We start from the raw sequence: 461,373 nt of genomic DNA, 5'->3' as shown, positions 1-461,373 counted from the left end.
GCACCGGCCAGCGACTGCGGGTCCACGTCACCTTGGTTCACCAGCGCTAGACCATAAGGCCTGAGCAGCGCCGGCACGTCACGCAGTCGGGTTCCGGCGAGGAATCGCACGCGCTTGGATTCCTCATCCACACTGACAATCCCGCTGAGATGATCCAAGTTGACCATTACGTCATCGCCAGCTGCCACGGGCGTAAACGAGTGACCGGCGCCAACGGGGCGAATATTTACTCCTGACTGCACAATCCTGCGCAGTTCCTCCAAGTTCTGCGGCTGCAGGAACTGATTCGGAGTGCTGCGGACCAGGCCGGCCCAGTTCTGAAAGGTCGTCATCTTAAGGTCCATCCTTGTCCTCGGTAGGTTGTCCACTGTTCAGTTTGTTGCCCATCGACAGCCAGCAGGTAGTCGACGTGCTCAGTCATCTCGCCGGCCTTGGCATGACGGAACCACACCAGTTCACCAACGTTAAGGTCTGCTCCATGCAGCGGCGTTTGCACCTCGCCCGCACCCTCCATGCTGGAGTAGCTCAACCCCTTCGGCCAGACCGCCACCGGGACGCGATCCGCAGCAGGAGGACCAGAGGCAATCCAGCCACCAGAGTTGACCGTGCTCCAGCCCTTTGCTGGATTGCGGGATACTTGGCACACAAAGAACGCCGCCGGACGATGATTCACGTCCTGAAACTCATCAAAAATCGCCGGAGTATAAAAGCCAGAACCCGCAGCGACCTCAGTCAGCGTGCCTTCATCCACGCTCTGGGTAATCGAGCCGGTTCCGCGCCATTAATAAACTCCAAGTCCGCATACTTTTGCGCTGCCTCAATGCACGCTTTACGACGCGGCGCCAAATCCTCCATGGACTTCGTCCGGAGCCACCGCTTAACGATGCCCACAGGCCCCACCTCACCATCCGGCACCGATGCGACATGGCCTTCGTAGGCCATCATTCCGACCAGGTGATGGCCGCTGGCAACGATGTGCTTGGCGAGTTCTTCGACTTGCTCCGGCTCCCGAATCGGCGAACGGCGCGGTCCGATCACCGCACGGCTCAAATGCAGGGTGCAGTCAACGTCGATAGCCACGCGCGTCGGGCGCTGAGGTGTTCTAGGTGCTCGGGGCAGTCCACCATTAAGGTGATGTGCTGCCGGGCGGTGGGGTCATCGGAAAGCTGCTGCAATGCTGCGACATCCACGCTGGGATACTCCACCACAATATCGGTGAAACCTTCTTTGACTAGGAGCAAAGCCTCCGGCAAGGAATAAGCCAGAATGCCTTGGAAACCCTCGAAGGACAACGCGCGGCGCAATGCTTGCACACTGCGCACGGACTTCGACGCCACGCGAATGGGCAGTCCGTTTGCGTTGTTGCGCATCTGCGCAGCGTTGTAATCAAAAGCCTGGACGTCAATGACGCCTAGTGGTGCGGAATGCTCACCGCGGCGAACTGCTTCTGCCACGGTGCCCCGCAACGGGGTCGGCGGTGTGCGGTAAAGAGTCGGCATAACCCCATGCTACGCATTAGAAAAGGTGGCTTGCCCGACGATGCGGCGCGCCTGCCGGCTCGACGTGGATAAAGACCTCACAGCCGGGGTACAACTCATCGAGAGTGGCTTCTACTTCATCTGCAACGTCATGCGAGCGCTGCACGGTCCACTGCGCTGGTACTTCCATCGTCAGATACACCATGCGCTGGCGGCCAAACGCCACCGTGCGACGTTCGGTGAAGCTGACTTCTTGCTTTTCTTCGAAAGCATCCAGGCGCTGCTGAATCTTTTCGATTTCTGCTTCCGGCAAAGCCTCCGACAGCAGCGAGCTCACCGAGTTCTTCAGCAGGTTATAGCCCGCCCACAAAATGTTCACGCCGACAACAAGTGCGATGACCGGGTCCATCCACCACCAGCCGGTGAGATACACCGCAGCCATACCGACCAGCACGCCTACCGATGTCCACACATCCGTCATCAAGTGCTGACCATCAGCCTGCAAGGTCGCTGAACGATAGTGCTTACCTGCGCGAATCAGCATTACACCGACAGCCAGGTTAATCACCGACGACAATGTCGACAGCGTCAAACCCCAACCAGCTTCTTCGACCGGCTGCGGCACAATCAAACGCTCAATCGCGGTATAAATAATCGCGCCGGCAGCGACAAAAATCATCGCGCCTTCGGCCAGCGCAGACAGATATTCGGCCTTGCCGTGGCCGAATTGGTGTTCTTTATCTGCCGGCTTCGCCGATACCTTCAGTGCGAAAAGCCCCGCAATCGCGGCGACGAGATTAACCGACGATTCCAGAGCATCGGAAAGAAAACCGACCGATCCGGTCAGCCAGGCAGCTAAGCCCTTAAGGAACATCGTCGTGATGGCTGCCGCAATCGACAGCATCATAAACCGTTCCAAGAGCTTTTGCTCAGATACGCGAGCCATTACTATTCCTCTGTCGCACAATCTAAATCGAACATTAGATACTAGGGCTCGCCGATCCTCTTAGCAATCCAAAAAATCCTATTTGCGCAGCGAAAACACTAATCTTCCGTTGCGCGAAATTAGCAGTTCACCTAATTGAATATCCCCACCGCACCCTTCGCGCTCACCAGGAAATGGTTTTGGGCAGAAAAGGCAATTTCGGTGAGCGCGAAGGGTTCGTGGGCGGCCGTTGAAGCAGAGCGGACGAGCGAAGAAGCGAAAAACGGCGAAGCGCCGCTCCGAAGAGCGGCGCTTCAGGCGGTTGAGGTTAGCCGCCGATTTTGAAGTCACAGACGTCGCCGTCTTGCATGACGTAGTCCTTGCCTTCTTGGCGGACCTTGCCGGCGTTGCGGGCTTCGGCCATCGAGCCAGCGGCGTCGAGGTCGTCAAAGGAGACGATTTCAGCCTTGATGAACTTCTTCTCGAAGTCAGTGTGGATAACGCCAGCGGCCTGCGGAGCAAGGGAACCCTGTTTGATGGTCCAGGCGCGGGCTTCCTTCGGGCCGGCAGTCAGGTAAGTCTGCAGGCCGAGGGTGGCGAAGCCGGCCTTGGCGAGCGTCGCTAAGCCGGGCTCTGCTTGGCCGACGGACTCCAGCAGCTCAAGGGCTTCGTCTTCGTCGAGCTCGAGCAGTTCGGTTTCGGTCTGAGCATCGAGGAAGACGCACTCGGCCGGGGCGACGAGTTCGGCGAGCTCTTGCTTGCGGGCGTCATCGGTAAGCAATGCTTCATCAGAGTTGAAGACGTAGAGGAACGGCTTGGCCGTCATCAGGTGCAGCTCGCGGACGAGCGCCAAATCGATTTCACCCTGCTTGGAAGCAGCAAACAAAGTGCGGTCGTCTTCCAGGATTTCCTGGGCCTTCTTGGTGGCCTCGACGGTATCGGCGAGTTCCTTGTTCTTCTTAGCTTCCTTCTCCAGGCGCGGCAGAGCCTTTTCGATGGTCTGCAGGTCTGCGAGAATCAGCTCAGTATTAATAACGGAGATGTCGTGTGCGGGGTCGACTTGGCCGTCGACGTGGATGACGTTGTCATCGGAAAATGCACGCACCACTTGGCAGATTGCGTCGGCTTCGCGAATATTAGCGAGGAAGGCGTTGCCCATGCCCTCGCCCTTGGAAGCACCCTCAACGATGCCAGCGATGTCCACGAAGGACACAGTCGCAGGCAGGATCCGCTCGGACTTGAACATCTCAGCCAAGCGGTCGAGACGAGCATCCTGCAATTCCACCAAGCCTACGTTGGGCTCAATGGTTGCGAAGGGGTAGTTCGCAGCCAGGATCTCAGAACGGGTCAGGGCATTAAACAGCGTGGACTTGCCCACGTTAGGCAGGCCGACGATTCCTAATGTAAGACTCACGGGGCTAATCCTAACGCACCGGGTTAGTTTTAAGGCAAGATGGTGGGGTGAATTCCCAGAAGCCTGTGAAAGCCCAGAAGGATGCTGAGGAGCTCCCCTCCGATCAGCAGCCTGAAGCATCCTTGGGCGATAAGTTCGACGAGAACGTAGATACCCGCAGCCTCGAGGACGTCTCACCGCATCCGCCGGGAAATCAGGTGGATCGCTCTGTGGTCGTCGGCGAGGTCATCAAGAGTACCTCGATGTGGGCTATCCGCCTCATCATTATCTGCCTGCTGCTTTATGTGGTCTTCCAGTTTGCGGGCAACTTCTGGCAGGGTATTCTGCCGATGCTGCTGGCACTGATTATTTGTACGGTGCTGGCTCCGTTTGCGCGGTGGATGCGCAAGATGAAGGTGCCGGCAGCACTCGCAGCGTTGATTGCGTTGCTGACGTTCTTCGGTGCCATTGGCGCGCTGTTCGTCTTTATTGCTCCAGATTTCGTGCGTCAGTCGCAGTCGCTGTACCTGCAGACAGTGGAGGGCATTCAGCGCCTCCAGCTGTGGGCGCAGGGCCCGCCACTTAACCTCGATTCTGAGGATATGGGGCGGTTTATCGACGAGATTGCTTCCTGGCTCCAGGAACAGGCTGGCGCTATCGCTGGTTCAGTCTTTAGCGGTATTAGCACAGCGACCTCCCTGGTCATCACGTTGTTCATCGTGATTGTGTTGACCTTCTTCTTCCTCAAAGACGGCAACCGTTTCCTGCCCTGGCTGCGTTCTGCGACGGGTCGTCGCGCAGGCTGGCACCTGACTGAGGCTCTAACCCGCGGTTGGAACACCCTGGGCGGTTTCATTCGTGCCCAAGCACTGGTCTCGCTTATCGATGCCGTCTTCATCGGCTTAGGCCTCTTCCTCATCGGCGTGCCCCTGGCGATGGCCCTGGCGATCATCACGTTTATTGCAGGCTTTATTCCTTTCGTCGGCGCCATCGTCGCCGGTGCGCTGTCGGTCCTGATTGCGCTGGTCTCCCTCGGCTTTACCGAGGCGCTGCTGGTCTTGGGCCTGGTGCTGCTGGTCCAGCAGCTGGAGGGCAATGTGCTCTCGCCATGGCTGCAGTCCAAGGCTATGAACCTGCATCCGGTCATCGTTCTGGTGTCTGTGACCGTTGGTGGTGCACTGTTCAACCTGGTCGGTGCGTTCCTTGCTGTGCCTGCAGCCGCGATGATTGCCGTGGCGTTCCGCTACGTCCAGGACATGATGAAGTTGCAATCTGGCGAGGCGACCACCAACGACCTCGAGTTCGCTACGGTAGCCGGTTATCTGGTCGGTCGCTATACCGAAAAGCAAGGCGAACACAAGCGCGAGCTGTGGCTCGAGCAGCCGGATTACGCTGCGCCGGACAGTGCTGCCGACGACATTACTGCCGATGGCTCGCCGGAATCCCTCGACGGCAAAATCAACATGGATGGCACGCCGCATAATTACGACAAGCCCAGTGGTAAACAGCCGCTGAAGCGCGCCGCAGACTTAATCAGCAATATTTGGAACGGACGTTCGAATTAGGCGCGCGTTAGCCCCGTAGATGTCTAGAGCATGTGCGAGTGTAGAAGCTATGACTTCTACCTTGCCCATGCTCTTGCTTTTTGTTGGCCTCGCGGTCGGTGCCGTGCTGGGCTGGCTGGCGCATGCTCACGCAGCAGCGCGGCAACAACCCAGTGAGGAGCATCGTGCGTTGAGTGAGTCGCAGCGTCGTCAAGCAGAGCTTGCTCCGCTGGAAAAGGCGATGGACCGCCTGGGCGCCCAGCTTCAGGAATTGGAAGAGGACCAGGCCACGTCCACTGCCACGCTGAACAATCAGGTACAGGCAATGTTGCGAAATTCGGCGCGACTTACTGACCGCACGGATGATTTGGTCTCTGCGTTGCGTTCACCGAATGTGCGCGGACGCTGGGGCGAAGTTCAGTTGGAGCGCATTGTGGAGCTGGGTGGCATGGTCAAACATGTAGATTTTGAACCGCAGGCTACCGCCTATGCCGATGACCAGCGTTTCCGTCCTGACTTAGTAATTAACTTGTCGGGCGGGCGCCACATCGTCGTGGATGCGAAGGTGCCTTTTAGTTCTTACCTCGACGCATTAGAGACCAAGGACCCGGAAGAACATGCTGCTTATCTGCGCCGCCACTGCAATTTGGTGCGCAACCATGTCCAGCAGCTCTCCAGCAAGGACTACATCACCGCGTTTAGCCCCACTCCAGAATTCGTCGTGCTGTTCATGCCGGCCGACCCCTTCTTAGACGCTGCATTACAAGTCGATCCGCACTTGTTGGAGTTCGCATTTGAGCGCAACATCGTCATTGCCACTCCGACCACGCTCTTTGCGCTGCTGCGAACGGTAGCACTGGGCTGGCGCCAAGAAGATGTCTCGGCCAAGGCCCGTGAGGTGCAAAAACTTGGCTCGGAGCTGTACTCCCGGCTGTATACCTTGCATGAGCATTACGGGAAGGTCGGCAATCATTTGGAAAAGGCGGTGCTGGCTTATAACTCCACGTTGTCCTCACTCGATGCCCGCGTGGGCGTGACCGCGCGGCGCCTACACGAGATGGAAATTCCCACCCGTACCGACAAGCAACCGGAGATTCCGCAGCCTATCGATGCCTGGCCACGGCAGGCAGAAAGCGATTAATCTGCACTTTCGGGCCACGTTATGTTCTGGAATGAAGCTTCCAGCAGGTAGAATCTGCGGACGTGTCTCATGCCAGTAGGAATCATGCCGCCGCAGCGCCTAAGCGCTCCGGCCTTCCAGCGATGTCTCTTCCCCAGGCCTTGCTCACCGTGGTAGCTTCCCTGCTCACCGGCATGATGCTGTCCTTGCTCACTGGCGGCATCGGGTGGCCCTTTACACTGTGCTTTATCATCGGCACTCTGGCTGCCACCTTGTTGGTGCAGCACCGCGGCCTGTTTCTCCTGGTAGCCAGCGTTCCCATTTTCTTCGTGACGCTTATTGTCGTCACCGCATGGCTGATAACTCGCTCGGACCTTTCCGAAGGCGCGTCAGCCTTTTCTAAGACCGCACTGTTTTCCTCCGCTTTCCCTGCGCTGGAACACTTTCCGACGCTCGTGATGACCGTCATCGGCGCCATCATCATCGCCTTGCTGCGCCTGTGGCGTCAGAAGAACACCGCGCAGACTGAGAATACGGATGCGATGGCGAAGCGTCGTCAGGCAGCAGAAGCCGACAAACGCAATCGCGATACCTCGATGCGCGCCCGCCAGCGTGCCGCTGCCTCCTCCCCTGCTGAGCGACTGTCGGTAGCCGAGCTGATGGCTCGACGCGACAAGGAAAAGAAGGAAAAGCCATCCCAGCGCCCACGTGGTTCGGTCCGCATGCGCGAACGCGACCGCGAGGAACGCCGCAAGGAGCAAGCCGCCCACCGTGCCGCTGAACCACGCCAGCGCGAGCCCTACCATCCGGACCCAAACCGCCGTGCCGGTGATACTCCGGTTCGCCGCGAGCCCGAATCCCGCGGCAACTCAAAGCCCGCGTCACGGCTCAACGACAATCTTTACGACGATTAAGCCAGAAACACCAAAGGCTCTGCACTCCCCATTCAAAAGGAGGCAGAGCCTTTACCTATACCTAGTGCGAACTGTTACGTTTGCGCCTTAGGTGCGAGCCGGTCGCAGGTCGCGCGGTAACGCGAAGGTGATGGTCTCCGTGGAGGTGGTGACCTGTTCGACGTCGGAGTAGCCGCGCTCGTCGAGGTATTCGAGGACTTCGCGGACGAGCAGCTCGGGAACGGAAGCACCACAGGTCAAGCCGACGGTCTGGACGCCTTCGAGCCAGTCGTCGTTGATTTCGCGAGCGAAGTCGACGAGATGAGCATCCTTGGAGCCGGCCTCGAGAGCAACCTCGACCAGGCGAACAGAGTTCGAGGAGTTCTTCGAACCCACGACGATCATCAGGTCGCACTTCGGTGCGATCGCCTTAACGGATTCCTGACGGTTCTGGGTGGCGTAGCAGATGTCATCTGACGGCGGGTTCTCCAGGTGCGGGAAGCGCTCACGCAGCTTGTTGACGATCTGGATGGTCTCATCCACGCTCAAGGTGGTCTGGGAGAGCCAAATGAGCTTTTCGTTGTCAAGGAAGTCCGGCAGCTTATCCACGCCGTCCAAACCATCGACGAGGTGAGTGACGTCCGGAGCCTCACCGGCGGTGCCTTCGACCTCTTCGTGGCCTTGGTGACCCACAAGCAGGATGTGGTAGCCGTCGCGCTCAAAGCGCTGGGCTTCCTTGTGCACCTTGGTCACCAACGGGCAGGTGGCATCCAGGGTCAGTTGCTTGCGTTCTTTAGCTTCAGAGCGCACAGCTGGCGAGATGCCGTGAGCAGAAAAGACCAGGTGGGCACCCTCAGGGGCCTCGGAGGCTTCTTCGACGAAGATAACGCCGCGCTCAGCTAAGGATTCGACCACGTAACGGTTGTGGACAATCTGCTTGCGCACGTAAATCGGAGCGCCGTACTTTTCCAGTGCCTTTTCCACGGTTTCCACTGCGCGGTCCACGCCAGCGCAGTAGCCGCGCGGGGCCGCGAGGAGAACGTTCTTGCCTGCATCAGTCATGTCCCCCAGAGTAACCAAAGCAGGCGTAAAACAATAGAATGGGTGAGCAAATGCGGCATCGATAAGTGCGGGGAGGTACATCACGCATGAATAGCCCGGTCAGCACGCCGGATACGCCCTGGCCGGTAGGCAAGGTAAACAAAGAGGTCAAAGGGTGGATTGAAAGGCTCGGTTTCCTCTGGGTGGAGGGCCAGATTGCCCAGCTGAGTGTGAAGCGTTCGTGGAAACTTTCCTACATTACGTTGCGCGATGTGGAGCAGGAAAAGTCCATTAAGCTCACCTGCCCAACCCAGTTGGTGCTGGGTCTTCCCACGCCGCTCAAAGATGGCGACCGCGTCATCATCCATGGCAAGCCCGCGCTGTATGAAGGTCGCGGCGAGCTGTCGCTGTGGACCACGGAGATCCGCCACGTCGGCGTGGGTGAGTTGCTTGCCCGCATTGAGATGTTGCGCAAGCAGCTGGCCAGCGAGGGGCTTTTCGATCCCGCCCGCAAGCGCCCTTTGCCTTATCTACCGAAGAAAGTCGGCCTGATTACCGGTCGTGGTTCGGCAGCCGAGCGCGATGTCATGGCCGTAGCCCAGGACCGTTGGCCGGCCGTGCAGTTCCGTGTGCTCAACACCGCGGTGCAGGGTACAAACACGGTTCCGCAGGTCATCGATGCGCTGCAGACTCTCGATGCCGACCCGGAGGTCGACGTCATCATCATCGCCCGCGGTGGCGGTTCCGTCGAGGACCTCCTCCCCTTCTCTGAGGAAGCGTTGCAGCGCGCCGTGGCTGCCGCTGGCACCCCGGTGGTTTCCGCCATTGGTCACGAGCCGGACTCTCCCGTCCTCGACAATGTTGCTGACCTGCGTGCCGCCACGCCTACCGATGCTGCCAAGCGCGTCGTTCCTTCTGCTGCCGAGGAGCACGCGCTTATCGATGAAGCCCGCTCCCGCTCCGCCCAAGCCTTGCGCTCCTGGGTTGAGCGCGAAAGGCGCGGACTCGACAACGTCCGCTCCCGCCCGGTACTTGCTGATCCGCTCAAACCCATTAACGACCGCCGCGATGAATTAGAGCGTGCGCGCGAATCGATGCGCCGGTCGATTACGTATCAGCTCGACCGCGAATCCCAGCGCGTGTCATCGCTGCGCTCACAGGTTTCTGCGCTCGGCCCTTCGGCAACGTTGGAGCGCGGTTATTCCATCGTGCAGGTCTTACAGCGCGACGGTTCCGAACCTGAAGTACTGACCTCGTATAAGCAATCCCCGCCCGCAACCCAGCTGCGCATTCGCGTATCCGATGGCTCTGTCGCCGCTGCCGCGATGGCCGCTCAACCTGCAGATTAATCAAGGAGAATCATGACTAACGATACTTTCGGTTCCGGTCAGACAGGCCAGGACGCTTTCCCGCCCGTCGAAGAATTGAGCTACGAGCAGGCTCGCGATGAGCTCATCGAGACCGTGAAGATTCTCGAGCTCGGCCAGATGAGCCTCGATGAGTCCCTGAAGTACTGGGAGCGCGGCGAAGCACTAGCCAAGGCCTGCGAAAATCACCTCGATGGTGCGGCTAAGCGCGTGGAAGAAGCTATCGGCAACAAAGATGACCAGGAAGAAGAGGATAACTAGTGCAGATTTACGGCTACCCCGGCGAGCGCGTGGACTTTGTGTCGAAGTCGGCATCGGCAGGCGCTATCTTCTTCGGTGATACCCGTGAGCAGGTCGAAGAGTTCTTCGGCCCCGCGCACACCGCCACCGATAACGAAGTCACCTACTTCTCCTCCTCTATCATCCTACGTTTCGCAGACGACAAGGTGCGCGAGATTGTCATTCGCCCTACTAAGTCGCAGCGGGAGCGGGTGGACGTATTCGTCGGCAAGCAGCGGCTCTCCGGTGCCAGCGATGAGGACATCGACGCACTGCTTTCCGATGCCCCCAGCAACCTCTCCATCACCAAAGACGAGGAGCTTACCGAGGTTATTTTCCGCTAAGCCTCTGGCTGCAGCGGGTCCGCGGCGATGAATGCCTCAATGGCAGCAACGTATTCATCGTCGCTGGCAGAACCAGAAATCAGCAGGCGGGCATCGCCTAAATCAGTAGCCCACAGGGGACGAATTTCGGGATCGTCGGCTTCTAAGATGCGGACTTCGTGACCTGCAATCTCCCGCGTGGATTCTTCGGGGCGGTAGTTCGGATCGAAAGCCTCGATGGCGTCATCGACAGGCACCTGCGTCTGGCGGGACTCGACGAAACCATCGTTCGGAGTCAGCCACGAAACCACAGCGGAATTCTCCCCTGCCAGCGGCGCGCGGCGAGCGGCATTAGCCTCCCAGCCTTCGGGCATCTGCGGGCTGCGGATGACCTGATCCCCGGCGCGGGATTCCATCTCGAAGAAGGTCTGCTCGTCGACATCTTGCACCGGCCCCTGCTGCGTTTCCGGATTAATGGTGCACAGGCCGGTTGCGCCGACTACCGCCAGCATCGCGAGAACCGTGACGCCAAGGGACAACAACATGTCCTTGCCGCCTTCAAAGATCTTGGGTTTGCTTTCCTTAGCCACGCGACGATTATTTCACGTCTGCCCAAACCACCTTCTTTCGGGGGCTAAATCCCACCTACTAACCGCGGAAAAGTGGAAGAATAGATCTGTCACTGTGCCCGGGTGAATCACCTAGGGCCCTATACGCGATAAGGAAGGCAGCCTTAATCAATGTCCGATAAAACTTCTTATTTGCCTGATCGCAACCTTGCGATGGAGCTGGTTCGCGTGACCGAAGCCGCAGCCCTGGCTTCTGGTCGCTGGGTTGGCCGCGGCATGAAGAATGAGGGTGACGGCGCAGCAGTCGATGCGATGCGTCAGCTCATCAACTCCGTGGCCATGCAGGGCGTTGTGGTCATCGGCGAAGGCGAAAAGGACGAGGCTCCGATGCTGTACAACGGCGAGGAAGTCGGCAACGGCGAAGGCGCCGCCATGGACATTGCGGTGGACCCGGTCGACGGCACCCGCCTGATGGCGGAGGGCCGCCCGAACGCTATTTCCGTCATCGCTGCTGCTGAGCGCGGCACCATGTACGACCCTTCTGCAGTGTTCTACATGGAAAAGATTGCTGTCGGCCCGGATGCTGTCGGCCACATCGACATCACCAAATCTGTTGCCTGGAACATCGACTCCGTCGCTAAGGTCAAGGGCCTGCGCCCGACCGACCTGACCGTCGTGGTGCTGGACCGCCCGCGCCACGAGCAGCTCATCTCCGAAATCCGCGAAGCTGGCGCAAAGGTTCGCCTGATTATGGACGGCGACGTTGCTGGCGCTATCGCTACGTGCCAGGATTCCAACTCCATCGACATGATGATGGGCATCGGCGGTACCCCAGAGGGCATCATCACCGCCTGCGCTATGAAGTGCATGGGCGGCGAAATCCAGGGCAAGCTGTGGCCGAAGGATGAAGAGGAAGCCTCCAAGGCTCGCGAGGCCGGCCACGACCTGGACAAGGTCCTGACCACCGATGACCTGGTTTCTTCTGACAACTGCTACTTCGCTGCAACCGGTGTGACCAACGGTGACATGCTGCGCGGTGTCTCCTACCGCAGCTCCGGTGCCACCACCCGTTCGCTGGTGATGCGCTCGAAGTCCGGCACCATCCGTTACGTCGACTCCATCCACAAGCTGGCCAAGCTGCAGGAGTACTCCGTTGTCGACTACTCCGACCCAGTAAAGAGCGTCTAAGAAACCGCCAACTTTGGCATACTGGATGGAACGATTTCCCCTACTACCAACAAAGGTGATTACTACATGACCGAGTACCGCATCGAACACGACACCATGGGCGAAGTAAAGGTTCCGGCCGACGCCCTGTGGCGTGCACAGACCCAGCGTGCAGTCGAAAACTTCCCGATTTCTGGCCGCGGCCTCGAAGCTCAGCAGATCCGCGCCCTCGGCCTGCTGAAGGCTGCCTGCGCACAGGTCAACAAGGACTCCGGCGCTCTGGATGCAGAGAAGGCTGACGCCATCATCAAGGCTGGCAAGGCTATCGCTGAAGGCACCTACAACGATTCTTTCCCGATCGACGTCTTCCAGACCGGCTCCGGCACCTCGTCCAACATGAACACCAACGAGGTCATCGCTTCGCTGGCTGACAAGGACGGCGTTGAGGTCCACCCGAACGACCACGTCAACATGGGCCAGTCCTCCAACGACACCTTCCCGACTGCAACCCACGTTGCTGCTACCGAAGCTGCCGTCAACGACCTCATCCCGGGCCTGAAGGTTCTGCACAAGTCCCTGCAGGCAAAGGCTGAGCAGTTCGCTGACGTTGTGAAGTCCGGCCGTACCCACCTCATGGACGCCACCCCGGTCACCCTGGGCCAGGAGTTCGGCGGCTACGCTCGCCAGATCGAGCTCGGCATCGAACGCATCGAGGCTACCCTGCCACGTCTGGGCGAACTGGCTATTGGCGGCACCGCAACCGGCACCGGCCTGAACACCTCCGCTGACTTCGGTGCAAAGGTCACCGAAGAGCTGAAGAACCTCACCGGTGTTTCCGAGCTCAAGGAAGCCGTCAACCACTTCGAGGCTCAGGCTAACCGCGACGGCCTGGTCGAGTTCTCCGGCGCAATGCGCTCTGTCGCAGTGTCGCTGAACAAGATCGCCAACGACATTCGCCTGATGGGCTCCGGCCCGCTGACCGGCCTGTCCGAGATTCACCTCAAGGACCTGCAGCCGGGCTCCTCCATCATGCCGGGCAAGGTCAACCCGGTTATTCCGGAGGCTGCCACCATGGTTGCTGCACAGGTTATCGGCAACGACGCCGCCGTTGCTTTCGGTGGCGCTAACGGCCACTTCGAGCTGAACGTCTTCATCCCGATGATGGCTCGCAACGTCCTCGAGTCCGCTCGCCTGCTGGCTAACACCTCTCGCGTGTTCGCTGAGAAGTGTGTCGACGGCATCGAGGCCAACGAAGAGCGCATGAAGAAGTTCGCTGAGTCCTCCACTTCCATCGTGACTCCGCTGAACTCCGCCATCGGCTACGAGAACGCAGCTAAGGCCGCCAAGCACGCTCTGCATGAGAAGATCACCGTCCGCGAGGCAGTCATCGACCTCGGCTTCGTCGACGGTGAGAACCTCACCGAGGAAGAACTCGACGAGAAGCTCGACGTTCTCTCCATGACCAACCGCGACCGCGACAACTTCTAATCCGTCGCACTTTTGCCCCGGCTTCGGCCGGGGCATTAGTCGTTTTATGCCTTCCGCTTCTCCCCCCGCACCCTTCGCGCTCACCAGAAACAGGTTTTACTCTGAAAATGTCATTTCGGTGAGCGCGAAGGGTTCGGTGGGGTGAGCACGAAATGGGAACAGGGGTGGCGCGCCCTTCGCGGTCACGGGAAACGGCTCTAGGGCGGAAATGACGCTTTCGGTGAGCGCGAAGGGCGCGGGTAAAATGACCGCATGCCTGAAAACACCTTTGAGAGGTACCAAGAATCGCGCACGAGCTTCCGCTGGGTGGTCGGAGGCGGAGTTGCAGTCTTGGTGATTGCGTTAGTTGCCGCGTTGGCCGCGGCATTGATTGCGCTAAACCGCGAGCCAGAAGAAGAGCCGGTTGAAAGGACTCCGGTGGCGGCGCCGGAACAGGCAGAGGATTTGATTGGAACCTATAGCGGCGAGTTCGTCCAAGAAGGCGAACAGCCATGGCCAGGCGTGGTAGCGCTGACGGGTAGTCACGGGATTTTGGCGTATCCGCAGCGCGGGTGCGAGGTCTTTTTGTCGCAGCCGGAGGTGGAAGACAATCGGGTGAGCTTCGAGAGCGAGGCGCTGAACCGGAAATGCCAGGCTGGCGGCCAGTGGGTTTTCGAGGGGAGCCCGGAGGGACTCAAGGCCAGTTATGAAGAAAACAGCCAGGTCATCGTGAACGCTGAGTTGCAACCGGAGGCGTAGGTCACAGCAGTAAATCCGCCTGCTTAAAATCACCCTTTCTGCACTAGATGCAAACTTGCACCAGGTGTAAAGTTGCATGCTATGCAACAGAATATTTCTCTGCGCGAGCAGAAACGCCGTGATACGCGGCTGAATATCGAGGACGCTGCGACCGCGTTGGTCGACGAGCGTAGCTTTTCCTCGGTAACCGTGGAGGAAATTTGCGAGAAGGCCGGGATTTCCCGCCGCACCTTCTTTAACTACTTTGACTCCAAAGACACGGCGGTTTTAGGTTCGCCAAGTCTCGATTTCGACCAAGCACAAAAAGAGTGGTTCCTCACCACCCCAGCAACCGATGCGATTTCGTTGACGCTCGAGCTGATGAAGCAGCACGTCGATGATCATCACGAAAACTCGGAAATCGCACAACGACGTCGCCGCATTGCCCGCGATAGCGAGCTGGCAGCGGTAGCGCTGAATCGCAAACGCGCGAAGACCACTGAGGTCATGGAGCTTATCGCGCAGCGCCTCCAGCAGGATGGCAGTCTACGCAAGCTGCCGGAGCTCGACGCGGAGACCGAGGCGATGATTGTCGCCGGTCTCGTTCGTGAGGCCATCTGGTTGGCACTCGGCTCGCCCGATGTCGACTGCGAGGATCCGCTGACCGAAAGAATCGAATATTCCCTCCAGCACATCACCAACTACGCGAAAGGACTGTCATGGTAGCCACTGCGACTAAACCACCGGCACGTGCCCATAACCTGGGCTTAGTCTTCAGCGCCCTCGTGCTCACCATGCTGATGAGTTCGCTGGGCCAGATGATTTTTTCCTCTGCTTTGCCCACCATCGTTGGTGAACTTGGCGGTGTGGACCAGATGAGCTGGGTCATCTCCGCCTTCCTGGTCACGATGACCATCGCGATGCCGATTTCCGGCAAGCTCGGTGACATGCTGGGCCGCAAGTGGCTGTATATCGGCGGTATCGCAGTCTTTGTTGTTGGTTCCGCACTCGGCGGTTTCGCCCATAGCATGGGCCTGCTCATCGCCGGCCGCGCCATCCAGGGCTTCGGCGCTGGCTTTATGATGATCTCCTCCCAGGCCATCGTCGCAGAGGTCACGAGCTCTCGTGAGCGCGGCAAATTCATGGGCATCATGGGCGCGGTCTTCGGCCTATCTTCGGTCCTTGGCCCGGTACTGGGCGGCTGGTTCACAGACGGTCCGGGCTGGCGCTGGGGCTTGTGGATGAATATCCCGCTGGGCATCCTCGCCATGGTGGTTTGTGTCTTTGCTCTCAACCTGCGGGTAGGCGAAGGTAACATGCGCCGCTTCGACTGGCTGGGCGCAACCCTGATTGCGATTACCACCACCTCGCTGATTCTCATGACTACCTGGGGCGGTACCGAATATGACTGGAATTCTTCGGTCATCATGTCGCTGGGTGCGGTGACGGTGCTGGGGGCGATTGCGACTGTGTTCGTCGAAAAGCGTGCGCTCGAGCCGCTGATCCCGATGAACCTGTTCCGCCACCGCAACATGGTGCTGACCACTCTGTCGGGCACTGTGCTGGGCTTGGCGATGTTCGGCGTCCTCGGCTACATGCCGACCTACCTGCAGATGGTGCACATGCTCACCCCGACCGAAGCTGGTCTGATGATGATTCCGATGATGGTCGGCATGATCGGTACCTCGACTGTTATTGGCTTCATCATTTCCCGCACCGGTCGCTACAAGATCTACCCAATTATCGGATTGGCGATTGTGACCGGTTCACTGATCTGGATGTCGCGCCTGACCGTGGATACCTCGCTGGTTCAGCTGGGCGTGGAGTTCTACATCTTTGGCCTCGGCCTGGGCATGGTCATGCAGGTGCTGGTCCTGATTGTCCAGAACACCTTCCCGATTGCACTGGTCGGTACCGCAACCGCGGCGAATAACTTCTTCCGCCAGATTGGTTCTGCACTGGGTGCTTCCCTGGTTGGTTCGCTGTTCATCCACAACATGCAGGATGAAATGAGCACTCGCCTGCCGGAGGCTTTCGCGCAGATGGGTCCGGAGGCGGCACCGTACATCGAGAAGTTCAACTCCGGTGGCGCGGCTAACTCGCTGACTCCAGAAGCAGTCACCATGCTTCCCGATGCCATCCGCGACGCCATCTTAAATTCCTACAACTACGGCCTGACTCCAGTTATCGCACTGATGGTGCCAATGGCAGTTATCGCCTTGATTTTGCTGCTCCCGCTGCGTGAGGAGCATTTGAAGGAGACCATCTCCTAAGACGAATAGAGGGCCTCTCCCCTTGTGGGGAGAAGGCCCTTTGTGCTGTGTAAGTTGTACTATTCCTTGGTGCGACGCTCCGGCTTTGGCAGCAGCTTTTCGTAGACGTCTGTATCGCGCCACTCGCCAGCCATTTCGCCGTAGGTCATCTTTGCCAAGTGGGAGTAGGTGCCCACCTTTTCGAAACCGCGGGAGATGTGCAGCTTGGCCGAACCTTCGTTCTCCGGGAAAATCCAGGCGTGGATAGCCCACTTATGCAGGTCCTGGCACACCTCAATGAGCTTATCCATCAGCGCGCCCGCAATGCCGCGGCCCTGTGCATCCGGGTCGATGTAGATGGAATCTTCCACCACACCGTGGAACACTGAGCGCGAGGAAATCGGCGCTGCAGATACCCAACCCAGCACCTTGTTGTCGTCGTCTTCTTCGACGGCAACAAATACCGAGGACATGATCTTCGAGTTAGTGAACTGCTCCAGTGTCAGCGCACGAGTCTCATAGGTCGCGTGACCGGTGTTGAGACCAACCTCGTAGATCTTACGCAGTTGAGGGTAATCCGCGTTCCGGAATGGGCGGATTACAAAACCCTTCTTCGAGTTCTTCTCTGTCATGGCAACTATTATCCCGTCCGCGCACCGATATGGCCACAAGAACATCCAGGTTCTTAGGATCTTTAAATGTTGTCGCTTTCCAGAATGTCTGTGACCAGCTCCGCAATGGCAGAACGCTCAGAGCGCTGCAAGGTGACATGAGCAAATAAATCATGCCCCTTAAGCTTTTCGATGACCGCCTGCACACCATCATGGCGCCCCACACGCAGGTTGTCGCGCTGGGCAACGTCGTGAGTCAGCACCACCCGCGAGCCGCGGCCCAGGCGCGATAGGACAGTAAGCAGCACGTTGCGCTCCAGCGACTGCGCTTCATCGACAATGACAAAGGAGTCATGCAGCGAGCGACCACGAATATGGGTAAGTGGCAGGACTTCGATGAGCTCGCGGTCTAAGACTTCTTCCATGACGTTGTCCGAGACCAGGCCCTCTAACGTGTCGAAGACGGCTTGTGCCCAGGGGTTCATCTTCTCTGCCTCAGTACCAGGCAGATACCCCAGGGACTGGCCACCAACGGCATACATCGGGCGGAAGACCACGATGCGACGGTGCTCGCCGCGTTCCAGGACTGCCTCCAGACCCGAGCACAACGCCAAAGCTGACTTACCAGTACCGGCACGGCCGCCCAACGAAACGATGCCAATGTTGTTATCGGCAAGCAGGTCCAAAGCGATGCGCTGTTCAGCGGAGCGGCCCTGGAGGCCGAAGGCGTTGACATCGCCAGGCACGAGCGCCACAGCGCCATCGGAAGTAATGCGCCCCAGCGCCGACTGGGTGCCTGCCTGCAGCGTGACACCGCAGTTGACGGGCAGTTCGCTTACGGGTTCATCGTTGGTGGTGTAGGCATCGTCGATAAGCACGTCGCCTTCTGCATAAAGCTTATCGATGACCTCAGGCAGCACATGGACCGTCGCCATACCGCTGTACCCAGTCGACACAACATCCTGGGCGTGGTACTCATCTGCGGCCAGGCCAACCGCGCCGGCCTTCACGCGCAGCGGCACGTCCTTGGTCACCAGAACAGTGTCCTTGCCCTCGTGGGCCAGGTTGAGCGCACAGGCCAAAATGCGATGATCGCCGGACTCGCCGCGGAAAGACGCAGGCAGCAGCGACTGGTCCTGATGATTGAGCTCCACCCGCAACGTACCGCCTGCCTGATTGACCGGCACTGCATGGTCCAAGCCATCGAAGTTAGAGCGCAGCTCCTCTAAAAGACGAAGAGCCTGGCGGGCGAACCAGCCAAGCTCTGGGTGATGACGTTTTCCTTCCAACTCCGAGATAACAACGAGTGGAAGGATGACCTCGTGTTCTGCGAATTTGCGCAGTGCCCACGGGTCGGACAGCAATACGGAGGTATCTACGACGTAAGTTTTCGTCTTCGTCGAAGATTCGGTGGGCATATCGTGCAGGGTAGCCGAGCTGGTCATAGTGGCAATGTCTCCCTTGGAGATTCGAACAACTAGTGGGCTATTCAATTACTGCTGGCCCGAGCCGGTCGTGCCAGCTACCACTCAACGTATGCGTCCAAGGTAGAAATTACATGGGTGGAAGATGAACTTTCGGAAAACCTTAAACCCCGGTGTCACTCCAGCAACATGGGAGCAACACCGGGGTGCGCGTCAAGACGCGCAGACTAAAGCGTTAACTATTAGGCAATCTCAGCGGAGAACTCACCGGAGTCATCCTGCAGCCAGGAGATGGTGCCGTCGGTGAAGTCCTGGGTCCAGCCGGTGCCCTCGGTAGCGTCTTGCTCAGCGGCGGTCGGCAGGCCAACCTCAGCGTCCAGGCCGCCTTCGTTCTGCCAGGTCTCAGCAATCTTGCCGACGACCGGCTGTGCACCGTGATCCTCGGAGTAAACCAGCAGGTCGCCGTTTACGAAGGTAGCAACAGAGCCGTTGTCGCCCTCTTCGATGTTCTGGACCTCGCCCCACTCGCCGGTCTTATCCTCAATAGCGGAAGCGAACTCTGCCGGAACCTCAGCCTCGCCATCGGCGGTAGCAACGGTGGCCATCTCGGCACCGTCGGCATCTGCGTCGGCATCAGCGTCTTCGTCGTTGACCTGATCGTCGGCAGCGCCCGCACCGTCCACGGACTCGCCGTCGTCTACAGCGTCGCCATCATCGACGGCGCCGGCTGCGGCATCGGTAGCAGAAGCAGCAACATCGCCTGCGGAATCAGCGGCATCTTCTGCCTCGCTGCAGGCAACCAGTGCCAGGGACAGAGATGCTGCGGCAAAGCCACCAACAATGCGACGGGACATCTTCTTCATAGGTTCTAACTCCTCTAATTGGTTGTGCGTTGGGCGCTTAATCCTTAAAGCGCAATAAGATCTACGCTAGCCACGCAGTTGAGAACCCTGCCACCACCTGGCCCTGCCGTAGAGTAGTTTCAGCGCTTAACGACGCCGTTTACCCCGGTGAGAGCCTTTCTTACTTTTCGGTAACGACTTGTTTTTACGTGATGTAGCTCTCTTCTCAGGTTTCTTTTTGGTCTTCTTCTTTGGGGTTTGCTGGCGGGAAGAATTCGCGGTGCGCCCCTTGGCGATACCGACAAAATCCTGAATCGCATCGCAATCATCATCCTTGCGCCACAGCAACACAATCTCGGTCAGTGGCACCGTCGGGTCGTTGAGCCCCAGCGGCACGACCTGCTTTTTGCTCAAGACCTTCAGCAGTGGACGCGGGGCAATGACGATGCCGACGTTGGCACCGACGACCTGCAGGCTGGTGCGGATGTCGGGGATGTTGACCATGGCGCCATCGCCAAGCCGGTAGTTCACGTGTTCATCTGCCAAGTCGGAGGCCTCGACGTCCTCGCCGACCTCCGCGAAGATGGAATCTTTCGGCACGGCCACGCCGGGGGCTTCTTCGTAGAGGCGCACCCGATGGAAGTTGTCGTCGGCGCGGGGGTCGCCGCCATCGACAGGCACGCGCGCCAATGCCAGGTCAGCGTTGCCCTCCAGCAGGGTGGCGAAAGCATCGTCAGCATCGATGGTTTCTAGCCCGTGCGCGGTGTTCTCCCGGTAGCGGCGGAACCATTTGCCGGGCTCTGTGCCGGTGGCGAAGGCAAGTCTAAGCATGCAGCTAATCCTACTGAAGGTGCTAGGGTGGCAACGTGACTGATCAGAATTTGCAACCCTCCGGCACCGCAATGCGCGCGCAGACCGCCGCTAAGAAGCTCGGCATCTACCTGCCTGCTGCGCCTGCAGAGTTCCAAGAATCCGCCGTGACCCACGCGCAGCTGCGCGACCTGCAGGACAACCCACCTGAGTGGCTCGCGAAGCTGCGCCGCGAAGGCCCCCACCCGCGTCCCGTTGTCGCGCAAAAGCTAGGCATTTCGGTAACCGCACTCAAAAAGAACGACCTGGATAAGCCGCTCACCACTGCGGAAATCAAGGAACTACTCGCCGACCAGCCAGAATGGCTGCGCAAGGCCCGCACCGCTCTTGCTGAGCAGCGCGGCACCACCGAACCAGAATCTGAGGACTAAATCCTCTCAGCCTGGGCCCACAGCGCGGCGTTGAGTCCCGCTGCATCAATGCTTAACGATGCCGCCTTAATCCCCCGCCCCTGCACCGCCCAGGCGTGAACCGGCGTCCATCCGTGCAGCGCACTCGCCGCCAACGCAGGCAGCGTGAACGCTTCCTCAAGGGTGATATTCCTCCGACGCGGCGTCGGCATGAGTCCGGCCTCCACCGTGCCCTGCACGGTCGTCGAGGCCAATACCTCTGATTCCGGTGCCTGCACCGGACCAGACTCGTCGAAAAAGACCAGCGCTGCATTAGCGGCTTCGCGGACATAGCCATCGGCATGCAAGACCGCGTCATCAGCGCCTTCGTCTCGTGCTTGCGAGCGTAAGCGCGCAAGCACCGCCGTATCAGGCCCTTTACGCAGAGGATGCCGGCGTGGATCCGGGTCTTCTGGAATCCACAACACCGTCGAAGTACGCAGTGGCGGCGCGGGACGCAGCTCCACCGAGTCTGCAGTGAGTTTGGGGAACCACTGCCCTGCCTTGGGAATGTCAGACAGATCCGGAATTCCGCCGAGACGTTTCCGGTGGAGGTCAGGCCGAATCGCGCGTCCGTCGCGGACGAGGAAAGAACTAAAGTCCATAGCCGAGATACTCCGTCAACGGCCTGGTCTTTACCAAGGTTTCCTCCCACTCGGCAACCGGGTCAGAAATGGCAAGCACGGCACCGCCCATACCGTAGGTAGCCTGCTCAGGCGTATTGACGATGCTGCGGATGACCATCGACAGATCTGCCGTGCCTACGGGTGAGATGAATCCGAAAGCGCCCGAATACACGCCACGCCAGGTGTCTTCGAGGTCGGCGATGATCTCACACGTTCGCACCTTTGGCGCACCGGTCATCGACCCACCCGGGAAGGCCGCGCGAATGGCGTCGGCCGGTCCCCGGCCGACGGATAGATGTCCAGAAATTTCACACATCAGCTGGTGGACAGTGGCATAGGATTCGACGCCAAAAGACCCGGCGCGCACGCTATCGCAGACACGCGATAAGTCATTGCGCACCATGTCGACGACCATGAGGAGTTCGGCGCGTTCTTTTGGTCCTTCGAGTTCGGTGCGCAGCTGGGCGTCCTCGACTCGGTTCGCACCGCGCGGGCGGGTTCCCTTGATGGGGCGGGAATGAACCACGCCGTTGCTGTCCACCCGCAGGAAAAGCTCTGGGGTTGTCGAGAGTAACTGTTGTACAGCAAAGCCCAGGTATCCCGCACGCGGGCTGGGGTTCGCCGCCCGCAGTTCGATGAAGGTCTCCAGCGGGGTCGGCACTGGGGCCATCTCGATGCGGTTGGTCAGACACACCTCATAGGACTCACCTGCACGCATCTTTGCCTGGGCCTTGTCAATCAGATCGAGGTAGTCCTCTCGGTCGTGCACCAGGTTCAGTTCGGGCTGCCACTTCCCTGCTGGCTTCGGCGCACGCTTCACGATGTCCCACTCCTCATCACCCGCGAAACTCAGCAAGTGGGTCTGATTGCGGGCGTGGTCAATGACTACCGCGCGGGTGGCGTAGATGAGTTCGGCATCAGGGCCAGGGGCGCGGTGACGCGCGGGACCGGCGATGTCGGCCATCTCGTAGCCGAGGTAGCCGACCCAGCCTAAAGCGAAGTCGCAACCGGGAATCGGCGGGCCGACGCGATCCGGCAAGCGCGGTTGGGCCAGTTCAGTGTAGAAGTCTTCCTTCTCTGTTGCGTCCTGGCAGATAAGGTGCCGCGAGCCGGGTGCGGAGTCGTCGCCAAGGATGCTGAAGGCGCCGTTATCCAACCAGAAGACCTGGCCATCAAAGCCGGAGGCGACCTCCGCTGGATCGAGGGCGCCGTCGAGGGTGCGCAGGCTGTAATACTTCTGCGCATAGTGGCGGCGGGCTAGCTGGATGAAGTTGGAGATGAGCTCAACGCCGCTGGAACTCAACAGCGATTCCGGGTGGAATTGCACGCCCCAGCGCGGCAGGCTGCGATGGGCGATGGCCATCGGCAGGTTCGCGACAGTGGCGGTGACCTGGTAGTCCTCCGGGATGTCGGTTGCGATCAGAGAGTGATAGCGCACGACATCTAAGGGGTTATCCAGTCCGGCGAAGAGATCGGTTCCGCGGTGGGTGATCACCGCCTTTTCGCCGTGGACGGGCCGAGGGGCCGCAGCGACGGTGCCACCAACATCGACGACCATGGCTTGCATGCCTAGGCAGACGCCGAGGATGGGGCCATCGTAAAGCTGCAGCGCGGCAGCCGAAAGGCCCAGGTCCTCCGGATTATGCGGGGTACCTGGGCCCGGCGAGATGATGACGGCATCATAATCCGCCCAGTCGCTCACCGAAGCATTGTTGGGAAGTACGTCTGGGCGGGAACCGAGCACTCGCTGGACGTAGTCCACGAGGTTAAAAGTAAACGAGTCGTGGTTATCTACGACAAGCAAGCGCACCGTTTATTAGACCAGCTTCCAGTCTTCCAGGCCCTCGTAGAGCGGGAACTGCTTAGCGATCTTCTCCACGCGAGCACGCAGAGCAGAGACGTCTGCGTCCTTGCCCTGTGCCAGGGCGGTACCGATGATGTCGGCAACCTCGGTGAAAGCCTCGGTGTCCAGGCCGCGGGTAGCCAGGGCCGGGGTACCGATGCGTAGGCCGGAGGTAACCATCGGCGGGCGTGGGTCGTTCGGCACGGCGTTGCGGTTGACGGTGATACCAACCTCGTGGAGGAGGTCCTCAGCCTGCTGACCATCCAGGTCGGAGTTGCGCAGGTCAACCAGGACCAGGTGAACGTCGGTGCCGCCGGTGAGCACGTCAACGCCAGCGGCCTTGGTGTCGTCCTGCATGAGACGCTCAGCCAGAATCTTTGCACCTTCCAGGGTGCGCTCCTGACGCTCCTTGAACTCAGGGGTGGCAGCCAGCTTCATAGCGATAGCCTTGGCAGCAATGACGTGCATCAGCGGGCCACCCTGCTGGCCTGGGAAGACATTGGAGTTGAGCTTCTTAGCCAAATCCTGCTTCGCCAGGATCATGCCAGAACGCGGACCACCCAGGGTCTTGTGGACGGTGGTGGAAACCACGTCAGCGTGCGGGACCGGGGACGGGTGCAGACCAGCAGCAACCAGACCTGCGAAGTGAGCCATATCGACCCACAGGTATGCGCCGACCTCATCGGCGATCTCGCGGAACTTCGCGAAGTCCAAGGTGCGCGGGTACGCGGACCAGCCGGCGATGATGACCTTCGGCTTTTCTGCGATGGCCTGCTCGCGCAGCTTGTCCATGTCGACGCGCAGGGTTTCTGGGTCGACTTCGTAGGCGGCGACATCGTAAAGCTTGCCGGAGAAGTTCAGCTTCATGCCATGGGTGAGGTGGCCACCGTGAGCAAGGGAGAGGCCGAGAATCTTGTCGCCCGGCTCAGCGAGTGCAGCCAGCACAGCGGCGTTGGCCTGCGCACCAGAGTGCGGCTGGACGTTGACGTACTCTGCGCCGAAGAGCTCCTTGGCGCGGTCACGGGCGAGATTTTCGACGACATCGACGTTTTCGCAGCCACCGTAGTAACGGCGGCCCGGGTAGCCCTCGGCGTACTTGTTGGTCAGGACAGAACCCTGTGCCTGCAGTACGGCGCGCGGAACAAAGTTCTCAGAAGCAATCATCTCCAGAGTGTCGCGCTGGCGGGAAATCTCGCCGCCGATGGCCTCAAATACATCCGGATCGAGCTCACGGAGCTCCTTGTTCAAAACTTCATTATTCGCAGCAGTCATGAAGCGAGATTTCCCTTCTCGATTGGAAATTGGTAGCGCTACCAATAATAACGGAGCCATTTTCCTTGTGGGGGCCATTACCCAACTTCCATGCAGCAAGGTGCGACAATAGTAGGCATGGCGCGTACTCCTGATTCCAGCCCCTACCTTGACTTCTCTCGTGATACCTGGCGTGAGCTGCGTAAATCCATGCCGCAGGTGCTTACTGAGTCCGAAGTTGAGCAGCTTTCAGGTCTTGGCGATCGCATCGATTTGAACGAAGTGGCGGAGGTCTACCTCCCCCTTTCGCGTCTTATTCACCTCCAAGTGGAGGCACGCCAGAAGCTGACGACGGCCACAGAACAGTTCTTGGGCAACCCGCCTGCGCGCGTTCCTTTCGTCATTGGCGTGGCCGGCTCGGTGGCGGTGGGCAAGTCGACGACGGCGCGTTTGCTGCAGGTACTGCTCCAGCGCTGGGATTCGCACCCGAAGGTGGACCTGGTTACTACCGATGGCTTCCTCTACCCCACCCGGGTCCTTAAAGAGCGCGGCCTGATGGAACGCAAGGGCTTTCCGGAATCCTATGACCGCCGCAAGCTCATGCGCTTTGTCACGGACGTAAAATCCGGCAAGGAACAGGTCAAAGCCCCGGTGTATTCGCACATCACCTACGACATTCTTCCCGATGAGCACCAGATGGTAAACCGCCCGGACATCCTCATCTTGGAAGGTCTCAACGTACTGCAGACTGGCCCGACGCTGATGATTTCGGATCTGTTTGATTTCTCCGTCTACGTCGATGCGCGCGTCGATGACATCGAAAGCTGGTACATCGACCGCTTCCTGCAACTGCGCCACACCGCCTTCCGCGAACCCGGCGCCCACTTCGCGCACTACGCCGACATGGAAGACCAGCAAGCCTTTGAGCAAGCACGTGAAATCTGGCAGTCGATTAACTTGCCTAACCTGGTCGAAAACATCTTGCCGACCCGTGTGCGCGCCTCGCTGGTGCTGCGCAAGGGCTCACACCACTTGGTCGAGCGCGTGCGCATGCGCAAGCTTTAAGAACGCGCCCACTTCACCAGCGGCTTGAGTTCATCGATGTCCACTCGATCGATGTCTTTGTCATAGCCTTTGACCATGGCTTTTTCATTCGCGCTCTTGAGCGGCTTGAGTCGCAGGGCGGTGACGATGGTGCGCATGACCGTGCGATGCGACTGGCTTAACTGCGAATAATTCAGCCTGCCAGGCAGGTAAAAGCGCGGAATATTCTCGCCGACGATGCGGGCAAGCTGGTCCTTTTGTCGCGCCTCATCCAGCAGGGTCATGCCCACCGCTGCTACTGCGACGGGGGTCTTGCCCCAGCGATGCTTTGCGACGAATTCCGCACCCCGAATCTGCGGCCCATGCACCGGGGATAACACGATCACTGGTTCGCCGGCTGCGATGAGTTCTTCGCCGTTGGCTTCTGCGAGGGGGACTACGGTGGCATCGATAAGCACTGCCAAAGCGTCCGCATACTGCCGGGTCGACCCATAAAAGGAGTCATAAACAATGGTGGCCATGGCTTAAAGCCTACTTGCCAAAGCGGCGGGAGCGCTGGGAATAGTCACGCAGCGCGCGCAGGAAATCAATCTTGCGGAAGGCTGGCCAGTAGGTATCGGTGAACCAGATTTCCGAATACGCTGCCTGCCACAGCAAGAAGCCGGAGAGACGCTGCTCGCCGGAGGTGCGAATCACCAAATCCGGATCGGGCAGGCCCTTGGTGTAGAGGTGCTCAGTAATGGCCTGGGCATTGACGTGTTCTGCCATTTCATCGGCAGTGGTGCCCTGGGCTGCTTCGGCGCGGATGAGTTCTTGGACTGCATCCACGATTTCCTGGCGGCCGCCATAGCCGACTGCGACATTGACGATAACGCCGTTGTTCTCCGCAGTCTTTTCGGTGGCGCGCTGCATCTTGTCCCGGATCTTTTCCGGCAACAGATTCAAATGCCCCACCAGACGCACCTGGCAGCCTAAATCCCCCTGGGACAGATGCGTGACGACATCGGAGATGATGTCGAAGAGCAGCTGAACTTCCTGCTGGTCCCGCTTAAGGTTTTCCGTGGACAGCAAGTAGATGGTGACGACCTCAATGTCAGTGTCTGCGCACCAGGAGATCATCTCCCCGATTTTCTTGGCACCCTGACGATGCCCGTGGCTGATATCGGTGAAACCAGCCTCCCGCGCCCAGCGTCGATTGCCGTCTGCCATGATGGCGACGTGCTTGGGCTGGGGCTTACCCTTCAATGAGCGCAGCAAACGCGCCTCATAGGCCGGGTATAGCAACTGCGGAAGGAAACTCACGGCTACTAGTTTATCTCTACTAAACTAATTGCTCTAGAAGACAGAGCGCTTGCGGCGATCGTAGATGCCGGCTTCCTTCATCGCCTTATCGATGGCCTCGTCATCGAAGGGATCGATGCCGTGGTCTTCAGCGAACATGGTGCGACGACGGAAGCGCGAGTAACGACGGTGGAAATTCCAGCCCGCCATCAACACTGCGACCAGCATCAACACCAGGATCAGCAGACCAATGGGCGAAGCCTTACCGAACTCCGGGCCCATCGGGCCATCGGTTGCAGCCTGGGCCAAGAAATAGACATCGGCTAGCGAATCAAATGAGCTCATAGTCCTAAGATTGCTCTACTTTCTCGATTCCTGCAAATAGATCTGTTTCTGGCAGCGCCGTGGACACGCGTGTACGGGCCAACTCGAACTCTTCAGTCGGCCAATACTTCTGCTGATCTTCTACGGAGGTGGCCAGGAATGCACCGGCCGGATCGATCTGAGTAGCGTGCGCACGCAGGGCTTTTTCGCGATTGGAGAAGTAGTCCGCGCACTCCACCTGGGTGGTCACACGCTCCATGATGTCGCCGAAAGTGGTATCCCAGCGCGCCATCATCGGCGCATACGGGCTGGTCTTGCCTTCCTTTTCCAACAGGTCGTGGAAGATCTTCATGCGCTGGTAGACAAAGCCGTGGCTGTAGTACAGCTTCAGCGGCTCCCAGGCCTCGCCGAGCTCCGGGTGGTAGTTCGGGTCGCCTGCCTTTTCCCACGCAATCATCGACGCGCGGTGCACCATCAGGTGGTCCGGGTGCGGGTAGCCACCATTTTCGTCATAAGTAACGATGACGTGCGGACGCAGCTCACGAATGACCTTGACGTATTCCTGGGCGACTTCATCGTCAGGCATCAGCGCGAAGCAGCCTTCCGGCAGCAGCTCATGCATCGGCAGGTTGTCTGGATTATCCGGCAAACCGGAATCCACGTGGCCGAGCCACAGGTGATGCACACCGAGTGCCGCGGCAGCCTCTGCCATTTCCTCACGACGCACGTTGACCATATTTTCTTTGACACCAGGACGATCCATCGCGGGGTTCAAAATATCGCCGCGCTCGCCGCCGGTACAGGTGAGGACAGAAACCACGTTTCCTTCCGCTGCATACTTCGCGGTCGTGGCCGCACCCTTAGAGGACTCATCGTCCGGGTGCGCATGGATTGCTAACAGTCGCAAACCGCTCACTGTCTCATCCGCCTCCCTTTCTAGATTTCTCGAACAGCCACCCATCATATGCGATCGTGGGTTTAGCACCGCAGTCGGCTAAGCTTACGAGCATGTCTGCTTCACCTCGCTCGGGAGCACGTTATGGCTCCTCTGCCCCTGCGAAATCCTCGACTGTGGCCAGCCGTGCCCTGGTGATCATCCTCATTGCGGTCGTGGCAGCGGCTGTCATCTACGCCTTCCAGTTCTTCCGGGACCGCAACGAAGTCAACGCGCAGATCACCTATGTCACCCATGAAGTGCGTGACGATGAAACCCTGCGCATCTGGACCGACGTCACCCGCAACCGCCCAGATGAGGCCGCCTACTGCATCGTCCAGGCCTACGACTACGCCAAGGCTGAGGTCGGCCGCCGTGAGTTTGCAGTGCCTGCCGATGGCCGCGACACCTTCCGCGTCGCCGTCGACGTTCCCACCAACCACCGTGCCGTCGCTGGCGGTGTCTACGGTTGCTCGGGCGAAATCCCCCCTTATCTGGATGTAGATAACCCTGACTATGCAGAATCCAATTAGTCCGTTGTGCTAGTATTGGGTCGCTTAGAAGGGGTGCCATATTCCACCCGAATAAATCTTAACGCCCACACGGAAGGTTGCAGAATGGCTGAGCAGAAGCAATACATCACGCCGGAAACCAAGGCAAAGCTCGAAGCCGAGTTGCAGGCTCTGATCGACCACCGCCCGGTCGTTGCTGCCGAAATTAACGAGCGCCGCGAAGAGGGCGACCTCAAGGAGAACGCCGGCTACGACGCCGCACGTGAGATGCAGGACCAGGAAGAGGCCCGCATCAAGCAGATTTCTGAGGTTCTCGCCAACGCCACCACCGAGCGCAGCACCGTCCAGGAAGGCGTTGCTCACATCGGTTCGGTCGTGCACGTCTACTACAACGGCGATTCTGAGGACAAGGAAACCTTCCTTATCGGTACCCGCGCTGCTGCCTCCGATAACAAGGATCTGGAGACCTACTCTGAGCAGTCCCCGCTGGGCGCTGCCATCCTGGGTGCCCAGGAAGGTGAGACCCGTGAGTACACCGCTCCAAATGGCAAGACCATTTCGGTGACGATCGAGTCCGCCGCGCCGTATGATTCAGCTAAGGCAGCTACTCCGCGCCAGTCTTAAACCCCGCAGTTCTATATCCACTTTCTGGAGAAAGAAATCTCATGAAGAAGTTCCCTCGCTTTGCCACCGCTAGCCTCGTATTCGCCGCCGGCCTGACCCTGGCCGCCTGCCACCCGCCGAACGAGCAGGACTCCAACGCTGAGAAGGTCGACAACGCGTCCACCTTCACCGGCACCGCTCCGGCTGTTGCCGAGAACGCCGAGAGCCAGGACACCGGCGCCGCCACCAACGAAGCTGGCGAGCCGCAGATCCTCGAGGTAACCCCGACCGAGGCAATCGACCCTGAGGTCCGCGCCACTGACGGCATCGCTGACGCTCCTGGTCAGCAGTAACTTCTCATGACAGCATGAAGGCCCGGGTTCATCCCCGGGCCTTTGCCGATCGTGGATTAAGTCCACTTCCTAGTCAGGTTTTTGGTCACGCACCCAATCACCAATAACACCTGGCACCACCGCCGGTGCCTCGCCTAACAAGTCCCGGCGATTCGGGTCGCGCTCGACCTTCGTGGTCACCATCTTGACCAAGGTCTCCTTCTTGTCATTACCGCGCGGGCCCGCCATCATCGGCACCATACCGCGCATCGCACCCCCACCACGGGCTGCCTGTCCACCAGACTGACCAGCCGCACCAGCCGCACCTGACGATGCCCCCGCACCCGGGCCTCCAATAGCCCTCGGCGATGCCGCACCATTACCTGCGCCAGCACCTGCACCGCCATAACCAGCACCAGCTCCACCCGGATTCAACCGTGCCGCTACCCCACCAGGTGCCGCACCAAAAGAACCTCCACGGATTCCCGCTGCCAAGCGGTTACTTCCCGAACCACCAACAGCCGCACCAACCGGAGCAAAGCCACCCATGCCCGTCTGACCACCTGGCACCGCACCACCACTCACCGCAGCGGCACCCGCCGGACCCGCACCAACACCAGAAGCACCAGCGCCCATCGGAGTAGCCGTACCGAAACCAGTACCCGCACTCGCCATCGACGGTGTCGCCGCCTGCTGCGTTGCCAAACTTCCTGCATCCATGGGCAGCACATCTCCAAAGCCCATCTCACGCAGCGCCCGAGTACCTTCCCGATGCGCAGTTTCTCGCAACTGCTGCACCGCCTCCGGGTCCACACCAGCTACCGCCTGAATCTGACCATCAGCCACCTCAAACGAACCTGGCCCCACAGTGCCATTAGCCATAGCCTCAGTAATTGCCTTCGGCCACACCACCGACTCAGTCGAACACCGCGTACCATCACCAGCGACATCACCCAGACCAGCATCGATACTGCCACCACCAGTAGCAGCCTTCGGCTCCATCAACGGATGCTGGTCCGGCACCGCCGCCAACGCCAACGCCTGCAACTTCGCCTGCAACGTCTGCAACGCCGCCTGCTCAGCCAGCTTCTTCGCAGCAGGATCAGGAATAGCATTAACCTTGAACTGATACATCATTCCATCGAGTGTGGCATCAATCAGACTCTCTTGAAATACAGTTGCCTTTAAAGCCATCTTGTCTGCGTTAGCCATAAACTGTCGGCCCGAGCCAGCAACTTCCTGAATCTTACTGATAGCCCTCGAAATAGCTTCCGCTTCATTTTGATGGGATAGAGCGTCCGCAATCTCGTCAAGACTTTGCACGATGTTCCCAACGTGCTCCCCAAGCTTATTCCACTCTTCACGAGTACTCTTTAGACTTGCATGCTTTGTAAATGACAAATTGTTTACGAGAGCAGGCAAACTCGGCCCAACGCTTACACTCGGGGGCACAAAGGAAAAGTGGCTGTAGCCTGGCTGTGGTTGATTAACAATAGGCATATTTTCATGCCCTACTGCTCCACCGGCATCCGCAATATCTAGTGCATGACTATTTGAAGACTCCTGGTTAAAAAATGCCTTGAATTCAGAGCGAAGCGTGTCACCGAGCCATTCAACTTGCTGACCAAATTCTCGAAGCGAATTTTTTGCGGAACCAACATCAGAGGTGAGTGTGCGCTCAAAAATTCCTCCGACCGCATCGATTCCAGAAACACTTGAAAAGCTTTGGTCAATTGGCGAAGTCACCCCTTCAGCCACTACCCCGCTAATAAAGGCTGTGCTCAACAACCTCAGAGAGGACGTAGCCATGGATTCAGTACTAATCTTCATTCTTCCCCCGTAAGACAATTCTAAACAAGATCTTGCATATATTTATCGGCCATCAAACAGACAGCCGCACCTTCAATTTTCTCGCTAAAGCTACCAATCGAAAGCATTAAAGTTCCTCGCGAAGTCTCTGTATGCATCGCGCAATGAAATCCCTTTTCAGGGTCAATTTGATGAAACATGGAGTGCGGAGTGACCGCGTCGTCCAAAATGATACGGTCTCCGATAGCCTGCGCAGCTACAGTTTCGAGGTCTACTGCCAGACCGGACAATCCCATCACAAAAGGCCCATCAGTCATACTGAAAGTACAGTTCTTTACACTTTCAAGGTCCAGGCCTTCTTCAACTCTCTCGAGATTAAGTTCATCGAACACCTCTTGCGGGATTTCTGTGCAAGGGTCGAAGAGTTCAAAGTCTGGAGCAGTTGGGTCGAAGGGGCCGAGCGGTGGAAGGACGCCGTAGCCCTCGTCGCTTGCGGTGGCGAGGCCCCCCGAAGCCCCGCCACCGGCGTCGTTTTGCTCATTGGAATTGTCGTCTTCGAGTCCCCCGGGATGACCGTCTACGACTCCCCCGTCGGGATTCGCTGCCTCACCCTGGCTACCGGTGGCACTAGTACCATCAGAGGCCCCCTCGCCGTCGCGTTGTTCCAGCGACGCCTCCTCCGACGCGTTCCGCACACCGGCTTCCGCACTACAGCCCACTACTGCGAACGTAGCCGTCAGCAGCGCTGCGAATCCCAGCCGTTGCATAGCATCCCCTCGATAGAAACAATCCAATGAGCAAGGACCTCCGGACTCCAGTTACGCTCTCGCGCTCTGGCGGGGACCCCGAGGCGGTTGCCCGTCCCGACGTCGTGTTCCGAACGTCCTGGGCACAATCATGCATGACCCAGCACACTTTGTCGCGACGAGACGAATTGACCCTCGGAAGGCAACCGTCGCTCAACAAACACCAAAGGGTGAATTGGATTACGAGAATTAGGTAAAAATTTCCTGCTCATTGGCTGGACGGGGAATGTGTGTGCGAGTAGACCTTTAATTGGTGTACATGTCCACAATCGCCGAATTATTACCCCCATTGCCACCCCTGAATTACAAGAATGTAAGAATTCACCAAAGTGAGCAGCGAAAACGTCTGGTTACACTGTTTATACGTCGGCCATACGAGCGTTGTTTTGTGGACACGAAAAGTTTAGAAAGTGTTTACCGTCACAGAGTGCTGGCGCATAAAAAAGTCCCTGCCGAATCGGCAGGGACTTTGGAGCTATTAGGCCTTAGCGGTCTTGGAAGTAAGACAGCAGACGCAGGATCTCGGTGTAGAGCCAGACCAGGGTAACAGCCAGACCCAGGGCGATACCCCAGGAGTACTTAGCCGGAGCGCCAGCGCGGATCATGCGGTCAGCCTCGTCAAAGTCTGTCATGAAGGACAGAGCAGCCAGAACGATGCAGACCAGGGAGAACACGATGGCGATGGTGCCGCCATCGCGAAGCGGGCTAGAACCGGTGAAGATAGCCAGCAGCAGGTTACCCAGAGCCATGACAGCCACACCAGCGATAAGGCCAAACATGATCTTGTTGAACTTCGGGGTGACCTTAACGGCGCCGGTCTTGTAGACGAGCAGCATACCGATGAAGACACCGACAGTGCCAATGATTGCCTGGCCAATGATTGCCATGCCATTGCCACCGGCAATGCTCATGCCAGCGAAGAGGAAGGAGAAGCCACCGACGAACAGGCCCTCAAAGGCAGCGTAGGTCAGCGTTACAGGGGCGGAACCAAACTTACGGCCGAAAGTGGAGACTAATACGGTGATAAGGCCACCGATGGCACCGACCAAGGTGAGGCCCATAGCAAGGCCTGTGTTAACGAATGCGCCGATACCGAAGTTGATTACGGCACCAGCAATAATCACGGCCAGGACGATGCCGGTCTTGGTGACCACATCGTCAACGGTCATTGGTCGCTCATTCTGTGGGGTCTGCTGCTGACCAAAAGGGTTGTTGTAGTCAGCGGAGGCGTAACCACCCTGACCACCCTGCTGCTGTTCGCTAGTCAGGGATGTCATTACGGGATTACTCGAACGCACGTAGATCCCAATCCTTTCGCTTGTAGGGGAGAATTATCTCTTCTTTCTACACAACGGTACACATCTCCAACTAGTTCCCCATCTGCGAAGAAATTTGTCTAGATTGCCAAAATTCCTTCTAAACGTTGCCAAGAATTGCGAATTTATGTCTTTGTAATGCACACAGATGCAAGCCCCAACCATCCAGAGCGTTGGGAGATTTCGACCTGCTAGCAATGCCACTCAAAGGCATCACACTCACGGTCGTCAAGAATCGAACAAAACTACCAATCAGGGCTGCCTAGAACACCCAAAGCCGCCTAATAAATAGCAAATAAATGGCCGATTTAAAGGTACAGTTGGGAAAATAATTATATCTTCCACCTTCTGACCTGGAGTTATGGTGCCCCCAGTGGGACTCGAACCCACACTGAATCGATTTTAAGTCGACTGCCTCTGCCGATTGGGCTATGGGGGCCAGCGCGTTCTCCTATTTTAGGTCACGCGCGTCGTGGTTGGCACAACGGGTCGGTTTAGCGCATTTCTGCAGCTAGACCGGCGATGATGCCGTCGAGGATGTCCTTTTCACTGATGATGAAGGAATCGGCTTTGCTGTTGCGCTCAACAAGGTTCATGATGCCCTCGACTGCAATGGAACCACCACCAATGACATCGGCGCGCCCCGGGTGGATGACCGGGTTGAGGGCGCGGACATCGGCAGGCGATTTTGCCAGCTCACGGATGAGTACGCGCAGAGCGTCGAAGCGCAGTTGGGTTCCGTGGATGGCGTCGGCATCGTAACGCTCCAACCCCTGGGCCAGGGCGGAGAGCGTGGTGAAGGTGCCAGCGCAGCCGACGAAGGTCTTGGCCTTGGAGACCGGGACGATCTTTTCGACTTCCTCCATGCGGTCCGCGACATAGTCTTGGGCGATTTCGATTTCTGTCTCGGTGGGTGGGTCGGTACGAAGGATGCGTTCGGTCAGGCGCACGCAGCCCATCTGCGCGGAGTAGGCGCCGAGGATGTCGCCATCGGAGGTGCCGACAATGAACTCAGTCGAGCCGCCGCCCAAGTCGATGACGCAGTAGGGGGACTTTTCTTCCGTCAGGTCGCTGACAGCACCCTTGAAAGAGAGGTTGGCTTCCTCTTCACCGGAGATGACCTCAGCGCGGGCACCAGGCTGGATTTGGCCGAGGAGCTCGGCAGTCATGTTGAAGAACTGCTGTTGGTTCTTCGCATCACGGGTGGCAGAGGTAGCGACCATGCGCACGCGCGTAACACCCTCAAAGCGCATTTGGCCGACGTAATCTTCCAAGGCGGCGTGGGTGCGTGCCAGGGCGGCTTCGGAGATTTCGCCGGTGGCGTCGACGCCTTCGCCGAGGCGGACGATCTCCATGGTGCGGGAGATGTCTTTGATCTTGCCCTTTTCGGAGATGTCGCTAATGAGCAAACGGATGGAATTGGTGCCGCAATCGACGGCAGCAACACGAGTCATAGTCCTCTCCCCTATTCTGCGTTGGAGAAATCGAAGTCAGCGAGGTCGATGCCCAGGTCCTCGACGGTGGGCCAGTCCTGCGGGATGGCGGTGCCGCGCAGGCGGCCGTGGTCGGCAGCCATGGCGACGGCTTCGGTGCCGAGGCGGAAGTGGTCCGGGCCTTCGGCCAGCGCGTAGGCAATCAGCACATGCAGGCACTTGACACGCTCCGGCATGCCGCCACCGGAGAAGGTGGTGCCAAGATCCTCAATGGCGTTGCGCTTGTTTAGGTAGTACTCGTGGGCGCGCTGGTAATCAGCGGCGAGTTCCTCGTCTTCGCCAAGGCGCTTTTCCATCCACTTCATCACGTGGGCGACCTCCAGGCGGCTAGCCTCAGCAGTCAGGCGCGGGTCGGTGAGGTAATACAGGGTGGGAAAAGGCGTGCCGTCTTCCAGCTTCGGTGCGGTCTTAATTACGGCGGGCTGCTCATCCGGGGTGCGGTAGGCAATCTCTAACACGCCACGGGGCTTACGGCCGAGCTGCTTAGCGACGGTCTCGAGGTCTTGAGTACTCACGGTCATGGTTGGCATTATTCCATGTCCCGCGCACTTATGTTTTAAGGGTCTGGCTGCTCTTCTACTGGGTCTTCTTGAATCGGCAGGTTGCCCGGGTCCGGCGTATCCGCGTCATTTTCTGGCGGCTCAGCAAAAGACTCCCAGAGGACTTCTTCCCAGCTGCGGGAATCTTCCTCAGCATGCTTATCGGTAGTCGTCGTGGTGCCGCCCTGCATGCGCGGATCCAGGATGCGGTAGGCCATCTCGCCCTCTTCGACAAGGCCAAAGCGACGGCGGGCTTCTTGTTCTAAGAACTCATCCGACTCGTAGCGCTCAATTTCTTCCGACAGGCGTGCCTTTTCGGCTTCCTTCGCCGCAATCGACTCATTGAGGTACGCAATCTCCGAGCGACCTTGGTAGTAGTTGCGCAGCGGAGTGGCGATAAACAGCAGCACCAACAACACGACGCTGACGATGACCGCGATACCTACGATGTCGACTTGTGGCTTCTTGCGCAGCTTGGCAGAAGAAGTCCCTTTTGTCGCACGCGAAGCCACCGGAACGGTGGTCCGGAAGGAAGTGTTTTTCTTGCGCGCCATAGGGTACTCATCATAGCGAGAACCCGGCCACCCGCAGCGATCACTCGCGCAGGGGCCGGGAACTTTTATGCTTCAGTAGCGATTAGCCCTGGAAGCGTGGGAAGGCGCTGCGACCGGCGTAAACGGCGGCATCGCCAAGCTCCTGCTCAATGCGCAGCAGCTGGTTGTACTTGGCCACGCGCTCAGAACGTGCCGGGGCACCAGTCTTGATCTGGCCACAGTTGAGAGCAACTGCCAGGTCAGCAATGGTGGTGTCCTCGGTCTCGCCGGAGCGGTGGGACATCATGGTGCGGTAGCCGTTGCGGTGAGCCAGGTCGACAGCGTCGAAGGTCTCGGTCAGGGTACCGATCTGGTTAACCTTCACCAGCAAAGCGTTGGCAGCCTTCTTATCGATGCCCTCCTGCAGACGGGTAGGGTTGGTCACGAAGAAGTCATCGCCGACCAGCTGCACCTTGTCGCCGATAGCCTCGGTCAAGGTGACGTAGCCATCCCAGTCATCTTCCTGCAGCGGGTCCTCGATGGAGACGATCGGGTACTCGCCGATGAGCTCCTCATAGACCTTGGACATCTCTTCTGCGGTGTGCTCGCCACCTTCGAAGTGGTACTTGCCGTCCTTGAAGAACTCAGAGGAAGCAACGTCCAGTGCCAGTGCAATGTCCTTGCCCGGCTCGTAGCCAGCCTTCTTGATGGCTTCCACGATAAGGTCCAGGGCAGCCTTGGTGGAGTCAACGGAAGGAGCGAAACCGCCCTCGTCGCCCAGGCCGGTGGACAGGCCCTTGTCCTTAATGACGGACTTGAGGTTGTGGTAGACCTCAGCGCCCTGGCGCAGTGCCTCGGAGAAGGTCTCTGCACCGATAGGAGCAATCATGAACTCCTGGACGTCGACGCCGGAGTCAGCGTGTGCGCCACCGTTGAGGATGTTCATCATCGGAACCGGGAGCACGTGCGCGTTCGGGCCACCGATGTAGCGGTACAGCGGCAGTGCAGCGGACTCAGCAGCAGCCTTAGCCACTGCCATGGACACACCCAGGATGGCGTTAGCACCCAGGCGGGACTTGTTGTCGGTGCCGTCCAGCTTGATCATGGCCTGGTCGATGAGGCGCTGGTCATCGGCCTCGATACCGGCGAGTGCATCCGCGATCTCTTCGTTGATGTTCTCTACGGCCTGGAGCACGCCCTTGCCCTGGTAGCGGTCGCCACCGTCACGCAGCTCGTGGGCCTCGTGCACACCAGTCGATGCGCCGGAAGGAACACCGGCGAGACCGTGAGCACCATCGTCGAGGAAGACCTCGGCCTCAACGGTCGGGTTGCCACGGGAGTCCATGATCTCGCGGGCAAATGCGTGGATGATGTCAGCCATGCTTGTTCTCACTCCTGTTGAGCTAGTAGTTATCTAAGTCCGACTCGCAGACTTCCACTAGCCAATTGTTCCAGAAAACCCGCGCGCGCGAGTGCTCAACCCCTATTTGGATCTAGGCAGGCTGACCGACCGCATAAGCGTTCGCCGCATCGGCTACATCGCGGACGTATTGGTTCGATTGGTTATAGGAGAAAATCGCCCGCATCCAGCCCTGTGCTTCGTCCAAGTTGCCGCCATTGGTACACAACAGGTGCGCCGCACTCAGCGCAGCATCATCGATCTGATTAGGGTCGGCGCGCCCGTCGCCATTGGCATCCCGGCCGTAGCGCTGCCACGAGCTCGGGATAAACTGCATCGGCCCGACTGCGCGATCAAATTCAGTATCGCCGTCCAATTCACCGTTGTCGGTATCTTCAATCCGCGCAGTGCTATTGGTGCCATCAAGCGGGATGCCGACGATGGCCGGTTCGGGGTAGCCGGCATCGTTCAGCTTGGACGGACGCAAACGGTTGCCGTTGTAGGTGCCATGCTGAGTTTCCACCCAGCCCAGCCCTGCCAAAGTGTTCCAGCGCAGGTTGCACTCCGGCCAGGCATCACGAGCAATCAGCTCCGCATTCGCATACGCGCGCAGAGCTTGGCCCGGTATGCGGGTTTGCTCACTTAAATCCTGCGACCAATACGTCAGCTTGTCTGCGGTACGACCCGGGGCGTGCACATCAATGTGTGCGACTTCCTGGCCTGCCTGGGGCGGGACGTTATCGGGCACCGGACCTAAGTCCCGACGCGCAGTGATATCTCCCAAAAAGGACAGCGACCAGATCAGCAACGACGCGATCACCACGATGACCAGGGCTCCGGCGCAGCCGCACCCACCCCTACTGCGTTGCGTTTGAGTCATGAGGAACCATCCTACAGCACGCACCCAAACCTAAAAGTTATGACATTTCCTTCCCATCCGTCACAAATTGCTTTAGGATGCAAAAGGACATCATCACTTCTTCTTCAAAGGACCTGCCATGCGTCTTCGTACCCTTGCCACTTCTGCTGCCGTTGCGGCATCCCTCATCCTCGCGCCTGTCGCCAACGCCCAGACCCTCGGCGACCTGGACAAGCTTGCCTCCCAGGCCATTGCTACCGCTGACTGCCGCGTGCTCAAGACCACCCTCGACACCGTCGGCCGTGCGACCGGCAACCAGCTCATCGGCCCGGAGACCACCCGCAACCAGCTCGCCCGCAACCTGCAGGCTCTCAATGGCACCCCGCGCCTGGACATGCTGGGCCTGGCAGTCATCAAGTACTCCGGCACCGCCGCTGACCGCGCCCTGACCTGCAACCTGGTCAAGCCGGATCCAACCGTCCCGGGCCTGGCTCAGCTGTCCTCCCTGCTCAACGACTACGCTCCGGCGCTGTCTTCGTAGCGTTTCCCTTCTGCCCATAGGCGCTCCTGCTCGTCGACATCCACGATGTCTTCCGTGCCATCAAAGAGGTACGGCGCGCGGGAGCGCATTTTTGTCACAAAGCTTGCCGCCACGTCATCCAAGCTGAAGGTAGAGGCGATTTCGGCGTGGAAGAGTACTTGTAAGAAGACATCGCCAAGCTCCTTGCACATCTCCGCCGGGGCCTCGCGCACGGCTTCGGCGAACTCCGCGGCCTCTTCTTCCAGGTAAGGCAACAGCGTTTCATGCGTTTGCTCGCGCTCCCACTGGCCAATCCGGCGCGCCCGCTGCATGACTTGCTGGGCCTGCCAGACTGCATCGCTTAGCGATGCCGCCTCAATCACCCGCTCCCCCTGCTCCATCCGGCGGCGGGTTTCCGGGTCGTGTGGGTCCATACTCACCCACAGCCCTTCGCCGTCGGTAGTGCGCAGCAGCTTATCGATGTTCCACCGCACCGACACCGGCACCTCACTGCTGAACTCCACCGGGCCTTCCACCGCGCCGACTGCTTCCAGGGGAATTTGGGTCGGCCAGCGTTCATCCAGCAACAAAATAGTCATGAGCCAAAAGTATAAGGTATTTTAGGCGAATGAACTCCAGCACCCAGCGTTCTCACTCGGTGACCGTGTGGACCCTCATCGCGCTAATCATTGGCTCGACCGTGGGCGCCGGTATCTTCTCGCTACCGCAGAATATTGCCTCTGTCGCCGGTCCCGGCGCCATGCTCATCGGCTGGTTGATTGCCGGTATGGGCATGCTGTCGGTGACCTTCGTCTTCCAGATTCTCGCCCAACGTAAACCACACCTGGATTCGGGTGTGTATTCCTATGTGCGTGCCGGTCTGGGTGACTTCATTGGCTTTACCTCCGGCTGGGGTTATTGGCTGGGTTCGGTCATGGCGCAGGTCGGCTATGCCACGCTGTTTTTCAACACCATCGGCCATTACGTGCCGCTTTTCGATGAATCCCACCGCTGGATCTCCGCCATCGCCGTCTCGCTGTTGTCCTGGGGCATCTTTGCTGTACTGGCCCGCGGCATCAAGCAAGCGGCCTTTATGAACATGGTCACCGTGATTGCCAAGATCGTTCCGATCTTGGCCTTTATCGTGCTGGTTGCCTTTATTGGCTTTAGTTGGGACCGTTTCACCTTCGATTTCTGGGGCGAGCGTTCCGATGCCTCCTTATTTGAGCAGATCCAGGGCATCATGCTCTTTACCGTCTGGGTCTTTATTGGTGTCGAGGGCGCTTCGGTCTATTCCAAGCAGGCGCGCACGCGTTCCGATGTCGGCCGCGCCACCGTCATCGGCTTCTTCGCTGTACTGGCGCTGCTCGTCTCGGTGTCCACGCTGTCTTTCGGTGTGCTAACGCAGGAAGAACTCGCCGCACTGCCGGATAACTCCATGGCTTCCGTGCTGACTGAGGTCGTCGGCCCGTGGGGTGGCGCGCTGATTTCGATTGGTCTGTGCCTGTCCGTGCTGGGCGCATACGTCTCCTGGCAGATGCTGTGTGCTGAGCCAATTGTCATGATGGCTATCGATGGCCTTATCCCTCGCAAGATCGGCACCATCAACGTCGCCGGTGCTCCCTGGGTCGCACAGCTGATTTCCACCTCGGTCATCCAGGTCTTCATCATCATCTTCTATCTGAACGAGACCTCTTATAACGCCATGGTGCAGCTGGCTACCATCATGTACCTGCTGCCCTACATCTTCTCCGCGCTCTACCTGGTCCTGCTCGCCTCCCGCGGCAAGGGACTCACCCACCCGCACGCCGGCGTTCGCTTCGACATTTCCGGACCAGAGATTCCTGCTCGCGAGAACCGCAAGCACTTAGCGATTGGCATCGTCGCCTTTGTCTACTCGCTGTGGCTAATTTATGCTGCCGACCCGGTCTACGTCCTGCTCGGCGCCCTCGCCGTAGTCCCGGGCCTTATCCCCTATGTCGGCACGCGCTTGTACTACAAGGAGCGCGTGTTCAACGCTTTCGAGTGGTGCGTGGTAGTCATCGTCAGCATTGGCGCCATCGCTGCGGTCTGGGGTATCTCCACCGGCACGTTGCAGCTTTAGTTCCGGTGAAACCAGCCCTTAAGGCTTACGGTAGAACCGCTCACGGCGGTTCTACCCCCGTTTGCGCAGGCTAAGGATATTTCCGTTTATTTTCTGTGGCGGCTGATTAGGATACTGGCGTATGGCCAATATCACGTCTTCTCTTTTGTCTGCGTGCCACCGCACGGATAACCACTGGACTGGCGTTGAGCCGAATGCCGAGTGGGTTGATGAAATTAATCGTTTAAAGCAAGAACGCAACGCTGTCATCCTGGCGCACAATTACCAGCTGCCAGAGATTCAGGATATTGCTGACTATGTCGGTGATTCTTTGGCGTTGTCTCGCAAGGCTGCCGAAACAGATGCCGATGTCATCGTCTTTTGCGGCGTGCATTTCATGGCAGAATCGGCCAAGATTCTTTCCCCGGATAAAACGGTGCTCATTCCGGATGAGGAAGCGGGTTGCTCGCTGGCGGATTCTATTACTGCTGAGCAACTGCGTGAGTGGAAGGCAGAGCACCCCGATGCGTTGGTGGTCTCTTACGTAAACACCACCGCTGAGGTAAAGGCGCTGACCGATGTGTGCTGTACCTCGTCGAATGCCGTGGACGTCGTGAAGTCCCTGCCGGAGGACAAGGAAATTCTTTTTAATCCGGATATGTTCCTCGGCGCTCACGTCAAGCGCGAGACCGATCGCGACAACATCCAGGTCTGGGCTGGCGAGTGCCACGTCCACGCCGGTATTACCCCGCGTCAGCTCGAAGAGCAGGCCACCGCGAATCCGGAGGCTGACCTCTACATCCACCCAGAGTGCGGTTGTGCGAACTCCGCGATTTACCTCGCCGGCGAAGGCGCTATCGAACCAGAGCGCGTGCACATGTACTCCACCGGTCAGATGCTGGACGCCGCGCGCGAGGGCGGCAACAACAAGGTGCTTATCGCGACCGAGACCGGTATGCTGCACCAGCTCAACCAGGCCGCGCCGGAGGCGGACTTCCAGGCGATTAACCCGCAGGCAGAGTGCAAGTACATGAAGATGATCACCCCTGCTGCCCTGCTGCGTTGCCTGGCTGAGGGCGCGGACGAGGTGACCGTGCCAGAGGATATCTCCAAGGCGGCACGCGATTCGCTGGAGGCCATGATTTCTATCGGTAATCCGGGAAGCGGCGAGTAATGCAGGCACCCGACGCTACCGCGGTCATTGAGGCCGCTTTCGCTGAGGATCTCGCCTACGGCCCGGACTACACCACCCTGGCCACCATCGACGCCGATGCCCACACCACCGCCCAGGTCCGCGCCCGGGCAGAGGGCATCATCTGCGGTGCGGTCTACATTGAGCACGTGCTTTCCGATGCCTCCATCACCACCGTCCCCGATGGCACCCGCGTGCGCCCCGGCGACGTCGTGGCCACCATCGAAGCACCGACCCGGAAGCTGCTCACGGCAGAGCGCACCTTTTTAAATCTGCTCTGTCACCTTTCCGGCATTGCGACGGTGACGGACCAATGGGCCAGCGCGCTGGCAGCAGTGGGCAATACACGGGTGCGCGATACCCGCAAGACCACCCCTGGCCTGCGCCTGTTGGAAAAGTACGCAGTACGCTGCGGCGGCGGTGTCAATCACCGCTTAGGGCTTGGCGATGCCGCCTTAATCAAAGACAACCACATCGCCGCAGCAGGCTCAGTAACCGCGGCCTTTGAAAAGGTGCTTGCAGCCTACCCAGACCTAGCTTGCGAAATCGAGGTCGACAACCTCGAGCAGCTAGCCGAGGTGCTGCCGCTTAATCCAGATGTGGTGATGTTGGATAACTTCACCCCTGCTGAGGTGCGGCAGGCGGTGGAGATGGTGGCATCGCAAAGCGTGGTGCTCGAAGCATCGGGCGGTCTGACCTTAGACAATGCTGCCGAGTACGGCGCGACCGGAGTGGATTTTGTCGCCGTCGGCGAGCTGACCCACTCCGCGCCCGTACTGGATTTGGGCCTGGACTTCTAAGCGACCTTCACCCGCTCCAGATCGAACATCTGGGTCAGGAAGTCCGCGACCCACTGCAGCAGGTCCTCGTCGCGCAGCTTCGGGCTGGTGACGTTCGGGCCGGCCTTCGGGAAGGGCAGCTGGATGGCCTTGGCGGCCGCGCGGTAATTCGCGCCCGGGTAGATGCGCTTGAGGCGCACCTGCTTGGAATCCGGCAGCTCCACCGGGTGGACTTTGATGCGGGTGCCTTGGACGGTGATGTCGCTAACGCCTCCCCGGCGCGCCTGGTGGCGCAAGCGGGCCACCGAGAGCAGTCGCTGGACTTCTTCGGGTAGTGGGCCGTAGCGGTCTTCCATTTCTTCGACGGCGCGTTTGAGGTCGTCGTTGTCCTTGGACTCGGCGATCTTGCGGTAGACCTCCAGGCGCAGGCGCTCAGCGTTGATGTAGGACTCCGGAATGTGCGCATCCACGGGCAGGTCGATGCGTATTTCCTTCGGTCCCTCATCGCCCACGCGTGGGGTTTCACCGCGCGCGAAGGCCTTGAAGGTCTCGACGGCCTCGCCGACCAGGCGAACATACAAGTCGAAGCCGACTCCGGCGATGTGGCCGGACTGCTGTGCGCCCAGTACGTTGCCGGCACCGCGCATCTCGAGGTCCTTCATCGCTACGGCCATGCCGGCGCCCAGATCGTTGTTCTGGGCAATGGTGGCCAGGCGGTCATAGGAGGTCTCCGTCAGCGTGGATCCCTTCGGGTAGAGGAAGTAGGCGTAACCGCGCTCGCGGGAACGACCCACGCGCCCGCGCAGCTGATGCAGCTGGGATAGACCCATGTGGTGCGCATTTTCCACGATCAGCGTGTTAGCATTCGCGATATCCAGACCGGTTTCCACGATGGTGGTACACACCAGCACGTCGTATTCGCGATCCCAGAATCCCTGAACGGTCTTTTCCAGCACGTCCTCGTTCATCTGGCCGTGCGCGACGACGATACGCGCCTCGGGCACCAGGGTGCGCAGTTCGCGAGCCTTCTTTTCGATGTCGGAGACTTTGTTGTGGATGAAGAAGGTTTGGCCATCGCGAAGCAGCTCGCGCCGAATGGCTGCCGCAACCTGCTTGTCCTCGTAAGCGCCAACGTAGGTCAGCACCGGGTGGCGGTCCTCCGGCGGGGTAAGAATCGTCGACATCTCACGGATTCCTGCCATGGACATCTCCAGGGTGCGCGGAATCGGCGTGGCGGACATGGTCAGCACATCGACAGAGGCCTTCAGCGCCTTGATGTGCTCCTTGTGCTCGACGCCGAAGCGCTGCTCCTCATCGACCACGATGAGGCCTAGGTTCTTCCAGCCCACGCCGGTCTGCAGGAGGCGATGCGTGCCGATGACAATATCAATCGTGCCATCCGCCAGCCCCTTAACAATTTCCTTGGCGTCCTTGGTCGAGGTAAAGCGCGAGAGCACGCGAATCTCGACCGGGAAACCAGCCATGCGCTCGTTGAAGGTATCGAAGTGCTGTTGTGCCAGCAGCGTCGTCGGCACGAGCACGGCGACCTGGCAACCATCCTGGACCGCCTTGAAAGCTGCGCGCACGGCGACCTCGGTCTTGCCGTAGCCGACATCGCCAACCACGACGCGGTCCATCGGCACGGTAGATTCCATGTCCTCTTTCACCGCATCGATAGCTAGCATCTGGTCTTCGGTCTCGACGAAGGGGAAGTTATCTTCCATCTCCGCCTGCCAGGGCGAATCCGGGGCAAACTGGTGACCCGGCGCGGCCTGACGCTTGGCGTAGAGCTCCACGAGCTCGCCAGCGATTTCGCGGACCGCAGCACGTGCCTTCTTCTTGGTGTTCTTCCAGTCCGAACCACCCATCTTGGACACGCGTGGGGCCTCGCCGCCGGTGTACTTCGACAGCAGGTCGAGTGAATCCATCGGTACCCACAGCTGGTCCGCGGGCTGCCCGCGCTTGGACGCCGCATATTCGAGCACGATGTACTCACGACGGCTGGTCTCATCACCGGATTGAATGGTGCGCTCAGCCATCTTGATGAACTTGCCGATGCCATGGGTCTCATGCACCACAAAATCCCCCTGCTTCAGCGCCAGCGGGTCGACGCGGTTGCGGCGTTTGGCAGGGCGTCGTTTAGCACCGGCAATATCGCCGACGCGGTTACCAGTGAGATCCGTCTCGGTCACCACGACGACAGAGTCGAAGACCAGACCGGCATGAGAGAGCGCCTGGTACAGGGTTACTTCGCCCGCGGAAGGCTCCCATCCCGGGGTGGCGACCTTCGCGCGAATACCCTTTTCGGTAAAGCGGTCGACCATGCGCTTAATCGCACCTGGCGACGGTGCCACAAACGCCGCGCGACCACCATTGTTGGTGTGCGCAAGCAGCTGCGCCATCATCGCATCGATTTCCTTGAGGTCACCGCGCGGGGTCGGCCCTGGCTCGAGCTCCAACGGCAACGTTTCCGCATCATCGACACTCAGCATGCCCGGCGGGGCAAACGTCCACAGCGGCAGACCGGCCTTTTCGACACTGGCCTCGAGCGACTCATAGGAACGAAAGCTCGCCGACTCGGTATCAAAGACCGCCAGCGGGCCATCCGCGCCCATCGCGGCGGCCTCCCAGCCGGCCTCTAAAAACTCCGCATCGGTGCTTTCCAGATCCGCAATGCGCGTGCGAATCTTCTCCGGCGCCGCCAAGACGACATGGGTGCCTTCTGGCATGAGTTCTGGAAGGGTGACGAAAGGGGCATCGGAAAGCACTGCAAGTAAGGACTCCATGCCATCGGCAGCAATTTTGTCTGAGACCTTGCTCAACAGCTCCACCAGGGCTGCATTGCCCGGGTGCTCGCGGGACAGCTCGGCGGCACGCTCAGCGACCTGGTCCGTAATCGGCAGCTCGCGCGCCGGGTAAATCTCGACGGACTGGACATCAATCTCATCAATCGCGCGCTGGTCCGCGACCGAGAACTGACGAATATCAGTAACCTCATCGCCCCAAAACTCCACGCGAACCGGATAGTCCAGCGTGGTCGGGAAAATATCCACGATGCCACCGCGCACCGCATACTCACCGCGGCGAGCAACCATATCGACGTGCTTGTACGCGCGGAACTGCAGCTCCTCGACAACCTGCGTGAGGTCGTACTCGGCCTCTTCTTCCAGGCGCACCGGCTCGCGGCCCTCCACGTGCTCGAGCACCGGCTGGCTAAACGCACGCGCCGGGGCGACCACCACGCGCAGGTTGGCCAGGTTGTGCAGCACCTGCGCACGCTTGCCGACGATATCCGCACCCGGACTCAAACGCTCATGCGGCAGCGTCTCCCATGCCGGGAAAAGTGCGACCTTCTCCCCTAGCATCGCCGTGAGTTCTGCGGTGAGGTCTTCTGCCTCACGACCAGTCGCCGTCACGACCAGCACCGGGGCGTGCTGTGCCAGGGTGCCCAGTGCCCACGGACGTACCTGGTCAATACCCATCAAGTGCAGGTGCGGCGTGCCTACCTGGGTAACTAGGCCTTTGAGCTTCGGGTCCTGTGCCGCCGTCTTCAGCAGACCGGCTAGCATCGCGGTTGCCATTAGTGTGCGCCCCCTAGTTTCGGTTGTGCCTGCATGCCAGAAAGACCATTCCAGCACAAATTCACAATGTGTGCTGCCACGGTGTCTTTATCCGGGCTGCGTTCATCCAACCACCACTGCGCGGTAGTCGAGACCATACCGACGAGCGCCTGCGAATACAGTACAGCCAACTCCGGATCGAAGCCGCGACTACGGAAGGCCTCGCCGAGGATGTGGGAGACCTGGCTGACCGCCGCGTTGAGCAGCGTCGAATAGCTGCGCTCTGCACCTGGCTTGGAATCGCGGACCAAGATAATAAAGCCGTCGGTTTCTTCTTCGACGTAGGTCAACAGCGCCCGGGCGGCGGCCTCGATGCGCTCGCGCCAGGAGCCTTCCTCCAGCGCGGAGGTAATCACGCTTTCCAGCGCCACCATCTCCCGGTCAATAACGACCGCGAACAGGCCTTCTTTGCCGCCGAAGTGTTCGTAGACCACGGGCTTAGATACGCCTGCGCGCGCAGAGATTTCCTCCACGCTCGCACCGTCGTAGCCGAGTTCTGCAAAAGCTGCGCGCCCGACGTTGATTAGTTGCTCACGGCGTTCCAGGCCGGTCATCCTTTGTCGCACCATAGCTATTAGCCTAGCTACCGGCCCTGCTTAGACCCCAACAGCCACCCGGTTATTGCCCTACCACCATCATGCGGTACTCTATGGGCTACAGCTTCGCTGTGTTTCCCCATGGTGTAATCGGCAACACTACGGTTTTTGGTACCGTCATTCTAGGTTCGAATCCTGGTGGGGAAGCTCTTAAACCCCAGCTCAACCGGCGTCTTTCACAGGTTGAACTGGGGTTATATTTCTGCACGCTGCAGCCCTAGCCGCCGGTGTTTAGGCTGCTGAGAAATAGCGGGAGTGCGAAACACGCAGCTGGGATTCGCTTTCACTCGCAATAGCTACGATTTCGATATCAGGGTCATCGTTCGTCTTATCAAGCTCTAGACGCTTCATGGTCGCGTCGTAGAGTGAGTCGAATTCAATGAGATCGAGCAGTTTGCCAGTGCGTCGCTGATACCTGATTAAGTAGGACGTCATCGTAGCCTCCTTCCTTGTGCTGCATTTGCTTCGGCTACTAGCTCCAGCGTGTGGTTACTGCTGTCTAGTATGCCATTAGCTTCCTTACGAAGCTTCTTAATCATTCGTCGTTGTTTGAGTCGAGGCTCATCCGATAAGGCCTCAATTCGCTCGATGATGCGTGAAAGGCGGTGCAGATCCTGCACCATCTTTTCAGCGTTCTTTGGAATTTCTCCCCCTTCATGGAGGTAGCGGATGTCACGACCGTAGATATCGCCCGCTTTCTCATAGATATTAGCCCAGCGAGACTGTAACGCGGTCCGAATTTGAATCTCGCTGCGCCCAGCATTGGCGTATACGTGAAGGTGGACCGCCCGGTAACCGGAATGCGGTTTGTCTCTCAAGTCCTTTATGTCGACGCGCTTCGCGCCTTGCTGTCGAAAAGTTTCTGCAAAGGAGTTAGCTACTTCGCTTTGCTGCGACAAAGTTAGGTCACAATCAAACCTGATCCCAACGACATCCTGAATGTTCATCAAGGGGATGCTGCGCATTCTGCGAAGCTTTTCTAGCAGCGTGCTCTTTGTCTTCACTCTCGCTGTCAACGCATAGCCCCCACTATCTGGTCGCACAGTGAGCCCGTCGATTGGGGCAATACCGAAATCGAAGGTCGCGATCATCCTCCGCGTGATAGCAAACAGTTCGTCAATGTGAATTGCGGAGTACGCCAAAAATTCATCTATCGGCTGTTCATCAAAATCACGCCCATCACGCCAGTTACTGCCTTGTTTGTTGACTTGCGTTTTGGAATACGGCGGCCTTCTTTGAAGAAATGGTTCTTGTTCTTCGTTAGCGTTCAAGGTTTTGCCCCCACTTGCCTATCTCGCTTTGCCATCCCCATTAAACCAGTGTTCATGCAGCTTGGCAGGAGTAGTGGCGGGCGCTAGTCGCGCGGGCGCTTTTTCATCTTGCGCAGCGCCTTCGCGCCGGCACGGTAGCCTTTGCGCTCGGCCCGGCGCGCGATGGCTTTGACTTGGTCGGCAGTGTAGTTGACCGGGGCGACGCCGGTGCGTGGGAGGATCCAGCCGCGCCAATAGGCCAGGACGGCGAGGCCGGTGCCGACGAACGGCGAGATGATCATGCCCAGCGCCATGTGTTCGAAGTGAGCGAAGGTCACCATGACGATGCCGCCGATGATCGCAGGGACGGCATAGAGCGGGCTGCCGCCGAAGATGCCCGGGGTTTGTCCGGAGGCGACGTCGCGGAGCATGCCGCCGCCCACGGCGGTTAGCAGGCCCAGGAAGACACAGGTGACCAACGGCATGTCGTAGGTCAGGCCCTTCACACAGCCGGTAATCGACCACACGCCCAAAATGACGGCATCGCCATGCGCGCGGAAGATTTCCCAGGCTTTGCCCTTGAAGTCGGTCAGGAATGCAATCAAGGCGCCGACCATCGCGAGGCTTAAGTACCAGGGGTCGGAAACTGCGGCGGCAGGGCCTTGGCCGATGAGCATGTCGCGAATCATGCCGCCGCCCAACGCCGAGAACAGCGCGAGGAAGATAAAGCCCACGAAGTCGAACTCGCGCTTGCGGGCAATCGTGCCGCCGATGATGCCATTAAGCACCACTCCGATCAGGTCAAAGACCTGATACAGGGTGTTGATGAGGGGATCGACTTCGTGCATAGCAAGCAGGATAGCTTAGCCGAGCACAGCATTCCTTTGCGGGCTACGAGAAGTATCGATGCTTTGGGCAGCGTGCGCAGAATGGCCGCCGTGCTTTTCGTGGACCAAGGCACGGGCGTTGACGCGCACGTCCGGCTTGTCGCCTGGTTCCACGACGACGAACTGGCCCATCATGCCCTCATCTTCATGCAGGAGCATGTGGCAGTGGAACATGTACGGCACGGTCGGGTCCGGGTGGTAGCCGAACTCCACCAGCAGCTTCGCCTTCGACTTTGGCGGCAGCGCCACGGTGTCCTTCCAGCCGACGGTCGGTACTTCCCCACCGTCGAATTCCAGCACGCGGAAGCGCGCGTCATGGATGTGGAAGTTGTGCGGCCAGTCGCTGTTTTCGTTGATCACGGTCCAGATTTCCGGATCCCGGCTATCGATGACCTCATCCACCCGCGCCATGTCCATGTACTCGCCATTAATCATGAAGGTGTTGAGCACGAACTCGCGTTCCTTGAGTCCCTCGGCGGAGGGGACATCGGCATCGACAAGCGTTGCAGGCACTGTGCCGCCCGCGCCGTTACCGCGCAGCTGCAGCAGGTCGTAAGAATCCTGGAAGCCGAAGTCGACCTCGTCGTCCTCCGGGAGGCCGAAGTTGCCTTCGACGGGCAGGGATTGCAGGATGACGTCGTCATCGGCAGGCAGCTCCACCAGCAGCTCGACGCGCTCGCCGGGACTGAGCAGGACGGTATCGACGGTCACGGGTTCATCGAGAAGCCCGGAATCCGTCGCCACGACCTGCAGCGGGGCCTCATTCGACAGCGCCAGGTTCCAAAAACGCATGTTCGCACCGTTGACCACGCGCAGGCGCACCAGACCGGTATCACCCTCCCAGCGGGCGTTGGTAATGCCGTTGACCAGCGGCGTATTGCCCAGCAAGCCCAGGGTCGGGTCGACGCGGTTGTCCAGCTGGCCATCGTCGGTGAACTTGGCATCAGTAATCACGACCGGGATGTCGTCGACGCCGTACTCACGCGGCAGCTCCGCATCGTTGTCATCAGCGACGATGAACACGCCGGCCAAGCCGCGGTAGCAATGCAGGCCGGTCACACCGTGCGGGTGCGGGTGGTACCAGCAGGTCGCCTGCGGCTGGTCCACGGTCCAGCTTGGGGACCAGGTCTCGCCCGGGTCGATGGGTGAGTGCGGGCCGCCATCGGCAAGCGCAGGCAGCTTCATGCCATGCCAGTGCACCGTGGTCATCTCCGGTAAGTCATTGCGCACGTGCATGCGCACCTGCTCACCATCGTTCACGCGCAGGGTAGGACCTAAGAAGTCACCGTTGAACCCCCAGGTGCGGGTATCCGGGTTGCCCGGCAAAATTTCACTGTGACCGGTGCGCATGTCCAGCTTGAACTCGCGCACCCCGTCTTTCATCTCGCCTTCCAGCAGCGGCGGAATCGGCAGCGCACGCGGTTCCCCGTCGTAGCCCTGCGGGGTGTTGTTACTGCACGCGCTCAGCCCAGCGACCGACGCCAGCAGCACAGCACCACGGAAAAAGGTTCGGCGTGAGATAGTCATACATATCAGTCTAACGTGCGGAAGGTGGAAATTATGAGCCGGAATGCGCGCTATTTCATCTGGGCTAACGGCCTGCAGAACTTAGGCGACCAGGTTGTGGCCGCCAAGACGGTGCTGCCGGCGCTGTTTCAGTCCGCGGGCGTGCCCAATTTCTTCACTGGCCTGCTGGTTCCCATCCGCGAGTCCGGTTCGATGTTGCCGCAGGCAGCGCTGAGCCCCTGGGTGAGCACGCACCGCGCCCGCAAGCGGCTGTGGATCATTGGTTCGGTGGGCCAGGCTGTTTCCGCCGCCGCATTAGGTATTGGAGCATTGCTTTTCGATGCCTGGCTCCTCGGCCTCTTCTCCCTTCTTGCTTTGGCCTTTCTGTCTTTGTTTCGCGCGCTGTGTTCGCTGGCGGGCAAGGATGTGCAGGGGCGGACGATTCCGAAAAAGCAGCGCGGGCAGGTCACTGGGCGGGCGACGGCGTTAGGTGGTGCTGCGACCTTGCTGGTCGGTATCTTGCTGGCGTTTTTAGGTGAGCTGCCGCAGTGGGCGCTCGCGGTGGTGATTTTGGCTGGTGCGAGCACCTGGGCTTTCGCCGCGCTGGTCTTTGGTGGTGTGGAGGAGCCGGTGAGTGAGGAAGAGCCGCGGGGCATCGATAAGCGCTGGTGGAGTGATACCTGGACGCTGTTTACGGGCAACAAGCACTTCCGTGACTTTGTGATTGTGCGCTCGCTGCTGCTGGTCTCCGCGCTGTCGACGTCGTTTATTGTGCTGCTGCACCCGGTCGGCCTGGCTGGATTCGTCTTGGCTTCTGGTTTGGCTGCGCTGCTGGGAGGCCGTGTAAGCGGCATGATTTCCGATGCCTCCTCCTCCCGCACCATGGCCCTTGGCGTCGGCCTGGCATCGGTGTTGCTGCTGGGTTTGGTCGCTGCCGATTACTGGGCGCCGGAGGCGGTATTGGTGTGGGTGATGCCGCTGGGGTTCTTCCTGGTGCACCTGGCGCATACGGCGGTGCGCGTGGCGCGAAAGACTTACATCGTGAATATGGCCGAAGGAGACGAGCGCACCCGCTATGTCGGCGCGGCGAACACCCTGATGGGTGTGATGCTGCTGGGCATGGGTGGTGTATCGGCCGTAATTTCAATGGCGGGGCCGGATGTGGCGCTGTTATTTTTGGCGCTTGTGGGATTTGTTGGGGTATGGCGTGCCCGGCGCCTACCCGAAGCGATAGGATAAAGCGCGTAACTTTTTAATCCCGATACTCAGGAGCGCTCGTGGTTGATTCCTCTCCATGCGCCGTTGTCGTTCTGGCAGCTGGCGCAGGAACCCGCATGAAGTCCCAGAAGCAAAAGACTCTGCACGAAATCGGCGGGCGCTCGCTGCTCGGTCATGCCCTGCACGCTGCAGCTGGCATTAACCCGGAGCACGTCGTGGCCGTCGTGGGCCACCAGCGCGACCAGGTCTCCCCTGCCGTCGAGGCCATTTCGGAGGAGCTGGACCGCGACATCTTGCAGGCTGTGCAGGAAGAACAAAACGGTACCGGCCACGCCGTGCAGTGCGGTCTCGGCCCCATCGAGGACTTCGAGGGCACCGTGCTGGTGACCAATGCGGATGTGCCGCTGCTGCGCCCGGAGACCCTGCAGCGTTTGCAGGAAGAGCACGTCGGCAATGCCGTCACGGTGCTCTCGATTGAGCTGGATGACCCGACTGGTTATGGCCGCATCGTGCGCGATGAGTCCGGTGCCGTCAACGCGATTGTCGAGCACAAGGATGCCTCCGCCGCCGAGCTGGCCATCAACGAGGTCAACTCCGGTGTCTTCGCCTTCGATGCCGCCATTCTGCGCGAGGCACTGACCCGCCTGGATTCCAACAACGCCCAGGGCGAGCTCTACATCACCGACGTGCTAGAGATTGCACGCAAGGACGGCCACCGCGTCGGCGCCTGCGTGGCTCCGGACCAGCGCGAACTGGCTGGCGTGAACGACCGCGTGCAGCTGGCCGCCGCTGGTGCTGAGCTCAACCGCCGCACCGTGGAAGCCGCCATGCGCGGTGGCGCCACCATCATCGACCCGGCCTCGACCTGGATTGGCGTCAACGTCACCATCGGCTCCGATGTGGTCATCCACCCCGGCACGCAGCTGTGGGGTGCGACCAGCATCGCCGATAACGCTGAGATTGGCCCGGATACTACCCTGACCGACATGCAGGTCGGCGAGGGTGCGAAGGTGATTCGCACCCATGGTTCGGAATCGGTCATCGGCAGCAATGCCAACGTTGGACCGTTCACCTTCATCCGCCCGAACACCGTGCTGGGCGAAGAGGGCAAGCTGGGTGGCTTCGTCGAGGCAAAGAATGCCAAGATTGGCCGCGGCTCCAAGGTTCCGCACCTGACCTACATTGGCGATGCCACCGTGGGCGAGGAATCCAACATTGGTGCGTCGTCGGTGTTTGTGAACTATGACGGCGTCGAAAAGCATCAGACCCACATCGGCTCGCACGTGCGCACCGGCTCGGACACCATGTTCGTGGCTCCGGTCAACGTCGGTGACGGTGCCTACTCCGGGGCGGGTACAGTAATTAAGGACGATGTTCCCGCGGGAGCACTCGCAGTCTCCGGTGGCAAGCAGCGCAACATCGAGGGCTGGGTCCAAAAGAAGCGTCCGGGCACGCCAGCAGCCGAAGCGGCTGAGCGTGCGCAGAAGAACAACAAGTAAGGGGAATCTCCTTGACTGGCAAGGTAACTGGCAGCAGTAAGAACATGAAGCTCTTTTCCGGGCGTGCACACCCGGATTTGGCTGAGGCTGTCGCTAAGGAACTGAAAACCGACCTGGTTCCTACCACCGCGCGGGACTTCGCTAACGGCGAAATCTTCATCCGCTTCGAGGAATCCGTGCGTGGTGCAGACTGCTTCGTGATGCAGTCGCACACCCAGCCGCTGAACAAGTGGCTGATGGAGCAACTCATCATGATTGATGCGTTGAAGCGTGGTTCGGCCAAGCGCATTACCGCAATTCTGCCCTTCTACCCTTATGCGCGACAGGACAAGAAGCACCGCGGCCGCGAGCCGATTTCCGCTCGCCTGGTTGCTGACCTGCTGCAGGCTGCTGGCGCGGACCGCATCGTCTCCGTCGACCTGCACACCGACCAGATCCAGGGCTTCTTCAATGGCCCGGTCGATCACATGCACGCCATGCCGATCCTGACCGACTACATCAAGAAGAACTACTCCATTTCTAACCTGGCAGTGGTCTCCCCGGATGCCGGTCGCGTCAAGGTGGCTGAGAAGTGGGCACACGAGCTTGGCGATGCCCCACTGGCCTTCGTCCACAAGACCCGCTCCACCGAGGTTGCCAACGAGACCGTCTCCAACCGCGTGGTCGGCGAAGTCGAGGGCAAGGACTGCATCCTGCTCGACGACATGATTGATACCGGCGGCACCATTGCCGGTGCTGTGCGCGTGCTCAAGGAGGCTGGCGCGAAGTCGGTTGTCATTGCTTGTACCCACGGCGTGTTCTCCGCTCCGGCACGTGAGCGCCTGTCCGAGTGCGGCGCCGAAGAGGTCATCACCACCGATACCCTGCCGCAGTCGACCGAGGGCTGGTCCAACCTGACCGTGCTGTCGATTGCTCCGCTGCTGGCTCGTACCATCCACGAGATTTTCGAGAACGGCTCGGTTACGACTTTGTTTGAAACCGAATAAAACGTTACAAAGGAAAGAGCGCACCGCGGGTGCGCTCTTTTTTTGCGTTTTACAGGCTTTATTTTTGAAGTTTAAGAAAGGTTTTAGATGAAAAGGCACTGATCCTTGGAATGGCCTATTTCAGTTGCACCGTCGGCGCGGGCTTTGCCTCGGGCCAGGAGATGCTCCAGTACTACGCCGCCTTCGGTTGGTGGGGCGTGGCTGGCGCCGTTATCGCCTTGGTGCTGATGCCAATTGCCGCAACGATTGCGATGCAGTATGGCTCTTACTTCCAGGCAACATCACACGACCGCGTCTTTTCTTCCGTGACCTCTAAGCTCATGGCGAAGTTCGTGGACTACTCGATTGTGTTTACGCAGTTTTGTATCGCGTTCGTGATGCTGTCCGGAGCAGGTGCCAACCTCAACCAGCAGTGGGGTCTGCCCAATTGGGTCGGCGCTAGCCTGATGGCCGCATTTGTTATCGGCTGCGCCTACCTCAACGTGCAGAAGGTCACCCGCATCCTGAGTGCGATTACCCCGTTCGTGGTCGCAGTGATGGTGGCAGCGATTGTCTACTCCTTCCTGAACATGCCGGCTGACCTGGGTGCTAACGCTGAGTTCGCACAGGCCAACATCGAGTCCTCCCTGCCGAACTGGTGGGTTTCCACCTTCAACTACGTTGGCATCGCGCTGATGACCAGTATCTCCATGAGCATCATCATGGGCGGCGACGTCCTCGACGTGAAGGCTGCCGGCCGCGGTGGTCTCTTCGGTGGTCTCCTCTTCGGTGTCCTGCTGGTTCTGCTGGTCGCATCGATGATTCTCAACGTCGAGCAGGTCTACGACAGCCCGCTGCCGACCCTGGCCATCATCCAAGAGATGAGCCCGCTGCTGGCCACCATTTCCGCAGTGCTGATTTACCTGATGATCTTTTCTACCGCCTTGGGTAACTTCTACTCGCTGGGTCTACGCGTCAGCTCCCGTCGTCCGAAGATGTTCCGCCCGGCACTCTTTATCATCGTCGCGGTTGGCTTCGTGCTGTCCTTCGTTGACTTTGCCACCCTGGTCGGCACCGTCTTCCCGATTATGGGTTACGTCGCGCTGGTCATGATTGCCGTGCTGCTTATCACCTGGTTCGGCCGCGGCCGCAACATCGTCGAGGAAGAGGCCCGTCGCCGCGACCGCATCCGTGCGCTGGTGCTCAACAAGGTCAACCCGCGCAAGCCTTTCGCTGCAGAGGAAGAAACAGCGCTTTCCGATGCCATCACCGACTCCAACCTGCACCCCGCCGAACTGCGCGAGGCCGTGGCAGCCGAACTCAACGAGGAACTCTCCTCCGATTGGGATGAGGTGTCCCCAGAATCCGTGACTTCCGGTTCTTCGGTGAAGTTCAAGGTCGAGACCGAACCTGAAGTTCCCCAGGACAAGAAGCACTAGGGTTTTGCCCGGGGAAAGCAAGAGGTGCTAAAGTAACGTCGTCTCGGCGAGGGCAACCCTGATTGGGAAGCCGTTATCGACGCGATATCTTTGCATGTTTCTTTTATAAGCCTGCGATGACTCGTCCAAGACGTCCATCGGCAGGCTTTCGCTTTGCGTCGGCCGCCGTAAATCAACTTTTTAAAAGGAGAATTTGCTATGGCTGATCGCCCCGTAATTAAGGCAGAACTGCGCACCGAGTTTGGTAAGGGCTTCGCCCGCCGTCTGCGCCGCGACTGGAAGGTCCCGGGCGTTGTCTACGGTTCCGGCCAGGAGCCGATCCACTTCGCAGTGCCGCTGCTGGACATCCAGTCCCTGGTCCGTAACAACGGTGTTAACGCTGTTCTCGAGCTCGAGATCGACGGCGAGCAGCACCTGACCATGGTCAAGCACGTTGACCAGAACGTTCTGACCCTGGACATCGACCACGTTGACCTGCTGGCCATTAAGCGTGGCGAGAAGGTTGAGGTTGAGGTTCCGGTCACCGTCGAGGGCGAGCCGGCACCGGGCATGATGTACATCCAGGACGCCGACGTCCTGATGGTCGAGGCCGACGTTCTGAACATTCCAGAAGAGCTCGTTATCTCCATCGAGGGCCTGGACGACGGCGCTGTCGTTACCGCTGCCGACGTCGAGCTGCCAGAGGGCACCGTCCTGGTTGCTGAGGAAGACACCGTCATCGCTTCTGTTTCCGAGCCGGAGGTCGACGAAGATCTCGAGGCTGCTGCAGAGTCCGTCGAGGAAGGCGGCGCCGAGGCTGGCGCCGACTCCGAGGACGAAGAGGGCGAGTCCTCCGAGGACAACGACGACGAGGAGTAAAACCTCCCCTAGCCGCCATCCATTTTGGGGATGGCGGCTTTTCGCCGTTTTAGCTGCGGAATAGCTATTCCGCGGTGTCGTTTCACGTTGGTGATTCGCGTCAATAAAAGGACGGCGGGACCCATTGGACTTCGCCTCTGATTCTGAGCAGGCGCCCATATCTGGGAACCCCGTCATCGTCGTTTCTTCCGTTATGGAATTTACAGGCAGTTGTTAAGTTGCTTTGATTGGTTTCGCCGCCGTATTTCCAGGCCACTATGTGGTGAACCTGACACTCATCAGCGCCTTTCAGGCAGTCTTTCCACGGACAGACCGGATTTTCGGCCGCTGCCATCATTCTTTGCTTCCAGCTGGCCTGCCGCTCCGTGCGGTAGAGGTTCACCGGTCCCTCCACAGGGTGGATGAGGGTGGCGTAGCCGTGATCGGTAAACATCTGCTGCACCAGCTGCGCACCAGTTAGCTTGGCACCGTTAGTCATCTGCAGCACGACATCGTCGCCGTCGCCGTCAACGATCTTGTCCAACTCGTCGAGTTTAATGACCACGTTGGTGGTCACAGCAGTGCCCTTGGTCGTGCCGGTCTGGAGGAACTCATCGACAGCTTCGGTATCGGGGAAGGCATCGTTGAGCTTCGAAATCAGCTCTGATCGGCCGGTGACACTCCAGGACCACTTGTCGGTCTTCGAACGCTTCATCTTGGTGCCCTCTTTGGGCTCTGGTGGTGGCGGGAGGAATTCTTTGGCTAGCGCGTTGATGTCTTCTTCGTGGACCTCGGCGCAGGCGATGCGGAACTTGTAGCGCTGGACCGGGTCTTTAATGCGACGGGCTTTGTTCTCAATGTCTTTGAGTACCAGTAGGGAGTGCGGGGTGTTGCGGGCCGTGGCCTGCAGGCGCGTGTATGGCGTTTGTCCGAAGTAGACCTCTGCCAAAGACATCAGGGCCGTGATTTCCTTCTGTGGCAGTCCCTCGAGTTGCAAGTGGGCACGCGTCAGCATGGCCACCTCGGACAGGATGTCCATCGGGGTGGCAAGCGATGCTGCGTATGCCTTGACTGCTTTCATACCTCTAACGCTAAAAGAGGTTTGTCAACCCCCGCTAGAGGAAATTTTCAAACCTGTGGATAACTGCCCCTTTTTCGCAAAAGTTGGTATTTGCCCTGGTTACGGACTGTGGATAACTGTGTGCCACAATGAAGGGCGTGAAAAAGCTCATTGTCGGCCTGGGCAACCCGGGCCCGAAGTATCAGGGAACGCGCCACAACATCGGCTTTGACGTCGTTGACGAACTCGCCCGCGAGTTAGGCACCAGTTTTTCGGTGCACAAGAAGACGAATACGGAGGTTGCGACGTGGGGTGAGGTGGGCATCGTTAAGCCCCGCTCCTTTATGAACCTCTCGGGTGGGCCGGTGAAAGCAATCATGCAGTACTACCGCGTGGACGAGCTGGTGGTCGTGCACGATGAGCTGGAGCTGGATTTTGGGCAGGTAAAACTCCGCAAGGGTGGCGGCGACCACGGGCACAACGGCCTGAAGTCGATTACAAAGTCGCTGGGCACGAAGGATTATCAGCGTCTGTCAGTGGGCATTGGTCGCCCGCCGGGCAGGATGGCGCCGGCGGCGTTCGTGTTGAAGCCGTGGACGAAGCAGGAAGCAGCCGAGATTCCTATCATTTGTGCTGATGCGGTGGATGCGCTGGCGCTAGACTAGTTCATTATGAAACTCGCCACACTTCGTCAGCAATTTGGAACGACTGCCATCCGTATCGATGGTGACAACTTAGGCGTGGAGCTCGACTTTGACGACGTCGGGGCGCTGCTGCGCGCAGAGGATTGGCGCAAGGCGGCACAGCTATCGGGCGAGCCGGTGGTCTTCGACCCGAAGGACCTCGCACCGGTTGTCCCCCACCCCGGCAAGATTATTTGTGTGGGTCTCAATTACGCAAAGCACATCCGCGAAATGAACCGCGAGTTTCCGGATACCCCGACGCTGTTTATCAAGTTCGCTGATGCGCTGACGGGCCCTTATGACGATGTCGAAATCCCTGAGTACGCATCCAAGCAGTTGGATTATGAGGGGGAGTTGACTGTGGTAATCGGCAGGCGTGCACACCAGGTGCCCCGCTCTGAGGCGCTGAAGTACGTGGCCGGCTATTCAATTATGAACGACTACACACTGCGCGATTTTCAGCGCGCGACCTCGCAATTCCACGCGGGTAAGTCCTTTTATAAGTCCGCGGGCTTTGGGCCGTGGCTGGAAACCGACTGGGAGCCGGGCAAGCACGCGCGGGTGCGCACCACCGTGGATGGCGAGGTGCGACAGGACGACGACACCGATGACCTGATTTTCTCTGTGGCGGAATTAATTGAGTACTGCTCGCACCTGTATCCGCTGCTGCCTGGCGATGTCATCGTCACCGGCACGCCCGAGGGCGTCGGCTTTGCGCGCGGGGAGTTCCTGCAGGATGGCCAAACCGTGGAGATTGCTATCGATGGGCTAGGACGGATTAGTAATACCACGCGCATCGCAAGGTAAGCTCGAAATATGAGTAATTCTAAGAAACCCGCCAAGCTAGACAAGCAGGCCTACGAGAAAGAACTCAAGCGCCTGCAAGCCGAGCTGGTCGAGATGCAGCAGTGGGTCGTCGAGACCGGTGCGCGCGTGGTCATCGTCATGGAAGGCCGCGACGCCGCGGGCAAGGGCTCTGCCATCAAGCGCATCACCCAGTACCTCAACCCACGTACCTGCCGCATTGAGGCGCTCCCCGCCCCGAACTCCCGTGAGCAGGGCCAGTGGTACTTCCAGCGCTACGTCGAAAAGCTGCCGACCAAGGGCGAAATCGTCATCTTTGACCGCTCCTGGTACAACCGCGCTGGCGTGGAGCGCGTCATGGGCTTCTGCACTGACCAGGAGTACGTCCGCTTCCTCCACCAGGCACCCATCTTTGAGAACATGCTTGTCGATGACGGCATCATCCTGCGCAAGTACTGGTTCTCCGTCTCCGATGAGGAGCAGGTTGCGCGCTTCGAATCGCGTCGCAATGACCCGCTGCGCCGCTGGAAGCTCTCCCCTATGGACCTCGAGTCCATTACTCGCTGGGAGGACTACTCCCGTGCGAAGGATGCGATGTTCGCACACACCGATACCCCGATTGCACCGTGGTACACGGTCGAGTCGGAGGATAAGAAGCGCTCGCGTATCAACGTGATTGCGCACCTGCTCGAGTCGATTCCTTATGAGCACATCAAGCGCGAGCTGCCGAAGATTCCGAAACGTCCGAAGTCTTCTGGTGAAGAGTACGAGCGCCCATCGCGTGAGGACTACCGCTACGTCCCGGATGTCGCAGCCAAGCTGGTCAAGAAGGACAAGAAGAAAAAGAAGAAGTCCTAAAACAGACTAAAAGCCCGGAGGTCTTTGCCTCCGGGCTTTAGCTTTGCTTAGAGCTCAGTTGGGTCGATGCGCTTCGGCAGAACGACCGGGCGTGCGCCGGCCAGCTGCTCGACGATGCGGATGACCTGGTTGGAGTAACCGAACTCGTTGTCGTACCAGACATACAGCACCAGGTGCTTGCCGGAGGAAATGGTGGCCAGACCGTCAACGACACCAGCGTGGGTGGAGCCGACGAAGTCGGTGGACACGACCTCCGGGGAAGCGATGTAGGAAATCTGCTGGCGCAGGTTGGAGTGCAGGGAGACGTTGCGCAGGAAATCGTTGATTTCGTCGCGGGTGGTTTCCTTCTGCAGTTCCAGGTTCAGCACAGCCATGGAGACGTCCGGGGTAGGAACGCGAATGGCGTTACCGGTCAGCTTGCCCTCGAACTCCGGAACGGCCTTGGAGACGGCCTTGGCAGCGCCGGTCTCGGTGAGAACCATGTTCAGGCCCGCAGCGCGACCACGGCGGTCGCCCTTGTGGAAGTTGTCGATCAGGTTCTGGTCGTTGGTAAAGGAGTGAGCGGTCTCGACGTGACCGTGCTCGACACCGTAGCGGTCGTTGATGACCTTGAGCACCGGGGTGATGCCGTTGGTAGTACAAGACGCTGCGGACAGGATCTTGTCGCTGTCTTCGATGTCGTCGTGGTTGATGCCGTAGACGATGTTCTTGATATCGCCCTTGCCCGGTGCGGTCAGCAGGACACGCTCGATGCCCTTGGACTGCAGGTGCTGCTCCAGGCCCTCGCGGTTACGCCAGACACCGGTGTTGTCGACCAGGATGGCGTTGTTGATGTCGTAGGAGGTGTAGTCGATGTCAGCCGGGTCGTTGGCGTAGATCATCTGGATCTTGGTGCCGTTGGCCCAGATGACCTCGTTCTCCTCGTCGACGGAGATGGTGCCGTTGAAAGCACCGTGGACGGAGTCACGGCGCAGCAGGGAGGCACGCTTCAGAATGTCGCCGTCGCCCTTCTTGCGTACGACGATGGCACGCAGGCGCACGCCACCGTAAGCAGCTTCGCGGGCGATGAGGATGCGGGCCAGCAGGCGGCCGATGCGGCCGAAGCCGTAGAGCACGACATCGGTAGGCTCGCGGTCTGCACCGGAGCCAACGATCTCAGAGAGCTCTTCTTCCAGGTAGGAGCGCGGGTTCTCGCTGGAGGAGTCGGCAAAGCCGGTGGCCAGGCGACCCAGGTCCAGGGATGCGGAGCTGAGGTTCATGTCAACCAGCTCGCGCAGGATCGGCAGGGTCTCCGCAGTGGAGAGCTCGCGATGCGCCACGCGGCGGGCGTAGCGGTGGGACTTGATGATGTCGATGTCGGTCACACCCACCAACAGACGACCGAAGATCGAGGTGACAACGTTGTTGTTGCGGTGGAGCTGGTGGATGAGCGGGATCATCTCCTGTGCCAGCTCGAGGCGCTCGTTCCAGTCGTCGTGGCCAACATTGGCGTTCGCAGTCACGAAATTCATTCCTTTACTGTCGCGGGGCATTCACTGCTAAATGATACTTAGTTGTTGCAAAATCCGGGCCGTACTACCCCCGGAAATTTTCTCTACTTCAGTACCTACTAAACAATAGGCCACCGCCGGGTCACGTTGTGCGCGGCGTTCGGCCAATTCTGCGTTCAATTCCGGATATTTCATCGGGTGATTCGGGTGGGATCGGGTGTAGTCCGTTTCCAGCCCGCGGGCATAGCGTCCCGAAAACGCCCGCGAACACACGGTCTTCCCACCGGCCCGCAAGAGCTCGCGTTTCCACTCGGAGGTGCCGGCTTCATCGCTAAGCAAGAAGGCAGAACCGCAGCTCACCGCAACGACGTTGGGACGGGCGAGCACAGCGGCAACATCGGCGGCGGTGCGCAGGCCGCCTGCGGCGATGACGGGGCCATCGATAAGCTCGAGGAGCTCTTCGAGGCTGCGCTGGTCCGGTTCCGCATAAGGGTCCCAGGTTCCCCGGTGCCCACCTGCTTTGGGGCCCTGAACGCACAGCACGTCGGCTCCAGATGCGGCCTGGGCCTCTGCGGGGGTGGTCACCGTCGTCCAGGCCTCTGCCCCAGCAGCATGGATGCGGTCAATTTCTTTGTCCGTAAATCCGCCAAACATCGACCACACCACCGACGCCCCTGCAGATAGCGCCAAGTCGAGCTTTTCGTGCCAGCCAAAGGTGTGCTCTGCGGACTGCGGATAAAAGAGGTTGACGCCGAAGGGGACGTCCGGGACGTCGTCAAGCAATGCATCGGACACCGGGGACGTGCCCCAAGCCAACGTGCCAAAGGAACCAGCGGTATGGGCGGCGCGGACGAGTTCCGGGGTGGTGGGCCCGCCTGCCATGGGCGCGGGCAGGACCTTCAGTTCTAAAGAGTCAAGGAGCATAGCTTTCAGCATAAAGGCGCTGGCGTGACGAAGGACACGAAATGTGCAGTTGGTCTGCAAAATTGCATAGACTGTGCAAGTTATCGCGCACGTTTTACTGAAAGGGACTGCTTTTCTATGTCTACTTTCCTCTACTGCCTAGGAAGTTGGTCATACCGCAAGGTGTGGCCATTTTTGGCGATGTGGATTTTGCTCTTGGCCGTCTTAGGCGGACTCATGGCTGCTTTTGCGAAGGCGCCGAACCCGAATTTCGCCATGCCGGATATGGATTCGACTGTCACCCAGGAGCGCATAAGCGAACGCTTCGAAGATGACACCGATGCCATGAACGCGCCCACGGGATCCGTTGTAGTGCAGGCACCGGAAGGCGCAACGCTGACTGACCCTGAGGTCATGGCGGAAATGGACGTCATGATTGAAGAACTCCAGGACACCGGCGCGCTGGCTGACGCCGACCAGCTGGTGAACCCAGTACTGGCTGCGGGTGGCATGGCCCAGCAAATGGGCGAGCAGATGAGCGTGCAGGGCATGCCGGAAGAACAGATTGAGTCCAACCTGGAGGCACTGTCCCCGCTGAGCCCCGATGAGACCACCGGCACCATCTCTGTCACCTTCGACGCTGAAGATGTCATGGCGATTGAGTCCGCCGACCGTGAAGCGGTCACGAACATCCTCAACGACTACGACGACGGCGATCTCACGGTTAAGTACCAGGGCAATGCGTTTAACTCCATGGCCGACGGCCTGGACATGACCGCGGAGCTCATCGGCCTGGTGGTCGCGGCTATCGTGCTGCTGATTACCTTCGGTTCTTTCGTCGCTGCGGGCATGCCGCTGATTTCTGCCATCATCGGTGTGTCTGTGGGCATCATCGGTATTCAGGTCTCGACTGTCTTTACCGATACCATTTCCGAAATGACGCCGATGCTGGCCTCCATGATTGGCCTGGCAGTCGGCATTGACTACGCGCTGTTTATTGTGGCGCGCTTCCGCAACGAGCTCATTACCTCTTCTGGTCTCAACGACCTCACCCCGCGCGAGCTCGCCGCAGAGCTGAAGAAGATGGACAAGGCCACCCGTGCTCACTCCATGGGCATGGCGTTGGGTACTGCTGGCTCGTCGGTGGTCTTCGCCGGTATTACCGTGATTATCGCGCTGACTGCGCTGACGATTATCGGTATCCCGTTCTTGTCCACCATGGCTCTTGCCGCCGCGGCTACCGTGGCGATTGCCGTGCTCGTGGCTCTGACCGCTATCCCTGGCCTGCTGGGTCTGCTGGGCACCAAGATCTTCGCCGGCAAGGTACCAGGACCTAAGGTTCCGGACCCGGAAGACGAAAAGCCCACCATGGGTCTGAAGTGGGTCCGCCAGGTCCGCAAGCGTCCTGTCCTTAACCTGCTGGCCGGCGTCGTTATTTTGGGCGTGCTGGCTATCCCGGCTGCAAACCTCTCGCTGGCTATGCCTACCGACGGCTCCGCGAAGCTGGGCTCTCCGCAAAGGGATGCTTACGAGATGACCTCGGATGCCTTTGGTCCAGGACGCAACGCGCCGATGATTGCTTTCGTTGATGCTGCCAACGTCGATGAGCAGGAACGCCAGCTTGCCTACGGCATGGCTTTGGAGGAGTTCAACTCCACCGAGGGCGTCGTCAACGCACAGGTTATTGCCACGACCGACAACATGGACGCCGCACAGGTGCTTATCACCCCGACCACCGGCGCCACCGACGATGCTACGACAGAAACCCTGAACACCCTGCGCGGATTCCAGGGTGAGTTCGAGCAGGAAACCGGCGCTACGTTCGGCATTACCGGTATCACCCCAATCTTCGACGACATTTCCGAGCGTCTGACTGAGGTGCTGATTCCGTACATCGCCATCGTCTTGGTTCTGGCTTTTATCGTCCTACTGCTGGTCTTCCGTTCCATCTGGGTGCCGCTGATCGCTGCACTCGGCTTCGCGTTATCCATGGCCGCGGCCTTCGGCATCACCGTTGCTATCTGGCAGGAAGGTTTCGCCGGCATCGTCGACGATCCGCAGCCGCTGCTGTCCTTCCTGCCGATCATGCTCATCGGCCTGACCTTCGGCTTGGCGATGGACTACCAGGTCTTCCTAGTCACCCGCATGCGCGAAGGATTCATCCGCGGCAAGACGGCAGGCAACGCAACGTCGAACGGCTTCAAGCACGGTGCACGCGTTGTCACCGCCGCCGCGCTGATTATGATTTCCGTCTTCGCGGCCTTCATCTTGATCGACGAGCCGTTCATTAAGACCATGGGCTTCGCACTGGCCGTTGGTGTCGCATTCGATGCCTTTATCGTCCGCATGATGATCATCCCGGCCACCATGTTCCTCCTCGACGATAAGGCCTGGTGGATCCCTAAGTGGCTGGATAAGATTCTGCCGAATATCGACATCGAGGGCGAGGCTCTGACCGAAAACCGCGAGCAGCTCATGGACAGCCAGCAGGAGAAGGTCAATGCCTAGCCTGCGCGAATCCAAAAAGCAGGCCACCCGTCGTACCATGTCCGACGCGGCGGCCCGCATCCTGGTGGAAGAAGGCGCTGAGGCCCTCACGGTCGCCCGCGTTGCTGAGGCTTCCGGGGTCTCAGCCCGCACCTTCCACAACTATTTCGCGTCCGTGCCTGAGGCACTACTGCATTTCGTCTCTGATGTCGTGGGGTCTGTCGCTCAGCAAGTGCCGTCCTACGACACAGAGATGACCATGACCGCAATCATGGAAGACATCACGGTGGATATTCTCTCCGACGACGGCGTCGAATTACATGGTGTGGCATCGCTGTTCAAAGTAGGCGAATTCCTCGAGGCCTCTGAGGTCTCTTGCGATGACGCCCGCAGTTTCGTTGAGCGTTGCCAACCGCTTGTCGATGCCTTTATGGAACGCCTCCCCGACCACGATGAGTTTGAAATCTCCGTCATGCTCAACGCTTGCGGCACCTGCAGCATGCTGGCGATGCGCTACATCGCCGACCAAGGCATCACCGACACGAATGCCAAGAAGGACACAGTCAGAACAGCATTTAAGGCACTATCTGCTCTGAAATAACGCCTGCGGGGAACTTCTTCATCGCTGCAGCGATACCTTAGGATCGACGATATCGATAACCGTTAAAGGAGCACGATGAAGAAGTTCTTTGCCCGACTTTTTGGCAACCAACCCACCGCCGACTGGCTGGTCGTAGGTTTGGGAAACCCAGGTCAGCGCTACGCCGGTACGCGGCACAATGTGGGGTATATGGGCATCGATAAGCTTTGCGATGCCCCATTAAAGCCCCTGCGCGGCATCAATGTCACCGGGGCAAACCTAACCATTGCCGGGCAGAACGTACTGCTGGTGCGCGCGGGGACGTACATGAATAACTCCGGTGAACCAGTAGCCGCCCTGGCGCACAAGACCGGCGTGCCTGCGGAGAAGATTATCGTCCTGCACGACGAACTGGACCTGCCTGCGCACAAGGTACGGTGTAAGAAAGGCGGTAATGAAAATGGCCACAACGGCCTCAAATCTCTAACCCAATACCTGGGCACACGGGATTACCTGCGCGTGCGCATTGGTATTGGGCGCCCGGCCAAGGGCACGCCGATTCCGGATTACGTGCTCAGCAACGTGGATGAGGGCGTGGAACCGGCTATTGATACTGCTGCTGAAGCCGTGCGTCTGATTGTCGAAAAAGGCCTGGCTGCGGCACAGAATCAGATTCACACTAAGTAGGCGCTAAACTATCCGGCATGAGTATTGCCGCTGAAGCTGCCCGCCGCCGTACCTTTGCCGTTATCGCCCACCCCGATGCCGGTAAGTCGACCCTGACGGAGGCGCTGGCGCTGCACGCGCACGTCATTAATGAAGCAGGTGCCGTCCACGGCAAGGCGGGACGTAAGTCCACCGTGTCGGACTGGATGGACATGGAAAAAGACCGCGGCATTTCCGTGGCTTCGTCTGCCCTGCAGTTTGAGTACGCCCCGGAAGGTCATGAGGGCGAGCCTTACATGATCAACCTGGTGGATACCCCTGGTCACGCGGACTTTTCGGAAGATACCTACCGCGTACTCACCGCTGTCGATGCGGCAGTCATGCTTATCGATGCCGCCAAAGGCCTCGAGCCGCAAACCCTGAAGCTCTTCCGCGTGTGTAAGGCCCGTGCCCTGCCCATTGTCACCGTGATCAACAAGTGGGACCGCGTCGGCCGGGAGCCGCTGGAGCTGGTCGATGAAATCGTCAACGAAATCCAGCTGCAGCCCACCCCGTTGTACTGGCCCGTGGGTATCGCCGGTGACTTCCGCGGTCTGGCCCACATCAACGACGATGGCGAGGCCGACAAGTACATCCACTTCCTGCGCACCGCCGGTGGTTCCACCATCGCGCCGGAGGAGCACTACTCCCCTGACGAGGCTGCCGCGAAGGAAGAAGCCAACTGGGAAACTGCGGTTGAGGAAGCTGAGCTGCTAGCTGCCGATGGCGCCTTGCACGACCAGGAACTGTTCGAGCAGTGCGTGACCTCGCCGCTGATTTTCGCCTCCGCGATGCTGAACTTCGGTGTGCACCAGATTCTCGATACCCTGTGCGCGATTGCACCGGCTCCGCATTCGCGTGAGTCCGACCCGCGTGCGGTGGAAGAATCCACCACCGCAATTGATGAGGTCCGTGAGGTCACCGATGATTTCTCCGGCGTGATCTTCAAGGTCCAGGCCGGCATGGACCAAAAGCACCGCGACAACCTGGCGTTTATGCGCGTGGTCTCCGGTTCCTTTGAGCGCGGCATGCAGGTCAACCACGCCCAGTCGGGTCGTTCCTTCTCCACGAAGTACGCCCTGACCGTGTTTGGTCGTACTCGTGACACGGTCGATACTGCGTATCCGGGCGATATCGTCGGCTTGGTTAACGCCGGTTCGCTGGCACCGGGCGACACGATTTATGCGGGCAAGAAGGTCCAGTTCAAGCCGATGCCGCAGTTCGCACCGGAAGCCTTCCGCATCCTGCGCGCGAAATCGCTGGGCAAGTACAAGGCCTTCCGCAAGGGCTTGGACCAGCTGGCGGCCGAAGGCGTGGTACAGATTCTGCGCAACGACGCCCGCGGCGATGCATCGCCAGTCATGGCGGCTGTTGGCCCAATGCAGTTCGAGGTCATGCAGGCACGCATGGAACTCGAGTACAACGTCGAAACGATCACCGAGCCCATCCCCTACTCCGTGGCGCGTCGCACCGACGCCGAGTCCGCACCGGAACTCGGCCGCCAGCGCGGCGTAGAAATCTTCACCCGCCAAGACGGCGAGCTCATCGCCCTGTTTGGCGACAAGTGGAAGCTCGCCTTCATCGAAAAGGAGCACCCAGAGCTCACCATGGAGACGTTGGTCGCGGACTAGCTGCCAATAATCGCCCAGCCGCCCAGCATCAAGGCCATCACGGATAGTGGCACGATAATCGTGACGACGGCGATGTCCTTGTAGGACTGGCGGTGAGTGAGACCGCAGACCATCAGCATGGTCAAAATGGCGCCGTTGTGCGGCAGCGAGTCAAAGCTTACCGAGGCCATTGCGGTCACGCGGTGCATGATTTCTGGATCGATGTTTTGGGCGTTGGCGAGGTCTGCCAGCTGCGTGCCCAGGGTTTCCATCGTGATGGACAGACCCCCAGAGGAAGAACCGGTAATACCGGAAATCACGGCGGTCGACACGATGGAAACAATCAGCGCGTTATCGCTAATGCCCAGCATGTTTTCTTTGACTAGGGCAAAGACGGCAGTTGCTGCGACAACAGCACCGAAGCCGACCTCAGATGCAGTGGTCAGGCACGGCAGGATGGCGTTCTTAGCGCCTTCGGTGATTTCCTTGACGGACTTCTTCACTCGCGACGGGAACATCAAGATGAGAACCACGATGGCGGTTGCCAGAGCGATCGTGGGTGACCACACGCCCATGACTCCATCCAGGTTGGTTTCACCGAATTTCTCGGTGGCGAGGTAGTCGGTGTTCCACAGTCGCGGTGCGCCGAAGACGACGCCGAAGTTCACGGCGATAACGACCGCAATGGGTGCAAAGCCCTGCAATCCTTGGACGGCAACATCCTTGCGGGTTTCGACTTTGGTGGCACCGGGTGCGGCCTCGTCGTCATCGTCAGGCGTGTGCTCATCGATGCCCTCGCCTTTCGCGCGCAGTTGCTTGACGCGGTATTCCAGCCACAGCACGCCAGCAATCAGCATGAGCAGCGCTGCAACCAGGCCGAAGACAGGAGCGGCATAGACGTTGGTTCCGAAGTAGCGCGTCGGAATCGCGTTGTGAATCTGCGGCGAGCCCGGAAGCGCTGCCAGTGCGAAGGTGACCGTACCCAACGCGATGGCACCAGGCATCAGTCGCTTCGGAATTTGGGCTTCGTGGAAGAGCGCCTTGGCGATGGGAACCACGGTAAAGGCCACCACCCAGGCGGATACGCCGCCATAAGTGAGCAAGGCAGTCGCGATGACGGTGGAGAGCAAAGCTCGCTTAGGGCCGAACAGTGCGGTAATGCCATGTGCAAGCTGGCGGGCCAGACCCGTGGTGGTCATGAGATAGCCGAAGATGGCGCCGCATAAAAAGAGCGGGAAATATTGGGCCACGAAGTCTGCCAAGGCCGGCATGAAGATTTGGGTATAGGTGGCCATGAGTGGCTCGCCGGAAAAGACCGCGGCGATAAGTGCTGCCAACGGTGCCACAACGACCACGGAGTGCCCGCGATAAGCAAAGAACACCAAGAAAGCCAAAGAGAAGATAATTCCGAATAAGGCCACAGCCATAATTTTTCTCCTTTGATAAACCGGGCTTGCAGGCTGTGGGAACCGGCTACTATCTCATGCATGAGCGGTATGGAAGGCACGGCCAAAGAAAGAATCCTGGAGTGTGCGCGCAAACTCTTCAGTGAGTACACGTTTAGCCAGGTCTCGATGAAGGACATCGCGAAGTCTGCTGGGGTGTCCGTGGCGCTCGTCGTCAAGCATTTTGGCTCCAAGGGCCAACTTTTTGCCGCAACGATTGACTTCACTGACTCCTGCAAGGCCTTGTTTGGTGGGCCTTTTGAGCGCATTGGCTATGCCGCGGTGGAAGAGACGCTGACTGCTCCCTACAACGCTCCTTATTCGATGGCGCGCACAATCTCGATTGCGGCGGGTGATTCGGAGAGTTTGGAAGACATCGGAAAGCGCATTAAAGCTGACCTAGCTTTGGTTCTTCAGGACCGTATCCAACGCGAAGCCCCCGAAGCGAACCCCAGCCCCCGGCTGCGAGCACAGGCTGCGCTCTCGCTGTTGATGGGGCTGTCCTTTATGCGCCGCTTCGGGGACACCGACTTTGAGAAGTACGACAGAGACGAACTTATCGCCTACTACGCACCTCGCCTGCAAGCCATCATTGATGGTGACAGCTAGTGCTTGCTGCGGACTTCGTTGATAATCGCGGAGAAGTCCAGTCCACCGTGGCCGTCGTGGACGAAGCTTTCGTACTGCTCCTCCGCGATGCGGCCCAGCACCGTGTCGGTGGCGGTTTCTTCAGCAGAAGCCAAGGCTAGCTTGAGGTCCTTGAGCATCAGCGCGGAAGAGAAACCAGGCTTGAAGTCGTTGTTGGCCGGGGAATCCGGGACGACCTCTGGTACCGGTGCGTTGACGGACAGCGACCAGGAATTGCCGGTGGCGTTGGAGACCACGTCGAAGAATGCCTGGTGATCCAGGCCCAGGCGCTCACCGAGAACCATGGCCTCAGCCAGTGCAATCTGCTGGACTGCCAGAATCATGTTGTTGCAGGCCTTGACTGCCTGGCCGTTACCGATTTGGCCGCAGTGGGTGGCGGACTTGCCGAGGACATCGAAAAGCGGCTTTGCTTCTTCGAAGCGCTCTGCATCGCCGCCGACCATAAAGGCCAGGGTGCCTGCCTTTGCGCCGCTGATGCCGCCGGAGACCGGTGCGTCGATGAAGTTCGAGCCAGCTGCGCGGACCTCATCGGCGATATCGCGGGCTTCTGCCACAGCGATGGTGGAGACATCGATAAACAGGCGCGGAGCGGGGTCTTCCTCGATGACGGAGTGCAGGGTCTGCGCGACGAGTGCGCCGTTAGGAAGGCTGGTAAAGACAATCTCGCTGCCCTTCGCCGCCTCTGGTGCGCTGTCGACGACGGTGATGCCGTTTGCTTCTGCTGCCTCGCAGGCCTCCGGTACGACGTCGAAGCCGCGAACGGTGTGGCCTGCCTCGACCAGGTTGGCAGCCATCGGGCCGCCCATGTTGCCCAATCCAATAAATGCGATGTTGCTCATGATGTGCCTCCTTAATTCATGACCGGCATGGTGAACTGCGGACCGGTGCTGGAATCATCTGGCCAGCGAGAGGTCACAGTCTTGGTCTTGGTGTAGAAACGGAATGCGTCCGGGCCGTGCTGGTTCAGGTCGCCGAAGCCGGAAGCCTTCCAGCCGCCGAAGGTGTGGTAGGCAATCGGAACCGGAATCGGAACGTTGATGCCGACCATGCCGACGTTGATGGCAGTAGCGAAGTCGCGGGCTGCACCACCCTGCTGGGTGAAGATTGCGACGCCGTTGCCGTATACGTGGTCGTTCGGGTAGGAAATGGCCTCTTCCAGGGTTTCTGCACGAACCATGGCAAGCACCGGGCCGAAGATTTCTTCGGTGTAGATGCTCATGTCCGGGGTGACGTGGTCGAAGAAGCTCGGACCGGAGAAGAAGCCTTCTGCCAGGGAATCGCCCTTGAACTCAGCGCTGCTCATGTCGAGCTCGCGGCCGTCGCAGACCAAGTCGGCACCGGCATCGACGCCTTCGCCGATGAGTCGCTCGACGCGGTCCTTGGCGTCCTGGGTGACCAGCGGGCCGTAGTCTGCTTCTGGGTCCAGGCTGTGGCCGACCTTCAGCGACGGGATGCGCTCCTTGAGTGCCTCGCGCAGGCGGTCTGCAGTTTCCTGGCCAACCGGAACGACGACGGAGAGTGCCATGCAGCGCTCACCGGCGGAGCCGAAGGCGGCGCCAACGAGGGCATCGGCAGTGGCGTCGATGTCAGCATCCGGCAGCACAATAGCGTGGTTCTTGGCACCACCGAAGCACTGTGCGCGCTTGCCGGTCTCGGCGCAGCGGGTGTAAATGTACTGCGCAATCGGCGTGGAGCCAACGAAGCCGACGGCGCGGATGGTGTCGGAATCGAGGATGGCATCCACGGCATCCTTGCCGCCGTGCACGACGTTAAAGACGCCTTCTGGACCGCCAGCTTCCAGGAAGAGCTCAGCCAGGCGAACCGGAACGGAAGGGTCGCGCTCAGAAGGCTTCAGCACGAATGCGTTACCAGAAGCCAGTGCCGGGCCAGCCTTCCACAGCGGAATCATGGCCGGGAAGTTAAACGGGGTAATGCCAGCGACAACGCCGAGCGGCTGACGCAAGGAGTAAGTATCAATGCCGCGGCCAACGCCGGTGGAGTACTCGCCCTTGAGCTGGTGCGGGGCGCCCAGGCAGAACTCCAGGACGTCGACGCCGCGCTGAACGTCGCCCTTGGCGTCCTCGAAGGTCTTGCCGTGCTGCAGCGACAGGGTCTCAGCGAGCTCATCCATATTCTTGTGAATGAGGCGGATCCACTCCATAATCACGCGAACGCGCTTTTGCGGGTTCTGAGCTGCCCAACCCGGCTGGGCCTTCTCCGCGGAGGCGATGACTGCATCGACATCGTCCTTGCTAGCCAGCAGAACCTCGGCCTGCTCCTGGCCAGTGGATGGGTTGAGTACCGGCTGGGTCGCAGTGGAGGTACCCTCCCAGGCCTTGCCGTCGACGTAGTGCTTAATCGGTGACATCGTGTGATCCCTTCTCGTTGTGAATCTTTGTCTTGCCAGAAACGATATAGAGACTCACATCACAAGTCATTCGAAATAGGGTCAGGAACACTATTTACCCCCGCTATGTACTGCGCGACATGCGACGATGAGATTCGCCGGAGGGGTGAACGCTGTTTACTCCCTTAGAATCTGTAGAAACGCTCCCCTAACCAGCGAAAGTGAGCCAGACATGGACCAGAAATGGGAAGCCGATGTCATTCTCAATGACGGCGACATTGCCACCCTGCGCGCCATTCGCCCCGAGGACCGCGACGCCATCGAAGCGTTCTTCGGCCGGGTTTCTGAGCAATCCAAGTACCTTCGCTTCTTCGGCACGCACCCCACGCTGACCGACGACGACTGGAAGCGCTGGATGGACACCAAGGACCACGACAAAGTCACGCTCGTGATGGTCGAGCGCAACGACATCGTCGCAGTTGCCGGTTATGACCTCATCCCGCAGTTCCTCCCCGACCGGGTCGCCGACGTGTCCTTCCTGGTGCAGGACTCCCACCACTCCAAAGGCGTGGGCAATATCCTGCTCGAGCACTTAGCCGAGATTGGTCGCGAAGGCGAAATCTCGCGTTTTTACGCGGAGATGCTCACCCAGAACCGACAGATGGTCCAAGTCTTTATCCGTGCTGGTTATTCGGTGCATCCAGAGCTTGCCGATGGCTACATCGTCGTCGACTTTTCCATCGCCCCGAACGAAAAGTCCCGCGACGTCATGGAACGCCGCGAGCTGCGCGCGGAAGCCAATTCCATTGGCCGCTTGATGCGCTCAGAGAAGGTCGCAGTGATTGGAACACCAGCGCTGCCGACTGTCGATGGCGCCGCCTACTACGACACCGTCGATGCCGCGGATGCCAGCTGCGATGTCATCGTCTGCGATTATGACCAAGTCGATTATCAAGAGGTGCTCGACAAAGCTGCCGAACTCGATGCCAACGGCGTGATCTTCCTTGCCCGCGCGCACAACCCACCACTCGATCCGGAAGCTGCGCGCGCGACGGTGCTGCACGCCCGCGATGTGGGCCTGCGCGCGCTCGGCCCGGCAGCACTGGGCATTATCAACACCCATACCCCACTCAATCTGACGCCGGGACCGCTGCCGCGTCAGGGGCACATCGGTATCTTTACGCAATCCGCGGGCGTGGCCACCTTGGTTCTTTCCCGCGCTATTTCGCGCGGATGTGGTATCTCGAATTTCCTGGCCGTGGGCTCTTTCGCCGATGTCAGCGGCAACGACGTCATGCAGTTTTGGAGCGTCGACGAAGACACCAACATCTGCCTCTTGTCGCTGGATGCGATTGGTAACCCGCGTAAGTTCTTCCGCATTCTGCGCCGCCTGGCACTAGAAAAGCACGTCATCATTTTCATCCCTTCGCGTGCACTGACCTCAGCCCGCGAGAGCATCGATTCCGGCGTGCACGCGAAAAGCCCGAAGGTGCTCGACAGCGTTATCCGCAGCACCGGCGTGATGGTGGTCAACCGTCGCGAGACGATGTTCGATATCGCGCAATTGCTTGCACGCCAGCCACTCGTGCAGGGCCCCAACGTCGCATTGATTTCCAACTCTGCGGGTCTAAGTGACCAGATGGCCGCTGCCGCCGAGCGCTTCGGGTTGAAGCCTCATCCACAACCGATGAGTGCGAATCCGCAGCAAGACCTTCCCGACCAAATCCGCACCAGCCTTGAGGACCCGAATATCGATGCGGTGCTGTGTGCCGTGGTGGAATTCGGTAATCCTTTGATTGCGAATCTGCATCCGGAGCTGGACAGGCTGGCTGCTTCGACGACCGATACTCCCCTGATTGCCTCCTACATTGGCTTTAACCTGCCCGCGACAAACAATGAGGGCCCGGAAGAGATGGGCCAGTTGCCCATCTTTGCCACCTACGCGGATGCGTTGGAAGCGTTGGCTGAAATTCTGCACAACGAGGAGCGTCGTCAGCAAGCGCGCCCCAAGCCCGAAGACGAGCCGGTCTCTGGCAACAAGCAGGCGGTTGAAGAAGAAATCGCAGCCATCCTCAAAGACTCCCCTCAGGGACGCTGGGCTGACGATGTCGAATGCACCCGCATCCTGGAGGCCTACGGCATCAACATCGTCCCGTGGACGGCAGCGCCAACGCTTGACGATGCCAAAAAGGCCGGCGAAGAAACCGGCTGGGATGCCGTGCTCAAGTGCGCCAGCCCGATTGTGCGCGGCCGTTCTGAATTACCAACGGTCTTCCGCCACATCACTACCCCGTCAGCGATGGAACAAGCCTGGCACACCATCGAAGAACTCGTTGAAGACCTGCACCTGGGCTCAGATCCAGAAATCCTCGAACCCGTCGTGCAGCGCACCGTCACCTCTGGCCCATCGCTGACCATCCGGGCAGTCGAGGATCCGGTCATCGGCCCGATGGTCTCCGCCGGTATTTCCGGATTGACCTCAGACTTGCTCGATGACCAGGTCTGGCGCGTTCCGCCACTGCGCCCCGGTGATATCGAACCGATGCTCTCGGAGCTGAAAGCCCATGACCTGCTCAGCGGCTACCAGGGCACCAAGGCCTCCAATCTGGAAGGCATTGAGGATATTGTCACTCGCCTCTCGCAGCTCAAAGATGACTTCGCGGCGATTGTCGATATCGAGCTCACCCCGGTCATCGTGGCCGTCGAGCAAACCCACGTGGTGGGTGCGCGCATGCGCATCGCACCGCTGGATAAGTACCGCGATCCTTTAGCCCGAAGCATTTCTTAAACAGAAAAGACCCTGCTGTGAACACACCACTGTTATTTAGCTCCACGGAGATGCGTCGCTACTCCTTGGGCGATACGCATCCCATGGGACCAGGCCGCTTTCAGCACGCCATGGGGCTGGCGGATTATTTTGGGCTGCTGTCCGAGTTCGACGTCGTCAAGCCCCGCCCTGCGCGTACCTCGGAACTGACCTTGGTGCATACCCCGGACTACGTCGACGCCACGCGTGCGGAGGTACCCAGCGCCCGATATGGCATTGGCACGGAGGACAACCCCGCGGCGCATGGATTATCGACGGCTGCTGCCTACATCGCTGGTGCCACCCTGCAAGCTGCACAGGCGGTATGGACGGGTGACACCAACGTCGCGGTGAACCTGGCGGGTGGGCTGCATCATTCCTTCCGCGACAGCATGACTGGCTTTTGCATGTACAACGATGCGGCCGTGGCGATTCAGTGGATGCTCGACAATGGTGCCGAACGCGTGGCCTACCTAGATTTGGATGCCCACCATGGCGACGGTGTGGAAAGCATCTTCTGGGATGACCCGCGCGTGCTGACGATCTCGATTCATGAGTCGGGGTTGTATCTCTTCCCCGGTACTGGCTTCGCGCACGAGATTGGTGGCGAGCGTGCCCAAGGCACCGCTGTGAACCTGGCACTACCCCGCAACACCACTGATACCGAATGGCTCCAGGCCATTCACGCGTTGATTCCGCCGCTGCTGCGCCAATTCAAACCTCAAGTGCTGGTCTCGCAGCATGGTTCTGACCCGCATAAGGCCGATCCCCTGGCCGACCTGGACTTATCACTGGATGCCATGGCGCTGGCATACCGTTCGGTAGCAGCGTGGGCGAAGAAGCTCGCTGAAGATCGCTGGATTGCCCTGGGCGGCGGTGGCTACCGCATGGATTCTGTGGCCCGTGCGTGGGTTCAAGTAATTGCGGCTGCAGCGGAGGTCGAACTGCCGGCAAACAGCACAATGCCTTCCGGGTGGGAGGGCAGCAAGACGATTGGTGATGAAGGCGTTGACCTGGATGTGCTCAACGAATTTGGCCCCCAGAACATCATCACCAGTTGCCCGCACGCTGCGTTAACGCAGACGACGAAGGCGGTGTTTCCGTACTGGGGGCTGCGACCTTATGGTTAACGCGGCGGCATGCGCAGCGCACCGTCAAGGCGGATAGTCTCGCCGTTGAGGTAGTCGTTGTCGATAATCGACAGCACCAGGCGCGCGAATTCCTCCGGGTGAGCCAGGCGGCGCGGGAACTGTACTCGCGCTGCCAGCTCCTCACGGAACTCTTCGCTAATCTGCGCCATCATCGGGGTTTCCACCACGCCCGGCGCAATGGAATTCACGCGGATGCCGCGGGAAGCCAGGTCGCGCGCTGCGGTAATCGACAGCGAGTGCACCGCACCCTTGGATGCAGCGTACGCTGCCTGACCAACCTGGCCTTCGAAAGCGGCAACCGAGGCGGTATTGATGATGACGCCGCGCTGGCCTTCATCGTCAAGGGGCTCCGCGTCAGACATTGCCTGCGCTGCAGCAGACAGCACGTGGAAAGTACCGCGCAGGTTCACATCCAGCACCTTGGCGAACAGGTCCGGCGAATGCACGCCCGAACGGCCCAAGATACGTGCTGAAGGGCAAATACCCGCGCAATTCACTGCAACGCGCACCGGGGATTCAGCCTGTGCGACAGCCTCGTTCACGGCCTCCGGGTCGGTCACGTCAACCTCGACGTAGCGAACACCTTCGACCTCCTCGCCCTTCTGCAGGTCCAGGCCGATGACCGAAGCACCAGCTTCAGCCAGGGCCTTCGCCACAGCAGCGCCCAGACCAGACGCTGCACCGGTGACCACCGCGGTGGAGTTATTCAATTGCATGGGTTTACTCTCTTTCTGGTTTTAGACGAAGGCAGATACACCGGTAATGGCGCGGCCGACGATCAGTGAGTTGATGTCGTAGGTTCCCTCGTAGGTAAACAGGACCTCGGCATCGCTCATCATTTTGGACAGGTCGTATTCGGTGAGAATGCCGTTGCCACCGCCGATGTTGCGGCCAGCTGCCGCCGATTCACGTGCCAAACGAGTGGTCGTGGACTTTGCCAGTGCTGCGAAAGGCATCTCGAGCTTGTCTTCTTCCTGGATGGTGGCGACCTGCGCCATCATTGCCAGCGATGCAGAAGCATTGCCCAAGATGCGGGCGAGCTGTTCCTGCACGAGCTGGAACTTCGCGATGGGGCGACCGAACTGCTCGCGCTTGACCGCGTACTCACGGGCCTTGTCGAAGATGCCCAGCTGCAAGCCAGCACCCTGCCAACCGACCCATGCGCGGGAAGAGCACAGGAAGTCGTTGACGTTGGCAAAGGAACGGGCGCCCGGAATGATGTTTTCTTCCGGAATCACCACGTTGTCGAAGACCAGGTCGGCGTTCTGCATGATGCGCAGGCCCATCTTGCGGCTAATCTTCGTCCGGGTTACGCCCTCGCGGTCCAGTTCAACGATGAAAGCTTTGATTTCCTGGTCGGTGGTATCGCGTGCGAAAAGAATGGCGAAGTCCGCGAAGGTACCGGCACCAATCCAGCGCTTCTCACCGTTGATCTTCCAGCCTTCTTCGGTGCGTTCTGCGGTCGTGGACAGACCACCGGCGATATCGGAGCCAGAGCCTGGCTCAGTCAGCGCAAAGCAGCCCACGTTTTCAAACTTCCGCAGGCCCGGCAGCCATTTGTCGCGCTGCTCATCCGAACCCAACTGGTTAATCAAGCCGACAATGAGCTCGTTGTGGATGCCGACTAGAGCCGACAGGGATACATCGGCACGAGTCATCTCGGCGTAGACCAAACCGCGGAAAAGACGAGAGGTATCTTCCAACTCGATTTGTCCCAGGCCAGCATCCGCCAGTGCAGGCAGCAGATCAAAGGGAAGTTCCTCGCGATCCCAGTACTCGCCGACGTTGGGGCGAATCTCGGTCTGCAGGAACTCATGGATCTCTTGCAGGCGCTCACGCTCTTCCGGAACCAAGCGGTCGGCTACGGACAAGATATCGGCGTGTGGGTACTTGATGTTTTCCAGGTGCTGTCCCAGAGGATGCTGGGTGTCCAAAATCGGTGGCATGGTCTCGCTCCTTGCTCTTGTGCCCGAAGTCTTGGCTTGACTGCAGCCAAGCTGTCGTCGCGTGAATAGTACGATATAAAGGAAAACAGTACACCTACGAGTGTTCCACGTCACGCCTTTTGGGAGCTTTTCTCGAACGATTTATCATTTACCCAGCTCAGAACCACACAATGGAGACGCCATGCCACAGTCACTCACCCCGCGCCAACGCGAACTTTTCAATAGCCTGCTTAACAATTTCCTCAAAGAAGGCTTTGCTGGATTCACCATCGATAAGGCTGCACAGCGCTACCATTGCTCGAAATCCACCATCTATGCACTGGGTAAGACACGAGACGAAATCGTCCACCGCGTACTAGTGAGCTTCTTTAAAGAAATCGCTCGCCGCACCGAACTCGCACCCCACCCGAAAAGCTCACACGAGCAGCGCCTCGCTGCCTACTTTACTACGATTAGCAACACCCTATCCCCAGCTAGCCCTGCTTTTATGAGGGACCTTGCCTCCGAACCGGTGGCGCAGAAGATCTACGCGCTTAACACCAAGATGGCGACGGAGAAAATTCACCAACTTATCGACGATGGCGTAGCCGCCGGCGAATTCACCGCCGACAACATCGCCCTTCTCCCCCAGCTCATTCACCGCACCATGCTGGACATTCAACAAGGCCATTACTCCGAACTACTCAACCCAGCAGAGGCTTACGAGAAGTTCGGTCAGCTAGTTCTCCACGGCATCACCGCCCGTTAACCAGCACTTCCGCCATCGTCGGTTAATTATTTCTCCAATCTCCTGGAATTTACTTCGAGTTCAAACTAAGCTCGAGTGCGACCCATCTCACATAACTGGGTAAGTGTTTCCTAGACAACCAAGTTGGACTAGCGAACACGAACCGTGGGAGCACGCATCTAGAAATGGAGGAGTCCACCATGACCGACGTCACCCAGGAGTTCAAAAAGGCACGCGACCAGCTACTGGAGCAGCGAACCAACTACGAAGAGGCACGCGCTAACTTCAGCTGGCCACAGTTCGAACACTTCAACTTCGCGACTGATTGGTTCGACTTCCTAGGCGAGGATCCTGAAAGCAAGAACAAGCCTGCTCTAGTTATTTGCGAAAGCGACGGCAGCAGCTCGCGCCGTAGCTTTAGTGATCTTTCCCGCCGTTCCAAGCAATTGGCACATTGGCTGTCTGAGCAGGGCGTTAAGCGCGGCGACCGCGTGATGCTCATGCTCAATAACCAGGTCGAGCTCTGGGAATCCATGCTCGCATGCATCAGGGGCGGCTTCGTTCTTAACCCGGCAACTGCCATGTTGGGAACGGCAGACCTACAAGACCGTACTGAGCGCGCCGAGGTCTCCTGGGTTATCGCCAACCCGGAGGATGCGTCCAAGTTCGAAGAAGTTACCGGCGATTTTTCTGTCATTCAGGTCGGCGATGAAGAACCCGCACAGTCTTCCCACCCGACTCTGCGTTACTCCGATTCCTTTAACGCGCCAGAAGAGTTCGAGCCTTCCGAACACACGAGTGCCGATGACACGCTGCTGCTCTACTTCACCTCAGGCACGACCTCCAAGGCGAAGCTGGTGGAGCATACCCACACCTCTTACCCGGTTGGCCACCTGTCCACCATGTACTGGATTGGTCTCGAGCCTGGCGATGTTCACCTCAACGTTGCCGCCCCTGGTTGGGCAAAGCACGCATGGTCGAATTTCTTCGCACCGTGGATCGCAGGTGCAACCATCTTCTTGTACAACTACTCCCGCTTCGATGCCATCGCTCTGATGGAGAAGATGGACGAGGAAGGTGTCACCAGCTTCTGTGCCCCACCTACTGTCTGGCGCATGCTGGTCCAGGCGGACCTGAACCGTCTGCAGAACCCGCCGAAGAAGCTGGTTGCTGCCGGCGAGCCGCTGAACCCAGAGCTCATTTCCACTATCGAGAAGTCCTGGAACACTTCTGTACGCGATGGCTTCGGTCAGACTGAGACCACCGTGCAGATCGCGAACACTCCGGAGCAGAAGGTCAAGCCTGGTTCCATGGGCCGTCCACTGCCGGGCTTCGAGGTTGAACTCATCGACCCGGCTACTGGCGAGAAGGGTGATACCGGCGAAATCTGCCTGAAGCTCGACCCACGCCCGGTCGGCCTGACCAAGGGCTACTACGGCGACGAAGCCAAGAACGCTGAGGTCTTCCGCGATGGTTACTACCACACTGGTGATACCGCGGAACGTGATGAAGACGGCTACATCTTCTACATCGGTCGTGCCGATGACGTGTTTAAGGCATCCGACTACCGCCTCTCCCCCTTCGAGCTGGAATCCGTGGTCATTGAGCACCCAGCTGTTGCCGAGGTGGCCGTTGTGCCATCGCCGGACCCAATTCGCTACGCAGTTCCGAAGGCTTATGTCGCACTGACCTCCAAGTACGAGCCAACGGCTGAGACCGCCGAGTCCATCCTGAAGCACTGCCGTGGTGCGCTGGCACCGTACAAGCGCATTCGCCGCCTGGAGTTCTATGAACTGCCCAAGACCGTCTCCGGCAAGATTCGCCGTGTGGACCTGCGTAAGCGCGAAGATGAAATTCACGCAGAAGACGGCGGTAAGACCACGTCGAAGACTGAGTACTCGGATGCCGATTTCCCGAATCTGAAGGGCTAATCGTTAAAATCGGCACATGCCAGAACGCAGAGACAATCTTGCGGAAGCTCGCAGACAATGGGCCCGCCACTACTCCCCCGAAGGAGCACGCGGGCTCCATTCTGTATCTTCTTTAGGCCGTGCTGCCCACCTGCTGCGCACCGCCGCTGAGGAAGCACTTGCTCCTTACGGCATAAGCTTTGCACAGTTCGAGCTGTTGCAATTGCTGATGTGGTCGCGCTCAGGCGGGCTTCCCATGTCCAAGATCAGTGCGCGTTTACACCTTCCGCCCGCCTCACTGACACATACTGTCGTACGCTTAGAATCCCAAGGCCTGCTCGAGCGAGTGGCAAATCCTCAGGACAAGCGCTCTACTCTTCTCTCGATTACCGACCAAGGAATCGTCCTTACGGCATCAGCTGGTCCTGCTTTAGATGCTTTCTTCGCGGACATTCCCGTGGAACCACAAGTCCACGACGCATTAATCGCGTGCACGGATACCATCCGTAAAAGCTACGGCGATAAAGTCCAGGAGCTTTAAAACCTCCAATGCCCGGTGCAATTGCACCGGGCATTGTTGTTGCTGCGCTTGTACGCGAGCGCTTTAACGTTTAGCTGTGGCTAAAGTTCGCATCGCGCTTCTCGGAGAAGGCGGCCATGCCTTCCTTCTGGTCGTTGGAGGCAAAGATGGAGTGGAAGGTGCGACGCTCATAGAGCAGACCCTGCGCGAGCTGGGTTTCAAAGGCAGTGTTGATCTGCTCCTTGATCATCGTGGTAGCCACCAGGGACTTGCCGGCGATGGTCTCGGCGATTTCTAGAGCCTTATCTTCCAGCTCTTCGACCGGATGCACGCTGGCGACCAGGCCTGCACGCTCAGCTTCCTGGGCATCCATCATGCGGCCGGTCAGGCACATTTCCATAGCCTTGGCCTTGCCGACAGCCTTGGTCAGACGCTGGGAACCGCCCATGCCCGGGGTAACGCCGAGGTTGACCTCAGGCTGGCCGAACTTGGCCTTTTCGCCGGCAACGATGAAGTCGCACATCATCGCCAGCTCGCAGCCGCCACCCAGTGCGAAGCCGTTAACGGCAGCAATCACTGGCGTGCGCACGCGGGTCAGTACGTCCCAGCCGGCAAACCAGTCGGTTTGAAACATCTCAGTGGCATTCTTCGACGCCATTTCCTTAATGTCCGCCCCCGCAGCGAATGCCTTCTCGCTACCGGTGATGATGATGGCGCCAATCGCATCGTCCTGGTCGAACTTGGTTGCGGCCTCGGTGACCTCAATCATCGTGTCGTGATTCAGCGCGTTGAGCGCTTTCGGACGATTCAAGCGAATAATGCCTACGCGGCCTTTGGTTTCAGTCTGGATGCTCATGGTTATGCCTTTCCTAACTTGTTGTTTACTGCGTCAAAGTCCGGACCTTGGATGTCCGAATGTGCTTCGAAGATGTCGTCCACCAAGTCTGCCGGAACCTTGTTTGTCTCGTCGTAGGTCCAGTTTGGCTTGCGGTCTTTGTCGATGATCTGGGCGCGAATACCCTCAACGAATTCTGGGTGGCGCTGCATGTTGATTGACATCCAGAATTCTTGCTCGAGAACCTCCGCAAGGCTCTTACCTTGGTTCTGCTTCAGTGCCTGCTGGGTGACCTTGACTCCTAGCGGCGAGTTACGGCGAATGCGCTTCGCGGCCTTGGCTGCCCAATGCTCGTCGTCGTTCTTTTCTGCCAGCTCGTCGAGCGCATGCAGGTTGTCTTCAACGGAATCGCCCGAGTAAGCCTGCGCAATCTCGTCGGCATTGCCGTCGAAAGCAGGCGCTGGTTCCGCAGCGTAGTTCTTCACTACCTCCGGATCAGCTGTCTTGATGAATTCTTCGACGAACTCTTCCAGCTTGTCCTGCGGAACGTAATAGTCGGCAAAGCCAGTAGCAATCGCTTCGGCGGCACCAACGTGACTTGCGGTATAAGCCAAGTGCTTGCCCAAGTCAGTCTTGGACAGCAGGTAAGAACCGCCGGCATCCGGGGAATAACCAATGCCGACCTCTGGCATACCGACGCGGGAATCATCGGTGACGATTCGGTAGTCGCCATGTGCGGATACGCCTACGCCACCGCCGAGTACGATGCCGTGCATCAAGGCCACATAGGGCTTCGGGTACTCGCTGATGAGGTAGTTGAGCTCGTACTCGCTCTTCCAGAACTCAGCGCCTTCGCTGCCACCCTGCTTGGCGTCGTGGTACAGCGATGCGACATCGCCACCAGCGCACAGGCCCTTCTCACCCGCACCGCGTACGAGAACTGCCTTAACTTCCGGGTCATTCGCCCAGGCATACAGCTGTTCTTGCAGGGCATAAATCATGTCCTGGTCCAAAGCGTTGAGTGCCTTTTGTCGGTCCAGGGTAAGGATGCCGACTTGGCCGCGTACTTCATGTTGAATCGTCATTATTCTGCCTCCAATAAGATTGCTTCGCCTTGGCCGCCACCGCCGCACAGGCCGACTCCAGCGCGTTCAATGTTGGCCTTTGCCAGCTGGTGGACTGCATGCACGACCAGTCGTGCACCAGAAGCACCAATCGGGTGACCAATAGCGATGGCACCACCCTGTGGGTTGACCTCATCGACTTCCACACCGAGCACGTGAGCAGAGTGCACGACGACGGCAGCGAAAGCCTCATTGATTTCGATGTGGTCGAGGTCCTCAGCCAGCCAACCTTGGCGGTCCAGCGCTGCTTGCAGGGCATTAGCGGGCTGTGCCTGCAGTGAGGAATCAGGACCGGCGACCTGACCGACAGCGCGCAGGGTCGCCAGCGGGGTCCAGCCTTCTTCTTCCGCGGTTTCCGCAGTACACAGGACAACAGCCGCAGCACCATCCGACAGTGGCGAGGAATTGCCTGCGGTAATCGTGCCTTCTTTGGCAAAGACTGGACGCAGGTCGGACAAGGACTCCTCGGTGACGTTGTCGCGTACGCCTTCATCGGAATCTACGACCGTGGTCGACCGGCGGGTCTCTACGGTGACAGGTGCGACTTCCTTCGCGAACCACTCCGTACTGTGTGCGCGCTTAGCGCGCTGATGAGAAAGCGCTGCGCAGCGGTCTTGTTCCTCGCGGGTCGCGGGATAACGGTCGGCATCCTTTTCGGTGAGCTCACCCATGGAGATGCCAGTATCAGCTGCGCGCAGACCGTCGTATTCGATGTGGTCCGCGGTAGACAACTCACCGTACTTAGTGCCGGTACGCGTGTTGCGAATCAGGTGCGGTGCCTGGCTCATCGACTCCATGCCACCGGCGACGACGACGCGGGCTTCACCCGAGCGCAACAGGCGTGCGCTGTCGATAATCGCGGTGAGACCAGACAGGCACACTTTGTTCACACTCGAAGTATGCGCATTGGGGCTAATGCCTGCGCCTAAGGCTGCCTGCTTCGCCGGGTTTTGACCCACTCCGGCAGAAAGCACCTGGCCCAGATGCACTGCATCTACGGCTTCTGCGGGGACACTTCCCTGCTCTAAAGCAGCTCTAATCGCGTGGCTAGCCAGTTGCGGCGCGGTCAAGGAAGATAACGCACCACGAAACTTGGTAAAGGGCGTTCTAGCAGCACCAACGACCACAACATCGGTGGGTTGAGGCTTCGTCATCGTAGACACCTTCTTTCTGTACGAACTTTCTAGAAATCGTACAGCCAAGATGTGGCTTACGCCACCCTTCGGGCAAAAAGGTGAACTAGCCCTCGAGAAATCCCTTCCACGCAGGCCATTCTTCTTCCATCTGTGCCTTGCCGACGTTGTAGTTAGCCCACAGCTTCGGGACCTTGCGCTCGGTGGAGGTGACCTGCATGTCGTTCGGGAAGAACAGGTAGGCGCGGCCTTGTTCTTCCAGCTCCAGCAGGCGCTGCTTAGCGGCGTTGTAAATCGGTGGACGGGCAATCATAGCTTCGCCGATGGCAGGATTCTTGCGGAACAGCCGGCGCAGCATTTCCGGGCGACTTACTTCGGGACGGATGTAATCGCGCGGCTTGGTGCCAAGAAAGAAGAACTTCTTAAAGCCAGCCTTTTCGGCCTGCTCAATACTGATGCCGCCGCTATCGCCCAGTGCGCCGTCGACATAAGGCACGCCATCGATAACACGCATGGGCATAATCAGCGGCAGGGTGGACGAGGCGCGTACGCACATAAACAGGTCCGCCGGGCTGTGGAAATCCTTGCGCGTCCAGTAGACGGATTCGCCGGTATCGGCACGGGTAGCAGCGATATTGGCCTCACCGGGATGGTTACAGAAAGCCTCCCAGTCGAAGGGCAGATCCTTATCGGCCGCCTTTTCGTAGATGAACTCCGCGTTGAAATAACCGGTACCGCGCAGCAGGGAGCTCACACCGCCGAAGCTGGGGTTGTTCACAAAGTCGGTAAAAGAATCCCGGGTGCGTTTTACATCGCGGGAAAGGTAATTAACTGTATGGGAGGAACCAGCAGAGACACCGCCCACCCAGCCGAAGTCGATGCCTTCTTCAATGAACTTCACTAGAGCGGGTGCGGTGTAGGAATTGCGGGTTCCGCCGCCTTCAATGACTAGGGCCGTATCCGAAGCATCAATCATAAAAGTCCACTTTACCAACAAAAATGTCGATACACTGACGAGCATGGGATTGATGGATAAGCTGCGCGAGCTTACCGGCAAGGGGCCGCGCTTGGCGGAAATTGATGTAGATGCGCGTGAGGTGGGCATCGATAAGCTGCGGGTACGTACCGCAGAAACGATGGTCATCTTGGAAACCAATAACACGGGCGCAGCGCTAATTCGCGAGATTGCGCGCTCGGGTGAGGCGGTGACGCTGAAGTCATCGGAAAGCACGGTGCACTTCAGCCCTTCCAAGCAGAAGCGCCTGCCCGTGCGTGACCCGAAGCGAGGCTGGGTGCTTGCCTTGGACAAGGAGTTAAGCGCCGCGCTTGCCGATGTCCCCGATGCCGGCGACTACGAAATCTCCCCGGCCTTGGCAGTGGTGGTGGAATAGTGTTGATTCTTCCCTACCAAGGCAAGACCCCACGGGTGCATCGCAGCGCCTGGATTGCACCGAATGCCACGCTGATTGGGGATGTGGAAATCGGTCCGGATTCCTCGGTCTTTTATGGCGCAGTCCTGCGTGGCGATGCCGGCCCGATTCGGCTCGGCGCGCGCGTGAACATCCAGGACAACTGTGTGCTGCACGTGGACCGAGATGCACCTTGCACGCTCGAAGATGACGTCACGGTTGGCCACATGGCAATGCTGCACGGCACGCACGTGGGCGCGGGTTCGCTCGTCGGCATGCAGGCCACGGTGCTGTCGCGTTCCACAATTGGCCCCGGTTCGCTGATTGCCGGCGGCGCAGTGGTGCTAGAAGGCATGGACATCCCGGCGCGCAGTTTGGCTGCAGGTGTGCCAGCGAAGGTGCGCCGTGAACTCAGCGAGGAAGAATCCGCCGCCTTTATCCCGCACGCAGGTCGTTACGTGGAATACTCCCGCAACCAGGCAGATGTGTCTGAGGCGCTTAAGCTTGACGATGTCCGCTTTGACTAGCCCGGCAGCGTCGCCAAGCTAGCAATACCCATGACCACCAGGAAGACTGCAACAGCGTAACCACCGACTAAGGCGACCTGGGTGCTGTTGCGGCGTGCGGCGAGGAAGAGCTGGCCGGCTTTGCTTTCTGGTTTGGCTCGGACCAGGGCAATAAATAGGCCGACGATGGTGGGCAGGGACAGCGCCAGCGTCGCGTAGAGCAACAAGCCAACGTATTGCATCGGCTGGCTTAAGTCCGTGGCAGCCAAGAACATCAGTCCGTAGTAGAAGGGCACGGACGTCAGCGACTGAATAACGCCCATCACAAAGCCCACCAGTGCCGTGGTGAACGATGGTTCCTGCAATGGCACCAGAAGTTTACGAATCAGCCCGTTGGATTCGCCGCGGGAACGCCAGGCCATAATGCCAAGTGCGATACCGACGATGATGAGCACGATGCCTGCGATGGGTGATTCCAGCAGGGCCTGAATCTGATCGCGGACGCCGAGCAAGAAAAACAGCACCACGGTGGAGGCAACGAGCACGCCGAACCAGTCGCCGACCACCACGAGCGTGGCGATCTTGCGGTATTTACCCCGAGGCAACATGATGCCGATAGCCACCAGAATGCCAATGAGCAAGGCATTGATGGAATCACCGAGGGCATATAAAACGGCGTGCAACATGCGGGCTATCTTACCGGCGCTGACCACAGGGCTGGAATCATCAGGATTTTACGCAGAGTTCACCCAGCTAATCACTACTCAAACCGCAGGTTGGGCTAGGATTGATGGGTACTTTTGTTCCGACCACAGTTTTGGAGATTGTCACAGTGAAGGTAGCTATTCTGGGCGGCGATGGATTCTGCGGATGGCCAGCATCTCTTTATCTTTCAGACCAGGGCCACGAGGTCGTCATCGTCGACAATCTCTCCCGACGCGCCATCGACGACGAGCTCGGCGCGGAGTCGCTGACCCCGATCGTCTCGATTGAAGAGCGCATCGCTGCCTGGGAAGAAGTCTCCGGCAACAAGCTGGGTTTCAAGAAACTTGACGTCGCGCAGGACTACGACGGCCTGCTGGAATTCCTCAACACCGAGCGCCCGGATGCGGTCGTGCACTTCGCCGAGCAGCGCGCCGCTCCGTATTCGATGAAGAATTCGCGCACCAAGCGCTACACGGTGGATAACAACATCAACGCCACCCACAACCTGCTGGCCGCCATCGTGGAATCTCGTCAGGATATCCACGTCGCCCACCTGGGCACCATGGGTGTCTACGGCTACGGCACCGCTGGTATGGAAATCCCGGAAGGCTACCTGGACGTCACTGTCCAGGTCGAGGGCAAAGACCCAGTCGAGCAGTCCATTCTCTACCCTTCCAACCCGGGCTCGGTCTACCACATGACCAAGGTTTTGGATCAGCACCTGTTTGCTTACTACGCCAAGAACGATGAGCTGCGTATTACCGACCTGCACCAGGGCATCATCTGGGGCACCCACACCCCGCAGACCGAGCGCGATGAGCGCCTGATCAACCGCTTCGATTACGACGGCGACTACGGCACCGTGCTCAACCGCTTCCTCATTCAAGCCGGTATCGGTTACCCACTGACCGTGCACGGCACCGGTGGTCAGACCCGCGCGTTCATCCACATTCGCGACATGGTCCGCTGCATCGAACTGGCCCTGCAAAACCCGCCGGAGCGCGGCGATCGCGTGAAGATCATCAACCAGATGACCGAAACCCACCGCGTGCGTGACCTGGCTGAGCTGGTCGCCAAGATTTCCGGCGCGGAAGTCGCCTATGTTCCAAACCCACGCAAGGAGTCCGCGGAGAACGAACTGCACGTTGCCAACGACACCTTCCTGCGCCTGGGCCTGGAACCAACCACCCTGTCCGAAGGCCTGCTGCAGGAGGTCGAAGAGGTTGCGCGTCGTTATGCCGACCGCGCTGACCGCTCCAAGATTCCCGCCCAGTCGCTGTGGACTAAGCAGCAGGCAGCGGGTGTTCCGGAGAACCTGCGTTAATGCGCATCGCAATCGTCACCGAGGTCTTCCTGCCCAAAATCGACGGCGTGGTCACCCGCGTGACCCGCACGTTGGAACAGCTGGCTGAACTCGGCCACGAGGTGCGCATCTTCGCTACCGGCAAACCCCCTGCGCAATACGCCAGTTTTGAAGTCACCCGCATTCCGAGCCTGTCGCTGTGGGTCTACCCGGAGATCCAATTCGGTCTGCCGTCGTGGAAGTTCTTCAAAGAAATCCGCGACTTCGACCCGGATGTCATCCACGCGGTCAATCCCATCTGGACTGCCGCGTTGGGTGTCTTTGCCTCCCAACGCGACGCCGTGCCGCTGGTAGCCAGCTTTCACACCAACGTCCCCGAATACGTTGACGCACTCGGCATCGGCTGGACTCGTCCGCTGACTGAGAAGGCCATTCGCTACTTACACAACCAAGCGCAGGTGAACCTGTGCACCTCTGGTCCGATGGTCGACAAGGCCACCGACATGGGTATGCACAACGTCAAGCTCTGGCCCAAGGCCGTCGACACGGTTGGCTACCACCCGGACAAGGCCACCGCAGACATGCGCGCCAAGCTCACCGGCGGTCACCCGGAAGCCCCACTGGTCACCTACATCGGCCGCGTGTCCAAGGAAAAGGACTTGGAGCGCCTCAACCACGTCATGCAGTTAGTGCGGGAAGAGCGTGCCGACGCACGCCTCGCCATCGTCGGCGATGGCCCTTACCTGAACCACCTGCGCGACAGCTTCGATCCATCCTTCACAGTCTTTACCGGTTACCTGTCCGGTGCGGAACTGCAAGCCGCCTTCGCCGTTGGCGATGTCTTCGTCTTCCCTTCTGCCACGGAAACCCTCGGCCTAGTCGCCTTGGAGTCCTTCGCCTCCGGCGTACCCGTCGTCGGAACCAATGCCGGCGGTATCCCCTTCATCATTGATGAGGGCACCACCGGCCATCTCATCGACGCTGATGCTAACGATGCCGCCTGGGCCAACGCCGTGGTGGCATTGCTTAACGATGACACCACCCGCCAGACCATGGGTGCCGCTGCCCGCGCTGAGGCTGAGAAGTTCTCTTGGCGCGAATCCACCAATGCACTTGTTGCTGCCTACGAGGAAGCTATCGATGTCTAGCCTGCTCAACGAATTCGCCTTCCGTATCACCGGCATTGACCTGGAATTTAAAAAGCAGGTCGGCCCCATCACAGGCACCGAATTCAACTTCCACACCGATGAGACCGACCAAGCAGTCGATGTCCGCATCCACAACAAAAGCGGTGTTAAAGACTTCAACGGAATCCGCCTGGCCACTATCGCCAACGGCCAGTGGCAGTGGCGGGCGACCACCGATACTGAACACTCGGACGAGCTTTTCCACGAGCCACTGCCCTATCACCCGCAGATGCTCGATTTCGCTCAAGCAGCCGTGGCTGGCCGCCCGGTACTCCTCGCGGAACAAAAGACCGAGAACGGCACCCAGCAAGCAGTCGTTGCCATTGACTTTGATGACTCCGCACCCAGCCCACAAGCGATTATCGCTGGTGTAGAACGCTTCTCAGGCAGCATTGATGAAATCGCTGCCCTGCACGGATTCGCCGAAGCCAACGACTTGGGCATTGAAGAATCAGCCCAAGGCGCAAAGCTGTCCGATCGCACCGAGGTTCGCATCCTCGACGACCACATCGTCGCCGCGGGCACGCAACAACCCGAAGACGTACTCGCCGATGCACACTTCTTCTCCGTCGAGCAGCACTTCTACAACTCCGCGACGTTTCCGAACTTAAGCGCCACGCTGCGCGATACCAGCGGCAGCGCAACGTGTACCTCGGGCAACAACAGCTTCGATGCCCGCGCACAGGTCATCGCCGTCATCGACGGCAACACCTTCCGCTGGGCCTGGGCTGTCCCCGAACTGCAACAGACCCCAGTTGCTCAAGCATCACTGCGTATCCGCAACTACGGCCGGCAGCATCTCCTCGCCGATCTGGTGCGCCCACAGGTACCAGTAACCCGCGCCTTCCACTTCCAGCTCCAACGCATGGCCATGCGCATTGTCAGCACCTGGACACTGGCCGAAGTCGACTACCAAGGCAAGGTCGCCCTCGTCCTACTAGACGCACCGCAACTGCACATGCCGCCTGCCACCCCAACCACGCAGGCTGCAACGCTTAACGTTGCAGTTCCCGACGGCGTCGACAGGCAGCGCGCCCAAAAGGAATACGAGCGCCTACGAGGCTAGGAGCCTAACGCCTCGCGGATAGCGTCGATATCAACGTCCGAAATCTCAGACGGGTTAAAGCTGGCGTCCCTGGTCTTGTCCACCAGGACGGCGCGAATGCCTTCGGCGAAGTCGTCGCGACGCAGCATGTACTTGCCCAGGGCCAGCTCGTAGTCGAGGGCTTCGCGGACACTACCTGCGCCTTCCTCGGCGCGGAAGAGCTCGGCTGCAGCCACAATCGAGGTCGGGCATGCACCATCGAGCAGCTTGCCCACTTCCTCGCGCAGCTCATCATGCTTTTCCAAACGCTTGGAAATCTCTTCCCAGGTCGCTGGCGCGAAGGCATCCTCAATGGCGTCGATGTTCTCCGACAGCGGCGCCTTGGTGTCCTCTGGCAGCGTCGCATGAGTCGACAGTGCGGACTCCAGGCCCTCGTCGATAACGGACTTCGCGAAGGCCTCAGCGTCCTCCACGTAGTGAGTCGCAATACCGGTCCACAGCAGGTCCGCGGCGTACTGGCGGTAGCCGGTAATACCCCAGAACTTCGCCAGTGCTGGCGAGGAAGCATTGCGGGTACCAATGGCACGCTGGGCGGCATAAGCTACGCCCACATCGGTGATGTAGCCAATGGCCATCTCCGGCATGGAGGCAAAGGTCTTATCGGTAACCACGCGATGGGAACCGTGGACTGAAATACCCAGGCCACCACCCATCACGACGCCATCGAGAATCGCGATATAAGGCTTCGGGTAATCAGCAATCGTCGCGTTGAGCGTGTACTCGTTTTCAAAGAAAGCATCGACCTCATCGAGCTTGCCGTCGAGTACGCCATCGCGTGCAGCGCGCACGTCGCCACCTGCGCAGAAAGCCTTCTCATTAGTGGAGACAACGAGGACCTGCTCGACCTCATCGTTGTCGCGCCACTCTTCCAGCGCGCTCAGGATTGCATCAATCATTTCCGGGTTCAAGGAGTTCAATGCCTTGGGGCGGTCGAGCTCCACGACTCCGGTATGGTTACGGACGAATGTGTTCACGGTTTGTGCTTTAGTCATGCGCTCCAGTGTTCCACATCACACACATCTTTGCTACCCTTTACAACAAGATTGGCTCAGGTTTGCTACCTCAACTTATTGCTTTGGACATGGACGGCACCCTCCTGGATGCCGAGGGCAACATCCCGCCTGGTTTCGATGAAATCACCACGCTTGCCGATGCCCACAGCGTCACCCTCCTGCCCGCCTCCGGCCGCCAATTGGCCACGCTGCAGGCGATGTTCCCGGAACATAAATCCTTCCTCGCAGAAAACGGCACCGTCGTCATGCACGAAGGCAACATCGTGGCGACTTCTCCCCTCTCGGATGAGGTCACCGATTCCATCCGTAAGCGCTTGCGTTCCGTGGCGGTGGAGCACACCATCGTCGTATGCACCCCGGAGACCGCGTATGTCGAACGCGGTGTCAGCGATGCTGCGGAAGAAGAACTCGCTAAGTATTACCGCAGCGTCACCTGGGTCGACTCCTTGGATGAGGCACCTCGCGGTCAAACCATCAAGGTCGCAGTCTTTTGCGCCGACGGCAGCGAAAAGCACCTCGCTAAGCCACTGCGCGAAGCCGCACCCGATGACAACGTCGCGGTGTCCGGCAAAGTCTGGGTTGATGTCATGGCTGCTGGCGCCCACAAGGGCACGGGCCTGCGCAAGCTTGCCGATGCCTTAAACATCAACATCGCAAATACCGCCGCCTTTGGTGATTTCCTCAACGACCTAGAGCTCCTCCAAGCAGCGGGCACGGCCATCGCCATGGAGAACGCTCATCCCGCGCTCAAAGAAATTGCCGATTACATTGCCCCACCGAATACCGAGTACGGCGTGATAAAGGTACTACGCGACTGGTTCGACGAATCCTAAGGCTGCGCAGGGCCACAGCAGGAAAAGGTAGACGTTGTTAGACTGGGCCACATGATTTTCATCAACGTTCAGTTCCACGTTAAGCCCGAGTACGCAGACACCTTCCTCGACGAGATCGACTGGTACACCAAGGCCTGCAACGCCGAAGAGGGCTGCTTGGACTTCAAGTGGTTCCGTGATCCGGAGGACAACCAGCGCTTCCTGCTGCTGGAGACCTACGCCGACGGCAAGGACGAAGACCACGTCAACAGCGATCACTTCAAGCGCTCCTGCGTAGAGTTCCCGAAGTACCTGCTGGAGACCCCAAGCATCATCAACTTCCACATCGACGGTAAGACCGAGTGGGACGAGATGGCCGAGTACAAGGTAGAAAGCTAAAGCTTTCTACGCCGAGGGGAAATCGCGCAGCGATTTCCGTTCTCCACGCGGAAAGTGGACAGCTTTCCACGGCAAAGGAAAAGTCCTTAGCTAGCACCTCCTGGTGCCGGCTAAGGACTTTATTTATATCCGCTGCGTTTAACGCAAAGCGATTTAGCTCTTAGCGTTGAATCGGATTCTCAGAGTCGAAGAAATACTCCGCAACGTAGACGTAGTTGCCATCAACCGCGGAAGCAACGCCGAAGTTCAGCTTGCGTGGGTGCTCGTTGACGTTGACGTCACGATCCAGCCACGCCAGGCGATCCTGTGCCTGCTGCTTATCCAGGCGCAGCACGGTGCCGGTGCCCTTGTCCAGCATGGTCTGGCCATGAGCGTGGTTGCCCTCGAAGGTCAGCTTGCCGGCGGCAGCCTGGTTAGCCCAATCCTGGGCGACGCGCTCAGCGTTCGGGTCAAAGTGGTGGCCCTGCTGCTTGAGGTGATCCGTGGTGGCACCGTCAAGCTTGCCTGCAATAACCGAGCTTGCTGGCTTGAGGAACTCCGGCAGCTCAATGCCGTACTTCGCAGCCAGGTCATAGGCCTGCGGCGGCAGTTCAATGCGGAAATCCTCAATCTGCTTCTGAACCTGCGAGCTCATCTGCTCGGCCTGAGAAGACAGCTGCTCTACCTGCGGCGGCAGAGAAGGCTGCGCCTGGGCTACAGACGCGCCAGAAAACGCTACGGTTCCGGCAACAACGGCGGCTAGGGTGCGGCTTCCAAAATTTCGCATGCCTCCACCCTGCCACAGAATGGAAGCTTAAGAAAGAACAACCGCCCTAGCGGGCAATTCGATATAGTTTCTTAACCTTCTAATTGCTCGCCCAGTTCGAGCCATTCCATTTCCAGCTCTTCATGTTCACCGCGCACCTTTTGTAGTTTGGCGTCGAGCTCAGTGAGCTTTTCGGTATCGACCTTCTCGGCAGCCTCAGCCATTTCTTCGTTGAGCTTCTCAACTTGCTTATCCAGCTTGCCCATCTTGCGCTCGAGTGCGTTCATCTGCTTGGTGATTTCACGCTCTTGCTGCGACGACAGCTTCTTTTCTGGCTTGGCTTCCTTCTTCTCGTCGCTCTGCTCGCCGAGGTTGAGCACACCACTGGAGTTCTGGGCTTCGATTTCTGCGCGGCGACGCAGATACTCCTCGATGCCGCCCGGCAGGTTAGTCAGCTTGCCATCGCCAAAGAGCGCATAGGTGTTATCGGCAATGCGCTCGATGAGATAGCGGTCGTGGGAAATGACCACCAGGGTGCCAGGCCAGCTATCCAGCAGGGATTCCAGTTCCTGCAGAGTATCGATATCTAAGTCGTTGGTCGGCTCGTCGAGCAGCAGCACGTTCGGCTCAGCCATGAGCACACGGGTGAGCTGCAAACGACGACGCTCACCACCCGAGAGGTCACCCACCGGGGTGCGCTGCCGCTTCGGGCTAAAGCCGAGACGCTCTGCCAGTTGGGATGCGGACAGCTCCTTTTTACCCATGTGGACATAGGTCGCGACGTCCTCGACGGCATCGATAAGCCGACGCTCCGGATCCAAGTCATCGAGTTCCTGACGCAGCCAACCCAAGCGCACGGTCTGGCCTTCGATGCGCTTGCCCGCAGCCAGTTCATGCTCACCAGCCAAGGTGCGCAGCAACGTAGTCTTGCCCGAGCCATTCACACCGACTAAACCGATGCGCTCACCCGGCGCGAGACGCCACGTCAGATGGTCGACCAGCGTGCGTCCATCCGGCGCCTCAACGGTGGCGTCCTCCAGCTCAATAACCACGCGTCCCTGGCGCTGCTTGGAAAAGGACATCAGCTCGACCTTGTTGCGCGGTTCTGGAACATCCGCAATCAAAGCCTCCGCTGCCTCGATGCGGTATCGCGGCTTGGAAGTTCGCGCCGGTGCACCGCGACGCAGCCACGCCAGCTCTTTGCGCGCGAGATTCTTGCGACGTTGCTCCATCGCATCCGCCTGGCGGGCACGCTCAGCTCGGGCAAAGGTCCAGTCGTTGTAACCGCCTTCGTAGGTATCCACCGTGCCGTCGTGGACTTCCCACGTCCAGGTCGCCACGGTATCGAGGAACCAGCGGTCGTGTGTGACCACAATGAGCGCAATCTTGCGCTGGAGCAGGTGCCGCGCCAGCCACTGCACGCCTTCGACATCCAGGTGGTTAGTCGGCTCATCGAGCACCACCAAGTCCAGGTCCTGCACCAAGGCGGCAGCCAGGTTCACGCGGCGTCGCTCGCCACCGGATAGCGAGCCGACCTGGGTATCCAGGCCCAAATCGACAATGCCCAAACCACCGAGCACATCACGGACTTTGGCATTCGATGCCCACTCAAAGGTCTCCAACCCGAGTGGCTCAATAATGACCTGCGAGATAGTCATGTCATCGGGAAGCTCAAAGCGCTGGGTCACGACAGCCATACGCAGATCCGAGTTGTGGGAGACACGTCCGCTATCTGGCGGCTCAATGCCGGTGAGCACCTCCAGCAGAGTGGTTTTACCCCCGCCATTCACGCCGACAATGCCGACGCGATCGCCGGACTGCACACCCAGGGAAACCCCATCAAGGAGGGTTTTCAGCCCGAAGGATTTGGAGACTTGCTCGAGGTTAATCAGGTTCACCATAACGACTAACCATCCTAATACGAGCGCTGTTTCTACCCCCACTTCCAATCCTTATTGCAATCGAGTCTCATTTGCAATAGTTTTCAATTCCATGAGACAACCCATCTACACCACCCTTGCCGCACTCACCGGTGCCGCACTGTTAATCACCTCCTGCTCCAATCCGGATAACAATGAGGCCGCATCGGATCCGACCAACGAAGCCGGTCACGCACACGAGCATGAGCATGACCACGAGCACGACCATGACCACGCCGCCGAAGGCCAAGAGGAAGTTGCTGAGCTTCCTACTCGACTCATCTTCACTCACGACGGCGGCGTGACCACCCTGGATGACGAGGGTAAGGTCCTCGAAGAATCTGAACTGCCTGGCTTCCTGCGCATCAACAATGCTGGCGATGACCGCCACGCACTGGTCACCCAGGGTGATAAGTTCCGCCTGTACGACTCCGGTTTGGTCACCAAGCCCCACGGCGACCACAACCACTACTTTGTGCAAGAGCCCACGCTTGACGATGCCACCTTCAACGCACCCCATGCCGGCCACGTCGTCCACCACGACGGCTACACTGCACTATTCGCCGATGGCAGCGGTGTCGCGGAAATCTACAAGACCGACGAGCTAGCCGAAGGCAAAGAACCTCTCCGCACCGTCGATACCGGCGCACCCCATCATGGTGTCGCGGTCCCACTTGAGGACGGTTCCGTCGTCGTTACCAAGGGCACCGAAGACGAACGCCACACCATCCAGCACCTGGATGAAGACGGCGAGGTTCTGAGCGAAACCACCAAGTGCCCCGGCGTGCACGGCGAGGCCGCTGCCGGAAACGGGCACATCTTCTTTGGTTGTGAGGACGGTCCAGTCGTCTTTGACGGCAAGGAATTCCACAAGGTCGACGTCAGCGAGTATGCCGGTGCGGGTGGCTACCAGCGCTCCGGCAATGCAGCCGGTTCGGAGGAATCCGATGTCATCCTGGCCGATAATAAGACTGAAGAAGACGCCGAATTTGAACGCCCCGAGTCCGTCGCACTCATCAACACCGCCGACAACACTGCGCGCACTGTGGACCTTGGCTCGTCCTACTGGTTCCGCTCACTTGCCCGCGGCCCGCTGGGCGAAGGACTCGTACTGACCTATGACGGCAACCTCAACATCATCGATCCGGATACCGGCGAGATTGAGGACAAGGTCAAAGCCATTGACGAGTGGAAAGAAAAGGAAGAATGGCAGCAGCCAGGACCCATCCTCAAGTCAGCAGATGGCTACGCCTACATCACCGATGCCGAGAATCAAGAACTCGTCGTGGTGGACCTGCACAAGCGCGAAGTCACCAAGCGCATTGAATTGGACTTCCAGCCCACCGAAATGGCCGTCCTGTAGGACGGACAAGGCGGTAAGTCTACCGCCTTAAATCAGTCGCGCGCCTGGTGCCGGACCAGTACAGGTAACGCCGCGGTACTTCGGAAGATCGAAGTGCACGTCGTCAACAACTTCTTGTGCGGTATCGGCATCCGGGCACAAGAACGCACAGGTAGGGCCGGAGCCTGACACCATGCCGGCTAGTGCGCCGGCAGCCACTCCGGCATCCAGCACGGTGCGCAGCTGCGGTCGCAGTGACAACGCGGCTGGCTGCATGTCGTTGTGCAGCACCTTGGCCAGCTGGCGAGCATCACCAGAAATCAAAGCCTGGGACACCGCAGAGGTATCTGCTTCGGTGCCCTGGGCTTTTCCTGCTGCCCGCAGCTCATCCAACTTCTTAAATACCGCCGGAGTCGAGAGTCCTTCCGGGCTTAAAATAATCGCCCAGTGAAACTGGCCGCGTGAGAGCATCGGGGTGAGGTTTTCACCGCGACCAGTACCTAGCGCCGTGCCGCCCAGCAAGGTGAAGGGCACATCGGAGCCCAGGCCAATAGCCAAAGAGTGCAGCTCCTGCTCCCCTAGCCCGCTGCTACCAAAGTGCGGGGCATAGAAAGCATCGGCCAAGCGCAGTGCTGCGGCAGCATCCGCGGAACCGCCAGCCATGCCACCTGCGGTAGGGATCTCTTTGAAAATCTCCAGTTCTACTGCAGGCAGGTTTTCCTGCACGCCGTGCAGTGCACTCAGTCGGTCGACCACGGCATCGATTGCCTTCCAGACCAAGTTGGAAGAATCGGCAGGAACGCCATCTGCGGTAGGCCCAGCGACGGATAGATCCGTCACGCGAGATGTCGTTGTCGCGTCTGCTTCGTCCTGTGCGGGATCCACCTCGCGGATGCGCACCCGGTCGGAGATGTCGAGGGATTGAAAGACGGAGGTCAGTTCGTGATAGCCGTCGTCGCGGGCAGGGCCGATGCTTAAAAAGACGTTGACTTTGGCATGCGCTGCTGCTTCCAGCTGTTGTGTGCTGTTCATTTAGCTCACCTCCGCGAGACGGACGAAGTCCTCGACGCCGAGCTTTTCACCGCGCAGGGTCGGCTCGATGCTGGCAGCACGCAGGGCTTCTTCGGCCTGGGCGCCGGAACCGTAGTGACCGGAGAGTGCGGCGCGCAGGGTTTTGCGGCGTTGGGCAAAGGCGGCATCGACAAGCGGAAAGACTTTCTCACGCAGTTCACGCGGCCAGCGTTCTTCAACGTCGATGCGGACGAGCCCGGATTCGATCTTCGGGGCGGGCCAAAAGACATTCTTACCGATGGTGCCTGCCTTGCGGACGTTGCCATAAAAGGAAGCCTTGACCGAGGGCACGCCATAAATCTTGGAACCTGGTTGTGCGGAGAGGCGATCGGCGACTTCAAGCTGGACCATGACCAGCACACGGCGGATGCTGGGGAAAGTCTCCAGCAGGTGCAGCAGGACTGGAACGGACACGTTGTAGGGCAAGTTAGCAACCAAAGCGGTGGGTTCGCCGAGGTCTTCCGGAACAACGCGCAGGGCGTCTTTCTCGACCAAGCGCAGGCGGTCTTCGAGTCCAGGAGCGCGCTCAGCGACGGTGTGCGGCAACTGCGCAGCCAGGCGGGGATCGATTTCGACCGCGGTGACCGACTCGACGACTTCCAGTAGGCCCAAAGTCAACGAGCCCAGACCCGGGCCAACCTCAACGACGCGGTCGTCGGGAGACAGCTCCGCGGCAGCGACGATGCGGCGGATGGTGTTGGGGTCATGCAGGAAGTTTTGGCCCAGCTTTTTGGTGGGCACGACATCGAGTTCCTCGGCCAGTTGGCGGATTTCTACCGGGCCGAGCAGCTGCGCAGTCTTTTCAGTCATGCACTCCAACTTAGTCCAGACAGCACGAAACCCGCGCCTTCGGGTGGCGCGGGTTTTGAGAGATAAGTGTTTTAGCGGATGCCCAGCTTGGAGGTGCACGCAGGCCATGCTCCCCAGCCCTGACCGGCCTGGACCTTCTGAGCAACAGCGATCTGCTGCTCGCGGGTGGCCTGGGAAGCATCGGCCGCGTACTCGCCGCCGCCGTAAGCGTGCCAGGTGGACGGGGTGAACTGCAGACCGCCGGAGAAGCCGTTGCCGGTGTTGATGGACCAGTCGCCGCCGGACTCACACTGTGCCAGGGAATCCCAGACGGAACCGTCAGCGACCGCCGGTGCATCGGCACCGGTGTTGCCCTCAGCCTTCGGCTTGGTGCCGCGGGCGATGGTGGCAGGCTTTGGCTCGCGGACAACGTCTTCCTTGATGGTTTCGACGGAATCCTTCTCGCCGTTCTTCTTGACGAGCTTACGGGTGACGTTGCGCTCGCCCTTTACGCCTTCCTCGCGAACTTCTTCCTTGCCTTCTTCGAGCTCCGGGTCATCGACGTAGTTAGGCTCAGCGTCGAACTCTTCAGTCTCGTCGAAGATCTCGGTATCGATCTTGTCGACGGTGATCGTCATGTTCTCAGTCACCGGGGTGTCCTCGGACGGGGAAACGCGATCGTCGTCGTCGACGTCGATGTTGCGTGCCTCGAGCACGTCAGTCACGGTCTCGGCAGCGATCTTGGTGTAGGTAATCTTGCCGCCGTCGTTAACCTTGATGATCTTCGGGGAGACGACCTTGAGCTCCATGCCCTCCTCGACAGCTTCATCGCCATCGAGAATCTTGTCACCATCGCTGATAGCGGCATCCGGTGCCACGCCATCGATGTCGCCGAGCAGGTCAGCAACGGTCAGTGCGGTCGAAGACAGCTGCTGCTCATTGCCGTCGATAACCAGCGCCACCGGCTTTGCGGTGCGCACGGTGATGGAATCGCCGTTGGAAACTTCCTCAGACGGTGCCGGATAGACCAGGTCATCGGCGCCTACCTCAACGCCAGCGGCCTCCAGCACGCCATCGACGTCCTTGGAGAAGGTAGCCAACTCGACCTTGTCGCCGTTGACATCAACAGTCAGATCCTTCTGCGCGCCGACAGCGACAACGCCGCCGACCGCGAGGGTGCCCAGAACGCCACCGGTTGCAACGCGCAGTGGCAGGGAGCGGGAATTGTTGATGCGCTTAATCTGAGAAGCTGGAGACATAAAACTCTTCCATCGACTGTGGGACAATGTTCAACCCCGCTCAACCTCTAAGGGGGCGGGGCGGATAATGAATAACAATACGATAACAGCACGGTCACGTCGAACACGACTCACCAGCACGCATCACTGCCACCACGGCAGTCACAATTACCACATCCAACACCACTGACCAGGCACTTTAGGAATTGTGAAAACTACCACACCTAGTTTTTAAGTTGGTAAACCTGGTCAAAAGTGTCGTTAACTTCCTCGATAAGCTGCTCGACTGGCACGTTGCGCGCCTCGGCAATGCAGTTGTACGTATGGCCGATAAAGGTCGGCTCGTTGCGGGCTCCACGGTAGGGCTCCGGGGTCATATACGGCGCATCGGTTTCCACCAGCAACTGCCCTGCCGGTGCCAACGCAGCTGCCTGGCGCATTTCTTCATTGCGCTTGAAGGTGACGTTGCCGGCGAAAGACAGAATGTAGCCGCGCTCAATGGCTTCCTTGGCCACATCCAGCGGCGAGGAAAAGCAATGCAGCATGGTGCGGGTGGGCTGCGGGGCATCGCCAAGTATGCGCAGCAAATCCTCATCGGCCTCGCGGTTGTGAATCATCAGCGTCTTGCCGGTCTCGACTGCCAGGTCAATGTGCCAGCGCAGTGCTTCTTCCTGCACTTCCAGGCTGGCAGTATTCTCCGGGTCGTGGTGAATCCAGTAGGTATCCAGGCCGGTTTCACCAACGGCCACGCAGCGCTCATCCTTTGCTAACTCTGTGAGCTGCACGCGGGTTTGTTCGTTAAGCTGATCCGCCTTGGTCGGGTGAATGGCGCAGGCGGCGTAGACATTGTCGAAGGTGCGCGCCAAGTCCAGCGCCGCCTTGGCCTCGTTAAAGCCATCGCCGACGGTGCACATGCGCTCCACCCCTGCATCGAGCGAACGCTTGACGATGTCCCCTGCCTCATCCTTGCAGGAGGTCAGATGGGTGTGGGCATCGATAAGCTTGCTGAGCCCTGGGGCAGGTTGAGGAATCGGACGTGGCTTCTTCTTAGACATGTCGTCGATTGTAACGATCCTGCCTGCTAGCTTGAAAGCATGCAGATTCGACGCGCAGAACTTGCCGATGCCCCCGCCATCACCGAAATCTATAACGCCGGCTCCGCTGCCAGCCCCGCCACCAACTTGGTGACATGGCAAGACAGCGTCGAGGAGCGCCGAGAATGGATTGAGCAGATGGACAAGGATGGCTACCCCATTTTTGTCGCCGAAGAAGACGGCAAAATCCTAGGCTGGGCTGCCTATTTCCAGTTCGTGACTCCGGGGCTGTACTACGGCACCGCAGAGGATTCCATCTATATTGATGCCGCTGCCCAGGGCAAAGGTGTGGGCAGTGCACTAATGGAAAAGATTGTGGAGCACGCCGCCGACAACGACTACGTGCACACGATCATTACCTACATCGTGGATACGAATGCAGCCTCCATTGCACTGCATGAGAAGTTCGGCTTCGTCGAGACCGGGCGCATGCCGAATATCCATACCAAGCATGGGCAGCGCCTCGGCCTCGTGCACTTGCAGCTGGATTTTGAGCGTTAGTGCTACACCGGTGCCCATTCCGGGCCGGTCTCGCCGAGCTTCGGGTCCAGCTTGCTCACTAGTGGCTTCGGCTTGTTGAGCTCAGTACCCGGCACGACGTCGATGCGCTTCCAGGCAGCTTCCTGCTTGGTGTAGTCACCAGTGATGATTGGGTACGGGTGGTTCTGCGGCGGCAGGCCCACACCGACCAGTTCGACCGGTAGGTCGTCGACGACCTCTTCAATCTTCGGCTCTGCTGCCCAAATACCCGTACGACCCAGAGTCTCGTGGACACGCTGTGCGATAAACGGCAGGAACGGAGTCAGCAGGACGTTGCAGTCAGATACGACCTGCAGCGCAGTCCACAGCACGGTGGCCAGGCGCTCGCGCTTGGACTCATCCTTGGCCAGCTTCCACGGCTCCTGGTCGGCGATGTAAGCATTGGCCTCACCAACAACGTGCATAGCAGCAGTAATGCCCTGCTTGAACTTGGAGTGCTCTAGTGCCTCACCGACGATGTCGAAGGTTTCTTCTGCCAGCTGCAGAATCTTCTTATCGGCGTCCTCGAGTGCTGCCGGAACCGGCACCTCGCCGAAGTTCTTGTGCGCCATCGACACGGTGCGGTTGACCAGGTTGCCCCAGCCATTGGCCAGCTCGTTGTTGATGCGACGGACGAACTCATCCCAGGTGAAGTCAGTGTCGTTGTTTTCTGGACCTGCCACAGAAATGAAGTAGCGCAACGCATCCGGACCAAAGGTCTCGAGGAAGTCCTTGACGTAGATCACTACGCCCTTAGACGAGGAGAACTTCGAACCCGACATGGTAAGGAACTCCGAAGAGACAATCTCAGTCGGCAGGTTGAGCTCTCCGTAGGTGTGCAGCTCACCGCCCTTAGAACCCTTACCGGCGTAACCCAGCAGCTCTGCTGGCCAAATCTGGGAGTGGAAGGTGATGTTGTCTTTGCCCTGGAAGTAGTAGTGGCGGGCATCCGGGTTCTGCCAGAACTGCTTCCACGCATCCGGGTTACCGGTACGCTTTGCCCACTCAATGGAAGCAGACAGGTAACCAATCACCGCGTCGAACCAGACATACAGCTTCTTCGCGCCGTTGTCCTGCCAATCCTCGACCGGAATCGGAATACCCCAGTCAATATCGCGGGTCATGGTGCGCGGGCGCATGTCCTCCAGCAGATTCTGGGAGAACTTCAGCACGTTCGGGCGCCAGTCCTCACGGGTATCCAGCCACTTCGCCAGCGCATCCTTCACCGATGGCAGGTCCAGCAGGAAGTGCTCAGTTTCAATGAACTCTGGAGTCTCTCCATTGATCTTGGACACCGGGTTAATCAGGTCCACCGGGTCCAGCTGGTTACCGCAGTTATCGCACTGGTCACCGCGGGCATCATCGGCGTCACAAATCGGGCAAGTGCCCTCGATGTAGCGGTCCGGCAGCGTACGACCCGTCGACGGGGAAATAGCACCCTTGGTGGTTTCTTTGAGCATATAGCCATTGGCGTACAGGCCCTTAAACAGCTCCTGGACCACCGCGTAGTGGTTACGCGTGGTGGTACGAGTAAACAGGTCATAGGACAGACCCAGCCCCGCCAGGTCTTGAACGATCTGACGGTTGTAGCGGTCTGCCAACTCACGAACGGAGACACCCTCTTTGTCAGCCTGCACCAGCAGCGGGGTGCCGTGCTCATCCGTACCGGAGACCATCAGCACGTTGCGGCCCCGCATTCGCTGGTAACGCGCGAACACATCGGAGGGAACGCCGAAACCAGCCACATGTCCAATATGACGCGGGCCGTTGGCGTAGGGCCAGGCAACATTAACTACTACAGACTCAGTCATGCGCACTACTCTATCGAAACGGAGTTGGCCATCGCACAATAAGATGGCCTTTCTCCACTGTGAACTAGGTCCAAGTTCAGCTTCGCACCCTTAGCGAAGCTTAAATTCCATCCCCGGCGCGACCATGGTGAAACCACCGGAATGGATGGTACGGATTTCCTCGGCAATCTCATCGGTCTGCGCGGGGTCAGCCAAGTGAGTTACTGCCAGGTGGGCAGTTCCCGTGTTGTGCCCGAGCTTTGCGACGGTGTGCCCATCCAGATGGCCATGTCCGCTCACGTCCACCTTGTCTGCCGCGCGGTAGGTGCACTCAGCCAGGAGGAAGTCTGCGCCCTGCGCGAACTTCTCCAGATCATCGGTGTAAGCAGTATCTGCGGTGTACACGAAGCCCAGCTCTGGGAACTTAATGCTCATCGTCGGGACCGGGTGATCCGCGGTGATGGTCTCAACCTGCAAACCAGCAAGCTCGAAGTTCTCACCAGGATTGCGAACCTGGATATCGAACTGGGACTCCAACGGCGTGCGCATGGTGTCCAAACTTGGGATACCAAAGACTTCGTCCAGCTTCGGCAAACGACCAGTAAGGTCTTCTGGCGCGATGAGTGGGATCTGCGGCAGCACCTCAGGGAAAGAGCGTCGGTAAGCCAGCACAGTCAGATCTGCACAGTGGTCCGCATGCGAGTGGGAGACCAGCAATGCGGTCACACGGTCCAGCATCTCTTCCTTGGCCAGCGTCGCAATAACGCCCGGGCCGCAGTCAATGAGGATGCCTTCTTTTCCTTCGGTGGTTTCTACTTCGAGCAAATACCCCGAAGCAGCACCCAGTTCAGTCGGCGCACATGCCGATGCACCAATGACGGTGAGCTTTGCGGACTTAATCTCTTGTGTAGTCATTAACGTACCTCCGGTACCTCTCGATGATTACTTGCTTTCACACGGACCACCTCGCCTGGTTCCCGCTCTGCGTGGGAGCGTGCGGGAAGGACTAAGTCATCGTGCTCGCCGTGCAGACGAACCGTGACGGCATAGGAGTCACCGTGGAACTCGCTATCAATGATCTCTGCTTCAACTCCTTCGGCATGTTCAGCAGATTCAACGACGAAGTCGACAGGTCGAACCGCAACTCGCGAACCACCATCGCCAGTGGTGGGAACGTCCAGTCCCGGCGCGATTTCACTGCGGTTACCGTCCAGGTTCTTCAGCACTGGGATGACCTGCGCATTGCCCAAGAAGGACGCCACCCAAGCAGTTTCTGGACGGGACCACACCTTGCTTGGTGCACCAGATTGTGCGACCTCTCCCTTCTTCATCACCACGAGGTGGTCAGCCATGGCGAGGGCTTCTTCCTGGTCGTGGGTGACGATAATGGTGGTCACACCCGCATCGCGGATCATCTTGCGTAGGTCAGCGCGCAGCTTTCCGCGCAGCTGCGGGTCGAGTGCTGCCAGTGGCTCATCGAGCAGCAGCAGTCGCGGGTACGGTGCAAGCGCACGCGCAATAGCCACACGCTGACGCTGACCACCAGAGAGCTCATCAACTGCACGGTCAGCGAACTCCGTCATCTGACACAGCTCGAGCATTTCTTTGACGCGCTCGACGCGCTGCGTCTTGGGGAACTTCTGTGCGCGCAGGCCAAACGCGACATTGCTCTTGACGTCCATGTGCTCAAAGAGTGCGTACTGCTGAGGAACCCAACCAATCTTGCGCTTGGTCATTGGCGTATGGGTGACGTCATTGCCACCAATAAGCACTTGGCCGTCTTCCGGCGCAATCATGCCGCCGACGGTCTTCAGCAAGGTGGACTTGCCACAACCGGAGGGGCCAACCAACGCGCTAATCGATGCTGCCTCGACGGAGACATTGATGTCGCTGATCGCCAGCTTGTCGCCGCCGGGATACCGGAAGTTGACTCCGGTGAGTTCCAGCGAGGCCGCTTGTGCGGCATCATTTTTACGGTCTGACATTATTTAGGCAGCTCCTACCTGTTGTTTTTGGAACTTTTCAAGGAAAATCGCGGGGATAATCACCATCGCGAGGAAGATAATTGTCTGCGCTGCAGCCTGCTCAATACGGCCGGTGAGATAACTGTCGAAGAGGAACACCGGCATCGGCTGGGCCGTCGGGGTGAAAAGGAAGAAGGATACGTTGAACTCACCCAGCGACAGCGTCACGACCATCAAGATTCCGCCAAAGAGCGCACGCCGAATAGCCGGCAACGTCACCGTGAAGAAGGTGCGGAACGGGTGCATGCCCAAGGATGACGCAACGACTTCCTGGTCTTTCAGGCGCGGGCTATCCATCGCTGGAATCAGTGTTCCCAGCAAGAAAGGAATCGTGTAAAGCACGTGACCTGCAACCAGCAACCAACCAGATTCGCGCAGGTGCGGGAAGGAAAGAATCAAACCCAAACCAATCGCGATGCCCGGAATAGCCAGTGGCAACGAAGTCATTGAGCGCAGAACCGACCGGCCTGGGAATTGATAGCGCGTGATAAACCACGAGGCAGGCAAGGCCACAATCAGGTCGATGGTCAAGACGATGACCATGATCTGCAAGCTGACGAATACCGCCTGATCCATACGCGACCACGCACGTGCGAACCACTCGAAAGTTACACCGGCGAACGGGCCCTGAACCCAGTTACTGCTGATGGATACCAACAGCACAATCGGGATGGGCACCAGCGTAAGGAACGCGGTGAAGATGGCCGCAAACTTGCCAACGCGTTCCACCGGATCCAGTTGCTTCTTCTTTGGCCGTGGCTTAGCAGCTGCGCTTTGCGATGTTGCAGTACTCATACAGCAGACCTCACATTCTTCCTAGCACCCCATGCGTTCACACCGACCAGAACTGCCGTTGTAACGCCAGCCAAGACCAGGCTGAGTGTTGCAGCTGTGGCGGGCTGGAAGTTATCGGTAAAGGCAGCGGCAATCTCGATGGGCATCACGCGCAGGCCGCGCGACAAAGTTGCGGCTGTGCCGTAAGCACCGAATGCTGTCGCAAAGGACAACGCACTCGCGCTGGCAATGGCAGGACGCAAGGCTGGCAAAATCACGCGCCCATAAATTGTCGCGGTGTTAGCTCCCAATGCACGCGCAGAGTTGATGACTTCATCGCTGACTCCATCGGAGGCGCCGCGGATAACCAGCACCACGCGCGGAATTTGGAAGTAGACATAACCCAGCGTCAGGCCAATCCAGGTATAGGCAATCTGGATCTGCCTCTCTCCTGTTGCTGCTTCAAAAAGCAAGGGGACCACGCCGGTGTTGCCAACGAGCAAGATGATGAAGAAGCCAATGACGATGCCCGGCAAACTCATCGGAATAGACAATGCGACTGCCAGAATCTTGCCCAACAGTGAGTTGTCAGAGCTGATGTACAGTCCAGCAGGCACGCACAAGATGAGCGCCAGCACTGTCGATAGCAATGCCAAGCCGGCCGTCAACGCCAGTGAACTCAAGTAACGCTCACTGGTCATGACGTTGATGTAGCGCTCCAGGGTAAAGACAGAGTCTTCAGTAGTAAGACTCTGAATACCCAGGGTCAACATCGGCCATACCAGGACAAATGCCAAGACCACCAACAGTGGCAGCGCTAGCCAGGACGCCCGTAGGTAGGAGTTGGAAGGGGCAGAAGTTCGCGCCATTACTAACGAACTCGCTCCTCATAAGAAGCCATGACGTCGTCCTGAACTTCGTTCATCTTCTCGAAGTCGGTATCGTTGACCAGCTCGTTGTACTCTTCGTCGCTCGGGAACGCATCCTGTGCCTCCTGCGGCAACTCTACGTCCTCGCGAACTGGACGCAGGAAGCTAGCGGCGAACTCCTGTTGTGCTGCATCAGAAAGTACATAATCCAGCAGGGCCTTGCCGTTCTCCTCGTGCGGCGCACCGTTGACCAGGCTCATGGTGTACGGAATACTCAGGGTGCCTTCGCATGGGTACACAACCTCAATTGGCGAACCTTCGTTGGCCAGCATGTAGCCGTTGAAGTCAGCGTCGATGAGGATCGGAATCTCACCCTGCTGCACAGAGGAAGTAGCGGTCTGTGCCGGGGTCTGAGCACCGTTGGCAGCCATCTCCTCAGCCCACTCCAGGCCCGGCTCGAAGTTGTCCAGGTCGCCACCCAGGCCCAGGTTCGCTGCGGTCAGCACGGAGTAGCCCACTGCAGCCTGAGTTGGGTTCAGGTAGCCAACCATGTCCTTGTACTGCGGATCCTTCAGATCCTCCCAGCAACGTGGAACCTCGGCATCGCCAAGCTCATCAGTGTTGACCAGCATGGCCACAGCGCCCTGGTGGACGGTGAACCAGTTGCCTTCTGGATCCTTCAGGTTGTCTGGAACCGCATCGAAGCCTTCTGGCTGGTACGGGGTGATCAGGTCTTCTTCCTGTGCATTCATACCGAAGACGATGCCGTAGTAGGCAACATCTGCTGCCGGAGCGGCCTTCTCTGCAGAGAGTGCCGACAAGGTCTGTCCGGAGTTCTTCGGGTCATTCGGTGCATCGATGCCGGTTTCCTCCGTGAACTTATCCAGCACCTCGCGCCAGTTAGCCCACTCTTCCGGCGTGTTGTAGGACACGACGATGTTGTCCTCGCCGTTTTCAGAGGATCCGCCGCCGCCAATTGCGCAGGCGGACAGGGGGAGGGTTGCAGCCGCGGTTACGGCCATAACGGTGGTGAGCTTGCGGTTAAACATGAGAGTTCTCCAGTTCGGGGGTGAGATGAGTGAGAAAAATTAGTTGCTGAGCAGCATGTTGAGATGATCCAGGCGGTCAGTCATAAACATGTCCACGCCTAGGTCGATAGCGCGTTGGTTGTCTTCTTCAAGCGCATCAGGCCATCCCCAGGCAGAAACCAATAGTCCTTGGGAGTGCGCATAGTCGACACGTTCGGGAGTCAACGCATCGACGTTGATGTTGAGGGCGCCGTAGCCACGCCGGACGGTCGAATCAATCCAGGTTCGCGACAGTGGGATTTCGCCAGTCCATGTACGCACGCGCATCAGGTTGATCGCTGGTTGCTCTTCGCGAACGGCATCCAAAGCAATGTCGCTAAAGCCAGAAACCCAAGAGTCGTTCTGGAAGCCTTGAGCAGTAATCTCTTGCGCCAAGCGCTTGCCGCCTTGGGAAGCAGTCAACGGGGTGTTTATGAACTCGTAGACGAAGGAGTCATACCCGGTGCGGTGAGCGATATCGAACAAATCATCAAGCTCGGGGAGCTGACACTTGTTGACGACGTCTTCGTAGCTCGCTGTATCAATCAGCGCGATGCCACCTGGGCCCGAGCAACCGTTGTCGTGAGACAGGAAGAACACATCCCCATCGCGGTTGTACTGTAAGTCGATTTCAATCCAGTCAGCCTGCTTCGCGATTGCTGATTCAATTCCAGCAAGGCTGTTGTCTGGGTGATACTCCTTGTCCCCACGGTGAGCAACGGACTGGGTTTCTTCACCAAGGACTAAATCTTGAGCCTGAGCGATGACGCTACTCAGGGAGCCCACGAGGGCAACAGCAATACTTGCTACTGAAAGACGCGCTACTGATCGAGTTCTCACGAGACGATGCTCCGTCGGTTGGTTACAGGCTATGCCTGGGGTGCATTTCCTTGTTGCAATACCGCGCGCACTGCCAGCACAGTGCCTTACGCAGCAAGTAACAAACCTAGGCAGCAGAAACTAACGGGGCGAGAACGAGATCAAAACACCTATCAAAGCCTTAGTAAACCTTTGTTGAACTGCACATTACGGCGTTATATATGTAATTCCACACTTTGTTTAATGAACTAAAACGCGAAAACGCCCCCGGAAAATCCGGGGGCACTCGGCTGCCAGCTCAGCTGCTAAACGCAGCGAACCAGGCCTGAAACATTTAGGCGTTCGGCTGCTGACGGGCTGCGCGGCGCTCGTCGCGACGCTTGCGCAGAGCTTCGCCACGCTGGTACTCGCGGTGGATGCGGCGCTCGCGGGCCAGCTTGCGCTGGAAGTTCTGCGCTTCGCGGTACTCCAGGTAAATGATGTCGTTGCGCAGGTCCTTCACGATGGAGAACATCAGGCAGACCAGGATGATGAGGAACGGCGATGCAGCAACGATGGTGACGTTCTGCAAATTGTTCAGGGAGTCCTCGTCGGTCACCAGCAGGACCAAGCCGACAGCCGCGGTCAAAACACCCCAGGCAGCGGACAGCCACGGAGTAGCATCCGCACGACCATTCTGAGACATCGAACCCATCACGGTCGATGCAGAGTCAGCCGAGGTGATGAAGAAGGTAGCCAGCAGAATCATGGCGATCACAGACGTGATGGCACCCAGTGGCAGGTTGCCCAGCAGGTTGAACAGCTCCTGCTCTGGTGCGTCAGCGGTAATGGACTGGCCGGTCTGCTCCATATTGATAGCGGTGCCACCGAAGATGGAGAACCAGACCACGGAAACGCCTGCCGGAACGAACAGCACGGTCAGGCAGAACTCACGCACGGAACGGCCACGGGAGATACGAGCCAGGAACATACCAACGAACGGGGACCAAGAGACCCACCATGCCCAGTAGAACAGGGTCCAGGAGGACATCCACTCGGCGGCCTCACCGTTGTTGGACTCGGAGGTACGGCCGATCATCTCGGTGAAGTAGTTCAGGTAGTTACCAATAGCGCCCGGAATCATGTTCAGGGCAACCAGGGTCGGACCGACAATAAACACGACGATAGCCAGCAGAGCAGCCATCACCATGTTGGCGTTAGACAGGTACTGAATGCCCTTGCCCACACCAGAAAGTGCCGACAGGATAAAGGCCAGGGTCAGTACCAGGACGATGCCCAGAACCACGGAGTTCGACGGGTCTTCAATGATGCCGGAGGCCTGCAGGCCACCCTGGATCTGCAGTGCACCCAGACCCAGGGAGCAAGCGGTACCGAACACAGTGGTGAAAATAGCCAGGATGTCGATGAACTTGCCCAGTGCGCCTTCAGCGTTGCGCTGACCAATCAGCGGAACGAAGGCGGACGACAGCAGCTGCTTACGACCAATGCGGAAGGTCGAGTAGGCAATAGCCAGACCCACAATCGCGTAGGTTGCCCACGGGTGCAGCGTCCAGTGGAACATCGAGGTGGCGATGGAGACATCCACGTCACCAGTGCCATGGCCAGGCACGCCGTCGCGGTAGAAGGACAGCGGCTCGGATGCGCCGTAGAACATCAGGCCGATGCCCATACCGGCAGCGAACATCATCGCAATCCACGACAGCGTGTGGAATTCCGGCTCCTCGTTGACGCCACCAAGTTTGATAGCGCCAAACTTCGAAACCGCAATGCAAATGATGAAGGCCACAAAGATGGTGTTAAAGAGCACGAAAGCCCAGCCGAAGTTCTCTACCACGCCATTGAGCAGAGTGGTCGAGACCGAAGCAAAGCTATCTGGCATGGACAGACCCCAGATAACGATGCCCAGAATCAGGACACCGGCAACACCGGTAATGGTCCAGTCAATCTTGGCATCGTCGGAATCGGCAGCCAGCTCGACCGTTGGGTCTTCGTAGTTTTCATAGTCGATGCGGTCATCGAGCATGGAGGCCAGCTGGCTCGAGGCAGCCTGGCCCTCCAGTACTTCGTCTACTGTTTCGTAAGCTTGATCGTCGGGTTTTGCATCCAACACGTCCGGGTCGTGTGGATCAACTCCTTCTGGCACGGAGCCATCTACTTCTGGTTTACTCATGCAATCCACCTTGGGTGGACTTCATCGATTAAGCAAACGCCCCAAGCTGATTTTGCGCCTACTTCCAGGAGTTTTCTAGCTCAACCACCTAAAGTCCGCGTACCTTGCACCCTAGGGAACCCGCTGCATATCTCATGTTTCTAGACCTTAATTTTCTCAGTCCTATAACAATTTGGTCACATTTGCAGAAAATCACTGCTTAAACGGCATAAATGTGGCTCGACCATCGCACATTTAGGCAAGTTCGGTGATCCGGGCCACACGCTGGGCTAATGTTGATCGCGGGTTTGCAGCGCGGCGTCGTACAGTTCGCGGTTCGATACCGACTGACCTCGGGCAGCCTCCTTGCACGCGTCCTTCAAGCGCAATCCGCCTGCCTCCAACTCCAGGGCACGCTGTACCAATTCCTCCATACTGGCGCCAGAATCCCCTCCGCCTTCGATCACGACGGTGATTTCCCCGCGCACGCCTTGCGATGCCCACTCAGCCAACTCCCCTAACGTGCCGCGCTTGACCTCTTCGTAGGTCTTGGTCAACTCCCGGCAGACAGCGGCAGGGCGATCAGCGCCGAGAATCTCAGCGGCCTGCTGCAGGGTTTCGGCCAAACGGTGCGGGGATTCAAAGAACGCCACCGCGCGCTTTTCCCCGCGCAGGGATTTCAACCACGTCTCCTTCTGCCCCGCCTTGCGCGGTGCAAAGCCATCGAAGATGAAGTGACCCACGCCTAACCCCGACAGCGCTAACGCTGTCGGCACGGCGGAGGGGCCGGGGAAGCAGGTGACGGGGACATCGGCAGCGGCGGCCGCCTGCACGATGGAAAAGCCTGGGTCCGAGACCACCGGCATGCCCGCATCGGTCACGACGAGCACGCTGCCAGACCGGGCGGCATCGAGAAGCTTGGCCACGCGTTCTTCTTCGTTGTGGTCGAAATTAGAGACCACCGTGCCACGAATTTCCACACCCAGCGCCTGCGCCAGGGAACGTACTCGGCGCGTGTCTTCTGCTGCAACGACTGTGGCATTGCCCAAAGCATGAATCAGGCGTGCAGAAGCATCAGCAGCATTACCCAGTGGAGTGGCAGCAAGGATTACTCCTCGCGGCAGCGGATCCAGTGAAAAGTTGAAAGGCATAACCCAAGCAAACCACACCGCACCCTTTAGGGCTTGGCAGGTCGGTCTTTTTATTACACTTACCTTCGTGACTACCGCAATTGCTGCGCCGCAAGGCGATAAGATTCGCCCGCCTCTCCCCCGGCCACCGCGCTGGGGCCGGGCGGACGGCATCAGCTTCGCTGTCATCGGCCTGTTGGCTTTTCTCACCCGCTTTATCGGGTTAGGCACCCCCACCTCGCAGGGCACGCCAGTCTTTGATGAAAAGCACTACGTGCCGCAGGCCTGGGACATGGTGCGCAGCTGGGACAACCTGCTCATCGGCGGCATCGAATCCAACCCCGGCTACGGGCTAGTCGTCCACCCGCCGCTAGCCAAGCAAATCATCGCGCTTTCAGAGCAAGTCTTTGGTTACTCGCCCTGGGGCTGGCGCTTTATGACCGCCTTGTTTGGTGCATTAGTGGTGCTCTTGACGATGGCCCTAGCCCGCCGCCTCGCCGGCTCCTGGCAGGTGGGTGCCCTAGCAGGTTTTATCGCCGTCTGCGACGGCGTTTTATTAGTCTCTTCCCGCTTTGGCATGCTGGATATCTTCCAGGTGGCCTTCATCATGGCTGCTGCCTGGGCTTTGGTCATTGACCACCAGCAGGTTCACCAGCGACTGCACTCGGCCTTTTTAGCCGGCGAACTGGGAAGCTCGCCCTTCGGGCCACGTTTGGGCTTTCGCTGGTGGCGTTTTACCGCCGGTATCTTCTTAGGCCTGGCGCTGGCGGTGAAGTGGTCCGGTCTGTACTACATAATGTTCTTCGGCCTGTTTAGCGTCTTTGCCGACCTGTATTTGCGCAAGCGCTACGGTGTGCGCCGCTACGTCGTCGGCACTCTGCTGCGCGATACCCCAGCCGCACTGGCATCCATCGTGCTGGTTCCAGTACTGCTGTATATCTGGTCCTGGCGTGCGTGGTTCGCATCGGAGACATCGGTGTATCGCCACGCAAAGGTCGATGGGACTATCGATAGCTACTCTCCCCTGCAGTTACTGCCAGAACCCGTTGCCGGCTGGTTCTACTATCACGCTTCCGTGCTGGAGTTTCACTCCTCGCTGACGAGTTCTGGTGGGCATTCGCACCCCTGGGATTCCAAACCTTGGGCCTGGCTGGTAGGCGCACGCCCAATTTTGTACTACTCCTCAACCGACATTGAGTGCGCCGTAGATGAGCCCTGCCGTCGCATGCTCTTCCTCTTTGGTACCCCGGCTATTTGGTGGCTGGTCGTACCGGTGCTCATCTGGTCGCTGTATTGCGTGTTTATCCGCCGTAGGTTCGCCTACGTCCTACCCCTAGTCGGCTTTGCTGCAGGCTTTCTACCCTGGTTGGCGGCATTCGACCGCCAGATGTATTTCTTCTACGCCGCAGCATTTATTCCCTTTGTCATCGTCGCATTGGCGTTGGCTTTAGGTCGCTTTATTGGCCGCGGAAAGCTCGTCGGCTGGAAGTGGGCGCAGTCGCTGGCAGGTGGGCAGTTGCGCTGGGGCACTTTCGCTGTCGTCGGTTACCTGGCGTTGGTGCTGGCGATGTTTGTGTACTTCTCTCCAATTCTCTACGGCCTGGTTATCCCTGATTCTTGGTACCACTCCATGATGTGGCTGCCGAGCTGGACCTAGTTCGGATTCGCGTTGAGCTGGCGGACAAACCCGCGCAGCACGTAGCCTTTATCAGCAGCCCAGGCCCACCCCAGACCGATTGCCGCAAGACCGGAGCCCAGCAGGAAATACACCTGCTCAATCACGGCGGTGCCCAAGGCAATATCGCGCACCGCAAAGCCGGCAGCAAAGGCAAACATCGTGCAGGTCACCGGTAACAACCCTGGGGCCAGCGAAGGCCGCCACGCCGCGAAGAACAGACCGGAAGCCAACCCAAAGCGCACTGCGGCACCTTCCATGAGAAAAAGCCCGCGCTCGGGGTCAGCGCTGGGATCCAGCACACTGCCATCGGCACTCACCGGCGCAATACCGGAAGCGCTAACAACCTGCAGCACGCCCCACACCAAGAAAGCCAGGCCGAGGACAGCCAAGAACAACCGGGCGACCACGAGTGCAATCTGCCGGGCATTCGAGGCGCGGCGCCACTCTGGTTCCACGCCGGCCAAGATAACTTCAGAAAGTTCTTTCGGCGGAGCCATGCCCTGGTCATTGGACTCGACAAAGCTTAACGATGACGACAGCGCCGCTGCTTTATCCGCGTACGCACGGCAATCGGGGCAGTTGGCCAGGTGGGTGTCCAAGACGGCATCGTCAAGCTCGTATGCTTCACCATCTAAACGGGCGGAGATGGCAGCCTGGAATGAGTCATGATTCAACATTGCGTAACACCTCATCCAAGCTAGCGCGACCTGCACCGAATACGACGATTAGAACCAACGACACCACCAGCGCACTGGTAAGTTCCAACCCATTTTCCGCCGCGAAGAAGCCGTTGGCAAAGTGCACGTAGTAGCTCGCACCGCCAACGATAATCGCCAGCAACGCCGCCGCAAACGTGGCAAGCAAACCAATGACCAGTAGCATGCCGCCAATCAGTTCGGTCAGCGCCACAACCCAGCCGAGAATCTGCGGTTCGGGCACACCCCAGGCAGAAAACTGCCCGATGGTTTCATCCATGCCTGTGAAAAAAAGCTTATCCACGCCATGCACCACAAAAATGATGCCGATGATCAAGCGCGCAAACAGCAACGCGGCATCGCGAACGGCGGGTCTATTCATGCTGAATACCCTACCCTGCACAAGTTGTTGGGAACCATTTGGCGAAAACTCCAGTCCAATAGGGTATGACTACTACACAAAATCAGACCCTGACCGAAGTTGTTACCTGTGAAGATGGCCTCAAGCGCTCGCCCTGGGCCGCGAACAATCCCCTGCTCGAGGAGTATTACGACACCGAATGGGGCGTGCCGCTTTACGACGAAAGAGACCTCTTTGAGCTGCTATGCCTAGAGGGTTTCCAAGCAGGCCTCTCCTGGGCGACGGTGTTGCGCAAGCGCGATGCTTTCCGACATGCTTTTGCCGACTTCGACCCGGACGTTGTCGCCACCTTTGATGAGGCCAAAGTGGAGCAGTTGCTTAACGATGCCTCCATCATCCGCAACCGCCGCAAAATCGAATCCGCCATCAACAATGCGAAAGCCACCCTTGAGCTGCGCGCTGAAGGTGGCTTGAGTGAGTTTATTTGGTCTTTTACACCGCTGGAAACCCCGTGTCCGGTCTATGCGGAAGATGTTCCGCAGACCTCCCCGGAATCCTGCGCGATGTCTAAGGCGCTGCGCAAGGCGGGCTTTAGCTTCGTCGGGCCAGTAACCTGCTTTGCGATGATGGAAGCCCTCGGCATGGTCGACACCCACCTGGTGGGCTCACATCGCCGAGGGCGTACCGGAATTTGGGCTCCTAGCTCACGCGACGGGCAGCTAGCTCGTCAGTCCTCCGAGTCATAGGCGGCTCATCGTCGAAGCGGTCGTCGCCGTCGTGGACAGGCAGGTGCACGAAGTCCGGACTGTCGTCATCGCTTTCGATGACTACGGCACCCGGGCGGCGCAGGTTGCGCGGGATGGCGAGTTCCTCATCGGCGGCGTTGCGCACACCCAGGCGTGCGCGGCGCAGGTGCTGCACGCGACGACGCAACAGTGCCTTTTCCTGACGCACCTGGTTGCGCAGCGCAATCAAGTAGACCAGCGTCAGTACGCCAGCAACAGCGGCCAGCCACCAGGTCCAGCCACCAACGACGATGCCCACCGCAACCGTCGCGACCACGGCAACAACCAATCCCAGCAGGGTGCGCTGGCGACGCTGGTAGCGGTCGGCGGACGCCTTCTTGTCGGCAACCGGGTCCCAACCACCACGACGCGACTGGGCGAAAGCCACCTCTTCATCGGATAGTTCCGTGTCTTCTTGAACCTCTTCCGGTTCTTCAACCTCAGCAGCCACGCGCTGCTCTTGAGCGTCGACCGCACCCGGGTACATCAGATCCACCGGGGAGGTGTAAGTCTCGTTGAAGTCGTAAGCGTCCTCAGCGATCTCGCCCTCGACCGGTTCGAAGCTCTCGTCTTCGTCTTCCTCGGCGCTGCCCTCAGCGCCCTCGTCGACCGCCTCTTCTGGCTCATCCTCGGTGTCTTCAACCAGTACGTCGTCGTCTTCGTCGACGATTTCGCCCTCGACGGTATCTTCTGGTTTGCCCACCGCACGTGCAATACCGACCTCGTCGGGAGTGTCGGCATCGACGATTTCGTACTCTTCCTCTTCATCGCCGTGTGCGCTCGCAGCAGCACGCGCAGCATCTTCCTGGCGGGCACGCGGGCGCGGTGCGCCTGCGAGATCGCCAGAATCACCCTCGTAAAGCACGCGGGTTTCTTCGAAAGCCTCACCGGTATGACTCATCGGGCGCTGCGAGCGCAGCAGCCACGGAGCCAGCACGAAAAGCCAGACAATGACGATGAGGATAATCGGGATGGCGGTAGACACGTGGGGCGTTACCTTCCTGTCGGAAACTTGTCTGTGGCAAGAATATCTGCAGCCACGCAGGCAGGTTCGCTACGAACCGGCGCCACGCCCAAACCTGTTACTGGTGTTACTAAAGTGATTAATTCACAGAATCCGGCCAGCCGCCCGCAAGCGATCCACACAGGTATCTGGGAAGTCATCGCGCACCAGCCCGACCAAGTGGTGGTCCTCCCAGCGCCCATCGATGTGAATATAGCGGCGCAAGAAGCCTTCTTCGCGGTACCCGCTCGCCTTCAGCACCTTGCCGGACGCCGGATTAGAAGGCATATACGTTGCCGCCACTCGGTGCATACCGACGCGCCGGAACGCATGATCAGTAGCCAGTGCGCAGGCCGCCGTGGCCACCCCACCACCGGAGTAAGCCGAATAGACCCAGTAACCAATCCAGCACTCTTTCAAACTGCCGTGCTGGATATTGTCCAAGGTCATCTGTCCAGCGAAATGACCGTTGACCTCAATGACCATCGGTAAAATGCGCCCGTTAAGCGCCGCCGTACGCAGGCTGACCAGCATGTCCCAAAAAGCTTGCTGGCTTTGGGATTCTTCCCAACCGTCCCGGGCGGTGGGTTCTACCGGACGCAAAATCTCTTCATCAGCGATGCGCTGTTGGCGCCACACCTTGCCGTCCCCGCGCAGCAACGGGCGCAGCCTCACCCGGGCGCCCTGCGGAAACGCCCGACTCGCCGGTAGGTGCACCTGCTCGGTGGCCTCTGGCCAACCGGGGTGCTGCGCAGAAACCTTGCCGCGACTAGGCCCGCGGAACTGCCGGGGTCCTCTCCCCCACGGATCGAACATCAGCTGCGCTGGGTTAAGAAGTGAACGTCCACGACATCGCCGGGGCGAATGTCGGTGACTTCTTCGGGCACCCGAATCATGGCGTTTGCCTCCGACAGACCCGCCAGCAAGTGTGCCGGCGAACCAGAGGCACCGCCTAAGCCCTCCACGAGGTAATCGGCAGTTTCGGCATCGCGCATCAAGCGAGCACGAATAAATCCGCGGCGGCCCGGGCGCGACTCGATGTTGTTGAGCGCACGCGCACGCACCACACGCCGGTTCGCATTGCGCTTGCCCAGCGAGACACGAATTAACGGGCGGATAAAGATTTCAAAAATCACTAGTGCCGACACCGGATTGGACGGCACCAAGAAGGTCGGGATGCGTTCCTCACCCAGCAGACCAAAGCCCTGCACGGAACCCGGGTGCATTGCCACACGCGAGGTGTCAATATCGCCAAGTTCTTCGAGCACGTCGCGCACAGCCTCTGCGCCCGCACCACCCACGGCACCAGAAATCACCAGCACTTCGCTACGCCCCAGCTGCGTTTCAAGCACCTCACGCACCCGGCGCGGCTCGCCTTCTGCGATACCGACGCGGTGCACGTCGGCACCAGCTTCCTTCGCCGCAGCCGCCAAGGCATAAGAGTTCACGTCAAAGACTTGACCCAGGCCCGGCTCGCGGTCGATATCCACGAGTTCCTTGCCAAAAGACAGGATGCTCACGCGCGGGCGCGGATAAGCCAGCACCTTCGTCCGCCCCACCGCAGCCAGCAGACCAATCTGGGCCGGGCCCAAAATCGAACCGGAAGACACAGCGACATCGCCAGGCTGAATATCATCGCCGACGCGACGCACGAATTCACCGGAGCGCACCGGACGACGTGCAGTTACGCGCTTGCGCCCGCGATCGGTCCACTCGAGAGGAAGCACGGCATCGGCAAGCGTGGGCAACGGCGCACCCGTGTAGACGCGCACTGCCTGCTTGGGCTGCAGGCGCAGCGGCTGGCGCGAACCCGCCGGGACCTCACCCACGACGGGCAAGGAACGTTCTGGTTCAGCTTCTCCTCGCAAGGGGCGTTCGCCACCGATATCCACGGCGCGCACGGCATAGCCATCAATGGCTGCCTGCGGAAAGCCAGGCAAAGGCTGATTAGCCTGCACCTCTTCGGCACACATCAGACCCAGTGCGTTGGCAATTGCAATGCGCACCGGTTCTGGAGTGATCGCCGCATCCGTAATAAACGCCAGCTGTTCTTCTACAGAACGCAAGGAAACCGCCTTTCTCGGGCTTAAAGACCCTTTTCGGCCTCGTAATCTTCCACGATCTGCTTGATCGCCTTGTACAAGGCCGGGCCGTACTTTTCATCACGCAGGCCGAAGTCAACATTAGCCGGGATGTATCCGCCGGGGTTACCCAGGTCGTGGCGCTTGCCTTCGTGGACGACGACGTGGACGGGTTCGCCTTCTTTAATGAGCAGCTCGATGGCGTCGGTAAGCTGCAGCTCGCCACCCTTGCCTGGCTCAATACGACGCAGGGCATCGAAAATCTTGCGGTCCAGCAGGTAGCGGCCAATGGCCACCAGGTTCGAGGGTGCGTCTTCCGGCTCTGGCTTTTCCACCATGCCGACGACCTTCTTCACACCCGGTGCGTTGGTGTCCTCGACATCGAAGACACCGTAGTTGAAGGTCTCTTCCGGCGAGACTTCAAAAGCACACAGCACGCTTCCGCCCAGCGCTGCACGTACGCGCGCCATTTCTTCCATCACGGTTGCCGGGGCAACGATGTCATCGGGCAGCATGACGGCGAAGGCGTCTTCGTCATCGCCAAGCACTTGTTCTGCCAGCCCCACTGCGTGGCCGAGGCCGAGCGGCTTGTCCTGTTCCACCGCGACTGGGTGGATGAGCTGCTGGGCGCGCTTAACCTTGGCGACCTGCTCATCTTTACCGCGCTCATCGAGGGTATCCACCAAGCCCGGGAAGGACTCAAAGTGGCGCATGAGCTCTTGTTTGTTCGGTGCAGTAATCACGGCGAGGCGCTGCGCTCCAGCCGAAGCGGCCTCTTCCGCAATCAACTCAATACCCGGAGTATCCACTACGGGGAGTAGTTCTTTGGGCACCGTCTTCGTCGCCGGCAAAAAGCGAGTACCCATACCCGCAGCCGGTACGACGACCGTCTTGATCCCGTGGAGGGTTCGTTCATTAGCCATAAGATCGACCTTACAGCGCTCACGCCGCCGCTGGGGGTAACACTCGCAGTAGAGTGGGAGGCCATGACAACCAAGTCGGAACTTCGTCGGGAACTTGTCGCTCGCCGCAAAAAATTGACTAAGTCTCAACGCGAGCGGGCCAACGCCATGCTTATCGATGCCGCCCTAGCCCAGTTGGCACCTCGTTCCACCGTGGCTGCGTATTACCCGGTGGGATCTGAACCTGGTGGTCCAGACTTCGTACCAGCTCTGGCCGCAGCCGTGGACAGGCTGTATTTGCCCATTTCGCTTTCCGATGGCCAGCTTGCCTGGACCGCCTACACCGGCGAGATGGCACCGGGTGCCTATGGCATTCCAGAGCCTGTCGGTCCGCGACTAGATAGTTCGGTGCTTCGCGAGTGTGATGTGATTTTTGTCCCGGCACTGGCGATTAGCCCCGATGGGGTACGCCTGGGCAAAGGGGCCGGCTACTACGACCGTGCACTGGCAAACTTGTCAGGTGTGAGGTTGGTGGGCATGGTCTATGAGCACGAGCTTCGCGATGACGTGCCTGGCGATCCCCACGACGTGCCGGTAAATAAAATCTTAGTTGGGGGAACCGAGTGAGGTTGTGCGCAGTCTAAGAGGGTATGAGGTTTTCTGCTCTTCGTCAGGCTTTAGCTACTCCGGGGTATTCCCGCATGCTCGTTCTGCGCCGCGGGCTGGCGGTGGTGTTGGTGTGTGCGGCGCTGGTCAGCGTCGTGATGGGCACACGCGAACAACCGCGGGTGTTGGCGTTTGCGCGCGATGTAGAAGCCGGCAGCGCGTTGGATGCCGGCGATGTCGCCACGATTCGGCTGCCTGCGGAGTCAGTTCCGGATTCTGCGTTGCAGGTCGCGCCCGAGGAATTGGAGGGGCGGATTGTGGTGGCTGCTGCCGGTGCAGGCGAGGTACTCACGGAGCAGCGCGTGTTAGGTGCGGAGCTGACCCAAGAGTTGGTCGGCGATGTGACGAGCCATTTGTTGCCTTTAAAGCTTGCCGAGCCGCAAATCATCACCCACCTTCACCACGGCGATACCGTGAACATCGTGACCGTGGATGATGCCGCAGAACCGGAAGTCGTGGCGGCGGGCGCGCGGATTGTCTCCACCGGCGCTGTGGCGGAAGGAAACGACGCAACAGTGCTGGTCGCGCTGGCGGAAAGTCAGGCCCACGAGGTGGCCGCCGCATCGTTACAGCAGCCACTAACTGTCGTAATTGTGGGGGATCGTGCAGGGGACTAGCAGTTTGTCTGTCCTGCGGCTATGCTTTCCTGAGCTATCAATTTGGAAAGGTGTAGACCATGCTTAAGGGCTTTAAGGATTTCATCCTGCGCGGCAATGTGGTGGAGCTCGCCGTCGCGGTGATCATCGGTGCTGCATTCACCTCTATCGTCACCGCCGTGACCGACAACCTAATTCAGCCGATTCTCAACGTCTTCGGCTCCGCCGAGGTGCCGGGCTTTGGCCCGCAGCTGACCGACAACCCCAACACGCTGATTGACTTCGGCGCCATCATCTCCGCTGCGCTGAACTTCCTCATCGTCGCAGCTGTCATCTATTTCCTGATCATTACCCCGATCAACAAGGCCAACGACCTGGCCAAGCGCCGCATGGGTGTCGAGCCGGAAAGCTCCGCCCCGACCACCGAGGACCTGCTGGCCGAAATCCGCGACCTGCTGCAGGCCCAGAACGGCGAGGTCTCCTCTGACGTCGATGCCAAGCTGGCCCAAGCAACCGAGGCCGCCGAGGCTGAGAAGCCAGCCACCACCGACGGCGAGTCCGCTGGCCGCCACCGCGCCTAAACGCCAGCCGCTCTCGCTGGACGCTAAGAAGTAGCGTCACTGCCCCTTGCCATAGTGCGGGGGCATTTCTTCTTTGTAGAAGTCCACGCCTTCTTTGTCGTCTGGGGCGTCGTCGTCAAGCGTGACGGTGCGACCGGCGTCGGAAGGATCGTCGAAGGCCGAGACGAAAGGCGGCCTATCGGCAGTGCGGTCGTAGTCGACGTCTGCCTTACGCGTGGCGCGCCGACGCTTGGTGCGGCGGTTACTAGACGGGTTACTGGACACTGTACTTCTGCAGCTGGTCGAGCAGATGATGCACCAGCGGGGTCAGGGTGGCCAGGCCATCGCGGACTGCCGCACGCGAGTTCGCCAGGTTCACCACAACCGTTTGGCCAGAAACGCCGGAAATACCGCGCGAGGTGCACGCATCGAGCGCACCACAAGCCTGACCGGAGGAGCGAATCGCCTGCGCGATACCCGGCACCATTTGGTCTAATACCGCACGGGTTGCCTCGGGGGTCTTATCGCGCGGGCCGACACCGGTGCCGCCGACGGTGAGTACTAAGTCCACACCACCGACAACGGCGGTCTCAATTGCTTGGCGAATCTTCGACTTCTTCGAACGCACCACCACCGAACCATCGACGGTAAATCCGGCCTCGCTGAGTAGTTCACCTACCAGGCGCGAGGTGTCCGCAATTTCGTCGGTCGGGTGGTCAGTCGAGACCACCACGAGCGCCCGGCGCAGGGCCTGGCCTTTGTCTTCTTTCTCGCTGGCGAGTAGGAATGCATCGTCAGGCTCTGCCATCTCGCGCAGGCCAGAAGAATCCAGGTCAAGTTTCTCAGTCATAGTGCTCCTTATAGCGCGTCTTGCCCAGTAATCTACTCTCCGGACAGCCTTACCTCTACCGTTCTGGGATTATTTCCGTCTTCGTCAGAGACTTCGAGGGTGACCGTTGCACCGAAATCCTGCGAACGTGCAGCGGCAATCAACGCGTCAGCATTTTCAATCAAACGATCGTTGACACGGGTGACCACTTCCCCGGCCTTCAGGCCGGCATCTTCGGCGGGGCTGCCCGGCTCCACGCGCACGATGGTGGCGCCATTGCCGCGGTTGCGGGCATCGACCTGCACGCCCAAAGTCGGGTGGGATACCTCGCCGCTGTTGATTAATTGGTCTGCCATGCGCTTGGCAAAATTCGACGGGATGGCAAAGCCCAAACCAATCGAACCGGCCTCCGTGCCGCCCTGCGAGAGCGAAGCAATCATGGAGTTCATGCCGACCAGGTTGCCTTCCATGTCCACCAGCGGACCACCGGAGTTGCCGGGGTTGACGGCGGCGTCGGTCTGGATGGCATCGATAAGCGAGGACTCACCGCCATCCTGGGCCGCGCGGACCGGGCGGTTCTTAGCCGAGACGATGCCGGAGGTCACCGTGGCGTTCAGGCCCAGCGGGGAGCCCACAGCGACGACTTCCTGGCCGACTGCGACCTCAGTGGAGTCACCGAACTGCAGGTACGGTAGGTCCTGGACGTCGCGAATCTTGATGACCGCGGTATCGGTGTTGGCATCCGAGGCAACGAAGTCGGCTTCGTGCTTTTGACCGTCGTTCATCGTCACGCGTAGCTGGCCGCCGTCTTCGGCACCGGCGACCACGTGGTGGTTAGTCAACACGTAGCCGTCTGGGGAAATGATGGAGCCCGAACCGGTTGCAGAAGAAGTGTAGGAGGCAGCCTCAATCGAGACCACAGCCGGCAGCACCTTCGCTGCAACGGCCTCCACAGAACCCTCTTGTGGTTCCTGGCCGGTAGAGTTTTTCACCGGCTGGTTGAGCACTTCGTTGACGGTTGCAGTGTCCGAGCCGCCATTGCCGCCACCGACGACTGCACCAGTGACACCGCCTGCTGCGACGGAAGCAACCAACATCATGGCCAGCGCGGTACCCAGGCCGACCTTCTTCTTTTCTTTGGTTGGCGTAGGGGTGGGTGTGGGTTCAGATGCGTAAGGAGCATCCGAACGGGGTTGGTTCCAGCCCTGCGACTGGGGATTTGGCCACGTACTGTTTTCCATGCCCAGAATTATGCCAATGATGACTTGCCCTGTGCTGGAGCAACTCTGAAAGGTTGCTGTGTAGGTTGAGCTGGCTAGTCTGCGGCTGCTTTGCCCGGCAGGATGACCTCAAAACGGGTGCCTCCACCAGGCGCATCCTTAATCACAATCGTGCCTTCGTGCCTATCGACGACCGCTTTGACAATCGCCAGGCCCAATCCGGATCCCGGCATGGATCGCGATTCTGGGGCGCGGTAGAAGCGCTCAAAGACGCGCACCTTATCGGCATCGGGGATGCCGGGGCCGGAGTCGTCGATGCGGAGGCGGACTTGGGCATCGGAAAGCGGGTGCATCGTCACGCGCACCGTGCCGTCGGCCGGGGACCACTTGACGGCATTGTCCAGCATGTTGAGAGTGGCGCGGCCAAGGGCAAAGGGATCGCCTTTGACGAACCAGGGCTCAGTATCGACATCGAAGTGGATGTCCATGCGGCGCCGGCGCACACGCGTCAGAGAGGTATCCAGGACGTCTTCGAGGTCCATCCACTCGGGTTCTTTCTCGGCGGCATCCTCGCGGGCGAGGTCGACCAGGTCGCCAATCAAGGTGGACAGTTCCTGCATCTGTTTCATGACGTCTTGTTCCAGATCGTCCATGTCCTCTTGCGAAATCGCGGCGTTGGGTCCGGCCTTGTTGAGCATCATGAGTAGCTCAATGTTGGTGCGCATGGATGTCAGCGGGGTTTTGAGCTCGTGGCCGGCATCGGCGACGAACTGCGCTTGGCGGGTACGCGATTCCTGCAAGGCGGCGAGCATGTGGTTAAAGGAGTCGGTAAGTTGGCCTAGCTCGTCGTCGTTTTGGACCTCGATGGGACGCAGGTCGCCGGTTTCTGCGATGTAGTTGGCTGCGCGGCGCAGGCGAGCCAGGGGTTGCATGCCGGTCTTGGCCACGACCATGCCGGACAAGATCTCCAAGATGACGCCGAATGCCACGACGAAAAACAGCATGGTGCCTAAGAGTGTGACCAGCTGTTGGTGGTTCTGCATGTCACGGGCGAGGACTACTTGAGTGCCGTCGACGTCATAACGCTTGGCGACGACCCGCTCTCCCCCGCTGCTGTGCGTTGCGGTTTCGTAGTAGCCATCGCGAGTAAATTGCCCGCCAACAGCAATGGTGTCACCGTAGGTAAAGGTCGACGACGGTGGCGCGATGGAAACGCGGGTGTCGGGGTTATAAATTTTGAAACGCTCGATCTCTTCGTCGATGTCCTCGACGTAGGCGGGATCGGCGGATTTCTGAATGAGAACGGTGGCTTTGTCGCTGAGTTCCTCGTCGACTTCGGCGGTGAGTGACCAGGAGACGAGCCAGAACGTCGCTAAGCTCACCAGGGCGACAGCAATGGCCACGACGGAGCCAGTGGCCAACGATAGCCGCCAGCGCAGTGGGATGTGCGAGGGCCAGCCGCCTCTACTTTCCGGGTTAAGCCGGATGACAGGGCCGGTGGAATCGGAAAGTGCGGAAGCCTCGGTGGGATCCACGGGCTTCCGCAACATCATGCTTCGCTCTCCCGCAGCACGTAGCCGATACCGCGCACGGTATGGATGAGGCGCTCTTCGCCGTTAGCTTCGGTCTTCTTGCGCAGGTAGCCGATGTAGACCTCGAGTGCGTTACCGGAGGTTGGGAAATCGTAGCCCCAGACCTCTTCGAGGATCTTGTTGCGCTCTAATACCTTGCGCGGGTTCTCCATGAGCAGGTTGAGCAGAGAGAACTCGGTGCGGGTGAGGTTGATGAGCCTTCCGCCGCGGCGGACCTCGCGGGTTTCGGAGTTGAGGTAGAGATTAGAGAAGGTGAACTCGACCTCGCGCTGCGGGGTCGCCACAATCGGGGTGGCTGCGGCGCGGCGGACCAGGGAACGCACGCGGGCGAGCAGCTCTTCGAGGGCGAAGGGCTTAGGCAGGTAGTCATCGGCGCCGGCGTCAAGACCAGCGACACGGTCGGCGACACCATCGGCAGCAGTCAGCACCAGGATCGGGTGATCCCAGCCCTCGCTGCGCAGAGTGCGGCATACTTCGAGTCCGTCCATATTAGGCATACGGACATCGAGGATCATTAGCATCGGATTTTCGGTGCGAGCAGCTTCGACGGCCTCGACGCCGTCGCTAGCTAACAGCACGTCATAGCCGTTGAATTGCAGGGAACGGCGCAGCGATTCACGGACCGCCTGCTCATCGTCGACCACAAGGATTTTCATAGCTGAAGATATTACCTGTCACAGTTATATAAAGGAAACACTCAGCACTTATTTGTCGGTAAAAACACAAAAAGCCTGCTCCGGTAAGAACCGGGCAGGCAAATTGTAAGGTGCGCTTGAAGAGCTTAGAACTGCTCTACGTCAACCAGGCCGAGCTTAGCGGCCTTGACGAGACGGCGCGGGATACGAACGGTCTGGCCGTCGATGGTGACCTCCTGGAGGGCGACATTGTCAGCCTTCCACTGGGAACGACGGGAGTGGGTGTTCGCGCGGGACTTCTTAAACTTAGGAGTTGCCATTTTCTACTTTCCTCCTTACGCGTTCTTCTTCTTGCGGCGAGCCATGCCACCGAAGCGCTGGTTGAAGCGCTCGACACGACCTGCGGTATCCATAACGCGCTGTGCGCCGGTCCAGAACGGGTGAGACTCCGAGGTCACGTCAACGACGATCAGCGGGTACTCGTTGCCATCTTCCCACTCAACGGTGCGGTCGGAGGAGGCGGTGGACTTGGTCAGGAACTTGTGGCCAGTGCCAGCATCCTGGAATACCACTGGGTGGTAATCCGGGTGGATATCCTTCTTCATATATCTTCCCTCAGGTTTGTAACGGGTCGGTTCTTCGCTCGAATACTGTCGAAGATCGTGCCCGAGTTGGGATTACACTTACATTTAAGCTGAACCGCGCGTAAGGCGAGTCAACAACTCGATAAATCATACAGATGCAGGTCTGGTTTTAAAAATCGTTCCGCAGCCCGGTTGGAGTCGGCGATTAGGAAAATCGTGGGTACGGATGTAAGATTTCCCCTTGCTGTTGTCAAAATGTACGAATAACGCCCCGTCTACTGGTGTTTGACTGCTAAACAACCTGCTCATCCTCACACTCGAGCACTGCGAAACCTCACACTTTTCTTCGCAGCGGTTAGCGGTCAGTAGCCATGATGTGGGCGGCTAGGAGAAAGAAGACCCATGTCGGCTATTTGCCAGGTAACGGGCCGCAAGCCGGAATTCGGCAAGCAGGTCTCGCACTCGCACCGCCGCACTTCGCGCCGTTGGAACCCCAACGTGCAGCGTCGTCGCTACTTCCTGCCCTCTGAGGGCCGGACCATCACCCTTAACGTTTCCACCAAGGGCATGAAGATCATCGACCGTGACGGCATTGAGTCCGTCGTTGCCAAGATTCGCGCACGTGGGGAGAAGATCTAAAGATGGCACGTAATGACATCCGTCCAATCATCAAGCTGAAGTCCACTGCGGGCACTGGTTTCACCTACGTGACCCGTAAGAACAAGCGCAACAACCCGGATCGCATCACCCTGAAGAAGTACGATCCGGTCGCCCGCAAGCACGTCGAATTCCGCGAGGAGCGATAATTTATGGCTAAGAAGTCAAAGATCGCCAAGAACGAGCAGCGCAAGGAAATCGTCGCCCGCTACGCGGAGCGTCGCGCTGAGCTCAAGGCAATCATCAAGAACCCGAACACCTCTGACGAGGACCGCTTGGATGCACAGTTCGAACTGAACCGTCAGCCTCGCGATGCCTCCCCGTCCCGCGTTCGCAACCGCGACGCTGCTGACGGCCGTCCGCGCGGTTACCTCCGCAAGTTCGGTCTGTCCCGTGTCCGTATGCGCGGCATGGCTCACCGCGGTGAGCTGCCCGGCGTTCGTAAGTCCAGCTGGTAAAGGGGTAGTTTCACAATGGCTAACAAGCGTAACCAGAAGAAGTTCCGTATGGAGCAGAGCCGTCGCCCGAAGAAGAACCCTTTGAAGGCTGAGGGCATCGAGAAGGTGGACTACAAGGACACCAAGACTCTGCGTCTGTTCATCTCGGATCGTCACAAGATCCGTTCCCGTCGCGTCACCGGTCTGACCCCGCAGCAGCAGCGTCAGGTTGCTACTGCAGTCAAGAACGCACGCGAAATGGCTCTCCTGCCGTTCACCACCCGCTAATCAGTAGCAGGGTTTCAACAGCGCACTTTTGCCGCTGGCAAGTGTGACACGGTAAAAGACCATTCCTCTGGCCGCTTCCCTACTTAGGGAGGCGGCCAGAGGTGTTTTCTATATGCGGGCATGTTTTAGACACACCACAGCACCCGAACGAGTCGGGGTAGGTATTGCATGTGGGGTCGGCTTACATCAATAGGCCCAGGGTGGGACCCATTCGACTTTGCCTCTGATTCTTAGCAGTTTGCCGTTTCTTCGTTCGTTTCCATCATCGTTTCTTCCGTTGTGATGGTCACACGCTGTGGTCAGATTCGATGGGTTGGTCTCGCCGCCGTATTTCCAGGCCACTATGTGGTGAACTTGGCATTCATCGGCACCTTTGAGGCAATGTATCCACGGACAGACCGGGTTTTCCGCCTTAGCCATGGTTCTTTGTTTGAAACTTGCCGTTCTTTGAGTGCGATACAAGTTGACCGGGCCCTCGACGGGGTGAATCAAGGTGGCGTAACCGTGGTCGGTGAACATCTGCTGCACGAGCTGAGCACCGGTGATCTTGGCGCCATTGGTCATCTGGAGGACAATGTCATCGCCTTGGCCGTCCACAATCTTGTCTAGCTCATCCAAGTTGATGACCACATGGGTGGTCACACCAGTTCCTTGCACTTTCCCGCTGCGGAGGAATTCTCTCACGGACTCGATGGTGGGGAACATATCGCGAAGCTGGGCAATCAGCTCAGAGTCGCCAGTGAGGCGGTAGGTCCACTTGTCCGTCTTGGAACGCGTCAAAGCGGTTCCGTCCTCAGGGGGCTTCGGTGGGTCCATGAATTCCTTGGCCACCTGCCCAATCTTGCTAGCTGGTACGTCAGCACACGCGATGCGGAACTTGTAGCGATCCACGTGCTTCTTTATCCGGCTGGCTTTCTTCTCCATCTCCAGCAAGGTGGAGAGGTCATGCGGGGTATTGCGGGACTTGGCCTGGAGCTGGGTGTAGGGGGTTTCGCCGAAGTAAATATCGGACAGCGTGAGCAGCTCGCGGGAGAACTTCCGCGGGAACCCCAGATTCTGTAGATGCGCATTAGTCAGCGCCGCGACCTCGGAGAGAGTCTCCATAGGCGCGGTATACGCTTCGGCTAGTGCATCTAATTTGTTCATGCCTCTAACGCTATGACGAGATTGTCAAGACCCGCTAGAGAAAATTTTTAGCCTGTGGATAACTGCCAAATCTCGCGAAAAATTGGCCGATCTTGGTGACGTGTCAACGAAAGGGTTGTGGATAACTCCCGGAATTCGAGGATTTTGGCAGGGTTCTCGTGCGGTTGTGGATAGCTTCGGTGATGGTATGTATTTGATACTCTTAAACGGTTAATCACGAACCCAGGGAGAAGGAAGCTAAGTGGCTCTTCACCAATCTTTGCTTGACCTCACAGAACTGGCGCCGCGGTGCCAGTCGGCGGAGATGGCGCGCGGACTGCTGGAAGAATCCCAGCAGCTGCTGCGCAACGCGCTGATGCACAATGCCGACGAAACAGAGTTGGCGGCGTGGTTCTCACGGCTGATTACCGATATCGTGCGGTCGCCGGGTGTGGCATCGCAGGCACGCCTGACTGGTGCGGTCGCGCGGGGTGATGGTATCCCGTCGCTGGCGATTGAGTGGATCGGTGAAGATACAGAGCTGGAGATGCTGTTGGCGTCGGCAGGTTTGGAGGCGCATCCGGTAGAAGAGGACATCGCTACGCGTGCGGATGCCGGCTTGCCCCTGGGTCAAGGCGGTGAGGATGCCTTGTTGGAGGAAGCGCTCAAGCAGCGCCCGCCGAGCTTGCAGCTACATGACGGCCTGCCGGACCGCAACGCGGAGGTCAGCATCAAGGACATGCTGCTCTCCCCTGTCATTGCGATTGCCCGCTGGGCAGCGCCGGCACCGCGTCCGACGGCAGACCGACTGGCCATTGGAGTGGAGCGCGAACTGCTGTCTAAGGCAGAAGCAGATGCGTTGACACTGTGCTGGGAAACTGGCTTGGCGTTGGAGCTGCGCAAGTGGCACAGCGGCGTCGGAGACCACCCGAGCACGCTGAGTGATTTGCCGCCGCTGGATCGCACGGCGTATGGCTCGGCGTGCCGTACCGTGTCAGAAACCTTTGCCGCAATTACGCAGCGCCAAAAGTAGTATTGTAGAAACGAATTTTTAAATTTTCAGAGGAGGTCACCGCCAGATGGCTGGAACGGTAGGTAGGCCGCGTAAGAATAGTCCGCGTCGTCGCGGTAGCACCGCTCGCGAGGAAATCCTCGACGCATCGGCGGAGCTGTTTACTACGCAAGGTTTTGCCACAACGTCGACGCACCAGATCGCGGATGCTGTGGGCATTCGCCAGGCGTCGTTGTATTACCATTTTCCGTCCAAGACGGAGATCTTCTTAACGCTGCTCAATGCAACGATTGAGCCTTCGCTGGAGCTGGCGGAAGAGCTCGCAGAAACTGAAGCAGATCCGGGCTTGCGCTTGTGGGCGCTGGTGGCTGCGGAGTCGCGTTTGCTGCTGACGAGTGGTTGGAACGTCGGCAGGCTGTATCAGCTGCCGGTGGCGAATTCGCCGGAGTTTTCTGATTATCACGTCTCGCGTGAGAAGTTGCAGGCGCACTTCCGTGAGACGGCAGCAGCACTCGTGGGCGAGGATGACCCGCGCATCGAGCTGCCCTTCCACATTGCACTCTCGGTCATCGAGATGCGTCCTAATGACGGCACTCCCCCATTCGATGCCTCCCAGCGCGTGCCGGAGACTGCCGCAATGCTTGCCGATGCCGCCCTGGCCGTCCTGGGCATCTCCGCCCCCGCCAATGCGGAGGAGGAGACCCTCGAGCTACTCAAGCATCGCAACGACTCCATCGCGGCCGCAACCGCGACGAAGAAGAAGAAATAACTTAGTGCGCGAAGTGGCGGGTACCGGTCAGGTACATCGTCACACCGGCTTCGTTGGCTGCGGCGATGACTTCCTCGTCGCGGATGGAGCCGCCGGGCTGGACGACGGCTTTGACGCCGGCATCGATAAGCGTTTGCAGGCCATCAGCAAACGGGAAAAAGGCGTCCGACGCCGCGAAGGAACCGCGGGCGCGCTCGGCGCCGTCCTCGGCTAGGGAATTAGCGCGCTCGACTGCCAGGCGGGCAGAATCCACGCGGTTGACCTGGCCCATGCCCACGCCAACAGCGGCATTGTCCTTGGTGAGGATAATGGCGTTGGATTTGACCGAACGCACGGAGCGCCAGGCGAATTCGAGTTCGGCGAGGTCGGCATCGGAAAGCTGCTCGCCTGCAGCCAGGGTCCAGTTTTCTGGCTTGTCGCCTTCTGCCTGGTAGGTGTCCGGCTCCTGGGTGAGCACGCCGCCGGAGATGAACTTCTGCTCGCTCTGCGGGGCTTCGTGCTCGGCGCGCAAGACGCGCAGGTTCTTCTTGGCCTTGAGTACCTCGACCGCGCCTTCTTCGTAGGACGGGGCGACGATGACTTCGGTGAAGATTTCTTTGACCTGCTCGGCCATCTCGACGGTCACTTCGCGGTTCACGGCGATAACGCCACCGAATGCGGAAACCGGGTCGCAGGCATGAGCGGCCTTATGCGCTGCGGCGATGGACTCATCGGACACGGCGATGCCACAGGGGTTGGCGTGCTTGATGATCGCGACACACGGGCGCTCGTGGTCCCAGGCTGCGCGCCAGGCGGCGTCGGCATCCTGGTAGTTGTTATACGACATTTCCTTGCCGTTGAGCTGTTCTGCGTTGGCCAGGCCGGTAGTACCCAGGCGGGTGACGGTGGCGGACTGATGCGAGTTCTCGCCGTAGCGCAGTGCGGAGGTCGCAGAATCTTCGCCGCCGAGCTGATCGACGAACCACTGGGAGACAGCGGCATCGTAGTCAGCGGTGTGCAGGAAGGCATCGCGAGCTAGTTCGCGACGCTGCTGCAGGGTAAAGCCACCCTCTGCGGCAGCCTTGGCGACGTCGTCGTAGCGCTGCGGGTCGACCACGATGGCCACGGAAGGATGATTCTTGGCGGCCGCGCGCACCATGGACGGGCCTCCGATATCGATCTGCTCGACGCAACCATCGAAGTCGGCACCAGATGCCACGGTCTCGCGGAAGGGGTACAGGTTCACCACGACCAGCTGGAAAGGCTCGACCTCCAGGTCTTGCAGCTGGTTGAGGTGGTCTTCTTTGCGGGTATCGGCAAGAATGCCAGCGTGCACGCGTGGGTGCAGGGTCTTGACGCGGCCTTCCAGGCACTCCGGGAAACCGGTGAGCTTTTCTACTGGGGTGACGTTGATGCCCAGGTCCGCGATCTTGGCGGCGGTGGAACCGGTCGAGACAATCTCAACACCTGCGGAGTCGAGAGCACGGGCCAGATCTTCGAGCCCGGTCTTGTCATAAACGCTAATCAGAGCGCGCTTGATTTGCTTGCGATCATCGCTCATGGAGAATTATTGCCTTCCGTATTAAAGCTAAATTTCTACAGTGGTGCCGCTGCGCTTGGTGGCGCGCAGTACCTGGACGATTAGTTCGCGTTCGACGACTTTGATGCGCTCGTGCAGGGTGGCTTCGGTGTCATCGTCAAGCACTGCAACAGGCTGTTGGGCGATGATGCGGCCGGTATCCACCCCGGCGTCAACGAAGTGAACGGTAGAACCTGTGACCTTGACCCCGTATGCAAGGGCATCGCGCACGCCGTGGGCACCTTTGAAGGAGGGCAGCAACGCCGGATGGGTGTTGATGGTGCGGCCTTCGAAGCGAGCCAGGAAATCCTCGCCCAAAATCTTCATAAAGCCTGCAGAAACGACAACGTCTGGTTGGCCGCTATCCACGGCGTCAACCAGACGCTTATTCCATTCCGAACGATCCTCACCAAGAGCAACGACTTCCGTGTCGATGCCTGCTGCCTGTGCCTTGTCAATACCCGGACAGTCGACGTCCGCTACTACCTTGGTGACCTGGTAGCTCGAATCCTGTCCTTCCAGAATCGCCTGCAACAGCGATCCCGTACCAGATACCAGCACCACGACACGCAATGAAGAATTAGTTGAAGTCACGCACTAGAGCCTAGTCCGAATCCTGGTCTTTCTGGGAATCTTCGGAAAATTCCTTTAAGTACTCGCTATAAGGCACAGCGGTACCGAGTTCCTCCTCGTCTTCCTCGACAACTTCAGCGTCGACGATGTCATCTTCCGCCGGTTCCTCGGTGTCGTCCTGTTCCTCAGTTTCTTGAGCTTCTGCCGGCTCCTCGACTTCTTCCCGTTCCGAATCGTCTCCCCGATCCGCGCCTTCCTCCCGTACATCGCTGCGCGATGCACGCCAGGTTTGGATGGCAAAGGCTGCGGCGAAGGCAAGCGCGATGGCACCGAACCAGAGGGCGGCCAGACCTGCGGCGAGCCAGACGTGCAGGCCAATGTAGTCGTAGAAGCCGAGCACGCCGCCTGCGAGGTAGGCGCCAATCAGCGCCAGGACGGCAGTGGCGACGATGGCAGCACCGACGTGGGTAAAGCCTGGGCGACGCTTCCAGGAGACGACGGCTGCAGCAATAGCTGCTATCAGCATCAGCGCGATTGTCCAGTCACGGGTCTCAGCGGGGATGAGGCCAAAGAGTGGGACTGGCGGCAGCGGGATGAGGTGGGTGTCGAAGAGGCTGACCGAGGCGTCGGAGATTTGCAGTTCGGAGCCGACGAGGACGCCGGCGGCATCGATAAGTGCGTTAGGCAGGTAGAGAAGGCTGATAACAATCAGTGCGGTCAAACCCCAGCCGTCGAGGTTCGGGTAGGCGGACAGCAGCTCGCCCTGGCGGGACCAACCGACGACCAGCAGCACCAACAGGAGGATGCCGGCGCCTGCTGCCAAGGTGAGGAGGAAGTGGGTGGCGGTGCGGACGGCATCGACAAGCACGGGCGTGACGTTATAGCGACGAGCCAGTGCCTTCCACAGGCGCGGGCCCATGCCGATGGCCAGGGCAAGCAAGTGCAGCACAAGCATGCGTGGCAGCGTGGCCAGGAAGGATGGCGGGGCAACGTCGTAGACCTTGCCGGCGTCCCAAATCATCAGCCACGCAATGCCGGTGAGCACCAGCGGGATGCCAAGTGTGCAGGCTAGAAGCACGAGAAGATCATTAATGGAGACCTTGTGCGCGAGTGCTTTGCGGATGCGGAAGGCGATGACCCAACCCAGCAGGAGTGCGGGGACGAGTGGGACTAAGGAGATGTCGATGCCGCCGGCAGAAACCGGCGCGAGATTGAACACCATCCAGCTTTCGGCGACCACGGCGGGTAGCCAGCCCAGTGGGGCGCTGGTGAGCAAAAGCGCGGCTAAGGCAACGGCGACGATGCTTAAGACAAACACCAGGTGCGGGATGCCCACCAGCCACAGCATGCGACGCAACCTGCTGTTGCCGGGGCCTTTACTGCGACGGGCCTCGGCACTGGCCTCCACGCGAGAGGCCACGCGAGCTGCGGACTTGCTTTGCGGACCCCGCCCGCGCGCAGAGCTGCGCGCGCGGACCGAGGGCCGCGACTGAGGGCTGGTGTTTTTGTTCATCGCGTCTACTTTGCCACGCCTTGAGCTTGGAAATCGGTCGGCGCGGCGCGGGTACCTAATAAAGGAAGGAAATGAGCAAGAAGGTACAGTTGTGAAACGGGTAAATAACTGCGGTTTTGCTCCCCGTTTCGGGGGTAGCCTGTTATGTTCTCGACCATTAGCCCGATGAACTGTGGTTTTGGGCACTCGTAACGATTTTTTGAGCATTTAGCTTGCTCGCGCTTTTTTAAAGGGCTACTGTTACATCTCGTTGGTAACAGAAAGGTCACGATCGTGTAACCGGCCGTGATAGCGAGTAACACAGCAATCCGGTTGAGGATCCTGACAACGAGGGAAGTAACTTTTTATGCTCACTAAGACTCAGCGTAGCGCGGGGCGCCATCGCAAAGCTGCAGCACCTTCGCAGACCGCAAAGGGCCGCATCGCTCTGGTGACCGTTGCCGCAGGCGCCGTTTCTTCTGCAGGTGTCGGTGGCGCCGCTGCCGCTAATCTGCAGGCTCCGGGCGAAGAAGCCCAGTCCGTCGACGTCGAGCTGGCCAATAACTCTGACGCCATCGCCGAAGAAGCAACTCTGGAGGCTGCTGCCCCGCAGATCCTCGCCGTTGCTGAGAACAAGCCGACCATCGACCTGACCGCTCAGCTCGATAAGGCCATCCAGGCTTCTGAGGCTCGCGCCGCTGCCGACAAGGCCGCTCGCGCTCCTTCCGTGGTTCGCCCGGCTGAGGGTGCATTCACCTCTGGCTTCGGTCCGCGTTGGGGCTCTTTCCACGCTGGCATCGACATTGCTAACTCCAACGGCACCCCGATCCTGTCCGTTCTGGACGGCACCGTTATCGATTCCGGTCCGGCTTCCGGCTACGGCAACTGGATCCGCATTAAGCACGAAGATGGCTCCGTTGCTGTCTACGGCCACATGGAGTCCCTCGACGTTGCAGTCGGCGACCACGTGACCGCTGGCCAGAAGATCGCTGGCATGGGCAACCTCGGTTTCTCCACCGGTACCCACCTGCACTTCGAAATCCACCCAGACGGCGAGAACGCCGTTGACCCAATCGGTTGGTTCGCAGAGCGCGGCATCACCATCTCTTAATATAAAATTTCATCGCAGTGCAGCCCCTAGGGCTGCTTTTCTGCGTTTTGGGCACCCGACCCTACATTCCGTCCCACAGGCCGCACAGCGGCTGTGTAGGGCGGATTTTTTCGATCTGGCAGGAGGCGCTGCGGCACGAGAGCCAACAAATGGCAGGAACCGCTGGCAGTCCTGGAGGTCGCCGAGGCCGGTGTCGGATGTCGGCGAGGTCGGCTGCGGCGGGTGAGGCGACGAACGTACACCCCCGCCGTACACCCCCAGTGGCTAAAGCTTAACTTTACAATTGCCACTCTAGTAACATTCGTAACACGCGTAACATGCAGGGATGTTCGAATGAATTCGAACAAAAACTGCGATTACCTGCACTTTCAGGTGTTGCGCAGGGGCCAGCCGCTCGATAGCTTTAATGCGTTGCCACGTTGCGGCTTATAAGCAGATTCTGCTGGACCGTGATTACTTTTGCAGCGCACATCGTCATGAAAAGGATCGGAAAGTATGAAGCGCATTCACCGCGCCTATAGGGCGGCTGTAGTCAGCACCGTAGCTTGCGCCATTGCTACCACCACGGCCGTTGCCTCGGCTGCTACCCCAGCTGCCAGTGTTGATGTCTCCGACAATTCTTCAGAACCGACTGTCACCACCCACGACAGCGGCAGCCTCGTGGATGCTGCACTGGGTCTTTTGCAGTCCACCGCCAGCGTTCTCAACGGCGAGGCTGTCCCGGAATTCAACCGAGATGGCGGCAGCCTGAATATCGTGCTCGACCCGCAGTCCGTACCAGGTCTGGCTGAGGCTTTCGCCCCGGAGGGCGACCACTCGGGTCTGAGCCCGAAGAAGGGCCAGGACGCTAACGGCAATACCGTGGTCTTCCCGACCTCGGGTCGCCTGACTTCTGGCTACGGTGCTCGTTGGGGCACTCAGCACAACGGTATCGACATTGCGAACCCGATTGGCACCCCAATTTACTCCGTCATGGACGGCACCGTGATTAGCTCCGGCCCGGCACAGGGCTACGGCAACTGGATTCGCGTGCGCCACGATGACGGCTCTGTGGCCATCTACGGCCACATGCAGGCGCAGTCGCTGTTCGTCAGCGTTGGTGAGCGCGTGACGGCAGGTCAGCAGATTGCCTCCATCGGCAGCGAGGGCCGCTCGACGGGCCCGCACCTGCACTTCGAAATTCACCCCGACGGTGTCACCCCAACGAACCCGATTAACTGGTTCGCCGAGCGCGGTATCACCGTTTAGAGCTTTTCCATCGGCAGCCCGCCGATGAGCATAAGCCGCACCTTTCCGGAGGTGCCAAAGTCCACCGTGACGGTTGCGCGGGGACCGGAGCCAGCGGCATCGATCACCGTGCCAAGCCCGTACTTGGCATGGTTGACCCGGTCCCCCACCACCAGGTTCAGCTGCTTGTTGTTGGATGTTGAAGATGAGCGCTGCGAAGGGGAAGACGTAGCGCGAGAAGGCTTCTTCGACCGCCAGCTGGACCGACCATATTGATAATCGTCGTTGGAATCCCAGGCCGACAGGCTGCTTTGGGGCTCTTCACGGCGCCAGTCGATGAGATCTTCTGGGATCTCGGCGAGGAAGCGACTGGCCGGATTCGTGAGCGGATTGCCCCAGGAGGAGCGCAAAATCGCGCGCGAGATATACAAACGACGCTGGGCACGCGTAATGCCCACATACGCCAGACGGCGTTCCTCACTCAGCTCCTTTGGGTCGCCCAAAGAGCGCATGTGCGGGAACTGGCCGTCTTCCCAACCGGTCAAAAAGACTACTGGGAATTCCAGGCCCTTCGCGGTGTGCAGGGTCAACAAGGTCACCACACCAGTTTCGTTGTCCGGCAGCTGGTCGGCATCAGCGACCAAGGAGACCTTCTCCAGAAACGCCTGCAGCGAGCCCGGTACGGCCTGGCCCTCGTCGAGCTCGATGGCATCGGAGCCATCCATCGCCAGTTGATTGGCAGCTTCAGAGGAAAACTCGCGGGCCACGGAAACCAACTCGTTGAGGTTGTCCAGTCGGGCGCCGTCTTGGGGGTCGTTGGAGTTTTCTAGCTCGGCGCGGTAGCCGGTGGCATCCAAAAGAGCGTTGAGCAGCTCACCGAGGTCCGGCTGACCGGTAACCTCGTTGCGCAGCTCGGGCAGCTGGGCGCGCACGCCGTCCATCATGTCATTGAACTTGGTCACCGCATTGACAGCGCGGGTGCCGAGTCCTGCGACTTTACCGGCGGCGGCATCGATAAGCGCTTTGCCAAAGCTAATCCCATAGTTTTCTGCGTGCAGGGCAATCTGGCTTTGTGCCTTGTCGCCGATGGCGCGCTTGGGCACGTTGATGATGCGACGCAGGCTCACCGTGTCATCCGGGTTGTCGATAATGCGCAGGTAGGCCACCATGTCGCGGATTTCGCGGCGCTCATAAAAGCGCGTGCCACCAACGACCTTGTACGGAATACCGGAGCGAACAAAGATGTCCTCCAGCGCACGGGAGGCGTTGTTGGTGCGATACATAATCGCCATATCTGAATAGGACACGCCTTGGTCAGCTAAAGAGTCGATCTCCGAAGCAATGAAGCGGGCCTCATCGTGCTCGTTATCGGCAACGTAGCCGACAATCTTCTCCCCTGACCCGTGCGCGGTCCACAGGTTCTTCTCCCGGCGGTTTTCGTTCTGCGCGATGACTGCGTTGGCCGCTTCCAAAATGTTCTGAGTGGAGCGATAGTTCTGCTCCAGCAAGATGGTGCGGGCTTGCGGGTAGTCTTTTTCGAATTCCTGGATGTTGCGAATCGTCGCACCGCGGAAGGCGTAGATGGACTGATCAGAATCGCCCACCACGCAGAGCTCGGGCCCCTGCTCGCCGCTGCCAACCAGCTCAGCAACCAGGCGGTACTGGGCGTGGTTGGTGTCCTGGTACTCATCGATAAGCACGTGCTTGAAACGGCGACGGTAGAAGTCCACGACCTGCGGGTGCTGAGCAAAAATACGCACGACCTCACCGATGAGATCGTCGAAGTCCACGGCATTGGCCGCGCGCAGGCGGCGCTGGTACTCGGCAAAGACCTGGCCGACGGTGGTATCGAAAGGATTCTTGGTCCGTGCGGCATCGTCAAGCACATGCTCCGGGCCCTGCAACTCATTTTTGTAGTTGGAAATCTGGTTAGCCAGCACGCGCGCGGAGAACTTCTTGAGATCCAACTGCATGTCCTTGGCAATCATGGTCAGCAGACGGCGCGCGTCATCGCTGTCATAAATGGTGAAGTTGGTATTCAACCCCGGCACCAGCTGGGCGTTCTGGCGCAGGATACGCACACAAATGGAGTGGAACGTTGCCACCCACATGCGCTCAGCAACCGGACCGACCAGCTGGCCGACGCGCTCTTTCATCTCCGCTGCGGCCTTGTTGGTAAAGGTAATGGCCAAAATCTCCCACGGAGCCACCCCGCGCTGGCGCATCAAAAAGGCAATGCGACGGGTGAGCACGGCAGTCTTGCCGGAGCCGGCACCTGCCACGATGAGTAGCGGGCTACCAGAATGCACCACCGCGTCATACTGCTGCGGATTTAAACCTTCGAGTAACGGATCGGAGGCACCACGGGTATCGGAGGGACGAGAAGCTGGGCTAAAGGGAGATTCATTATTCATAGTGCCTCCAACCTACTAGCCCACCCGGACACACGACGCATGAGCGTCTGAGCGGGGCTTTCGCAGACACTCAAGAAAGTTGGCAGTACACGCACCAAGTGGCACAATATGTCTTTATGAGCACCGCAGATGACCACAACGTGGTGGATAATGGCTTAGATATCCGCATGCCTTCTGGCACTGATGATCCGCTAACGGATGCTGAAATCCAGAAGTATCGTGAGGAAATCAATCGCCTGGACCGCGTGATTTTGGATGCGGTGAAACGTCGTACGGAAATCTCCCAGACGATCGGTAAAACCCGCATGCACTCGGGCGGCACCCGCCTGGTGCACACCCGCGAGATTGCCATCTTGAATGAATTCCGCGACGAATTAGGCGAGGAAGGCCCCACCATTGCCTCGGCTTTGCTGCGCATGGGCCGCGGCCGCCTGGGCTAACTTTTAGGCATTTACCAGCGAATGGATACTATGCACTAAAGTTTCCGGCATGAATGCTGTGCTGATTGCCGTCATCGTCATGCTCGCCTTGGCTTTGGCGCGCGTGCATGTTGTCGTTGCGTTGTTCCTCGGCGCTTTGGTGGGCGGCCTGTTATCTGGCATGGGTTTGGATGCCACCTTGCTGGCGTTCCAGGACGGCCTGGGCGGTGGCGCGAAAATTGCGCTGAGCTACGCCCTGCTGGGTGCCTTTGCTATGGGCGTGGCCTCGACTGGCCTGCCGCAGATCCTGGCGAACTCTCTGATTTCTCGCTTAGGCGGTACGGAAGCCAGCCCGAAAGCAACTGCGGTAACCAAGTGGTCCCTGGTCGCTGGCCTGATTGCCATGGCAGTGATGAGCCAGAACCTCATCCCAGTCCACATTGCGTTTATCCCGCTGCTGGTTCCACCACTGCTGACGGTGATGAACAAGCTGCGCTTGGATCGCCGTCTGGTGGCCTCCTGCCTGACCTTCGGTCTGATTACGACCTACATGTTCATCCCGGTCGGCTTCGGTTCTATTTACTTAAACGACATCCTGCTGTTTAACATCGCTGAAGCAGGCCTGAACGTCGACGGCATTTCTGTCATGCAGGTCATGGCCATTCCGGCCGCCGGTATGCTGGCCGGTCTGCTCATCGCGATTTTCATTTCCTACCGCAAGCCACGCGAGTACGCCGATGTTGATGTTGCGGAAGACGCCCCGGAGCAGCCTGCCCCAAGCAAGGCCAAGATGTGGGTTTCTGTCATCGCGATTATCGCCGTGTTCGCCGTGCAGATCATCATGCAGTCCATGGGCTTTGAAGCCGACGGCCTGCTCGTTGCCGCACTGCTTGGCCTGGGCATTCTGCTGGTGTCTGGTGCGGTGAATTGGCGCCAAGCTGACGATGTCTTCTCCTCCGGCATGAAGATGATGGCACTCATTGGCTTCATCATGATCACCGCGCAGGGCTTTGCCTCCGTTATGACCGCTACCGGTGAGGTCGAAACCCTGGTGAATGCCACCGCTGCTGCATTCGGCGACAACCAATTCCTCGCCGCTGGTGCAATGCTGCTGGTCGGCCTCATTGTCACCTTAGGCATCGGTTCTTCCTTCTCTACCCTGCCGATTATCTCAGTCATCTACGTCCCGCTGTGCATGTCGCTGGGCTTTTCCCCTGCGGCCACCGTGGCCATTATCGGTACTGCAGGCGCGCTTGGCGATGCCGGCTCCCCCGCCTCTGACTCCACCCTGGGCCCAACAGCGGGTCTGAACGCCGATGGTCAGCACGACCACATCCGTGACTCGGTCATCCCGACCTTCCTGCACTTTAATATCCCGCTGCTTTTCGCAGGTTGGATTGCTGCTCTCGTGCTGTAGGCCGCAAGCTGGGCTACGGTAGTAGGTGTTAAACACTAGCCCTACAATCCCCGCAGGAAAGGCCCGCCATGGATATCACTAGCCAGCCGCAGTGGAGCGCACTGAGCAAGCTTTACGATGCAAAAAAGAACGTCACTCTGCGAGAGCTTTTCGACGCCGACCCACAGCGCGCCAAGCATTACACAATTGATGCCGCAGGACTGCATGCTGATTTGTCCAAGAACTTCCTCGACGACGACATCCGCACTGCGCTGGTAGACCTGGCGAAGGCAGCCGATGTGGAGGGCCGCCGCGACGCAATGTTCGCCGGTGAGCACATCAACAACACCGAAGACCGCGCCGTATTGCACACCGCATTGCGCCTGCCTGCCGAAAAGGATCTGGAAGTCGACGGCCAGGACATCGCTGCGGATGTCCACGAAGTTCTGGGCAAGATGCGCGATTTCGCCACTGCGCTGCGCTCGGGCAGTTGGTTGGGCCATAGCGGCCACACCATCAAAAAGGTCGTCAACATCGGTATCGGTGGTTCTGACTTGGGCCCTGCCATGGCGGCCCAGGCCCTGCGCCCCTATGAGGTCGCCGGCATTAGCGCGGAGTTCGTCTCCAATGTCGACCCAGCCGATATGGCAGCCACCTTGGATGAGCTGGATCCACACTCCACGCTGTTTATTATCGCCTCGAAGACTTTTACCACCCAGGAAACCCTCACCAATGCCCATGCTGCCCGCGCTTGGCTGCTGGAGCAGTTCGATAGTGCCGAAGAGGCCATCGCAAAGCACTTTGTGGCAGTATCCACCAATGCTGACAAGGTCGCGGAATTCGGCATCGATACTGACAACATGTTCGGCTTCTGGGACTGGGTCGGCGGCCGTTACTCCGTCTCTGCTGCCATCGGCCTGTCGCTGATGTGCACCATCGGCCCGCTGGACTTCATGCGCTTCCTCGACGGCTTCCACACCATGGATGAGCACTTCCGCACCGCGCCACTGGAAGAAAACCTGCCGGTTCTCATGGGCATGCTGGGTATCTGGTACTCCAACTTCTACGGCGCTGAAACCCACGCGGTACTTCCCTATTCTGAGGATCTTGGCCGCTTCCCGGCGTACCTGCAGCAGCTGACGATGGAATCCAACGGCAAGTCCGTGCGCCACGACGGTTCTGCTGTAACTGCCAAGACCGGCGAAATCTACTGGGGCGAGCCGGGCACCAATGGTCAGCACGCTTTCTTCCAGTTGCTGCACCAGGGCACTCGCCTGGTTCCGGCTGATTTCATCGGCTTTGCCCAGCCGCACCAGGATTACCCGACTGCCGATGGCAACGGTTCCATGCATGACCTGCTCATGGGCAACTTCTTTGCCCAGACCAAGATTTTGGCCTTTGGCAAGACCGCCGAAGAAATCGCTGCCGAAGGTGTCGACGAAGCACTTATCCCGCACAAGGTCATGCCAGGCAACCGCCCCACCACCACCCTGCTGGCTGAGCAACTGACCCCACAGGTACTCGGTGCCCTGATTGCTCTCTACGAGCACATCGTGTTTGTCCAGGGCGTTATCTGGGACATCAACTCCTTTGACCAATGGGGCGTCGAGCTGGGCAAGCAGCAGGCCAACGACTTGGCCGATGCGGTTTCTGGCAATCAGCAGCCAAATTCCGGTGACGTTTCTACCGATACCCTGATTAATTGGTATCGCGCTCATCGCGGCTAGGTTTATCGCTTAAACTATCCCAATGCAACAAATCGTCGATTGGGTCGTCGCCGCGATGAACCTTCTCGGGTCGGTAGGCGTCGGTCTAGCAATTTTCCTAGAAAACGCCTTCCCGCCCATCCCCTCGGAGCTCATCCTGCCGCTGGCAGGCTTTGCCGCCTCCCAGGGTGAGCTCAATCTGATCGCTGCCATTATTTGGTCCACGATCGGTTCCCTGGCTGGTGCCTACCTTTTGTACTGGGTGGGCTCTGCCGTGGGCACACAGCGCCTGTGCCGCATTGCGGACTGGATGTGGCTAACCAAGCCCGCTGATGTGCACAAGTCACTGAACTTCTTCCAGAAATACGGCACCGCCTCGGTCTTCTTCGGCCGCTTTGTGCCCGGTATCCGTTCCCTGATTTCCATCCCGGCGGGCATTAGCCACATGCCGCTGTGGAAATTCACCATCTGGACCACCATCGGTTCAGCAATCTGGAACACCGTGCTCATCGTGTTGGGCTTTACCCTCGGTGAGAATTACCACCGAGTTACTGACACCATCGACCAGTACTCCACGATCGCCTACGCGATCATCGGCATCGCTGTCGTCGTTGTACTGTTCTTCCTTATTCGCCGCGCGGTTGGCAATAAGGACACCACCAAATAATCCGCTCCAACTCGCCTTCATCACCACCGGCATCCACGCCACCGAGACTGCCCTGCTGAATCTCAGTGCCACAGCGACGACACCTCCGGCGATTCCGGCCGAAGACGTAGGTCGTCTCCCCGGCGCGCCGCACCCCGGTGGTCACGCGTACGGGCGCATAGCGATTCGCCCACATAATCTTGCGGGCAATATCCAATACCCGCGCCACATCGACTGCTGCAACAGGCGTTGCCGGATGCACACCGGCTAGGAAACAGACTTCCGCCCGGTACTCGTTACCAATACCGGCCACATTGCGCTGGTCTAACAATGCCGCACCAATACTGCGTTGTGGCCGCGATGTCACTCGGGCAATGGCTTCTCCCCTGTCGCCGTCGTCTGCCCACTTGGGATTCAAAATATCCGGGCCTAAATGCGCAATTCGCGACTCATATTCATCAGCCGGGTAAACTTCTACGAAACCTAACTGATGGCCGACTAACTCGATATCGCGTGGATGATCCGCCAACTGCAACACCACACGCGCGGTATGCCCAGGGTGTCGCCACTTATCACCGGCACGATGGATGGCCCACTTGCCCTCCATCTTTAGATGCGTCTGCACAATCGTGCCCGAACCAGCGCCCTCACCTGCAAACTGCATAAACAGGTGCTTGCCATAAGGCCATACCCGCTGACACACCAGCCCTTCCACCGACGCCGTGGCATAGCGCGGCACCCGAAAAGAACAACGCGTTACTTCCCGACCAGTCATAAACTGCAGCTTGCGGGCTAACTGCAGAACTGAATCTCCCTCGGGCATCTACACCTCCTGTCGCTGTTTGTGCTCATCCCACGGAGTAATAACGTGGTGGCGCTGCAGCTGTTTTACAGAATTTAAGCCCAACAGGCGAAGCACTGTCACTAGCTCAGCACGCAGCAGTTCAATAACGCGGTCCACTCCTTCGCGCCCACCAGCCATAAGCCCGTACAGGTACGCGCGACCGATAAGAACAAAATCTGCGCCTAGCGCAAGGGCAATCGCGATGTCGGCACCGCTCATGATGCCGGAGTCGTAAATAACCTCGGCTTCATCACCGATTTCTGCAACGACTTCTTCAAGCTGACGCAGTGGGCTAACCACCCGGTCGAGCTGGCGACCACCATGTGAGGAGACCACAACGCCGTCGGCACCGAGGTCAACAACCCGGCGTGCATCAGCTGGATTCAGAACACCCTTAACGATGAGCTTGCCCGGCCACAGAGAACGAATCCACGCCAAGTCATCGAAATCCAGAGCTGGGTCGAACATGGAATTGACCAATTCACCCAACGTGCCAGTAGTAGAGGTGAGCGAGGCAAAAGTCACCGGGTCGGTGGTCAGAAAGTTAAACCACCACTCCGGACGCCATGCGGCATCGACGACTGTGCCAGGAGTCAAACGTGGCGGGATGCGCATGCCATTGCGGGTATCGCGCAGGCGCTCACCGGCTACTGGGGTATCAACGGTCACCAACAAAGTGTCGTAGCCGTGAGCCTCAGCACGCTTGATGAGCTCTGCGCAGGCAGAGTGGTCTTTCCACAAATACAGCTGGAACCAGCGACGGCCAGATCCAGAAGATTCAGCGACTTCCTCAATAGAACGGGTGCCCATGGTGGATAGCGCGAAAGGAATACCGGCATCAGTGGCCGCGGACGCACCGGCATCTTCGCCTTCGGCATGCATGAAGCGAGTGAAACCAGTCGGAGCGATACCGAAGGGAAGCGCGGAGGATCCGCCACTGATGTCCGTGGTCAGATCAAGTTCAGGACTTCCGCACAACACACTCGGTACGAAGCGACACTGCTGGAACAGGCTGCGGCTCTCAGTAGCAGTTACCTCTTCACGAGCTGCCCCATCGACATAGTCAAACGCAGGTTTCGGAGTACGTCGCTTAGCGATGGCTCTTAAATCCGACACGTCAGCTGCTTTGGACAACCGTGCTGCTCTCCTATCCAGCGATGGTTTATCAAAGACCAACAGGTTCTTCAGCTCAGCTGGGTTAGGCAGGCTACGGGTAAGTCGACGAGGCATAACAATCTTTCCAATCCATTCGGCAATAGTGGAAATGTTAGTAACCAGTGTCGTCTTCCGAGTCGTTTGCCAGAATTTCACTCACGCTGCGGTCGGTGCGGCGACGCCGAGGGGTGGGTGCAGGTGATGCAATGCGCACGCCCTTAGGTGTCATGCCGGCACCGCAGCTGCGCAGTTGTTGGGCGAGATCGGTGGCAAAGATGGATTCGCCATTGGCTTTTTCGATGACCAGTGGGCGCAGGCGACCAGCAGCGACTAATTCTTGGAGTGCTTCGACGACTCCGGTTAGTGCTTGCTGCTTATCGATGCCGCCGGGCAAGTAATCCAGGAAAGTCGTCAGCGTCTTGCCACCGCGAGTGAGGTGCGCGATGGGAAGGCCATCGGTCAGCACGACCAGCGCGCCGGCGGCACGGGTGGGTCCTTTATCCGGCCACGGCAATGCGGCGCCATAGGGATTGGCCGGATCGCAAGCAGCCAGCACGTAGGTACGCGGATCGGTGGTACCGGAAGGCCAGCCTTCGACATCAGGGGAATCAGCCAGTCCGCGCAGCCGGTCGATGACGGCTGGAGTGGAGAACTGCGCTGCGCCGAGTCCGTCGATGACGTAGCCGCGCATAGCTTTGCCCGATTCTTCGAAGCCAGCAAGGACCTTGTAAGCGAGAGCGAATCCACCGAGGACGTCTTCGGCAACGACGCTACCGCGGGTAACGACGCCGTAGCGGTCCAGCCAGGCCTCGCCGTGGGCGATGGAACGCGCGGTGGCTTCGGTTGCTGGTGGAATGGACAGTGCCCAGCGTCCGCCCATATCCGCCGGGGTGCGTTCGGCCTGGACGGATTGGGCAAAAGAGGTGCGGCCCATGCGCAGCCGGGAACGGTTGGGGCGTCGTTTAGCGCGGTGTGCGGACGTGCCCGAGGAAAGTCGATTGCGCACGGGTGCGAAGGAATCCGGTGCGACCCATCCTGCTTCGACGAGTCCCCACAGTGCGTCGCGTAGTTCCTGTGCGGTGCCGGGGACTGCTTGCAGGATGTCGGTGAAGAGGAATCCGCCGCCGCGGCCGAGAACGTCGAGGACGGATTCTTCGAGCATGCTGAGGCCCTCGGGCTCGACTTGGGGCGCAAGTTGGGCAGCATAATCGGCAGGTAGCAGCATCAGCCAGGGGTCGGCTGAGCCTGCTTTGCCGGCACCGACAATGAGAATTTCGCCGTTAGTGCACAGCTCATCCAGCATCGTTGGTGAGTAGTCGCCCACGCGGCTGGGCAGGACAAGCGACTCCCACGCCGAGGCAGGCAAGCGCACTCCGGCCAGTTGTTCCAGCACGCTGAACACACCATCGACGCCACGTAAAGGCGGACGCTTACCGATGGGCGCAACCTGCTGCCAATCCGGCAAGAAACGAGCAAAGGTCGCACCGCTAACTGGTTCGGTGGCAGCACGGGCGGCAGCCAAGGAACGAGAACGAATAATCTTTAAGACTTCCGCTGAGCAGTATTCTTCGCCTTCAATCCCCTGGCGGTAGCGGCCTTCCACAATCTTGTCCAACGAGGCCAGCACAGTGTGGGTGGCAGACACGGACAGGCCGAAGGCATCGGCAAGCTCGCGTACCTGGAAAGGACCATGGGTGCGCGCCCAGCGAGAGACTAACTGTGGCAAGGCATCGTCGATGGTCTCGACCTGGGCAGGAATACCCGGTGGGACAGGGACGCCGAGTCCGTCGCGAAGCAGGGCGGCATCTTCGGCTTGGGCAAGATGCTCGCGGCCATTGATGCGTACCTGCATTACGCGCGGGGCCAAGGCCAAGACCGCGGACTGCGGCACGTTGGTGTGCTCACCGAGCTGCTCGAGTGGAATGGGGCCAAGAATACGCAGCAAGTCCATGACTTCTTCCGGGCTGCGTGCACGGCGGTTTTCGGTGGTGCGCTGAAGTTGGGCTTCGACCTCAGCAATGATGTCCGGGTCAAGTAACTCGCGGAGTTCCACCGTTCCCAGCAACTTCGATAGCAACGCAGGGTCCAAGGCGAGGGCTGCCGCACGCTTTTCAGCCAGCGGCGAATCGCCTTCATACATAAACGCGCCGGTGTAGTTAAACAACAGCGTGGAGGCGAAGGGCGACGGCTGTTCAGTGGCAACCTCCGCGATGCGGATCTGGCGTTGGCCCAGCTGGCGCTGTACTTCTTCGAGTGCGGGAAGATCGTAGACATCCTGCAGGCACTCGCGCACGGTTTCCAAAATGATGGGGAAACTGGGGTATTTACGCGCGACATCGAGAAGCTGTTCGGCCCGCTGACGCTGTTGCCACAACGGGGCCCGCTTGCCGGGGTTGCGGCGCGGCAACAGCAACGCACGGGCGGCACACTCGCGAAAGCGCGATGCAAACAATGCTGAGTTGCCCACCTGTTCAGCAACGATGTCGGCAATCTCATCGGCATCGAAAAGGAACAGCGAGCCGTCGGGTTCGGCTTCGCCTTCCGGCAAGCGCAGCACGATGCCGTCATCGCCAGCAACCGCCTGCGGATCCATGCCGGTGCGCTCAGCCACGCGCGTGCCGACGGCGAGTGCCCAAGCAGCATTCACGCCCCGGCCAAAGGGAGTGTGCAATACGACGCGCCAGTCGCCCAGCTCATCCGTGAAGCGCTCCAACAACAGCGTCTTCTCGTCCGGAATCAGACCCGTAGCTTCGTGTTGTTCACGCAGGTAAGCCTCGATGTTGCGACGCGCGTAGTCGTCGGCATCGGCGATCTCAGTAGAACGCTCAAAGACTTCACGGCGGTACTGGCCCAGCGCTTTGCCCAGTTCAAAGGGGCGGCCTGGTTGGTCGCCATTCCAGAAAGGCAAACGCCCGGTGTGCCCTGGTGCGGGGATAACCTGCACCTGGTCACGAGTGATGTTCTCAATGCGCCAACTCGTCGCACCCAGGGTAAAGACATCACCGACGCGGGACTCGTACACCATCTCCTCGTCGAGCTCGCCGACGCGACGCGGGGAACCATTCTCCCCACTGCCAACGAGGAAGACACCAAACATGCCACGATCCGGAATCGTGCCACCGCTAGTTACGGCCACGCGTTGCGCGCCGGGGCGGGCAGTGAGTTGCCCACTAATGCGGTCATAGACCACGCGCGGTTTAAGTTCCGCAAAGTCCGTCGAAGGGTACACGCCACTGACGAGATCAATAACGGAGTCGAAGACTTCCCGTGCCAGGTCCCGGTAAGGCCAGGCGCGGCGCACGGTGTCGTACCAATCATCGCAATGCAGTCCCTGCTCCCCGGCCGCGGCAACAGCTGCAACGGTTTGTTGGGCAAGCACATCGAGTGGATTGCGCGGGGTATGCATTTCCTCAATGAGACCTGCGCGCATACGCGACAGCGTCAACGCGGACTGCACCAAGTCGGCGCGGTGTTTGGGATAGAACGAGCCTTCAGAAACTTCACCGACGGAGTGCCCGGCGCGGCCCACGCGCTGCAAACCAGCGGCCACGGACGGTGGCGATTCGACCTGGATGACCAGGTCGACGGCACCCATATCGATGCCCAGCTCCAAGGAGCTAGTCGCCACCACTGCTTTGAGGCGACCTTCCTTCAACATGGTTTCGGTCTGGGCGCGCTCATCCTTAGACACCGAGCCGTGGTGGGCGCGGGCAATAATGGATTCGGCTTCGCCTGCAACGTCGGTGTATTTCATCAACTGTGCCGGCGAACGCCTCGTCTCCGGCGACAGTGCCTCCGGATTGTGTTCGCTCGCGTACAACTCATTGAGCCTACTAGTCAGGCGCTCCGCAGTACGCCGGGAGTTGACGAAGATCAACGTGGAGCGGTGCTCCATCACCTCGGCGTAGACATCCTTTTCCACGAAAGGCCAAATGGACTTCGCTGTAGGAAGGGCGGATTCGGTAAGGCCTGGGGCATCGTCAGGCTCGAGTGCTGAATCAGTAATTCCCAAAGGATCATCGACGGTCATCTCGCCGATGGTGGAACCTTGCTCCGGGGTGGGCAGGTCCGCCATATCCTCAACCGGGGAATGCACGGCCAAGTCCCACTTTTTCTCCGCCGGCGGGGCAATGATTTCCACCGGTCGACCGCCACCAAGGAAGTTCGCCACAGCTTCCAAAGGACGCACGGTCGCAGACAGACCGATGCGCTGAAAACTGCCTGCTACCTGAGCCAGACGTTCCAGAGTCAAAGCCAAGTGCACGCCGCGCTTGGTACCGGCCAGGGCGTGAATCTCATCGATAATGACGGTATCCACAGTCGATAGGATCCCTGCTGCCTTAGAGGTCAGCATGAGATACGCCGACTCCGGGGTCGTAATCAGCACATCCGGTGGGCGACGGACCTGCCGGTTGCGTTCCGCGCTTGGGGTATCGCCACTGCGCACACCGACGGTGATATCTGGTTCGTCCAGGCCTAAACGCTGCGCGGTACGGGCAATGCCTTTGAGTGGCGCACGCAAGTTATTTTCCACATCCACGCCGAGTGCTTTCAGCGGGGAGATATACAGCACGCGCACACCTTCGTGGCCGCCGCTGCGGCTTCCTGTCCCCTCGCCCAAGGCGAGGCTGGTTTGCCCGGCGCGCTCGACCAAGTTGTTCAGTGCCCATAGAAAGGCCGCCAGCGTCTTACCGGAACCAGTCGGTGCGACGACGAGTGCGTGGTTGCCTTGGGAAATTGCATCCCAGGCTGCTGCCTGCACCGCGGTGGGGCCGGCGAATACTTCCTGAAACCACTGCCCTACTTGCGGGCGAAATCGGTCGAGGATGTTTTTGGGCATGCCCTACTCTAGCGCGGCAGGTAGTCTTGTCTGCATGACCGTCGACATTAATGATTCCCGTCTGACCAACTCCCTTGCTGAAGGATGCGGTGAAATCCTCAAGGGTGTCCGCAATGGCGGCCTCCTGCGAGGCCTCGCGCTTGGCGATGCCGGGGATCAGGCCGCCCAGGAATGGATCGCCCGCGTGCTCGAACAGCACCGCCCGGACGACGGCATGCTGTCGGAGGAAGCCAGCGACGACTTGTCCCGCCTGGATAAGGAACGCGTCTGGATTGTCGACCCACTCGATGGCACCAAGGAATTTGCTACTGGCCGCCAGGACTGGGCCGTACACATCGCTCTGGTTATCAACGGCGAACCAGTACAGGCTGCCGTCGGCATGCCAGATATGGGCGTGACCTTTAAGTCTTCCGACGTTCGCGCTGTCACCGGTCCGCTGTCGCGCAAGCTGGTCGTTTCCCGTAACCGTCCGCCGAAGGCTGCCAACTACATCGGTGAGAAAATGGATTTTGAGATCCAGGGCATTGGCTCTGCTGGTGCGAAGTCCATGCACGTCCTACTCGGTGACTTTGATGGTTACATCCACGCCGGCGGCCAATACGAGTGGGACCAGGCCGCACCGGTGGGTGTTGCCAAGGCCGCGGGTCTGCACTGCTCCCGCCTGGACGGCTCCCCGATTACCTTCAACCAGAAGGACACTTTCGTGCCTGACCTGCTTATCTGCCGCCCCGAGCTGGCCGATGAAATCTTAGAGCACGCTGCTGCCTACCACGACGAACACGGTAGTTACTAGCAACAGTAGACTAGGCGGCATGATTAATACGCCATACGAAGATCTGCTGCGCAAGGTCTACGAAGAAGGCGCATCTAAAGGCGATCGCACCGGCACGGGCACGCGCTCGCTTTTTGGTGCGCAGCTGCGCTATGACCTGTCTGAATCCTTCCCACTGCTCACGACGAAGAAGGTCTATTTCCACGGCGTTTTAGGCGAATTGCTGTGGTTTTTGCGCGGCGATTCCAATGTGCGCTGGCTACAAGAAAACAAAGTGCGCATCTGGAACGAATGGGCTGACGAAAACGGCGAACTCGGCCCGGTCTATGGCGTGCAGTGGCGTTCCTGGCCCACCCCGGATGGCCAGCATGTCGACCAGATTCAGCAGGCCCTCGATACCCTGCGCGATAATCCGGATTCCCGTCGCAACCTAGTATCGGCGTGGAATGTCGCCGAACTGGACAAGATGGCACTGATGCCCTGCCATCTGCTCTTCCAGCTCTACGTCGCCGACGGCAAGCTCTCGCTGCAGGTCTACCAGCGTTCTGCCGATATGTTCTTAGGCGTTCCTTTCAACATCGCCTCCTATGCCGCGCTGGCGCACATGTTTGCCCAGCAGGCCGGCTTGGAAGTTGGCGAGCTTATCTGGACCGGCGGTGACTGCCACATCTACAACGACCACCTCGCCCAAGTCGAAGAGCAGCTCTCCCGCGAACCGCGCCCTTACCCGCAGCTGCGCCTGAACAAGGCCAAGTCGCTATTCGATTACGACTTCAGCGATTTTGAAATCGAAGGTTACGACCCACACCCGACCATCAAGGCGCAGGTGTCGGTCTAATGCTGGGGGCAATCTGGGCACAATCCCTCGACGGCATCATCGGCGACGGTGCGGACATGCCCTGGCATGTGCCGGAAGACCTCGCGCACTTTAAGGACGTCACCACCGGTGCTCCCGTCATCATGGGGCGTAAGACCTGGGAGTCACTCAACCCGCGCTTTCGTCCCCTACCGGGGCGCGACAACATCATCATCTCGCGTCGTGCACCGGGTGAATGGTCGGCTGGGGCATCGGTAAGCCGAGCCGTTCCGGAGCTCGACGAAGCCTGGATCATCGGCGGCGGGCAGTTGTATGCTGCCACCATCGACCAGGTCGACCGCATCGAAATCACCCTGATGGGCGCCAACATTGGCGATGCTTATGGCGATGCCGCCGTCTTCGCCCCGGAGGTTCCCAGCACCTTTGGATTAAGTTCCAGTACCGATTGGTTGACCTCTGAAAAGGGTCATCTCACCGTGCCGGGCCGCCCGCCCAGTGAGCTGCCCATTAAGTACCGCTTTTTAACTTACGAACGAAAGGACGCTGCATAGATGAGCGTTAGCACCCCCGACACTACTGAGCACGTCACCGTTTTCTACGCCGACTGGTGCCCGTTCTGCTCCAAGCTGCGCCAGGACCTCGCCGCCGATGGCACCCCGCACGCGCTTGTCGATGCCGAGGCTGAGGGCACCGAGGACATCAACGAGTGGATCAAGTCGGTCAACGACGGCAACCGCATCGTTCCGACCGTGCTGTATTCGGATGGCACCACTGCCACTAACCCAGCAGCTGCCGATGTGCGCAAGAAGTTCGAAGAGCTAGACGCCAGCTAAATAACGCAGCTCAAAGCGAAGCTGCTAACCTAAACAATCGTTGCGCATTGAGCGCACAAGCCCCAGTAGCTCAGTGGATAGAGCACCGCTCTCCTAAAGCGGGTGTCGAAGGTTCGAATCCTTTCTGGGGCGCTTTGCGATCAGTCGGGATATTGTTGACACTATCCGTCGCGACATGGTTGACAGTTAGCCCACCGGCCGGCACGTGGTCCGGCCCCATGAATACGGCGAATAATCTACGTGGGTTCGGATGCTTTTCGACGTGATCCTGCCCGGGCCCTCGCGCAGCTCTTAGAAGTATTATCTGTGCTCGATAATCTCCGATCCCGCACACCACGGGGCGCGCCCGTTTCTCGGAGGAAAGAATTTCTCCGGTGAGGCAGAGAAGGATTGCCGGCGCAATGGGACGCCCGGATTACGGGCACCCGGGCGAAAACAACGGTTGCCCGTCAAACACGGATCGAGCCGGAGGCATCCTCGAATTCGGTCGACTCCTCGGCGCCCGTCCTTTTGCGATTAAGTTTCGACGTGTAGCTGCCCCGGTTCCCGCCCACTTGCGGGAAAGCACCCGCATACATCCTTCAGAGCGGACACTGAGGTCGGGTAACGGCGGGTGTGCCGTTCGTGTTCTTGTGCAACGACGAAGCACGTCTTGCTTAAGTCGCGACGCCGAACACACGGCGCATGTCAGCATCGAATTTCCGTTACCCCGCCGTTTGCTCCGGTAAGTAGCGTTTGGCTAATCGGCCCGGCACTCAATATTTACCCCCAAAAGTAGTTACCGCGTAACCGGCAACTACAGGGGTAGCAGGACCTACCCCCGGGCCGAAAACACGGAAATGACTGTTCGCGCAGCCACGATGCCCATCCACTCACCCTTAGAAAATATGGCCGTGTACTGGAATTCCCTAGACGCCACCGCGCTTCGCGCGCGCAACCCTTTTACCTACATAAGTATCTTCCATTTTTCCACATTAATTGTTAGTCCAAAATATCTGAGAGTCGCCCGTAACCCCCTTACATAATTCTTCGATGTATTTAGTGTTGAACAAGGTGCCACTCACAAGGAGTGCGCCAGATCATTCTCATACGTCTGCAAGGAAGAGCACATGAAGCACATCTGAAAAGTCGCCATCGCCACACTGACCTCGGGCGCACTCGCACTCGCAGTTGCACCGGCAGCAGGAGCCCACACTGAACCGGCGGTTTCGGTTGACAGCGCCGTCGTCGAGCAGTTCGGCACCACCGCTCAAAACAACCAGGACAACCAGGGCAACGAAGGCAACTCCGGCAAGGACAAGAACAAGGACCGCGAAGGCAAGGGCGACAAGGACAAGGACAAGAAGGAGCCGAAGGGTTCCTCCGGTCTTGGCCTCCTGCTCCCGGGTCTGCTTATCCTCGGTTGCAGCTACTGGTTCCTGAACCAGGACGGCTCGACCTACGTCTCCTCCGAGGACCGCGTCCACGAGACCCCGACCAAGGAAGAGAAGAAAGTCTCCGACAAGCTCCTCGAGGACCACGCTGACGAAGTCGTCAAGCAGGCCAAGGAGGTCTCGGCCAAGGAGGCTCCGGTTCACGCCAAGAAGATCGTCGACACCCCGGCTGCCAAGGCCGTCCACGAGTACGCCGACGAGCAGGACCAGGCTGACGAGGTTGCCGCCACCACCGACCGCGGTATCGGCGCCAACACCGGCAACGGCTCCATCTCCCTCGGGGCGGTGGCGTTTTCACTTTCCTCGCACTGGACCCGCCCCAACGAGTTCACGGACCGCCAGAGCTTCTCGACGCAGCCCCGCCCGCGATCTCGAGCACGCCGAAAACGGCGATCACCGCCCAAGGCCTACCGAACTCACACAGCACGGGCACGCGGTTCTCCCGGTGGACAGATTGGACATCAGCCAGCCGGAGGAGACTGCTCTGCCGAGCGCTCTTACCGGTGTTGGGAACCATTTTGGGCACCGTCACATGTCGATTCAGCAGAGAACCTACGCAAGCACAGTGGGGTTCCACCCACTGGCTAGTACCCATTTTCCGAATCCACGCCCCTGCCGCCCCACCGACGGCTGCCGCTTGCCGACGTACACAGCCGCCAACTTCACCTCGGCCGTGTGCAGATAAACCTCGAACAACGTGTGCGGCCCCCTTGCCGATCTGCGTGGCGCCACTAACCCGGCCTGGCTGCGATTGTTTCGGCACCGCGTCCAGCAACCGTCTATACGACGGACTTCCCCGACGCTATCCGCCCCGACTCTCTCCTACCCACGCCCTTCAAGATCGGCAGTCAGCACGAACTCCCTCGAAGAGACAACCAACGCCCCTTTTACGAGAGACGCTCAAATCAACAAACTAGTTTCTGCCTTTAAGCACTTTTCAAGGAAAATTATCCCGAACCTCTATTGAAAATATGGCCTTTCAATTCAGAAGAACACGGTATTGCGTGGAATAAAACAATACAAAACAGCCCCCAGAGCGGCGCCGCCGAGAGCGCAGGGAACCACTGGACACCAGCCCGCCATAAACCAGAAGCCACCAGACCACGCCACACCCGATCGCACCCCCGGCCGCCACCACCGACACCCTCCGCAGGCGGGTTTTGTTTTCAATAAAGCCATCTGGAAGGCGTTCACAGACTCCTCTGCTACGCTTTGACACCTACTCACCACCCCGCCCACCGCGGATCAGGACCCTAGCTCGAGAGGACAAAACCGCGAGAAATGGACACTAATTCGCAACCAGTCGACGATGCCGATCTCGACGACGACACCACGCAGCCCCGACGTCCGATGCTGTGGATTGTTGCGGCGATCGCTGTGATCGCCGCGGTGGGCGCGGCGTTTGCCCTCTTCCAGCAGTCCAGCACACCGACTGAAGAGGCCGCCGAACAGCCTCCCGCCACCCCGGAAAACGTCGCGGAAGAACCGGAGGTCGAGCCCGCCGGCGGCTACGTGGACACCTCCGCACCTGTGGAGATGTACATACCCAGCCTCGACATGCACGCCGGCTTCGAGTCGGGTCCCTGCCGGGTAAAAGACGGGCTGATCGATCCAGTGACCATGGACCTAGCCTGCGCATACACCTCCGACGACAAGCCGTACTCTCTTCCGGGTAGCGACGCCGAGGATATCGTGGTCCTCGCAGGCCATACCGGCGCAGGAGTTCCCGGTGTCTTCGACGATCTTTACGACGGTGGCGCCGACGAGCACACCGTCGAAATCGGCGACGAATTGCTCGTTCGCACAGTTACCTCCGGCGATCAATGGCTGTCCTACCGCGCCACCGATTTGCACACACCTCAGAAAGAAGTGCTCGCACAATCAACCGAAATATGGGGTAGTGAACCCACACCCGGTCGCTTGCTGACGATTAGCTGTGTGCAGCCGCTGAACCCGTTCGCCCCGTCTCTCGAAAATGCCGTCGTGGGCTGGGAATATGCCGGTCTCGTCGACGTGGCCGCGTGACAGACGTTTCCTCCATATAAGCAACCTGTTATCTGTTTGGAATTATCTTCACTCAAAATATTTGAGAACCGCTCGTAACTTCCTTGCACTCTTCATCGATGTGCATAGTGTTGGACGCGTTGCTACTCACAAGGAGTACGCCAGACCATTTTTACCCTCTTGGAAGGAAGAGTACATGAAGCACATCGGCAAGATAGCCACCGCCGCGCTGACCTCTGGCGCACTCGCCCTTGCAGTCGCACCGGCAGCAGGCGCCCAGGTTGCAGGCCAGAAGCACACGCTGTCCCTTCCCCCCAGCTGCTTTCCGGATACAATCGTACATAACGGAACTGGATTTCTCCTGCCCGAATCAGGCGATCGAGTCCATCTGTCTAACATCAACGTCGTAGACGACCAGGGGACTCCGACTAACAGAAACGACGTAGACAACCAGGTGACTTGGGAAGTAACCTTCACCATTCCTGAAGATACCGAAGCAGGAACATACACCTTTGGAATCTACAACCCTGCGGAACAGTCCGTGACCTTTAGTTGGTGCCCCGGCCCCGAGGCCACCGTCGTAATCGAAGAGCCGGACAACGGCCACGACGAGAAGCACGACCACGCCGAGAACCACCACCACGACGAGAACCACCACCACGCCGAAAAGCACGACCACGCCGAGAACCACCACCACGCCGAGAAGCACGACCACGCTGAGAACCACCACCACGACGAGAACCACCACCACGCCGAAAAGCACGACCACGCCGAGAACCACCACCACGCCGAGAAGCACGACCACGCTGACGAAGTTGCCGCCACCACCGACCGTGGTATCGGTGCCAACACCGGTAACAACTCCGTTGCAGTCGGTGTCGCCGCGCTGGCTCTCGCCGGCCTGATCGGCTCCGCCGCTTTCGCAGCGCGCCGCTTCTTCGCCTAAAAAGATCCGGCGGCGCTAACCGGCGCTAACTAAACGCCACCTCCCCACGCTCGGGGCGGTGGCGTTTTCGCGTTTCACCTCCCGATTTCCCGGCGCAAAGAGCTTACCCGCGTGGACTTGCCCCAGTGTGAAGAGTGTCGACGGCAGACCCTCGCTAGTTCCGTTCAAAGTAAATCGGGCTCGAAAAATCTCTGCCACACAGCCGTCATTTCAGCTCCAGAATCCACCAGGATTACAGCTGTCGAGCCCCGACCGGCACACATTGTTCGGCGAACCTGTGAGCGCTAGCCAGACATGACAGCGAGCATTTCAACCGTGGGACCCCAAATTCAAACCCGTAGTTCCCCGAAAGCGCTCCCCTTTGATCCCCGCACCGAAGGGTCAAACACTTGAACGATGCCGCTACCCCGCCGATCCCCCCCACAGCAAGTCCCATCGTTACCTCCACCTCGAATGACAGCCTCTGTGATAAAGCCTTTAAGAGACAGAGAAACAGTTCAGAAAACCTTGTGCGACACGCGCGATAAGAAACAACCAATGTTTCCTATGTGACTAATGCGACTACTGGCGTTTACCGCAAGGAGTACGCCAGACCATTCTCATACTCTTGGAAGGAAGAGCACATGAAGCACATCGGCAAGGTAACCACTGCCGCGCTGACCTCTGGCGCACTCGCACTCGCAGTTGCACCGGCAGCAGGCGCACTGACCGACGAATACACGGCAACTTTTCGCATTTCCTGCGACAGCCACTACGTCGGCGATTTCGCAAAATCTTGGGTCACCATCGACGAAACCGGTAGAACAACCCCGCTAGACGGACAGTTGACGCGTGATCAGCGCAGGGCGAGCCTAACCTTCACCCCGCCGAGCGAATCCGGCGACTACAGAATCGAAGTACGTGACGGCAGCGGCGAGCTAGCAGCCGACTACTGCTGGGAAACGATCACGGTGAACGACGACGGTAGCGTCGAACGCACTGGCCCCGAGCGCGAACCAATCGATGAGGACGGCCCGTACGAGTTCGGAAACAACTGGGGCGACTTTTCCCACACCCCCACTACCGCCACCCGGGATGGCCTTGTCACCCTGCCAGAAAACTGCTACCCGGAGGAGGGGCAAACCGTCACGCTGTTCGACCCCGAAGATGAAGAGTACGAGAACACCTACTTCATCAGCGACGCCTTCGGAGCAGTCGAAGGTGACACCCTCAACTTCAACAAAGAGATCAAGCCTGGCACCTACGTGCTCAGCTACTTCCATCCAGGACCCTGGAGCGGCGCCTACGCCGAATGTGCAATGGTGACCGTCCCTGGAGAAGAAATCAACGACAACGATGACGAAGGCAACGGCGAGACCGGCACCGACCGCTCCTCCGCCGGTCTCCTGCTGCCGGCGCTGCTCCTGATCGGTTCCAGCTACTGGTTCCTGAACCAGGACGGCTCGACCTACGTCTCCTCCGAGGACCGCATCCACAAGACCCCGACCGAGGAAGAAAAGGCCGTCTCCGACAAGCTGCTCGAAGACAACGCCGACGAGGTCATCAAGCAGGCCGAAGCAACCCCGGACGAGCACACCGCCGAGCACGCCAAGCCCGTCGCCGACACCCCGGCCGGCAAGGACGGACACGACGCAGCCGTTCACGCCGACCACGACGATGCCGCCCACGACGACGAGCGCGGCATCAGCGCCAACACCGGCAGCAACGCCTTCGCCGTCGGCCTGGCGTCCCTCGCTTTCGCCGGACTGATCGGCGCCGCAGCCTTCGCCGCGCGCCGCTTCCTCGCCTAAACCGAGAAAGCCCCTCTGTGACACCAGTTGCCACCGACGAGCGCCTCCAGCCCAACCAGGGGCGGAGGCGCTTTTCGCGTCTCCGGCCAGCGCGGCGGCGGGCGGCAACATCGCTTCGGCGATTCGCCGCGCATCGCTGCCGGCAGATTCCTTCCCCCCCCTCACCTAGCCAGCTGTTGTCAGTGAGACTCGAGTAAGCAGTTGTTTAGATTGGGATACATGTGTTCTACCTGCATCACCAGCACTGACAGGAGTCCACAGGCCCGTGACCGACGATAAGCACATCCTTTCCCGCCGTTCCATCTTGAAAGCCGCCGGCATCGCGCTCGCCGCCGGCGCCGTCGGCAGCAGCGCCCTCCCCCGCGTCCACGCGCAAAACCGCGTTCTGGGCACCGTGATCAACTACGCCGCTGGCGTCCCCAGTGCCGCGTCCGTGAAAGCGGTCGGACACGTGGGCGCCGTCCGCTACGTCTCCCAGCCGCGGCCGGGCACCGAAAGCTGGATGACCGGCAAGCCCGTGAAGCTGAACGAAACCCGCGACTTCGCGGCCCAAGGGCTCTACACCGCCAGCGTGTACCAGTACGGCAAAGGGACACCGCCGACTGGTTGCGCGGTGCCGCCGGAGCGACCGTCCACGCGCCGCAGGCCATCGCCCTGCACGCCGCCGCCGGCGGTCCGACCGGAGTGCCCATCTACGTCGCCGTCGACGACAACCTCACGCGCACTCAGTACACCAACCAGATCAAGCCGTACCTCGCCGCCTTCGAAACAGCCCGCGCGGCCGCGGGCTACAGCATGGGATCTACGGCAACTACAGCACCATCGACTGGGCGATCGCCGACGGCCTCGGCGACTTCTACTGGCAGCACAACTGGGGCTCGGGCGGCCGCATCCACCCGCAGATCCACCTGCACCAAGTCCGCATCGACAAAGACACCGTCGGCGGCGTGCGCGTGGGCATCAACAACGTCTACCAGGCCAACTGGGGCCAATGGCAGCCCGGCGCGGCAGCCCATCCCGCGCCGCCCCGGCAGGAAAACAACCGGCCGGCGCCGACACCGGCGACCGGCACCCGGTCGGGCGCGGACCGTTCCAGCATCCCGGACATCAACATCAACGGCTCGTCCGTCTCCGGCGAACAAATCAAGCAGGGCGCCGACATCGCCGCCCAGCTCGCGCAGCACCTACGCTAGCCGAGGGGGCATAACGCTCGGCAGCCAGCTTGCGGCCGAGAACCGCTAGTCCATCTTGCCGGCAAGCTGCGCGTCGACGAACTCCGTCAGCTCGTCGGCGGTGCCGTTGACGGCCGCGGCGGCCACCCATCCGTCGCCGTAACTGACGGAGGCGTGCAGGTCGCGGGCGTCCGACCACGCCCATTTCGAGCCGATCTCGCCGTCGAGTTCCACCGTGCCGAAGTCCTGCGCGTAACCGTCGGCCGCCACTGAGTCGGCCGTCGCCATCGCTAACAAGATGGGATGCGCCGGATTGTCCTGGCGCAGCGCCGCGATGAACATCGCCACGTCGTACGTCGCCTCCTGCGGCTTTCCGTGGTCGAGGACGTAGTTAGCCAGGTAGAGCTTAATCAGGCTCAGCGCCGGGCGGGCGAAACGCTGCGTCGCGGTTCCGGTGATCTCGCCCGTCTCCAAGTTGATGAACGTCGCCTGGGCGCCGTCCCAATTTTCCTCGTAGTCCACCTCGGTGGGCTCCAGCTCGGACAGATCGCCGCCAAACTCTTCGGGTTCGCGGACATCCGGCTTCGGGGCGGGCACGGGTTCCTCCTCGTCGGCCGCCGGCGCGGTTACGATGGTCGCGGACAACGGGCGTTCTTCGTCCTCGCTACTGGCGGTCGCGCCCTGCGCCCACACAATCGGGATCGCGGCCGTCCCCCCGGTTAGGATCAGCGCAAGGCTGACCCCCAGGGCGGGAAAACGGCGGCGCGCACGCCTCGGATACTTAGGGCGTGTCTGACAATTGAGGGAAAGCACGGCATGGGATCCTGGCTCCCGTGTCGCGTTTCCAATTGTTGACTGATGCCCAGTGGGAGATGGTCGCCGACCTCCTACCTCGTCGTACGGGCAGAAAAGTCCGACCCTTCTCCGATCCCCGGCAGATGCTCGAAGGCATCCTCTACCGCCTGCGGGTGGGCATCCCCTGGCGGGATCTGCCGGACTTTTTCGGTTCCTGGCAGGCGGTCTACACCTGGCACAACCGGATGGCCAGAGACGGCACCTGGAATGTCATCCTCGAGCGTCTGATCGCCCAGGCTGACGCCGAAGGCCTAATCGACTGGTCGGTGTCGGTGGATTCCACGATCAACCGGGCGCACCAGCACGCCACCAACATCACGCGGGTCACAGGGGGCTTCGTCGAATTACAACAACCCGCTGGCCGAGCCTCCTTATCACGCGGTCGGCCGATCCCGGGGTGGGTTGTCCACCAAGATCCACGCCCTGGTCGACGGTCACGAGCTACCCCTGACCATCATCCTGACCGCAGGTCAGCGCGGTGACTGCCCGGTGTTGATCCCGTTGCTGGAACGCCTGCGGGTGCCCAGGACAGTGGGCCGCCCGCGCACCCAGCCCGATGAACTCCGGGCGGATAAGGCCTACTCGTCGCGGGCTGTACGCAGATACCTGCGCGAACACAGAATCACGGCAACCATCCCGGAGAAGAAGAACGTCATCGCGGCCCGCAGGCGGAAAGGCTCGAAGGGTGGGCGGCCGCCCTCCTTCGACGCCGAGTCCTACAAGGGCCGTAACGTGGTGGAACGGTTCTTCGGCAACCTCAAACAGTGGCGAGGCCTGGCCGCCAGGTTCGACAAACTCGCACTCGTCTACCGGGCGGGCGTGATGGCCGTCGCGGTCATGATGTGGCTGCGGAAATTGTCAGACACGCTCTAGGGCGATGCACCATGTGACGCCACCACGTCGATGTATGGATTTCAGCGACGAGTCCGCCATCAAGCTCTTGGTCCGCGATCTCTTGATCGGTCTGCTCTCGTCCACGGGCGTCGAGGACCTCATTCCACCATTTTTGCCGGGCGGTCGCTACGTCGTCATCAGTCCGTTGAGACCATAAAATTTGCCGCTTCCCTTTGCTGGCCTGTTCCCATTCGAGCCAGATACGCCAGTGGGCGGGGATGCTCACCGTGTTCACCTCACCGCTTTCCATGTCAGCGACGGCGAGGCCATCATCTTCGAGCCACGCATCCCAAGTGCGCGGATTCTTCCAAAACCAGCGCGGGACGTCGTCACTCTCCACTAGGTCGTTGAGGTACTCGAAGGGAGTGATGTTTCTCCCCCGCGCTTCTTTAGTGTTCACACCTCCAGCGACTTCCGCGCCAATCTTCGCGGCCACGTCCATCGTCGCCTTCTGCAGATAGCTACCGATAAAATCAGCTCCCCCGTCGTCAACGGGACGTAGATCAAAACCGGATGAACCGGGGGTCGGCATCCCGGCCTTGACGACCCCCTTGGTCCAGCGACGGAACCAGCTATAACCGAGGTATCCACCCGCCACAAACTGACGATGAACGTCAGTGACGTCGTCGACGTCAATGTCCAGAAGGCCAGCAACGACACGGCGGTTCACGGCCTCAGCGATCGGGCGATAAGAACAGATCACCGTGTGAATGTGGACGTGCCAACCACTGCCGCCTTCTTTCGGATCGCCCCATGTAACTTCCACAGCACGGATGGTTCCGCCGATACCAAGCCGGTCCCGGTCCCCCTGTTTCTCCGGGTACTCGTACAACTTGCCCTCACGCGCTTCGTACGCGCTTTAGTTCCCGTCCAGGCGACCGTGCCCACCACTTCTCGCCAGCCTGCCGAAACAGCCTCCCAGACTTGGTCCAGGCTATGGTTGGCGTGGTGGCTGACGGTAAGCGTAGCCATCCATGCCTGTCCCCCGGTTCGTCGCACTTGGTCCAGCGCCGCACCAATCTCCAACGAACGCCTCATTGCAATCACCGCCGAACATCGTGGGCAGGCCCAGACGCTACCGCAGTGCAGAAGTCCCGAGTAGCCTGCCCCAGTCTGGCCACGTCGAATACCGACCCGGTCCGCAGCGGGCGCACCACTGTCAGGGTCCAGGCGTAACATCCGTCCGCACTGTCGCACTCCACGCATTGTGCTCGCTCCCCAGAGCGCGGCACGAGCGACATAACGAACTCGACGGCGTCGGTGAATGTCCGAAATACTGCTTTTCGTTTCCGCTGGTCCAGCGGTTTCCACGCAGTAACTCCTATTACTATCAAGGCCGCCATCATCGGTACCTTTTTCCCCCTTCGGGGGAACGCCCAATGCGCTGATCGCTCCGCTTCCGTCGCTCCCGTTGCTTGCGCCGCGTGCGTCGCTGCCGGTCGGGATCGTTGCACTTGCGGCTTGCGCTGCGGCCTGGCGGCCGTTCGCGCCGCACCCTCCTTCGGCGGTCGCTCCTTCGCGGCGCTGCGCGTTGGTCGCTGTGGTCGCGTCGCTGCTTGTGGGCGGGGCGGGGATGTATTTGTTGGCGGCGTGGTCGTTGTTGGCGTTGGTGACGCGGACGCGGTCGTAAAAATAGTTTGCGGATGACATGAGATGTCCGTTCCTCTCATGCCTGGCGTGGTCCCGTGGTGGTCCCGGCGGGGCCGGTCCCGGTGGTCAGGATGGCCTGTCATGGCCCACGTAATCTAGGTGACCTGCGGTTTTGCGATAACCAGTGAGGTGACCCCGATCCTCCTAAAGCGGGTGTCGAAGGTTCGAATCCTTTCTGGGGCACTCTACCAGCAACTTTACAAAACAAACGGGGCGAAAAGCCCCGTTTGCTACGTCAGTTGCTACCCCAGCGAATCAAGTATCTTCTTCACGCTGCGTTGGCGGACTGCTTCTAAGTCATGGCCTGGGTAACCCCGCTGTTCTTCTTCGTATTCTTCGCGGAAGTGCGGATACTTCTCTTCCAGCATGTCAACGATGCGCTTCACACTCCGCTGGCGAACAGACTCCATCTTTTCACCGGGATAATCTCGAGTTTCTTTCTCCATCGCAGCCTCCTTATACACATTGTATCTATCGCTGCTCCGCAACTTAATCGTTCTTGCGAGAGACCCTATCGATAACGCGATTACGCAGTGGCACGACAGCAAGCAGAGCAAGCAGCACCACTGCCCAACCGGCCCCCAGCAGCAGGAACGAGTTCATAACGCGGGCACCGACGGACATGTCTCCTGCTCCCATGAATGTCGCGAAGCAAAAGATCGCACCAACCAAGAACCCGACGACACTTACTAAGACCACCGGGCCGAAGACTTCAAAGAAGTTGACGCGGAAGTGGAAGCCGCGCTGTACGCCCAGTCGGGATAATGCCTGGTTGAGTCCGGCTGAGTCATAAACTTCCTTGGCTTGTCCAACGAAGATCGATAGTGCGGCAATGATGAAGCCAAAAATCAGCACCAGAACGCCACCACGGGCAATGTCTCCGAAAATCACACTTGCCTGCTCATCAGCGTTCAGCGAGTGCGCAAAATCGTCTTCACCGAAAGGGCTAATCACCAGCAGTCCGGCGATGAAGCCGAAGAAGGCCACTGAACCGCAGCGGCTCCACGCCTTGCGCCCATTGGTAGCTACCCGGCGCGCTGCAACGTAGTGTGCGGTTCCCGGTAATGCACTTGCCAGCCTGCCGGATAATTGCAGGGCCCAGGGCATCACTAGATTGAGGGCTAATACCTGCAAAAACAATGTAATACCCAAAATGACGACCATGGAGAGTACGACAAGTCCCGCATCAAACTGGCTCCCCACGACTGCGGCAACGACTACAACGACAACGAATGCAACGAGACGCGACCAGTGCATGGACTTTGGCATCTGCTGGCGAGACACTCCCAGCGGGGTCACGCGCACCCGTTGCATGCCTAAGAAGGCGGAGAACTCACACAGCAAGAACAGGACAACGGCGACCACGGAATAAAGCCCCCAGGGACCAATAAGATCGTCGGATTCAATGGGCGTTGCTTGGAATTCCAAGCCCAGATATAGCGGCAACGTTAAGAAATACATACCCAGTCCCAGCACGATGCCGATAATGGCCTGTACTGCGGTTTCCAACATCGTCATGCGGGTGACATCGCCAGCTGACAAACCGATAAGTCGCAAGGTCGCCAATCGCCGTTCACGCCCTGCAGCACCCAGCACAGTAGCTTGCGATACCAGGGAGATCACCGCAGGAATCATCACTGCACAGGCTAAGACAGCAAGCAAGAGCCATATGGGATTCGTTGTCCCGTTGTCATACACCGCCATTACTTGTCCGGCTGGCGAGAGTAGCTCCGGGTGGGCCCAGCGCTGGAGAAACATCCAGGCACCAGCAGCAACAAGGAAGGAGACTGCTGAGCCAACGGCGATAGCGATAATCGCCAATATGGATACAGTTCCATTACCGCTGCGGTTTTGAATACCTGACTTTTGTAGGTCCCAGGTGAGTGTCGATAGCTTCATCGGATACCACCAACCACACGATCGTCATGGATGATGCCATCGCGGATTTCCACGCGGCGCTCCATCCAGTCGGCAACCTTGGCGTCGTGGGTGACCATGACCAGCGCCGCGCCGGTCCTCTTCACCATGGCGCTGAGCATCTGCATGACCTCGTGACCAGTTGCTTGGTCGAGAGCGCCGGTGGGCTCATCAGCGAAGATGACGGCTGGCTCAGTGACCAGTGCACGAGCGATTGCGATGCGTTGTGCCTGACCACCCGATACCTGGCCGGGGCGACGGTCAGCCAACTCTCCCAGACCGATCTGGTCCAACAATTCCTGTGCTTTGCGCTTTGCCTTAGAGCGATTCATTCCGTTCAACATGGCGGGCAAAGCGACATTTTCGAGTGCGGTGAGTTCCGGGAGGAGTTGGCCGTCCTGGAAGACAAAGCCGAAGGAGGACAGTCGAAGGTGGGAGCGGTCGCCATCGGAAAGCGTGCTGATGACTTGCGGACCGAAGCGCACCTCACCGTGGGTGGGCTTGAGCACTCCGGACATGCAGTGCAACAGCGTGGACTTGCCCGAACCGGACGGCCCCATGATGGCAACGGTTTCTCCCGGCTCGATGGTCATCGAAATACCCGACAGAACTGGACCGCCACCAAAATCTTTAGTGACATCTAGCAAAGAAAGTGTGTTATCCATAAACTTCATTTCACTCTGACGCCGCTTTCATTTAAATAGTGCCACCATTGCTTTTAGCGGTAGTGCTGGCACTACCCCACCACAATCCGAAGCTGTAAAGCATTGCCGTGTAGGCATTAGTATGTCATCTACATAGTCAATGAAAGCGAAGTGAAGCAATGGGCAAGCTATTTCGGCGCAAGGGCCGCACGCACACAGCTCGTGCGGACGCAAGCCGCATGAGCGAGGCCACAACGACACCAACGCATGAAGATGCCGCTGCCCAGCAAATTGCCGAGCTTGTTGCCTCCCGGCGCGCGATCGCTGATGCCTATGAAGTAGAACGTCAACGCATCGAAAGAGACCTACACGACGGCACCCAGCAATATCTGGTCGCAGCAACCATCAAACTCGGTGAGGCCTCGCTGGATGCTGAAGGTGATGTCGCCGCGCTCATCCAGGAAGCGAAAACGGACATCGACCGCGGGTTGAAAGCCCTTCGTTCTACCGTCCGTGGAATCCACCCACAAGTACTGAGTGAACGTGATCTGGTGGCAGCCGTGAAGGAATCTGCTGCGGCGTACGGCCCGCACGTCACGGTCTTTGCACCCCATCCCCTGCCCGAACTATCACCATCGGTGCTCGCAGCCGGCTACTTCTTTACAACTGAAGCGCTTACCAACGCCGCCAAGTACGCTGCCGGTGCACCGGTAAGCGTGCTGCTTACTGCCGATGAATCCTTGCACATCAACGTCGTTGACCAAGGCCCCGGTGGGGCCAGGCTTATTGAAGGGCGCGGCTTAGCCGGCATGCGCGATCGACTAGAAGCTTTCGGTGGCAGATTGGACTGCACCTCCCCACAAGGCGGTCCTACGCGGGTAGGCGCATCCATTCCTTTGCTTTTGGAACGTGGGCAAACGGGAATCTCTCATTCTTCAACCGACGATAGGCAGGTCTAGCCATGGCCGTTGATAACCCACTACGTATTGTCATTGCCGATGATTCCGCTCTCCTCCGCGAAGGTGTTGCCGGATTATTGGAACGCCGTGGCCACGGCATCGTTGGTCAGGCTGCTACTGCCCCAGAGCTAGAAGAACTCGTTGAAGAATTGGGCAAATCGAGCACCCTCCCCGACCTCGTGATTACCGATGTACGCATGCCGCCCAGCATGACCGATGATGGGTTACAGTCCACACTGCGTCTGCGGCAGCTATTTCCGGACCTCGCCATTGTGGTGTTGAGTCAGTACCTTGCACCCGCTCATGCAGTCGATCTTTTTCGTGCATCGCCGGGAGTGAGCGCCGGTACGGGTTACCTGCTTAAGGACAGGGTCTCTGAGGTAGCTGACTTCTTACGCTCCCTCGATGTCATAGCCCATGGCGGAACCATCATCGACCCAGAAGTAGCAAGTACCTTGATGTCGAGCGGTCGCAGTGGGTTAGCGGAGCTCAGCCCGCGCGAACGCGAGGTCCTCGAACTGATGTCGCGTGGGCTATCAAATCGAGAAATCGCCGATGAATTAGTGGTATCTGGCGCCGCAGTAGCCAAGCATGTGTCCAATATCTTCCAGAAATTACGCCTCGATCCTTCCGAAGAAAACCGCCGCGTGAAGGCCATCTTGGAGTATCTCTCCGAACAAAATTCTTGGCGTTAGCAAGGACATGCGCGCTCTGCGCGCTATTGGGACTTCCAGCTGCTACGGTACAGATGTAAACTTATGTGACTGTAGTGACTATTTAATCCCTCTGAGGAGAGCTAATGTCTCGTTCCTTTTCTCGCCGCGGCCTGTTCAAGGCCGGTGGCGTAGCTATTGCCGCCGGCGCTATCGGTGCTGCTGCTCCGCAGGCAGCCGCCCTGGGCCCGGTTCTCGGTACCATCATCGACTTTTCTGCGGGCGTGCCTTCCGCACAATCCATTAAGAATGCTGGCCACATGGGTGCGATTCGTTACGTCTCCCAGCCCCGTCCGGAAGCACGCAGCTGGATGACCGGTAAGCCGGTGTCGTTGAAGGAAACCCGTGCCAACGCCGCTGTTGGGTTGGCTACCGCCTCGATCTATCAGTTCGGCCGCGCCGGCACCGCCGACTGGCTCAAGGGCGCAGCAGGTGCCGCCGTGCATGCACCGCAGGCAATTAACCTGCACAAGGCTGCTGGCGGACCGACCGGTCGCCCAATCTACATCGCTATCGATGACAACCCATCCCGCGCCCAGTACACCAACCAGATTCGCCCTTACCTGCGGGCATTCTCCAGGGCTTTGTCCGCAGCGGGCTACCAGACTGGTGTGTACGGCAACTACAACACCATTGAGTGGGCTATTCAGGACGGCATCGGCCAGTTCTTCTGGATGCACGACTGGGGCTCGGGCGGAAAGATCCACCCGCGCACTACCATCCACCAGCTGCCACAGTCGAAGCAGCGCAAGATTGATGGCGTCACCGTAGATATCAACAACGTCTACGCCCGCGACTGGGGACAGTGGTTCCCGGGTAAGAATGCCGCCCCCTCCACCCCATCCCAGCCGTCGCGACCATCGCAGCCCAACCGTCCTGCACCAGGCAATGACATCTACGGTGCCGTGGATCAGTTGAGCTCCCAGCTGGAGCAAAACGGGCTGCCACAGATGCCGCGCGTGAACCAGAACGGCATTTCCTACAACGGTTCCTCGATTAGCAACGACCAGCTGCGTGGTGCAGCTTCACTCGCAGAAGACGTCGCTAACGCGGTACGGCGCTAGCGCGGTGCGGCGTTAACGCCGCACCGGGGTAACGGTTAATCGTCGTCTTTGTCTTTGTCGGCGTCGCGTTCTTTGGAAGGGCGAGAAGTAGTAGTCAAAGGCTCTACTTTCTCGCCCTTTCGTGCGTCAATGTAGCGCGTGGTGGCTTTGTTGAGGTTGTCGACGGAGATTTCTTTGCGCACGTAGCGAGTCAGGTCACGGGCACTGCCCCAGGAGCTGGCAGCGACGACGAAGTTCTCGCCGAAAGATACGGAGGAATGCAGGTCCTTGTTGTTCGACCAGCCCCACTTGCTGCCGATGACGTTTTGTAACTTCGCGGTGCCGTAGTTCTGGCGGTAGCCGTCGGCAGAAATGCTGTCCGCCTGCGCCATGGCCACGAGTACTGGGTGGGTAGGGTCTTTTTCTTTCAGCTGCGTAATGAAGCTGACCACGTCATACGTCGAGGTGGTTGAGTAACCCCAGGTCTCCCCTGCCTTGGTTGATTCCAGGCCGTATTCTTCGGCGATGATGTCGATGGCATCCGGGTAGGCATCGAAAAGCTCTTCGGCGCTTTCATCGGAAGAGCTAGACACCATGTCGAGGGCTTCGTACTTGTCGGCGAACTCGCCGTGCTCCAGCACGTAGGTAGCGATGTAGAGCTTAATCAGGCTTAACGCCGGGATTTCCTCGCGCTGGTTCGGCGAGCCCATCTGCATGTTGTCGTCAATGCGGAAGTAGCTAATCGACTGCTTCTCATCGCCGTCGAGGATTTCCCCGACATGATCAGGGATATCGGGCTTGCCGTCGGGAACCTCGGTGGGAGTGATGTCGGCAGCTTGAGACTGGAAGGCTGGGTTGTCAGCACAAGCGCTGATACTCAGCAGGAGTCCACACATGCCAAGAGCGGCACCGCAGGTGCGCGATGCCGCTTTGAGCTTGTTTAGTCTTTCAGGCACGAATACTCATCTTACCCAGACTGTGGTGTTTAGTGGTCGACCGGAGCCTCCACGCCCACACCGGTGAGGGAACGAACTTCCATCTCTGCAGAAAGCTCTTCCATGTTGTCCGGCTTGGTGAACAGCGGAACCAGGAAGCCAACCAGGAATGCCAGCGGAATGGAGACGATGCCCGGGGAGGACAGCGGGAACAGTGCCCAGTCTGCGTTCGGGAACATCGAGGTCGGGGTACCAGAAACTGCCGGGGAGAAGAAAATCAACAGCAGGCAGGACGCCACGCCGGTGTACATGGACGCCACCGCACCAGCAGTGTTGAAGCGGCGCCAGTACAGGGAGTACAGGATGGTCGGCAGGTTTGCAGATGCAGCCATTGCGAATGCCAGGGAGACCAGGAAGGCAACGTTCTGAGTCATAGCCAGGATGCCCAGGATGATGGCGACGATGCCCAGGACAACCACGGTGATCTGGGAAACGCGAACCTGCTCAGCCTCAGTGGACTCACCGTTACGGATAACTGCGTGGTAGACGTCGTGTGCAATGGACGCGGAAGCGGCAATTGCCAGACCAGCCACCACAGCCAGCACAGTTGCGAATGCGACTGCGGAAATGACTGCCATGAAGATGGAGCCACCCAGCTCAAGTGCCAGCAGCGGTGCTGCAGCGTTTGCGCCACCAGGTGCGGCCAGGATGCGGTCCGGACCAACCAGTGCGGCTGCGCCGAAGCCCAGAATCAGGGTCATCAGGTAGAAAGCACCGATGATAACGATTGCCCAGGTCACGGAACGACGTGCCTCAACAGCAGTCGGAACGGTGTAGAAGCGCATCAGAACGTGTGGCAGACCGCCAACACCCAGCACCAGGGCCATACCCAGGGAGATGAAGTCCAGCTTGGTGGTGAGGTTCTCACCGTACTGCAGACCCGGCTTCATGATGTCCGTAGCCTCGTAGCCGCGCTCCTGAATCTCCTGGGACTGTGCGTGCATGGTGATTGCGGAGTCGAACAGGGTGTTGAAGCCGCCACGCAGGGCGATGAAGACCATGACACTCATGGCAACCACACCGGCGACCAGCAGAACTGCCTTAATCATCTGCACGTAGGTGGTGCCCTTCATGCCGCCGACCAGAACGTAGACAATCATCAGAACGCCGACGACGCCGACAACGACTGCCTGCCAGACGAAGTCGTGGATATCCAGCAGCACGGACACCAGGGAACCTGCGCCGGCCATCTGTGCAATCAGGTAGAAAAGCGACACGAACATGGTGCCGATAGCAGCAGCCACGCGAACTGGCTTCTGCTTCAGGCGGAAGGACAGCACGTCTGCCATGGTGAAGCGGCCGACGTTACGCAGTGGCTCTGCCACCAGCATCAGTGCAACCAGCCAGGCGACGAAGAAGCCAACCGAGTACAGGAAGCCGTCGTAACCATTCAGCGCGACGGCGCCGACGATACCGAGGAAGGATGCGGCGGACAGGTAGTCACCGGAAATTGCCAGGCCATTTTGACGGCCTGAGAAGGAACCGCCGCCAGTATAGAAATCAGAAGCTTCCTTGGTGGACTTACCGGCACGCAGCACCACGGCCATGGTCACAACCAGGAAGATGACGAAGACAGAAATGTTGAGCAGCGGGTTACCGGCGCTCGTTTCTTGAGCTAAGTAAATGGTATTCATCGTTAACCCTCCAGCTCTTCACGAATAGCAGCCGACTTCGGCTCGATATTCTTATTGGCGTACTTGACATAAATCCAGGTGATAATGAAGGTGGTTGCGAACTGGGCCAAACCAAACAGGAAGCCCACGTTCCAGCCGCCAAACACCTCAATTGCCATAAAATCCGGGGCGAAAACCGCGGCAAGCACATACACGATGTACCAGACGAAGAATGCCACAGTCATCGGGAAGGCAAATTTGCGATAAGTGCTACGCAGGTCTGCGAACTGCTCGCTATCGCGCATCGCAATGAAATCATCAGCCGTGGGTTCACGCTTAGATTGCGGTGTAGCGTTTGCTCCAGCCATTGTCTCTCCTTGTTTATCCGTCCCGGCGGGTGTGCCGGGCTTACCTCGCTAACGCAAAAGTGATCTATAGCGCAGCGACTGCAAGCTAAGTTACCTTGCTCACATTGTAAGGTTGTAAATATTGCCAAGGTTCCTGACATTAACAAACCTTCGCCACCCCCGACCCGCGTCGCGACCTGGCTTTTCATAAGTTTGCAAAGTACCCCCGGAGATTAAATGAAACATATCTGTAAAGTTTGCAAATGAAGAATGTGGCAAACATCTCTTTTTCTAGGGGTAGCTTTTCGCCCCGCGCCTCTCCCCCACTACCGCATTTTTGATCACAAAAAGCCGCCCGCAGGCGGCTTAGTGTCTTCCCCCAAAAGGCCGCGTCGTTAGCCCTCGTCGCCGGGGAAGTCGCGCGGGTCGTTGAACATGCGGCCGAAGCCTTCTTGACCCTCGAGGCCGTCGATGGCCTCGATTTCTTCCGCGCTGAGATCCAGGTTGGTGGCGTCGAAGTTTTCCTGCAGGCGTTCCTTGCGGGAGGACTTCGGGATGACCGAAATACCCTTGTCCATCATGTAGGCGAGCACGACCTGGCCTGGGGTGGCGTTGTGTGCTTCGGCGGCCTTTTCGATGGCGGGGTTATTAAGCACTACACCGCGAGCCAGTGGTGCCCAGGCTTCCGAGATGATGTCGTGTTCCTGGTGGTACTCACGCAGGTCGTTCTGCATGAAGCCGGGGTGCATCTCTACCTGGTTGAGCACGGGCACGATGCCGGAGCCAGCAATGAGTTGCTGCAGGGTTTCTTCGTAGAAGTTGGCCACGCCAATCGAGGCGATCTGGCCCATGCCTTGCATTTGCGCGATCTTGTCGAAGGTCTCCACGTACTTTCCGCCCTGCGGCCACGGCCAGTGGATGAGGTACAGATCCAGGTAGTCCAGGCCGAGTTTATCCATGGAAGTCTGGAAAGCTTCCGGGACCTTATCCGCACCGTGGTGGGTGTGCCAGACCTTGGAGGTAATGAACAGCTCATCGCGGGTAACATCGCCCGCTGCCATAGCGTCGTTGAGTGCCTTGCCCAAGGCTTCTTCGTTCTCATACAAAGTGGCGGTGTCGAAGTGGCGGTAGCCAATCTCAATGGCTTCGCGGACTACGCGGATGCATTCGTCCTCGCGCAGCTTGTAGGTTCCCAGGCCCAGCAGGGGCATCTCACGGTCATCGTTGAAAGTAGTCATGGGGACAGTCATGTCTCTATTGTGCCCCAAAGATTCACCGATGTGGGATATAAGAAAAATCCCCACCGAAAGCACGCGGTTAAACGTGGCTTCCAGCGCGGATTATGATGCGGCTGTTAGGCGCGAATCAGGTCAATAACAAAGACCAGGGTGCGACCAGACAGCGGGTGTGCACCACCGGCAGGGCCATAGGCCTTCTCCGGCGGAATGATGAGCTGACGACGGCCGCCCACCTTCATGCCCGGGATACCTTCCTGCCAGCCGGCGATCAGGCCGGTCAGCGGGAACTCAATGGACTGACCGCGGTCCCAGGAGGAGTCGAACTCCTGGTTGGTCTCGTACTCGACGCCGACGTAGTGGACCTCAACGACACCGCCCGGCTGCGCCTCTGCTCCGTCACCCACCACGATGTCTTCAATGACGAGATCGGTAGGCGCCGGCTCAGTGTGCGCTTCAATTACAGGCTTATCCATGGGGATTATTCTCCTTGGGAATGTGGATTTCGTTTGTAGTCCAACCAACAAAGGCCGAACCGAACTTTGCTCATTATAAAGGAAAAAGCCCGGTTCGGCCCTAATCGTGGTGCCGCAGCTACCCAATTAGCGCTGGTCACGCGGGGTAACCTTGCGCAGGGTCTCGCCGGTGTAAATCTGGCGAGGACGGTTGATCTTGGTGTTGAGCTCAAGCTGCTCGCGGTACTGAGCGATCCAGCCCGGCAGACGGCCGATGGCGAACAGGACGGTGAAGAAGTCCGTCGGGAAGCCCATGGCGCGGTAGATCAGGCCGGTGTAGAAGTCGACGTTCGGGTACAGCTTGCGGGAGACGAAGTAGTCGTCCTCGAGAGCGATCTTCTCCAGGTCCATTGCGAGATCCAGCATCGGGTCGCCGCCCAGGTGCTCGATGATCTCGTGTGCGGTCTCCTTGACGATGGCTGCGCGCGGGTCGTAGTTCTTGTACACGCGGTGGCCGAAGCCCATCAGGCGGACGCCCTTTTCCTTGTTCTTCACGCGGTTCATGAAGTCGGTAGCGTCGCCGTCGTTGTTCTGCTGGATATCATCCAGCATCTCCAGCACTGCCTGGTTAGCGCCACCGTGCAGCGGGCCAGACAGAGCGTTGATGCCGCCTGCAACGGAAACGAACAGGTTAGCCTGTGCGGAACCGATCATGCGGACGGTGGAGGTGGAGCAGTTCTGCTCGTGGTCAGCATGCAGGATAAGGAGCTTATCGAGTGCCTTAGCAACGACCGGGTCAACCTCGTACTCCTCGGTCGGGTAACCGAACATCATGCGCAGGAAGTTCTCGCGAGCGTTCAGCTTGTTGTCCGGGTACATGTAAGGCTTGCCCTGGGAAGCACGGTAAGCGTAAGCAGCCAGCATCGGCACCTTAGCCAGCAGGCGCACGGTTGCCTTGTCGAGCTGCTTCTCATCCAGCGGGTCCAGCTGGTCCTGGTAGTAGGTGGACAGAATGTTCACCGAGGAAGCCAGCACAGCCATCGGGTGCGCGTTGCGCGGGAAGATGTTGAACTGCGCCTTGAAGTCCTCATCCAGGAGGGTGTGGTGACGGATATCGTCATTGAAAGCGGAGAGCTCTTCCTGGTTTGGCAGGTGGCCCTTAATCAAGAGGTAAGACACCTCGTTGAAGGTGGCGTTCTCAGCCAGGTCCGCGATGTCGTAACCACGGTGGCGCAGGATGCCTTCCTCGCCGTTAATAAAGGTGATCTTCGACTCGGTGGAGCCGGTTGCAGCATAACCCGGGTCGAAGGTGACCAGGCCGGTCTCGTTGCGGAGCTTGCCGATGTCAAAACCGGAGTCACCCTCGGTGGACTGCTTGATGTCCATCTCGTACTCGCCGCCGGGGTACTGGAGAGTTACCTTGTTCTCAGAAGCCACGTGGGTTCCTTTCGTCAGAGAGTTAGCGTCGACACAACTGTCGACTTCAGTCTTAACCTCTTCACACTCTAGCAAATTTTGTGACACCGCCGACACTCAAGTGCGACGTCATACACCACCCCTTTCCTAACGGTTGACCGATATTGATCTACACTATGCGCATGACTCAACCTGAAATTGCTTTGCCTTCTGATCTTTTGCCTTCCGACGGACGCTTTGGTTGCGGCCCGTCCAAGGTACGTCCCGAGCAGATCGATGCGGTCTCCGCCGCAGCTACTTCCATCATGGGTACCTCCCACCGCCAGCCTGCCGTCAAGGACGTTGTCGGCTCCATCCGTGAGGGTTTGGCGAAACTGTACAACCTGCCGGAAGGCTACGAGATTATTTTGTCCCTCGGCGGCGCTACCGCTTTCTGGGATGCAGCAACCTTTGGGCTCATCGAAAAGCAGTCCGCTCACCTGACCTACGGTGAGTTTTCTTCCAAGTTTGCCAAGGCAAGCAGCAAGGCACCGTGGCTGGATACGCCAGTCATCAACGAGTACGAACCGGGCAGCGCACCGAACCCACTCGAGGCTGATTTCGGCGATGCTGATGTGGTCGCCTGGGCTCACAACGAGACCTCCACGGGCGCCATGGTGCCAGTGCGTCGCCCGAACCCGGACAACCCAGACCAGCTCGTGCTTGTCGATGCCACCTCTGGCGCCGGCGGCCTGCCAGTAGACCTGACCGAGGCGGACGTCTACTACTTCTCCCCGCAGAAGTGCTTTGCTTCCGATGGTGGTCTGTGGCTGGCTGCCATGTCGCCTAAGGCCCTGGAGCGCATCGAGAAGATCAATAACTCTGATCGCTTCATTCCGGAGTTCCTCAACCTGCAAACTGCAGTGAATAATTCTCGGAAGAACCAGACCTACAACACCCCTGCTGTCGCCACCCTGCTGATGCTGGACAACCAGATCAAGTGGATGAACGCCAACGGCGGTCTCGAGGGCATGGTCAAGCGCACCACGGAGTCCTCGCAGATTCTGTACAACTGGGCTTCCCAGCGTGACGAGACCACCCCGTTTGTCTCCGACGAGGCCGGCCGCTCCCTGGTTGTGGGCACCATTGACTTCGACGAGAAGGTTGATGCTGCCGCACTGGCCAAGCAGCTGCGCGCCAACGGCATCCTGGATGTCGAACCTTACCGCAAGCTGGGCCGTAACCAGCTGCGCATCGGTATGTTCCCGGCCATTGAGCCAGCGGACATCGAGAAGCTGACCAAGGCTATTGACTACCTGCTGGACCAGCAGTAGACCAACATGCCCCAAATCTCGCCGGGTCGCTCCCGCAACTGGGTTAAAGTGGATTTCATCACAGGTCCCTACACAGGCTAAAAGGAGCGACCATGCGCGAGCTCTTCCTCGCAAGTAGCGAATCTTCTGAAACCTCCCTGGTGCTGCGCACCGACGACGGGGAGGAATTCAGCCTCGCCGTCACCGATGACGTCCGCGAGGCACTGCGCCCTCTCGTGCAGTCGCAGGACAACGCTGAGGATGCAGCAGATACTGAGGACAAGCAGGCATCGGCAAGCACTGCCTCTGCCCTGTCCTCAACCCCTTTGACCACCGGTGGTGCCGGTGCGCCGAAGACCAAGGAAGCCGAGCCAGAGCCGGTCAAGCTGCGCCCGTCGGAGATCCAAAATCGCGTGCGCGCTGGTGCTTCCGCCGAAGAACTGGCCGAAGAACTCGGCGTTCCCGAATCCCGCGTGGAGCCTTTCGCGTACCCAGTCATGCTGGAGCGCAACCGCATCGCAGAAGTGGCCAAGCAGGCACACCCGGTGCGCGAAGATGGCCCGGCATCGCTGACCCTGTGGGAAATCCTGGCTACCGCCTTTGCCGCCCGCGGCCACTCGCTGTCCGAGGCCGACTGGGATGCCTTCCGCAACCAGGGTGAGCCCTGGATCGTGCGGATTACTTGGAAGTCCGGACTGTCTGAGAACGAAGCCGAGTGGACCTTTAAGCAGTCCATGTCCACCCCGGCCACCGTCGAGGCCCGCAACTCCGTGGCCGCAGACCTCACCGACCCAGACTTTGTACAGCCGGTACGTTCTTTGACTTCTGTGGGACGCGGTGAGCGTTACGACGAAGCCATCGATGGCGATGAGCCACAGAATGTCAGCGAGATTACCGACCTGACTGAGCCGACTAGCCCGCCGGAGGAGGAAGAGGAGTTCCTGCAGAACCCGGATCCGAAGCCGGCGAAGCGTCGTCGTAAGGCGGTCACCCCGCACTGGGAAGATGTGCTGTTGGGGGTACGTTCGAACACGAAGCGGCCGCGCGACTAAGGGGCAGGCTTTATGGACATCTCTCGTGCAATCGTTACTCTCTGGTACGTCACTACCGACTCCCCTGCTGATGTGCTCGCCGCAGAACCCAAGGCGGACCGCGGTTTTGGACGCAAGTATCTCGCGCAGCTAAACCCGAACTTTCCCGTCACCCCGATTGGGCAGTTCCCACTGAACCGTTCGGTAGAAGCTGACATTGCGGAGTTCTACATCGGCGGCTACCCCGGGGTCACCGTGGTTCAAACCGTCGTCGTGGAAGAGGGCGTGATGCTCTCGCAGCTTTCTCCCCTGCTGTTGGAGGCCATCCCGGCGCGCGAGCTCTATGCTTTTGCTCTGAATGAGGAGGAAGGCTACGCCGGTTTCGCGCACTGGCAGGACGGTGAACTCAAACGCTCGCTGTGCGGCACCCGCTTTGGATTGTTGGAAGACATCGGCCTTCCCGAAGGCTTCGAAGGCCCTTACTGGGCCGGTGAGCTCAACCCAGATCTCGGCGGAATTTCTCTTCCCTTTGAACCACGCGATCTGATGGATGAAGCACAGCGCCGCTGGCTGGGCATCAGCATCGACGCAGAGGGCCCAGACCTGGATGTCGTGGGCTATGCCGTCGATGGCCGCCCGGAACCCAAGGTCGATGAGCTACCGAACTCCACCCGCAGCGTGGGCGAATTGGCTACGACCTCTGCCGGCAAGCTGGGGCTACACGACTATGACGATTACGAGGACCACTCCGCGGGTGATACCTCCACGGGTGAAGAAATCGTGCGCACCACCAAAAAGCTCGGCCGCCTGGTGGGCAGCTGGATTTCTCAGACCTCCCAGTCGCTTAAAGAACGCTGGCGCTCATAAAAAGCAATCGCTGCTGAGGTCGCTACATTTAACGAGTCCGTTCCCGGGGCCATCGGGATGCGGGCTCGTACGTCTGTAGCCCGCATGGCATGCTCTGTCAGCCCCGGGCCTTCCGCGCCCACCAGCAAGGCGACCTTCTCAGTATCTTTCAACGCCTGAGCCAGATGCACAGCATCTTCCGATGGCGTCAGCGACACCAGTTTGAAGCCTGCCTCGCGCAGCTGTTCCAGCGAGCGCTGCCAGGTGGTGTAGCCGCCGTCTAAGCGATGGAAAGGCAAGCACAGCACGTGTCCCATCGATACGCGCACAGAGCGACGATAGAGCGGGTCCGCGGCACCCGAGCCCAACAACACTGCATCAACATCCATGCCCGCCGCATTGCGGAAAAGCGCACCGATGTTCTCGTGATCGCCGACGCCTTCCAGCACCACGATGGTGCGGGCGCTGTCGAGAATTTCCTCGAGAGCGGGTGTAGGTGCCCTATCTGCAGCTGCAACCAGGCCACGGTGCATGTCGAATCCGGCGACATCGGCAAGCGTTGCCCTATCCACCTCATAGAGCGGGCAGCCCGGGTCACCGTAGGTCTCCAGGTAATCATCCAGTTTGTTGGCAAAGCCCACCACGCAGCGCAGCGGAAAGCGCGACTCTGCCAAACGGGAGACGACCAAATGTCCTTCAGCAATGACAAAACCCGCGCCCGACTTATCCGACTTGTTGAGGTTGCGGACGTCGTCGAGACGCGGGTCTGCAGGGTCAGCGATACGGATGCGAGTCATTCACCACATCGTAGTTCACTGTTAGCCGTTGATGGCATCCATGAGCGGATCCATGCCGAAGTAGACCACGAAGAGCGCGGCAATCAGCCACATGATCCAGTGCACCTGCTTGGCGCGGCCGGCAAAGGTGGAGAAAATAGCGAAACTGATAAAGCCCACGCCAATGCCGTTCGCAATGGAGTAGGTAAAGGGCATGACCACGATGGTCAGGAAGGACGGGATGGCAATATCCAGGCGGGTCCACTCGATTTCGGTGAGCTGGCTAGCCATCATCACACCGACGATGACCAGCACCGGTGCGGCGGCCTCCATCGGGACAACCTCGTAGAGCGGGGTGAGGAACATCGCCAGCAGGAACAGCACACCGGTAACGATGTTGGCCAAGCCAGTGCGTGCACCGTCGATAATGCCGGCCGAGGAGTCCGCGAACACGGTATTGGACGAGGTATTACCCAGACCACCAGCAACGGCACCGAAGCCTTCAACAACCAGGGCCTTCTTCATCTCCGGCAGGTTGCCATTCTCATCAGTCAGCTTGGCCTGGTGACCCAAACCAGTCATGGTGCCCATCGCGTCGAAAAAGTTGGTGAGCAACAGGGTGAACGTCAGCAGGACTGCGGTGAGCACACCGATGTTGACGAAGGCACCGAAGAGATCCACGTTGCCCACAATGGACAGGTCCGGCATACCGCCCAGCGAGCTCGGCGGTTCCGGAGTAGCCATGCTCCAGCTCTCGGAATCGACGAAGGCCTGGATGATCATCGCGACAATCGTGGTGACCACGATGCCGGCAAACAGACCGCCGGGGACGTTGCGGATAACGCAGAAACCACAAATGATCAGGCCCAAGACGAAGACCAGTGCCGGCCAGGTCGCAATCGAGCCGTTAATGCCCAGGCCGACTGGCACGGTGGTGTTTGCGGCATCCGGCACGCGGGTGACAAAGCCACCGTCAACGAAGCCAATCATGGCGATGAACATGCCGATACCGACACCCATCGCAGCCTTCATCGAGTGCGGAATGGCATTAAAGACCGCGGTACGGAAACCGGATACAGCCAGGGCCACGATGATAAGGCCCTCGATGACGATCAGGCCCATGGCCTCTGCCCAGGTCACGCCCTGGGTGGACACGACAGTCACCGCAACGAAGGTGTTCATGCCCAGGCCAGCTGCCAAGGCGAAGGGGTACTTCGCAATAGCACCAAAGGCAATGGTCATCACACCGGCAACCAGTGCGGTGGCGGCAGCCACCTGCGGAACACCCAGGGTGGTGCCGTTGACGTCGGCAACCGTGCCCAAAATCAGTGGGTTCAGCAGGATGATGTAGGCCATCGCGAAGAACGACACCGTACCGGCGCGCACCTCAGTGCCGATGGTCGAACCGCGTTCGGAAATATGAAAATAGCGGTCAAGAACCTTGTTCACGGACAAGCCCCTTAGAAACTAACGAGAGAAATAGTGCGCATTTAGTTTCTCCCTTAAATACCGAGTTTTCAAAATCTAGTAAATCGGCTTCTCGTCGTCGTAGGCCACATCCGTGTTCTGGCTTTCATCATTGACCCGGGTTTCCGAGTGCGCACCGCAGCCATACGTACCGTGCACCACCCGACCATCGGCGGATAACTCATTAGCGCACACGCCCCAGGGCTGACGGAATTCCACAAAGAAAGCGCAGGTCTTGCACTGCAGTGGCGCTTTGGCAGCCATCTTCGTATTCGGCCCAAACTTATCGCGCCAACGTTTCTCTGCTTGCTTCCAGCCTGTCTTAGTTAATTCACCGTCGGCGATGCGTTCATCGTCAGGCGCAGGCGGCATTAAATCCCCCGGGCCTAAGTCACCGGGGCGCAAACGGTCGGAATACGGCACCCATTCCGGGGCTTGGAGCGCCTGCCCGCCGGGCACCAGTGCGACCTCACTGACCGTCACATAAGAACTGTTCGGCGCGCAGCCTAAGACTGCTTGCCATTCCCAGCCGGGATAACCAGGCATGTCCGCACGGAAGCGGTGGGTGGCACTCGTGGCAGTCATTCCAGCGACGCCAATATGCTTGCCGATGCCGCCCTCGCCCAGCTCCTGTAAAGCCTCCCGGGCGATGTCGACCGCCTTATCACTCAATAGGGGGTGGGTTTGCTTCTTCCGGTTAGTCACGTTCCTCATTATTCAACACATCGTGCACAATGCAGTACATGGGTTCTCTATTGAAGTTGTCCGCTGGCCTGACCGCCGCCTCCCTCGCGTTGACGGCCTGTTCCACTGAACAATCCGCCAACAACGCTAACGACGGGGCCGTCGAAGCAACGGACGTTGCTTCAACCGAACAGGCGGCCACCAGCGCCGAGGATATCGAGCAGCTCAACGCCCGCGTCATTGATACGGTGCCGCTTCCCGATGATGCCTTCGTCCAAGGCCTCGAAGTCGATGACAACGGCGACCTGTTGTTGGGCACGGGCCAGTACGGTGATTCCGGACTTTACCGATTTACTCCCGGTGAGGAAACCACCTCCCAGTCTGTCGATATGGACCCGGAATTCTTCGGTGAAGGTATTACTCAGCACGAAGGCTCCATTTGGCAGCTGACCTGGAAAGCCGGCACCGCCGTGCGCTACGACGCAGAGACCTTCGAAGAAACTGCTCGCGCGGACTACGACGGCGAAGGCTGGGGCTTGTGTTCTCTGGGCGATAAGCTCGCGCTTTCCGATGGCACCTCCAACCTCCGCTTCGTGAATCCAGACACCTTCGACGAAGTCAGCGCCCCAGTGGAAGTCACCATGGCTGGTGATCCTGTCGATAACATCAATGAGCTGGAGTGCGTCGATGGCGAGGTCTACGCCAACGTGTGGATGGATGACTCCATCATCCGCATCGATCCCGATACCGGTGCGATTACTGCACTAATTAATACTGGCGACATCGATAAGTCTGCTTATACCGATCCCAACGATGTGCTCAACGGCATTGCCCACATTCCTGGCACCGATGAGTTCTGGATTACCGGCAAGCGGTGGGATGACATCTACAAAGTGAGCTTCGAGTAAGGTTTTTACCTATGGCAACGCGCAAGGAAGCAAGGAAAAGGTCGCTGCTGCAGATCCTCGCACTGATCATCGCCGTGGTGATCATCGTGGTCGGCGTCGTAGTCTTTCAGAACTGGTGGAACTCCCGTCCCGGCCCGGAGCCACAAGAGGTCTCCATTACTGCCAGCGTCGGTGACGAGAGCAAGGAAATCTCGCCGTACCTGGTCTGCCAGCCGGGCGTGGAATGCCCCGAAGGCGAGGTTCCTAACCTCATCGTCGGCGAAGACGAGACCCTGCGCCTCGATATCCCGGAAGCCATCCACGATCACGAGTGGAAGGTACTGACCATCTACGATGATCCGGCTGCCAATGATGAGACCGTCCACGGCGGTTACGACACCGACTTCGTCGAAATTCCAGGCTCTGTCGACCCGATTGAAGCTTCCACCGGTGAACGCCCACGCCTGATGGTCGTCGAAGTCTCCGCACTCATGGTCGGCACCGACGACAACGGCGAAGAAACCCCATTTAGCACCGTCTGGTCGCTGTCCACCATGTCTGAAGAAGAAACCCCATTTAGCACCGTCTGGTCGCTGTCCACCATGTCTGAAGAGGACCAAGAAGAAGCTGCCAAGGCCGCCGAAGAAGCAGCCCAGGAAGCAGCAGAAGAAAACGCGGACAACGCCGAAGACGCCACCGAATAAACGGACGCTGTCGACCAGCGGACGCCGCCTTACAACGACTGCGTCCAGCAAAACAGAAAGCGCCGCTCCCCTACAGGAGCGGCGCTATTTGTTTGAAGCGTGGGCTTTATGGCCCGCGCTTTTAGCTATCTAAATTCTTTGCGATGGCACGCAGGATGCTTGCTACCTGGCGGCCGGTCTTGCGGTCTGGGTAGCGGCCCTTGCTCAAGGACGGCTGGACGTGGTGCTCGAGCATCGTCATGACGTCAGAGAGCATGCTGCCCAGTTCTTCTGGCTTGCGCGATGGGGTGTTGCGGCGGCGTGGGGTCTCTAGGATCTTCACGCGCAGTGCCTGCGGACCGCGGCGCGCGGCTGCGAAATCGAATTCGATACGCTGGCCCTGGACCAGTTCGTCGACGCCCTCGGGCAGCACGTTACGGCCAACGTAGACGTCTTCGCTGCCGGGGTTGCTGACAAAACCGAACCCCTTGTCCGCGTCATACCACCTGACTTTACCGATTGGCATGCGCACTTCCTCTTTTCTGTCTGCCCGGGGATAAGAAACGAAAGAACAAGCATAGACGGACTGTTCAAAAATCCAAAGCTTGAGTCCCTACAAAGTCACAGTAACAACAACTATAACATGCGTGATGTAACTCACATTTACGCTGTGACCTGGTAAAACTTGAACACACCAGTAACACCATGCACCAAACCGTGCCCTTAGCGTGACTATTTCGTTATAAACCGTTACTGTTGTCCGCAGGCATTCGACCGCTTCACAAAGTCTCGCCCTCCACACAGTCCGGGCTTTGGAGAAACGGTCAACGAGAACTTGCACATCATTTACTGGACTGGACGAAACGTCGGCGCGAGGAAACCTAGAGAAGAGGAATACTTTAATGGGACGCCACTCCGCTAAGAAGAACTCCGTTGCAAAGAAGTTTCTGGCCAGCACCGTAGCCGTTGGTGCTTCTGCTGCCATCCTGGCACCGAACGCTGCTGCAGCTCCGGATTCCGACTGGGACCGCCTCGCACAGTGCGAGTCCGGTGGTAACTGGTCCATCAACACCGGCAATGGCTACCACGGCGGTCTGCAGTTCTCTGCTTCCACCTGGCAGGCATACGGTGGCGGCGAGTTCGCACCGACCGCAGACCAGGCTACCCGCGAGCAGCAGATCGTCGTTGCAGAGCGCACCCTGGCTGGTCAGGGTTGGGGCGCATGGCCGGCTTGCTCCGCACAGCTGGGCCTGAACTCCGCACCGACCCCGCGCACCGCACCGTCCGCACCGGCTTCCGCACCGGCACCGGTTCAGCAGGCTGCTTCCCAGTCCTCCGATGAGCTGGCTGTCGACGCCCTGTACAACCTGGTCAAGGACACCGCTGCTGCTTACGGCCTGCAGCTGCCGGAACCGCTGACCGAGGCTTACAAGGCTAACCGCCACGACTTCAACGCCTTCTACAAGGCTAACCGCAACGTCATCGATCCAATCGCTGAGCTGATTGAGCGCGTTGCTTAATAAGGCATAAAGAAAGCGCCGGGAGGATTTCCTCTCGGCGCTTTGCTGATCGTGGGATACTTCTCCACCCCGTTCGTTGGCACCCACAACCAACGTTGGTAACTCCCTCTACCAACGATCGCTAAAAGGGGGAGGACCGCACAATTGTCCTCCCCCTGGCTGGGTGGCCTCAGCCGACCCCGCTAACCGGTTTTAGCGGTTGATGCGAGTGTATGGGTGCACGTAATTCAGCTTCTCAGCTGGAATTGGCAGCACCAGGTCATCGCCGAAGGGGCTGGATGCGCCCGCAAACGGTGCAGAGATTTCAGTGATTGCATGCTCGCGATGTTCGTTCTTCGGCCAAGCCGGGGATACGAAGCCCTTCTTCTCATTCGACATAGCCCCTATTATTCCAAAACCCGCAACAAAAAGTAACTCGTTTGGGAACTAAACTTGAACCCCATCATGACCAATTCGTCACACCGTCCGCATTTTCGCACGTGGCTTAGCCAACACAGCGATGAAGAGCTCGAAACTCTGCTTCGTCATCGTCCCGATGCAGCCGTTCCACCTCCCCCGGGCATTGCCCCTTTGTCCACGCGTTTGCTGCTGCGCAACTCGATTAGCCGTGCCTTAGCGCGCTGCAATGCTGCCCAGTTGGCCGCTCTGCGGGATATCGCAGAACGAGGCGGCGAACTCGAAGAGGTCACCGACACCCAGCCAGACATCACCGCGCAGTTGAAGGAACGTGGCCTGGCTTTCGGGGAGGTCATGATCCCCAAAGAAGTCATGCCAGCTCTTCCCCAGCTGGAGCTGAACCCGGAACCTTCCGGTCGCCAGGGCACCCCTACTGCGGAGAAGTCCGTTGATGATGCGGGTGCCGCCGCAGGCTTGGCCGTGGTGCGCGATATGCAGCGCGTGCTTTCCTCCTTAGGCGATAATCCCAAGGAATTGCTCAAGGACAAGACTTTAGGTGTGCGGCCTGCCAGCCAGTTGGCGAAGGAGCTACAGCTTTCCGATGCCCACCTCCGCCACCTTCTGTGCCTCGGCCTCGGCGCACGTCTGTTGGGACGCGGTGAACCGGAAAGCTTTGAGGGCAACTACCTGGCTCCCACCGAAGCAGCCCAGGACTGGCTTGACTTAGAACTTGGCGAGCAATGGCAGCATCTACTGGAAGGCTGGAAGCACTCCCATTGGATCCCCTGGGGAGAAGAGAAGATTCTCTCCCCACAACTACAGCACCCACAGCTGGTGGCATATCGACGCACGGTCTTAGCCGTCTACGCCCATTCTGCTGAGGCGCTTAGCCCTGAGCAGTTCCGCGAGGATCTCGCTTTCGCCTCCCCTATCTTTGCCGCACTCACCCCTCCGGAAATTATCGAGGGCCTGCGCGAGGAAGCCGAGTGGATTGGTGCCGTGGCACAAGGGCGTCCCACTGCCATCTTGTTGGAAGGAGTCGACGCCGCACCGCGCTTAACTCCAGAAACCGTCAACGGCTTCATCATGCAAAATGACATGACTGTGCTGGTTCCTGGTCCCCTGCCAGCTGAGATCCACAAACAGCTCGAAGCCGTAGCTGACTTGGAATCACCCGGTCTGGCCAGCGTGTACCGCATTAGCGAAGCCTCGCTGCGCCGCGGTTTCGACTACGGCTACACCGCCGCCGAAATCCACGAGTTCTTCACAACTCACTCACCCGAGGTGCCGCAGACGGTTAGCTATTACATCGACGAAGTTTCCCAGCGCCACGGCACCCTGCGTGCAGGTCCAGCGCTGTCCTATCTGCGTTCCCAAGACCCCGCGCTACTGGAAATGGCGTGCCATGCGCTTCCGGAGCTGCGTCGTCTAGCAGATACCGTAGCTATCTCGGATATGCCAACGGCACGACTACTCAACGCCTTGCGCGAGGCCGGCTTCTCCCCTGCTGCCGAGGATGCCAGCGGTGCCAGCCTCAATGTCGCACCCGAGCCAGCGACCGTGCCGACGCCCTCACCGCGGCGTACGAAGCCTGCACCCGATATCACTGCAGCAGTCCAGGCCATCCGCCGCTCCAATGCGCCGGCGCCTGCCGAGGTAGATTTGGACCTCGTGCAAGCTGCCGCCCGCGGCCAGCGCGAGGTGCGCATCGGTTATGCCAACAAAAATGGGGAAACCCAGTTCCGGACGGTCACCCCACTGTCGGTCAGCGGTGGCCAAGTAGACGCGCACACTGCCGATGGTGCTACGCTGCGATTTCCACTGCACCGCATCACCAGCGTTGAGCTGAAGGAGGACTAATGCCCGGCCCGCTGATCGTCCAATCGGATAAGACTGTCCTGCTCGAGGTCGACCATGAGCAGGCCGCAGAGGCACGCCTGGCGCTTGCTCCCTTCGCAGAGCTCGAGCGCGCCCCGGAGCACATCCACACCTACCGGATTACTCCCCTCGCGCTGTGGAATGCCCGCGCTGCTGGTTTCGATGCCGAGCAGGTCGTCGATGTCCTCGAGCGCTACTCCCGCTTCCCCGTGCCCCAAGCACTGCTTATCGATGTCGCCGAGACCATGTCCCGCTACGGCCGCGTTCGCCTCCAAGCCCATCCGGCCTATGGCTTAGTCCTTGATTCTGCAGAACCTGCCATCTTGGAAGAGCTACGCCGTCACAAAAAGATCGGCGAGATGCTCGGCCAGCGCATCGACGATCAAACCTTTGCCGTGCCACCTTCAGAGCGTGGACGACTCAAACAAGAATTGCTCAAGGTGGGCTGGCCTGCAGAAGACCTCGCCGGTTACATCGATGGCGAAGCCCACCCCATTTCTCTCGATGAGTCCGGTTGGGAACTGCGCGACTATCAAACCCAAGCCGCGGATTCCTTCTGGGCTGGCGGTTCCGGCGTTGTGGTTCTGCCGTGTGGTGCCGGCAAGACCCTGGTGGGCGCCGCCGCCATGGCCAAGGCTCAATCCACCACTCTCATCTTGGTCACCAACACCGTCGCTGGTCGTCAGTGGCGCGACGAACTCCTGCGCCGTACAAGTCTCACCGAACAAGAAATTGGCGAATACTCCGGTGAGAAGAAGGAAATCAAGCCGGTCACCATCGCCACGTACCAGGTCGTTACTCGTAAAACGAAGGGCGAATACCGCGCACTCGAACTCTTCGACTCCCGCGACTGGGGCCTTATTATCTACGACGAAGTCCACCTGCTTCCCGCACCGGTCTTCCGACTTACCTCAGACCTGCAGTCCCGTCGCCGACTAGGACTGACCGCCACCCTCGTTCGCGAGGACGGCTGCGAAGGCGATGTCTTCTCCCTTATCGGCCCCAAGCGCTACGACGCGCCCTGGAAGGAACTGGAATCTGCCGGCTACATCGCCACCGCTGACTGCGTCGAGGTCCGCGTGGATATGACGCCCGACGAGCGCATGATCTACGCAACCGCCGAAACTAGGGAACGCTATCGCCTGGCGGCATCGGCAAGTGCGAAGCTGGCGTGCGTCGATAAGCTGCTCGAGCAACACAAGGGCCAACAGGCACTCATCATTGGTGCCTACGTCGATCAGTTGGAAGAAATCGGAGAGCATACCGGCGCACCAGTTATCGACGGGCGCACCTCGACTACCCGCCGCGAGAAGCTCTTTAGCCAATTCCGCGCCGGTGAGCTCAACACGTTGGTGGTTTCCAAGGTCGCAAACTTCTCCATCGACCTACCCGAAGCAGCCCTGGCCATCCAGGTCTCTGGTTCCTTTGGCTCCCGTCAAGAAGAAGCACAACGACTTGGCCGCCTACTGCGCCCGAAGGCTGATGGACGCGAAGCAGCCTTTTATACGCTGGTCACGCGCGATTCCATCGATGCAGAGTACGCATTGCACCGCCAACGCTTTTTGGCCGAACAAGGTTATGCGTATCGCCTGGTGGACGCAGTAGACTTGTGACCTGATGAAGATTTTTAAGTTTGAGGTCGATGAGGCCTTTGCGAAGAAGAACAACGAACTCCTGCGCGACTCTGCGCGCTTGCGGAACTCCGGTCTAGTACTCGGACTGCTCCTCGTAGTCGGCGGTGCCGCGCTGTGGATGGGAGTAGACGCCGCCTGGGCCTTCACCATTGGCCTGGGCATGATCCTGTTTGGCATTATCGTCGCCATCATCGGCGTAGTTGCCTCCCGTAAGGTCGGTACCGCACAGGAGCTTTACGACACCTACCCGCTCGCCCCGGCAGTAATCGCTGAGGTCAACGAGCGCGACATGGTGCTCATGGCTCTGGTCAACACCAATGTGGACCCGAACCTCCCGCCTCGCTGGGGCGCATGCCTGCGTACTGTCTCCCGCATCCCGGGCCTGCGCAAGCGCACCGTGGGTACCAAGATTCCGGTCGCTGCAGTATCTGGTCAGCGCTCGACCAAAGGTTCTGACCATTGGCAGCAAATCACCCCAATGCCTATCGCATGGGGTACCCCGGATGCTGAAACTGTCACCATTGCTCGTAAGGCCGTCCCTGATGACCAGTGGAATCGCTTGGAGCGTGCCCGCAAGCGCCTCAATGACGTCAAGGCCACTCGATACGATCTGCTGGTGCTCTAAATGACTGTTAAACGACTCCAAGACTTCACCGAAACCGTCTTTACGACCTATTCCCGCCTCGCCGTAGAACACGATGCCGTAAACCTCGGCCAGGGCTTCCCTGACTCGGACGGCCCACCACGCATGCTGGAGATTGCCCGCGAGGAAATCGCCCAAGGCAACAACCAATACCCTCCACTGCGCGGGCAGCCCGTGCTTATCGATGCCATCTCCCAGCACTACAACGTCCCAAACGATCACATCACCGTGACCGCCGGTGCGACTGAAGCCATCGCCGCTTCCGTCCTGGGACTAGTTGAACCTGGCTCTGAAGTCATCGTGATTGAGCCTTATTACGACGCCTATGCCGCCGCCACTGCCCTGGCTGGCGCTACCCGCGTTGCTGTTCCTCTCAAGCAAGTCGGTAACACCTGGGACCTCGACGTCCCCGCTATCAAGGGCGCTGTTACCGATAAGACCGCCATGGTCGTTATCAACTCCCCGCACAACCCCACCGGGTCTGTGTTTACTAGGGAAGCCCTGGAAGACCTCGCGAGTGTCTGCGTCGACAACGACCTGCTCGTGCTTGCCGACGAAGTCTATGAGCACCTCACCTTCGGCAGCGAACACGTCAGCATCCAATCCCTCCCGGGAATGGACACCCGCACCATCAAGGTCTCTTCTGCTGCGAAGAGCTACGCCTGCACTGGTTGGAAGACCGGCTGGGCCATCGCTGACCCTAAGCTCCTCGAAGGCGTTCTCGCCGCCAAGCAGTACTTAAGCTTTGTTTCTGGTTCTCCATTCCAACCCGCCGTTGCCCATGCTCTTACTGAAGAAGACAACTGGCTCAAAGACATGGTCACAGAACTCGAAGAGTGCCACGATATCCTCGCCGTGGGACTGACCAAGGCCGGCTACGACATCTTTGATACCAACGGCACCTACTACATCGTCGCCGACGTCCACCAAGACGCCGACGAGTTCTGCCGCAAACTACCGGAAACCAAAGGTGTTGCAGCCATCCCGCTGACCGCCTTCACCGACGAGCCGGAACCCTGGCACACCAAAGTACGCTTCGCCTTCTGCAAGCAACCAGACGTCCTCAAAGAAGCCGTCAAGCGACTACTCGCCTAACGACCTCCTCCCCCCAGCCGGTGCACCCCGCACCGGCTCTTCTTTTACCTTCACACCACCCAGGTACCCCGATACTTAAAGTCACTGTGGCTTTAACAACTCAGCCATAAGGCCGAATCCGATTACTGTAAGTGAAAGTTCCTGACAACTCATGCCAATCCCAGGACCCTAAAGTCCAAGGATTCGTCGGGAACTTGCGGCAGTAGCCCCAGTTGAAGCGGATCTAAAACTGCGAAAAGACGGCCGGCCCGAACACCGTGTGGTGTTCAGACCGGCCGTCTACGACGTATTGAGTTATGTGTGTGTTTAGTGTCGGCGGTAACTTACTCTCCCACACCCTCCCGAGTGCAGTACCATCAGCGCGACGCAGGCTTAGCTTCCGGGTTCGGAATGGGTACCGGGCGTTTCCCTGCCGCTATGAACCACCGACAAACTTCTGAGACATCCTAGTCTCGCACCCTTGTGTTGGGTGTTGTGTCAGATACTGCATAGTGGACGCGACAACCATGAACCCTTGAATGGTTACAGACGATTGTTATCTTGTTTTGTTTGTTTACCTTCGCATGTAGGTTGGGTGTTTTGGTGTTTGTTTTGGTCTATTAGTACCAGTAAACTACACAGCTTGCGCTGCTTCCATATCTGGCCTATCAACCCCATAGTCTTTAGGGGACCTCAAATGAAACCTCATCTTAAAACAGGCTTCCCGCTTAGATGCTTTCAGCGGTTATCCCTTCCGTACGTAGCCAACCAGCCATGCCACGGGCGTGACAACTGGCACACTAGAGGTACGTCCGTCCCGGTCCTCTCGTACTAGGGACAGCCTTTTTCAAGTTTCAACGCGCGCGGCGGATAGAGACCGAACTGTCTCACGACGTTCTGAACCCAGCTCGCGTGCCGCTTTAATGGGCGAACAGCCCAACCCTTGGGACCTACTCCAGCCCCAGGATGCGACGAGCCGACATCGAGGTGCCAAACCATCCCGTCGATATGGACTCTTGGGGAAGATCAGCCTGTTATCCCCGGGGTACCTTTTATCCGTTGAGCGACACCACATCCACAAGTAGGTGCCGGATCACTAGTCCCGACTTTCGTCCCTGCTCGACTTGTAAGTCTCACAGTCAAGCTCCCTTGTGCACTTACACTCACCACCTGATTGCCAACCAGGCTGAGGGAACCTTTGGGCGCCTCCGTTACATTTTGGGAGGCAACCGCCCCAGTTAAACTACCCACCAGGCACTGTCCCCAACCCAGATCATGGGCCAAGGTTAAGGTGCTCAATCCGATCAGAGTGGTATTTCAACAACGACTCCACCACCACTAGCGTGATAGTTTCATAGTCTCCCACCTATCCTACACAAACCGAACCAAACACCAATACCAAGCTATAGTGAAGGTCCCGGGGTCTTTTCGTCCTGCCGCGCGTAACGAGCATCTTTACTCGTAGTGCAATTTCACCGGGCCTGTGGTTGAGACAGCAGAGAAGTCGTTACGCCATTCGTGCAGGTCGGAACTTACCCGACAAGGAATTTCGCTACCTTAGGATGGTTATAGTTACCACCGCCGTTTACTGGGGCTTAAATTCTCAGCTTCGCCACAAAGTGACTAACCGGTCCTCTTAACCTTCCAGCACCGGGCAGGCGTCAGTCCATATACATCAACTTAAAAGTCTTCGCATGGACCTGTGTTTTTGATAAACAGTCGCTTCTCTCTATTCTCTGCGACCCCACAACGCAACAACTACCGAATGGTAGAGCACGTCGTGTGGTCCCCCTTCTCCCGAAGTTACGGGGGCATTTTGCCGAGTTCCTTAACCACAGTTCACCCGAACGCCTTAGTATKTTCAACCTGACTACCTGTGTCGGTTTAGGGTACGGGCCATATACACACATCGCTAGAGGCTTTTCTTGACAGTACAGGATCACCAACTTCRCYCSCATRGRGCTACGCRTCACGCCTCGATGTCATGTGGTGCGGATTTACCTACACCACCATCTGCACGCTTACACCAACAATCCAATAAGTGGCATGGCTACCAACCTGTGTCACCCCATCGCTTGAACCACACATCAGGCCCCACGACATCAACCACAACATCACTCAAAGAGTGATACTAARGTATCCGCGGTGGTTAGTATCAGTGCTTTATCAGGGGCGCGTGTATACGGGTACCAGAATATCAACTGGTTGTCCATCGACTACGCCTGTCGGCCTCGCCTTAGGTCCCGACTCACCCTGGGAAGACGAACTTGACCCAGGAACCCTTAGTCATCCGGCGGTAAGGATTCTCACCTTACAATTCGTTACTCATGCCTGCATTCTCACTCGCACACACTCCACGCCTCCTCACGGTAACGCTTCAACGCATGTACGACGCTCCCCTACCCAACAACAAAAGTTGTTGCCGCGGCTTCGGCGGTGTGCTTGAGCCCCACTACATTGTCGGCGCAGAACCACTCGACCAGTGAGCTATTACGCACTCTTTCAAGGATGGCTGCTTCTAAGCCAACCTCCTGGCTGTCTTCGCGATCCCACATCCTTTTCCACTTAGCACACCCTTAGGGGCCTTAACCGGCGATCTGGGCTGTTTCCCTTTCGACTATGAAGCTTATCCCCCACAGTCTCACTGCCGTAGAACACAAATTAGTGGCATTCGGAGTTTGGCTGATGTTGCTAAGATTGTAGTCCCGCTCAACCAACCAGTCGCTCTACCTCCACCAAGCTACTACGACGCTGCACCTAAATGCATTTCGGGGAGAACCAGCTATCACGGAGTTTGATTGGCCTTTCACCCCTACCCACAACTCATCCCCGCAGTTTTCAACCTACGTGGGTTCGCGCCTCCACGACGTCTTACCATCGCTTCACACTGGCCATGGGTAGATCACCCCGCTTCGGGTCCAGGACATGCCACTAAYWACACCCCATTAGGATTCGGTTTCCCTACGGCTACCCCACACGGGTTAACCTCGCGACATGCCGCTGACTCGCAGGCTCATTCTTCAAAAGGCACGCCATCAGCCACAAAAGGGCCTCTGACGGATTGTAAGCACATGGTTTCAGGAACTATTTCACTCCCCTCCCGGGGTACTTTTCACCATTCCCTCACGGTACTATCCACTATCGGTCAGTATAAGTATTTAGGCTTACCGGGTGGTCCCGGCAGATTCACAGCAGATTCCACGAGCCCGCTGCTACTCGGGCAACCCAACAACCAGTATGCATTAGCCTTCAACTACAGGACTCTCACCTTCTCCGGTAGACCATTCCAAGCCTTTTCATCTAACCAACACACAAACCAGCAACGCAGTGGTAGCTACGTAACATCAAGCGCCCACAACACCGCACACACAACCCCTACCAAGTATCACATGCATACGGTTTAGCCTCATCCACGTTCGCTCGCCGCTACTAGCAGAATCATTATTATTTTCTCTTCCTACGGGTACTAAGATGTTTCACTTCCCCGCGTCAACCCCCACACAGCTATGAATTCACCATGTAGTAACCACCCATAACGATGGCCAGGTTTCCCCATTCGGACATCCTCGGATCAACGCTTAATTGACAACTCCCCGAGGCTTAACGCAGCCTTTCACGTCCTTCATCGGCTCACACTGCCAAGGCATCCACCATGCGCCCTTTGTAACGAACACACAAAACACCTACAACAAAGAATAAACACAAAAAATAAACACCCAGAACAAACAAGCTCTGAGCATCTATAGAGATAAAATCACACAACCAACAACACATACATACTGCACGGCAACATGTAAATGKTGCTGGTCGATGCTCGCGTCCACTATACAGTTCTCACACAACACACCCACCAACCAAACAACCACCACCATGTACGTGGTTATCCGTGTTTGTGGGGTWACACAAGGAGCGATGATGCCCCAGACACCCAACAATGCACCAATACCGCCCAACTGACAAACAGTTGAACACTYTATTTCTTTKWATCGTTGTGGTCCGTGAGTGGACTTGTTTGTGTTTGTTGGTCTTGTGGTATGTCTCCACCCGATTAACTATGCGGTGGCAGTACCACGTGCGGGTACATCAACCAACCAATGCCCACAACTGTGRGACTTTTTTAATGCTCCTTAGAAAGGAGGTGATCCAGCCGCACCTTCCGGTACGGCTACCTTGTTACGACTTCGTCCCAATCGCCGATCCCACCTTCGACAGCTCCCTAAACGAGTTTGGGCCACTGGCTTCGGGTGTTACCAACTTTCATGACGTGACGGGCGGTGTGTACAAGGCCCGGGAACGTATTCACCGCAGCATTGCTGATCTGCGATTACTAGCGACTCCGACTTCATGGGGTCGAGTTGCAGACCCCAATCCGAACTAAGGCCGGCTTTCAGCGATTCGCTTAACCTCACAGTCTCGCTGCGCGTTGTACCGACCATTGTAGCATGTGTGAAGCCCTGGACATAAGGGGCATGATGATTTGACGTCATCCCCACCTTCCTCCGAGTTGACCCCGGCAGTCTCTCATGAGTCCCCACCACTACGTGCTGGCAACATAAGATAAGGGTTGCGCTCGTTGCGGGACTTAACCCAACATCTCACGACACGAGCTGACGACAACCATGCACCACCTGTGAACCAGCCACAAGGGAARCSAYATCTCTRYSGCGRTCTGGTACATGTCAAGCCCAGGTAAGGTTCTTCGCGTTGCATCGAATTAATCCACATGCTCCGCCGCTTGTGCGGGCCCCCGTCAATTCCTTTGAGTTTTAGCCTTGCGGCCGTACTCCCCAGGCGGGGCGCTTAATGCGTTAGCTACGGCACGAACCCCGTGGAAGGGACTCACACCTAGCGCCCACCGTTTACGGCATGGACTACCAGGGTATCTAATCCTGTTCGCTACCCATGCTTTCGCTCCTCAGCGTCAGTTACTGCCCAGAGACCTGCCTTCGCCATCGGTGTTCCTCCTGATATCTGCGCATTTCACCGCTACACCAGGAATTCCAGTCTCCCCTACAGCACTCAAGTTATGCCCGTATCGCCTGCACGCCCGAAGTTAAGCCCCGGGATTTCACAGACGACGCGACAAACCACCTACGAGCTCTTTACGCCCAGTAATTCCGGACAACGCTCGCACCCTACGTATTACCGCGGCTGCTGGCACGTAGTTAGCCGGTGCTTCTTATCCAGGTACCGTCACAAAACGCTTCGTCCCTGGCGAAAGGAGTTTACAACCCGAAGGCCGTCATCCCCCACGCGGCGTCGCTGCATCAGGCTTGCGCCCATTGTGCAATATTCCCCACTGCTGCCTCCCGTAGGAGTCTGGGCCGTATCTCAGTCCCAATGTGGCCGTACACCCTCTCAGGCCGGCTACCCGTCGACGCCTTGGTAGGCCATTACCCCACCAACAAGCTGATAGGCCGCAGGCTCATCCTACACCGAAAAAACTTTCCAACCATCACACCAAAGATGGCTCCTATCCGGTATTAGACCCAGTTTCCCAGGCTTATCCCGAAGTGCAGGGCAGATCACCCACGTGTTACTCACCCGTTCGCCACTCGAGTACCCCCAGCAAGCTAGGGGCCTTTCCGTTCGACTTGCATGTGTTAAGCACGCCGCCAGCGTTCGTCCTGAGCCAGGATCAAACTCTCCACAAAAAATCCACACACGAAAAGCAAAGCCTTCCGTGAATCAGAAAAATAAAGGCCGTGAAAAGCCCAAACCTAGACAAACAAACCAAACACGCAGAACACAAAGTGTTCTACATATACTGGCTTAAAAAATTACTACATAAAGAATAAACTCKACCAGCCTCCTACCCGACGGGGTACAAGCAAGGCTGGCACATGACCTACTGATAAACAGTAAAACCCATGCTGGTTAACCCTTAGTATGTAGCCGGTAAAGAAAATTATTAATTCTATTTCAATGACACCCTCAAAACCGAAAGGCACCATCCGGCACACACCAACACCACCACCCATATGAGATGATGGCACCAACACAAGTCCACCTACAGCAGACCACAACAAAAATAAGTATTGGCACACTATTGAGTTCTCAAACATCATACGCACACCCGAATCAGAAGTACTTACCTCCTCATCTGAGCGACTCGAACTAACTTACCGGAACAACTTTTTTAAAGTCAAATCCGAACATCATCAGTCCGTCAACCACCAGTTAACCTCCCGGCTACCTCGCGGCTGCCTGGATTAATTTACACACACGGTTTCATACAGACAAATCCGCAGGTCGTCGCATAATTCTTGCCATGGTGAACATGAAGACTAACTCGACCAGGGTTTGGGTGACGACGATCGCGGGAACGTTGTCGATAGGTAGTGCCATGAGCACTGGTAGAACGACGAGCGAATTGCGCGTGACACCACTAAAGGTGGTGGCGATGGCCGTTGGCTGTTTGGTCTTGGCGATTGTGGTGAGTGTGTAGGTACCTCCCCACATGCACAGGGCAAAGAGAGCGTAGACACCAGAGAGGCCGAGGTAGCTGGTATTCAGCTCAGGTGCGTAGGTGACCAGGATGAGCAATACTACTGCGATAAGCAGTGGGTTCATTGCCTTATCGGCGATAGTGGCTGCGGGGTCGTAGCGCTGCAGGAACCATGCGGCGATAAGGGGCAAGACAATAAGCAGCACGAAGGGCTGGATGAAGATGACCGGGTCGGCAAGCCCAGGAAGCAAGAGTGCGAAGGCCAGCATCTGTACTGCTAGGAGTACTGGGGTCACCTGCAATAAGTTGGCGGAGCCGCCGGCAATGCGGTTAAAGACGACCACGTAGTCCACGCACGGTGCGATAAGGACGAGGAAGGCGACGGTGGCCATGGGGGCATCGTTAAGCAGGCGCGTTACTGCAAACGCAACTACTGGTGCCAACAGCAGATTGATGCCCACGCACCAACGCAGCAAGGACCAGTCGATGCGCAGGCCGCGTAAAGGCAGGGCCATAAACGTGGTCCACATGAGTAGACCAAGCAGCACTTCCAGCATGGATGCGAGTGTGCTCTAGTGGTAGCAGGCCAGCAAACCGTCGGGGCCGTCGATGACCTTAATCGGAGTGTTGAAGATCGGGGTAAGGATGTGTTCCTGCATGATTTCTTCGGTCGGACCGAAGGCGACAATCTGGCCATCCTTGCAGGCACAGACGTAATCGGCGTAACGCGCAGCGAAGTTGATGTCGTGCAGCACCACGATGACGGTGCGGCCCAACTCGCGTGCGGCTTCGCGCAGGTGCTTCATCATCTCCACAGAGTGGGCGATATCCAGGTTGTTCAGTGGCTCATCGAGAAGCACGTAGTCCGTTTCCTGACACAGAACCATGGCAACGTAGGCGCGCTGGCGCTGACCACCAGACAACTCATCCAAGTAGCGGTTCTGCAGCTGTTCCAAATGAAGGAAGCGGATGTACTTGGAGATAATCTCCTCATCGTGCTTGTTGATGCGGCCCTTGGTGTAGGGGAAACGGCCAAAGCCGACGAGCTGGCGCACGGTCAGCTTGGTGACGAAGTGATTTTCCTGGCGCAGAATGGATACGATTTTGGCCAGGTCAGAAGACTTGGTCGTCGTAATGTCGTAGCCGGCGACTTCAATTTGGCCATCATCCATGCCAAGGAGGCGGCCGATCATCGTCAGCATCGTCGACTTGCCTGCACCATTGGGGCCCACCAGTGCGGTGATGCCACCTTCGGGAATCTGCAGGTTAATGGGTCCGATGTGCGTCTCAGAAGAATAAGCCTTCTGGACGTTGCGCAGTTTAATCACAGTCTGCCCTTTCGGAGGATGACGAACAGGAATACGGAGCCGCCGACCAGCTCAATGATGATAGACACCACGCCCTGGGCGTAGAAGACGTGCTGCATCAGGAAGTACGCGCCGGTCAGAACCAGGAAGGCCACACCTACTGCCATCGGGTAGATGTAGCGGTGGTCGTAGGTATCGGTGAACTGGTAGGCCAAGGTAGCAACCAAAAAGCCTAAGAAGGTCATCGGGCCGACCAGCGAGGTGGTCACGGCCATGAGCACAGAGACCAGGATTAGCGTGTAGATCGCGTGGGTCTTGTGGTTCACACCGAGGTTGCGGGCCACATCAGCACCCAGTGCGATGACGTTGAGGCGGCGGGAGTTCAGCAGCAACAACACGGTGGCAATGATCACCAGCGGAATGGCGATCGGATAGTACTCGGTCTCCGCATTATTGACCGAGCCGAACAGGCGCGCAGTCAAAATATCGAAGTCCGACGGGGTCAGCATGCGCTGCATGAATGTCGACAGCGAGCCCAGGCCACCACCGATGACCACGCCGACTAGCAGCATGGCGTGCATGTTGTGCTTGTTGTTGGTCAGCAACCACGAGTAGAGCGCCAGCGACAGCAGGATCATGATGCCCATCTGGAACAGGAAGGTGCCGACATTGCGGGCTTCTGTCAGACCAGATGCACCAAGGAAGAAAATGGTCGCGGTGTTAATGGCCACGTACAGCGATTCAAAGCCCATGATCGAGGGCGTGAGAATGCGGTTATTCGTCACAGTATGAAAAGACACGGTAGCCATGGCCTGGCACACAGCGACGATCAGCATGGCGATGACGGCATCAGCGCGGCGTTCGGCAATCAGCCAGAACTGGCGGGTGCCAAACTCCATCGGGTTGTCATACGCCAGCAGGCCAAAGGCGCAGCCGATGGCCACAATCCATACGGTGGCCAGAATGATCCAGTAGCGCTTTCCGATGGCCGCACTACCCGACGCTGTCTTCAGTGGAGCTCTACTTAGCACGAGTGGACCTCACAATCAGCGTGATGAACACAACGGCACCAACGATGCCCAGGATGACAGACACTGGCATTTCGAAAGGCGCGATAATCGTACGCCCCAGTAGGTCACACACCGTAACAATACCGATGCCCAAAAGACAGACCCACGGCAGGTTGGAGCGCAGGTCATCGCCGCGAATCATAGACACAACGTTGGGAACAATCAGTCCCAAGAAAGGCAGCGAGCCCACGACGACGGTGACCACACCGGTGGCAATCGCAATCAGACCCGTGCCCAACAGCAGCAGGCGGTTGTAGTTCAGACCAACGTTGGTGGCAACGTCTTCACCCATGCCGACCACGGTTAGGCGGTCAGCGAAGAGGAACACCGCAATGAGTACCAGCAGAACCAGCCAGAGGACCTCGTACTGGCCCTGGTAGACCGAGGTAAACGAGCCCATAAACCAGATGCCGAGCTGCTGCAGCATGTCGGTCATCAGGGCAAAGAAGCTGGAGACAGCAGAAACGACGGCGCCGAGCATGATGCCGATGATCGGCACGATCAGACTAGAGCGCAGCGTGACCCTTCGCAGGAATGCGAAGAAGACCATCGTGCCGACGAAGGAAAAGATCACCGCACCGACCATCTTGCCCAAGATGTCGGCCTGCGGGAAGAAGACGAGAACGAACAACAAGCCCAGGCCTGCCCACTCGGTAGTACCGGTGGTGGTGGGTTCGACGAAGCGGTTCTGGGTCAGCAGCTGCATGACCAGACCCGACATTGCCATGGCCGCGCCGGCGAGAACCAGCGCGATGGTGCGCGGAACACGAGTGATGCCGAACATTTCGCGGCCGTCCTCGGTGCCGAACACGTCGTACTGCCCTACCAGCAGGGAAAGGACGAGTAGACCCAGCACCACGACGATGCCGATTACCAGTTTCCAATCCCACAGGCGGGGGCGAGTGGTCGTTTCCATATTTGTCCTAATAACGCCCTAAAACCGGAAGGCCTCAAAAGGGCTTCCGGTGCAGGCTAGTTCGAGAATTTACGCAAGGTCATTACTGAGCTTCGAAAGCATCTGCAATTGCGTTCAGGGTCTCGGTGTAAGTGATGATGTTTTCGTTGGTGTAGGTATCTGCCGGGGCAGCAACGATGTTGCCGTCCTTGACTGCGGTGACGTTCTGCAGTGCGGCGGAGTCCTCTACCAGCTGCTGACCTGGGACGTAGCCCTCTTCGTCGTTAGCAACTGCACCATCACGATCCATGATGAAAATCCAGTCCGGGTTGGAGTTAGCGATAGCCTCCACGGAGATGTCATCACCTTCGTGGTCATCGGTACCATCGGCAACCTCGAGTGCTGGCTCTAGGCCGAGCATGTCGAAGAACGGACCGAAGAAGCGACCCTTACCCGGTGCGATGTAGTTGATCTCGCCACCGGAAGTGTTAACAGCCATGACCTTCTTGCCTGGCTCGTAAGCGTTCTTGGCGCGCTCCAAAGCCTCGTTGAAGTCATCGATCTCCTGCTGTGCTTCTTCCTCACGGTCGAAGAGCTGGCCCATAGCCTCAGTCTGGCGGATGAGCTCTTCTGCCATGTCCTTGTCTTCACGCGGGGTGAAGTCCAGAACCGGCACGTCTTCCACCAGACCTTCAATGTCTTCCTGGTACTGAGCGAAGCGCTGGCCGTTAATAACCAGGTCTGGCTCTGCAGCAACCAGGGCCTCCAGGTCCGGCTCGCGGTGGTTGCCCATGTTGAACTCAACGGTGTCTTCGTTGAGCTTGTCGGACAGGGTGTCCGGCACCAGGTTCAGCGGTGCAGCGACAACCGGAACATCCCAGTCAGCCAGCTGCTCGAATGCACGGTTGTCAGTGACAGCAACGCGCTGTGCTGGCAGCTGCACGGTCTTTTCGCCGAAGTTGTCCTCGATGATCAGCTCCTGGGAATCCGCAGCAGCGGTGGAGTCAGCGGCGGTCTGCTCTGCATTGTCGGCAGACTCTTCTGCCTGCGAGCAGGACGCCAGAACCAGAGACGAAGCTGCAACCGCAGCCACCATGAAACGACGAGTACGCATAGTGTCCTTTCGAGAAGGGTTATTAGGTTAACTAGATCTAAGTTAACTTAAGCAACCCTAACTCTCCAAGACGGAGCTTCACCTAACCTTGGAAAGGTTTACCTAACCTGGGAAAAGGTAACCTAACCAAACGGGGGTATCGGGGGTATTATGCCTGCTCCCGGTGCAATAGTTCTTGCACCGATACCGCCCCATGGCGGCCAAACTCTGCGTGTGCCTCCTCCCGCAAAGCCTCATCGGCGAGGAAGTCCAAGGCAACCTGGGCCAGTCCCGCAGCCGAATCCACCGCTGCCTCCACCGCCTCATCGGTGGCGGACCAACGCTCGAATTCCGAGGTATGCAACGCCACATCGGTTGGTGAGACCTTCACCATCGGGTGAATGCCTGGCACCAGGTGCGAGACGTTGCCGAAATCCGTCGACGCCGCCACCGTATCGGGCACAGTGTTAGCTGGCAAGGCCGTACGGCCCCGGCGCGCCTGCGTACGCGCCCAGCGTGCCGCCAGTGTTTCGTTATTGCGCACAGGCAACGACATCGGGTGCGGATCCCAATGGATTTCGACACCGCAGCCAGCCATCATCGCAGCTCCCTTGGCAATCTCATCAACGCGCTGCGACAAATCCAGCAACGAACGCGTCTGCAGCGAGCGAGCATAGACCTCCACCTGGGTTTCCTGCGGAATGATCGATGGGCGCTCGCCGCCCTTCTTCACAATCGCGTGCAAGCGATCACTGGGCGGCAATTGCTGCCGCATCAAGCCGAGACCCTGGTAGAGCAAGTTCGCCGCATCCAGTGCGTTGCGCCCCATAAAAGGCTGCGAAGACGCATGCGCTGCCACGCCGTGGAAATCAATCGTCGCACTGCGACGCCCCACCCACGCATGGGAGGCAATGTCATAGCCAAAGCCATGAATCATCACTGCGGCATCCACCCCATCGAGGCTGCCGCCGCGAATCATGTACTCCTTGCCCGTGTGGCCTTCCTCAGCAGGAGTGCCTTGCAAGACGATGCGGCCGGGCACGTCCGAATTCTTAAGCAACTCCGCTGCCACCAAGTAAGCACCCACGCCAGCTGCGGCAATCACGTTGTGGCCACACGCGTGACCGATACCAGGCAAGGCGTCGTATTCCGCCATGATTGCCACGGTCGGGTGCTTGTCCGGGTCATACCCCGGGCTGGTGACTTCAGTACAAAAGGCAGTTTCAACACCGAAGACGCCGCGTTCCACACTGTGACCGCGTTCTTCCAGAAAGTCAGCCAGCACCGCCATGGAGCGATGCTCTTCAAAAGCTACTTCCGGATTGGCATGCAGGTCGAAGACGATGTGGCGCAGGTCGTCCGTGGTGGCATCGGCAAGCTTTGCAGCTTTATCCCACAGTTCATCTTGGCCCGGGTAGGTCTCCCCCATCGGCGGGGGCGGAGAAGCCGCTGCCACGCGGGCGGCGATGAGCTCCTCCATATTGTCCAGGTAGGCCGTCGAGGGGGTCTGTGGGGCGGTCATACCTTATCCTTCCATCATGATGCTATTGCCAGGTCCCAGCGGCAGGTCCACGTAGAACCAAATTGCCAGGAGGATGGTCCAGGCCAAGAAGAACGGAATGACATAAGGAATCAATCGCGACATCAAGGTGCCCAGACCAGCGTCCTTCTCATAACGCTGCAGCATACCCAAAATCACGATCATGTATGGATTCAAAGGCGTAATGATCTGCGTTGCAGAGTCGCCCACACGGAAGGCTGCCTGCACAAACGCCGGCTCGTAGCCCAGCAGCGCGTACAACGGCACGAAGACTGCCGCCATCAGCGTCCACATTACCGAACCGGAGATAATCAGCAGGTTCAAACAGGACGCCAGGATGATAAACGCCAGGATGGCCGGAAAGCCGGTCAGGCCGATAGTCTCCAGGAAGGCCGCGCCCTTCACCGCAGTCCAGGTACCAATACCGGTCCACGAGAATAGTGCGACGAACTGGCCCAAAATAAACGCCAGCACCAGGAAGGACAGCATGTCCTTCAGCGAGCCCATCATCATATCCACGATGTCTTTAATCGAGCGCACCGTGCCGACCACCAGGCCATAAGTGATACCCATGACCAGGAAGTAGATAAAGACAATAAAGACAATAGAGTCCAGCAGCGGTGAGCTTGGCAAAAAGCCGGTGGTCTCATTGCGCCACGGCGAAGCCGTCGGCAGCACCGCCAGCAAAATTAGTGCGGTCAGAATCAACACCGCGACGATGGTGATCACCAAGCCGCGCTTTTCGGTGCCCGAGAGCTCAGCCTTGATCTCTTCTTCTTCCTCGTCGCCTTCCTCAACAGCGCGCTGCTCAGTCGGCACGTCTTGCTTCCACATGCGCGGCTCAATGATGCGGTCGGTAATGAAACCGGCCAAAATACCCAGCACAATCGAGGAAGCAATGTTGAAGAAGTAGTTCGACACCGCGTTGACGTCGGTGTAGTCAGTACCCGGCAGGGTATCCATCACCGCGTTGGTGATACCCGCAAACAGCGCGTCCAGGGAGGTCGGCACCAGTGCGGTCGAATAACCCGCGCCCACGGCGGCGAAGCCACCGATAAGACCTGCGACCGAGTGGCGGCCGGCGGCCTTAAACACCATGGCGGCCAGCGGTGGCACCACGACGAATGCGGCATCGGCCATGACCGATGCAGTCACACCGATAACGCCGACCGCGTACGGCAGCACCGCTTTCTTCGCGCTACCGAAAAGCTGGCGAATCAATGCGGAGAGCATTCCGGAACGCTCTGCCACACCGACAGCCAGCAAAATAGGAAGGACGGTCACCAGCGGCGGGAAGCCGATGTAGTTCTCGCCCATTGTGGTGGTCAGCCAGGTCATTCCCTCACCGGTAAATAGACCCTTGACCGCAAGTTCTTCTTCTGTACCCGGCACGATGACGGATACGCCCTGCCACGCCATAATCGACGAGGCCAAACCTGTAATCAGGAACAGTCCCAAAAAGAGAGTAAAAGGCTCGGGCAGCTTGTTGCCCAGCTTCTCCACTCCGGTCAGGAACTTATCCAGCCATGACTTCTTGGTCTTCTCTGATGATTGCGATGTTGCAGTAGCCATCTTTGGCTCCTTCCGAAGATGGGAGATAGCTTATCTGTCTACTAGGTCACATCGCTAGGGTTTAGTGATTTATTTACAGAACCGTTTCCTTTGACCTCGTTCACAGTCGGGGGTGAAACATGCAGAGATTACAGTCACATTTTGACTTATATGTATACCTGCTCAAAACTTAGAAGTGTTACGTGGCCACCCACAACCATTAAGGCAGAACGTGAACCAAAGCTCTACCTCCCCCGCCACTGCCTCCTCCGGCGAACAAAAGCACAACTCTAATATCGAATGGGCGATCTCCCTCTTCGGCACCGCCGTGGGCGCAGGCATCCTCTTTCTTCCGATTAACGCAGGTAGCTTCGGCTTCTGGCCGTTGCTGATTGCCACCATCCTCATCGGCCCGATGACCTATTTCTCCCACCGCGGTCTCGCGCGCATGATCTGCGCCTCCCCGCGCCAGGGTGACGACATCACTGAGGTGGTCACCGACTACTTCGGTGATAAGGCTGGCCTGCTGATTTCCATCCTCTACTTCTTCGCCATTTATCCCATCGTGCTGATTTATGGCGTCTCCATCACCAACACGGTCGACAGCTTCATCGTCAATCAGCTCAACGGCCCGTCCATCCCGCGTGCCCTCCTGGCATTCCTCCTGGTCGGCATCATGACCATCGTTTTTGCCTTTAGCCAAAACATCGTGCTGAAGGTCACCCAGTTCCTGGTCTACCCACTGATTTTCGCCCTCGGCGCCATCTCGCTCTACCTCATCCCGCGCTGGGACTTCGCTTCCTTCATGGAAGTCGGCACCACCGACTGGCGCATGGTCGGCGCGGTCGCACTCATCATCCCGGTGATGGTCTTCTCCTTCAACCACTCCCCTGCCATCTCGCAGTTCTCCCTGGCAATGGTGCGCGCCCACGGCAAAGAAAAGGGCTCAGAAAACGCCTCCCGCACCCTGGTCATTACCGCCATCTTGCTGACGGTATTCACCATGTTCTTCGTCTGGTCCTGCACCCTGGCACTGGGTGCGGACGGCATGCAGGAAGCCCGCGAACAAAACCTGCCCGTCCTGTCCTACCTGGCTAACGAAACCGGCGTACCGGTCCTGGCATTCATCTCCCCGCTGATCGCCATCGCCGCAATCGTCTCCTCCTACTTCGGCCACGTGCTCGGCACCACCGAAGGCGGCAACTACCTCGTCCGCCGCGCCGCACCAGGGCTGGCCAAGAAACTCTCCCGCTCGCAGATCAACACCGCCGTCCACGTCTTCATCTTCGTCACCGCCTGGATCGTCGCCATCATCGACCCATCCATCCTGGGACTTATCGAAGCCATCGGCGGACCATTCATCGCGTCCATCCTGTACCTGCTGCCGATGTACGCCATCCACAAAATCGACGCCCTCGAACAGTTCCGCGGCCGCGCCTCCAACTACTTCGTGGTCATCGCCGGCCTCGTCGCCGTCGGCGCCACCATCTGGAGCCTGTTCGTCTAACCTCCACTTCCCCCACCGGCCCTGGCACCTGCCAGGGCCTTTTTCATGCATTGCTTGACGATGCTCCTTAAATCATCGCAGCACCTATCCGCTTCCCATCTCACGGTTGGTCTCGGTCATAGCGTGTTTAAACTCACGCTCCCCCTCCAAACCAAACGATGAATCCACCATGAGCCGCCCCTCTCTCCAGGTAATATCACTTATCGCGCCAATTGAGTGCGCAAGGCTGAAGCAAAGGAATAGGCATGGAAGCTAGTAAGGTTGCAGATTGGACATTCTTTGAGGAAGTGCCCATCCCGCAAGACGTAACAGAACTGCTCGTACAAGGCGAACAGGCAGTGTGCGCTTTCAAAACATTTCGTGACTCAGCTATTTTCACCACCAAACGCTTAATTGTGCGTGACGCGCAAGGCATTCGGGGCAAGAAAGTAGAAATCTATTCCTTGCCCTATTCGGCAATCAACATGTGGTCATCCGAGAGCGCAGGATCCCTACTCGACGCCAACGCAGAAATCGAACTATGGACTAGAGCAGGAGACATCAAAATTAAGATCGGCCCTAAGTGCGATGTGCGCCGCATCGACACGCTGATCGCCCACGCAGTTCTCAACAACTTCTAACCACCTGCCGGAATACTGTCCTCAAAACCAGTGCCATTTCGGTTCGGGTCGCTTGGTAGTGATCAGCCAACAACCCAGATCGCGACTTAATCCCCGGCTAAAGTGTCGATGGTTGAGTACTACGAGTCCTTGCGGAAAATGAATTCCAGGTCGCGGTGTTCGCCGACCTCGAAGTAGTACTCACCGACCTTGTTAAAGCCGTACCTGTTATAGAAGCGCTGTGCACCGTAGTTTTCTGACCACACACCTAGCCAAATGGTTTTCTCTCCGAGCCACCCCAGGGCGGTGTTCATCAAGCGCGCGCCGTAACCACCAGCCTGGTAATCAGACAGAATATAGAGGCGTTTGATTTCCCCATCCGTTTCCTGGACTTTTTCATACGGCAGGCTGCACGGTCCTGCGAGTACATAGCCAACCGTGTTATCTCCCAACTCCAACAGCCACACCGCATAATCGGCATCGGCAAGCAGGCGTTTGTGTTTACCTAAGTCATAAGCGCTTTCAAGGAAGCTAGCCAGATCTTCTGGCGCGTAGAGGTGCCCGAAGGTTTCTGTGAAGGTCTCTTTCGATAGCGCCACGAGGGCTTCAGCGTCCTCGACTCCGGCACGGTGAATACTCAAAGCAGTCATTCTCCCAGCGTAATTAACGAGGGTCCACAGGTAGAATGCACACCATGCTCTTTATCTACGACGCCGATTGTGGTTTTTGTACTGCAGCGGTGAAGAGATTTCGAAAGCTGTTCCCGAAGGTTGAATTCACTGCTTCCCGGGAGGTTAACCTTTCCGACTTTGGCCTCACTCAAGAAGACGCCGACCAACGGGTCTATCTCATCGTGCCGAGCGCGCACAGCTTCACAACCTATGGCGGTGGTCGTGCCGTGACAGGTCTCCTATCCAGTTGGGGCCGGGGCGGAAAAGTAGCCGCGAAGCTGCTTTCCTTCTTTCCATTCCGCGTCCCTATTGAAGGCATCTACAGGCTCGTTGCCCGCAACCGCCACGCATTGACGGGCGGCGACACGACATGCGGCGTAGTCCCCCAAGCCCAAAAGTAATTCACTTGGGAGGCCACATTCTCCGGTATTGTATTGGAAATGAAACTTCCTAAGGTGCTCGCGATCATTTTGGCCGGTGGCAAAGGTTCACGCCTGGAGTCGCTGACAGACCACCGGGCAAAGCCTGCTCTTCCCATCGCTGGAACGTACCGCCTGATTGATATTTCCTTGTCGAATCTGGCGCATTCCTACACCACCGATGTGATTATGGCGCTGCAGTACCTGCCGAATTCCATCAACGACCACATCAAGGGTGGTCGCGCGTGGGACCTGGACCGTTCCTACGGTGGTCTCCAACTGGCGTTTCCGTTTGAAGGTAAAGAAGGCGAAGGCTTTAGTGCCGGCAATACGTCGACGCTGCACTCCCAGATTCAGGAAATCGAAAAGCACGACCCTGACCTCGTTCTGGTCCTTTCCGCCGACCACCTTTACCTGGTCAACTACCTAGATGTCCTCGATACTCACCAGACGCTGGAAGCAGACCTCACCATGGTCACCACCGACATCAACGAAGACCCAAGCCGTTACTCCGTCGTGAAGGCGGAAGACCAAATCGTCACCGATTTCCAGTACAAGCCAGAAGAGCCGATTTCCAACACTGTCGGTTGTGAAATCTTCTTATTCAAGACCAAGAAACTGGTCGACGCATTGCGCGAGCTTGCCGAGAAAGATGAGCTCGCGGACTACGGCGATGATCTGATTCCCTACTTCGTGGAAAACCACCGCGTCGCACAGCACAAGCACAACGGTTACTGGCTGGACTTAGGCACCGTGCAGTCTTACTGGGCAGCTCATATGGAAATCTTGGCTGGTGAAGGCATCCGCTTGGACGATGAAAAGTGGCCTATCTGGTCTGCCCAGCCGCAGCTTCTACCAGCAAAGATCCACGAGAGTGCCACCATTGACAACTCGCTCATCGCCCCCGGCGCTAACGTTCGCGGTGAAGTCATCAATTCCGTTATTGGCCCATGCGTGACCGTCGAAGAAGGTGCCACCCTGCGCAACTGCGTCGTACTAAACAACGCGACGATTCCATCCTGCGCGAATCTACTCAACGCCATCGTCGACTTCGATGCCGAGGTCACCGCTCACGACCGCGGCAGCGCCAAGCACATCACGCTCATCGACTCCAACGGCCAAATCACCGTCCGCGCACCATTCGACCAAGGAGAACGCCTGCCCTCGTGGGCTCGTGACTAACACTGCAGCTTGATTATCCAAGAAAATAGCCCCTCACCTGCTTAAACAAGTGAGGGGCTGCAGTGGAGTTGCCGGGAATTGAACCCGGGTCCTTCGTCACCTTGCCAGGGCTTCTCCGTGCGCAGTTCGCGCGGAATCTCTACTCGGCCCTCCGGATCGGGCGAACACGTTCCGGATGATGGGCCCAGCCGCCAGTAAGAGTCCCATCCGGCCCTGACGGCGCGGCCGGATGGCAAGTTCCCTAGTCGATGCCAGGATCTAGGTCAGGAACCAAACCTAGGCTGACAGACACGCGTCGCTGTAATTAGGCAGCGAGGGCGTAGTCACGCTGAGAGTTCTTCTCTGCGTTTATTGGTTGCTACGACGCTTAACGGTGGTCTCTAGCCTGCACCGGCACGCTTCCCCTGGCGCAGCGTACGAAGTCGAAACCAAATCAACCCCATACACCGTGTAGGACGGGTAGCGTTTCCTTCCTACGGTTCATACAACCCTACCGGATACGTAGTTATTCCCCAAGCCACTGAGCAAGCACGATCGCGTGATTGCAGTCGCGGTCTTTGGCCGCAAATAACAAGGTGAGATCCTCTTGGGCGAGCTCACGGAGTTGGCGCAGCTCGGTTGTCTGGTTGGCATCGAGTTCCGCGCGATAGCGGCGGGAAAATTCGTCGAAACGCTCCGGGTCGTGATTCCACCACTTGCGCAGTTCCGGGGAAGGCGCGAAGGATTTGAACCATTCATCGTAAGGCAGGTCCCGCTTTGCGATGCCCCGCGGCCACAGCCGATCTACTAACACCGCCGTGCCACGAATAGCAGTCTCCCCTGTGACTACATCGTGGACCTTGGCGGTAGTGATCATTGTTAGACGTTGATGCCCTTCACGCGACGGCCGAGTTCACGAGAGATTTCGCGGTCTTGGTCGCGGCGTTTGATGTCTTCGCGCTTGTCGTAGTCCTGCTTACCTTGGGCCAGGCCGAGTTCCAGTTTGGCGTAGCCGTTTTTCAGGTACACCTTCAGTGGAATCAAGGTCTTGTTGCCGTTGCGGACTTGGCCGATGAGCTTATCGATCTCGCGACGGTGCAGCAGCAGCTTACGGGTGCGCTTGGGGCTATGGTTCGTCCACGAGCCCATGGAGTACTCCGGGATGTGGAGGTTGCGCAGGTAGACCTCGCCTTTGTCGATGGTCGCGAAGGCGTCGTTAAGCGAGATCTTGCCCTCGCGCAGCGACTTGATTTCGGTGCCCAGCAGTACGATTCCGCACTCGTAGGTGTCGAGAATCTTATAGTCGTGCCGGGCGCGCTGGTTGGTAGCCAGCGTGGCTGTGCCGTCCGCTGGCTTCCCCTTCTTCTTACCCTTTTTTGCCATAACCCCTTCAGTGTAACTTACTTGCGCACATACGCACGCATGGTCACCTGCGCAGCCAGGCCGGCAAAGAGGATGGCCACCAGGCCGGTCAGTGGCAGGGCAATCCAGATATCGCCGGTCTTAATCGGGGCGATGAGCTGCGAGTCATACAGGCCAGACAGTGCGGGGTCGAGGACGAACTTCTTGCCCACGAAGACGCCGACACCGGCCAGGATGACGCCGATGAAGGTGCCCAGGACTGCCTCGAGCACGAATGGTGCCTGAGTAATCCAGCGCGAAGCGCCGACGATGCGCATAATCGACATCTCACGCGAGCGGTTAAACGCTGCGATTTGCACCATGTTGGCAATCAGGAAGATGGCGGCAATGCTCATCACCGCAGCCAACAAGAAGGTGGCATTGCGGATGGAATCCAAGTTGCTGGTGGCATCGCGGACTTCTTCGACCTGGTCAACGACAGTGTCGACCTGCGGGAGGTCACGCACGGCATCGATAGCATCGGTCTGGGTCGGGTCAGTCAGGCGCACGTGCAGGGCAGCCTGCAGTGCATCCGGGGAAGTCTCCTCCACCAGGACTGGATCGGTATCGCGGAAGATTTCCGAGAAACGCTCATAAGACTGCTCGCGGGAGCGGAACTCGACGTGCTCGACGTTGTCGTCGGCTTCGAGCTGTTCCTTCAGATCGCGACACGGTGCGGTGCTGCAGTCTTGATCAGTATCGGAGACCTCATCGTTGAACTGCACCATGACCTCGACGCGCTCGAGATAAATCTCTTTGGTGTCGTTGGTCATGTTGGTCACCAAGATGCCCGCGACCACCAGGCCGACCGAGATGGCCGTGGTGATAATCAAGGCAATGGTCATGGTGAGGTTACGGCCTAAGCCTTTGAAGGCTTCGCGGAAAACAAATCCCAATTGCATTTACAGCGCCTCCCCGTAGACCGCGTTGGCTTCATCGCGCACCAGCTTGCCATTTTGCAGCTCGATAACGCGCTGACGCGCTTCGTTAACCGCACGCGCATTGTGCGTCGACATCACCACGGTGGTGCCGCGGCGGTTGATACGCGCCAGCAACGACATGATTTCAGCCGCGGTGGCAGGATCCAGGTTGCCGGTTGGCTCATCGGCAAGCAATAGCTTCGGACGGTTCACAAAGGCACGGGCAATGGCCACGCGCTGCTGCTCACCACCGGAAAGCTCATGGGGCAGGCGGTACTGCTTGGAACCCAAACCCACCATTTCCAACACCTCAGGCACTGCCTTATCGATGCGAGATTTCTTCTTGCCGATGACCTCAAGGGCAAAAGCCACGTTTTGGTAGACATTCAACTTCGGCAATAAGCGGAAGTCCTGGAATACATAACCCAGGGACTGGCGCAGACGGTTGATTTCCTTGCCCTTGAGCTGGTTGACGTGGAAGCGGTCAAAGTGGATGTCACCGCTCGTGACATTGGTCTCGCGCACCATGAGCTGCAAGAAGGTGGACTTACCAGAACCGGAAGGACCGATGAGGAAGACGAATTCGCCGTCTTCGATCTGGAAAGACACCTCATCCAGCGCTGGGCGCGCTGAGGCCTCATAGACCTTGGTTACTTTATCGAAGGTGATCACTTGCTTAACTGTAGCAACATCTGCAACACCTAGAAACCCCTCCCAATAAAGGGGTAAAGCTGCCAAATCAGATTTCACGTCGTACAGTGATACGAAACACTTTCGTGTTTAAAGGCCCGACGAGAACAACAAGAAAGCGCCGTGACCTATGAATGATACCACCACTGAAAAGGAAACCCGGCAGGAATCCCCGGGCGGATTCCTCGGAACAATTGAGAAAATTGGTAACAAGTTGCCAGATCCATTCTGGCTCTTCGTTATCTTGGCCGGCCTCGTAGCTATTAGCTCCTGGATTGGCTCGATGGTCGGAATGCAGGCAGAAGACCCCGAGACCGGCGAGCCGGTGTACGTGGAGTCCCTGCTTACTGGTGAGAACATCTCCCGCATGGTCACTGACGCGGTAGAAAACTTCACCTCCTTCCCACCACTCGGTGTCATCCTCGCAGTGATGCTGGGTGTGGCCGTGGCTGAGCAGTCTGGACTGCTGTCTGCCCTGGTGCGCGCCATGGTGGCCCGCGTGAAGCCAGGCATGCTGACCTTCGTGGTAGCACTGGCCGGTGTGACTGGCTCTGTGGCATCCGATGCTATTTACGTCATCCTCATCCCACTGGGTGCTATGGCCTTCCACGCTGTGGGCCGCTCCCCCATCGTGGGTGCGATGGTGGCCTTTGCGGCATCGTCAGCAGGCTTTAACGCCTCGCTGATTCTGAACATCACCGACCTGCTGCTGGCTGGCATTTCGACCCCGGCGGCACAGATGGTCGATGAAAACTACGAAGTTTCCCCGCTGGCGAACATCTTCTTCGTTATTCCTTCCGCCATTGTGCTGTCGCTGATCATTACCGCAGTGACTGAGTTCTTCATCAAGGACAAGGCCCAGGAACTGGTTGACCACGACAAGATCAACTACGAAGAAGTCTCCTTCTCCAATGCCCAGGGTGGCAACAACGAAGAAGTTGAGGACGCTCCGAAGGGTTCTGCTACGGCCGCTGAGGAAAGCGACTACGACTTCGCCGACGATGAAGAAGCAATGAAGCTCAAGCCTTATGAAGTCAAGGCTCTGACCGCTTCCGGCATCGCCCTGCTCATCTTCCTGGCTGGCTTCTTCGCTTTGCTGTTTATCCCGGCTTCCCCGCTGTCTGGTCCAGATGGCGAGTTCATGGAATCGCCGCTGATTACCGCCATTGCAGTCCCGATTGCGCTGGCCTTTTTGACCGTGGGCATTGTCTACGGCGTGGTTGCCAACACCATTACTGAAGCTGCCGATGTCCCGGACTTCATGGCCAAGGGCATTAAGACCCTGGTGCCGATGCTGGTGCTCTTCTTCGCCGTCGCGCAGTTCCTGGCATGGTTCGAGTGGTCGAACCTGGGTGTCTGGACCGCAATTAAGGGCTCTGAGCTCCTGCAGGCATGGGATCTGCCGCCGCTGCTGATGTTCGCCGGCCTGGTACTCATGGTGGCCCTGCTGAACCTGTTCATCACCTCTGGTTCTGCACAGTGGGCACTGATGGCTCCGGTCATCGTCCCGATGATGATGTACGTGGGCACCTCCCCGGAGGTTTCCCAGATGCTGTTCCGTATCGGTGACTCCCCGACAAACATCATCACCCCGATGTCGCCGTACTTCGCACTGGCACTGACCTTCCTGCAGCGTTACTACAAGCGCGCGGGCGTCGGTACGCTGATGTCCCTGGCTCTGCCGTACTCCATCAGCATGCTGGTCGGCTGGTTCATCTTCTTCGCAATCTGGTACCTCATCGGCATTCCGCTGGGCCCAGGTTCCCCAATGGATTACCCGGCCTCCTAAACAGCCGAAAACAGTTAAAGACCCAGCACCCGCTGGGTCTTTTTCTTGTGCTATTTCGTTTCTTGGCTATTCCGATTCTTGTTGCTGCGCCATGCGCCAGCGGATACCGGCTTCGAGAAAGTCATCGAGGTCGCCGTCGAGCACCTTGCTGGGGTCGCCGACTTCGTGGTTGGTGCGTAAGTCCTTGACCATTTGGTACGGGTGCAACACGTAGGAACGCATCTGATTACCCCAAGAGGCATTGCCGCCTGCACCTAGAGCGTCAAGTTCGGCGCGTTCTTCCTGACGCTTGCGCTCCAACAGCTTGGCCTGCAGCACGCGCATGGCAGAGGCCTTGTTCTGAATCTGGGACTTTTCGTTCTGGCAGGTCACCACGATGCCGGTCGGGATATGCGTTAGACGCACAGCGGAGTCGGTCGTATTCACCGACTGGCCACCCGGACCGGAGGAACGGTAGACATCCACGCGGACCTCGGAGTCCGGAACCTCAATGGAGTCGGTCTGCTCCACCACCGGCAGTACTTCGACCTCCGCAAAAGAAGTCTGGCGGCGGCCCTGGTTATCAAAGGGCGATAGACGCACCAGGCGGTGTGCACCCTGCTCGACGGACAGCTGGCCATACATGTATTCGCCGTGCACGACGAAGGTCGCAGACTTAATGCCAGCTTCTTCGGCATAGGAGATGTCATAGACATCAACTGGGTGCCCATGCTTTTCCGCCCAGCGGGTGTACATGCGCATAAGCATTTCCGCCCAGTCGGCAGCATCGACACCGCCGGCACCAGAGCGAATGTTGATCACGGCCTCGCGCTGGTCGTACTCACCAGACAGCATCGTGGTGACTTCCAAAGACTCGATGGTCTCGGCGAGGTCGTCGAGTTCTTCATCGGCAAGCGCGGTATCGCCCTCTTCTTCTGACAGCTCATACATCACTGGGATGTCAGTCAACCGGCCACGCAGGGATTCCAGCTTGCGCAACTTCGCCTGCGCACCAGACAACGCCGAGGTGACTTTCTGCGCATGGGCCGGGTCATCCCACAGTGACGGGTCGCCGGCCTGGGCTTCGAGCTCGCGTACTTGGGCAGCCAGCTGTTCAGGATCCATGACCTTCTCAATGGTGTCGAAGGTGGTCTCTAGCTGCTTAAGACGTGCTTGTACTTCCGGGCGCATAGGCTCCCAGTCTACCGTTTAGAAACCCTTAATTAGCGATCGGCCGCATTAAGGGCGACAATTGAGCCCATGAGTCAACAGCCGAGCTTGAACGAGATGATCGACGCGATCGCGAAGACCTTCATGGTCGCCCACGCCGACGATAACGACGCCCACTTAGCCCAGGCGCTGGTCTATAACGCAGGGCGATTGGCCTGGCGCATGCGTGAGCAGGGCTTGAACGTCGATCAGAAGACCTCCGTATCGGATGTCGTCACCGATGCCGATCGTGCCGCCGAACGCTTCGTTGCCACGGTGCTCGAAGCCCTGCGCGGCGAGGATGGCCTGCTCGGCGAGGAAGGTGCCTCCCGCGAGTCGAAGACCGGGCGTACCTGGGTCATTGATCCGGTCGATGGCACCTACAACTTCACCTCTGGTTCGGATTACTGGTGCTCTGCACTCGCACTTCGCGATGACAACGAGCTCATCTTAGGCGCCGTCCACCGCCCTGCCATGGGTTATACCTGGTTCGGCGGCAAGGACAACCCCACCACTCGTGACCGTCAGCCGGTGCAAAAGCTTAACGATGCCCCCGCCTCCCAAATCAGCTTAAGCTCCTACCTGCACCCCACCAGCATGGTCAATGCTGATATCGCTGCTGCGTGGAAGTCTGTGGCCCAAAACTTTGCCACCGTCCGCATGCTGGGTGCTGGCTCTGTTGACTTAGCATCTGTTGCCGATGGCACCTTGGGCGCCTGGATGCAGCACAGCGTCCCGGACTGGGATTGGCTACCAGGCAAGGCCCTGGTGGAATCTGCAGGCGGAATTGGCAAAAAGGTGCAAGCTGGTGGAGTAGAGTGGTGCCTCGCTGGTAATGCCCAGGTAGTAAAGGAAATGGAAGGCTGGCTCCGTGGGTAAGTACAAAGAAGATCTGGGCTTAGCCCTGGAATTGGCTGGTCGCGCGGACACGCTGACCATGCACCGCTTTGAAGCGTCTGACCTGCACGTCAAGGAAAAGCCGGATATGACTCCGGTCTCTGATGCTGACTTAGCCTGCGAAAAGCGCCTGCGCGCCGCGTTGAAGGAAGCTCGCCCGCAGGATGAAGTCCTGGGCGAAGAATTCGGTGGTGAAGCCTCTTTCGAAGGCCGCCAGTGGGTCATTGACCCTATCGATGGCACCAAGAACTTCGTACGCGGCGTTCCGGTCTGGGCCACCCTGATTGCTCTGCTGGAGGACGGCGAGCCCGTCGTCGGTGTCGTCTCCGCTCCTGCCCTGCGCCGTCGCTGGTACGCCGCTAAGGGCTCGGGCGCCTACCGCGTCTTCGGCGGTGAACCAAAGCGCCTGCACGTGTCCAAGGTGCGCGCGCTTTCCGATGCCTCCCTAGCGATTAGTTCCCTATCCGGCTGGGCCGACCGCGGCCTGCGGGAGAACCTCATCGGGCTGTCCGATGAAGCCTGGCGCCTGCGCGGCTACGGCGACTTCTGGAACTACTGCCTGGTTGCCGAAGGCGCTGTTGACGTCGCCGCCGAACCCGAAGTCTCCCTCTGGGACCTAGCAGCACCTTCCCTTATCGTCACCGAAGCCGGCGGCACGTTTACCAACGTCGAAGGCGAGAATGGCCCGCACGGCGGCTCCGCCGTCGCTTCCAACGGCCTGCTCCAAGACACCGTCCTCCGCAAACTGAACTAACCGGTTGAAGTAAAACGCAAGAAGCGGGGCGCCCGGGTTCTTCCCGGCGCGCCCCGCTTTCCTATTTCCTCTTAGTCTTCTTTAGTCTTCCCGAAGAAGTCTGAAGGACTTATTCGGGAAGGTGGAAGCCTGCTCCTACTCCGCCGCGGCGGTTGAGGTCAGCGAGGATGGCGTCCATGTTGGTTGCCATGGTTGGTGCGTGTACTGCGCCCTGCAGTGGGGAGTGGCACGCGAAGTTACCGATGACACCGCCGGTGATGGAACCGACGAGGCGACCCCGGCTAAACAGCGGTGCGCCGGAATCGCCCTGCATTGCACAGACCTGGTTTACCTGCAGTTCCTGACCCTGTACGTAGGTCATGCCGCAGGTGGTGCCGGTGGCAACGCCGCGCTTACAGGTGAGTTCACCCGGGCGGACGTTGCCGCCGAGCTTGTTGGCGTGAACGCCGTTGTAGCTGCGGGTGACTTCAGCCTGGGAACCAAACTCGATCACGGAGTAGTCCAGGTACTCGTTGCGATCGACGATGGTGCCGGTCGGGCCAACCTGCCAGGAGTCAGCGGAGGTGACCTCGTCGCCGACCTGACCACAGTGCGCGGCGGTCAGACCGACCTTGCGGCCTTCAGCATCGTTACCGGCAACGGTCAGGGTGCAGAAGGAGTCCTCGCCGATATATAGCGGGGTGCCCGGACCGTACAGGGACTTATCCTGGGTCATCGCGGTATCGGACTCATCTGGGATGCGTGGGGCATCGAAGAACGAGCCTGGTACGCGGTGCAGAATGAACTCTGCCTCTGGCTTACCGGCAGCGACCTTGGAGAACATGTCGTTCTTCCACTGGTAGTACGGGTCGTTGCCCAGTGGCTTCCAGTCTGGCTGGGTGGCTTCCTCCAACAGCCCAATCGGGTTGGGGTTGGTGGCTGGCTGTGCGTATTCCGCGGCGGCATCGGCAGCCTGCTGCACCTGGGATGCAGCCTGCTCAACGGCAGGAGCAACCTGTGGCGCTGGCTGCTCTGCTAGCTGTTCGGCCGGCTGCTGAGCTGGTGCCTGCGGTACGGCGGATTCCAGGGCAGAATCGACGGCATCGGTAACAGCCGTGTCTACCTCAGGAGTCTGGATACCGAAGTTCGCCAGGTCGCTGCGAACCTGGTCAACAAAGCCTGCGGAATCAAAGTTTGGCGTTGGTAATTCATCGGCACCCGCAGCTGGGGCACCGAAGAAAAACGCACCTGCGAAAGCCGAGCCCACCAGGACTTTCTTAAGGTGCGAGAGACGAAGCATAAAGCTGCCTTCTTTCGGTAGTGGATGAGCAAGACACCTTATGTTCGCACAAATGCATACATCGCACAGGCAGCGTTACAGAACGTTTTCAACCCGTTACCAATCATCCAGAATTCGGGTGCCCCTACTATGGCTTGTGTACGCTTTTCATCGGTTCCACTGCACCCAACTAGTTGTCTGAGACACCATGACTTCTTTGCTTGAATTCCTTGCTGTCCATCCCATTTTGCTGATCTTTGTGCTCATCGGCGCCGGGATGGCTTTGGGCAGTGTCCGCATCCGCAGCATCAGCATGGGTGCAGCCGCGGTGCTCTTTTTAGGCATTGGTATTTCTGCTGCTGCGGCAGCTGCCGATGTCGAGGCCACCCTGCCGCCCATCCTCGGCACGCTGGGACTAGTGCTCTTCGCTTTTGGTATCGGCAACAACTCCGGTGTGACCTTCTTCCAGTCGCTGCGCAGTGCCGCAGGGCCTGTCTTTGCGATGGTCGGGGTGTTCATCATCGCCGCCATCGTTGCGTGGGCTGTCGGCAGTTTCGTTCTCGACCTCGACATCGCCGTGATCGCCGGTACCTTTGCCGGCGCGATTACCAATACCCCTGCCCTGGCAGCTGCCAGCGAAGCCACCGGCCAAGCAGGCCCTGCAACCGTCGGCTATGCCGTGGCCTACCTCTTCGGTGTCATCGGCATGATGATTGCCACCGTGTTGGTGCTGCGCCGGGCTGGCGATGACGACGACACCACCGCACCCGTAACTACCGTGCACATCCAGGTCACCCACGACGGCTTCCGCATCGGCGACATTTTGGACTTAGGCGATAGCGAAGTTCAGGTCACCCGCCTGCGTCGCGTCGGACATAACGACACCGTGCTGCCCGTTCACGGTGACCACTTACACCCCGGCGATGTCATCACCGTGGTTGGTTCCCCGGAATACCTCAACCTCGTAACTGACACCGTGGGACGCGCCTCCCCGCAATTGCTTATCGAAGACCGGCACGAACTCGACTTTCGCCGCATCACCATCTCCAAACACGACCGCGCCGGTCACACCATTGCCCAGCTCAACAACGAGCTGTCCGATCGCTGGGGCGCTCGCATCTCCCGTGTGCGTCGTGCCGATGAAGACCAAGTAGCCATGCCCGAATTCGTCGTCGAACTCGGCGACCGCGTCCGCGTCGTTGGCCCTGCGGAGTCTTTGGAGGAAATCTCCAACTTCCTCGGTGATTCGTCTAAGGGACTCACTGACATCAACCCCGTAGCCCTCGGCCTGGGCCTATCACTGGGCTATGCCATTGGCCAGATTTCCATCCCGCTCCCGGGTGGTGATTCCTTCAGCCTGGGCGCTGCAGCTGGCGTGCTCATCGTCGCTTTGCTCATGGCACACGTCGGCCGCGTGGGCTCACTGATTACGGCACTTCCCCACTCCGCCAACACCGTGTTGGCCGAATTCGGTCTGCTGCTCTTTCTCGCCCAAGCGGGCACCAACGCCGGCGGCCAAATCGCAGAAGCCTTCACCGGTGGCGCCTGGATCAAGATTCTTCTGCTGGGCTTCATCATCACCACCATCGTCGCCGTCGGCGTGGTCATCAGCATGCGCAAGCTACTCGGCATCGGTGCCACCAAGACCGCCGGCATCCTCGGCGGCGCCCAAACTCAGCCGGCCATCCTGGCCTTTGCCAACACCCGCACATCCTCCGACCCACGCGTCACCCTCGGTTACACAATGGTCTACCCTGCCGCGATGATTGCCAAAATCCTCATCGCCCACGGCCTCGCCCTGTTGGGTTAAGCCTTTCTACCCGATCCCCCCAGTTCCCACTCTCCGCAGGATGACCTGCGTCAACATCTGCTAACCGACGAGTTATCACCTTCCTAACCGTCTTTTTATCAGAGTCCTAACCGTCGTTCTATCACTCTTCTAACCGTCGTGTTATCGGTGCCTGGGCAATCGCAGGTCCAATCCCGAGCGCTTAAATCTTTCCGCGGCAAGGATTGGTCTACCCGAGCCAATTAAGAATAATTTTCCATCTAAAAGCACCTTCTACAGCCTTTAGCTCTCGTAGGATTAAAGCTCTACTTTCCAGCAAGAACCAGGAGAGCTCCCGTGACTGTGTATTCGATAATTATGGCTGTCACTTGGTTGCTTGCTGGTTCCCTTATGTTGTGGGTTGGCGCGAAGGCGGACCAGGGCACGCTCAAACTGAACAATCTAGTCGGCATTCAAACTGCGACCCTTCTGCGCGATGAAAAGACCTGGGCCAAAGGCCATAAGGAAGCCGCGGGCTTCCTCAAAGCAAGCGGTGTCCCCATGCTGATCGGTGGCATTGCCTGCTTGTTTGTCGACGACGCCCTCATTGGGTGGTTGAGTATCCCCGCTGTCTTCTTTTTGCTGGCGTTGATTTTCCTTGCCACGATGAGGGCGCACGCAGCGGTGAAGGAATAACCATCGCAAAGCATCGCCCAGGCTCAGACCCGTAGCATTGACTTCACATTGACCAATGGAGACCGAGAGGGGCGCCCATGAGTACAGCTTCGATCGTTTTAGCTGTCGTCTGGCTGCTTTCTGGTGCTCTGGTGCTATGGATTGGAGTGAAAGCTGCCCAGGGAACACTGCCCAAGAACGAGTTGGCCGGAATTAGAACTGCAGCTGTCATGCGCAACGAAGAAACCTGGTTCAAAGGCCATAAGGCCGCTGCCGATCTCCTTATAACCAGCAGCGTACCGATGCTTATCGGAGGCATCGCCAGCCTCTTTGTCGCCAACGAGATTATCCTCTGCGTGATTAGCCTTGCCGTTGCCGTACTCGTACTAGTAATCACAATTCTTGCCTGCAGGAAGGCAAACGCAGCAGTCGAGGGATTACAGTAAACCCAGCTAGCCCACGAAGAATTCCTCAAAGAGCAGGTAGGCACCGATAGCCAGCATGATGATGCCGGAAGCATAGGCCACGATGCGGGCTGCGGCAGGGCGGGTGCGCAGAACGATGCGCGCGCCGTAGGCGACAGTCAGGTAGACCACGGTGACGTTGACGACATGGAACATGCCGATAATGAGCATCTGCAGCCCTACTGGCATCCACTGCTGCGGGTCGACGAACTGTGGGATGAGTACTAGCGCCAACAGGTAGAGCTTCGGGTTAAGGCCACTGACACCAAAGCCTTTGCCTAGTTGGGCACCCACACTGGATTCAGCAACGGCTTCACCCTCCTCCACTACTGGCGGGTTGCGCAGCATGACAATGCCCAGCCACATCAGGTACAACGCGCCAATGACCGTCAAGATGGTCAATACGATGGGCGCCTGCGAGACAATCGCACCCACGCCGGCAGCGACCACCACGCTGGCCAAGAAGTGCCCGCCAACCAGACCGATCACTGCCGGCAACGGTGAACGATTCTGCAACGCGGCGGCCATCGCATAAGCCCAATCCGAACCCGGGGTCACGCTTAACAGTGCGGACACACCCCAAAAGCCCAACGCCAATCCGAGATCCATAACTGTCCTTCCTTGTTTCTTGCAGCGCAAGACTATGCAAGGAAGCGCAGAAAATGTTTGCCACTTTTGCATCTAATTGACTTAATCGTGGAATAATTTCCCACATGGACAAGGTTGACCGGAAAATTCTTTCGCTACTGGAAGATGATGGGCGCATGACCATCACCACGCTTGCCGACGAAGCCCGCTTGAGCATCTCCGCCTGCCATCGTCGACTCAAAGATTTAGAGCGCACCGGTGTCATTACGGGCTATAGCGCCACTATCAATCCGGAAGCTATCGGTCGCGGTTTCCAAGCCATCGTGTTTGTCACCATGCGCGATGGCAACGGCCGCGCTATTCGCCAATTCGAAGAAGCACTCGACACCATTCCGGAGGTCCTCGAAGCCGACCGCCTCCTCGGCGATCCAGACTTCCTGCTGCGCGTGTCCACCACGGACTTAAACGCATTTCAAAAGCTTTACGATGACCACCTCACCGCCCTGCCCGGCGTCCTCAAGCTGTCCACCACACTGGTGATGAAACCGGTAGTCCGTCATCCACTCATGCAATCTGGCCGGTAGCCTTAACCGCAAAGAAAGGCAGCATCATGACCAACCTTCGCAATGCCTCCTTAAAGACCATGCTGGGAAGTATCACCCTCGTCGCTGAGGACGACAGCATCACCGGACTCTACTTCCCGGAGCATGCCCATAAGCCTGACGCTGAGGCTTTCGGCACCACGGTGCAACTGCCTGACGATGCCCTGCTCACCCAAGCAGCCGCCGAACTGCAGGAATACCTGTCGGGCACGCGCACGCTTTTCGATGTCCCCCTCTTCGCCCACGGCAACGAATTTTCTATCCGGGTCTGGGACATCCTTCGCGATATCCCCTACGGCGAGACCACCTCCTACGGTGAAATTGCCACACAGTTAGGCAACCGGCGTCTTGCACAGCGCGTGGGCCAAGTAGTCGGCCGTAACCCGATTAGCATCTTCATCCCCTGTCACCGAGTACTCGGCGCCGACGGATCATTGACCGGCTACGCCGGCGGCCTGGAACGCAAGCGCTTCCTGTTGGAACTGGAAGAACCAGCTGAGACTGCCGCCGGACGACTGTTTTAAGCTAAAGACCATGAGCACCCCTGATACTGGCGTTGTTGTTGGCGACGACGGCCTTGCCCGCCCTGCCTGGGCAGCTGTGGATCCGCTCTTGCGCGAATACTACGACACCGAATGGGGCATGCCAGTTCGCGATGAACAAGGCATGTACGAGCGCATCACCCTAGAAGCCTTCCAAGCAGGGCTGTCCTGGGCGACCATCTTGCGCAAGCGCCCGGCTTTCCGCGAGGCCTTCGCCAACTTCGACCCGGACGTCGTTGCCACCTATGACGACGCCGATGTGGAGCGACTACTCAATAACGCTGGAATCGTGCGCAACAAGGCAAAGATCCTTGCAGCCATCAACAACGCTCAGGCAACCATCAAGCTGCGTGACAAAGGCGGACTCGTCGACTTCGTGTGGTCCTTCCAGCCAGATGAAACCCCTCACCCGCACACTGTCGATGAGATTCCTACCAAGTCACCAGAATCTCTCGCCCTATCCAAAGCCATGCGCAAAGAAGGCTTCACTTTCGTAGGTCCCACCACGATGTACGCACTCATGGAAGCCAGCGGCATAGTCGATACCCACTTGGTCGACTCCCACCGCCGCGGTTCCTCCGGCGTCTGGCCTTCCTAGGCGATGTCGTCCTATCCATGTCGTTTTTGCAACCAACTAGGCCCAGATCTTCGCTGCGCGTCCAACTTCGCGGAGCAAATGGACACCGCCTTACAATGTGCGCCCGTTTTGCGCACGTGAGTCGGTTCTTAAGGGTACTTCTTAGTGTTTCTGACCATTTCTGGGCTTGGATCGAAAAAATCCTGACCAGCATTTCTACTGGTCAGGACTTGAAAGTTGGTAGCGGGGGCAGGATTCGAACCTACGACCTCTGGGTTATGAGCCCAGCGAGCTACCGAGCTGCTCCACCCCGCGTCGGATGACTTCCATCATCTACGCTTAGGACTTTGCGTAACCGCTTCGTCCTGGCGACTCATGTAACTATACATAGCGGTCGGCACCTACCCAAATCGCCTGGGCAGGTGCCGTTTTCGCTATTTTCTTCGCTTAGTTGAGGTTGCGGTAGGACTCAACTGCACGGTCCAGCTCGTCCAGAGCCTTGCCGTACTCCTCGAAGGAGCCATCGCGGGCGTCCTCGAGGTTGCTCAGAGCATCGTTGATGTCTTCGATTGCTGCGCCCTCATCCGAAGCAGACGGTGCCGATGCCGGTGCGGATGCCTCGGCTTCGTCGTCCTGCTCGGCGGTGACGGAGTCATCATCGTCAGGTGCGGTGGCTTCCGGATCGGTGCCGCCGTCGCCTTCGACCTCTTCGATGTCCTGTGCGGCCTGCGGGTCGATGCCCACCTGGTCCAGGGCCTCACCAATGGTCGGGGCGTAGCCCACGCGGCCCTTGTAGGAGACCAGCACGCGCAACAGCTTCGGGAACGCAGATTCCTGGTCCTTACGCTGCGAGTAGATCGGCTCGAGGTAAAGGATCTCGCCGCCACCGACTGGCAGAGCCAGCAGGTTGCCGTTGTGCAGGTCGTTGGTGCCCTCCCACAGGGTGCGGTCACGTGCGACCTGGTCAGAGGACATCATGGCGTCCTGCGCCTGCTTCGGACCCTGAGTCTGGGTGTTCGTCGGCAGCACGCGCACCGTGATGTCACCGTAGGAGTTCGGATCCGACGATGCAGTCATGTGTGCGGACAGGAACTGACGGTTCAGACCACGGAAGGAGGTGATCAGCTGGAAGCTTGGCTCGTTGGTCTCTGGGTCAGCAGCCATGACGTAGTACGGCGGCTGGTCCAGGCCCTCGGCCTCGCCTGCAGTTGGGTCTTCCGGAACGGACCAGAAGGCGTCGTTGTTGAAGAACACGCCTGGGTCATCGACGTGGTAGCGGGCCAGCATGTTGCGCTGGACCTTGAAGATGTCTTCTGGGTAGCGGAAGTGATCGCGCAGCTCGTCAGAGATTTCAGACTCTGGCTTCACGACGTTCGGGAACACATCGCTCCAGGCCTTCAGGACCGGGTCTTCGGTGTCGAACTCGTAGATGTCAACGGTGCCGTCGTAAGCATCGACGGTGGCCTTGACCGAGTTACGGATATAGCCGACCTGGTCGTTGATGAGGCGCTGGGTGGTGCCGTCTGGGTTCTGCACGTCCTGGGTGGTCTCCGTCAGGGAGGCACGCTGGGAGTACGGCAGGGAATCCAGGGTGGTGTAGCCATCGACGATCCACTTGATGCGGCCATCGACAACAGCCGGGTAGGTAGACGAGTCGGTGGTCAGCCACGGAGCGACCTTCTCGACGCGCTCACGCGGGTCACGGTCGTAGAGAATCTTCGATTCCGAGCCCACGCGGTCCGACAGTAGGAAGTTCAGCTCCTGGTACTTCAGCGCGTATGCGGTGCGGTCGAAGATGTTGCCGATTTCGACGCCGCCTTCACCTTCGTAGGTGTAGGTGGTGTTGTCGGTGTCGTACTCGACCGGGTTCGGGCCGGTCTGGCCGGTGATGGCGTAGTCCAGGCCGTCCTCGGCAGAGGCAATAACCGGGCCGTAGTAGATACGCGGCTGGTCAACCTGGATGCCCAGGGACTCCTCAGCGTCCTGGGTCTCGCCTTCGCCTTCCGCTTCCTGGCCGGCCTGGGTCTGCAGGTCGGAGACGGTAAAAACCGGGAAGCCACCGCGGGCAGAGCCAGCATCGCGTGCTACCTCATCGACGGTGTTGGCCTGTGCAGCCACGAAGCCGTTGCCGTGGGTGTAGACGGTGTGGCGGTTAATCCAGTTGGACTGGTTCTCACGCAGCTCGTTCGGGTCCACCTCACGGGCGGCCACGACGAAGTCGCGCTTTTCACCATCAATCTCGTAGCGGTCCATGGCCAGGGTTTCCGGAAAGCCATAGAAGTTACGCAGCTGCTGCATCTGGGTAAAGGTCGGAGCCAGAATGTCCGGGTCCAGCAGACGCAGGTTGGAGATGGTGGCGTTGTCAGTGGCAACGCGCTCGTCGTCGATGTCCTCGTCGCCCCAGTTTTCGATGTAGGTGACGTCTTCATCGGTAAGCCCGTACGCAAAGCGGGTGGCCTCGATGTTGCGGGCAATCGACTCGGCTTCCTTAGCCTGGCGGTTCGGCTGAACGGAGAACTGCTCCATCAGCAGAGGCCATGCCTGGCCCACGGCCAGGGAGGAGACCAGCATGAGCACAACAGCCAGGCCCGGGATGCGCAGGTCCTTGATCACGATCGCCATGAAGAAGGCGATGGCAACGACGATGCCGATGATCATCAAGATGATCTTGGCCGGCAAGTAAGCATTGATGTCGGTGTAGGAACCACCGGTAAACAGGCCGTGCTCGCGGTAGAGCAGCTCGTAGCGCTCCAGCCAGTAGCCGATAACCTGCAGGACCATCCAGATACCTGCGGTCACAGCCAGCTGAATGCGGGCTGGGCGGGAGATGCCGCCACGCACGCCGGCTGCGCGGTTACCAATGCGGATGCCGCCCAAAACGTAGTGGCCAAACAGGGCAATCAGGAAGGCAATGGCAGCCAGCAGGGAGAAGGTGCTGACCAGCAGCTGGTAGACCGGCAGGTCAAAGGCGTAAAAGCCCATGTCTTTGTGGAACTGCGGATCTTCAAAGCCGAAGTCACTGCCATTGATAAACAGCAGCACGGTACGCCAGTTACCCTGGCCAATCAGGCCAGCGACCAGGCCAAAGACGATCGGCAGCACCTTGAGCACGGTGTGCATAGTCTTTTCAATAGACTTGCGGTACTGGTAGACCGGCGAATTCAGGTCGGCCACATCCATGCCATCCGGGCGGCCCTTCCATACGAAGAAGGCCGCTGCCCAGGTGACTACGGCAGCCAACAGGGCAAAGACAACAAACAGAACAATGCGGGCTACGATCGCCGTGGTGAAGACATTCCGATAGTCAATGGCACCAAACCACCTCCATTCGGTATAAAAGCCGACCAGCATGGGGCCGAGGAACAAAAGGGCTGCAATGATGCCCACCACCCACGCTATGGCGCGGTTGGGGCCTTTCATTGGCGCGGAAGGTCTGGAGAGTCCGGAAACCAACGCCTGCTCCAATCAAAAAATCGTACGAAAATAGCGGTATAGTCTTCCAGCTTAGGGAAGGCAACACCCAATCAACGAATAAGGATGTTCATGAGTTCCCCCAACGATTCACAGCAAGCTTTAAACAAAGCCATGCGGGAGGCCGTCGAGTTCGTCCACGCCGAAGGCTGGGAAGCACGTCCGACTCTATTCGCGCTGGTTCCCTCGGAGTTACTCAGCGACCAACTCGCGGACTTGGATGCGGAAGATTCCGCTCCCCTCACTTTGGTGGTCCAAGAAGATCTCCCCGAAAACATCGAGCCCGGTACCGAAGAACTAGCGGAGTATGTGTCGCGTTTGGCCTGGCCCCGCGAAATTGCTGGTGTCATCTTGGCCCAGGAGATTAACTTCCGCGATACCTCCGGTGAGCTTGCAGCTAACGATGTCCGCCCCGCCCGCCTGTTTTCCGGCGCCTTGCGTGAGGAAGGTCTCGAACTGACCTTGCTGCAGATGCGCCCCACCGAAGAAGAGCTGGAAGAGCAGGGCCCCTTCGCCGAGGATGAGATTCATCTGCGCGGCGGTCCGGAGGTAGCACCGGGGGTAATTGCGGCGTTGCGTTACGGCCTCGAGCAGGATCCGGACGAGATCGCCTAAACTGGATTGTTGACTTTGCTCACCGCGTAGTAGGAGAACACTGTGCTGTCATCTCGCCTTGCCCGCCCCGCTAGCCTCGTCGCTGCTCTGACACTGAGCGCGGCGTTGGTGGCCTGCTCAAATGGCGAGGAAGAAGCACCGGTCGACCCCGCTCCAGCAACCTCCGAAGAAACCACCGCGGAAGAGACCACCTCAGAAGAGGCCTCGTCCGAAGAATCCTCCTCCGAAGAAAGCTCTGCAGAAGAGTCGGAAGAAAGTGCATCGGAAAGCGCTAGCTCCGAAGCTGAGGAAGAGCCGGAAGACGGCGATGCCGAAATCATGGACGAGGTCTTTGCCACCTTCGGCCCCGTGATGAGCGAGAAGCTCTACAACGAATTCGATAGCTGCTCGGAAGGCAGCGTCAAAGACTCCTACTACTGCTCTGGCCAAGAAGTAGGCCAGTTCCAGTTCCACAAGTCCAAGTCCAAGGCTTCCCAGACCACTCAGGTGCTTACCGGCCTGCGCAGCGCTACCGCCGTGGAAGACGACGGCAACCGCGTGGTGGGTTGGTCGACTCTGGGCAGCACCATCATCTTGTCTGTAGTAGATAACCGTGAAGGCCTTGTCATGCAGCAGCTGACCAACTCCGATGAGGTGGATCCGGAAGAGCGCCTGGCTGAGTTGGACTTACTTAGCAACGATTAACCGGTTTACCGGCGGCGAAATCCTCCATGGTGGTAATGGCGTCGTCAAGCGTTTCTACTGACGCAACCACCATGTCACCGTGATCGCGACTGACTGCCTCGACACAGTTTTGCGCCGGGGCTAAAAATAGCTCTGACCCCTGCTCGGCAGCCGCCCCCACCTTGTGCACGATGCCACCAATCGGGCCAATGGCACCGTCATCGCCAATGGTTCCGGTTCCTGCCACGCGCTTGCCACCGTTCAAGTCCCCGGGCGAAAGCTTATCGATGACCGCCAGGCTAAACATCATGCCCGCCGACGGACCACCAATATCTTGCAGGTTGTAGTCAACCTCGACGTCGCTATCTGGCACCGTCAGCATCGATACGCCCAGCAGCGCCGAGCCGGACTGGTGCGGGTTCTCCCCTAGCTCAACTGTCTCAGTGACTTCCTTGCCGCCGCGATCTAAGGTGAGCTCGATGTCATCGCCAGGCTCTTTTGCCTTGATTAGTTCTTGGACCTTGACCGGGTCGCTGACCTCCTCGCCGTCGACGCCGGTGATGATGTCGTTGAGCTCTACTACCCCAGCTGCCGGCATGTCGTCGAGAACCTGCGCGACCTGAATCTTGACCGGCAATTTCAAGTAATCCATCGCTGCCAGCGTGGCCGCCGATTCCGATTGGATGAATGCCTGCTGATTGGCTTCCTGGACATCGTCATCGCTCATATCCTGCGGGATGACGGTATCAATCGGCACAATGGTGTCATCAGTAAACATCCACCGGCCGAGTGCCTGCGCCAACGTCATGTTGGTGCGCACCGACACCGTCGTCATGCTCAGCTCGCCGGTGGTGTCATAAGTTTCTGGCGCATCTACGTCCACGACCTCGGTGCCGTCGACCTCGCCGAGGGTATCCACGACCGGACCGGGACCTTCTGCGGCATAAGGCACAGTCAAGGTGATGTCAGTGCCGGGGATGCGATCCACGGTGACCAAAGCCCCGGTCAGCAGCACTGGAATAGCACCCCATGCCAGGGTGCGAATCCGGGTGCTGGGACGAGTAGAAGAATTCACGGGTAATGAGCCTACCCGTTTCACCGTGGCAGATTAATTCGCTGCAGCTACGTGTTCGCTGTCAGCGTAGTGTTTAACGTAGATCGTGAGGATAAACGCCGGTAGGTTGGGACACATGAACAACGGATTCGGTTTTTCCTTCCCTAACAATGACGACGACGATGACAACAACGGACGTCGTGACCAGAACCCGTTCGGCGCGTTTGGCTTCGGTGGCGGTGGCAATGGACTCGGCGACATGCTCAACCAATTCGGGCAGATGCTGTCTGGCATGGGTTCGTCGATGAACTCCCCGGAGGGCCAGAAGAGCGCGGTCAACTACGACATGGCGCAGCGCATCGCCCGCCAGCGCATCGACGGTGAAAAGAACATCACCGCCGAAGACACCAAGGCGGTTGAAGAAGCCACGCGTTTGGCAGAACTCTGGCTTGACGATGTCACCTCGCTGCCCACCGCTTCCGGCTCCATCAAGGCCTGGAACTCCACCGAGTGGCTGGAAGAAACCCTGCCTGCGTGGAAGCGCATGGTCACCCCGGTGGCTGAAAACATGCACAACGCACAGCTGGATTCCCTGCCGGAAGAAGCCCGCGAGATGATGGGCCCGCTGTCGCAGATGATGCAGCAGATGTCCGGCATGAACTTCGGCATGCAGCTCGGCCACGCGCTCGGCGATCTGGCCAAGCAGTCCCTGACCGGCTCCGACTTCGGCCTGCCGGTAGCCCCTGCTGGTACCACTGCCCTGCTGCCGCACAATATCCAGACCATCGCCCGCGATATGAACATCCCGGGCCAGGAAATCCTGGTCTACATCGCCGCGCACGAAGCAGCGCGCCAGCGCCTGTTTACCCACGTGCCGTGGCTGGTTGAGCGCATCGTCTCCTCCGTCGAGGAATACGCCATGGGCCTGGTCATCGATACCTCGCACATCGAAGAAGCCACCCGTGAGCTCAATCTCGAGTCCGGCGACCCGCAGGCCATCCAGGACGCAATGTCCAAGCTGCAGGGCATGGATCTTAGCCCGCGCATTACTTCTTCTAACTCCGCTGCGGCTTCTCGCCTGGAGACCCTCCTGGCACTGGTTGAGGGCTGGGTCGACCACGTCGTCAACGAAGCACTCAGCGAGCGCATCCCGTCGACGAACAAGATGGCTGAAGCCTGGGCTAATCGACGCGCCACTGGCGGTTCTGCCGACCACGCCCTGTCCAGCGTTCTCGGCATCGAACTGTCCGCACCACGTGTAACCGAAGCCGTCGAACTCTGGCGCCGTTCCACCAACGCCGTCGGCGCCGACAAGCGCGACTCCGCCTGGGACCACCCAGACTTCCTGCCCACCGCAGAACACCTGGAGAACCCAGCAGCCTTCATCGACTCGCTCCTCGACGACCAACCCGACGAAGGCTTCGAAGAAGAATTCGCGAAGCTCGAAGAAATGCTGCGGAGCGAAGATAGCTCCGCAGATGGCGCGGAATCCGAAAAAGATTCCACGGAGGAAAAGGGCTCTGAAGAAGAGTCCGACGACGAGGAGAAGGACGACTAACCCCAGCGCTGGAACGCTTCGAGGTAGCCCTTGGCGCGTTCTGCCTGTGGGAAACTATCGGCCCACGCCCAGAATTCCGGTCCATGACCAGGGATGAAGGTGTGGGTCAATTCGTGTATTAAGACCGAATCCAGCACGTAGTCCGGAACTTTTTGTAGGCGGTCGGTGATGCGAATATCGCCGGTTGAGGTCGTACAGCTGCCCCAGCGATGCTGCTGGTTGCTCACCCAGCGCACCGAACCGATGTTGGCCTGGCCTTCCAAGTACTTGGTGTTGAGCTGCTTGGCGCGTTTGAGCAGTTCATCGTCAGAGGCGGGTGCTTGCTTGCGTTCCAAGCGCGCGAGCATGCTCGCGACGGCTTCCTCTTCTTCCTTCTTGCTCATCCAATCCGGAATGCGCACCACCAGCGTGCCTTCTTCCATGCGCGCTTGCACGGTACGCTTGCGGCGGGCAGAGCGGATGACGCGAACCTTCGACATGACAGCTGAGTCTACCTGTGCTTAAATCTCCGCCAAGGGGGAGATTATGGGAATGCTTTATCTAGCGCCCGGTTATTCAGCTTTCGTGCGCGAAGACGACGTCGTGCAATTCGGGGTGGATGCCACGCGCTGCGGACTGTTGCAGACAACGGATGCGCCCGCGGTAGCGAAGGCGGTCAATGACATGCGCGAACCGGTACCGCGCAGCAAGGCACGGCGTTTGCTCATCAAGGCAGGTGTCGCCAAGGATACGGCGAATTCGGTACTCGATGACCTTATTGACTACGGCGTGCTGTGGCCGGTCCTCGACCCGCAGCCAGTGCTGGTGTTGGGTTCAAGCCCGCTTGCCGATGCCCTCCGCGAGCACCTTCCCCACTACAACTTCACCGTGCGCAGTAGCTTCGGCGGCACCGCCGCACTTTTGGAAGCCGCGCGCATGGGCCAGCGCATGCCGGTGTTGGCGGTGGATATGCTCGACAAGCCGGTTGATACCGCGAATGCGTTGCGCAAAAAGACCGTGACCTGGATTCCGGTTTCGCTCGTGGACTCGCGCGGCATCGTCGGACCACTGCATATCCAGGGCAAAGGGCCGTGCCCGATGTGCATCCACATGCACCGCATCGATGCCGATTCCGCGTGGCACCGGGTGAGTCAACAGCTTGGCGAGCAGAAACCCAGCAGCGACTCACTGCTGATGGGCGCGATTATGGCGCAGGTCAGAACGATTCTGCAGCGCATGTATGGCTTGCCGATGCCACCAGGCGCCCAACAAGCAGCACTCGTGGCCGGCGAATCCTTTACCGTGGATTTCCACGGCCACCACCAGCAGCGCATCGTGATGGAACACCCGCGCTGCCCGGTGTGCTTTCGGCCGAACCTCGAGTACGAGGCCCCACTAGATACGCGCGTTGCGAATAACCTCTAGGACTTCCGCGCCGTAGCGTTCGAGTTTGGCAGGGCCAACGCCGGAGACATCGAGAAGCTCAGCTTCATCCTGCGGCAGTGCTTCCGAAAGCGCCTGCAACGTGGCATCGGAAAAGACCACATAAGCTGGGCTCTTAATCGCCCGGGCGGTCTCTGCACGCCAGGAACGCAGGGCCTGGAAGACGTCCTCGTCGCCGTCGGATTCGCAGTAGTCGTGCCGGCCGATGACCTTTTCTGCCGGGGTATTCAACCCCGCACCGCACACGCGACAGCGCTGCGGACGACGCTTCTTGCCCCGGTCGTTGGTGCTTTCGGTTCCTGGGGCCAGGCCGTCGAGGAACCGGGTTCGCTCACGCGAGGCGCGCGAACCGGTCGTCTTCGCCAGCGCCCAGGACAACGCGAGGTGCTCACGCGCACGGGTAATGCCGACATAGAAGAGGCGACGTTCTTCCTCGATTTGCTCGTCACCAGCCTTGATGGCGTGGTTAATCGGCAGCAATTTCTCCGTCAGACCGACGAGGAAGACCGCGTCCCACTCCAGGCCCTTGGCGGCGTGGAAGGTCGCCAGCGTGACACCTTCCATCGTGGGGTTCTGCTTGGATTCGGCACGCCGGCGCAGCTCGCCAATCACGCCCGGCAGGTCGATGCCCTCGTGGTCGCGCACGATCTGTTCAATCAGGCTCACCAAGGCATTCAGCGACTGCCAGCGTTCACGGGCTTGTGCCCCCTGTGGCTCAGAAGAGCTCAGGCCCAGTTCGACGAAGGCGGCCTTCGCGATTTCAACCGGTGCGTTCGGTAGATCATCGCGACGCGTGGCGGCAATGAGAGCGCGGATGGCCTCGCGAATCTCAGGACGACGGAAGAAGCCTTCGCCGCCTTTGACCTGGTAGACGACGCCGGCATCGGCAAGCGCTTGCTCAAACTGCTCCGACTGGGCGTTGATGCGATAGAGCACGGCAATCTCAGAAGCCTTCACGCCCTGGTTGAGCAGGGTGAGAATCTTGCCGACAACCTCCTTAGCCTCCACCTCTTCAGATTCGTAGGCGTCAAAGGTGGGCTCGGGGCCGGGATCGCGCATACCTTCCAGTTCCAGGCGCGTGCCCGCGGCACGGCCCACGGCCTTATCGATGACCTCGTTGGCCAGCTTGGTCACCTGCGGCGTGGAGCGGTAGTCGCGCTGCAGTTTCACGATGGTCCCATCCGGATACGTCCGCGAAAAGTTCAACAGATAATCCGGCGAGGCTCCCGTAAAGGAGTAAATGGTCTGATTGGCATCGCCCACCACGGTCAGGTCGTCGCGGTCACCGAGCCAGGCGTTGAGCACGCGCTGCTGCAGCGGAGTGACGTCCTGGTACTCGTCGACGACGAAGGTGCGGTATTGCTCGCGGAAAGTCTCCGCCACAGCCGGTACGTTCTCAATAGCACCGGCGACGTGCAGCAACAGGTCATCGAAGTCCAGCAACATGCGCTCCGGAGTGGACTTCAACGACTCGTAGCGACGGTAGACCTCAGCCAGCTTTTCCGGCGCCACGGGTGGCTCGCGGTCGCTGTCCTTAATCGCGGCCGCATAGTCGTCCGGGCCCAGCAGACAGGATTTGGCCCACTCGATTTCCGAGAGCACATCGCGGATATTTTCCGTCGAAGTATCCATGCCCATGCTGCGCACCGCACGCGCGACCAGCGGGAACTTGTTATCCAGCAGCTCCCACGCGAGGTCGCCGGCAAATTGCGGCCAGAAGTACTTCAGCTGGCGCAGTGCCGCGGCGTGGAAGGTCACGGCCTGCACACCACCAATGCCCATGGCGTTCAAGCGGTCGCGCATCTCCCCTGCTGCACGGGCGGTAAAGGTCACCGCCAGCACGCGAGTCGGGTTCACAAAGCCCTGGTCCACCAGGTGCGCGATGCGGTAGGTAATCGTGCGAGTTTTACCCGTACCCGCACCCGCCAGAATGCACACCGGGCCGCGCGGGGCGGTGGCGGCAACGCGCTGGTCGTCGTCGAGTAGGGACAAATCCAACTTATTCACCGTGGTACCACTCCATGATCATCGTGTGCGCAATCGAACCAGCCCTAGCCAAGGGCAATTCCGGCAACTCGTCCCGGCTGACCCAGCGAATTTCGGCGAGCTCGCCATCCAGCTTTCCTACCGCCGCAGCATCGCCGGTCACCGCCGTGAAACCGACCATCAACGACCCGGACGGCGGCCAGGGCTGCGAGCCCCAATACTGTAAGTCCTCCACGCGCCTGCCGGTTTCCTCCCAGACCTCGCGGGCAAAGGCCTGTTCCAGTGTCTCACCCGCATCGACGTAACCGGCAATCAGCGAAAAATACCCATCGCGCTGACGGTTACGGGCAAGCAAAATCTTGTTCGTTCCGCGTAGCTGCACCATGCCGATGACCGCCGGGTCCAGGCGCGGAAAGACCAAACGCCCACGCGGATTGCGGCCTACTACCCCGCCGTCGGAGTAGTCGAGCTTTTCACCACTAGCCGGATCGAAAATCATCTCCCGCCGGTTGCGCACCAACGTGATCGCCTTCAAAATTTCTGGCTGATCGGCAAAGAAGGTGGCGTCTTGGGGTGTGCCGAAGGCGGCGACATCGTCAAGCAAAAGCGCTGACCACCGCGACAACTGCACCACGACATCCGTCGGTGGCAGGTGGCGCAGCAGCACAGGCTGCCCGGCCGCATCGACCGGAACCCGTCCGGTAGCTGAGACCGGTAAGTACATCTAGTCGTCCTCGTCGATTTCTGTGGGTTCTTCCATCTCGTGCTTGATATACAGCAGGCGATCGCCTGGCTTCAACGCCGAGGCGTCCTTGGTATCCACGCGGTGCAGCTCGTTGTTGCGCAGCACCGCCAACACGATATCGGCTAGGTGACGTGGGTTGGAACCGACCTCAAACTCGCGCACGGGGCGCTCTGCAACGGAGAAGCCCTCATTTGGCGAGAGCAGGTCTTCCATCATCTCCACCACGGTCGGAGTCACCGTCGCCAGGCCTAGCAAACGACCGGCAGTCTCCGCCGAAGTCACCACGGAATCTGCACCGGATTGGCGCAGCAAGTGACGGTTTTCCGACTCGCGCACCGAGGCCACAATCTTCGCCCGCGGATTGAGCTCACGCACCGACAACGTACACAGCACCGCCGTGTCATCTGTCGACGGTGTCACGACCACCGACTCAGCGTTCTCCACACCAGCAATCTTGAGCACATCCTGCTTCGTACCGGAGCCATAAATGGTCACCAAGCCGTGGTGTTCCGCATGAGCCAGGGAGGCGCGATTAGTATCGATGACGACGATTTGGGAGGCCGGGATGCCATCGGCAAGCAATGCCGCGACCGCGCCCGCACCCTTGGTGCCGTAGCCAATAACGACGGTGTGGTTACGCAAATTCTTTCTCCAATTCTGGATTTCAAAGGTACGCCGCGCACGGTCTGTGAGCACCGACAACGTAGCACCGACCAACAACACCAGGAAGACCAGGCGGGCCGGGGTGATGACGACCAAGTTAATAAAACGCGCCTCCGGGGTCACCGGGACAATATCGCCGTAGCCCACCGTAGTCAGTGAGACCGCCGAGTAGTAGGCGGCATCGAGAAGTGAGAGATCCTCGCTGTAGCCATCCCGGTCCAGGTAAACGACAACCATGACGAAGACCAGCAGGGCAAAAGCCCACAACACACGACGGCTCAGCCGCCGCCAGGGGCCGGCGCGATTATCGCGGGGGACCTGGATGACATCGATAAGCGCGTGATCTGGCTGAGAAGACAGCTCGACCTGGGCTTTAAAGCGCTCTCGAAAGCGATGCAGATGCGTGCTCACGCAACCTCCTTTAGTGACGGACTAACTCTAGTCCTCCACCCACTCAACCGACGAGTCCAAAACCGCAGCCAGGTCTTTACCCGCCGGCAACGACTTAGGTTCGAGCGTAAACCCACTGCTCACATAATGGAATACCGCGCGCACCTTGGCACCCTTAATTTCCTGCCGTAAAGCCTCAGCATAGACCGCCAGCTGCAGTTCCGCTGCCTTCAACTCCGCGCCCTGCGGCGGGCGACCGGTCTTCCAGTCCACAACCAGATAACTGCCATCCGGTTCCTGAAACACCGCATCCATTCGGCCGTTGAGCACCGAACCATGCAGCGTGAAGTAGAAAGGCTTTTCCACTTCCACCGGGGTGCGCTGTGCCCATTCGGATTTCATAAACGCCTCTTTGAGCTCTTCCACGTCCCCGGTCGGGTCCTCGCCCATGCCTGGCAGCTGGTCCTCATCGAGCAGCGCCTGCCCGCCGAAGAGGTCCTCCACCCAGGAGTGGAAAGCCGTGCCACGCTTGGCATACCGATTCGGCTTAAACGGAACCGGACGACGCTGCCTGCGCGCAAACTGCAGCGCATCCCGGCCCACAGCCACAAAGTCCGAAGCCGTCAGCTCCTTCGGCAACTCCACATCCACCCGCGGGGTCTGCAGCGCCTCATACTCGGCAATCAGCGCGCTGGTCTCCTGCTCCCACAGGTCAAAGGTCTCACCGCGGCTGAGTGCCGGTTGCTTGACGATGCCCTCCCGCACCAGCCCCGCAGCCTCCATCACCTCGGCGCGGGGGTTAAGCTGCGGAAACTTTTCTTCGCCCAGGGTGCGACCGTCCTCTGCCTCTGGGGTCTCGGGCACCTCCCAGTGCACGACGAGGTCGGGGAATGCGTTCTTGAGGGTTTCGAAGTACTCGTAGGGGCCCTTCTTCGACTTTCCGGATTGGCGGTTGGTACCGGAGCCGGTGATGGTCAGCGTGGACTCGGTACGCGTCATCGCCACGTAAAAGAGGCGCGCTGATTCCTCGGCATTGTGTTCGCGGGCTTCCTCCATGAACTGCTTGCAGGCCTTTTCGAAGTCCGTGCGCGTGGTGGCGTCCATATCCAGTGGAATCTCATCGCCCGGTCCTGGTGCCTTATCGACCTTGGTCACGAACGTCTCCGCCTTGGCGGCATAACTTTGCGAGTCCGCATGAGCCACGCACACGTGATCCCACTCCAGGCCCTTCGCCTTGTGCGCGGTAAGAATCTGCACGCGGTCTGTCGTCGCCGGAACCTCACCGGCTTCGAGTCCGCCCTCCTCATCGCGGGCAAGCTCAAAGTAATCCAGCAGCGCGCCGAGTGAATCGCCGTGGAAACCAGCGACGAACTCCGCGAACTGGTCCAGATGCGTGGCACCCCCGGCGCGCCCACGCGCCAGCACCTCAGTTCGCAGGTTAAACAGCGCTTCGATGTCGGCGAAAAGGTCTGCCAGCGGCTTGGCCAACGAGTAGGTGCGCAGGTGACGCAGCTTCGCCGCGACCTCTTCCATGCGCGCCAGGCCTTCCGGGGTGTAGCGCTCGCGCTCGCCCAGGTCGGCCAGGGCATCGCCAAGCCCCAGCACCTGGTCCGGCTTTTCTGCAGTCTGGACTGCCAACTCCGCGCGCAGGTGCTCGAGCGGGTCACCGCCCTCATAGCGCACGCGATTATCCTCCACACCTGCCAGGTTGCGCTGGCGTGCCGCCAAGGCTTGTAAATCCTGAATGCCCAGGCCGCACAGCGGACCGGACAAAACACGCAGCGCTGCTGTCGATGCCTGCGGGCGCACCAACAACGTCGCCAACGCCACCAGGTCCTGAATCTCCGGCTCCCACAACAGCCCGCCTAGTCCGACAATTTCATAAGGCACACCCGCCTCCTCCAGCGCCTCTGCAATCGGGATGGCCTGTTTGTTCTGACGCACCAGCACCGCGGCCTTGAACTCACCGTCGCGTTCTTCCCACAGCTTTCGCAAGTGCTTCGCGATGAACCCATGTTCCTCCGCCGGCGTCTCAAAATACGCCAACTGGACTTCCCCCTCGGGCGCGCACTCGCGCGGCGAGAGCTCCCCCACCGGGCGCGTTCCGCCCGCGAAGACACCCGTGGCCACAGTGTTTGCCAGCTGCAGCGCCTTTACCGGATTGCGCCACGAGGTCAGCAACTGGTCCTTATCGGCTGGTACGCCGTCTGCCTGCGGGAAGTCCTCCACGAACGCAGTGAGGTTCTCCGCGGTCGCACCGCGCCAGCCGTAAATCGCCTGCATCGGATCACCCACGGCCGTGACGGACAGCCCCTCGTGCGGTGCGTTGCCAAACAGACTGCGCAGCAGCACGCGCTGCGCATGGGAGGTGTCCTGGTATTCATCGAGCATGACCACGCTGTAGCGGGCGCGCTGTTCCTTGCCCACCACTGGATGTTTCTCCGCTAGCTGCGCTGCCACCGACATTTGCTCGCCGAAGGTAATGACGCGTTGTTCGGCTTGTTCGTTCTTGAGGGCATCGACCAACGGGAGGTACTGCTTGCGCAGCGTCTGGGTCTCCATGTATTTGAGGTTGTTCTGGGAGAACTCCGTCTTGCTGCGCTTGGATTTCTCCAACGACTGCACCTCGCGCAAGAAGGCATCGGCTTGCTCTTCAATGTCGGTGGTATCGAGCAAGCTGTTATCGATGCTTTCAGTCAGACGCAGCAGCGTCTTCGTCACCGTCGGCACCGCCTGGGGTGCTGCGAGCTTGCCGCCATAATTGATGACCACCTCCCGGGCAATGGCATAGCGCTCTGCCTCGGTAATGATGCGCGCGCTCGGCTCCACGGGCACGAGCAGGCCGTATTCACGCAGCAACTCACCAGCATAGGAGTCATAGGTCGACACCTTCGGCGCGATGGTCTCCAGTGCTTCTGCTGCAGGCGATCCCGGCACAATCAGCCCCGACGAGCGCAGCGTCTGCAATTGCTTGCGGATGCGCTGTTCCAACTGCTGCGCCGCCTTACGCGTAAAGGTCAGACCCAACACCTGCTCGGGGCGGACCATGCCGTTGGCAACCAGGTAGACCACACGCGAAGCCATCGTCTCGGTCTTGCCCGCGCCAGCGCCTGCCACGACGAGTTTCGGCTTGAGGCCTTCCTCCATGACCTGCACTTGCTCGTCGGTGGGCAGGAATTTCTTGCCGAGCGCACGCGCAATCTGATTCGGACTAAACATCAGTGGTCATCCTTCCTTCCGTATGCACTGGGCAAATGCTGCGAATCGGGCAATCATCGCAGCCATCGTTCTCGCGCGCGGTGACCTTCGGTCCGCGCATTTCCTCCAACAGCGGCGGCAATTGCTCGGCGAACTCGTTCAGTTGTTCATCATCCAAGCGCGCCTGCTCGCGCGAGGTTCCCCGCACACCGACTGCCGGGTAGTAGAGCACGCCTCCGCCACGCGACATGCCGTCGCCGGTGCGGATGGCGCCATCGATAAGCTGGCCGTGCTCCAAGGCCAACTGGTAGGTCGCCAGCTGGGCGTTGTCCTGCACATCGGCCTTCGTCGGCGCGGACTTACCAGTCTTCAAATCAATGACGTAGTAATCCGTGCCATCGTTGCTCAGCCTGTCGATATAGCCACCAATGCGAATCCCGTCGACGTCAACACTGACGGGAACCTCCACGCCCACCAGGTCTTCGGCGTTCTTGAGTGCCCAACTCCGCGTGCGCTCGAGCAAGTCAGCGAATTCTTCCAGCTTGGTCTCGCGCTGCCAGTCCGGGCAGTTGAGCACCTCGCCGTAAGCCTCCATGGTCAGTTCAAAAGCAGCATCCGGGTCCGCGCCGCGACCGAGCGCTTCTAAGAAAGCATGGGTGATGTTGCCGCGCTGCAGGTGAATCTCGCTGCCGTCGTCTTCTTCGGTAAGACTCGTCAGCATCGCATTCAGAGGACAGGTCAGCAGCGCTTCCACCTTCGACGGCGACAAGCGCGCCGGCGCTTCCAGCTCGTGTTCGCTGGCAAGCTCGCGCGCCGCCCACCATTCGTCCGGGTGCGCGCCTGGCACGCCGGCTTCGGCCATGCGCGCTAGCTGTCGCACGGCTTGGGTGCGCTCGGTCTCGCCGCTTTCGGGGTCCGTAACCACGCGGCGCAGCTGTGCAACAAACGACGGCACGGATAGCACCGAGACCTGCAGCGGGTCGACTTCCTCTTCCGTCTCCGGGCGCACCGGTGCAGGTTCAGGCACATCGAGGCCCAACTCACGCGGCAAGCGTGAGCGCCGCAACTGCTGGTTGGCTTCCCGGCGCGCCTGGGCACCCGGGACATCGACGCCCTTGCCACAGAATTCCTCAATGAAACGCGACGGCTCAGCCACGACATCGCCATCCGGCTGGTCGATGGCCGCGATGACCAAACGCTGCCGATGCCTGGACGTCGCCACATGGAAAAGCCGACGTTCTTCTGCAAGACGGCTAGCCAGGTGGCTGACGGGCTCATTCGGTTCGATGCGGTGGTCGATTAAGTCGACGAGCTTTTCTTGGTCAAACAGAGATCCGGTCTCACCCAGGGCTGGCCACTGCCCTTCCTGCGCGCCGACTACGACAACGGTGTCCCACTCGCGTCCCACGGCACCGTGGGCCGTGATGACCTCGACAGCCTGCGGGGTGGCGGTGCGCCTATCGCGCACGCCGGTGGGCAATTCTTGTTCTTCGATGTGCTTGATAAAAGCACTCAAGGTGGCACCGGAGTCGTAGCGTTCGACGAAGTCGCCGGCGGCATCGAAAAGCGACATCATCGCATCCAAGTCGCGGTCGGCCTGCGAACCGGTCGCACCACCGCGCAGGGCGGCTGCCTGCAAACGGGCATCCAGGCCGGTTTCCTGCCAGACAGCCCAGAGGATTTCCTCGACGCTGTTCTCAGCGGCGATTTCTTTTCGTCCAGCACCGATAATGTCGCGGATGCGGGTGAGAATCGTTTCTTCGCGCTCGGTAAGCAAGCCTTTGAAATCGGGCAGTTCGCCGTCAAGGAGCTCGCGTAGCGTATCAATGCCGCGCTTATCCGGCGCATAGCGACGCAAACCACGAATCAGCCGGCGCAGGGTCACCGGGTCTGCACCACCCACGGGACCAGTAAGCAGGTCTTCGAGCTGGCTATTGGTCAGTTCTTCTTCGAGCCCGCGCAGGGCAAGCAGCATGGCGGCGACGAGGCGTTGCTCGGAAAGCACCACGTCGGTTGGGTTGATGTGGACGGGCACGCCAGCTGCCAGCAGGGTGCGACGGACTTTGCCAATATCCCCGCTACCGCGGACGATGACCGCGATGTCCTGCCAAGGAACGCCGTCACTGAGGTGGCGGCGACGGACGGTATCGGCAATGACGTCGCGTAGGGTGCCTTCAGATTCGACGATGCTCACACACGCCGGTTCGGGGTGCCGCTGAGATTCGGTCAGCTCCAGGGTGTGCTCGGCGGGGAAATTCTGCAGGAATTCCTCGTTAGCACCGCGGAAGGCAAAGACGGCCTGGTCCGGGTCACCGGCGACCACAGTGAGTTCGGTGGTCTTGGACATCTCCGTAATCAAGCGCCCGGCGGTCGGGTCGAGTAACTGGGCGTCATCGACAACGATGGTGTCCCACTGGTGATTGTCCGTTAAGTGCGGGCGCAGCAGGACCTGGGAGATGAGCTCGGCCGCAGATAGCGAGTGCACACCGCGCAGTTCCTGGACGTGTTCGTACTCACGCAAGAAGATACCCGCGGAGCGCCACATGGGTTGGTGGTAGTGGTCGCCGAGTTCTTCCAGGTCATCTGGTGAAAGACCGCGCTCAATGGCGCGCAACAGGAAGTCACGCAGCTGGCGGGCGAAACCCACGAAGCTTAAGGCCGGGCGGTATTCTTCCGGCCACTGGGCACCGCCGTCGGCGGCATGGCCTTCGAGCAGTTCGCGGATGACGGCGTCTTGTTCGGCACCGGTAATCAGGCGCAGGTCTTCGTCGCTGTCGCGACGCAATAACGCAAAGGCCAGGGAGTGCACGGAACGCACCGGGCTGGAGCTGGCGGCGAAGTTTTCCAGGTGCGTCGACAGTTCCCGGCGCAACAGCGCACCGGATTCCTTGGAGGTCGCCACCACCAGGATGCTGTCGGGGTGCGCGCCGGTCTGCAGGCGGGCGATGACGGTGTCCACGACAAAGCTGGAGACACCCGTGCCCGCACCACCAGTGATTTTCCAGGTGCCGCGCTCCGGTAAAGGTATGTCCCAGCTTCTATGCTGTGCTGGTCGCTTGCGCGCGACCAGTCGCACAGTTGGCGATGGCGGCAGGACCACACCTGCCCGGGCGGTGGAATGCGGACTATAACTCACTCAGCCAGTATCTCAGATGCCCGAGACACCAGCATTTCCTCCACGCGCTCAATCTCCGAACGCACATTCGACTTCGATGCGGGGTGCAGGTTATTGACGTGGCGGCGATACGCCACGGCACGCAGCAGCAATTGGTCCATGTGTGGCACGTGGTTGAAACGGCGGCACACGGCATCGTCGACGACGCCGGCAATGAGGCCATCGACAATCACGAGTGCGGCAGACCAGCCGGCCGGACGGGGCGCGGCAGTCGGCACCACATCGACGATGGTGGGTGGATTCGCCGCGGCAAACAAGGTGGTGCCCAGCACATCGGCGTGGCCGACCTGCACGGGGACATCGGCAGGCAATGCCACAATGGCCTCGCCCGTTTCTTCCCAGGCGGCGCGTTCGGCGCGGGCGAAGACGTCGTCGCGGTTGCCGGGCACGGGGACATCGGCAAGCACTGCGTCAATACGCAAGGCCAACTGGGCGGCCTCATCCGCCCGGCCGCGCAGGCCCCCGGGGACGTATTGGTTCGCCTTCCAGCCCGCGGCGGTGTAGCGACCATCCGAGGCCACGACGGGGCGGACCACGCGGGCACCATGTACTTTGAGCTTTTCGCGCAGCTTCGCCGACCAGGACGCCCAGGGGCCCGCCATGGCGTAGACAACATCGCCAACTAACACGCCATTATCCCAGGCCGCGCCGAGCTGGCGGGACTGAGTGGAAGCCTCCGCATGGAAAGCGGTGAGAATATGCTCAGGAGGAAAGGTCACAAGGCTCCTTACTCAGGTTGGTGCGGGTCCTGGACCTGCGGGTTCGGGTAAGGCCAGGGGTTAGGCTCGCACGTTACGTCATCATCCGGGTAAATCTCTTCCGGATCCTGCTCGTGCAACTGCGCGTTGTTCATACTGAGCGTCTGCTGCATCATGATTGGTGCCAGTTTGCCCTGGCCGCCGCAGGCCTGGTGCTCGGCATATCCGATGGCGTGACCGAACTCGTGGTTGACCAGGTACTGGCGGTAATTGCCAATGTCGCCTTCAAAAGGCACCGCACCGCGTACCCAGCGAGATTCGTTGAGCACCACGGTGGACTCGCCGGTAATGCCGGTGTGGCAGGAGGTTTCGGTCTCCAGGTCGGCACCGCACAGCTGTGCTGTGGTGTGCAGGGAAGTCAAACGGATGCGGGTGTCCGGGTCTTCGTCGGCCGGGACGCGGATGAATTCGAAGTCACCGCGTGCGGTCCAGCCGCGGGGGTCGCCCAAGGTGGCATCGACAAGCGATGCGAACGCTGCATCGCCGCCGTAAGCATCCGTGTTCACGCCGTTTTCAATCTCCACGGAGTACCGGATAGTGCGCTCGCCGTCGTGGCCAAAGTGGGCATCGGAACGCGGCGCCTCACGGTAGGTATCCTCGCCGCGCTCGGTGTAGTCGCCCCCGGCGGGCAGCGCATCCGCAGCGCGCTGAATGGCCTCCTGGTCCGCCGGATCCGGGCCCGGGCGGGAGGTCTCCTCCGGCACCGAGGTCACCGGGGCATCCTGGGCGGAGTTGTCCGGCTCCGACGAGGCCGTGGCAATGTCGACCACAAGCCAAATCGTCAGCACGGCTAGCACGGGAATCGCAACGACCCGCCACCAGCCGTACTCGCGCGCAAACCGGACTACGGCGTTATCTTTCTCCATGGCCCCTTAGGTTACCCGGCTGCTTAGACGCCGGCGAAACCCACGGCGTGTGGTTTGGTAGCACCAATTTCTACGTAGACGACGCGGTCGGTGCGCACGATGTACTTGCGGCCCTTGTCGTCGGAAAGCTCCAGCGTCGAATTATCTGCCAGCGCGGAGTTAATCTGCGAGGTCAGCTCCTCCTGGGTGCCTTCGGCCTTGATGACCAGCTCGCGGGCAGTATCGGCGAAACCAAACTTAATGTCCATGAAAATTTTCCTTTCTTCGCGACTATCTAATGGCCCCACTATAACCACGGCCGCTAGTATCGAGGTGTGTCTGCCTCCAAATCTTCGCCACCTACCTTTGCCGCCCTCGGCGTTGCCGCCGAAATTTGTGAGGCCTTGACTAGCCGTGGCATCACCCGTACCTTTGCCATCCAAGAGCTCACCTTGCCCATTGCACTGTCGGGGCAGGACCTTATCGGCCAGGCCCGCACGGGCATGGGCAAGACCTACGGCTTCGGCGTGCCGCTTCTGGACCGCGTGTTTGACGATGCCGCCGTGCCCGAGCTGGACGGTACCCCTCGGGGTTTGATTGTGGTCCCCACCCGTGAGCTGGCCATGCAGGTCGGCGAGGACCTGCAGGTTGCCGCCCGCCATCTACCACTGAAGGTGCGCACCATCTACGGCGGGCGCCCTTACGCGGAGCAGATTCGGCAGATTAAGAAGGGTGCGGATGTCATCGTTGGTACCCCGGGGCGTCTGATTGACTTGCACCAGCAGGGCGAGCTGCGTTTGAACAAGGTTGCAGTGCTCGTGCTCGATGAGGCCGACGAGATGCTGGACCTGGGCTTTTTGCCCGATATTGAAAAGTTGCTCAGGGCTTTGGAAGGCAACAAGCACCAAACGATGCTGTTTTCGGCCACGATGCCCGGCCCGATTGTCACGCTGGCGCGCAACTTCCTGCACAAGCCGCTACACATTCGCGCTGAGTCCGGCGAGTCCGACCAAACGCATGCCACTACCCGCAAGGTCACCTTCCAGGCCCACCGCATGGACAAAGTCGCGGTGCTCACCCGCGTGCTGCAGGCCGACGGCCGCGGGCGGACCATTATCTTTACCCGCACCAAGCGTTCGGCTGCCACGGTGGCTGACCAGCTGGCCGAGCGCGGTTTCAAGGTGGGCGCCGTCCACGGCGATTTGGGCCAGGGCGCGCGTGAGAAGTCCCTCGCGGCGTTTCGCACCGGCAAGGTCGACATTCTGGTGGCCACCGATATCGCCGCCCGCGGCATCGACGTCGATGATGTCACCCACGTGATTAACTACCAGGTCCCCGATGATCCGATGACTTTTGTCCACCGCATTGGCCGTACCGGTCGCGCGGGCAACGAGGGCACCGCGGTCACCCTGGTCGGCTACGATGAGCTGGCCAAATGGCGCGTGATTAACGACGAGCTCAACCTCGATACTCCAGAACCGCCACAGTGGTTTAGCACCTCGCCCGAGCTTGCCGATGCCCTCTCCATCCCCGATGACGCCTCCGACAAAGTTGGTGCGCCTACCCGCGTGATTGGGCAGGTGAAAATGCAGCGTCCTGGTCCGCGGAAGGGGCGTCGTCGATGAAACCGTTGCGCTCCACGCGCGCTGATTGGATTGCCACCGCCGTTATTGCGGGCGTCAGCGTGCTTGCCGTCACCGGGGCTTGGGCCACCGCTAATATTCGCCAGGCTGACCTGGAAACACACGCCTCCGCCCCGGAGGTCGCCGCCTGGAACGAGCTGCCCGACACGCTGTCGGTTGCCGCGGAGTTGCCCAATGAGTTGGTCCCGGGCCAGTACCGCCCGCTCGTTGTCGATGGCGTCCTGGTCACTCACGAGGGCCCGCAGATCCGCGGGCATTCTTCTACCGGCGAGATCTTATGGACCTACACGCGTGACGATGCCGACCTGTGTTCGATTGGCGGCGCCTGGGACAAGGTCGTCGCGGTGTATCGCACCGGCGTGGGCTGCGGCGATGTCGTCACGATCAACGCGGCGGACGGAACCTATTCCGATACCCGGAGTGCGATTAACACCGATGAAGTCGTGCCGATTTCCTCCAACGACCGCGTGGGCACCGTCTCGACCGAGCGCGTCGAGTTGTGGCGTTCCGATATGGTTCGCACCATCGAATACGGCCACGTCGAAGCCCCGCAGGAGCCCGACCAGCAGCCCCATCCCGAGTGCACGATTACCTCCGCGCTTACTCGCACGGAGCTGCTTGCCTTAACTGAGACCTGCCCGAACGAGACGACCTGGCTGCGCTTTTTAGACACCACGCCTGACGATGCCCGCGAGCCCGAAATCACCGCCGAAGTTCAACTGGACAACCCCGGCGCCCGTTTGGTCGCCATTGGGCAGGACGCTGCGGCTGTCTATGAGCCCGGCGAGCAGGTCGTGACTTATTCTTCTGCCGACGAGCAAACCGGCGCGTGGCCTACAGAACTCTCCCCACACGTACGCGATTCTTCCACCCCTTTTGCGCCTGCGACCGCGGACCTGCCCCACCACATGTCCTGGTTTGATGGCGAGCGCCTGCACCTGCTGCGCCCCTCCACGCTGCAGATTGATCACACCTTTGACCAGGCCATCGGCACTGGCGTCGCGCTCGGCGACAAGCTGGTCCTGCCCACGCCTGAGGGCCTGGAGTTGGTCAACCTCACGACCTGGCGCACCGAGCGCAGCATCGACGTCGACCGCGACGGCTACCGCGGGCCAGTGTCTTTAAGCATGCTTGGCGATGCCCTCGCCGAAACCCGCGGCGATCACACCGTCATCCTGCGCTAAAAGTTCATCTCCGCCCATGCGGCAGTGTCTTTGGAGAACATCATCAGATACAGCGTGATGACGGCGGTGACCAAGGTGAGAATACCGAGGTAAATGCTACCGCCGGACATCATCTGGAAAGAGCTGGGGATAAGGATGAACTCCACCAGCACGATGGCGCCACGGCCCCAGCGCTTGCCCAGCAAGAAAGCAATCGCACCGGCGATAACGAAGCCGAAGATGATGAAGATAAAGACGGCCGTACCAGTACCCACGTGGGAAGCGACGTCAGTCGACGAGACCATCGAGGGGTTATCTGCATCGTTGATGTCGCGCACGACCAAAAAGATGCCAAAAGTAATCACCACGAGGGACTGAGCGATGGCGATAAGCGAGGCCATCCACACAGACCAGGGTGCGCGGGCAGAGGCTGGAGGCTGATTCGTCGTAGACACTCGTGTGAGTTTACCTAGGCAAAGACAATTGTTTAACCCATCGGGGAATGTCTCTCTACACGTGGCGTAGAACACGGGGGCAATCGAATTTCTCGGATTTGACGCTAACGCAGCAGCCACACTCACTAGCTTTTTGCTAAACAGCAAGCTCACACCCACTTTGTCACCTGTGGAAGTCCTGAAAAGGCCCCGCAAGATCCGCGCCAAAAGAAAAAATAGGGGTGTTGTTGCTCACATTTTAGGCTTTAACCCTAGCGCAGGCTAAGTAAACATGTCATGATTCTTGAGTAGCGAAAACGACGAGCTGTTTAACCAGCTCTTAACTCGGAGCAAACTTCGAGTTAACGCCAGGTAAACCATGGCGGCATCGACGCGGTCACCCCAGACCCCACTGCTTGCAGACCGGTTACCTGTCCCCTTTTTCACTGTTGCGCTTTATGCGCATCGGTGTGTACTGCTGTCGAAAATTTGTTAGGAGATTTCAAAGATGGATTGGCGCCACGAAGCTGTTTGCCGCGATGAAGACCCCGAGCTGTTTTTCCCGGTCGGTAACTCCGGCCCTGCCCTGACCCAGATTGCTAAGGCCAAGCTGGTCTGCAACCGTTGCCCGGTTGCTACCCAGTGCCTGAAGTGGGCCCTCGAGTCCGGCCAGGATGCCGGCGTGTGGGGCGGCCTGTCTGAAGAAGAGCGTCGCGCTCTCAAGCGTCGTCGCAACCGCGGCCGTGGTCGCGCTCGCGTGACCGCCTAAACCACCCCGATTTCCGCCACGGCATCCCGTGCCGCTAAGGTTAAGTGCAGTTCATTTACCCTCAACGAAGGAGTACCCAATGAGCAAGCGTGGTCGTAAGCGCAAGGATCGCCGTAAGAAGTCCGCTAACCGCGGTAAGCGTCCTAACGCATAAGACAGATGCTGAAAGCCCGCCCCGGATTTTCCGAGGGCGGGTTTCGCACGCCTAGGGTCCACCGATTCTGGGATCACCGACAAGCCCGGTAGTTGCCGGGCTTTCAGCGTCTGTTGGGGGGTTATGGCATACGGAACTGCCTAGGGGTTCCTAGTAATACGTGGGCCTGCTTCAGTATGCCCAGGGTGGGACCCATTCGACTTTGCCTCTAATTCTTAGAAGTTTGCCGTTTCTTCGTTCATTACCATCATCATTTCTTCCGTTGTGATGGTCACACGCTGTAGTGAGATTTGAGGCGTTGGTTTCTCCGCCGTATTTCCAGGCCACTATGTGGTGAACCTGACACTCATCCGCACCTTTGAGGCAATGTATCCACGGACAGACCGGGTTTTCCGCCTTCGCCATGGTTCTTTGCTTGAAACTTGCGCTTCGTTGCGTGCGATAGAGGTTGACCGGGCCCTCGACGGGATGAATGAGGGTGGCGTAGCCGTGATCGGTAAACATCTGCTGCACAAGCTGGGCGCCGGTGATTTTGGCACCGTTGGTCATTTGTAGAACGATGTCGTCGCCTTGACCATCGACAATCTTGTCCAGCTCGTCCAGGTTGATCACCACATGGGTGGTTACAGCAGTGCCGTTGACTTTGCCAGTGCGCAAGAATTCTCTGACGGAGTCGATGGTGGGGAACATATCGCGAACTTGAGCAATTAGCTCAGAATCGCCAGTCAAACGGTAGGTCCACCTGTCCGTCTTGGAGCGCGTCAAAGCGGTGCCCTCTTCTGGTGGCTTAGGCGGGTCCATGAATTCCTTGGCCACCTGCCCAATCTTGCTAGCTGGTACGTCAGCACACGCGATGCGGAACTTGTAGCGATCCACGTGCTTCTTTATCCGGCTGGCTTTCTTCTCCATCTCCAGCAAGGTGGAGAGGTCATGCGGGGTATTGCGGGACTTGGCCTGGAGCTGGGTGTAGGGGGTTTCGCCGAAGTAAATATCGGACAGCGTGAGCAGCTCGCGGGAGAACTTCCGCGGGAAACCCAGCATTTGGAGATGCGCATTCGTCAGCGCCGCGACCTCGGAGAGTGTCTCCATGGGCGCGGTAAACGCTTGAGCTAAGGCATCTAATTTGTTCATGCCTTTAACGCTAAGCGGAGGATGTCAAGGCCCGCTAGAGAAAATTTTTAGCCTGTGGATAACTTTGCAAAAGCCCAGGTTATTGGCCGCGGCAAACTAGCGGTAGGTGCGGCGCGTCATACGAATTTGGACGGTAATGCGCTCGCGGAGGGTAGGCGGTGCCGGCTGATTGGAGCAACACTTCTTGACGTGCTGGCGGATGAACTCTTCGTCGCGAAGCCGCTCGTCGCAGGCGGCACACTCGGATAGCCGCAGGCGGATGGCGCGGGCGCGGGCGGGGTCGAGGCAGTCATCGAAAAGCTCGCAAATCAAGGCCTCCACCTCAGCCTGGCTGCAGTTGCAGTTTCCATGCTCACAGGTCATTATTCCGCCTCCATATCGGGATGGTTCAAACCGATGCCTTGTTCTCTCGCTACGTCCTTCAACGCTTTTCGGAGCAATTTTCTTCCCCGATGCAGCCTCGACATCACGGTTCCGAGCGGAGTGCCCATGATTTCGGCGATTTCTTTGTAAGCCAATCCCTCGACATCGGCGTAGTAGACGACCATGCGGTAGTCCTCGGGAAGGTCGTTGACGGCATCGGAAATCGTGTCATCCGGGATGGATTTCAACGCGGCGACCTCAGCGGATTCCAAGCCCGTGGAGTCGTGGCCGGAGGTCGTATAGAGCTGAAAATCGCTCAACTCATCCGCCGACGACTCCGTCGGGCGCCGCTTAGCCTTGCGATAGGAGTTGATATAGGTATTGGTCATGATGCGATACAGCCACGCCTTCAAGTTGGTGCCCTGCTTGAAGGAATCAAAGGCCTTGAAAGCCTTGAGGTAGGTTTCTTGCACTAAATCTTCCGCGTCTTGCGGATTACGCGTCATGCGCAGCGCGCCGCCGTAGAGCTGGTCCAGCAGCGGCAGGGCTTGTTCCTCAAATGAGGCTGCCATCGACACACTCCTTGCTTGTTGAGTCCTAACCATTCTAGGCAATCAACTCGGGGTAATCGTTACGCACGTTGCCCACGGCCTTGTCCACCGACCGGGTCTGAAAGCCCCGCAGGCGGGAAGGCTCGAGCAACGTGGCGGCATCGTCAGGCGTGCCCTCCAGCCAAGTGCGGACCTCAGCCGGCTGCAGAAACAGCGGCAATCGACCGTGCAGCCAGGCCATTTCCTCGGTTGCCTCGGTGGTCACCATGGTCGCCGACAACCGGTCCAGGCCGGTCTCCCACAGGCCCGCAGCCCACAGCATGCCGTCGTGTTGCACAAAGTGCGGGGTCTTGCCGCCGTCGTCGTCTTTGTGCCACTCGTAGTAGCCATCCAGCGGAATCAGGCAGCGCTGGTTCTTAAACGCCGCACGGAAGGAAGGCTTGGACGCCACGGTTTCAGCGCGGGCATTAAACAGCGGCGGACCATCAAGGTCCTTCTTCCACTGCGGAATCAGCCCCCAGCGCGCGGGGTCGACTTGGGCGAGCGATTCCTGCACGCGCACCACCGCGACCATCTGGGTAGGCGCGATGTTGTAGCGCGGTCCCGGCAGGCCGTCGGGGGCGTGTGTTTCGGTGATGCCGGGCAGGTCGCCGACGGCATCGAGAAGCGACTCGCTGAACAATACAAATCTTCCGCACATGATCCCTATTATGGACTACATGTCTGATCTGTGGTCCGCACCGGTAGCAACGAGGCCTTTAAGCTGGGAAATGCGCGTTCCCGGCTCCAAGTCGATGACCAATCGCGCCTACATCCTAGCCGCGCTTGCCGATGGCCCCTCCACCATCACCGGCGCCTTAAAGTCCCGCGATACCGAACTGATGGAGGCAGCCCTGCAGGCCATGGGCATCGGCGTGGAGCACGACGGTGACACCGTGCACATCACCCCGGGCCCGCTGCATGGGGCTTCCATTGACTGTGGCCTGGCCGGTACGGTCATGCGTTTCCTTCCGCCTTTAGCAGCGCTTGCCGATGGCCCCGTCCACGTCGACGGCGACAAACAAGCCTACGCCCGCCCCATGGGCGCCATCTTGGGCGGACTGCGCGACCTCGGCGTGGACGTCGACGGCGATAGCTTGCCTTTCGACCTGCGCTCCTCCCAGGTTCCGGAGGGCGGCGAGGTCACCATTGATGCCTCGGGGTCGTCGCAGTTTGTCTCGGGGCTGTTGTTGTCGGCGCCGCGTTACCGGAAGGGCATTACCGTGCGCCACGAGGGCGGACCACTCCCCTCTTTGCCGCACATCGAGATGACCCTGGCGATGCTGGAAGACGCCGGCGTGCGCGTCGAGTCCGGTGAGAACCGCTGGACCGTGCATCCTGGCCCAATTGCCGCGCGCGAGTGGAAGATTGAACCGGACTTGTCCAACGCCACACCATTCTTGGCTGCTGCTGCGGTGGCTGGCGGCACGGTGGCGATTCAGGATTGGCCGGATTCCACCACCCAGCCTGGCGATGAGATTCGCGCGATTCTCTCGGAGATGGGCGTGGAGGTCTCGCGCGCCGACGGCAGTGTGGCGGTCCATGGTGGCGGTGCGCTGCAGGGCATCGAGCGGGATATGGGCCCGATTGGGGAACTCACCCCGACCGTTGCGGCGCTGTGTGCGCTCGCGGAGACCCCGTCGAAGCTTTATGGCATCGCGCATCTGCGCGGACACGAAACGGATCGCCTAAAGGCGCTGGCTGCGGAGATTAACGGGCTTGGCGGTAAGGTCACTGAGCTCGACGATGGGCTCTACATCGAACCGGCCCCACTGCAGGGCGGGACGTGGCATACCTACCACGACCATCGCATGGCGACTGCCGGTGCGATTATTGGTCTGCGCGTCGAGGGCGTGGAGGTTGAAAACATCGCCACGACCGCGAAGACGCTGCCGGGCTTTGCGGACCTGTGGACTGAAATGTTGGAGGCGAAGTAGCGTGGCTCGCAGCTTTCGCTCTTATGACGAATCCGATGTGCGCGTGCGCCCCGGCAAGGGCTCGCGGCCGCGTACGAAGGACCGCCCGAAGCACAAAAACGCCAAGTTCGGCATGGTGATTACCAAAGACCGCGGGCGTTGGGGCGTTGCACTTGACGATGGTCCCGTGGTCACCACCATGCGCGCCCGCGAGCTGGGACGCACCCCCATCGAAGTCGGTGACCGCGTGGGCGTGGTGGGTGATACGTCGGGTAAGAAGGATACGCTCGGGCGCATCGTTAAGCTTGCGGAGCGCACGTCGGTACTGCGGCGTACTGCGGATGATACGGATCCTTATGAGCGCATCGTGGTGGCCAATGCTGACCAGATGCTGATTGTCACGGCTGTGGCGGATCCGCCGCCGCGCTCGGGGTTTGTGGAGCGCGCACTGATTGCTGCGTTCGTGGGCAATGTCTCGCCAGTGCTGTGCCTGACCAAGACGGACCTGGCGGACCCGGCACCTTTCGCAGCGGAGTTTGCCGATCTGGATGTGCCCGTGGTGACTGCGGGCGTGGATGACTCGCTGGATGCAGTCTCCAAGGTTGTTGAGGGCCATGTGACTGCCCTGATTGGGCATTCTGGAGTGGGAAAATCGACGCTGGTCAACCGCCTGATTCCCGATGCGGATCGCGAGACCGGTGAGGTTTCGGCCGTCGGCAAGGGCAGGCACACCTCGACCCAATCCGTGGCGCTGCCGTTAGAGGATGGCTGGTTGATTGATACCCCGGGCATCCGTTCTTTCGGTCTGGCGCACGTGGACGCAGATACCGTGTTGGGCGTCTTTGAGGACCTGGCCGAAGCGACGGAGAATTGTCCGCGTGGATGCACGCACGCCGGTCCCCCAACCGACCCGGAGTGCGGGTTGGATGAGATTGAAGAAGATACTGCCTCGGCTAGGCGTCGGGACGCGGTGCGGCGCCTGCTGGCGGCGCTGCGCACCAACGTCGACTGGGAGAACTAGAGCAGTTCGATGAGGAAAGGCAGCTCAGTCGGGTCGTAGAAGGCCATGAAGTTGTCGAGGGCATCGCCAACTGCCAGCTCTGCGTCCTCATCGCCCAAGTCCGCAGTATCGATGGCGGTGATGGCGCGGGCGGTGTCCTTTTCGGATTCCTCGATATCGACGTGGATGGCGGCGACATCGTCGACCTCGATGGCTGCCGGTTCCAGGGCGACGACCGGCTCACCCATGTCCGGGCGTGCGGTGACGTTCTTGTCCGGAACATCGACGGAGATGACCACGCGGCGGTAGGGGAACTTGTCTTCATCGCCAATCGCGAGCAGACGCAGCGAAGCCATGGAGGCTTCCAGGAAGGCCGCGTAGGCGATTTCTTCTTCGTCGCCGGCGGTGTAGAACTCGCGCAGAGCCGGGGTGACCATGAAACCCCAGCCCGAGCGGGCGTGGAGTTTGCCGGTTTCCTGCAGCTCAGTGAGCATGGCGAAGGTGGCAGGCAGGTAGACGCGTGCCATTTAGAACTCGCCCTCGATATCAAACAGAGCCTGGATCTCGACGCTGCTGCGGTCAAAGACGGTATAGAGAATACCGACCATGCCGAAGTCCACGGCGGCGCGGACGTTGAGGATGCCGTCGTCGACCATGACGCAGTCGTTGAGAGGGAGCTCGATGGCATCGGCAGCTGCTTGGAATGCAGCGCGCTCCGGCTTTTCAGCTCCGACCTCACCGGAGAGGATGACCGCGTCGACGATGCCGCGGTATTCCCACTCGCGGATGGGCTCGGCGTCCGGGCCGCCTGGGTCGTTGGAAAGAATGGCCGTTGCCACGCCGTTAGCCTTGGCTGCGGCAAAGAGGCTGCGCCAGCGCTTGACGTCTTCTTCAGTGCCATCGAGTACGCCGACGTAATCGACGATCAGACCGCGCATAATCACTTGTCCTTTACGTTGTTCGTGTAGATAACCCCCGAGAGTATATCGAAGAAAATTTTTCAGCGCGCCCACCCCTTTCAGGAAACTCACAGTTGTGCTGCGAGCTCGTGTGGGCTGTGTCATGATGTGGGGGCGTCGCTTTGTTCTTCCGGGCTCAGGAGAGCCCATGTATGTTCCCATCCCGGGGTTTAGCCACTTGCAGCTTTATCAGCCGGCTGACCCAGTTCGTTATGAACGCGTGCCTACCGAAGAAGACTTGCGCATTCGGGAAAGAGCACGCGCACTCGTCCGCATCGCCGTCGAGGTCGCCGCGGGTGCTCGCCCACTGCGCCAAATTCGCCGCGAGACTTTCGACCCCGTCATTCGCCTGCACTTGATGGCCTGGTCACGCGGGCACGGCACTTCCTTGCGCAGCGTGCCCTGCGAATTGCGCAGCCTGCACGCCCGTGGCGGTGGCGAATTCTTCGGATCAGCCCAAATTGGCAGGCACAGTCATGCCTTCACGGGCACTTTTGGCAAGGATCGGCTGACCAGCTTTCGCCTGATGTGAAGCGGCGCGCTAGGGCGTGGCGCTGGTTTAGACGAGGCGGCCGATGGTGCTCAGGATTTCTGCCCAGTCGACAGAAGTCCAGCCGCTTACGGTCACGCCGAGCAGCATCGCGGTCGCGGTGGCGAGTGCGGCGGTGATGCCGGCAGGCATGCCGTGGTCGTCGGCTTCCGCTTCTCCGGCTGCGGTTTCCTCAGCTGCCGCCTCGACACACGGGGCGGTGACGCGGTTGCTCAGCTCTGCGCTGCGCTCGAGGGCATGCTGATAGGCCGGGAATTGCTCGGGGAAGGCGCCTTCGATGGGTTCGGTGGCGGTGCGCTCGGCAAGTACGCCGGTCTGCGCTGCGTCGACGACGTAGGCGTAGTCCTCAGAGAGGTGACGCAGGTAGGTCAGGATGGCGCGTTCGGTGACAACGCCTTGGCCTTTATCGACGGCGACTTCGCGCGGCTGCCAGGGAAAGTCGGCAGTCGGTGCATCAAAGTAGAAGCTGAATGCGGAATCGAGGTCGGCAGGCTGGAGGACCTCGAACTCGGCAAGCGCATCTTTGCGCTCAGCGGCGAGGTGGTAAATCTCGGTCGCGGCGTCCTGGTAGGACTGCTGCTCTTGCGGGTTGAGTTCAACCTCGCAGGTTTCTTGGCGAGTCTCGGCGGTCTGCTCCGGCGGGGAGGCTACAGCAACGGTGCTGCTCAGCAGGCTCGCAGACAGCACTGCGGGTAGACCCCAACGCAGTGAGAAACGAGACCACATAGCTAATCCCCTAGCAACGACAATGATGTTCCAATAATTCTAATACTTTAGACAGAAAAATGCCCAGTCGAGCGACTGGGCATTAAGTGAAGCGAGGTTTCGTCCCCGCGGAAGTCTTTTAGACTTCCGCGGTTTCTTCCTGCTTCGCGAACTGCTTGCGCAGCATGAACAGCTGGCGGACGGTTTCTTCCTTCACGCCGTCGTTCATGGCGTTGAAGAGGTCGCCGCCTTCTTTCTGGTACTCGACCAGTGGGTCGCGCTGGGCCATGGCACGCAGGCCGATGCCTTCCTTGAGGTAATCCATCTCGTAGAGGTGCTCGCGCCACTTCTGGTCGATGATTGGCAGGATGACCATGCGCTCGGTGTTGCGCATTTGCTTCTCGCCGCCGATGGAGGTGATGTGGTCTTCCAGCTCGTCGTACTGGGCGTGGGCATCGGCAAGCAATGCATCGCGAAGCTGCTCTGCGGTGAGCTCACCTGCCGAGCCGTACTCGCTGCCCTCGACGAGGGACTCGTGGGACATGGACGGGCCGTAGAGGGACTCCAGGGCGTTCCACAGCTCATCGAGGTTCCAGTCCTCGACGTAGCCGGTCGCGGTAGCGCCAGCGACGTAAGCGGAGATGGTGTCGTCGATCATGCTGCGGATGTTGTCCTTGAGGTCGCCGGCATCCAGGATTTCGTGGCGGGTCGAGTAGACGACCTTGCGCTGCTCGTTGAGGACCTCGTCGTACTTCAGGACGTTCTTACGCATCTCGAAGTTCTGGTTCTCGACCTGGGCCTGGGCGCCCTTGACGGAGTTGGAGACCATCTTGGAGTCGATGGGGACATCGTCAGGCACATTCAGACGGTTCATCATGTTTTCCATGGACTGGCCGACGAAGCGAACCATCAGCTCATCGCGCATGGACAGGTAGAAACGGGTCTCGCCCGGGTCGCCCTGACGGCCGGTACGACCGCGCAGCTGGTTATCAATACGGCGAGACTCGTGGCGCTCAGTACCCAGAACGTAGAGGCCACCGGCTTCGCGGACGAGGTCGCCCTGCTTCTTGGAGCGTTCCTTTTCCTCATCGATCTCGGCATCCCAGGCTTCCTGGTAGCGCTCTTCGTCCTCAAACGGGTCGAGGCCGCGGTCGCGCAGCTTCTCATCCAGGATGACTTCGGGGTTGCCACCGAGCACGATATCGGTACCGCGGCCTGCCATGTTGGTAGCCACGGTGACGGTGCCCGGACGACCCGCGCGGGCGACAATCTGGCCCTCCTGCTCGTGGTGCTTCGCATTCAGAACAGAGTGCTCGATGCCGCGCTTTTCCAGCAGCTGCGAGAGGTACTCGGAACGCTCAACGGAAGTGGTACCGACCAGAACTGGCTGGTTGTTCTCAACGTGCTCCGCAATATCGTCGACCACCGCGGAGAACTTAGCCTCCTGGGTCTTGTAAATGCGGTCGGAGTGGTCGGTACGCTGGTTCGGCTTGTTGGTCGGAATGGAGACCACATCCAGGCCGTAGATGGAGTGCAGCTCGGCTGCCTCGGTCTCTGCGGTACCGGTCATACCGGAAATCTTGTCGTAAAGACGGAAGTAGTTCTGCAGAGTCACGGTCGCCAGGGTCTGGTTCTCGTTTTTGATCTCCACGCCCTCTTTGGCCTCAATGGCCTGGTGCATGCCCTCGTTGTAGCGGCGACCTGCCAGCACACGGCCGGTAAAGCCGTCAACGATCATGACTTCACCGTTGCGCACGATGTAGTCCTTATCGCGGGTAAACAGCTCCTTGGCCTTCAGCGCGTTGTTCAGGTACGACACCAGCTGGGAGTGCTCCGGGGCGTACAGGTTGTCGATGCCCAACTGGTCCTCGACGTATTCCACGCCCTCTTCCAGCACGCCAATGGTGCGCTTTTTGTGGTCGACCTCGTAGTGGATGCCTTCGCGCATGCGCGGTGCCAGCTGGGAGAAGACACCGTAGAACTGCGACGAGCCGTCCACCGGGCCGGAGATGATCAAAGGAGTACGCGCTTCGTCGATAAGAATGGAGTCGACCTCGTCGACGATGCAGTAGTTGTGGCCGCGCTGCACGACATCGTTAAGCGAACGCACCATGTTGTCGCGCAGGTAATCAAAGCCCAGCTCGTTGTTGGTGCCATAGGTGATATCGCAGTCGTAGGCGGCCTTGCGCTCAGACGGACGCATCTCCGACAGGATGACGCCGACCTCAAGCCCGAGCCAGCGGTGCACACGACCCATCATCTCGGCGTCACGCTTGGCGAGGTAATCGTTGACGGTCACGATGTGCACGCCCTTGCCCTCTAGGGCATTGAGGTAGGCCGGCAGCAGCGAGGTCAGGGTCTTGCCCTCACCGGTGCGCATCTCCGCAACGTTGCCGAAGTGCAGGGCCGCACCACCCATGACCTGCACCTTGTAGTGCTTCTGGCCGAGCACGCGCCAGGCAGCTTCACGCACGGTGGCGAAAGCCTCGAGGAGGATGTCGTTCATCTCCTCCTTGCCCGCGAGGCGCTCTTTGAACTCGTCGGTCTTGGCCTTGAGTTCTTCATCGCTTAGCTGGGCGTAATCGTCTTCCAGGGCAATGACTTCATCGGCCATCTTGGCCAGGCGCTTGACGGTGCGTCCTTCACCGGCGCGCAGCAGCTTGGAGAGTCCAAACACTTGGGGTAGTCCTTCTCATCGCGACAAAATTGTTAACTCGAACCATTGTACGCACAACCCTGCGCCAAGACCCTTTGGGCTACTGGGTAATCCCTGAGAGTATTCAGAAATGCAACAACCCGCCCACCGGAAACCAGTGGACGGGTCGGAGAAAGAAGAAGGATTACTTCTCGTCTTCACCCAAGGAGATCAGACCGTAGTCGAAAGCGTGACGACGGTAGACAACCGAAGGCTTGTTGTTTTCTTCGTTGATGAACAGGTAGAAGTCGTGTCCCACCAGCTCCATCTCGGACAGAGCCTCATCAACGCTCATCGGGGTAGCGGAGTGCTCCTTGGTACGCACGATCTGACCCGGGCGAACGTCCTCGACGGTCTCGGCGTACGGGTCGACGTAGCGCTCTTCCTTGGCACGGTTGGCCTCAGCCTTGGCCACCATCTCTGCTGCCAACTCGCCGGTACCCTTCTGGGCACGGTGGCCGGACTTGACGTTCTCGCGGCGCACCTTCACCTTGCGCAGGGAGCGCTCCATCTTAGCCAGTGCAGTTTCGAGTGCTGCGTAGAAGGAGTCTTCCTTGGCCTCGGCACGAGCAATGTGGCCCTTGCCGGTCGCGGTGATCTGGATGCGGTCCGACTCGGAATCACGGCGCGGGTTTGGCTCGTGCTTCAGCTCGACGTGGAAGAAAGTCAGCGTCGGGTCGAGTCGTTCAATCTTGGCCAACTTCTCGGTCACGCGCTCTTGGAAGTGCTCCGGCACCTCAACGTTACGGCCGGTGATCGTGACCTGGGCATTGGTTGGCTGGGACATGAATTGCCTCCCTTATCTTGTGGGACTGAACAGAGTGCACAGTCTATAACCTTTGTGACCAGCACTTTCTTAAAAGATTTTAAGTTTTCGCGGGTCACAGTCGTTATCCCTTGTGACACCAACCATGTTACCAGTGGTCATAACCAACGGGACTGAGGGGGTTATTTTATGCATCGGCAAGCACGAGACCACCGCGAACCACCGCGCCCGCACCCCGCAACGTCGCCACAGCTGCCGCCAGCGTAGCACCCGTGGTCACCACGTCATCCAGCACAATCACCGGCCGTCCTGCCACATGCTTAACGATGTCCCGCGCCTGCACCGCATCCCGCATATTTTTCCACCGCTGGGCCGCATCCAGACGGGATTGGTCGGTCACTTGTTGCCGCAACGTCAGCGCGGGCAGGTAACTCACCCCGGGCAGATGCTTTGCGACGTAAGCACACCACTGCTCCACCGGATCCCCACCGCGGGCCCGGGCACTGCGCGGACGTGTCGGTGCCGGAACCAGACAGAAGTTTTCGGGGATATCGCCGCGGGCACGCAGGTAATCGAGACCGGCGGCAAAGACAGCGCCGATGTAGTCGCGCACGGCCTGGTTGTTTTGCTCCTTCATCGCAATAATCGCAGAGCGGCGGATGTCCGAATACGGGCCCAAGGCAAAGACCCGGGTGCCCAAATCTCTGGGGCGGTGGATGGGACTGGGTACTTGCTGCAGGTGGCATCGGCAAGCAGTGCACAGAATGTCGCCGGGCGCGCCGCAGCCCGCGCAGGACCTGGGCAGGATGAGCTCGCCGAGCTGCGCCCACCATGGCAACATGTCCCCTCCCCCGTAATGTCGTGCTAGTTAGCCACGATAGGTGCTGAGCGGCGGCCTTGCACGCCGGGGACTTCGCGCCAGAAGCTGGACTGGTTGGCTTCGGTATCCGCGCTGGGCAGTTCCAGCATGGCCTGGGAATCGGTGAGGTAGATCGCCGACGGCGAGACCTCGAGTGCGACAACCGGTGCGGAGACGTTGCCCGAGGCCATCGCGGTGGAGGCGGAACCGTCCTGCTCAATACGCCAGATGGGCGAATCGGTGTTGGCAGTGCCGACGATGAGCGAGCCATCCTGCTGCCAGTCCAGCGCCAGGGCGCTATCGCCGATGTCGGGGTAAATCTCGCGGACGCTGGCAATCCGGTACTCGCCGTCCTGGGAGCGGGCGACCACGCCGGTGTAGACACCACCGTTGATGATCATGGCTACGCGCGCGCCGGTCGAGGACAATCGCAGCACGGAAATCTCGCCGTCAATGTCATCGAGAGCGGAAGTATCGACCTCGGATTCGGTGATGCGCTGGCCTTCCGAGAGCTTGACGCGGACCACGCGGGAGCCATCGACAACGGTCCAGGCGGCATCGCCAGCCAGCTCGAAACTCGGTCGGGACAGCGTGCGTGCGGACAGCGATTCTTCCAGTCCCGCACCGATTTCGCCCATGAACAACTGCGAGTTGCGCTCGTCGAGCTTGCGCACCGCGGCCACCGCGCCCTGGGAGGAGACATCGGCAGACTGAATGTTGCCGGTAGCACCAGGGACTGGTTCGGTGCCTTCGGTGGTCACGTCGAGCAGGTTGCCACCGTAAAGCGCATAGAGATCGCTGACGGTGCTGGCAGGGTCGCGCGGATTGAACTCGGAGAAGTCATCGATGGTCATCTCCTTGAGCCCCTCGACCAGCGGGGCGCCATCGGCGATGACCTCGAAGGGGCCGCGGAAACCAGCGTTGTTCAGCGTCCAGACCAGCTGGGCTGCGAACTTGCGACGCTCCTCGCTATCCATGCTGGTCATGCCTGCGAAACGATAGGCACCGCCCTCGTAGCCGACGAAGCTGGCACCAGCAGGAATCATCGACACCGTACCCGGGCTCAAGGTATCGCTGGGGCCCTGCAGCAACAGCGTGACCAGCTCAGAATCCAGTGACTCGCGGTTGCTGGACAGCCAGCGACGATCGGAGGCGAGCGCCTCACCAGTGCGTTCGAAGAAGTACAGCGACTGGGCTTGGTACTGGTTGCGCAGTTCGGTGCGGTCAATAACGACCTCGGCAGGTAAGTCCGTGATGCGCCACTTGCCGTCGTTGTGGTGCATGGTGAACTCGGCTTCGTAGTTCGCACTTTCTGGGCTATATGCACCGCCTGTGCTTACCGAGCCAACCAGCTTGCCGTGGGCCTGGAAGACGCGTAGGTCCGTGCCGGAATCGGTAGTGACCAGGTCGATGCTGTCGAGAACCAGCATGCGGCCATCCGGGTTCCAGGAATCCGCGGCTTCGCCATTGAGGAAGCTGCGCGCTGCGCTGAAGTTACCAGTCGGCAGTGCGGAGGCGGAGAAGAAGTCACGCAGGAGCTGATCTGGCGAACGGGAGTCATCCGGGGTGATGACGGGTTCTTCTTCGTCGTGGTCTTCATAAGGGTGCAAGACCTGCGGGGTGGTGTTATTCGGCAGGGTTGAACACGCGCCCAGCGTCGTGGCAGCGACCACCATGACGGCAGCGAGTTGCAGCTTGTTCATCGCTGGGCCTCCTCATCAAAGTCCGGGTCTTCGCCGTGGATTCCCGTGCCGGTCTTGGGCTTTTTGAACTGGCCTTGACGTTCCGTGGGCTGACCTTGGCGCTCCGAGGGCCAGACGATGCCCGGGTCCGGGGTCACGGCGATGGCATCTGCCTGCGGGGTAGGTTCGCCGTCTTGGTTAGCGACAGGCTCAGTATCGGTCTGCTCGGCAGCCTGCGCAATTGCCTTCGGGGCATGCGGGACTTCCAGGGCAATCGGTTCGTCATCGAAGATGGTGTTGGGCTCGCGCGGCAGCAGCAGGCGGAAGCGGGAACCGACACCAATGTAGCCCTTGGCATCTAAGGTGCCGCCGTGCAGGACGGCGTCTTCGCGGGCAATCGCCAGGCCCAAACCGGTACCGCCGGAGTGGCGCTTGCGGGAGGCATCGGCACGCCAGAAGCGGTTGAAGACGAGTTCTTCTTGACCGTCCTTGAGGCCCACACCTTGGTCGGTCACGGCGATGCCGACGGCGTCGTCGGAAGCCACCATGTCCACGGTGACCGGCTTGCCTTCGGAGTGGTCAATGGCATTCGCCAGCAGGTTGCGCAGGATGCGCTCGATGCGACGGGAATCGCCATTCATGTTGACTGGTTCATCCGGCAGGTTGAAGTTGACCTCCACACCGAGTTCCTGTGCCAGGTGGGTGACCTGGCCCCACGCGGATTCGACGCAGGAGCGCACATCGATGGTGGCGATAGACAGGTCGGCCACACCGGCGTCGTGACGGGAGATTTCCAGCAGGTCTGCGAGCAGTTCCTCGAAGCGGTCGAGCTCGCGAGTCATCAGCTCCGAAGCACGGCGGGCATGCGGTTCCAGCGAATCCGGGTCGGAGGCAATCATGTCGGCTGCCATGCGCACTGTGGTCAGTGGCGTGCGCAGCTCATGCGAGACGTCAGAGGTGAACTGGCGCTGCAGGTCACCGTATTCCTCCAGCTGCGTAATCTGCTTGGACAGCTTGTCCGCCATGTCGTTGAAGGAGGATGCCAGGCGGCCCATCTCGTCATCGGAATCGACGACCATGCGCTCGCGCAGGTGACCTGCTGCCAGACGCTGTGCAATGCGCGATGCCGAACGAATCGGGGTAATCACCTGCTGGGTTGCCAACCAGGCAATGCCCACCAGCAGCACGACGACGACCACGCCGGCCGCGGACAACAGGCCGCGCATCAGCGCCATGGTGGAGGCCTCGGATTGCATGGACAGCACCAGATACATCTGGGTATTCGGAATATCAGAATCCACTGGTGTACCCATGACGAGTGCCTGGTAGTCGCGGCCATCGGCTTGGTCGATGCCGGTGAATTGGTAGGCCACGTTGCCATCGGCAACCAGCTGGCGCAGGTTTTCCGGAATACGATAGCCCTCCGGCGAGGTGGTCACCGAACCATCCGCGTTAGGCACCAGGATGACTGGCTCGAATACCGCCTGGGTTTCGGAGGTTTGCGTCGTCAGCTGCCCGAGCGAAGCACGCGCGGAATTAATGCGCACCTGCACGGAGTTCGCCGTACCCGTGGCATTGATTTGCTGCTCGACGGTGACGCGAGCGCGTTCAATTTCTTGACCGGCAGCGTTGATCTTCTGATCCACCAGGCGGTGAGTCAGCACAGAAATCAGCGCGTAGGCCAGGATCACCATGACCACCGTGGAGGCAATCAGGATGAGCCCGATAACGCGCGTTTGCAAAGACGTCCGCCAAGAATCAACGACGGAGTCTCTAGCGCGCTGCAGACGATCCAACATACAACCAGTCTTCAATTAAAAAGTACGGAAAACGACCCCGATATCAGGGTCGTCTCTATCAATTATTCGTCGGTCTTGCCAGTCTTATAACCCACACCGCGCACAGTCAGCACGATCTGTGGGTCTTCTGGGTCACGCTCAATCTTGGAGCGCAGACGCTGGACGTGGACGTTAACCAGACGGGTATCAGAGGCATGGCGGTAGCCCCAGACCTGCTCAAGCAGGGACTCGCGAGTGTGTACTTGTCCAGGCTTGCGCGCCATTTCCACCAGCAGGTCAAACTCCAGTGGAGTAAGGGAGAGCTCTTCGCCGTCTTTGCGGCGGACGGTGTGCTCCGGGACATCGATAAGCAGGTCGCCTACCTCCAGCAACTCACTGGAAGGATTGTCAGTGCGGCGCAGGCGGGCACGGATGCGGGCGATGAGCTCCTTCGGCTTGAAGGGCTTAGTGATGTAGTCATCGGCACCAGATTCCAGGCCGAGCACCACATCGACGGTGTCAGTCTTGGCGGTGAGCATGACAATCGGGACCGCGGACTCGCTGCGGATCGCACGGCAGATATCGACGCCATTCATGCCGGGCAGCATCAGGTCCAGCAGGATGAGATCCGGGTTGTGTTCCCGGAAGGCGGGCACGGCTTCATTGCCGTCCATGACCGGGATAGGCTGCAGGCCTTCTGCCTCCAGCACGATGGTCAACATCTCAGAGATGGCCGGGTCATCGTCCACGACCAGAATTTTCGGCGTCAACGTTCCTACTTCCCTATCAGTTCTTTAATAACCTGAATAATCCTATCGGTATCCGCGGTGGCGATCCACTGCCCCGCCCACTCACGCTCAGCTAATCGACGGTACGCCGCCGCAGTATTGGCCTGCAGATCAGCATCGCGTTCATACCGGTCGAGTTCCCGGGTGGCATCGGCAGCTGCGCGCTGCTCTGCCCTATCGGCTGCCACCTCCACTGCGGTATCTAAAAAGACCTGCAGGCGCGGCTTGGGCAGGCTCAGCTTGCCAAACTCCAGGTCATATACCCAGTCCATCACTGCGTCATCGCCAAGCCGGGCAGCCGAGTACGCCGCATTCGATGCCACGTAGCGGTCCAACAACAAGATGTCTGGCTGGGCGGCTGCCGCAGCGAGCTGCTCGCGCACGCCGTGGCGATCCAGGGCAAACAACGTGGCCATGGCATAGGCCGAATCAGTCATATCGCCCATGCGACCGTAGAGGGCTTCTTGGGCGAGCTGAGCGTGAATGGAATCGGCATAACGCGGGAAGCTTAGGACCGGAAACTCCCGGTCAAGTTCGGTGCGGAGACGATTTACCAGAGTGTTTTTGCCGGCACCGTCAATGCCTTCAATGCTGACGAGCATGCAGGAGCAGCCTTTCTGTAACTATATGTTTTAAGACAGTGCTTCTAGGAAGGGCTCGAGGTCATAGTCTTCCTCGACAGCCTCCAGGATTTCTGCTGCCTGCTCGCGCAGCTCTTCATCGCCTTCACCGACCAGGGAACGAATGAAAGGATAATCCGCTACGGAATCACCGGCGCTAAAGGGCGCTCCTGCCCAGATAGCAGCGATAGTGGCAGCAGCCTGGGCGTTTTCTTCTTCCTCGTCACTAGCCTGTCCACTGGTGGACAAAGCGACGGCGTCGGCAATCGCCTGCACGATTTCATCGTCTTCCAGATTGGACAGTTCATCGAGGAAATCGACGTTGGCTTCCACGTCAAAAACGTGCTCATCCCAGGTGCTCATTGCTTCTCCCTTCACAAGGTGTCTATACCACAATCAACGCGGCAAAGTAGCGGTCCTGCAAAAATTTCTGTTCTCAAGATGCAATGATCATGCTACTGTTGTTATCGTCTTGTTACCAGCGAAAGGGGAAAGCGGTGAAAGTGGTGAACACAGACTCGCGCCGAGTCATTGCATTTTTTGCAGTCGGCCTGCTCGCCGCAGTAGCCATTGGCTTTCTGGTGTGGCGTGTGAGCGTGCCCAACACCACTCTGGCTAATGACTCGACCGCCATCGAATCGTCTTCCAACATTGAGGCAACCAGTGAGGAAGAATCCACGACCAGCTCCTCGTCGAGCGAATCGGAGACCACCTCCTCCAGCCGGGACAACGAAGACGACCAGCGACCTGCGCAGCCACAACGCCAGGAGCCTGCACAACCTTATGCACAGGGCGAAGACCCCTTTCTTGCCCCGAACGCTGTAGTTAACAGTGGCGGCCAAGCTGCAGAGCCAACCCGCTACTACCGTCCGGATAGCTTGTCGGATCAGCAGCCTGCGCAGCCAACCCAGCCGCAGCAGCAGCCGGTGCAACCGCAGCCAACGCAGCGCCCGACCACCCAGGAACCAACCCCATCCTCGCAGCAGCCGGAGCCATCTGGCGAGGATCGCCCAACGGTTCCAGCCGAGCAGCAGTCGGACGAGGAAAAGATCGAAGTTACTTTCCCACCGGGCTTCCGCCCGGGTACGACCCCTGGTTCTTCTGCAGAGCCGCAGGATGCGCAGGAAACTCAGCGCACCCAGCAGAACGCTCCACAAGAAAACGACAACGGTGAGCAGCGCGCCCCAACCGCTGAGCGTGACACCACCGGCGGCCCACCTGCCCCAACGCCTACTCAGTAACAGCAATAAGAAAGGCGCGGTAGCAATCGCTACCGCGCCTTTTCGATCCCTATGCTGGGGCGAAATTGTGTTGAGCCGCGTTAAGCCCGCGCGATGAATAGCTGCGACTTAGCGGTCGCGTTAACGGTGACTTCGCCGTCGGAAGCTGGTACCCAGACGGCTTGGCCGGGGCGAAGGGTTTCGGTGTTCTCGCCGCTGGTGAGTTCGGTTTCGCCTGCGGTGTTGAGCAGGACTAGTGGGCCGTCGTGGGCGACGGCGGCGGTGCCGTTGGCTTCGAGTTCGAGGCAGTCGAGGCGGAAGTCGTCGACTGGGACTGGGTAGGCACGGCAGGTGCCATTCTCCACGCGGGCGCTGGTGCCGGTCTGGGTGTGAATCCGTGGGTCCTTGATGGCGACGTAGTCGAGCACCTTGACCAGTTCGGGAACATCGACGAACTTCGGGGTTAGGCCACCGCGCAGCACGTTGTCGGAATTGGCCATGATTTCCACGCCCATGCCGTGGACGTAGGCGTGCAGCTTGCCGGCAGCTAGGAAGAGGGCCTCGCCGGGTTGTAAGACGATGTGGTTAAGCAACAATGCGCCCAGCACGCCGACGTCATCCGGGTAGCGCTCATCTAGGTCGATGATGGTGCGCAGGACCTGTGCCTTCCAGTCATCGGCAGGCAGGTTCTCCAACAGCTTCTGCGCGGCATCAACAATGGCGTTGATGAGCTGCTTGCGGTTCGCCGAAGGAATCGTAATCCAGGTGGTAAACAGCGTGCGCAGATTGTCTGATTCGGCGTCCTCGCCTTCGACCAGCATCGCTTGGTAGCGGGCTAAGTCGGGGCAATCGAGGGCATCGAAAAGCTCACGCGTCTGTGCCAGCGGACGGAAACCAGCCATGGCGTAGAACTCCGTGAGCGCCACGATGAGCTCGGGCTTGTGGTTGTCGTCCTTGTAGTTGCGGTTGCTGGCCGAAAGGTCAATGCCCTGCTCGTTTTCGCGGGCAAAACCCTCCTCAGCCTGAGCTTTAGAGGGGTGTGCCTGCAGCGACAGTGGCTCTTCGGCAGCCAGCAGCTTCATCAAGAAAGGCAAGCGGTCGCCGAAGTCAGCCTGAACGCGCTGGCCCAGCTGGGTGTCCGGGGCGGCATCGATAAGCGCATTCAAAGGCTCCTCACCCACCGTGGAGGGTGCGGCAGGATGGGCACCGTACCACAGCTCCGCGAGGGGACGGTCGGCCTTCGGTTCACCGATAAGCTCCGGGATCATCGTACGAGAACCCCAGGAGTAGTGGCGCGAGGCGCTATTGAGCAGCTGCATGTACTTCCTTAAGCAATGTCGTAGGCGGTCGCGGCGTAGGCGCGCGTAACAAGCTGCAGCGCGCGGGCGAGTTCTCCCAGGTTGGGATCCGCGCTTGCCACAGCCATCGTGTTGGGCAGGGACGTTTCCTCCTGCCCCCATAAGACGACTTTTAACGGTACCAAAGGCTTGTCATCGGGTGAAGCATCCAGGAACGGGTCAAAGAATATGTCATCACTTTGTGACTTTGTCGCCTGGTTCATTGCCTGCACGCGCGGCAGGTCCTCCGGCGCGGTATAGGTGCCGCCTAAGCCCTGTGCTGCCCAGATGGCTGCGGCACAGCGGGCCACCATTGCATCGATAGGAATGCGGCGCTGCACATCACCCTGGGCACGCGTATCGACGCCATGACTGTGGACGACCTGCGCACCGTCCACGAACTCACGCAGCTGCCGCCCCGGATTGGTTGCCGCATCATGTTCTGGCGACAGACGAGTCAGTTCCTCATCGACGGCTGCGGCGGCATCGTTAAGCAGCTCACGCACGTACTCCGGGTCACGCTCCAACAGACCAATCACCATGGCCAAACCAGCAAAGAAACGCGCCGGCGACGATCCTTCCGCGGTCGGCAGGTGCGGTGCCACCAACACATCATCCGGGGCATCGTCCAGCAACGGACCGCGCGGTGGCCCAATCAAAATCGTGTGCGCACCGCGGCGATCGGCATTAATCAAGCTATGCGATGCCCACTCGCACTCCCCTGCTTCCCCGAGCACGACCACGATATCCAGCGCGCCGACATACTGCGGCAGCGATTCGGTGACCACCACCGGCAAACGCAGCGGTTCTGCCAACGCAATCGCAGCATGTGCTGCAATGCGCGCAATGGGATCAGTCGGCAACAAAATCAACGACCGGGGCTGCAGACCACTAAGCTGCCTTGCCCATTCTGGAACCGCCTCTGCCAGCAAACGAACCTGCGCCCCCTCGTGCGCAATATCGAAAAAGCGCACTGTTTCGGGGTCGTAGTCGCTACCACTGAAGTAATCGTCATCCATGGGCCCCAAGCATAGTAGCGACTACTACACTAATGGGCCATGACTAGTGTCACATACCCTGTCACCCTCATTGGCGGCGGTCCCGGCGCGTGGGACCTGATTACCGTCCGCGGCATGCGCGCCCTCCAAGACGCCGAGGTCATCCTCGCCGATCACCTAGGGCCCACCGCGCAGTTAGAGCAGCTTTGCGATGTCTCCAGCAAACACATCATCGACGTCTCCAAACTGCCCTACAAAAAGTCGATTACGCAGGAGAAAATCAACGAACTGCTCATCGAACACGCCACCGCCGGCAAGAAAGTCGCACGCTTAAAAGGCGGCGATCCCTTCGTCTTCGGCCGCGGCTTCGAAGAAATCCAGGCACTCACCAAAGCCAACCTCACCTTCGAAGTCATCCCCGGCGTGACTTCTGCTGTCGCCGTTCCGGGCCTGGCTGGCACACCAGTAACCCAACGCGGCATCGTCCACGGCTTCACGGTTGTCTCCGGCCACCTCCCACCCGGACACCCCAAGTCCCTGGTCAACTGGGAAGCCCTCGCCCAAAGCCGCGCCACCCTATCTGTCATCATGGGCGTGAAAAATGCCGCTGCTATCGCCGATGCGCTTATCGACGGCGGCCTACCCGGCACCACCCCTGTCGCCATCATCCAAGAAGGCACCATGGACGGCGAACGCAGCTTCCGCTGCCAACTCCAAGAACTCGGAGCAACCATGGCAGAAAAAGACATCACCCCGCCGACGGTCTACGTCATCGGCGAGGTGGCCGGGCTGACGCCCGGCAACCGAGCGAACTGATAAGGACTAACGTCCTCGCTGGCGGACCTTGGTGCCCTTGGGTTCGGAGTCGACCACGTTGCGCAGGGTGTGCGGCTCGGGGCGGCTGCGGTTATCAGAGTCCGCCTCGGCGGCACGGGCAGCGCGATTGCGCTGCACGCCCTGGAAGGTCAACAGCACGCCCAACATCAGCACGGTAATGACGACCGCTGGGGTGAGCCAGCCCGGAACGGACCAGCCGAAGTAGGTCTCCGTGCCGGCAGCGACCTTGTCGAAGTTCAACGCGACAATGGCGGTGCCCACGAAGCCACCCAGCATGACCGGGTTGAGGCGAGAGACCATCCACGCGGCAATCGGAGCGGCGATAACGCCACCGATCAGCAGGGCGACCACGGCGGCGAAGTGGGCGACGATGTCTTCCCACAAGCCGAGCACGAAGCCCAAGGTGGCACCAGCAGTGACGATAAACTCCGCGGTATTCACGGTGCCGACGATGCGGCGGGGCTGTTCCTTACCAATCGCCATCAACGTCGAGGTCGAGACCGGACCCCAGCCGCCGCCACCGGTGGCATCGACGAAACCGCCGACAAGGCCGAGGCTGGCCAGGAAACCAGTGGAGTGAGCGCGCTGGGCGCTCTGCCGACGGGTACGACCGCGGGAGAAACGCCAGATGAGGTTAATACCGATGCAAACCAGAATCAGTGAAGTGATAGGGGTTGCGGCATCGGTGGAGATATTCGACAGCACGGTTGCACCGGCAAAGGCGGCGATCGCGCCGGGAACGCCGAGTTTGAGGACAATCTTCCAGTCGACGTTGCCGAAACGCCAGTGGCTAATACCGGAAGCAAAGGTGGTGCCCAGCTCCGCGGTGTGGACAACAGCGGAGGCTTGGGCTGGACCGAGTCCGGCCAGGAGAAGCAGCGTGGTGGAGGTGACGCCGAAGCCCATGCCGATGCCGCCATCGACAAGCTGGGCAGCCAAACCAGCAAGGGCAATAAGAAGCAGAGTAACCATTACAGGCCTACTTTCTCGCGGTGATACGCGATGCCATCGACACCAGTGAGGTATCGATCCGCTACTACCTCCGCAAGCGCGGTACCCAACGGGCGCTGGTAAGCAGCGGGAAGTTTATCTAGTAACAAACCGTGTGCCACAAATAGCGGCAAGACGTCGAGATCTAATGCGTCCTCGCCACGGATCATCTCCGCCCCACCGCGGGTGGCAAAGGCTTCCTGCGTGGGAACGCCGGTGAGTTCTTCAACCTTGTTCGCTAGTTCCGCCACAGCAAGGTTGGCGTTGTCGTCCGCGGAACCGACCGAATAAACCACGTACTGGCGTGCTGGACGCGCGCGCCGTGCCAGAGTGCGGGCCATGTCCCAGCCAGTGCCCAGGCCCTCGGCGAGGTGGAGGTTGAGGCCGGAGGTAGCAGCGGCATCGTCAAGCGCGCGCGGCACATCGTGGCGATGGTGAAAGCCCTGGGTAAACAGCAGCGGTACGACGATGGCCTCGCGCTCCCCTGCTTCCGCCAACTCACGCGCAGCGGTGGTGAGGTCCGGGGTGTTGAACTCCAGGTGGGCGGCGCGGTAGTTGCTGGCCTCGGCCCGGCGCGCAGCTTCGCGGGTGAGTGCCTCGATGTCAGCGGGCGCCTGCGGGTGGCGGGAACCGTGGGACAAGGTAAGAAGTGCAGTCATGGCAATTAACCTCGTGCGGTGCTGTGGCCGCGGCGCTTAAGTGAGCGCTGGAGGGCCTCCTGGGAGGACAAGGTTGGCGATGGACGCACGGGGGCGTCGTCTTGGCCGTGGAACATCACAGAGAAAATGCGTTGGCATTCCGTGCACTTCCAGGCGAATTCGCCTTCCTCATCCGGGAAAAGCTGCGTGCCGGCGCAATAGGGGCAGTGCGCTGGGTGGTTGCGGTTGGGGTTGGGTTTGCGGCGGAAACTCACTGCAGGTCACCGTCCTCGGCGCGCAACACCCACTCGCGGAATTGTTCGCCGTCGTGGCGCTGTTCCTTGTACTTGGTGACTAGGCGGATGACGTAGTCGGGGACGTCATCGGCAAGCACTTTGTGCCCGCGCAGCTTGCGGCCAAAGTCCGGGTCCAGGCCGAGTGCACCACCAAGGTGGACCTGGAAGCCTTCGGTGCGGTTGCCATCGGCATCGGTGACGGTCTGGCCCTTGAAGCCAATGTCTGCAACCTGGGAGCGAGCGCAGGCGTTCGGGCAGCCATTCAACGAAATCGACAGCGGCACGTCCAGGTCGTCGAGGGTGTCTTCCAGAATGTCGACCAGCTCAATCGCACGCGCCTTGGTGGTGGTGTGCGCAAGCTTGCAGAACTCCAGGCCGGTGCAGGAAATGACGCCGCGACGGAATTCGGATGGCTGGGAATACAAACCGGTATCATCCAGCGCCTTCGACAGGTCGGCAATCTGGTCTTCTTCGACATCGAGAAAGAGCAGTTCCTTCATCGGGGTGGTGCGGATGCGGGTAATGCCGAAGTTCTCTGCCACATCGGCAATGGCGATGAGCTGCTCGCCGGTGGCGTGGCCCACGGTGGGCTTCACACCGACGTAGTACTTGCCGTCTTTTTGCTTATGCACGCCCAGGTGGTCGCGGTTGCCGGGATGAACCTTGAGCGGCAGGCCATCCTGCAACGGTGCGTCCAGGTATTCGTCTTCGAGTACCTGGCGGAACTTCTCGATGCCCCACTGGGCCACCAGGAACTTCAAACGCGCACGGTTGCGCAGGCGGCGGAAACCGTAGTCACGGAAGATACCGGCGACACCGGCCCAGACTTCCGGGACGCGCTCGAGTGGAACGAAAGCACCGAGCGACTGCGAAAGCATCGGGTTGGTGGACAAGCCACCGCCGACGAAGCAATCAAAGCCGGGTCCGTACTCCGGGTGGTCAACACCAACGAAGGCGACGTCCTGAATTTCGTGAGTAATGTCCTGGCGTGCATTGCCAGAAATGGCCGACTTAAACTTACGCGGCAGGTTGTGGAACTCCTCGCGCGGAAGGTAGTTATTCGCGATGTCCTCGATAGCTGGGGTGGCGTCGATGATTTCATCGTCAGCCACGCCTGCCACCGGCGAGCCCAGAATGACGCGCGGGACGTCGCCGCAGCCCATCAAGGTAGACAAGCCAACTGTTTCCAGCTTGTCCCAGATGGTCGGCACGTCTTCGATTTCAATCCAGTGCAGCTGGATGTTTTGGCGATCGGTAAAGTCCGCGGTCGAGCGCGCATAGTCGCGACTAATCTCGCCGACCACGCGCAGCTGCTCCGGGGACACGCGCCCGCCGTCGAAGCGCACGCGCATCATGAAGTATTTATCCTGCAGCTCGCTATTGTCGACCTGACCGGTCAGCTCGCCGCCTAAATCCTGCTTGCGCTGGGTATACAGGCCTAACCACTTAAAGCGCGGGGCTAGGTCATCCGCGGGGATGGACTCAAAGCCCTCCTTGGAATAGATATCGATAATGCGCTGACGAGCAGATAAGCCACCATCTTCCTGCTTTACTTCCTCGTCGTGATTCAGCGGCGCAGTGCCGTCAATCTTCCACTGCCCCTCAGGCTTTTTGGGGCGACGCTTGCGTGCAGTCTTGGTTGCAGTAGTCATGGCTAATTACCTTTCTTTGGATGACCACAACTTACCGGTCTAAAATTTATAGACAAAGTGGTCTTTTTTATTTTCAACAACTTTCGGTAGATAAGCAGGACTTTTACCTAGACGCTCCAAGAATGAAATTGGAAACCTTGCGCCAAACTAGACAGTACGGTTCGATATGCCAGGTACGTCACATACAACTTTGTCTACGAACTTCAACTAGCTGTAAAGGACATCTCCATGACTGAGCAACCATTGCGCGTCGCTGTAATCGGCGCAGGTCCGGCCGGTATTTACGCCTCTGACATCCTGGTCAAAAAGACCGGCGGCAACGTCCGGATTGACCTCATTGAGCAAATGCCCGCCCCCTTTGGCCTGATTCGCTACGGTGTGGCCCCGGATCACCCGCGCATCAAGGGCATTGTGAAGTCGTTGCACCGCGTCATGGAAACCGAACAGATCCGTCTGCTCACCAACGTCCACGTTGGCCGGGACATCACCGTTGCCGAACTGCAAGAACATTACGACGCCGTCGTCTTCGCCACCGGTGCGGTTGGCGACCGTGAGCTCAACATCCCCGGCGCGGACCTCGAGGGCGTGCACGGTGCAGGCGAGTTCGTTGGCTTTTATGACGGCAACCCGCGCTTTGAGCGCGACTGGGATCTATCGGCCAAGGAAGTCGCCGTTATTGGCGTGGGCAACGTTGGCCTGGACGTCGCCCGCATCCTGGCCAAGACCGGCGATGAGCTCAAGGTCACCGAAATCCCGGACAACGTTTACGACTCCCTGGCACAGAACCAAGCCGAGAAAGTCCACGTCTTCGGCCGCCGCGGCCCGGCCCAGGCCAAGTTCACCCCGCTAGAGCTCAAGGAACTGGACCACTCCCCGTCTATCAACGTCGTTGTTGACCCCGAGGACATCGACTACGACGAGGCATCGCTGGAGGCACGCTCGAACTCCAAGTCCCAGGACCAGGTCTGCCAGATTATCGAGCAATACGCCCTTCGTGAGCCCAAGGACGCCCCGCATACCTTGCAGATTCACCTCTTTGAACAGCCCGTGGAAATCCTCGGTGAGAACGGCAAGGTCACCGGCGTGCGCACTGAGCGCACCGAACTCAACGGCGACGGCAGCGTACGTGGCACCGGCCAGTACAACGAGTGGCCTGTCCAGGCGGTCTACTTGGCCGTGGGCTACCGCTCCGATGCCATCGAGGGTGTGCCTTTCGACGCCCAGCGCAACGTCATTAGCAACGACGGCGGTCACGTCGTCGACGAAAGCGGCGCTATCGTTCCTGGCCTTTATGCCACCGGCTGGATTAAGCGCGGCCCGGTAGGCCTGATTGGCAACACCAAGTCCGATGCCACCGAAACCATTGGCATGCTGCTTGACGATGCCGCTTCCAACAACCTCACCCCAGCCCGCGGCGGCGACATTACTGAGCTGTTTGAGGAACGCGGAATTGACTACCTCACCTGGGCCGACTTTGGCCGTCTCGATGCAGCCGAGCGCGCCCTAGGCGAAGCCGAAGGCCGCGAGCGTAAGAAGTACGTCGAGTGGGAAGAAATGGTCACCCACTCCCGCGCAACGGTTTAACGCTGCGCTGCAGCGAAAATAGTTTCGGTACGCTCAGTACCATGAGCGAGACACCGGAAATCCGCTGCAGTAATGCAGATCGTAATACCACCGTGGACATCCTCACTTCTGCCCTGTCCGCGGGACAACTCGACTTCCAAGAATTCGAGGACCGTTCCTCTGCGGCGTACAACGCCAAGACCAAAGGTGAGTTAGCCAAGCTCACCGCTGACCTGGATACGAGCTCGACTGACAGGAGCTCAACTGAAACGAGCCCGCAACGTCACTCCACACAACCGCCAGCGAAGCAACGCGCTAACTCGCTGGCGTTATTTGGTGGAAGCACCGTGAAAAACTGCGTGCTTGCGAAAAAGCACCTGAATCTCACGGCTTTTGGCGGCAGCGAGATCGACCTGCGCAACGTAGAACTGTCAGCACCAGTTACCGAAATCAACGTCTACGCACTCTTCGGCGGTACCGAAATCGTCGTGCCGGATAACGTCCGCGTCGAAATCGACGGTGTAGGCATCTTCGGCGGTTTCGGTTCCTCGGATGAACCGAAAAACTTCCCACCCAATGCACCTACCGTGCAGGTCACCGGTCTCGCTCTTTTCGGTGGCGTAAACGTAAAATTCGTCCGCGATTAACCAGTAAGCGCGGACGAATTGTTTGGAAGTACCGGGATTATGCGCGGATGATTCCTAGCACTTCGTCGACGATGGCCTGAACTTCCGCCTCGGTGGGGGCTTCGACGTTCAGGCGCAGTAGCGGTTCAGTGTTGGACGCACGCACGTTGAACCATGCGGTGGTGTCCTTCAGTTCCACGGTGACGCCATCGAGTTCGTCGACGGATTCGATTTTGTCCTTCAGGCCATCCAGTACGGCCTGAACGGTGGCCTTCTGGTCATCGACGGTGGAGTTAATCTCGCCGGAGGCGGCGTAGCGGGAGTACTGCGCCATCAACTCGCTCAGTGGCTTATCTTCCTGGCCGAGCGCTGCCAGTACGTGCAGGGCAGCCAGCATGCCGGAATCGGCGTTCCAGAATTCCTGGAAGTAGTAGTGCGCAGAGTGCTCGCCACCAAAAGCGGCCTTTTCCTTGGCCATCTGGGCCTTGATGAAGGAGTGGCCCACGCGGGTGCGCACGGCTTTGCCGCCCTTTTCCTCGACCAGTTCTGGCACGGTCTTAGACGTAATCAGGTTGTGGATGATGGTCGCGCCCGGGAACTTGTCCAGGTAACGCTCCGCCACCAGTGCGCAGATTGCCGATGGAGAGACGGGCTCGCCCTTCTCGTCGACGACGAAGCAGCGGTCGGCATCACCGTCGAAGGCCAGGCCGATGTCAGCACCTTCATCGACGACGAACTTCTGCAGGTCCACCAGGTTCTTCGGATCCAGCGGGTTGGCCTCGTGGTTCGGGAAGGTGCCATCCAACTCAAAGTAGAGCGGGCGCACATCGAAAGGCAGGCCCTCAAAGACAGCCGGAACGGTATGGCCACCCATGCCGTTGGCGGCATCGACAGCAACGACCAGCGGGCGCGAATCAGCCAACGGGACCAACTCGCGCAGGAAGTCAGCGTAGCCAGCCAGGACGTCCTTCTCAGTGATGGTGCCGGTGTCACCGGTGTATTCCGGTACGCCATCGATGAGCATGTCCTTGATGGTCTCCAGGCCGGTTTCCTGACCGACCGGGACTGCACCAGCGCGACAGAGCTTGATGCCGTTGTACTTCGCCGGGTTGTGAGAAGCGGTAAACATTGCACCAGCACAATCAAAAGTGCCGGCGACGTAGTAGAGCTCATCAGTAGAAGTCAGGCCCAGCTTGACCACGTTCAGGCCTTGGGCGGCCACGCCTTCGGCGAAGGCATCGGAAAGCTCTGGCGACGAAGGACGCATGTCATGGCCGATAGCCACTTGGGTCTCGCCTTCTTCGCGCAGGATGGAGCCAAAGGCGGCGCCGGTGTCACGGACGAGCTGGTCGTCGATATCCTCGCCCACAACTCCGCGGACGTCATAGGCTTTAATTACTGCATCAAGATGCTCACGGGTTCGCATAACCCGCGATTCTACTCCCCTTTAGGACTCATCCTCGGTTTCATCGCCTGTATCTTCCGGCGCGTCAGGAACGACCGATAAGTGCGCGCGGCGACGCTGCTTGAAATCACTGACGCGGCGGGTACGAAAGACCGGGTGGTTCGAGTTAGCCGGGTCCGCACCATCGAAGTTCGCGGAATAATCAATCGGGTCCGGGCCAGAGCCTGCTTCGGAGTCATCCACGAGGCCGGTGGTGACGCGGCCGCCTTCCTTCACAGCTTCGGCGAGTGCGAGGAGGTCATCGTCGTCGTCGAGCTCGACACGGTCGACACGGACCATCTCCCAGCCCTGCGGGGCAGTGATGCGCGCGGAGTGCTTCTCGCATAAATCCCAGCTGTGCGGATCAGATTCTTCCGCAAGTGGGCCTACTACTGCCGTTTGCTGGGCGTAGGCGTAGGTCAGCGTTGCTACGGCCGGCTGGCCGCAGCCTGGGCGAGAGCAATGGCGCGTTTCAGTCACGCTGTAGAGTCTAAACCCAAACTTGAGATTGATATAGATATAACGCGGCGCGCCCGCGCCTTAACTGCACTTAGCGGGCTTAATATAGCTGCCATGACCTTGCGAACCCGCCCTAATCGCCGCGGCCGCGGCCTGCGCGGGCCGCTTCTACCCCAGCAAACCCCGCGCTATCGCAGCCAGCGCGAACGCTTCGACATGGCCGTGCTCGAGGCCTATGCACCCATCCAAAACGCCTTTGCGGACCAGCTCACCGGACTGGATTTGGCCGTTGATACCGTCCCACGCATGCGCCTGCGCCCGGATATGACGGTGATGCCGGATGAAATCATCGCCGATGGACCAGTCCCGCTAGGCCGCATCGTGCCCGCCGGCATTGACTCCTCCGGACGCCCTACTCGCGCACGCCTTGTTATCTTCCGCATGCCCATTACCCAACGCGCAGCCACCGCGCAGGAACGCTACGATCTTCTGCGCACCGTGATTGCAGCATTAGTGGCGAACTACTTAAACCTGGAACCAGAGGACGTCGACCCGCGTTTCTCCTAGGACAAAGAAAACCCTCAGCCAACAGGCTGAGGGTGAGGTAAGTGGCGTTAGCCGATTTCCCGCTTGAGGCGGCGGCGCTCACGGTCGGACAGACCGCCCCAGATGCCGAAGCGCTCATCGTGCTCGAGGGCGTACTCGAGGCACTCATCGCGGACGGCACAAGCCTGGCAGATTCGCTTGGCCTCGCGGGTGGAGCCACCCTTTTCCGGGAAGAATGCCTCCGGGTCTGTCTGTGCGCACAGCGCCTGGTCTTGCCACTCTTGCTCGACGGCACCGAAGAGTTCATCGAGCGACATCTCTGCAGCAGCACCGCCACGGAGAATGGCGTTTTTATTAACCATATTGTCCACGCCGGGTCCTTTCTCCGAGGTTGGGTTGGTTACTTAGTGACACCGAGCCTACGCCTCCGCGGAAGGCAGCCGGTGCGTTAACTGACACTGATGTAATTTCACACCGGATCACTAAATATCGTCAACCCGAAAACGGCGTTTATTGGTCAAAGTCAGCAAAAGTCCAGCCCACGATCACCATGCGTCACATTAGTAACAGTGGCCCACCATTGGGGGTAGACCGTGGGGGTACTACATGTTGTGGCACCCCCGATCCCTGTCAACAATTTTCAGGAAACTCCGGCGTGTCGCGCCCAAAAATTACAGATAAAGGGATCTTTAGGCATCAGAGCTAAAGCGCACGCCCGCATCCGGAATCGTGACGCCGGGGAACACGCGCATGCCGTCGCGCAGTTCACAGCGGGCGCCGATGTGGGCGCCCTCGCCAATCACGCAGTTTTCAATCACGGCGTTGGCGCCAATGTGCGCGCCCGAGGCAATAATCGAGTTGGTGATCGTCGCACCCGGCTCAATGGTGGCGCCATCGAAGACCACGGTGCCGTCCAGGCGAGAGCCCGCGCCCACCACGGAGCCACGACCGACAGCGGTACCGGAGAGCAGGAGTACTCCCCCAGCCACGCCGGCAGACTCATCGACGATGGACTCGCCTGTCTGCCCCACCAGCAGCGGCGAGTGGGCAATGCCGCGCACCAGGTCGGAAGAACCGCGGACGAAGTCCTCCGGGCGGCCCATATCGCGCCAGTAGGAGTTATCCACGTGGCCGACAACCTTGCGGCCTTCTTCCAGCAGACGCGGGAAGGTCTCGCGCTCTACAGAGACAACACGGTCAGCCGGGATGGTCTTGATGACTTCACGGTCGAAGACGTAGCAGCCAGCGTTAATCTGGTTGGTCGGCGGATCCTCAGTCTTTTCCAGGAAGGCAGTCACACGGCCGTTGTCGTCGGTTGGCACGCAACCAAAGGCGCGTGGGTCGGCGACGTTGAGCAGGTGCATCGTTAAGTCCGCATCCTTATCCGCGTGGGTCTGCAGGATGCCATTGAGGTCCATGCCGGAGAGCACATCGCCGTTGAAGACCATGACGGTGTCCTGGCGCAGCTTGTCGTAGACATTGCGGATACCGCCGCCGGTACCCAGGGCGGTTTCTTCCACCACGTACTCGATTTCCAGGCCCAGGTCGGAGCCGTCGCCGAAATACTCTTCGAAGACCTCAGCCTTAAAGGACGTCGACAGCACGACGTGGTCGATACCGGCAGCCTTGATGCGTGCCAGCAGGTGCTGCAGGAAGGGGAAGTTCGCCGTCGGCAGCATCGGCTTCGGCGTACCGATGGTCAGCGGGCGCAGTCGGGTACCGCGACCGCCCACCAAAATCACGGCGTCAGTTTTCTTTCCCAGTTCGCTCATGACTCTCCTTAATTCCTATCTTTGTTCTGAGTAAGTTCGACGACTGTTGCCCGCGCCTTCAGCCCGGCGCGCAGTGCCCACCGCAAGGGCGCTTGCCACCAGTGCGGGTGCCGGTCGGCTTGGAAACGATAAGCCGATTCATGATGCGCGCGCAGCATTGCCCCGGCGTGTGCCTGGGTGGCATGGCCTTTGGCATGGGTGATGACAGCTTCTGGACAAAAGATGTTGCGCCAGCCCGCCCGTGCCAGACGGTCACCTAAGTCCACGTCTTCGAGGTACATAAAGTAGCGCTCATCAAATCCACCAATCTGGGCAAATGCTTTGCGACGCACCAACAAACACGACCCCGACAACCATCCGGCCGGGCGCTGCTGCGACATATCGTCATCGTCGCGATAGGCCTTCGACCAGGGGTTGGACGGCCAGATGTTGCCAAAGAGCGCATGGCCAATACCGGTGGCAATGGTCGGCACAGCACGCGCTGATGGATAGTTGGAGCCATCCGGTTCCACGATGCGCGGGCCAATCGCACCGGCATATGGCCACTGACGTGCGCACTCCAAGAGACGATCAATAGAGCCCGGGCTAAAGACCACATCCGGGTTCGACAGCAAGATGAACTCGGAATCATCCAGCCCCTGGGCCTCGAGATAACGCACGCCGGCATTCATGCCCCCGCCGTAGCCGAGGTTGCCGCCGGTGTTGAGAAAGGTGACATCGTCAAGCTTTTGCGCTGCAGCTTCAGGCACCCCGTCAGTGGAGCCATTGTCTGCCAAGACCACGCAAGTATCGGCAGTGGTGGCTGCATCCAGCGAGTCGAGGAAGTCGCCAAGGTAGCGACCGGGCGAATACGTCACGGTCACTACAGGCAAGCTAGCGAAATGTTCATTATTCACAATGCGAGTAGCTTACCCACCCCTGCGGGCAATTTGCTGGTAGAACACTGCGCGTTTGCCACAAAGGGCACTGCCGCTGCGGGTTTTTGGCCCCTGCTGTCCTAAACTATGGCGAGACAACTGCTTAGAATTCAGAAGGCCCTTATCTTGACTCACGAGAACACCCGTCGCTCCCGCGACATTCAGGCTGCTCCGTCGACCGCCGCTCCGGTCAAGCAACAAGGTTCTACCGCTGTAAAGAGCATTATTGCTTTGGTATCTGCGGTTATTTTGCTGGTGACCGGTGTGGGCTATTTCGCGGTCGGTCGCTTGGGCGGCGACCTGACCTCGGCTAGCAACCTGCGCTTAGGCGGCGGCGAGGGTTTCCAGGCAGATACTGCCGATGGCGCCGTGGACATCCTGCTGGTGGGTTCGGACTCCCGTACCGATGCCCAGGGCAACATGCTTTCCGATGAAGAACTCGACGCCCTGCATGCCGGCGTGTCTGATGGTGAGGAAAACACCGACACCATGATGCTGGTGCGCGTGCCGGAAGACGGCTCCCGCGCCACGGCCGTGTCCATCCCGCGCGATACCTACGTGGACCAGGGCGAATTCGGCAACATGAAGATCAATGGTGTGTACTCCGCGCACAAGCAGGACACCATCGACAAGCTCAAGGCCGAAGATCCGGACATGGATGAAAAGGAACTCGAGCAAAAGGGCGTTGAGGCCGGTCGTTCCGCACTGCTGGAGCAGGTCAAGGACTTAACTGGCGTGGAGATTGATCACTACGCTGAGATTGGCCTGCTGGGCTTTGTGCTGCTTACCGATGCCGTCGGTGGCGTCGATGTCTGCCTCAACAACCCGGTTGATGACCCGATGTCGGGTGCGAAGTTCGATGCCGGTGAGCAGACCATCTCCGGTGCCGATGCCCTGGCCTTTGTCCGCCAGCGCTACGAACTGCCCCGTGGCGACCTCGACCGCATCGTCCGCCAGCAGGCCTACATGGCCTCGCTGGTGTCCAAGATGCTCGATGCCGGCACGCTGACCAACCCGAATACCCTGTCCAAGATTTCCAATGCGGTGGAGCGCTCCGTCGTTATTGATGAAGGCTGGGACATCATGGGCTTTATTACTCAGCTGGCTGGCCTGGCTGGCGGCAACGTCACGTTTACCACCATCCCGGTGACCTCTATTGATGGCCAGGGCGACTATGGCGAGTCGATCGTGACCGTGGACCAGAACGAAGTCCACACCTTCATCGATGACCTGGCTCAGTCCAAGGAAGAAGCAGAGGCCGAAGAGTCCACCGAGGCACCAGCCGGCGAAGGCGAGGGCGAAGGCGAGCAGACCGACCGTGACTTCTCCCTGCAGGTACTCAACGCCGGTAGCACCCCGGGTCTGGCCGCTGGTGTGGCTAGCTGGGCCGAAGGTGAGGGCTACACCGTCTATGCCAGCTCCAATGCACAGCCGGGCATCTACTTCGAATCCCAGGTCGTTGCTGCAGATCCAGACGACCCACGCGCCAAGGAACTCGCTGAGAAGCTCGGCGGTGTGCCGGTGACCGCTAATGCCAGCCTGAATGACTCCACCATCATCATCGTGGCTGCCGACGACTACGCCGGCCCATCCGATGAGGCTGCAGAGGAAGCAAGCCCGGATGACGCTGTCGGTACCCCGGGTGGTGACTTCGGTAATGCCGAGGTCGCACCGGAAATCGATGCTGGTGGCGACGGCCCTCGCTGCGTTAACTAACGCGCGTCTCTACGATGGGAGGGCATGAAACTGCTCTCCCACCTTCTGACAGATGACCCAGCCTCCCCGCGGCTGACGGTCTACAACGAATCGACGGGGGCGCGTTTAGATTTCTCCGCGCAGACACTGGATAACTGGGTGGCCAAGATTGCCAACTTCCTCGAAGAAGAACTAGAAATCGATGAGGCCATCTCCATCCAGCTGCCACCTACCTGGCAAGCCGCCGTCATTGCTTTAGGCTCGCTTGCTGCGGGCCCGCGCTACAGCTTCGGCCCGCTCGACGATGCCCAAGCAGTCTTTAGCGACCACGCCCAAGAACTTCCCGACGGCGTCGACCTGGTCATGGTCAACGACGATCCCTTCGGCCGCGGCGTGGAAGAAACCGGTGGCGAACTACCCGTGGGCGCCATCGACTTCGGCCCCACCGTGCGCTTCTACGGCGACCAATACTTCGGCGAGACTACTGCCCTGCCTGAGCTCATCAACACCGATCTCGCCCCGCAGCGCTACCTATCAACTGGTTGGAAGAACGACGAAGAATTCCGTCGCGCCGTCCTCGAGCCACTCGCTGCGGGCGGGTCTGCTGTGATTGTGACTGGCCCTGCCACACCTGAGCGTTTAGACGCCATTGCAGAAGCAGAACGCGTCGATGAGCGCCTGACTTAGCCCAGGTCAAGCATAGGAAAAATTAATCTCAAAAAATTTTGCTCCTCAGTGTGCGTTTTTAACCCATAGCCGTTAAAGTAGTGAGCGAGGTTGAGCGGCGGCCCGGTCCTCCACCCCCCGAGCGGATCGGGACTGCCCCGCCTCTTGTGACTGCCCCTTCGGCTCCACCCCCCCGAGTGCCGGAGGGGCAGTTACGTTTTCCAGTCACCCTTGAATTCCATGGATCGTTAAAAGCCAACGCCACCTCCCCATCCATCGCCTCCATTCGACGCTTTCACTCGCCGTCTTCATTAGGCGCTACAGGCTTTCAGTTTTATGGATAGCGGTATGAACTTCTTTGGCGCTACCCCACCTTTCATGCATAACTATTGCTAAATTGCGTCACTCGTATTCACATAAGGTGACAACTTTTTCACCCGACAATCCCCTTCCTGCCAACTGGAAACAAACTGTCCGCCAGTCAGGCCGAAGACACCACAGGCACAGATTTATGTCAGCTAAGTCACTTTAATGCCAGCATTTTACCCCCGGTTTAGGGTAATTTTGCCTTCAATCGGCCTCCATTGTATCTACAACAGATTGTTGAACGATTAGGTTTGCCTAAGTTTCATCTTCCGGGCTTTTCTACTTTCGGACACTCTACTTTTGGACACATGTCAACAAATTCATTAGCAGTTGAAAATATAGACAATCTGCTGGTGCGCAGCTGAGAAATGCGACTTATCGTAACCGTCATCCGCTCTGGCACAGGGCGTAGAAGTCACTTGTCCAAGGAGAATTTCTCATGTCTATCCGTCGTACAATGGCAGGCCTTATCGCAGGTCTGACCGCTGCATCGCTGGCTATTCCGAGCGCCGGCGCAGAGACCATCACCGAGTCTTACCCAGAGACTCCGGCTATCAACGCCAAGCTGCCTATCATCCACACCTCCAAGGGTTCGGATCACCAGAAGGCAAACATTCTTAACCCACGTCCTATCTGCAACCCGTGGGAGGACCACCGCACCGTGGTCTACCAGGCAACCGATACCTTCATGCCGGTGGGTACCATCTCCACCACCAACCAGACTCAGAAGGACATCCCGCTGCAGCAGGACCTGTCCAAGTCCCAGTCCATCTCCGTGGAGGTCAACGGTGACCGCACCGAGACCACCGGTATGAACGCCGGCTACGAGAAGGACGGTGGCTCCGTTGGTATCTCGCACGAGATCGCTAAGTCCATCGGCGTTTCTGCGTCCTACTCCCTGTCCTGGGAGGCTGGCCAGTCCATCGGACCTTACGATGTTCCGCCAAACCACACCGGTGAAGCCACCTACGGCTTCCGCGTGCTGAACATGACCGGCACCCAGCAGTACTGCAAGACCAACGGCACCTGGTCCACCCCGACCCCATGGTCTGCACTGCAGCCGGTCAAGAACGAGGTTCGCGTCAAGCTTTACGATGACCTCGCCGACTCCTGGGCACCAAACAAGGACGCCCAGAACACTGAAGAGGTCAAGCACGAAGACAAGGACCTCGAGGAAGACGCAGAGGTCATCAAGGACAACAAGGTAGAGCCTGGAGAGGATCCAGTATCCAAGGAAGAGGGCGCTGCCGAGGAGAAGGAAGACAAGGATAAGGCTGAGGAGCTGCGCGGCGGCGAAGAGCAGCAGAAGCTCGACCTCAAGCCATACCTGACCACCTCCGGTGCTAAGTCCCCGGGCTTTGCAGGCACCGTTGCCCTGCGTATCAACAACGTGGGTACCGACCGCTACTACGGCGAGTTCCCAGCAACCCGCTTCCAGGTCAAGGTCAAGACCGACAAGGGCCCAGAGGGCGTTGACCGCCTGATCACCCCGCGTTCCTCGAACGGTGCGCACATCCGCGACCTGGGCTTCGACGAGAAGTCCTCGACCCGCACCTTCGAGGTCACCCTGGCTAACCCGATTAACGCTGGCGATACCGTCCGCGTTGCCAACCTGGACTTCGGCGATGGCAACACCAAGGAAGGCCGCCTGCACAACTACATCGAGATCACCCAGGTTGAGCGCCTGGATGGTGACAAGTCCGAGTACAACGACCAGCAGGTCGACTCCCGCGAGAACACCCTCGATGACTTCGGCAAGAACCTCAAGGGCATCTTCTAAGCCTTAAACCACCTGTCGAATCACACACTTTTGCCACCCCTCGCTTCCAGGGGTGGCTTTAGTGTTTTCATCACCTAAGCGCATTTAGTAATCAGCCACTGATACGCCTAAGGTGTATGTGTTATGCCATTCACAAACGTCCAAAAGGGTGACACGCATGTGTGAAACTCAAACCACAGCGCCCACTAACAAAAAGCTCAATGCCGAGTGGGCCACCACACTGTTTGGTACAGCTGTGGGTGCAGGTATCCTCTTCCTGCCAATTTCAGCCGGTAGCTTTGGTTTCATCCCGCTGCTGGTTGCCACCATCCTCATTTTCCCTATGACCTACCTGGCCCACCGGGCCTTCTCCTGGGTCATCTCCTATGCCCCACTGCACGGCGAAGATGTGTTGGTCGTTTTGACCTATTTCTTCGGTCGCCGCAACGGCATCATATTGGCCATCATCTATTGGTTCACCATCTTCCCGGTGGTGCTGATCTATGGCGTATCTATTACAAATACGGTGGATAGCTTCATCGTCAACCAGCTCGACGGCCCGGAAATCCCCCGCTGGGTTCTCGCTCCTATCTGTGTCGGCCTGATGACTCTCGGCCTGGCGTTTGGCAACAAGATTATGCTCGCCATCGCACAGTTCGTGATCTACCCACTGATCATCGCCCTGGCTGTCGTTTCCATCTACCTCATCCCGCGCTGGGATATCGCTTCCTTCATGGAAGCTGGCGACCACAGCTTCGGCGGCATCCTTAAGGCCATCATCCTCATCTTGCCGGTCTTGGTCTTCTCCTTCTCCTTCGTTGCAGCAATCTCGCAGTTCTCGCTCGGAATGGAGAAGGAATACGGTCCGGACCACCAGCATGAGTCCAACAAGGTCATCCGCAACGCGACCTTGATGCTGACCCTGTTCACCATGTTCTTCGTCTGGTCCAGCGCCCTGGCACTGGGTGCCGACGGCATGCGTGAAGCCAACGACATGAACCTGCCAGTGCTCTCCTACTTCGCTAACGAGACCGGCACCCCGTTCATGGCCTACATGGCTCCCATCGTGGTGATCTGTGCCGTGGCGTCGTCCTACTTCGGCCACGCCCTGGGCACGGTGGAAGGTACCCAGTACCTGTTCAACTTGGCCGCTCCGAAGGCCAAGGAGAAGATGACCGAGCGTCAGCTCGACCTGTGGACCTACCTGTTCATCTTCATCACCACGTCCCTGGTGGGTATTTTCAACCCCTCCATCCTGGACATGATTTCGGTCGTGGGCGGTATCTTCTTCGCCTTCCTGACCTACCTGCTGCCGATGTACGTCATCCACAAGGTGGAGGTCTTCCGCCGCTTCCGCGGTCGCCCCACCAACTACTTCGTGACGATCATGGGCTTCATCGTCCTGTTTGCCACCATCTGGGACATGATTGGCGCCTAACCGCGCACAGTAAAAGGGCGGCTCCACTACGGAGACCGCCCTTTTTCTTTATCCGATTCTGGTCCAGCGCCCTAGCTGGAACCGTGGACTACTTACCCAAGTAGTGCAGCGCTGCGGACAGTAGCGCCTCCGTGCCGGTCTGCAATGTCGGCTGCAGGGTTGGTGCGAAGTGCGGGCTGTGGTTCGGGGCTTCCTCGCCCACCGGTGCACCACCGAAGACCCAGTAGCAATACGGGACCTCAAAGGCGTCAGGGATAATCGAGAAGTCCTCCGACGCAGTCATCTTCGGTGCATCACCAACCACGCGTTCCTCACCGAAGTGCTCAGTCAGTGCGCCGAGTACCTCTTCAGTGACCTCCTCGTCATTGTCAGTCAGCGGATACTCGTCGTGGTAGGTGAACTCCGGGTCGCGTGGGCTTTCCGATGCCGCACACTCCGCCTTCACAATCCTCTCCAGCGAGGCTGCAATCTTGTCACGGATCTCCTCGCTGTAAGCACGAATATTGACCTTCAAGGTTGCCTCGAAAGGAATCACGTTTGCCTTCGAACCAGCCTGGATGCTGCCCACGGTCAGCACACCGAACTCACTAGGGCTGAGCTCACGCGAAACCACGGTCTGCAGGCGCATCACAATCGAGCTGGCCAGCACCACCGGGTCAATGCTCTTGTGCGGCATCGAACCATGCGAGCCTTCACCGTAGAGCTTCACGTCCACACTCGTTGCCGTGGAGAAGAACGGTCCCTTACGCACGCCCACACCGCCGGCGAGCTCCTCCAGCGCGAACACGTGCTGGCCAAGCACAACATCCGGCTTGGCGACCTTATCCACCAAACCGTCATCCACCATCGCCTGTGCACCTTCTGCGGTTTCCTCACCAGGCTGGAAGAGCAGCTGCAGCGTACCGGACCAATCGTCCTGGTTGTCAGCCATCAGCTCACCCATGCCCAGCAACGAAGCCGTGTGTGCGTCATGGCCGCACGCGTGCATGACTGGTACTTCGTTGCCGTCGGAGTCCTTCATCGTCTGCGTCGATGCGTAATCCAGGCCAGTATCTTCCTTGACCGGCAGACCATCAAAATCCGCGCGCAGCATCACCGTCTTGCCGTCACCGTTTTCCAGGGTTCCCACGACACCGCCACCGACCTCGGTGACCTCATAGCCTAAGTCCTTGAGATGATCCGCAATCAGACCGCGGGTGCGCTCTTCTTGCATGCTCAACTCCGGATGCTTATGCAGATCGATATAAAGTTCTTCCTGCTTATCCTTGATCTTTGAATAGTCCATTGATGGTTTTCTCCTTTCTGCGCACTAGCCTAGACCTGCTTTGTCATACTCGCCTGTGCAGCTCACAGACACCTTTTAGGAAGTGGCAGCAAACATCCAGTTCACAGGCATTGCTATGGCAGACGTATTGCCCATAATGAATCTCGTGCGGATCGGATAGCGGTACGCATACGAGAGACCCTTGTTACGCAGGGTGGCCGAAAGGCCAGAGCGTGACACCTTGTAGAGAGAGACGTCGTCGGCCCCGGGTTAGTGCCCCGGGGCCGACGTCGTTTTTGCAGCGTACTACTGGGGAAGCTCCACCGGAGTACGCAGAAAGTCCGAAGGCGCGGTGTCGAAAGCGCGCGGGACTCTATTGAGTTGAATGGGGTCGGCGCAGACATCCTGCCAGGTGATTCGCGAGTTCTGGAGAATGTCCAACGCCTGGTCTAAATGGCGTGGTTCGTAGTTGTGCACACCGGTGATGGTGCGCCAGCCGCGGACGACCCACTCGGGGTCCAGCTGATGGATGGGTGAATCCGCAACTGAGCCGACCAGTACTGCAGTACCACCGATATCGAGGCACTTGATGCAGGCATCTACACCTGGGCCCACGCCGGACAGCTCCAGCGAGACGTCGAAGGAGTTCGGTCCCGGGTGGAACTGCGCCGAATCAATGACGGTGGCACCGAGTTCCTCAGCCCATTGGCGACGCTTTGCATTCGGGTCGACGGCGGTGACCTTTGCCCCGGCGCGCACGGCCACATCGACGGCGATAAGCCCGAGCATGCCGATGCCCATCACGAGTACGCGTTGGTCGCGTAGGTCGCCGGCGGCCTCAACCGCCGCCATGACGGTGCCGCCTGCACAGGAAGCAATGGATGCAGGCAGATTGTCGATGGCATCGGGAACCACAACGACCGGCTGGTTCTTCCGCAACAGGATGTGCGTGGAGTAGGTACCGGATAGTGGCCACTCAGAATGCAAGGATTCGTGACCGGTCTTCAGTACGCTGCGGCACTTGGCGGTGCGCCCGGCGCGACAGCGGTCGCAGTTCATGCATGGCGCGGTGACTGAGAAGGTGACCCGCTGCCCTACTTCGATATCTGGGTTCTGAGTAGCGATGACCTCGCCGACGCCTTCGTGGCCCAGGATGGACGGACAGGGCTGAGCGCGACGGCCGGATACCGTATGCCGGTCGGAACCGCAGATAGTCGCGGTGCGCAAACGGACTAGAGTTTCGCCTTCCGAGAGTTCGGGAAGCTCGATACTCTCGAGGTCGAAGGTATCGCCGCCTTCCCAGATGACTACGCGGGCTTTATCCATCGCGGCTCACCAGTTCGGTGACATCTGCAGCAGAGTCCAGGACGTGGTCAGCGCCGTGATTCTGGAAGTCCTCTGTGGTGAGGTGACCAGTCAGCACTCCTACGCTGGTGACCCCGGCGCGCTGTGCGCTTTCGACATCGGCTTGGGTATCGCCCAGGCTAATCACGTCAGCAGTATCGGTAATGCCGGTGTCGTCCATGACCTTCTGGATCAGCAATGGTTCAGGACGGCCAGAGGAGACTTCGTCGCCGGCAGCGGAAGCATCAATAACGCCGGTGTTCCAGCCCATACCTTCCAAGATGAGGTCCACGATTTCACGGGCGAAGCCAGTAGTCAGACCGATCTTGATGTTCTGTTCGCGCAGCTGAGCGAACATGTCCTCGATACCAGGTAGTGGCTGTGGTGGGTGCTCGGTGTAGGTACGGCGCAGTTCCTCGCGGAACCATTCCCAGGCCTTATCGTGGTTGCCCTGGTTGCCATTGCCGACCTCAAGCAGCTTTCCGATGGCCCAGTACTTTTCAGTACCCATGTATTCCTGGAAGGTCTCATCGCTAAACTCGGCGCCTTCGCGCTCGGCGGCCTGACGTAGAACGCGGTAGACCTCGTCGCGGTCATCGATGGTGGTACCAGCCATGTCGAAAATGGCGAGTTTCTTCATGTTGATTTCTCCTTGTAAACGTTGAATCTAGCGCACGGCTTTGCGCAGCCACATGGACAGCAGCTCGACAAGCAGGACGACAGCGACCATGAGGATGAGGATGTAGGTGACAACCTCGAACTGGTTAACGCGGGAGGCGTTGAGCAGCTGGAAGCCAATGCCACCAGCACCCACGACACCGAGCAAGGTCGCCGAGCGGATGTTGGTATCCAGCAGGTAGAGCGTGTGCGCCACGAATGCCGGGGCGGCCTGACGCAAGGTGGCCGAGAAGAAAATCTGTGCCTCGGTGGCACCGGAGGTACGCACGGCTTCTTGGACGTCCACGTCGGTTTCTTCAATCGAGTCGGCGATGAGCTTGGATAGCAGGCCGACCGCACCGAGAGCGAGAGCCAAGGTACCGGCGACAGCGCCCAGGCCAGAGATGACCACGAAGACAATCGCCAGGATGAGCTCCGGGATACCGCGGATGACCACGATGAGGGTACGGAAGAATCCGTAGACCGCCTTATTCGCTACGACATTGCGGGCAGCCAGGATGCCGATCGGCAGCGCGAGTACTGCGCCGAGGAAGGTAGCGGCCAGGGCGATGCGCAGGGTTTCCAGCAAAAGCAGGAAGAGGTCACCGGCCATGCCCGCAGCAGAAGGCGGGAAGAAGAGGGCGAGGGTCTCTGGCAGCTCGAGCAGACCCTGGAAGATCTGCTGTGGGTTCAGCTCGACGCGCATGGTGGAGGCGACCAGGAGTGCAAAGACAATCGCAATGGTGAGGAAGCGCTGGATGCGGGACCAGTTCCACGGTGGGGTCACGCCGACATCGACAGGCTGCTTCTCCTTTGGGTTAAAGATGTTGTCAGCCCAGGTGCGCGGTGCACTGGCACCGGACTTGCGCAGAATAATTGCGCGCAGGGCACCGGAGAGGAATTCCACGGCGATACACAGCACCAGCACCACGAGGGCAAGTGCCATGCCGCGCTGGTAGTTCATCATGCGCATGGCATCGGCAATCGCCAGGCCAATGCCGCCAACACCGACGTAGCCCAGCAGGACCGAGGTGCGCAGGTTGATATCAAAGCGGTGCAGCGCGGTGGCGATGATTTGTGGCATGAGCGCCTGCGGGATGGCACTCCAGATCTGCTGGGTGCGGGTGCCGCCGGTGGATTCGATGGACTCGCGTGGGCCATCGTCAAGTTCTTCGATGGCATCGGAGTATAACTTGCCCACCATGCCGATGGAGTGCAGGCCCAGTGCCAGGATGCCGCCAATGGCGCCCAGGCCGAACATACGCATGAAGATAATGGCCAGGACCAGGTCCGGGATGGCACGCATGAGCACGATGATGCTGCGGGAGGTATAGCGCATGCCCTTGTTTGGGGCGGTGCGCTGCGCAGCCCACACGGCTAGTGGCAGCGAAAGGACAACGGAGAGTGCCGTGGCCAAAAAGACAACGGCCAGGGACTCAAAAATCATGCTGGCAAGTTCTGCTACCGGTGGGAAATCCAGTGGGAACATGCGCGCGATGAATGCTTGCGCATTATCTGCGGACTGAGCCAAGGTGGCGATGTTGATGCCAATGGATTGGACCGACCATGCACCCAGTACGGCAAGCAGGATGAGGACTAAGGTCGCAGCCCAGCGGTTGATATCGACGGGACGCCTAGTAGGCGTGGTTGCTAGAGCTGTAGACATTTAGGCCTCCGCTGCTGCCGATGCCGTCGGAGCGGCAGGTGCCACTGCCACGGACTGGTAGATTTCGTTCGCAGATTCTGCGGTCATGCCCTCGGTGGAACGGTCGAAGCCGACCTTGCCGGACTGCAGGCCAATGATGCGGTCCGCGAAATCGACGGCGAGCTGGACCTGGTGCAGCGAAGAAATCACGGTCAGGCCGTCTTCGCGGCAAATCTGTTCCAGCAGTTCGATGACCGAAGCCGAAGAGACGGGGTCCAGGGCGGCGACGGGTTCATCGGCAAGCAGCACCTTGGGATGCTGCATGAGTGCACGAGCAATAGCGACGCGCTGCTGCTGTCCACCGGACAGGGTGTCGGCACGCTGGTGAGCCTGGGCAGCCAGGCCGACGCGCTCGAGGGTCTGCAGGGCTTCCTGCTTAATGGCCTTCGGGTACATCATCAGCGACAGGCGCGGGCCCTTGAGCTCGCCGAGTGCGCCGGTGCAGACGTTTTCGAGCACCGACATCGGGCCAACGAGGTTGAAAGACTGGAAGATGACCCCGACGTCCTTGCGTAGGCTACGCAGCTCGCGCTTGTTCAGCGAGTTAACCTCCTGGCTCAGCACGCGCACGCTGCCCTTGGTGGGTGTGTGCAGGCCATTGATGTGGCGCAGCAGGGTGGACTTACCGGAACCGGACAGGCCGAGCAGTACTGTGATTTCGCCGGTGCGGAAACCAATCTTGACGTTGTCGAGGCCGCGCACACCGCCGCCGAAGTCCTTAGTGACGTTCTGGATCTGGACGGCGTATTGCGCGTCGACTTCTTTTTGCAGTTCAGGGGTCATGGGAAAAGTCTTTCTTGTCTCGCAGGCGGAGTGTTTAAGCAATCGAGTCGCAGGCCTCAGCCTGGGTGGCCTCGCAGATATCGCGGATGGCGTTGAAGTCGGAATCCTCGACAGGCATGTAGCCCCACTCGGTTTCCTCCGGCAGAACGCAGTCGTCCTCAGATTCGCAGATGCCCTCTTCGACCAGGGTTGGCTTGTTGATCTTCTCGCGGAAGGTGGTGCCGATCTGCTCCAGCAGTTCTGCATCGACGGTCTCGGTGTTGAGCACTACCGGGTCCTCAGTAATCGGGTCGGATTCCCAGATGGGCTTGACGTCATCTTCGCTGAGCTGGCCGGAATCATTCAGGGTGGTCAGCATGGAATCGTGAGCGAAGGCAGCATCGCAGGCACCGTCCTGCAGTGCCAGCAAGGAGGCATCGTGGCCGCCGGTCATGACGGGTTCAATGTCAGCTTCGACATTCATACCTGCATCGATGAAGCCCTTGGTCGGGACCAGGTAGCCGGAGGTCGACGACGGGTCGACCAGGCAGACCTTCTTGCCCTGAAGATCCTCCAGGGAGGAAATGTCAGAATCAGCGGTGACGTAGGCCAGCGAGGAGTATGCCGGCAGGCCCTCATCGGTATCGGCCTGAGCTGCAACCGGCTCAATCGGAACGCCAGAGTCCTTAGCCAAGATGTAGGAGAAAGGACCGAAGCTGGCGATATCAATCTGACCAGCGCGCTGGCCCTCGACCACTGCGGCGTAGTCGGAGGCGTCCTGGAATTCGATGTTCACGCCGGTTTCTTTTTCCAGCATGGCAATCACGTTGTCGTAGGAAGACTGCAGAGACTGAGAAGACTCGGAAGGAATGGCGGCGAAGGTGAGAGTTTGGGCGTCGTCAGCAGAATCTGCCGAACCGCACGCAGCGGCAAAAGGAACGGTGGCCAGAAGGGCGGTGAGCAACTTGATAGACTTCAACGAATTGTCCTTTGAGCAGGTAGTGGGCTTGTTTCTGGATTTATTGTCACCCGACTTGTACAGCTTGTCTAGTCGTGTAGAAAGAGTTCATGTACAAGTAACCTGACGGTCATTTATGCCGTCGGGAGTTCATCTCCCTGCAACGCCACGTTGGCCAAACCGAAGGACATCGTCATACCAATACCCGAGGTTGCCGCCAGCACACAGGTCTGCTCATCCGGGCGCTCCACAATCAAATTGGCCAGCGGCGAATCCGCATAACGGCCCTGCCAACGCTGCAGCACACGCGGGGAATCAATACCCAACAATCCCGTCGTCTTGTCAATGAGCAACTGCCCCACCGTTTCATCAATAAACGGTTCCGGCGACAGGTCATATTCGTGCGAATCGCCCACCAGCAGTCCCTCCGGAATACCAGTGGCCATGAGGTTGGCAATGCAATCAACCAGTTCCGGTTCGCGCTGCGCCAAGTCTTGCTTGAACTTGTCGATGCTCGGCATCGCCGCAAAGCCGTCATAGCGCCCCAGTGCGGTGCCAGTCAGCATTGCCAGGTTCTGCGGAATGCGCTCCGGGCGCTCGAGCAGCGCCATGACCAGCGTGCACACCCGGATTTCATACCTGTCTGCGATCTCTGGGAACAGCTGCGTCATAAAGAAGTTCGGGCAGCAGATGACACGCTCCGCGGTAAACTCCCCGCGGTTGGTCTTCACGGTGCCATCAGCAACTTCCTTGACCTCGTGACGCCACTCGAAGCTCACCCCATTTTCTGCCAACCACGCCGCAATACGCGGTGCCGCCTCGCGCGGATTCACGCGCATATCCAGCGGCAAGTACGCGCCACCCAGGCTCTTTGCGTCCGGATTGCCGATGCCTTCGGCGATGGCCGAAGCATCAATCAATTGAACCTGCTCCGAACCACGGTGCTGCGCGAATTCTTCCAGGACCTGCAGTTCTACCTCAGACTGGGCAGGCAAATATGTGCCGCTTTCCGATGCCCACAGCCCCGTCGCCTCAGCCGCCTTCAGCCAACCTTCGCGCGAGGACCACACAGCATCTTGAACTTCATCAGCTTGTCCAGTGAAGCACGCATGTCCAAAGTTCTGAATGGATGAGCCCACCGGGCGTTCCGAACGATCAATGACACGCACCGACAGTCTATGCTTACGGGCCAAAAATGCACTGGCCAGGCCGATAATGCCTGCACCTACAACAATCACATCTGTTTTCATAAGGCTATTATTGCCCGCCGCACCCCACCTGTCGAGACTTGCCTAGACAGGTTAAACAAAGGTTCATCTTCTCTTAACCTACATAGGCAGGACAGATACTTTAGGATGGGAACAATCTCGTTGAAGCATCACCTATTTACGAAAGGCTTGTCTGCAACAGTGGCCCGTCAGCAGCAACACCAGGAAATCGCCGCAGACCTCCGCAAACAAATCCGAGAAGGAGAACTCGCCCCCGGCGCATCTATCCCCTCGGAAGCAGAGCTGTGCCGGCAGTACGGGTGTGCGCGCGGAACCATTCGCCAGGCTGTTGCCACCCTCCGCAACGAAGGGCTCATCTCCTCTGGACAAGGCCGTCGCTCGCGCGTGCTCGATACTGTGCCGACTCAGGACTTCGACGACATCATTTCCTTTTCCCAGTGGTGCCACAACTCCGGTATCGAGCCAGGCCAGGAAACCCAGTGGGTAACCCGCTGCCGCGCTAATGCGGAGATGGCCACTCGCTTGGAAATCAACACCGACGATCCCATCGTGTCCGTGCTGCGCCTGCGCCTTATGGACGGCACACCCGCCATGGTCGAGCGCCTCAACTATCCCCTTGAGGTGGGCAAGCACGTACTCGTCTTCGACCCGGATTCTGGTTCTATCTACCAGCAGCTCCTCAACTGTGGAGTGGATATCTCGCATGCCACCCGCACCATTGATGCTGTTGGCGCCAACGAAGAAGATGCCGAACTACTCGGTGTCACCCCTGGCACTCCCCTGCTGCGCGTGCGTCGTCACGCCTTCACACTCGATGGCACCCCAATTGAAGCTTCCGACGATCGCTACCTGCCACACATGGCTAACTTCACCGTCTCCGCAGTGCGCGGCACCCCGTCACCTGCCTCAATGGTGCGCGCCGACGCTTCCTAACAGCACGCACCCGGACCTACTCTAGGCCCGCTCCGCAACAACTCATACCAATTAGGCATAAGCCTTGTTCTCCGTGTGACGCACACTACACTCGTGGTCACCTCAACGACCCCGCCAAAAGAAGCAAAAAGAAACGGAGAATTCATGAACGACCACGATATTGTCCTGTGCTCACCACTGCGCACACCAGTTGGCCGCTTCGGCGGGGTCTTTAAAACCGTCCCCGTCCAAGACCTAGCCTCCACCGTCGTAAGCGCCATAGTCGAACGCACCGGCTTAAAGGCAGAAGATATCGACGACCTGATTCTTGGCCAAGCCTCCCCTAACGGTGCCGCACCAGCATTAGGCCGCATCGTCGCACTCGATACCGGCCTCGACTCCGTACCCGGCATGCAACTCGACCGCCGCTGCGGCTCCGGCCTACAAGCAATCGCTACCGCCGCCGCACACATCACCGCCGGAGCTGCCGACCTCATTATCGCCGGTGGTGCGGAATCAATGTCACGTACCGAATACACCGTAGATGCCTCCATCCGCTGGGGCGCTAAAGCCGGCAACCTGCAACTACGCGACCGCCTCCAAGAAGCACGCGAAACCGCCGGCGGCTGCCACCACCCGATTGCCGGTGGCATGATCGAAACCGCAGAAAACCTCCGCCGCGAAAAGACCATCGCCCGTAAAGCCCAAGACGAACTAGCCGCAAACTCTCAACAGCGCGCAGGCAAAGCCCAAGAACAAGGACTATTCGACGCCGAAATCGTCCCCGTCGCCGTCCCCCAACGCAAAGGCGACCCAATCATCGTCGACAAAGACGAACACCCACGCCCAGATACCACCACCGACAAACTAGCCAAACTACGCCCAGTCATGGGCACACAAGACAACGAAGCAACCGTTACCGCCGGTAACGCCTCCGGCCAAAACGATGGTGCCGCCGCCGTCATCGTCACCACCCGCGCCAAAGCACAAGAACTAGGACTGACACCCGTAGTCACTTTGCGTGGCTGGGCAGTAGCCGGTGTCGAACCAGAACGCATGGGCATCGGACCAGTCCCAGCCACCAACAAACTCTTTAAACGCCTAGGCCTTACCTGGGACGATATCGACCTCATCGAACTCAACGAAGCCTTCGCCGCCCAAGCACTCGCCTGCCTCGACGAATGGGGCATCGACGCTAACGACCCACGCTTAAACCCAGTAGGCTCCGGCATCTCCCTGGGCCACCCCGTCGGCGCCACCGGCGCCCGCATGGTCGTCACCGCCTCCCACGAAATGCAACGCAACAACCTCACAACCGGCCTCGTCACCATGTGCATCGGCGGAGGACAAAGCCTGGCAGCGATCCTGACCAAAGACTAAGCCGGCCGTATCCGCCCTAAACCTTTCCAGAAATCAGATAGACTATTAGTTGCGTATGCCACTGTTAACTGGCTCTTTGACATGTCTCTCGATGGATATTTAATCAATTATCAGCGTGTCAGAATGGCGAAAACAGGTTCCAGATCCACAATGCTCTGGTACCGGTTAAGACCTGGTACGCATGAGAGATAGAGAGAGCACGAGGGCCTGGACACACAGTCCAGGCCCTCGGTGTATCTTTACAGCCACAGAACACCTTATGGGAGCGATTAGGTAACCCACTTCTTGCTAGACTATGTAGTACTTCACATCCATTGTCACTGGCAGAAAGGCCATCGATGTACGACGACTACGACCGCAGTGAACGCAAAGAGGTTCAACCCTTCGCGGCTAGTCGCGGACCGAAGGTTATGAGCGCAGGAAAGCTCACTGCTGCAGCACTGGGAAGCGGACTCCTCGTCGCCGGCGGTTCTTTCTTTGGCCTGTCCTCTGTATTTGAGTCGCCGCAGCAGGAGGATTACATCGTCAAGCCTGCGACGCAGCAACCGACGGTAGAGATTATGGACCCGGATGATGTGCTCACGCCTGACGATGAACGCCGCATGCTCCGCGATATCGAACGCATCGATGTCGCCGAAGAAGTCGAGCAGGTCAACTACATGGTGTTTGAGACAAACGACGACAACGTCAATGACACTGTGGAGAATTACCTGCGCGACCACCACCCCGATCTCATCGGCGATGACTACTTCACTGATGGCCAACTCTTCGTTGGTGTCGGACTCGATCCGCGGCAGGCCTTCATCTTTGCCGGTGAAGATGTCGCTGAGGCCTATCAGCTTAAAGACGAATCAGATCACTTGGAAGAATCCCTCGATGCCATCAAGCCCGGCGTGCGGGATAACAACATCCCGGCCGGTCTTTTTGCTGGTGCCGATAACGCAGTGAGTGCAGAAAAACTCAGCGAGAGCACCTACGAGGAAGCTAAATCTGATCGCGACTTTGGTGTTACTGGTGGCGGTGTCGGTGCGGGTGTGGTTGCTGCAACCATCGTCGGTATCGGTGCTGGCTCCCGCCGCAAGAAGCAAAGCAACGTGGTCACCGCCCGCGAGGATTGGGATTACGTCTCCCAGACTTATGCCGATGTGGCTGCACGCCTGGATGCGATCGATATCCGTGCGAATTCCTTAAGTTCTGACCTGCTTAACGCGCATCTGCGCAGGCAGTGGGAGAAACTGCGCAAAGACTTCCTCAAACTCGACCGCAAGGTCTCTCCCATGAGCCAGCTCAGTGCAACCTCCCCCGATGAAGAATTTGAGAAGCACGCAGACAAGCTCGCCGAGACTGCGCAGACCTGTGAGCGCATGGAGGTGGCCGAGGAGAACATCGACAAGCTCTATGGCATGGAGCATGCCGACGCCGCCACCCGCAAGCACGAGCTCTACAAACTCGAAGAAGACCTACACGACGCCAGCGTCGAGGCAGGTGAGCATGCCGAATCGCTGCAAGAGGAACTGCGCATCCTAGAACGGGATGCACGCGAACTGAGCCACAATCCCACCCAGCCAGAGTTCATGGAGAACTACCTGACTTTGCTCAACCGCAGTTCGCGCGCCATGCATGCGCTGCAGAACCTGCTGCAACAGAAGAACAACGCTGACGAGACACCAAAGGAAGCAGATATCTACGACCGCGGCTTCTTTGCCGGTGCTGGTGTCTACGGGTTTATCCCCTACTACCAGCTCAGTGTCTGGAATTCGACGGCGCAATCCTTCAACTCCAACAGTTCTTCTGGCGGGGTCAACTCCAGCTTTAGCTCTGGCTTCTCCGGCTCAGGCGGTAGCTCGAGGTTCTAAACCGGCAGGTAGTTGCCAGGTTCGTGCCACTGTCGTTTCAGCGTGGCTGTGCATAATGAATCTCGTACGGCTGAGATGCGGTACGCATGAGAGAGATAGAGAACGCGAGAAGGGTCCGGATTCATTCCGGACCCTTTTCGTATCTCCAGACGGTGCGCTGCCCCTGGCTATGGGCCACGGACCCAGCGTGACCAAAACGAATCTAAATCGACAGGCAATTGCCAGCCTCATTCCACTGCCGTGCCAGCACCGGTGCGCATAATGAATCTCGTACGGCTGAGATGCGGTACGCATGAGAGAGATAGAGAACGCGAGAAGGGTCCGGATTCATTCCGGACCCTTTTCGTATGTCAGACTAGGGGTAATGACTGACCACGATCCCGACTTGAAGCTCAAGCTCAGTCGCAACAACGAAATCAAAATCCGCAACCGCTACGAAACCATCTCCATCGCCAATGACATTGCCATCGCGGTTGTGTTCATTGCCGGTTCCGTCGTTGGCCTGATGGGATACTCCACGGTGAGTACCTCTATATTCTTAGTGGGCAGCTTTGCCATGGCCGCCCGCCCCGCCATCCGACTCATGCGCCGCACCTATCTCCAACGCATCGGCGCTGATGAATACTCACAAACTTCAGGATATGACTACTAACGAGCTTTCTTCTTCCAGCTTAAGCCGCAGCGCACGCCGCATCGTCGCCATCGTGGCGGTGCTTAATCTGTTGGGCTGCTTGGTTGAGGCGTTTATCGCCGCGCGCATTGGTTCTGCTGCGTTGCTTGCCGATGCCGCCGACTTCCTCGAAGACTTCCTCATCAATGCCCTCGTGCTCACGGCACTGGGTTGGTCGGCTGCGGGGCGTCGCAAGGCTAGCTATGGCTTGGCCGGACTCATCCTTATCCCAGCGGGTGCGGCACTCGGCATGGCCATCTACAAGATTGTCTCTGGCGAACCACCGGAGGCATTCACACTATCGGCCACCGCCATTGGTGCCGGCCTGCTCAACTTGCTCTGTGCAATCCTTTTGGTCCAGTTGCGTTCCGGCAATGCACTCACCCGTGGCGCGTGGCTGGCCGCGCGCAACGATGTTGCCGCCAACGTCCTCATCCTGGGCGCTGGCGTGCTCACCATCTTCTGGTTCAGCATCTGGCCCGACGTCCTGGTCGGCGTGGTCATTGCGATTATTAACTTAAGTGCGGCGAAGGAAGTCTTCGAGCAAGCACGTGCTGAAGACCCCGAAATTGAGTAACTCTAGTTTTATGCAGTAGCATGAATTAAATGAGTTCTACTGCGTCCGCACCAGCTGACGATGTCACCTTCAAGCGCGCCTCCGCCGGTTCCACTGCCACCTGGGTTATCACCCTCTTTGGCACCGCGGTGGGCGCAGGCATCCTCTTTTTGCCGCTGAATGCTGGCTCTTTTGGCTTCTGGCCGCTGTTTATCGCCACGCTGATTATCTTCCCGCTGGTGTATTTTGCACACCGCACCTTTGCGCGCATCGTCAGTGGTGCTCCGGTCAAAGACCACGGCAAAGATGTCCTGGAACTAGTACGTAAGTACTTAGGCCCTGGCACTGGCTTCTTCGTGGCGTTGATGTACTCGCTGGCGAATATCCCCACGGTATTCATCTACGGCATTAGTTTGACCAACGCTATTGACAGTTTCATCGTCAATCAGCTGAACGGCCCCTCGATTAACCGCTGGGTTCTCTCCATTGCGTGCGTGGGCTTTATGACCGGCATTTTCGCCATCGGACGCAAACCGATGCTGTGGTTATCGCAGATTTTGGTCTATCCACTCATCATCACTCTGTTTGCCACCTCGGTGTATCTGATTCCGATGTGGGATTTCGAGAGCTTCTATAACTTCGACTACGGCGATACCAACTGGCACGTCCTGCTCGGCTTCCTGCTCATCCTGCCAGTACTGGCCTTTTCCTTCTCACACATGGCGGGCCTGTCGCAGTTCTCTGTGGATATGCAGCCGACCTATGGCAAGCACACCGAAAAGCGTGTCACCCGCACAGAGCTCTACACCGCGCTACTGCTGGTTATCTTCACGATGTTCTTCGTCTGGTCGTGTGTGCTGGCCCTGGGTGCGGAAGGCATGCGCGAGGCCACCGAGCAAAACATCCCGGTGCTGTCCTACTTCGCCAACGTCACCGGCACGCCCGTCATGGCACTGATGGCTCCGGTCGTGGTCATCTTTGCCATCATGTCCTCCTACTTCGGCACCATGCTGGGCGCAGAAGAGGGCGCTTCCTACATGCTGCGCCTGGTCGCCCCACGCACGGCGGAAAAGGTTTCCCGCCGCACGTTGCTCAATACCGTCTACATCTTCATCTTCGTCACCGCGACGCTGGTCGCGGTATATAACCCATCCATTCTGGACTTGATTTCGATGGTCGGCGGCATCTTCGACGCCATCCTCATCTTCATGCTGCCGGTCTACATGTTCTCCCGCGTTAAGGAATACAAGAAGTTCCGCGGTGACCCCTGGAACATCTTCGTCTTTGTCTTCGGATTTATCATCCTGTGCGTGACCATCTGGGACCTGTTCTAGGCCCGCGCTCCTACTTGTCGTAGGTGTACCAGCCCTTGCCGGTCTTGCGGCCGTAATCGCCGCGCTCGTAGAGCTCAGTCACCGACTTCGATGGCAGCGATGCCGGGTCGCCGGTCTGCTCGTACTCGGCCTTCCGGATCATGTAGACCACATCCAGGCCGGTCATGTCCATCAGCTCAAACGGCCCCATCGGGTGGCGCAGTGCGGTCTTGGCTGCGACGTCAATGTCCTTGAAATCAGCAACGCCGTCTTCGTAGAGCTCAAGTGCTTCCGCGCGCAGCGCGTTGAGCAAGCGGTTGGCGATAAAGCCTGGCACCTCCTTGTTCAGGCGCACGACGTCTTTGCCCATCTTCTCGCCGAACTCGGCCACAGCGTCCAAGGTTTCGGTGGACGTGTGCTCGCCGCCGACGACCTCCACGCAGGTCATAATCAGTACCGGGTTGAAGAAGTGCATGTTGCATACGCGGTCGGGGCGCTTAGTGGAATCAGCCAGTGCGGAGGAGACGATGTTGGAGGAGTTCGTCGCGATGATGGCGTGCTCAGGGGCCACGGCATCGACGCCTTCGAAGATTTGACGCTTGATGTCGATGTTCTCGGTGGCGGCTTCAATGATGAGGTCGGACTCGGCGGCTGCGGCATCGCGGTCGGTGCTAAAGGTCAGACGTCCAAAGGCAGCATCCACGTCGTCCTGGGTGCGGCGGGACTTTTCGATGTCCCTATTCATACGCTTGTGCAGCATCTCTTCTGCTGCCTTGAGTGGCTCGTCTTTGATATCCACAACGAAGGTGCGGGCACCAGATAGTGCAGAGACCATGGCAATCTGTGCACCCATAGTGCCAGAGCCAATAACGGTAACGGTGTTAATAGACATGTCGATCCTTCTTGTTTATAGGTAACTAGTTGTCGAGGGACCCCTCGACAGCTAGTTACGGTCGTAGCGAACCTCGGAGAAGTCCGCGTGGCGTTTGTTGAGGAAGGCGCTAGTGCCCTCGTCGCGCTCGGGGCTGGAGTACAGCAGTGCTTGGGCGACGCGCTCGAAGCTCATGGCGGTGGCGTGGTCGAGTGGGCCCTTGGAGAGAATCTCGCGGGCCAGGCGCACTGCCAATGGTCCCTTGCGCTGGATGCGTTGGGCAACCTTGGTGGCAGTTGCGGCGAGCTCGTCAGGTTCGACGAGGTAGGTAATCAGGCCGGTATTCAGTGCTTCTTCACCAGAGAGCTTGCGGCCGGTAATGATGATGTCGGTGGCCATGCCGGTACCGACGATGCGGGCCAGGCGGTGGGTGCCGCCAGCACCGGGGATGATGCCGAGGCCGGTCTCGGGCAGACCGAAAAGCGCGTTGGTGGAACCGACGCGAATGTCACAGGCCAGAGCGAGTTCGAGGCCACCACCGAGAGCGTAACCACCGACGGCGGCGACGGTGGGCTTGTCGAAGTTGGACAGGACATCGAAAAGCTTTTGCATCTCGCCGTCCAAACCAGCCCCGGCCTTACGGACTGCGAGTTCATTAATGTCGGCACCTGCGACGAAGGAATCGCCATCACCGGTAATGATGACCACATCGACGCTGTCGTCGTCACGTACTTCCTCCAGGCGCTGTCGCAGCCCGACGCGAGCCTCGGCGTTCATGGCGTTGCGGGCCTTAGGGCGAGAAATAGTCAACGTGGCAATGCCGTTGTCGTCTGTGCGTTTCACAATGTCAGTCATAAAGTGTCCTTTCGTTGTCCCCAATCTAACGGGGTGATGTGTACAACAAGTTACCTTTGCGCATTTTCAATTAATCGACACCAGCGATGCATGAGTGCTGGTAAGCGCATAGATCGCCAAAGCGCTACCGCGTCTTTTTGTCGATGCGATAGCGCAGGCGATGCCTTCTACAGGTGGTTAATTAGGCGAACTGCAGGCCGTCGTAGCCTTCTTCACGCCAGTTCTCGAAGTACTTAAAGAAGGCGGTTGGACCGTAGGGGTAGCCGACGGAGCGCTGCTCGCGCTTGCCTGGTGCCTTGCCCTCATTGTTGTAGTAGCCCGGGGTGCACTCCGGGTCATCGTTCGGGCTGGAGTTTTCTTCCAGGAACTGAACCCACTTGTCCTGGGCGTCCTTGGTGGGTTCGATGGTCTCGTAGCCATTCTCCCGAGCCTTGCTCACCAGGTCCCGGATGGCCTTGGACGCGTAGATGTAGTTCTGCGGCACGTTGGAAGCCAAGTAGGCAGCCTGGATGGACTGCTGCAGGAAGAGATTCGGGTAGCCGTTGACCTGGAAACCATGCAGGGTTTGCAGGCCTTCCTCCCAGAAGTCATCGAGAGCCAGCCCATCGCGACCGATGATCTTCACACCCGGTACGCGGGAAAGGTCGCGGTTGTACTGGAAACCGGTGGCATAGATGATGACATCAACTTCGTATTCCTTGCCGTTGGCAACGATGCCCTTTTCGGTGATGCGCTCAACACCCTTGCCATCGGTATCCACGAGGTGGACGTTGTCGCGGTTAAAGGTCGGCAGGTACTCGTCGTGGTAGCCCGGGCGCTTGCACCAGAAGGGGTACCACGCCTTGAGCATTTCCGCGGTCTTTTCGTCTTTGACGATGCCATCGACGCGAGCGCGCACCTTGCCGCTGAGTTCCTCATCCGCAGCATAAAGTGCCTTGCGGGCTTCTTCCTTGTTCTTCGGCTTGTACTCCTTGAGGTAGCCGGCCACCAGCTCGCCGGTATTCGTCCACGCATCGTTGATCCAGTTCGGGGTGTGCTCCTCATTCAAGATGCCGGAGCCGAAGCGCCAATCCTCGAACCACTCAAGGAAGTGGTTGTAGAGCTTTTCCTGCCAGCCCGGTTCAGACTGCATCTCCTCGAGCCAGTCGTAGTGCAAAGGACCATTATCGCGTGCGCTGACAGCGGTAGGTGTGCGCTGGAAGACCAGCAGTTCCTTGGCGTCGCGGCCAAGCTCCGGAACGATCTGCACGGAGGTAGCACCGGTACCAATGACAGCCACGCGCTTGTCCTTGAGCTTGTCCATTGGCTCGGTCGCAGAACCACCGGTCACGGAGTAATCCCAGCGAGAGGTGTGGAACCAGTCGCCTTTGAAATCTTCGATGCCTGGGAAGTTGGGCAGCTTAGCGACGTGCAGAGCACCCAAACCAAGAGCCAGGAACTTGGTGGTGAACTCATCGCCACGTGCGGTGCGCACGATCCAGCGCTTCTTGTCTTCGCTCCACTCCACTTCGGTCACGCGGGTGTGGAACAGCGAATTCTCGCCGAGGTCGTACTGCTTAGCGATGCGATTAGCATGCTCCAGAATCTCTGGACCGTGTGCGTAGAACTCAGTCGGGGTGTACTTGGTCTCTTCGAGGAAAGGCAGGTAAATCAGCGACGAAGTATCACACATCAAGCCTGGATAGCGGTTCCAATACCAGACACCGCCAAAACCGCCGGCTTTTTCGACATAGCGGACGTTAATACCCGCTTCCTTCAGGCGAGCACCGGTCATCAAGCCAGCCCAGCCGCCTCCGACGAAGGTGAACTCGACATCGTCATACACTGGTGCGCGGTCTTCGACCTCCTTGAAGGGGTCCTGGTGCTCCGGGTCAATAACGCCTTCGAGGTTGGTGAACTGACCAACGCCTTCAGCACGCAAGCGCTTGATGCGCTCTTCTTCGTAACGGGACTTCAGTTCTTGATTAGCAGCCATGATGCTGCCTCCTTTTCTGGAGAATTTTGGATGGAAGATATGGAGTTGTGATTAGGGGTATCTACTAGCGGAACTTCGCGTAGCGGGCACGCACATCCGCACCAACGGAATCGGCGACGTCATAGCCTTCAGCGTCGAAGATGGCCGTAGGGCCTGGTGCGTCCTTGGTTGGTTCCCAACCGGGGTCGCCTTCCTTAACAAAGGACACCCAGGCGCCGTGCAGGGCATCGGCAAGTGCTTGCGGGGCGTTGTTGCCAACCAGGCGCTGCGCACCTTCGTCATCCAAGGTGTCGAAGACGAAAGACAGGTCCAGGGTGTGCAGCGCGCCCAAAGCGCCCTCGAAAATCGGGGCATCCCAGGTGAACTGGTAGCGCCACGTCGGCTGGGTATTACCGGTGTGACGGGCATCGATGAATTCGGCGAGTGGGACCTGGAACTTCCAGTCGTCGTAAGCGTGCTCGGCGACCTTGCCCAGGGTTTGCTCCTCACTGCGGCGGGCGGCTTCGGCGATTTCCGGAGCGATTTCGGGACGCCCGGTCAGTGCGGCGAGTACTGGACCCATGAGTTCCTCGTTCATCTGGGCTGCCAGGCCAGAGGCAACAATAAAGAGGCTGCCTTCGTCTTCATTGGTAGCAATCAGGACCGGAACGTCGTGGCCATGGCCCTCACGCAGGGCCTGAATCGGCGTAGTCGGGATGATGTCGCCATCGACGGTGGGCTGCCAGACCATGGAGGACAGATAGGCATCGTGAAGCTCGCCTGCTGCCTCCGGGGTTTGTGCATAAGCCTGGGTCTGCTTGGCGGCTTCGATGACTTCTTCATCACTGGCTTCTGCGATAGCTGCCGGGTCCGTACCGCGGCCGAGGAACTCCAAGAAACGAGCGGTAACAGCCTTGCCGGCCTCCAGGCTCAAGGAATTACCAGCTGCACCAGAGCTCAAAATTGCTTGGTGGAACAGGCCCTTCGCCGCCGGGGAGGTCAGCAACAGGCCAACGCTCATCGCACCGGCGGACTCACCTGCCACGGTGACCTTATTCGGGTCACCGCCAAACTGAGCAATGTTGTCTTGGACCCACTGCAGAGCTGCAATCTGGTCGCGCAGACCGTTGTTGGAAGACTTGTCGGTGCTAAAAGAACCCTCGACGCCCAGGCGGTAATTAATGGTCACGGTGACCACGCCATCGCGGGCAAAGCGATCGCCGCTCCACTGCCCTACTGAGTTCGAGCCCTGGCGGAATGAACCGCCGTGGATGTAGACCAGCACCGGTGCGGAACCGGCGGTGTCCGGGCTAAAGATATTGAGGTTGAGCGAAGAATCGTTCCCATGACGCAGCTCACGAAGTGGGTTGTCCACAATCGCCAGCATCTCTTTCGCGTATTGCTCTTGATTTACCGTTGGTCCCCACTCAGTGGCATCCCACTCGCCATCCCACTCGATTGGCTGGGGTGGAGCAAAGCGCAGCGAGCCCGTTGGGTGCTGTGCATAAGGAACACCCAAAAAGGCTTCTACCTTGGTATCTCCCACCGCAATCGTGGCGCCTTTGAGCTGGCCAGACGTTGTCGAAATCGTGCTCACAACAGCCCCTCTCTTGTGACCAGTACCAGTCACGTTGTCATAAGTGATGTAAGGCACATGGTCCCAACAGGGGTTCATATATGGCAAGAATTTTGCATTTCTCGCAACGATTATTGCCGGGAGTGTAATAATCGCGAACGGTGATTAGTCACGCATGCCAAAGGCAGTCTTCGCGCTTTCAATTGCGGGCGCTACCACGGGATTCTTACTATCGCGGCGCCAGACCAAACGCACCATGAGGTCCGGAGCAGGGTCAGCAATCGGCTTGAATACGACACCTTCCACGCGCGTTGATTTCGCCACGGAGCTCAACGTCAGAGTCACCCCGGCACCCGCAGACACCAACACCAAGATGGTCCAGGAGTTGTCTACGTGCTGGACGATGTTCGGCGAATAGCCTGCTTTACCCGTGAGCATCATCAACTGGTTGTGCAGTGCTGAGCCATAACCACCAGGCAGAGCGATCCAGTTTTCTTTCTCCAGATCTTTGAAAGACACCGCTTTCTCGCGTGCCAGACGATGACTATCCGGCAACGCGATCACCATCTTTTCGCTTTCCAGATCGAGATGATCAATAGAATCGGGAATCACGTTCCAGCGACCAATGGCGATATCCAGCGTGCCGTCAATAACCTGCGACAGGCCCACGTGCGATAGGCGCCCGGAAATCAGATTCACACCCACCCGCGGCATGTCCTTGCGCAGCTGCCTCGTCAACGCCAAAATGCCGCGCTGGAATGAACCACCCGTAAAGCCCATGGTGAGCTTGCCCGTGCGACCAGCCTTGGCATCGGCCATGGCGGTGTTGACGTCATCCGATGCCGCAACCAACGCGCGTGCCGGTTCAATCAGTGCCGCGCCCACCGGGGTGAGCTTCACATTCCTCGTCGAACGGGTAAACAGCTCAACTCCCCATTGCTTCTCTAAACCGCGAATGATGCGGCTTAACGGCGGCTGGGTCATATTCAGTCGCTGCGCCGCCCGTCCGAAGTGCAGTTCTTCTGCGAGAACCAAGAATGCCTGCGCTTGCGATATCTCCATGAAATACACCGCCTGTCATTGAATACAACACCGATCACGATTAATGCCGGTCCGGAATAAGAGTAGAAAAATATGTTACCCCAATTACACTTTCGCTCAAGTGCAATCGACGAAACATGAACTACGAAAGCAAAATCAATGACTGAAGTGACCGAAATTTCCGGGGGAACCGGGCCGCTTGAAGGAGTCGTCGTCGCTGACTTTTCTCGCATCCTCGCGGGCCCTTATTGCTCCATGCTGCTGGCTGACTTGGGCGCTACCGTCATCAAGGTCGAAAGCGCTGGCGGTGATGACACCCGCGCCTGGATTCCGCCATCATACGAGGGCAAGTCCACCTATTACCTCTCCATCAACCGCAACAAACACTCCGTGGTGCTCGACCTGCGCGATGAGAATGACTTGCAGACTGCCTATGACATCTTGGACCGCGCCGATGTCTTCTTAGAAAACTTCAAACCCGGCAGCTTGGCCAAGTTCGGACTCGGTCCGGAGCACCTTGCTTCACGATGGCCCAACGTCGTCCACGTCTCCGTCACCGGCTTTGGTAGTGCTTCCGGTGCCCTTCCCGGCTATGACCTACTCGCCCAGGCCATCTCGGGCTTTATGCACACCACCGGCCAAGTAGATGGCGATCCCAGCCGCGCCGGCGTGGCCATTTTCGACGTGATTACCGGCCTGCACGCCACCATCGCCGTGCTCGCCGGTCTGCTGGATAAACAGAAAGAAGGCTTAGGCCAGCACATTGAGCTCAACCTACTCAGCTCCGCTCTGTCTGCTCTGGTTAACCAATCAGGTGCTGCCGCCATGACCGGGGTTAGCCCCAGCCGCATGGGCAACGACCACCCCAGCCTGTTCCCTTATGGTCCCTTCGACTGCAAGGACCGTCCGCTGGTGATCTGCTTGGGCAACGACCGGCAGTTCTATCGCTTTGCCGAAGTCGTCGGTCACCCCGAATGGGCTGAGAACCCCGATTTCATCAGCATGGACAAGCGCAACCGCAACCGTGAGGACCTGCGCGAACTCATGGAAGAAGCACTCTCATCCAAGACCGCCGAAGAATGGTTTGGCATCTTGCGCGAGAACGGCCTGCCCGCCGCACCCATCCTCAACGTCGTCGAAGGCCTCGATTTCGCCGAAACACTCGGCCTCGATCCACGCATTACCGCCGGTGAAGGCGAGAAATCCCTGCCGGGTGTTCGCAACCCACTGAATTTTTCTCGTTCCGAGCTCCAGTACCGCCTTGCCCCACCTGAACTTGGCGAACACACCGACGCCATCCAGAACTGGATCGCGAATACCGAACCCAAGGGCGCTTCCTAGAGGAAGTGCAACAAACAACGAAGCGCAACAAGCAACGAAGCGCACGATACTAAGGAGACACCATGCGCGAGCCATCGCCATCCATTTACCACCCCGACTTCCTGCTGCTCGACAACGATCTTCCCGAGGACCTGATTGAGCTGCGCGACAAGATCCGCGCATTCGGCAAAGAGCACGTCCTGCCGGTTATCAACGGTTATTGGGAGCGTGCCGAATTCCCCCGCGAACTGCTCGAACCGCTGAGCAAGCTCGGCATCATCGGTACTTACATCCCGGGTTATGGCTGCCCCGGTCTTTCCCGCATGGGTGCGGGCATCGTTGCTCGTGAGATGGGCCGCATCGATGGCTCCCTAAACACCTTCCTTGGTGTGCACTCCAACCTGTGCATGGGTTCTATCTACATCCTGGGTTCTGAAGAACAGCGTCAGCGCTGGCTGCCGGACCTTGCTGCCCTGCGCAAGACTGGTGCTTTCGCGCTGACCGAACCCGACCACGGCTCTGACTCGGTGTCCCTGGAAACCTCCGCGTACCTCGATGGCGACCACTGGGTGATCAATGGCCACAAGCGCTGGATCGGCAACGGCCACGAAGGCGATGTCATCGTGCTCTATGCCCGCGACAAGGCGGATGGTGAGGTCAAGGCTTTTGTCGTCGAAAAGCAAGAAGACGGCACCTACCCAAAGGGCTACGACCCCACACCAATCGAAGGCAAGGTGGGCAAGCGTGCCATCCTGCAGGGCGATATCGTGATTGAAGACCTACACATCCCGGTTGAAAACCGCTTGGAAAATTGCGAGTCCTTCGCCGGCGTGAACCGCGTGCTGGCCCAAACCCGCGGTGGTGCATCCTGGGAAGCTGTCGGCCACGGCATGGAAGCCTTCGCCCTGGCTGCCCAGTACGCCCGGGAGCGCATCCAGTTCTCCTCCCCGATTGCGTCCTACCAGCTAGTCCAAGAAAAGCTGGCCACCATGCTCGCTCAGGTCACCGAAATGCAGCTGCTATGCCAGCGCATGGCGCAGCTGCAGGAATCCGAAGAATTCACCGGCGCCATGTCCGCGATGATCAAGATGTCCACCTCGCGCCAAGCCTTGAGCATCTGCCGCGAAGCCCGCGACATGATGGGCGGCAACGGCCTTCTGCTAGAAAACCACGTCGCCCGTCATCTCACCGACATGGAAGTCGTCTCCACCTACGAAGGCACCGACTCCATCCAGGCACTCATGCTCGGCCGCGAAATCACCGGCCTCTCCGCTTTCACCAACAAAAAGCGCAGTAAGTAGCAGTAGCCCTAAGCAGAACTACCAACGCCACTAGGACTCCAGAGGATCTACGGCAGCAGCGATGCTCCGTAGGTCCTATCTGTATGTCTGCGCACCTGGAACTGCAGCCCCAACGCGGTGATTACCCGCAGCGTTGATTCCAACTTCGCACTGCTTGAGCCCCGTTCAATGGCACGCAAAGTCTTTTCCGACATGTCCAACCGCTGCGCCAAATCTTTCTGCGTGACGTTGTACTCCCGCCGCTGCGCACGAATGGTTTGCCCGATTTCTACTGCAGCCTCCACTGCACTCCCCCGATTCATATAGCTTGCTCGCTCTACGCGAACAACGATACCGAAGGTTTTAGCACCTGCTGAGAAATTCATCTCGGGGCCGCTCTGTGTTCACTATCCGTTTTGATATGCGAAAGTTCCTAGTCACTTATATGTCGTAAGTTCACGACGTGACTTTGAATAGGGAACGCGCTGCATCCTCGCAGAAGCAAGCCGAACTGGAGAACAAGGCGAAAAAGGGCCGCCGCCGTGAATGGTGGTTGGCTGCTGCGCTGCTGGCGCCGAACCTGATTCTGCTGGCGGTGTTTACCTACCGTCCCCTGTTGGACAACATTCGTTTGTCCTTCTTCCAGTGGAATATCTCCAGCCCCACGTCCACTTTTGTGGGTCTGCAGAACTACATCGAGTGGTTTACCCGTGATGATACGAAGACGATTGTCTTCAACACCTTGGTGTTTACGTTCTTCGCGGTGATCGGTTCGATGGTCATTGGCTTGGCCTTGGCGCTGCTGCTCAACCAGCGAATTAAGGGTCGTAACTTCACTCGTTCGGTAGTGTTCGCGCCTTATGCGATTTCCGGCGCGGCCATTGGTGTGGCTTTCCAGTTCGTCTTCGACCCCAGCTTCGGTCTGATTCAGGAGATGCTGTCCTGGTTCGGTATTGATTCGCCGAACTTCTACGCAGTACCTGGCTGGGCACTGTTCATGGTCACCTTCACGTTCGTCTGGAAGAACTTGGGTTATACCTTCGTCATTTACCTCGCTGCATTGCAGGGCCTGGATAAGGAACTGGATGAAGCAGCAGCTATCGATGGCACCCCGTGGTGGCGCAAGTTCTGGCGTGTGACCATGCCGCAGCTGCGCCCGACGACGTTCTTCCTGTCGATTACGGTGATGCTCAATTCCGTACAGGTCTTCGACATCATCAACGTCATGACTCGTGGTGGCCCACAGGGTAACGGTACGACGACTCTCGTGTACCAGATTTACAACGAGACCTTCGTGAACTTCCGTGCTGGCTACGGTGCCACTGCCGCGACCATTTTGTTCCTCATCCTGCTGGTCATCACTTTGATCCAGGTTCGCATCATGGATAAGCGAGGTTAAGGCCATGTCTACATCTCAGCTCAACATGGTGTCCAACCAGTCGCCTGCCGCACGTCGGTTGAAGCTTGCCGGTGGTTACTTCGGAATCTTCCTCGTGCTGGTTCTCATCGGGTTGCCACTGTTCTGGATTCTGATGACTTCGTTCAAGGCACGCGGTGACATCTACACCGATCCGGTCAACTGGATTCCACCGACGTGGGAAACAGGTAACTACGTCGATGCCACCACCCGCGTTCCTTTCTGGACCTACCTGCGCAACTCGATCATCATCACCGCAGCACTTTCGATCATCAAGATCACCTTGGGCGTGCTGTCGGCATATGCGTTGGCTATCCTGCGCTTCCCTGGGCGCAACTTGCTGTTCATCGTCGTCATTTCCGCACTGATGGTTCCCGCCGAAATCACCGTGATTTCCAACTACGCACTGGTGAACTCACTCGGCTGGCGTAATACCTTCGTCGGCATCATCGTTCCGCTCGCAGGCGTTGCCTTCGGCACCTTCCTCATGCGCAACCACTTTCTATCGCTGCCTTATGAGCTGGTCGAAGCAGCCCGCATGGACGGCGCCGGTCCAATTCGTTTGCTCACCAAAGTCCTTCTTCCAGTCTCGTGGCCGACGTTGACTGCCTTTTCGGTCATCACCGTGGTCAACGAATGGAACACCTACCTCTGGCCATTCCTGATGTCCGATACCGACCGTGTCGCACCGCTGCAGGTGGGTCTGACCATGCTGCAAAACAACGACGGTGTCACCAACTGGGGACCAGTGATGGCAGCGACCATCCTCACCATCTTGCCCATGGTCATCATCTTCCTGGGCTTGCAAAAGTACATGATTCAAGGCCTGACCACTGGCGCCGTAAAGGGCTAGGGAAACCTACCCCGTCACGCTCGCCGTTGTTATTCCCACTACAAGGAGACTCTCATGAAGCGCCGTAAGTTCCTCGCTCTCGTGTCCACTGCTACTGCGTCCATGGCACTGGCTGCTTGTGCCGGTACCTCATCCACCGATCCTCAGGCGTCCAACAACGGAGGCGGCGAAGGTGGCGGCGACGTCACCGAGCTGACCTGGTGGTCCAACCACCCGGGTTCGTCTAAGGATGTCGAGTCCGAGCTCATCTCCCGCTTCGAAGAAGCCAACCCAGATATCAAGGTCAACCTCGTTGATGCTGGTAAGAACTACGAAGAGGCTGCACAGAAGTTCAACGCAGCACTCACCGGTGACGACCTGCCCGACGTTGTCGTGCTGTCCGATGTCTGGTGGCACAACTTCGCCATCAACGGCCAGATCGCAGACGTCGATGCACTTGCCGACGAAGCTGGCATCGACCTGTCCACCTACGTACAACCGCTCTACGAGGACTACGAGTACGACGGCGGCCACTTCGCACTGCCATTTGCTCGCTCCACTCCGCTGTTCTACTACAACAAGGAAGCCTGGGAAGCTGCCGGCCTGCCTGACCGCGGGCCTGAGTCCTGGGATGAAATGGACGAGTGGGCTGAAAAGCTCACCGAGGCTAACCCGGATATGAAGGCCTTCGGTTGGGGCGATGCCGTGGATTACCTGTCCTGGATCTTCCAGGGCCCGCTGTGGTCCAAGGGCGGTGCTTACTCCGACGAGTGGGACCTGAAGTTCACCGATGAAAAGACCATCCAGGTCGTCGAGTGGCTCAAGGAAACCACCGACCCAGACTCTGGTTACGCATACGTGGGCAACGACATGGCCATGGAGTTCGGCACCGGCCGCGCTGCTGCCACCGTGCTGTCCACCGGTGACCTGGCGGGTGTTACCGACACCGTTGATTTCGAACTGGGTACTGCATTCCTGCCAAACCCGACTGGTGAAGGTGCGTGCCCGACTGGTGGTGCTGGCCTGGCAATTCCGGCAGGTATCGACAAGAACCGTCAGCTGGCTGCTATCAAGCTCATCGACTTCCTCACCAACGAGGAAAACACCTCCTACTGGTCCCAAAACGTCGGCTACATGCCGGTGCGTTCTACCGCTGTGGAGAACGAGGACCAGAAGAAGTTCATGGAAGAAAACCCGAACTTCGCTACCGCAATCGAGCAGCTTCCAGAAACCCGTCCGCAGGACAACGCACGTGTATTCCTGCCGGGTGCGGACCAGGAAATCGGTGGTGCCTTCGAGAGGATCGTCACCAACCGCGACGATGTCACCGAGGTTCTCAGCGACCTGCAGAACACCCTGCAAAACATTTACGACAACCAGGTTGAGCCGATTCTCAACGGCTAAACCCTGACCTAAGAAAGGTAGTCATGGCAACTGTCACTTTCGATGGCGCCAGCCGCATCTACTCCAAGGATGACGAGCACCCGGCAGTCGATCGCCTCACTCTGGATATCGCCGACGGCGAGTTCCTCGTCCTCGTCGGACCTTCCGGCTGTGGCAAGTCGACCAGCTTGCGCATGCTCGCTGGCCTGGAGCCAACCGACCGCGGTTCCATCCAGATCGGTGGCGTGGACGTCACCGGTATTAGCCCCGCGGATCGTGACGTTGCCATGGTCTTCCAGAACTACGCGCTGTACCCGAACATGACCGTCGCGCAGAACATGTCTTTCGCCTTGGAAAACCGCAAGGTTGCCAAGAACGAGATCAAACAGCGCGTGCAGGAAGCAGCCAAGATTCTGCAGATGGAAGAACTCCTCGACCGCAAGCCTGCAAACCTTTCTGGTGGCCAACGCCAGCGCGTCGCCATGGGCCGTGCCATCGTGCGCGAACCCGCTGTGTTCTGCATGGATGAGCCACTGTCCAACCTGGACGCCAAGCTGCGTGTGTCTACCCGTGCACAGATTTCCGCACTGCAGCGTCGACTCGGTACCACCACGGTCTATGTCACCCACGACCAGACTGAGGCCATGACCATGGGCGATCGCGTCGCAGTGCTTAACGATGGCGTCCTGCAACAAGTCGCACCTACCCGCGAAATCTACGACTACCCTGCCAACATCTTCGTCGCAGGTTTCATCGGTTCACCTGCCATGAATATCTACAACCTGCCGCACGATGGCCAGGAGCTACACATCGGCAGCACCCGGATTAATATCTCCAACTACGACTTCGATGGCGTGGAGACAATTACCGCCGGTGTTCGCCCCGAGGACTGGCGCCTTGATTCCGATAGCAACCTGCAATTCACTGCTGCTCACATCGAGGAACTCGGCAACCAGACCTACGTCTACGGTGACCTGCGCGACCCCAACTCGCAGAACACCAGCGACGGTATTCTGCAGTCCTCGACCCGCATGGGCGGTCAGACCGGCATTCTCGTTAATGCTCGTGCCGACGTCAACGCAGGCGATACCTTCGGTATCTCCCCCGACCCGGAGCGAGTCCACCTGTTTAGCAACATCACCGGCAACCGACTGAATTAGCTCCTACGCTATTCCACTCTTTTTCGCGGCGTCTCCCTGACGTCGCGTCGGTACTCTGGATCTTGTCCCCGGTTCCCAAGCCCCTATCTGCCTGAAGGACAAGATATGTCTACCGCCGACTCTGCTTCCCTCATTGACGAAGTTCGCTCCCACCAAGACGAAATTGAACACGACATTCTTACTCTGGTGGACTCTGAGTCCTACAGCTATGCCAAAGAGGAACTCAACCGCACCAAGCAGCTGCTGCTAGATCTGTGCACCACCCGTCTTGGCGAGCCAGATTCCACCGAGCATTTCGAGCAAGAGTCGTACGGCGATGCCGTCCTGCTGCGTTACGAAGGCACAGGCAACAACACCCCGACCATTACCTTCCTTGGCCACTACGACACCGTATGGCCCATTGGCATCTTGTCCGAATGGGGCGAGCGCTACAGCACCGATGACAACGGCAAGCGCACTATCTCTGGCCCGGGCATCTTCGATATGAAAACCGGCCTGGTGCAGGCCATCTGGATTACCAAGCTGCTTCGCGAAGAAGAGCAGTACCCCACCATCCAATTCCTCTTTAACGGCGATGAAGAGCTTGGTTCTCCAAGCTCCCGCCCGATTATCGAAGACGTCGCCAAAGGCTCCGATGCCGTCTTCGTCTTCGAGTCTTCCGCCAACGGCAAAATCAAGACCGCGCGTAAAGGCATTGGACTTATCAAGATTGCAGCCACCGGCGTCGAATCCCATGCTGGCCTCGACCCCGATGCCGGCGCCAGCGCCATCAAGGCTCTCATGCAGGTGGGCCTGCAGGTCTCCGATCTTGCCGACCGCTCCAAAGGCACCACCATCAACGTCGGTCTTATTTCCGGCGGCACCGGCTCCAACGTCATCGCGGGCAAGGCTGAAGCAACCGTCGACATCCGCGTCGAAGACCCCAGCGAAATCGACCGCCTCAACGAAGCCTTCAAGGAAGTCCACTGGGACGACGACCGCGTCGACGTCACGGTGACCCCGAATTGGAACCGTCCATCGATGGTGTTTACCGAGAAATCCCAGGAGCTCTACGCCCAACTAGAAAGCGCCGCCAAGCGCCTGGGCAAGACCATCGACCAAGCCCAGGTCGGCGGCGCCAGCGATGCCAACTTTGTCTCACCTCTCGGCATCCCAGTCCTCTGCGGTGTCGGCGCCAACGGCAGCGGCGCGCACGCCCGCCACGAGTTCATCTACCCCGACGACATCCCGTTCTATATCGCCCTACTCGTCGAAGCCCTGCGCAACTAACTAATCCCGAACTAAAACGGACCTAGATCGCACAATGCCTCCCCATATGGGGAGGCATTGTGCTTTAGCCTTCGCGCTCGATAGCTTCCTGAGTCATCGACTCCAGGACTTCTGCCACGTTCGGGTTGGTAACCGGAGTTTCTGCCGGATCCTCATCCGCCAAATCACCCAGAATGTTGCGTACGTACTCAACATCCTTGTCACCACGACCCGACAGGTTAACCAGGATGTTGATGCACTCATCGCCGGAGTCATCGGTAGCAACCGGCTCCGGATTCTCCGCGAGCTTAAGCGCATAAGCCAACGCATGCGAGGACTCCAGTGCCGGAATGATGCCTTCGTAACGCGACAGCATGCGGAAAGCCTGCAGCGCTTCTGCGTCAGTGACCGCTACGTACTGCGCACGACCGGTTTCCAGCAGGTAGGAGTGCTCCGGACCCACACCCGGGTAATCCAAACCAGCAGAGACCGAGAAGGAGTGCAGGACCTCATCGTCTTCACCCAGCAGCACATAAGAACGCGATCCATGCAGGAAGCCAATACGGCCCGCATTCAACGGCGCACCGTGCTTACCGGTTTCCAGACCTTCACCAGCTGGTTCCACACCAACCAGGCTGACATTCTCATTGCCCGGCTTGTCGGTCAGGTAATCGGCGAAAGCACCAATCGCATTGGAACCACCACCAACGGCTGCCACGACTGCATCGGGCAGACGACCAGTCAGTTCCAGCATCTGCTCCCGCGACTCACGCGAAATCACCGCCTGGAATTCCTTGACCAGCTTCGGGAACGGGTGCGGACCACACGCCGAACCCAGCAGATAGTGCGTGGTGGAGAGGTTCTCGCACCAGTCCATCAAACCGACATCGATAGCATCGCTCATGGCTTCGCCGTGCTCGTTATGCACCGGAACGACCTTCGCACCCATCAAACGCATGCGGTAGACATTCGGCTGCTGACGCGCCACATCCTTCGCACCCATGTAGATGGTGCATTCCATGCCCATCAGCGCTGCGACCATGGCCGTTGCCGTACCGTGCTGACCTGCACCGGTTTCCGCGACCAGTCGGGTCTTGCCCAAACGCTTTGCGATGAGCGCCTGCGCCAACACCTGATTTCCCTTATGCGCACCACCGTGGCACAGGTCTTCACGCTTGAGGAAGATACGCGCACGACCCTTGCCCTTTAGCGGCAGGTTCGCACATTCCGTAATCGGAGTTGGACGACCCAAGTAACGACGACGCAGCTCATCCAGCTCTTCCTCAAAACTCGGATCAGCCAGCGCATCCACGTATGCCTGCTCCAACTCATCGAGCACCGGATAAAGAATCTCCGGCACGTACTGTCCACCGAATTGCCCAAAGTAGGCATCAATCAAAGTCTCGCGGACTTCTTCCGGTGCAGGGTTCTCAGGGGTAGAAGACATAGGGACGTCCCTTTCGATGACGGAAATACTCAGCAATGCACCCAGGATGCAAGATCCCGGGTGTTTGATACTCAGTATTTTAGAGCCACACGCCTCCGATTGTGCCTACAAATGAGGTCAATTTAGCCCAAACAAGGTCATCCCGGATACGAAAAAGCCTCCCCCGAGGGGGAGGCTTAAGACTTAAGGCTTAGCGGAAGAAACCGAGAACCTTGTTGGTCAACTCGTTAAGAGTGCCCGGACTGAAGAAATTCAGCAGACCGGTCAGGATTGCGCCCATGCCAGCGGCACCGAGGATGCCGCCAAGCAGACCGGACAGCCAGTTCGAGCTGGAGGAACCAGCAGAAGAACCGGAAGAGCCAGAGGAACCGTTGTCAGAGGAGCCGTCCGAGGATCCATCATCGGAAGAACCGTTGTCGGAGGAACCGGACTCGGTGACCTCAACGACGCGGGAAGCGATGGTCTGGTTACCAGCGGAGTCGCTGACCTCGTAGGACACGGAGTAGGTACCCGGCTTGGAGGTATCCACGTTGCCGATAACGCGGATGCGGTCGGTGATGTCGCCGTCTTCTTCGTCGGTGGCGGTAATGCCCTCAAGCAGGTCGACGGTATCGCCAGCCTTCACGCGCAGTGGCTCAGTCGGCACGTTCAGGGTCGGTGCCGCGGAATCTTCCTCGGATGCTTCCTGCGCGGTGAAGTAACCGAACTGACGGGCGATGCCGGCAGAGTCAGCATCGGCATCAGCGTCGCGGGAGGTGGCGTACCAACCGTAGGACTCACCAGCGGTCAGGCCGGTCCAGGTGGTGGATGCGCCCCAGCCAGACTTAGCGGTGTCGGTGCCGATGACCTCGCCAGTATCGGTCAGTGCAACCATGCTGGAGGTCTCGAAAGAAGTGGTGCGGGTGTTGAGCTGAATCGGCAGACGCAATTCATCCTCGTGACCGTTGTAGCGCTGGCGGTCGTCGTACTCGGTGGCGTTGTGGTCATCGAGAAGCGGCGAGTAGGTGTTGATGGCTACCTCGGAGTTCTCCAGGTCGAACTGCAGCAGGCGCAGGTAGGAAGAACCGAAGCGCAGGCCGGTGTCGTCGCCGTACTCGCCGATTTCGGTCAGACCGAGCTCGTCAGAGCCAATCTCGTAGAACTGGTAGTCAGCAAGCAGCTCGATGACATGGTTGCCAGTCTGGCCAACGTCGTTACGGGTCACGATAGATACACCGTGCTCGTGGCCAGACAGCACCAGAGCGACGTTCGGGTTCTTCTCCACAATCTCTTCGAAGATGATGCGGCCATCGTGGGAGAAGTCAGCGCCGCGGCCATCCGGGTTGTTGGATGGCTTGTTGTACGCGTGGGTCAGCACGATGGCGTTGCGGTCGGAGTACTGCTTGAGAACTTCATCAGCCCAAGCAGCTTCTTCGTCGGTGACGTCGTAGCCCAGGTGCAGAGCAATGAAGTCGTGGCCTTCTGCACTGAACAGGTCGTAGTGGTTGTCGTTGTCGCCCTCGGCATATGGGTGGTAGGACGCATCGTGCTCAGCCCAACCGCCCTGGCCCTGGAGTGCCTGGTAACGCTCCGGACCGAAGTATTGGTTGTAGAGGTTATCTGCTCCTACCTCGCGGCCGGTGATGTTGTCGTGGTTGCCCGGCAAGACACCGTTAACGACGCCGGCATCATCCAAAATGGCCTGTGCCTCAGAGGCGACCTCGAATTCCTTCTTGGCGTTGTCCAAGTCGTTAGTCTCAGAAATCCAGTTTTCGATGATATCGCCCGTGTGTGCGGAGTAGACGATTTTGCGCTCGTCAGCGTTGTCGGCAACCCACTGGGTGGCAGCGGTGTAGCCTTCCTTCCACTTGGCGCGCTCCTCCTCGGTTTCCTGCTCGACAGCACCCTCAGAGAGGTACTGGGTATCGGTGTGGTGTGCAATGGCGAAGTCGTAGTCTTCGGCAAATTGCTCGTCAACAGGCTCGTTCAGATCATCGGCGAAGGTGTCGTAACCCAGCACCATGGTGTGGATGGACTCGCCGTCGACGTAGTCCTGGCCCAGTTCAGCGGTCAGAGAGACCTCAGCGTTGGCATTGCCTGCCGATGCCGCCTTCTCCTCCCATTCCTCTTCTTCTACATTCCACACGTAGAGACGAACCTCGCGCTTCGGATCCACGGTGCCCGACCAAGCAACGTCGTGGGTTTCAGCGGCAGCATCTTCCAGCTGCAGGTCGAAACGCTGGAAAGGCAGGTCGCGGGTCGAAGCGCTAGCCTGTGCTTCGGTGTTGCCCGGTGCCAGTTCAGTCTGGAAGTCCGCGCCCTCTTCGTAGTCGAAATCCAAGGACTCTGGAATCTCGTTCACGGTGCCCTGGAAACCACCCTGGGCAGTAGCGAGATTGGCTTTAGTGAAAGTCGTCTCGAGATCGCCACCGCTCGGATTTTCTGCGCGAGCGGAGATACCAACGCCATCTTCGCCCTGCTCGGTATCGGTACCAGCAGTACCCGGCAGGTTGCCAGAGGTAAAGTTGATGGACTCTGCAATCGGGTTGCCGAAGACATCGTGGCCAGAAATTTCCAGCGTGTGCTCGCCTTCTTCCAGACCAGCACCGATGGTCTCGCCGAGTTCCACCTCTTCCCCATCCAGGCGGATCTCCAGGTCACGAGCAACCAGGTCTGGGTTATTCAGCTCCACATCCAGGATGAACGGGCGGGTGATGTGGTCACCTTCGGCCGGAGTAGAGGATACGATGCTGGCGGATTCTTCGGTGGTGAGCTCGGCGGCATCGTAAAGCGAGGCAATATCTTCAGCCGACAGCGGCTCAGTCCACAGACGAGCAGAAGCAAAGGTGGCATCCGAGTAGAACTGCGGGGTGTTATCGCTACCGGAGTCGCCACCAATGATGAACTGCGTGGCACCATTTTCCGGCAAAGTCATCTCGCCAGTGGCCTCGAGGTTTTCAGCAGCCTGCTCACCATTGACGAAGAGCTGCGACTTCTCACCGTCGAAGACGCCAACCGCGTGGTACCACTGGCCTGGCTGCATCTCCATCTTGGCCTGCTTGTAGCTGCCATCAACGTGAACGGTGAAAGTCAGGTCATTGTCGTAGATTGCCAGTGCCCAGCCGCCGGATTCCTTGTTGGCGCACAACGACTTTTCGTTGCCGTCGAAATCACCGTCGAAGCGGAAAGTGCACTCGACTGCGAAGCCATCCTTGAGCTCGTCGAACTTGTCGCCGACCTCGAAGCCCAGCGCATCGCGCTGGCCATCAAAAGAAATAACTGGCTTGCCCAGAATTGGGTCCTGCTGGACTACCGGTGCGCCGGACTGGACCGGGTCAACGTCTGCTGCGATATCGCTGGCGGAGTTATCGGCCAGGGACATATCAATAACGTCTGCGACCGGTGCCTGCTGACCGTGCGCTACCGCCGGCGCAACGAAGGTAGAGCCCGCCAGGGACAAAATTGCCAGGAAAGAAACCTTGGAAGAGAAATGCTTGTGCATGAGAGTCTTTCGAGTAGAGAGAAAAGAGCACGTCCCGCCGTCCATGCCGCCGGGAACGCACATAAGGCTATGCACATTTCTTTACTTAGAGATTGCGCCTACATGAACACCTGACTAAGTCCATGCGCCAAAATTTAAGCAGTAGTAAATAGCAGATTAATAGGTTTCACAGTTCTCCCACCCCGCACAATTGCCCCACTGGTGAATCTAAATTCAGCCAGTTCGCCACTTCCCGCGCGCCCGTTTTGCACCCAAAACTTCCTCCCCGGCACACACGGAAGCATAAGGCGCAGCACAACCAAACCACCTCACTACACCCACTAGCCGGGAACAAGAGCCACGCCCACCCAGTCAACTCATCAACTACAGGCCAAAACATCTCCCACCCTGCACGAACGCGAGTCATCAACTCGCGTTCACCCCATAAGGAAGCGCACCACAATTGGGGTACGAGATAACTCGACAAGTTAGCCACAATATGATTTGGAACATATGATGTTGGGATACGTGATCGACAACACTAGGAACTTTTCATGAGCACTCCTGTTTCCGACCAACCCTCTTCCTCACATGCGGTGAGCGAAGAAAACACCAACGACGAAGGGAATACACAAGGCTCCGGCTTCAGCATGCGCTGGGCCATTACGCTGTTCGGTACCGCCATTGGCGCCGGTATCCTCTTCCTTCCACTCAATGCCGGTGCGTTCGGTTTCTGGCCGTTGGTCTTTGCCACGGTCTTTATTTTCCCGCTGGTGTATTTCTCACACCGCACGTATGCGCGCATCGTCAGTGGTGCCCCGACGAAAGACCATGGCAAGGACGTGCTCCAGCTGGTTCACCACTACATGGGTTCCAAGGCGGGCATTTTCATTGGTTCGCTGTACTGGCTGACCGTCTTTCCGACGGTGCTGATTTACGGTGTCAGTATCACCAATGCGGTCGATAGCTTCATCGTGAACCAGCTCAATGGCCCGGAAATCGACCGCTGGATTCTGGCGTCGGTATCCGTGTTCATCATGACCATCGCCTTCGCCTTTGGCCGCAAGCCGATGCTGTGGCTGGCCAACGTACTGGTTTACCCATTGATTGTCGCCCTGGCGGCAGTGTCTATCTACCTGATTCCGCGCTGGGACTTCCAGTCCTTCTTCAACTATGAGTACGAAGATGGCGCCTGGGGTATCGTCAAGGGCATCTTCTTAGTCCTTCCCGTGCTGGTTTTTTCCTTCTCGCACATGGCAGCACTGTCGCAGTTCTCCCTGGATATGCAGAAGGAATACGGTGCGAAGACCGAAAAGGTCGTCTCGCGTACCGAGTGGTACACCGCCCTGATGCTGGTTGTGTTCACCATGTTCTTCGTGTGGTCCTCCGTGCTCGCCCTGGGTGCGGACGGCATGCAAGAAGCCGCTGAACTCAACATCCCGGTGCTGTCCTACTTTGCGAACGTCACCGGCACCCCATTCATGGCGTACATGGCCCCGATCTTCGTCATCTGTGCCATCGTGTCGTCCTACTTCGGTCACCTCCTGGGTACCGAGGAAGGCACCGAGTACCTGCTGCGCCTGGCCTTCCCGAAGCAGGTCAAAAAACACAAGCGCAAGACCATGTTGGCGCTGATTTACTTCATCACCTTCGTCGGTACCACCCTGGTGGCAATCTTTAACCCATCCATCGTCAGCATGATCTCCGTGGTCGGTGGTGTCTTCGTCGCCTTCCTGGTCTACCTGCTGCCGGTCTACATGTTCAAAAAGCTCGACGTCTACAAGCACTTCAAGAACGACAAATGGAACTACTTCGTCTTCGGCATGGGCCTTGTCATCATGACCGTCGCCATCATTGATGTGGTGGGTTAACCCCGCAAAACACCCCCATCAACCGATAAAACAAGAATTCCACAGCCAAGTGCTTCGCCAACCTTGACACGGCACTTTATAATTAAGAGGAACTGAACCTCAGTAATCACCGGCTCGTTTCCGGTGAAGAATGCTCCAGTCGGCGCCCACTGGGCGTCGACTTTTCTAAACGCGAAAGTGTCCTATCCCAATGCAGAAGAACTACCGCGTCGGTATCGACGTAGGCACCCACTCCATCGGATTCGCCGCGATTGAGGTCGACGATCACGATCGTCCGATCCACATCCTCTCCGCAATGTCCCTCATCCACGACTCCGGTCTGGATCCGGATAGTAACAAGCGCGCTCTCACTCGACTCGCCGAATCCGGTGTCGCACGTCGCACGCGCCGCCTCTACCGCCGCCGTCGCAAGCGCATGGTTCGCCTAGAGAAGTTCCTGCAGCACCAGGGATGGGAAACCAAACCCTTTGAGGATTACTCTGACCCCTATATCCCGTGGAACGCACGGGTTGCTTTGGTCAATGGTTATATCGAGGATGATCAACAACGCGGTGAGTACCTTTCAATTGCTCTTCGACACATCGCTAACCACCGCGGTTGGCGCAACCCCTACTGGAAGACTCGTAGCCTTTACAGTCCCGAAGGCCCAAGTGATGCCTTTGAAACCATCCGTAAGGATCTAGAAAAGCGTGCCGGCCGCCCAGTCCCCAAGGACATCACCGTTGGACAACTCATTACTTTCGCTCGCATCGGTACTGACCGAATTCGCGGCGAAGCACAAAATAAGAAGACCGGACACAATAACCCTGCAATCCTCTCTGCCCGGCTGCATCAGCTAGACCACGCACGCGAAATTAACGAGATCGCAAAGGTGCAAAAGCTTGACGACGATCTTCGCAAGCACATTATCGACCTCGTATTTGCCGCTGAATCGCCCAAAGGAGCCCAACTTGGTCGCGTCGGTAAAGATCCCCTTCAACCAGGTAAAGATCGTGCACTCAAGGCAACCGATGCCTTCCAGCGCTACCGTATCGCAGCACTGACTGGAAACCTACGCATTCGCGGCACTCAAGGGAACGACCGACTTACTCGAGAACAACGCCAACTAATCTTCGACCACCTGGTTAATCTTCCCCACACCGAAGAACCTTCCTGGCTCAACATTGCTGAGATTCTAGGAATCGACAGGGGTGATCTACTTGGCACTGCAACCATGACTGACGACGGTGAACGGGCCGGCAGTAAGCCACCAGTGCACGACACTAATCGTGCGATCCTCAGTTCCAAGGTCAAACCACTGGTTCATTGGTGGAAGGCTGCTAACTTCGACGAACAAAAAGCCATGCTTAAGTCCCTTTCCAACGCAGAAGTCGATGACTTCGACTCTCCAGCGGGTGCCAGCGTGCAGGCTTTCTTCGCCGACCTCGATGAGAAGCAGCACGACAAGCTTGATTCACTGCACCTCCCCATGGGCCGTGCTGCTTACAGCGAGGACACGTTAGTTCGGCTCACCGAAAGGATGCTGAACAACAACCAGGATCTCTACGAAGCTCGCCTGGCCGAATTCAACATCGCCAAAGACTGGACACCACCCAAACCGCGTATCGGCGAGCCCGTAGGAAATCCCGCTGTCGACCGCGTCCTCAAGGCAACCGCACGTTGGCTCGAAGCAGCGCACAAAGAGTGGGGTGCTCCAAAGAGCATCATCATTGAGCACGTTCGTGACGGTTTTATCAGTGAAGCGAAGGCTCGCGAAATCGACCGTGACAACAACCGCCGCGCTCAGCGCAACCGTGAACTGTTCGGAAAGATGCAAAGCAAACTCGGTATCGAGGGCAAACCACGCTCAGCCGATCTCTGGCGCTTCCAGTCCGTCCAGCGACAGAACTGTTGCTGTGCTTACTGTGGAGACACCATCACCTTCCAGAATTGCGAGATGGACCATATCGTCCCTCGTGCCGGCGAAGGCTCAACGAACACCCGCGACAATCTGGTCGCTGTTTGCCACCGTTGCAACCTGGCAAAGAAGAACATCCCCTTCGCGGTGTGGGCCAAGAATGCCAACATCCCTGGTGTCAGTTTGAAAGAAGCACTGAATCGCACCCGCCACTGGGTTGAAGATACCGGTATGTCATCCAAGGATTTCCAACGCTTTGTCAGCAACGTCCGTGCACGTCTGAAGCGCACCAGTGTCGACGAACCACTCGATAATCGTTCTATCGAATCCGTAGCCTGGATGGCCAACGAGCTACGCAGCCGCGTCGCGCAACACTTTGGTGAATACGGAACCAAAGTCGGCGTTTACCGTGGTGAGCTAACCGCCGAAGCACGAAACGCCGCTGGAATTAGACGCAAGCTTCGTTTCATCGATGGCACTGGCAAATCACGCCTCGACCGTCGCCACCATGCAGTCGACGCTGCTGTCATCTGCTTTACCCAAAACTACGTTGCTGAAGTCCTCGCCAAACGCTCTAGTATGCGCCGCGCCGCACAGCTTAACCGTGAGCCGGAGCAATGGCGTGAGTTCACCGGCAGCACCGATGCGCACCGCGCTGCATGGAATGCATGGGTCAACAAGATGCACCTCCTTGCTAACCTTTTGCAAACTGCCCTTGATGAAGACCGCATCGTGGTTACCTCAAACCTTCGCCTTCGTCTGGGGAATGGTCGTGCCCACGAAGACACCATTGGTGAGCTAAAGAAAATTCGTGTTGGCGACGCTATCTCTGTCACTGACATCGATCGTGCCTCCACCGAAGCACTATGGTGCGCTCTCACCCGCGATCCCGACTTCGATCCAAAGGAGGGGCTGCCTGAAAACCCTCACCGCCGCATCCGCATTCATGGCACCTGGTATGACGCCGACGACCACATCGAGGTATTCCCCGTCGGCGCCGGCGCGATCAAGGTACGTGGTGGTTACGCCGAACTCAGCCGTTTCCACCACGCCAGGGTCTACAAGATCACCTCAGGCAAAAAGCCAACCTACGCAATGCTCCGCGTCTACACCACAGATCTCACTGCATACCGCAATGAAGACCTCTTCAGCGTAGAAATCAAGCCCCAGACCATGTCGATGCGCCAAGCAGAACCAAAGCTGCGCAAAGCAATCGCGGAAGGACAAGCCGAATACCTTGGCTGGATTGTCATCGACGACGAACTACTCATCGACACATCTTCATTTAACTCTGGACAGATTGCCGAGATGCAAGCTGAATTTGGCATGGTGAGGCGTTGGAGGCTCGATGGCTTCGTTTCTCCCTCAAAGTTGAGACTACGACCTCTCCAGATGAGTGGAGAAGGACTAGCCCCTGGGGCCAGCGCGGGTTCAAGAAAGATTGTTGACCAGCCCGGCTGGCGTCCCGCCGTTAATAAGCTGTTAAGTGCGGGTAACGTCACCATAATTCGACGAAATTCCCTCGGCCAGGTTCGCTTGAATAGTAATGCTCACTTACCCACCACGTGGAAGGTGGACTAGGGCGCATGCATCCCGGATGGCGTGTAGTTGATTTCTCTGATTTCAATGGCCAGCTTCGATATTCTCGTGGTCAACTCCTCGTTGAGCCTGAAAGCTCCCCTAAAACTGTGCTACCTCTAAGTCAAATCGCAGTCGTCTTGGTAGGGACTAAAACGACGCTGAGCGGCGCGCTTCTGCAAAAATTCAGCGAGTATGACATAGCTGTACTCGTCTGCGATTGGCGGCGCATTCCTATAGCCGGTGCGCTTCCCTGGAATAATCACTCGAGAATTGGTGCTCGTCACAAGGCCCAAGCTGAACTATCAGTACCTAAGAATAAACAAGCCTGGGCCCGAATCATTAAAGCCAAAATCTACGGTCAAGCTAAGGTACTACACTCAACAAATTATTCACCCAAATCTGATGAGTTATTTGAGCTAAGTAGGAGCGTACGATCCGGTGACCCAGACAACAAAGAAGGCTTAGCGGCAAGAAAGTACTGGAGTGCTATTAGCGGTAGCATCTCATTTCACCGTTTACCTGGTACAGGAGCTGACACCTGGAATTCCGCTTTAGACTACGGATACACGCTTCTCCGCGGATACGGTATGCGCGCGTGCACCTCAGCTGGACTTTCTGGTGCGCTTGGTTTGTTTCACAAGGAACGAAGCAATGCTTTTGCTCTTGTAGACGATCTCATGGAGCCGTTCCGCCCAATGGTCGATCAAATTGTCTTCAACTCAATCGAGCCTAATGGGGATTTTGATCGTCCTGACAAACAACTACTTAGTACAGGCCTTGATGGTGCCTTCTCCAAAGACGGGCGCACGCTTTCAACTGTATTCAACGATTTTGCTCAGCACTACGGGAATTATGTTGAAGGAAGAGTAAAAGACCTGAACGTTCCTAGATGGGAAGGCAGCATCGATGCCATCGAAGGACTCTGAGCCCATGTGGTGCGTGGTGATGTTTGACTTGCCAGTCCAGTCCAAAGTCCAAACTCGTGAAGCAAACCGTTTCCGGAACCGTCTTCTGGATCTAGGTTTTTGCCGCGCTCAATTTAGCGTCTATGTTCAGTATTTCCCTTTAGCGTCCCGTATTGCCACCACTGTTAAGAGCATCAAAGGAAATATTCCCCTCGGAGGAGACATCCGAATTGTGACCATTACCGATCACCAATGGTCGAAGGCACTTCGTTTTTCTAACTCCAAACCTTCAGATGTCGAAGAAAAGCCCTCCCAGCTAACAATTTTCTAGCAGCGATCATCAAGATAGACCCAGTACAACGCCCATTTTTGGGCGGAACTGAAGTCTATCAGGGTCTTTAGGAACTGAACCCCAGCGTGTAACGGCGCTCGTTACTCGCATTCTGAAGTCTATCAGGGTCTTTAGGAACTGAACCCCAGCAAGCCTGCCAATCGCACCCAAGATAGTTGAAGTCTATCAGGGTCTTTAGGAACTGAACCCCAGCTATCAGCGACCCTCCACGACACAGAACCGAAGTCTATCAGGGTCTTTAGGAACTGAACCCCAGCGTGTCTCCCCACGTGACTGACGGGTCCCGAAGTCTATCAGGGTCTTTAGGAACTGAACCCCAGCAGACGACTGATTTGCCGTCGATTTTCGCGAAGTCTATCAGGGTCTTTAGGAACTGAACCCCAGCCTATCCTGCGTGATTAATTGTCTGTTTCGAAGTCTATCAGGGTCTTTAGGAACTGAACCCCAGCCTGGCGCGGTGTTGTCGTTGCCCCCGGTGAAGTCTATCAGGGTCTTTAGGAACTGAACCCCAGCTGAGTTTTCTTTGATGGTTGCTGTTGCTGAAGTCTATCAGGGTCTTTAGGAACTGAACCCCAGCGTGCCGAGTTCGCTAAATGATTCCACGCGAAGTCTATCAGGGTCTTTAGGAACTGAACCCCAGCCTAGTGTAAGTGGCCCGTTGAAGTTGGTGAAGTCTATCAGGGTCTTTAGGAACTGAACCCCAGCCCTCCGGCACTTCCACCACGTGGTAAGGGAAGTCTATCAGGGTCTTTAGGAACTGAACCCCAGCCCACACCTTGCCGAGCTTATGGGTGTCTGAAGTCTATCAGGGTCTTTAGGAACTGAACCCCAGCGTCTTCGGCTTTAGGTGCGTGAGGTTAGGAAGTCTATCAGGGTCTTTAGGAACTGAACCCCAGCCACTTGAACCGTGACAATGGAAACTTCGGAAGTCTATCAGGGTCTTTAGGAACTGAACCCCAGCTGTTTGTTATTGGTTGGTGGTGTGTTGGGAAGTCTATCAGGGTCTTTAGGAACTGAACCCCAGCCCGGGTAAATAATTGGGATGCCGCGATCGAAGTCTATCAGGGTCTTTAGGAACTGAACCCCAGCTGCCAGGTATGAGGGTGATAAAAAACGGGAAGTCTATCAGGGTCTTTAGGAACTGAACCCCAGCGGACCATGCTCCGGACGTGGCTGTTTGTGAAGTCTATCAGGGTCTTTAGGAACTGAACCCCAGCTTAGGGTGATGTAGTTGCCGATTGGTATGAAGTCTATCAGGGTCTTTAGGAACTGAACCCCAGCGACAATGGTGCGGTGCCTTAGCGAATACGAAGTCTATCAGGGTCTTTAGGAACTGAACCCCAGCCGAGGTGGCAACCGAGGATAAGGCCCAGGAAGTCTATCAGGGTCTTTAGGAACTGAACCCCAGCAGAGCCAGTCCCACTTATCGGAAATCCAGAAGTCTATCAGGGTCTTTAGGAACTGAACCCCAGCGTGAAGCCTACTACCATGATTGCTTTGTGAAGTCTATCAGGGTCTTTAGGAACTGAACCCCAGCGTCCTCGCCGCCGGGGGCGAGCTGGTGCGAAGTCTATCAGGGTCTTTAGGAACTGAACCCCAGCCGCAGTGTGTCCGCCCGCAGGTGACTGTGAAGTCTATCAGGGTCTTTAGGAACTGAACCCCAGCCCGCATAAGCGAGGATGAGCCACGCGGCACATTTTATCGTCCTAACAGCTTGAGCGTGGGTTCAAGACCTAGATCGAAATCAACTCTTCGAGCCTGCTCAAACTACTTACAAGAACTCACTCTTCTGACTTGAACAAATACCCAAGAAACAACCTCAAGAAACCGTCCAGTTTCTCTCCCGTGCTTTCTACTGCAACTTCTCCGGCGGTAACGGGGCGCCCTCAGGTGGCAACACCTTCGGGTACGCGCGAGTCTTGGTGGAAACGCCTGGGCCTACAGCAGCTACTTCTTTGGAGTCGCCGTTAGGGTCAGCTTCGACCCCATTACCGTCGGTTTCGCCGCGGTATGGGGTGGGATCCCAATGGGTATTGACGAGTTTGACCTGGCTGATCCAGCCGAGTGCGAGCACGGCAAGGCCGACCAGGGCGATGAGGATGAGGCCGACGAAGCCATCGGCACGCGAGGCGAAGCCGATGAGCATGCCGAACCAGCCGAAGTCCGCATCACCGAAGGTGGTGTTCGCGCTGCCGAAGGAGCCCAGCACGCCGAGCAGGAATGCTGGGAGGAAGGTAATCAGCAGGCCGTTGGCGAAACCTCCGAAGGCAGCACCACGACGGCCACCGGTGGCGTTGCCGTAGACACCGGCGGCGCCACCGGTAAAGAAGTGCGGGACAAGGCCAGGCAGAATGAGTGCCACGCCAAAGGCCGGGTTGAGCCAGAGCGAGAGGACTGCCAGGCCGACCAAGCCACCGGCAAACGACGTGATGAAGCCGATGAGCACAGCGTTTTGCGCATACGGGAACACGATTGGTGCGTCCAGGGCCGGGATAGCGCCAGGAACGACCTTGGCGGCGATGCCCTGGAACGCAGGGACGAGCTCACCGAGGATGGTGCGTACACCGAAAAGAATCACAGCGACGGCAACACCGAACTGTAGGCCCTGGGTAACCGACTGCATGATGTAATCGCCGACGTTGTCAGCACCGCCTTCGAATGCGGTGAAGGCTTCTTCAGTACCAGCACGAGCGATAAACAGAATTGCCAACACGACGTACATCAGCGCCATCGACAGCGCGGTGGCAACCATGGAGTCACGCAAGAAGCGCAGCCCCTCAGGAAGTTTGAGGTCTTCAGTCGAGCGAGACATCTTATCGCCTTTGCCGCCGACGAGCTTGCCCACGGCACCTGCTGCCACGTAGCCTGCGGTGCCAAAGTGGCCGATAGCCACGGAGTCATCGCCCGTGACACGCCGCGTCCACGGGTGTGCGATTGCGGGAAGCGAAACCATCAAAATGCCTAGCAGCACAGCACCGAAGCCGACCACTATGCCGGAGGCATAGCCCGCAGGAGCCATGACCATCACCAGCATGGTCGCCATAAACAGCACGTGGTGACCAGTAAGGAAGACGTAGCTCATTGGGGTAAAGCGAGCCAGCAGCAACGAGACCACGAAGCCCAGAATCATCACCCAGGCGACCTGGCTGCCGAACTGTTCTTGAGCAATACCGACGATTGCCTCGTTAGTCGGCACCACACCTTGTGCGCCGGTTGCGCCCTGAATCATCGCACCCAACGGATCCAACGAAGCCGTTACCAGGCCAGCGCCGGCGTTGATGAGCAAGAAGCCCAGGGTTGCTTTGATGGCACCGCCGAGTACCTGACCAACGCCACGCCCCAGCGCTGCGAGGCCAACGGCGGTGATAATACCGATCAAAAATGCCGGTACAGAAAGAATTTGATTAACCAAGAAATTGGCTATTGCAACAACGATATCCATGATGAGGTCCTTTAGACGTCGTAAAGCTCGCGCAGAGCAGCGTCGATTTCCTGTTGATTGGTGAAGTCTTCGATGACGTAGACGGGGACGCCGACATCGCCAAGCGTGGCTGCAATCTCACCCGAGGTGAGCAGGAAGTCAGCTTCCTTTGCCCGGCCCTTCGCGGAAATCGTGTCGGTGGCCTCCACCGTCAGGTACGGACCCCAACCCCACACGTCGAGGACTTGCTCCAGGGTGTTCTTCAAAAAGAGTGACGTTCCCAGGCCGTTGCCGCAGACGGTGTAAATCTTGCCCTTGGATGCCACGGAATCCTCAGCCACCTGGTGCGTTGAGGACGCAGTACTTACCGATGCCCCCTTCACCTCAGCCTTGCTATCCCCTAGCGCCTCACGCAGTTCGTCAACGCTTTCGACAGTGTCCAAGCGCTCGCGCTTAGTCTTGTTGCCCAAGATCTTGGCCAGCTCAGACATCGCCTTGGTGTGGGCCTTGTCATCTTGGGCGGCAAGCGCCACCACTAGCGTGACCGGGTCATTGGTGCCGTGGCCAAATCGCACGGGCTCGTCGAGGCGCAACCAGGAAATAGCTGTGCGCTTTACTGCCTCCGAAGGGCGTGCGTGTGCAAACGCGAAGCCCGGCGCGACCACAATGTAGGGACCATTGTCCTCAACCGAGGTAATCATCGCTTGGGTGTAATTGCCGGTAATGGCACCGGTCTTTTCCAACAAGCCACCGGCGGTGCGGATGGCTTCTTTCCAGTCCACGGCGTTGCCGTGTAGCTCTACTGCAGAGTCTTCGAGCAATTCGCTCAGTTTCGACATACCTGCTCCTTATGGTTTGGAGCCGAGTTTTTCGACCCTCTTAACCTTGTTATTACCAGTTGGGCATATCTATGGACAATCCCCTAGTTCTAAGTTTTCGCGTACAACGGATCCCATGACTTCCGTTAACAACGAACGCCCGAACAAGACCGCTTTCATTACTGGTGCGACCCGTGGACTGGGCCGTGCTATTGCTAAGGAACTCTCGCGTGACCACCACATCATCGTTGGTGGTTCCAGCGAGACTGCCCGCGATGTAGCTGCTGAGCTGCCTAGCGCTGAGCCTTTCATCGCGGACCTGACCGATATCGCTGGCATTGAAAAGGCAGTCAATGAGCTCAACATTGACTCCCTTGATGTCATCGTTCACGGTGCGGGCATCGTCGCGCACAAGCCGACGACGGAGACCAGTGCTGCGGAATGGCAGCAGGCTTTTGATGTGAACTTCTTCGCTGTTGCTGAGCTAACTCGCTTGCTGCTGCCGGCATTGCAGAAGACCAACGGCACCCTGGTAGCAATCAACTCCGGTGCCGGTAACCACTCCGGTGTTGGCTACGGTCCTTATGCCTGCACCAAGCACGCGCTGCGCGCCTACACCGATGCGCTGCGCGAGGAACAGCGCAACAAGATTCGCGTGACCTCCATCCACCCGGGCAAGGCTGACTCGGATATGCAGCGCCAGATTCAGGCGGAGCGCGGCAACGAATACGACGAGTCGCAGTTCATCAAGCCGGAGTCCATTGCCCGCTCGGTGCGTCTCGCCGTCGACTTGGGCGAAGATTCCACCATCGAAGAGCTAGTTATCCGCCCCTCCAACGGCAAGTAACCCGGAACTAGCGCCCTAAAGAACCGATGGCAATGACATTGACGCCATCAGGTCGGCGGTAGGACATACCACCGCCGGTAACGACTAAAAGCTCGGTTGGTTCCTCGACAAAGGTAGCGAATTTCTGCAAGCTAGCAGCGGCCTGATCAACAACGTCGGGGTGGTGACCGAGCTTCACTTCGACCAAGATGGTTTGGTCGTCGACGGTAGCGATTGCGTCTACTTCATCGCCAGAAGACATACGAGCGTGATACACGGGTTCATTGGTTAACGCTCGCAGTTCATGAACCACCAATGACTCGAAAAGCTGGCCAAAGAACTCCCAATCTTTTAGCAGGTCATCGGGTTTCTTTTTCAACGCTGCCACGACAAGCGCTGGGTCCGCCAGGTGCCTCTTTGGAGCTTTACGTAAAGGCGTACGTGAACGCAACGACTGAGACCAAGCTGGTTGATCCTGGTTGATAAAGATTCGCTGCAGGGAATCCAGGTAATCAATTACTGTGTCACGGCTTAGCTGGGCATCTTTCGCAATTGTGGAAGAAGACTTCTCGGTGCCGACGCCGCGAGCCAGGGATTGAATCGTTCGCATAACACGGCTTGGGTCCCGTCGGATGCCATCAGGGGTTGCTACATCGAGCTCACACACCGTTCGCGCATAATCACGTAGGTTGGCCTGCGCGTCCTTCAGCGAAAGATCGAGAAACCCCGGCCAACCTCCACGGACGATTCTTTCTGCTAAGTCATTAATAGTTAACTCAGAGGTTGGTACTGCTGGCGCCTCCCCCTCCACGAGTCGAGACAGCGAGGCAAGCCCTGTGGATTCGCCACTTTCCGACAGGGTCATCGTGTGCATTGTCAGTCGCGAAAAGCGCCCTGCTCCTGAATGTCGCTGCGCAGCTTCGGAAGGAGCCGTTGAACCAGTAAGAATAAACTGGCCAGTTTCGCCACGCTTATCTACTTCGTGGCGCACGACATCCCAGAGTCGGGGCTGAGTTTGCCACTCGTCCAAGACCCGCGGTGCAGCGCCCTGCAGCACTAACGTTGGGTCGATTCCCATCGAGATCGAAACATCAGGATCAATATCGACCTGGACCTCACTGTTGCCATGATGTCGCGCTGTCTCAGTCTTGCCGCAGCCCTTCGGGCCTTCGATCAGAAGAGCCCCAGCACGGCGAAGAGACTGCTCGACAAATTCATCCGCCAACCTGGGGATATAATCTCTCTTTACCATTTTTAAGAGCTCCATCCGACACTTTATAATGATTTCATCCTACATTTTGTAACGATTCTATCCTACAATTTGTAACGGTTTCACTCGACACTTTGTAAAACGTTAGGCCAGGTAACCCTCGACGCTCATCAAAGCAATAAATAATGGTTACGAGTAAGTGTAGAAGGTATGGAAACAAACCCAGAGAAGATCATCGCCAACATGCTCGACGACATGGCCGAAATTGGGGACTGGATTAGTATCGCTGATGCTACGGCCACCAACGGTAAGAACTCATTTCATGCAACTCACGAAGACGTAATGGCAATCTTGACTGCAGTGAAAGGCGGCCAAACCATCATCCCGGGAAAGATTGAGGGACGGTTTCAAGACTTACCTAGCGACTGGGATCCATCAGAAATCACTTCAGAAGTCTTCGACAGTCCAGATCCAATTGCCGCTGTGATGACAGTCTTATTCCGGCCAACAGGTGACTGGCCTGAGCTCAAAGATGGAAATAGCACACCGGCATAACCATTCGAAGGAGGCATCACCACCACCGTCGACCGTCGTGCCTGCGCCGCACCCTCGGCACCGACTACGTCGTCATTGGCGACGAACCCCCAACCGCTAAGTAGTGAGCAGTCACTACGACATTAGACTTATACCCCGGCAGTATCACTACATTTTCATTAAGCATATGGCCTGGTCTTCTTGCTCTTCGATGAGCTAAAACATGCCGACAGGCAAATCCTTGGAGTGGAAACTTCTCAACGTTTCGACTACTTCAAAGGAGAGTGTCATGGAAGGAACGATGAAGGCGCAACGCCTCAACACCGAGACCAAGGAAATGCGGATTGAGGAAGTTCCGATTCCGAAGCCGGGTCCGAATGAGGTCCTCATCAAGGTTGCATACTGCGGTATCTGCCACTCCGATATTTCCTGATTAACGGCACCTTCAAGATGGGCTACCCGCCAGAGATCACCCAGGGCCACGAGTGCTCCGGTGAGATTGTCGAGCTCGGCGACGCTGTTACCGGCTGGGAGGTCGGCGACAAGGTCATCCCGTCTGCTGGTCGCTCCTGCGGCAAGTGCCGTCAGTGCCGCCGCGGCAACCCGGCACAGTGCCTGAATACTGAGCTTATGGCTTTCCAGTATGACGATGCTTGGGCACAGTACACCCTGTCCGGTGCTTCCGGTCTGGTTCGCGTGCCAGAAGGTGTGCCGATGGACCAGGCTGCAATTCTTGCCGATGCCGTCGCTACCCCATTTGGTGCCGTCAAGCGCACCGGTGAGGTCAAGCTCGGCAACGCGGTTGCTGTCTGGGGCCTGGGTGGCGTTGGTACCCACATCGTCCAGCTGGCCAAGCTGGCTGGTGCTGTTCCGGTCATCGGTGTCGACATCAACGATGATGTGCTCGAGCGCGCTAAGCGCCTGGGCGCTGACCACGTCTTCCGCTCCGATGACCCGGACCTGATGGACAAGATCGAAGAGGTCACCCGCGGCCGCATGATCGACGTGGCTTTCGATGCCGTCGGCATCCAGCCCACCATGAAGCAGGCTATCGACTCCCTCGACCGCGGCGGTCGCGCCGTCCTGGTTGGTCTGTCCGACCAGGAGCTCAACGCCGGCAACATGGAGCACTTCGGTCTGCAAGCTCTGCAGGTACACGGCCACCTCGGCTACAAGCCGGTGGATATCTACCTGCTCACCGAGCTCGTCCAGGCAGGCCGTCTCGACCTGTCCGAGTCCGTGTCTAAGATTCTGCCTCTCGATGACATCGAGAAGGGCATCGAAATCATGGAGTCTAAGGAGGGCAACCCGATTCGCGTGCTCATCGACCCGTGGGCAGACGAAGACAAGTAATTTCCCCGGCGCTAAGGTTATTCAGCACCATAACCGTGCCAAAATGGCGGCATACTAAAGCTTATCTTTAGTATGCCGCCATTTTCTTGCGATTTTTCAATAAAGCCACCAGTGACTTCTAAAATGATCTCCTCACGGACATTATGATGCATGACATTGACATCGATTTCAGCTAGTCACTACGCCCATACTCAATCCTTACCCGCATTGCGTAAACTAAAGTTTTAACCAACTTCCCTTACCCACCGTAACACTTCTATTCGAATGTTAACCTATACAAAATATTCGCTTCAAACCAATCCAGTAACGCAGGCTTTTATACATGACTGCGATACCATAACACCTTAAGAGCAGACAGGCAGTCAAAAATATAGCTGCAGCAATAGTCAGAACTCTAACAAGCCCGCCTAAATCTATGTAAACCCAACACTGTGGCGATTATAGCCATAGATCAAACAAGGACTACAACTCAAGGAAGTGATTTAAAGGACCTTTTTATTCTAACGAATCCGCTTGTAAAGCTGTACTGCAAAACATCAACAATGCTCGATTGGACTAAATTGAAAAATACTCAAAACCTAGATTTTAACTACACCGATCAAGAAGTTGAAGATGCCCTCCAGATCCTTAGCAATTCTTGCACTCATATTGAACAAGACTTCAATAATGCATACGGCAAATTAGAACAATGCTTGCCCCTTGCTAAAAGCTACGGATCCAAGGACGATTGCCGTCACCTAGAGGAAGCAATCAATGCCTATAAACAGACAAAGGAGCAATTTCCTCATTACATTGAGCGAGTAACGTTTTCCATGCACCCTATCTCAACCCCAATGATAAGCTGTTAGTGCACGCAGCACTTACACTGGGAGAATTACAATCCCTTTACCACCGTGCCCGCACGCAAATTGAGGATTACTTAGCCTCAGTCGATCCGAGGTTTCGACCCGAATTAACGACTTCACCAGAGAGTGAGGAAGTTTCCTTTCCTAGCCACCAATAAGGGGATCATCAAGGATGAATCCAGAAGGCGATTCTCGAACATACTACATACATTGGGTTTTAACCCGCTCCGATTACTAACCTAACCAATGAATTCCCCGGGGCGACCCCTAAATATTGAGTATACCCCGCCAAGTTTGCTAGTCTAAAGGGCCTTTGAGTTGCGATTGGTTGTAGTTCATGATTGGGCTTTAGGCAATCGTTCTCATCACTCCGCAGGGAGTGATGAGAACTCTTAAATCTATGGAACCTCTTGGTCCAACATATTGTGTTCTAGGCCCTTAATCTTTGCCTACGTACAATCACCTACTCCGCCGGCAGTAGCTCCGAAGGCTTACCCACAACGCTGACGAGCAGCACGTCACGGGCACGTGAAGCGGCGACGTACAGCAGAGCGCGCTCGCGTTGGAGTGCGTCTTCCTTTTCTGCATCTGCGAGTCCCTGGAGCAGGTACCCCTGTGGGAGGGACTTTGCAGATACTTCGCTGAGTACGACGTGGGTGAACTCCAAGCCCTTGGCCATATGCATGGTCATGACAGTGACTGGGTGTTCTTTGTCAGTCTTGCGGTAGGTGGTCATCGGTACGCCAAGGTTAGCCAGATGCTGGGCCAGTTCTAGCCTGCGGTTGTTAGTGCGGGTCAACACGCCAATGGAGACCTCGTCCCCATCGCGACCTTCCAACCACTCCTTGATGTGTGCGGCCAGGGCCTCGCCCTCTTCGGTCTTGCCTTCGGAATGCACGACCTGCGGTGCCGGGCCCCAACGCAGTGAGCGGTAGCCGTTGAGCTCATCGTTTTGTTCTTCGGAGTCAATCCATTCGGTACCTTCCAGGATTGCGGTGGCGTAGCTCAAGTTCTGACCCGTTGTGCGGTAGTTGATGTTCAACTTCGTCGTTGCGCGACCACGGGTTTCAATACCAAAGTCACGCAGCACCATGCGCTGACCGTAGATGCGCTGGTGGGAATCTTCGGCAATAAACAGGTCGTTCGGGCCTTCCTTTGCCACGGCGCGCAGGAATCGCCAATGGCCAGGGTGGAAGTCCTGTGCCTCATCGATGAGGACGTGGTCGAACATGCCGTCCCAGTCGCGTTGGGTGACAACGTGCGCGGCCACCGATGCCCAGGCGGCGAAGTTCAGCTTGCCTTCCATTGCGCATTGCGAGTGGTAGTGCTGCACAATCTGCCAGATGATCTTGCGTTCACCACGAGATAGTGGCGTACCGCGGCCGGTACGACGCACGCGCAGGTAGGACTTCTCGTCACTAATACCGTGGGTCAAGATGACTGAGGAATATTCCTGCGCCAGGAAGGTTGGATTCGCCTTCTCCTTCGAAAGCTCACGCCCCTTATGGAATGCGGCATCGCGCCAGAAATTCTGTTCTACCTTCGGTTCCAGTGCGCGAGGGGTGAACTTACCTTTCACACCTAAGGTCTCCCAGAGTGCAGTTTCTAGTTCGGAATCCTGCGCGTTCTTGAGCACTTCAAAGACCAGCGCATCAATGCCGCTGATCCACAGACCCGGCGCGCCATGGACGGAAGCCTCAGGGTAGTTCGGGTCGAGCTCATTCATCTGCTGCTTCAGCGAGTTCGCCAACTCACGGGTGTAGGTCGTCAGCAGAACAGACGCATTCGGGTTCTGGTCGAGTAAGTACTTGGTGCGGTGAATAACTACGACGGTCTTGCCGGTACCTGCACCACCGGTCACGCGGGCAGCGCCCTTGTGGTTCGCTTCCACGGCACGCTGCTGGCTGGGGTGCAGGAAGACTTTCCACTTATCCAGTCCCTCACGCAGTACCTGCTCGAGTTCATCTTCGCCCTCGACGGTCACGAAGTTCATCTTCGCCGCCGGGGTCTTCATACCGGCAATCAGTGCTTCATCGGAGTCTTCATCAGATTCCGTAGCCACAGAATCCGCAGACGAAGGCTCATCAGGCTCAGCATCTTCTTCAGCAGATGCCGCTTCCTTCCGGCGCAGATCAAGTTCTTCACGAACCTCATTCAACGAGCATCCTGCGAGCACGCCAGCAACGGCGACCTGAATCCAGGCAGGTTCGTCAGCCAAACCAGTATCTACTTCAGCTTGGCTTTCTGCCGAACTCAGCAGCTCCAGCACACCATCATGCAGACCCAGTTCAGACCCCAGCTGTTCAACGCTCAAACCGTTGTCTTCAAGCACCTCAGCTGGAGACGGTGCCGGCTTCTTAGCTTCCGCTTTCTCTTGCGCAGCTTGTTGGCGTGCAGCTTCAATCGCTGCTTCCCGCTTGGCACGCGAGGCGGCCTCAGCCGCAATTTCGGCAGCAGACTCCGAGCCCACTGCAGGAGTAGTCGCATCAATCAGCTCGGTAATGCCGTTGACCGGATTTACGCGCAGCGTCTTTTTCGTGGCCAGGTCGTAGGCATCGTCGTGATTAAGGACATCGACGAAGAGGTAGTGCTTCCGCTTGCCTTCGCTGAGCTCGAAGAGCACAGCACGGTACTGCTTGGTCACCCGCGCGGTACGCACGCGCTTATCAGCGGCGTTCTTTACCGGCTCAATATGCAAACCCGGACTGGTCGAGTCCTGGTTGAGCTTGGTGATGAAATCCCAGAACTGTTTTCCCAGCCCATAACGGTCTTCCACACCGTTATAGAAAGTCACGGGTGATGGCATGCGTATTCTCCTCGTTCCTGATTTTCTCTCCGCTATCGCAGTGCCTGGACAAATGCGTCTGGAGCAGTTTCGAAATCGGCACCAGCCACGGTGTACCCCTCCGCGGTAAGTTCTTCACCGACATCGTCGAGGTCTTCGGCAAAGAGCAGCACCGCCTTGGCTTCTGGCCACAGCGCAACCACTGGTACTTGGTTGACTTCGGCACCGATGTCATCTTCTGCTGGTGCAGCAACGCCGGCTTCGGCTAGTGCGCGCAGAGCAGTTTGGACTTCGTCTTCGCCGTCGAATTCGTCGACCACTGCTTCCCATTCAGCAGACAAGGAAGCAGTACTATCCGGTACCTCCTCGCTTACTGAAGGCACCACTGCGTCCTCGGCAACCACGGGTTCGACGATGGAATCTTCCACGGTGACATTCGCACCATCGGCGTTGAGGTAGGCCAAGTTGGATAGCTCAATAAAGATGCGCCAACCTTCCGGGTCCAGTTCCTGTTCCCGGTTATCAAGGCTGAGCGAACCGTTGGTCATGTTGCCATTCTTCGGCACCACAAGATTCACGCATTCGCGATAAGAATGCTCAATCGTGTCCTTCCCAGCACGCGTACCGCCGAACGCAGCTTCCAAGAACGCAGCCTGGCTCAGGCGCTTCCATACGTTGCCGGCCGTACCTTCAGGTTCACGCAGTAGCCACAGCAACTGCGAGAAAGGACCTTGGTCGAGCAAGTCCAGGCGGTCGTTGGAGATATCAAGTTCTTTGGCCAGAATATTGCGCATGCGAGCAGTCACCCAGGCAGAAGGCTGGTTGCCTTCATTGTTGCCACGGGCTTGCTGCCTATCGATGTCCTGCCACGTCAGAGTCCACGGCAAATAGCCCGAACGGTAGAGAGTATTGCGCTTCGCAAAGTCATCCCCTACGCGGTTGTGCACCTCACTGGCGTGGAAGGACGCACCATCCAGATAGAGCGCAATGTTGCGGACCTGGTTGTCTGCAGTTGAGAACACCACGTCAGGAACAGTTCCACCGATTTGGACTTGTTCTTCCATGACCCACTTATGACCGCTGCGTCCGCCGAAGTCAATATCCCAACGAGCATGACCACCAATGGTTTGCTCAATGACAGACGCGTTGAGCTTTTTCAGCTCCGCCCGAAGCTGTTCAATGAAGCGCTGCTCCAACTTGGAACGGCTACTACGCTCCGGAACCTCCGTGGTGATGTGGCCTTGCCAGCTCACCGCGAGTGGATCTTCATCCGCATCAAGGTGCTTAGTATCAGCCAGAATCTTTGCCAGTGCAGCAACAGCTGCCTGGCGGGATGTCTTATCCACCGCACCAGATACCGCGTAAGGCAGCAAGCACGACGGGCACGCCTGGCGTTCTTCATCCGCACAAGCACATGACACCAGTCGCTTGTACGCAACTTCCAGAAGACCTCGTACATGTGCCGGGTCGGTGAATTGTGCCAGGTAACCAGTACCACCCGGGATGGAGTCATGAACCAGCAACATGTCTTCAGGCTGGCCGTCAGACTCAGTGCGCACGATGGAGATGTTGAGGTGCTCCGGATTACCGCCGAGGTATTCCTTGAAGCCCAACAGCAACGCGGACACCAGTGACGGCAGCGTCGAGTCGTCCAGCATGCCTAGCATTTCCGGCAGACGAATGAGCACGCCCTGTGTGCTCAACGTACGGCCCAACGCGAAGGTCACGACCTGCTCGTCTTGTACATCACGTAATTCACACCATGGTGCGTGGTCACTCCAGTGGTTCTTGCCAGCCTCGGAATCAAGGTGACCGCAACGTTCACACACACGGAAGAGTGGTGCTTCGCGTTCGGAACCAGCCAGCATCTTCTTGGAACCACCGCCATGCTTACCAAGGTTCAACCAGCGCATATCCACACGCGGCAAATGCTCCATACCGAAACCAGAACCAGCCAAATACCACGCAGTACCGTGACCGCCTTCTGGAACGGAGAAGCTCAACTGGGTTTGGAACATCAGTGATCGGCGTTCATCATCTCTATCGCTAATCGCAGACCTCGATGCATCCACCGACGCATAGACCTTCGACATCTCAATGACATCGATGAGCTGACCGCGCTCTGCGAACGCCGGACTGCCACACGACGGGCACGCACCTGCGGCAGGCGCAGCGATTGCGTAGTCGTCATCCGTCGAGAGCACCGCACCTGTTGCCTCGGAGTACGAGCACTCCGGGCACAGTCGCCACTGCGTCAATGCTGAGTTGTGTGAACCAAGCTCGACTGAATCAATCTGCGCACCGATGCCCTGCACATAGAAGGTATTGCCCGGTGCAAGTTCGGTCAGGGCGGAAGAAACACCACGTGAGTAGTCATAAGAGCTGGTATCGAATGCGCCCTTCTCCTCATCAAATGAAGACACCGACAGATGGAACTCCACTGCGTCATCCAACAAGGTGAAGTTCGGCAGCAGGCCTACACGTTCAAGTGCTGCAATCCAGTACTCTTCGGTGTGCTTTTCGATTTGCTGGTTCGCAAAACGCAACGCCGCACGAGTTGTATCCCGCATCTTCTGCAGCTGCTCATCGTCGATGCCAGTGCTCAAACGAGAATCGATGTCTTCTACTCGCTCGCGCAGAATCGCCTGACGATCAAAGAGCTGGTACAGAGTATCGTTCCAGTCCTTGCGGGCAGCGCGCAGTTCACCAAGAAGTCCACCTTCACTCGCCCACTCCCGCAGCTCATTCAGCACGTCTTCCGAGGTGTGCCGAGCCAGAGTCGAGATAAAGGAATCTAGTTGCGCCGTCAGGTCTTGTGACGCCAACTCTTCGAGCACACCAACGAGGTTTTCTTCGCGATCGCTAAAGACGTTGCGGGCGTTGTGCAATTGACCCACTCGAGCCTCAACCTCATTGCTATCGATGAGGTACGCAATGAACTGGCGGTGCATAATGTCGCGCGCTGACAGATACGCTGCCGGCGTCGTGACCGAACCAGCAATGGTCTCAAGTGGGTGCACGAGCTTGGTGAGAGCGGTACCGCGACCACGCACCAAAGCAATAATGAGCGAGTTACCAGTAAGACGGCCTGCACGGCCCACACGCTGTACGTAGCTTGCAACGGTTCGCGGCAACGACGACAGCATCACTGTGGATAGATCACCGATGTCGATACCCATCTCGAGGGTCGGTGTTGCCACCAGGACGTTCGGCGCGTCAGCTTGCTGCTTTTCAGCCGGTAGTTTGAACTGGTCTTCAATCTCCTTGCGCTTAGCGGTAGGAACCAGACCGGTGTGCTCCGCAGAGACAACGGTCCGGGTGTTCCGTGAGCGGTACAGCTGCTGGTAGTAGTTATCCTCAATCGCAGTTACTTCGTAACGGCCTGGGCACGACAACGTGAAGCAGGGAGCTCCCTGCAGAGCAGAACGAGCACTCGAATCGACGCCGACACGCATGTGGCACGCCGTGCACTCGAGAATCTCCGGATTGCTCTCCTGGCCGACCACAATCTTGCTGGGTTCCAGGTAGTACATCCGGCCGCCGCTGTTCGTCGGCACGGAACGAAGAACTTCAGCGAGCTCCAGTTGACGGAACAGCTCGCTTACCGCGTTTGCCGCAGCGAATGCCGAACCAGTCGAGACTGCCAGTGCCTGCTTGGTCCAACGTGCATACCAGCCCTGTTGAGCATCTACCGGCATGCTTTCCGAGTTGTTCTTCTTTGCCTGATAGCCCTTGAGCTTTTCACCCGAGCGAGGGAAGCTCGGCGAGTTGCCACGCGCAAAAGCCGGAACACCTTTGGCACGCGCATCACGCTTGTTGAGCATGTACGGATTGCAGTCATTGCGTAGGTATTCCTTGAACCACGGGTGGTAGATACCACCCTGAATGCGCATCTGTTCCAATACTCCGCGCGCCCACGCCAGTACTTCGTCATCCGTTGCCATGACTTCAACCAGCGAGCTCTTTGCTGCATCCAGCAAAATATCGTCGGACACGTCAACACTGGTCGACAACGAGCCGGTGGATACCAGCGAGCGAGGAAGGTCTACGCGGTCACCGAACTGGAGTGCCAGGTCCAGGTTCAGTCGTTTTTTCAAACGATCCTTTGCATGACGCCGCTGGTCACTCGTAGCGTCTTTATCCCATACAGGTTTGAAGGTATGAACTTCAGCCAATTCGGGTGGGAGAAGCTCATACAACGATCGTGCCTCCGCAGCGGGGTCCTCTTCAGAGCGTGCATGCTCGACCATTCGTTCAGCTAGGAGATCCAGCGTCACCCATGGCACATCGCCTTCGTTTTCATCCTCGTAATAGGAATCCACTGCTCGCCAGATGCGTGCACGCAACGCGAAAGCACGGGCGCGGTTCTGCATGAAGCCGGCACGGTATGCCGCATCCTGAACAGAATCGGCAAAGACCAGAGTCTTCTTCTCTCCGTTATCGAGGCTGTCCATACCGAAGAGATTGCTCAACGCAACCGATAACAAAGTAGCTACCGATGAGCCAAGGAAACGAATGGCATCGTCTTCGCCACAGGATGGACAGGACTGCGCCTTGGCACGATCTTCGACATCGTCGCCGACATATACCAATACTGGTGCGACCGGATCTTGTTCTTTGACTTGGTCGCTCGGTTCCGCATCTGAAAGTTCAGGCGTAGCCAAGTTCAGCCAGCGTACGCGCGAGTTTTCTTCTTCGCCACGCACTGCACCATCAATTACTTCGCTGGTGGCATCAATCAGAGGGCGCTGGCGCTCTGGTCCACGACGGAATAGCTGACGAATCCTTGCCGGATCAGTCTCGTAGGAGTCACCACCGGGTTGAGTACCCAACATCCAGCCAGAGCGACCACAACGACGGCAATAAATAGCAGGCAACCACGAATGCGAAGTATCGATATGCCCAGTGGGAAGAGCTACCTTGCCGTCATCAGACCAGCGGAACATCTGCGATCCACCTGAGCCGTCATCATCACCGTCAGACTCAGATACAGATCCCACTGCCCGATCAATTCGAGAAATCTCACGGACCCACAAATGTGTTTCCACACCGGGAATCTTCTTACCGTCCCAACCGCGCTGCGCACCAAATTCAGCACGCAAGTACGCCAGTTCGGAAAGTACGATTGCGAGGAACTCCAAACAGAGCTCTCGATTACCGCGCAGAACTTTTCCATCAAAGACCTGCTCGACCAGCGAAGGGACAGTGCTGTGTTCGCCATCCGGAACTAGGGATTCATCTTGTCCCAATGGAACTGGTGATGCCGCTGCCTGCAGAATGGAGAGCACTAGTTCATTGCCTGCCATGGCGGCAATTGCAGACTCAATCGATGCTTCATCGCAGCTCAGAACTTGCGAACACATTGCTGTATGAACAGCTGCGTCGTAATCGTCAGCAGAGGTCGCGACCTGGTCGACAACGGATTTCATCACATCTACTGATGGCCCAGTACTAGAGACAATTGACTGTCCAACCAATTCAGGGATGGTTTCTTGCCACTGAGGAACAGTTAGAAGGGTCTCCCCCACGACTGATGAAGGCTCAAGACGCTCACCAAACACCGTATAGGCGAAGTCCAGCATGTCAGTGGCACCAGCGGAGGAAGAACCAGCCTTACCTCCCAAAGTTGCCGACGTAGCCACCGGCGTCACTCGACCCAATGGCAGCTTTGCTTGTTCTGCGGTCAAGAAATCTTTGGGTTGGTGCTTCTTCAGCATCAAGCCAAGGCGACGCAGCAACATCGCAACGTCGGTGCCTTGGGCAGCGTCATAGGTGTGGAACTCGTCGAGCACCAAGTACTGCAGAGTTTCAGCGGACTTCTCCCAGAGCATCTGGTCTGCATCACGAAGCAGCAATTGGTCGAGCATCTTGTAGTTCGTCAGCAAGATGTCGGGCGGAGAGTCACGGATAACCGAGCGATCTGTAATCAGTCCCCTCTCTGAAACCACTCGCCTACCACCGGTGGCAACCTCACCGGTATACAGACCAGCGCTCACACCCGCCAAAGCCGCTTCTTCGCTTAATAGCTTCGCCAAGCGACGTTCCTGGTCAGTTGCAAGGGCATTCATCGGATACATAATGAGCGCCTTAATGCCCTTGCCGCCTACTCGACGACAATGGTCCAGGATCGGATACAAGAAGGCCTCCGTCTTACCCGAACCAGTGCCAGTAACCACCAATGTCGGATCCGGACGCTTCATGTCTCCGGTGGCTGTATCACGCGATGATAAGCGCGCGAATGCCTCAGCCTGATGCCGGTACGGTTGGAATCCCTTCGGGAGCCATCCCAAAATCCCGTCCCAATCCTTACGTTCCGCAGCAGCATAAGGCAGTCGCGTACGCACATAAGGACCGTAGAACATGCCGCCCTTCGGGTCCTGCAGGAACGCACGTAACTGCTGTGCGGTTAAGTCCTCTGCCAGCGAAAAGCTCGTGGTGAGATACTCCGACAAACCATCAGAGATGTGGTCAGCTGCGTAAGTAGGAATAAGGCTCGACATGTTCTACTCCCGGTTAGCTTTCATCCAACATCGAAGCATAACGCTCATATGCTTCGGCCAAGTCTGCTTCACGGTCCAAAGGCGCAAATGGGTACTCAAAGACGTACTCGACCTCCGACTGGGGATGAATCCACGTGCGGTCAGCCTCGGAAAGTGTTTCTTCTCCTTTAGCCTTCTTTACAAGTTTGAGGATCTCGCTTGGAACCTTGCGCCCATTGGCATCATAAAGGTCAGTTTGATCGTAACGGCGCATCACTGGGAATTGCGTGCGGTAAATCATCAACAGTTCTTCTAACGTCACCCCTAATGACAAAGCCACCATGGCATCGATTTCATTCTGCGCTTGCCAACGCTCCTTGGCGTTTCTTAAAGCGGCATTTCCTGTCCAAGGAGTCTTTGTCTCCCACTCCCAAATCTCGGTATATGCCTTGGTCAAACAATTTAACTGCAGGTACTTCTCAGCCAATTCAATTTCGAAATGCGACGCCAAAGGCAATGCTTTAACGGTACTGGGATGTAAATCACCTGGGTTCGAAGAACGCACGAAAAAATCAATAACGAACGACGACAGGGTCGCTCCAAGAACCGGAAGTTGATGCGCGTCCCGAGGCAGCCCTGCGGATTGCACAGGGTGCACATGCAACGTACCCGGAGGAATCAATGCAGGGTACATCGTTCTAAAGCCCGTTGTCGCAGCCATACGTCGCCACGCAACTCTGTATTGATCAGCAACCAGAACTTGTTCACCGTTAACTTCCCAAGTTCCATAGTCGAAGCGATAGGTACTCCGACCATGCTCTGGGAGATACGCGGTAGCCGGAATAAAGTCCTCAGGCATTGCTTCGAGGTCAATCTCGGACCAATCCTGATTGTGCTTCATCGTTGGATTTGGCTGCTTAATCATTGGGGTAGACACACCAAGATGCGGCCCCTGGAGAATGACGTCATCCCACGAATCGGGGTGCTGCCAAGACGAATCGAAGTAACCTGCCTTTTTGTCAGCTGTCTCGTGCCAACCACCAGAAAAGCTCAGACCAAGTGATTTCACGCGGGGAGCGTCGGCAAGCTTTGCCAGAACACCCGCTGCCTCACTGTTGACGGAGTACACAGTGCGGGTCTCCAAAAGTGGTGTGCCTGGCTCCTCAAGAATCGAGTTCCAGACCTTCAGCATTTCCTCATCAACAGTGATGATGCGATCACGGTGCGGGCGCAAGTCCCAATTGTTGTTGTCGTCCTTAAAGCCCGGCAGGGGTCCGGAGCCATCGTGAACGAGCGAATCGATTGCAGTTCGAGGATGGTACATCGACGCTGCGGCAATAAACGACGGCGTTGGCTGCGCAGCACCATAAACGTGGATGCCGTAAGAATTGTGGTGATCGACATCGAAGAGCACTAACTCATTTACGAAGTGCCAATGACGACGCAGTCGCAAATATGCGCCTGCACGCAGCGGTGCAGCTTTCTTCTCGGTGAAGTGTGACTCAGGGTGGATGAGGGAGATCACGCCATCGGCAGCAGTGATCTGCCAAGTACGCTCCATGAAGCCGCGGTAAAGATCGGGCTGTTGGCCTTGTAGGTGTGGGTAGCGGGCGACATCACCAAGCACTGCGGAAGTAACCACAGAGTCAGCGATACCTTTGAATAGGGTTTCGCGGACGCGTTGGTCATCGGCAAGCTTTGCTCGGCGTTTCTTCTTCTCTGCCTGGGTGGGCTTAAGCGCCAGATTGAACCACGGGTCGTGCTCGGACAGCAGGGCATCGACATCGGTACGCGGACGAACCCACGGCGGATTACCAACCTGGAAGTCGAAGCCGCCGGTAGACATCACTGGAGCGAAGTCGAGGTCCCAGTGGAAGAAGGCTTGTTCGTCGGAAACCTTGGTGGCGGTGTTCAGCCAGGGATGATCGTTAAGGACATCATCGAACGGTCTGCGGCCAGAGGACGCGCGGTCGAGGGATTCGACATAGTCGAGTTCATCCCAGCTCAAGTCGAAGCCGAAGGCTTGCTGGGTTTGGTTGCGATTGGCCTTGCCCGGGTTCCAGGTACCCAGGAGGTCTTGCATGGCGGCGAGGTACTCGTCCATGTCGGGAAGCTCGTCGACAGCGGTGACTGGCCAGTACCACAGGGCATTCCACACGTTCATTGCGGTGCGCAGGCGCAGGTACGCACCGTCGAGATTGTGCAGGAGTTCCTTCTCAATCTGGTCGCGGGTGACGTTCTTCGCGGTGGAGTGGTTCTCACGTCCCCACAGTGGCAGGTCGCGGCGAATCTGGTCTTCAGCGATACGCAGGCGAACCAGGGAAAGCTCCCAGAGGCGTTCGGCCTGGTTAGAGATGGCCTGGGCCTGCTTGATTTGGGCAGCGGTAAGTCCCTTGGCGATGTTCTTACGCCAGTTCTTCATCGCCTTGATTTCATCTGGTGCGATGTCTTTGAGGTCTTTGGCATCGGCAGCTGCACCCCAGCCCTTAGCAGGTACGAGGAAGTGGAAGATGGAGCCTTTGGACTTCAGCGCAGTGTTGTCGTCACCGATGTGGCTGGCCAGTTCTTGAACTGGGTGATGCTTCGGCGTTGCGGTGAGGTACTTCTTGGTCTTTAAGTCCTTGACGTCGAAGGTCGAGCGGGTGGCACCGACCAGGGAGTTACCGTGGCGCAGGTGTAGGCCGAACCACGGGGCTTTGAGTTCCTTGGTCATGGTGTTGAGCCACAAGGAGATCTCGGCAAGTTCGACGGCTGTCTTGTTCAGGTCGACGCCGTAGACCTGGTGCAGAGCAATGTAAGCCTTGACGCGCTGGAGTTCCTGGGTGCGCTCGTCGCCAGGGATTTCTTCGCCGAGTTCCTGTTGTTTCTTCTCTAGGTAGAGCTCGGCAAGTTGGTTGACTGCTTCCACGGCGAAGGCGCCTGAGCCCATGGCCGGCTCACAAATGGTCAGCGTGAGGATGTCATCGGCGGTGTCGATGCGTCCGGTCTTTTCTAGTTCCTCGATAGCCTGGCCGACAGTGAACTCGGTAATGACTGGTGGGGAGTAGAAGGACGCGGAACGCTCACGGTCACGGGAAGACTGGCGGTAGACGAAGCTGCCGCGACGGAAACGACGGGGGCGGCGCTCAAGACCACCGTGTTCGGCTTCTTGTTGTTCGTAGACCACGCAGTCATCGGGAAGGTCGTTGACCTGGTGCTCGGGTACGACCCAGGAGCCCTTCTCGGGATTGCCGTGCTTGGCTACTTCGACCAAGTCTTCTTGGGCGATAAAGCCGGTATACGACATCAGGCCCTCGTAGACCTGCCCAAGTTCGGTCACACCCAGGGTGGCGTAGGAAATGAAACCACGATCGGCACCGCGCTTTTCCTTGGTCAGCAGCAGGTTGCGCAATACGTTGTGCAGCGCCAGATTCGACAGCTGAACCTCATCTATATAGGAGGTGGCTTCGCTCTTGAAGAGGTCTGCGTCGAGGTTACGGAAGACGAGTCCGTCGTCGGTGCTGCCGGTGGTGATGTCCTGTTGGTGTTCGTCATCAAGCTGGGCTTGATGCCCGTTGTTGACCAGGTTGAAAAGCAGCTGCAGGCTCTCGTAGAGGTGGGTGCCGTTCTGGGCGCGCTGCGAGGTTGGTTCACTGAGAATCATGTCGCGCAGGCGGGATACGCCGTAGCCTTCGACGTAGTCGGCATCGCCGGTCGGCAGGATCTGCAGCTCCGGGGAGGACTCAGCGAAGAGCAGGAAGAGAATGCGGTAGAGGTAGCGCAGGGCCTGGTTGGCTAATTCATTGCCTTCGATATCTTCTGCGCTGAGGTTCTGTGCGGCACGACGTTGGAGAACATCGTTGCCGATGATTTCGATAGAGGCCTTAATGGCACCGCGAAGTTCCTCCGAGACCTTGACGGAGTGTTCGCGGGCTTGCTGGAGGGTATCGAGCCACCAGGTGGTGCCGTCGGCACCGCGCATGACGTGTTCGGCAGCCAGGATGGCCACGATGCGCGGGAGTTCGCCCTTGGCGCGCTGGTCGTTGCGTTCAATGGCCAGGCCGACATCGACGGCGAGGTAGCGGCCCAATGGCCAGGATTCGCGCTCGGCAAGAATCATCCAGTTACCGGCGTGGATGACGATAAGTTCCGGTGCTTGTTCAGCCAGGAAGATTTCACCGACGAGCTGATACGCGGTCAGGTCCTGTTCCTTCTCCCCTAGCGTGGGCTGCTCGCCGAGGAGTTCTAGCGTGGTGAAATCTTCCAGTGCTTGGAGTTGCCCGGCACGCAGGGAGACAAAGGAACCGCGCTCATCCATGGAAGCGGTGAAGGTCAATGGCTGGCTATTTCGGGAGAGTTCAATCTCGCGCTGGCGTGGGTAGCCGAAGGCCTGGTCGATGAGGTCGTAGACCTGCTCGAGTTGTTCATCGCTAGCGTTCTCACCGAGTGCGGAAAGCTGCGTCTGGATAGCCTCACGACGAGAAGTCACGCGTGCCAATGGGGATTCCGCGTTGAGTTGGACGCGGCCTTCTTTTTCGGCCTGCTTGGCTTCTTTGTCGGTGTTGCGCCACTGCTTGGTGGCATCATCGACGCGCTTGGAAAAGGAGCTGCCCTTTTCGTCGGTGGTCAGGTAATAATCCGAGATCCATTCCTCGACGTTGACGATGGAATCGAAATCTGCCATTGCTTCTAGCCTCTACTGTTGTGAGTTTCGGTGAGTATTGCTCGGTTCTTCGTGCTTAAGCCTTGGTTTAAGCACGCTTGCGCGGGAGGATGACCACCAGCGGTCTGACCAGGCTGCGCTGCGGAGTCATAGAGACCAACAGTTCGCTTTCTTGCTGGATGAGTCGCTCGGTATCGCGAACCAACAAGGTGCGCTGGCTGTGCCCGTGGTCTTCCCAGTCCTTGCGGCGCCTCTTCCAGGTGTCGATGCGCTGGTTGGCTTTTTCTTGTGCAGCGCCCTTGGTCATATCCAGACTGTCCTCTGCTGCGCTGACTGCGGCGGCGATTAGTGCCGTGGTGTCTTCTGGGGTTTCGAAGTCACCCGGGTTAATCGCGCGGTCTTGTAATCCGACCTCACGCAGCCAGGCATGAACGTCGGCAATACCGGTGGACTGTGCGGTCTTGGTGCCGTCCTCGGCGCGTAGGAAAGGCAATTCCTTCGCGGAGAGGAACACACGGGAGACCACCTGACCGCGGGAGTTGGTCAGCGTGCCCATGAGTAGGACGGTGGGTTCGGTGACATCGCCAAGCACTGCCGGGATTTCACTTTGTGGCATCGAGGCCAGCGCCCTATCCGCAGCCCATTCGGTCACCGGGTGTAGCGGGCCTAAGAAGTGCGCACGCGGCCAGGACTTCTGCGAATCGCCCTCGCGTGCGGCGCGCAGGTGCTGTTCGCCCTTCGGAACAGACGTTGCCAGCATGAGGCGTTCGGCCACCTTGCGGTAGGAGACGTAATCCTGCGGCAGGTAATCGAAGCGTCGCTGCAAGTCCTTCGGTGGGGTTAGTTCCACGATGTCGTTGTCGTGTTCGACGTATTCGACACCGCCCGCCTGAGACTTGGCGAAGGCCTGGTCGTTGAAGGCCTCGTTGAGTGCGTCTTCAAGGTACTTGTTCTCCGCGGCATAGAGGCTGCGGCGGATCGAATCAGCGGCGGGGTGATCGCTAGGCGATGCACCGTTGCTATCGGAGTCCTCGTTGGCTTCGGCGCTTTCCTCTTCAGCTGCCAACAGCAGGGCGAAGATGTCGTCGGTGTCGTCGTCTTGTGCAGCTGGTTCGCTTGGCTGCACCTTGGCATGCGCTCCGGTGACGATGTCTTCGGGGCTGGCCACGACTTCTTCGAAGTCGCGCTCGCGGGTGAGGATGCGACGGATTTCGTCCTCCTCCGCTTTAGGGTTGTGCTTGCCCATGAGGGGTGCGGCATCGCCAAGCAATTGATTCGCGGAGTACTCGCGTTCAATCAGGCGGGTGAGCACGTGGAGTTCACCAATAGAATCGGCGTCCTGCGGGTCGAGCAGCAATGCGGTGATTTCCGGGCTGTGCTCCTGGCCGTAGCGGTCGATGCGGCCATTGCGCTGCTGGATGCGAATCAGCGACCAGGGGATGTCGTAGTGGACCAGGTGGTGGCACTGGGAGTGCAGGTTCACACCTTCGGAGGCGACATCGCCAGTAATGAGGATGCGCAAGGGGGTGTCTTCGCGCTTGAATTCGTCGATAAGCGCGAGCTGCTCCGTATCGGGCAGGCCACCGTGCATGACCTTGACCGCGCCCTTTCCCAGCTTGAGGTGCTTGTCCAGGTTTTCCTTGAGCCAGTGCAGGGTGGCTACGCGCTCGGAGAAAATTACAGCGCGGCGCTCCGAGCCCTTCTTCACGCCGATTTCTTGGAGGTAATCGACCAAGGCGATGAACTTATTGGAGTGTTCCTCGGTGACCTTGGCGTTAAGCTCCGCCAGGTGGTTGAGGTTCTGCAGCTCAGTGGACTGGTCATCTTGCTGCTCGAGGTTCTTGCGGCGGTTGTCGATGGTCTCCTGGAGTGCCGCCGGGGAGGACAGGAAAGCCTTGACCAGGGTCCAGGGGAACAGGCGCTCGCTGCTTAAGTTGTTCTGCACCCAGGTGCCGGCCAGCTCGCGGGCCACGGCGTTTTCTTCCGGGGAGGCTTCCACCGGGATGTTGCGCGGCTCCTTGCGCTGCGCCCACTTCTGCCCCACCACGGACGCCACCTCAGGGGAGTTGCGGTGGCGGCGGATAATCAGCTTCTTGGCCGCCTGCATATCGATACTTCCATCCTTGCGCACCGACAACGGGTCCAGCAGACGCAGAATCTCTTTGAAGGAATCCTCGCGACCATTGTGCGGGGTGGCTGAGGCCAGGATGAGCGACTCCGTGGTCGGTGCCAGGGTGCGGGCCAGCTCATTGTTTTGCGAGCCGGCGTTGGTGGCGTTGTGAATCTCATCGATAACCACGGCATCCCAACGGGACTTTTGCAGCTGCGCGCGGTACTTCGGCGACTTCAACGTATCCATCGAGACAATCACGCGCGGGAAGTACGAGAAAGGGTTCTTCGAGGCGGGTAGCTTCTGGCGCACCTTCTGAATGCCCTGGGAATCCAGGCGCACCAGCGGCACGGCGAAGCGCGTCCACAGCTCCTGTTGGAACTGCTCCATCACGTGCTTTGGGGTAACCACGAGGATGCGCTCACCGCGGCCGCGGCGGATAAGCTCGGATAAAATCATTCCGATTTCCAACGTCTTGCCTAGGCCCACTGCATCGGCGAGCAGGACGCGGGGGCGTATGCGGTCATCGGAAAGCGCAGTGCGTACCGCAGACAGCTGGTAGTCCAACGGGTCTGCCAACATCTGTGTGGCGACTTCCAGGTTCTCCTGATACAGCGGCACCGGCGTACGGCGCAGGGTCGATTCCAACCACAGGCGTGAATGGCGGAAGTGCGGGGAATCATCCGGCTTGACCGTCACATCCGCCGGGTCGAAGACCTGAATTTTATCTAGCGCAGTAAAAAACGTCGCAGTCTGGTCGCGGACGTAATCACTCACGCCACGACAGCGAATGCGGAAACCATCCGCAGTCTTGCTCACGTTGTTGACCAGCCACTGCTCATCGCGGCACTCAATAGTCACACCCGGCGCAAGCTGCGAGGTGTCCTGGTTCTGCACTGACTCATCGACGGCGGTTGGGGTATTAGCCATGCATTGAAGCTATCAGCGGCAGCCGACAATTTCTTTGTGTTGAGTGTGATGTTTGCGAACGGGTTTGCGAGGTGTGGTGCTGCACAGGGATTGGCATAATGGTGGTAATACAAATCAGCCTGCTGAAAGGAAGAGCGATGGCTGCGACTCAACCGCGATCGCAAGTGATTGCCCGCTCGTCTGATGGCAGAGTCATTCGAAAGACGAAGATTCATCACCCCGGTGGCGCTGTTAGGCAGGCTTGGAAACAGACCGGCACTGCAATGCGTAATGCGATGAATAAGAGCGGTTCCTCTACTTCTTAGGCTTTAGTTTCCTGGCGAGTCCGTTCTCCTTACTCGGCGGAGTCAGCAGGGTTTGTTACTGCCCAAGCGCAGTCCAAACGCACCAATCCTGATTTTATTTCTCTAACAAAGTAACTATTCCCAGCGCATGTGCGGATAAGATAGTAGATACTCTCATCTCTTCTCTCTCAGGAGCACCCGATGCGTACCTTTTCTCGTGCCGCACTTGCTGTGAGCAAGCCTCGCACTACTGTCCCCTGCTGTTGCTAACGCTGCACCAGCCCCAGGAACCGGGGTGGAAACCCGTACCACCAGCAATAACTTTGTTGCTGTCCCCGCTCAGTACAACTTCAACGACGCCTACTCCATTGGCGAGCCAGCTCTGCGTCAGCTGCGCCGGGATATGTGGGATGAAAACCCGCCCTTCAATGGCATGCCACTGCAGGTCTACCTCAAGCGCCGCGCAATCACTAATAAAGAGCAATACGCCAATGACTTTGTGATGGACGCACAACTGTCCAAGATTGCTGTGCAGCGCAGCGCTGAGTACATTCCCAGCGTGGGTCTTCGCCACCGACGTCCAGCACAGTCGTGCACTAAGGCCCAGTACAGGAGCAATGGCTGCCTGAAGGAAGATACTGCAACCATTAACGGCTACGGCGGTTGGGGCAACAACCTCGCAGGTGGCCAAGGCAACTGGAGCCTGAAGTACTTCATTCAAGACGGATGGGGCAAGGGCGAACTTGCTGCGCTCAAGCGCGCCAACGGCAACTTCGATGACGGAAACGGACACCTCCACCACTTCCTTAATCCTGACAACAAGTACGTTGGTCTGGGCATCGTCAAGATGAAGGTCAACGGCCAGATCCATACCGCGGCTGCGTCGACTTTTGCTAAGAAGGGTTCCGGTACGCCGAACCGCTTGCCGGATCAGCGCATTGAGGACAACCTGTACCGCGCCGCGTTCGCTGATGAGAATTCGACCGGTATCGTGACCTTCGACCCGAACACCTTCCGCGGCCCACAGGGCGGCGGTGGCGGTGGTTCCTCCATTGGTGTTGGTGGCGGTGTCATTGGCATCGTGACGACCGTGATTTCTATTTTGAGCATTGTTGGTTTCGTGGCTCAGTTCATTCCGCAGATTCAGAACACGATTCGTCAGTTCCTGTAATCGTTGCTTTCAAGAGTCGGCTCCTTTTAGGGGCCGGCTCTTTTGTTTTGTGTTGTTGAAGTGCTGCTGGGTTGGGTGCTTAGCGATAAGGTAGCGGAAATACTGGCTGCTGAAGGGAGGAAGTTGTGGTTGAAGGGGGCATCGTAAAGCGTGCGACGCTACGCCGTGCCGTGGTGGGCTCGATGGCTGGGTCGATTGTGGAATGGTATGAATTTTTCATCTACAGCACGGCTGCGGCACTGGTGTTTAGCAGGACGTTCTTCCCGGAGTCGGATAATCCGCTCGATGCGGTGCTGGCGGCGTTTTTGACCTATGCGGTGGGCTTTGTGGCGCGGCCGCTGGGTGGGATTGTCTTTGGGCAACTCGGCGATCGTTATGGGCGCAAGAAGTTGTTGCAGGTCTCGCTGCTGACCATTGGTATTGCGACGTTTCTCATGGGTTGCCTGCCGGATTTCAGCGTGTGGGGTTATGCGGCGCCGATTACGCTGGCGCTGCTGCGTTTCGTGCAGGGCTTTGCCGTTGGTGGTGAGTGGGGCGGTGCGGTGCTGCTGGTGGGTGAGCATTCCCCGCCGGCGCAGCGCGGTTATTGGTCCTCGTATCCGCAGGCAGCAGCGTGTGCGGGCAATGTGCTGGCTTCAGTGGTGCTGCTGACTGCAAATAGTTTGCTCTCCGATGCCGCCTTCCTCACCTGGGGCTGGCGCATCGCCTTCTGGTTGTCGGCGGTGGTGGTCATCGTCGGGTACTACATCCGTACGAAGGTTGAGGATGCGCCCATCTTCAAGCAGGCTGCTGCGGAGCGCGAACGGCGTCGCGATGATGCAGTGGGCTTTGGTGTGGTGCTGCGCGAGTACCCGGTGGTGGTTCTGAAAGCTGCGGTGGTGCGCGTGGGTGAGAATGCTTTGTACTTCCTCATCGTGGCGTTCAGTCTGACCTACTTGACGCTGTCGGATTTGTTGAGCTCCCAGGACGTGTTGCTGATTCTGCTGATTGGCAACGTCGTGCAGTTCTTCGCGATGCTCGTGGGCGGTTACCTTGCCGACCGCCTTGGCCGGAGACGAACCTTCTTGCTGGGTGGTGTGCTGTGTTTGGTGTGGGCGCCTTTTTATTTCCCATTGCTCAATACGGGTTCTTTCGCGATCGTGTTGTTTGCGATGTTGTGGGGACTTATTCCGCAGGCATTCATGTCCGCGACGGTGGCGTCGCTGTTTAGCGAGATGTTCCCTACCCGCGCCCGCTACTCCGGAATCTCGGCTGCGTACCAGCTCGGTGCAATTTTGGGTGGTTCGCTCTCCCCTATCATCGCCACCCAACTGTGGAGTGCGACCGGGACGTGGTGGCCGATTGCGCTCTACATCTTCGTCGTGCTGGGCATCTCGTTGCTCGTGTTGGTGCGCAGCGTGCGGGAGACTTCTGGTGTGCGGTTGGAAGATGTGGATGACGAGGCGAAACAGTGGACTACGTGACACTGTGGATGGCCGGGGTACGTTGATTTATCCACTCCTCTAATAGTGCAGCTCCTGTAATGTGGGTCACACAGCTTTTAGCTGTTCGCCCCTTCCCTACTTACTTGGAGGCTCACATGAATCAGCCCCTACACACCGCGAAAGATGAGTACAGCGGTCGCCCTATCACTCAAGACGCCTGGACTGCGTTGGAGGAATACCGCACTACTGGTGCGGTGAAGTTTGAATCGTTGGAAATTCCTTTCCTGCGTGACTTCTACGTCGAATCCAGCAGGGCTGCTGCGCTGCAGGAAACTGTCGAAATCGAGGTCACTGATTACGACCGTGGCGATTACCGAGTGCGTTTGTATGACCCGCGTCCTGTGGAGCAGCGGGATGATGAGACTCCCGCAATCTTGTTCGCCCACGGTGGTGGGTGGACCATCGGCAATTTGGAAACGCATGATTCTCCGGCGCGTCGTCTAGCGATTGCATCTGGATTCCCCGTGGTGGCTGTCGACTACCGTCTTGCACCGGAACACCCCTACCCGGCTGCGATAGAGGATTGCTGCGATGCGCTGCGTTGGCTTGCGGATGCTTCTTCAGAACACGGCGTAGATGCTTCTAGCCTCAACGTGGTAGGTGATTCCGCGGGTGGCCAACTCGCTGCGGTGCTCGCTAATGAATGTGCCGACGACGATTCACTGCAACCGTTGCTTACGCAATCGCTCATCTACCCTGCCGTTGATCTGACTGAAGAGCGCATCGCAACCGGTGGTTCCTACCAGCGTATCCAGGAAGGGTACCTGTTGGTTAAGAGCACCTCTAGCTGGTTTATCAATAACTACGTCAGCGAGGTCGATGACCGTAGTGCTAGCGATATCAGTCCTCTGTACGCGGACCTTCCTTCTTCGTTACCTGCCACGTACATCCTTACCGTGGATAATGACCCGCTAGCCGATGAAGGAATCGAATACGCCGGGAAGCTTGCCCTCGCTGGTGCGAAAGTCACTCACCGCCATCTGCCGGGTTACCACCACGGCATCATCAACTCTGCTGGTACAGTTCGTGCAGCTGAGGAAGAACTAGGCAACATTGCGGAGTTCATTCGCAAGCACAATTCCTAGCTCTTCCTTTTGAAAGGAATCTCATGACTAAGTGGAATACCGAAGGCAAGACTGCGGTGATTACTGGTGGCGGTTCGGGCCTAGGCCTTGCTGCTGCCACGATGTGGGCTGCGAATGGCGGTAACGTCGCTGTTCTTGATTTCTCGGAAGACAGGCTTGACGCGGTGCGTCAAGCGCTTGGTAAGGAAACTTTGGCTATCCAGACCGATGTCACCGATTCGTCCTCAGTTGATGCTGCCATTGCACAGGTGCTTGAACACTTCGGCACGATTGACGCCTTGGTGAATTGTGCGGGTAACTCGCGTCCGGGTCCTACTGCTGAAGTAAGCGATGGTGATTGGACCGGTGTGATGGGTGTGCACGTTGATGGGGCTTTCCGTGTCTGCCGGGCAGCCTTCCCAGCGCTGAAGCAATCTAAGGGCGCTATCGTTAATATCTCCTCGATTGCTGGCACGTTGGGCATGCCGGGGCGTGCGAGTTACAACACTGCTAAGCACGCCATCAACGGTCTGACGAAGTCTTTGGCTGTCGAGTGGGCTAAGCACGGTATCCGCGTGAATGCGGTGGCACCGGGCTATAACGAGACAGCGTTGACCTTGAAGCAAATTAATGAGGGCATTCTGGATCCAACTCCGGTCAGCGAACGTACTCCTTTGAACCGATGGGGTAAGCCCTCGGAGATTGCGGATTGTATTTGTTTCCTGGCAACGGAAGCGTCGTCTTATATCACCGGGCAATCGATTCGCGTTGATGGCGGTATGTCAGTGGACGGTAACTGGTACAAGTAAACGATTTCTCGCACATTAAAAGGAGGTAAGCCTTACGGCTTACCTCCTTTAATTGTTGCTAGTTCTGGCGATGCTACCAGTTACTTTTTGTCAGCTTCGACATCCTCGTTGCTCAAAGGCTCGACTTCATTTTCCTCTGGGATGAGGTGGTGGTCGGGGTCTTCTTCCACCTGTGGCTCGTCGTCCTTCAGGTAGCGCTTCTCCACCAGCAGGTACAGGATGACGCCGACCAGCAGGGCGTAGACTGCACCGTGCAGTGCCAGCACGACTGCCACGACACCAGCAACGCCGGTTTCGACAGTGGACTTCAGCTGCTCCAGGCCAACCTGGATACAGACGTACGCGGTAGCCAGCATGGTCACCGACAGCGCGAGTGGCTGGAACGGCTGGAAGAAGGTGATGACCGGCAGGATAAACAGTGCGAGGGTACACGCGATGTGCAGGGTGCCGCCGCCACTGTAAATCGAGTCCATTGCCTTGCGGCCATGGGCATAACGAGCAGAAACGGTGGCCTGGATTGCAGTCCAGATGGGGCCACCCTGGCCAGGGCTCGGAGCGAACAGCGCCATGATCAGGTTACGGAAAGAGGTCACCAGGTGCAGGCGGTCGATGTTGTAGTCGATCTTCTCGTCCTGGCGAACCTCATCAGCGCGGGCGTTCAGGGTCTTACCGACGATGATGTCGCCGTAGGCAATGATGTAGGAAATAATCGCGGTCGGGATAGCTGCAAGGAAGACTTCCATTGCAGGGAATCCCGCAACGAATGGCGAGTACTGCCAGAGTCCTGCGAAGTCCGGTACGGTCACGCCCCACTCGACGTTAGGACGCGGGAACTCGTTGGTCACGAACGCAACGGCGATAGCAGCAGTCAGCGCCGGAACGATGCCGTAGTTCGAGGTAATCTTGGCGAACTTAAAGCGCTTGGTCAGCTGGTCAAAAGACTCCGAGAACATGAAGTACACGGTCAGCAGCGCAGCCACAATCATGGCGATGGGCGCCTCCAGCACGGTACCGCCCTCACCGATTTCACCCATCAGTGCCGCGATACCGGCACCAAGGATAATTCCGGCCTGCATAGAGTTCGGAACAAAGCGCAGGATCTTCGAACCGGTCTTGGTGATACCGAGGATGAAGAAGATGCCAAAGACGATGATGTTCAGCGCGATAAGCGCCTGAATGGATTCTTGCCCTGGCTCAAAGTCGCCGAGATATGTCGCCACAAGGGGTAGTGCAGGAGTAATCCAACCTGCGATGTAAGGAGCACCCAGCAGTGCCGGCAGCAGGTTGCCGAAGCCGTGGGCAACAACGCAAATCGCCAGAGCGATTTCATAAGGAACGCCCGCGTGTTCCTCAAGGTGAGGAATGATAGCCATGGCCACCACGACCATGATGATGCCCTGCACGATTTCTGCTGTTTCCAGTCGGTAATGCACCAACGGCAGGCGTACCTGGAATGGCCCTAATGGCCAATATGGCTGTTCACCGCCGTGTTCTCTCTCATAGATTGCCATGATTTATCCAATGCGTTCGCGGCTGTCAGCACCGTGGTCTGACGCCTGAGCTATGTAAGTTATGTCGATGCCAGGCGGCAGTTGTCGGAGCAACTGCTGCCTGGCATTTCGCCCTTAGTCAAAGGTGATGATCTGACGCAGGACCGTTCCATCCGAGAGCGCATCCATCGCTTCGTTGATTTCATCCAGCTTGATGTGGGAAGAAATCAGGCCTTCAGCGTTGAGCTTGCCTTCGCGCCACAGCTGCTCGTACTTCGGAATATCCTTGCTTGGGACCGAAGAGCCAAGGTAGGAACCGTGCAGGCGACGAGCCTGTGCGGTGACAACGAGCGGGTCGATGACAATCTGGCTGTTTGGTGCCGGCAGACCGACCGTCGCGGTGATGCCACCAGCGCGGGTGACCTTGAATGCGGTTTCGAGTGCCTTCGGATGGCCGGCAGCCTCGATAACTCCGTCGAAGACCAGGCCCTGCTCTTCTGCTTCCTGTGGGGAGTAGACCTCGTCAGCGCCGAGTTCCAGAGCGGTCTGACGCTTAGACTCCTGCATATCGATGCCCACGACCTTCTTCACACCGAGGCCAACTGCGGTGATGATGGCAGCCATGCCCACGCCACCAATACCGACGACGGCAACAGTGTCCTCCGGACCAGGCTTGATCTCGTTGAGCACTGCGCCGCCACCGGTGAGGATGGCGCAGCCAAACACTGCAGCAATATCGGAAGGAACGTCGTTGCCAATCGGAACCAGGGACTCGCGTGCAGCAACAGCGTGGGTAGCAAAGCAAGAAACACCAACGTGGTGGTGAACTTGCTCGCCATCGCGGTGCAGGCGGCGGGTACCGCGCATCAACGAGCCTTCTTCGTTGTAGATGGTGCCGACCGAACACGGCATCTGGCCGTCGGTCTTGCACTCGCGGCACTCGCCACAGCGCGGAAGGAAGGTAAACACAACTTGCTGGCCGATCTCCAGGTCGTCGACGCCCTCGCCGACTGCCTCAACGAAACCTGCGGACTCGTGACCCAGCAGCATTGGAAGCGGGCGCGGGCGGTTGTTATTCACCACGGACAGGTCGGAATGGCAAACACCGGAAGCGGCAATCTTGACCAGAACCTCGTTCGGGCCTGGTGCATCCAGTTCCAGCTCCTGCACGTTAAGCGGGCGGGATTCAGCGTAGGGGCGTGGAGCGCCTAGGGTTTCTAGAACTGCACCACGGATCTTGATGCTCTTTTCGGACAACGGTCTCACTCTCCTCAACTAAGTGCGTGTGTTACGCGACAGCTCGTCGGTAGTGAGACTAAGATTACAAATTTACAAACAGGAGACTAGCTTAAGTTTGTATTAAAAAGTACAAAGAAAACCGATTAGAGTTGACAATCCTCTATTTGCACAGACGAAACCACAGAACAGTAAGCGCTCCTTGACGCCGAACTTTGAACTATGCTCCGCAATTCAACATCAGTGCCCCAGAACTTCTCATGGAGAGCAGTTCGCTCAACTCGACTAAGTCAATCAATTTCTACTGGATAGAGCCGTTTGGACAGAGTTCCTGCGGATAGATCTTTCTGATCCGCACTCTGCAAGCTGCGACACCCACCACAGTCACCTCAAGTTATCGCAAGGCATTTTCCACTCCTGAAAGCATGTCCGAAAACGGTGACTCCCCTGAACCCTTTCCGAGCAGTACGCCCCTCTCCATCAGCCCCATGCCTGCAAAGCAATAACGATACCTGCACGCGGAATGCCTACGCTCATTTCGTTATACAAGGGACCTTCCCATTCGCACCGAAAAGCAGCACCACTCTAAGCGGCCAATGACATGAATATGCCATCGGCCGCCAAAAGCCTGTTTAGATCGCAATGTTCACGGTAATTCCTGCCTTAACCGAAACACCGATATGCAAACTTTCCAGAAGAAAGTACTCCGCCCATCTCGAATGATCAACCAACGCTAGGAACGGAACAAACGAATCTATGCTTCACGTAGTTTCGCACGAAGCATCTTTCCGGTAGCAGTCTCGGGAACCTTATCGATAAACTCAACCAAACGTGGATACTTGTAAGCAGCCATGTTATCTCGAGCCCACTGAACGATATCATCTTCAGTGACAGAGGAAGATGCATCTTCTCTCAAGACAATGAAGGCTTTGACCGACTCACCGCGGACGCGATCTGGGACTCCGATGGCGACAGCTTGCTTAACAGCTGGATGGTCCTGAAGATACTTTTCCACTTCTTCCGGGAAGACTGAATACCCATTCGATTTGATCATTTCTTTGAAACGTCCATCAAAGAATAGATACCCGTTTTCATCAATTCGGCCCATATCGCCGGTGTAGTAACGCCCATCTACCATCGCTGCATCAGTAGCGTCGGGCTTCCCCTTGTAACCAAGGAAGACGGCAGGACTCTTGATACTAATCTCGCCTAATTCGTTTGGTCCGAGAATTCTAGAACGATCTTCTGGATCAGAGATTTGGATATCTGTGCAGAATGTCGGCAAACCGGTGCTGCCCCATACAATCCCACCCGGAGGCGTCATCGTATCGGCTGTATGAGTTTCGCTCATACCATAGGCAAATTCATAGAACTTCTGCCCCGTAGCAGCCTCCCATTCGTCCGAGAGACTCTCGGTGATCTGCGATCCAAAGCTCGTTCCAATGCTTTGTCGAAGAATGGAGAGCTCTTTACCACGACCAGTCGACAGAATTGCAGCATTGATTGGCGGGGTGGTGTAGGAGAAAGTCATTCCATGCCGTACGGCCAAGTCAACAAAGTCTTCAGCATCAAATCGCGCTTGCAGGACCATAGTAGCGCCAACAGAGATTACCGCTGTCATACCAACAACCATCCCGGCTACATGGAAAATCGGCATCGTGGCAGAAACTCGATCCCCGGAAGTGTATTCAAAATTCGCAGCGACGCAATTAGCTTTGAAAGTGCAATTTCGATACGAGAGCATCGCGCCTTTAGGCAATCCGCTCGTACCCGAAGTGTAGATGATTAGCGAAACATCTTCCGAGAAATGTACGTCCGGGCAAAGATGCTCTCGGTAGGACTCTGCCTCGCTATTATGGCTTACTGCCTCCTGCCAAGTTAAATGAGCAGCCTTAGGCTCATACCGTGCAGGTGGAGCGAAGCGATATTCACTCGAATGAGTTTCCAAATCAAGAACATCGTCAAAGCTCGTCACGATCAAAGTGCGAACTGAAGTTGAATCTAAAGCCTCAAACTCATGCACCAATTCAGAGCTTGCAATCAGAGCAACCGCTTCCAAATCTTCCAACTGGTACTTGAGCTCTTTAGATTTGAGCATCGGGTTGCAAGGGCTGATCACAGCACCAAGCTTCTGAGCCGCAAAATAGGTAGCAACAAACTGGGGGCAGTTTTGCATATATGCAGCAATTACATCGCCTTTCCTTACTCCCTCCATTGCCAACCGCAGGGCGAGCAATTCTGCAGTCTCGTTTAACCATTTGTAGCTAAACGATGAACCATAGAACAGGATCGCCTCCTTCTGTGGGTCTTGCTCAGCAATGTCCTCGAGGTACCGAACAAGCGGTTCCTCCCTGTACTCGAACGTGCTGCAGTTCTTTTCGACTATCTTGTTCATGTCAACCTACTTTCCGGTAAAGACGGGGTCTCGCTTTTCAGCAAATGCCCTTCTACCTTCTGCATAATCTTCAGTGAGCGTTCCTGTAACTGTGGACTGTGCCTGAACTACCCAGGCGGACCTCTCGTCCAAAGAATCCGAAGCATCCATGGCTTTTTTCATGAGTCCGATGGTCTTCGTGGGAAGCTGAGCAATCTTTTCGGCAAGATTCTTCGTCTTTGATTCGCGCTCATCTGCTTCAGTAAGTGAGTGCACTAGTCCAAAAGCCTCAAGGTTTTCTACTGGAACGATGTCTCCTGTGAACAAAAGCCGTGAGGCAAACATCCGGTTAGTTAACCGAGCCAGTAAATGCGTACCGGAGGAGAACCCTCTCAACACGAAGGGAAGTCCAATCCCGCAGCCCTTTTCAGCAATAAGCAAATCGCAGGACAAGGCAAGCTCTAGTCCTGCCCCAAGGGCATAGCCATGAACGCTACAAATGATCGGCTTGGGGCATTCTCGAAACGCCTTACACGCCTCTGGGTAACCGCTTAGGTACTCAACAAACTTATCCTCAGGAACAGGATACTTTGAAGTCCCCATGTCAATTAGGTCATCACCGGCACAGTAGGCTTTGCCTTTACCGGAGAAGACGATGCACCGAACCTCAGGTTGTACGGACCACTCTCGAACGGTTAGCTCAATCGAGCGCAACATTTCAAAGGTCAGTGCATTACGGCTCTTTTGCCGATCGAGATAGATATACCCCACATTGTTTTCAACGAAACTTTCAACGTTAGAAGACATGTTTTATCCTTTCACACCCTCTAGTTTTGTGTGTTTTTCCAAACTTTCGACGATTGATGAAGGAATTGGAGCGGGAGACCGAGAAACTGAATCGACTTGAACGTAGGTCGCTTCGGAAATCGCCTTGAGGTCCCCTTCTTGCCTCATTTCCTCATACAACGTGAAGGAACTATTGCCTACACGCGCTACCCACGTTGAGACTTCAACCAGTTCAACCCAGGTGACTTCTGCTTTGTAGGTAATATTGCTTTGGACCAAAAGCAGATTCCACGGTGCTGGAGCCAAATCAGGCACGAAAAGCTTGAATATTTCGCGTCGGGCGTCCTCAAACCACACTGCATAGACCGTATTGTTTATATGTCCGGCAGCATCATTCTCTGAGTAACGGGGTCTTATAAGAGTCTTATACATCGTTCTAAGAAGCTCCTCTCAAGAAGTCAACAGGTTTAAAAGCACTCAACTACGTGTTGAGTTCTTTTTCGAACCTTTGTACTTCTTCATCGGTTACTTCACGCTCGTGCGCAATCGTAAGCCTTTCCAGTTCGCTGGAGTTCGCCGGCTTAAAGATGAATGCACAAACGACGCAAGTAATTGCGGATAGCGGCAACGAGTAGACCACTTGCGAAAGGGTAGGCAGGTCGAACCCGAACAACAGAATGAGGTACGAAACACCACCGACAGTTGCACCAGCAAAAGCCGCAGTTCCTCCAATCCTTCGCCACCACAGTCCCAGCAAAGTTGGGAAGAACAAGGACGAAGCCAAAAGGCCCATAGCCGCTGTGTACAGGAGGGTTAGGAATTCTGGCGGGTTCAACGAAAGGACGAGGGTAAGGACACCAAATCCGAGAATACCCAGCTTTGTAATTCTCCTTTGCGCAGCATCCGACGTATTGGGACGGATTTCGCCGATCAAGTCGTACGACAATGCCGCTGCCAAAGCCAGCAGCATCGCAGAAACAGACGACATAACAGCAGCGAAGATTGCAGCAAATGCAAGACCACGAACCCAATCCGGCGTAGCCTGATCGAGGAACAGCAGGAATGCAGCGTCATTATCCTCTAGTTCCGCGCCACCCGTAAGAATGATCGTGCCAGCAATAACAAAGACACAAGTCACGACGCCTGTAACAATGTACAGGCCTAATCCGAGTGCGAGCGAAGCTCGACCAGTTCGCTCATTCTTTGCCGCAAAGATTCGCATCACGGTATGTGGCAGGACTGCGTTACAAGTAGCCCAAATCAAGAAGGCACCAATATAGGAAATCGGACTATACACTTCGGCCTGAGTCCACTCTGGCTTAATACCTTGGGCGACTTCATAGACCGAAAGGCCACCGTTGGCATTGATTGCAATGAATCCTGTAATGAGCACGACGGCAATCATCATCATGCCTTGCAGGAAGTCCGTCAGGGTCACTGCTTTCATGCCGCCTGCAAATGTATAGAAGACGTACACAGCTCCGATCAACAGCACCGACCAGCCGTAAGGAATGCCAAAGATCTGTTCACCGATAAGGCCACCGATTTTCATCTGCGCGACAATGTATGCGCTTAGGGTGCCAATAAGAACTATCGGAACTACAAGGTTCATCCAACGGTGATTGTAGCGAGCCTTCACCAGCTCAGGTACAGTCGCGACATTCATGTTTCGCATGATCTTCGCTAGGAAGAACGTCGTGATCAGGTAGCCAACAGCGACACCAGCATTGTAGGCCGTAATATAGCCCCAACCGCCTTGATAGGACAGCCCAATATTTCCGAGCATCGTACCGCCCGTAGCGAAGGCCGCGAAGATGGCAAAGCCATTAATCCAAAAGCCGGCACCTCCGCCACCAGTAAGGAAGTCCTTGGCAGATCCTCCCTTACTCTTACGGTGCGCGTATAGACCAATTGCAACCGTTGTTGCCATGTAGACAAACAAGATTACAAGCGCGAGAACGTTTGCACTAGACATTGTCGCGACCTCCTCGCTCTTGGCGATCTGGCTTGAGGTCAATAATCAAAACCGCCAGGCTAACCAGCATAATCACAACTAGCAGGTAGTTCACCAAGACGGTTTCTCCTACCAGCGTATTAAAGCTCATAGGCAAGAAAGCAACTACCGATAAGCACAAAATTCCAATCGTTGACCACAATCGAAAGGCTTTGGGCTTAAAGAAACCCAAATCATTGGTCACGTATTCATCACGTTTCATAGCATGTTCCTTCACTTTCACGTTGCATCAGTTGCGGAGAAGGAAGGAGCTCGCCGAGACAAGAAAGCATCAATGCCTTCCGTGCGATCGTCACTGGCGAACGCCAACCCCTGATAAAGTTGCTCCTTCTGGTGTCCAGAAGGGTTGATTTGTTTTACTGCACTGCGCGCAAATCGGATCGCAGTTAAAGATTTGGCGCGAAGCGTATCCGCAATTTCGATAGCTGAATTGAGCGGGTCTTCGTCCAAACGGCATACAAGCCCCATTTCAAATGCTCGTTCTGCAGACAAACCTTCGCCGCTAAGAATCAAGTAGGTAGCCATCGATTCATTAAGAAGGCGGGAAAGTCTTTGCGTACCGCCGGCGCCCGGGATAATTCCAAGTCCTACTTCTGGAAATCGAAATTCCGCTGTAGGAGAAGCGACACGAAGATCACACGCCAAAGCCAACTCGAATCCACCCCCAAACGCTATGCCGTTTACTGCGGCAATGCTGGGCTTGCGATAGTTGTCAATACGGTCGAACAAACCCGCCATTGGGTATCGCTCCCTGACCTCTTGGTGGCTCAAAGAAGCTAACTCTTGTAGATCTGCTCCCGCAGCGAAAGCTCTTGTCCCAGCACCGATAAAGATCACTACGTCGATCTCATCGTCATATTCCCACTCATCAAGTGCAGCAGAAATTCGATCCATCACCTCAACATTGAGGGCATTAAGCTGTCCCTCTCGTTCAATAGTGAGAATTCCAACGCCGTTTCTCTTTTCTGTAGTTACTTGGCTTGGCATTACTTTCCTCCTTTCTTATATTCGTAGAAACCGCGCCCCGATTTCTTACCGAGATGGCCGGCTTCATACAGCTCCGACAAAGTCCGTGAAGGCCCATCCTTTGCATCACCGGTATCTTCTGCCTCCAACTTCTTGATCTTGTAATTGACATCAATGCCGGTGAGATCCAAGAGTTCAAACGGCCCCATCGGGTGATTTAACCCCTGCTTGACCGCTGTATCGATTGCTTCGACGGAAGCGACCCCTTGCTCCTTTAGGTAGATAGCTTCATCGAATATGGCGGACAGCACACGATTGGCAATGAAACCGAAGATTTCCTTTTCAATTAAGACTGGGGTCTTGCCGAGACTCCTAGCAAATTCAATCGCAGTCTCAACATGCTCAGTATCCGTATGCGGCCCTTGCACAACTTCGACCAGCGGCATAATCAATGCTGGATTAAAGAAATGAACATTCAAGAGGCGTGAAGGATTAGAAACGCTGTCCGCTAATTTCGATGACACAATGCTTGATGAGTTTGTTGCTAGCACTGTTCCTGCATCAACCAATGAGGACACCTGTCGGAAGAGCTCTCGTTTCGCGCCAAGGTCTTCGACAATTGCTTCGATTACAAGGTCAGCCTGCGCACATGCCTCTGAAAGGTCGTTGTAGAAAGTGAGGTTTGAGAATGCTTCCTTGACCACTTGCTCTTCATACCGCCCCTTCTCCACGAATCGATTAGTTAAGGACTCAAGGCGGCTAGAGGTTGCACTCAGTTGGTCCACGTTAATGTCGTAAAGTGCAACGGTATAACCATTTAGGGCTGCCGCCATCGCAATTTGGCCGCCCATTTCTCCTGCGCCGCAGACCGTAACGTTTGTTAGTTTCTGCATTTCTATTCTCCTTTGACTTTGATCTCGGTTGCGATTCCTTGCCCGCCACCAATGCAGGCACTTACGATTGCGCTGCCACCTCCTCTTGAACGGAGCTCACTTATTACCTTTTGAACTAAGATGCAGCCGGTAGCAGCTATCGGATGTCCATGCGCAATAGCCCCACCATTTGGATTCACTTTTTCTACATCGAGCCCTAGCTCTTTGATGCAAGCGAGCGTTTGAACAGCGAAGGCCTCATTGATTTCAATGAAGTCGTAGCTATCAATGCTCCGACCAGTTCTGCTCAGAAGTTCTTTAATAGCGGGCACTGGCCCCAACCCCATGGTGTTGGGATCCACACCTGAGACCACCGTCCGACCGACCTCAGCGAGTACAGGCAAGTCCCGCTCCTTCGCTAAGGATGAGCCGGTCACTACCACGGCCGCAGCACCATCATTAAGACCTGAAGCATTGCCAGCCGTCACTGTCCCTTGCACGTCAAATGCAGGACGCAGTTTGGAGAGCTTCTCAATACTCGTGTCCGGTCGCGGGTGCTCGTCCTCGGTAAACTCTTCACCATGAGGCAATTCCATAGCGATGACGAAATCTTCGTATTTCCCTAGCTCTTTCGCTCTTTGATAACGCTCCTGACTCCGAAGTGCGTACTCATCCTGCTCACCTCGGCTAATTGAGAACATTCTCGCTACATTTTCAGCAGTTTGCCCCATAGTCGGGTCACCAACTGCCTCGGTAGAAAGCTCTCTACGCAAAGGCTTTACCGATGTGAAGTCGAAGCTTCGACGTGGTGGTGCAAGCTGTAGAGGTTCATGCGTCATACTCTCCATCCCACCTGCTACGTAAATGCCATCCTGGGTTTGAGAGAGGCTTGCAGCAAGGGTTACAGCGTTAATTCCAGAACCACACTGACGATCAATAGTCAGCGCGGGAACATTAGTGCCATACCCTGCTTTTAAGGCCGCCACCCTCGCAGGGTTCCCATAATGCGAAAGAGTATTTCCCAGAATTACATCGCTGATGTCATCACTGCCGCTCGGTAAGGCCTCACCGAGTTTCTTAAGGACTTCGGCTCCAAGCCCTACACCGTCAAGTGATGCCAACGCCCCTTTCTTCCTGCCAATAGGGAGTCGCGCAGCCGCAGTTATGACGGGTTTGTTTTCACTGCGCTTTGCAGACTGAAGACCCATACCAATCCTTTCTGTGAAGTTTCGTTAAGAGTGATGTCAATCACTTAGCGAACAGTATTGCATCCCACGCCACAGCGGACTAGTGTTTTAAATTACAATTTCGCCGACGAAAATTACTATTTGCACACCCATGAACCAACAAGCACCGAACCAAGAGATAAATCTGCACCTGCAATCCGCGCTTCGGCTACCGTCCGCCCGTTTCCGCCAATCCATCGAACACCTGAAGACGGATTCCGAGTCCGCACCTTTACGCCGTTCTCTCATTACGGTGAACAATTTGGCATCAGAAAATAGAACCCTCAGACGGTTAGTAAATGAGCTGCAGGAGGTGGCTTACGAAGTCAGCCTAGAAGCTTCAACCGATCTAGCTTTGCCGCGAATACTTGGTCTCACACGACAGTTGCTAGGTGTGGACGCAGCCTACCTAGTGGAAGTACAGTCGGGTGAAGAAGCCGTTTCTTCCATTTTGATGTCAGACGGCATTTGGACACAGGAATTTCAAGAAGCTACTTCCAGCAACTCGGGCCTCGCCAATAGAATCTTCGAATTGGATAGCCCTCTGCAAGTAGCAAATTATCTAATGGACGACACGTTCATACGCAGTGAAAACCTTGATAAGGTAGTGAAACGAGAAGGATTTCGCGCTTTTCTAGGGGTCCCTTTTGACACTTCGGATGATTTTGGATACATCCTTTTTATCGCTGACCGCCATGAGCGCGTGTACCCCTCGTCAGATATCTATGTTCTAGAGAAAATCGCCTGGTACAGTTCCGCCATTCTGCGACTTTGCGACAGAGAAAGCAATCATTCTAATAAAATTTCCAGGTTAAAGTCAGACCTCACTACCAGAGAAAAAACCATCGAGAGGTTAGAAGTTAACGCGTCTGAGCTCAACAAATTGTTCGAGCTAGCTAACAGACCCGATCCAATACAAGAGATTTTGACCTACATCGAAGCGCGGTTTTCCTCGTCGATTAATCTCATAGATCTCACTAGTTATTCGAAAGCTTCGAACCCTACGTTAAGCAAAAAGTTGTACAGTGAGTTAAAAGACTGGCTCCAATCTGTGGACGCGGCGGGAAAATTTAGGACGTTCAGCTTCGATGGGATGGCCTTTCAATCATGGGCGCTATTTAATGGGGCCAGCCCTTGGGGAGCCCTTGTAATGGAGTCCCATGGTGCTGACTCCTTCCAGCCACTTTTAGTTCAAAAGGCAGCACGGCTACTAAGCTTTCCCGGTATCTTATCGCCCAAGCGGACTGATGAATCGCTTTCATGGGATAGCGAGGCTCTATTTCATCTTCTCCGATTTGGCTACTCGTCTCTTCCCGAGGCACTCAAACAGCGACTTCAATCCATATCTATTAGCCCTGGTCGATCTTGCAAGATTATTGCCCTTCGGTGTGACTGGCATTCTTGGGGAGAAATCCATCAATCAATTTACGATCTACTTCCGTCGGGTGTTATCTATTACAAGTCATCCAATATGGTTTACTTTTTCGCCACAGCTCAGCGCATAGATCGTGTTGTATCTCTACTAAACGACATATTTACCTTTAAGGAGAAAGGGCTTTTAGGCTTCGTCTCAGATCAGTTTGATTGTTCTCAAGATCTCGAGAACATAACTTATTCTTGCCACCGTTATCTAAACGCTGTCACTCATCTACAAGTGTCCACCAAAAATGTAGTGTTCTCAAAACAGAATTTGCCTTTTTGGCTATTGGCCCTGGGCAATATCTCAAGAGAAGATCAGATCGCCTTAATCAACGAGACTCTTGGCCCCATTTTGGAACATGACAAAATGCATGGATCTGATCTCTTCACTACCTTGAAATTGACGGCTTCCTACGAGTTTTCAGCATCAAAGGTAGCTCGAGAGCTAAATCTGCATGTCAACACTATTCGGCAACGTCTACGAAAAATCGATGAAGTTTTAGGCGACGACTGGAGAACAGGGCATGGTCTTCTGAATTTGCATTTCGCTCTTGTTTCAAAAATTACTTCCGAAGAGCCACTACTCGCCTTAGACTGATTCAGCGTACGCCAATTCTCTGTACAGCCACTTAAACTAGTTGCAAACTATTCACCATACGTCTGTCGCGCCTAAGATGACGCTTTTAGAAGAAGTACAGCACTTCAAAATGGTTTACTCAGACCTCACTCCGACCGCCTGCCTCCAAAAATTTGAATCGCTACCGTAAATAGTTTTCTGCTTTAGCTTTTCGTTGAGCGTTGCCGGTCAATAGCCATTCCAAGCACAAGCAGTTCTGCTCTGACTGAAGGATCGCCGAGGTCGACCTCGAGGACTGATTCCAGGGTGGATACGCGTTTGCGTAGGGTGTGCCGGTGGACGCCGAGGATGTCGGCGGCATCGCCAAGATGCATGCCATGCTGGAGCAGGACTTCGAGTGTGCGGCGGAGGTAGGTGTCGTGGGATTCGTCGTAGGCGTGTAGTTTGCCCCAGGTTTCTTGGACGCGGCTGCGCAGGGCGGGGACGTCGGCGGCATCGTGTAGCCAGTTAAAGGCGCGGCTTTCCACGCCGACGATGGAGCCAGTCTTCACGCGGAATGCGATTCGCTCTAGTTCGCCGATGAGTGATTGGGAAAGTTCCGCCCACTCGACGGGGCCTCCGACGACGATGCGCTGGCGATGCCTTAAGTCGCTGAGTAGTTCTTTCAGTTCCTTCATTGAACGGCCGCCGCGGAAGAGTACTAACTGTGTGCAGTCGTCGAGGTTGAGGCTGAAAAACATGCGGCCGGCTTGTTCGAGGCGCATATCGAGTTTCTGGTGGAAACGGTCACGGGCTTGGACGTCGTCGGACTTCACGAGGGCGGGACGAATTTTGCCGGTGGCATCGCTAGCAGAGGCGATGATGTCGCGGAAGGTATCGGTATCGCCGGTCCAGCCGAGCTGGATGCCCAGAGCCAAGGTGTTGAGTCCGTTTTGTTTAAAGCGCAGTTCTGATGGTCGCTGCACGAGTAGTTCGCACAATCCGGCGGCGTGTTTAAGCAGAGTTCGTCCGTAAAGATCGAGGCTTTTCTCCGTGGAGGCAATAAGCCCTTCGTGGTAGTCGCCGCGGGTTGTCACCGTCACGCTGAGGACGGTTCGTCCTTTGTCCGAAAAGGCGCTTCCGAAACCACGTTTCATGACTTCAGCGACGAGTTCGCGGTCTTCTTTAGTGATAGCTTCCGGCAGTGGGTCACGGGTAGGTGACACCACGGCAGCTTTAATGCGGCTGTCCGCGTCCGCGAGATAAATGCGGCAGTCCAAGGTCGTCGCGACTGAGCGCAGCAGTGGGCGCAGGCCTTTCGATGCGGCATCGCTAAGTTTGCCTAAGTCTTTGATGAACTCTTCCCGGCGCGCACCCCGGCGACGGGACTGTTCTTTGTAGGCAGCAGCCGAGATGGACACGAAGGGGATATGCAGGGGCACTTCAAAGAGGGTGAGCTCGTGTGCCTTGGCGGCGTCGATAAGTTCGCGGGGTGGTTTATCGAAGTACAGGCCGGTGCCGAATCCGATACCAGTGATGCCGCGCTTGGCGAGGCGACGAACATAGTCGGTAAAGCCCGCGGGATGATCTTTAAACGCGAGTCCGGTCAGGAGTACTACTCCCCCAGGGCCGATGAATTCGGTGGGGTCTTCGAGTTCACAGGGGTGCGCGACGTGAAATTCTTGGCCGGCTATGTGCAGTGGGCGCAGTTCTAAGTCGCGTTGCGCGAGCAGCCAGTCGATACTGAGCAACTGGATTTCATCTTCTACCAGCTGCTGAGCAGCCCCTACAGTCTTCCAGTCCTCCACCTATGCCACCTATATCCAAGCTGTACAAAAACGTCTCTGGAATTGTCCAGAATGTTAGTTCCGTAGCTTACACAGAATGGCCACAATTGACTCCATCACATAGCCAGCCCGAAAGGAGCGACATGCAAGATATCTCTCACCGCCTCCCCCAGGAGCGGAAGGTTAACTCTTCCATTCCCGGCCCGGAGAGCAAGAAGCTAGCGGAACGGGCTGAGAAGTCCCTGCCACGTGCGCTTGGCCCAGGTCTTCCGGCCTACATTGTCGAAGGCGACGGCGGCGTTCTGGTCGACGCCGACGGCAACTCGCTCATCGATTTCGCCTCCGGTATTGCAGTGACCTCCGTGGGCGCTTCCAACCCGCGCGTTGCTGAAGCTATTGGCGAGGCTGCCAAGCACCTGACCCACACCTGCTTCCTCAATGCTCCTTACGAGGGCTTTGTTGCGGTAGCAGAAAAGCTCAACGAGCTGACCCCGGGCGATCACGAGAAGAAGACTGTTCTGTTTTCCACCGGTGCAGAAGCAATCGAGAACGCTGTGAAGATTGCTCGTAACCACACCGGCAAGAACCGCGTGGTTGTCTTCGATTCCGCATTCCATGGTCGTACCAACCTGACCATGACCATGACTGCAAAGAACAAGCCTTACAAGGCTGGCTTCGGAACCCTGGCATCTGACATCTACCGCGTTCCGGGTTCCTACCCGCTGCGTGATGGTCTGTCAGGTGAGCAGGCTGCACAGCGCACCATCCGCGCCATCGAGCAGCAGGTCGGCGCTGACGATCTCGCAGCTGTGGTCATCGAGCCCATCCAGGGCGAGGGCGGCTTTGTCGTTCCGGCGGAAGGCTTCCTGCCGGCACTGCAGAAGTGGTGCAACGACAACGGCGTTGTCTTCGTCGTCGACGAAATTCAGGCTGGCGTGTGCCGTACCGGTAAGTGGTTCGCTTCCCACCATGAGGGCATCACCCCGGACCTCATCACCACTGCGAAGGGCCTTGGTGGCGGTATGCCAGTATCCGGTGTGACCGGCCGCGCCGAAATCATGGATTCTCCTGGCCCAGGCTCCTTGGGTGGCACCTACGCAGGTAACCCGGTGGCGTGTGCTTCCTCCCTGGCTGCTTTCGCCGAGATGGAGGACAAGGACCTCAACTCCCGCGCACAGGAAATCGAAGGCATCATCCGCGAAGAGCTCGAGCCGCTGCTCGAACTCGACACCGTAGCTGAGATCCGTGGCCGTGGCGCCATGATTGCACTCGAGCTCGTCAACGCTGATGGCACCCCGAACGCTGAGCTGACCGGCAAGGTGGCTGCTTCTTGTAAGCAGCAGGGCGTCGTTGTTCTTACCTGTGGCCTGGATGGCAACGTCATCCGCCTGCTGCCGCCGCTGGTGATCAACGAGTCCACGCTCCGCGAAGGCCTCTCCGTACTGGCTTCCGCTATCCGCGAGAACTAATCGCTCCCTATTTCCCACTATCCCTATTTGGCTCCCCACTATCCCTAATTGGAGGACACTATGACCGAAAAGCACATTTACGACGCAGTCATCCTCGGCGCTGGCTACGGCGGCCTGGGCATGGGCGCACAGCTGCGCCGCGATGGCCTGGACAACTTCGTCATCCTGGAAGCTGCCGATGAGGTCGGCGGCGTCTGGCGCGACAACACCTACCCGGGTGCTGCGTGTGATACCCAGGCACTCATCTACTGCTACTCCTACTTCCTGAACCTCGGCGTATCCCGCATGTTCGCCGGCCAGGACGAGATGCTGGCTTACCTCAAGGACATGGCAGAAGAGTTCGACCTCTACTCCAACACCAAGCTCAACCACCGCATCACCCATGCTGAGTGGATTGAAGATGACAAGCTCTGGGCGATTGAAACCGACCAGGGTGAGACCTTCTACGGCCGCGTCTTCGTCGGTGCATGGGGCCAGCTGTCCCGCCCGAAGTTCCCGAACTTCAAGGGCCGCGACAAGTTCCAGGGCGTGCAGTTCCACTCCGCAACCTGGGATCACTCCGTAGACCTGGCAGGCAAGAAGGTTGCCACCATCGGTAACGCTGCTTCCGCAGTCCAGCTGGTGCCAGAGGTAGCTAAGGTCGCTGAGCAGCTGACCGTGTTCCAGCGCTCCGCAAACTACATCCTGCCGCGTGACCAGATCATCTTCTCCGAGAAGGAGAAGGAAGAGTTCAAGTCCAACCCGGATTCCTACCGCAAGATCCGCGAGGAAATCCACGAGGTTCGTGAGGCTGGCTTCGAGCGCACCCGCCAGGGCACTGACGCTGCTGAAGAAGGCGTCGAGCAGGCTATGGCTCACCTGCGCAACCAGGTTGAGGATCCGGAGCTCATCGAAAAGCTCACCCCGGACTTCGCCTTCGGTTGTAAGCGTATTCTGCGCTCCGATGAGTTCTACCTGACCTTCAACCGTGACAACGTCACCCTGGAGACCGAAGGTATTGAGGAATTCACCGAGAAGGGTATCCGCACCAAGGATGGTGTCGAGCACGAGTTTGACGTCATCATCTTTGCTACCGGCTTCCACGCTCAGGAATTCCAGGGCAAGCTGCCAATCATCGGCCGTAACGGCCAGGACCTGCGCGAGCGCTGGGGTAATACCCCAGAGGCTTACCTGGGCATGGCTGTCGATGGCTTCCCGAACTTCTTCATGCTCTACGGCCCGAACACCAACCTGAACCACCACTCCGTGGTGGCCATGCTGGAAGAGCAGGACAAGTACATCCGCCAGGCTGTCGAGTACCTGCGCGACAACCCAGACACCGCTCTGGACGTCGACTCCGAGGTGCTGGAGAAGTTCAACGAGCACGTGCAGGAAGAGCTCGAAAACTCTGCCTTCAGCGCTGATTGCTCCTCCTGGTACAAGAACGAAGATGGCAAGGTTATTAACAACTGGTCCGGCAACGTTGCTGAGTACCAGGACCTGACCCGCGAGCTTGATTTGGCAGACTACGGAGTGAAGTAATGACTCAAAAGATGCACACCTTGAACGATGAGTACTCTGGCCGTCCAGTAACCGCAGACGCTTGGAAAGCACTTTCCGGGTTCCGCGAAGCTAGTGCCGTTGCCTTCCATAACTACGGTTATGACGAGGTACGCGAGCTGTACGTGAAATCCTGCACGGCCAATGGCCTGGAGGAAAGCGAGACGCTGCGCCACGTGGACTTCGACGTGAAAGATTTCCGAGTGCGTCTTTATGATCCGCGTCCGGAGTCGGATCGCAACGATGAGACTCCGGCCGTGCTCTTCATCCACGGTGGCGGCTGGTTGATGGGTAACTTGGAAACCCATCATTCGGCAGCTCGCCGAATCGCACTGGAGACTCGTTTCCCTGTCGTAGCGGTTGATTACCGGTTGGCCCCGGAGCACCTCTACCCGGCTGCGCACGATGATTGCCGTGACGCACTGCGTTGGCTGTCTGACAGCAACGCTGAGCATGGCTTGAACGTGAGCAACATCAGCTTGGTCGGCGATTCCGCCGGCGGTCAGCTGGTGGCCTTCTTGGCCAACGAGTTCACCGGTGACGATTCGGTAGCACCGATTAGCTCCCAGGTCCTCATCTACCCAGTCGTAGACCTGACCGAAGAGCGCCTGAGCAAGGGTGCGTCCTACCAGCGAGTCACCGAAGGTTTCCCGCTGGTAGCCGATACCATGCGCTGGTTTATCGACACCTACCTTCCAGAAGGCCAGGATCGCAGCACCGCAGACTTGAGCCCACTGCTGGCTGAACTGCCAGAGAACCTCCCGCCTGCGATTGTGTTGACCATGGACAACGACCCGCTTGCTGACGAAGGTGGCGAATACGCTGCCAAGCTGGCCCAGGCCGGTGTCGAGGTCATCTACAAGCACCTGCGCGGCTATCACCACGGTTTGTTTACCTCTGCCGGTGTGATGGCGCGTGGAGAAGCTGAATTGAGCAACATTTCTAAGTTCATCATCGAGCATGCCCGCTCGAGCGAAGAAGACCTCTAACCCCTCTTAACTGGACTTCGCCGCAGGTGCTGCGGTGAAGACCAGTTTTTTCATACCTATTCCCTTCTCATCCTAGAAAGACACCACAATGCTTAAACGTTCATTTGGTATCGCGATGGCCTTTATTGGCGTGCTCGCGGGTGCCAGCTTCGCGTCTGGTCGCGAAGCACTGCAGTACTTCGTGGCCTTCGGCAACATGGGCATCGTCGGTGCGGTTGTCACCGCCCTGGCCATGATGATTTCCGGTATCACGATTCTGCAGCTCGGCTCTTACCACCGCGCTAAAGAGCACACCACGGTCTTCGATGCCGTCTCTACCCCTATCGTGTCGAAGCTGCTGGATATCTCCACGCTTATCTGTTTGTTCTGTATTGGTTTCGCCATGTTCGCTGGTGCAGGTACCAACCTAAACCAGCAGTGGGGCTGGCCAGTCTGGATTGGTGCCGGCCTGATGCTGGTTCTCACCCTGCTTACTGGCCTGTTGGATGTGGATAAGGTCACCATCGCTATTGGTGCTATTACCCCGTTCATCATTGTCTTGCTGACCATCGGCACCCTGTACACCGTGTTCACCGCTTCCCCGGACTGGGCAACCCTGAACCAGCAGGCACAAGACATCCCAACCACGCTGCCCAACTGGTGGGTCTCTGCGATTAACAACGTCGGCCTCAACGTCATCGTGGTGGTATCCATGACCATCGTTATTGGCGGTAACTTCCTCGATACTCGTGAAGTTGGCCTGGGCGGCGTCATGGGCGGCCTGTGCTTCCTGTTCCTGCTGGCTGTACTGGTCGGCGGCCTGTACATCTCCATTGGTCCAGTTACCGAAGCAGAAATGCCAACCCTGGAGATGATCTCCCAGATTCATCCGAACTTAGGCGTGCTGATGGCGATTGCCATCTACGGCATGATCTACAACACCGCGATTGGTATGTTCTACGCCTTTGCCAAGCGCCTGACCCGTAAGAAGCCGGAGAACTTCTACAAGGTCTACGTCATCTCCGTGCTGATTGGCTTCGTTCTGTCCTTCATCGGCTTCAGCAACCTCGTTGACTGGGTCTACCCATTCCTGGGCTACATGGGTATCGCGATCATGTTCATCATCGCTTTTGCGTGGATCAAGAATCGCAAGAAGTTGGAGAGCGAGTCCGAGCTGCGTCGCCGTGCACGCGAGCTGCTGCGCAAGCGCTTCGAGGATAAGGATTCTCTGACCGAAGAGGAAACCCGCGAACTGGTTGCCATTGCACGCAACTCCTCGATTCCGGAGTCCTCCTTCATCACCGAAATCATGGCTGAGGTCGATACGGATGACCCCGACGCCCAAGTCCAGATCGGTAAGTTCCATGCGCTTATCACTGGTAAGCAGGCAACGACCCCGAAGGGATCCCGTGCCGCTAAGAACCGAGCCACACCAACTGGCTCTCAAGAGTAAGTGACCACTATGCAAGGACCATGAGGGGCTATATTGTCTCTGATGGTCCTTGTTTGATTTAGAAGGCGTGCTGATATGTCTTTGCTGAGATATGTCCTACGGCATCTCACCACTGGATCCCGGATTCCGGATGCGTTGCGCTCGCAGTTGAATGCTGAAGAGATTGCGGCTCTGCGGTCTTTGGAGGCTGCGATTACTTCTAATCAGAAGTGGCGCATCATGTCGATGCAGCTGTTGGAAGTTGCGCAGTTGCTCAATAAGGATAAGCCGGCGCAGCAGGTGTTTCGGGACATCGTTAAGCATGCGCGCACCTTGCTCGGCTCAGATATTGGCTACATCAGCCTGAATGACCCAGATAGTGGCAAGACCAATGTGTTGACGACCTCTGGTGTGGTGACTGAAGAATTCCGCACGATTCGCATGCCGATGGGTACTGGTGTCCTCGGCTTGGTGGCTGCGACTAATGAGCCGGCGTGGACGTATGACCATGCCCAAGACCCGCAGGTTACTCACGTGGATTACGTGGACCATGCCGTCCAGGCAGAGGGCATCCATGGCATTTTGGGTGCGCCGGTACAAATTAACGGTGAGACCATCGGTGCGCTGCTGGTGGGTGATAGGCATCCGCGCAACTACACCACCGAAGACATCACGGCGCTGACGATGCTGGGGGCGCTGACGTCCGTGGCGTTGGAAACCTCCCGGGTGATTGAGGCACAGCAGGAATCCGTGGCGGCGTTGACGGCGGCGCAGGAAGATCTGGAAAGCAACGTGGCGGACCTGCACCGGCTAAATCATGCGGGTACGGCGTTGTTGCAGGTGCTGTCGGCCAAGCCGACCTTTCAGAAGCTTGCCGATGTGCTGTCCACTGAGTTGGAATCGCCGGTGGCGTTGTGGAACTCCGCGCAGGAGCGTTTTATTGGCGCTGATTTTGAGGGCCGTGCGCTGGACACTGCCGGGTTGGATGTAGATAGCGTGGGTGCGACGCCGGTGGACTTTAATGGCCGTCACCTGGGCACTATCTACATTGAGCGCGATGCCAATGAGGTGGAATCCCGCGTGATTGACTACGCCTCGGCTGCATTTAGTGCCATTGCGCTTTTCGATGAAGCCTTAACCTCAGCCACCAGCCGCAAAGTCGACGATCTCGTCTACGCGGCTGCCATTGGCACTATCGGTGAGCAGGAAAAGGCGCGTTTGAAGCAGATGACGCGCATTGACCTCAACGAGCCCGATGATTTGTACTTCGTAGGCCTCTACATGCCTTCTGGGAATCTCTCGCGGACGAAGTTGGAAAAGCTGGTCCGCGGTGAAGTCGCGCTGACGAAGCACGATGAGCATTTCTGTGCACTCGTCCAGCCGCGTTCGTCGATTAAGGATGCGCTGCGCGACGTTCTAGATCCAGAAGAAACGGCCTACGCATCGGCAGTTGCGTTGTCCTCGACTACGTCGGCACAAGAAGCCCACGATATGACGATGGAGTACCTGCGCGCAGCGATGTCTTTAAAGGTGAGCAACCAGGTGGTCTCGGAAGAAACCTTGGGCGCACTGGGGTTGATTCTGGGGTCGGATTCGCGGGCTTTGGACTTGTTGACCACGCGTGCCGTCGGTGCGTTGTCGGCTTACGACGACGAGCACGATACCGACTTAGAAGAAACGCTCTACCAGTACTTTTTGTCCGGCCAGCGAGTCTCCGCGGCGGCGAAGGCGATGTATGTGCATACCAACACGGTGCGCCAGCGTTTAGAGCGCGCCACGCGGCTTCTGGGACCGGGCTGGGATACCGGTCAGCGCAGTTTGGATATCCAAATGGCGCTGAGGGTGCGGGCGTTGGGACGGGGGCATCGTTAAGCACTGCGTCTACATAGGACTGCACATACCGAAAGTAATATGGTGTGTTTTTCTACATATCAAAGCGGTGTGGGATATATGTGTGAAGAGTAATCTGAAACGCACTAAAGCACGAGGGTAATCTGCATCTCTCCCCGGGCTTTTCGTTGCGACAGATTGGAATGAATATGTCTGAGTCTCTCAAGATCCGCGGCGCAGTCCTGGAACGCGCAGCGGCACCCCGCCCCTACGCAGAATCTCAGCCGATCAGCATCAGCGAGCTCGACCTTTCCGCCCCTGGCGAGGGTGAGCTGCTGGTCAAGATGACCGCTGCTGGTCTCTGCCACTCTGACCTTTCCGTGGTCAACAACAACCGCCCGCGTCCGCTGCCGATGCTGCTTGGCCATGAGGCAGCAGGCATCGTCGAAAAGGTCGGCCCGGGTGTGACCCGCGTAAAGGAGGGCGACAATGTCGTGATGACCTTCCTGCCGCGTTGTGGTGAGTGCGATGGTTGTAAGACCAACGGCAAGATGCCCTGTGAGGTTGGCACCAAGTCCAACAACGAGGGTTCGCTGATTAGCGGTTCCCGCCACCTCACCCGTGAAGGCGAGACCATCCAGCACCACATTGGTGTCTCCGGCTTTGCTACCCACGCTGTGGTTTCTGAGCTTTCCGTCGTGCCGGTGGGCAAGGATGTTCCTGCCGATATCGCTGCTATCTTCGGCTGCGCGATTTTGACCGGTGGCGGTGCAATCATCAACGAGGTCAAGCCGGGTCCGGAAGACTCCGTTGCCGTTGTTGGCCTGGGTGGTGTCGGTATGTCCGCGATCATCACCGCCAAGGCTCTGGGCGTGAAGGAGATTGTGGGCATCGATATGCAGCAGGACAAGCTCGACAAGGCACTCGAGCTGGGCGCTACTTCCGTGATGACCTCCCCGGAGGCTGAGGAATCCGGCAAGCGATTCAACGCTGTGGTTGAGGCCGCCGGTCACCCGAAGGCCCTGGAGACCGCCTACAAGATCACCGGCCCGGGCGGCCTGACCGTCACCGTGGGGCTGCCTGCACCGGGTTCTATCACCGGTATTGACCCGCTCACGATGACCAGCGAGGCCCGCCGCGTCCACGGTAGCTACCTGGGTTCTTCCATCCCTACCGAAGACATCCCACGCTACGAGCAGCTGTGGCGCGAAGGAAAGCTCAATGCCGAAGGCCTGATTTCCTCCCACATCAAGCTCGAAGACATCAACGAAGCAATGGACAACCTCGAAGACGGCCTGGCCCTGCGCCAGATCATCGAATTCGACTAAGTCGCCCCTTTTCCCCTATCTCTCCTCTTTTTGCTTGACCCCGCATCGCCTCCCCTAGGTGGTGCGGGTTAACCGCATATTCCCAGAAAAGAGAAACCGTATGTCTCAAGATCTCGCTGATAACGAGGGCATCGGCAAAGAGTCACCGCACTGGAAGGCCGGTCCCTTCCAGATTCGACTGCCCTTCGTGCACTACCGCATTGAGTGGCCTGACTACGCACAAGGTCTGTTCATGTGCGTGGTCGACCTCGGTGCTATCCCGCTGATGACCCAGGCATTGGGCATGCCTTTCGAGGTCGCCCTGGCTGTCGTTATTCTCAACGGCCTGCTCTACCTGATTCACCACCTGCTGGGCGACCCGGTAGTTCCGGGCTGGATTACCCCGGCTATTCCGCTGCTGATTGTCTACGTCGAAAGCTTCGAGGAGGGCCCAGAAAGAGTCTGGGCGCTGATTAGTTTCCAGCTGATGTTAGGAATATTCTCCATCACGCTGGGTCTTACCGGACTGGCCTCCAAGGTCGTCCGGGTTATCCCCTCTGGCCTGCGCGCGGGCATCGTGCTTGGTGCTGGTATCGCCGCTATCTTCTCTGTGTTTGGCGACGAAGGCCACTTCCACAACTTCCCTGTCTCCATTGCCGTCGGCGCAGCAATCGCCTTCTTCTTGATGTACTCGAAGCTGTTTGCGAAGTTGCGCCAAAGCAACGCCGGCTGGCGCTTCATCGCCTCCCTGGGCATTCTGCCGGCCATCTTCGTGGCCATCTTCGTCGCCCCGCTGGCAGGCGAAGCACCGTGGCCGGATATCGAGATGGGCTTCTCCAACCCAGACTTTGTCACCTTGTGGAATGAGTACACCGTCTTCGGACTGGGCTTCCCACCGGCAATGATGTTCCTGACCGCCATCCCGACTGTGCTGGCGGCCTACATCGTGGTCTTCGGTGACGTCCTGCAGGCCAACGCCGTTCTGAAAGAAGCTGACCACGTGCGTACCGACGAGGCCGTGGTCTACTCCCCATCCCGCGCTCACCTGCTCTTCGGTGGCCGCAACATGCTGATGTCGATCATCGGCCCGGACATCGCAATGTGTGGTCCGCTGTGGGCTGCAATGCACGTCGTGATTGTCGAGCGCTACAAGCAGGGCAAGCGCGCCATGCGCTCCATCTTCGGTGGCGCTGGTTCTTTCCGCTGGGGCACCAACACCGGCCTGCTCCTCCTACCGATCATCACCTTCGTCGAACCGATTCTGAACGTCGGCCTAGCACTCACACTGATCATCCAAGGCTTCGTGTCAGTCCGCGTCGGCATCATGGAAGCAAAGAACCAAAAAGACCTCGGTATCGCTGGTGTGACCGCCGCCGTGCTGGCCGCCCAGGGCGCAACCTGGGGCTTCGCCGCGGGTCTCATCATGGTCGCTGTGGTCTACGGCCGCGACTTCTTCCGCGATGAACGCGACGGCACCATCCGTTCTTTCGACGAAATCGACCCGAACGAAGGCTTTGCCGATGCCACGGAAGACTTCACCAAGCTCGCTGAGCTCAACGAAGTCGATGAGCACGGCCGCCCCATCGACCCCAATGCCCCGAAACCCGATTCCAACGAGAAATAACTCTCGTATTCCCTGAAAGGAACCCTTATGACCGTCAGCATTTCTGAACTGCTCGAGAAGGTACCTACCAAGCTGCTTATTGGTGGCAAGTGGGTGGACTCGTCTTCTGATGAGACCTTCGATGTAGAAAACCCGGCGACTGGTGAAGTCATCGCTACGCTGGCTTCTGCTAACTCCGATGATGCCAAGGCTGCTCTGGATGCTGCCTGCGATGTCCAGGACGATTGGGCACAGACCTCCCCGCGCGACCGTGCGGAGCTGCTGCGCCGTGGCTTTGAGCTCGTACACGAGCGTGCCGAAGAATTCGCTGCCCTGATGACCCTGGAGATGGGCAAGCCACTGGCTGAGTCCCGTGGTGAGGTCACCTACGGTGCGGAGTACCTGCGCTGGTTTAGCGAGGAGACCGTACGCGATTACGGTCGCTCCCTAACCGCGCCGGAGGGTACTCTGCGCATGATTACCCGTCGTAAGCCGGTTGGTCCGTGCCTGCTGATTACCCCGTGGAACTTCCCACTGGCGATGGCTACCCGCAAGATTGCTCCGGCGATTGCTGCTGGTTGTGTCATGGTGGTCAAGCCAGCGAAGCTCACTCCGCTGACTACTCAGTACTTCGCACAGACCATGATTGATGCTGGCGTTCCAGCTGGTGTTATCAACGTGGTTGCTGGTTCTTCTGCCTCTGCGATTTCTGAGCCGCTCATGGCAGACTCCCGCCTGCGCAAGGTCTCCTTTACCGGCTCCACCCCAGTGGGCAAGACCCTGCTCAAGGCTGCTGCCGATAACGTGCTGCGTACCTCGATGGAACTGGGCGGCAACGCGCCGTTCATCGTCTTTGAAGATGCCGACATCGACCAGGCAGTCGAAGGTGCCATGGGTGCCAAGATGCGCAACATTGGTGAAGCCTGCACCGCAGCGAACCGCTTCATCGTCCACGAGTCTGTCGCCGAGGAGTTCGGCCGCAAGTTCGCCGAGAAGATTGCTGCGCTGAATGTCGGCAATGGCCTTGATGAGACTGTCACCTGCGGTCCGCTGGTTGAGCAGAAGGCACTCGATAACATCACCTCGCTTGTCGATGACGCCGTCGACAAGGGTGCCACCGTCCTCACCGGCGGCAAGGCCCTGGACAAGGATGGCTACTTCTACGCACCGACTGTGCTTTCCGATGTCCCCCGCAGCGCCCGTGTCGCCCAGGAAGAAATCTTCGGCCCAGTTGCACCGATTCTTACCTTTAAGGACGAGGCAGAAGCAATCCGCATCGCCAACGACACCGAATACGGCCTGGCTTCTTACGTCTTCACGGAGAACTCCGATCGCCTCTGGCGTCTGTCCGACGGCCTGGAGTTTGGCCTCATGGGCTTTAACGCCGGCGTTATCTCCAATGCCGCTGCACCGTTTGGTGGCGTGAAGCAGTCCGGTATGGGCTGCGAAGGTGGTGCCGAGGGCCTGGACGAGTACACCAGCGTGCAGTACCTCGCCCTGCGCGACCCCTACGCCTAAACCGCGAGCGCACTAGCGCAGTTCGAAGGCCCCAGGCGGGCATGGATGAAAATTTCCCTGCTCCCCTGGGGTCTTTTTATGTAACCTGAGTCACATGACAAATAAGCCATTTCACACTCAGCACGATGAATTTTCTGGTCGCCCAATTACGGAAGATGCCTGGCCAGTAGTCAAGGAATTCCGCGACGCCGGTTCGGTTCGCTTTGAAAGCCTGGAGGTGCCAGTCCTCCGCGACGTCTACGTTGCATCCGCACAAGCCACCGCACTGGAAGAAACCGCCCCTGTCGATACCACCGATCTGCGCGTCGATGAATTCGGTGTGCGCATCTATGAACCACGTCCGCACGAAGCCCGCACTGCGGAAACCCACGCCATCTTGTTCATTCACGGCGGCGGCTGGGTAATGGGTGATTTGGCCACCCATGATTCCCCGGCGCGTCGTCTAGCAATTGCCACCGGCTACCCCGTGGTGGCAGTCGACTACCGCCTCGCACCGGAGCACCCTTACCCCGCGGCGGTCGAGGATTGCCGCACCGCGCTGCGCTGGTTGTCCGACTAGTCCGCGGAGCATAATCTCCACGTCACCGGCGTCAGCGTCGTTGGTGACTCCGCGGGTGGACAGCTCTCTGCCATTCTCGCCAACGAGTTCACCGGTGATGATTCTGTCCTGCCTTTGCACGCCCAAGCACTCATCTACCCGGCAACTGACCTCACCCAGCAGCGCCTCGATACCGGCGCGTCCTATCAGCGTCTGCAGGAAGGTTTCCCGCTGGTCAAAAGCACGATGGATTACTTCACCACCAGCTACCTGGCCAACGATGAAGACCGCACCGCCAGCGACATCAGCCCGCTCTTCGCGGAGCTTCCGGAGAATCTCCCACCGGCTTATGTGCTCACCGTGGATAATGACCCACTTGCCGATGAAGGCATCGAGTACGCCGCCAAACTCTCCCACGCCGGTGTGGATGTGCGGCATCGTCATCTGCGCGGCAACCACCACGGCATCATCAACTCCCCCGGCGCGGTCAAAGCCGCCGAGGAAGAACTCAACCACATCGCCCGTTTCATCCTGGAGTATGCAGACGAATAGAAACGACCAAACACAACAGTTCAGCCCGGCGGCTCTATTAGGCTGAATGCACAACTAACCCTGTGGAATTAGTCCCGCCAGCCTTTGAAAGAATGTCCGCCATGAACTTCGACCTGATTATCCGAAATGTGCATCTGCCCGAGGGCCTGCGGGATATCGCGGTGTGGGCTGGTCGTATCGTGGCGATTACCCCGCCGGGTGAGATGTCCTTGGCCACGGGGGAATACGACGCGGGCGGAGCCTGGGCTTTCCCGGGCTTTAATGATGTGCACTCGCATTCGGTCTGGTTCGGCGAGACGCTCATGGAAATCGACGTCAGCAGCGCGACGCGCTGCGCGGATGTCTACGATGCCATTTCTGCAGGCATGTCCAATGAGCACTGGGGGATTGCCTCGGGCTTTTTGCCCTCTGCGCTTTCCGATGGCCCCCTCGACATCGAGATCCTCGACCAGATTTCCGACGGCCATCCTTTGCTCATCAAGCACAACTCCGGCCATGCCATTACGGTGAACACCCAGGCACTTGAGCTCGCCGGAATTGGCGCCTACCCCACCACGACGATTCCCGGCGGCACCATCAACACCGATGCCAACGGCAAGGCCACTGGCGTGCTCGATGAGAACGCCATGCGCCCTATCAATGAGCTGCTGGAGCCCAAAAGCGAAGCTCATCTGGTCGAAGCACTTACGCGTGCCTCACAGGTCTACGCCAGCCAGGGTTTGACCTCTATTACCGATGCCGGAATCGCCGGCGGTTGGATTGGCCACAGCCCTCTCGAGCTGGCCGCCTACCAGCGCGCCCGCGAGGAGGAAGCCCTGCTGCACCGCACGCAGGTCATGATTACTTTCGACGTCCTCCACCCCGTCAATCACCACGCCGACGATCCCGCAGCCTTCACCATGGATGCGGGTCTGCGCACCGGGCTTGGCGATGACCGCCTCCAAATCGGCCCCGCCAAAATCTTTACCGACGGCTCTTTCTCTTCCGAAACCGCCGCCTTGCACGAGGACTACTGCCACTGCGCGGGCAACTCCGGCTATTTCCAGCGCGATCCTGAGCTCATGCAGGCCGAAGCCCTCCAAGCCGCGGCCGGCGGTTGGTCCCTGGCTATGCACGCACTTGGCGATGCCGCCATCGACCTCGCCCTCGACACCATCACCAAAGCCAATGCCACCTTTGGCCGTCCCCGCATCCCGCATCGCATCGAACACGGCGGCATCTGCTCCGACGAACAACTCCAGCGCATGGCCGACGAAGGAATTGCGCTTGCCACCCAACCGCGTTTCCTGCCGACCTTCGGCGATCACCAGGCACGTATCCTCGGCAAGGATCGCTACCGCATCGCTTACCCTGCTGCCCGCGTGCTCAACGCCGGTGGCATTCTGCCCGGCAGCTCCGATCGCCCAGTTGCAGATGGCCACCCACTCAAGGTCATGGAATCCTTCGTCCAGCGACTCAGCGCTACCGGCCAGTGCTACTCCCCCGATGACCGCCTGACCATCGCCCAAGCCATCGACGCCTATACCGTCGGCTCCGCCGCCGCCACCGGCTGGGCCGGCGTCAAGGGGCGTATCGAACCCGGTTACCTTGCCGACATCGTGCTGCTCGACCGCAACCTGCTTGACCAAGCACCCGACGAAATCGCCAACGCAGAAGTGCTTGCCACCATCCGCGGCGGCGAGTTCATCTTCAAAAAATAAGCATCAAGTGTGCTTAGATTTCTAGCCAGCCTTCTTCGATAAGGAAGTCGCGGGCGACTTGGGTGTAGTCTTCGCCGTCGACGTCGACGCGGGCGTTGAGTTCTTGCATGCGTTCGTCGGTGAGGACATCGTTAAGCGGTGCAAAAAGTTCTTCCAGCTGTGGGTACTCCTCGAAGACCTCGGTGCGCACGACCGGGGATAGGTTGTACTTGGGGAAGAACTCCTCCGGGTCTTCCAGCACGGTCAGGTTCAGCGCGGGGATGCGGCCGTCAGTAGCAAATACCGTACCGAAGGTGCATTCACCGTTAGCGATACCGGCGTAGACCGCGCCGCTGTCCATCTGCTTAAGTCGCTCACGTGGCGGTGTAGGAAGCCCATAGCTGTCCAGCAAGGTCATCAGGCCGTCGTTACGCGCGATTACCTCAGCATCCGCACAAAAGGTTTGCTCTTCTTCGGGGACGTTGTGGATGTCGTCGACGCTGGTGATGCCGTACTCTTCCGTGGTTTCGGCGGTCGCACCAAGAGCGTAGGTGTTGTTCATTGGCGCGGGAGGCAGCCAGGTCAGTCCGTGTTCTTTGTCGGCTTCTGCGACGGCGCGGAATTGTTCTTCTTCACCGGCTACTGGTTCGTCCTCGCCGAGATAGGTAATCCAGGCGGTACCGGTGTATTCCGGCATGACGTTGATATCCCCGGTTTCGAGTGCTTGACGAGCCGACGACGAACCCGGAATATTGGTCAAATCCTGCACATTCGCACCGGCAGACCGCAGCATGATGGCGTACATCTTGCCCAAGATGATGTGCTCGGTGAAGTTCTTCGAGCCTACGGCAAGCGTGGCGCCATCGAGATCAACGCCTTCCATTTCGCCGCGCAGTTCGCCGGTAGGGACATAACCACCCGCGGTTCCCAGGCCACAGCCGGCCAGAACACTGGAGGCGGCGATGGTCAAAGTTGCGATGAGCTTTTTCATGACAACATCCCCTTCGGGGTGAGTGCGACCTCTAAGACGCGACCAATCCACTCGACTGCGAGGGCGAGGGCGGCAATGAGCAGTGCGCCGGAAATCAGAATCGAGTTGCGATACAGCGTGATACCTGCGGTAATCAGTCCGCCGAGACCGCCGGCGTCAATAAAGGTGGCAAAGGCACCAGCGCCGACCAGCAGCACTAAGGCGGTACGGATACCAGTCATGATGACGGGCAGGGCTAGGGGCAGTTCGACTTTGAAGAGGACTTGCATCGGGGACATCGAGAGACCGCGGGAGGCTTCGACGAGGTCCGAGTCCACACCACGCAGGCCAGCAATGACGTTGGCCAGTACCGGCAAGAAAGCGTAGAACCACAGGCCCGCAATCGCGACGGTTTCGCCAAAGCCGAGCCAGATAGCCAGCAAGACGATAACACCGATGACCGGGGCGGCCTGACCAATATTGGCAATACCGACGACGATGGGGCTTAAGGACTTAGTCGCCGGACGCGTCAAAATCACGCCGAGCGGTACCGCGGTGAGAATCACCAAAATCGCAGAAATAATGACCACGTAGAGGTGTTCACCCGTCATGACCAGCACGTTATTTAATGCCAGGGTGCGGGCCTCGATGTCATCGTGAGCTGCATTCGCATTCCAGATCAGCCAACCAACAACCGCAACGATGACCAGGATCGGAATACCAATGATGAGGTAGCGATTTTCGCCTTTGAGCGCTTTAAACTTCTCCACTATCAGCCGCCTCCTCATTGAACTGGCGAATGTAGCCATTGACGGTGTCATAAGGCAGCACGCCAATGAACTTGCCGCGGCTGGTGACCAGTGCGCCGCCGTGGGCGGATGCAAGCATGGCCGACATGGCATCGGAAAGCGAGGAACGTGCACCGACCACCGAGACCAGGTCGACGTTCGGCTCCTGGATGGTATCCATGCGCTCGACCTGGCGCAGGCCGTACCACTCGTGCGGGCGGTCGTGGTCGTCCAGGATGACCACGGAATCCTCCCCTGCCTCACGCACACGCTTTGCGACTTCCGCAGCATCCTCACCAATGTAGGCCCGCGGCGGCTGAATCAGCTCCATCTCGGATACGCGACGCAGGTTCAGCTGCTTGAGTGCGGAACCGGAACCGATGAAGTCCTCCACGAAACTGTTCGCCGGGTTGGCCAGGACGTTTTCTGGGGCGTCGTACTGGCTGATCTTGGCACCTGGTTCGAAAATCAGGATGCGGTGGCCGAGCTTCATAGCCTCGTCGATGTCGTGGGTTACGCAGACGATAGTCTTGCCGAGCTCCGACTGAATAGAGACCAGCTCATCCTGCAAACGGGCGCGGGTAATCGGGTCGACCGCGCCGAAAGGCTCGTCCATGAGCACGACCGGCGGGTCGGCTGCCAGACCACGTGCCACGCCGACGCGCTGCTGCTGACCACCGGAGAGCTCACGCGGGTAGCGGTCGCGGTAAATCGACGGATCCAGACCGACCATGTCCAGCAGCTCATCAGTGCGCTTGGTGATCTTTTTCTCGTCCCACTTCTTCATCTTGGGAACGAGCGCGATGTTGTCGGCAACCGACATGTGCGGCAGCAGGCCACCGCCCTGAATTACGTAGCCGATATCGCGGCGCAGCTCCGTCGGGTTCTTCTTGGTGACGTCTTCGCCGTTGATAAGAATCTTGCCGCCACTGGGCTCGACCAGGCGGTTAATCATCTTCAGTGAAGTGGTCTTGCCACAGCCCGACGGACCGACGAAAGCGACGAGCTCGCCTGCCGGAATAGTCAGATTGAGGTTATCCACCGCCGGTTCGTCCTGACCGGGGTAAGCCTTAGTCACGCCTTCGAAGACGATCTCTGCCCCCGACTGGTTGTTCTTTTGTTCGTTGCTCATGCGGTGAGTCCCTTCGGGGTGGTGAGTTTTTGAATGCCGGCGAGAATCACGTCCACGACGAGGGCGATGATCACCACGCCGATGGTTCCCACCAGGGCAAAGTTAATAGCGTTAGCGCCACCAATCTGGCTAAGACCGGAATAGATGTATCCGCCCAAGCCCGGGCCGAGTGCGTAAGCCGCAATCGCTGCGATACCCATGGCCATCTGTGTGGAGACGCGAATACCAGTCATGATCACCGGCCATGCCAGGGGGAGCCGCACGCGGAACAAAATGGCTGCTGCGGACATGCCTTGACCTTTCGCAGATTCAATAATCGCATCGTCGACGCCCTGTAATCCCACAATCGCATTACGCAAAATAGGCAACACCGCGTAGAAGACCACAATGAATACCGAAGGCACCGTACCGATGCCGAACAAAGGAATAGCCAAACCCAAAAGCGCCAGTGCTGGCAGGGTCAATCCGATTGACGATAACGAGTTAGCCAGTGCCGCAGCTCGTGGTCGCTGTGCCACAAAGACCGCAATGACCAATGCGATCACAAAGGCAATCAGGACCGACTGCAGAACAAGGCTGGTGTGCTGATAGGCCCGGAACGCGACGTCTTGCCATCGCTGGGCGAGGAATTCTCCCATGCCTTCACCAATCAAATAAATGTATCGAAAGAAGTTTCAATTCCTCCAGGATACAAAGGCTGCGGCTTTTTCGCCCGCGTATCAGCACAAACGCACTAATTTACCCCTATCTGCCCTATCGAAAATCTTTACCAGGGACAAGCATTTGGTCTAGCCCTTTATAGTACCTGTGCTGACGTCTGGGGCATCATCGTTGCGTGGTGCAGCAACGGTTACTTCTTGGTGATCGCCTTTATGGCAGCCAACACGCCGAAGTAAATCGTCACGATGGAGACCACCATCCACAAGATGGCAACGATTCCAATGAGTGCGTCGTCGGTGTTTGTGCTAGCTCCAATTCCGATGCCGAAGAACAACAACGCACTAGCAAAAGCACTGATGCCGAACTTGTTGAAGTACTTCCTCGCTTGGCTCTTCTCCCGCTGTGCAGGATGCGCTGGCTGCGGGACCGGAACAGCCGGTTGTTGATAGGGCGCTACTTGGTGCTGCTGCAATGCAGTCTGCCGATCCACGTTGAACGGATGCGGACTATAGGGCGCGGCCTTTACTTCCTGCTTGATCGGATACATCGGGTCGCGGAGCTCTTCAGCCTTTTCGAGTAGAGCAGCGCCAAAGTCTTCATCGTAGACGTCAGCATCTAGGCCGGCCTCATCACTAGCAATGGAATCATCGCTGCCGGTGGGCCGCGCAATAGAGGCCATCACGTCTTCGTTGGTCAGAGTCGGGGTGACGGGTTCTTCAACGGTCTCCTCTTCGTTGGCGTTGTTGGCCTCGGCGACCTGCTCGGCGATCTTCTGAGCGGCCCAGGCGGTGAAGTCCTCGGTGCGCACGACGGGTTTGTTGTGGCGACGGGCCAGATCGGTCTTGCCGTCGGTGGCATCCAAGTTGTCGCTGACCAGGACGTCGCAACGCGTCTTGGTCACGGCTTGTTTGTACTCCAGGCCTAAGTCCGCACACAGAGCTTGCAGTTGCGGACCGTGGGTAAACAGGTGTCCTTCAACCACGACGGAGCCACGGAAGGCCACGCGCATGCCGGGTGTCAGCGAGGATGCCTCGATGACCTCGAGGTCGTCGTAGAGATCGTCGAAGCTGGGGGCATCGTAAGGCACGGGCTCTGGTTCACGAGGTGGCGCAGGCTCATTAGCTTCCACGGTCTGAGAAGGTACTTGCTCAGACCGCCACCAGTTCTCGAAGTCCTCCTGAGCGATAATCGGCTTGCCAAAAGCGCGGGCGTTTTGGGCTTTACGGGACATCGAGGAGATATCGCCGGCGACCAGGACGTCGCAACGGGATTTGGACACGGCCTTTTTGTACTCGAGATTGCGGGCTTCGCAGATTTCGGTCAGGCGCTCATCATCGGCAGGTCCGTCGAGTAAGTTGTTGCGGCCGGTAAACGCAACGCGGGTGCCCGGCTGCAGCAGGGTATGCACGTCCGGTCCATCGTTCAGCGGCGCGGGAATGGAGATTGGATAGTTGGTAATCGCAGCAGCACGGTTGAGGACTTCGTCGCGCATATCCTCACTCCAGCGGCCGCGGCTAATGGCCCAATCGGCGAGCAATTCGGCGCATTCTTCCACCTCAGCCACGCTTTCCGGGTGGCGTTCCGCACCCGACATCGCAGCCCAGGCATGGTCGGAATCGGTGGCGTGGGTGGCATCGAGAAGCATGCTGCTTTGCGATGCCCACCCCGGCACCCACACCGCACCCTCAGCATCCACATCTGCGGGCGGAACAACCTGGCCGCGGGTGGGATTGATGAGGCCGTTTTCGTACGCCTGCGCAAGCTGTGCGCAGCGTTCCTCAACGGTACCGCTGAGGTCAACGTCGAAGTCGTCGGCGTCGTAGCCCACGCCGAGTGCAACCTGCATGCCGCGTTCTTGGTGGCGAACGGCGCGCTCGAGCATGGCAAGCCGGTCGCCGACGACGATGCCACCTTGGGCCTGGCGCAGCAGCAGAGGCCAGAAATCGGCGAGGGAAGGTGCCATCGCTAAGCCGCCGGCAGGGATGTTGTTGACCTCGCCGAACTTACCCAGGTCAGCCATGGGGTTGATCCAGCTGCCGAAGTCCGCAACGCGCTGGCCATCCTGGTAGATGACCGCGTGAATACGCGCGATATGTTCACTGACGCGGAAGTTCACGCCGTCGAAGGAAAGGAAGACGACGCGACTATTGTCCACGCCGGTGGCGACCTCGCGGCGAACCTTGCGAACTAGTGCATTGTTGGCGCGGATGTGGCGCGGTTCGACTGGTGCGCTGAAACGCAGGTTCTCCAAGTCGACGGCACGGGAGAGCGCGACGTAGAACTGTCCGTCGGTGGTCGTGCCGCCTTTGAGGTAGATGAAGCACTTCGGGATGGTCTTGCCCTGGGCTTTGTGAATCGTAATGGCCCAGGCCAAAATCACCGGGAACTGCGTAATCGTTCCGACGACCTCGCTGCTAAGGTGACGGCCTTCCATGTTCGGTCGGCGGATTTCCCAGGTATGCAGTTGCAGGGTGACGGTCTGACCGGTGTCGTCGAGGCGGACATCGATTTCTGTGCTGGTCGCGCGAGTAATCTCGCCGAAGCTGCCATTGACGAAGCGCCCCTGCGGGTCATTAATCACCGTCATCACACGCGCCCCGACGGCGTAGTGGAGTTCATCGGTACCACTAAAGGAGCTGTCGTCGGCTTCGCCTGCGCGTATAGCGGTGTGGGTAAATTGCTCGGAATCCAGGCGATCCAACTGCGCCTGGTTGATTTCCGCAACGGTCCTCTTCCGAGAGGTCAGCGTCACCCAGTCGTTCGGGGCTTCGAAGTCCTCGTCGACGCATTCGTTGAGCAGATCCAGCGACTCCTGCCCCACTGCACCCTCGCGGACCTCGTTGAGGATATTGAGGAACGTCGGGTCCTTCTGACGCCAGACCTGGGTGAGGTTGATGTCTTCCAGCTCAAGCTCGCTGTAGCAATGCGCATCGAAGAAGAAGGGGCTGGGCCAGTGGGCATCGAAAAGCTCTTGCTCATCTTGGGTGACCACAGGCGGCAGCTGCAGCAGGTCGCCAACCAGGATGAGCTGCACCCCACCGAAGGCTTGCTGGTTGTGACGAATACGCTTGAGCGCGCGGTCCATCATGTCGAAAAGATCCGCACGCACCATGGACACCTCGTCCACGACCAGCACATCGACTTTCTTCAGCACATCCCATACCTGCGCGCTGGGCCTCCACTGGCCACCACGCTTATCGATGTCCTCCGGGAACATCCCCGGCCGGAAACCAAACGCCTTGTGGATGGTAAAGCCCTCTACGTTGAGCGCTGCCACACCCGTTGGCGCGGTAACCAGCACGTTCTTATCCCCTACCTGGTCCAGATACGTGCGCAACAAAGTCGACTTACCCGTACCCGCCTTGCCAGAAATCAGCACATTGCGACAGGAGTTCATCGCATCGAGTGCCGCAGCAAACTCTTCAGTAATCTGAATGCTCATCGAAGTAGGGGCCTTCCGATAGGGACAAGAGATAGGGACATCTTATCTAGATTCGTGCACTACGTCACAGGTTGTAGGCGGTTGACTGGGGGTTAGCTCATCGCGTCAGCGCACTGCGCAGTCCAGCCGGAAGTACCGTCCGTAAAGAACGTCGTTCCGGTCTGGTGCAATCTCGTATCACCACAGGCACGAATCGTCTTGTTCATCTCGTAGGGCTCGGTTTGACCAGGAGCCTCAGTAAAGCCAACTACCGGTTCATCGTAGAAGAGTCCATCACCCGGCATCGGATAGGTTTCCTCATAGATGGTCTCGATGACCTGGCGCCGCTCCCCTTGTGGCTCTTCATTCAGTTGCTGCGCTGCTGGTTCTTCAACCGGCTGTTGTGCTGCGGGTTCTGCTGACTGCATTTCAGAAGTTGTGGTTTCCGTACTCGACTCGGTCGACTCCACAACGGAAGAAGTACTGGATTCAGGGGCTTCCTCCGGTTCCGCAGATGACCCACATGCAGCAAGAGCACCCACGGCGAGAAGAGAAAGCAGAGATAGAGGAATCGACTTAGACATCGACGTACCTTTCGAGAGAAGAGAGCGCAGCAAGCGCTGCGTTGATTTAAAGATACGAAACGACCCGGACATCGATGTGCGCTTCTCGAACGTTTTGGCGTACGACTAATCGCCAATTTGAAAATGCGAATGGGGTAGTTCGCGGCCTGCGAATGGGGTACTTAGCCACATATCCCCAGGTAAACAATTATCTATTTTTACTACATGTGGCTAACTAAAAGATTCACAAGTAGACACACATACGTTCGCTTCGAGCGGTTTCTTTTCCTATGATCAGGAAAGACCCATTGGGAGGGACATGAAATTCTTCAAGGTGCTCGGCGGCGTGCTGGCAGTTGGTGCGGTGGTCATCGGAGGCGTGCTGCTTTATGATGCCTCCACCGACCACCCCTACACCGTCTCCTACATCGTCGATGGGGACACCCTCGATGTAGAACACCGGGGTGACACCATCCGCGTGCGTTTGCTCAACGTGGATACGCCGGAGCTCGCACGCTTTGGCAACCCGACCGAGTGCATGGCCGAGGAAGCAACCGCTTTCCTGGAAGAACTCCTCCCCATCGGTACTGAGGTTGAACTGCAATACGACGAGGAACGCACCGATCGTTACGACCGGACGTTGGCGGCAGTCTTCAAAGACGATGTCTTCGTCAATGCTGAAATCGCTGCTGCTGGTTTAGGCACTGCCCTGGTAGTGGGCGAAAATGACCGCTTCTACCCCGAGGTTGCCGATGCCGTTGCGCAAGCCGAAGCCGAAGGACTCGGCATCCATGGCGTGGATGAAAACTGCACTCCGCTCTAGTTAAACTGCCGCAGAATCTTTTCTTGTGGTCGCCAATAACAAGCGCGTTCCGCAGTGAGATAGCGCAGATGCGGTGAGGTTACTTCATCGATAGCCTTGATGTATTCCGGTACCGTTTCCCGCGGTAACCGCAGCCCCATCGTGATGTGAGGAGTCCAGCGCTCTCCCCGACCATCCGGATTCGCAGCACTTAACTGACGAGCGGTTGCTTCGAGTTCTTCATCGGCTTCCAGCAACCACGCCACAGTCTGCTTTCGCTTGGTACCGAATACGACGGTGCCCACCCGACGCAGTTGACTCGGAACCAGTGGCGGCAGCAATTCCTGAGCTAGTTCCACCACGTCCGGATCCATCTTTGGGGAGAACGTCACCGTAATGTGTGGAGTTTGCTTTTGTTCCGGCAGGCCACGTTCAGCAAGCTTGGCGAAGACCTCCCGAATCTCCGCTTCCTGCTCTTCCGGCAGGTAGAACAGGATGTTCTCGGGCGAACCTGCCATACTGCCTCCTCATTCAAAGTGGTGACACCGTCAGCGTACAAGAGCCGACAGAGTTATGTTTCGTCTCCACTCCGCGCCAAATTCACAAGCATTCACAAAATTCATAAAGTTCACAAGCGTTCATAAGGGCGCTGCCCTAAACTGTTGACTATGCAGCCAAAGAATCCGTTCAAAGCCTCGCTTGGAGTTAACCCACCCCTTCTGGTCGGCCGCGATGAAGCGATCCAAAATTTCCAGTACGCACTTGATGATGGGCCGGGAGCACATGAAAGAATCTCCCTTGTCGTCGGCCCACGAGGCATTGGCAAGACGGTCCTACTCAATCGTCTTGAAGACGTTGCTCGAGAAAACGGATGGCGCGTATTGAGTGAAACGGCAACCACCGGTTTTAGCGAGCGGCTACGTAAAGCAATCATCCAGCAGCTGAGCATCAACCGTCGCGAAATTAAGGGATTACAGCTTTCCCTCCATGGGTTCGGATTGGGCGTCGACTGGGACACCACGTCTCTAGAAAACTCTTCATACTCTTTGCGTTCAGCCCTAAAAGACCTTTTTGCTTTCCAACGTGAACAGGATCGAATCGCCGGCCAAGCGCCGACTGGTGTGCTCATCACCTTGGACGAGATGCATCACCAGCACAGCCAGGAGGTCATAGAGTTCGGAGCCACAATCCAACATCTCGTTCGCGAAGACGAAGAAATCGCTGTCGCTATGGCTGGCATCCCGTCGTCAATCAAGCCGCTCCTAGCCAGCCATGACTCCTCGGGCAATACCAACCCGGTTACGTTCCTAAGAAGAGCAGAGCGTTTGGAACTTGGGCGTGTGTCTGACGCAGATGTGAAGGCGGCACTTGAAGAGCCTCTAACCACCACGCCATTTGAATGGGAACCAGACGCTCTCGAACTAGCTGTAAAAGCTTGTCAGGGTTACCCGTTCATGATTCAACTTGTCGGTCTCTGCTGCGTGCGAGCCATCGAGAACAACCGTATTACTTACGACGCTGCCCGAAAGGGCATCGATCAGGCACGAGTAAAACTCGGTCGACTCCTGCATTACCCCGCTTTAGAAGAACTCTCTGATGTCGACCGGACGTTCCTGCTCAAGATGGCGCAGGACGATGGCCCTTCCAATACTTCTGATATTGCCCAGCGTATGCGACGAAAAGCAGCATATATTGGCAACTACCGACGTCGACTTATCGACGCTGAAATCATCGTTGAAGCGGGCCACGGCAAAGTGGATTTCGCCCTTCCCTATCTCCGTGACTTCCTGCGCGAACACGCAGCCAACCTGATTTCCGACTATTAAGGCTCAACACGTTTAGGGAATACTGCCCCACCCCGCCACTGTTGCACCGGGCATGACTGATTCTTCGCTCTTTAGCCCGCTGCGGGTGGGCCGTTATGACTTGAACAATCGCGTGACGATGGCAGCGTTGACCCGTTCGCGGGCAGGCCGTTCGGGTACGCCGACGCAGTTGCATGTGGATTACTATTCCCAGCGCGCAAGTGCGGGCCTGATTGTTACTGAGGGCACGTTTCCGGCGGTCAATACCCGTGCGTTCCCTGGCCAGGCAGGTATTGAAACGCCTGAGCACCAGGAAGGTTGGCGCAAGGTTGCCGATGCCGTCCACGCCCGCGGTGGCACCATCTTCATGCAGGTGATGCATGGCGGTCGCTTGTCCCACCCGGAGTTGTTGGATGGCCAACAGCCGGAGGCCCCGTCGGCGATTGCGTCGGGTACCGCGGTGCGTGATTGGGAGTCCCGCAAGGAGTGTCCCGTGCCCCGCGCGTTGGAGCACGATGAGATTCCGCGCGTGGTTGATCAGTTCCGCCAGGCAACCCGACGCGCGGTCGATGCCGGTATCGATGGCGTGGAAATCCACGGTGCGAATGGTTATATCCTGCACCAGTTCTTAGGCCCCACGTCGAATCACCGCACCGATGAATACGGCGGTTCGCCGGAAAATCGTGCGCGCCTGCTGGTGGAGGTCGTGCGTGCGGTCGCTGAGGAAATCGGTGGTGACCGCGTCGCGTTGCGCTTGTCCCCGCAGCACAACGTCCAGGGCGTGATTGAGGACGATGAGCAGGATGTGCAGGCGACGTATCGTGTGGTCATCGATAGCTTAAGCGAGCTGAACTTGGCCTATATCTCTTTCTTGCACGCCGAGTGCGACGGCCCGCTCATTACGGATCTCGCCACCCGTGCGCGCAGCAACGGGGTCACCAAGGTCATCGGCAATAATGGTTTCGCCGCGTACACCCAGCTTGACGATGCCACCTCCTTAGTCAATCTGTCCCACATCGATGCCGTGGCTGTAGGTCGGTTGCTCATCGCCAACCCGGACCTCGTGGAGCGCTGGCAGCAGGGTCTCGAACTCAACACGCCGGATGAGTCGACCTTCTATACTGGTGGCCAACACGGTTACACCGACTATCCATTCGCAGGACAGGTGGGTACCCCACGGAAGGTGGGTGCCCCCACCTTCCGTAAACAAACGTAACCGTCTTCACAAAAGGTCGTGACGCGGACTACACTGTCCTTCATTAAGGATTGTTCAACAATTTGAGGGATGGTGTTGCATGTCCTCTTTACACATTGACCTGAACGCTGACCTGGGCGAGACCACTGCGGGCAACCCGGTGGCCGACGACCATGCGATGCTCGGGATGGTCTCTTCCGCAAACGTGGCCACTGGTTTCCACGCCGGTGACCCGCAGTCCATTGCGCGCACGCTTGGCGATGCCGCCGAGGCCGGCGTCGTCGTCGGCGCCCACCCGGCCTACAACGATCCGGCAGCTTTTGGCCGCCGCTTCATCGATTACTCCCCGGAGCAGCTTGCCGACGAAGTCACCTACCAAATCGGCGCCCTCGACGCCTTAGCCCGCGCGAAGGGCACGAAGGTGCAGTACGTCAAGCCGCACGGCGCGCTCTACAACGCGATTGTGCACCACAAGGAGCAAGCCCAGGCAGTTATCGATGGCATCAAGGCCTACGGTGACCTGCCGGTGATGCTGCTTCCCGGCGGCGTCGCTGTGGACCTGGCCGAAAAGTCCGGCCTGACCGTCGTGCGCGAGGCCTTTGCCGACCGCAACTACAATCCGGACGGCACCCTGGTCTCCCGCACCCTGCCCAACGCCGTGCTTCACGATGAAAAAGACGTAGTCAACCGCGTCATTGAAGTCGCCGAGACCGGTTCGATTACCGCTGTGGATGGCACCAAGCTCGCCGTCGATGCGCAGTCCGTGTGCACCCACGGCGACTCGCCAGGTTCGGTGCAGCTGCTGCGCAACGTTATCGATGAGCTGCACCGCCGCGACATCGACATCCGGAGCTTTCTGTAATGCATATCAACGCTGTAGGTTCCCGCGCGCTGCTAGTCGACCTGGATAACCTCAACCAGGTCATGGACTGGCATGCTGCGCTCACCGCGCAACCGCTGCGCGCCCAAGTCGATTGCATTGCCGCTGCCACCACGCTGCTGCTGACCTTCGAATCCCCCAACGCCGCCCGCGAGGCCGCCGAGAAGCTGCACGATTTCCACCCCGGTGCCGCCAAGGCCGCAGAAGCCCGCACCGTGGACATCGATGTGCTTTACGACGGCGAAGACGTCGACGAAGTAGCCGACCTGCTGGACATGTCTCGTGAGGCCGTCATCAAGTGGCACACCTCCACCGAGTTCACCGCTGCTTTTGGTGGTTTCGCCCCGGGCTTTACCTATTGCACGCCCACTAACCCGGACAATGCGCTGGCCATCCCGCGCCGCTCGAACCCGCGTACCGCGGTTCCCGACGGCGCCGTCGCCGTGGCCGGTGAATTCTCCGCGGTCTACCCGCGCGTCTCCCCCGGCGGCTGGCAGCTGCTCGGCCAGACCAATACCCCGATGTGGGATTCGCATGCCACCCCTCCGGCGCTCGTCCAGCCCGGTGACCGCGTGCGCTACCGCGCCGTCGACTCACTTCCAGAGCTCGTCGACCACCACAATCAGGCCAAGCGCTCCCCCGCGCGCCTGCCGCGCATGGAAGTCCTCGATGCCGGCCTGCTCACCTTGTTCCAGGACCTGGGCCGTCCCGGTTCCGGCGACCTCGGTGTCACGCCCTCGGGTGCGGCTGACCGGGCATCGGCAGCTACGGCGAATATCGCCGTGGGCAACTCGCGCAACGCCACCGTGCTCGAGAACATCGGCGGCATGAAACTGCGCGCGCTCACCGACACCGTCGTGTGTGTCACCGGCGCCCAAGCCCGCGTCCGGCTTGGCGAGATGCCCGTCCACCTCGCCCGCCCCGTCCTCGTCACGGCCGGTCAGGTCATCCGCATCGACCCGGCTGGTCTGGGTATGCGCAACTACATCGCCATCCGCGGCGGCATCATCTCCGATTCCGAGCTCGGCTCCTCAGCCACCGACGTGCTGTCCGGACTCGGCCCCGACCCGGTTTCTGCCGGCGATGTCATCGGCGTGCTGCCGCGTTCGTCCGGCATGACCGACGCCCAGCTGACCAACCCCCTGCGCGTCCAGGAAGGTCCTGGTGGTCGCACCGCTGCCACCTTGCGCTGCGTACTCGGCCCGCGTGACGACTGGTTCGGCGACAACGTCGCTACCTTCTTAAACACCACCTGGACCGTCTCGGGTGATTCCAACCGCGTCGGCCTGCGCCTGAACGCCGGGGATACCACCGTTGCCCGCGTCCGCGACGGCGAGCTGCCGTCTGAAGGCATGGTCGCCGGTTCCGTACAGATTCCACCGAATGGCCAACCCGTCATCTTCATGCGCGACCACGCCGTGACCGGCGGTTACCCGGTCGTGGCCACCGTGGTGGAAGAAGACATCGACGTCGCCGCCCAGCTACCGCCCGGCGCACAAGTGAAATTCGAATTAGTGGGAGAAAACCGTGAAGATTAATACCGTCCTGATTGCCAATCGTGGCGAAATCGCCGTGCGCATTGCCCGCGCGGCCCGTGATTTGGGCATTAAGTCCATCGCCATCTACTCCGAAGCCGACGCTGGCGCCCTGCACACCCAGGTTGCCGACGAAGCCTACGCCCTGCCCGGCAACACCGCCGCCGATACCTACATGAACGTCCCGGCCCTGCTCGACATCGCAGTGCGCGCAGGTGCCGACGCCGTCCACCCCGGCTACGGCTTCCTCTCTGAGAACGCCGAGTTTGCCCGCACGGTTACCGATGCCGGCATGATCTGGGTTGGCCCCCAGCCTGAAGCCATCGAGCTGCTCGGCGATAAGATTGCCGCCCGCCGCGTCGCCGAAGAAGTAGGCGCCCCACTCGCCCCAGGTACTTCCGACCCGATTGATGACTGGCAAGAAGCCCACGCCTTCGCCGAAGAACACGGCCTGCCAATCGCCATCAAGGCTGCCTACGGCGGCGGCGGACGCGGCCTGAAGGTCGTCGACAACTTCGACGAAATCGAAGGTGCCTTCAACTCCGCAGGCCGTGAGGCCCAGGAGGCTTTCGGCCGTGCTGAGTGCTACGTCGAGAAGTTCCTCACCAACCCGCGCCACGTCGAGGCCCAGGTGCTTGCTGACACCCACGGCAACGTCGTCGTGCTCGGCACCCGCGACTGCTCCACCCAGCGTCGCTTCCAAAAGCTCATTGAAGAGGCCCCGGCGCCTGCGCTTACCGATGCCCAGCGCAACGGCATCCACGAAGGCGCCCGCGCCATCTGCGCCAAGGTCGGCTACACCGGTGCCGGCACCGTCGAGTACATCGTCTCTGAGGACGGCACCATTTCCTTCCTCGAGGTCAACACCCGTGTCCAGGTCGAGCACCCGGTTACCGAGGTCGTCACCGGCGTCGATATCATCGCCGAGCAGTTCCGCATCGCCGCAGGCGAAAAGCTCTCCTGCATCCAAGACGGCGAGAACATCGATCCAGAGATTCACGGCCACGCCTTCGAATTCCGCATCAACGCCGAGGACATCCTCAACGGCTTCGCACCCTGCCCAGGCACCATCGTCTCCTTCGAGCCACCAACCGGCCCAGGCATCCGCGTCGACTCCGCAGTACGCAACGGCTCCATCATTCCGCCGTACTACGATTCGCTCGTGGCCAAGCTGATTGTGTGGGGCCCGAACCGCGAGGTTGCCCTCAACCGTGCGCGCCAGGCTCTGCGCGAGTTCGACATCACCGGCGTGCGCACCGTGCTGCCTTTCCACCGCGACATGGTCGACGAGCCTGCCCTGGTCTCCAACGACCTGGGTCTCTACACCGACTGGGTCGACCACAACTACCGCCCATCCGCGGCCAACCAGGTCGAGAACGTCGAGGCCATCTACAACCAGCGCCGCAACGTCGCTGTGGAAATCGACGGCAAGCTGGTCAACATCGGTGTTCCTGTCGAGTTCTTCAGCGCCAACGCCTCCGCCAGCCCGCAGACCGCACCGTCGACCGCTGGCGCCCAAGCTGCCGACGACAACGCGGTGACCTCCCCCTTCGAGGCCAACCTCGTCGCTTGGAACGTCTCCGACGGCGACAGTGTCGAAGAAGGCGATGCCATCGCCACCGTCGAGGCCATGAAGATGGAATCTGCCATCAAGGCCCCGCGCACCGGCACCATCAAGCTGCTCGCCTCCGAAGGCGACCGCCTGGATTCCGCGACGGTGATTGCCACCATCGACTAATCAATTAACGCAGCAGGTACTCCCTGAGATGCGGCAACCTAAACTCCACGAGCCCAAAGCTTGGAGCTTGGATTAAGTCTCGCTCAATCAGGGACCTACGTGCCATGGACAATGAGTTAGCGGCCGCGCCCAGATGCTTTGCCACCTGGCCGGTCGCTACTGCTTTTTCACCGCTTTCCGCAGAGATCTCTGCCATCGCAAAGAGATACTCCATCTCCCGAGGTGGAACGTGCTTCAATGCCACCGAGTGGATCTGCCTGCCCATTTGGCTCACCACTGTGGGCTCGACCTTGTCAATAAGTTCTTCTGTGATTAGGTCTGTATTGGCTCTTTCTGATTCCAGCCACACCATCGCACCCACCAATTGCACGAGGAAGGGATAACCCTGAATTAACGACACCGCGCTTTTCAAAGCATCGTCAGCAATATCTTTGCCGTTGTTGCGAATAGTCGTCGTTAAAACTTCCGCGACCGCCTCATCTGAAATTGGTCCTAGCTCAATACGATCTGCACGACGCATAAACGTCGTACCGTCGTGTTCTAGTAATTCCTCAATGCCCTTGGTTAACCCCGCCGCAGCGAAGGCAATATCCAAATCATCGCGCAACACGTCTTGGATCGCGGTGGCGAGAGCAGCTACCTGGTCAATCGGTGCAGCCTGCATTTCATCGATAGTGATAAGGACTCCAGCCCCCTGTTCACTGACAGCAACGACAAGCTCCCGCAGTCGCGTCTCAATGGTCGGTACAACTTCACTGGGCTGGTTTTCCGTCGAGATCGATCCGATTCCGGCAACAGAGATTCCCGATACCTTGCGTCCTGGCTCGTTGGCTGTGTAATCCAACTGTTCTAAAGCTTTGGGCAAGGCCGTATTCGTCAGCTTCTCTTCGAGCTTCTTATTCGCTGTAGCTCGAACAACAACCCAACCATTGGCCTTAGCTTGTTCCTCAAAGGCGTTCAACAACACAGTCTTACCAACACCGCGAGGGCCGCTAATGAGAACTGCTCGCTGCAAACTACCGATTCCCGCGAGAAGACCATACGTAAAGTCCCCTACTTCGTCGTCACGGCCAGCCAAGACGGCTGGTGAACTACCGAAGCTAGGTCGAAAAGGATTGTTGCTAACCATGTTCGTCCTCTTTAGATATTTTAGATTTGGTAGACAAATTTTAGATCCTTTAGATCTCGCTGTCGACTTTAGATCTTTTAGATCCTTTAGATTTCGCTTCGCGATTTAGAACTTTTAGATCCTTTAGATCTTTGACAACATCCGGCGCGGAGCTGTTATGTTCGTTAAACTTCTTTCTCATGCTCTCCCAGTCCGTAGCCGTGGCCCTGCGTGAGGCCATTTCTGAAGGCGAATATGAACCCGGTCAGCAGCTCAGCGAGGTAAAGGTCGCTGAGCGTTTTAACTGTTCCCGCAATACGTTGCGCGAGGCCTTCGCCAAGCTCACTGCAGAAAGGCTCGTAGAGCGCATCCCCAACCGCGGGGTGTTTATCGCAACCCCGGATGCAGACTACGTCCAGGACCTCTACCGCGCCCGTGCGGCCATCGAGCCTTCTGGTGTGCGTTGGGGCTACTTCCCCAACCCAGAGGAGCTCGTGGAGCTTACCCAGTCCGCGATTCCGCACGCGCTGCGCGGCGAGCACCAGATGGTCTCCTCTATCAATCAGCGCTTCCACCGCAAGCTGGTTGCCTCGCTGGACTCGCCCACCCTCGACGAAGAGATGGGCAACCTGCTAGCACGCATGCGCCTGACCTTCCTGTTGGTCATTCCGCTCTACCCGCGCCTGCACGCAGACCACATTGACGGCAACATCGAGCTGGCCAAGCTCATTGCGGCTGGAAAACGCCAAGAGGCCGCCGAGCTTTCGCACGACAGCCTCGAGCGCACCTGTGTGCGCATTCTCGACATCCTCTAAGACGCTTAAGGAATCAGATACTCCGAGTCCTTGATGTCGGTGACCAGCATCTTGCCGGGAGCGTGAGTAATCGCCAGGCCCGGCTTGGAATCCATCACCGCAGCCTGCGGGGTAACGCCGCATGCCCAGAACACCGGGACGTGGTTGTCCGGGATGTCGACGGCTTCGCCGAAGTCGGGCATCGATAAGTCTGCAATGCCTAACGATGCAGGGTCACCAATGTGCACCGGCGCACCATGCACCGACGGGTAGCGCGAGGCAATGCGCACGGCATCGACGACGCGATCTTCCGGAATCGGACGCATGGACACCACCATCGGGCCGGAAAAGACACCAGCGGGCTTGCAGGCGCGGTTCGTCTTGTACATCGCAACGTTCTTGCCCTGCTCAATGTGCGGCAGCTTAATACCGGCATCCTGCAGGGCGGTCTCAAAGGTAAAAGAGCAACCAATGAGGAAGCTGACGATGTCATCGTTGTAGTACTCGCGGGCATCGGCAGGCTCTGCAACCAATTCGCCGTTTTCAAACACGCGGTAGCCCGGGATGTCGGTGCGGATATCGCCGCCCGGCAGCAGCTCGGAGGAGTACTGCCCGGCTTCCAGCACGCCCACAATCGGGCACGGCTTCGGGTTACGCTGCGCAAACAGCAGGAAGTCGAAGGCGTATTCCTGCGGCACGGCCAACAGGTTGGCCTGCATGAAACCTGGGGCATGACCCGCGGTGGTAATCATGTCGTGCTGGCGGGCGTACTCGCGAACTTCAGCTGGAGTCATAGACATAGTTTAAGCGAACAGCTCCGTAATGCCAGAAATGGAATTGATACCGATGTAGATTTCCAGCACCAGCGCAGCAGCACCGGCAATCAACAGCCACATCGGCTGCTTTATGCCCTGCATGAGGTCGCGGCGCTTGAAGGCAACCCACATGACCAGCGCGAAGGCAATCGGCAGGATAATGCCGTTGAAGGCACCTGCGAAAATCAGCAGGGTCTGCGGTGCGGAGTTCATAATCGCAAACAGCGTTGCACAGACCACGATGAAGCCGACGGTCAGGAAGTTGCGGGTACGCGGTGCGACCTTCTGGGTGGTCACGAACGAAATCGAGGTGTAGGACGCACCAACCACAGACGACAGACCAGCTGCGAACAGGACGACACCGAAGGCACGGAGGCCGAATTCGCCGGCGGCGTGGTAGAAGGCATCGGCAGCAGTGTTGTCCTCAGACAGGGCCACACCGGTGCTGACAACACCCAGCACAGCCAGGAAGAGCAGCACGCGCATAATACCGGTAATGATGATGCCCAGCACCGAGGTGGTAGTGATCTGGCGAACGTGATCCGGACCAGCCAGGCCGGAGTCAATCAGGCGGTGTGCACCTGCGAAGGTGATGTAGCCGCCGACGGTGCCACCAATCAGGGTGGTGATCACGAAGAAGTCGACTTCTTCTGGCATGACGGTCTGCTTCAGGGCCTCGCCGACGGGCGGCTGGCTGACAATCGCCACGTACAGCATCAGCAGGATCATGATCGCGCCCAGTGCGGCGACCAGGCGGTCCAGGGCCATACCGGCGCGCTTGGACAAGAAGATAAACACCGCAATCGCGGCGGCAATCACGCCACCCCAGCGGGCATCGATGCCCAGCATGGCATTCAAGCCGAGGCCCGCACCGGCAATGTTGCCGATGTTAAAGACAATGCCACCAATAAACACCAACACGGCCAGGAACCAACCCAGGCCCGGCAGGACGGTATTACCCAGCTCGTTCGCGCGCATGCCGGAGACACACAGCACGCGCCACACGTTAAGCTGGATGGCGATATCAACGATGATAGACAGCGCAATCGCAAAAGCGAAAGCCGCACCCATCTGAACGGTAAAGACCGAAGTCTGGGTCAAAAAGCCTGGGCCAATAGCCGAGGTCGCCATGAGGAACATGGCACCGGCCATCGCACCGAGACCCTTAGGCGGGTTCTTCGCCGACTGTGGCGAAGCTGAGGATGTTTCAGCACTCACTTTGCATTCCCTTCCGTGATGCACGTCGCACATTCAGTTGTGATGCGCATCATCCTAGGGGTTGTTCAACAATCTGCCAAGAGCCTGTGACCCCGACGGGGGTAACCGGCGTGCTTTACTGGAGGAGATGGAAGAACTCGAGCTGTCCGCACTCACCGGCACGCAATCGCGAACTTACGGCACCCGTAAAGTCACCGCGGAGATGCGTTCTGCGCCGGTCCATGTCGCGATCGCGCTGTGGGATGAGCGCTGGGACTCCGCCCCGAACGGCAAGGTCGAAGGCTGGGTCATTGCGGTCAATACCAAGAAGACTCGCTTCATCCGCAAAGGCCAGCTTCGCGATGGCAGCGACATCGTCCGCGCCACCGTCCGCGAACTCGAACGCGCCTTAAAGAACATCAAAGGTCGGGTGTGGATTGTCACCGGCCGCCGCCAAGCCGCGCTGCGTGCTGCGCTAGAAAAACGCGGGTACACGGTGACAGGAAGCTTTGCGGAGGAGAATAGGGCATCGTCAAGTGCGAGCTCCGTGCGCTCCCAACAGGCCCGGCGCGTGGCCCGTCAAGCCAAGAAGGAAGGCGAGGCGCCGCGGAAGAAAGAAACCGTCGCGAAGGAAACCCCACAGGCGCACTGGTGGCCGAACTTCTCGCAGGCCTCATCCTGGGAGGACAACGCCACGGTGCGCATAGCTACCGATGCCTCCTCCGACACCGTCTTCAAAGGCTCCGTATGCTTCGTCGTGGGCAATGGCGATTACCGACTGCGCACCTACAAGACCACCGCCGGCACTGATGAGCTCGAACTCGAAGCGCTAACCTTGGCGTTGAAATACCTGCTCAAAGTCGGTGCGTCCAAAGCGATTATTGAGTGCGATTCCGTCGCCGCGCTGGAAGCTGTCGACCACATCGTCCACCGCCAAACCGCGAAAGCCAAGCGCCCCGGCCGGCGCTGGCGCGGACTATCCTCTGGTTCGCGTTCGCGCTTCCAACAAGCCTGGCACGACATACAGGACTCCTGCGAGGTGGATATCCGCCGCGTCATGGGTCATTCCGGCGACCCGCTCAACCGCGCGGCCGACCAGATTGCGTACATGGGTCTGCGCGCGATTGCTCACCCCCGCAAGCAGGCGCAGGCGACGTTGCAGCGTGGCATCGCTAAGGCTCTAGAGCGGCTTTAATCCGCCGCCACACAATCCGTGCTGCCGAATGCGGCGTCGCAAAAATCTCCCGAATGTAGTTGCGCGGCTTCAATGCCCACGGGGTTGCCGTCAGGTGCAGTTTCACCGGAATACCTAAGTGCCACGCCCACAACCGCGTGCGCAGACCGTGAAAATCATTGGTCACTGTGTGCAGCACCACCGCGTCCGGAGCCAGGCGCCGGGCATTCTCCAAGTTCTCATTCGTACTCGAGGCCGCCCGCTCGCAGATAATGCGCTCCGCCGGAATTCCACGCGCTTCCAAATAACGCCGCATCGGATCTGCCTCGCCGTAGCCGGAAACAATGATGTCTCCGGGGTAGGTTCGCGCCATCTCTAGCGTCTTGTTCAGGCGCGTGACAAGCAGCTTCCCGGGTTCCCCATTGGTCACCCGCGAGCCGAGAACAAGAAGTGGCGCGTGCATAACCAACTAGTTTAGGCACGCTAGGCTAGAGCGCATGAATAAGTTGGTGGTCGTCGGCTCGATTAATGCCGATGTGGTGATTCATACGCAGCGACATCCCCAGCCCGGCGAGACGCTCGTCGGTTCCGGCGGGCAGGTCAGCGCTGGTGGCAAGGGCGCGAACCAGGCCGTTGCGGCCGCGCGCCTGGGTGCGGATGTCTCCTTCGTCGGCGCCGTTGGTTCCGATGCTTATGCCGAACCCGCGATGGCACACATGGATTGCGTTGACACCACCGCCGTTGAGGTCGTCGACACCAACACCGGCCTCGCACTCATTACTGTCGATGCCGCCGGCGAGAACACCATCGTCCTCTCCCCTGGTGCCAATGCGCTTGTCGATGCCCCCTTCGTCACCAACCAGTCCTCCTTGGTTGGCTCCGCCGACATGGTGCTGTTGCAGGGCGAAATTCCTGCTGAGGGTTTCGCCGCAGCTGTCGATGCCGCCCGCGGCCGCGTCGTCGTCAACCTCGCCCCGGTCATCGCCGTGGACAAAGACGCATTGTTGAAGGCCGATCCGCTTATTGCCAACGAACACGAGGCGGGGTTGATTCTCGCCCAGTTTGGCGGCCCTACTGAGGGCAGCCCACGCGAGCTTGCCCAAGGGCTTCGCGATGCCGGCTTCAACTCCGTCGTGCTCACCCTCGGCTCGGCAGGCGCCTTGGTCGCCGAGGACGAATTCGTCGAAATTCCCACCCCGAGCGTCGACGTCGTCGATACCACTGGTGCAGGCGATGCCTTCGCCGGCGCGCTGTGTGCACGCCTGCTGCAGGGCGACACACTTATCGATGCCGCCTTCTACGCCGCCCGCGTCGGCGCCTTTGCCGTCACCAGCAATGGCGCCCAGGCTTCGTATCCGAACCTAAAGAGCGAGCTTCCGGGTTAGTTTTCTTCCCCCAAAAGGCGGGCGCGGAGGTTCGCGTCCTTCTGCTCTACTTCTTTGGCCATGTTTTCTTGGTAGGCGGCCATCTTTTCCACCAGCTTCGGGTCGCCGGCGCCCAGGATGCGTGCGGCAAGCAGACCGGCGTTCTTCGCACCGCCAATAGAGACGGTGGCGACCGGTACGCCACCAGGCATCTGAACGATGGACAGCAGCGAGTCGAGTCCGTCGAGGTCCTTGAGTGCGCGCGGAATGCCGATAACTGGCAGCGGAGTGGCTGCCGCGACCATGCCCGGCAGGTGAGCTGCACCGCCCGCGCAGGCGATAATCGCCTTCAGGCCGCGGGTGTGGGCTTGCTTGGCATAGGCAAGCATCTTCTCCGGGGTGCGGTGAGCGGAGACGACACCGACTTCGAAGGGGATGCCGAATTCTGCGAGTACTTCGGCAGCGGGTTCGACGGTGGGCCAATCGGAATCTGAGCCCATGATGAGGCCTACTTGAGCCGACATAAAAGGTCCTTTCGGTAATTTTCTAGTCCCACTTCGCCGCGACCAAGAAGTGGGCGGCGGTGCGGGCGATGCGGCGGGTTTCCTCGGCATCAGTGCCGACGACGTTGACGTGGCCAATCTTGCGGCCGGGACGGTGATCCTTGCCGTAGAGGTGAATCTTGGCCTGCGGGTAGGTGCGCATGACTTCGCGAACGCGGTCGCGCATGGGCATCTCCGGATCCTCCGGTGCGCCTAGCACGTTGGCCATGACGGTGTACGGGGCCAGGGTCTCGGTGGAGCCGAGCGGACAGTCGAGAACTGCACGCAGGTGCTGCTCGAACTGGGAAGTCACGCAGCCGTCCTGGGTCCAGTGGCCGGTGTTGTGTGGGCGCATCGCCAGCTCGTTGACCGAGACATCCTCGATGCCGTTGTTGTCGAAGGCGAAAAGCTCAACGGCGAGCACGCCGGTAACGCCGAGCTTCTCGGCGACGGTGCGGCCGATGCCAGCGGCCTTCTCGGCCATCTCTGGGTCGAGGTCGGGTGCAGGTGCGATGGCTTCGGCGCAGACGCCGTCGCGCTGGACGGATTCGGCGACTGGCCAGGCGCGGACCTCACCGCCCGGCGCGCGGGCGACCAGGACGGAGAGTTCGCGGGTCAGGGCGACTTTTTCTTCGGCGACCAGCGGGGTGTCGTTGTCGAGAAGTTCTTTGACCAGCGATTCGAACTCGGCTGGGTCGGGGAACCAGACGCCCTTGCCGTCGTAGCCGCCGCGGCGAGCCTTCAGACAAATCTGGCCGTGGACGTCCTCGGAAAAGGCGCGGGCATCTTCGACGGACTCGATGGCCTTAAAACGCGGGACCGGAACGCCGAGTTCTGCCAGCTTTTCACGCATGACGAGTTTGTCCTGGGCGTGAATCAAGGCGGAGGGTTGGGGTTGGACGTTGAAGGAGGCATCGATAAGCGCGTGCAGATGCTCGTTGGGGACGTGCTCGTGGTCGAAGGTGACGGCGTCGCTGCCTTGGGCGGCATCGTAAAGTACGTCGTAATCGTGGTAATCGCCGAGAACGCGGTCGGGAATGACCTGCGCGGCGGAATTCGACTCCGAGCTGGCCAACACCCGCAGGTGGATATCCAGCTCCGCGGCGGCCGGCTGCATCATGCGGGCCAATTGACCGTCGCCATAAACAACAACAGTGGGCTTAGCTTCGTTAGTCACGCCCCTAATACTAGCCCCCGGGCATGCCGAAGCGGCGGCAGGGCAAAGCCCAACCGCTGCTTAACAGGCAGCTGCCCAGGGCGGGACCCACTGGATTTTTCCATTCACCCGCGCCAGGCGACCGCGCTTCGGCGGGGCATTCGGGTCATCGGCATTGACCCGGTTGTGGTACTTGCATGCGGTGGTGAGGTTCTTCGGGTTGGTCTCCCCGCCTTGAATCCAGGCTTGGAGGTGGTGAACCTGACACTCATCCGCTGGTTTATAGCAGCCTGGCCAGGGGCACATCGGGTTCTCGGCGGCGGCCATCTGGCGCTGTTTCCAGGAGGCGAAGCGCTCTGCGCGGTAGAGGTTAATCGGTCCTTCGACCGGGTGGATGAGGGTAACGAGGCCGCATTCGGCTAGCGTGCGCTCGACAAGCTGAGCGCCGGTGAGCGTAGAGCCATTGGTCAGGCGAAGCGTGACTTCTTCTTCGTCGAAGCAGACCTTGACCAGCTCGTTGAGGTTAATCACGACGTTTGTGACCACCTCGGACTTGGCGGCGCCGGTGCTAAACAGCTCTTCGACCTCGGTAAGGGTCTTGGCTTGGTTGTGGAGTTCGGCAACCAGGTCGGATGGGCCGGTCACTGCCCAAGTCCAGTATTTCTTGCCGCGGCGCAAACGCACGCCGGGTTCTTCCTTCTTTTCTTTCGGCGGCATCTTCTCGCGTGCCAGTACTTCCATCTGCACGGCGTCGGCGCGGGTCTGGCACATCTGCAAGCGGAAATTCCAGGCCACGGTTTGGGTTTCAGCGCGACGCGCGTAGCGCTCAATAACCTCTAGCGTCGGCAGGTCGTGATCATTCGCGCGGGCAGCGGCGACGGCCTGGCGCTGTTTCTTGCTAAAGCGGGTGGTGCCGAAGTAGACATCGACAAGTTTGCGCACACGCTTTGCCACCGGTACTGGCAGCAACTCCACGCGGGCAGGCTCAGCAGCGGCCTCTGCGAGAAGGTCCATCGCAGAGCCCAGCGCTGTAGCCAAAGCCGAAATCTTACTCATGACTTCTACGTTAAGAAGTCAGATGCAACCCCCGAAAGAGAAAATTTTTTGCCTGTGGATAACTGCCGTTCTGCCTGGTCAGAACGGCAGGAAAAGTTAGGGCCAGCGGGGTTCGTTGATAATCGCCTCGATTTGTTTGCTCTTCGGTACTTGCGGGAAGAACATTGGGCGCTCAAAGCCATGGATGGCCAAGGAGATGCCGCCGCGGCGACGGCGTGCGCCGCGAATATCGGACAGCGGAATGGAGTCGATGTGCTTGCCCTCGCGGGCGATGACGCGACGATTGGTCACGATGAAGCGTTTGCGGCGGGAGTGGTAGACGGGCATCGCAAAGCGCCAGGTAATTAAGGCTGCCCAGATGACAACGATGGCGTTGCGCAACATCGCATCGATGCCCTGCATATCGGCCCAACCGATGGCGATCCAGGCCAAGCCGGTAATGAGGATGAGCTCGAGTAACGGGAAAATGAGCGCACGGAAAGGAGTCGTGACGTCTGCACGCACGACTTCGCCGCGTCCCATCTTCATTAAGCTCATGCATCCTCCGCTGGTCGCAGGTGGGTGATGTCCCCAGCGTAGTAGAACTTTCCGCCGACGTTAATGCTGCCATCCTCGCCGATGCCGTCGGCGCGACCAACGATGTCACCGCCGGGGGCTTCCAAGCGGACCTGTTGGCCGAGCGTGGAACAAACTGCGCGGTAGTCATCGAGCAATTCCGGAGACTGGGATTCCCACTGGTCCAGGCGGGTGGACAGGTTCCGTAGCAACGACTCGGCGACCACAGTGCGGTCGGTGGAGTGTCCTTCCAACAGCAACGAAGTAGCGTGCGAGACGGGGAGCTGCTCGCGGGTCAAAGAAACGTTCAGGCCGATACCTAAGACGACACGGCCGTCGCCTGCGCGTTCGGCGAGGATGCCGCAGAGCTTTTTGCCGTCGTAAAGCACGTCGTTGGGCCATTTGAGCACAGCGCCGTCGACGGTATCGGTCACGGCCAGGCCGGCGGCCAAGGGCAGGGTGCCCAGGTGTTCAACGGATTCTGGAAGCAGCATGACCGAGGTGATGAGTTGGGCATCGGCAGGTGCGCTCCAGGAACGGCCCAGGCGGCCGCGGGCGGAGGTTTGCACATCGGCAAACAGGACGGCGCGGTTCAGCGGTGCGGCATCGTTAAGCAGGTCTGCGTTGGTGGAGCCAGTTTCGCGGACGTGGTCAATGCGAGGAAACTCTAAGGCCAAGGCGTGGCGCAGGTGCGCGATATCAAGTCCGGTCATGGGCTTAGAGAATACCCGCCGAATCCGCCACGTGCTGCTAGGGTAAGCGCATGGCAAAGGTCACTTTTGAAAAGGTCAACATTACGTATCCAGGCGCATCGACGCCGACGGTAAAGGACCTGGACTTAGATATCGCAGACGGTGAGTTTCTGGTGCTCGTGGGCCCGTCTGGCTGCGGAAAGTCCACTACGCTGCGCTCTTTGGCGGGCTTGGAGCCAACCTCCGGTGGGCGGATTTTGATTGGTGATAAAGACGTCACCGGTTTAGAGCCCGGCCAGCGCGATATTGCGATGGTGTTTCAAAATTATGCGTTGTACCCGCACCTGACTGTGGCGGAGAACATGGGTTTTGCGCTGAAGCTGCAAAAGCTTCCTAAGCAGGAGATTCGCGCCAAGGTGGAAGAGGCCGCGGAGATTTTGGGCCTGCAGGATTATCTGGAGCGCAAGCCGAAGGACCTGTCGGGCGGTCAGCGCCAGCGCGTGGCCATGGGGCGTGCGATTGTGCGTAACCCGCAGGTGTTTTTGATGGACGAGCCGCTGTCCAACCTGGATGCGAAGCTGCGCGTGCAAACCCGTGCGGAACTGGCCAGCTTGCAGCAGCGCCTGGGCACCACGACGGTGTATGTGACCCACGACCAGGTCGAGGCGATGACCATGGGCGACCGCGTGGCTGTGCTCAAAGATGGCATTTTGCAGCAGGTGGCACCACCGCGCGAGCTTTACGATGCCCCCGCCAACGAATTCGTCGCCGGCTTCATCGGCTCGCCTGCCATGAATATCTTTGACTACGACGGACATCGCGTTGGTGTGCGCCCGGAGGCAATGACGATTGGTGCTGCAGGCCCCGCGGTGTTGCACGGCGAAGTCGACATCATAGAAGAACTCGGTGCCGAATCCTATGTTTATGCCCTGACACCTGAGGGGCGCATGGTGGCCCGTGCCGAGCACGGTGAGGTACCCCACCGGGGCGACAAGGTAGACATGAGCTTCGATCCTGCGGCCGCGCATCGCTTCCATCCGGACACGGGGGCACGGATTTAAGGGGTGTTTTCACCCCCATTTCGTAGGAATAATTGGAAATTGGTTCGGTTCTGGTTGGAAATAACTTATTTTTGAGTCACCAGATGTTTTCCGAAAGGTGTATTTCCATGAAGAAATCCTTCCTGCGCTCCGCGCGCACTGGCGCTATCGCCACCACCGCTACTGTTGCCCTTGTATTGGCGGGTTGTTCCTCTGATGATTCCGCATCGGAGAACGGCGCTGCCGGCGGCGACGATGCCAACGGTGGTGACGGCCGCGGCCCCATCACTTTTGCGATGGGTAAGAATGACACCGACAAGCTGATTCCGATCATCGAGAAGTGGAACGAAGAGCACCCGGACGAAGAGGTCACCCTGAGCGAGCTGGCCGGTGAGGCTGACGCCCAGCGCGAGACCCTGGTGCAGTCCCTGCAGTCCGGCAACGCTGACTACGACGTCATGGCTCTCGATGTCACCTGGACTGCGGAGTTCGCCGCAAACCAGTGGCTGCAGCCGCTTACCGATGACTTCGAGACCGACACCTCTTCCCTGCTGGATTCCACCGTGGAGTCGGCAACCTACAACGACACCCTCTACGCCCTGCCGCAGAACACCAACGGTCAGCTGCTGTTCCGCAACACCGACCTGGTCGATGAGGCTCCGGAGACCTTCGACGACATCCGCTCGGCATGTGAGGCACTCGAAGAGGACACCGACTGCCTGACCATGACCTTAAAGCAGTACGAGGGCCTGGCCCTGAACACCGCAGGCTTCATGGAAGGCTGGGGCGGTTCCGTGCTAGACGACGATGGCAACGTCACCGTGGATTCCGAAGAGTCCAAGGAAGGCCTGCAGGCCATGGTCGATGCCTACGAAGACGGCACCATTTCTGCTGATTCCACCGCAGCTACCGAGGAAGAGACCAACATGACCTTCACCGAGGGCGATACCGCCTTCGCTGTGAACTGGCCGTACATGTTCGCCAACTCTGAGGATGCAGGTCTGAACTTCGAGGTGCAGCCGCTGGTCGGCAAGGACGGCGTTGGTGTCTCCACCCTGGGTGGCTACAACAACGGCATCAACATCAACTCCGAGAACAAGGCCACCGCACTGGAGTTCATGGAGTTCATCATCAACGAAGAAAACCAGAAGTCCTTCGCTGAGGCTTCCTTCCCGCCGGTTCTGGCTTCCATCTACGACGATGAGTCCCTGGTTGAGCAGCACCCGTACCTGCCGGCTCTGAAGGAATCCCTGGAAAACGCCGCACCGCGTCCGGTGTCTCCGTTCTACGCAGCGATTTCTAAGGCTATCCAGGACAACGCTTACGCAGCGCTGACCGACGGCAAGTCTGTCGACGATGCCACCACCGACATGAAGGCAGCCATCGAGTCTGCTTCCCAGGGGTAAGTCCTTAGGGAAGACTTCCATGTCGCTTAAACGGGAGAACTGAAAATGTTCTCCCTTTAGCCCTCGGCGCCGGGATCTCACCGGTGTCGGGGGCTATGATTTTTATCACTGGTGAACAAGAAAGGAATCAGCGTGACTGCAACTAAGGTTCCTCAGCCGCGCAAGTCCAAGCAGAAGGGCTCGCGGCGGTACGGGCATGTGGCCATGCTCATCGCACCGGCGCTCATTGCGTTGGCGGTGGTGATTGGCTATCCGATTATCCGCGCTATCTTTTTGTCCTTCCAGGGCAATAGGCAGCTGAATCCAGAAACGGGCCTCTTCGAGGAAGGCGGCTTTGCCGGCCTAGAGAACTACCTGTACTGGATTAACAACCGCTGTATGGACGCCACGGGTATGGCGTCTGCCTGCCCGCCGGGTGTGATTGCGACGGACTTTTGGCCCGCAGTGCGCGTCACGCTGTTCTTTACTGTCACCACGGTGTTGCTGGAAACCATCCTGGGTCTGTTCATGGCGTTGATTATGAACGGCAACTACCGCGGTCGCGGTCTGGTCCGCGCGGCGGTGCTGATTCCGTGGGCCATTCCGACTGCGGTGACGGCGAAGCTGTGGCAGTTCATGTTCGCCCCCGATGGCATAGTGAACTCTCTTCTCGATGCCAACATCGCCTGGACCACCGACCCCTTCTACGCGCGCATGGCCGTAATTATCGCGGACGTGTGGAAGACCGCGCCGTTTATGGCGCTGTTGATTCTGGCAGGTCTGCAAATGATTCCGCGGGATGTGTATGACGCCGCGAAAGTCGATGGCGCCAATCGCGTCCAGACCTTCTTCCGGATTACGTTGCCGCTGGTGCGCCCCGCGCTCATGGTGGCAGTACTCTTCCGCACCCTGGACGCGCTGCGCATGTACGACCTGCCAGTGATTATGATTTCGGCCTCCTCCAACGCCCCGACTGCCACGATTTCACAGCTGGTCGTCGAGGACATGCGGCAGGGCAACTTCAATTCCGCCTCGGCGCTCTCAACGCTGATCTTCTTGCTGATCTTCTTCGTCGCATTCATCCTGGTGCGCTTTTTGGGCGCGGACTTTTCCAAGCAGAAGGGAGCCTAAATCATGCGTAGTTTCGGTCATTACGCAGGCATCATCTTCATCATGTTCTGGGGTCTCGCGCCCTTCTACTGGATGGTGGTTACCGCCTTACGCCACAAGGACTACACCTTCGATACCACCCCATGGCCTACCCACATCACGCTGGATAACTTCCGCGACGCACTGGCCACCGACAAGGGCAATGACTTCCTCGGCGCGCTGGGGAACTCGTTGTTCATCTCCCTGGTCACCACCGCGATTGCCGTGGCCATTGGCGTGTTTACCGCCTACGCCCTGGCCCGCTACAACTTCCCGGGCAAGGGCATTGTCACCGGCATCATCCTGGCAGCCTCGATGTTCCCGGCCATCGCTTTGGTCACCCCGCTCTTCCAGCTCTTCGGCAGCCTGGAATGGATTGGTACCTACCGCGCGATGATCATTCCGAATATTTCTTTCGCACTGCCGCTGACCATCTACACGCTGCTCAGCTTTTTCCGCCAGCTACCGTGGGAATTGGAGGAAGCAGCCCGGGTGGATGGGGCATCGCGAAGCCAGGCATTCCGGCTGATTTTGCTGCCGCTGGCCGCACCAGCGTTGTTTACAACCGCTATCATCGCGTTTATCACGACCTGGAATGAGTTTATGTTGGCCCGACAGCTATCGACGACCGCGACCGAGCCGGTCACCGTGGCCATCGCGCGCTTTTCCGGTCCTAGCTCCTTCGAATACCCCTATGCGGCCACGATGGCTGCGGGCGCACTGGTGACCATCCCCTTGGTCATTATGGTGCTGGTCTTCCAGCACCGCATCGTCGCAGGCTTGACCGCCGGCGGAGTAAAGGCCTAATGCGCCGCGAACTACTCTGGGATACCGCACTCGGCTTCTTAGGCTTCTTCGCCTTAGTGGCCGTAGTGCAAGCAGTGATCAATATATTCCAGCCTGACCCGGCTATTTGGCCGGGGCTAGTGGCCGCAGTATTCTGCGGACTTACTTATTTAACCTGGCGAGCTAAGAGGAAGGATCTCCAATGAGCTGGCACGACAACGCAGTGTTCTACCAAGCCTTAGTAGGTAGTTTCCACGACCACCAAGGCGAAGGCGTGGGCACCTTACGCGGTGTGATTGCCAAATTGGACTACCTCAAATGGCTCGGCATCGATTGCTTGTGGCTCTCGCCTTTCTACGCTTCCCCGCTGCGTGATGACGGCTACGACATCGCCGACTACTTCGACATCCATCCCGATTACGGCACGATGGACGACTTCGACGAGCTCGTCGAGGAAGCCCATGCCCGCGGCATTCGCATCATGACGGACCTGGCGCTCAACCACACCAGCGACCAGCACCCGTGGTTCCAAGCTTCCCGCAAGGACCCGGACGGACCCTACGGCGACTACTACGTCTGGAGCGACAACCCGGACCGCTACCCGGAAATCCGCATCATCTTCACCGATGTGGAAACTTCCAACTGGGCCTGGGATGAGGAGCGCCAGCAGTACTACTTCCACCGTTTCTACTCCCACCAGCCGGACCTCAACTACGACAACCCGGCCGTGCACGAGGAAATCTTTAAGATCATTTCCTTCTGGATGGACAAGGGCCTCGACGGCTTCCGCCTCGATGCAATTCCCTATCTCTACGAGCGCGATGAAGTCGGCGGTGAGTCGCTGCCGGAGACGATTGAGTTTATTGAGTCAATTCGTGCGTTCATCGATAAGCACTACCCCGAAGCCATCATGATTGCCGAAGCCAACCAGCCCCCGGCGGAGACCATGCAATTTTTTGGCGAGGGCAATCGCTTCCACATGGTGTTTAACTTCCCGCTCATGCCGCGGATTTACCAGGCGATGGCGATGTCGGATGCCACCCCTATCTACGACATCCTCGGTGAAATGCCGCCGCTGCCGAAGGGCTGTGCGTGGGGCAATTTCTTGCGCAACCACGACGAGCTCACCTTGGAGATGGTGGATGCGGCTAATCGCGAATTGCTTTACGATGCCTACCTGCCCCACGAAGGAATGCGTGCTCACGTGGGCATCGCTAGGCGTTTGGCACCGTTGATGCAGCATGACCAGCGCCGCATCGAGATGCTCTATGCATTGCTGCTGGCCCTGCCGGGTGCCCCATTTTTGTACTACGGCGATGAGATTGGCATGGGTGATGCCCCGCAACTGCCGGACCGTTATGCCGTGCGCACCCCGATGCAGTGGGAACCGGGCCCGGGTGCAGGATTTAGTACTGCCCTGCAGACCCGCCGCCCCATCGTCGGTGGCGAAGGCACCTCCGTGGCCGAGCAGCGTGACGATGCCCATTCGCTGCTCAACCGCGTGCGCGAACTAATTGCAGCGCGCAAAACCTCGCCCGACCTACACGATGCCGAACAGGACATGGAACTGGTCGAGACCGGCGAGAAGGCCGTCTTCGGTTTCCAACGCGGTAAGACGCTGTGCCTGTTCAACTTCTCCGAGGAACCAGTGGACTTAGGGCCGGTGGAGTTGGATGCTTTTGGCTACGCGTGGGTGCCAGTGGAGGCCTAGACACGCCACAGACAGAGAAAAATGTGAGGGATTATTCACGTTTGACCAGCGGAAACTAGTTTTGTGATGGAAATCACTTTGCGCAAATGCTGTACGCGTAGGCTAAAAGTATCTATGATTCCAAAACATGACCATTTCCTCACATTTGCCGGAACTCGATAGCTTGAACGACGTCACGACCACCGCGGAGAAAATCGCGGAACTGAAACGTCGGCGTGCCGAGGCCAAAGCGCCGATGGGCGATGCTGCCCACGAGAAGGTGCACGCCGCCGGTCGACTCACCGCGCGCGAACGCTTGGATTACCTGCTCGACGAGGGTTCCTTCGTCGAAACGGACATGCTGGCCAAGCACCGCACCACCGACTTCGGCATGGGCGCTAAGCGTCCGTCCACCGATGGCATTGTCACCGGCTGGGGCACCATCGATGGCCGCGAAGTCTGCATCTTTAGCCAGGACGGTACCGTCTTCGGCGGTGCGCTCGGTGAGGTCTATGGCGAAAAGATGGTAAAGATCCAAAAGCTCGCCGTCACCACGGGCCGCCCCCTGATCGGCCTGTACGAAGGTGCCGGTGCCCGCATCCAGGACGGTGCGGTCTCCCTGGACTGGATTGCGCAGACCTTCTACCAGAACATCGAAGCATCCGGCGTCGTCCCGCAAATTTCCGTCATTATGGGCGCGTGCGCTGGTGGCAACGCCTACTCCCCTGCCCTGACCGACTTCGTGGTCATGGTCAAAGAAAAGTCCAAGATGTTCGTCACCGGCCCGGACGTCATCAAGACAGTCACCAGCGAGGAAGTCACTCAGGAAGAACTCGGTGGCGCTGATATCCACATGGCCCAGGCTGGTAACTCCCATTACACCGCGTCCTCCGACGAAGACGCCCTGGATTGGGTCCACGACCTGGTCGGCTTCCTGCCGTCGAATAACCGCCAGCGCTCGCCTTTCGAGCCTTATCCGCAACTCGACGAGGAAACCGCCGACGACCTCACCCTGGATACCCTCATCCCGGATTCGCCGACCCAGCCTTATGACATCAAGACCGTCATTGAGGCCATCACCGATGACGGCGAGTACCTGGAAATCCAAGCCGACCGCGCGGAGAACGTCGTCGTGGCTTTCGGTCGCATCGAAGGCCAGACCGTTGGCTTCGTGGCCAACCAGCCGCAGGTCCTCGCCGGCTGCCTGGATATCGATTCCTCCGAGAAGGCCGCACGCTTCATCCGCACCTGCGATTCCTTCAACATTCCGCTGGTCCTGCTTGTCGATGTCCCCGGCTTCCTCCCTGGCACCTCCCAGGAGCACGCCGGCATCCTGCGCCGCGGTGCGAAGCTGCTCTACGCCTACGGTGAGGCCACCGTCCCGAAGATCACCGTCACCCTGCGCAAGGCCTACGGCGGCGCGTACTGCGTGATGGGCTCCAAGGGCTTGGGCGCCGACGTCAACCTGGCGTGGCCGACCGCGCAGATTGCCGTGATGGGCGCTGCCGGTGCCGTGGGCTTCATCTACCGCAAGGAAATCAAGAAGGCCCAGGAAGGCGGCATCGATGTTGCCGAGCTGACCAAGTCCTTCGAGCGCGAGTACGAAGACCAGATGCTCAACCCGTATAAGGCCGCGGAGCGCGGACTTATCGACGCAGTCATCCTGCCTTCTGAAACCCGCACCCAGATTGCCAAGAACCTGCGCCTGTACTCCGACAAGAATGTTGCTCGCCCGGCGCGCAAGCACGGCAATATTCCGCTCTAAATTATTCGATAAGTATTTACTTTCTGGTCATCCCAGCGCTACCCCAGGGGCTTAATCTCTCCCAGTGACTGATTAATCCCTCTGTATATAAGGAGAGCACTGTGGCACTGTCCCGACGTAATTTCTTGGCCTCCAGCTCACTGCTGGCGGCCGCAACAACCACCGCGGTGGCGTCAACTTCCCCCGCTATCGCGGCGCCGCTAGCTGCCGCTCCTCAGCTAGCGGCGAAAGACAACTCCATAGAACTCAATTTTGACCGCTCTGGAGCATTCAAGGTCATCCAGTTCAACGACACCCAGGACAATCACCTCACCGATACCCGCACCATCGAGTTCATGGGCAAGGTACTCGATGAGGAAAAGCCCGGGTTCGCGTTGATCAACGGCGATGTCATCAACGGCGATCCTTCCACCGCGGAGGAGGTCTACCAGGCGATTAACAACGTGGTTCTTCCCATGGAGGAACGCGGCATCCCGTGGGCGTTGACCTTCGGCAATCACGACGAAGATTCCGCTGAGGACAACAACACCGGTGTGCGCCATGCGCAGATGGTGGAGTTCATCCGCAGCTACCGCCACAATTGCAACGCCCCGGCTGAAACTGGTGGCTACGGCGCATCCAATACGTTGCTCACGCTTCACGATGCCCACCGCCCCCGCTTCGCCTTCTGGCTTCTGGACTCCGGTCGCTACCGCCCAGATGAACTAGGCGGCCAGAACGCCGAGGAACTGCCCAGCTACGACTACATCCACCCGCAACAAATCCAGTGGTATACCCAGGCATCCGATGCCCTAGCCGAGCAGGCTGGCCACACCATCGAAGGACTTATGTTTTTCCACATCCCTACTTTTGAACACCGCGACATGTGGTTCGGCGGGCCGTACAACGACGGCCTCATCGACCACAAGCGCGCTGTGGAAACGCATGGCATCGTCGGCGATAAGAACGAAGACGTCTACGTCGGCGCCTTTAACTCCGGTATCTATGCCGCCGCCCAAGCCCGCGGCGATATCCGCGGTATGTACTGCGGGCACGACCACATCAACACCTACATGGGCAACTACTTCGGCATCGAGCTCGGCTACGGCCCCGGCACCGGTTTCGGCACCTACGGGCTTGCCGATGGCACCCCGAAACAACACACCCTGCGCGGCGCCCGCGTCTTCGAATTCAACGCGAATGACGCCGCCGTCTACACCGGCACCCGCACCGTCTTCGCCAAAGACCTAGGCGTTGACATGTCCATCATCCGCCAAGAACTCGACGCTCCCGCAAAGTTCCCCGGCTACGTCCGCATCCCCGGGGCCGCCTCGCACCCAGATGCAAGTTCCGATAATCCAGGTTCATCGCTATCATCCAGCGGAAGTTCCACTGGAAGTTCCCGTTGATTGCTGCGATAAGAGAAAGGGCTTGTAGACTCGAGCACTATGACTGATCCGAAAACCACTGCTGGGAAGATCGAGGGGCTGGCCCGCCGCCTCGAGCAGTCGCGTGCCCCGATGGGGTCGCAGGTTCTGGAAGATACCCACTCCGCAGGTCGCCTCAGCGCCCGTGAGCGCGTGGAGGCTCTCGTCGATGCCGGCTCTTTCGTCGAAACTGACGCCCTGGCGCGCCATCGCTCGACCGCGTTTGGTCGCGAGCACGACCGCCCGTATACCGATGGCATTATCACCGGTTACGGCACGGTCGAAGACCGCAAGGTCTGCATTTTTAGCCAGGACGCTACGGTCTTCGACGGCACTTTAGGCGAGGTTTACGCTGAAAAGCTCGGCAAGATTTATGAGCTCGCCATGAAGACTGGTGTGCCGGTCATTGGCCTGTATGAGTCGACTGGCCCACGTGTGCAGGAGGGCATCGTCACGCTTGCTGGCTACGCACGCACCCTGGCGCAGATTACGCGCGCCTCCGGCCTGATCCCGCAGATTAGCGTCGTTGTTGGTGATACCTCTGGTGCGGCTGCTTTTGCGCCCACGCTTGCCGATGTCCTCATCGTCACCGAAGGCACCAACCTCCACCAAGCTGCCGGTCACATCGCCGGTGCGGAGCCTGCCGAGTACGGCAGCGCCGCCGTCCACGCGAACGCGGGTACCGCGCACCTGGTGGCCGAGGACGACAAGCAGGCCGTATCGCTGGCCCGCGATATTGCGGCCTACCTGCCGGCCAACAACCGCGCCGAGGCCCCGCGCGTGGCTGCCGAAGTTGCCGAAGGTTCCATCGCGGACAACATCGGTGAGCGCGAGCGCCCACTGAACGCGGTTATCCCGGACAACGCTGCTGAGGCCTACGACATGCGCGAGGTCATCAACACCGTCGTGGATCCGGATACCTTCTTTGAGCTCTCCGCCCAGGCGGCGGAGAATATGATCACCGGCTTTGCCTACATCGAAGGCCGCGTGGTCGGCATCGTCGCCAACCAGCCGCTGGTGCTGGCCGGCGCGATTGATTCGGCTGCCTCGGAGAAGGCCGCGCGTTTCATCCGCACTTGCGATGCCTTCAACACCCCGGTGATCCAGTTCGTTGACTCCCCCGGTTTCGTGCCGACGCCGGAGGAAGAAAAGTCGGGCCTGCTGCGTCGCGCGTCGAAGCTGGCGTTCGCGCAGGCTGAGGCCACCGTCGGTACTCTGACTGTGATTACCCGCAAGGCCATCGGTCCGGCCTATGTCTTCATGGGCGCTAAGGACCTCGGCGCAGACTTGGTCTACGCCTGGCCGACCGCGGAAATTGCAGTGACCCAGGCCTCCCAGGCAGCACTCGCCATCTACGGCGACGATGCCGACGAGCAGCGCGAGGAAGAACTCGCCGAGCAGTTCCTGCATCCTTATGCTGCAGCAGAGCGTGGCCTGGTCGATAGCGTCATCGAGCCAGCCGCAACGCGTGGTTATCTCGCTGAGGCCCTGCGTCTGCTCGAGCGCAAGATCGTGTCCCAACCGCCGAAGAAGCACGGCAACATCACCCTCTAAAAGGAGCACAACATGTCCGCACCCGCTTTCCAGATTGTTAAAGGTTCCCCGAGTGACGCTGAGGTCGCCGCACTGACCATGGTGTTTACTCAGCTCTCCCAGCAGGCCCGCGCCCAGGCTGCCGGCGCTGGTGTGGGCGAACGCAACCTCTGGGGACGGTTGGAAGATCGCTACAGCCAGTACGGCGCGCAGGAGGTCTTCAACCCCTCTGCGTTTCGTAACGTGCGCTACTACTAATGCGGATAGTTCTCGCTTCCCAGTCGCCTTCCCGGGCGAGCATCCTGCGCTCCGCGGGCGTGGAGCCTGTCCTGCGGCCTGCCGATGTCGACGAAGAGACCATCCAGGCAGAACTTGCCGGCCACCCTCCCGCGGAGATTGTCGCTGCCTTAGCCACTGCCAAAGCCGAAGCGGTGGCTCCGGACGTTGCCGGAGCCACCGAGGGTGATGGAGACACCGTCATCATCGGCGGGGATTCCATGTTGCTGCTCGACGGCGAACTCCAAGGCAAACCGCACACTGTCGACAACACCATCGCCCGCTGGCGTGCCCAGGCCGGCAAACAGGCTGAGCTGCTCACCGGTCACTGCGTCATTTACGGCGACCAGCGCCACGTCGAGACCGCACGCACGGTGTTGCGCTTTGCGCCGATTAGTGAGGTGGACATCGCAAAGTATGCTCGCTCCGGTGAGCCACTGCAGTGCGCAGGTGCCTTTACGCTGGAGGCCCTGGGCGGTTGGTTTATCGACCGTATCGAGGGCGATCCCTCCTCGGTCATCGGGCTGTCGCTGCCGGTGGTGCGCCGTGCGCTGTATAGCTTCGGATTCAATGCTTCGGACTTCTGGGAGAACTCCTAGCTTGCAGGTAGGCTGGCGCCATGGAAATTAACGACATGTTAGCCCCTGACCCGATTCGTCTGCCTGCCGATCCTGGTGCCGACTCCACCGACGACCTGCAGGCTGGTCTTATCGGGCACCCTAATTCCCCACTGCTGTGGGCACTGCTCGCCGAGAAGGAACTCGAGCGCCTGCGCTCCGATGAGGCCCTGCCGACCGCGTACATCACGGCTTACGCTTATGCCCGCACCGGCTACCACCGCAGCCTGGACCGCCTGCGCGCCAACGGCTGGAAGGGCTGGGGCCCGGTTCCGTTCTCCCACGAGCCGAACCAGGGCGTTCTGCGCGCCATCGCCGCACTCGCCCACACCGCACAGGCCATCGGCGAGGACGATGAGTACGACCGCCTGCGCCAAATGCTTTCCGATGCCGACCCCGACTCCGTCGCCGCCCTCCTCGACTAAAAATCCACCCCGCGCCTACTGAACTTGAACTAGGCCCGGGGTGTTTTCGTACCACTTTCTCTTTTCGCGAGCAGGTTTTCGCCTACTTCGCGTTAAACTGCGACACCCTGCGCTACATCTTGTTGTGCAACTGTCCGGAGATATCGGAGCTGTTCTGTGCGATGCGAATGAGGGCAACAATTCCTTCGAAGAACACTCGCGAGCCAAGAATCCAGAGCCAGGCCGGAATCCATCCCGCAACTATGACAAGCAGCCAGAGGAAGAACATCACGACGCCACTGCCGAAGTCATCGAACAATAGCTGCACGAAAGCTACGAAAGTAAACAGGATGAAGGCGAGCCACACCACAACCGCCAGGGCGATGCTGATGATGTAAAGAATCCGCACCAGACCAATGGTCATGAAATTCTTAAACTCAAAGTCCCATAGGCGTTCAAAAAGAACACCGTGGCGCACGTGCCTGTTGAAGAACTTCTTCACGCCTGATTCGTTCGAGTCAGGCGCATTATTTGGCGCAGTAGTGGTCGTCGTCGAGTCTGCCTGCTGCGGTTGCTCGGCTTGCTGCGCTGGCTGCTGCGGCTGCTGGAATTCTTCCGGGATGCCCCAGGAATACGGCTCAGAGTTGTTCTCCGCCATGAGTGAACCCTTCTCATTCGGGAATAGAGATTGAACGTTGATTCACACTACTAATTTTTCTTCTTCCTGGCGCGGGTTTCGTTAAGCCTTCCGCCGAAGATCGCGAAAGCGGCCAGTCCGCAGACTGACCGCTATGCGGGAAGTAAAATCTTTAAGCGTTCTTCTTTTCCACGCGAGAGATTGCTTCAGCGGCAACCTTTTCCTGGATGCCCATGTCGAGCTCAGAGGTGAAGCCGACGCAGGAGCAGTTGATCTCGCCGAGAACGTAGGTGTCCTCGCCGTCTTCGCCGTCGGCAAGCATGAAGTCAGCGGTCCAGATTAGCGGAACGTCGTCGGTATCGCCCAGCTTGTCGGCGATGACCGGGCGAGCCTTTTCGAACATCTCGAGCAGCTCCGGCCAGGACTCCGGCTTGTCGTAGGTGTACTTTGCACCGGAGAACAGGGTTGCGGAGAAGCTGTCGCCGCCCTCAGCCGGCTTCTTGTGGACGATGAAGACCGGCTCATCGCCAACGAGCAGGATGCGGATTTCGCCCTCGACGATGCGCGGCATGAAGCACATATCGACCAGCATGCCGTTGTCGCCGATGATGTACTGGTCACAGAAGTCCATGAAGTCGCCCAGCTTGTAGTCGTGGGTCTTGTTGTCCACGGCCTCGGTGCACTTCAGTTCGGTGTCCAGCGGCAGGTCGGTGCCCGGCTCAACGGACTGAGCCAGGTCAGCATCTGCCAGACGGACGCGCCAGATGCCCTCACCGGTGGAGCCACGGTTCTGCTTCAGAACGCGCTCACCGTAGGACAGGGTGTTCGGGAAGGTCTTGTGGAAGTCCTCGACCTCGTAGTATGCGGCGGTGTCTTCCGGAACCAGCGGGGTGTCGTTCAGCTTGACCAGGGCGTCCTTGGCGCCGTAAGCCATCATGTCAGCTGGGGTAGACATGCCAACCAGGCCTGCATCGGCAAGCTTGGTGAGCAGCTCGAAGTAGCCCTTCTCGCCACCTGGGATGTTGCCCGGGTTCACACGAGAGATGTAGGCGTCGAAGTTCTCAGAAACCTTGGTGTAGATGTCATCAGCGTTGTCCGGGTGGAAGTAGATGACCTCGGAGTGCCAACCCGCGTCCTTGATGGCGTTGACAATTGGCATCGTGTCCTTGCGGTGGCCGTCTGCGCCCTTGTCGGAGCCGCCTTCAACCTCAAATACGACGATAGCTTTGTGCACTGCTTTTCCCTTTCCTTCGGTGCGGGGTCGAAGGGAGGGCACCTCGCGCACCCTTCCCCATACTTTTAAACATATCCCAGGTGTAGCAATCTCGCCGCTTGATTAACCCCGCCTTAAAACTGCCTTAAAATCGCCGCTCACAGGCCCAAAATCGCCCTGGACTGCACACTTGTTATAACCAGCACCGCATAGACCATACTTAGCGGGGTAAAATGTATCCAATCCCACAAATTAGGACCCTTCGTGATCACTTTTAGAAAATCGCGATACAGTAGGTAGCTAAGAAAACTAACGCGCGACGTGGCCAATTGTTCTTTTAGATGGCGCCGCGCCTTCAACAAAACAAACCCAACCACGAAAGGCAGACGAACCGTGGCAGAGTTCGACCCCCATCCCCCATTTCAGGAATATGCCGAGCCCGGCAAGTTAGTCTCCGCGCCGTGGTTATCCGCCCGCCTGGGCATTAACGGTTTGCGCGTCATTGAGGTCGATGAAGACGCCCTGCTTTACGATATCGGCCACATCCCCACCGCCACCCGCATCAACTTCCAAAATGAACTGATGGACCCGGTCACCCGCGACATCGTCGACGGCGAGGCTTTTGCCCAGCTGATGTCCGAGAAGGGCATTCGCCGCGAAGACACCGTCGTGCTCTATGGCGATAAGTCAAACTGGTGGGCCACCTACGCGCTGTGGGTCTTTGAAAGCTTTGGTCACCCGGATGTGCGCCTGCTCGACGGCGGCCGCGATGCCTGGATGAGCGAAGAGCGCGATACCTCTTACATGGTCCCGGAGCACCCGACTAGCGATTACCCGGTCGTCGAGCGTGACGATGCCGCCCACCGCGCCTTTGTCTCCGACCTACTCAACAACACTGATGCCACCATCGTCGATACCCGCCCACCTGAGGAATACGCCGGCCAGGCCACCGAGCATTCCGCCCAGGGCGATTCCCCTTATGGCACCACCATTCGCCACGGCCACATCCCGGGCGCCATCAACCTCGAGTGGGACCGCGCGACCTATCCGAACGCCTGCTTCCGCCGCCTAGAAGATCTCAAGACCAACTACGGCGCGCTCACACCGAGTGATGAGACGATTTTGTACTCGCACGTCGGCGCGCAGGCCGCCCACACCTGGTTTGTTCTAAAGTTCCTCATTGGCTTCGACAACGTGCGCACCTACGACGGCTCCTGGGCTGAGTGGGGCAACATGGTTCGTATGCCGATCGAGCGCTAAAAAGCACTAAACTAGGTTCCAACACGCCGAACACGACCCGCATCGCCGCAGGTGCGGGTTATTTTTCTGCACAAAATTAGAACTTGACGGTTTACTCATGTTTGAATGTGTAAGAATAGTGTGCAGTCCAATAGTTCAAGAAACAGGAGGGTTCCTGCCGTGGCAGTAGAAACCAAGAAGATCACCAAGGTGCTCATTGCTAACCGTGGTGAAATTGCAGTCCGCGTGATCCGCGCGGCACGCGACGCCGGCATTGCCTCCGTTGCGGTATACGCCGAGCCTGACGCCAAAGCACCATTCGTTGCGCTTGCCGACGAAGCCTTTGCCCTCGGCGGCCAAAACTCTGCCGAGTCCTACTTAGTCTTCGACAAAATCCTTGACGCCGCGCAGAAGTCCGGCGCCGATGCCATCCACCCGGGTTACGGCTTCCTGTCTGAGAATGCCGATTTCGCGCAGGCAGTTATCGATGCCGGCCTGACCTGGATTGGTCCCTCCCCGCAGTCCATCCGTGACTTGGGCGATAAGGTCACCGCGCGCCACATCGCACAGCGTGCCGACGCCCCGATGACCCCGGGCACCCAGGAGCCGGTTGCCGATGCCGCCGAGATCCAGGCCTTTGCCGACGAGCACGGCCTGCCCGTGGCTATCAAGGCTGCCTTCGGCGGTGGCGGCCGCGGCATGAAGGTTGCCCACACCCGCGAAGAAATCCCGGAGCTGTTTGAGTCCGCTACCCGCGAGGCCGTTGCTGCCTTCGGCCGCGGTGAGTGCTTCGTGGAGCGCTACCTCGACCGCGCTCGCCACGTTGAGGCCCAGGTGCTTGCCGATCAGCACGGCAACGTCGTCGTCGCTGGCACCCGCGACTGCTCCCTGCAGCGTCGTTTCCAGAAGCTGGTCGAGGAAGCCCCGGCTCCGTTCCTGACCGATGAGCAGCGCTCCACCATTCACGAGTCCGCCAAGCGCATCTGCCGCGAAGCTGGCTACTTCGGTGCCGGTACCGTCGAGTACCTCGTTGGTTCCGACGGCCTGATTTCCTTCCTCGAGGTCAACACCCGCCTGCAGGTTGAGCACCCGGTCACCGAGGAAACCACCGGCCTGGACTTGGTCCGCGAACAGTTCCGCATTGCTGAGGGCGAAGAGCTCACCTTGAGCGAGGACCCGGCACCGCACGGTCACTCCATCGAATTCCGCATCAACGGCGAGGATGCCGCCGCAAACTTCATGCCAGCTCCTGGCACCGTCACCGCCTACAGCGAACCGGCAGGCCCGGGCGTCCGCGTTGATTCCGGCGTAACCGCTGGCACCGTCATCGGCGGCCAGTTCGACTCCATGCTGGCCAAGCTCATCGTCTCCGGCCCGGACCGTGAGACCACCCTGCGTCGTGCAGCACGTGCCCTGGACGAGTTCCAGGTCGAGGGCCTGCCGACGGTCATTCCTTTCCATCGCGCCATCGTCGACGACCCGGACTTTGCTGCCCCGGAGGGCAACTACCGCGTCTACACCAAGTGGATCGAAGAAGAGTGGGATAACCAGCTGCCTGCTGCGGAGCCTGCTGCCGATGCCGACGACGAAGAAGTCCTGCCACCGCAGAAGTACGTCGTTGAGGTCGACGGCCGCCGCATCGAGGTCGCCCTGCCAGGCCACCTGGTACTCGGCAACGGTGCTGCTCCGCGCAAGAAGAAGAAGCGTCGTTCCGGCGGTTCTGGTTCCGCCGCATCTGGCGATGCCGTCGTGGCACCGATGCAGGGCACCGTCATCAAGCTCAACGTGGAAGAAGGCCAGGAAGTCGCCGAGGGTGACGTCGTGGCAGTTCTGGAAGCGATGAAGATGGAAAACCCAGTCAAGGCTCACAAGTCCGGCACCGTATCCGGCCTGAATGCCAGCGAAGGCGGCCAGGTCCACAAGGGCGATGCCCTCATGGAAATCAAGTAGCAGGATTTATCGGTAGGTTGGAGTCTATGACTATCAACGACTCCACCATCGGTGTCCGCCTAGCCACTGACGAAGATCGCACCTACTTTTCGCGTCTGCTCTACCTCGCCAACGTCTTTGGCGACGAGCAGTCCGAAATCAAAGACTGCCACCTTCCAGACTTGGAAACCTACATCGATGACTGGTCCCCGCGCATCGACGGCGGCGTGATCGCCCTGTCGGACTTCAAAGTCCCGGCTGGTGGTACGTGGCTGCGCTACTTCACCGGCGAACGCAAAGGCGATGCCTACCTCGCCAACCCGGAGAAGGACTCCACCGACCAGTCCCACTGGGCCACGAAGTACGACCCGGAGTCCATCCCGGAGCTGTGCATCGCAGTAGAGCGCCGCTATGCCGGCCTCGGCGTCGGTGCCCAGTTGCTGCGCAACGTCTGCGACCTCGCCGCTGAGCAAGGCGCCCCCGCCATTGCGCTGTGGGTCGATTCCGAGAACGACCGCGCCTCCCGCCTCTACCGCAAGGAAGGCTTCGAACCCATCGAGGTCGAAGGCCAAAAGCCCGGCCAGATGGTCAAGTACCTCTAAACAAACCTCAAGCCCGCGTCACCATCATCCGGTGCGCGGGCTTTCTGCTGCCCTCTAAGTCCCAGCGAAACGCCAAAAGCCCGCGGCACCGAGGTGGTGCTCGCGGGCTGCTACGTAAGTGCGGGCTAGGGCTTACTTCGCGCCCTACTTGATGACAGCGATGAGGTCGCCGCCTTCAACCTTGGTGGCCTGGCCGATAGCAACGCGCTCGACGACGCCATCCTTGGTGGCGGAGATGGAGGCTTCCATCTTCATGGCCTCGATGACGGCGATTTGGTCGCCGGCCTTGACCTCGTCGCCAGGCTCTGCGGTCGGGTTGACCACACCAGCGAACGGAGCGGCCACGTGGCCGTCGTTGGACGGATCAGCCTTCTCGACGGTGGCGACGGTGGACTCGACGTTGTTGTCGCGGACCTTCATCGGGCGAATCTGGCCGTTGACGTTCATGACAACGTTGCGCATACCCTTCTCGTCCGGCTCGCCGACAGCGTCCAGGCGCACGACCATGGCGTTGAGCTCGGAGCGGTCGGTGGAGTCCTTCGGGAAGAAGTGCACAACCTTCTCCTCGCCCTCGGTCAGACCGTAGAAGAACGTGGTGTCGGTGAGAGCCTCGGTGTTGCCGTACTTACGACGGAACTCGTTGAACTCCTCGAACTGCTTCGGGAAGAGCAGACGGTTCAGGCTGTCACGACGCTCCTTGGAGTTGTCGGAATCCAGGTGCTGAACTTCTTCTTCCGGAACCTCGGTGATCTGTGCGCCGGTTTCTGCACGACCGTCCAAAACCTTGTCGCGCAGCTCCGGCCAGCCACCCGGAGGGGTACCGAGCTGGCCACGCAGAAAGGCGTTAACGGAATCCGGGATGTCGTACTTGGTCGGGTTGGCCTCGAAGTCAGCCGGGTCGACACCTGCACCCACCAGGTGCAGCGCCAGGTCACCGACGACCTTGGAGGACGGGGTCACCTTGGTCGGGCGGCCCAGCATCTCGTTTACTGCGGCGTAGTTGTCCTCGATGACCTCGAAGCGGTCGGCCAAACCCAGGGCGTCGGCCTGCGCACGCAGGTTGGACAGCTGGCCACCCGGAATCTCGTGCTTGTACACGCGGCCGGTCGGGCCAGGAATACCGTTTTCGAACGGAGCGTAAAGCTGGCGGACAGCCTCCCAGTATGGCTCCAGGTCGGAGACCGCCTGCAGGTCCAGGCCGGTATCGCGGTCGGTCTGGGAGAACGCAGCGACGATAGCGGACAGCGACGGCTGGGAGGTGGTGCCTGCCAGCGGTGCGGAAGCGCCATCGACAACGTCGGCACCGGCCAGCGCAGCCGCGTAGTAGGTAGCCAGTTGGCCACCAGCGGTGTCGTGGGTGTGGACGTGGACCGGCAGGTCGAATTCCTTGCGCAGGGTGCTGACCAGCTTGGACGCAGACTCCGGACGCAGCAGACCAGCCATGTCCTTAATGGCCAGGATGTGGGCACCGGACTCGACAATCTGCTCTGCGAGCTTCAGGTAGTAGTCCAGGGTGTAGAGGTCTTCCTTCGGCGAGCACATATCGCCGGAGTACGCCATGGCCACCTCAGCCACGGTGGTGTTGGTCTCCAGGACGGCGTCGATGGCCGGGCGCATCTGGGAAACATCGTTAAGCGCGTCAAAAATGCGGAAGATATCCACGCCGGACTTGGCTGCCTCCTGCACAAAGGCACGGCAGACCGAATCCGGGTACGGGGTGTAGCCGACGGTGTTGCGGCCGCGCAGCAGCATCTGGATGTTCTGGTTCGGCATGGCCTCACGCAGCAGGTCCAGGCGAACCCACGGATCCTCATGCAGGAAGCGCATGGCGACGTCGTAAGTTGCACCGCCCCAGGCCTCCACGGAGAACAGCTCCGGGGTCATGCGGGCCACAGCCTCAGCGGCAGAGACCAGCGCGGTACCACGCACGCGGGTAGCCAGCAGGGACTGGTGAGCATCGCGGAAGGTGGTGTCGGTGACAGCCAGCGGCTTCTGGTCGCGAATCTTTTCTGCCCACGCCTTCGGGCCCAGCTCCAGCAGTTCGTCGCGGGAACCGCGCGGCAGCTCAGCGTTCTTGTCCAGCTCCGGCAGCTTATCGAAAGGACGCAGCGCAGTCGGACGGTCACCATTCGGCCTGTTAACGGTGACATCAGCGATGTACTCGACGATACGACCGGACTCATCGACAGCCGGCGGTGCCTTCAGCAGGTCAGCGTGGTCGTTGATGAAGCCGGTGTCCACGCGGGTGCCGGTGAAGTCCGGCTCACGCAGCAGGGCGCGCAGGAAGCCGATGTTGGTGGCCACGCCGGAAACGTGGAACTCATTGAGCGCACGCTGTGCACGGGCGACAGCCTGCTCGAAGTTCTTGCCACGGCAGGTCATCTTCACCAGCAGGGAGTCGAAGTTCGGGGAGATTTCCGCGCCGACAGAGGTTGCGCCGTCGAGACGCACGCCTGCGCCGCCCGGCGAACGGTACGCGGTCAAGGTACCGGTATCCGGACGGAAGCCATTGTTCGGGTCCTCGGTGGTGATACGGCACTGCAGGGCCGCACCGGTCAGGGTGATTTCATCCTGCACCAGGCCAAGGTCCTCCAGGGAAGCACCGGCAGCAATCTGCATCTGGGACTTCACGATGTCCACACCGGTGACCTCCTCAGTCACCGTGTGCTCCACCTGCACGCGCGGGTTCATCTCAATAAAGACGTGGTTGCCGCGCTCATCCACCAGGAACTCGACGGTGCCGGCACCCTCGTAGTTGATGTGCTCACAGAACTTCACGGCATCTGCACAAATGCGGTCGCGCAGTTCCGGATCCAGAGTCGGTGCCGGAGCAATCTCGACGACCTTCTGGTGACGACGCTGCACCGAGCAGTCACGCTCGAACAGGTGAATAACGTTGCCCTGGCTATCGGCCAGAATCTGGACCTCAATGTGCTGCGGCTTAATCACTGCGGTCTCGAGGTACACGTGGCCATCGCCAAATGCTGCCTCAGCCTCGCGGGACGCCTCGGCACACTTCTGCTTTAAGTCCTCTGGCTTTTCGATGAAGCGCATACCACGGCCACCGCCACCAGCAACCGCCTTAACGAAAACCGGGAAGTTGAAGTCCTTGGAGTACTCCTCCAGCTCATCCACATCAGTCGACGGCTTGGAGTCCTGCAGGGTCGGCAGACCAGCTTCTTCAGCAGCGGTTACAGCAGCTGCCTTGTCACCGGTCAGATCCAGAGTCGATGCGGTCGGGCCAATGAACTTGATACCCGCCTCATCACACGCACGTGCCAGGTCAGCGCGCTCGGAGAGGAAGCCGTAGCCCGGGTAGATAGCATCCGCGCCCGACTTCTTAGCAGCACGGATAATCTCTTCGATATCGAGGTAAGCCTTAACCGGCTGGCCCTCCGCACCGATGCGCACTGCCTCATCCGCAAAAGCGCGGTGGAAGGAGTTGCGGTCCTCGCGGGGATACACAGCAACGGTAGTAGCACCGGTCTCAAAAGCTGCACGGAAAGCACGGACAGCAATTTCACCACGGTTTGCTACGAGAACTTTGTTAAACGCGGGAAGCGCAGATACAGACACTTCGGGAAGGTCCTTTCAATTACGTCAGCAGGTTGCAAAGCGCTCAAAGTGATAAGCGGCGCAACGGGCCAGGACGGGTGATACACACCTCAGATTAGTTGCCCAGAACCAAAAATTCTACCAGTTTTATCGCCCGATTTTCCGATTCCACCCTCCCCACCACCCGCCAATCTGCAAAGTTTGCAAATTTACGAAGCTTGCCCAGCACTGCTTTACGACGCCCTCCCAGCCCTCCTTCAACCACCAAGCCTTTAACCACCAAAAGCTCCCCCATTTGCCCGCATGCCTCCTCCAACCAGCCCGAACGTCACCCGGCTGCCATTTCACCTCGCCGCAACCAAATACTCCATACGACCCCTGCCGCCACCCTGCGAACCTGGCCCACGCAATCCCGCAAACCAGCTACCTACCCGTGAAGTACCCCCTCCCCCGGCGCGAAGAAAAACGTCAATCGCAAGCCATAAGAACCGCCCTCACCTCACCCCAATTAGGGCAAGCAACACCGCCCTCCGCGGCTCTCAACCTGAGAAGTACAAAATGACCACCGGTGAAACAACTAAGCATTGGTGAGATTTCTAGTCGCGGCCCGAGCAATCAGCGCAACACTCGGGTGAGTTTTGACCCCATCTCACCGCCAGATTAAAAAAGCCCATCCCCTATTAGACTGAGTTTCTAGCCCTGAGGTTCCCGGATCGGTCGAAATTGAGGACAATCCCACTTTTCCTTGCCTAGCTGGGCAAATGCCGCTTATTGTGGCTGACATGACAACCTTTGAGCACAGCATCAGCGCAACGAGGCACAGTGGCCTCGACACGCTTCGTGATGCCATGGATAGGCCGCACGCAGTCGCGGCTGTGCTCGACATGCCGCGCTTCGAGGTAAAGCGCTGGGCCAAGGTCGCGCAGGTATATTTTGGCCCCACCCGCTTTAGTGCGCGCCAACGTGAGGCCCTGCGCGCGGCGGACGGCTATTCGGTCAACCGCCTTGTTCGCATTGAAACCTACGTGCAGAAAATCGACAAGCCTGCCGAGCAGTGGCAGTTCCGCCTCGAGCTGCTCAACATCGAAGGCTCCATCGATGACATGCTCGATTACGCCAAGTCGCACATCGAGGACTACGTCACGCCCAAAAAGCCCGAGCGCGGCGTCGATGTCCGTCAAAACGACGAGGACACCTGGACCCTGCGCGTGCGCGACAAGGCCAGCTTGATTTCCCAGCTCGTCGAAACTCTCGACAACCTCAACAAGCCTGACACCACGCCTGACGATGCCTGCCCCGCCCCACCAGCACGCTCCCAACGCCGTGCCGACGCACTCTGGGAGCTTCTCGATGGCAACACCGGCATCCAGCAGCCCGCCTTCCGCACCATCATCGCCATTGGTCTCGATGACTTCTTACGCATTACCTCCGGCCAGGGCGACGACGTGCGCCTGGGTTGCTCGAACGGCACCATCATGACCGGTGCGGAGTGGCTGTCCCACCACCTGGCAGGCCGGCTGGGCGAGGATATCTTCGCCGGGCTCTTCCACCCCACCGAAGGCCCGGTCAACCTTTATCAGTGCCGCTCGGCGAACTTCAAACAACGCCTCCTGGCTATCTCAGAGCAGCTGGTCTGTGCCTGGATTGATTGCAAAGAACCAGCCAACAACTGCGAAGTCCACCACATCAAAGGCCATAAACACGGCGGGGAAACGAAACCGTCCAACCTGACGATGTTGTGCAGATATCACAACGGCGTCCTAGGCAGCATCGACCCGGATAACTTCCACGGGCACAGACCCCCACGAGGCTGGATCGATCGCACAAACGGCCACGTGGACTACCACCCACCGGGGAAGAAACCTCCCCGGCAAAACTCGCACCCGGCTGCCCAACGCGGCGCCATGCACCTAATTTAAACCCCTGCACGCAGCAAAAAAGGGAACCACCATAAGGTGATTCCCTTCCTTGAGATGTCGCTAGTTCAGCGCGCGAAGATTAGATGCTCTTCGGCGGAACCGGACGCTGATCCTCGCCGTTGTAGGCAGACAGCGGGCGAATCAGAGAGTTGTTCTCGTTCTGCTCCACGATGTGTGCGGTCCAGCCGGTGATGCGGGACATCACGAAGATCGGGGTGAAGAACTCGATGTCGAAGCCCAGGATGTAGTAGGCCGGGCCTGCTGGGAAGTCCAGGTTCGGACGGATGTTGATGGAGGTGTTTTCGTACATGGTCTTTGCCATGTTCTCGTACATCTCCACCCACTGCTCCTGGCCGTGCTCCTTGGCCAGCTCCTTGAAGGCAGCTTCCATGGTCGGAACGCGGGAGTCACCCTTCTTGTAGACGCGGTGACCGAAGCCCATGACCAGTTCCTTGTTGGCCAGCTTGTTCTTAGCCCACTCTTCAGCCTTAGCCGGGTCGCCAACCTCGAGGAAGTTGTGCATCACGGCCTCGTTAGCACCACCGTGCAGCGGGCCCTTCAGAGCGCCGATAGCAGCGGTGATAGCGGAGTAGGTATCGGACATGGTCGAGGTGACCACGCGAGCTGCGAAGGTAGAAGCGTTGAAGGAGTGCTCAGCGTAGAGGATGAGCGACTTATCGAAGGCCTCGATGTCCGCACGGTTGAGAGCCGGGGAGCCTTCTTCCTCGCCGAAGACCATCCACAGGAAGTTCTCGGCAAAGCCCTTCTTACGGGAAGGCTCGATGTAGCCCTCGCCGCGGCGGCGACGGATGTCCAAAGCGATGATGGTCGGAATCTTGGCCATCAGCTCAAGAGCGGTACGGCGGATGTGCTCGGAGTCCTTGGTGTAGGCCTCCGGATCCTGGGAGCCGATAAACGAGATGGCGGTACGCAGCACGTCCATCGGGTGGCAGGACTTCGGCATCGAGGTAATCAGGTCGATGACGTGGCGGTCCAGGTGGCGCAGGGCCTTCTCACGAGCAGAGAAGCGCACGAGCTCGTCCTGGCTCGGCAGTTCGCCGTTCCACAGCAGGTAGGCAACCTCTTCGAAGGAGCAGTAGCGTGCGAGCTCCTGCACCGGATAGCCGCGGTAGGTCAGGGAGTTGGTCTCCGGAACGACCTTGGATACGGCGGTCTCGTCAACGACGACGCCATACAGGCCCTTACGAATCTCCGGGGTGTTGTCAGACATTTTGTTTCTCCTTTTTACTTGGAAAGCGTGTGTGCTTTGGCTTGGGAGCCTTGTGGCTCAGGATGGGGCACCGCTTGCCGATGCCCCGATAGACCTACTCGAAAGTCGGCTTGTAGGAGTCCTTGGAATAGGTAAAGACTTCCTGGTCAAAGGCGTTGTACTCGTTGTAGCGAACCAACTCGTACAGGCGGGAACGGTGCTGCATGCGCTCGAGCCACTCCTCGGACTGCAGGCCTTCATCGGCCATGTCGCGGAGGAACTCTTCGGTAGCACCCATCGCCACGCGGAAGGTGGATACCGGCCAGATGACTGCGTTGTAGCCCAAGTCCTCAATCTGCTTGGCGCTGAGCAGCTCGGTCTTGCCGAACTCGGTCATGTTTGCCAGCAACGGGGTATCCACAGCTGCGCGGAAGTTCTCGAAGTCCTCTGGCTTGTACAGCGCCTCGGTGAAGATGAGGTCTGCACCAGCATCGGCATAGGCCTTGGCGCGGTCGATGGCGTCGTCGATGCCGTTGACACCGGCGGCGTCGGTACGAGCACAGATGATGAAGTTTTCATCGCGACGCTCGTTGACTGCAGCGGTGATGCGGCGAACCATCAGGTCCTTGGAGACGACTTCCTTGCCGTCCAGGTGGCCGCAGCGCTTCGGGTTAACCTGGTCTTCAAGGTGGCAACCGGCCAGGCCGGCGTCCTCGAGGGCGACCACGGTGCGTGCTGCGGACATGGGCTCGCCGAAGCCGGTGTCGGCATCGACAAGCACTGGCAGGTCGGTGGCACGAGCGATCTGCTTGGAGCGCTGTGCAACCTCGGTCAGGGTGGTCAGGCCGATGTCCGGCAGGCCCAGGTCGTTGGCCAGCACAGCACCGGAGATGTAGACACCGCCGAAGCCGCCGATGTCCTGAATCAGGCGTGCAGTCAGTGGGTTGAAGGCGCCTGGCAGGGTGGTCAGGCCTTCGCCTTCGATTGCTGCGCGGAAGTTCTTGCGCTTTTCAGCATCAGTGATGGTGGAGCCGAATAGTCCGGCCATTTAGAACACTCCCTTCGGGGTTTCCGGAGCGGCGGCGATAGCGTCGTCGTCCAGTACGATGTTGAGCTCACGCAGGTCGGTGAGGTTTTCCAGGTTCTCCGCTGCAGCCAGGAAGCGGTCCTGCTCTTCCTTGCTGACCAGGCCCTCGGCCAGGGTGCGGAACTTGTTGATGTACTGCTCACGAGCAAATGGGCGAGCGCCCAGCGGGTGAGCATCGGCAACGGCCATCTCGTCCTCGACCACGGTGCCATCCTTGAAGGTGATAACGGCCTTGGCGCCGAATGCCTTCTCGTTCGGGTCGTGGGAGTGGTAGCGGCGGGTCCACTCCGGGTCCTCGACGGTGGAAATCTTGTGCCACAGCTCGATGGTCTCCGGGCGGTTAGCGCGCTCCGGTGCGTAGGAGTCGACGTGGTGCCAGGTGCCATCCTCGAGAGCAACGGCGAAGATGTACATGATGGAGTGGTCCAGGGTCTCACGGGAGGCGTTCGGATCCATCTTCTGCGGGTCGTTCGCGCCGGTACCAATCACGTAGTGGGTGTGGTGCGAGGTGTGCAGGACGATGGACTCGACGTCCTTGGTGTCCAGGCCCTTCTCGGCCAGGGTGTCCTTCATGCGGCGAGCCAGGTCGATCGGTGCCTGAGACTGGTACTCCGCGGAGTGCTCCTTGGTGTAGGTGTCCAGGATGGCGCGCTTTTCTTCGCCGTCGGCAGGCAGCGGCACGGTGTAGGTGCGCTCCGGGGAGTGCAGCATCCATGCGATGAAGCCGTCTTCGCCTTCCCAAATCGGAGCCGGTGCGCCTTCGCCACGCATTGCGCGGTCGGTAGCCTCGATGGCCATCTTGCCAGCGAATGCCGGTGCGTATGCCTTCCAGGAGGAGATAAGACCCTTACGGGACTGGCGGGTTGCGGTGGTGGTGTGCAGCGCCTGGCCAATCGCCTGGTAGATGGTGTCAACGTCCAGGTCGAGCATGGTACCGATACCAGCAGCAACCGATGGGCCCAGGTGAGCAACGTGGTCGATCTTGTGCTCGTGCAGGCAGATGCCCTTGACCAGGTTGACCTGGATTTCGTAGCCGGTGGCGATACCGCGGATCAGAGCCTTGCCGTCCAGGCCCTTGTGCTGAGCGACTGCCAGCAGCGGCGGGATGTTGTCGCCCGGGTGGGAGTACTCAGCTGCCAGGAAGGTGTCGTGGAAGTCGAGCTCGCGAACGGCGGTGCCGTTAGCCAGTGCTGCCCACTCAGCGGAGTAGTTGCCATCGACGCCGAAGATGGTAGCGCCACCTTCGGAGACCGGGTGTGCCTGCGCAATAACGCGGGCGGAAGTGACGGGACGGCGTACCACGGAAGCAACGGCCACAGAGGCGTTGTCGATGATGCGGTTGATGATCATGTCCTTGGTGTCAGCAGGGACCTCAACCTTGTCGGCTGCAACCTTGGCGATCTTGTGTGCCAGGTGCTCTTCAATCGGAAAGTCCTCAGCGGACTTATGGGTACGTACTTCATGGTTGATCATGTGTGCCTCCTCTGCTCGGCAAACTAACGCGATTAATTTCACAATAATTTGTCAGGCGTGTCGTATGCCACTGGCAAACTTTGTGTAATCCTGTTGCATGAGGTTCGATGATTTGCGAAACTTGTGTAATAGGCAGGTCAAGGGCAACAAAGGGGAAACAGCAGCAGTGAGCAAGCACTACGCGGGGGCACGAATCCACGCACTGCGCAAGCAAGAGGGCCTCACCCAGGTAGCAATGGCTCAGCAGCTGGGCTTGTCGACGAGCTACCTCAACCAACTCGAAAACGACCAGCGCCCCCTTACTGTCACTGTGCTCATCCAGCTCTCGCAGCGCTTTGGAGTGGATCCTTCCTACTTTTCTTCCGACCAGGTTCTGCGCCATATCACCGAGTTGCGCAGGCTTTTCCCGGAAGCCTCCGAGGCCACCTTGTCGGATTTGGCCATCCGTTTTCCTGAGCTGATGCCCAGGCTTATCGATGCCGCCGCCTTCCAGCCCTCGCATACCCCCAGCCCATATGAAGCCGTCCGCGATTTTTTCTACGACGCGCACAACTACATCCACACCCTTGATGTCGCCGCCGAAGAACTCGCCGGGCATTTGGGCATGCGCGTGCTGCGCCGCGGCCGCTTGGCTGCCCGCCTGCAAGAAGAACTAGGCGTCAACACCCGTTTTTCTAGCCCCACCACTACCGGCCGGCGCGTCTTTAACCCCGAGACCCGCGAACTTCACCTGCAAGCAGGACTTACCGAAGCCCAGCTGGTCTTTGAAATGGCCCTGCAGTATTGCCTGCTTGCCTATGCGGACGTGTGCGAAGACCTAGTGCAGGAACTGCCCGAGGGAGAGGCTCGGGACATCGGCAAGCTGGGCTTGGCCCAGTACTTTGCCGCCGCGGTGACCATGCCGTACACGCAGTTTTTGGAAACTGCGGAAAGTACCCGCTATGACATCGATGTGATTGCCAAGCAGTTCGGCACCGGTTTTGAAACCACCGCGCAACGCTTATCGACGCTCCAACGCCCCCACAACCGCGGCATCCCCCTCTCCTTCATCCGCACTGATAGGGCCGGCAATATCTCCAAGCGTCAGTCCGCTACGGCGTTCCACTTCGCGCGCGGCGGTGGCTCCTGTCCGCTGTGGGTGGTTCATCGCGCTTTTGAAACGCCGAATCGCATCACCCGCCAGGTCGCCTCCATGCCCGATGAACACACCTATTTGTGGATTGCTCGTTTCGTGCAAGGCCCTGCGCAAAGCTGGGGTACTCCGCGCAAGGAATTCGTCGTCGGGCTGGGTTGCGATATCACCCACGCCGACAAGCTTGTCTATGCCGATGCGCTCACCTTGACCCCGGCTGCCGCCACCCCGATTGGCCCTGGTTGTGCCGCCTGCCCGCGCGAAGGCTGCCCGCAACGCGCCTTCCCGCAGGATTCGCGTCCGATCGCTCTCGACCTCAACACCACCACGAACAGCGCGTATAACACCGCTTAAGCTCCGGCAGTTGACGGTCAACTGCCGATTGGCCAGCAGATGTCAGGTCCATGTGGCATCCTATGGGTGTGATTTAACCCACTGATAGTTTGTGCACTAGAAGGTCCACCCGATGACGAGCCCCTACGGAAACCCCAACGAGCAGCGCCGCTCCTCGCCTTATGACTCTTCGCTGCCGCCTGCGGACCCGACCCCGCAACAGCCGCCACGGCGTGCGCCGCGGAAGAAGGGCAAGGACTCCAAAGAACGCGCGCTGAAGTGGGGCGTGGGCATCTTTTCTGTCGTGGCGTTTATCGGAATCTTGTTCGGCATGTTTGGCGATAACTCCGGCAGCGGACCCGTCAGGTACAGCTCTGAGGAACCTTCAGGGTCGTCCCTACTTGCCGATAACGATCCCAACGACCAGGACGCAGCCTTAGCAAAAGCAGAAAGCTACATGAGCTATTCCAACTTTTCCAAAGAAGGTCTGTTCCGTCAGCTGCATAGCGAACACGGTGAAGGCTTTTCCGATGAGGCTGCCCGCTACGCCGTTGACACCATCGACATCGACTGGAATGAAAAGGCAGTAGCATCCGCGAATGCGCACACCAAAAACTCCGATATTTCCCGTGCAGGACTAGAACATCTCCTCACCAGTGACCGTGGCTTAGCCTTTACCGAAGAAGAAACCCAGTTCGCCCTGGACAACATGGAACCTGTCGACTGGAACGAACAAGCATTTAAGGCTGCCCAGCAGGTCTACGACAACGGCACTCGTGACCGAGAAACCCTTCACCACATTCTCACGAGTGATACTGGAAAGCGCTTCACAGAAGAAGAAGCCGAGTACGCCATGGACAAGTTAGGCGTCTAGCCATGACGAGAACCACCACCGCTCTCCTACTGCTTGGAATCGCCCTTATCGCAGTCGTTGCGGTTGCTGTTGTCAGCTTCGGCGACGATTCCGAGGCCTCCACTGGGCAGCCGTCTACCCCGCCGACGACGAGCTCTCAGGCAGCACCGCCCTCCACTGCGCCCGAAGTCAGCCGCGACGAGGCCATCGAGCGGGCGCAGCTCTATGTTGATTCCTCGGCCTTTTCCTACGCTGGCCTCTACGAGCAGCTTACGAATGAGGTTGCTGAGGGGTATCCTGCGGACATCGCAAAGCATGCGGTGGACAATGTCGAGGCGGACTGGATGGCCGAAGCTGTGGAAGCTGCCGAGCAATACCAGCGCGTGATGCCGATGCCGCGCGAGCAGCTCTACGAGATGCTGACCAGTGAATATGGCGACGGATTCACCCCGGAAGAGGCCGAGCATGCCCTTGCCGCGGTGGGCATGTAATTCCTTTTTAGTACGGGCATTCGAATACTGGGAGATTCATGTCCGGGGCGCATGAGAGTTTTTAAGTGTTCCCTCACCGAGGGGAAACATTCCTTCACTCACAGAAAAGAGACTCTCGTGTCTAACCCATTCTCCTCTCCCCAGTTCGAGTCGCAGCCGCAGCAGCCTGCCCCTGGCTATGCCGCATCGGTTGCAGCGGGCGAGGAGCCTCAGAAGAAAAAGGGCGGCTGCCTGAAGTGGGGCCTGGGCATCTTCGCCGTACTGGTCATCGGTGGCGCTTTGACCAACTTGGGCGAGGACTCCGAGGACACCACCGGCCCTGCTGAGAACAGCGCCGTGGTGGAAGAAGTCGCCGATGAGCAGGCAGGCGATCCGGCTGCCGATGAGGCCGTGGACGCTGAAGCTGAGGAAGCACCAGCTGACGATGTCCCCCTCGAGTACAGCAACGCACTGCGTGCGGCACAGAACTACGTCGATATCATGCCCTTTTCCTACAACGGCCTCTACGACCAGCTGACCAGTGAGTACGGCAGTGGCTTTACTCCGGAGGCTGCGCAGTACGCCGTCGATAACGTGGACGCTGACTGGATGGCCGAAGCAGTCGAGGCTGCCGAGAACTACCAGGAGACCATTCCGATGTCTCGTGATCAGCTCATCAACCAGCTCACTAGCGAATACGGCAGCCAGTTCACCTGGGAAGAAGCCGAGCACGCCGTCAACTCGATTGGCCTGTAGTCCTCTCCCCTAAAACCTGAGAAGGGCCCCTTGCGGGGCCCTTTCCTTATGGCGGGGGAACTTCACGACCAGCGTTTAGTTCCTATTCGAGGTCGTCGTGGGCGACCAGGCGGCGGGCTGCCTCGGTGATGGTGCCGGACAGCGATGGATAGACCGCGAAGGAATCGGCCAGCTGGTTCACGGTGAGCTGGTTGGTCACAGCGACTGCGACCGGCAGGATGAGCTCGGAGGCGGTCGGGGCGACGATGACGCCACCGATGACGCGACCGGAGGACTGACGGCAGAACAGCTTCACAAAGCCGTGGCGCAGCGAGCGCATCTTGGCACGCGGGTTGGTGTTCAGCGGCATGGTGATGGTGCGGGCGGCGACCTCACCGTTTTCGATTTCGTCCTGGGTAAAGCCGACAGCGGCGATCTCCGGGCGGGTGAACACGGCGGTTGCGACGGTCTTCAGGCGCAGCGGGGAGACACCCTCGCCGAGTGCGTGGTACATCGCGACGCGGCCCTGCATTGCAGCTACCGATGCCAGCGGGAACAGGTCCGAGCAGTCACCCGCAGCGTAGATACCGGTGATGTTGGTACGGGAGACGCGGTCGACCTGAATGTGGCCGGAATCGGTGGTTTCCACGCCGACGTTTTCTAAGCCGAGATCCTGGGTGTTCGGGATGGAACCAATCGACATCAGGGCATGCGAGCCCTTGATTTCGCGGCCGTCCTGGGTCTTGACCAGCACGCCGCCATCCTCGGTGCGGGTGACGGTTTCGACGCGGCAGTTCTTCTCCAGCTCGACGCCGCGCTCGGCAAGTACGGTCTCGAGGGTGTCGGCGGCGTCGGCATCGTCATGCGGCAGAATGCGGTCGCGGGAAGCCACCATGGTGACCTTCACGCCAATTTCTGCGAACGCGGAGACGAACTCCGCACCGGTCACACCGGAACCCACGACGATGAGGTGCTCCGGCAGCTCGGTGAGGTTGTAGACCTGCTGCCAGGTCAGGATGCGCTCGCCGTCTGGCTTGGCGCCCGGCAGGATACGGGGAGTCGCGCCAGTGGCTACGAGAACCAGATCGGCGTCGAGAACTTCTTCCTCGCCGCTGTCGTTGTGCACGGCAACGACCTTGTGGCCGCCGAAGTGCTCAGCGTTCTGGTCTTCCGGGAAGTGCGCACGGCCGTTGATGACGCGGGCACCGATTTCGCCCATGCGGTTGTAGATGTCCTCGGACTGCTTGTGCGCCAGGTCGAGCACACGCTGGTTCAGCTGTTCCAGCGGCATCAAGGTATCGCCGTGGCCGGTGTTCAGACCCATGTCGTCGGCACGACGCAGGTCGGTTTTAATGTTGGCACCTGCAATGAAGGACTTGGAAGGAACGCAGTCCAGAATAACGCCGGAGCCACCCATCCCCTGGTCCTCGACGACGGTGATTTCTGCGCCATACTTGGCACCTGCATGTGCGGCCTCGTAGCCGGCGGGGCCACCGCCGATGATGACGATTCGCTTGGCCTTATTAGACACTCAAAGCTCCTTATAACAATGCTTCACTGCTTAAAGTCGCTTTCGAGTCTAACGCCTAGCACCCCTAATGGCCCATCCAGCTAGCTTTCAGCCTGTTGTGAACCAGAGAATTGCTCCACCACGGAGCCGAAGAACTTCACGCCGACATCAATCGCACGCTCGTCGACGACCAGGTCACCCATGTGCAGATCGTGCTGCTCGCCTTCGCCGGACCAGCAGCCCAGACGCGCCATAGAACCGGGTACTTGCTCGAGGTACCAGGAGAAATCCTCACCGCCAGAGGACTGCGGGGCCTGCACAACCGCTTGCGGGTCGATGGCCTGAGCGGCAGAGGCAAGCAGGGCGGTGGCGACGTCATCGTTAAGCACTGGCGGCACACCGCGGTGGTAGGTCAGCTCATGCTGCACCCCGGTGGGTGCCAGAACCTGGTCGACCAGCTCGGAGAACAGCGTCTGAATCTCGCGCCAAATTGCAATATCAGCAGTGCGCATCGTGCCCGACAGGTACGCCGATTCCGGCATCGCATTCGGGGCGTAGCCGGTATTCGCCTGGCCAAAGACCAGGACGGTGCCGGTGCGCGGGTCAACGCGGCGCGACAACAGCCCCGGCAGGTCAGTGATGACCTTGCCCAGGGCGTAGACGACGTCGGAAGACAGGTGCGGGCGCGAGGTATGGCCGCCGGGGCCGGTGAGGTTGAGCTCGACGACATCGGTAGCTGAGGTAATAGCGCCGGCGCGCACGCCAATCCGGCCCACGCGCAGCTTCGGCTCCACATGCACGGCGTAAATGGAGTGCACGCCTTCGAGCGCACCCCACTCGATAACGTCGGTGGCGCCGCCGACCCAGACTTCCTCGGCCGGCTGGAAGATGACGCGCACACCGATTTCCAGCGGCTGCACGCGCTCCAAATCCGCCAGCGCACACGCCAGGCCCAGCGCAATCGTGGTGTGAACGTCGTGACCGCAGGCGTGCATCACGCCCGGCTTTTCCGAGGTGAACTCCAAGCCGGTGACCTCGATGACCGGCAGGGCATCGATATCTGCACGGAAAGCCACGCGACCCTGCTCGGTGTCGGGACCAATGTCGACCAACAGGCCAGTTTCCGGGAACCGACGCGGATGCAGGCCGTATTCTTCCAGCACGCGGCACAGGAAGTTCGTCGTCTCGACCTCCTGGTTGGAAGTCTCCGGATTCCGGTGAATGTGGCGGCGCCAGGACACAACCTCCGCGCGGTGGGTATCAAACCACTCGCTAACGAATGCTGAGATCATGGCTACCTCCCTGATGCGGCTTTAAGAAGCAAGTTCTAAAGAAGCATACAACTAGACCAAGCAGTTCAGTAAGTCGCCCCCGCTTAGGTTTTGCTTTGCTCCAGCTTAAAGCGGAATTCGTCGAGCAAAAATAATTGCTGATCCACGTGCTCCTGACTAAAAGGAGCCACGTGTTTCACACTCGCCACGAAAGTTTCCGGCACGTCCATCACGGGCAACAGCACCACTGGTGGCACGCGGAGTGCCATCGCGAGTTTGTACACCGTCGATAGCTGCGGATCCGCCATCGTCGTGGCGTTGTTGTCATTGCGCTCCAAGTTCGAAATTTGATTCCGCGATACCCCAGATAACTCCGCCAAGAGCTGCTGGGATATCCCGCGGCGTTTCCGCGTGGCGCGCAGGTTACACGCAAAAGTGTGGGCATAGCCTGCCCACACCAATCCCCCGTGGTACATGTCTGATTCCCCCTCAAATATTTCAGACTCTGTACCCGACACCGTAGCTTAAAAGTCGATGTTGCGTGGTCCGTAGAGGCGGTCGCCGGCATCGCCAAGCCCCGGCACAATGTAGGCATCCTCGTTCAGCGAAGGATCAATGGCCGCGGTGACCAAACGCACCGGGAGGCCGGATTCAGCCAGCGCATCCACGCCCGGTTGCGCCGAGACCATGCAAATGGCGGTGATATCCGTCGCGCCGCGGTCGGCCAGCAGCTGCAGGGAGTGCAGCAGCGAACCACCGGTGGCCAGCATCGGGTCCACCACGAAGACGGTGCGGTTGCTCAAATCCTCCGGCAGCGCCTCCAGGTACGGCACCGGCTGATGGGTTTCCTCATTGCGCGCCATGCCAATGAAGCCGACCTGGGCATCCGGAATCATCGCCAGTGCTGGGTCAATCATGCCCAGACCAGCGCGAATGATCGGCACGATAATCGGCGGGTCCTGCAGGCGGGTACCTTCGGTGGTCGCGACTGGGGTCTTGAGTTCAAAATTTTCAACCGGCAGGGAGCGCGATGCTTCGTAGACCAGCATGGTGCCTAAGTCCTTCAAAGCCGCGCGGAATGCCGTGTTGTCACTGCGCGCATCCCGCATCAACGTCAGACGGGAGGCGGCCAAAGGGTGATCTACTAGGTGGATATCCATGGAACCTACTTTAACTTTTTGGGAACCGTTTGGTCATTTTGGCAGTCCAATAGAGTATGACTACTTTTGCTTTTGATTTTGACCACGTCCGCCAACTCGCCAACGATCTGCACACCGGTGCGCAAGGCACGACTCCTGCCCTGCCCGCACTGCCTGACGATGCCACCATCGGCCACTTCACCCAAGCCCTTGGCACCGCAGTCCGCAACGTCCAAGACCGCACCACCTCACTGCGGGCAGACGCTGCGGCCGCGGCAGACTTCAGCTTCCGCATGCTTGACGATGCCACCCGCATCGAAACCGACCTCACCTCCGCCTTCGATCAGGCGGTGCGCGCATGATTGCCACCGCCGTCAAAGAAATCTCCAACCTGGCACCGGCGACTATTCCAGACGTCGACTTACCGAATGTTCCGGATGTCGCCGCCGCCGAACCACTCGCCCGCATCGCCCACGGCAATCCCGAGCCGATGCTCAATTCCGCCAGCCAGCTACAACTCGATGGCGATGCCATTCGCTCCGCGGTCGCGCGTGCCAAGCAGCTGTGTCAGGCTGCCATCCAGGACCTCATCGGGATTGGGTTGAACCTCATCAAACGCGGCATTCCCGTCGCTATTGGTCTGCTAGTTCCGAATCCCGGCGTTCAGGCTGCGGCGCGTGCCCGCCTGGAAATGCTCGCCGCCCAGCACCTGGCCCAGGGCATGGCGCGCATCAAAGACCTTGCCGGTGAACTCGCAGGCCTGGCCACCGAACTGCTGCCTATTGGTCAGCGCGAGATTGCCCCGACCATTGCCAATTCCGGTGCGGGTTCTGCTCCCCCGTCGATTGAACCGCCGACATCTACTTCGTCGGCCTCCGACGTCGTGGAACCTGCTGACACGGAGTCCGAGGGCGGATCCGCGCAAGGCCAAGCCGCCGTCGATGCTGCCCTGTCGCAGGTGGGCACGCCCTATGTCTGGGGAGGAACTGGCAACGGTGGCTTTGACTGTTCCGGGCTGACCCAATGGGCCTGGGGGCAGGCTGGGGTGGATTTGCCGCGGACGGCGGACCAGCAGGCCATCGGAAAGCAAGTAAGCGCCGAGGAGCTGCAACCGGGTGACTTGGTGGTCTGGGATGGGCACGTCGCGATGTATAAAGGCGGCGGCGAAATCGTCGAGGCCGGCGACCCCGTGCAGACGAATCCGCTTCGAACGTCAAATATGGGGATGGCCTTTCAGGGGTTCTGGAGGCCGACCGGGTAAACTGTGCTGCCATGAACGCACGCGCAATTGTTCCTGTTCAGATTTCGTTGACCGAGGGCGACTTCTACACCCTCTGGGCGCCTAAGTGGCGCCAAAATGGCACGGAGTGGCAAGCCTTTTTAGGCGATGACGAATCCGTACTGGCCTTCGAAACCCCAGCACAACTGCTGTGCTTTATCGAATCTGGCACCAAGCACGACCTGCTCGACCACCCGGATTGGGACAAGTGGAATGCTCGCGATGCCCACCGCGTCGAGCCGAAGGACCGCGACGTCTACGACCTCATCGGTCTGCCGGAGGCCCTAACCGGTCGCCCGAGCCACGAGAACGTCTCGACGGTTGCCCGTAACTTCGAAATCGCCGAATCGCTCGCCGCGGTCACCGGCGCGGAGCACACCACCATCTTCTTCGCCTCGCACTCCATTTTGGGCAACACCGCCCGCGGTGCGGATCACTACACCGGGGATCAGGGCATGAGCGAGTGGTCCGGTGTGGGCCGCGTCGTGGTGCAAAATTGGGCGAAGGTCATCGAGGAACTCGACAAGCACGTGCGCGTGGTTGCCGCCGATGAGTTCGACTCCGAGAAGGTCAAGGACGCCGAGGGCCGTATCGCCACTGCTGCCGCCGCTGCCGCCGAGGCCCGCGAGCGCGCCGCCGAAGAGCGCAAGGCCCGCGATGAAGCCGCCGAAGAGCGCAAGGCCCGCGATGAAGCCGCCGATCCTTATGACAAGTCCGTGTGGGCTGCCGCGGGTATTGACCCGATCAAGATCACCATCGATATGAAGTCGGTCTACACCCTGCGCACCTACATCGACGGCTCCCCGGTCTTTTTGGGCAAGTGGGGTGAGATGTTCACCTTCCCGACCGGCAAGCACCTGGTGCGCTGGATTCGCGACAATGACGACCACGACCTAGCACGCCTGTCGACGTGGGAAGAGATCGTCACCGCTGCGAATGCCGGCGAGCTAGAAGTGACCGTCCACCCGGATAACCTGTATTCCTTTAACGGTCTGGTGCGCGATATCGAAAAGGGCCCCGAGCACGTCGATTCCGACCAGATGAACCGCTGCTACGAAGTCTGTGCCGACGCCGCCGACTGGGCTGGCGATGACTCGATTAACTCCTACATGCTGTCCAAGCCGCGCTTCCAGGACTACTTGGGCTACATGCTCGGCTCCACCGAGCACGCAGGCTACGTGCCGTCCAAGCCCTACAACGAGCACGCTGAGTCCTGGAAGGGACTCGAGGAGATGCTGGTTAAGCGCTTCTCCAAGTTCTAAGAGCGGAGGTCGCGCATCATCTTCTGCGCGAGCGGCTCCGACGACGCCGGATTCTGACCGGTATACAGGTTGCGGTCCACCACCACATTCGGTTGCAGTGGGTCCGCAGCCTCATACTTTGCGCCCAACTCGCGCAGGCGGGATTCGAGCGTCCACTTAGCGACGTCCACCGAATCGCCTTCTTCAGTATCACTAAATCCGGTCATCTCCCAGCCCTTAAACGGCCAGTTATCGCCCTCGGCCGTCGCCAGAAGTGCGGCGGGTGCGTGGCAGACCAGACCCAGCGGGCGACCATTGTCGAGGAATGCGCGGATGATGCGTGCGCTCTCCGCGTCGGAGGACAGGTCCTCCATCGGGCCGTGTCCGCCCGGGTAGAACACCGCGTCATAATCATCCGGATTGACCTCGGCCAGGTCCAGCGGATCCTCCAAGGCCACACCGATTTCGGCGAGGTAATTCTCCTGCGCCATCTGCACCTGTTCTGGAAGCACGTCCAGGCTCATTTCGTCGACGACCGGGGCCTTGCCACCCGGGGTCGCGAAGGTGATATCCCAGCCGGCGGTGCTAAACACGCGGTGCGGCGCGATGAGTTCTTCGGCCCAGAAGCCGGTTTCGCGCTCGGTGCCATCGGCAAGTGTCCACTTGTCAGCGGCAGTAACTACGAAAAGTATGGAAGTCATGGTTCTCCTTTAGCTGTCGCTTTCGTTCTCATCTGCGTCGACGTTTTCGTCGACGCCGCCATCAAATTCTGCGGACAATTCTTCGTACGCAGGCAAGATGGTTTCTTCCAGCAGCTTCTGGCGTTCTTCTTCGCTGGCGAATGAGTTCTCGATGGCCTTGACGGTCAGGTCGAAGAACTCTTCGAGGCCGTAGCCGAAGGTTTCGGTGAGTGCACGCAGCACTGCGCTTGCCGATGCCCCCTTGCCCGCCGGCGCAACCGCACAGGTAAAGCCGAGCTGCTGCAGCAGCGGAAGCGGATGGTCGGGCAGGTTCTCATCGGCAGTTAGCGCGAAGCAGACGGCGATGTGGCGATCGCGGACCCAGGCAGAAGCGTTGCCGGGGTGGATGCCGTCGAGGTCGGCGCTGAAGTCATCGATAAGCTGTGTTGCCTGGCGCAGACGAATCGCACCGTTTTGAACAGCCTTGACCACGTCTTCGAACTCGGCGCATTCGACATCGACGCTGAAAGGCACGAAGTTCTGGCGCAGCTGCTCGGCAACCTGCGGCTCGACCTCACCCTGGAGGTAGGAACCAACGACGACGTCGCCCTGGCGGGCCATCGCAAAGGTGCCCGGCAGCAGCAGGCGCGCGTTGAGCTCAGACTCGGCAACAGTGGAAATGGCTGCTTCGGTGGCAGCGTCCGTCCCGAAGGAGTAGTCCTGCGGATCGAAGTCGATTTCGGCGTAGACGACGTTATCGTCGATAAGCGTGTGCAGGTAGTCACCCAATTCGGCGCTGAGTTCCGCCGGGGACTCGGGCTGCCCGGTCGGCTGGAAACGCAGGTCGAGGACTACTTTGGGCAGGTTGGCGACAATCTCAGAAGCCGCATCTTTGTTTTCGGGACTAATTAAGGGCGCGTCATGCATGCAGTCCATCGTAGGCACGGGCCTAAGATGTGTCATGTCATGAAAAGAATTATCAGCGTGCTCGCAGCCGGTGCACTTCTACTCGGCCCCGCCACAGCCGGCGCACAGGAAATTGAACCCGCGGACGACGAAGCCGTGGAGGAGACTCCGACGCGTACTGAGGCACCGGATACCGACACCTGCCCCTGGCGCCTGCAACCGCAAGAGCCAGTGACGACTTCGGAGCGTCTTGCCCCAGGGCAACAGGCCCCTGCCCCGCTGCCGCCGGTAGAAAGCGATGAGTCTTGCGGCATCACCGCACCGGAGGGCTTCGAAGTCGACGAGGACGTGTTGGCTGCAGCCTGGATGATTTCTGATCTGGATACCGGCGAAATCATCGCCATGAAAGACCCCAACGGGCGTTACCGTCCGGCCTCCACGATTAAGGCATTGCTGGCGATGGTCGTCCTACGCGAGGTACCACTGGATAAGAAGGTGACTGTCTCCGAAGAATCAGCCGCGATTGATGGCTCCGCGGTCGGCATTGGCGCAGGTGGCGAGTACACCATCGAAGAACTTCTGGCCGGTCTGCTCATGGCCTCCGGAAACGATGCCGCCCACGCCCTGGCCCAGGAAGTCGGCGGCGACGAAGCCGCGCTGAGCAAAGTCAACGCCCTAGCCCAGGAACTCGGCGCGACCTCTACATACGCCGCGAGCTACTCCGGCCTCGACGCCCCAGGCATGCAGACCTCCGCACGCGATATGTCGGTTATCTACCGCGCCGCCTTCGCCGAGCCGGAGTTCGCCCGCTTAGTCGCAACCGATCACCGCGACTTCCCTGGTTACGGCGACGTCCCCGGCTACGAGCTGTGGAACGACAACGGGCTCTTCCTCAACGACCCCGACGGCATCGGCGGCAAGACCGGCTACACGGATGATGCGCACCACACCTTCGTCGGCGCGCTCGACCGGGACGGACGCCGCCTGCAGGCCATCATCTTGAACACCACCGTCGACCACGGCCCTCGCGCCTGGCAGCAAGCCCAGATGCTGCTCCACGAAGCCTACCAAGTCCCCGCCGGACAAGGCGTAGGAACGCTCATCCCGGAACCGGAAGAAACCGAAGCACCAGAAACCACGGAGCCCGCCCCGGCGAGTACCACCCCACCGACCGTCATGGCGCAAAACCTCACCCAATCCCGCTGGTTGGGCTGGGGCGCAATCGGACTAGTCGGCGTGCTGATTGCTATCGCTGTGGCTTTCTTACTACCTGGGCGTTCGCGTCGCGGTCGTGCTTCCCGTGGCCGTCATGCTCGTCGATAGACAAGCTGTAACCAATCGCGGCGACAAAAGAGACTAGCTGGCCGATACCCGGCACCATCGACACCAGGCGCCACCAGTTGCGCTTCGCGGACTGCTGCAAGCTTAGTTTCTTACCGGTCGTGGCATCCTGCACGCGGTAGCCAGCCATAAGCTTGACCGGGCTGCCGCCAGCATAGGTTTCAAAACCGACCACATACGCAATCAGCACGAGCGTATAGACCACCCAAAAGCCCACGGTGTTGATGGTTTCGTTGATTCCTAGGCCCGCGGCAATAACGCCGGCTGACATGTTGAACAGGAAGTAATCGCCCACGGCCATCCAGTTACGCGTTCCACTCGGCACGCGCTGCGGCTGCGCGACGGCATCCATCTGCGCTTGCTGCGAGACCGCCGGCACCGGGCCCTGTGGGTGCGGTTTGAAAGGATTGTGCGCGTACGGCGACTCGTTCTTGGTCGGATCCTTTACTGCTGCATAAGGGCTGCTTTGCGATGCCCCCTGCATCCCCGCCGACGCCTGCATCTGCGGCCACTCCCCGTGACGACTAAGGTGCTCCAGATCAGACCAGCGGATGGACTTGCCGGAGTTTAAAGCGGCATCGTAAAGCTCGCGCGTTTGTGGGTAACGCAGCACCCGGGCTGCCATGCCCATCCCCTGCCGTTCTGGGGAATCCTCGGGCACACCGAGTGTAGCCTTGCGGGAGTCCTCCGCGGACAAAAGAATGTAGAGCCCATCGCAACTATCACTAGGACGCAGGTCGTAGTGCTGATACAAATTTGGGACGAAAGGCGATGTGCTCATATCAGCACATCATAAATGCCTTTCGCCCCTGATGCAGCAAGTGCGTTTACTTACGACGCAACAACGCAATCGCGCCGGTAGCCACCGCGCCAATCGCAGCGCCGACACCGATGCTCAAGCCGGTAGAAGGCTGCTCCTTGATTTCGTTGCGCACGCGGATAACCGCTGGTTCCGGAACGTTCGGCTTGACCAGTTCCATGGACTCTTCGGTCGTTGCGGTCCACGCGGACAGGTAGAGCACCACGCGCCAGATCAGGTACATCACGACCATCAGGACGATGACCGGGCCGAAGACCGCACCGGCCGGGCTGCCGGTAGCCGAGGACAGAATCACGGTGGACAGCTGCTTGAGGACCTCCATCGCAATCGCACCGAGGACTGCGCCCTTGAAGCCGGACTTCTTCGGGACCTTGGTGCGCGGCAGGACGACCAGCAGCCACCAGAAGACCAGGAAGTTGGCCAGCAGACCCAGCAGCAGGCCTACGCCGAAGATGACCCAACCCATGCCCGGGAAGGATTCGATGCCGACCCATTCGAAGATGCGCTGGGTCAGGCCCGAGGAACCGGCGGCGGTGATACCGAAGGCCAACAGCAGGGCGACCAGCAGACCAATCAGGCCCACCAGGTCAGAAAGCTTCTTACCGATGAAGCTGCCGCCTTCATTGGCGTCAATACCCCACATCGCAGAAATGCCGATGCGCAGGTTATTCATCCAGCCCAAACCGGACCACAGGGTGGTCAGACCGCCGATACCGTACATGGCACCGCGCTGGTCGATGGCGGTCTCCAACATCTGGCTTAGCTGCTCACCGAGCTCGCCATCCACGGAACTGGTGATCTGGTCCTGCAGCTGCTGGAAGAGGTCCGGGCGATTCGACAGGAAGGTCGCGATACCCGCGATGGTGATCATGAAGATCGGGAAGATTGCCAGCACCGAGTAATAGGTAATACCCGCGGAGAACTGGTTACCGCCTTCAGCGCCGTAGCGATCTTGCATGCGCATGAGGTGGTCGACGGTTTCGGAGCGATCGCGCACCTTGTCGACAGCGCCCGGGTCATCAGCGTTAACGCGCTCGATGCCGTAGTCGTCTGTCTTGTCTTCGTTTGTTTGCGTACTCGTGGCCACTAGGTTGTCCTTAAGCTTTTCAATTTCGGGGCAATCATTTCACGCTGCGGCGCGCGGGAAGTGCACGCCCAGGATACTCGCATTAACGCATACGTGGTAAGAAGCCGACGTTGTCGTAGACGCGGTCGAGCAGCGGCTCGGCAATCTCGCTGGCACGCTGTGCGCCCTTGGCCAGAATGCGCTCGAGTTCGCCGCGGTCATCCATGAGTTCGTCGTAACGCTGCTTCAGCGGCTCGGTAAATGCCTGCAGCGCATCGGCAGTATCGACCTTCAGGTGGCCATAGCCTTTGCCTGCATACTTATCGACGAGCTCATCTACCGACTCCCCCGTCAGCGCCGACTGAATAACCAGCAAGTTGGACACACCCGGCTGCTTCTCGCGGTCGAAGGCCACCTCACCGAGGTCATCGGTCACGGCGGACTTGATGCGCTTGGCAGAGGTCTTCGGCGGGTCGAGCAGATTGACGATGCCCTTCGGGTTCGCACCCGACTTCGACATCTTCGCGGTTGGCTCCTGCAGGTCGTAAATCTTCGCTGCACCTTCTGGAATGAAAGGCTCCGGCACGCGGAAGGTCTCGCCGTACTTGTTGTTGAAGCGCTCCGCCAGGTTGCGGGTGAGCTCCAGGTGCTGGCGCTGGTCCTCACCGACTGGCACGTAGTGCGGGGAGTACAGCAAGATGTCGGCGGCCATGAGCATCGGGTAAGTAAACAGACCAACGGTGGTGCGGTCGGTGCCCTGCTTGGCGGACTTGTCCTTAAACTGCGTCATGCGGGATGCCTCACCGAAGCCGGTCAGGCACTGCAGGACCCAGGTCAGCTCCGCGTGGGCTGGCACGTGCGACTGCACGAACAGAGTGGATTCGTCCGGGTCAATGCCCAGGGCGATAAGCTGTGCGGCACCGGCGACGGTGCGCTGACGCAACTCGGCCGGGTCCTGCTCCACGGTGATCGCGTGCAGGTCCGGGATGAAGTAAAAAGCATCGTAGGAATGCTGCAGATCAATCCACTGCTTCAAAGCTCCTAGGTAGTTACCCAGGTGGTAGGAATCCGCAGTGGGCTGAATACCGGACAGGACGCGGGAGGCAGTATTGCTTTCAGTCATAACCTCCTAGTCTACTGCCAGGTCCTTGCCATGGCAGAGTTAAACCCCCTGACCGCGCGCCAGTAGCGCAGCGGGAGGGGGTAAACCTTTGAAGGATATCGACTAGAGCTTGCGAGCAGTCGGGCTCTTGACATCGAGAGCCACTGCCAGAGCAGCCACCATGAAGGCGCCGCCGATGCCCTGCAGGGTAATCGGTGCCAGGAAGGCAAAGGATGGGCCTACCACGGTCCACCACCAGATACCGAGAGCCAGCAGCACGGCACCGAGAACGAAGTAAATAATTGCGCGGGTCATCGAATCTCCAGTCTTTTGCCAGAAGTTTTTAACGCCGTAAGTCTACCAATTCTTGGGACGCTTGTGAATAACGGGGGAAGCCTTCTTCCGCCTTTTCACCTTCCACTGCTGCTCCGGATCCAGGTGCGCAGAGCCCCGGGAGTGTTTGCCGGTCTTGCGCAGATAGTTCGAGTAGCGTGCGGCATCGAAACGCAAGGTGCGTCGGGCCGCACCTGCTTTACGACGCGCCGCCCGCGCCCCGTTGCGCACAATCCGCGCCGAGAGCCGCAGACGCGGGTCCACCGGTTGACCAGCACCCTGGTATTCGAAGACGGGCAGGCCCTTCTTGAAGTAAATCGAGGCCAAGCGCGCACCGAAGGCAACGAACAGCGTGGCGATCGCGGCCAGCTCCGGCGGCACGGTGAGCTGAATGAGCCCCATGTACAGCGCGGAGGCCAACACCGAAATCGAGGCGTAGAACTCACCGGAAAAGACCAGCGGGACGCGGTCGGAGAGCAGGTCACGCAGGATGCCGCCGAAGACACCCGAAATCACCGCTGCCACGATCGCGATGAGGTAGCCGTGCCCCATCGCCAAGGCGGCTTGCGTGCCGAGAATCGAAAAGACTGCCAGACCCAACGCATCCAGCACCAAAAACAGGTGCCGGAAGTAGTGCATCAGAAAAGAGGTGTAGACCGTAATGATTGCGGCCGCGAGCACCACCAGCAGGTAGACGGGATGCTCAACCCAGGTCAGCGGGTAGTTATCCAGCACGATATCGCGCACCGTGCCACCACCCAACGCGGTAATGGAGGCAATCATCACCACGCCAAACAGGTCGAGTTTCTGCCTACCTGCGGACAACGCCGCCGTCATCGACTCAGCAGTAATGCCGATGACGTAGAAAACCGTAAACAGCGGCGACATTTACTTGTACTCAACCAGCAGCGGCGAGTGGTCGGACCAGCGCTGCTCCACCGACGGTGCCTTTTCCACCCAGCTGCGCTCTGCGCGATCCAACATGTTCGCCGTGGCTGCCTGGTAGTCGATGCGCCAGCCTGCGTTGTTGTTAAACGCCTGACCACGGTAGGTCCACCAGGTGTACGGGCCGTCTTCGTCCGGTGCTAGACGACGCGCCACATCAAACCACTTTGGCTCCTCCGCCGGCTGCCAGTCGGTGCGGGTGTCGTAATCGATAACACCGAACCACTCGCCCAGGCGCTTCTTTTCCTGCGGCTGCTCGTCCGGGAACGTGCCAAAGACGTGGTCCATGAACGCACGCTCCTCCGGCAAGTGGCCGGACTTCTTCTCGTTGGATTTGTTGTTCTTCAAATCCTGCGCGCGGTGGCAGATATTCCAGTCGCCACCGATGACCATGTTCGGGTACTCCTCCGCTGCAGCCTCCAGCACCGGGGCGAACTCATCGAGGAAGCGGTACTTTTCATCCAACTTCGGCGAATCCGTATCGCCAGACGGCAGATAGAGCGAAGCCACGCGCACGCCGGCGGTGGTCGCAGCGATCCAGCGACCGGAGTCGAGGAAGGAGCCGAAGCCGATTTCGACATCGTCAAGCGGTGTGCGGGACAAAATGGCCACACCCGCACGCCCCTTGGCAGCAGCCTCAGCCTGAGCCAGGTGCCAGCCGTTCTCCAACGACGGCGCCAGCGCCTTTTCCGTCTCCTTCGGATTGGCGCGCACCTCCTGCAGCAGCACAATATCGGCGGCCGTGTCCTCCAGCCACGCATTCATTCCGGGGTTGTTTTCATTGCGCTGCTTGCAGGCAGCACGGATACCGTTGACGTTCACGCTAGCGATAGTTAAAGACATGCCCACCAGCATAACGAGGCGGCCCCGTTTAACCCTTCTTCGCGGCCAGCTGCGTGATCACCCACACAACAATCGCCGCAACCGCCAGGCCTGCACCCGCCAGCGCCGGCGAGGCATAACCCAGGCCCGCGCCCACGACGACACCGCCCAGTGCCGCGCCGAAAGCGTTAGCCATGTTCAACGCCGAGTGGTTCAGTGATGCGGCGAGCGTTTGGGCATCGCCAGCTACGTCCATCAGACGCACCTGCAGGCTAGGCACCAAAGTGGAGCCGAAGAAACCAATCAGGCCGAAGTTCAGCGTGCCCAGCCACGGGTTCTGGGAGGTGAAATAAAAGCACACCAGCACCACCACAATCATGCAGAGCGCAAACAGAATGCCCTTTTCCAGATTGCGGTCCGCCAGCTTGCCGCCGAAGAGGTTGCCGCCGACCATGCCCAGGCCATACGCCATGAGCACTAGCCACATCCACTGCTCGCCCATCCCGGCGCGCTCCGTCATAGTCCAGGTGATGTAGGTATAGACCGCAAACATGCCGCCGAATCCGACCGCGCCCATAATCAGCGTGAGCCATACCTGCGGGCGTGCAAATGCCCCGAGCTCCGTGCTTATCGATGTCGCCGGCATCCTCACCATGTGCGGCATCAGCACCCAGAGTGCGGTAAACGTCGCAAGGCCAATGCAGGCAACCAGCACGTACGCCGCATGCCAGCCCAGCGCCGAACCCAGGGCTTGTGCCGCGGGGACGCCTGCCACCGTGGCGACGGAGAGACCCATGCCGACCAGTGCCACAGCTTGGCCGCGCTTGCCCGCCGGGGCCATCGAGGCGCCCGCCAGGCCGGCGACGGAGAAATACGCACCGTGGGGCAGACCGGCGATGAAACGGGCCAGCATCAATACCGCGTAATTATCCGCCACGACGGACAACGCATTGCCGAGGGTGAATGCTGCCATGAGCAATAACAGCAGTCGGCGGCGCGGCATCTTGCCTGTCACGGCGGTAATCAGTGGTGCGCCAATGACCACGCCCATCGCGTAAGCCGAAATGACGTGGCTGGCCTGGTCTTCGGCGATTCCGAAGTCGGCGGCGATCATCGGCAGCAAGCCCATGGAGACAAACTCCGTGGTGCCGATAGCAAATCCGCCCATGGCTAGCGCAATCATCACTACTATGCGACGGCGGTTCGTAATCTCCGTCTGCAGCGGCTTCGGGCGTCGATGTAGCTGAGCTTCTTCAATAAATTTCACTCTCCGCAGGATACTCAGGCTCACCTGGGAGAAAAAAGCCAGCGGGAGCAACCCAACAGCGCGCTCGACCTTATGAGAACAATCACATGATTAGCCGGAGTAGGCAAGGCTATACTAACCTATTGCGAATACTGTAAGCCTTACCTAACTTCAAGGGGTGTTCTCATGCGCTCTCGTTCCATTCTCGCGGTGGTTGCCGCAACCTCTCTCGCCTTCGGTCTCGCGGCGTGCTCGTCCGACTCCGCTTCGTCCGACGGTGCCGCCGATAACACCGTTGCCGCCGATAGCGCGCAGTTCCCCGTGACGGTGGACCATGCTTTCGGCTCCACCACCATCGAGGAGGCCCCGGCGCGCGTGGCGACGGTCGGTTGGGGCAACCACGAGGTCCCGCTCGCTTTGGGCATCACCCCGGTCGGCATGTCCAAGGCCACCTGGGGCGATGACGACGACAATGGCATCATGCCGTGGGTCGAGGAGAAGCTCGACGGCGATAAGCCTGCGCTTTTCGATGAAACCGACGGCATCCCTTACGAAGAAATCGCCAACACCAACCCTGATGTCATCCTCGCCGCCTACTCGGGCATCACGCAGGAGGACTACGACACCTTGTCCAAGATTGCGCCCGTCGTGGCCTACCCGGACATCCCGTGGGGCACCTCGCTGGAGGACATGACTGCGCTCAACGCCAAGGCTTTGGGCAAGGAGGACGAGGGCCAAAAGCTTATCGATGACCTCGAGACCCAAACCTCCGACGCCCTCTCTGAAAATTCCGAACTGGAGGGCAAGAAGGTCCTGTTCACCGCCTTTGGTGGTGCGTCGGATGATTCCAAGATTGGTTTTTACACCAACGACGACCCGCGCATGAGCTTCCTTACCTCCCACGGCATGGAGGCGCCTGAGGTCGTATCCGACTACACCGAGAAGTCGGATGAGTTCTGGGTCGAGGTCTCCACCGAGGAGCCAGAGCTTTTCGATGACGTCGATCTCATCATCGGCTACTCCACCGGCAACGACGCCGACGATAAAAAGATGCTCGAGGACATGCAGTCCGATCCTCTGCTATCCAAGATCCCCGCCGTCGCCGAAGGCAACATCGTCTTCCTCCCCAACGGCCCGCTGGGTGCAGCCGCTAACCCGTCGCCGCTGTCGATTCCGTGGGGTATTGACGACTACTTCGCCGCGCTTGCCGACGGCCTGGAGAACTAACAATTGCGTAAAACCCTCATCGTGGGCGGACTGCTGGCCGCCACCGCCGTCGCGGTGGTGGCTTCGGTCATGTTTGGCGTGCGCAGCATCTCCGCCGCAGAAGCCCTCGCCGCGCTGACCGGGTCGACGGATACCGCCGGTGCGGCCGCCGCCTCCGTGCGCTTGCCCCGCACCGTGCTCGCGCTCGTCGTTGGCGCCGCGCTCGCCTGCTCCGGTGCCGCCTTTCAGGCCGTAACCCGCAATCCTCTTGCCGACCCCGGCGTCTTCGGCGTCCTTTCCGGCGCCTCGCTGGCCGTCGTCATCGGCATCGCCTTCTTCGGCCTGCACGCCACCGTCCCCACGATGCTGGTCGCCATCCTCGGGAGTTTTGCCGCCGCCTGCTTCGTCTACTTCATCGGCAGCCGCGGCGAAGGTGGCGCCAGCCCCCTCAAACTCGCCCTGGCCGGTGCCGCCACCGCCGCCGCAGCATCCTCCGCCGTCAGCGCCATCCTGCTGCCCCGCGCCGAAGTCATGGAGCAATTCCGTTTCTGGCAAATCGGCTCCGTCGGCGGCGCGCAGTGGCACAGCCTCGCCCTCGCCTCCCCGCTGCTTCTCCTCGGCGCCATCCTCCTGCTCACCTGCTCCCCAGGCCTTAACGCCCTTGCACTTGGCGATGACCTCGCCTCCTCCCTCGGCACCCACGTCGCCCGCACCCGCCTCCTGGCCACCACCGGCGCCGTTATCCTGTGCGGCGTCGCCACCGCCCTAGCCGGCCCCATCGCGTTCGTCGGCCTCGTCGTCCCGCACATCCTGCGCCTCCTGCTCGGCACCGACCACCGCTGGCTCCTGCCCGCCACCGCTCTTGGCGGCGCCTTCCTCCTGACCGCCGCCGACACGCTCGGCCGCGTACTGGTGCGCCCCGAGGAAGTCGCCGTCGGCGTCATGACTCCTTTCATCGGCGTCCCCGTTTTCATCTGGATTGTCCGACGAACGAAGGTGCGTGAACTATGAGCTTGTCTACCCAGCTTCGCCAGCAACGCCGCGCGCTCTACCGCAGCCACTACCTCCGCCTCGCGCTCCTTTTCACCGCCGTCGTGGCGCTGTGGTTTATCAGCCTCATGATCGGCGAGACCTTCTACAGCCCCGCGGACATCCTCGGCGCGCTGACCGGCCAGACCGTCTCCGGTGCATCCTTTACCGTCGGCGAGCTTCGCCTCCCGCGTGCCACCGTCGCCGTCGCCGCCGGCCTCGCCTTCGGCACCGCGGGCGTTATTTTCCAAACCCTGCTGCGCAATCAGCTAGCCTCGCCCGACATCATCGGCATCTCCGCCGGTGCAGCCGCAGCCGGTGTCACCGCCATCGTCTTTTTCCAACTCAGCCAAACAATGGTCTCCCTTATCGCCCTTCTCTTCTCCCTCCTTATCGCCGCCGCCATCTACCTGCTCTCGCTCAAATCCGGCTTCACCGGCACCCGCATGATTCTCATCGGCATCGGTTGCGCCGCCCTCCTGCAGGCCTGGACCACCTTCGTGCTATCCCAAGCCAACGCCTGGGACCTACCGACCGCCACCCGCTGGCTCACCGGCTCGCTGAACACCATGAGCTGGGAACGCGCCGCCCCGCTGCTCGTTGGCGTCGTCATCCTCCTGCCCCTACTGGTCTGTCTTGCCCATCAGCTCCGTCTGCTCCAGCTTGGCGATGCCCTCTCCTCCACCCTCGGCATCCCCCTTAACCTGGTGCGCATCACCGCCATCGGCGGCGCCGTCCTACTTATCGCCTTGGCCACCGCCACCTCCGGACCCATTGCGTTCGTGGCGTTTATGGCAGGGCCCATCGCCAGCAGATGCTTCCGCCCCGGCCCGTCCCTCATCCTGCCCGCAGCCCTCACCGGAGCGCTCATTGTGTTGGCTGCGGACCTCGTCGGTAACTGGGCGTTTGGCACCCACTACCCCGTTGGCGTGGTCACCGGCATTATCGGCGCACCCTTCCTTATCTATCTATTGACCCGTTCCACCCGTTAGGAGTAAGACCTTGGCACCACACTTAAGCGCGCAGAACCTCCGATTGGGCTATGGGGACCGGGTGGTCATCGATAAGCTCAGCATCGACATCACGCCCGGAAAAATCACCTCGATTGTCGGGGCAAACGGCTGCGGCAAATCCACCCTCCTGCGAGCACTCGCCCGTCTGCACACACCCCTCGACGGCGCCATCACCTTAGACGGCGCGCCTTTGGACAGCATCGGGGCGAAACCTCTGGCCCGGCAGCTGGGTCTACTGCCCCAGACACCGCTCGCACCGGACGGCATTAGCGTTGCCGACCTCGTGGGACGCGGACGCACCCCACACCAAGGCTTTTTCGGGCAATGGCGCGCAGAAGACTACGACATCGTCGCCGAATCGCTCGAAGCGACGGGGCTGGCGGACCTGGCGGAACGCCCCATCGATGAGCTGTCAGGCGGACAGCGCCAACGCGCCTGGATCGCCATGGCCCTGGCCCAGCGCACCGATATTTTGCTTCTCGATGAACCCACCACCTACCTCGACCTCAAACACCAACTCGACGTCCTCGACCTGCTCACCGACCTCAACCACCGGCGCGGCACCACCATCGTCATGGTCCTCCACGACCTCAACCTGGCTGCCCGCTACAGCGACGAGCTCATCGCACTTGCAGGCGGTCGCATCGCCGCCACCGGCACACCGCACCACGTGCTCAACGAAGCACTTGTCCGCGACGTCTTCGACATCGATTCGCACATCGTCGACGACCCCACCTCCGGTCTGCCCGCCGTAATGCCCATGGGCCGCCACCACCGTCGCCAACCCGAGGAGCAGAAGTGAGCTTTATCCCCTACCTCGCTACGGTCATCGATAGCCAGCGCATCTCCCCGAACTTCCAACGCGTCCGCCTCTCCGGTCTCGACAACATGGGTCCGGCCGTTCCGATTCGCGACCTGCGCATCAAACTCATTCTGCCCGGCCCACATGGCCTTATCGACCTGCCCGAAGACTGGTTTGGCACCTGGCGCGCGGCCGATCCCGCCACCCGTGGGGTCATGCGCACCTATTCTGTGCGCGCGCTTTCCGATGGCC

414 protein-coding genes, 3 tRNA genes, 3 rRNA genes, 1 other RNA gene, 4 pseudogenes and 1 CRISPR repeat array (2 of these 426 cut by a window edge) are annotated in these 461,373 nt (G+C 58.8%); of the genes and pseudogenes, 195 read left to right on the top strand and 230 right to left on the bottom strand.

Translation table 11 applies throughout. The annotated features are described in order from the left end of the window. From UL81_RS04360 to ychF, 6 genes are all read right to left on the bottom strand, one after another. Positions 1–332, bottom strand: the beginning of a protein-coding gene (locus tag UL81_RS04360; RefSeq protein WP_236684509.1) for a D-arabinono-1,4-lactone oxidase. Its footprint begins 955 nt before the window's first position; 332 of the gene's 1,287 nt are visible here — the first part of the coding sequence; it begins with the start codon at positions 330–332; its stop codon lies beyond the left edge, outside the window. Next, entirely contained in the window at positions 329–751 is a 423-nt protein-coding gene (locus UL81_RS12030) for a type III PLP-dependent enzyme domain-containing protein (RefSeq protein WP_236684508.1), read from the bottom strand. The genes UL81_RS04360 and UL81_RS12030 overlap by 4 nt, the downstream gene beginning before the upstream one ends. Further along, entirely contained in the window at positions 733–1,080 is a 348-nt protein-coding gene (locus UL81_RS12025; RefSeq protein ID WP_236684507.1) for a type III PLP-dependent enzyme domain-containing protein, read from the bottom strand. The genes UL81_RS12030 and UL81_RS12025 overlap by 19 nt, the downstream gene beginning before the upstream one ends. Next, entirely contained in the window at positions 1,047–1,499 is a 453-nt protein-coding gene (locus UL81_RS12020) for a type III PLP-dependent enzyme domain-containing protein (RefSeq protein ID WP_236684506.1), read from the bottom strand. Before UL81_RS12020 ends, UL81_RS12025 begins: the two co-directional genes overlap by 34 nt. 16 nt (positions 1,500–1,515) lie before the next feature. Further along, positions 1,516–2,424, bottom strand: a complete 909-nt coding sequence (locus tag UL81_RS04350; RefSeq protein ID WP_035105753.1) for a cation diffusion facilitator family transporter — start codon at positions 2,422–2,424, stop codon at positions 1,516–1,518. Positions 2,425–2,731: 307 nt separating this feature from the next. After that, on the bottom strand, positions 2,732–3,817 hold the full coding sequence (gene ychF, locus UL81_RS04345) for a redox-regulated ATPase YchF (protein WP_046453304.1): 1,086 nt from the start codon (positions 3,815–3,817) through the stop codon (positions 2,732–2,734). A gap of 65 nt (positions 3,818–3,882) precedes the next feature. Here ychF and UL81_RS04340 point away from each other — a divergent pair, with 65 nt between their 5' ends. From UL81_RS04340 to UL81_RS04330, 3 genes are all read left to right on the top strand, one after another. Then, complete coding sequence (locus UL81_RS04340; protein WP_046453661.1) at positions 3,883–5,361, top strand: AI-2E family transporter; 1,479 nt, start codon at positions 3,883–3,885, stop codon at positions 5,359–5,361. Between the two features lie 49 nt (positions 5,362–5,410). Continuing rightward, positions 5,411–6,481 (top strand): DNA recombination protein RmuC, encoded by a 1,071-nt coding sequence (locus UL81_RS04335; RefSeq protein WP_046453303.1) that lies wholly within the window; start codon positions 5,411–5,413, stop codon positions 6,479–6,481. Positions 6,482–6,543: 62 nt separating this feature from the next. Next, a complete protein-coding gene (locus UL81_RS04330; RefSeq protein ID WP_035105755.1) occupies positions 6,544–7,374 on the top strand; it encodes a DUF6542 domain-containing protein in 831 nt (276 codons plus the stop codon). An 87-nt stretch (positions 7,375–7,461) separates the two neighbouring features. On the opposite strand, the gene UL81_RS04325 is transcribed toward UL81_RS04330, so the two are convergent. Beyond that, positions 7,462–8,415: a 4-hydroxy-3-methylbut-2-enyl diphosphate reductase gene (locus UL81_RS04325; protein ID WP_035105757.1), complete on the bottom strand. Its 954-nt coding sequence runs from the start codon at positions 8,413–8,415 to the stop codon at positions 7,462–7,464. 86 nt (positions 8,416–8,501) lie between these two features. Here UL81_RS04325 and xseA point away from each other — a divergent pair, with 86 nt between their 5' ends. The 3 genes from xseA to UL81_RS04310 are packed head-to-tail and all read left to right on the top strand — an operon-like array spanning position 8,502 to position 10,384. Continuing rightward, complete coding sequence (xseA, locus tag UL81_RS04320; protein WP_035105759.1) at positions 8,502–9,743, top strand: exodeoxyribonuclease VII large subunit; 1,242 nt, start codon at positions 8,502–8,504, stop codon at positions 9,741–9,743. Positions 9,744–9,755: 12 nt separating this feature from the next. After that, entirely contained in the window at positions 9,756–10,022 is a 267-nt protein-coding gene (locus tag UL81_RS04315; RefSeq protein ID WP_035105760.1) for an exodeoxyribonuclease VII small subunit, read from the top strand. Then, positions 10,022–10,384, top strand: a complete 363-nt coding sequence (locus UL81_RS04310) for a hypothetical protein (protein ID WP_035105762.1) — start codon at positions 10,022–10,024, stop codon at positions 10,382–10,384. Before UL81_RS04315 ends, UL81_RS04310 begins: the two co-directional genes overlap by 1 nt. Here the strand turns inward: UL81_RS04310 and UL81_RS04305 are convergent. Then, entirely contained in the window at positions 10,381–10,953 is a 573-nt protein-coding gene (locus UL81_RS04305) for a DUF4245 domain-containing protein (protein ID WP_035105764.1), read from the bottom strand. The two genes, UL81_RS04310 and UL81_RS04305, sit on opposite strands and share 4 nt — an antisense overlap. Before the next feature lie 150 nt (positions 10,954–11,103). Between UL81_RS04305 and glpX the strand changes: the two genes are divergently transcribed. The 5 genes from glpX to UL81_RS04280 all read left to right on the top strand — a co-directional run bounded on the left by glpX (position 11,104) and on the right by UL81_RS04280 (position 16,577). Then, the gene (gene glpX, locus UL81_RS04300) at positions 11,104–12,120 is read left to right on the top strand and encodes a class II fructose-bisphosphatase (protein ID WP_046453302.1); all 1,017 of its coding nucleotides are present in this window, start codon (positions 11,104–11,106) and stop codon (positions 12,118–12,120) included. Positions 12,121–12,186: 66 nt separating this feature from the next. Continuing rightward, entirely contained in the window at positions 12,187–13,587 is a 1,401-nt protein-coding gene (locus tag UL81_RS04295; RefSeq protein WP_046453301.1) for a class II fumarate hydratase, read from the top strand. Positions 13,588–13,839: 252 nt separating this feature from the next. Beyond that, positions 13,840–14,325, top strand: a complete 486-nt coding sequence (locus UL81_RS04290) for a hypothetical protein (protein ID WP_046453300.1) — start codon at positions 13,840–13,842, stop codon at positions 14,323–14,325. A gap of 81 nt (positions 14,326–14,406) precedes the next feature. Continuing rightward, positions 14,407–15,030: a TetR/AcrR family transcriptional regulator gene (locus tag UL81_RS04285; protein WP_035105770.1), complete on the top strand. Its 624-nt coding sequence runs from the start codon at positions 14,407–14,409 to the stop codon at positions 15,028–15,030. After that, on the top strand, positions 15,024–16,577 hold the full coding sequence (locus tag UL81_RS04280; RefSeq protein ID WP_035105772.1) for an MDR family MFS transporter: 1,554 nt from the start codon (positions 15,024–15,026) through the stop codon (positions 16,575–16,577). The genes UL81_RS04285 and UL81_RS04280 overlap by 7 nt, the downstream gene beginning before the upstream one ends. Before the next feature lie 59 nt (positions 16,578–16,636). Here UL81_RS04280 and UL81_RS04275 read toward each other — a convergent pair whose 3' ends face one another. The 4 genes from UL81_RS04275 to UL81_RS04260 form a co-directional block, all read right to left on the bottom strand. Continuing rightward, a complete protein-coding gene (locus UL81_RS04275; RefSeq protein WP_046453299.1) occupies positions 16,637–17,188 on the bottom strand; it encodes a GNAT family N-acetyltransferase in 552 nt (183 codons plus the stop codon). A 62-nt stretch (positions 17,189–17,250) separates the two neighbouring features. Beyond that, positions 17,251–18,612 carry a PhoH family protein gene (locus tag UL81_RS04270; protein WP_046453298.1) on the bottom strand — a complete coding sequence of 454 codons (1,362 nt, stop codon included), beginning with the start codon at positions 18,610–18,612 and terminating at the stop codon, positions 17,251–17,253. Positions 18,613–18,833: 221 nt separating this feature from the next. Beyond that, complete coding sequence (locus tag UL81_RS04265; RefSeq protein ID WP_046453297.1) at positions 18,834–19,454, bottom strand: LGFP repeat-containing protein; 621 nt, start codon at positions 19,452–19,454, stop codon at positions 18,834–18,836. Between the two features lie 126 nt (positions 19,455–19,580). Further along, positions 19,581–20,264 (bottom strand): LysR family transcriptional regulator substrate-binding protein, encoded by a 684-nt coding sequence (locus UL81_RS04260; RefSeq protein ID WP_035105775.1) that lies wholly within the window; start codon positions 20,262–20,264, stop codon positions 19,581–19,583. Positions 20,265–20,335: 71 nt separating this feature from the next. Here UL81_RS04260 and UL81_RS04255 point away from each other — a divergent pair, with 71 nt between their 5' ends. Then, positions 20,336–20,674, top strand: coding sequence for a DUF5997 family protein (locus UL81_RS04255; protein WP_046453660.1), 339 nt, complete (start codon positions 20,336–20,338; stop codon positions 20,672–20,674). Here UL81_RS04255 and UL81_RS04250 read toward each other — a convergent pair. From UL81_RS04250 to glyA, 3 genes are read right to left on the bottom strand one after another with little or no spacing between them, the layout of a single operon-like run. Next, a complete protein-coding gene (locus UL81_RS04250) occupies positions 20,671–21,297 on the bottom strand; it encodes an aminotransferase class IV (protein ID WP_052097741.1) in 627 nt (208 codons plus the stop codon). The genes UL81_RS04255 and UL81_RS04250 overlap by 4 nt on opposite strands. Further along, complete coding sequence (locus tag UL81_RS04245) at positions 21,287–23,122, bottom strand: chorismate-binding protein (RefSeq protein ID WP_158407905.1); 1,836 nt, start codon at positions 23,120–23,122, stop codon at positions 21,287–21,289. The genes UL81_RS04250 and UL81_RS04245 overlap by 11 nt, the downstream gene beginning before the upstream one ends. 12 nt (positions 23,123–23,134) lie before the next feature. Continuing rightward, a complete protein-coding gene (gene glyA, locus UL81_RS04240) occupies positions 23,135–24,433 on the bottom strand; it encodes a serine hydroxymethyltransferase (RefSeq protein ID WP_035105779.1) in 1,299 nt (432 codons plus the stop codon). A gap of 117 nt (positions 24,434–24,550) precedes the next feature. On the opposite strand from glyA, the gene coaA reads away from it, so the two are divergent. Continuing rightward, positions 24,551–25,477, top strand: a complete 927-nt coding sequence (gene coaA / locus UL81_RS04235) for a type I pantothenate kinase (protein WP_035105780.1) — start codon at positions 24,551–24,553, stop codon at positions 25,475–25,477. Here coaA and UL81_RS04230 read toward each other — a convergent pair. From UL81_RS04230 to mca, 4 genes are read right to left on the bottom strand one after another with little or no spacing between them, the layout of a single operon-like run. Then, positions 25,474–25,977 carry a flavodoxin domain-containing protein gene (locus tag UL81_RS04230; protein WP_035105782.1) on the bottom strand — a complete coding sequence of 168 codons (504 nt, stop codon included), beginning with the start codon at positions 25,975–25,977 and terminating at the stop codon, positions 25,474–25,476. The two genes, coaA and UL81_RS04230, sit on opposite strands and share 4 nt — an antisense overlap. 10 nt (positions 25,978–25,987) lie before the next feature. After that, positions 25,988–26,758 (bottom strand): isoprenyl transferase, encoded by a 771-nt coding sequence (locus tag UL81_RS04225; RefSeq protein WP_046453294.1) that lies wholly within the window; start codon positions 26,756–26,758, stop codon positions 25,988–25,990. Between the two features lie 33 nt (positions 26,759–26,791). Next, entirely contained in the window at positions 26,792–27,082 is a 291-nt protein-coding gene (locus tag UL81_RS04220; protein ID WP_035105784.1) for a hypothetical protein, read from the bottom strand. A gap of 4 nt (positions 27,083–27,086) precedes the next feature. Then, positions 27,087–27,977, bottom strand: a complete 891-nt coding sequence (mca, locus tag UL81_RS04215; RefSeq protein WP_046453293.1) for a mycothiol conjugate amidase Mca — start codon at positions 27,975–27,977, stop codon at positions 27,087–27,089. 92 nt (positions 27,978–28,069) lie between these two features. Between mca and UL81_RS04210 the strand changes: the two genes are divergently transcribed. The 3 genes from UL81_RS04210 to UL81_RS04200 all read left to right on the top strand — a co-directional run bounded on the left by UL81_RS04210 (position 28,070) and on the right by UL81_RS04200 (position 29,463). Further along, entirely contained in the window at positions 28,070–28,528 is a 459-nt protein-coding gene (locus UL81_RS04210; protein ID WP_046453292.1) for a DUF4307 domain-containing protein, read from the top strand. Positions 28,529–28,612: 84 nt separating this feature from the next. Then, a complete protein-coding gene (greA, locus tag UL81_RS04205; RefSeq protein WP_035105785.1) occupies positions 28,613–29,131 on the top strand; it encodes a transcription elongation factor GreA in 519 nt (172 codons plus the stop codon). Between the two features lie 41 nt (positions 29,132–29,172). Beyond that, entirely contained in the window at positions 29,173–29,463 is a 291-nt protein-coding gene (locus tag UL81_RS04200) for a hypothetical protein (protein WP_035105788.1), read from the top strand. 69 nt (positions 29,464–29,532) lie between these two features. On the opposite strand, the gene UL81_RS11790 is transcribed toward UL81_RS04200, so the two are convergent. The 9 genes from UL81_RS11790 to UL81_RS04155 form a co-directional block, all read right to left on the bottom strand. Continuing rightward, positions 29,533–30,636 carry a hypothetical protein gene (locus tag UL81_RS11790; RefSeq protein WP_158407904.1) on the bottom strand — a complete coding sequence of 368 codons (1,104 nt, stop codon included), beginning with the start codon at positions 30,634–30,636 and terminating at the stop codon, positions 29,533–29,535. Positions 30,637–31,292: 656 nt separating this feature from the next. Beyond that, on the bottom strand, positions 31,293–32,018 hold the full coding sequence (locus tag UL81_RS04190) for a hypothetical protein (RefSeq protein WP_046453290.1): 726 nt from the start codon (positions 32,016–32,018) through the stop codon (positions 31,293–31,295). A gap of 524 nt (positions 32,019–32,542) precedes the next feature. Then, positions 32,543–33,355, bottom strand: coding sequence for a Bax inhibitor-1/YccA family protein (locus tag UL81_RS04185; RefSeq protein WP_035105791.1), 813 nt, complete (start codon positions 33,353–33,355; stop codon positions 32,543–32,545). Positions 33,356–33,735: 380 nt separating this feature from the next. Continuing rightward, positions 33,736–33,812 (bottom strand) — tRNA-Leu (locus UL81_RS04180). Positions 33,813–33,867: 55 nt separating this feature from the next. Further along, entirely contained in the window at positions 33,868–34,827 is a 960-nt protein-coding gene (locus UL81_RS04175) for a Ppx/GppA phosphatase family protein (RefSeq protein ID WP_035105793.1), read from the bottom strand. A gap of 11 nt (positions 34,828–34,838) precedes the next feature. Continuing rightward, positions 34,839–35,387, bottom strand: coding sequence for a DUF501 domain-containing protein (locus tag UL81_RS04170; RefSeq protein ID WP_035105795.1), 549 nt, complete (start codon positions 35,385–35,387; stop codon positions 34,839–34,841). Between the two features lie 35 nt (positions 35,388–35,422). After that, positions 35,423–35,959 (bottom strand): septum formation initiator family protein, encoded by a 537-nt coding sequence (locus UL81_RS04165; protein WP_035105796.1) that lies wholly within the window; start codon positions 35,957–35,959, stop codon positions 35,423–35,425. Positions 35,960–36,041: 82 nt separating this feature from the next. Beyond that, positions 36,042–37,319 carry a phosphopyruvate hydratase gene (gene eno, locus UL81_RS04160; RefSeq protein WP_035105798.1) on the bottom strand — a complete coding sequence of 426 codons (1,278 nt, stop codon included), beginning with the start codon at positions 37,317–37,319 and terminating at the stop codon, positions 36,042–36,044. Positions 37,320–37,431: 112 nt separating this feature from the next. After that, on the bottom strand, positions 37,432–38,217 hold the full coding sequence (locus tag UL81_RS04155; protein ID WP_035105800.1) for a lytic transglycosylase domain-containing protein: 786 nt from the start codon (positions 38,215–38,217) through the stop codon (positions 37,432–37,434). A gap of 118 nt (positions 38,218–38,335) precedes the next feature. On the opposite strand from UL81_RS04155, the gene UL81_RS04150 reads away from it, so the two are divergent. Further along, positions 38,336–38,737 carry a hypothetical protein gene (locus UL81_RS04150; RefSeq protein WP_035105802.1) on the top strand — a complete coding sequence of 134 codons (402 nt, stop codon included), beginning with the start codon at positions 38,336–38,338 and terminating at the stop codon, positions 38,735–38,737. Here UL81_RS04150 and UL81_RS04145 read toward each other — a convergent pair. Continuing rightward, complete coding sequence (locus UL81_RS04145) at positions 38,713–39,315, bottom strand: MazG nucleotide pyrophosphohydrolase domain-containing protein (RefSeq protein WP_035105804.1); 603 nt, start codon at positions 39,313–39,315, stop codon at positions 38,713–38,715. The genes UL81_RS04150 and UL81_RS04145 overlap by 25 nt on opposite strands. A gap of 29 nt (positions 39,316–39,344) precedes the next feature. Between UL81_RS04145 and UL81_RS04140 the strand changes: the two genes are divergently transcribed. The 3 genes from UL81_RS04140 (at position 39,345) to nadC (ending at position 42,791) form a co-directional block, all read left to right on the top strand. Next, the gene (locus tag UL81_RS04140; protein WP_046453289.1) at positions 39,345–40,820 is read left to right on the top strand and encodes an amino acid permease; all 1,476 of its coding nucleotides are present in this window, start codon (positions 39,345–39,347) and stop codon (positions 40,818–40,820) included. Positions 40,821–40,941: 121 nt separating this feature from the next. Further along, entirely contained in the window at positions 40,942–41,973 is a 1,032-nt protein-coding gene (gene nadA / locus UL81_RS04135; RefSeq protein WP_081961449.1) for a quinolinate synthase NadA, read from the top strand. Beyond that, positions 41,973–42,791, top strand: coding sequence for a carboxylating nicotinate-nucleotide diphosphorylase (nadC, locus tag UL81_RS04130; RefSeq protein ID WP_035105806.1), 819 nt, complete (start codon positions 41,973–41,975; stop codon positions 42,789–42,791). Before nadA ends, nadC begins: the two co-directional genes overlap by 1 nt. Here the strand turns inward: nadC and mfd are convergent. The 6 genes from mfd to UL81_RS04100 form a co-directional block, all read right to left on the bottom strand. Continuing rightward, positions 42,788–46,351 (bottom strand): transcription-repair coupling factor, encoded by a 3,564-nt coding sequence (gene mfd / locus UL81_RS04125; protein WP_179944109.1) that lies wholly within the window; start codon positions 46,349–46,351, stop codon positions 42,788–42,790. The two genes, nadC and mfd, sit on opposite strands and share 4 nt — an antisense overlap. Continuing rightward, the gene (locus UL81_RS04120) at positions 46,351–46,959 is read right to left on the bottom strand and encodes a TetR/AcrR family transcriptional regulator (protein ID WP_035105808.1); all 609 of its coding nucleotides are present in this window, start codon (positions 46,957–46,959) and stop codon (positions 46,351–46,353) included. Before UL81_RS04120 ends, mfd begins: the two co-directional genes overlap by 1 nt. A 258-nt stretch (positions 46,960–47,217) precedes the next feature. Then, positions 47,218–47,421 (bottom strand): hypothetical protein, encoded by a 204-nt coding sequence (locus tag UL81_RS04115; RefSeq protein ID WP_035105810.1) that lies wholly within the window; start codon positions 47,419–47,421, stop codon positions 47,218–47,220. Beyond that, entirely contained in the window at positions 47,418–48,257 is an 840-nt protein-coding gene (locus UL81_RS04110; protein WP_081961454.1) for a GTP pyrophosphokinase, read from the bottom strand. The genes UL81_RS04115 and UL81_RS04110 overlap by 4 nt, the downstream gene beginning before the upstream one ends. A gap of 83 nt (positions 48,258–48,340) precedes the next feature. Beyond that, the gene (locus UL81_RS04105; protein WP_035105812.1) at positions 48,341–49,084 is read right to left on the bottom strand and encodes a trimeric intracellular cation channel family protein; all 744 of its coding nucleotides are present in this window, start codon (positions 49,082–49,084) and stop codon (positions 48,341–48,343) included. Between the two features lie 15 nt (positions 49,085–49,099). After that, positions 49,100–50,650 (bottom strand): multicopper oxidase family protein, encoded by a 1,551-nt coding sequence (locus tag UL81_RS04100; protein ID WP_052097746.1) that lies wholly within the window; start codon positions 50,648–50,650, stop codon positions 49,100–49,102. Between the two features lie 33 nt (positions 50,651–50,683). On the opposite strand from UL81_RS04100, the gene UL81_RS04095 reads away from it, so the two are divergent. The 5 genes from UL81_RS04095 to UL81_RS04075 all read left to right on the top strand — a co-directional run bounded on the left by UL81_RS04095 (position 50,684) and on the right by UL81_RS04075 (position 56,608). After that, positions 50,684–51,868, top strand: a complete 1,185-nt coding sequence (locus UL81_RS04095) for an MFS transporter (protein WP_035105814.1) — start codon at positions 50,684–50,686, stop codon at positions 51,866–51,868. Positions 51,869–51,906: 38 nt separating this feature from the next. Then, entirely contained in the window at positions 51,907–53,346 is a 1,440-nt protein-coding gene (gene glmU / locus UL81_RS04090) for a bifunctional UDP-N-acetylglucosamine diphosphorylase/glucosamine-1-phosphate N-acetyltransferase GlmU (RefSeq protein ID WP_035105816.1), read from the top strand. 11 nt (positions 53,347–53,357) lie between these two features. Next, positions 53,358–54,332, top strand: a complete 975-nt coding sequence (locus UL81_RS04085; protein ID WP_035105818.1) for a ribose-phosphate diphosphokinase — start codon at positions 53,358–53,360, stop codon at positions 54,330–54,332. A 110-nt stretch (positions 54,333–54,442) separates the two neighbouring features. Next, positions 54,443–55,750: a YkvI family membrane protein gene (locus UL81_RS04080; protein WP_046453287.1), complete on the top strand. Its 1,308-nt coding sequence runs from the start codon at positions 54,443–54,445 to the stop codon at positions 55,748–55,750. A gap of 198 nt (positions 55,751–55,948) precedes the next feature. Further along, complete coding sequence (locus UL81_RS04075; protein ID WP_046453286.1) at positions 55,949–56,608, top strand: 50S ribosomal protein L25/general stress protein Ctc; 660 nt, start codon at positions 55,949–55,951, stop codon at positions 56,606–56,608. 100 nt (positions 56,609–56,708) lie between these two features. On the opposite strand, the gene UL81_RS04070 is transcribed toward UL81_RS04075, so the two are convergent. Then, a complete protein-coding gene (locus UL81_RS04070; protein ID WP_035105820.1) occupies positions 56,709–57,668 on the bottom strand; it encodes an HNH endonuclease signature motif containing protein in 960 nt (319 codons plus the stop codon). A gap of 137 nt (positions 57,669–57,805) precedes the next feature. On the opposite strand from UL81_RS04070, the gene pth (UL81_RS04065) reads away from it, so the two are divergent. Genes pth (UL81_RS04065) through ppk2 form a run of 3 tightly spaced genes read left to right on the top strand, consistent with a single transcriptional unit; the run spans position 57,806 to position 59,992 of the window. Further along, complete coding sequence (pth, locus tag UL81_RS04065; RefSeq protein ID WP_236684505.1) at positions 57,806–58,312, top strand: aminoacyl-tRNA hydrolase; 507 nt, start codon at positions 57,806–57,808, stop codon at positions 58,310–58,312. Between the two features lie 6 nt (positions 58,313–58,318). Then, positions 58,319–59,137 (top strand): fumarylacetoacetate hydrolase family protein, encoded by an 819-nt coding sequence (locus tag UL81_RS04060; protein ID WP_035107211.1) that lies wholly within the window; start codon positions 58,319–58,321, stop codon positions 59,135–59,137. Positions 59,138–59,146: 9 nt separating this feature from the next. Next, positions 59,147–59,992: a polyphosphate kinase 2 gene (ppk2, locus tag UL81_RS04055; RefSeq protein WP_035107209.1), complete on the top strand. Its 846-nt coding sequence runs from the start codon at positions 59,147–59,149 to the stop codon at positions 59,990–59,992. Positions 59,993–60,039: 47 nt separating this feature from the next. On the opposite strand, the gene UL81_RS04050 is transcribed toward ppk2, so the two are convergent. Both UL81_RS04050 and UL81_RS04045 read right to left on the bottom strand, forming a co-directional pair. Continuing rightward, on the bottom strand, positions 60,040–61,503 hold the full coding sequence (locus UL81_RS04050) for a glyceraldehyde-3-phosphate dehydrogenase (protein ID WP_179944108.1): 1,464 nt from the start codon (positions 61,501–61,503) through the stop codon (positions 60,040–60,042). A gap of 27 nt (positions 61,504–61,530) precedes the next feature. Continuing rightward, complete coding sequence (locus UL81_RS04045; protein WP_236684504.1) at positions 61,531–62,406, bottom strand: nitronate monooxygenase; 876 nt, start codon at positions 62,404–62,406, stop codon at positions 61,531–61,533. A gap of 117 nt (positions 62,407–62,523) precedes the next feature. On the opposite strand from UL81_RS04045, the gene UL81_RS04040 reads away from it, so the two are divergent. The 4 genes from UL81_RS04040 (at position 62,524) to UL81_RS04025 (ending at position 67,788) form a co-directional block, all read left to right on the top strand. Continuing rightward, positions 62,524–64,893 carry an MMPL family transporter gene (locus UL81_RS04040; protein ID WP_035107205.1) on the top strand — a complete coding sequence of 790 codons (2,370 nt, stop codon included), beginning with the start codon at positions 62,524–62,526 and terminating at the stop codon, positions 64,891–64,893. After that, the gene (locus UL81_RS04035) at positions 64,886–65,473 is read left to right on the top strand and encodes a TetR/AcrR family transcriptional regulator (protein ID WP_035107202.1); all 588 of its coding nucleotides are present in this window, start codon (positions 64,886–64,888) and stop codon (positions 65,471–65,473) included. Before UL81_RS04040 ends, UL81_RS04035 begins: the two co-directional genes overlap by 8 nt. Before the next feature lie 75 nt (positions 65,474–65,548). Then, positions 65,549–66,139 (top strand): aminoacyl-tRNA hydrolase, encoded by a 591-nt coding sequence (gene pth, locus UL81_RS04030; RefSeq protein WP_035107199.1) that lies wholly within the window; start codon positions 65,549–65,551, stop codon positions 66,137–66,139. Positions 66,140–66,156: 17 nt separating this feature from the next. Then, the gene (locus UL81_RS04025) at positions 66,157–67,788 is read left to right on the top strand and encodes a peptide chain release factor 3 (RefSeq protein ID WP_035107198.1); all 1,632 of its coding nucleotides are present in this window, start codon (positions 66,157–66,159) and stop codon (positions 67,786–67,788) included. On the opposite strand, the gene UL81_RS04020 is transcribed toward UL81_RS04025, so the two are convergent. Next, positions 67,785–69,194 (bottom strand): GntP family permease, encoded by a 1,410-nt coding sequence (locus tag UL81_RS04020; RefSeq protein WP_035107196.1) that lies wholly within the window; start codon positions 69,192–69,194, stop codon positions 67,785–67,787. The genes UL81_RS04025 and UL81_RS04020 overlap by 4 nt on opposite strands. A gap of 60 nt (positions 69,195–69,254) precedes the next feature. Here UL81_RS04020 and UL81_RS04015 point away from each other — a divergent pair, with 60 nt between their 5' ends. Beyond that, a complete protein-coding gene (locus UL81_RS04015; protein ID WP_035107194.1) occupies positions 69,255–69,821 on the top strand; it encodes a TetR/AcrR family transcriptional regulator in 567 nt (188 codons plus the stop codon). On the opposite strand, the gene mmsB is transcribed toward UL81_RS04015, so the two are convergent. Together mmsB and UL81_RS04005 are read right to left on the bottom strand one after the other, a co-directional pair. Next, complete coding sequence (gene mmsB, locus UL81_RS04010; RefSeq protein ID WP_035107192.1) at positions 69,818–70,699, bottom strand: 3-hydroxyisobutyrate dehydrogenase; 882 nt, start codon at positions 70,697–70,699, stop codon at positions 69,818–69,820. The two genes, UL81_RS04015 and mmsB, sit on opposite strands and share 4 nt — an antisense overlap. 11 nt (positions 70,700–70,710) lie before the next feature. Further along, on the bottom strand, positions 70,711–72,228 hold the full coding sequence (locus tag UL81_RS04005) for a CoA-acylating methylmalonate-semialdehyde dehydrogenase (RefSeq protein WP_035107191.1): 1,518 nt from the start codon (positions 72,226–72,228) through the stop codon (positions 70,711–70,713). Positions 72,229–72,439: 211 nt separating this feature from the next. Here UL81_RS04005 and UL81_RS04000 point away from each other — a divergent pair, with 211 nt between their 5' ends. Together UL81_RS04000 and UL81_RS03995 are read left to right on the top strand one after the other, a co-directional pair. Further along, positions 72,440–74,995, top strand: a complete 2,556-nt coding sequence (locus UL81_RS04000; RefSeq protein WP_035107189.1) for a GNAT family N-acetyltransferase — start codon at positions 72,440–72,442, stop codon at positions 74,993–74,995. Between the two features lie 17 nt (positions 74,996–75,012). Then, entirely contained in the window at positions 75,013–76,143 is a 1,131-nt protein-coding gene (locus tag UL81_RS03995) for an acetoin utilization protein AcuC (RefSeq protein WP_035107187.1), read from the top strand. Here the strand turns inward: UL81_RS03995 and UL81_RS03990 are convergent. After that, complete coding sequence (locus UL81_RS03990) at positions 76,140–76,880, bottom strand: SDR family NAD(P)-dependent oxidoreductase (protein WP_035107185.1); 741 nt, start codon at positions 76,878–76,880, stop codon at positions 76,140–76,142. The two genes, UL81_RS03995 and UL81_RS03990, sit on opposite strands and share 4 nt — an antisense overlap. Before the next feature lie 21 nt (positions 76,881–76,901). Further along, positions 76,902–78,110 carry an acyl-CoA dehydrogenase family protein gene (locus UL81_RS03985; RefSeq protein WP_035107183.1) on the bottom strand — a complete coding sequence of 403 codons (1,209 nt, stop codon included), beginning with the start codon at positions 78,108–78,110 and terminating at the stop codon, positions 76,902–76,904. Positions 78,111–78,291: 181 nt separating this feature from the next. Between UL81_RS03985 and UL81_RS03980 the strand changes: the two genes are divergently transcribed. The 3 genes from UL81_RS03980 (at position 78,292) to UL81_RS03970 (ending at position 81,288) form a co-directional block, all read left to right on the top strand. Continuing rightward, positions 78,292–78,858 carry a TetR/AcrR family transcriptional regulator gene (locus tag UL81_RS03980; RefSeq protein WP_035107182.1) on the top strand — a complete coding sequence of 189 codons (567 nt, stop codon included), beginning with the start codon at positions 78,292–78,294 and terminating at the stop codon, positions 78,856–78,858. A gap of 179 nt (positions 78,859–79,037) precedes the next feature. Beyond that, the gene (locus UL81_RS03975) at positions 79,038–80,768 is read left to right on the top strand and encodes an AMP-binding protein (RefSeq protein WP_035107181.1); all 1,731 of its coding nucleotides are present in this window, start codon (positions 79,038–79,040) and stop codon (positions 80,766–80,768) included. 16 nt (positions 80,769–80,784) lie between these two features. Next, entirely contained in the window at positions 80,785–81,288 is a 504-nt protein-coding gene (locus tag UL81_RS03970; RefSeq protein ID WP_035107180.1) for a MarR family winged helix-turn-helix transcriptional regulator, read from the top strand. Positions 81,289–81,358: 70 nt separating this feature from the next. Here UL81_RS03970 and UL81_RS03965 read toward each other — a convergent pair whose 3' ends face one another. From UL81_RS03965 to UL81_RS03950, 4 genes are all read right to left on the bottom strand, one after another. After that, complete coding sequence (locus UL81_RS03965) at positions 81,359–82,123, bottom strand: enoyl-CoA hydratase (RefSeq protein WP_035107179.1); 765 nt, start codon at positions 82,121–82,123, stop codon at positions 81,359–81,361. A gap of 2 nt (positions 82,124–82,125) precedes the next feature. Next, complete coding sequence (locus tag UL81_RS03960; RefSeq protein ID WP_035107178.1) at positions 82,126–83,187, bottom strand: enoyl-CoA hydratase/isomerase family protein; 1,062 nt, start codon at positions 83,185–83,187, stop codon at positions 82,126–82,128. Further along, a complete protein-coding gene (locus tag UL81_RS03955) occupies positions 83,187–84,380 on the bottom strand; it encodes an acetyl-CoA C-acyltransferase (RefSeq protein WP_035107177.1) in 1,194 nt (397 codons plus the stop codon). Before UL81_RS03955 ends, UL81_RS03960 begins: the two co-directional genes overlap by 1 nt. 85 nt (positions 84,381–84,465) lie before the next feature. Beyond that, positions 84,466–85,335 carry a patatin-like phospholipase family protein gene (locus tag UL81_RS03950; protein ID WP_035107175.1) on the bottom strand — a complete coding sequence of 290 codons (870 nt, stop codon included), beginning with the start codon at positions 85,333–85,335 and terminating at the stop codon, positions 84,466–84,468. Positions 85,336–85,378: 43 nt separating this feature from the next. Between UL81_RS03950 and UL81_RS03945 the strand changes: the two genes are divergently transcribed. Both UL81_RS03945 and UL81_RS03940 read left to right on the top strand, forming a co-directional pair. Next, positions 85,379–85,750 (top strand): hypothetical protein, encoded by a 372-nt coding sequence (locus UL81_RS03945; protein ID WP_035107173.1) that lies wholly within the window; start codon positions 85,379–85,381, stop codon positions 85,748–85,750. After that, the gene (locus UL81_RS03940) at positions 85,750–86,295 is read left to right on the top strand and encodes a gamma carbonic anhydrase family protein (protein WP_035107172.1); all 546 of its coding nucleotides are present in this window, start codon (positions 85,750–85,752) and stop codon (positions 86,293–86,295) included. The genes UL81_RS03945 and UL81_RS03940 overlap by 1 nt, the downstream gene beginning before the upstream one ends. Here UL81_RS03940 and UL81_RS03935 read toward each other — a convergent pair. After that, positions 86,292–86,960: a sulfite exporter TauE/SafE family protein gene (locus tag UL81_RS03935; protein ID WP_035107169.1), complete on the bottom strand. Its 669-nt coding sequence runs from the start codon at positions 86,958–86,960 to the stop codon at positions 86,292–86,294. The two genes, UL81_RS03940 and UL81_RS03935, sit on opposite strands and share 4 nt — an antisense overlap. 146 nt (positions 86,961–87,106) lie before the next feature. Here UL81_RS03935 and UL81_RS03930 point away from each other — a divergent pair, with 146 nt between their 5' ends. The 3 genes from UL81_RS03930 to UL81_RS03920 are packed head-to-tail and all read left to right on the top strand — an operon-like array spanning position 87,107 to position 90,535. Continuing rightward, positions 87,107–88,303 carry an NAD-dependent epimerase/dehydratase family protein gene (locus UL81_RS03930; RefSeq protein WP_035107408.1) on the top strand — a complete coding sequence of 399 codons (1,197 nt, stop codon included), beginning with the start codon at positions 87,107–87,109 and terminating at the stop codon, positions 88,301–88,303. After that, positions 88,303–89,430: a glycosyltransferase family 4 protein gene (locus UL81_RS03925; protein ID WP_046453283.1), complete on the top strand. Its 1,128-nt coding sequence runs from the start codon at positions 88,303–88,305 to the stop codon at positions 89,428–89,430. Before UL81_RS03930 ends, UL81_RS03925 begins: the two co-directional genes overlap by 1 nt. Beyond that, positions 89,423–90,535 carry a DUF6882 domain-containing protein gene (locus UL81_RS03920; protein ID WP_035107167.1) on the top strand — a complete coding sequence of 371 codons (1,113 nt, stop codon included), beginning with the start codon at positions 89,423–89,425 and terminating at the stop codon, positions 90,533–90,535. The genes UL81_RS03925 and UL81_RS03920 overlap by 8 nt, the downstream gene beginning before the upstream one ends. On the opposite strand, the gene UL81_RS03915 is transcribed toward UL81_RS03920, so the two are convergent. Further along, positions 90,532–91,566 carry a 3-hydroxyisobutyryl-CoA hydrolase gene (locus UL81_RS03915; RefSeq protein WP_046453282.1) on the bottom strand — a complete coding sequence of 345 codons (1,035 nt, stop codon included), beginning with the start codon at positions 91,564–91,566 and terminating at the stop codon, positions 90,532–90,534. The genes UL81_RS03920 and UL81_RS03915 overlap by 4 nt on opposite strands. An 8-nt stretch (positions 91,567–91,574) precedes the next feature. On the opposite strand from UL81_RS03915, the gene UL81_RS03910 reads away from it, so the two are divergent. Beyond that, positions 91,575–92,420, top strand: a complete 846-nt coding sequence (locus tag UL81_RS03910) for an HAD family hydrolase (protein ID WP_330217037.1) — start codon at positions 91,575–91,577, stop codon at positions 92,418–92,420. A 51-nt stretch (positions 92,421–92,471) separates the two neighbouring features. Continuing rightward, positions 92,472–92,798 carry a putative quinol monooxygenase gene (locus UL81_RS03905; protein WP_035107165.1) on the top strand — a complete coding sequence of 109 codons (327 nt, stop codon included), beginning with the start codon at positions 92,472–92,474 and terminating at the stop codon, positions 92,796–92,798. Positions 92,799–92,958: 160 nt separating this feature from the next. Here UL81_RS03905 and UL81_RS03900 read toward each other — a convergent pair whose 3' ends face one another. Together UL81_RS03900 and UL81_RS03895 are read right to left on the bottom strand one after the other, a co-directional pair. Further along, a complete protein-coding gene (locus UL81_RS03900; protein ID WP_046453281.1) occupies positions 92,959–93,564 on the bottom strand; it encodes a hypothetical protein in 606 nt (201 codons plus the stop codon). A gap of 71 nt (positions 93,565–93,635) precedes the next feature. Then, positions 93,636–95,444: an ATP-binding cassette domain-containing protein gene (locus tag UL81_RS03895; protein WP_046453280.1), complete on the bottom strand. Its 1,809-nt coding sequence runs from the start codon at positions 95,442–95,444 to the stop codon at positions 93,636–93,638. A 91-nt stretch (positions 95,445–95,535) separates the two neighbouring features. Between UL81_RS03895 and UL81_RS03890 the strand changes: the two genes are divergently transcribed. Further along, positions 95,536–96,825, top strand: coding sequence for a beta-propeller fold lactonase family protein (locus tag UL81_RS03890; RefSeq protein WP_046453279.1), 1,290 nt, complete (start codon positions 95,536–95,538; stop codon positions 96,823–96,825). A 27-nt stretch (positions 96,826–96,852) separates the two neighbouring features. Here the strand turns inward: UL81_RS03890 and UL81_RS03885 are convergent, their stop codons facing one another. From UL81_RS03885 to UL81_RS03870, 4 genes are all read right to left on the bottom strand, one after another. Beyond that, entirely contained in the window at positions 96,853–97,836 is a 984-nt protein-coding gene (locus UL81_RS03885) for a 4-(cytidine 5'-diphospho)-2-C-methyl-D-erythritol kinase (RefSeq protein ID WP_035107162.1), read from the bottom strand. After that, positions 97,837–98,685, bottom strand: coding sequence for a 16S rRNA (adenine(1518)-N(6)/adenine(1519)-N(6))-dimethyltransferase RsmA (rsmA, locus tag UL81_RS03880; protein WP_035107159.1), 849 nt, complete (start codon positions 98,683–98,685; stop codon positions 97,837–97,839). A 71-nt stretch (positions 98,686–98,756) separates the two neighbouring features. Further along, on the bottom strand, positions 98,757–99,923 hold the full coding sequence (locus tag UL81_RS03875; protein ID WP_035107157.1) for a resuscitation-promoting factor: 1,167 nt from the start codon (positions 99,921–99,923) through the stop codon (positions 98,757–98,759). Between the two features lie 203 nt (positions 99,924–100,126). Further along, positions 100,127–100,957: a TatD family hydrolase gene (locus tag UL81_RS03870; protein WP_035107154.1), complete on the bottom strand. Its 831-nt coding sequence runs from the start codon at positions 100,955–100,957 to the stop codon at positions 100,127–100,129. Positions 100,958–100,996: 39 nt separating this feature from the next. Here UL81_RS03870 and UL81_RS03865 point away from each other — a divergent pair, with 39 nt between their 5' ends. Further along, positions 100,997–101,497 (top strand): GNAT family N-acetyltransferase, encoded by a 501-nt coding sequence (locus tag UL81_RS03865; RefSeq protein WP_035107152.1) that lies wholly within the window; start codon positions 100,997–100,999, stop codon positions 101,495–101,497. Between the two features lie 2 nt (positions 101,498–101,499). Here UL81_RS03865 and metG read toward each other — a convergent pair whose 3' ends face one another. The 9 genes from metG to rsmI form a co-directional block, all read right to left on the bottom strand. Next, positions 101,500–103,326 carry a methionine--tRNA ligase gene (gene metG / locus UL81_RS03860; protein WP_035107151.1) on the bottom strand — a complete coding sequence of 609 codons (1,827 nt, stop codon included), beginning with the start codon at positions 103,324–103,326 and terminating at the stop codon, positions 101,500–101,502. A 90-nt stretch (positions 103,327–103,416) separates the two neighbouring features. Then, positions 103,417–104,220 carry an MBL fold metallo-hydrolase gene (locus UL81_RS03855; RefSeq protein ID WP_035107149.1) on the bottom strand — a complete coding sequence of 268 codons (804 nt, stop codon included), beginning with the start codon at positions 104,218–104,220 and terminating at the stop codon, positions 103,417–103,419. Further along, entirely contained in the window at positions 104,220–105,290 is a 1,071-nt protein-coding gene (locus UL81_RS03850) for an ABC transporter ATP-binding protein (RefSeq protein WP_046453278.1), read from the bottom strand. The genes UL81_RS03855 and UL81_RS03850 overlap by 1 nt, the downstream gene beginning before the upstream one ends. A gap of 3 nt (positions 105,291–105,293) precedes the next feature. After that, positions 105,294–106,124 carry an ABC transporter permease gene (locus UL81_RS03845; protein WP_081961601.1) on the bottom strand — a complete coding sequence of 277 codons (831 nt, stop codon included), beginning with the start codon at positions 106,122–106,124 and terminating at the stop codon, positions 105,294–105,296. Further along, positions 106,121–106,972 carry an ABC transporter permease gene (locus UL81_RS03840; protein ID WP_052097812.1) on the bottom strand — a complete coding sequence of 284 codons (852 nt, stop codon included), beginning with the start codon at positions 106,970–106,972 and terminating at the stop codon, positions 106,121–106,123. The genes UL81_RS03845 and UL81_RS03840 overlap by 4 nt, the downstream gene beginning before the upstream one ends. A gap of 2 nt (positions 106,973–106,974) precedes the next feature. After that, positions 106,975–108,021 carry an extracellular solute-binding protein gene (locus UL81_RS03835; protein WP_035107148.1) on the bottom strand — a complete coding sequence of 349 codons (1,047 nt, stop codon included), beginning with the start codon at positions 108,019–108,021 and terminating at the stop codon, positions 106,975–106,977. 39 nt (positions 108,022–108,060) lie between these two features. Then, a complete protein-coding gene (locus UL81_RS03830) occupies positions 108,061–108,825 on the bottom strand; it encodes a glycerophosphodiester phosphodiesterase (RefSeq protein ID WP_035107147.1) in 765 nt (254 codons plus the stop codon). 367 nt (positions 108,826–109,192) lie between these two features. Next, positions 109,193–110,881, bottom strand: coding sequence for a BCCT family transporter (locus tag UL81_RS03825; RefSeq protein WP_236684526.1), 1,689 nt, complete (start codon positions 110,879–110,881; stop codon positions 109,193–109,195). A gap of 416 nt (positions 110,882–111,297) precedes the next feature. Continuing rightward, a complete protein-coding gene (rsmI, locus tag UL81_RS03820) occupies positions 111,298–112,158 on the bottom strand; it encodes a 16S rRNA (cytidine(1402)-2'-O)-methyltransferase (RefSeq protein ID WP_035107401.1) in 861 nt (286 codons plus the stop codon). 67 nt (positions 112,159–112,225) lie between these two features. Here rsmI and UL81_RS03815 point away from each other — a divergent pair, with 67 nt between their 5' ends. After that, on the top strand, positions 112,226–113,794 hold the full coding sequence (locus UL81_RS03815) for a dolichyl-phosphate-mannose--protein mannosyltransferase (RefSeq protein ID WP_081961597.1): 1,569 nt from the start codon (positions 112,226–112,228) through the stop codon (positions 113,792–113,794). Here the strand turns inward: UL81_RS03815 and UL81_RS03810 are convergent. Then, positions 113,791–114,492, bottom strand: a complete 702-nt coding sequence (locus tag UL81_RS03810) for a zf-HC2 domain-containing protein (RefSeq protein ID WP_035107145.1) — start codon at positions 114,490–114,492, stop codon at positions 113,791–113,793. The two genes, UL81_RS03815 and UL81_RS03810, sit on opposite strands and share 4 nt — an antisense overlap. Next, on the bottom strand, positions 114,479–114,892 hold the full coding sequence (locus UL81_RS03805) for a DoxX family protein (protein WP_035107143.1): 414 nt from the start codon (positions 114,890–114,892) through the stop codon (positions 114,479–114,481). The genes UL81_RS03810 and UL81_RS03805 overlap by 14 nt, the downstream gene beginning before the upstream one ends. 65 nt (positions 114,893–114,957) lie before the next feature. Here UL81_RS03805 and UL81_RS03800 point away from each other — a divergent pair, with 65 nt between their 5' ends. Continuing rightward, positions 114,958–115,617: a DNA-3-methyladenine glycosylase I gene (locus UL81_RS03800; protein WP_035107142.1), complete on the top strand. Its 660-nt coding sequence runs from the start codon at positions 114,958–114,960 to the stop codon at positions 115,615–115,617. Here the strand turns inward: UL81_RS03800 and sepX are convergent. The 4 genes from sepX to UL81_RS03780 form a co-directional block, all read right to left on the bottom strand. Beyond that, complete coding sequence (gene sepX / locus UL81_RS03795; RefSeq protein ID WP_046453276.1) at positions 115,571–116,641, bottom strand: divisome protein SepX/GlpR; 1,071 nt, start codon at positions 116,639–116,641, stop codon at positions 115,571–115,573. The two genes, UL81_RS03800 and sepX, sit on opposite strands and share 47 nt — an antisense overlap. 123 nt (positions 116,642–116,764) lie before the next feature. Further along, positions 116,765–117,475, bottom strand: a complete 711-nt coding sequence (locus tag UL81_RS03790; protein WP_035107141.1) for a GNAT family N-acetyltransferase — start codon at positions 117,473–117,475, stop codon at positions 116,765–116,767. Beyond that, entirely contained in the window at positions 117,475–118,725 is a 1,251-nt protein-coding gene (gene glp / locus UL81_RS03785) for a molybdotransferase-like divisome protein Glp (RefSeq protein ID WP_035107139.1), read from the bottom strand. Before glp ends, UL81_RS03790 begins: the two co-directional genes overlap by 1 nt. Positions 118,726–118,745: 20 nt before the next feature. Next, the gene (locus UL81_RS03780) at positions 118,746–119,663 is read right to left on the bottom strand and encodes a UTP--glucose-1-phosphate uridylyltransferase (protein ID WP_046453275.1); all 918 of its coding nucleotides are present in this window, start codon (positions 119,661–119,663) and stop codon (positions 118,746–118,748) included. A 63-nt stretch (positions 119,664–119,726) separates the two neighbouring features. Here UL81_RS03780 and UL81_RS03775 point away from each other — a divergent pair, with 63 nt between their 5' ends. From UL81_RS03775 to mscL, 3 genes are read left to right on the top strand one after another with little or no spacing between them, the layout of a single operon-like run. Then, a complete protein-coding gene (locus tag UL81_RS03775; RefSeq protein WP_046453274.1) occupies positions 119,727–120,269 on the top strand; it encodes a 5-formyltetrahydrofolate cyclo-ligase in 543 nt (180 codons plus the stop codon). A gap of 23 nt (positions 120,270–120,292) precedes the next feature. Continuing rightward, entirely contained in the window at positions 120,293–120,925 is a 633-nt protein-coding gene (locus UL81_RS03770; protein ID WP_035107138.1) for an SAF domain-containing protein, read from the top strand. A gap of 59 nt (positions 120,926–120,984) precedes the next feature. Beyond that, positions 120,985–121,485 (top strand): large conductance mechanosensitive channel protein MscL, encoded by a 501-nt coding sequence (gene mscL, locus UL81_RS03765; protein WP_035107137.1) that lies wholly within the window; start codon positions 120,985–120,987, stop codon positions 121,483–121,485. Between the two features lie 36 nt (positions 121,486–121,521). Here mscL and UL81_RS03760 read toward each other — a convergent pair whose 3' ends face one another. From UL81_RS03760 to UL81_RS03730, 7 genes are all read right to left on the bottom strand, one after another. Beyond that, a complete protein-coding gene (locus UL81_RS03760; protein ID WP_035107136.1) occupies positions 121,522–121,749 on the bottom strand; it encodes a hypothetical protein in 228 nt (75 codons plus the stop codon). After that, a complete protein-coding gene (locus UL81_RS03755; RefSeq protein WP_035107135.1) occupies positions 121,739–122,314 on the bottom strand; it encodes a MogA/MoaB family molybdenum cofactor biosynthesis protein in 576 nt (191 codons plus the stop codon). Before UL81_RS03755 ends, UL81_RS03760 begins: the two co-directional genes overlap by 11 nt. 32 nt (positions 122,315–122,346) lie before the next feature. After that, positions 122,347–123,534: a S1C family serine protease gene (locus UL81_RS03750; protein WP_081961595.1), complete on the bottom strand. Its 1,188-nt coding sequence runs from the start codon at positions 123,532–123,534 to the stop codon at positions 122,347–122,349. Between the two features lie 74 nt (positions 123,535–123,608). After that, a complete protein-coding gene (locus UL81_RS03745; protein WP_046453273.1) occupies positions 123,609–125,066 on the bottom strand; it encodes a sensor histidine kinase in 1,458 nt (485 codons plus the stop codon). Further along, the gene (locus UL81_RS03740; protein WP_035107133.1) at positions 125,063–125,761 is read right to left on the bottom strand and encodes a response regulator transcription factor; all 699 of its coding nucleotides are present in this window, start codon (positions 125,759–125,761) and stop codon (positions 125,063–125,065) included. Before UL81_RS03740 ends, UL81_RS03745 begins: the two co-directional genes overlap by 4 nt. A gap of 125 nt (positions 125,762–125,886) precedes the next feature. After that, complete coding sequence (gene rpmF / locus UL81_RS03735; protein WP_010187615.1) at positions 125,887–126,060, bottom strand: 50S ribosomal protein L32; 174 nt, start codon at positions 126,058–126,060, stop codon at positions 125,887–125,889. A 15-nt stretch (positions 126,061–126,075) separates the two neighbouring features. Further along, positions 126,076–126,345, bottom strand: coding sequence for a type B 50S ribosomal protein L31 (locus UL81_RS03730; RefSeq protein ID WP_035107132.1), 270 nt, complete (start codon positions 126,343–126,345; stop codon positions 126,076–126,078). Between the two features lie 381 nt (positions 126,346–126,726). Here UL81_RS03730 and rpmB point away from each other — a divergent pair, with 381 nt between their 5' ends. Genes rpmB through rpsR form a run of 4 tightly spaced genes read left to right on the top strand, consistent with a single transcriptional unit; the run spans position 126,727 to position 127,706 of the window. Beyond that, on the top strand, positions 126,727–126,963 hold the full coding sequence (rpmB, locus tag UL81_RS03725) for a 50S ribosomal protein L28 (protein WP_035107131.1): 237 nt from the start codon (positions 126,727–126,729) through the stop codon (positions 126,961–126,963). A gap of 2 nt (positions 126,964–126,965) precedes the next feature. Continuing rightward, positions 126,966–127,130 carry a 50S ribosomal protein L33 gene (gene rpmG, locus UL81_RS03720; RefSeq protein WP_035107130.1) on the top strand — a complete coding sequence of 55 codons (165 nt, stop codon included), beginning with the start codon at positions 126,966–126,968 and terminating at the stop codon, positions 127,128–127,130. 3 nt (positions 127,131–127,133) lie between these two features. After that, positions 127,134–127,439, top strand: coding sequence for a 30S ribosomal protein S14 (rpsN, locus tag UL81_RS03715; RefSeq protein ID WP_035107129.1), 306 nt, complete (start codon positions 127,134–127,136; stop codon positions 127,437–127,439). 15 nt (positions 127,440–127,454) lie between these two features. Continuing rightward, complete coding sequence (gene rpsR, locus UL81_RS03710) at positions 127,455–127,706, top strand: 30S ribosomal protein S18 (protein ID WP_035107128.1); 252 nt, start codon at positions 127,455–127,457, stop codon at positions 127,704–127,706. A 186-nt stretch (positions 127,707–127,892) separates the two neighbouring features. Here rpsR and UL81_RS03705 read toward each other — a convergent pair whose 3' ends face one another. Further along, on the bottom strand, positions 127,893–128,852 hold the full coding sequence (locus UL81_RS03705) for an HNH endonuclease signature motif containing protein (RefSeq protein ID WP_035107127.1): 960 nt from the start codon (positions 128,850–128,852) through the stop codon (positions 127,893–127,895). 241 nt (positions 128,853–129,093) lie between these two features. Between UL81_RS03705 and UL81_RS03700 the strand changes: the two genes are divergently transcribed. Next, complete coding sequence (locus tag UL81_RS03700; protein WP_035107126.1) at positions 129,094–129,864, top strand: hypothetical protein; 771 nt, start codon at positions 129,094–129,096, stop codon at positions 129,862–129,864. 46 nt (positions 129,865–129,910) lie between these two features. Beyond that, on the top strand, positions 129,911–130,612 hold the full coding sequence (locus UL81_RS03695; RefSeq protein ID WP_035107125.1) for a TetR/AcrR family transcriptional regulator: 702 nt from the start codon (positions 129,911–129,913) through the stop codon (positions 130,610–130,612). A 1-nt stretch (position 130,613) separates the two neighbouring features. Here the strand turns inward: UL81_RS03695 and purH are convergent, their stop codons facing one another. Genes purH through UL81_RS03680 form a run of 3 tightly spaced genes read right to left on the bottom strand, consistent with a single transcriptional unit; the run spans position 130,614 to position 134,256 of the window. Further along, positions 130,614–132,152 (bottom strand): bifunctional phosphoribosylaminoimidazolecarboxamide formyltransferase/IMP cyclohydrolase, encoded by a 1,539-nt coding sequence (gene purH, locus UL81_RS03690; protein WP_035107123.1) that lies wholly within the window; start codon positions 132,150–132,152, stop codon positions 130,614–130,616. A 27-nt stretch (positions 132,153–132,179) separates the two neighbouring features. Continuing rightward, the gene (purN, locus tag UL81_RS03685) at positions 132,180–132,764 is read right to left on the bottom strand and encodes a phosphoribosylglycinamide formyltransferase (RefSeq protein ID WP_035107121.1); all 585 of its coding nucleotides are present in this window, start codon (positions 132,762–132,764) and stop codon (positions 132,180–132,182) included. Between the two features lie 10 nt (positions 132,765–132,774). Beyond that, on the bottom strand, positions 132,775–134,256 hold the full coding sequence (locus UL81_RS03680) for a cell division protein PerM (protein ID WP_144407162.1): 1,482 nt from the start codon (positions 134,254–134,256) through the stop codon (positions 132,775–132,777). 346 nt (positions 134,257–134,602) lie between these two features. Between UL81_RS03680 and UL81_RS03675 the strand changes: the two genes are divergently transcribed. Together UL81_RS03675 and UL81_RS03670 are read left to right on the top strand one after the other, a co-directional pair. Continuing rightward, the gene (locus UL81_RS03675; RefSeq protein WP_035107118.1) at positions 134,603–135,346 is read left to right on the top strand and encodes a M23 family metallopeptidase; all 744 of its coding nucleotides are present in this window, start codon (positions 134,603–134,605) and stop codon (positions 135,344–135,346) included. A 495-nt stretch (positions 135,347–135,841) separates the two neighbouring features. After that, on the top strand, positions 135,842–136,594 hold the full coding sequence (locus UL81_RS03670) for a M23 family metallopeptidase (RefSeq protein ID WP_046453272.1): 753 nt from the start codon (positions 135,842–135,844) through the stop codon (positions 136,592–136,594). Here UL81_RS03670 and pcrA read toward each other — a convergent pair. Continuing rightward, the gene (pcrA, locus tag UL81_RS03665) at positions 136,591–138,987 is read right to left on the bottom strand and encodes a DNA helicase PcrA (protein WP_035107114.1); all 2,397 of its coding nucleotides are present in this window, start codon (positions 138,985–138,987) and stop codon (positions 136,591–136,593) included. The genes UL81_RS03670 and pcrA overlap by 4 nt on opposite strands. Positions 138,988–139,103: 116 nt before the next feature. Between pcrA and UL81_RS03660 the strand changes: the two genes are divergently transcribed. From UL81_RS03660 to UL81_RS03645, 4 genes are all read left to right on the top strand, one after another. Then, positions 139,104–139,427 carry a chorismate mutase gene (locus tag UL81_RS03660; protein WP_035107112.1) on the top strand — a complete coding sequence of 108 codons (324 nt, stop codon included), beginning with the start codon at positions 139,104–139,106 and terminating at the stop codon, positions 139,425–139,427. Positions 139,428–139,476: 49 nt separating this feature from the next. Next, a complete protein-coding gene (locus UL81_RS03655; RefSeq protein ID WP_035107110.1) occupies positions 139,477–140,823 on the top strand; it encodes a Na+/H+ antiporter family protein in 1,347 nt (448 codons plus the stop codon). Between the two features lie 68 nt (positions 140,824–140,891). After that, positions 140,892–142,529 carry a glucose-6-phosphate isomerase gene (gene pgi, locus UL81_RS03650; RefSeq protein WP_035107109.1) on the top strand — a complete coding sequence of 546 codons (1,638 nt, stop codon included), beginning with the start codon at positions 140,892–140,894 and terminating at the stop codon, positions 142,527–142,529. Between the two features lie 22 nt (positions 142,530–142,551). Beyond that, a complete protein-coding gene (locus UL81_RS03645) occupies positions 142,552–143,175 on the top strand; it encodes a DedA family protein (RefSeq protein WP_035107107.1) in 624 nt (207 codons plus the stop codon). Here UL81_RS03645 and UL81_RS03640 read toward each other — a convergent pair. From UL81_RS03640 to UL81_RS03630, 3 genes are read right to left on the bottom strand one after another with little or no spacing between them, the layout of a single operon-like run. Next, complete coding sequence (locus UL81_RS03640) at positions 143,135–143,977, bottom strand: DNA-formamidopyrimidine glycosylase family protein (protein ID WP_035107106.1); 843 nt, start codon at positions 143,975–143,977, stop codon at positions 143,135–143,137. The genes UL81_RS03645 and UL81_RS03640 overlap by 41 nt on opposite strands. Further along, positions 143,978–145,228 carry an alpha-hydroxy acid oxidase gene (locus UL81_RS03635; RefSeq protein WP_046453271.1) on the bottom strand — a complete coding sequence of 417 codons (1,251 nt, stop codon included), beginning with the start codon at positions 145,226–145,228 and terminating at the stop codon, positions 143,978–143,980. Positions 145,229–145,265: 37 nt separating this feature from the next. Further along, the gene (locus tag UL81_RS03630; protein WP_035107105.1) at positions 145,266–149,993 is read right to left on the bottom strand and encodes an ATP-dependent helicase; all 4,728 of its coding nucleotides are present in this window, start codon (positions 149,991–149,993) and stop codon (positions 145,266–145,268) included. A 34-nt stretch (positions 149,994–150,027) separates the two neighbouring features. On the opposite strand from UL81_RS03630, the gene UL81_RS03625 reads away from it, so the two are divergent. From UL81_RS03625 to UL81_RS03605, 5 genes are all read left to right on the top strand, one after another. Next, positions 150,028–150,786: a 3'(2'),5'-bisphosphate nucleotidase CysQ gene (locus UL81_RS03625; protein WP_035107103.1), complete on the top strand. Its 759-nt coding sequence runs from the start codon at positions 150,028–150,030 to the stop codon at positions 150,784–150,786. 19 nt (positions 150,787–150,805) lie between these two features. Further along, a complete protein-coding gene (locus tag UL81_RS03620; RefSeq protein WP_035107101.1) occupies positions 150,806–151,603 on the top strand; it encodes a thymidylate synthase in 798 nt (265 codons plus the stop codon). Beyond that, positions 151,603–152,133, top strand: coding sequence for a dihydrofolate reductase (locus UL81_RS03615; RefSeq protein WP_035107100.1), 531 nt, complete (start codon positions 151,603–151,605; stop codon positions 152,131–152,133). The genes UL81_RS03620 and UL81_RS03615 overlap by 1 nt, the downstream gene beginning before the upstream one ends. After that, positions 152,134–152,415 (top strand): glutaredoxin domain-containing protein, encoded by a 282-nt coding sequence (locus UL81_RS03610; RefSeq protein ID WP_035107098.1) that lies wholly within the window; start codon positions 152,134–152,136, stop codon positions 152,413–152,415. It abuts the gene before it with no gap. Between the two features lie 59 nt (positions 152,416–152,474). Then, positions 152,475–152,547, top strand: a tRNA-Arg gene (locus tag UL81_RS03605). Positions 152,548–153,500: 953 nt separating this feature from the next. On the opposite strand, the gene UL81_RS03600 is transcribed toward UL81_RS03605, so the two are convergent. Continuing rightward, positions 153,501–154,034 carry a hypothetical protein gene (locus tag UL81_RS03600; protein WP_035107096.1) on the bottom strand — a complete coding sequence of 178 codons (534 nt, stop codon included), beginning with the start codon at positions 154,032–154,034 and terminating at the stop codon, positions 153,501–153,503. Positions 154,035–155,129: 1,095 nt separating this feature from the next. Between UL81_RS03600 and UL81_RS11630 the strand changes: the two genes are divergently transcribed. The 5 genes and pseudogenes from UL81_RS11630 to UL81_RS12170 all read left to right on the top strand — a co-directional run bounded on the left by UL81_RS11630 (position 155,130) and on the right by UL81_RS12170 (position 159,781). Beyond that, positions 155,130–155,873 (top strand): sortase family protein, encoded by a 744-nt coding sequence (locus tag UL81_RS11630; RefSeq protein ID WP_236684503.1) that lies wholly within the window; start codon positions 155,130–155,132, stop codon positions 155,871–155,873. A 175-nt stretch (positions 155,874–156,048) separates the two neighbouring features. After that, positions 156,049–156,798, top strand: a complete 750-nt coding sequence (locus tag UL81_RS11785; protein ID WP_046453270.1) for a hypothetical protein — start codon at positions 156,049–156,051, stop codon at positions 156,796–156,798. A gap of 623 nt (positions 156,799–157,421) precedes the next feature. After that, on the top strand, positions 157,422–158,588 hold the full coding sequence (locus UL81_RS11475; protein WP_052097805.1) for a hypothetical protein: 1,167 nt from the start codon (positions 157,422–157,424) through the stop codon (positions 158,586–158,588). A gap of 265 nt (positions 158,589–158,853) precedes the next feature. Further along, positions 158,854–159,496: pseudogene (locus UL81_RS03580) on the top strand (DUF1906 domain-containing protein); the annotation flags it as partial. Positions 159,497–159,535: 39 nt separating this feature from the next. Next, the gene (locus UL81_RS12170) at positions 159,536–159,781 is read left to right on the top strand and encodes a hypothetical protein (RefSeq protein ID WP_407921723.1); all 246 of its coding nucleotides are present in this window, start codon (positions 159,536–159,538) and stop codon (positions 159,779–159,781) included. Positions 159,782–159,826: 45 nt separating this feature from the next. On the opposite strand, the gene UL81_RS11470 is transcribed toward UL81_RS12170, so the two are convergent. Next, positions 159,827–160,573 carry a hypothetical protein gene (locus tag UL81_RS11470; protein WP_052097804.1) on the bottom strand — a complete coding sequence of 249 codons (747 nt, stop codon included), beginning with the start codon at positions 160,571–160,573 and terminating at the stop codon, positions 159,827–159,829. Positions 160,574–160,632: 59 nt separating this feature from the next. On the opposite strand from UL81_RS11470, the pseudogene UL81_RS12015 reads away from it, so the two are divergent. Then, a pseudogene (locus tag UL81_RS12015) lies at positions 160,633–160,770 on the top strand (transposase); the annotation flags it as partial. A gap of 121 nt (positions 160,771–160,891) precedes the next feature. Next, complete coding sequence (locus tag UL81_RS12010) at positions 160,892–161,488, top strand: IS5 family transposase (protein ID WP_330217039.1); 597 nt, start codon at positions 160,892–160,894, stop codon at positions 161,486–161,488. Here the strand turns inward: UL81_RS12010 and UL81_RS11465 are convergent. The 4 genes from UL81_RS11465 to UL81_RS03545 form a co-directional block, all read right to left on the bottom strand. Continuing rightward, the gene (locus UL81_RS11465) at positions 161,451–162,275 is read right to left on the bottom strand and encodes a hypothetical protein (RefSeq protein WP_144407161.1); all 825 of its coding nucleotides are present in this window, start codon (positions 162,273–162,275) and stop codon (positions 161,451–161,453) included. The genes UL81_RS12010 and UL81_RS11465 overlap by 38 nt on opposite strands. A gap of 1,126 nt (positions 162,276–163,401) precedes the next feature. Then, positions 163,402–163,605: a hypothetical protein gene (locus UL81_RS03555; RefSeq protein ID WP_035107093.1), complete on the bottom strand. Its 204-nt coding sequence runs from the start codon at positions 163,603–163,605 to the stop codon at positions 163,402–163,404. Positions 163,606–163,648: 43 nt separating this feature from the next. Then, positions 163,649–164,980 carry an FtsX-like permease family protein gene (locus tag UL81_RS03550; RefSeq protein ID WP_144407160.1) on the bottom strand — a complete coding sequence of 444 codons (1,332 nt, stop codon included), beginning with the start codon at positions 164,978–164,980 and terminating at the stop codon, positions 163,649–163,651. Positions 164,981–165,054: 74 nt separating this feature from the next. Beyond that, positions 165,055–165,741 carry an ABC transporter ATP-binding protein gene (locus UL81_RS03545; RefSeq protein WP_035107392.1) on the bottom strand — a complete coding sequence of 229 codons (687 nt, stop codon included), beginning with the start codon at positions 165,739–165,741 and terminating at the stop codon, positions 165,055–165,057. A gap of 218 nt (positions 165,742–165,959) precedes the next feature. Here UL81_RS03545 and UL81_RS03540 point away from each other — a divergent pair, with 218 nt between their 5' ends. From UL81_RS03540 to UL81_RS03530, 3 genes are all read left to right on the top strand, one after another. Next, entirely contained in the window at positions 165,960–166,679 is a 720-nt protein-coding gene (locus UL81_RS03540) for a sensor histidine kinase (RefSeq protein ID WP_035107390.1), read from the top strand. Between the two features lie 2 nt (positions 166,680–166,681). Continuing rightward, on the top strand, positions 166,682–167,374 hold the full coding sequence (locus tag UL81_RS03535) for a LuxR C-terminal-related transcriptional regulator (RefSeq protein ID WP_035107091.1): 693 nt from the start codon (positions 166,682–166,684) through the stop codon (positions 167,372–167,374). Positions 167,375–167,478: 104 nt separating this feature from the next. Continuing rightward, on the top strand, positions 167,479–168,456 hold the full coding sequence (locus UL81_RS03530) for a DUF1906 domain-containing protein (RefSeq protein ID WP_035107090.1): 978 nt from the start codon (positions 167,479–167,481) through the stop codon (positions 168,454–168,456). 35 nt (positions 168,457–168,491) lie between these two features. On the opposite strand, the gene UL81_RS03525 is transcribed toward UL81_RS03530, so the two are convergent. The 6 genes from UL81_RS03525 to UL81_RS03500 form a co-directional block, all read right to left on the bottom strand. Further along, on the bottom strand, positions 168,492–169,391 hold the full coding sequence (locus UL81_RS03525) for a hypothetical protein (protein WP_046453268.1): 900 nt from the start codon (positions 169,389–169,391) through the stop codon (positions 168,492–168,494). A 29-nt stretch (positions 169,392–169,420) separates the two neighbouring features. Further along, a complete protein-coding gene (locus UL81_RS03520; RefSeq protein WP_046453267.1) occupies positions 169,421–171,064 on the bottom strand; it encodes a solute symporter family protein in 1,644 nt (547 codons plus the stop codon). Between the two features lie 2 nt (positions 171,065–171,066). Continuing rightward, positions 171,067–171,411: a DUF485 domain-containing protein gene (locus tag UL81_RS03515; protein WP_035107089.1), complete on the bottom strand. Its 345-nt coding sequence runs from the start codon at positions 171,409–171,411 to the stop codon at positions 171,067–171,069. Between the two features lie 374 nt (positions 171,412–171,785). Further along, on the bottom strand, positions 171,786–172,628 hold the full coding sequence (locus UL81_RS03510; protein WP_236684502.1) for an aldo/keto reductase: 843 nt from the start codon (positions 172,626–172,628) through the stop codon (positions 171,786–171,788). 116 nt (positions 172,629–172,744) lie between these two features. Continuing rightward, a complete protein-coding gene (locus tag UL81_RS03505) occupies positions 172,745–173,101 on the bottom strand; it encodes an FKBP-type peptidyl-prolyl cis-trans isomerase (protein ID WP_035107086.1) in 357 nt (118 codons plus the stop codon). Between the two features lie 126 nt (positions 173,102–173,227). After that, positions 173,228–174,517: a citrate synthase gene (locus tag UL81_RS03500; protein ID WP_035107084.1), complete on the bottom strand. Its 1,290-nt coding sequence runs from the start codon at positions 174,515–174,517 to the stop codon at positions 173,228–173,230. Between the two features lie 161 nt (positions 174,518–174,678). Between UL81_RS03500 and serC the strand changes: the two genes are divergently transcribed. The 3 genes from serC (at position 174,679) to UL81_RS03485 (ending at position 177,686) form a co-directional block, all read left to right on the top strand. Continuing rightward, positions 174,679–175,809 carry a phosphoserine transaminase gene (gene serC / locus UL81_RS03495; RefSeq protein WP_046453651.1) on the top strand — a complete coding sequence of 377 codons (1,131 nt, stop codon included), beginning with the start codon at positions 174,679–174,681 and terminating at the stop codon, positions 175,807–175,809. A gap of 92 nt (positions 175,810–175,901) precedes the next feature. Next, the gene (gene sepH / locus UL81_RS03490) at positions 175,902–176,840 is read left to right on the top strand and encodes a septation protein SepH (RefSeq protein ID WP_035107083.1); all 939 of its coding nucleotides are present in this window, start codon (positions 175,902–175,904) and stop codon (positions 176,838–176,840) included. 12 nt (positions 176,841–176,852) lie between these two features. Beyond that, entirely contained in the window at positions 176,853–177,686 is an 834-nt protein-coding gene (locus tag UL81_RS03485) for a DUF6928 family protein (RefSeq protein ID WP_046453266.1), read from the top strand. On the opposite strand, the gene UL81_RS03480 is transcribed toward UL81_RS03485, so the two are convergent. The 3 genes from UL81_RS03480 to UL81_RS03470 all read right to left on the bottom strand — a co-directional run bounded on the left by UL81_RS03480 (position 177,647) and on the right by UL81_RS03470 (position 180,622). Continuing rightward, positions 177,647–178,462, bottom strand: a complete 816-nt coding sequence (locus UL81_RS03480; protein ID WP_046453265.1) for a TrmH family RNA methyltransferase — start codon at positions 178,460–178,462, stop codon at positions 177,647–177,649. The two genes, UL81_RS03485 and UL81_RS03480, sit on opposite strands and share 40 nt — an antisense overlap. A 21-nt stretch (positions 178,463–178,483) precedes the next feature. Next, entirely contained in the window at positions 178,484–179,890 is a 1,407-nt protein-coding gene (locus UL81_RS03475) for an NCS2 family permease (protein ID WP_035107081.1), read from the bottom strand. Between the two features lie 75 nt (positions 179,891–179,965). Next, complete coding sequence (locus UL81_RS03470) at positions 179,966–180,622, bottom strand: DUF3027 domain-containing protein (RefSeq protein WP_035107079.1); 657 nt, start codon at positions 180,620–180,622, stop codon at positions 179,966–179,968. A 29-nt stretch (positions 180,623–180,651) separates the two neighbouring features. On the opposite strand from UL81_RS03470, the gene UL81_RS03465 reads away from it, so the two are divergent. Beyond that, positions 180,652–181,500: a glutaminyl-peptide cyclotransferase gene (locus UL81_RS03465; protein ID WP_046453264.1), complete on the top strand. Its 849-nt coding sequence runs from the start codon at positions 180,652–180,654 to the stop codon at positions 181,498–181,500. An 11-nt stretch (positions 181,501–181,511) separates the two neighbouring features. After that, complete coding sequence (locus UL81_RS03460; protein ID WP_082099162.1) at positions 181,512–182,183, top strand: DUF2771 domain-containing protein; 672 nt, start codon at positions 181,512–181,514, stop codon at positions 182,181–182,183. Positions 182,184–182,304: 121 nt separating this feature from the next. On the opposite strand, the gene UL81_RS03455 is transcribed toward UL81_RS03460, so the two are convergent. Next, on the bottom strand, positions 182,305–182,688 hold the full coding sequence (locus tag UL81_RS03455; RefSeq protein WP_035107078.1) for a cold-shock protein: 384 nt from the start codon (positions 182,686–182,688) through the stop codon (positions 182,305–182,307). A 376-nt stretch (positions 182,689–183,064) separates the two neighbouring features. Between UL81_RS03455 and UL81_RS03450 the strand changes: the two genes are divergently transcribed. Beyond that, a complete protein-coding gene (locus UL81_RS03450; protein WP_035107077.1) occupies positions 183,065–183,682 on the top strand; it encodes a resuscitation-promoting factor Rpf1 domain-containing protein in 618 nt (205 codons plus the stop codon). Between the two features lie 192 nt (positions 183,683–183,874). Here UL81_RS03450 and UL81_RS03445 read toward each other — a convergent pair whose 3' ends face one another. After that, positions 183,875–184,060 carry a hypothetical protein gene (locus tag UL81_RS03445; RefSeq protein WP_035107075.1) on the bottom strand — a complete coding sequence of 62 codons (186 nt, stop codon included), beginning with the start codon at positions 184,058–184,060 and terminating at the stop codon, positions 183,875–183,877. Positions 184,061–184,126: 66 nt separating this feature from the next. Here UL81_RS03445 and UL81_RS03440 point away from each other — a divergent pair, with 66 nt between their 5' ends. The 4 genes from UL81_RS03440 to UL81_RS03425 are packed head-to-tail and all read left to right on the top strand — an operon-like array spanning position 184,127 to position 189,328. Beyond that, positions 184,127–185,938: a helicase-associated domain-containing protein gene (locus UL81_RS03440; protein WP_035107074.1), complete on the top strand. Its 1,812-nt coding sequence runs from the start codon at positions 184,127–184,129 to the stop codon at positions 185,936–185,938. Beyond that, positions 185,938–187,569, top strand: coding sequence for a DNA repair helicase XPB (locus UL81_RS03435; RefSeq protein ID WP_046453263.1), 1,632 nt, complete (start codon positions 185,938–185,940; stop codon positions 187,567–187,569). The genes UL81_RS03440 and UL81_RS03435 overlap by 1 nt, the downstream gene beginning before the upstream one ends. A 4-nt stretch (positions 187,570–187,573) precedes the next feature. Continuing rightward, the gene (locus tag UL81_RS03430; RefSeq protein ID WP_035107073.1) at positions 187,574–188,215 is read left to right on the top strand and encodes a DUF3239 domain-containing protein; all 642 of its coding nucleotides are present in this window, start codon (positions 187,574–187,576) and stop codon (positions 188,213–188,215) included. Next, on the top strand, positions 188,216–189,328 hold the full coding sequence (locus UL81_RS03425; RefSeq protein WP_035107072.1) for an aminotransferase class I/II-fold pyridoxal phosphate-dependent enzyme: 1,113 nt from the start codon (positions 188,216–188,218) through the stop codon (positions 189,326–189,328). Between the two features lie 310 nt (positions 189,329–189,638). On the opposite strand, the gene rrf is transcribed toward UL81_RS03425, so the two are convergent. From rrf to UL81_RS03375, 10 genes are all read right to left on the bottom strand, one after another. Next, a 5S ribosomal RNA gene (gene rrf / locus UL81_RS03420) occupies positions 189,639–189,758 on the bottom strand. Between the two features lie 150 nt (positions 189,759–189,908). Then, positions 189,909–192,981 (bottom strand): 23S ribosomal RNA (locus UL81_RS03415). A 457-nt stretch (positions 192,982–193,438) separates the two neighbouring features. Then, a 16S ribosomal RNA gene (locus tag UL81_RS03410) occupies positions 193,439–194,961 on the bottom strand. The 16S, 23S and 5S rRNA genes sit together here, the layout of an rRNA operon. A 577-nt stretch (positions 194,962–195,538) precedes the next feature. Further along, entirely contained in the window at positions 195,539–196,312 is a 774-nt protein-coding gene (locus UL81_RS03405) for a hypothetical protein (RefSeq protein WP_052097799.1), read from the bottom strand. Between the two features lie 15 nt (positions 196,313–196,327). Further along, positions 196,328–197,083: an iron ABC transporter ATP-binding protein gene (locus UL81_RS03400; protein WP_035106946.1), complete on the bottom strand. Its 756-nt coding sequence runs from the start codon at positions 197,081–197,083 to the stop codon at positions 196,328–196,330. Continuing rightward, on the bottom strand, positions 197,080–198,093 hold the full coding sequence (locus UL81_RS03395; RefSeq protein WP_046453262.1) for an iron chelate uptake ABC transporter family permease subunit: 1,014 nt from the start codon (positions 198,091–198,093) through the stop codon (positions 197,080–197,082). The genes UL81_RS03400 and UL81_RS03395 overlap by 4 nt, the downstream gene beginning before the upstream one ends. Continuing rightward, entirely contained in the window at positions 198,083–199,048 is a 966-nt protein-coding gene (locus UL81_RS03390) for an ABC transporter permease (RefSeq protein WP_035106945.1), read from the bottom strand. The genes UL81_RS03395 and UL81_RS03390 overlap by 11 nt, the downstream gene beginning before the upstream one ends. A gap of 82 nt (positions 199,049–199,130) precedes the next feature. Further along, a complete protein-coding gene (locus UL81_RS03385; RefSeq protein ID WP_035106944.1) occupies positions 199,131–200,141 on the bottom strand; it encodes a siderophore ABC transporter substrate-binding protein in 1,011 nt (336 codons plus the stop codon). Positions 200,142–200,289: 148 nt separating this feature from the next. Further along, positions 200,290–201,642 carry a M20 family metallopeptidase gene (locus UL81_RS03380; protein WP_046453261.1) on the bottom strand — a complete coding sequence of 451 codons (1,353 nt, stop codon included), beginning with the start codon at positions 201,640–201,642 and terminating at the stop codon, positions 200,290–200,292. Between the two features lie 3 nt (positions 201,643–201,645). Next, positions 201,646–203,232 (bottom strand): AbgT family transporter, encoded by a 1,587-nt coding sequence (locus UL81_RS03375; RefSeq protein WP_082099160.1) that lies wholly within the window; start codon positions 203,230–203,232, stop codon positions 201,646–201,648. A 211-nt stretch (positions 203,233–203,443) separates the two neighbouring features. Between UL81_RS03375 and UL81_RS03370 the strand changes: the two genes are divergently transcribed. Continuing rightward, complete coding sequence (locus UL81_RS03370; protein WP_046453260.1) at positions 203,444–204,718, top strand: SLC5/6 family protein; 1,275 nt, start codon at positions 203,444–203,446, stop codon at positions 204,716–204,718. Positions 204,719–204,963: 245 nt separating this feature from the next. Next, positions 204,964–205,338: a PH domain-containing protein gene (locus tag UL81_RS03365; protein WP_035106943.1), complete on the top strand. Its 375-nt coding sequence runs from the start codon at positions 204,964–204,966 to the stop codon at positions 205,336–205,338. Positions 205,339–205,457: 119 nt separating this feature from the next. On the opposite strand, the gene UL81_RS03360 is transcribed toward UL81_RS03365, so the two are convergent. Next, complete coding sequence (locus UL81_RS03360) at positions 205,458–205,967, bottom strand: GNAT family N-acetyltransferase (protein WP_035106942.1); 510 nt, start codon at positions 205,965–205,967, stop codon at positions 205,458–205,460. A 44-nt stretch (positions 205,968–206,011) separates the two neighbouring features. Between UL81_RS03360 and UL81_RS03355 the strand changes: the two genes are divergently transcribed. Continuing rightward, complete coding sequence (locus tag UL81_RS03355) at positions 206,012–206,389, top strand: thiol-disulfide oxidoreductase DCC family protein (protein ID WP_158407902.1); 378 nt, start codon at positions 206,012–206,014, stop codon at positions 206,387–206,389. A 39-nt stretch (positions 206,390–206,428) separates the two neighbouring features. Then, the gene (locus tag UL81_RS03350) at positions 206,429–207,589 is read left to right on the top strand and encodes a glucose-1-phosphate adenylyltransferase family protein (RefSeq protein WP_035106941.1); all 1,161 of its coding nucleotides are present in this window, start codon (positions 206,429–206,431) and stop codon (positions 207,587–207,589) included. 60 nt (positions 207,590–207,649) lie between these two features. Here UL81_RS03350 and ssrA read toward each other — a convergent pair. From ssrA to ftsE, 5 genes are all read right to left on the bottom strand, one after another. Continuing rightward, positions 207,650–208,030, bottom strand: a transfer-messenger RNA (tmRNA) gene (gene ssrA, locus UL81_RS11615). Between the two features lie 64 nt (positions 208,031–208,094). Next, positions 208,095–208,445 (bottom strand): DUF488 domain-containing protein, encoded by a 351-nt coding sequence (locus UL81_RS03345; protein ID WP_035106940.1) that lies wholly within the window; start codon positions 208,443–208,445, stop codon positions 208,095–208,097. 2 nt (positions 208,446–208,447) lie between these two features. Beyond that, positions 208,448–208,951 (bottom strand): SsrA-binding protein SmpB, encoded by a 504-nt coding sequence (gene smpB, locus UL81_RS03340; RefSeq protein ID WP_046453258.1) that lies wholly within the window; start codon positions 208,949–208,951, stop codon positions 208,448–208,450. 17 nt (positions 208,952–208,968) lie between these two features. Then, complete coding sequence (ftsX, locus tag UL81_RS03335) at positions 208,969–209,871, bottom strand: permease-like cell division protein FtsX (RefSeq protein ID WP_035106937.1); 903 nt, start codon at positions 209,869–209,871, stop codon at positions 208,969–208,971. Further along, positions 209,872–210,561: a cell division ATP-binding protein FtsE gene (gene ftsE / locus UL81_RS03330; RefSeq protein ID WP_035106935.1), complete on the bottom strand. Its 690-nt coding sequence runs from the start codon at positions 210,559–210,561 to the stop codon at positions 209,872–209,874. Between the two features lie 148 nt (positions 210,562–210,709). On the opposite strand from ftsE, the gene UL81_RS03325 reads away from it, so the two are divergent. Beyond that, positions 210,710–212,368, top strand: a complete 1,659-nt coding sequence (locus tag UL81_RS03325) for an AbgT family transporter (protein ID WP_046453257.1) — start codon at positions 210,710–210,712, stop codon at positions 212,366–212,368. Between the two features lie 66 nt (positions 212,369–212,434). Here UL81_RS03325 and prfB read toward each other — a convergent pair whose 3' ends face one another. After that, positions 212,435–213,538, bottom strand: a complete 1,104-nt coding sequence (gene prfB, locus UL81_RS03320) for a peptide chain release factor 2 (RefSeq protein ID WP_035106934.1) — start codon at positions 213,536–213,538, stop codon at positions 212,435–212,437. A gap of 69 nt (positions 213,539–213,607) precedes the next feature. Between prfB and UL81_RS03315 the strand changes: the two genes are divergently transcribed. Together UL81_RS03315 and hisN are read left to right on the top strand one after the other, a co-directional pair. Beyond that, positions 213,608–214,435, top strand: a complete 828-nt coding sequence (locus tag UL81_RS03315) for an inositol monophosphatase family protein (protein ID WP_035106932.1) — start codon at positions 213,608–213,610, stop codon at positions 214,433–214,435. Further along, complete coding sequence (hisN, locus tag UL81_RS03310) at positions 214,428–215,207, top strand: histidinol-phosphatase (RefSeq protein WP_035106931.1); 780 nt, start codon at positions 214,428–214,430, stop codon at positions 215,205–215,207. The genes UL81_RS03315 and hisN overlap by 8 nt, the downstream gene beginning before the upstream one ends. A gap of 109 nt (positions 215,208–215,316) precedes the next feature. Here the strand turns inward: hisN and UL81_RS03305 are convergent, their stop codons facing one another. Beyond that, positions 215,317–216,486, bottom strand: a complete 1,170-nt coding sequence (locus UL81_RS03305; RefSeq protein ID WP_035106929.1) for a S1 family peptidase — start codon at positions 216,484–216,486, stop codon at positions 215,317–215,319. Between the two features lie 187 nt (positions 216,487–216,673). Between UL81_RS03305 and UL81_RS03300 the strand changes: the two genes are divergently transcribed. The 3 genes from UL81_RS03300 to UL81_RS03290 all read left to right on the top strand — a co-directional run bounded on the left by UL81_RS03300 (position 216,674) and on the right by UL81_RS03290 (position 219,354). Beyond that, complete coding sequence (locus UL81_RS03300) at positions 216,674–218,275, top strand: aspartate:alanine exchanger family transporter (protein WP_035106926.1); 1,602 nt, start codon at positions 216,674–216,676, stop codon at positions 218,273–218,275. A gap of 336 nt (positions 218,276–218,611) precedes the next feature. Continuing rightward, on the top strand, positions 218,612–218,929 hold the full coding sequence (locus tag UL81_RS03295) for an SdpI family protein (RefSeq protein ID WP_236684501.1): 318 nt from the start codon (positions 218,612–218,614) through the stop codon (positions 218,927–218,929). 77 nt (positions 218,930–219,006) lie between these two features. Next, positions 219,007–219,354, top strand: coding sequence for an SdpI family protein (locus UL81_RS03290; RefSeq protein ID WP_035106923.1), 348 nt, complete (start codon positions 219,007–219,009; stop codon positions 219,352–219,354). Between the two features lie 6 nt (positions 219,355–219,360). Here UL81_RS03290 and UL81_RS03285 read toward each other — a convergent pair whose 3' ends face one another. Continuing rightward, complete coding sequence (locus tag UL81_RS03285; protein ID WP_035106921.1) at positions 219,361–219,981, bottom strand: LysE family translocator; 621 nt, start codon at positions 219,979–219,981, stop codon at positions 219,361–219,363. A gap of 104 nt (positions 219,982–220,085) precedes the next feature. On the opposite strand from UL81_RS03285, the gene UL81_RS03280 reads away from it, so the two are divergent. From UL81_RS03280 to UL81_RS03270, 3 genes are read left to right on the top strand one after another with little or no spacing between them, the layout of a single operon-like run. Then, complete coding sequence (locus UL81_RS03280) at positions 220,086–220,544, top strand: Lrp/AsnC family transcriptional regulator (protein ID WP_046453256.1); 459 nt, start codon at positions 220,086–220,088, stop codon at positions 220,542–220,544. A gap of 26 nt (positions 220,545–220,570) precedes the next feature. Then, a complete protein-coding gene (locus UL81_RS03275; protein ID WP_035106919.1) occupies positions 220,571–221,086 on the top strand; it encodes a methylated-DNA--[protein]-cysteine S-methyltransferase in 516 nt (171 codons plus the stop codon). 10 nt (positions 221,087–221,096) lie between these two features. Continuing rightward, positions 221,097–221,702, top strand: coding sequence for a DNA-3-methyladenine glycosylase I (locus UL81_RS03270; protein ID WP_035106917.1), 606 nt, complete (start codon positions 221,097–221,099; stop codon positions 221,700–221,702). A gap of 217 nt (positions 221,703–221,919) precedes the next feature. Here the strand turns inward: UL81_RS03270 and UL81_RS03265 are convergent. Both UL81_RS03265 and UL81_RS03260 read right to left on the bottom strand, forming a co-directional pair. Then, positions 221,920–221,996: transfer RNA gene (locus tag UL81_RS03265), tRNA-Met, on the bottom strand. 132 nt (positions 221,997–222,128) lie between these two features. Beyond that, positions 222,129–225,101 (bottom strand): UPF0182 family protein, encoded by a 2,973-nt coding sequence (locus UL81_RS03260; protein ID WP_035106915.1) that lies wholly within the window; start codon positions 225,099–225,101, stop codon positions 222,129–222,131. A 123-nt stretch (positions 225,102–225,224) separates the two neighbouring features. Here UL81_RS03260 and UL81_RS03255 point away from each other — a divergent pair, with 123 nt between their 5' ends. Both UL81_RS03255 and UL81_RS03250 read left to right on the top strand, forming a co-directional pair. Then, a complete protein-coding gene (locus UL81_RS03255; protein ID WP_035106913.1) occupies positions 225,225–225,767 on the top strand; it encodes a PPA1309 family protein in 543 nt (180 codons plus the stop codon). Positions 225,768–225,809: 42 nt separating this feature from the next. Continuing rightward, the gene (locus UL81_RS03250) at positions 225,810–226,451 is read left to right on the top strand and encodes a hypothetical protein (RefSeq protein ID WP_035106911.1); all 642 of its coding nucleotides are present in this window, start codon (positions 225,810–225,812) and stop codon (positions 226,449–226,451) included. Here the strand turns inward: UL81_RS03250 and UL81_RS03245 are convergent. Continuing rightward, on the bottom strand, positions 226,438–227,505 hold the full coding sequence (locus UL81_RS03245; RefSeq protein WP_035106910.1) for a YlbL family protein: 1,068 nt from the start codon (positions 227,503–227,505) through the stop codon (positions 226,438–226,440). The two genes, UL81_RS03250 and UL81_RS03245, sit on opposite strands and share 14 nt — an antisense overlap. Before the next feature lie 115 nt (positions 227,506–227,620). Between UL81_RS03245 and UL81_RS03240 the strand changes: the two genes are divergently transcribed. Then, the gene (locus UL81_RS03240) at positions 227,621–229,042 is read left to right on the top strand and encodes a zinc-dependent metalloprotease (protein ID WP_046453255.1); all 1,422 of its coding nucleotides are present in this window, start codon (positions 227,621–227,623) and stop codon (positions 229,040–229,042) included. Here UL81_RS03240 and UL81_RS03235 read toward each other — a convergent pair. Continuing rightward, positions 229,039–229,521, bottom strand: coding sequence for a M48 metallopeptidase family protein (locus tag UL81_RS03235; RefSeq protein ID WP_035106908.1), 483 nt, complete (start codon positions 229,519–229,521; stop codon positions 229,039–229,041). The genes UL81_RS03240 and UL81_RS03235 overlap by 4 nt on opposite strands. Before the next feature lie 46 nt (positions 229,522–229,567). Here UL81_RS03235 and UL81_RS03230 point away from each other — a divergent pair, with 46 nt between their 5' ends. Continuing rightward, a complete protein-coding gene (locus UL81_RS03230; protein ID WP_046453254.1) occupies positions 229,568–230,446 on the top strand; it encodes a TOMM precursor leader peptide-binding protein in 879 nt (292 codons plus the stop codon). Here UL81_RS03230 and UL81_RS03225 read toward each other — a convergent pair. The 8 genes from UL81_RS03225 to UL81_RS03190 are packed head-to-tail and all read right to left on the bottom strand — an operon-like array spanning position 230,417 to position 242,493. Beyond that, a complete protein-coding gene (locus UL81_RS03225; RefSeq protein ID WP_046453253.1) occupies positions 230,417–232,471 on the bottom strand; it encodes an ATP-dependent DNA helicase UvrD2 in 2,055 nt (684 codons plus the stop codon). The two genes, UL81_RS03230 and UL81_RS03225, sit on opposite strands and share 30 nt — an antisense overlap. Beyond that, on the bottom strand, positions 232,464–233,174 hold the full coding sequence (locus UL81_RS03220; RefSeq protein ID WP_035106906.1) for an NAD(+) diphosphatase: 711 nt from the start codon (positions 233,172–233,174) through the stop codon (positions 232,464–232,466). Before UL81_RS03220 ends, UL81_RS03225 begins: the two co-directional genes overlap by 8 nt. Continuing rightward, entirely contained in the window at positions 233,175–234,269 is a 1,095-nt protein-coding gene (locus UL81_RS03215; protein WP_046453252.1) for a potassium channel family protein, read from the bottom strand. A 27-nt stretch (positions 234,270–234,296) separates the two neighbouring features. After that, positions 234,297–237,467, bottom strand: coding sequence for an ATP-dependent helicase (locus UL81_RS03210; protein WP_046453251.1), 3,171 nt, complete (start codon positions 237,465–237,467; stop codon positions 234,297–234,299). Then, on the bottom strand, positions 237,460–240,582 hold the full coding sequence (locus UL81_RS03205) for an ATP-dependent DNA helicase (RefSeq protein WP_236684500.1): 3,123 nt from the start codon (positions 240,580–240,582) through the stop codon (positions 237,460–237,462). The genes UL81_RS03210 and UL81_RS03205 overlap by 8 nt, the downstream gene beginning before the upstream one ends. Next, positions 240,579–241,340, bottom strand: a complete 762-nt coding sequence (locus UL81_RS03200; protein ID WP_035106904.1) for a hypothetical protein — start codon at positions 241,338–241,340, stop codon at positions 240,579–240,581. The genes UL81_RS03205 and UL81_RS03200 overlap by 4 nt, the downstream gene beginning before the upstream one ends. 8 nt (positions 241,341–241,348) lie before the next feature. After that, entirely contained in the window at positions 241,349–242,245 is an 897-nt protein-coding gene (locus UL81_RS03195) for a DUF3152 domain-containing protein (RefSeq protein WP_046453250.1), read from the bottom strand. A gap of 23 nt (positions 242,246–242,268) precedes the next feature. After that, on the bottom strand, positions 242,269–242,493 hold the full coding sequence (locus UL81_RS03190) for a DUF3107 domain-containing protein (RefSeq protein WP_035106903.1): 225 nt from the start codon (positions 242,491–242,493) through the stop codon (positions 242,269–242,271). A 66-nt stretch (positions 242,494–242,559) separates the two neighbouring features. Here UL81_RS03190 and UL81_RS03185 point away from each other — a divergent pair, with 66 nt between their 5' ends. Together UL81_RS03185 and UL81_RS03180 are read left to right on the top strand one after the other, a co-directional pair. Next, positions 242,560–243,849 carry a DEAD/DEAH box helicase gene (locus UL81_RS03185; protein ID WP_035106902.1) on the top strand — a complete coding sequence of 430 codons (1,290 nt, stop codon included), beginning with the start codon at positions 242,560–242,562 and terminating at the stop codon, positions 243,847–243,849. Beyond that, positions 243,846–245,051, top strand: a complete 1,206-nt coding sequence (locus UL81_RS03180) for an Rv3212 family protein (RefSeq protein WP_035106901.1) — start codon at positions 243,846–243,848, stop codon at positions 245,049–245,051. The genes UL81_RS03185 and UL81_RS03180 overlap by 4 nt, the downstream gene beginning before the upstream one ends. On the opposite strand, the gene UL81_RS03175 is transcribed toward UL81_RS03180, so the two are convergent. Further along, positions 245,048–245,485: a hypothetical protein gene (locus tag UL81_RS03175; RefSeq protein ID WP_035106899.1), complete on the bottom strand. Its 438-nt coding sequence runs from the start codon at positions 245,483–245,485 to the stop codon at positions 245,048–245,050. The genes UL81_RS03180 and UL81_RS03175 overlap by 4 nt on opposite strands. A 487-nt stretch (positions 245,486–245,972) precedes the next feature. Between UL81_RS03175 and UL81_RS03170 the strand changes: the two genes are divergently transcribed. Beyond that, a complete protein-coding gene (locus UL81_RS03170; RefSeq protein WP_035106897.1) occupies positions 245,973–246,233 on the top strand; it encodes a WhiB family transcriptional regulator in 261 nt (86 codons plus the stop codon). Positions 246,234–246,312: 79 nt separating this feature from the next. Continuing rightward, positions 246,313–246,387 carry a 50S ribosomal protein bL37 gene (locus tag UL81_RS12165; protein ID WP_100227335.1) on the top strand — a complete coding sequence of 25 codons (75 nt, stop codon included), beginning with the start codon at positions 246,313–246,315 and terminating at the stop codon, positions 246,385–246,387. 171 nt (positions 246,388–246,558) lie between these two features. On the opposite strand, the gene UL81_RS03165 is transcribed toward UL81_RS12165, so the two are convergent. From UL81_RS03165 to UL81_RS03150, 4 genes are all read right to left on the bottom strand, one after another. After that, on the bottom strand, positions 246,559–247,518 hold the full coding sequence (locus UL81_RS03165) for an HNH endonuclease signature motif containing protein (protein WP_046453249.1): 960 nt from the start codon (positions 247,516–247,518) through the stop codon (positions 246,559–246,561). A gap of 96 nt (positions 247,519–247,614) precedes the next feature. Next, positions 247,615–247,881, bottom strand: coding sequence for a hypothetical protein (locus tag UL81_RS03160; protein WP_035106896.1), 267 nt, complete (start codon positions 247,879–247,881; stop codon positions 247,615–247,617). Beyond that, entirely contained in the window at positions 247,881–248,453 is a 573-nt protein-coding gene (locus tag UL81_RS03155; RefSeq protein WP_105360288.1) for a sigma-70 family RNA polymerase sigma factor, read from the bottom strand. Before UL81_RS03155 ends, UL81_RS03160 begins: the two co-directional genes overlap by 1 nt. A 34-nt stretch (positions 248,454–248,487) precedes the next feature. After that, on the bottom strand, positions 248,488–249,132 hold the full coding sequence (locus UL81_RS03150) for an SOS response-associated peptidase (RefSeq protein ID WP_035106893.1): 645 nt from the start codon (positions 249,130–249,132) through the stop codon (positions 248,488–248,490). On the opposite strand from UL81_RS03150, the gene aroA reads away from it, so the two are divergent. Together aroA and rsgA are read left to right on the top strand one after the other, a co-directional pair. Continuing rightward, entirely contained in the window at positions 249,131–250,408 is a 1,278-nt protein-coding gene (aroA, locus tag UL81_RS03145; RefSeq protein WP_035106892.1) for a 3-phosphoshikimate 1-carboxyvinyltransferase, read from the top strand. The genes UL81_RS03150 and aroA overlap by 2 nt on opposite strands. 1 nt (position 250,409) lies before the next feature. Further along, entirely contained in the window at positions 250,410–251,408 is a 999-nt protein-coding gene (rsgA, locus tag UL81_RS03140) for a ribosome small subunit-dependent GTPase A (RefSeq protein WP_035106891.1), read from the top strand. On the opposite strand, the gene UL81_RS03135 is transcribed toward rsgA, so the two are convergent. Together UL81_RS03135 and UL81_RS03130 are read right to left on the bottom strand one after the other, a co-directional pair. After that, on the bottom strand, positions 251,405–251,914 hold the full coding sequence (locus tag UL81_RS03135) for a DUF6912 family protein (RefSeq protein ID WP_035106890.1): 510 nt from the start codon (positions 251,912–251,914) through the stop codon (positions 251,405–251,407). The two genes, rsgA and UL81_RS03135, sit on opposite strands and share 4 nt — an antisense overlap. Further along, a complete protein-coding gene (locus tag UL81_RS03130) occupies positions 251,915–252,451 on the bottom strand; it encodes an HAD-IA family hydrolase (protein ID WP_330217035.1) in 537 nt (178 codons plus the stop codon). Between the two features lie 43 nt (positions 252,452–252,494). Between UL81_RS03130 and UL81_RS03125 the strand changes: the two genes are divergently transcribed. Next, entirely contained in the window at positions 252,495–252,878 is a 384-nt protein-coding gene (locus tag UL81_RS03125; RefSeq protein ID WP_035106889.1) for a hypothetical protein, read from the top strand. A 27-nt stretch (positions 252,879–252,905) separates the two neighbouring features. Here UL81_RS03125 and UL81_RS03120 read toward each other — a convergent pair whose 3' ends face one another. The 9 genes from UL81_RS03120 to UL81_RS03080 all read right to left on the bottom strand — a co-directional run bounded on the left by UL81_RS03120 (position 252,906) and on the right by UL81_RS03080 (position 263,152). Continuing rightward, positions 252,906–253,622, bottom strand: coding sequence for a hypothetical protein (locus UL81_RS03120; RefSeq protein WP_046453247.1), 717 nt, complete (start codon positions 253,620–253,622; stop codon positions 252,906–252,908). Positions 253,623–253,740: 118 nt separating this feature from the next. Beyond that, positions 253,741–256,278: a preprotein translocase subunit SecA gene (secA, locus tag UL81_RS03115; protein WP_035106886.1), complete on the bottom strand. Its 2,538-nt coding sequence runs from the start codon at positions 256,276–256,278 to the stop codon at positions 253,741–253,743. 163 nt (positions 256,279–256,441) lie between these two features. Continuing rightward, entirely contained in the window at positions 256,442–257,083 is a 642-nt protein-coding gene (hpf, locus tag UL81_RS03110) for a ribosome hibernation-promoting factor, HPF/YfiA family (RefSeq protein ID WP_035106884.1), read from the bottom strand. A 166-nt stretch (positions 257,084–257,249) separates the two neighbouring features. Further along, entirely contained in the window at positions 257,250–257,903 is a 654-nt protein-coding gene (locus UL81_RS03105; RefSeq protein ID WP_035106882.1) for a ComF family protein, read from the bottom strand. 23 nt (positions 257,904–257,926) lie between these two features. After that, the gene (lpqB, locus tag UL81_RS03100; protein WP_046453246.1) at positions 257,927–259,624 is read right to left on the bottom strand and encodes an MtrAB system accessory lipoprotein LpqB; all 1,698 of its coding nucleotides are present in this window, start codon (positions 259,622–259,624) and stop codon (positions 257,927–257,929) included. Continuing rightward, the gene (mtrB, locus tag UL81_RS03095) at positions 259,621–261,402 is read right to left on the bottom strand and encodes an MtrAB system histidine kinase MtrB (RefSeq protein WP_082099154.1); all 1,782 of its coding nucleotides are present in this window, start codon (positions 261,400–261,402) and stop codon (positions 259,621–259,623) included. Before mtrB ends, lpqB begins: the two co-directional genes overlap by 4 nt. A gap of 62 nt (positions 261,403–261,464) precedes the next feature. After that, the gene (gene mtrA, locus UL81_RS03090; RefSeq protein WP_035106880.1) at positions 261,465–262,151 is read right to left on the bottom strand and encodes an MtrAB system response regulator MtrA; all 687 of its coding nucleotides are present in this window, start codon (positions 262,149–262,151) and stop codon (positions 261,465–261,467) included. Positions 262,152–262,156: 5 nt separating this feature from the next. After that, positions 262,157–262,771, bottom strand: coding sequence for a dTMP kinase (locus UL81_RS03085; RefSeq protein WP_035106878.1), 615 nt, complete (start codon positions 262,769–262,771; stop codon positions 262,157–262,159). Between the two features lie 30 nt (positions 262,772–262,801). Then, positions 262,802–263,152 carry a DUF4259 domain-containing protein gene (locus UL81_RS03080; RefSeq protein WP_035106876.1) on the bottom strand — a complete coding sequence of 117 codons (351 nt, stop codon included), beginning with the start codon at positions 263,150–263,152 and terminating at the stop codon, positions 262,802–262,804. 134 nt (positions 263,153–263,286) lie between these two features. Between UL81_RS03080 and UL81_RS11455 the strand changes: the two genes are divergently transcribed. After that, the gene (locus UL81_RS11455) at positions 263,287–264,030 is read left to right on the top strand and encodes a hypothetical protein (RefSeq protein WP_052097797.1); all 744 of its coding nucleotides are present in this window, start codon (positions 263,287–263,289) and stop codon (positions 264,028–264,030) included. A gap of 80 nt (positions 264,031–264,110) precedes the next feature. Here the strand turns inward: UL81_RS11455 and manA are convergent, their stop codons facing one another. After that, the gene (manA, locus tag UL81_RS03070) at positions 264,111–265,328 is read right to left on the bottom strand and encodes a mannose-6-phosphate isomerase, class I (RefSeq protein ID WP_035106874.1); all 1,218 of its coding nucleotides are present in this window, start codon (positions 265,326–265,328) and stop codon (positions 264,111–264,113) included. A gap of 8 nt (positions 265,329–265,336) precedes the next feature. Further along, on the bottom strand, positions 265,337–266,365 hold the full coding sequence (locus UL81_RS03065) for a hypothetical protein (RefSeq protein WP_035106872.1): 1,029 nt from the start codon (positions 266,363–266,365) through the stop codon (positions 265,337–265,339). Positions 266,366–266,404: 39 nt separating this feature from the next. On the opposite strand from UL81_RS03065, the gene cobA reads away from it, so the two are divergent. Continuing rightward, positions 266,405–267,160 (top strand): uroporphyrinogen-III C-methyltransferase, encoded by a 756-nt coding sequence (gene cobA, locus UL81_RS03060; protein ID WP_052097796.1) that lies wholly within the window; start codon positions 266,405–266,407, stop codon positions 267,158–267,160. Between the two features lie 6 nt (positions 267,161–267,166). Here cobA and UL81_RS03055 read toward each other — a convergent pair whose 3' ends face one another. Genes UL81_RS03055 through UL81_RS03045 form a run of 4 tightly spaced genes read right to left on the bottom strand, consistent with a single transcriptional unit; the run spans position 267,167 to position 270,757 of the window. Further along, positions 267,167–268,153: a sulfite exporter TauE/SafE family protein gene (locus tag UL81_RS03055; RefSeq protein ID WP_046453245.1), complete on the bottom strand. Its 987-nt coding sequence runs from the start codon at positions 268,151–268,153 to the stop codon at positions 267,167–267,169. Next, on the bottom strand, positions 268,153–268,830 hold the full coding sequence (locus tag UL81_RS03050) for a sirohydrochlorin chelatase (RefSeq protein WP_046453244.1): 678 nt from the start codon (positions 268,828–268,830) through the stop codon (positions 268,153–268,155). The genes UL81_RS03055 and UL81_RS03050 overlap by 1 nt, the downstream gene beginning before the upstream one ends. A 5-nt stretch (positions 268,831–268,835) precedes the next feature. Further along, on the bottom strand, positions 268,836–269,084 hold the full coding sequence (locus tag UL81_RS11610; protein ID WP_081961567.1) for a hypothetical protein: 249 nt from the start codon (positions 269,082–269,084) through the stop codon (positions 268,836–268,838). Then, on the bottom strand, positions 269,081–270,757 hold the full coding sequence (locus UL81_RS03045) for a nitrite/sulfite reductase (protein ID WP_035106871.1): 1,677 nt from the start codon (positions 270,755–270,757) through the stop codon (positions 269,081–269,083). Before UL81_RS03045 ends, UL81_RS11610 begins: the two co-directional genes overlap by 4 nt. A gap of 228 nt (positions 270,758–270,985) precedes the next feature. Here UL81_RS03045 and UL81_RS03040 point away from each other — a divergent pair, with 228 nt between their 5' ends. Then, on the top strand, positions 270,986–272,341 hold the full coding sequence (locus UL81_RS03040; RefSeq protein WP_035106869.1) for an FAD-dependent oxidoreductase: 1,356 nt from the start codon (positions 270,986–270,988) through the stop codon (positions 272,339–272,341). Positions 272,342–272,382: 41 nt separating this feature from the next. Beyond that, the gene (locus UL81_RS03035; protein WP_035106867.1) at positions 272,383–272,967 is read left to right on the top strand and encodes a DUF1707 SHOCT-like domain-containing protein; all 585 of its coding nucleotides are present in this window, start codon (positions 272,383–272,385) and stop codon (positions 272,965–272,967) included. A 37-nt stretch (positions 272,968–273,004) separates the two neighbouring features. Here the strand turns inward: UL81_RS03035 and UL81_RS03030 are convergent, their stop codons facing one another. Both UL81_RS03030 and UL81_RS03025 read right to left on the bottom strand, forming a co-directional pair. Beyond that, positions 273,005–274,372, bottom strand: coding sequence for a phosphomannomutase/phosphoglucomutase (locus tag UL81_RS03030; protein ID WP_035106865.1), 1,368 nt, complete (start codon positions 274,370–274,372; stop codon positions 273,005–273,007). A gap of 21 nt (positions 274,373–274,393) precedes the next feature. Next, complete coding sequence (locus UL81_RS03025; protein ID WP_046453243.1) at positions 274,394–274,870, bottom strand: DUF3499 domain-containing protein; 477 nt, start codon at positions 274,868–274,870, stop codon at positions 274,394–274,396. Positions 274,871–274,963: 93 nt separating this feature from the next. Between UL81_RS03025 and UL81_RS03020 the strand changes: the two genes are divergently transcribed. Continuing rightward, positions 274,964–275,416 (top strand): metallopeptidase family protein, encoded by a 453-nt coding sequence (locus tag UL81_RS03020; RefSeq protein ID WP_035106863.1) that lies wholly within the window; start codon positions 274,964–274,966, stop codon positions 275,414–275,416. Between the two features lie 47 nt (positions 275,417–275,463). On the opposite strand, the gene UL81_RS03015 is transcribed toward UL81_RS03020, so the two are convergent. The 3 genes from UL81_RS03015 to UL81_RS03005 all read right to left on the bottom strand — a co-directional run bounded on the left by UL81_RS03015 (position 275,464) and on the right by UL81_RS03005 (position 278,030). Continuing rightward, complete coding sequence (locus UL81_RS03015; RefSeq protein ID WP_005528147.1) at positions 275,464–275,712, bottom strand: WhiB family transcriptional regulator; 249 nt, start codon at positions 275,710–275,712, stop codon at positions 275,464–275,466. A 372-nt stretch (positions 275,713–276,084) separates the two neighbouring features. After that, the gene (gene manB, locus UL81_RS03010; protein ID WP_035106859.1) at positions 276,085–277,167 is read right to left on the bottom strand and encodes a mannose-1-phosphate guanylyltransferase; all 1,083 of its coding nucleotides are present in this window, start codon (positions 277,165–277,167) and stop codon (positions 276,085–276,087) included. An 8-nt stretch (positions 277,168–277,175) separates the two neighbouring features. After that, on the bottom strand, positions 277,176–278,030 hold the full coding sequence (locus tag UL81_RS03005) for a glycosyltransferase family 2 protein (protein WP_081961565.1): 855 nt from the start codon (positions 278,028–278,030) through the stop codon (positions 277,176–277,178). Between the two features lie 180 nt (positions 278,031–278,210). On the opposite strand from UL81_RS03005, the gene UL81_RS03000 reads away from it, so the two are divergent. The 4 genes from UL81_RS03000 to UL81_RS02985 all read left to right on the top strand — a co-directional run bounded on the left by UL81_RS03000 (position 278,211) and on the right by UL81_RS02985 (position 284,008). Continuing rightward, entirely contained in the window at positions 278,211–279,800 is a 1,590-nt protein-coding gene (locus UL81_RS03000) for an LCP family protein (protein WP_236684499.1), read from the top strand. Positions 279,801–279,824: 24 nt separating this feature from the next. After that, positions 279,825–280,466 (top strand): TIGR03089 family protein, encoded by a 642-nt coding sequence (locus UL81_RS02995; protein ID WP_035106855.1) that lies wholly within the window; start codon positions 279,825–279,827, stop codon positions 280,464–280,466. 784 nt (positions 280,467–281,250) lie between these two features. Then, on the top strand, positions 281,251–282,591 hold the full coding sequence (locus UL81_RS02990) for a hypothetical protein (RefSeq protein WP_046453241.1): 1,341 nt from the start codon (positions 281,251–281,253) through the stop codon (positions 282,589–282,591). A gap of 157 nt (positions 282,592–282,748) precedes the next feature. Then, a complete protein-coding gene (locus UL81_RS02985; protein ID WP_035106854.1) occupies positions 282,749–284,008 on the top strand; it encodes an amino acid permease in 1,260 nt (419 codons plus the stop codon). Between the two features lie 88 nt (positions 284,009–284,096). Here UL81_RS02985 and UL81_RS02980 read toward each other — a convergent pair whose 3' ends face one another. From UL81_RS02980 to UL81_RS02950, 7 genes are all read right to left on the bottom strand, one after another. Beyond that, on the bottom strand, positions 284,097–285,293 hold the full coding sequence (locus UL81_RS02980; RefSeq protein WP_035106852.1) for an amidohydrolase: 1,197 nt from the start codon (positions 285,291–285,293) through the stop codon (positions 284,097–284,099). Positions 285,294–285,578: 285 nt separating this feature from the next. Continuing rightward, positions 285,579–286,598 carry a zinc-binding dehydrogenase gene (locus tag UL81_RS02975; protein WP_035106851.1) on the bottom strand — a complete coding sequence of 340 codons (1,020 nt, stop codon included), beginning with the start codon at positions 286,596–286,598 and terminating at the stop codon, positions 285,579–285,581. Beyond that, entirely contained in the window at positions 286,591–287,256 is a 666-nt protein-coding gene (locus tag UL81_RS02970) for an HAD hydrolase-like protein (protein ID WP_035106849.1), read from the bottom strand. Before UL81_RS02970 ends, UL81_RS02975 begins: the two co-directional genes overlap by 8 nt. A gap of 27 nt (positions 287,257–287,283) precedes the next feature. Further along, the gene (gene phnE / locus UL81_RS02965; RefSeq protein WP_035106847.1) at positions 287,284–288,939 is read right to left on the bottom strand and encodes a phosphonate ABC transporter, permease protein PhnE; all 1,656 of its coding nucleotides are present in this window, start codon (positions 288,937–288,939) and stop codon (positions 287,284–287,286) included. Next, a complete protein-coding gene (gene phnC, locus UL81_RS02960) occupies positions 288,940–289,761 on the bottom strand; it encodes a phosphonate ABC transporter ATP-binding protein (protein ID WP_046453240.1) in 822 nt (273 codons plus the stop codon). A 34-nt stretch (positions 289,762–289,795) separates the two neighbouring features. After that, positions 289,796–290,719: a phosphate/phosphite/phosphonate ABC transporter substrate-binding protein gene (locus UL81_RS02955; RefSeq protein WP_035106846.1), complete on the bottom strand. Its 924-nt coding sequence runs from the start codon at positions 290,717–290,719 to the stop codon at positions 289,796–289,798. 113 nt (positions 290,720–290,832) lie between these two features. Next, positions 290,833–291,948: a TIGR03364 family FAD-dependent oxidoreductase gene (locus UL81_RS02950; protein WP_035106845.1), complete on the bottom strand. Its 1,116-nt coding sequence runs from the start codon at positions 291,946–291,948 to the stop codon at positions 290,833–290,835. 147 nt (positions 291,949–292,095) lie between these two features. Between UL81_RS02950 and UL81_RS02945 the strand changes: the two genes are divergently transcribed. The 6 genes from UL81_RS02945 (at position 292,096) to UL81_RS02920 (ending at position 298,635) form a co-directional block, all read left to right on the top strand. Continuing rightward, the gene (locus UL81_RS02945) at positions 292,096–292,860 is read left to right on the top strand and encodes a GntR family transcriptional regulator (RefSeq protein ID WP_236684498.1); all 765 of its coding nucleotides are present in this window, start codon (positions 292,096–292,098) and stop codon (positions 292,858–292,860) included. A 144-nt stretch (positions 292,861–293,004) separates the two neighbouring features. After that, positions 293,005–294,219, top strand: coding sequence for an acetyl-CoA C-acetyltransferase (locus UL81_RS02940; RefSeq protein ID WP_035106843.1), 1,215 nt, complete (start codon positions 293,005–293,007; stop codon positions 294,217–294,219). A 410-nt stretch (positions 294,220–294,629) separates the two neighbouring features. Next, positions 294,630–296,075, top strand: coding sequence for a DUF5129 domain-containing protein (locus UL81_RS02935; RefSeq protein ID WP_236684497.1), 1,446 nt, complete (start codon positions 294,630–294,632; stop codon positions 296,073–296,075). Positions 296,076–296,439: 364 nt separating this feature from the next. Next, entirely contained in the window at positions 296,440–296,727 is a 288-nt protein-coding gene (locus tag UL81_RS02930) for a YrhK family protein (protein ID WP_035106841.1), read from the top strand. After that, positions 296,717–297,322, top strand: coding sequence for a cation transporter (locus UL81_RS02925; protein WP_035106840.1), 606 nt, complete (start codon positions 296,717–296,719; stop codon positions 297,320–297,322). The genes UL81_RS02930 and UL81_RS02925 overlap by 11 nt, the downstream gene beginning before the upstream one ends. Before the next feature lie 29 nt (positions 297,323–297,351). After that, on the top strand, positions 297,352–298,635 hold the full coding sequence (locus UL81_RS02920; RefSeq protein WP_035106839.1) for an amino acid permease: 1,284 nt from the start codon (positions 297,352–297,354) through the stop codon (positions 298,633–298,635). 10 nt (positions 298,636–298,645) lie between these two features. Here UL81_RS02920 and UL81_RS02915 read toward each other — a convergent pair whose 3' ends face one another. The 5 genes from UL81_RS02915 to UL81_RS02895 form a co-directional block, all read right to left on the bottom strand. After that, positions 298,646–299,506, bottom strand: coding sequence for a 3-hydroxyacyl-CoA dehydrogenase family protein (locus UL81_RS02915; RefSeq protein ID WP_035106838.1), 861 nt, complete (start codon positions 299,504–299,506; stop codon positions 298,646–298,648). A 51-nt stretch (positions 299,507–299,557) separates the two neighbouring features. Beyond that, a complete protein-coding gene (locus tag UL81_RS02910; protein WP_035106837.1) occupies positions 299,558–300,340 on the bottom strand; it encodes an enoyl-CoA hydratase/isomerase family protein in 783 nt (260 codons plus the stop codon). 181 nt (positions 300,341–300,521) lie between these two features. Then, positions 300,522–302,315 carry a flavin-containing monooxygenase gene (locus tag UL81_RS02905; RefSeq protein WP_035106836.1) on the bottom strand — a complete coding sequence of 598 codons (1,794 nt, stop codon included), beginning with the start codon at positions 302,313–302,315 and terminating at the stop codon, positions 300,522–300,524. 64 nt (positions 302,316–302,379) lie between these two features. Beyond that, positions 302,380–303,891 (bottom strand): carboxylesterase/lipase family protein, encoded by a 1,512-nt coding sequence (locus tag UL81_RS02900; protein ID WP_046453238.1) that lies wholly within the window; start codon positions 303,889–303,891, stop codon positions 302,380–302,382. A gap of 144 nt (positions 303,892–304,035) precedes the next feature. Further along, positions 304,036–304,932: a LysR family transcriptional regulator gene (locus tag UL81_RS02895; protein WP_035106835.1), complete on the bottom strand. Its 897-nt coding sequence runs from the start codon at positions 304,930–304,932 to the stop codon at positions 304,036–304,038. Positions 304,933–305,070: 138 nt separating this feature from the next. Between UL81_RS02895 and UL81_RS02890 the strand changes: the two genes are divergently transcribed. After that, a complete protein-coding gene (locus UL81_RS02890; RefSeq protein WP_035106833.1) occupies positions 305,071–306,252 on the top strand; it encodes a CaiB/BaiF CoA transferase family protein in 1,182 nt (393 codons plus the stop codon). A gap of 62 nt (positions 306,253–306,314) precedes the next feature. Further along, on the top strand, positions 306,315–307,532 hold the full coding sequence (locus UL81_RS02885) for an acyl-CoA dehydrogenase family protein (RefSeq protein WP_035106831.1): 1,218 nt from the start codon (positions 306,315–306,317) through the stop codon (positions 307,530–307,532). A gap of 47 nt (positions 307,533–307,579) precedes the next feature. On the opposite strand, the gene UL81_RS02880 is transcribed toward UL81_RS02885, so the two are convergent. Next, a complete protein-coding gene (locus UL81_RS02880) occupies positions 307,580–307,834 on the bottom strand; it encodes a helix-turn-helix domain-containing protein (protein ID WP_046453237.1) in 255 nt (84 codons plus the stop codon). Between the two features lie 188 nt (positions 307,835–308,022). On the opposite strand from UL81_RS02880, the gene UL81_RS02875 reads away from it, so the two are divergent. The 5 genes from UL81_RS02875 to UL81_RS02855 all read left to right on the top strand — a co-directional run bounded on the left by UL81_RS02875 (position 308,023) and on the right by UL81_RS02855 (position 313,572). Continuing rightward, positions 308,023–308,910, top strand: a complete 888-nt coding sequence (locus tag UL81_RS02875) for a carbohydrate ABC transporter permease (RefSeq protein ID WP_035107042.1) — start codon at positions 308,023–308,025, stop codon at positions 308,908–308,910. Positions 308,911–308,914: 4 nt separating this feature from the next. Then, complete coding sequence (locus UL81_RS02870) at positions 308,915–309,781, top strand: carbohydrate ABC transporter permease (RefSeq protein WP_035106826.1); 867 nt, start codon at positions 308,915–308,917, stop codon at positions 309,779–309,781. Positions 309,782–309,835: 54 nt separating this feature from the next. Next, positions 309,836–311,164, top strand: coding sequence for an ABC transporter substrate-binding protein (locus tag UL81_RS02865; protein WP_035106824.1), 1,329 nt, complete (start codon positions 309,836–309,838; stop codon positions 311,162–311,164). A 23-nt stretch (positions 311,165–311,187) separates the two neighbouring features. After that, positions 311,188–312,303 carry an ABC transporter ATP-binding protein gene (locus UL81_RS02860; protein ID WP_035106822.1) on the top strand — a complete coding sequence of 372 codons (1,116 nt, stop codon included), beginning with the start codon at positions 311,188–311,190 and terminating at the stop codon, positions 312,301–312,303. Positions 312,304–312,408: 105 nt separating this feature from the next. Further along, positions 312,409–313,572, top strand: a complete 1,164-nt coding sequence (locus UL81_RS02855; RefSeq protein WP_046453236.1) for a M20 family metallopeptidase — start codon at positions 312,409–312,411, stop codon at positions 313,570–313,572. A gap of 64 nt (positions 313,573–313,636) precedes the next feature. Here UL81_RS02855 and trpB read toward each other — a convergent pair whose 3' ends face one another. Together trpB and UL81_RS02845 are read right to left on the bottom strand one after the other, a co-directional pair. Beyond that, positions 313,637–314,998: a tryptophan synthase subunit beta gene (gene trpB, locus UL81_RS02850; RefSeq protein ID WP_046453235.1), complete on the bottom strand. Its 1,362-nt coding sequence runs from the start codon at positions 314,996–314,998 to the stop codon at positions 313,637–313,639. 190 nt (positions 314,999–315,188) lie between these two features. Continuing rightward, complete coding sequence (locus tag UL81_RS02845; protein ID WP_081961558.1) at positions 315,189–318,479, bottom strand: immunoglobulin-like domain-containing protein; 3,291 nt, start codon at positions 318,477–318,479, stop codon at positions 315,189–315,191. A gap of 533 nt (positions 318,480–319,012) precedes the next feature. Between UL81_RS02845 and UL81_RS02840 the strand changes: the two genes are divergently transcribed. From UL81_RS02840 to cas2, 4 genes are all read left to right on the top strand, one after another. Next, positions 319,013–320,329, top strand: a complete 1,317-nt coding sequence (locus UL81_RS02840; RefSeq protein WP_035106819.1) for an amino acid permease — start codon at positions 319,013–319,015, stop codon at positions 320,327–320,329. Positions 320,330–320,519: 190 nt separating this feature from the next. Then, positions 320,520–323,807, top strand: a complete 3,288-nt coding sequence (gene cas9, locus UL81_RS02835; protein WP_035106817.1) for a type II CRISPR RNA-guided endonuclease Cas9 — start codon at positions 320,520–320,522, stop codon at positions 323,805–323,807. A gap of 5 nt (positions 323,808–323,812) precedes the next feature. Then, entirely contained in the window at positions 323,813–324,733 is a 921-nt protein-coding gene (gene cas1, locus UL81_RS02830) for a type II CRISPR-associated endonuclease Cas1 (RefSeq protein WP_035106816.1), read from the top strand. Beyond that, positions 324,714–325,043: a CRISPR-associated endonuclease Cas2 gene (gene cas2, locus UL81_RS02825; protein ID WP_035106814.1), complete on the top strand. Its 330-nt coding sequence runs from the start codon at positions 324,714–324,716 to the stop codon at positions 325,041–325,043. The genes cas1 and cas2 overlap by 20 nt, the downstream gene beginning before the upstream one ends. A gap of 50 nt (positions 325,044–325,093) precedes the next feature. Further along, a CRISPR array of direct repeats spans positions 325,094–326,729; the repeat unit is 36 nt; unit sequence GAAGTCTATCAGGGTCTTTAGGAACTGAACCCCAGC. A 187-nt stretch (positions 326,730–326,916) separates the two neighbouring features. Here cas2 and UL81_RS02820 read toward each other — a convergent pair. Further along, positions 326,917–328,506, bottom strand: coding sequence for a PTS ascorbate transporter subunit IIC (locus UL81_RS02820; protein WP_035106813.1), 1,590 nt, complete (start codon positions 328,504–328,506; stop codon positions 326,917–326,919). Positions 328,507–328,517: 11 nt separating this feature from the next. Then, positions 328,518–329,324: a PTS sugar transporter subunit IIA gene (locus tag UL81_RS02815; protein ID WP_035106812.1), complete on the bottom strand. Its 807-nt coding sequence runs from the start codon at positions 329,322–329,324 to the stop codon at positions 328,518–328,520. 115 nt (positions 329,325–329,439) lie between these two features. Here UL81_RS02815 and UL81_RS02810 point away from each other — a divergent pair, with 115 nt between their 5' ends. Beyond that, positions 329,440–330,150: an SDR family oxidoreductase gene (locus UL81_RS02810; protein ID WP_035106810.1), complete on the top strand. Its 711-nt coding sequence runs from the start codon at positions 329,440–329,442 to the stop codon at positions 330,148–330,150. 7 nt (positions 330,151–330,157) lie between these two features. On the opposite strand, the gene UL81_RS02805 is transcribed toward UL81_RS02810, so the two are convergent. Then, a complete protein-coding gene (locus UL81_RS02805; protein ID WP_046453234.1) occupies positions 330,158–331,396 on the bottom strand; it encodes an ATP-binding protein in 1,239 nt (412 codons plus the stop codon). Positions 331,397–331,549: 153 nt separating this feature from the next. Here UL81_RS02805 and UL81_RS02800 point away from each other — a divergent pair, with 153 nt between their 5' ends. Both UL81_RS02800 and UL81_RS02795 read left to right on the top strand, forming a co-directional pair. Beyond that, positions 331,550–331,894 (top strand): hypothetical protein, encoded by a 345-nt coding sequence (locus UL81_RS02800; protein ID WP_046453233.1) that lies wholly within the window; start codon positions 331,550–331,552, stop codon positions 331,892–331,894. Positions 331,895–332,162: 268 nt separating this feature from the next. Then, positions 332,163–333,226 (top strand): annotated as a pseudogene (locus UL81_RS02795) (zinc-binding dehydrogenase). 17 nt (positions 333,227–333,243) lie between these two features. Here the strand turns inward: UL81_RS02795 and UL81_RS12115 are convergent. Beyond that, positions 333,244–333,378 carry a hypothetical protein gene (locus UL81_RS12115; protein WP_269078725.1) on the bottom strand — a complete coding sequence of 45 codons (135 nt, stop codon included), beginning with the start codon at positions 333,376–333,378 and terminating at the stop codon, positions 333,244–333,246. 279 nt (positions 333,379–333,657) lie between these two features. On the opposite strand from UL81_RS12115, the gene UL81_RS02790 reads away from it, so the two are divergent. Further along, a complete protein-coding gene (locus UL81_RS02790) occupies positions 333,658–334,074 on the top strand; it encodes a hypothetical protein (protein WP_144407159.1) in 417 nt (138 codons plus the stop codon). 460 nt (positions 334,075–334,534) lie between these two features. On the opposite strand, the gene UL81_RS02785 is transcribed toward UL81_RS02790, so the two are convergent. From UL81_RS02785 to UL81_RS02770, 4 genes are all read right to left on the bottom strand, one after another. After that, positions 334,535–336,877, bottom strand: coding sequence for a UvrD-helicase domain-containing protein (locus UL81_RS02785; RefSeq protein ID WP_046453231.1), 2,343 nt, complete (start codon positions 336,875–336,877; stop codon positions 334,535–334,537). 32 nt (positions 336,878–336,909) lie between these two features. Beyond that, positions 336,910–343,356 (bottom strand): DEAD/DEAH box helicase, encoded by a 6,447-nt coding sequence (locus UL81_RS02780; protein WP_035106806.1) that lies wholly within the window; start codon positions 343,354–343,356, stop codon positions 336,910–336,912. Between the two features lie 13 nt (positions 343,357–343,369). Beyond that, positions 343,370–347,998, bottom strand: coding sequence for a DNA methyltransferase (locus UL81_RS02775; protein WP_046453230.1), 4,629 nt, complete (start codon positions 347,996–347,998; stop codon positions 343,370–343,372). Between the two features lie 67 nt (positions 347,999–348,065). Then, on the bottom strand, positions 348,066–351,017 hold the full coding sequence (locus UL81_RS02770) for a DEAD/DEAH box helicase (protein ID WP_046453229.1): 2,952 nt from the start codon (positions 351,015–351,017) through the stop codon (positions 348,066–348,068). Positions 351,018–351,596: 579 nt separating this feature from the next. On the opposite strand from UL81_RS02770, the gene UL81_RS02765 reads away from it, so the two are divergent. The 4 genes from UL81_RS02765 to UL81_RS02750 all read left to right on the top strand — a co-directional run bounded on the left by UL81_RS02765 (position 351,597) and on the right by UL81_RS02750 (position 355,829). Further along, positions 351,597–352,472, top strand: a complete 876-nt coding sequence (locus UL81_RS02765) for a hypothetical protein (RefSeq protein WP_035106805.1) — start codon at positions 351,597–351,599, stop codon at positions 352,470–352,472. 182 nt (positions 352,473–352,654) lie between these two features. Further along, positions 352,655–353,935, top strand: a complete 1,281-nt coding sequence (locus UL81_RS02760) for an MFS transporter (protein ID WP_046453642.1) — start codon at positions 352,655–352,657, stop codon at positions 353,933–353,935. Positions 353,936–354,051: 116 nt separating this feature from the next. Continuing rightward, entirely contained in the window at positions 354,052–355,041 is a 990-nt protein-coding gene (locus UL81_RS02755; RefSeq protein WP_035106804.1) for an alpha/beta hydrolase, read from the top strand. A gap of 23 nt (positions 355,042–355,064) precedes the next feature. Next, positions 355,065–355,829 carry an SDR family NAD(P)-dependent oxidoreductase gene (locus UL81_RS02750; RefSeq protein WP_035106803.1) on the top strand — a complete coding sequence of 255 codons (765 nt, stop codon included), beginning with the start codon at positions 355,065–355,067 and terminating at the stop codon, positions 355,827–355,829. 80 nt (positions 355,830–355,909) lie between these two features. Here UL81_RS02750 and UL81_RS02745 read toward each other — a convergent pair whose 3' ends face one another. From UL81_RS02745 to UL81_RS02700, 10 genes are all read right to left on the bottom strand, one after another. Further along, positions 355,910–357,340 (bottom strand): solute carrier family 23 protein, encoded by a 1,431-nt coding sequence (locus UL81_RS02745; protein ID WP_081961556.1) that lies wholly within the window; start codon positions 357,338–357,340, stop codon positions 355,910–355,912. A 114-nt stretch (positions 357,341–357,454) separates the two neighbouring features. Next, a complete protein-coding gene (locus UL81_RS02740; RefSeq protein ID WP_081961587.1) occupies positions 357,455–358,561 on the bottom strand; it encodes an alcohol dehydrogenase catalytic domain-containing protein in 1,107 nt (368 codons plus the stop codon). Between the two features lie 748 nt (positions 358,562–359,309). Continuing rightward, positions 359,310–360,950, bottom strand: coding sequence for a class I adenylate-forming enzyme family protein (locus tag UL81_RS02735; protein ID WP_035106800.1), 1,641 nt, complete (start codon positions 360,948–360,950; stop codon positions 359,310–359,312). A 6-nt stretch (positions 360,951–360,956) separates the two neighbouring features. After that, the gene (locus UL81_RS02730) at positions 360,957–361,736 is read right to left on the bottom strand and encodes an enoyl-CoA hydratase/isomerase family protein (protein ID WP_035106797.1); all 780 of its coding nucleotides are present in this window, start codon (positions 361,734–361,736) and stop codon (positions 360,957–360,959) included. A gap of 3 nt (positions 361,737–361,739) precedes the next feature. After that, complete coding sequence (locus tag UL81_RS02725; RefSeq protein WP_035106795.1) at positions 361,740–362,147, bottom strand: acyl-CoA thioesterase; 408 nt, start codon at positions 362,145–362,147, stop codon at positions 361,740–361,742. Positions 362,148–362,196: 49 nt separating this feature from the next. After that, positions 362,197–363,690 carry a sodium:solute symporter family protein gene (locus UL81_RS02720; RefSeq protein ID WP_035106792.1) on the bottom strand — a complete coding sequence of 498 codons (1,494 nt, stop codon included), beginning with the start codon at positions 363,688–363,690 and terminating at the stop codon, positions 362,197–362,199. Next, positions 363,683–363,931 (bottom strand): hypothetical protein, encoded by a 249-nt coding sequence (locus UL81_RS02715; RefSeq protein WP_035106790.1) that lies wholly within the window; start codon positions 363,929–363,931, stop codon positions 363,683–363,685. The genes UL81_RS02720 and UL81_RS02715 overlap by 8 nt, the downstream gene beginning before the upstream one ends. Positions 363,932–363,948: 17 nt before the next feature. After that, positions 363,949–364,716, bottom strand: a complete 768-nt coding sequence (locus UL81_RS02710) for an enoyl-CoA hydratase/isomerase family protein (protein ID WP_035106788.1) — start codon at positions 364,714–364,716, stop codon at positions 363,949–363,951. After that, the gene (locus tag UL81_RS02705) at positions 364,716–365,588 is read right to left on the bottom strand and encodes a 3-hydroxyacyl-CoA dehydrogenase family protein (protein ID WP_046453228.1); all 873 of its coding nucleotides are present in this window, start codon (positions 365,586–365,588) and stop codon (positions 364,716–364,718) included. Before UL81_RS02705 ends, UL81_RS02710 begins: the two co-directional genes overlap by 1 nt. A 2-nt stretch (positions 365,589–365,590) precedes the next feature. Beyond that, positions 365,591–366,775, bottom strand: coding sequence for a thiolase family protein (locus tag UL81_RS02700; RefSeq protein ID WP_046453227.1), 1,185 nt, complete (start codon positions 366,773–366,775; stop codon positions 365,591–365,593). 130 nt (positions 366,776–366,905) lie between these two features. On the opposite strand from UL81_RS02700, the gene UL81_RS02695 reads away from it, so the two are divergent. Then, complete coding sequence (locus UL81_RS02695) at positions 366,906–368,810, top strand: helix-turn-helix domain-containing protein (protein WP_081961553.1); 1,905 nt, start codon at positions 366,906–366,908, stop codon at positions 368,808–368,810. Positions 368,811–368,992: 182 nt separating this feature from the next. On the opposite strand, the gene UL81_RS02690 is transcribed toward UL81_RS02695, so the two are convergent. Next, complete coding sequence (locus UL81_RS02690) at positions 368,993–370,576, bottom strand: helix-turn-helix domain-containing protein (protein WP_052737439.1); 1,584 nt, start codon at positions 370,574–370,576, stop codon at positions 368,993–368,995. 122 nt (positions 370,577–370,698) lie between these two features. On the opposite strand from UL81_RS02690, the gene gabT reads away from it, so the two are divergent. The 10 genes and pseudogenes from gabT (at position 370,699) to UL81_RS02640 (ending at position 385,011) form a co-directional block, all read left to right on the top strand. Beyond that, positions 370,699–372,024 carry a 4-aminobutyrate--2-oxoglutarate transaminase gene (gene gabT / locus UL81_RS02685; protein ID WP_035106783.1) on the top strand — a complete coding sequence of 442 codons (1,326 nt, stop codon included), beginning with the start codon at positions 370,699–370,701 and terminating at the stop codon, positions 372,022–372,024. Positions 372,025–372,084: 60 nt separating this feature from the next. Beyond that, on the top strand, positions 372,085–373,545 hold the full coding sequence (locus tag UL81_RS02680; protein ID WP_035106781.1) for a flavin-containing monooxygenase: 1,461 nt from the start codon (positions 372,085–372,087) through the stop codon (positions 373,543–373,545). Then, positions 373,545–374,552: an alpha/beta hydrolase gene (locus UL81_RS02675; protein ID WP_236684495.1), complete on the top strand. Its 1,008-nt coding sequence runs from the start codon at positions 373,545–373,547 to the stop codon at positions 374,550–374,552. Before UL81_RS02680 ends, UL81_RS02675 begins: the two co-directional genes overlap by 1 nt. Positions 374,553–374,640: 88 nt before the next feature. Beyond that, positions 374,641–375,984 (top strand): YkvI family membrane protein, encoded by a 1,344-nt coding sequence (locus UL81_RS02670; RefSeq protein WP_236684494.1) that lies wholly within the window; start codon positions 374,641–374,643, stop codon positions 375,982–375,984. Positions 375,985–376,059: 75 nt separating this feature from the next. Further along, positions 376,060–377,835 carry a helix-turn-helix domain-containing protein gene (locus tag UL81_RS02665; RefSeq protein ID WP_046453226.1) on the top strand — a complete coding sequence of 592 codons (1,776 nt, stop codon included), beginning with the start codon at positions 376,060–376,062 and terminating at the stop codon, positions 377,833–377,835. A gap of 167 nt (positions 377,836–378,002) precedes the next feature. After that, entirely contained in the window at positions 378,003–379,121 is a 1,119-nt protein-coding gene (locus tag UL81_RS02660) for an alcohol dehydrogenase catalytic domain-containing protein (protein WP_035106779.1), read from the top strand. A gap of 100 nt (positions 379,122–379,221) precedes the next feature. Next, on the top strand, positions 379,222–380,724 hold the full coding sequence (locus tag UL81_RS02655) for a membrane protein (RefSeq protein WP_046453225.1): 1,503 nt from the start codon (positions 379,222–379,224) through the stop codon (positions 380,722–380,724). Between the two features lie 27 nt (positions 380,725–380,751). Continuing rightward, complete coding sequence (locus UL81_RS02650) at positions 380,752–382,221, top strand: NAD-dependent succinate-semialdehyde dehydrogenase (protein ID WP_035106777.1); 1,470 nt, start codon at positions 380,752–380,754, stop codon at positions 382,219–382,221. 94 nt (positions 382,222–382,315) lie between these two features. Continuing rightward, positions 382,316–383,311, top strand: a pseudogene (locus tag UL81_RS02645) (alpha/beta hydrolase). A gap of 101 nt (positions 383,312–383,412) precedes the next feature. After that, positions 383,413–385,011, top strand: a complete 1,599-nt coding sequence (locus tag UL81_RS02640; protein WP_035106774.1) for an amidohydrolase — start codon at positions 383,413–383,415, stop codon at positions 385,009–385,011. 13 nt (positions 385,012–385,024) lie between these two features. On the opposite strand, the gene UL81_RS02635 is transcribed toward UL81_RS02640, so the two are convergent. The 6 genes from UL81_RS02635 to UL81_RS02610 form a co-directional block, all read right to left on the bottom strand. Beyond that, positions 385,025–385,981: a glycine betaine ABC transporter substrate-binding protein gene (locus tag UL81_RS02635; RefSeq protein WP_035106772.1), complete on the bottom strand. Its 957-nt coding sequence runs from the start codon at positions 385,979–385,981 to the stop codon at positions 385,025–385,027. Next, positions 385,978–386,730 (bottom strand): ABC transporter permease, encoded by a 753-nt coding sequence (locus tag UL81_RS02630; RefSeq protein WP_201774405.1) that lies wholly within the window; start codon positions 386,728–386,730, stop codon positions 385,978–385,980. The genes UL81_RS02635 and UL81_RS02630 overlap by 4 nt, the downstream gene beginning before the upstream one ends. After that, positions 386,717–387,880 (bottom strand): ABC transporter ATP-binding protein, encoded by a 1,164-nt coding sequence (locus UL81_RS02625; RefSeq protein WP_035106770.1) that lies wholly within the window; start codon positions 387,878–387,880, stop codon positions 386,717–386,719. Before UL81_RS02625 ends, UL81_RS02630 begins: the two co-directional genes overlap by 14 nt. Further along, positions 387,877–388,518 carry an ABC transporter permease gene (locus UL81_RS02620; RefSeq protein WP_035107030.1) on the bottom strand — a complete coding sequence of 214 codons (642 nt, stop codon included), beginning with the start codon at positions 388,516–388,518 and terminating at the stop codon, positions 387,877–387,879. Before UL81_RS02620 ends, UL81_RS02625 begins: the two co-directional genes overlap by 4 nt. A gap of 212 nt (positions 388,519–388,730) precedes the next feature. Next, positions 388,731–391,982 (bottom strand): AAA family ATPase, encoded by a 3,252-nt coding sequence (locus UL81_RS02615; protein ID WP_046453224.1) that lies wholly within the window; start codon positions 391,980–391,982, stop codon positions 388,731–388,733. Between the two features lie 92 nt (positions 391,983–392,074). Further along, complete coding sequence (locus tag UL81_RS02610; RefSeq protein WP_035106768.1) at positions 392,075–392,389, bottom strand: hypothetical protein; 315 nt, start codon at positions 392,387–392,389, stop codon at positions 392,075–392,077. Positions 392,390–392,843: 454 nt separating this feature from the next. Between UL81_RS02610 and UL81_RS02605 the strand changes: the two genes are divergently transcribed. After that, positions 392,844–393,347: a thermonuclease family protein gene (locus UL81_RS02605; protein ID WP_052097788.1), complete on the top strand. Its 504-nt coding sequence runs from the start codon at positions 392,844–392,846 to the stop codon at positions 393,345–393,347. Here UL81_RS02605 and UL81_RS02600 read toward each other — a convergent pair. After that, positions 393,344–393,844 (bottom strand): 2'-5' RNA ligase family protein, encoded by a 501-nt coding sequence (locus UL81_RS02600; protein WP_035106766.1) that lies wholly within the window; start codon positions 393,842–393,844, stop codon positions 393,344–393,346. The two genes, UL81_RS02605 and UL81_RS02600, sit on opposite strands and share 4 nt — an antisense overlap. Positions 393,845–393,994: 150 nt before the next feature. Here UL81_RS02600 and UL81_RS02595 point away from each other — a divergent pair, with 150 nt between their 5' ends. From UL81_RS02595 to UL81_RS02575, 5 genes are all read left to right on the top strand, one after another. Further along, positions 393,995–395,152, top strand: coding sequence for an ATP-binding protein (locus UL81_RS02595; RefSeq protein ID WP_046453223.1), 1,158 nt, complete (start codon positions 393,995–393,997; stop codon positions 395,150–395,152). 52 nt (positions 395,153–395,204) lie between these two features. Continuing rightward, the gene (locus tag UL81_RS02590; RefSeq protein ID WP_081961545.1) at positions 395,205–396,347 is read left to right on the top strand and encodes an alkene reductase; all 1,143 of its coding nucleotides are present in this window, start codon (positions 395,205–395,207) and stop codon (positions 396,345–396,347) included. Positions 396,348–396,426: 79 nt separating this feature from the next. Next, positions 396,427–397,188 (top strand): LamB/YcsF family protein, encoded by a 762-nt coding sequence (locus tag UL81_RS02585; protein WP_035106763.1) that lies wholly within the window; start codon positions 396,427–396,429, stop codon positions 397,186–397,188. Continuing rightward, complete coding sequence (locus UL81_RS02580) at positions 397,188–398,744, top strand: 5-oxoprolinase subunit B/C family protein (protein ID WP_035106761.1); 1,557 nt, start codon at positions 397,188–397,190, stop codon at positions 398,742–398,744. Before UL81_RS02585 ends, UL81_RS02580 begins: the two co-directional genes overlap by 1 nt. Next, positions 398,734–400,479, top strand: coding sequence for an acetyl/propionyl/methylcrotonyl-CoA carboxylase subunit alpha (locus tag UL81_RS02575; protein WP_035106759.1), 1,746 nt, complete (start codon positions 398,734–398,736; stop codon positions 400,477–400,479). Before UL81_RS02580 ends, UL81_RS02575 begins: the two co-directional genes overlap by 11 nt. A 4-nt stretch (positions 400,480–400,483) precedes the next feature. On the opposite strand, the gene UL81_RS02570 is transcribed toward UL81_RS02575, so the two are convergent. Then, positions 400,484–401,608 (bottom strand): ATP-binding protein, encoded by a 1,125-nt coding sequence (locus UL81_RS02570; protein ID WP_035106756.1) that lies wholly within the window; start codon positions 401,606–401,608, stop codon positions 400,484–400,486. A gap of 179 nt (positions 401,609–401,787) precedes the next feature. On the opposite strand from UL81_RS02570, the gene UL81_RS02565 reads away from it, so the two are divergent. Next, a complete protein-coding gene (locus UL81_RS02565) occupies positions 401,788–402,402 on the top strand; it encodes a GntR family transcriptional regulator (protein WP_035106754.1) in 615 nt (204 codons plus the stop codon). Positions 402,403–402,407: 5 nt separating this feature from the next. Here UL81_RS02565 and UL81_RS02560 read toward each other — a convergent pair whose 3' ends face one another. After that, a complete protein-coding gene (locus tag UL81_RS02560; RefSeq protein WP_236684493.1) occupies positions 402,408–403,175 on the bottom strand; it encodes a putative hydro-lyase in 768 nt (255 codons plus the stop codon). 9 nt (positions 403,176–403,184) lie between these two features. After that, positions 403,185–404,348: an NRAMP family divalent metal transporter gene (locus UL81_RS02555; protein WP_179944117.1), complete on the bottom strand. Its 1,164-nt coding sequence runs from the start codon at positions 404,346–404,348 to the stop codon at positions 403,185–403,187. Between the two features lie 193 nt (positions 404,349–404,541). Here UL81_RS02555 and UL81_RS02550 point away from each other — a divergent pair, with 193 nt between their 5' ends. Beyond that, on the top strand, positions 404,542–405,588 hold the full coding sequence (locus tag UL81_RS02550) for an RNase H family protein (RefSeq protein WP_035106749.1): 1,047 nt from the start codon (positions 404,542–404,544) through the stop codon (positions 405,586–405,588). Here UL81_RS02550 and UL81_RS02545 read toward each other — a convergent pair. Further along, entirely contained in the window at positions 405,566–406,030 is a 465-nt protein-coding gene (locus tag UL81_RS02545; RefSeq protein ID WP_035106748.1) for a YdcF family protein, read from the bottom strand. The two genes, UL81_RS02550 and UL81_RS02545, sit on opposite strands and share 23 nt — an antisense overlap. Before the next feature lie 34 nt (positions 406,031–406,064). On the opposite strand from UL81_RS02545, the gene UL81_RS02540 reads away from it, so the two are divergent. Further along, positions 406,065–406,952, top strand: a complete 888-nt coding sequence (locus tag UL81_RS02540; protein WP_046453221.1) for a ribokinase — start codon at positions 406,065–406,067, stop codon at positions 406,950–406,952. On the opposite strand, the gene purE is transcribed toward UL81_RS02540, so the two are convergent. The 5 genes from purE to UL81_RS02515 all read right to left on the bottom strand — a co-directional run bounded on the left by purE (position 406,949) and on the right by UL81_RS02515 (position 410,953). Then, positions 406,949–407,455, bottom strand: a complete 507-nt coding sequence (gene purE / locus UL81_RS02535) for a 5-(carboxyamino)imidazole ribonucleotide mutase (protein ID WP_035106746.1) — start codon at positions 407,453–407,455, stop codon at positions 406,949–406,951. The genes UL81_RS02540 and purE overlap by 4 nt on opposite strands. 22 nt (positions 407,456–407,477) lie before the next feature. Further along, positions 407,478–408,650 (bottom strand): 5-(carboxyamino)imidazole ribonucleotide synthase, encoded by a 1,173-nt coding sequence (locus tag UL81_RS02530; RefSeq protein WP_035106745.1) that lies wholly within the window; start codon positions 408,648–408,650, stop codon positions 407,478–407,480. Between the two features lie 60 nt (positions 408,651–408,710). Next, the gene (locus tag UL81_RS02525; RefSeq protein WP_035106744.1) at positions 408,711–409,685 is read right to left on the bottom strand and encodes an HNH endonuclease signature motif containing protein; all 975 of its coding nucleotides are present in this window, start codon (positions 409,683–409,685) and stop codon (positions 408,711–408,713) included. Between the two features lie 96 nt (positions 409,686–409,781). Continuing rightward, entirely contained in the window at positions 409,782–410,222 is a 441-nt protein-coding gene (locus UL81_RS02520; RefSeq protein WP_035106742.1) for a hypothetical protein, read from the bottom strand. Further along, positions 410,219–410,953: a biotin--[acetyl-CoA-carboxylase] ligase gene (locus UL81_RS02515; protein WP_035106739.1), complete on the bottom strand. Its 735-nt coding sequence runs from the start codon at positions 410,951–410,953 to the stop codon at positions 410,219–410,221. The genes UL81_RS02520 and UL81_RS02515 overlap by 4 nt, the downstream gene beginning before the upstream one ends. 50 nt (positions 410,954–411,003) lie before the next feature. On the opposite strand from UL81_RS02515, the gene UL81_RS02510 reads away from it, so the two are divergent. The 11 genes from UL81_RS02510 to UL81_RS02455 all read left to right on the top strand — a co-directional run bounded on the left by UL81_RS02510 (position 411,004) and on the right by UL81_RS02455 (position 423,004). Continuing rightward, positions 411,004–411,993, top strand: coding sequence for an ABC transporter ATP-binding protein (locus UL81_RS02510; protein ID WP_035106736.1), 990 nt, complete (start codon positions 411,004–411,006; stop codon positions 411,991–411,993). A gap of 107 nt (positions 411,994–412,100) precedes the next feature. Beyond that, a complete protein-coding gene (locus UL81_RS02505) occupies positions 412,101–413,378 on the top strand; it encodes an ABC transporter substrate-binding protein (RefSeq protein ID WP_035106734.1) in 1,278 nt (425 codons plus the stop codon). A gap of 204 nt (positions 413,379–413,582) precedes the next feature. Further along, the gene (locus UL81_RS02500) at positions 413,583–414,488 is read left to right on the top strand and encodes a carbohydrate ABC transporter permease (RefSeq protein WP_035107026.1); all 906 of its coding nucleotides are present in this window, start codon (positions 413,583–413,585) and stop codon (positions 414,486–414,488) included. A gap of 3 nt (positions 414,489–414,491) precedes the next feature. After that, the gene (locus tag UL81_RS02495; protein ID WP_035106732.1) at positions 414,492–415,313 is read left to right on the top strand and encodes a carbohydrate ABC transporter permease; all 822 of its coding nucleotides are present in this window, start codon (positions 414,492–414,494) and stop codon (positions 415,311–415,313) included. A 181-nt stretch (positions 415,314–415,494) separates the two neighbouring features. Continuing rightward, complete coding sequence (gene treS / locus UL81_RS02485) at positions 415,495–417,003, top strand: maltose alpha-D-glucosyltransferase (protein WP_046453220.1); 1,509 nt, start codon at positions 415,495–415,497, stop codon at positions 417,001–417,003. A gap of 127 nt (positions 417,004–417,130) precedes the next feature. Then, positions 417,131–418,747: an acyl-CoA carboxylase subunit beta gene (locus tag UL81_RS02480; RefSeq protein ID WP_035106728.1), complete on the top strand. Its 1,617-nt coding sequence runs from the start codon at positions 417,131–417,133 to the stop codon at positions 418,745–418,747. A 101-nt stretch (positions 418,748–418,848) separates the two neighbouring features. Then, positions 418,849–420,135 carry a metallophosphoesterase family protein gene (locus UL81_RS02475; protein ID WP_081961543.1) on the top strand — a complete coding sequence of 429 codons (1,287 nt, stop codon included), beginning with the start codon at positions 418,849–418,851 and terminating at the stop codon, positions 420,133–420,135. 39 nt (positions 420,136–420,174) lie between these two features. Further along, positions 420,175–421,707 carry an acyl-CoA carboxylase subunit beta gene (locus UL81_RS02470; RefSeq protein WP_035106726.1) on the top strand — a complete coding sequence of 511 codons (1,533 nt, stop codon included), beginning with the start codon at positions 420,175–420,177 and terminating at the stop codon, positions 421,705–421,707. A gap of 12 nt (positions 421,708–421,719) precedes the next feature. Then, on the top strand, positions 421,720–421,944 hold the full coding sequence (locus UL81_RS02465; RefSeq protein WP_035106713.1) for an acyl-CoA carboxylase subunit epsilon: 225 nt from the start codon (positions 421,720–421,722) through the stop codon (positions 421,942–421,944). Next, positions 421,944–422,561, top strand: coding sequence for a Maf family protein (locus UL81_RS02460; RefSeq protein WP_035106711.1), 618 nt, complete (start codon positions 421,944–421,946; stop codon positions 422,559–422,561). The genes UL81_RS02465 and UL81_RS02460 overlap by 1 nt, the downstream gene beginning before the upstream one ends. A gap of 20 nt (positions 422,562–422,581) precedes the next feature. Beyond that, a complete protein-coding gene (locus UL81_RS02455) occupies positions 422,582–423,004 on the top strand; it encodes a DUF3151 domain-containing protein (RefSeq protein ID WP_046453219.1) in 423 nt (140 codons plus the stop codon). Between the two features lie 112 nt (positions 423,005–423,116). Here the strand turns inward: UL81_RS02455 and UL81_RS02450 are convergent, their stop codons facing one another. Together UL81_RS02450 and UL81_RS02445 are read right to left on the bottom strand one after the other, a co-directional pair. Further along, entirely contained in the window at positions 423,117–423,641 is a 525-nt protein-coding gene (locus UL81_RS02450; RefSeq protein WP_035106709.1) for a DUF4282 domain-containing protein, read from the bottom strand. Positions 423,642–423,792: 151 nt separating this feature from the next. Beyond that, positions 423,793–424,854: a Cj0069 family protein gene (locus tag UL81_RS02445; RefSeq protein ID WP_035106707.1), complete on the bottom strand. Its 1,062-nt coding sequence runs from the start codon at positions 424,852–424,854 to the stop codon at positions 423,793–423,795. A gap of 372 nt (positions 424,855–425,226) precedes the next feature. Between UL81_RS02445 and UL81_RS02440 the strand changes: the two genes are divergently transcribed. The 3 genes from UL81_RS02440 to UL81_RS02430 all read left to right on the top strand — a co-directional run bounded on the left by UL81_RS02440 (position 425,227) and on the right by UL81_RS02430 (position 428,603). Then, positions 425,227–426,093 (top strand): sulfurtransferase, encoded by an 867-nt coding sequence (locus UL81_RS02440; protein WP_035106705.1) that lies wholly within the window; start codon positions 425,227–425,229, stop codon positions 426,091–426,093. 159 nt (positions 426,094–426,252) lie between these two features. Then, on the top strand, positions 426,253–428,022 hold the full coding sequence (locus UL81_RS02435; RefSeq protein WP_035106703.1) for an acetyl/propionyl/methylcrotonyl-CoA carboxylase subunit alpha: 1,770 nt from the start codon (positions 426,253–426,255) through the stop codon (positions 428,020–428,022). Positions 428,023–428,048: 26 nt separating this feature from the next. Further along, a complete protein-coding gene (locus UL81_RS02430; protein WP_035106701.1) occupies positions 428,049–428,603 on the top strand; it encodes a GNAT family N-acetyltransferase in 555 nt (184 codons plus the stop codon). A gap of 144 nt (positions 428,604–428,747) precedes the next feature. Here the strand turns inward: UL81_RS02430 and UL81_RS02425 are convergent, their stop codons facing one another. Both UL81_RS02425 and UL81_RS02420 read right to left on the bottom strand, forming a co-directional pair. Further along, positions 428,748–432,179 carry a pyruvate carboxylase gene (locus tag UL81_RS02425; RefSeq protein WP_035106699.1) on the bottom strand — a complete coding sequence of 1,144 codons (3,432 nt, stop codon included), beginning with the start codon at positions 432,177–432,179 and terminating at the stop codon, positions 428,748–428,750. 94 nt (positions 432,180–432,273) lie between these two features. Then, on the bottom strand, positions 432,274–432,453 hold the full coding sequence (locus tag UL81_RS02420) for a hypothetical protein (protein ID WP_035106698.1): 180 nt from the start codon (positions 432,451–432,453) through the stop codon (positions 432,274–432,276). 487 nt (positions 432,454–432,940) lie between these two features. Here UL81_RS02420 and UL81_RS02415 point away from each other — a divergent pair, with 487 nt between their 5' ends. Further along, the gene (locus UL81_RS02415) at positions 432,941–434,077 is read left to right on the top strand and encodes an HNH endonuclease signature motif containing protein (RefSeq protein WP_046453636.1); all 1,137 of its coding nucleotides are present in this window, start codon (positions 432,941–432,943) and stop codon (positions 434,075–434,077) included. A gap of 79 nt (positions 434,078–434,156) precedes the next feature. On the opposite strand, the gene UL81_RS02410 is transcribed toward UL81_RS02415, so the two are convergent. The 3 genes from UL81_RS02410 to prpD all read right to left on the bottom strand — a co-directional run bounded on the left by UL81_RS02410 (position 434,157) and on the right by prpD (position 437,847). Beyond that, positions 434,157–435,308, bottom strand: a complete 1,152-nt coding sequence (locus UL81_RS02410; RefSeq protein ID WP_035106697.1) for a bifunctional 2-methylcitrate synthase/citrate synthase — start codon at positions 435,306–435,308, stop codon at positions 434,157–434,159. 94 nt (positions 435,309–435,402) lie between these two features. After that, a complete protein-coding gene (gene prpB / locus UL81_RS02405) occupies positions 435,403–436,335 on the bottom strand; it encodes a methylisocitrate lyase (RefSeq protein ID WP_035106695.1) in 933 nt (310 codons plus the stop codon). Further along, positions 436,336–437,847: a 2-methylcitrate dehydratase PrpD gene (prpD, locus tag UL81_RS02400; protein WP_046453218.1), complete on the bottom strand. Its 1,512-nt coding sequence runs from the start codon at positions 437,845–437,847 to the stop codon at positions 436,336–436,338. Between the two features lie 166 nt (positions 437,848–438,013). Here prpD and UL81_RS02395 point away from each other — a divergent pair, with 166 nt between their 5' ends. The 4 genes from UL81_RS02395 to UL81_RS02380 all read left to right on the top strand — a co-directional run bounded on the left by UL81_RS02395 (position 438,014) and on the right by UL81_RS02380 (position 441,391). Further along, a complete protein-coding gene (locus tag UL81_RS02395) occupies positions 438,014–439,333 on the top strand; it encodes a helix-turn-helix domain-containing protein (RefSeq protein WP_046453217.1) in 1,320 nt (439 codons plus the stop codon). Positions 439,334–439,445: 112 nt separating this feature from the next. Next, entirely contained in the window at positions 439,446–440,186 is a 741-nt protein-coding gene (locus tag UL81_RS11450; protein WP_052097786.1) for an Ltp family lipoprotein, read from the top strand. A gap of 2 nt (positions 440,187–440,188) precedes the next feature. Further along, on the top strand, positions 440,189–440,656 hold the full coding sequence (locus UL81_RS02385; RefSeq protein WP_052097785.1) for an Ltp family lipoprotein: 468 nt from the start codon (positions 440,189–440,191) through the stop codon (positions 440,654–440,656). A gap of 117 nt (positions 440,657–440,773) precedes the next feature. Next, the gene (locus UL81_RS02380) at positions 440,774–441,391 is read left to right on the top strand and encodes an Ltp family lipoprotein (protein ID WP_035106693.1); all 618 of its coding nucleotides are present in this window, start codon (positions 440,774–440,776) and stop codon (positions 441,389–441,391) included. Positions 441,392–441,473: 82 nt separating this feature from the next. Here UL81_RS02380 and UL81_RS02375 read toward each other — a convergent pair whose 3' ends face one another. The 4 genes from UL81_RS02375 to upp form a co-directional block, all read right to left on the bottom strand. Further along, positions 441,474–442,901 (bottom strand): NAD(P)H-quinone dehydrogenase, encoded by a 1,428-nt coding sequence (locus UL81_RS02375; protein ID WP_046453216.1) that lies wholly within the window; start codon positions 442,899–442,901, stop codon positions 441,474–441,476. 80 nt (positions 442,902–442,981) lie between these two features. Then, entirely contained in the window at positions 442,982–444,172 is a 1,191-nt protein-coding gene (locus tag UL81_RS02370; RefSeq protein ID WP_035106692.1) for an amidohydrolase, read from the bottom strand. Between the two features lie 83 nt (positions 444,173–444,255). Beyond that, entirely contained in the window at positions 444,256–444,627 is a 372-nt protein-coding gene (locus UL81_RS02365) for a helix-turn-helix domain-containing protein (protein ID WP_046453215.1), read from the bottom strand. Between the two features lie 48 nt (positions 444,628–444,675). Next, the gene (gene upp / locus UL81_RS02360; protein ID WP_035106690.1) at positions 444,676–445,311 is read right to left on the bottom strand and encodes a uracil phosphoribosyltransferase; all 636 of its coding nucleotides are present in this window, start codon (positions 445,309–445,311) and stop codon (positions 444,676–444,678) included. A 56-nt stretch (positions 445,312–445,367) separates the two neighbouring features. Between upp and UL81_RS02355 the strand changes: the two genes are divergently transcribed. The 3 genes from UL81_RS02355 to UL81_RS02345 are packed head-to-tail and all read left to right on the top strand — an operon-like array spanning position 445,368 to position 447,831. Continuing rightward, positions 445,368–445,652 carry a hypothetical protein gene (locus tag UL81_RS02355; protein ID WP_035106687.1) on the top strand — a complete coding sequence of 95 codons (285 nt, stop codon included), beginning with the start codon at positions 445,368–445,370 and terminating at the stop codon, positions 445,650–445,652. Continuing rightward, entirely contained in the window at positions 445,649–446,551 is a 903-nt protein-coding gene (locus tag UL81_RS02350) for a C40 family peptidase (protein WP_035106685.1), read from the top strand. Before UL81_RS02355 ends, UL81_RS02350 begins: the two co-directional genes overlap by 4 nt. 11 nt (positions 446,552–446,562) lie before the next feature. Then, complete coding sequence (locus UL81_RS02345) at positions 446,563–447,831, top strand: hypothetical protein (RefSeq protein ID WP_035106684.1); 1,269 nt, start codon at positions 446,563–446,565, stop codon at positions 447,829–447,831. On the opposite strand, the gene UL81_RS02340 is transcribed toward UL81_RS02345, so the two are convergent. Both UL81_RS02340 and UL81_RS02335 read right to left on the bottom strand, forming a co-directional pair. Continuing rightward, positions 447,828–448,511 carry a type 1 glutamine amidotransferase domain-containing protein gene (locus UL81_RS02340; RefSeq protein ID WP_035106683.1) on the bottom strand — a complete coding sequence of 228 codons (684 nt, stop codon included), beginning with the start codon at positions 448,509–448,511 and terminating at the stop codon, positions 447,828–447,830. The genes UL81_RS02345 and UL81_RS02340 overlap by 4 nt on opposite strands. 9 nt (positions 448,512–448,520) lie before the next feature. Further along, a complete protein-coding gene (locus UL81_RS02335) occupies positions 448,521–449,417 on the bottom strand; it encodes an amidohydrolase family protein (RefSeq protein WP_179944107.1) in 897 nt (298 codons plus the stop codon). A gap of 39 nt (positions 449,418–449,456) precedes the next feature. On the opposite strand from UL81_RS02335, the gene UL81_RS02330 reads away from it, so the two are divergent. Continuing rightward, the gene (locus UL81_RS02330; RefSeq protein WP_046453214.1) at positions 449,457–450,719 is read left to right on the top strand and encodes a D-alanyl-D-alanine carboxypeptidase family protein; all 1,263 of its coding nucleotides are present in this window, start codon (positions 449,457–449,459) and stop codon (positions 450,717–450,719) included. On the opposite strand, the gene UL81_RS11445 is transcribed toward UL81_RS02330, so the two are convergent. From UL81_RS11445 to UL81_RS02295, 7 genes are all read right to left on the bottom strand, one after another. Then, entirely contained in the window at positions 450,643–451,518 is an 876-nt protein-coding gene (locus UL81_RS11445) for an RDD family protein (RefSeq protein WP_082099148.1), read from the bottom strand. The genes UL81_RS02330 and UL81_RS11445 overlap by 77 nt on opposite strands. 46 nt (positions 451,519–451,564) lie before the next feature. Then, the gene (locus UL81_RS02320; protein WP_035106677.1) at positions 451,565–452,644 is read right to left on the bottom strand and encodes a YhjD/YihY/BrkB family envelope integrity protein; all 1,080 of its coding nucleotides are present in this window, start codon (positions 452,642–452,644) and stop codon (positions 451,565–451,567) included. Positions 452,645–452,726: 82 nt separating this feature from the next. Beyond that, positions 452,727–453,746, bottom strand: coding sequence for a tryptophan--tRNA ligase (gene trpS / locus UL81_RS02315; RefSeq protein ID WP_035106676.1), 1,020 nt, complete (start codon positions 453,744–453,746; stop codon positions 452,727–452,729). A 102-nt stretch (positions 453,747–453,848) separates the two neighbouring features. Further along, positions 453,849–454,040: a hypothetical protein gene (locus tag UL81_RS02310; RefSeq protein WP_035106675.1), complete on the bottom strand. Its 192-nt coding sequence runs from the start codon at positions 454,038–454,040 to the stop codon at positions 453,849–453,851. 42 nt (positions 454,041–454,082) lie between these two features. Continuing rightward, positions 454,083–454,946 carry a trimeric intracellular cation channel family protein gene (locus tag UL81_RS02305; RefSeq protein ID WP_046453213.1) on the bottom strand — a complete coding sequence of 288 codons (864 nt, stop codon included), beginning with the start codon at positions 454,944–454,946 and terminating at the stop codon, positions 454,083–454,085. Further along, on the bottom strand, positions 454,947–455,846 hold the full coding sequence (locus UL81_RS02300; RefSeq protein ID WP_035107016.1) for an exodeoxyribonuclease III: 900 nt from the start codon (positions 455,844–455,846) through the stop codon (positions 454,947–454,949). It abuts the gene before it with no gap. Between the two features lie 28 nt (positions 455,847–455,874). Beyond that, on the bottom strand, positions 455,875–457,008 hold the full coding sequence (locus UL81_RS02295) for an MFS transporter (protein WP_035106674.1): 1,134 nt from the start codon (positions 457,006–457,008) through the stop codon (positions 455,875–455,877). Positions 457,009–457,257: 249 nt separating this feature from the next. Between UL81_RS02295 and UL81_RS02290 the strand changes: the two genes are divergently transcribed. The 5 genes from UL81_RS02290 to UL81_RS02270 form a co-directional block, all read left to right on the top strand. Further along, the gene (locus UL81_RS02290) at positions 457,258–458,298 is read left to right on the top strand and encodes an iron-siderophore ABC transporter substrate-binding protein (RefSeq protein ID WP_046453212.1); all 1,041 of its coding nucleotides are present in this window, start codon (positions 457,258–457,260) and stop codon (positions 458,296–458,298) included. 69 nt (positions 458,299–458,367) lie between these two features. After that, positions 458,368–459,288: a FecCD family ABC transporter permease gene (locus tag UL81_RS02285; RefSeq protein WP_081961584.1), complete on the top strand. Its 921-nt coding sequence runs from the start codon at positions 458,368–458,370 to the stop codon at positions 459,286–459,288. Further along, complete coding sequence (locus UL81_RS02280) at positions 459,285–460,298, top strand: FecCD family ABC transporter permease (protein WP_035106672.1); 1,014 nt, start codon at positions 459,285–459,287, stop codon at positions 460,296–460,298. The genes UL81_RS02285 and UL81_RS02280 overlap by 4 nt, the downstream gene beginning before the upstream one ends. 10 nt (positions 460,299–460,308) lie before the next feature. Further along, the gene (locus UL81_RS02275) at positions 460,309–461,121 is read left to right on the top strand and encodes an ABC transporter ATP-binding protein (protein WP_035106671.1); all 813 of its coding nucleotides are present in this window, start codon (positions 460,309–460,311) and stop codon (positions 461,119–461,121) included. Continuing rightward, positions 461,118–461,373, top strand: partial view of a siderophore-interacting protein gene (locus UL81_RS02270; RefSeq protein ID WP_035106669.1) — the 5' end (the start) only. Its footprint extends 611 nt past the window's final position; only the first 256 of its 867 coding nucleotides appear in the window; its start codon is at positions 461,118–461,120; the stop codon falls past the right edge of the window. Before UL81_RS02275 ends, UL81_RS02270 begins: the two co-directional genes overlap by 4 nt.

The sequence above is a fragment of the Corynebacterium camporealensis genome (assembly GCF_000980815.1).
Lineage (GTDB): Bacteria > Actinomycetota > Actinomycetes > Mycobacteriales > Mycobacteriaceae > Corynebacterium > Corynebacterium camporealense.
The sequence above is the reverse complement of the archived record's forward strand: the minus strand, read 5'-3'. Positions and strand labels throughout refer to the sequence as shown.

Coding starts and splice junctions, on each gene's coding strand:
- UL81_RS03460 (WP_082099162.1), top strand. CDS start 181,512: ATGGCAACGCGCAAGGAAGCAAGGAAAAGGTCGCTGCTGCAGATCCTC.
- UL81_RS02935 (WP_236684497.1), top strand. CDS start 294,630: ATGAGCGCAGGAAAGCTCACTGCTGCAGCACTGGGAAGCGGACTCCTC.
- UL81_RS04140 (WP_046453289.1), top strand. CDS start 39,345: ATGAACTCCAGCACCCAGCGTTCTCACTCGGTGACCGTGTGGACCCTC.
- UL81_RS03020 (WP_035106863.1), top strand. CDS start 274,964: ATGACCTTGCGAACCCGCCCTAATCGCCGCGGCCGCGGCCTGCGCGGG.
- UL81_RS02495 (WP_035106732.1), top strand. CDS start 414,492: ATGCGTAGTTTCGGTCATTACGCAGGCATCATCTTCATCATGTTCTGG.
- UL81_RS03180 (WP_035106901.1), top strand. CDS start 243,846: ATGAAACCGTTGCGCTCCACGCGCGCTGATTGGATTGCCACCGCCGTT.
- UL81_RS04335 (WP_046453303.1), top strand. CDS start 5,411: ATGACTTCTACCTTGCCCATGCTCTTGCTTTTTGTTGGCCTCGCGGTC.
- UL81_RS03390 (WP_035106945.1), bottom strand. CDS start 199,048: ATGGAAACGACCACTCGCCCCCGCCTGTGGGATTGGAAACTGGTAATC.
- UL81_RS02775 (WP_046453230.1), bottom strand. CDS start 347,998: ATGGCAGATTTCGATTCCATCGTCAACGTCGAGGAATGGATCTCGGAT.
- UL81_RS03775 (WP_046453274.1), top strand. CDS start 119,727: ATGACAACCAAGTCGGAACTTCGTCGGGAACTTGTCGCTCGCCGCAAA.
- UL81_RS02925 (WP_035106840.1), top strand. CDS start 296,717: ATGACTACTAACGAGCTTTCTTCTTCCAGCTTAAGCCGCAGCGCACGC.
- UL81_RS03870 (WP_035107154.1), bottom strand. CDS start 100,957: ATGTCTAAGAAGAAGCCACGTCCGATTCCTCAACCTGCCCCAGGGCTC.
- UL81_RS04155 (WP_035105800.1), bottom strand. CDS start 38,217: ATGACTCAAACGCAACGCAGTAGGGGTGGGTGCGGCTGCGCCGGAGCC.
- UL81_RS02620 (WP_035107030.1), bottom strand. CDS start 388,518: ATGGGAGAATTCCTCGCCCAGCGATGGCAAGACGTCGCGTTCCGGGCC.
- nadA (WP_081961449.1), top strand. CDS start 40,942: ATGGCCAATATCACGTCTTCTCTTTTGTCTGCGTGCCACCGCACGGAT.
- UL81_RS02865 (WP_035106824.1), top strand. CDS start 309,836: ATGAAGCGCCGTAAGTTCCTCGCTCTCGTGTCCACTGCTACTGCGTCC.
- UL81_RS02555 (WP_179944117.1), bottom strand. CDS start 404,348: ATGGCCGGTGCCATGTTCCTCATGGCGACCTCGGCTATTGGCCCAGGC.
- rpsR (WP_035107128.1), top strand. CDS start 127,455: ATGGCTAACAAGCGTAACCAGAAGAAGTTCCGTATGGAGCAGAGCCGT.
- prpD (WP_046453218.1), bottom strand. CDS start 437,847: ATGATCAACCATGAAGTACGTACCCATAAGTCCGCTGAGGACTTTCCG.
- UL81_RS03540 (WP_035107390.1), top strand. CDS start 165,960: ATGAGCGAGGCCACAACGACACCAACGCATGAAGATGCCGCTGCCCAG.
- UL81_RS02460 (WP_035106711.1), top strand. CDS start 421,944: ATGCGGATAGTTCTCGCTTCCCAGTCGCCTTCCCGGGCGAGCATCCTG.
- UL81_RS03770 (WP_035107138.1), top strand. CDS start 120,293: ATGAGGTTTTCTGCTCTTCGTCAGGCTTTAGCTACTCCGGGGTATTCC.
- UL81_RS03450 (WP_035107077.1), top strand. CDS start 183,065: ATGGGACGCCACTCCGCTAAGAAGAACTCCGTTGCAAAGAAGTTTCTG.
- xseA (WP_035105759.1), top strand. CDS start 8,502: ATGAATAGCCCGGTCAGCACGCCGGATACGCCCTGGCCGGTAGGCAAG.
- UL81_RS03950 (WP_035107175.1), bottom strand. CDS start 85,335: ATGATTGATGCTTCGGATACGGCCCTAGTCATTGAAGGCGGCGGAACC.
- UL81_RS02545 (WP_035106748.1), bottom strand. CDS start 406,030: ATGCACGCGCCACTTCTTGTTCTCGGCTCGCGGGTGACCAATGGGGAA.
- UL81_RS02470 (WP_035106726.1), top strand. CDS start 420,175: ATGACTGATCCGAAAACCACTGCTGGGAAGATCGAGGGGCTGGCCCGC.
- UL81_RS03695 (WP_035107125.1), top strand. CDS start 129,911: ATGGCTGGAACGGTAGGTAGGCCGCGTAAGAATAGTCCGCGTCGTCGC.
- mscL (WP_035107137.1), top strand. CDS start 120,985: ATGCTTAAGGGCTTTAAGGATTTCATCCTGCGCGGCAATGTGGTGGAG.
- metG (WP_035107151.1), bottom strand. CDS start 103,326: ATGACTGAGTCTGTAGTAGTTAATGTTGCCTGGCCCTACGCCAACGGC.
- UL81_RS02840 (WP_035106819.1), top strand. CDS start 319,013: ATGAGCACTCCTGTTTCCGACCAACCCTCTTCCTCACATGCGGTGAGC.
- UL81_RS04120 (WP_035105808.1), bottom strand. CDS start 46,959: ATGGTGCGACAAAGGATGACCGGCCTGGAACGCCGTGAGCAACTAATC.
- UL81_RS03315 (WP_035106932.1), top strand. CDS start 213,608: ATGAGTCAACAGCCGAGCTTGAACGAGATGATCGACGCGATCGCGAAG.
- UL81_RS03195 (WP_046453250.1), bottom strand. CDS start 242,245: ATGGAGAAAGATAACGCCGTAGTCCGGTTTGCGCGCGAGTACGGCTGG.
- rsmI (WP_035107401.1), bottom strand. CDS start 112,158: ATGCCTTTCAACTTTTCACTGGATCCGCTGCCGCGAGGAGTAATCCTT.
- UL81_RS04045 (WP_236684504.1), bottom strand. CDS start 62,406: ATGCTCCTTGACTCTTTAGAACTGAAGGTCCTGCCCGCGCCCATGGCA.
- UL81_RS02550 (WP_035106749.1), top strand. CDS start 404,542: ATGGAAGAACTCGAGCTGTCCGCACTCACCGGCACGCAATCGCGAACT.
- UL81_RS02785 (WP_046453231.1), bottom strand. CDS start 336,877: ATGCCATCACCCGTGACTTTCTATAACGGTGTGGAAGACCGTTATGGG.
- UL81_RS03485 (WP_046453266.1), top strand. CDS start 176,853: ATGGACATCTCTCGTGCAATCGTTACTCTCTGGTACGTCACTACCGAC.
- UL81_RS03120 (WP_046453247.1), bottom strand. CDS start 253,622: ATGTGGTCTCGTTTCTCACTGCGTTGGGGTCTACCCGCAGTGCTGTCT.
- UL81_RS02595 (WP_046453223.1), top strand. CDS start 393,995: ATGCAGCCAAAGAATCCGTTCAAAGCCTCGCTTGGAGTTAACCCACCC.
- UL81_RS03530 (WP_035107090.1), top strand. CDS start 167,479: ATGTCTCGTTCCTTTTCTCGCCGCGGCCTGTTCAAGGCCGGTGGCGTA.
- UL81_RS02515 (WP_035106739.1), bottom strand. CDS start 410,953: ATGACCGGACTTGATATCGCGCACCTGCGCCACGCCTTGGCCTTAGAG.
- UL81_RS02625 (WP_035106770.1), bottom strand. CDS start 387,880: ATGAGCAACGAACAAAAGAACAACCAGTCGGGGGCAGAGATCGTCTTC.
- UL81_RS02920 (WP_035106839.1), top strand. CDS start 297,352: ATGAGTTCTACTGCGTCCGCACCAGCTGACGATGTCACCTTCAAGCGC.
- UL81_RS03975 (WP_035107181.1), top strand. CDS start 79,038: ATGACCGACGTCACCCAGGAGTTCAAAAAGGCACGCGACCAGCTACTG.
- UL81_RS02660 (WP_035106779.1), top strand. CDS start 378,003: ATGTCTGAGTCTCTCAAGATCCGCGGCGCAGTCCTGGAACGCGCAGCG.
- UL81_RS03850 (WP_046453278.1), bottom strand. CDS start 105,290: ATGTCAGACCGTAAAAATGATGCCGCACAAGCGGCCTCGCTGGAACTC.
- UL81_RS04200 (WP_035105788.1), top strand. CDS start 29,173: ATGAAGAAGTTCCCTCGCTTTGCCACCGCTAGCCTCGTATTCGCCGCC.
- UL81_RS03345 (WP_035106940.1), bottom strand. CDS start 208,445: ATGATCACTACCGCCAAGGTCCACGATGTAGTCACAGGGGAGACTGCT.
- UL81_RS04260 (WP_035105775.1), bottom strand. CDS start 20,264: ATGCTTAGACTTGCCTTCGCCACCGGCACAGAGCCCGGCAAATGGTTC.
- cas1 (WP_035106816.1), top strand. CDS start 323,813: ATGCATCCCGGATGGCGTGTAGTTGATTTCTCTGATTTCAATGGCCAG.
- UL81_RS03375 (WP_082099160.1), bottom strand. CDS start 203,232: ATGGCTACTGCAACATCGCAATCATCAGAGAAGACCAAGAAGTCATGG.
- UL81_RS03035 (WP_035106867.1), top strand. CDS start 272,383: ATGAGCGAGACACCGGAAATCCGCTGCAGTAATGCAGATCGTAATACC.
- UL81_RS03080 (WP_035106876.1), bottom strand. CDS start 263,152: ATGAGCACCTGGGATGAGCACGTTTTTGACGTGGAAGCCAACGTCGAT.
- UL81_RS02415 (WP_046453636.1), top strand. CDS start 432,941: ATGACAACCTTTGAGCACAGCATCAGCGCAACGAGGCACAGTGGCCTC.
- rpsN (WP_035107129.1), top strand. CDS start 127,134: ATGGCTAAGAAGTCAAAGATCGCCAAGAACGAGCAGCGCAAGGAAATC.
- manA (WP_035106874.1), bottom strand. CDS start 265,328: ATGCAGCTGCTCAATAGCGCCTCGCGCCACTACTCCTGGGGTTCTCGT.
- UL81_RS02285 (WP_081961584.1), top strand. CDS start 458,368: ATGTTTGGCGTGCGCAGCATCTCCGCCGCAGAAGCCCTCGCCGCGCTG.
- UL81_RS03705 (WP_035107127.1), bottom strand. CDS start 128,852: ATGAACAAATTAGATGCACTAGCCGAAGCGTATACCGCGCCTATGGAG.
- UL81_RS03670 (WP_046453272.1), top strand. CDS start 135,842: ATGAAGCGCATTCACCGCGCCTATAGGGCGGCTGTAGTCAGCACCGTA.
- UL81_RS03675 (WP_035107118.1), top strand. CDS start 134,603: ATGCTCACTAAGACTCAGCGTAGCGCGGGGCGCCATCGCAAAGCTGCA.
- UL81_RS02805 (WP_046453234.1), bottom strand. CDS start 331,396: ATGGAGCTCTTAAAAATGGTAAAGAGAGATTATATCCCCAGGTTGGCG.
- UL81_RS04080 (WP_046453287.1), top strand. CDS start 54,443: ATGGCCTATTTCAGTTGCACCGTCGGCGCGGGCTTTGCCTCGGGCCAG.
- UL81_RS02735 (WP_035106800.1), bottom strand. CDS start 360,950: ATGAACAAGATAGTCGAAAAGAACTGCAGCACGTTCGAGTACAGGGAG.
- UL81_RS04350 (WP_035105753.1), bottom strand. CDS start 2,424: ATGGCTCGCGTATCTGAGCAAAAGCTCTTGGAACGGTTTATGATGCTG.
- purH (WP_035107123.1), bottom strand. CDS start 132,152: ATGAGCGATGATCGCAAGCAAATCAAGCGCGCTCTGATTAGCGTTTAT.
- UL81_RS02870 (WP_035106826.1), top strand. CDS start 308,915: ATGTCTACATCTCAGCTCAACATGGTGTCCAACCAGTCGCCTGCCGCA.
- glyA (WP_035105779.1), bottom strand. CDS start 24,433: ATGACTGCTGCGAATAATGAAGTTTTGAACAAGGAGCTCCGTGAGCTC.
- UL81_RS02895 (WP_035106835.1), bottom strand. CDS start 304,932: ATGGAGATATCGCAAGCGCAGGCATTCTTGGTTCTCGCAGAAGAACTG.
- UL81_RS03055 (WP_046453245.1), bottom strand. CDS start 268,153: ATGGTTACTCTGCTTCTTATTGCCCTTGCTGGTTTGGCTGCCCAGCTT.
- UL81_RS02705 (WP_046453228.1), bottom strand. CDS start 365,588: ATGCAGAAACTAACAAACGTTACGGTCTGCGGCGCAGGAGAAATGGGC.
- UL81_RS02650 (WP_035106777.1), top strand. CDS start 380,752: ATGACCGTCAGCATTTCTGAACTGCTCGAGAAGGTACCTACCAAGCTG.
- UL81_RS02990 (WP_046453241.1), top strand. CDS start 281,251: ATGTCTATCCGTCGTACAATGGCAGGCCTTATCGCAGGTCTGACCGCT.
- mfd (WP_179944109.1), bottom strand. CDS start 46,351: ATGGCAACCGCGATGCTAGCCGGTCTGCTGAAGACGGCGGCACAGGAC.
- UL81_RS03780 (WP_046453275.1), bottom strand. CDS start 119,663: ATGGCTAATGAACGAACCCTCCACGGGATCAAGACGGTCGTCGTACCG.
- UL81_RS03740 (WP_035107133.1), bottom strand. CDS start 125,761: ATGAAAATCCTTGTGGTCGACGATGAGCAGGCGGTCCGTGAATCGCTG.
- UL81_RS02680 (WP_035106781.1), top strand. CDS start 372,085: ATGACCGAAAAGCACATTTACGACGCAGTCATCCTCGGCGCTGGCTAC.
- UL81_RS03610 (WP_035107098.1), top strand. CDS start 152,134: ATGAGCGTTAGCACCCCCGACACTACTGAGCACGTCACCGTTTTCTAC.
- UL81_RS04315 (WP_035105760.1), top strand. CDS start 9,756: ATGACTAACGATACTTTCGGTTCCGGTCAGACAGGCCAGGACGCTTTC.
- UL81_RS04285 (WP_035105770.1), top strand. CDS start 14,407: ATGCAACAGAATATTTCTCTGCGCGAGCAGAAACGCCGTGATACGCGG.
- UL81_RS02600 (WP_035106766.1), bottom strand. CDS start 393,844: ATGGCAGGTTCGCCCGAGAACATCCTGTTCTACCTGCCGGAAGAGCAG.
- UL81_RS04105 (WP_035105812.1), bottom strand. CDS start 49,084: ATGCACGAAGTCGATCCCCTCATCAACACCCTGTATCAGGTCTTTGAC.
- UL81_RS03515 (WP_035107089.1), bottom strand. CDS start 171,411: ATGGCTGGAGCAAACGCTACACCGCAATCTAAGCGTGAACCCACGGCT.
- UL81_RS02720 (WP_035106792.1), bottom strand. CDS start 363,690: ATGTCTAGTGCAAACGTTCTCGCGCTTGTAATCTTGTTTGTCTACATG.
- UL81_RS03365 (WP_035106943.1), top strand. CDS start 204,964: ATGGAAGCTAGTAAGGTTGCAGATTGGACATTCTTTGAGGAAGTGCCC.
- UL81_RS03620 (WP_035107101.1), top strand. CDS start 150,806: ATGATTAATACGCCATACGAAGATCTGCTGCGCAAGGTCTACGAAGAA.
- UL81_RS03230 (WP_046453254.1), top strand. CDS start 229,568: ATGGGAATGCTTTATCTAGCGCCCGGTTATTCAGCTTTCGTGCGCGAA.
- UL81_RS02710 (WP_035106788.1), bottom strand. CDS start 364,716: ATGCCAAGCCAAGTAACTACAGAAAAGAGAAACGGCGTTGGAATTCTC.
- manB (WP_035106859.1), bottom strand. CDS start 277,167: ATGAGCGAACTGGGAAAGAAAACTGACGCCGTGATTTTGGTGGGCGGT.
- UL81_RS03895 (WP_046453280.1), bottom strand. CDS start 95,444: ATGGTGAACCTGATTAACCTCGAGCAAGTCTCCAAATCCTTCGGGCTG.
- UL81_RS03810 (WP_035107145.1), bottom strand. CDS start 114,492: ATGTTGAATCATGACTCATTCCAGGCTGCCATCTCCGCCCGTTTAGAT.
- UL81_RS03900 (WP_046453281.1), bottom strand. CDS start 93,564: ATGCGAAATTTTGGAAGCCGCACCCTAGCCGCCGTTGTTGCCGGAACC.
- UL81_RS02335 (WP_179944107.1), bottom strand. CDS start 449,417: ATGCATGACGCGCCCTTAATTAGTCCCGAAAACAAAGATGCGGCTTCT.
- UL81_RS04060 (WP_035107211.1), top strand. CDS start 58,319: ATGAAACTCGCCACACTTCGTCAGCAATTTGGAACGACTGCCATCCGT.
- UL81_RS03855 (WP_035107149.1), bottom strand. CDS start 104,220: ATGACTACACAAGAGATTAAGTCCGCAAAGCTCACCGTCATTGGTGCA.
- gabT (WP_035106783.1), top strand. CDS start 370,699: ATGCAAGATATCTCTCACCGCCTCCCCCAGGAGCGGAAGGTTAACTCT.
- UL81_RS03915 (WP_046453282.1), bottom strand. CDS start 91,566: ATGACTAAAGCACAAACCGTGAACACATTCGTCCGTAACCATACCGGA.
- UL81_RS03615 (WP_035107100.1), top strand. CDS start 151,603: ATGCTGGGGGCAATCTGGGCACAATCCCTCGACGGCATCATCGGCGAC.
- UL81_RS02915 (WP_035106838.1), bottom strand. CDS start 299,506: ATGTCTATTAACACCGTTACCGTTATTGGCTCTGGCACTATGGGTGCA.
- UL81_RS03985 (WP_035107183.1), bottom strand. CDS start 78,110: ATGCCACCGATTTTGGACACCCAGCATCCTCTGGGACAGCACCTGGAA.
- UL81_RS04170 (WP_035105795.1), bottom strand. CDS start 35,387: ATGACCGTGAGTACTCAAGACCTCGAGACCGTCGCTAAGCAGCTCGGC.
- UL81_RS03125 (WP_035106889.1), top strand. CDS start 252,495: ATGTATGTTCCCATCCCGGGGTTTAGCCACTTGCAGCTTTATCAGCCG.
- UL81_RS04095 (WP_035105814.1), top strand. CDS start 50,684: ATGAGCCGGAATGCGCGCTATTTCATCTGGGCTAACGGCCTGCAGAAC.
- eno (WP_035105798.1), bottom strand. CDS start 37,319: ATGGCTGACATCATCCACGCATTTGCCCGCGAGATCATGGACTCCCGT.
- UL81_RS02755 (WP_035106804.1), top strand. CDS start 354,052: ATGAATCAGCCCCTACACACCGCGAAAGATGAGTACAGCGGTCGCCCT.
- UL81_RS02725 (WP_035106795.1), bottom strand. CDS start 362,147: ATGTATAAGACTCTTATAAGACCCCGTTACTCAGAGAATGATGCTGCC.
- UL81_RS03455 (WP_035107078.1), bottom strand. CDS start 182,688: ATGCCAATCGGTAAAGTCAGGTGGTATGACGCGGACAAGGGGTTCGGT.
- serC (WP_046453651.1), top strand. CDS start 174,679: ATGACTCAACCTGAAATTGCTTTGCCTTCTGATCTTTTGCCTTCCGAC.
- UL81_RS02570 (WP_035106756.1), bottom strand. CDS start 401,608: ATGGTTAGCAACAATCCTTTTCGACCTAGCTTCGGTAGTTCACCAGCC.
- prfB (WP_035106934.1), bottom strand. CDS start 213,538: ATGCGCCCGGAAGTACAAGCACGTCTTAAGCAGCTAGAGACCACCTTC.
- UL81_RS03275 (WP_035106919.1), top strand. CDS start 220,571: ATGACCAACCTTCGCAATGCCTCCTTAAAGACCATGCTGGGAAGTATC.
- UL81_RS03165 (WP_046453249.1), bottom strand. CDS start 247,518: ATGAACAAATTAGATGCCTTAGCTCAAGCGTTTACCGCGCCCATGGAG.
- UL81_RS02885 (WP_035106831.1), top strand. CDS start 306,315: ATGCGCGAGCCATCGCCATCCATTTACCACCCCGACTTCCTGCTGCTC.
- UL81_RS03130 (WP_330217035.1), bottom strand. CDS start 252,451: ATGACACAGCCCACACGAGCTCGCAGCACAACTGTGAGTTTCCTGAAA.
- UL81_RS03170 (WP_035106897.1), top strand. CDS start 245,973: ATGGATTGGCGCCACGAAGCTGTTTGCCGCGATGAAGACCCCGAGCTG.
- UL81_RS03425 (WP_035107072.1), top strand. CDS start 188,216: ATGACTGTTAAACGACTCCAAGACTTCACCGAAACCGTCTTTACGACC.
- UL81_RS03970 (WP_035107180.1), top strand. CDS start 80,785: ATGCCAGAACGCAGAGACAATCTTGCGGAAGCTCGCAGACAATGGGCC.
- UL81_RS04005 (WP_035107191.1), bottom strand. CDS start 72,228: ATGTCACCGATTAAGCACTACGTCGACGGCAAGGCCTGGGAGGGTACC.
- UL81_RS04220 (WP_035105784.1), bottom strand. CDS start 27,082: ATGAGCTCATTTGATTCGCTAGCCGATGTCTATTTCTTGGCCCAGGCT.
- UL81_RS02610 (WP_035106768.1), bottom strand. CDS start 392,389: ATGCAGTCAGCAGAACCCGCAGCACAACAGCCGGTTGAAGAACCAGCA.
- UL81_RS03240 (WP_046453255.1), top strand. CDS start 227,621: ATGAACAACGGATTCGGTTTTTCCTTCCCTAACAATGACGACGACGAT.
- UL81_RS03845 (WP_081961601.1), bottom strand. CDS start 106,124: ATGAGTACTGCAACATCGCAAAGCGCAGCTGCTAAGCCACGGCCAAAG.
- rpmF (WP_010187615.1), bottom strand. CDS start 126,060: ATGGCAACTCCTAAGTTTAAGAAGTCCCGCGCGAACACCCACTCCCGT.
- nadC (WP_035105806.1), top strand. CDS start 41,973: ATGCAGGCACCCGACGCTACCGCGGTCATTGAGGCCGCTTTCGCTGAG.
- UL81_RS04295 (WP_046453301.1), top strand. CDS start 12,187: ATGACCGAGTACCGCATCGAACACGACACCATGGGCGAAGTAAAGGTT.
- UL81_RS02670 (WP_236684494.1), top strand. CDS start 374,641: ATGCTTAAACGTTCATTTGGTATCGCGATGGCCTTTATTGGCGTGCTC.
- UL81_RS03965 (WP_035107179.1), bottom strand. CDS start 82,123: ATGAGCATCCAGACTGAAACCAAAGGCCGCGTAGGCATTATTCGCTTG.
- UL81_RS02880 (WP_046453237.1), bottom strand. CDS start 307,834: ATGAATCGGGGGAGTGCAGTGGAGGCTGCAGTAGAAATCGGGCAAACC.
- phnE (WP_035106847.1), bottom strand. CDS start 288,939: ATGTCTACAGCTCTAGCAACCACGCCTACTAGGCGTCCCGTCGATATC.
- UL81_RS02635 (WP_035106772.1), bottom strand. CDS start 385,981: ATGAAAAAGCTCATCGCAACTTTGACCATCGCCGCCTCCAGTGTTCTG.
- UL81_RS03030 (WP_035106865.1), bottom strand. CDS start 274,372: ATGCGAACCCGTGAGCATCTTGATGCAGTAATTAAAGCCTATGACGTC.
- sepH (WP_035107083.1), top strand. CDS start 175,902: ATGCGCGAGCTCTTCCTCGCAAGTAGCGAATCTTCTGAAACCTCCCTG.
- UL81_RS03255 (WP_035106913.1), top strand. CDS start 225,225: ATGAGTTCCCCCAACGATTCACAGCAAGCTTTAAACAAAGCCATGCGG.
- UL81_RS03465 (WP_046453264.1), top strand. CDS start 180,652: ATGGGTTCTCTATTGAAGTTGTCCGCTGGCCTGACCGCCGCCTCCCTC.
- UL81_RS02365 (WP_046453215.1), bottom strand. CDS start 444,627: ATGTACCACGGGGGATTGGTGTGGGCAGGCTATGCCCACACTTTTGCG.
- UL81_RS03885 (WP_035107162.1), bottom strand. CDS start 97,836: ATGAACAGCACACAACAGCTGGAAGCAGCAGCGCATGCCAAAGTCAAC.
- UL81_RS04070 (WP_035105820.1), bottom strand. CDS start 57,668: ATGAAAGCAGTCAAGGCATACGCAGCATCGCTTGCCACCCCGATGGAC.
- UL81_RS03905 (WP_035107165.1), top strand. CDS start 92,472: ATGATTTTCATCAACGTTCAGTTCCACGTTAAGCCCGAGTACGCAGAC.
- UL81_RS03150 (WP_035106893.1), bottom strand. CDS start 249,132: ATGTGCGGAAGATTTGTATTGTTCAGCGAGTCGCTTCTCGATGCCGTC.
- rsmA (WP_035107159.1), bottom strand. CDS start 98,685: ATGACTGAAAAGACTGCGCAGCTGCTCGGCCCGGTAGAAATCCGCCAA.
- ppk2 (WP_035107209.1), top strand. CDS start 59,147: ATGAGTAATTCTAAGAAACCCGCCAAGCTAGACAAGCAGGCCTACGAG.
- UL81_RS03555 (WP_035107093.1), bottom strand. CDS start 163,605: ATGGAGAAAGAAACTCGAGATTATCCCGGTGAAAAGATGGAGTCTGTT.
- pgi (WP_035107109.1), top strand. CDS start 140,892: ATGGATATCACTAGCCAGCCGCAGTGGAGCGCACTGAGCAAGCTTTAC.
- UL81_RS02465 (WP_035106713.1), top strand. CDS start 421,720: ATGTCCGCACCCGCTTTCCAGATTGTTAAAGGTTCCCCGAGTGACGCT.
- UL81_RS03285 (WP_035106921.1), bottom strand. CDS start 219,981: ATGGATCTCGGATTGGCGTTGGGCTTTTGGGGTGTGTCCGCACTGTTA.
- UL81_RS02385 (WP_052097785.1), top strand. CDS start 440,189: ATGACGAGAACCACCACCGCTCTCCTACTGCTTGGAATCGCCCTTATC.
- UL81_RS03825 (WP_236684526.1), bottom strand. CDS start 110,881: ATGCTCGATGACCGCATCGACTATGAAAACTACGAAGACCCAACGGTC.
- UL81_RS02590 (WP_081961545.1), top strand. CDS start 395,205: ATGACTGATTCTTCGCTCTTTAGCCCGCTGCGGGTGGGCCGTTATGAC.
- UL81_RS02330 (WP_046453214.1), top strand. CDS start 449,457: ATGAAAAGAATTATCAGCGTGCTCGCAGCCGGTGCACTTCTACTCGGC.
- UL81_RS03840 (WP_052097812.1), bottom strand. CDS start 106,972: ATGGCGCGAACTTCTGCCCCTTCCAACTCCTACCTACGGGCGTCCTGG.
- UL81_RS02800 (WP_046453233.1), top strand. CDS start 331,550: ATGGAAACAAACCCAGAGAAGATCATCGCCAACATGCTCGACGACATG.
- UL81_RS04035 (WP_035107202.1), top strand. CDS start 64,886: ATGCCTAGCCTGCGCGAATCCAAAAAGCAGGCCACCCGTCGTACCATG.
- UL81_RS12115 (WP_269078725.1), bottom strand. CDS start 333,378: ATGCATCATAATGTCCGTGAGGAGATCATTTTAGAAGTCACTGGTGGC.
- UL81_RS02580 (WP_035106761.1), top strand. CDS start 397,188: ATGCATATCAACGCTGTAGGTTCCCGCGCGCTGCTAGTCGACCTGGAT.
- UL81_RS02450 (WP_035106709.1), bottom strand. CDS start 423,641: ATGGCGGAGAACAACTCTGAGCCGTATTCCTGGGGCATCCCGGAAGAA.
- hpf (WP_035106884.1), bottom strand. CDS start 257,083: ATGTCCCAGCCAACCAATGCCCAGGTCACGATCACCGGCCGTAACGTT.
- UL81_RS04165 (WP_035105796.1), bottom strand. CDS start 35,959: ATGGCGCGCAAGAAAAACACTTCCTTCCGGACCACCGTTCCGGTGGCT.
- UL81_RS03470 (WP_035107079.1), bottom strand. CDS start 180,622: ATGAGGAACGTGACTAACCGGAAGAAGCAAACCCACCCCCTATTGAGT.
- UL81_RS03385 (WP_035106944.1), bottom strand. CDS start 200,141: ATGCGTACTCGTCGTTTCATGGTGGCTGCGGTTGCAGCTTCGTCTCTG.
- UL81_RS02675 (WP_236684495.1), top strand. CDS start 373,545: ATGACTCAAAAGATGCACACCTTGAACGATGAGTACTCTGGCCGTCCA.
- UL81_RS03135 (WP_035106890.1), bottom strand. CDS start 251,914: ATGGCACGCGTCTACCTGCCTGCCACCTTCGCCATGCTCACTGAGCTG.
- UL81_RS11450 (WP_052097786.1), top strand. CDS start 439,446: ATGACGAGCCCCTACGGAAACCCCAACGAGCAGCGCCGCTCCTCGCCT.
- UL81_RS02350 (WP_035106685.1), top strand. CDS start 445,649: ATGATTGCCACCGCCGTCAAAGAAATCTCCAACCTGGCACCGGCGACT.
- UL81_RS03505 (WP_035107086.1), bottom strand. CDS start 173,101: ATGGATAAGCCTGTAATTGAAGCGCACACTGAGCCGGCGCCTACCGAT.
- UL81_RS02430 (WP_035106701.1), top strand. CDS start 428,049: ATGACTATCAACGACTCCACCATCGGTGTCCGCCTAGCCACTGACGAA.
- UL81_RS04015 (WP_035107194.1), top strand. CDS start 69,255: ATGAGCGGTATGGAAGGCACGGCCAAAGAAAGAATCCTGGAGTGTGCG.
- UL81_RS03990 (WP_035107185.1), bottom strand. CDS start 76,880: ATGCAATTGAATAACTCCACCGCGGTGGTCACCGGTGCAGCGTCTGGT.
- UL81_RS03750 (WP_081961595.1), bottom strand. CDS start 123,534: ATGGAAAACAGTACGTGGCCAAATCCCCAGTCGCAGGGCTGGAACCAA.
- greA (WP_035105785.1), top strand. CDS start 28,613: ATGGCTGAGCAGAAGCAATACATCACGCCGGAAACCAAGGCAAAGCTC.
- UL81_RS04325 (WP_035105757.1), bottom strand. CDS start 8,415: ATGACTGATGCAGGCAAGAACGTTCTCCTCGCGGCCCCGCGCGGCTAC.
- UL81_RS11445 (WP_082099148.1), bottom strand. CDS start 451,518: ATGAGCACATCGCCTTTCGTCCCAAATTTGTATCAGCACTACGACCTG.
- UL81_RS03325 (WP_046453257.1), top strand. CDS start 210,710: ATGAATGATACCACCACTGAAAAGGAAACCCGGCAGGAATCCCCGGGC.
- UL81_RS03440 (WP_035107074.1), top strand. CDS start 184,127: ATGACCAATTCGTCACACCGTCCGCATTTTCGCACGTGGCTTAGCCAA.
- lpqB (WP_046453246.1), bottom strand. CDS start 259,624: ATGAACAAGCTGCAACTCGCTGCCGTCATGGTGGTCGCTGCCACGACG.
- UL81_RS03755 (WP_035107135.1), bottom strand. CDS start 122,314: ATGACTGAGAAACTTGACCTGGATTCTTCTGGCCTGCGCGAGATGGCA.
- UL81_RS03210 (WP_046453251.1), bottom strand. CDS start 237,467: ATGTTTAGTCCGAATCAGATTGCGCGTGCGCTCGGCAAGAAATTCCTG.
- UL81_RS02930 (WP_035106841.1), top strand. CDS start 296,440: ATGACTGACCACGATCCCGACTTGAAGCTCAAGCTCAGTCGCAACAAC.
- UL81_RS02770 (WP_046453229.1), bottom strand. CDS start 351,017: ATGGCTAATACCCCAACCGCCGTCGATGAGTCAGTGCAGAACCAGGAC.
- UL81_RS03350 (WP_035106941.1), top strand. CDS start 206,429: ATGAAACTTCCTAAGGTGCTCGCGATCATTTTGGCCGGTGGCAAAGGT.
- UL81_RS02520 (WP_035106742.1), bottom strand. CDS start 410,222: ATGAGCTTAATGAAGATGGGACGCGGCGAAGTCGTGCGTGCAGACGTC.
- UL81_RS03155 (WP_105360288.1), bottom strand. CDS start 248,453: ATGGCAGCCTCATTTGAGGAACAAGCCCTGCCGCTGCTGGACCAGCTC.
- UL81_RS02345 (WP_035106684.1), top strand. CDS start 446,563: ATGAACGCACGCGCAATTGTTCCTGTTCAGATTTCGTTGACCGAGGGC.
- cas9 (WP_035106817.1), top strand. CDS start 320,520: ATGCAGAAGAACTACCGCGTCGGTATCGACGTAGGCACCCACTCCATC.
- UL81_RS02560 (WP_236684493.1), bottom strand. CDS start 403,175: ATGACTCCAGCTGAAGTTCGCGAGTACGCCCGCCAGCACGACATGATT.
- UL81_RS03545 (WP_035107392.1), bottom strand. CDS start 165,741: ATGGATAACACACTTTCTTTGCTAGATGTCACTAAAGATTTTGGTGGC.
- UL81_RS03105 (WP_035106882.1), bottom strand. CDS start 257,903: ATGTTGCCATGGTGGGCGCAGCTCGGCGAGCTCATCCTGCCCAGGTCC.
- UL81_RS03040 (WP_035106869.1), top strand. CDS start 270,986: ATGACTGAGCAACCATTGCGCGTCGCTGTAATCGGCGCAGGTCCGGCC.
- UL81_RS03625 (WP_035107103.1), top strand. CDS start 150,028: ATGACCGTCGACATTAATGATTCCCGTCTGACCAACTCCCTTGCTGAA.
- UL81_RS02730 (WP_035106797.1), bottom strand. CDS start 361,736: ATGTCTTCTAACGTTGAAAGTTTCGTTGAAAACAATGTGGGGTATATC.
- UL81_RS03645 (WP_035107107.1), top strand. CDS start 142,552: ATGCAACAAATCGTCGATTGGGTCGTCGCCGCGATGAACCTTCTCGGG.
- UL81_RS02280 (WP_035106672.1), top strand. CDS start 459,285: ATGAGCTTGTCTACCCAGCTTCGCCAGCAACGCCGCGCGCTCTACCGC.
- pcrA (WP_035107114.1), bottom strand. CDS start 138,987: ATGAATAATGAATCTCCCTTTAGCCCAGCTTCTCGTCCCTCCGATACC.
- UL81_RS03405 (WP_052097799.1), bottom strand. CDS start 196,312: ATGCTGGAAGTGCTGCTTGGTCTACTCATGTGGACCACGTTTATGGCC.
- UL81_RS02525 (WP_035106744.1), bottom strand. CDS start 409,685: ATGAGTAAGATTTCGGCTTTGGCTACAGCGCTGGGCTCTGCGATGGAC.
- UL81_RS03655 (WP_035107110.1), top strand. CDS start 139,477: ATGAATGCTGTGCTGATTGCCGTCATCGTCATGCTCGCCTTGGCTTTG.
- UL81_RS04280 (WP_035105772.1), top strand. CDS start 15,024: ATGGTAGCCACTGCGACTAAACCACCGGCACGTGCCCATAACCTGGGC.
- UL81_RS02970 (WP_035106849.1), bottom strand. CDS start 287,256: ATGAAGAAACTCGCCATTTTCGACATGGCTGGTACCACCATCGATGAC.
- UL81_RS02370 (WP_035106692.1), bottom strand. CDS start 444,172: ATGATCTCAGCATTCGTTAGCGAGTGGTTTGATACCCACCGCGCGGAG.
- UL81_RS02940 (WP_035106843.1), top strand. CDS start 293,005: ATGAACGACCACGATATTGTCCTGTGCTCACCACTGCGCACACCAGTT.
- UL81_RS02845 (WP_081961558.1), bottom strand. CDS start 318,479: ATGCACAAGCATTTCTCTTCCAAGGTTTCTTTCCTGGCAATTTTGTCC.
- aroA (WP_035106892.1), top strand. CDS start 249,131: ATGATCCCTATTATGGACTACATGTCTGATCTGTGGTCCGCACCGGTA.
- UL81_RS03235 (WP_035106908.1), bottom strand. CDS start 229,521: ATGTCGAAGGTTCGCGTCATCCGCTCTGCCCGCCGCAAGCGTACCGTG.
- UL81_RS11630 (WP_236684503.1), top strand. CDS start 155,130: ATGGACACTAATTCGCAACCAGTCGACGATGCCGATCTCGACGACGAC.
- UL81_RS02975 (WP_035106851.1), bottom strand. CDS start 286,598: ATGGATAAAGCCCGCGTAGTCATCTGGGAAGGCGGCGATACCTTCGAC.
- UL81_RS03280 (WP_046453256.1), top strand. CDS start 220,086: ATGGACAAGGTTGACCGGAAAATTCTTTCGCTACTGGAAGATGATGGG.
- UL81_RS11785 (WP_046453270.1), top strand. CDS start 156,049: ATGAAGCACATCGGCAAGATAGCCACCGCCGCGCTGACCTCTGGCGCA.
- UL81_RS03630 (WP_035107105.1), bottom strand. CDS start 149,993: ATGCCCAAAAACATCCTCGACCGATTTCGCCCGCAAGTAGGGCAGTGG.
- UL81_RS04175 (WP_035105793.1), bottom strand. CDS start 34,827: ATGACTCGTGTTGCTGCCGTCGATTGCGGCACCAATTCCATCCGTTTG.
- mtrB (WP_082099154.1), bottom strand. CDS start 261,402: ATGTTGGATCGTCTGCAGCGCGCTAGAGACTCCGTCGTTGATTCTTGG.
- mmsB (WP_035107192.1), bottom strand. CDS start 70,699: ATGAGCAACATCGCATTTATTGGATTGGGCAACATGGGCGGCCCGATG.
- UL81_RS02820 (WP_035106813.1), bottom strand. CDS start 328,506: ATGGATATCGTTGTTGCAATAGCCAATTTCTTGGTTAATCAAATTCTT.
- glpX (WP_046453302.1), top strand. CDS start 11,104: ATGTCCGATAAAACTTCTTATTTGCCTGATCGCAACCTTGCGATGGAG.
- UL81_RS02640 (WP_035106774.1), top strand. CDS start 383,413: ATGAACTTCGACCTGATTATCCGAAATGTGCATCTGCCCGAGGGCCTG.
- UL81_RS02410 (WP_035106697.1), bottom strand. CDS start 435,308: ATGTCTGACAACACCCCGGAGATTCGTAAGGGCCTGTATGGCGTCGTC.
- UL81_RS02305 (WP_046453213.1), bottom strand. CDS start 454,946: ATGTCGCCGCTGTTTACGGTTTTCTACGTCATCGGCATTACTGCTGAG.
- UL81_RS04050 (WP_179944108.1), bottom strand. CDS start 61,503: ATGAATTTCGTGACTGCGAACGCCAATGTTGGCCACGACGACTGGAAC.
- UL81_RS02860 (WP_035106822.1), top strand. CDS start 311,188: ATGGCAACTGTCACTTTCGATGGCGCCAGCCGCATCTACTCCAAGGAT.
- UL81_RS02300 (WP_035107016.1), bottom strand. CDS start 455,846: ATGTCTTTAACTATCGCTAGCGTGAACGTCAACGGTATCCGTGCTGCC.
- UL81_RS02505 (WP_035106734.1), top strand. CDS start 412,101: ATGAAGAAATCCTTCCTGCGCTCCGCGCGCACTGGCGCTATCGCCACC.
- UL81_RS03260 (WP_035106915.1), bottom strand. CDS start 225,101: ATGAAAGGCCCCAACCGCGCCATAGCGTGGGTGGTGGGCATCATTGCA.
- UL81_RS03355 (WP_158407902.1), top strand. CDS start 206,012: ATGCTCTTTATCTACGACGCCGATTGTGGTTTTTGTACTGCAGCGGTG.
- UL81_RS03660 (WP_035107112.1), top strand. CDS start 139,104: ATGAGCACCGCAGATGACCACAACGTGGTGGATAATGGCTTAGATATC.
- prpB (WP_035106695.1), bottom strand. CDS start 436,335: ATGGCCGGACTATTCGGCTCCACCATCACTGATGCTGAAAAGCGCAAG.
- UL81_RS03635 (WP_046453271.1), bottom strand. CDS start 145,228: ATGCCTCGTCGACTTACCCGTAGCCTGCCTAACCCAGCTGAGCTGAAG.
- UL81_RS03510 (WP_236684502.1), bottom strand. CDS start 172,628: ATGACTACTTTCAACGATGACCGTGAGATGCCCCTGCTGGGCCTGGGA.
- UL81_RS11475 (WP_052097805.1), top strand. CDS start 157,422: ATGAAGCACATCGGCAAGGTAACCACTGCCGCGCTGACCTCTGGCGCA.
- UL81_RS03980 (WP_035107182.1), top strand. CDS start 78,292: ATGCCACAGTCACTCACCCCGCGCCAACGCGAACTTTTCAATAGCCTG.
- UL81_RS04000 (WP_035107189.1), top strand. CDS start 72,440: ATGGACCAGAAATGGGAAGCCGATGTCATTCTCAATGACGGCGACATT.
- UL81_RS03360 (WP_035106942.1), bottom strand. CDS start 205,967: ATGACTGCTTTGAGTATTCACCGTGCCGGAGTCGAGGACGCTGAAGCC.
- UL81_RS03835 (WP_035107148.1), bottom strand. CDS start 108,021: ATGTTTAACCGCAAGCTCACCACCGTTATGGCCGTAACCGCGGCTGCA.
- UL81_RS04115 (WP_035105810.1), bottom strand. CDS start 47,421: ATGACGTCCTACTTAATCAGGTATCAGCGACGCACTGGCAAACTGCTC.
- UL81_RS02695 (WP_081961553.1), top strand. CDS start 366,906: ATGAACCAACAAGCACCGAACCAAGAGATAAATCTGCACCTGCAATCC.
- UL81_RS04230 (WP_035105782.1), bottom strand. CDS start 25,977: ATGGCCACCATTGTTTATGACTCCTTTTATGGGTCGACCCGGCAGTAT.
- UL81_RS12020 (WP_236684506.1), bottom strand. CDS start 1,499: ATGCCGACTCTTTACCGCACACCGCCGACCCCGTTGCGGGGCACCGTG.
- UL81_RS03290 (WP_035106923.1), top strand. CDS start 219,007: ATGAGTACAGCTTCGATCGTTTTAGCTGTCGTCTGGCTGCTTTCTGGT.
- trpS (WP_035106676.1), bottom strand. CDS start 453,746: ATGACTGAAAGCAATACTGCCTCCCGCGTCCTGTCCGGTATTCAGCCC.
- UL81_RS02855 (WP_046453236.1), top strand. CDS start 312,409: ATGTCTACCGCCGACTCTGCTTCCCTCATTGACGAAGTTCGCTCCCAC.
- UL81_RS02745 (WP_081961556.1), bottom strand. CDS start 357,340: ATGGCAATCTATGAGAGAGAACACGGCGGTGAACAGCCATATTGGCCA.
- UL81_RS03380 (WP_046453261.1), bottom strand. CDS start 201,642: ATGACCGCCCCACAGACCCCCTCGACGGCCTACCTGGACAATATGGAG.
- UL81_RS02500 (WP_035107026.1), top strand. CDS start 413,583: ATGCTCATCGCACCGGCGCTCATTGCGTTGGCGGTGGTGATTGGCTAT.
- UL81_RS03520 (WP_046453267.1), bottom strand. CDS start 171,064: ATGAATACCATTTACTTAGCTCAAGAAACGAGCGCCGGTAACCCGCTG.
- UL81_RS03730 (WP_035107132.1), bottom strand. CDS start 126,345: ATGAAGAAGGATATCCACCCGGATTACCACCCAGTGGTATTCCAGGAT.
- UL81_RS03640 (WP_035107106.1), bottom strand. CDS start 143,977: ATGCCCGAGGGAGATTCAGTTCTGCAGTTAGCCCGCAAGCTGCAGTTT.
- UL81_RS04150 (WP_035105802.1), top strand. CDS start 38,336: ATGCGTCTTCGTACCCTTGCCACTTCTGCTGCCGTTGCGGCATCCCTC.
- UL81_RS02810 (WP_035106810.1), top strand. CDS start 329,440: ATGACTTCCGTTAACAACGAACGCCCGAACAAGACCGCTTTCATTACT.
- UL81_RS03535 (WP_035107091.1), top strand. CDS start 166,682: ATGGCCGTTGATAACCCACTACGTATTGTCATTGCCGATGATTCCGCT.
- UL81_RS03890 (WP_046453279.1), top strand. CDS start 95,536: ATGAGACAACCCATCTACACCACCCTTGCCGCACTCACCGGTGCCGCA.
- UL81_RS03920 (WP_035107167.1), top strand. CDS start 89,423: ATGTCTAGCCTGCTCAACGAATTCGCCTTCCGTATCACCGGCATTGAC.
- UL81_RS02995 (WP_035106855.1), top strand. CDS start 279,825: ATGAAACTGCTCTCCCACCTTCTGACAGATGACCCAGCCTCCCCGCGG.
- UL81_RS02715 (WP_035106790.1), bottom strand. CDS start 363,931: ATGAAACGTGATGAATACGTGACCAATGATTTGGGTTTCTTTAAGCCC.
- UL81_RS03865 (WP_035107152.1), top strand. CDS start 100,997: ATGCAGATTCGACGCGCAGAACTTGCCGATGCCCCCGCCATCACCGAA.
- UL81_RS03935 (WP_035107169.1), bottom strand. CDS start 86,960: ATGTTGCACGCCGTTTTATATGCCCTCGGTGATTCCATCAATGCCTTG.
- UL81_RS02605 (WP_052097788.1), top strand. CDS start 392,844: ATGAAATTCTTCAAGGTGCTCGGCGGCGTGCTGGCAGTTGGTGCGGTG.
- UL81_RS04100 (WP_052097746.1), bottom strand. CDS start 50,650: ATGACTATCTCACGCCGAACCTTTTTCCGTGGTGCTGTGCTGCTGGCG.
- UL81_RS02310 (WP_035106675.1), bottom strand. CDS start 454,040: ATGACCCGCGCAATTATTTACTTCGTTCTCGGTGCCGTGCTGCTGGCT.
- UL81_RS04190 (WP_046453290.1), bottom strand. CDS start 32,018: ATGCAACGGCTGGGATTCGCAGCGCTGCTGACGGCTACGTTCGCAGTA.
- upp (WP_035106690.1), bottom strand. CDS start 445,311: ATGGATATCCACCTAGTAGATCACCCTTTGGCCGCCTCCCGTCTGACG.
- UL81_RS03045 (WP_035106871.1), bottom strand. CDS start 270,757: ATGACTACTGCAACCAAGACTGCACGCAAGCGTCGCCCCAAAAAGCCT.
- rpmG (WP_035107130.1), top strand. CDS start 126,966: ATGGCACGTAATGACATCCGTCCAATCATCAAGCTGAAGTCCACTGCG.
- UL81_RS02985 (WP_035106854.1), top strand. CDS start 282,749: ATGTGTGAAACTCAAACCACAGCGCCCACTAACAAAAAGCTCAATGCC.
- UL81_RS02665 (WP_046453226.1), top strand. CDS start 376,060: ATGTCTTTGCTGAGATATGTCCTACGGCATCTCACCACTGGATCCCGG.
- UL81_RS03065 (WP_035106872.1), bottom strand. CDS start 266,365: ATGGATGACGATTACTTCAGTGGTAGCGACTACGACCCCGAAACAGTG.
- UL81_RS03875 (WP_035107157.1), bottom strand. CDS start 99,923: ATGTCTCCAGCTTCTCAGATTAAGCGCATCAACAATTCCCGCTCCCTG.
- UL81_RS02815 (WP_035106812.1), bottom strand. CDS start 329,324: ATGTCGAAACTGAGCGAATTGCTCGAAGACTCTGCAGTAGAGCTACAC.
- UL81_RS03435 (WP_046453263.1), top strand. CDS start 185,938: ATGCCCGGCCCGCTGATCGTCCAATCGGATAAGACTGTCCTGCTCGAG.
- UL81_RS03085 (WP_035106878.1), bottom strand. CDS start 262,771: ATGCTCGTCAGCATTGAAGGCATTGACGGTGCCGGCAAAAACACTCTG.
- smpB (WP_046453258.1), bottom strand. CDS start 208,951: ATGGCAAAAAAGGGTAAGAAGAAGGGGAAGCCAGCGGACGGCACAGCC.
- UL81_RS02585 (WP_035106763.1), top strand. CDS start 396,427: ATGTCCTCTTTACACATTGACCTGAACGCTGACCTGGGCGAGACCACT.
- UL81_RS02290 (WP_046453212.1), top strand. CDS start 457,258: ATGCGCTCTCGTTCCATTCTCGCGGTGGTTGCCGCAACCTCTCTCGCC.
- UL81_RS02565 (WP_035106754.1), top strand. CDS start 401,788: ATGCTCTCCCAGTCCGTAGCCGTGGCCCTGCGTGAGGCCATTTCTGAA.
- UL81_RS03295 (WP_236684501.1), top strand. CDS start 218,612: ATGGCTGTCACTTGGTTGCTTGCTGGTTCCCTTATGTTGTGGGTTGGC.
- UL81_RS02980 (WP_035106852.1), bottom strand. CDS start 285,293: ATGGACTATTCAAAGATCAAGGATAAGCAGGAAGAACTTTATATCGAT.
- UL81_RS04265 (WP_046453297.1), bottom strand. CDS start 19,454: ATGAAGAAGATGTCCCGTCGCATTGTTGGTGGCTTTGCCGCAGCATCT.
- UL81_RS02480 (WP_035106728.1), top strand. CDS start 417,131: ATGACCATTTCCTCACATTTGCCGGAACTCGATAGCTTGAACGACGTC.
- UL81_RS03745 (WP_046453273.1), bottom strand. CDS start 125,066: ATGATGTTGCGGAAGCCCGTGGATCCCACCGAGGCTTCCGCACTTTCC.
- UL81_RS02455 (WP_046453219.1), top strand. CDS start 422,582: ATGGAAATTAACGACATGTTAGCCCCTGACCCGATTCGTCTGCCTGCC.
- UL81_RS02615 (WP_046453224.1), bottom strand. CDS start 391,982: ATGAGCATTCAGATTACTGAAGAGTTTGCTGCGGCACTCGATGCGATG.
- UL81_RS03190 (WP_035106903.1), bottom strand. CDS start 242,493: ATGGACATTAAGTTTGGTTTCGCCGATACTGCCCGCGAGCTGGTCATC.
- coaA (WP_035105780.1), top strand. CDS start 24,551: ATGGCGCGTACTCCTGATTCCAGCCCCTACCTTGACTTCTCTCGTGAT.
- UL81_RS03955 (WP_035107177.1), bottom strand. CDS start 84,380: ATGACGAAGCCTCAACCCACCGATGTTGTGGTCGTTGGTGCTGCTAGA.
- UL81_RS03220 (WP_035106906.1), bottom strand. CDS start 233,174: ATGTACTTACCGGTCTCAGCTACCGGACGGGTTCCGGTCGATGCGGCC.
- UL81_RS02655 (WP_046453225.1), top strand. CDS start 379,222: ATGTCTCAAGATCTCGCTGATAACGAGGGCATCGGCAAAGAGTCACCG.
- rpmB (WP_035107131.1), top strand. CDS start 126,727: ATGTCGGCTATTTGCCAGGTAACGGGCCGCAAGCCGGAATTCGGCAAG.
- UL81_RS04025 (WP_035107198.1), top strand. CDS start 66,157: ATGAGTATTGCCGCTGAAGCTGCCCGCCGCCGTACCTTTGCCGTTATC.
- UL81_RS04275 (WP_046453299.1), bottom strand. CDS start 17,188: ATGACAGAGAAGAACTCGAAGAAGGGTTTTGTAATCCGCCCATTCCGG.
- pth (WP_035107199.1), top strand. CDS start 65,549: ATGAAGAAGTTCTTTGCCCGACTTTTTGGCAACCAACCCACCGCCGAC.
- UL81_RS04210 (WP_046453292.1), top strand. CDS start 28,070: ATGTCTGCTTCACCTCGCTCGGGAGCACGTTATGGCTCCTCTGCCCCT.
- UL81_RS03790 (WP_035107141.1), bottom strand. CDS start 117,475: ATGTTCGATCCGTGGGGGAGAGGACCCCGGCAGTTCCGCGGGCCTAGT.
- UL81_RS02910 (WP_035106837.1), bottom strand. CDS start 300,340: ATGACTGACATTGTGAAACGCACAGACGACAACGGCATTGCCACGTTG.
- UL81_RS04075 (WP_046453286.1), top strand. CDS start 55,949: ATGGCTGATCGCCCCGTAATTAAGGCAGAACTGCGCACCGAGTTTGGT.
- purE (WP_035106746.1), bottom strand. CDS start 407,455: ATGTCGGCTCAAGTAGGCCTCATCATGGGCTCAGATTCCGATTGGCCC.
- UL81_RS02750 (WP_035106803.1), top strand. CDS start 355,065: ATGACTAAGTGGAATACCGAAGGCAAGACTGCGGTGATTACTGGTGGC.
- cas2 (WP_035106814.1), top strand. CDS start 324,714: ATGCCATCGAAGGACTCTGAGCCCATGTGGTGCGTGGTGATGTTTGAC.
- UL81_RS03800 (WP_035107142.1), top strand. CDS start 114,958: ATGACTACTACACAAAATCAGACCCTGACCGAAGTTGTTACCTGTGAA.
- UL81_RS04250 (WP_052097741.1), bottom strand. CDS start 21,297: ATGGACTTTAGTTCTTTCCTCGTCCGCGACGGACGCGCGATTCGGCCT.
- UL81_RS03925 (WP_046453283.1), top strand. CDS start 88,303: ATGCGCATCGCAATCGTCACCGAGGTCTTCCTGCCCAAAATCGACGGC.
- UL81_RS02700 (WP_046453227.1), bottom strand. CDS start 366,775: ATGGGTCTTCAGTCTGCAAAGCGCAGTGAAAACAAACCCGTCATAACT.
- ftsX (WP_035106937.1), bottom strand. CDS start 209,871: ATGCAATTGGGATTTGTTTTCCGCGAAGCCTTCAAAGGCTTAGGCCGT.
- UL81_RS03445 (WP_035107075.1), bottom strand. CDS start 184,060: ATGTCGAATGAGAAGAAGGGCTTCGTATCCCCGGCTTGGCCGAAGAAC.
- UL81_RS03480 (WP_046453265.1), bottom strand. CDS start 178,462: ATGACTCGCATCCGTATCGCTGACCCTGCAGACCCGCGTCTCGACGAC.
- UL81_RS02760 (WP_046453642.1), top strand. CDS start 352,655: ATGGCTGGGTCGATTGTGGAATGGTATGAATTTTTCATCTACAGCACG.
- UL81_RS02780 (WP_035106806.1), bottom strand. CDS start 343,356: ATGTCGAGCCTTATTCCTACTTACGCAGCTGACCACATCTCTGATGGT.
- UL81_RS04040 (WP_035107205.1), top strand. CDS start 62,524: ATGTCTACTTTCCTCTACTGCCTAGGAAGTTGGTCATACCGCAAGGTG.
- UL81_RS04255 (WP_046453660.1), top strand. CDS start 20,336: ATGCGCGCGCAGACCGCCGCTAAGAAGCTCGGCATCTACCTGCCTGCT.
- UL81_RS02510 (WP_035106736.1), top strand. CDS start 411,004: ATGGCAAAGGTCACTTTTGAAAAGGTCAACATTACGTATCCAGGCGCA.
- UL81_RS03960 (WP_035107178.1), bottom strand. CDS start 83,187: ATGACGATTCAACATGAAGTACGCGGCCAAGTCGGCATCCTTACCCTG.
- UL81_RS03305 (WP_035106929.1), bottom strand. CDS start 216,486: ATGCTTCGTCTCTCGCACCTTAAGAAAGTCCTGGTGGGCTCGGCTTTC.
- treS (WP_046453220.1), top strand. CDS start 415,495: ATGAGCTGGCACGACAACGCAGTGTTCTACCAAGCCTTAGTAGGTAGT.
- UL81_RS03015 (WP_005528147.1), bottom strand. CDS start 275,712: ATGTCGCTCGATGAACTCTTCGGTGCCGTCGAGCAAGAGTGGCAAGAC.
- UL81_RS02890 (WP_035106833.1), top strand. CDS start 305,071: ATGACTGAAGTGACCGAAATTTCCGGGGGAACCGGGCCGCTTGAAGGA.
- UL81_RS02905 (WP_035106836.1), bottom strand. CDS start 302,315: ATGGCTGCTAATCAAGAACTGAAGTCCCGTTACGAAGAAGAGCGCATC.
- UL81_RS04270 (WP_046453298.1), bottom strand. CDS start 18,612: ATGACCAGCTCGGCTACCCTGCACGATATGCCCACCGAATCTTCGACG.
- UL81_RS03680 (WP_144407162.1), bottom strand. CDS start 134,256: ATGAACAAAAACACCAGCCCTCAGTCGCGGCCCTCGGTCCGCGCGCGC.
- UL81_RS04145 (WP_035105804.1), bottom strand. CDS start 39,315: ATGACTATTTTGTTGCTGGATGAACGCTGGCCGACCCAAATTCCCCTG.
- UL81_RS02540 (WP_046453221.1), top strand. CDS start 406,065: ATGAATAAGTTGGTGGTCGTCGGCTCGATTAATGCCGATGTGGTGATT.
- UL81_RS03430 (WP_035107073.1), top strand. CDS start 187,574: ATGAAGATTTTTAAGTTTGAGGTCGATGAGGCCTTTGCGAAGAAGAAC.
- UL81_RS11790 (WP_158407904.1), bottom strand. CDS start 30,636: ATGGCTTTAAAGGCAACTGTATTTCAAGAGAGTCTGATTGATGCCACA.
- UL81_RS03300 (WP_035106926.1), top strand. CDS start 216,674: ATGACTTCTTTGCTTGAATTCCTTGCTGTCCATCCCATTTTGCTGATC.
- cobA (WP_052097796.1), top strand. CDS start 266,405: ATGACTAGTGTCACATACCCTGTCACCCTCATTGGCGGCGGTCCCGGC.
- UL81_RS03945 (WP_035107173.1), top strand. CDS start 85,379: ATGGGATTGATGGATAAGCTGCGCGAGCTTACCGGCAAGGGGCCGCGC.
- UL81_RS03805 (WP_035107143.1), bottom strand. CDS start 114,892: ATGAATAGACCCGCCGTTCGCGATGCCGCGTTGCTGTTTGCGCGCTTG.
- phnC (WP_046453240.1), bottom strand. CDS start 289,761: ATGACCCCTGAACTGCAAAAAGAAGTCGACGCGCAATACGCCGTCCAG.
- UL81_RS02355 (WP_035106687.1), top strand. CDS start 445,368: ATGACTACTTTTGCTTTTGATTTTGACCACGTCCGCCAACTCGCCAAC.
- UL81_RS03160 (WP_035106896.1), bottom strand. CDS start 247,881: ATGACCTGTGAGCATGGAAACTGCAACTGCAGCCAGGCTGAGGTGGAG.
- UL81_RS04290 (WP_046453300.1), top strand. CDS start 13,840: ATGCCTGAAAACACCTTTGAGAGGTACCAAGAATCGCGCACGAGCTTC.
- UL81_RS02950 (WP_035106845.1), bottom strand. CDS start 291,948: ATGAAAACAGATGTGATTGTTGTAGGTGCAGGCATTATCGGCCTGGCC.
- UL81_RS03270 (WP_035106917.1), top strand. CDS start 221,097: ATGAGCACCCCTGATACTGGCGTTGTTGTTGGCGACGACGGCCTTGCC.
- UL81_RS02420 (WP_035106698.1), bottom strand. CDS start 432,453: ATGGGGGAGCTTTTGGTGGTTAAAGGCTTGGTGGTTGAAGGAGGGCTG.
- UL81_RS02295 (WP_035106674.1), bottom strand. CDS start 457,008: ATGATTGCGCTAGCCATGGGCGGATTTGCTATCGGCACCACGGAGTTT.
- UL81_RS04020 (WP_035107196.1), bottom strand. CDS start 69,194: ATGGCTGTGGCCTTATTCGGAATTATCTTCTCTTTGGCTTTCTTGGTG.
- trpB (WP_046453235.1), bottom strand. CDS start 314,998: ATGTCTTCTACCCCTGAGAACCCTGCACCGGAAGAAGTCCGCGAGACT.
- UL81_RS02340 (WP_035106683.1), bottom strand. CDS start 448,511: ATGACTTCCATACTTTTCGTAGTTACTGCCGCTGACAAGTGGACACTT.
- UL81_RS03050 (WP_046453244.1), bottom strand. CDS start 268,830: ATGACTGCACTTCTTACCTTGTCCCACGGTTCCCGCCACCCGCAGGCG.